This window comes from Candidatus Thiodiazotropha sp. AKIB8 (genome assembly GCF_058244675.1).
The window spans coordinates 1-385,022 of record NZ_JBSYOO010000039.1 but is presented as its reverse complement, the minus strand read 5'-3'; the positions used below and the strand labels follow the sequence as shown (position 1 = coordinate 385,022).

Sequence of the window (385,022 nt, the reverse complement as noted above, 5' to 3'; positions counted from 1 at the left end):
CGTCGGCCTCCTTGAGCGCGGCCTCGATCTCTTGAATCTGCCACTCGTTGATCTCAATAAACTCCCGGACGGCCTCGGAGGCCAGGAAAGACTTGCTACGGTGCGTGACAGCGGCAAGCTTATCCAGACGGGTCTTAAGCTCAGGATCCAAGCGGATAGTCATGGTTGTGGACTGAGACATGGTTCACCTCGATGTGTTTAGCTGTACACAATATAACACATATTGAGGCCGCACCGAGTTAAGCGAAAAAGTGCATTAGGGCAAAATTCTTACTATAGTGGACTGCATTAGCTGAACCCGCTCTTTAACACCTTGAACGCCTTAGAGAAAAAGTACGATGCGCTGAAAAGCCGCGTCGGAAAAACTATTTGTTGGTGAGCAGTTTGACTCAACGTGAGATCAGTATTACCTCAGAGCAAGATACTACGATCCAAGCCAAGGAAGGTTTACTCAGATGGATGAGTGGGATGGTAAAGCTTGTACTCCCATTACTCTGAATAAATACCTTTATGCTGATGCGAATCCTGCTAATGGGACTGATCCTAGTGGATATATGATGCTCGGTAATCTTGGGGCAGCTAATTATATAAATGGGATTATAACAACAACAGCTCGCGCTACTGTAAGAGTTTATAGCGGAAAGAATAAAGGTAAAGTTGTAAAGCTCACCAAGCAAGTTGGTTGTTTAATCGGAAAGCAATATGTAGATAGAAAACGTGACAGAGTGAAAGGGCACCATCCATTGCAGAAAAGCTTAGGAGGTGCGGATGAACAAGTTTTTTTATATACAGCTAGAAGAACTCATCAAATGCTCCATACTGTTCAAAATATGCTTATCCGAGAAAAAGGATTGCCTCCACTGAATAAAGGAGCTACATATTTCGATGGTTTCTTTTCGAATGATAAACCGGGACACACACCAAATAGCCCTCTAAAATAAAACCCCTCTTATCCCAGAGCGGGACTTTTGCTTTTATAAGAGCCGTGTTTATGGCTGGGGTTGCCTGATGGTCTTGAATGCTTCGAGTTCCCCGTCGAGTGGGTCGCACCTTTCATCGGCGAGGTATACCCGGTCCCGGCGAGGTGGTAGGGGTTGGCGTGTAGATCACAGGTGAAGCTTGGGAGTTTATTTTTCATTTCCAAATGATGACTGTCTTTGTATCCTGTATCTTCGCGCAGTTGATCAAGTCTGGATATTTAATTAAACCCTGATACAATTTCTCATTAGCAGTGCATCATTGGATATTATTTATTGACGTAGGTTTTGTGCTAATTCAATTACTTCTGCTATTTTTAATCATGCATTTCGAAAGGAATATTATATGGAATATTTTAAAGCACTTTTTTTATCAGGAACAATTTTGATTGCTTCCAGTGTTGACGCAGCCACATCAAAGTATGAAGTTCAAACGCCGACCACCGTGACACCCTATCAATTTCCCGGGCTGGACTTGAATAACGTTGAAGGTATCAAGCTAACAACAAGCACCACAAGTAGTAATCTTGGTTACAGTATAGACCGATTAGAAATAGAATTTCCGAATGCCAATAATCTGGTGGTTAGCAACTTAAAGTTATCCCCTAACAGTCCATCCTACTACGGTGTTGTCAATAATGGATATGTATTTCGCAAGCTGATTGTTGACGTAAACATAACATCTGCAAATCCTGTTTCAGGCGACAATATTGATGTCCGTGTATTTGTTGCAAACAATAATGATTTCAACAACGATTTTGCTCAGCCTCCACAAGGGGAGATGTTGTTAGAAACCCACGGCACAATAGTTGACGTAACAACCAATCCAATTGCTGACACACATTGGATGAAGGTCGATAGTGAAGGATTGAGTATGCGGCTATACCAACGTGCAGAGTATAATCCTACCGCGTCAATACCAAGTAACGGCTTTAAGCTCTACATGAACTGGATGGGGCATGGAGAGCAAACAGTCTATCTGAATACACCCTTTGCTCCCCAGGATTATTCACGCTTTAAGGCTATAGCTTTGAATGTAATTACTACTTCTGTTCCGGAGGGCGATGCATATTTTCTGGAAGTCGAATATGAGGATGAATCCGGTATGAGACAAATCGCACCTGCAGGTGACTTGCAGATGATTCTTAACCAAGCCTACCAACTGTAGTAAGCACGAATATGCAACACCCATTTTGATGGGTGTTGCATTCAACCTTCAAGTGATCAAGCATTAAGTAACACCAAATAAGTTTTGATTTCACAGTAATTCCGGTCACTTTCTCACACGTATTAACAAACAGAAAAAGTCTGTTAATCTACTCATCAGGGCTCGATCTATTAATCACACCATAATGAAGTTGGATAGTTTTCAAGAGCCAAATTTCCTCTTTTTTGTTATCCGTAGGAAAAGGGGTTTAAATATTATCCACTGTTTTTTTACTTGCTTTGAGGGTCAATAAATATCCCTATAATTCATGGTCTTTAAGGTGTCAGCTATTCCATTCGGATAGCAGTATCAAATATTTTCAGAGAAGGAAGATCCAATAGTCTACCGAGTAATCTCATGATATGTGCCTGAGAACGCAGATAGTCGACTCTTGATTTTATCAGTTCACCACCTACATCGGTGACTTGTTGCTGGGCATTCAATACATCAATGTTACTACGGTTTCCGGCTTTGAATGCTTTGCGTGTGATCATTAAAAGGTTTTCCGCATCCGTCAAGGACTTTTCATTCATTGTTACTCGTCGATGGTGTAGTTCACTCTCTTTATAGTATTGACGTAATTCTGCAGCCGTTGAGTTCTGTGCCGAGTGTAGTTCTTGCATTGCCTTACGTGATTGTGCTTTTGCCTCTTGCTCTAGTGCACTAACACTACCGCCTGAGTAAAGTGGCATCTCTAGTTGTAACATATAGCTGTTAGTTGTTGCGTTATTATTGATGTTTCCGGATTCTGTAAAATAACGGCTGGCACCACGAGTTGCGATTAGATCGAGTGTTGGCCAGTGACCGCGGTTCTGCAGTTGGATATTAGCTTCTGCAAGTGTAACGTTGTTTGTTGCTCGCATTAAAGTCGGATTGTCCCTCATCAACTGCTCTAGGGCTACTTTGATATCTTTGGGTGCGATCGATGGAAGTGTTTTATTGATCACGATCCTTCCAAGCGCTAGCTGCTGCTTGCCGATCAGTTTTGCAAGTTCAATCTGTTTCAACTCCCGTTCACTATAACGGGTTATTAATTGCGATTGCGCCAGACTTAGTCGCAAACCTGTTTCGGCTACCTCCGTAATGGAACCCAGCCCACCTTCTAGACGACGCTCATTGTTATAGACTTGCTCTTTGGTACTGGTGACCTGGCCATCTAGTACCCGAATATCCTCAGTTAATGCAATTAAATTTAATATGCTGTCAAGAATCAACATTGCTAGTTCACTTTGACGCTCTTGCAAGGCAAGTTGCGTTTCGATGCTACTGATACGGCTCGCATCCAGGGCTTGAAGTGCTTGAGGCTTAAATAGAGGCAGGCGTAAAGTTCCTTGTAAGGTACCACTTCGTTGTCTTAATTCATCATAATTACCACTTGATGGTTTATAGCGAGAGTCATCGTAGTTGACGCTTACAGATGCGTTTGGAAACAATGAAGCCCTGGCTTGCTTGATTCTGGCATTGCCAGCTTCGATCTCCTCAGATAGTGCCAGATTCTGTGGGTTGCATTGCCAGGCAATTTGAATCAAGGTGGTAATCAGATGATTTTTATTATTCTCATTGATTGCCTCTGGAGTCTGTGAGAGCTCATTGCAAGTTATTGATGTTTGTTGTGGCTCAGTCAAACCTATACTGCTCCAGAGCAGTAAGCTGAAGAGCAGCGGATAGTTGAGTCTCGATTTATAATGTGTGCCGAACATCAACTACTCCTAAGTATCATCGTTGGTAGGCATTTGATAGAGCGTATCCCCTGATGATCTCTCAACAAGCTGTCCCTCATGCAGTATAAAGACTCGATCCGTTGGGCTTATCAATTCTTCTTTCTGAGTAAATGAAACAAAGATTATGTCTGTTCTATTCAAAGCATCGTGGATTTGGGCATTAATGCCCTTGTCGAGATAACTGGTGGCCTCATCGAGAATCAATATATTTGGTCTTTTGTAGAGGGCTCTTGCTAACAGGAGTCGTTGCTTTTGGCTGCCAGAAAGGTTAGTACCTATATCGCCTACCATGGTCTGCAAGCCCTTTGGCATAGCTGTGATCTCTTCGTATAGTCCGACACTGCGCAAGCTTTCGGTTACCCGTTGTTGATTCAGGTTGTGATCAAAAAATGCAACATTCTCTAGAATTGGTGCAGCAAACAGTTGGTCTTCCTGAGTTACTGTACCTATATGGGCACGATATTGGACAAGATTGATCTGTCTTAGGTTGACGCCTTCGACAGTAATATCGCCTATATCAGGTATCAATAAACCAAGCATCAATTTGATCAGTGTTGTTTTGACTTTCTCCGAGAGTCCGAGGATGACAACTGAATCTCCCGATTTGATATCCAGGTTAATCCCGGAGACTATCCAAGGTTGGTCGTCGGTATGGCGATACCATACATCCTCAAACGCAATGTTGAAGCTTGTTTCAAAATCTGAGTGGTTTTCGCCAGCATCAATGTTGTGATGGTTAACTTCTATCACAATATCTTCTTGGGGAGGTTTCAAAAGTTGTTGTTTGCCTGATGACCTTAGTAAAAGCTCTCCTTCATGAAGCGTAAATACTCTATCGGTTTGGCTGAGTAGCTCTTCTCGATGGGTGATTGAGATATGGGTTCTGCCTGCATTACGCAAAGCAGCATGGACATGGGCTTGATTGCTCTTGTCGAGATGGCTTGTGGCTTCATCGAGAATCAGAATCTCAGGACTCTTATAGAGCGCTCGTGCCACCAGTAAACGTTGCTTCTGGCCACCAGAAAGGGTGGTGCCCATATCTCCTACCAGGGTCTGCATGCCCATTGGCATGGTGGTGACTTCTTCGAGCAATCCGGCACTACGCAAGCAATCAACAACGCGTTCTTGTTCCAGCTCCGGATCAAAAAATGCAACATTTTCCAGGATTGAGCCTGCAAACAGTTGATCTTCCTGCATCACCGTACCTATGTGTGAGCGATATTGAGCAAGATTAATCTGTCGTAGACTGATCCCATCAACCAGGATATCACCCTTATCGGGTGTCAATAAACCGAGCATCAATTTAATTAATGTCGTCTTACCACCACCAGAAAGTCCAATGATGACAATCGAGTCACCAGGTTGTATTTCCAGATTGATTCCGGAAAGTACCCAAGGTTCACCGTCGGCATAACGAAACCAAACATCCTCGAATACCAGACTAAGTCCAGTTTCCGAAGGTATAAGAGAAACACCTTCTTCTGTACTGTCACGTTCGTGGAGTACGATATCACTTAAGCGTTCAGTTTGAATGGAGAGGAGTTTGAAACTTACCATCTTATCTACGAATGCAGATGTTTTGGAGATGAATTGCTCCTTATAGCCAAGATAGGCGAACAGCATACCGATTGTGAATTCACGATTGATTATCATACTGGCGGCTAGCCAGATAACCAATGCGTTTTCAAGGGCAACTAAAAAACCATTGCCCAAGCGGAATCCGATATCGAGTTTCTGTAAAGCGATACGAGCGTTATAAACATCAACTTGCTGATTCAGCCATGTGGAAACACGAGTTGTCTCGAAGTTAAACAACTTCAAGCTTTGTACGCCTCGTATACTTTCCAGCGTAATACTGCTGAGTTTGGCATCACGTATGATCTCTTCCTCACTGCGTAAACGATAGACATGATAAAAATAGGTACGTAATAAGACATAGAGTAGTGCCGAGAGAACTACGATGAGAGTGAGTTCTACGCTGTAGAAGAGCATTACGCACAACGCAATTACTGCCATAATACTGTCCACGATACTCTCAATGAAACTATCTGTGATTACACGACGAATCTGATCCACAGCACCAAATCGGGACAGAACATCACCAAGGTTTCTTTTCTCAAAAAAGGAAATAGGGAGGCGTAACAGGTGTGAAAAAACGTTGGTCGACCACTGAAGATTCATACGTGTACCCATGACCATTAATAGCCAGGAGCGTAGCGATGAGGTGACAAGCTGGAATATCGTCAGCAAAAACATACCGCTAACCAGCACCAGAAGTAGTGAGTGATCGCCAGTTACCACAACATCATCGATGATCCACTGATTCAGCCATGGCAGAATGATAGCGACGATTTCCAGGATTAATGAGACGGCCAATATTTGTCCGAGGGAGCGCTTTAGCCCTACTACATGGCCAAGCAGGTTACGTAACCGGACTCGAGTCTTCTCCTTCTTGGGAGTGAAGTCCGTTCCTGGTGTCAGTTCCAGTGCTACACCAGTGAAGGAGCGTCCGAGTTCCTCCAGAGTTAGGCGACGTATACCAATACTTGGGTCATGAATAATCGCTTTGCCTCTCTCCATTTTAGTCAGAACCACAAAGTGACGCAGTTCCCAGTGTAAAATGCAGGGCATATTCAACTGAGTCAGTTCATCGATTTCCAACCTCAGAGCGCGACCTGCAAGTCCGATATCAGATGCAATATCGATCAATGTTTTTAAGTTGAGTCCCTTCAGTGACAATGAGAAGCGGTTACGTAGTGCGCGAAGGTCAGTTTCATAACCATATTGAGCTGCACACATGGCTAAGCATGCGAGGCCGCATTCTGCGGCTTCAGTTTGCAGTAGTACAGGCACTTTATTTCTTCGGCCTAGGTGCAAACGTTCAAAGATTTCCATGCGATACCGTGAATATAAGTGAAAGATTGGCTGTCATTAGATATTACTGCCCAAGGCCATTACTGGATCGAATACCCATTCGATAAGGCGTTTTCTCTCCAGATGGATATCTGCCTCAAGAGTTAGTCCGGCACGCAGTGAAATAGGTTTACCGTAAGCTTGGATATTCTGAGATTCAGGACGCACGGTAGCTCTGAAAAAAGTCATTCCCTGATGCTTTTCCATTAAGTGTGGAAAACGCGTTTGAAGCTCTACCCGTGAAGCGTCAACATTCGCAAGTTCTGTCAATTCACCCTCATAAACACCAAACTTTTGATAAGGGTATGCATCATAGCGGAGTTTTACACGCTGACCGGTTCTAAGAAAACCGATAGCGCTACTCGGTATAAATATCTGTACATCCAGGCTTACTCCCTGAGGTAAGAGGGTGGCAAGTGCTGTACCAGCTTCAACCTGTCTTCCGACATCAACTTGAATATTGCTGATGGTGCCATTGACGGGAGCTCGTACATAGCTAAGACGAGCGCTTCTCTGCTCAAGGCTTTGCTGTTTTGTTGAAAGCAGAGTGCGCTCCAACGAAGACTGATCAGCTTCGGTGCGTAGTTGTGTTGCACGGATATCACTCGTTGTCTCCATATGGCGGGATTTGAGAGAAATCAATTGTCGCTTTAAACCTTCGAGCCGGGTCTTTTGCTCAATATGCGAACTTACCTGCTGTTGGTATTGTAACTCAGGTATGATGCGCTCTTCATATAGCGGTTTCATGTTATCTAACAAGCTTTTTGCAGATTCAATATGTTGCTTTTGCAGTTCTATTTCAGTATCGAGGGAGTAGATCTCCTGTTTGAGAAGCGCGGCCTTCTTTTTTAGATTGAGTGCCGCATCCTTACCTTGATTGATACGATTACGGATCTCGTTTGTGAGATTTTCAGACTGACTCTCTAGGGTCTCTTCTATTAGTTGCTGAGTTTCACCCAAGTCATTGAATTTATCCTGACGTACTTCGAATAGCAGATCACCTGCAGCGACCTGGCTTCCTTCAGAAACCTTAACTTCATAGATTACACCTGATTCCCTGGCCATAAGATGGATAGCGCCATGGCCAGGAACAGTTAGGCCAAATACACGCTCCTTACGAGTAAACTCAGCAAATGTGAGGAATAGAATAATCGCAAGGGTAACAGCAGTAACAGTAAAGGTAAGACTCCATAGTTTTATTGACTGCGTCAGGAGAATTACACCCGTTTGGCGATTACTCTGCTGAGCTTCAACCACTTCTCTCCTAAAAAGTTCGTCATTCATCCCTGTGTCACTTTGTTCAGTACATCAACATACTCATGTAGATGAACTTTAGATTGAGTTTTGTAGATACTATTTTATTAAAGCTTAATGATCGCTTATACGATGAGTCAGTGTCTGCTTTAGATTGTTTTCAGAAAAGATTGGCCACAAAAGTGGCCAATCCAGATGGTTAGAAACTATCTCCAACCATAAGCTGAATCAAATCAACTTAGCACCACTTAGGTATGCATGAGGAGATGAAGTCAAAACAAAAGTGGTGACGGTGGTGACGGTGGTGATGGTGTCTGGGTTTTGGTTCACAGACAGGTGTTGGTGTGCATTCTGGAGTGGGTGGGCACTCAGGCTCAGCTGGTGCTGGTTGATCACAGCCGCCTTCTACTTTAGTGAGTTCCATAGCGTTCAATGTTCTCATAAAATGCTCCTTGAGTTATTGAAGTAATAATGTGATTTATGCACGAATCGAATAGAAAATGTGATTTAGTGCAATTCCATTTTTAGACCGTCGTCACGATCCGCGGATAGATTATCAACTTTTATCTTTTTGTCAAAGCTTCATTTGGAAAATATTATGTCAACATAAAAGACTTAAAAAGCATCATAGTGAAAGTTATATTTTTAGAGTTATTAGATCACAGGTGGTGATATTGATAGGTAGATATGATTGATTGCCAAAGTACTATAAATATAGGTGCATAATATAAAAACAATTTGTTTGAAACTGTAAATATAGAATATGAGGCTATTGTAAAAAAATTGTTAGTGCAAAATTGTCGTACAAAGCACTTGAATAACTTCAGTAAGAAAAGTATTTATTTATGGAAAAATATATATGTAAAATAAAAAATAAGAATAACAAAAATTACATACACATCATTGATGTATATTATTCAGTAATCATCTGCAAAAATCAGGTAGAATTAAATCTACTTCAACATCAGTTTTAGGTCTCATAAGTGATGTTCATTATAAGGTTGTCAAATCATTTTGAGTTAATCTCCACAATGTATAATGTGTTTAATTAAAGTGACAATATTGATTGGCAGACTATTCAATCAGACCTGTAAGTACATTCTTTAAATGTAATAGTACAAATCCTAAGTCTGCTGCTTACCACGATTTATTGTGTTAAATGGCCCAATTCCCGCTATCTATAATTCCATCCAAGTATAATGCAACATTTAGGCCGTAGGAATTAAAATCATTAATATTAGTGACTTAAATATCTGCATGATTTTTGGAAAGCATTGGGTGTAAAAAACTTCGACACAGTTTTGTCATTCATTGGAACCTGCTTTGCAGACAGAGATTAGTTCGTCCCGGTCAGGTTTACTGTAGCCAGTAGTGGTTAAAATTGTAGATGAGATTCAATCATTGTCTAAACGCCCAGCTGAGATTAAACGGCTGTGCCAGTATGGATTGTCTAAACTGGATATAGAAACCTGCTTCTTTGAAGAAGAGGCGTGAATGAATTGTTTATCCCCAATATAGAGTGCAACATGTGAGAGTTTTTGAGAGTTGATTCTGAAAAAGAGAAGATCACCAGGGCGCACCCTATAGAGTGGTAGTCGTGCAGATAATCGGTATTGATCTTCAGCTGTTCGAGGTATGGAAATACCTGTTTTGTAAAATAGGTAGTATGTAAATCCACTGCAATCAAACCCTATAGGTGTTGTTCCGCCATAGAGGTATGGTGTTCCTATCAGCTCTTCTGCAATATTAATCCTTAAATCAGAACTATTTTGCCGTGTGGTAAGGTCATTAACTTGTCGCTTCTCACTTGCACCTCTAGGTACAGATGAGCAGCTGGTCAATAGATTGATTAAAACAAGAACAGAGATGACTGTTGCAAGTGTATGAATTAATCGATCCACTAAACTTGTCTTTTGTTCAGTGTATCTGGAAAATAATTTAATCATTACTCTACTGTCTGGATTATTTAGTTAATTTCATACATATATTAGATTATTTCATGCTTACTTGAAATTTAAGAGCTACTTGCTTTTGAATATTAGGATCTATGAATATAGTGTTTGTTGCTTAAGAGATACCGTAGTCGATATCTTCTTTGAGTATGATCGAATATCCATCTTCACCAGAAAAATCGCAAACATTATCAGATGGAGTTAGATAAGCTCAGAATCAGGAGGTGAAAACATGAAACAATCAACGACAGACAGTTACCGACAACGTGTCATCAGGGTAATCGAGTTTATTCACGATCATCTGGATGAAGACCTTACTGTTACTGTTCTGGCAGATGTTGCCTTCATGTCTCCCTACCATTTTCATCGAATATATCGAAAACTGGCCAGAGAAACACTGAACGCAACCATCAGGCGTCTTCGCCTCCAAAGAGCTGCGGTTGAGTTGATCACGTCAACCAAGCCGCTTGTACGCATAGCTACCCATGCATCCTATAGTAGTCCTGAGGCTTTTAGTCGGGCCTTTATGCTTCAGTTTGGTGAATCTCCAACAGAGTACCGAGGTGCCAGGCATGATAGGACGGGTAGGGTAGATGAACCTTTTGTAGCTATGTTGCCTATGGAAATAGAGGAGTATCATGATATGTATTCTGTTGAAATTCTAGATGTAGATTCAATTTCTCTCATTGGATACCCCCATCAAGGGGACTATATGGATATCGGTCGAACCTTTGAGAAGATATTTGTCTATGCTTCAAGCCACAATCTGCTGAGTGAAAAAACCCGTTCCATTGGTCTCTATTACGATGACCCTAAGACAGTGGAAAAGAAGAAGCTAAGATCGTTTGCCGCAATATCTGTTCCTGATGGAGTAGAAGTCCCCGTTAATGGTGAGACGCCTCATAACAATGAAATTCCAGGTGGTATATGTGCCAGTCTGTTATTTAAAGGCTCTTATGCTGAATTGGAAAAACCTTATGATTGGCTTTTTGGTCACTGGTTACCTCAAAGTGGTTATGAAGCTTCAGATTTTCCACCGTTTGAAGAGTATTTGAATGACCCTAAGAATACGCCGCCTAATGAGCTACTGACAAGAATCAACTGTTTTGTTTCCAAGAGATAGATTTACGAACTACATGCCCATCAGCATTGAAGTGTTCAACCTGATGGGCATTTTATATGCACCAAATCCTACTGAAATCCTCTATGGGGATATTGACAGTTCAAGTTATAAATTGCATTGAATATTACTGCTGCAAGTATTTAGCGCTTGTGGATATTCAATTACCTGAAAACATCCGGATTAGATGTTGTGGTAAAAGTAAATGAAGAATTATATACACAACCAATATTGATCGTAGTCACCGACCATGCATTTCCAGTGTAACGTTAATTGATACTCAATGCTGGATTTGATGCTCTTCTCAGTAAACCTGACTTAGCATTCCTCCAATATGGCTAGAATGTTACTTCGCACTCAATAGCTTCAGGAATCCTCTCCATCGGCACTGAATCCAGGATCTTTCCATTTTTAAGGTCAATCTTCTTTATAACCATCTCTTTACCTTTGTTGTTATTTTCGAATACGTAGAGATGATCTTTGCAAACGGAAGGCTTCTGCTCTCGCCAGTTAAGTGGTGTACACCACTCTTGTTCGATTGAGCAACAAGCGCCATTGGTAGGGTCTGCCTTTCTTAATGAATGTGGGTAACAAGCTATCAAGTCTTCTTTAGACGCGTAGACTACTTCTGAGTTTGCTGGAAAGCTAAACATCGCAGGTAGCCAGCGCTCATTAACCAGTTTAAAAACAGATCCTGCATAATCACTTAAGTACAAGTTCTCCTTGTAAATGAATAGTTCTTTTAAAATCTCTTCGAATGACCAATATTTTGGTGGTTGCAAGTAGCTCGATACTTTTGATAGCTTAGAGTGTTCATTACCTGACTTATCTACCTGGGAGCCAATCAGGAAAAGCGCATTATTGTAGCGCTTTGCGCTAGCAACAAAATGGGTATCTAGGCGAATCATCTGACCTTTGGAGTTTGTCACCTCTCCTATGCTATTCCAGGAAAAGTCAGCCTTTTCATCAGCAAAACAACTTACCAGATTAAGAGACAGGGCAATAAATAGAGATATTTGTTTGAGTGCATACATCCCAGCCTCCAACTAAGTCAGCTTAAGTTCTCATGAAATATTCGATTAGCGCCATGTGATCGCGTACAGCCGAGTGTAGGATGATCTCAGAATTGTTCTGAGGTTTGTCTGAATAATGAACGACTCCCTCCCACTAGAGGAAGAGCAGGGTATTGGGATTAGTTAAAAAACCTCAGCCCTCTCCAAGCTGGTGAGGGCTGAGGTGTATGGGGCCACTACAGAATTTGCTGATTGTTGTAACTTTGTGGTGTTGTTTTATAGATCCAACTCTGGAATCGGTTCAATCAAATAGGGCTTGGCATGCAAGTAGTGTGTGGTTTTACGTTTGTTATCGATATCCTGCTTGACGAAGCGGGCTTGATCTTCTGAGATATTGAGCATTTCAGCCAATTCCACATCGGTAGCACCTCGGTTATGTCCCCATAACGCTTTGTCCATCTCCTGGTAGGGCAGGGCGAAATAGAACTCATCCTGACCTTGGGGCAGACTGTAGGTGTCGGTGGTGGGAATAGCGTCACAGATGGATTCTGGTAGGCCCAGGTGTCTTGCCATGGCATAGACCTGGGTTTTATAGAGATGGGCAATTGGCTTTAAATCAGCGGAGCCATCACCATTCTTTACAAAGAAACCCTGATCATATTCAAGTCGGTTGGGAGTGCCGATTACTGCGTAGTTGAGACGGTCTGCATGGTAGTATTCGATAGTTTTACGGATACGCTGCTTATAGTTGGTGGCGGCAACGATCTGCAGGTACTCTCTGAGATCTAGACGTTTCTCATGCATCTCTCCCTGTGGGTTCTGAACCACCAGCATAAAGTGGTTGACCTGCCCATCCATGCCGCCTTTGATCGTGATCTTGTTTTTCCAGCCATCAGTATATTCCGGGAAGGTCTTTTTGATCGCTTCGTCCCGGGCGTCATAACAACCGATAGCTTCCAGGGTGGCAGCGATATTGTGCCGGGTACTCTCGACCCCAAGATGTTTGATCAGCTGACTGCTGCGGGATTGAGTATCTTCAGCGGAATCAACCTCCGGAATCTGGATAAAGAAGCATTTCCCCGGGCCAATCGCTCTGACGGCGAGTGCTGCAGAGACTGAACTGTCAATACCACCTGATACTGCAACAACCAGTCCGCGCTTTCTGAGTTTGCTGCGCAAGGCTTCCCGCATGGTCTCACAGATACGGTCAGCTTCTTGTTCGCGGTCGAAATTTAGGATTTCAGCTTCGTACCGTTCTGAAAAGGATTGCATTCTTTTTTCTCCCCTTGATACTGTTTGTTTTCCGTTCGATAGCCGACACATGGCTCCGTTAGAGCAGGTTTCGCCGTTTGTCGGTATCGATGATTTCAATATTCAGACCCCCTGCCACATAGGCGAAGGCGATCAACTCGTCGTCGAAGGCCTCTCCGGGCAGTGGGTCAGCTGTCATTCGTGCGCCACGCTCTAGCAGATCATCCATTGTCTGCTGGACATCATCTGCTTTGAAGCAGAGATGATGTAAGCCTTCGCCTCTCGATTTAAGGAAATTTGTCAGTGGTGACTGTGGACTGGCAGGTTGGATCAGCTTTATGTCAAGCGAACCAGGCTTGCTGAAAAACTGTACCAGAACATCTTGCTTGGTGTTTTTCACAACCTCTGTTTTTTCCTTGTACTGTAAGATGTCACACAGCCTGTCTTTGCTCGACTTGATAGATCTCACAGCAATGCAGACATGGTCGACATCCATACTAAGATCCTTTCTCTTGTAGTTGAAACTTTTGGATTTTGCCGGATGCTGTTTTGGGTAATTCAGCAATAAATTCAATACTCTTTGGAATCTTGTATATGGCAAGATTCTGTCGGCAATGACGCTGGATAACTTTTTTGTCAGTGTCATTAATGTCTTTCGGCACTACAAAGGCCTTGATGATTTCACCCAGCATCTCATCTGGTGCGCCTACAACAGCCACTTCCATGACACTATCGAGTTCCTGGATCACCTCTTCGATCTCCTTCGGACTGATACGGTTTGCACCGCTCTTGATCATGTCGGAGGAGCGGCCATCGATAAAGAGATAACCATCACTGTCAGTATGGGCCAGATCGCCAGTATAGAGCCATCTATCTTTTAATACCTGGGTGCTCTTTTCTGTATCTCTCCAGTAGCCTTGCATGATGTTGTCACCATGGGCGCAGATTTCACCGGTCTCACCGGGTTTGGTTACCTTACCCTGCTTGTCCCTAACCTCTATCGTGGTGTCTGGTATGGCAATACCGATAGAGCCTCGTTTTTCGCAGATTTTTTCTGGTGGTAGATAGGTTAAACGTGCACTGGCTTCTGTTTGGCCGTACATGATGAATATCTGGGTTTTGGGTAGTGCTGCCAATAGCTTATCAGTTAAGGCAGGTGCCATTGCACCGCCAGCCTGAGTCAGATAGCGCAGCTTACTGAGATCAAAGTCATCCAGGTTAACCCGCCCGAGCAGTAGAGCAAAAGTGGATGGCACACCGGAAAATCCAGTTACAGCTTCATTGGCGATTCGTTCTACGACCCGATGAGGGTAGACCAGGTTGTTTTCCAGAATCAGTGATCCACCTACAGATAAATGGGTGTGTAGTACAGAGTTGCCATATGAGTAGTAAAAAGGCAGCACATTGAGGATGCTGTCTCTATTTGTCAGCTGCAGATATTTCTGGATCGATTCAATATTCGCGCTGAGATTGCCATGACTGAGGGTAACCCCTTTGGGACTCCCTGTGGTGCCAGAGGTATAGATGATTGAAGCGAGATCGGATGGTTCGAGGTCGAGACTCGGCAGTGAAGCCTGCTGCTGTAACACTCTATTCCAGGGGGTAGGGTCATCGACACTCTCTTCCGATAGTGATTCGCCTACCCTGATCAGTTCTGTTCCCTGCTCAAGTTTGTCAGCAATTGCAGTAAACTCTGCATGCTTATTATCTACAAATAGCCATTTTGCCCCGGAATGGCTTACCCAATTGAGGACATCCTTCGCTTTTGCCTGGGTGTTGAGTGCGACAGTGACGCCACCAGCAGCCCATATGCCGTAAAAAATCGCAGCATAGTCTGCAGAGTTGGCGACTACCATCGCAACTCTGTCACCCTTTTTCAGGCCAGCCTCAACGAGATATCTCGCCACCTGTCCAGCCAGTTCGGAGAGCTGCTGATAGGTGCATTGCCGGGTTACATCGGCAATCGCGAGCTTATCGGGTTGAGCTGCGGCAATCGACCTGAAATGATCGATCAATGGCAACGCAGGTGCTGTCACATTATTGGCTCTTACGTCCGATGAAGGCGACGATATTGTTCACTGAGTCGAGGTTTTCGGGAACCATCTCTGTGTCCTCAACTTTAAGGTTGAATTCGTCTTCCAGAAAGTAGATAACCTCCAGAATGCCAGTGGAGTCCAGGATACCCTTGTCAAGGAAGGAATCCGTACTATCCAGGGCTGATTGGTCATCGGTGAACAAATAGTTTTCCAGGATATAGTTTCTGATCTGAGCTTCTGTTGACATGGGTATTCCTAAAGTTCTAACAATTCGAAGATATGCGCATGATACTGCATCGAACTGTGCAAAAAAAACGTTAATTCTTCACTATATGAGCTGTCTTATCGACATTAGTTATTATCCCGGTTGAGAATAAGAGCCAAAACAAGACAGTTTTTAGTCACCGGGGTAATAACATACAAAGCATATATCGGTTAAATATGGCTTTCCTGAAGTGTATTGGAGATTTCTAATGAGTCCATCTACTCTGAACTACTGCCTAAAAATTGGTCATCTACAAGCATCGTAGAGAGGATTCCGACAAAGGCCATATTGTCTCCAAAACCCAGTGCTTTGCCTTTGGCGCATTTTTTTAACAACATATTGGTTGCTTTGGGATTGAAATAACCCGCTTTTTTGATGCGTGCTTCGCTGAACAGCTCATCCACATAGTCGAGGGGTTTGCCCTGTTTGAAAAATGATTGGCTGTCCGGTGCCCTGTAGGGTTGCTTGCTGCGATTCCTGATACTCTCGGGAATCAGACCTTTCATGGTCTTTTTCAGCATATATTTCTCATTTAACCCCATGATCTTATAGCGACTGGGCAATTTTGCCGCAAACTCTATCACCCGGTGGTCGAGAAAGGGAAAGCGTCCCTCTATCGAGTTGGCCATCGCCACCCGGTCACCCTGGGAGCATAGAAGATAGCCTGAAAGCAGGGTGTGCGCCTCGATGTACTGATCCCGATTCAGGGGTTTCCACTGATTGATTTCAGTTGGAAGAATCCGTTCAATGCTGGAGAAATCAACAGGGGATGCTGAGGCACGCGCCTCATCAGAGAAGAACTGCATTATCCTCTGGGTGGTTGCCCAACGAGGAATATGGGCGAAATAGGGTTTACTCAGATGTTCCATACCCTGTTGAAAAAAACGTTGGGTAAAGGCGCCACTGGCTGTAGGCGAGTGCTTCAGATAGGGATAGAGTCTCTGTAATATCAACGGACGCCATTCAGAATCTGGGGCATGACTCCAGAAGCGTCTGACTTTTGCCTCTTTGAAGATGTCATATCCACCAAAAACCTCATCAGCGCCTTCACCGGTCAACACCACTTTGTATCCCGCCTCACGGACGGCACCTGACAACAGCATCAATGGGGTCGGGGCAGTGCGGACGATGGCAGACTCGGCATGCCGAATCACCCTTGGAAAAGCCTCCCCGATATCGGACTGTTTGCACAAAACATGGGTATGGTTTGTACCCAGATAGTCCACCAGATCTTTTTGAAAACCACTCTCATCGAACTCCTCATCCTCGAAGCCTATTGAAAAGGTTCTTAGCGGGGTATCAGTGAAGTTTTTGATCAATGAGGTCAACACAGATGAATCGAGTCCACCACTCAGATAGGCACCGACCGGGACGTCAGATCTGAGTTGTAGACGTACCGAGTCGATCATCAGAGATTTTAACTCTTCTGCCCAGTCCTCAGCAGATTTATGCTGGTCTATCTCGTCGTTGGGGAAGTTCCAGTCCCAGTATTGATCGATGTTTAGTTGTCCGCTTTCAACAACCATGCGATGGCCGGGTGGTAGAACTTGAATATCTTCAAAGAGGGAGTTTGGGGGCAGGGCACTCCAGAAAGTGAAGACCTCCTGTAAAGCGGTGAGGTTGATTCTTCGGGGGATCGCGGGATGGCTGAAGAGGGATTTCACCTCAGAGGCAAAATAGAGCCGGCCTCCAACCTGGGTATAGAAGAGAGGTCTGATGCCTGTCCGGTCACGGGCGATCACCAATCTGTCCCGATTGCTATCCCAGAGTGCAATAGCGAACTGACCGTTGAGATGATCGACAAAATCATCACCATGCTGTTCGTACAGGTGAACGATTACCTCGGTATCTGAATGGGTATAGAAGCGGTGTCCCTGTCGCTCCAGTTCATCACGTAGCTCCAGGTAGTTGAATATCTCGCCATTGAAGACAACCTGGATTGTTTTGTCTTCATTGTGTATCGGCTGATCACCACCTGCCAGATCGATGATACTAAGTCTGGCATGGGCCAGTCCGACGCGATTCTGGCTAAAATACCCATACCCATCTGGCCCTCGGTGATGAACCGCATGTATCATCTTCTCCAGTTCACCTCTGGAGGGTGAAGTACCGTCCTTGAGATTAAGAATACCTGCTATGCCACACATATTATTATCTTGCGTCCTTCAATTGGGGTGGAGAGGGCCGGGGTTAGCCGAAGACTTTAACATGCCCGACATGTATTTGCCGATAGTCATAGAGATGGAATCATTGAATAGTATTTACGCAGATATATTGCCACTACAATCGATGGAACTGTTTATATAAGTCGCACAGGCAAACTTCTTACCGGTTCACCGTGAGCTGCGAGGAGGGCATTGGCCAGAGCCGGGGCCAGGGGGGGGACACCAGGTTCACCCGCGCCACCAGGATCATGATGGTTTTTTGCCACGATGACTTCAATCGGTGGCGTCTCTTTGAATGACAGTATCGGGAAGTCGTGGAAATTACTCTGTTCCACTTTACCGTTTTTTAACGTGATTCTGGATTTAAGCGCTGCGGTCAGAGCAAAGATGATGGAACCCTCCATCTGAGCTTTTATGGTATCGGGATTGATCGTTATACCGCAGTCGATGACACAGGTGACCTTACCCAGTCTAAAAGCTTGATTGTCATCTTTGATCAGTTCAACGACTTCGGCTACATGGCTGCCAAAGCTTGAATGAACCGCGCAACCCAATACCCGCTGTTCACTCTGTTGATTCCAGGAGGCTGCTTCTGCTGCGATCTGCAGAATAGTTTTTAACCGGGGTTCACTCAGTAGTTGGAGACGAAGTTGCAAAGGATCATGTCCTCCCGCAACAGCCAGTTCATCAAAAAAATGCTCTATCGCGAATGCATTGTAGTGGTGTGAGACCGATCGCCAGGGACCTATAGGTACCGGTGAATTAAGGCGCTGCATCTCCACCAGGATATGAGGGATCGAGTAAGGCAGTGTTTGGGCGCCATACTCATCGACCTGCAAGCCGGTGATCTGGTGGTGCCAGACCTGGGGAATGCCCTGTTTGTCCAGTACACCCCTGAGATGATGTTGAGTGATTGGATGGTAGTAGTCGTGCTGTAGATCTTCGCTTCTCGGCCAGACCAGCTGTAGAGGCTGATCTATGCGATGAGCAATCTTCACCGCCTGGCTAACATAGTCCTGTATGTTTCTGCGGCCAAACCCGCCACCCAATAGGGGGGTTATCACTTCGATGCGTTGCTCAAGAGCTTCGATCTTATCTTGAGTTGGCTCGGCAATGAGCGATTTCAAGGCAGCCAGTGCACTGGCTTTGGCATTGGTGGGAGATTGAGTGGGTGCCCAGATTCTTATCCGCTGTTGCTGAATCTGCACTGTGCAGTTCATCGGTTCAGGAGTCATATGGGCCTGAAAGGGCAGATCATATTGCGTTTCTATGGGATTAGAGTGGTCTTCAAGCTGGGAGAGTGGCTCACCTTTTTCCAATATCAGGGACTTTGTCTCCAGGGAGGCGTGCTGTGTCAAAGTCTGAATAATATCTTCACTATTCAGTTTGGCTGACTCTCCCTCACTCCATTCAATCTTCAGGGCTTTTCTGGCCTGGAAGGCCTGCCAGGTATCCTTGGCGACAACCACAACCCCTTCATCCAGGGTAAAGCAGTCTATGATGCCAGGCCGTTTTTTAATGTCAGAGGCGTTGACTTGCTTCACTCGCCCCCCAAAAACAGGGGACTGGACAATGGTCGCGTAGCACATGCCTGGCAGTTTGGTGTCGATGCCGTAACGGGCGCTGCCGTCGAGCTTTTCAGCCAGATCAAGTCGCGGTAGTGAGCTACCGATAAGTTTGTATGTGTCAGGTTTCTTTAACGCAATCGAAGAGGGAATCGGTAATTTTGCTGCACGGGTTACCAGATCGGCATAACTCACGGATTGGGAAGAGGCAGCATGAACTATTCGTGATCGATCAGCCTGGCACCCATCAATTGCTACATTAAAATAGTCTGCCCCCGCATTCAGTAGCATCTGTCTGGCAATGGCGCCTGCATTGCGCAGTATTTTCCAGTTTCTTCTCACACTACGACTACCGCCTGTTCCCTGAAAACCATACGCCGGATCCAGGGAGGCGTGCTCAACACGAACTTTCTGCCAGTCTGCCTCCAACTCCTCTGCCACCATCATCGCAAGTGCTGTGTAGGTGCCCTGACCCATCTCCGATTCGGCGATGAATATGGTGACAATGTCATCGGTATCGATTCGCAACCAGGCATTTGGTGAGAATGGTGGAGAGGCCTTTTCACTCGATTCGATGCTTTCTGTCCAGCTGATACCCAGTACCAGAGCAGAGCCAGCTGATGCTGCGCTCATCTTCAGAAATTGTCTTCTGTCAGGATCGAAACAATTCATGAGGATACTTCCTTTTCTCTCATCATTCCGGCCGCCTGATGTATGGCCTGACGGATGCGTGGATAGGTACCGCATCGGCAGAGAACCTTGGACATGGCCTTATCGATCTCATCATCGGTGGGATTGCTGTTATTTTTCAGCAGCGCATAGGCCATAATGATCTGGCCGGATTGACAATAACCGCACTGAGGAACCTGTATCTCATACCACGCCTTGAGGATGGGATGGTTTTTCTCTTTAGCCAAGCCTTCGATGGTTACGACTTTTTTACCTACAACTTCATAGGCTGTGATCTGGCAGGCCTGCATTGGCTGATCATCAACCAGGACCATGCAGGATCCGCAAAGCCCTATACCACAACTGTATTTGCTGCCGGTAAGATCGAGATGGTCACGCAGTACCCAGAGCAGGGGTGTATCGCTGTCGATCTCGAGCTGGGCTATTGAACCGTTGATTAACAGTTTTAGTGTCATTTAAACAACATCTCCCTGAAAGCAAAATACTTACTAACCGCCGGATCAATAGTTACCGGACAGGTAAATCACTCAGTATTCAGTACGTTTATCGCTGACATTCCAAGCCTCAAAGAGCAATCGACTCTCATCGCGCAGAACCTGCCGGCTGGGCATTTCCCGATCCTGCATCGGCTTACATATCTGCAATGCTATTGCGTTGTCATCGAAACCACTGGCCGCAGCATCTGCAGAATTGGCGGCATAGACCAATCGCTCGATATGGGCCCAATAGGCAGCACTAAGGCACATCGGGCAGGGTTCACAGGTGGTGTAGAGAACAGCCCCCGACAAGTGGAAGTTGTCCAGATGTTTACAGGAAGCCCGAATTGCCTGCATCTCTGCATGAGCAGTGGCATCATTGAGATGTACAACCTGATTCCAACCCCTGCCGACAATTTCACCCTGCATCACCACCACAGCACCGAAGGGGCCGCCATGACCCAGCTCCAGTCCATGCTTTGCCTGCTCAATTGCCTGACTCATGAACAGTTCGTCCTGATCCACTGCTTACTCCCAGCGAAAGCTTTTAGAACCTATTGTGACAAAGCATAGAGTAAAAGTGGTAAGAGATAATAGAGACGTCAGCACATCCTTGAAGCTGGCTCCCTCAATCATCACGGCACGGGCAGCATCCACCATATGGGTCAGTGGTAGTGCCAAAGCAAGGTTTTGCACCAAAGGATGAGATCCCTCCAGTGAAAACCAGACACCTGAGAGGAGCATCATTGGCCAACTGATCAAGTTCAATAAGCCATTTGCTGCCTCTTCACTGGTGATTCGTGCCGCAACCAATAGACCTACACTGATCAAGCTCAAGGCACCTAGAATTAGAATCAGGAACAGCAGCCAGTAAGAACCAACCATGCGAAAATCGACTACCAGATCCGTGCCAAGATAGACCAGGATGGTCACTGAAAGGATCATCAATAGGCGTGAGGCGATCTGGGCCGAGAGGAACTCAAAAGCACTCAGAGGGGTTGCTCTGAGACGCTTTAATACACCATTCTTGCGATATCGGACAATTACATAACCGACGCCGAAGAGGGCGCTGAACATAATGTTCATACCAAGCACACCGGGTATTACCCAATCAACATAGCGAATTTCTGAGCCACTCACGGTGACCCTCTCAAACTGATAGGGTTGTAGCAGCTGCTCCAGCAGATAACCTTTAGGTGAGGTGCTGTTGACCCAATAACGCTGGGTTGTCAGGTCAAGCAAGAGGTCGATCTGGTGCCTGTCGACCTTATCAACAGTCTCTTCCAGTTCAATCACCGGAATAAACTCCACATAGCGGGTCTGCAGAAAGGTCTGTACCGGTTGTTGCTGCTCTGCCTCTCCATAGAGTCCGACCTTATAGAGTTCCTCCTGACCGGTAGAGAAGGCGAAGGCAAAACCCATAACGATCAGAACAGGCATGATCAGGTTCCACCCCAGCGCAGTACGATCACGCAGGAACTCAAGGTTTCGTGCTTGGAAGGCTGCGAGAAAACGGCGTATTGACATGATGCTGGTTCAGGTTGTGGGGTAGAGTCGATCCTACACTAGTGTGAAACACCAGACTAGGAGCGAAGATGGTGACCAGTCAATTCCAAAAACAGATCTTCCAGAGTAGGCGAGCGGACCTGAAGTTGTTTCAGGGAGACTTGTTGGGAGGTCAGATGACGGATCGTGGTATCCACGTCCTTAGAGAGTATCTCGATAATCTCACCTTGGGTATGCATTGAAGCGCCATCATCCGGGCAGAAGCCCTCAGGTATCGCTGTGTGAGGCAGGCTGATAACCGAGTTGTCGAAATGGTCTGCCAATAAGGTGTGTGGGTTGCCTTGAGCAATGATCACGCCGTGGTCCATGATAATGATCTCATCACAGAGCTCAAAGGCCTCCTCCATGTAATGAGTGGTCAGAACCAAGGTCTTGTTTTCTGCCTTTATGCGACGTACCTGGTTCCATAAATTGCGCCGGGATTGGGGGTCTAGACCGGTTGTGGGTTCATCGAGAAAAACCACATCAGGATTGTTGATAAGTGCAATTGCGAGCAATAAGCGCTGTTTTTGACCGCCGGAGAGTTTACGGGTGTCCCTGGTTAGAAACTCTTCCAGTGCGCAGGCCTCGACCAGGTCATCTATGGTTCTGGGGTTGGAGTAAAAGCGCTGAAACATTTTCAGTGCTTCATCAACCTGGATAAACTCCTGCAGGGCTGTGTGCTGGAACATGATTCCAGCTTCATTGCGGAAACGTTGTCCCAGGGGTTCGCCCTTGTAGAGTATGCTGCCGGATGAGGGGGTAATGATACCTTCCAACATCTCCACCGTGGTGGTTTTACCTGCGCCATTCGGGCCTAGAAGGCCAAAGCATACCCCTCGGGGAATATTGAAGTTCACGCCATTGACAGCTTTGACGCCAGGGTAGTGTTTACAGAGGTCACGTGCCTCTATCATGATAGAAACATGACTTCAATTTCCTGGATATCCTCAGCTACGCCTTCGATTTCGATGAAATTGACTTCCGGTTCCATGCCGAGCTTGCTGAATGCAGGTACATTTGACACTTCGACAGAATCGTCAGGATTTAAATTGGCCTGTAAACGGGCGACCAGGACAATATCTGAGTAGTCACCATCCCCTGAACTCTCATACTCTAGATTGAGAAAATTGGCCGGTACCTTGATCAGGGATTCAGGGAAATCCCACATCTCAAGAATTCTCTGCCCAATTTGTGGGCTTAGCTCATTAATTACCCGATCTAACTCCGCTTCGTCTTGAATCAGTTCATCACGGGTTTCAGCCATCGCCAGAATTGGCAGAGCACCAATGTTGTGTATCAATCCGGCCAGCATCGCCTGCTCTCTGTCCAGGTGATCCAGGTTGTAAGAGAGGACTCTGCTGATGGCTGCAATCTGCACACTCTCTTCCCATATCTTGTGGAACTTGGCATCAAGCAGGTCATTGGTGGCTTGAAAAATCTGCTGCATGATCAGGCTTACCACCAGACTGCGAACCAGACGCACCCCAAGACGGGCGACAGCCATTTGCAGGTTATCGATTGCTACCCGACCCCGGTAGAGGGGGCTGTTGGCGACTTGTAACAGGCGTGCAGAGAGGGCTGCATCTGATGCAATGATTTCTGCTATCTCATTGGCATTGCTCATCTCTTTTTCGACGGCATCCCTGACCTTGAGTGCTACTTCGGGCAGCGTCGGCAGAGTGAGTTTGTTGCTGTCTATGGCATTGTTCAGGTCGTCTAAAAACTGTTTTTCATCAATCATTTTTTATCTTTTGTCCTAGGGCCTATTCGATTAGTGTTAACAGGCCCTAGACTGCAGGCGCTATTTGATTATCGGTCAGGCTGCTGATTTCTTGATGTGATACTGATCCCTATAATTCAAAGACTATTCCGAAAAAGGGTAAGGTAGATTGAGTATTTCAAGGGCTGGACCCTGCTCACCAAGCAGTACCTGACCCTCTTCGGCACTGGCAATTTCGATAACTGCCAGGAGGTCATAGCCATCTCCGTTTGCCTGCGCTTCGACAACTTTACCAGTACCCTGTCCTGAAGTGCTCTGTTTTGCGTAGAGTTCATCGCCAGGTTGAGGCTCAGTCGATGTATCGACATGGGCCAGATACATCCTTCGCTTCAATTTACCCAGGTACTGCATACGTGCCACTACTTCCTGACCTGTATAGCAGCCCTTGGTAAAGCTGACGCCATCAATGAGTTGCATATTCGTCATTTGCGGTACAAATGCTTCTTTTGTCTCTTGATAGATGGTGGGTATCCCAGCACGTATCTCCTGAAGCGCCCAAAAATCTCTATTCCCGGTTTGTGCCTGACCTTCTGCAGTTTGCCAGATTTCCTGTAGTAGATTGGCTGGGCCGATCACCTCAAATCTGGGTTTACTGCCTGGCAGGTGGATCAGAGTTAATTCACCCTGTTGTATAACGTCGTCTGGTTGTTCTGGAACGTCGTCGAAGAAGGGTTGCAGCAGGGCATCGGAGCAGTCACCGGTAAGTCCGATTCTTATCAATTCGTCGCTGACATCACTGAGTGTGACTTTTGCCCTTAACACATACATCCCCAGGCGTTGCATTACCGATGGAACATTCTCAAGCGGGGTTTGTAGAAAATAGTCATCAGCGCGGCGAAAACAGCGAAAATTAGCCAACATGCGCCCTTTTGCATTACACCAACCGGCCAGATTGCTGTGCTGGTTGGTGACTTTACGCACATCATTGGTTAACTGCCCTTGCAGATAGGTCTCCGCATCTTCACCAGAAATCCGTATCAGTCCCAGATGGGAGAGGTCATTTAAGGCGCAGTTTGGCGCTACGCTGTTTTGGGCGGTATTGGTGCGGGTATCTAGAAATTCTGTCCATTCTTTATTCATATCAGGAACAGCTCCTGGGTTTGAGGAACAACAGTGCGTATCATACCCGATCCAACCGGGGACGAAACTCCCCTCGTTTAATCAGGTTTTTATGATGGGTTCAGATTAATAGATGAGTAATTTGACTGCAGGCGCTCTGGTGCTCTACAAGATTCGCCCGGCAAGGGTGGTGGAAGTATCCGACAAGATTCTCATTGAGTTGGAGGGGGGTAAGAATAAGCGGGTTCGGGATAAAGATGTTGTGTTGCTGCATCCTGGGCCAGTTTCAGAATTAAATAATTTACAAACCCCTGAAGGCGAAGGCGAAGTTGAAGAGAACTGGGAGCTGCTGGAAGGTGCAGAGACCGATCTCAAAGAGCTGAGCGAACTGGTATTTGGCGACTACACCCCTGCCATGGCCTGGGCTACCTGGCTTCTGGTTGCAGATGGTATCTATTTTGAAGGAGAGCCACACTCAATTCGACCCAGATCTGCTGATGCGGTGAAGGTAGAGATCGAATCACGCAATAAAAAAGCTGCTGAGGCAGAGGCCTGGAACGCTTTCATGGAGCGCCTGCATCAAGGCAAGATCATTGAAGAAGATCGTAAAACCCTGGGAGAGGTCGAGGCCCTGGCCCTGCAAAAGCGGGAAAACAGCCGCATATTGCAAGCCTTGAAGCTGGCAGAAAATCCTGTCAGTGCCCATCGATTACTGGTGAAGACCGGATATTGGTCATTAAATGAGAACCCCTATCCCCGTCGTATGGGCATAGATGAGTCTATTCCCGCGCATCCGGTGCCAGAATTGGCAGAAGAGAAACGATTGGATCTGACACATCTACCTGCTTTTGCCATTGATGATGAGGATAATCAGGATCCGGATGATGCCATCAGTCTTGATGGTCAGCGCATCTGGGTGCATGTCGCGGATGTGGCTGCTCTGGTGAAGCCAGGCAGTGATATGGATCTCGACGCCAGAAGTCGAGGGGCAAATCTCTATCTGCCTGACCGGATCGTGCCGATGTTGCCACCACAGGTGACTGAACAACTGGGGCTGGGTCTGCAACAACGTTCACCTGCACTCTCCATCGCCTTTCAACTATCGGAGCAGGGTGAGGTGGAACAACTCGAAGTTCATCCCAGCTGGTTGAAAGTGGAGCGTATAAGTTACGCAAAAGCTGATCAGCGTTTAGATGAAGAGCCCTTCAAGACTCTGTTGGAAAAATGCCATGTTTTCAGAGCACGTCGAAAGGCGGCAGGGGCCGCCTCCATTCAACTGCCTGAAGTGAAGATTAAAGTGCAAGAGGGTGAAGTGGAGATTGTTCCGCTGGAAAAACTGGAAAGCCGGGAAATGGTCACAGATTTGATGTTGATGGCCGGGGAGGGGATTGCTACTTATTGCCAGGAGAGAGAGATCCCTATTCCATACGCTACCCAGGCCCCCCCGGAGCAGCCCGATCAACCTCAGGATTTGGCCGGAATGTATGCCTACCGGCGTATGTTCAAACCAACCCAGATTAAAACCCTGGCTGAACCCCACTCCGGATTAGGGCTTCCAGCATACTCTCGATCAACCAGTCCATTGAGACGCTATTCTGACCTACTTACCCATCAGCAGCTAAGGGCTCATCTTAGTGGTGAGCCACTGCTTGACCTGCAAGCCATTTCTGAGCGCATAGCTCAAGCAGAAATGGGTAGCATGTCGAATAGAAAGACAGAACGGGTGTCGAATAACCACTGGCGGATAGTCTATTTGCGGGATCACCCTGATTGGCAGGGAGAGGGCATTGTGGTTGCACGAGAGGGAGAGCGGGCAACAGTCCTGATTCCAGCTATTGGTCTGGAGGCCAAGGTGCGCATCAAAGGAGACGCCGGGTTGAATGAGCCTGTTCAGCTTAAGCTTAGGGAGGTGGATTTACCTGATCTTAGCTGCTATTTCAGGATTCTCTGAATAGTCAACGTATTAGGGCCGATTCGATTAGTGTTAACAGGCCCTGGGTGCGGGTGGCACACCCAGTCTAATCTCCAGTGACTGCGCCGGATTGTATCTACTCAGCCACTCCAAGTGTATTGGTGATCCGGAGAAGGGTGGCGGTAGATGAAGTATCAAAGAGATAACTGAGTCTGAGGTGCTTTTATCATGAGATGGTTATTAATTGCTTTATGCCTGTCGGGTTGTAGTACCGCCTATCAAACGGTTGCAGATTTTGATAATCCCTACTACCGGATACCTGTCGGTTCGACCATTGTTTTAAAACAAGCTTTGTTGGTTGCTCCCAATCGGACCCGACTGTTTCTGCAGCAGGGAGAACCCATGCTGCTGGAAGATTTTGATCGTTATAAGCCAAATTGTAATTTTGAAGTAAAATCCCTGCTCAATGAGCCACAAACCATTCATCCGGAAACATTCACTGTCACTAAAGTAGAAGAGCTGATGGTTGAGGTTGTTCAAAAACAGCGTCAATATGGATTTGTAACTGTTGCTCTGGATGATTCCGGAACCCCAATGGTTTCGCGTGGATACCATTTCTGGCTGGAATCATCACAACATCCAGAAGTTATGCGGCTCACCTGTCGCAGTGCATTTGACGACATGTGGGCAGCACAGCCGCCGACTATTTCCGAGATTCGTCAAGCCCTGGATGAGATCGCTGAACTCAGGTTGGTTTTATGATTCGCTGTTCAAATTAAACATAATGCCACTACTAACAAGATGTAAACCTCAAATCAAAATGTGCTATATCTAGCTATAGGGTGGAAGAGTTGAATTTGAAAGGGCTAAGGGGCTGTTCTTATCAGGTCGATTTAGATCTTACCACTACTAAGTTTTAAGGTTTCTGTGGGTGATCACCTTCGTCGGAAGGATAATGTCGACCGATAAAAGAAAAAAAAGCAAGATCTTGGGAAGGCATTAATAGCTGAAGAGCAGACTCGGATACTCTATCAGCAGGCACCAATATCCAATATCACCGTCTATTCAGTCTCAATACTCTTTTACTTCATATTGAAGCCCCATATTGAATCATCGATTGTTGATATATGGGTTGCGGCGCTGTTTGTTACGGCCTCCTTTCGCCTCGCGCTTTGGTTTATACGAAAGCGAAACCCGCAAAAATTTACAATTGAGCAGTGGCAGAGGAGCTATCTGATCGGGTGTCTGTTAGTTGGTGTGGCATGGAGCCTGATCGTCCCCTATATAGCGGTCGCGGAAAGCCTCACTGTTGCAATTAGCTTATGCATGCTGCTGTTCGGCATTGTTGCCTCGGCAGTTGTTGTCCTGTCGGTATACGTGCAGGCTTTTATCGCCTATGTCTATCCACAGTTGCTGACCCTTATTGTCACCCTGTTTGCCTACGGGAGCCAGGGATACAATGCATTGGCTTTTGCGACCTTGGTATATTTGGTCATGACCACACTGTTCACCCGCAATGTGAACCGCAATCTGTTGGAGAATATCAGGCTTCAGGTGCAGAACAGTCAGTTGATCGAGGGCCTGGGGGATGAGGTTAAAAGTCGAGAAAAAGTCATTAAAGTGCGCACATTGGAGTTAGAGGAAAAGAACAGCAGCCTCAGAAAGGAGATAGTTGAGCGGAAGTCTGCTGAGTCGGCTCTACGCAAGAGCGAGGAGCGCTTCGAGTTGGCGATGCGTGGTTCAAATGATGGCGTTTATGACTGGAACCTCCTTACTAATGAAATCTATTTCTCTCCACGCTGGAAGCGCATGCTCGGTTACGCTGACTTTGAACTGGAGAATGCTTTTTCCACTTGGGAAAAGTTGATTGAAGAGAAAGATCGTCTGCGCTCCTGGGAGATGCTGAATGATTACATCAACGGTAAACGCGATAACTTTCATATCGAGTTCAAGATGCGTCACAAGGATGGTCATTGGGTGGATATCCTCTCCCGCGCCTTTTTAGTCCGTGATGCAGATGGAAATGCGATCCGAACAGTCGGGACACACGTTGATATCACTGAAAAGAAACGCCAGGAAGCTCGTATTCTCAGGCAGGCTCACTACGATGGCCTAACCGGTCTACCGAATCGCTTTCTAGCGATGGATCGTCTCGCTCAGTTGCTCAAAGAGGCATCTAGAGATAACTGCAAGGTTGCGATTCTGTTCCTTGATCTCGATGGCTTTAAGCGGGTTAACGATAGCCTTGGACACGAAACCGGCGACCGCCTGCTGATTCAGGCTGCTGGGCGTTTACAGTCGGCTGTTCGTGATGGTGACAGTATTTGCCGCCTTGGTGGCGATGAATTCGTTGTGCTTTTGCGTAACTTATCTGAACTGAGTGATCTCCGCACAATTGCAAGTAGCCTGATTTCTCAGTTTCGACAACCGTTTAAATTAGATGATCGAGAATTGGTGGTTACCACCAGCATCGGTATTGCTCTCTATCCCAATGATGGCCTGACCCCAACTGAACTACTACGCAACGCCGATACTGCCATGTATCACTCAAAAGAACAGGGTAGAAATGTTTTCAACTTTTTTACTACTGAGATGAATCTGAATATATCCCGTAGTTTAGAGGTCGAGGAGCAGTTGCATGGCGCCCAGGAGCGTCACGAGTTTTCAGTGTTTTACCAACCTGTCATCGATTTAAAGAACAATAGGATTGTCGCTGCTGAAGCTCTGTTACGCTGGAATAACCCAGTGCTGGGAAAGGTGTCACCAGATGAGTTTATTCCGATTGCAGAACAGACCGGGGTGATTTTGGGTATTGGACGATATGTATTGCAACAGGCTGTCGCTAACGCTGTAGACTGGCGTGAAATGCTCGGCCACGATTTCAAAATCGCTATCAATCTCTCTCCCCGGCAGTTCCGTGATGCTATGTTGGTAGATTATGTGAAAGATCTTCTGCGAGAGCGTGGTTTGAAAGCTGATAGCCTGGTATTGGAGATCACGGAAGGCGTTCTGATGAGTGGTCAGCGGGATATCGACGAGGCAGTTGCACGCTTGCATAAAGCAAACATACATTTAGCAATGGACGACTTCGGAACTGGTTACTCATCGCTGAGTTATTTACGTAAGTACCCATTTGATGTGTTAAAAGTGGATCGGAGTTTCGTTAATGATTTAACTGACGACCCGGCCGATTGTGAACTTGTGAATGCATCTATAATGATGGCCCACGGAATGGGTTTGGAAGTAGTGGCTGAAGGTGTGGAAACCGAGGGGCAGCTAAGCCTGCTGCGCGATATGCAGTGCGAGTATGCTCAGGGATATCTGTTCAGCAAGCCTATCAATGAGGATGAGTTCACAAATTTACTTCGAGATAGCTCTGTAATTGGATCAATTAGCTGATAGAACTCATCGAATAACTAACTTAAAGCAGAACACTACTATTTGGTAAACCTGCTTCTATTCAAGGCAATGGTCTTGTTCATTAAACTGGGCATTTAGGCTATCTACTACCTCTCCCGGACAAGTAACTAACGCACTGTAGGGTGCGGCCCTGCCGCACCATTCTGAGTTCAATGCCAGATGTCTGTGTGTCATGATGCAACAAAAATTTTCATCTAATAGGTCTTATTTGCAACGCTATATTGTATACTGGTCTCTTGGGTGAAACAGTGTAAAGAGTCAACACTTGGTTAACATGACTGAGATGTGTAAAAAAAGTAATCTTGGAGAGTTGTGGTGAGCGAAATCTATTCTGAAAATCCTGTCATGTTTAAGAATAATCCAATAGGTTTTATAGTTTCAATTCTGTTAATACCGGCATTTGGTATTGGTTTGATTATATTGCTTGTATGGCATCTTCAAAATAAATCATCCAAGCTAACGATAAATGAATCTGAGATTCTTTATGAAAAAGGCCTGCTCAGCAAAGAGCGCTCAGAAATTAATATCAGCAGTGTAAGAACAACGAAAGTTAAACAATCCTTTTTCAACCGAATCTTTGGTGTTGGGTCTGTTGAAATATATACGGCTGGTGACAATCCGGAAATTGTTGTAACCGGTCTGCCTGATCCAAATAGAATACGTGAGCTGATCAAGCCCCGTCAGGATGAAGAGTAGTCGATATGGTCGGGGAAACTGATAGTAAGGATAAGAACGAATCCCGTAAAATTGCTATTGCACTGGTTTCTCTGATTGTGATCTTAGCTGTAGCTCTCTTACTGCTTATGCCAGCATTGTCGGAAATCGCAGCAGTGCATTTGACACCTGGATTGGGTATCAAAGATTCTGCAGTGATCTCATTTTTTATTACAGTAATATTGCTGATTCTATTTGCCGTTTTCTCTGGAGATGGTTTGCTGGGTGAGATTCAATTCGTACTGAGTGGATTTTTTGCTTTCTTCGTGATTATCTGGTTAATGGTCGCGTGGATATTTTAAAGAGAAAATTTTAATGAGTAATATGCCGTTTTGTCCAAAATGCAATTCAGAGTATACCTATCAGGATGGTGATATGTATATTTGCCCAGAATGCGCTCATGAGTGGGCAACCACTGGTGATGAAGATGATGTTGAGACTGAAGATGTAATAAAAGATGCCAATGGTACAGTGCTAAATGATGGTGACTCAGTGGTGGTCATAAAAGACCTCAAGGTGAAGGGTTCATCTTCTGTCGTGAAAGTTGGGACTAAAGTCAAGAATATAAGATTGACCGGCGGGGATCACAATATCGATTGCAAAATAAGCGGTATTGGTGGGATGCAGCTAAAATCTGAGTTTGTTAAAAAGGCTTAACAGGCCCTGGTGGGCCGGTATAGCCAGTTTTTTTAAAGATGCTGCAATCAGAAATCTCTGGTTTAGAAAAAACGGGTAATGGTGACTTCTGCATAGTCGTCCCGATGCATTACAAACAGCGGATCTTGTTGGTGAATGTCCGACCATAATCGTATTTGTGCACTGGTTTTCCAGTGACTGCCAATGCGCCGGCTTGCTTCCAGGTTGAACATCCAACCCGCTTCATCGAGGTCTTTTATTACACCTGCAAGCAATTCACTTCCATCTACGTCATTTGCCGTCAGCCGAAATCCGAGAAAAAGGTCATTCTCAAATGGTGTCGTAGCATCATCTCCACGATCGTCATACATGTATTCTCCGAGCAGACCAATATCAATGTCACTCTCGGCAATGCCTACAAAGGTGTATTCGAACCCACCTGTTGCAGCATTGTAACTGCCACTGTCGATGGAGCGATGGATTGTTTCCAGTTTCCAGAGCCAATCCCCCTTGGTCGCCTGTAAGTCCAGACTGGTTTGTCGCATCAGTTCGTAGTAGGGGAGAAGGGTGATATCTCCCTGGGGAGTGATCCTGGGAGTTAGTTGTGGATCCCTGCTGGTGCCGTTGAAGTGAGAGAGGCCAATATCCCAATCGCCAATATAATGGGACCAGCGCAGTGCATAATCCAGATGCTGCTGCTCATGCTCGGATTCATATTGCGCATGATCCTGATCAACATAGGGGTGGGTGCGTAAGCGACCTTTTTCACCCGGAAAGGTACGTTCACGAAAACCGAACAGGGCATAAAGATCAAGAATACCCCAGTCCCGTTCAAGCGAAGCTTTAATTAATGGTTGTCCCAGTTTTTGTTCGCCATCAGGGTTTTCAACGAGGTCAGTCTGATTGATTACATCCACCAGGTGGAGCCCTTCTGTAACGCCCCAAAAGACTCTGCCTACGCCCGCTTGAACTTCCCAGCGCTTTCCTGCGTAAGTCCAGATCAGTTCCCGTAGATCCCCATGTGTACGTTCATTGTCCTCACTGTCCCAACGAATAAAAGGTACAAACAACAGGTTCTGGTTGCCACTATCCCAGCGTTGATAATATTCAGGTTGAAATGCCAGCGAAATAATTTGATCGGATTGTTCTGCATCTGTGGCCTGTTGAGGAAAGTATCGCCCCTGTAATTCAAGGAATCCACTCCACTCTCCGGCATGCAACAGACTGGGTATCAGACAGATGATCCATCGCCAATATCTCACGTTTTAAATCTCCCTATCTGGCACGCTTGAGACTGTTCTTATTGAAATCAGAGTCAGTCAGGCCGCTGCGAAAATTATACTCTGTCCAGGTCAATAGGGTGCTTTTTCCTGTCTGATGGTTATCCATAAACATCTCTTTGGCCCGCCAGTATTGATTCAGGTACTGTTGATAGCCACGAAAAACCAAGGTTTTCAAGAGGGCGTTTTTTCGGTCGTAGTAGTCGATCTTCAAGGGGATATACCTCTCCTTGTCAATCGATAATTGTTGCCGTGTATAACCTGAGTTGGGATCAACTGGATATCGTTCGATAAGAAATGAAGCAATACCCTCATGTTCATTGTCGGCAATATATTTATAGGTATATTTTTCAACTTCCTGAGAGGATATATCCTCATAGGCAAATTCACTGCCCATGAAAGGTCCAGACTTATTACGTGAGGCAATTCGCTTTACCCGTTTTAGTGCAGGTAGATAGAGCCACTGATCATCATCTCCCACCTTGTGGGAAAAACTGAGCAGCGCAGTGCCTTTGACATCTCTTGGTTCATCGAAAACCACTAAAGTTTTATCACCGTCGTTCTCTACCTCTAGGGTCTGATTACGCATATCCCGCAGGCTCTCCTCACCATGCCTGTTTTTCAGCAGCATGGTCATGGTCGCTTTAAAGTCGTGAAAGCCTGTATCTCTGGCCTCGACCTCAGTGGCTATTTCCAAGCCCTTCTCCTCAGGGGTTGCTGCCACCATGGCTGTGGGGATAAGCAGTAATGAGGTGAGTAATATCCTTAATGTCATGATTTTTTTCCTCCGAAATAGATTAGCAGCGGGGGTAGAAACAGAAAGTCGGCAATCAGGGCAAGCCCCAGTGTTATTGCAGTCAGTAGCCCCATGCCGGCATTGAGTTGGAATTGGGAGAAGGCAAGGATACCGAAACCAACGATCAGAACCAGAGAAGTTACCCATAGTGCGGTACCCACTGTCGAGAAAGCGTAACGTACTGCATCTTCCCTGGGGAGGTTTTTTTCACGCCGTGCACGGAGATACTTACTCAGAAAATGAACAGTATCATCGACGACTATGCCCAGTGTCATGCCACTGACAATTGAGAGTGCCAAGCCGATTTCGCCAACAGTCAAGCCCCAGAGTCCGAAAGCCATACCTATGGGGACTAAGTTAGGAATCAGGCTTATAGTTCCAATCCTGAGTGATTTAAGTGCAATGACCAGGATAAAGGAGATTACAACTAACGCAATGGTTGTGCCCTTCAACATGGCAATGATATTGCGACTGCCGATATGAGCGAACATGACTGAAGGACTTGCGCCATCACTGCGTAAATCTGGGGCGTTGGCAAGCAGCCATTGTTGTGCATCCTCTTCGATCTTGAGAAGTTGCTGAGTAGAGATGCTATTCAAGGTGACTGTCAGTCGAGTAGCTGATTTCTTAACATTGATCTGATTGTTCAGGTCGAGACCAAAAGGAAGCGAGAACTCGTAGAGCAACAGATATTGAGCAGAAAGGTCTCTCTGGTCAGGTAATCGATACCAGCTGTCATTATCTTCATGCATATTTCGATTGAGGCGCTTCATGATATCTGTAATGGAGTTGACATGAAGTACATCGGGCTGTTGTCTGTACCATTGGGCGAACTCTTCTACTTTATGGAGGTATGCAGGGTCGTTGATTCCCCCAGTCTCCTTACTGTCCAGTGAATACTCAATTCGATAGATTCCAGTCAGGTTCTCAGTGGCGAAATCGGTGGCTTGACGAAAGGTGATAGTCTCATCGAAATATTTTACAAATTGATCGTCCAGGCGGTTGTTTGGGATCTGCGCAATTAAAAATAGGATGAGTAGGCCCATGCCCCATAAGAGTCGTTTCTTGTTGCGTATGACAAATTCGGCGAAGCGTACCATGGCAATGCTACCCATGGTGTCACCACTCAATGCTTTCACTGGTAACAGCATCATCATTGCAGGCAAAAAAGTGATTGACAGTAGAAATGCCAGAACTACACCCATTGCTGCCATGTTGCCCATGTCACGAAACGGTGGTGCGTCGCTAAAATTGAGACTCAGAAAACCGATCATGGTGGTCAGAGTGGTGAGAAATATCGGTTGTAGGTTAATCCGCAGGCTCTCCATCATGGCCTGATATTTTGATTCTCCATCGCGCATGAAATGGAGGAAATTAACCAGTATGTGTACGCAGTCGGCTATAGCCAGCGTCATGATGACAATGGGGACTGTGGTGGTCGGTGGAGACATCTTGATGCCAAGCCAACCTGTCACTCCCAATGTGGCGATAATCATCAGCACAATGATAATCAGGGTTGAAACCGTACCCGGTATGGATCGAAGCATCAGTACTAATACCAGCGATACAGCAGCAAACATAACCGGATAGAGGCTCTTCATGTCATCCTGCGAAGCTGTGGGAAAGGCATTGTTCATCATCACCATACCAGTCAGATGAACCTTGATGTTGGGATATTTGGCTTCCAGGTTTTTGGCCATATCCATGGCCTTAGCTGCCGCTTCGGGTACCTCAGTCAATTTTTTTCCAGGTAACTGAACAGTAACATTAACCCCTGTGGTATGGGCGGAGGGTGAAATCAATCGGTTAACCAGCAGAGGATCCGTAGTGGCGATCTGTTGTTTTTCAGCCAGGGTATTATCATCCAGTGATTCTGGGTTTAGTACCAGGTCTTCCACTATCAGGTCGTCACCTTCAGCATAGGTGTACTGAAAGTTTGTAATGGAATCCACGCGTATGGAATAGGGGATTTGCCAGGCTTCATGGGTCAATTCAGATACTGCTGTCAGGGTCTCATGGGTAAATACCTTGCCATCCTTCGGTTCTATGACAAACAGAATATTATCTGTTTTTGTATAGGTATTCTGAAGTTGTTCAAATGCATTCAGTTGCGGGTTCTCCTCACTGAAAAACATTCGGTAGTCGTTGTTGAAACGCAGATGTTGTACGCCGCTACCCATGAGCAGACTGATCGCAACAGAGAGCAGTAGCACTATAATTTTGTGCTTTAAAACAAATCTAAAGAAGAGTTCACTCATGTTTTATTCCTTGTCGTCGTATTCTTGCTTATTAGGATAAGGAACCACTGATCAATTCATGAATTGATCACACAGACTTAATTCAGAAATTCCCTAATAACATATCCAATCCCTTGGTTAGTAAGTCGATGAGGTCTCTGCACGAAGGTTATTGAGATAGCCAATTAGTCCTTTTCCACAGCGTTCAAGTTCATCATGACTTTGAGCATTTTTAGCAATTCCAAGACACCCTTCTAGAGAAGCAATAATAAATAGTGCTGTATCAGCAGCATCTATTGATGTTTTTACCTTGCCACTGTGTTGACCTTTACTTATTAGGTGCTCGATACTTTTCAACCACTGTTGATACAACTGATCTATGCGCATACGGAAGCCAGCATCGATAGGAGACATCTCTTGTGCCAGATTATTTAGAGGGCAGCCTAGATAGAGTTGCTTATCTGTAATCTGCTGACCAGCCAGCTCAATTGTCGCAACCAGGATATCAATTGGATTCCCCTCATTCTGTAGAGGTTGTATCCAAAGCTGGTGGAGCTTGTTACTGATTTCTTCATCGACGACAGCGTAGCCAAGCTCCAGTTTGCTACTGAAATGGTGGTAGAGAGCACCTTTCGTTACACCGGTTCTTTCCAAAATGGCACTCAGGCTTGCCGCCTGAAACCCATCGCGGTAAATTTCTTCATATGCTGCCTCAAGCAGAGCTTGACGTGTTTTATCCGCGTCTACCATGAGATTTATCCATAAACTATCTATGTAACATACCAACCAGTATGTATGTGGGATCTGATTTTGTCAAAAATAGAGTAGCAATCAATATTGATAGGAGAATAAATTCTGACAATGTTGGATCGATTATTACTGGAGCCAACGAATAGATCTTTTCTGAGATGTATCGCTGAGTAACAAGATGTAACGGGCACTATAACCTGGCGTTCGAATCGATTCCTTGAACTCTAACTTTATGATTTTTCAGACATGCAGAGCGCTCTCTGCATACAGAGTGGGTTTTCAAACTTGCTGTAGGTCATCTATAGAGGTGTTTTGGTGCCTTGCTTTGTGAAGGTGCGCTGGGGCTGAAAGTAATCTGTTTGGTTGCTGGGCTAATAATGATGACCTCTCGATCAGAACTCCCTATACTGAGCGTGCTTGACTACCGCTATGGTTATGCTTTGAATAGATCTATTTGATCTGGGATGGCGGTGATCGGGGGCAGCCGGTATACAACAAAAAGGGGGATCCAGTATGTCAACGTCTGAAAAGACTACCCAACAGCAGAATATGCAAATAGGGCCATCCGCCACTGAGTTTCTGGATTATTGCAATGCTGAACGGGAGCGTAGACTGAATTCAGGGGAGTCGTTTGATGAGCAGGCGTTCGATCAGGCTATTGAGATGGTCTTGAGCAAGCTTCGGGTATTAGCTGATGAGGGTTGGTCATGATCATACATTCGATCAATGCTAAAAATGTACTGAAGTACAGTAGCCTGAATATAAATGAGATCCCTGAACAGGGGTTGATTGCTATATCCGGGCCGAATGAGTCGGGTAAAAGCTCTATTGGTGAAACGGTCTGTTTTGCCCTGTTTGGCAGAACCTTTTCCCTGGATGTGGATGAGCTAACCAAAATTATCCGCTGGGGTGAAACACACTGTTCTGCTGAACTGGAATTCTCAGCTGCTGATGGCCAGAAGTACCAGCTTGAGCGCTTTTTGGATGACGCTGGAAATCACAGTGCCCGTCTATCACCCTTCGGAGTCGATGATGATGATCAGGTTGTGCGGGGCGTGGAGCAGGTGGCTGACAAGATCTATCAACTGATTGGCTTTGAGTATGAGGAGTTTGTTGAATCCTTCTATCTTGCTCAACGAGAGATCACTACACCCCATCCCCACAGTTATGCTGTTAAGACAATGGCCGGCTTGGTCACCCTTGAATATTGTGCTGCTGCCTGTCAGGAAGACCGCGCAGAGACACACCAGGAACTGGAACAGCGTAATCAGGAGTTAGGTGGCTTGCAGAAGCAAGTGGAGGAGCTGGATATCAACCCAGGACTGATGCCTGGTCTGGAGAGTGAGCGCCATGAGGTCAATCAGCGCATGGATGAAACCCAGCGACTGATTGATGAACTGGGTGGGGCTGCCACAGCATATCAGGATGTGATACCAAAACGGGATAAAGCGCGTTCAAAGTCTGGGAGTGCTGGTTTTTTCAGTTTTCTGTTTTTTATTCTTGCTGCTGTTGCTGGCGGTGCCTGGTATCTGCTGGGTAAGCTTCCAGAACATGATTGGTCAGTAAGCTTGAATAGCTGGCTTGGGCAAATGGTCCCCAATTGGGAGATGGCAATGCTTCCCTGGTTGTTATATGCAGCTGGGGCGTTCGCGCTGCTGTTTTTGATCTTTTTGATCAGACGCTCTGCTCTTAAGCGTTCGGTTGCGGGTTTTAATGAGACTGCAGCTGCACTTGCCACTGCAATTAACAATCTGGATGGATTGCCTCAAGAGGATGCCTCTACGGAAGAGGCGCCTGAGCAATCCTTGAATAGTGATGTGGTTGAGGAAGAGGTCGAACAGGAATCTGTCGAGAGCAATCCCCCTGCGGAAGTAGTCGACCGAGCTGCACGGGTGCGACTCAGTGGTCGCATTGCAGATTGGAGCGCTTCTTTAGCTGAGGTGCGGGATGGTGTCGCGAATGAACTGGATCTGTTAGGTCTGGGTTTGGAGAGTACCAGGCGACGTTCAGGTGAACTTGACCAGGCCATTGCCATTGAACAGGAGCGGCTCGATAGAGCGACTCGGCTGAAAGAGATGCAGTCGAGTCTTAAGGAGAAGATCGATGAACGGCAGCAGCATATCGATATCTGCAGTTTGGCAGATGAACTGATTCAGGGGACTTCCCGAGAGGTTTCTCACCAATTCAACAGAAAGCTGCGTGGCTTGGTAAGCAAGACACTACCGCTGTTTACAGAGAATAGATACGAACACCTGCAGATCGATGATGATCTGACAGTGCGAGCCTTCTCCAGTGAAAAACGTGATTTTATGGATCTGGATGAGATCTCCAGTGGTACCCAACGTCAGATAATGCTTGCTGTACGATTGGCTTTATCTCAAGAGCTGGTTGGTCGGGCTGTACAGGGTGGTCAATTTCTGTTTCTGGATGAGCCGTTTGCTTTCTTCGATGAGAAGCGTACCCGCAGCGCTCTAACTGTTCTGCCAACATTGAGTGAGGAGTTGAAGCAGATCTGGATAGTGGCCCAGGATTTTGCTGATGATCTGAAGTTTGATATGCATGTCCAGTGCGATAGGGAGTATGAATCACTGCCAGCAGCTCGGGATTGAGTGTCAGATCTTCCAGTTAAGCAGGTTATTCCCGATCTCAACAGGGCACTGGAGTCACATCGCAGAGCAGTATTGAGTGCGCCACCAGGGTCGGGTAAAACCACCCTGGTACCACTCGAGCTACTTGATTCATCTTGGCTGAATGGTGGGGGAATTTTGCTGCTTGAACCCAGGCGTCTGGCGGCTCGTGCCGCTGCCAGCAGAATGGCCAGCCTGCTTGGTGAATCGGTTGGTGAGCGAGTTGGTTACAGCATACGCTTGGAACGCAAAGTCTCCCGCAAGACCCGAATTGAAGTGGTGACGGAAGGGATTCTGACCCGAAGATTGCAACAGAATCCTGAATTGCCGGGTGTAGGTCTGGTTATCTTCGACGAGTTTCATGAGCGCAATCTCCATAGTGATCTCTCTCTCGCCCTGACACTCGATGCGCAGCAAGGACTGCGGGAGGATCTTCATCTGCTGGTGATGTCCGCTACCCTGGATCAGAAACGCATCAGTGCGTTGATGGATGATGCGCCTATAGTTCAAGCACTGGGTCGTCAGTTTCCTGTAACCTGTCACTACTTGGAGCAGATACCTGAAAAACGTAAGATTGCCAAGCAAGTTGCGGGGGCAATCGTTCGGGCATGTCAGTGTGAGACAGGGGATGTGCTAGCCTTCCTTCCGGGGGGTGCTGAAATTCGTAGTGTTGAGAAGCTGCTCGGGAGTCGCTTCTCCGACTATGAAAGGGTGCCTCTGATCACTCCTTTATACGGAGATCTACCAAAAGCTGCACAGGATCGTGCCATACTTCCTGACCAGAAAAAACGACGTCGAATCGTACTAACCACCTCTATTGCAGAGACCAGTCTCACAATCGAGGGAATTAAAGTAGTGGTTGATTGTGGATGGTCTCGAATGCCCCGATTTCTTCCGGGTATAGGTCTGACAAGATTGGAGACTGTTCCAGTTTCCCAGGCAGCCGCAGTACAACGGGCCGGACGGGCAGGCCGCCTTGGTCCAGGTATCTGCTACCGCATATGCGCAGAATCCTATCACACACAACTTCAGGCTCACCATCCAGCAGAGATCCTGCAGACCGATTTAGCGCCATTGGCACTACAGCTGGCTTCCTGGGGGGTTGCTGATCCAATGCAACTTCGCTGGCTTGATCCACCGCCAAGAGGCGCCTTCAGTCAGGCAATCGATCTACTGCAGGTTTTGGGAGCCCTCGACGAACATGGCAGGATCACGACTCTGGGACGGCGTATGGTTGAACTGCCAACACACCCTAGATTGGCGCACATGCTGGTGCATACATCTAGTGAAAAGAGAGAGCTCGTCAGCGATATTGTCTCTCTGCTGAGTGAACGGGATATCATTTCCAGCAGGGAGGAGGGATGTGATCTGGCTTTGAGATTGAGACTGTTGAATGCCTGGCGTGAAAAGAGGGCGCCAGCTAATGCAACAGCTTCTTCATGCCGCTATATCGATCGAATAAGCAAGGATTGGTTACGTCGTTTGCAGCACAAGGATTGTCATCAACAGAAGCAGCTATCCGTGGGACAACTTTTGGCTCTGGCTTTTCCAGATCGACTGGCTCAACGCACTGGTCATGCACGATTTCGTTTGGTGAATGGCAGAGCTGTTCGTCTCGCAGAGCATGACCCGCTGGCTAACGAACCATTTTTGGTGGCTGCACAATTGGATGCAGGGCAAAGTGAGGGCCGTGTCAGGTTGGCTACCAGCATTGATTTGGAAGAGATTCGCAGTTTACCGGAAACCAGGATTAACCATCTGCAGGAGATTCTATGGGATAAACGGCTGCAGCGAGTAAGTAGCTCTCTCGAAGAGCGTTTGGGTGCATTGGTTTTAAGCCGAAAGCCTTTGCCTTCCGGGGACTCAGAACTGATTAAAGCCGCTATGATTGACGGCATTCGAATAATGGGGCTGGATGCATTACCCTGGTCACGCTCAGTGCGTCAATGGCAGGATAGGGTTATTTGGTTGGGTAGTCACACTGATGATAGTAACTGGCCCGATCTCTCTGATCATTGGCTAATAGAACATCTTGAGACGTGGTTAGGCCCTTGGCTTGAATCCATCCTAAATAAAGAACAGTTACAACGACTCGATCTGTTGACTATCTTGCAAACCCAACTGACTTGGGAGCAGCAACAGTCTCTGAATCAATGGGCACCCACCCATCTAAAAGTACCCAGTGGTTCAAAGATTGCGTTGCAATATACCAGGGATGCTGGTCCGGTTCTGGCGGTTAGGTTACAGGAGATGTTTGGTCTTGCCGAGACCCCAAAGATTTGTAACAAACAAGTACCAGTTATGCTTCATCTTCTCTCACCGGCACAACGACCGATCCAGATTACTGACGATCTTGCCGGTTTCTGGATAAGAACCTATTCTGAGGTTAAAAAAGAGCTAAAAGGGCGCTATCCAAAACACTATTGGCCAGATGATCCATTGCAGGCAGAGGCTACCAACAGAACCAAACCCAGAAAATCTTGATAGAAGATTAGACTTGACTAGTAGAGTCACAACTCAAAAGATTAAGAATGTAGGTACTTCAGTTTTTTTCACGAATTATTGAACGGACAGCGATACTGTATAATAAACCTCTCAAGACGTCTGGGCCGAATAGACTGTATTTAGAGACAGTTGTCTTAAAATCCTCTCATGGAGAGTATAGTATGGGTTCATATTGCATAGGCTAAGATACAACTGAGCCTCTTCAAAAAGGGTCTTGAGTAACAACGGTCAGTATCGGATTAGAACAGTATGCTTGGTAACCTGTGGCAAAAATTCATCAGCCAATTCAAAAAGGCCCCTGACAAGGAGTCAGAGCAGTCCCTTGTGAGATTAGCCATCGCATTGCTGATGTGTGTCTACGCTTTGTCCATCCATTATTTGGTTTCTGTTGATGAATCAGAAATCCTATATGTTTATGCATTTGCCTATACAATATGCAGTCTGCTCATTATCGGGGCAATTGCATGGCGGCCTGATCAATTTCGCCTGCGCCGAACTTTAACGATGTTGTTCGACGTCAATATGATCACTGCTGTTATGTGGTTCGGTGGTGAGAGTGCAGCGATGCTCTATGTATTCTATTTGTGGGTCAGTCTGGGAAATGGTTTTCGTTATGGTACTCCCTCACTCTATTTTACAAGTGCTTTTTCCACTCTGGGATTCGCATCGGTGATAGTTGTCAGTGATTACTGGAGAGAGCAGCAGATACTCGGTATTGGATTGCTGGTGGGGTTACTGGTTACAACCCTTTATGTCGCATTATTACTAAAGCGAATTGAGTCTGAAAAAGAGCGAGCAGACGCATCCAACCAAGCTAAGAGCAGATTTTTGGCGAATATGAGCCATGAAATTCGTACGCCACTTAATGGTGTGGTCGGTATGACTGACTTATTGGCAAGAACCCCAATGGGTGTTGAACAGCGGGAGATTATGTCGGCAATTCAGGCTTCAGCGGAGACCCTGCTCAATCTGATAGAGGAGATTCTTGACTTTTCCAAAATTGAGGCCGGAAAAGTAGAAGTCAGCTATAGTGACCAGAATATTTTTGCTCTGGTGGATAGTGTGGTTTCAATGTTAAAGCCAGCTTCAGATGCAAAGGGTATAGAGTTGAGTAAGCTGCTTGATTTGGATGTCTCGCCATTTATAAAAACCGATCCAAAGTTACTCAGACAGATTCTGATCAACCTTCTAAGTAACGCGATTAAATATACAGAGCATGGCAGCATAGCTTTAAAAGTCACGCCCTACCAGCATGGGGATCCTGTAGATTCAGTGCCGCGTATCTGTTTTGAAATAGTAGATAGTGGTATTGGGATTTCTGAGAGCCAGCAGAAAATTGTTTTTGAACGCTTTGAGCAGGGTGATAATTCAGCAACTCGCCATTATTCAGGTAGTGGGTTGGGTACCTCGATTACTAAACAGTTGGTTGAACTGCTAGGAGGCTCTATTGGTGTAGAGAGTCGATTGGGAAAGGGTAGTCGATTTTGGTTCCAGATTCCTGCAATTCCTTCGGATTACCCGCTTGATGAGAAACGTATAAATGAGGCAAGGGTGCTACTGTTTTCCGACCTGCTGGCAGAACCACAACAGCTGTTGGATGGATTGCAGGAGTGGCAGGTAAACGTAAAAGTTTATAATAGTATCGCTGAGGGCTTTCTGGAATTGCTGAATGCAGTGAAAGTGGAAGAGCCTTACGATATTGTAATAGTTGATGAGACCCACAGTCTATTTTCCAGCGATGAATTAATACAGGTTATACGATCTGAAAGGAGTTTGGATGAACTGGAAATGGTATGTGTAACACACCATTCGAAAAATCAAGAAAGAGAAACGACGCTATGTCATGAAGGCTATAGTGCTGTTATGAGCACTCCCGTAACCAATGAAAAAGTTCACCATGTATTGCAATATGCCTTAAAGCGAACTCATAGCTATTCCATGCCTCCAAGAATATTCTCATCGGTAGAACACAGCCTTTCAAAAAAATCAGATATTCTATTAGCTGAAGATAATCTGATTAATCAAAAGGTGGTGAAAAAAATATTAGAGTTACAGGGGCACCATGTTGAGGTGGTCAGTCATGGTAATCAAGCGATAGAAAAACTCAATGAGCAGACGTTCGATCTGGCAATACTGGATCTGCAAATGCCCGATATCAGTGGTATTGATGTTATTAAATCCTATCGTGCTACTGATCATGGCACGAACAATCTCCCGTTTATCATTCTAACTGCAAATGCAACCCGAGAGGCGGCTGACTTGTGTGATGAGGTTGGTGTCAATGCATATCTCACAAAGCCTGTCCGGTCTGCACATTTATTGGATGTGGTTAGGGAGATATTAGGGGAGGATGTCTCTGCTGTAGCTACCGATATGATAATTGATCAACCTACTCGACCGGAGAGTCAGGAAAAGAGGAGCAGGGTGCTTGATAAGACAATACTCAAAGGGCTTGAGCAGCTGAGTAAAGAGCCGGAATTTTTGGGGCAGCTATACGATAGCTTTTTAAATGATTGTGAGGAACTGCTAGTAGCTATGCATCAGGCAGTAGAAGAGAAGAATATTAGCCAATATAAGGATTGTGCCCATGCACTTGCTGATAATGCTTCAGGCATCGGTGCATATTCTCTGATGAGTATCTGTTTGTCAGCTGTACATATTAAACAGTCTGAATTTGATGAGATGGGCATTAAATTAATGAAAAAAATATCTACAACCTTCAGCATTACCTGTCAAGTGCTTCAACACTACCGTAGTTCTTTGAAGGTAAGCAGATAGCTATTGCAGTGTCTTATATTGTTTGACGTTTTTAGAGGCCCTCCCTTTGGGCGCGACGAGAAGCTATCAACCGCGTTGCACCCCAAGGGCACTTCCTTCGGGGCGTTGCCTTCCATGCAAGGGTACGCCATTCCCTACGGAACGCCGCCTAGCGGCTAATAGCTTCTAGTCACGCTAACATCGTAGGACACGACAGTAGTGGGCCGCTAGCATGAAACACCAACCAGGACTCATCTACTATGCCTGTTGGCTCAATTTGAAGGGTTACTGTTTGGTTCGGATTGCGTGGCAGAGGCTCTTTGCGAGAGATAGAGCGCATAAGCCTGGAGTGTTAGATTAAAGGTCTGTTCAATTTCACTCAGTATATCTGAGCCTTTGTACTCAAACTCTCTGGCGGAGAGTTTAGCTGCCTGTTGGCTTAGTTCGTAAAGCAGTACCGCACCCAGTTGACCTGAACTGTCTAAAAGTATTTGCGCCTGATCGAGAAACTGCCCAAGTTGACGGTGAGCCACAGCTTTTTCCATTTGCCGCAGAATGCCCCGTCCTTCAGATTCGAAAATCTTAAATAGATCGTTTATTAACGAGATGCCGCTATCCAGCTTTTCCAGTCTTAGAAGTGTCATGTGGTCAAGCAACATGGCATCCTGGATACGGTTATTCTTAAACTGGATGGGGTCTGTCTTGCGGGAAACATAAGTCAGATTCTGCAGGTCACCCTTATCGAGTGCTGCGAGAATTGAAAGTATGACCTCCTGGGGCGTGATCGGTTTAAAGAGACAAATATCCACGCCAATACTATGGCATAGGTTGAGTATCTCAGGGTTATCTTCGTCATTCATAAAGATGAAGGGTACCCACTGCTTGTAAGGTGTGGTAAATCGATGCAGTTTGACAACCTGAATACCACTCATGACAGGTAGTTGTAAATTGATAATAGCTAAATCGAAAAAATGTTCTTCCAGTGCATCAAGGGCCTGATCACCATTGTCTGCCAGGTGGATTCTGTAGCCGGCGTTACTCAGTGCCTGGCTAAGTGAATCACGCTCCAGGGATACGGCGTCTGCCAGTAATATTACTTTTTGGCGGGTGTAAGCTTTTTTAATTGTACGATGTTTTACCAGGCTGACGACATTCTCTGCCGGTGTAAAGGTGTTCGGGTCGTAGCTGATGATGCTGAATAGTTGTTCCTTGCTCCAGGGAGATTCCAGAAGCGTGTGATAACCTGCACGAAGTAACCTGTGAGCATACTTTTCATTGAAGAATGAGGACTGTATACAGATCAACCGTACCTTAGTGAGTAGTGGTTCGTTTTTTATCAAGCGTGCCAGGGATAGGGGTTCTATATCCAGGTTTTCACCATCGACAATGAGACAGGAGTAAGGGGTATATACTTCACCCTGGCTGCGAGACAGCATATGCTTGAATGCCTGTAAGCTATTGCTGCAGGTCGTTACGTCATGTCCCCAGTTGAAGAGTTGCTGTGATAATAGGGAAGTGGTACTGGTGTTTCTTGAAAGTATCAGAACCCGCTGTATTTTTTGATCAACTGGAGTGCCTGTAAACTGTTGGCTCTCTTTAGATTCTTCAGGGTTATCTGTTGAAACCTCGTCAAGCTGTGGCAACTCCGCTACTTCGTCCGATTGAGGAAGATTGCGAGCCGAAACACTACTTTTTCTGATAGATACCAGAATGGGTGGACAGAGGGCGAGCAGACTGAAGAGTACTGCTTTCGGTAGGTCCATCTGAAATACAATATTTAGTGTTATGGTTATCGATATAAACCCAGTTACCATTGCCAGCCAAAGATAGTTTCTGCCAAAAGAGCGCGCAGCAAAGATCAGTAAGCTACTAAGAGGCAAAAATAGCAGAATCGAGCTGCCTACAAATGTAATCAGACTTAGAAATACCTGATCCAGAATGATTGACATGCTACGTGTGAGCAGGTTAGACGTATGCAGGTTTTTGAGGTTTTGTATCAAACGGATCAGCATAAACTGACTGGTCAGAAGAAGTACACCGAGCCCGATCAGAGAGGTGGCAGACCAGAAGTAGGTGATGACAAGTCCGCAGAGTACAGCGCAGCTGGCTAAAAAACTGAGACTATAGTAGACATGGTCTCCTGTCAGATTATGAGTCTGTCGATTGTTCCTGGGTTGTATGTTCAAGAGTATGTTCCTTCGGGATTTCCACGTAACGCGTAGTGGATGGTTTCCACTTCCTGCATTTCACTGAGAAATGCATCTGTGCAATCAGGGTCGAAATGGTTTCCTCTTTCCTGGCTAATATAGTCAATGGCCTTGTCAATTGACCAACTTTTTTTGTACGGTCTATCCGATACTAAAGCATCGAAAACATCGGCAACAGCGACGATACGGGCTTCTAATGGTATTTCGTCACCGCTCAATTGATTTGGATACCCCTGTCCGTTATATTTTTCATGGTGGTTTAACGCAATAACCGCACCGATTTGAATATATTTTGATAAGCTGTTTTTCAGTATTTCGTAACCAAGAAGTGTATGTTGCTGCATGGTCTTAAACTCATCAGGTGTCAGTTTTCCAGGTTTAAGCAGAATCGCGTCGGGTATACCTATTTTGCCGATATCATGCATAGGAGAGGACTGAGCAATCAAATCGCAACGTTCTTGAGATAGATCCAGCTTCTTTGCAATTAAAAGAGAGTATCTGGATATACGCAATATATGATTACCCGTATCTTCATCTCTATACTCGCCAGCCTTAGCCAGACGCATTAGAGTTTCCTGTTCCCGGTCATGCAGTTCCTGTGTGGTTTTGCGTATCTCCTGCTCTAGTAAAATAGCACGATCTTTAATCATTTTCCGTTGTCGGCTCATTGTCAACATGTTGTGGCAACGGGCACGACATTCAGTGTGATCTATTGGCTTGGTAATGAAATCGTTGGCACCCGATTCAAGGGCCATATATCGTACAGACTGGTCTTCTACACAGGTAACAATCATCACCGGTACATCATTGCATCTTGGGATGCGTCTAAGCCATTTGATAAACTTAATACCGTCCATTTGCGGCATTTTATAATCAGTAATGACTAAGTCGATTTCGTGGGTCTTAGCCCATTCGAGTGCTTGTGTTGGATCAGCAAAACAGGTAGATGATATGTCGGTATCTATTGATCCAACCAGCTCTTGCAGGATCATCCGGGTAATCGATTGGTCATCAATGATGAGTACGTGAGACATATAGATAGATACTTAACCCTGTTTATTAGTACTGTGATCGTTTGCAAGTCTGTCTGTTTCAATAACGGCTAGCAGGCTCAATGCTTTATCGATCTCCGAATTTCATTCAGATTTTTAGCTGTTGAACAACCAGTACCACTGTTGATTACACATAACAGATTTAACTGGAAACTGAATTTATGAATTCAGGTAATAAATTGAGCTTTGTTATATTCGATATTCGCACGAATTAACTTCCCGAAATGTTAGCTTATTTTTATTTATAACGCGATAGAAATAGATTTGAGTGTTTTGCTGCTAAATCCAAGTGAGGATGTTTGGTTAGCCCTATGTTAGATCGTTGCTTTTTTCTAGTATCCTCCCGGTTATTAGCGATCTTATAGCCGCTTAATTAAATCACCTCCAGGGTATGCGCTGCCCAACTATATAAGTAGCTGGCTATTTCAATTTCAAGTTAAGAGCACCTCTATTAATAGAGGTGCTCTTAAATGTAGCAGTCTCCAGCTCACCTGGATACAGCGAGTGGAAGATCAATTTAGCGAGATTAGCTGAATCACTTGGGGGACTCCGTTTTTTTTAGATATTTTGCATGTGCATGTAATTGCTTGAATCTCAACTAAGGAGTTACAACTGGGTACAATGCCTATATCCCATAATTTTAGTATGTATATTCAGTAACATATTGTATTATCAATAAAAAGTAGGCCTTATGCTGCGAAGTCACCTCTGAAGATGGCGTGTTGTTAGGGGGCTGACAGTTTGAATATATCAAATGTACCCGGTGTCTGAGCTATGACTCATGAATATGAGATCTATTCTCATTCAGGAGTTTTTTAGCGATGACTTTCTTCCTCCCTTGCTTCTCCGTAGAATGTGCGCCTCTTGAGAGAGGAGAATTTAGTAGTGAGATTGAGCCCCGAACAATTTCGTAACTGGGATCGAAAATGTGTCACCCTTTTGGGTATGTCAGGCGTTGGAAAGACTCGTCTATCCAACCTGTTACGATCTAGTGATTGGTTTCATTACTCCGGAGACTACCGTATAGGTACACGCTATCTTGATGAAGCTATACTGGATACGATCAAGGAGCAGGCAATGAGTGTGCCTCTTCTTAGAGATCTATTGCGTTCAGATTCGATTTTTATCCGCAACAATGTCACCTTCCATAACCTGAAGCCTGTCTCTACTTTTCTTGGTATGTTAGGCAATCCAGAGCTTGGTGGTCTCTCTCTGACTGAGTTCAAACGACGCCAGAACCTGCATAGGCAAGCAGAAATTGCTGCTATGTATGATGTTCCTGATTTCATGCGCAAGGCAAAGCTTATATATGGGTATAACCATTTCATCAATGATGTGGGTGGCAGTTTATGTGAATTGGATGAGCCGGGGTTATTAGACTTTCTCTCAGAACACTCATTGATACTCTACATACGTGCCAGCGAAGATGATGAAACATCGTTGATTAAACGATCACTATCTCACCCTAAACCCTTGTATTACAGAGAGGCTTTTCTTGATGAGCTTCTCTCTGAATATATGACCTTGAAAGGTGTGGAGTATGTTTCGTTGATTGAACCGAATGATTTTACAAGATGGGTATTTCCAAAATTATTTCGGGCAAGGATTCCTCGTTATGAAGCGATAGCTGCAGAGTATGGATATACGGTAACCACCCATGAGCTTGCAAAAGTAAAAAGTGAAGCAGATTTTACCTCTCTTCTGGAAAAGGTAATCGAGCGGGAGTCCTGATATGCCTCTGGTTGCACATACCAATTTACCCACATTCGAACGTTTACGCCAGGAGGGGCAGAATGTGCTTTCTCCCGATCGGGCAACCCGACAACATATTCGCGAATTGCATATTGGCTTGCTCAACATGATGCCGGATGCAGCGATTGAAGCAACGGAGAGACAGTTTTTTCGTCTTGTGGGTGAAGCAAATCCAATCGCTCAGTTTTTTATTCATCCATTCACATTGGATGTCTTGCCTCGTGGTGAAAAGGCCAGTGCGCATATTAAAAAATACTACGAATCATTTGAGCAGATAAAGCAGAATGGTTTGGATGCCTTGATTATTACCGGGGCCAATGTTACCCATCCGAATCTGGCGCAAGAGGATTTTTGGCAGCCTTTGACTGAAGTGGTGGATTGGGCGCATAAGAATGTGACTTCGGTACTCTGCTCTTGTCTTGCGACCCATGCCGTCGTGCAGTCCCACCATGGCAAGCAACGCACTCATATGGGTGACAAATTATGGGGAGTATTCAGCCATCGTGTTCAGGATGCTAAACACCCTTTGGTTAATGATGTTAATACACGCTTTGATGTGCCTCATTCCCGTTTCAATCAGATTTCAAGAGAGCAATTTGATCAGGCTGGTTTAAAAGTTCTGGTTGAAAGTGAAGAAGCAGGCGTGCATCTGGCTGTAAGCGGCGATGGTATTCGGGTTGTCTATTTTCAGGGGCACCCTGAATATGACACGATCAGTCTGCTGAAAGAGTATAAGCGCGAGGTCAATCTATATATAGCTGGCGCTCGTACCGACTATCCACCCTTTCCTGAGAACTACTTCTCTCTCCGTAGCCAGGCAATCTTTAACGAATATCATGAAAAGTTGGATCGAGCCAAGGAGGAGGGGCAGGCTTTGCCTGAATTCCCTGAATCATTGGTTATCGAGAGTCTTGATAACACTTGGCACGATACTGCTGAGGCGGTCATCGGTAATTGGATTGGCCTAGTCTATCAAGTGACGCATCATATCCGAAAATTGCCTTTTATGGATGGAATTGATCCGGAAAATCCATTGGGCCTGAAGTAGAAATTTAAACTTAAGATGGAAGCCTTTATTAACCATGATGCAACACTTGATTAGCAAGTGATTAATCGAATAAGTTTATTGACTATCTCCGTTGCGACTATTTTAATGAGTTAAATATCCCTTTTATATTCTTGAAATTACAACTTGTCTTCAAATCATGAAGCCAATTAAATGTCTAAACGAATATTGGTGAGTAGGCCGATTCAATATTCCCGCCTGATTGAAAATTAGTCAGATTTGGAAATAGATTACGTACAAGGTTATTATCGGCACCGAACCAATGGGTCAATGCTGCATTGACTTGATCCTGTGAAAGCTTCGGGATCATTCGGCCTTTACCACTGTAGTCATCTATGCCTCCCAATTGCATGGTAGGTAGCTCACCTATCAGTTTGCCGCCATCTAACTGACCTGCCGCACCTGTGCCGTTTCCTCCCATGACCAATTGATGCGAACCCCAGGCGTGATCGGTGCCATCGCCATTTTGACTTAGCGTGCGACCAAAGTCTGACATGGTGAAACTGGTTACTTTCTCTGCATGTCCCAATTCCTCCATCGCTTTCTGAAACTTCCATAATCCCAAGCTTAATTCTCTCAGGAGCATTGGGTGATCAGTAGCTTGATTGGCGTGAGTGTCAAACCCTCCCAGCTCGACAAAGAAGATTTGTCGATTATATCCCGCTCCCAGATTGCCTGAGGCACCAAGATGAATCATCTTGGCAACGGCTTCAAGTTGGTTGATCAGTCTGCCTCTGATTGAACTGGTAAAACCGAGTTGTTGCGCTGTGGGGATATCAAACAGGGCTTCGCCATAGGGGCCAAGTGTTGTGTAGTCGATCTGAACAGAGTTCCAACTCTGGTTCAACTGCTCAAAAGTGGTTAAGGATTTAAGCTGCATTTGATTATAGAGAGTTTTATAGGGGTCAGCCGTTGTGTTGGTTCGTGAGGCATCGAACTCCAATCTATCGGTTGAGCCTTCGATTCCAGAGAGTGCCTTGAAAAAAGCACGTCGATCATCAAAACTGTTACCAGCGCCTTCTCTCAGGTGGTTGATGGTAGGTATTGAGCTCGGCTTAAGCACAAGCGGAGATGTTGACTGACCAATCAGCATACGGTCATTACCCGCATAGGATATGTTAAGCCCTAATGGGTTGTTCTGATTGATGTTTCCCCAGTTATCTGCAATTTTACCCGCCCATCCGACATCATTCAGGTTATTGGCTTGACCCGTTTGTAGTATACGCTGTTGGTGATTATGGGCGAAAAGATAGAGAGGAAGCTCAGGGTCTGCATTTCGGATTTCATCCCGTGTAACAGGCCTGACGAGGGTGCCAATATTACCAAGGATCGATACTTTGTCGTCGGTAATCAGCTGTGCCAGTTCTGGCATCACGCCATTCACACCTAAGTCGATACCTTTGGAACTTAATGAATAGACACCTCGGGTATAGGCTGTTGATTGATTTAGATTCTGGTTATAGGGATTTTGCTGTGCAGCGCCAATAACACCCTGGTTCAGGTTATTGCCATTCGTTGTGATCTGATCTAGTCCAAGATCTTCATTATTGACAGCCAGGTCACCTCGAATAGATGCATAAGGGTCATAACCCTTATCTGCATCTGTGCCGACAGGTACCAACATATTGAATACGTCATTGCCACCGTAGAGATAGATGCACACCAATGCTTTGTAGTCATTGAAGCCGGGGGCTGCTGCCATAGCCTGTGTAGGCAATATCAATTGTCCAGCCGAACCGAGAGCACTGACACTGCCAAGTCCGGCCAATGATTTTAAGAATGCTCTGCGTTGCATCGCCATAGTGTACTTTTCCTTACTGGCTTACTATTTTTGGATCATATAATCGCTAGAGGTGGCAATCAGGGTAAACGCATCCTGAATCATTCGCCTGACGTTTTCTCGATTGTTGCCGGTATTGGTATAGCTGTTTGAAAGCAGATAGTGTTTTAGTGCAGCACGATAGTTGTCAGGCATACTGCTTCCCAGCATAACAAGATCAAAGTGATCGATCAGAGCATCAACAGCACGTGTTTTAGGAGTGTCCTCATTGTTGTCAGGGGTGTTGTCGCTGAGAGAACTGAAATCCCCATTACTATCATTCTCAAGGGTCTGTTCGAATAGTGATAGTTCAGTGTCAAAATTTGTCAGTAGTGAGAGAGCGTATTGGCCCCTTGTGGCTGAAAATTCACTCAATGATTTACCGTTGACATCAGTGATCTTGTTCTTTTCGAAACTCGATACCAGTTGAAAAAACAGGTTGTTATAGTCGGCTAGTGTTTGTGAAGTCTGTATCTGAAATTCTGGCCCTACTAACTGGTGTGTTGTGAAATAGTCATCGCTTGGAACATGGTGGGGGTTGTAAAAGTTGAAAACTGATGGTGAGCGCATAGCCCCCTGGTTTAGATAACTTTCAGGGTTTCTAAACCAATAGACATGATCCATGGAGACATTATCTCTACTCTTCCATCCATTTAAAGGCGTAACATGAGCAGCTCGCAGTAACTGAGTAATCGCAAGCAGTGGCTCTTTCGCTTTTCCGAAAGCGGGGTTAGTGCGGTAGCTGTCATCTCTGGCTTCCGGGTCGAGCAGAATAGCTCTCACCACGGCCTTCAGGTCACCCTTTACACCCTGTCCATTGTCATTGAATATCCTAGCGACTCGAGCAATGTAATTTGATGTGGGATTGGAGGTAACCAGTCTCTGAATCAAGTGTTTACTGACATATGGTGCAACGTTTGGGTGGGCAAAGAGAGTATCCAGCGCCTTGTCCAGCCCACTACCATCCTGACCTGAGTTGAGCGGAAATGTTGTTCCAAGGAGTGTGATATCGCCATCCCCCCCTTCAGCTGATTCATCCTCATGCTCAGAGGGGTGAAATACCATGGGTTGAGTATAGTCACCGCTTTTGGTGCTTAATCTGCCAAAGCGGCTGTTCTCCGCCAGATCCCATCCGGTCATTACCTTGGCCAGCTCCTCTATATCCGTTTGGGTATAGGTTGGTACTGTACCGGTGCCTGCATCAGGAAAGCTGCTACTGTTGCCATCCTGGTCAGGTGATCCATCCAGGTTCAATTCATAGAGTCCGATAGTGAAGAGTTGGATGATCTCCCGAGCAAAATTTTCATCGGGACGAGAGCCTGTAGATAGATCTGCTTTACTGTTTCCCTGGTGCGATAGATAGGCTCCCATTGCCGGGCTGATTGCAACTTCTCCCAATAGATCCCGATAATTGCCGAAAGCATGCTCGGCCAGCAAATCATAGTATGCCGCCAGGGCCTCGCCACGCATTGATAGTGTGTGGCTGCTTGTTGATACCACAAGGAGTTGGCTTAAAGCATAGGCGACTCGCTGACGCAATTGATCTGTACCGATCTGCGTGCGCTGGGGCGCTGTTGCAGTCAAGGCGCTCTCCCACCAGGCGGCCATCTGATAATCTCTGACAGTACTACTGCTGGTTGACTGGTTAAAAGCCTGACCGCTTCCAAACCACTGCACACTGGGTTCAGCTTGTTGAGCAATCTCCTGAGTACGCTCCAAGTGTGTTTTCCAACCATCTGATGCACTTGTATAGGCTGAATTCATGCTCAGTTGAGCATCGACCCAACCACTGATTCCCAGGCTTTTAACCCGAGCCATTTCACTCTCCACAGGTCCGAATGTACTTTGCTGCAGAAGTCGATGGGCCATGCTGTCAGTCACTGATTGAGCTTCGGAGACAGAGATTGTAAAACGGATTTCTGTAGAGGTTTTTCCGTCAGAGGCAGAAATGATGATTGTATAGTTTCTGCCTAGATCCTCCCAGGAAGGGGCACCAGAGAGTGTTCTTGATAATGGTGTATGGACAAGCCAATAGGGCAATCCTTCAACACTGTAGGAGATCTCGTCACCATCGGGGTCACTAGCTTGGAATGTGAGGGAATAGAGCACATCAACCGGTATAGAAGTGTTGCTGCCAGATCGTGTGAATTCGGGAGCACTGTTACTGGGTGCGACTGTAATGGAAACCTGCGCAGTTTGTGACTGCAGCTTGCCATCAGAGACGATATAACTGAAACGGTCTTCAGTACTATCTGAGCCGTCGTGTCTATAGACAACGGTTACCCCATCGGCTTGTAATTCAACTCTACCTCTAAGGGGATTGGTAAGCGTCACAATCTGAAGCGGATCACCATCTGGGTCTACGTCATTTTGAGTCAAATTGAGTGATTGGCTCTCTCCCTGAGTAATTTGAATTTGATCATCGCGGGCAACCGGTCTTTGGTTGTCCGATGTCGGAGGACTGTTATCTTCGTTTGAGTCACTCCCTGGGTCATCCTCTGAGCCATTCTCATTGAGTTTGATGGCAATCGAGACTACGGCAGCTTGAGATTCTGCGGCGCCGTCAAATGCGGTATAGGTGAAAGCATCTTCAGTTGTTGCCGTCCCATCATGCTGATAGAGAACAGACCCATCAGACTGAACTGTTATCCGTCCATGTTCTGGTGTTGAGAGATTGGTTACCTCCAGAGGGTCATCATTATCATCAGTGTCATTATCTAAAACTTTGACAATAACACTTTCACCCTGGGAGAGGGTCGCACTGTCATTCTCAGCTTCAGGTGCAACATTCTCTTCAACGCAGCCAAATAGAGTAATAGGGAGAACTAGATAGGCAGCATAATTTGAGATTGATTTTAAAACTTCCATATCTCTCTTTTAATAGATCGTTCGACTTTGCAAACTGATTATCGCAAACGGTCATTTTGTTCCAAAACTTGAAGATGAAGACTAGGCAGTTTTCTATTTGAATACTGTGTTTCATTTCAAACTATCTACTACGAAAGGAAGTTGAGTCCTAAAAAATCTCGAAAAAATTCAATGTGTAGGAATCAATCTGCGATATTGAGACTCAGGACAACATTTAATCTTACTGGCAGCTGAAAATAATGACTATACGAGATATCCCGTATGTATGAAGGTCAATTGGTGGAGAATTGATGGGCTTGCCAGCGGGATATATAAAGGGCACCTCTATTAATTGCTTAAGCTCTCTGCGTGACCTGAAGCCTGTAGCTGCGAGGCGTGAGCCGAAGCAGAATGGTTGTTCCATTCTCAAGCATCAAAACGCAGCAGAAGCATGCTTCAGGCCGCGCCCTATGGGGCTTTACGACCCGTTCAGACTCTGCGTTGCACTTTTTCGACAGGCAATAAGCATGGCTTTAAAAGCTCACCTTGATTCTGAACGGGTCGTCAAGCCAGAGGGCACAATCGCCATAGGCGCTGTTAAGCTCTTTATAATCTGCAACGGCCAATCCTCTGCTGGCATGCCATGCCAATGAGGCTTGAGACCCAGCTGAGCATTACCGGGATTTATCGCGCAGCTCACAAGGGTTTGGATTAGTGACGAAGGCAAGTTTGATGGGGTGAAATTAGTGGCGGAGCGGACGGGACTCGAACCCGCGACCCCCGGCGTGACAGGCCGGTATTCTAACCAACTGAACTACCGCTCCGAAGACAAGAGCGCGATAGTGTAAGGATATTTTTTCATAGGTCAACCATAAAGTAGAAAATAAGGTTGGTCTGATGGTTAAATAGTGTCATCTAGCCACTATGTCTGGCACTGAAATGGTGTCATGATCTAAAAAAGTGGGGTGAGCGGCCTATATCTGTGGGCAGGCTGGGAGCGTTGCGTAATATCAACGATTTTCTTATGTAAACCATGTCATATTGGCGGTACCACCCCAGCAGCTAGCGGCAACAGATTCAGCGACTTAATCGAGGTAGGTATTGGCTGGGTAGGGTAACCTGCCAAAGTGGTGATTGAGTGTACCATATCTGAGTGCTTCTCACAGAAGACAGCCCATTCTGATGGCATCGATTATTTCGGTCAGGTTTGGCCGACGGATTTTAAAGAGAAAAAGCCTATGCTATTTGATATTGATGAGGCGATACGAAAGCGTGCTAAGACGCCCCATGAGCTATCTATGCTGAATCTGGTGGGATGTCACCTGATCGCGGCTCCTGCATCCATTGTGCTCGACGTCGGATTGCTTGGATTCCTGATCCCTCTGGCCCTCTCTCTGGCGGTGATTGCGTTTATCTGGCTCAAGGCGGGTAGCAGCATGAAAGGCGATCCCTGGTTTGTGGCAGCCCATTGGCGTTTGTCGGCCAATCGTACCCGTATTCTGATGGTAGGGTACACTATCAGTGCAGTTATTCTCGGCATGGCGATGATGGCCACTTCAGGTAGTTCGAAAGGGGATATCATGATGGTGGCTATCTCCCGGGTTGCGGTTGTACCTACCTTACTGACCGTGATGGTATGTTTTGTTCTGGAATCGGGCTCAATCTACCAGGCGGGCCGGGGTGAAGTGCCTGATGGAATAACGAAGCGTATGCCGCCCCCTGATGATTTACCTGTTATCGAAAAGCAGGTCAACTCGGTGGCTGAAGGGGGATAGCAATCCTTTTGAAACATCTGTAGAGAAGGGACCTAAACTGGCAGTTACAAGGATACCATCTGACCGGTTTACGGTTTGAGGTGTCTTTTTTTCAGCTCTCCTGCAGTCATGGGTTTGCCGTATCGATAGCCCTGCGCTGACCTGTAGTCAGACAGGATCAGATAGGTTTCTTGCTCAGAAGTCTCAACACCTTCAGCAAGCACTTCAATTCCAAGCCGCTGTCCCATGTCGATTACTGTCTGGACAATTGCAAGATTACCTTTGTCATGGCTGATATTCTCTAAAAACACCTTATCAAGTTTTAACAGATCGATGGGTAATTTTTTAAGTCGGGCCAGAGATGAGTAGCCGATACCAAAATCGTCAATTACGATGGAAAACCCCATCTGTTTCAGTTGCTGCAAGCGACTCGCAGCTTCGTCGATATGCTGAATAAAAAGATTTTCGGTAACTTCCAACGCCAGCCACGATGCTTCACAGCCGGTATTCACCAAGATTTTATTTACGTTCGCTAAGAAATCATCGTGCATGATTTCACTTGCAGATATGTTGATTGCCACCCTTGGTGTTGTAAATTTCTCCTTATGCCACTGCTTGGTTTGAATGCAGACGTTGTAGAGTACCCACTGGCCTATCAGGTGGGAGAGTCCCATCTCCTCTGCTAAATGGAGAAAATCATTTGGGGAGACCAGGGAGTGTCCAGGTCTATCCCAACGAAGCAAGGCCTCAATACCTATCAGTTTTTTCGAATAGAGATCGATTTGAGGCTGATATAACATGACAAAATTGTTTTCTGCTGTAGCAGCCTGTAATTCTGCAATGAGACTGATCCGCTCCTTGACTGATTCGGTCATGCTGTAATCATATAACCGGAATGTATTAGAACCCTTACGTTTGGCCCTGTACATCGCGGTATCAGCGTTTTGCAGAAGGCGATCTGCATTATCGCCATCATTAGGGAAAATAGTTATTCCGATACTAACAGCAGGTTGGAGTCGCTTACCTAAAAGAGTGAGTGGCTCTCGAACTTTATTGATGATGTGGCTCGCTACAGATGAAGCATCTTCAGGGCGTTTGATATCCTCAAGCAGAATAACAAATTCGTCACCGCTTAGACGAGCAACCACGTCACCGGTCCGTACTACATGTAGAAGCCGATTCGCCGTAGTAATAAGTAGCTCATCTCCTGCGTCATGACCCAGACTGTCATTGACCTCCTTAAAACGATCGAGATCAAGAAACAGAATTGCTAACAGTGTCTTATTGCGTTGAGCACGAGCTACTGCCTGATTAAGAAGTCTGGTGAAGGAAAAGCGGTTAGGTAGCTGGGTAAGTGAGTCTTTTTCTGCCAGTTGCTGAAGCTGTTGTTTCTTTATTTGTAGCTCATCAACGATTTCGAGATGTTCTGTGATATCCCGATAGGTAACGACAACGGCGTCGCTGTTCTCAATCGAAAGCGGGCTGGCTAATAGCTCCATACGGCGTGGTTTACCATGAGCTTGCTGGATGCTATGGATATATTTTACCGGTCGGCCTTTGCTGGCGACACGGTCTATTATCTCCTGCATGGGCATGTGCTCTTTTATCTCGACATCATCGCTGACACGCTGCTCGGAAGCAGTAAGAGAATGTGCTGCCTTATTTTGTAATATTAACTCGTGTTGAGTACTGAATACATAGAGTGGGTCGGCAACTGCATCAATAATCGATTGTAATTTAGACTCACTCTGTCTTAGTTTCGATAGTAACCATTCTGCTGTTACCCAGGCCATTACAAGGATAATCAATAAAATCACACTCGACCACAAGAGCTTATGTTGAACATCCGCTATCAACTTTTTGACAAAATCACGCCCAGTGAATATTCGTGCAATACCAATAAGACCGTGTGTGTTTTCGTGAAACAGGGGAATTTCAGAGACAAAACAATCTGTGCATGTTTTTTGCCCCCGAATCAGATTTAGAGTCTTGGGTGCAACATTCACAACGCTATAGTCAACCTCGACTTCTATGCGTTGTATCAGCGGTATGGTGGTAGAAGGATCACGTAACAGTAGTATGGTATCCATAGCACGTTCGAGTTCATTTGATATTAAACTGTTTTGATCTCTGCTGAGTGGCTTGCTCAGTATGTTAGCCTGAGCCTGAGCTAGGGCATTGGCCTGGGATTGGGCGTAGGCAATTAATCTTGGCTCCAATGTTAAGTACCAATAGGTGCCTATGAGAATGCCTAAAGTGATACTCAAGGCTGAAAATAGCAATAAAAGACCATGGCTTTTTGCCAGGACTCTTGGTTGTTTATTCTGCCTGTTCCTACTCATTATATTGTTTCGCTATGCGTAGAAAAAATGGCTTATAAATGACGCCTGCAAGATTGGCTTGCGAGGTGTTTATATACGGTAAAATACGATCTGTGACATATAGGCCTGCTATAGCTCCGCGCTCGACATCACCTGAGAAAGGAGAAAAGACTGTGGTTTGTTTGTATCTGACCCAGTTGTTGAAAATCTCAGAATTAATCCCGGGCGATGCAATGAATAGTGCTGCAACAGGTTTATCATGAGGTTCTTGTCGTTCAGAAGTGGAGATGATTTCAATTTCCATAGGATACCCACCAATTCTCTTTAAAGCTGACAGGCCCTCTGAAACAGATAAAGCACTGGCATAATTATCTTTATGCAATACCAGAATTCGAAGTTTTCCTGAAGGGGTGAGTTTCTTAGATAGGGCAAGGTCAGCGACCAGACAGGCAGGTAATATATTGATACCGACATTGAGTCTCTGAGCATCCTCAGGCCAAAGACTGTCAGCAGTGGCTATTTTGAAGAATAATAGAGAAAGCAGTAAGCATAAATGTCTAATGGTAAATCTTTTCAAATCCCTGCGACCCGGTATCTTCACTTTAATTCCCTTAGTAGTCGATAATCGGTGAGCGCGCTACTGAAATTCGTAGTTCAAAGATAGCCACCACCGCCTTCCAGGTCGGGGATAGTCATTGGGGTAGGGTAGAAAGGCCTCTCCTGTAAAGTCTGTTGTGAGTTGTTGTGGATATCTTATCTTTTCATCGGTCAGGTTTTTTATGCCTACATGGAGTTGTAGTCCTGGTGTCAATCCCTGATGACCAACTGTGAAATCAATGACAGTAGAGGCAGGCAGATTGTTGCGTGAATCAAGATTTGAACGATGTCGTTCGCCAACATAGGAGGTTTGTAAAGCTGCAGACCAGTCTTGAAATGGCTTCCAGATGAGTCCTATGTTCGCCAGCCATTCGGCACCACCAGCAAGGTGCTCGTCACTTTTTTTGAATCTTGCATCTACATAGGAGAGATTACCATCAAGCTTAATGTTGTAACTGAGGCGTTGCTGATATTCGAATTCAAAGCCCTGAAGGCGGGCATCTTCGCCGTTGATGTAGCCTGCGTAATTGAGTTCATCAAACAGTATCGGGTTTTTGAGCTCTGAGTTAAACAGGATAAAACTACCTCGCCAATCACTCTTTTTTACAATGTATCCGATTTCTGTGCTATTGATTGAACTCAACTCAAGATGACCGACACCAGGGTTTTGCAGCTCATAAAAGGTAGGGGGCCGAAAACTTCTGGAAAACTGAAATTTCACTATTTTATCAGGGGCGAGGCGCCATACACTGGCCAATCTCGGGCTTACAGGACTGTCGAGGTCACTATAATCATCATAACGAAGAGTCCCGGTTAGCGTAAGCTGCTCACTGAAACGATATTGATCCTGTATGATGAAGGTAAAAATATTTCGGTTTATTTGAGTATCGATCCAATTTGAAGATAATTCAAAAGGCAATTCTGGCCATTTCCAGCCAGCATCCTCAATAGAGGTATCGCTTGCCTTTATGCCCAAAAGCATCTCATGCTTTACATTTGGACGCCAAAAAAAGTCGGTTGAAATAACATATTTTCGCTCAGTATAGTATGAGTCTAAATAGATAGGGTAGGGTGAGATAAAGTCAGCCGGATAGATATAGAGCTGGTCTCTGTTACGCTCATGCTCTAAAAGTTCAAAGCGTACCTCGGTATTGAGAGTATCAGAGAGCTTATTTTTGCTGCCAATGCTAAATGAACGATATTTTTGCCGTGATGCCAAACGATTGTCAGATGGTGGCAGAAAATGGTTGATTCCAAAGTGATCCCCGTATGCATCATCCAACAATTTTGCAGAGGCAAATAGTCCCTTCCATTCCATATCAAAAAAAAGCCCAAGATATTGTCTGGCTTCGTTGCTTGGGCCTGGTGCGTTAGAGAGTTCTGATTGCCCCGTGTGATACCAGGCATCCTCCTCTACATCTACCTCGTGACCATCGCCTTTCAGACCTGAAATATTAAGGGATAGAGACAATTCATTTTCTTTATCGAGCAAATTCCACATCCCTCCCAAGCCATAGTGGGAATCATGCTCATAATGTGTGTTAAGAGAGGTCTCATTCTGTTTGGTAATAATGTTTACCACACCAGCATAGGCATATTCACCATACACTGATGCACCTGCTCCACGTACGACTTCAATTCGCTCAATCTGCTCAATAGGTATGTTGAGTGCGGGATTTGCCGTTCCAAGCAGGGTTGAATTCAGGGAGATGCCGTCAATCAGTATTTTGACATTTCCGGAAGCGTAGCCATGACCAACCCCTCTACTGAGTATTTGTCGCTCACCAGTGAATTCCATTCCTAGGCTGATTCCTGGTACCAGCCCCAGTGCCTCCCAAACTGTTCTTGCACCACGAGCCAGTAGTTCGTCTCCATATAGAATGCTGGCCATGCCAGGTACATAGTCAGCATTCATGCGGCTTTTTGTGGCTAATTCTGTCTGGCTGTCCAGTAGAGAGAGCAGGTTGCGTAAATCCTGATTCGCGTTACTATCTGCAAATGCCAGCCCTTGACAAAAAACAGGAAGCAGAAGTACGTATATAGCTTTTTGAATAGCCTGAGTAAATCTGCTGACAAAAGCGGATGGTATTTGAGGATGCTCTCGCTTGTCCATGTTTGAGAGTGACGTTATATGGGTGTGCAACAGTCATATACCTCAATACGGAAACAGGTATCAATGTGATGTCTGTCAGTTTTGTCTACGAGACAATTGTGGCATAAAACAGCTGTTTCTTAAATGTGTCAAATCAATTTTACCACTCAATGTTTTTTACACTTTTATGGTTCTGCAATTTAGCACTGGGAGGCGGTAGACTACCAAGCAGGATAGTTGTAATCAATCAGTTAATTCCCGATAAGGGTGCTGTGTTTTTGTGAAATCACTTCCAGTTGTATGATGAATAAAGTAGTTGTTAAGTCAGTCAATCTGTAGAAAAAGGACATATTTAGAAAAGAATGTTACTCCAATCGAGGAGGGAGTAGATAGCTGAGGCAAGTAGGCCAGTAACTGGAAGGGTGATGATCCATGCGGTAATGATGCGCATGAATGTTGATCGTTTAACCAGTTCTTTGCGATAGAGCTTGTTCAAAGACTTTCTTTCCTTATTAGAGAGAATGAATCCTTTATCTCTGTCATTCAACTTATCCAGTAGTCTGCCTTTCTCTTGGAAAGAAGCGCTATCAAACTGTTGAATGAAGAGATCGCTCTCTTCCTGATTTTGGTCAGCTTTATGGCGTTTAATAACTTCCAGAGTAACAGCATGATTCTTTTTCAGGTTTTCCCGAAGAAATCCGATACCGAATATTGCACCAACGGTTGTATGGGTACTACTGACCGGGATTCCCATCAGGCTGGCCAGTAGAACAGTGATGGTGACTGAGGTGACGATACAGAAGGCCCTTACTTGATCAAGCTCTGTAATTTCGTTGCCAATGGTTTTAATTAAGCGCTTGCCGTATAGCACCAGTCCAAGCGGTATCCCTATTGCGCCAATAGTCAGCAGCCAGGTGGGCAGAGCAGGATGGCTGATTCCCTGATCTGAAATCAGTGCCTCTTTGATCGCAATAACAGGTCCGATGGCATTGGCGACATCATTTGAACCATGAGCAAAGCTGAGTAACCCTGCAGCAACAATCAGGGGGATATTGAATTGGCGGTTTACCGCAGATTTTGTATTGGGTAACAAAGCGACGTGCTGTTTTAGGATAGGTCTGATTATCAGAAAAACACCTGTACCGACTGAAATTCCACAGAGAAATGCTGTGATGAAATCAACTCGCCAGCTGGCTTTAAGTCCCTTGGTTAGCAGGTAGGTGGTAAATGTCAGCGCCATCATGCCAACAAATAGTGGAACGACCTTTTCCGCTGCTCGAGACATGTCAGGATGATAAGTAATTTTACGTTTTATCATATAGAGCAGAAATGCAGCTATTATACTTCCCAGCAGGGGAGATAAAAACCAACTGACAGTTATTGTGCTTAGTATTTTCCAGTTCACCACCATCATGCCACCAAAGGTGATACCAGCGCCTAAAACCCCGCCTACAATAGTATGAGTAGTAGAGACTGGTGTGCCTGTTGCTGTTGCTATATGAAGCCAGATGGCACTGGCAAGAAGAGCGCTGATCATGACGTGAATTATTGTACGTGAACTGCCAAGCTGTTGTTGGTCAACAATGCCATGTTTAATGGTACTGATGACCTCACTGCCTGCGAGAAAGGCGCCGGAAAATTCGAATATTGCCGCTAATAAAATAGCACCTGAGAGGCTGATTACTGCAGAACCCACCAGTGGCCCGATATTGTTACCTGCATCATTGGCACCAATGGTTAGTGCTATATATCCACATAATAGAGCAGAAAGAATAACGATGTTGTGCCCATCTAATTCATCGAAAAATAGTTGTGAAACGATGAAGGTTCCGAGCAGAAAAAAAACAGCAAGCAGGTGATGCAGATAATAGAGAGGATGGTAGGCTGAAAATGAGATGCCGCGTAAATTCTGCATGAGTCTGGTTTTCAATTCCTAAGCGATGATATAGTCATAGAGCAAAACATTATTTTCATCAAAAATGGTTAATGTTATAGCTGCAGAAACAGTTAGTTGGAGTACTGTTTGGTCTGTGGTTTAACTCTATTGTGAACTTTGCATCTCTCGTATGAACTCATCTGAACGTTTGATAGATTGATTCATGCGGTTGATAAGCGTGTTGATATCAGCTTTTAAGCTTCCGAACTCACCACGCAATGACCCAATCGCCTGTGCATTGAGGTTGTGCTTCAGGTAAAGTACATTATCACGGAAATTATTGAGTACGGGCTGCATAGTGCGCTCAGCTTGCTGCATCGATTTGAGCATACTTTGATAACGTGTTTTGGTTTGGGACAATTTCTTTTTGCTACTCGCCTGCAACTTTTTGTTTTCATAGAGTTCGAGCTCGTCTGCCCACTCTTCGAACAGGGCTTCGGCAACCGATTTCACCTTCTCTATACGGTCTGTCACTTCCTGGGCCGCGCTTTCACTGGATTCGAATTCGTGATTAAGACTGTCATAGGCTTGTTTCAGATCACTCTCTTCAAGACGAATCACGGAGGCAAATTGGTCGAGGGCAGACTTGAATTGCTCCTGGGCATCACTTTGAGCATCTCTGGCATCTTCAACCCGGGTGACCAAAATATCACGTTTATGATAACCGACCTGTTCCATGGTGTCGTAGTAGACACTGGAGCAGCCAGTGAGAATAAGCAGGAAGCCGAACAAAAGGCATCGATGTTGCGTAAACATGTGAAATAATCCCCTTGGAATCTGGTAGATTGGCAATTTTGCCACAGAGTAGGTGAGTGGGGCGATGCAAGAACGAATCTTTTTTGAATTTTTATACAATTTAACAGTATCTTCGCCCTATAACCTATTTCATAAAGCGCGTATTTTGAAATAACACTATGTTTTATAAGCAGAATATATTATTAGGGGCGCTTTTTATCCTGCTCGCGGAACTCATGTTTGCCTCAATGGGGGCGATTGTTAAGCAGCTGACACAGACTCTTCCCAGCGAAATGGCCGTATTCATGCGGAATTTGTTTGCTCTTGGCCTTCTTTTACCTCTGGTTTGGGGTAGCAGCACTATTACCTTAAATACCAAAGTGATTCATCTGCATCTCTTGCGTTCTGCGGCAGGTGTTTCGGCTATGTACTGCTTTTTTTATGCGCTTGCCAATCTGCCATTGGCCGATGGTATGTTACTCAAGATGACATCGCCTCTATTTATGCCCTTAATTGCATGGTACTGGTTGAGCGAGCCCCTGCATCGAATGATTTTTGTAGCCATAGGGGTTGGTTTTTTAGGGGTAATACTTGTTCTTAATCCTGGCGGGGAGTTCAATCAGATTGCACTGATTGGTTTACTCGGAGGTGGGTTGGCGTCATTGGCAAAGGTCAGCTTACGCAGGTTGGGGAAAACTGAGCCATCTGTCAGAGTGGTTTTTTATTTTGCCCTGTTGAGTTCAATTATCTCAGCAGTGCCAATGAGCTGGAATTGGCAACAGCCAACAGTCTCTGAGTGGTGGCTGTTCGCTCTATTGGGCCTGGTTGGTACCCTGGGTCAACTTCTTTTAACTCGTGGATATGCCATTGCAACTGCTGCGAGAGTAAGTCCATTTACCTATTCATCGGTTCTTTTCGGTGCTGTTTATGGTTACCTGTTCTGGGGAGAGACCCTCAGTCTGCAATTTGTATTTGGCGCCCTGTTAATTGGACTGGCAGGCATTCTTGCTCTCAGAGGGAGAGATGAGGATGAGAGATTGGTCAGCGATTCTGCAAGAACTTGATACAATGCACCCTATTTATAGCACTTTGAAGGATTGGCTCGGCCTATGTCGATGAATTGGACACAACTGTTGTCTAGGCAACGCCTTGGTTCGCAGGATCACCCAGGCGGCAGTACCTCACGCACAGATTTTCAGCGTGACCTGGATCGTATCGTCTTCTCTTCAGCATTTCGGAGAATGCAGGATAAGACACAGATATTTCCTCTCTCGAAGGTCGATTATGTCCGTACTCGCTTGACCCACAGTCTTGAATCCTCGAGTGTTGGGCGTTCATTGGGCACTTTGGCTGGAGAGCAGATCATTGCCCGCCATAAATTACAGAAACACGAGGCGTCAGATTTCGGGGATATCTGCGCTGCAGCCTGTCTGGCTCACGATATAGGAAATCCACCCTTCGGGCATTCTGGAGAAGACGCAATACGCCATTGGGCAGAAACTGCCGATTATGGCAAACAGCGTGTCGCGGTGCTTAGCGGCAGTCAGCGAGAGGATTTTCTCAATTTCGAGGGTAATGCTCAGGGCTTTCGTGTCATCACCCGACTGCAGAACCGAGATAATCCTGGTGGTTTGCAGTTGACCTGCGCAACATTAGGGGCATTTACCAAATACCCAAGAGAGTCCTGCATAGGCAAAGGCCGTTTTGGGGGGGTAAGCGCCAAGAAACCAGGTTTCACTGCAGAAGATCAGGGGAATTTTGAAGCTGTTGCCAAGGCCGTTGGCTTGATTCGACGAGACCCGGTGCTCGCTATATGGCATCGACACCCACTCTCATTCCTGGTCGAAGCTGCTGATGATATTTGCTATCGAGTGATTGATATTGAGGATGGGTATCGCTTGGGACACCTCAGCTTTCAGGAGGCACTGGATCTGTTTAGCGCCATACTCGCAGATTCATCCATTCAAACAGCTCGCTTGAAAAGTATTGGCGGGGACAAGGAGAAGGTGGAGTTTTTGCGGGCTAAGGTCATAAGCCAGGCTATTAGTGAGATTCTCTGCTGTTTTCTTGATCACGAACAGCAAATCTTAAAAGGGGAGTTTGACGACCCTTTAATGAGCCATATTCCTCACCGGGAAGAGATGGATCGGTTAATTGAAGTGGCAGGTGAAAAGATATATATCGCACCAGAGGTTATCGAGATCGAAACGGCAGGGTTTCAGGTGATCAGTGAGCTGCTGGAAAGGTTTATCCCAATTATTGACGATGTTGCTGAGCATGGTTCTGGGGCGAGTCCACGCAGTCAAATGATGATTAGACTGATTCCCGATCAGTTTATTGGACCACAAGCAGAGCCAATAAAGGATGACTATACCCGATTGCTACGTTTGACTGACTTCGTCTCAGGGATGACCGACTCCTATGCTGTCTCACTGTATAAGAAGGTGACTGGGATTTCACTCCCAGGATAGTGAAGTCGCTTTCTATTCATCTACTCAGATATGGGTATGAAAATGGAGGTCTTTGTACCTTTATCAGGTTCACTTTCTATACTTAATCTTCCATTATGAGCGTCAACGATAATACGGCATAAATAAAGTCCAAGGCCATACCCTCCGGTTGCTCTCTGTCTGGCCTGGTCAACTCTATAGAATGGCTCTGTCAGATGAGAAATATGTTCAGCTGGTACACCTTCGCCATGGTCTTCAACAAGGAAGTGCCAGCCTTTATTGCTCAACTCACTGCGGACATCAACAGGTCTAGCCTCATCAGGAGTATGTCGTAGCGCATTTTCCAATAGATTTCTGATCAATAATTTAATGCGAACAGGATCCAGGTCAATTTGTTGGTGAGCATTTTTGAAGTGGGGTTGCCATAGCGCATCAAAAAAATACTCATTTTTAACAGACTCAATCAATTGTGCCGGATCAACAGGTTGAAGGTCGAGTTTCGCATGTTTCGACTCCAGTTGTTCAGTCTCAAGTAGCTCGGCTAACTGATGTTCAAGTATCTGCAGATCGGAGATTATCCTTTCTCTCTGATCACTTTCACTGAGTAGTTCAGCGTTTAATCGTACCCGGGTCAACGGCGAACGGAGTTCATGACTGATTGCAAGTAACAGTTGGCGTTTGGCATCTAACATTCCCTCTATTTCATCCGCCATGGTGTTGATGCTATTGGCCAGCTCTCCCAGTTCGTCTCGACGTCTTAGTGATATACGGTGATTCAGGTCGCCAGAGCCGAAGCGGGCAACATCTTGGCGGATGATTTCAATGGGTTGAAAAAGGCGTCTTACAAGATGGTAGGTGAGGGCTATCAATGCCAGAATTGTGACTATGGTGACAATGGCTACGATTGGTAAACGATCGCTTTTCCAATTGTCCTGGGTAATAAACAACAGCCCGACATCTTCCTCCTGTAGCCGTAGTAGGAAGCGATGCTCACCATGGCTTAGTTGAACTGCTCTCCCATTCGGTAGTTGATGAGTATGAAAATCGAGTCTAGCCTCATCCACAAACTCGCCAGTACTGGACCAACGGTGATCGGGGAAGTTTATCTGTATATCGAGTTGCAGTCTTTGAGCCAGGGCTGAAGCTGCATGGATATCCGGAGGTGTACCGATTTGTTGGCGTAAGTGGTCAACATATTCCACCATGTGAGGTTCAGCGAACTGTCGAAATTCTTCTCGAATGCCATATCGAAAACCACTATGAACAACGAAAATAATTAAAACACTTACGCAGATAAATAGCAGTACAAGTCGGGCGCTGAGCCTATGGTGTCGTTTCATGCTGATGGCCCGACCATACGATACCCTGATCCCCATACTGTTTTGATATAGTCGAGGGGCTGAATTTTTTGACGGAGTCGGCTGACCAATATATCCACGGAGCGGGTGTAGAGTTCTGCATCTACACCCTTGATAGCGGATAAAATTTCATCCCGGCTGTAGACCTGTCCGGGATGCAGCACAAAAAGCTCAAGAAGACGAAATTCCAGGTTTGTGAGGTTTAGGGTTCGTTTTCCAATCGAAGCGCTTTGTTGACTCTGGTCGAGTGTGATTTCTCCAAGGCTGCAGGGTTGTTGTCTACTGGTTTGTGCGTTGCTTCGTTTCAGAATATTCTGAATTCGCGCGACTAATTCTCGCGGTTCAAATGGTTTAGCAAGGTAGTCATCAGCACCAAGTTCCAAGCCGATAACTCTGTCCATTACATCACCTCTCGCGGTTAGCATCAGAATAGGGATGTCATTGGTTTTTCGTATCGTTCGACATACATCAAAACCATCCATCTCAGGTAACATAATGTCCAGTATGATCAGGTCTGGTTGGTTGAGATTGAGGTACTCAAGACCTTCTGATGGCGTTGTGAATGACTGCAGAGTGAGGCCGTATCGTGAGAAGTACTCGCTCAGTGGTGCGGCTAAGTCTTGGTCATCATCAATCAGAAGTATAAGGGCCATCAGTATACCTCTACGTGCCGCAGTATATCCGATCCTTCCTGCCTGACCCAGGAATCGGTAAGTGCTTCTATCTGTCGTAGTGCATCAGTCATAGTCAATTTGAGATATACAATATGGGTTGCTTTGCCCTACCAATGGAGAGGGCAAAGCGAACCTCAAATATTGTTGTTTGGGCTTACTCCTGTGTCTCAGTATCGAGTCTCTTGCAGTCAAAGCCACAGTGACGATGCTGCCTGTGTTTGTTGATCATAGCCTGCAGCTTATCACGCTGGTGCTGCTCCAGATTATCACTGAAATCGGCAAATGCCTCAATCAAATCACTACTGACACTGGCGAGTTGAGCCTGTTTTTGCATCAATAGCGTGTGTGCCCTCTGCCGATCCAGAACTGGTGAACTGAGAAGTTCAGTTGCCTCACTGGCATATACAGATCGGTCACTGCGTAATGTCTCTGCAATGGTAACAACTTCAGCTTTTAGTAGGTCAAGCTGGCTTTTTTGTGACTCATTCAGCTGAAGGTGACTATCAAGTCTGCTTGCCATCCAGTCTATCCGGCCTTCAGTGCTGTTACAGAGTCCTTTATAGCGTGCAATTGCGACGCCGCTAACCAACAGTAGTGCAAATATACATATAAAGATGATTACACTCTTACTCATAATGGTCTCCTGATTTGTATATGGGTACATCTATTAATTGCTTGTGCCCTCTGGCTTTACGACGAGTTCAGAATCAAGGCGTGCTTTTGAATCATGCTTATTGCCTGTCGAAAAAGCGCAACGTAGAGTCTGGACGGGTCGTAAAGCCCCGTAGGGCGGGGCCTGAAGATGTATCTGCTGCGTTGTGATGCTTGAGAATGGAACAACCATTCTGCTTCGGCTCATGCCTTACAGCTACATGCGCAGGTCACACAGAGGGCATAAACAAGTAATAGAGGTGCCCTTATGTCATAGCTGCCAACGATTCATCCATCGTCTTACAGGAAATATTGTGAGGCATTGGGATGAGAAGATCCTCTCAGGGGTGTAACCCGTTGTAACAAGATGTAACAGGTAAAATTACTACAAGAAATTTTTATAAAATTCCAAAAAAGAATTAAACGACTAAAAGCGTGCTTTATATTGAAGCAGGGTCAGTCGGAAACAAGATCTCAGGTGCAAAGTTCTCTTTGTAGCGTATAATTTACGCTATTGTTAAGTTGAAATGTGTAGGAAATAACATCTGCACAGCCTGTAGGCGTTCCAGAGGATCAGGAAAGCCAGCGTATCTTTAAGGAACCTCTGATTTTCGTGATTTGCTTTGTAGCATGCGAAAGATTTTGCTCCGGTGTTTTTAAAAGCATGGTTGTAGTTTGTAAAACATGCATTTCATAGTGCTGCAGAACCTTTCATACTGCTTCATACTCGAACTAAACATATACAGAGGCTCCTTAAGTTAATCTTTATCTCATCGAAATTGGTTTGTGGTGTAGGACACTAACAAAACTTGAAATGGCTATCTGTTTCTAAGATTGAGATATTTGGAGTTAACAGCGATGATCCCCTGTGAATGTGCCAGATTCGTTTGGCATCTTAGATGCTTGGTCATCTACCGTTGGTGATGGTAGATGTATACGACTAAAAAAATTATTTTCCTTCAAATTATAGCGCTTATCGGAATGTGTCTTCCGATACTAGCACACTGTTTTCCAGAGCCTGGGCGTGTCTATCGGTTACTTATCCTCGACTCTCAAAGTGGTAGCCCCTATCAAGATGTTCGAATATCGCTGATCGAATCACTGTCTGACCATGGTTATCGAGAGGGAGAGAATCTACATATCACATACGGTATTGCAGAAAACGATGTGGTGCTAGGAGAGGCGATACTCAGAAAGGAGTTGTCCACTAAATACGATGTGATCTATGTCGGCGGAACCGTTGCAACAATTTCTGCAAAGCATGTAGTGTGGAATAGTGAAATCCCCGTAGTTTTTGGAGCGCCAACTGATCCCGTCGGTATTGGTGTAATTGACGATTTCGACCAATCTCCGAAAGCTAATTTTACTGGAGTCAGTTATCCAGTACCGGTTAGATCAAGGTTTTTATTCCTGCGCCAATTGATGCCTGACGCTCATACATTTGGCTTAATCTATGCCGATATGCCTCAATCGCAAAGTTACAATCGATGGATCAGGGAGTTATTGGAGAAAGATCCTGCATTTGATGATGTTGAGGTTTTATTTCGGGCTGTTCCATTGGTAACTGGAAAAAATGGTGATCAACAAATGGCAGAGTTTGCTATACCGCTTATCAAGGAATTGAATGATAAAGTGGATGCCTTTCTGAAACCGAACGATCAGTTAGGCGCACGCGAGTATTTCGCGAAAACAGTTGAATCCTTCGCGGATAAACCATTGATTGGTTTGGTTAAAAGCGATGTGGTGTCACGCTGGGGGGCAACTGCTGTCGTATTTCCCTGTCTCGAGAGCATCGGGCGGCAAGTGGCGGTGATGATCCGTGATCTGTTTGAAGATTATAAAGTTCAGAAAATTGAACCCAAATGGCCAGCGCGTTATGGATATGCAGTTGATTTGACTAAGGCAAAACGTTTTGGAATAAGCGTACCAGTTGGCATTTTGCAACTCTCTGGAAAAAATATAGTTCAATGAGATACCTGATTCGATCTCTAGTGATGTTTTCTTATCATTTTTTGAGTGCTGATAATAGAGCTATTGAGGATAGTGGGTTGATTAGAACCTCTCATAAAATAGGTCTCCTCCAAGTAAATAGAAATCATAGTGGCTGTTGAAATATGGGGCTGAACAGAAAAATATTACTCATCACGATTGGTGTGTTAGCCATATCATTACTGATAAGTTCCATGCTCAATATATTAAGTTTTCGTAGTAAGTATACTGATGCACTTTTAACAGGTAGTTTTGGTATCGGGCATAGCATAGAGAGTCTTTTGACTGAGTTGCTTTCTCTGGGGCTACCCTTGGATTCATTGTCTGGCATGGATAAAAAACTGGCAGAGGTGGTGGATAAAAATAGTCATATTGCTTATGCAACAGTAGTAGATGAAAGCGGAATGGCCCTTTTTCATAGCAATTCAGATTTAATCGGCAGGCATTTTAATGACCCGGTAACAACAAGAATCCTGAGTGTTAGAAAGCCAATTTGGCAGGTATACAATCGTTTTGATGGTGAGCATTATTATGATGTGGCTATACCACTATTTGGACAGAATGGTAGTTATGTAGGTGCAGTTCGGCTAGGCTTTCTTACCTCGATTGTTGACGATAAGGTTAAGGGTGCAATTACTCAGATTCTTGTTAATGTTGTTATTACTTTTCTCTCAATAGCACTTCTTCTTAATCTGTTTCTTCGTAGATCGATTATTGAGCCTGTATCGCGCCTTTCTGATTATGCTGAATCAATAGCAAAAGGTAAATTTGAGAAGATTTCAGAAGTAGACGGTAGAGATGAAATTGGTAGACTATCAATATCACTACATAAGATGGGAGAAATACTCAAGTCACAGATCAAAGCACTTAAAAATTCCAGCCAAGAACTTGAAGAAAAGATTGATATAAGAACACAAGAGCTTGCAAGTGCAAATCTTACATTGAAGGATAGCAATAAAGAGTTGATTCATGCTCTGGAGCGGGAAAAAGAACTTACTGAAGCACTTCGCAATAGTGAAGAACGTTTCAGAATGCTATTTGAAAAAAGTAAAGCTGTGATGCTTACCATCGATCCAGTAACCGGTAAAATTCTTGCCGCGAATCAAGCTGCTGAGTCTTATTATGGTTACAGCGGTGATCAATTGTTGGGAATGAATATTAGCGATATTAATACCTTGAGCGAGATTGAGATTGCTCATGAGATGAAATTGGCAGATCGAGAAGAACGAAGCCACTTTTATTTTAAACATACATTGGTTGATGGCACAGTTCGCGATGTCGAAGTCCATTCTGGACCAATAGAGTGGGGAGGAAGGCTGGTACTCTACTCAATAATACACGATATTACCGATCGAAAAAAAGCGGAAGCTGAACTAGATAAAATTGCACATTATGATGCTTTAACTGGTCTACCGAACCGATTACTAAAGGCAGATCGTTTGAATCAAGCTATCGTAAGAGCGAAGCGTAACGATATGCAGGTTGCAGTTTGCTATCTGGATCTTGATGGATTTAAGCCGATTAATGATACCTATGGTCATGATACTGGGGATCAGGTCTTAATAGAGATCGGGCAAAGATTACAAATGACCGTTCGTGCTGGAGACACTGTATCAAGGATTGGTGGTGATGAATTTGTACTGATTCTTACCGAGCTTACAAATTTAGTCGCATGTGAAGTAATTTTGCAGAGAGTAATGGAAAATATCTCATTACCGATTCAAGTGGATAGTGTTGAGGTTGAGGTCTCGGCAAGTATAGGCTATACACTCTTTCCTTCAGATAATTCAGATGCAGATTTACTACTACGGCATGCAGATCAGGCAATGTATATCGCAAAGGAAAGAGGTAAAAATTGCTTTCATCTCTTTGATCCGGAACAGGACAGGCAAGTTAAGGCATATCGCGAAAATTATCAGCGTCTAGAGAAAGCTTTTACCAATGAGGAATTTACACTTTACTATCAGCCAAAAGTAAATATGTATAGTGGACAGGTGATAGGTGTAGAGGCATTGATTCGATGGATTCACCCAGATGAAGGATTGGTTGCGCCAGGTGCTTTTCTACATAATCTGACAAATACTGAGCTGGAAATCGAACTTGGTCAGTGGGTTTTAGGTACTGCACTTGCGCAAATATTAGAGTGGCAATTGGCTGGTATTGATCTATCTGTAAGTATAAATATCAGCCCTCATCACCTACAGCACACAGAATTTATCAATCATATAAAAACTGCACTTGCAAAATATAGTGCAGTAAAGCCTCAAAAACTTGAACTGGAAATACTTGAAACTACCTCTATTCAAGATTTAAACCGTATAATTAAATCACTGGTAAGCTGTCAGGATTTAGGCTTGCAGATAACTTTAGATGATTTTGGAACAGGTTATTCATCTTTGACCTATTTTCATAGACTCCCAGTAAATACGCTCAAAATAGATCGCTCATTTGTCTGCGATATGCTCGAGGATCCACAGGATTTGGCAATTGTTGATAGTGTAGTTAGACTGGCTCAAGCCTATCATCATCCGGTTATTGCTGAGGGTGTTGAAAGTATTGAACATGGTGCTGCATTGCTAAGACTTGGATGTCAATTAGGGCAGGGGTATGGTATAGCAAGACCAATGCCTGCTGAGAATATACCTGGGTGGTTAAATGCTTGGGATAGTGATGATGAATGGCAATATTTGAAAAAAAGACTTGAAAAAGCCAGTAACTCGGATATAGAAGAGGCCATAAACAGCCACGAGCAGTGGATTGAAAATGCTGTTGATATTCTTTCAAAACCACCTTCAACATCACAAAGGCTTCTTTTAGACAGTCATAGTTGTTCATTCGGTCGTTGGTTTTATGGAAATGGATATTTTCAATATGGACACCTTAAAAAGTATTCAAACTTAAGAGAGTGCCATGAACGTATACATCTGTTAGGTCAGGAACTCTATAATCTGTCAGTCAGTGAGCATCAAGATAGTGTAAAGAGTAGGATTGATGAGTTACGGCAGATGCATCAGCAATTTATTCAGCAACTTAATGAATTAGTAAAACAAGAAAGCTCATGATATCTCAACCGAATTATTGATTCGAAAAAAGAGTAATGCTCATAGCTACTGATTACGGTAAAATTATTCATTAAATTTATACATTTCAATCAATATCCAAGAATGGCTTTGGCAGAGTAAAATATGGATTATCAAAGACGGTTTGGAGGTATTGCACGTCTCTACGGTCAAAGTGGCCTTGAAAGATTTCTAAAATCGCATGTTGCAGTTATAGGCGTTGGTGGGGTGGGGTCGTGGGCAGTCGAAGCTCTTGCTCGTAGTGGTATTGGTAAATTGACCCTATACGATTTAGATCATGTGGCTGAATCTAATGTCAACCGTCAATTGCCTGCGCTTGAGAAGGAGTTTGGCCAAGCTAAAGTCTTAGTGTTGTCTCAGCGAATCAAACAAATAAATCAAGATTGTCAAGTCACTGCAGTTGAGGAGTATGTTGAAGCAGAGAATCTATCTGATTTACTACTCGATAACTTTGACTATGTACTGGATTGTATTGATAACTACAGAACCAAAGCCTCAATAATAGATTACTGTAAAAGAGAAAAGATACCTTTGATAACATTAGGTGGTGCTGGTGGGCAGATAGATCCTACAAAAATAGGTATTTCTGATTTGAGTCGAAGTGAACAGGATCCTCTTTTGTCTAAGACTCGTAAATTATTGAGAAAAGAGTTCGGATTCCCTTCTAATTTGAAACGTCGATTTGGTGTGCCATGTGTATATTCAGTCGAACAACAAAAATATCCTAATAGTGAAGGAGAGGTATGCCTTGCAAGGCCAGATGGACTTGATGGCTCACTAAACTGCGGTGGATATGGCTCTGCTATGACCGTAACAGCCAGTTTTGGGTTGGTTGCTGTTTCACATGTCTTAAAGCAGCTGTCTGATGGAGTTGGGCCCTAACATACTGATTTTTCGAGTGGCAGAAGTGCGCTTGCCTGTAGATTGGGACTGCAGCGGCATTTTGAAACCTCGATGCAGGCAGGCGAGGTACATTTCGACTTATGACGACATGTTGAATCACCTGTTTAATAATTAAACTGAAAATAAACAGAGGCTTGTGTTAATGTTTTTCAGCCATGGCTACAGTATAGGTCTTTCCCTGTTTTAGTTTTTTATAATTACCAAAAATCTCATTCAAATTACGTTTCATATATTGTCGTAAACCATTGATGGTAACTACATAGAGTTTACCCCCAGGTTTGAGTCTCTGTTTGGCATCATAGAGAATTATGCTCAACATCTCTTTTCCTACTTTTGCAGGTATATTTGAGGCAATTACGTTAAAGCGTAATGAAGAGTCAATATGGTCAAATGCGTTGCTTAACATAGCTTTAGCATTGGATATATTATTTCTAGCGGCATTGGCATTACTGTACTCGATAGCCATAAAGTCTTTATCAACCATCAAAGTTCTGCCTTGTGCTGCACGTCTTGCCATGTAAAGTCCTATTGGGCCATAACCACAACCCAGATCCATGCAGTCAAACTCTGGCTCTATATGTAAGTTATTGATCAATAGCTGGGTACCTTCATCAATATCCTTAGGTGAGAAAATGCCCCAAGTGGAGTGAATTAATAGTTTTTCTCCATTGAGATCGGCAGTAAATGAAATATCTTTGCGTAGTCTATCTATATTTTTATCAGTCAACATAATTCATTGCTTTTATATTCAAGTATTGCAGGATTCACAACAGCTGGCGATTATCGGCAATCCATGCCTTAAATCGGTATGATGTGATTAAATGTCTATTCTTCAGGTTAATCAAATAGTTTGAAGGCTCTCGTCTAAGTTTAACATGCTTGCTAGTGTACCTCGTCATAGATTCTGTACCATTCAGCGAGTCTGGAAGGGGTTAGCCGCGCCCCGAAGGAAGTGACCTTGGGGTGCAAGGCATGACTCGAAGGGAATGGCCCCTCCCTTGCCAAGAGGCATAACACCGCGGATAACCCCTTCCAGGCTCGCCCGGAGGGGTCGGCCCAATACGCCTGCTCTGCGTTGTGGCTCTTGTAAAGGGCCTGCCATTCCCTGCGAGCCACGCCTTGATCTGACGTAATGGGGCGGCTCTGAATGGTACAGAATCTATGGCGAGGTACACTAGATATCAGGTAAATAGTTGGTGAATAATATCTAACATACTATTCTCATCATGATAGTCGACGGCGATCGGCCAATATCCATCCTCAATTTTCAGTACAAGAGCAGGAAAACTGTTTATCCCCATCAATCTTGATTGCTCAATCTCATCTAATAGACTGTTGTTAATAGACTCACTATTCAACAGGTTTTGAAAAATAGATCTATCCAGGCCAATTTCACCTGCTATTTCAACCAGTGTCGAATTATCAGATGGATTTCTTGCTTCCATGTAATATGCCTGTTGAATAGAAAGTATCATCTGCTCTTCTAATGCTGGGTCCATTTTTCTACTGGCGATGACAGCTCGACATGCAGGATAGGTTGAGCGGCGAGGTACATTATTTAACCAAAAATTATAGTTGAAGTCGGTCTTGGGTAACTTTTGCTGAATAGTCAACCAGGTATTCCTTAATCTTTCCTGCATATCCATTTCCATAGGCTCTTCTGAATCTGCAGCCAGACCACCTAGAAGATAACTGTAGGTTATTGAATCTGGTAAACTTATTATCAGTTTTGAGAGTGTAGGTCTGAAAGCCCAGCACCAACTGCACATTGGATCGTGAACATAATAAAGATGCGGCATTAGAAATAGTTTCCGTTAATTATTGAATAGTATAATATTATAGAAACTATTAAAGCGCTATTTTAAGAATGGAATATCTGAATGGAGTACACACAGGAAGTGTTAGAAATATATTCTAAGAAAATAATTATTAGATCTGGAAATCGAGAGGTGACTCTCTTTATTTTTCACTTTTTAAGAATTAATAACAATTCTATGTGAAGGTAAAGTGGAGGAATCAGAAGTGCGTATATCAAATCTTCTTCTAGCTCTATTGTTATGGGTAGTATCACAACCAATTATCTCAGAAGAGGTAGACTGGATAACCTTAGAGAGTTCTGGAATAAAAATAATCAAACTTTATGGGTTGTCAGAGGGTGATCGTTTGACAGTCACTCTATTTCCCCTTGCTGCTTATAATGAAAATAATCTGATTCAACACTTCTACAGAATAATTGACAGCGACGGTCCTCGATTAGGGGAGGTAATAAATAAATTTCAAATAGAACAGACATCAATACCAGGTCTAACAGTTGTAACAACTCTCAGGCGATTTCTGGATGGAACAGGGAGGCCAAGTCTCATTCACTATCAAGCCTTTTATTTCGAACATCAACAGAGTATGTGGTTTGCAAGGACAGAACTGAATGATAATATCAACTTATTGGTGGAATATTATGGTGAGGAGTTGAATATGATTATGCATATAATGGGTGTGAAATCAAACAAGAACCTATTATAATGACGCCTGAGTATATCGCGCATACAAATACACTATTTTGAATAAAAGAATTGATAGTTTAACTGATTATAGATATAAAATAATGAATCAGAATATAGAGCAAGTTAAGAGGTTATCTTGTTAAAATTCGCGCTATTAGGAAAGGTGGCATTCTGGTTAGTTGTTATTGGTTTTTTTGCATTAATAACACCGCAACCCGCCTGGCCAGAATGGTTTGCGAGGATGGTGCTCTCTTCAGGAATTGCTCTTGGAATTGTGGCTATTGGTGTGCAGATTTGGCGTAAATAAATTAGAGAACTTAAAATGATACTCGGCCATGTACTAAATATCTGCTAATTACTTTCAAAAATTCTACTATATCCATTAAATCTTAATCGACAAGAGTAACTAACGAAAAAAAGCTCATTGTCACTATAATGGGGTTGCATTCTATTAAAAAATAGATAAGTCACAATAGAGCTAATCCAAAATAATAGTTGATAATAGAAGTCTATTATCAACTACCATACAAATGGATAAGCAGTCTATGTTTGATAACTAACTATTTATAACTAGCTCTTACTGGATATCGACTCTTCGACCTGTTCTAATAGATTAACAATTTGGCTGGATATTGGTGAAATTTTTGTGTATAGATATTCAGCTTTCTCTTTATCACCATTTTCTTTGGAGCTAATAATCTCCTTGATTAGATCATGAAGGTCGTGATGTGGTTGTTCAATAGCTTGCATTTCAGAGCTATCACCATATTGCTTTAATCCTTCACTATAATACCATTTTCCGAATGCACAATTATGATGTGATACTGCTTCATCTCTCGATAGGGACTCCATGCCATCGAGAAACGAACGTAGTCTCGCTTTCCAGGCTATGTGTGCAGATTTAGCTGCACTAAAATCTAAACTGCTGTCTCCAGAAAATTTAAATTGCTGTACAACCATTTGCAGGGCTGAGGCAAACGATCCCAGGGAGTTGACTGTGTCAGCAGTAGTATTGGCTTCCGTAGTATTTAACTTGCTGCTATTGTTAATATTAGAAATATTGTTGTTAATCTCCTCTGCAACGGCACACTGTTGCTCTGCAGCTGTTGCAATTTGAGTATTCATCTGATTAATAGTGTTTACTGCTCTATTTATCGTATTAAGTGAATTTAAAGCTTCACCGGTAAGTTTTACGTTGGCCTCTACCTTTGCTCGACCAGAGGTCATAACAGCAACTGCTTCTTGTGTGCCATTTTGAAGTGACTGAATCATACTTTGTATTTCACCGGTAGATTCATGCGTTCTTGTAGCCAGACTGCGTACTTCATCAGCTACAACTGCGAAACCCCGGCCTTGTTCCCCGGCTCGTGCAGCTTCTATTGCTGCATTGAGTGCTAGCAGGTTGGTCTGCTCAGCGATGCTTTTTATAACATCAAGAACGCTACCAATATGCAAGCTTTCCTGCTCAACTCTCTTAATAGAATGCTCTGCATTCTTTACTTCACTTGCAAGTTCTTCGATGGCGTCAGATGTTTGTCGTACAATAGAACATCCACTATGAGTCTCTTCATTAGCAGTTTTAGCCGCCTCTTCAGCAATAGTTGCATTCTTAGCTACATCACTAATACAGGAGGTCATTTGGTTCATTGCGGTTGTAACTTGCTCTATTTGTCTCTCTTGGTTATGTATACCATTAATAATTCGGCTCGAGCTTTCACTGGTTTGAGCAACTGCATTAATAACAGATTCGGTTGAGTGAGCAGTCTGCCTGATAAGGTCTCTTATTTTACCAACAAATACATTAAAGCTTGCTGCTAACATCGCTAATTCATCATTACCAGATTGGTCAAGGGTGTTCATCAGGTTACCATCGCCATCTGCAATATTTTGCATGGTATTTGTTGCTTTTGTAATAGGTATGGATATAGAGTTAGCAATAAACCAACTAATTGCAAACCCAACTATCAGGCCGATGATTAACAGAATGATCACTAAATCAAATACGAATTGGGTATTCTCAGTTAAGGACTCGCTAGTGTGATCTATTGATGTCTGAAGCTCTCCAGCAAGATCTGCAAGATTGGTTTGAATTGCCTGTAGATCAACATTTAATTCGTTGCGTACCAGTGCGGCATCACTACGCCACTGATCACTGCTATGTATTTCTAGTAATTTTTTATAATGCTTATTAAAGATAACGATATTTGCTATAAAAATATCGAGTGCATCAACCTGCTCAAGTGTAAGTATCTCTTCACGATCTGAAAGCTTCTTAAGTAGTGATTCCACCTGCCCAAGGTACAGATTCATATCCTCTATATTATTCTTGTTTCTGAAAGCCAGGTATCCACGGATACCATTCATTACCTGACTCCAGGTAAATCTCAATTCTGCAATATCAGCTAAAAGTTGCTTACGCCCTTCCTCAGAATCCTCATCCATTTCGGACATAATCATCTGTGTCGTAAGCTGCATGAAGTTTCTGCTTAATGGATTGATAAACTGGTTGGCATAGGAGATACCAGGAAAATTCTCCTCAAAAGAAGATGTTTTTTGCAATAAAATGTTTGCGGTCTCTTCGAATGCGTCAATCTCTTCCTTTACCAAATTCAGTGCTTCATCATAATCAATTTCAGGATTACGTAGGGTTGCGTTATTTAATAGACTAAGTACTTCTTTAGTTCTTTTAAGTGCCTCTGTATAGCCTTCCAAATGGTAATTTTCTTTCGTTACCATATAGAAACCAAGTGATGCGGTAGCCTGCTCAATATGTAATGTTAAATCTTTTGCCAATAAAATTGTCGGCTGATTGGTGGTTATGACTTTGTCCACATCGCGATTGACTTCATTAAGACTCAATAATGTAATCACTGAGCTAATTGAAAAGATGGACAATACCAGCCCGAAACCAAGCCATAGTTTTGTACGAATAGAAGAAAAACGAGATAGCGACAGCATAGCAAGTCCCCTTGGTATATTACATATATCCTATATTCACCCTGATTGTTGTTATATTTCAGGTGATACTATTATTTGCCTACAAGCCGCCTATAGGCACTATTATTTACTGCTACTTATTTTGATGGAATCCAGAGTGGTATTCCCTTGGCAGAACCGCTGATGAGTTCATAAACGCAGGTGTTTTACTTAATGCTGCTTTTGCTTGCACCGGTTATCGAAATGATCAGTGAATCCTTGCTGTTTGATTTAGATTCCATTTCCATCTGTTTAATCGACACTTGTATATAAAACTTTAAGAAATAGTTGCTGCGAATAATATAAAAACTTAAATACAACAAACAATATTAGTCTTTTGTAGAACAAAAAAAGAAATAAAGTACTTAATTGAATGGTGATATTAAATTTCAAAGTGAAAATGTTAATCATCCCAACTCTTTTTTGAAACTATAGCAACTGAGAGAGTCGTGCTTCGTTTATTGATAGGGTGTATTTTGATCTATAGAGGGTGTAAATTGAACAATATATAAAAAACAAAGTCGGATGCTATAAGTTGTTCCATGGTGAAATAATGATTTTACACTAGAAGAATTTTGACGCAGACCCTACGACCAACTGGCCCTGTTACGCACTTAAACTCAGAAATATTTATGCGAATTGTCTATCAACGACTCATTACTGCTTCACTTCTGTTCATGCTTTTAACTTCTGCCAATGGGGGATGGTTAGAAGAGATAAAGCCATCTAAAGAGGCTAATAGCATTGAGTTATTTGATATCAACAATCAAAAATATAGCCTGAGTGGCTTAAATGGGAGAGTGGTTCTGGTTAATTTCTGGGCAAGCTGGTGTCCACCTTGTATTGAAGAGATGCCTTCAATGACCAGGTTGGTGGAGACAATCTCTTCAGATAGGCTGGTCGTACTTGCTGTCAATGTCAAAGAGAAGAGGGCTAGAGTAGAGCGAATAGCAACTAGGCTGGAACTCAATTTTCCTGTTTTGCTCGATCAAAAAAAGGCGGTTGCTGATGCTTGGGGTATCAAGGTCTATCCGAGTAGTTTTCTTATAGATTCATCTGGTCGAATGAGGTTTAAAGCGATTGGTCCTGTTGAATGGGATAGTGATGAAGTGGTGGCTTATATCAAACAGCTACTCGCAGAGGAGACGCCATAATATCTATGGCCTGGTTAGTATGTGCCAAAGTCAGCTGCAACAGGTGATTTTGACCGATTTCCGGCACTGAGTATTCTTGGCCAGCGCTCGTACTCGGAATCGTCCAGTTCTGGTGTAATGGTGACCACATAGACACGTCGTTCATGATGGCAGTGAGCGATCAGCCCCTGAATCCACTTGCCTGATGTGACATCAAACCAGCGTCGGTTTCCTTCAAAATCCACCTCCATGAACTGACGTATATCGAGCTTGACTGGAAGAGGCCGCCACCGATCCCAATGTCCACCATAGATGGCGTCGAGTCGCGCCCATCCGCCGAGGGGGAGTTTGCCTGTCTGCTGTTTTCTTCTTCCCCAGGGTAACAGGGCAATGCCTCCCTGTTTTTTGATCACCGGCAGACAGGCCCGGGGATCGGGAAACTCTGTGCGAAACTCTTGATTGCTGGAAGCGTAGTAGATGGCAGTACACATCTTAATCAGCTTAAATTCATCATTCAGGATTTTGAACCATTCATCAGAATCGTCTCCCGATGGCCGGAGGGCTTCCAGGCCGGAGCGATGACATTGGGCATTTGGGAGCGTCCGAGCAGACGGGTTGGGGCCAGGGTAAATTCGCCGTAGCGTCGGTTGATGTTGTCCATGGCCTGGTTGAGCCGGTCCCTCTGCTGTTGTCCAGGGTTTAGAAAATCGGCCTGGTAGCCAGTTGGTTTCGGATCGAGTGCTGTCACCTGTACCTGAAAACAGCCTTCTCCTGCCCAGTGGTTGTCGAGCAGATCATCACACATGGCCAAAATGTCAGGAGCGTGGTCAGTGGGCGGGTCGCAGCGATATTTGCGACTGAGGAAACCGGCTTCGAGTCGAACTCCGATATAGAAGTGGGTGGCGCGAAACTGGTGTAGACGTAGTCTGGATGCCACTTTTTCGGTCATGTGCAGCAGGAAGGTGTCGATGATCTTCCTGTCTTTGGTGTTGGGCGGCATGACCTTGCCGTGGCCTATGGATTTAGGGGCGGCAACGTCGGTATGAACCGGATCAGGATCGAGCCCCTGAGCCATTAGCCAGATGCGCCGTCCGGGGTTTCCGAAGCGTCGTCCGATCTCACCGATTGGCAGGCGCTGCATATCACCGCAGCTATATACCCCCCGTTCTGCCAGATAGCGACCAATACCACGAGCGATGCCGCACAACTCGGTAACCGGGATTCTGGCCAGCTCGGAACGGGCCAAGCCGGGGGGGATAATGGTCAGCCCATTGGGTTTGTTTCGTTTGGCAGCATATTTGGCGGTGGTTTTGTCGCCACTGACGCCAACCGAGCAGAGCATGCCCCCCGAGGCGTCCGATACCGCCTTTCTCACCTTGTGGGCAATCTGTTGTGGCGTACCGAGCAGGCGTTGGCAGCGGGTGATATCGAGAAAGGCCTCATCCACAGAGAAGACTTCCAGGTCGGGCGTGATGTCCGCGAGTGATTCCATGATACGGGAGGATACCTGGGCGTAGCGCTCCGGGTGAGAGGGGACCTGGCGAAATTCCGGACAGATTCGTTGAGCCTCTTTCAGGCGCATACCAGTTCGTACGCCATAGGATCGAGCCTCATAGGAGCTGGTGATGATACAGGTTCCCTGGGAGCCATTGGTAATGCCGATAGGAAGTCCTTGTAGCTCGGGATGGTCAATCTGCTCTACGCTACAGAAAAAGGCATTCATATCCACTAGGATGATGGCCCGAGACCAATAGCTGTCAGGGCATGTGTCGTCAAACCGCATTGGCGTATTACGTTAGTGATACTGTCTGAGCTGACAGACCAGAACCCCCTGAATTCTCACCCTGTCAGCGGCATAGATCATGGGAGGAACATCGGGATTCTCGGCAATCAGCTTGATGCGACCGCTTTTGAGGCGTCTAAGGCGTTTCAGGGTGGCCTCCTGGTCATCGATCAACGCGACGACAATGGCATTGTCATCTGCGGTGTCGCAGCGCTCGATAATGACCAGGTCACCGTCAAGTATGCCGATGTCGATCATGGAATCCCCCTTGACCTGGAGGGCGTAGCGGTTTGGGCCGGTCAGATATTCGGCCAGGTCAAGGCGCTCCTGGCCGGCTATGGCTTCGATCGGTCGACCGGCAGCGATGCTGCCCAGCATGGGGAGGCTGAACTTCGACAGCTCCGCGTCATCGACCATTTCGATGCCGCGTTTGCGGCCGGGAATCAGGCGGATGCGTCCTGCTTCGGCCAGGGCTTGAACATGACGGTGGGCGGTGCCTTTGGAGGTGATTCCAATCCCCTCAGCGATTTCAATCAGCGATGGGGCATATCCGCGCCGCTTCAGATAGCGGCGGATAAAGGCCAGAGTTTTATGTTGTGTGGCGGTCAGCATATTCTGTTCTCTAAAAGTTCCGTTTGTCGCGATTGGAGTATAGAACATTGTGAGAACTAATGGAACTGCATCGCAATTATTGCTATCTTTCGCTGTCATTCGATTGAGAAATTTTCTATAATCATATGATAATTAAAAGATAATCTAGGGGAAGGCTATGCCTAATCGGGTATTGCAGCGTCTGGCTCTGATTCTAGCGATTGTTATGTTGACCCTGTGGGGGGTGATCCTGATTGTCGATCCTTATTTGATCGTCGGCTTTTTCAGCACCGAGCCGGTGAACCAGGCTTTTGCCGGGATGATGGGAGCGGCCCTGTTGGGATTGGCGTTTATTTCTCTGGCCGGAGTAACCAAATGGATGCATACGCCTCGGGCGTTGGGTATCGCGATGGGGATTCTGGTGGTGGAGACCGCCTATTTGATGCTGGGGAGTGGTGTTATGCTGGTGACCCTGCCCACGACTATCAGTTTAGTTACTGCGGCCGCAGTAGCATTCTTCCTGCTTGTTTGATTGATAATCACTGATATTTTGAGTTGAGATATGGTAGCTGTGGCGCAGCAGAATCGGTGCGCTCAGAGGAATGATATTCTTAAATGTGCTCTGAATCACACTGAAAATTAATAAATAATCTAAGAATTGGTATATAATTCCCAATTATTGCATAATTGTCCAAATGAGTTGCTATGCTTGAACCGGGCTTATTAGGTTTGGCAGGAGCGAACTTATAAGCCTGACAGGGTCGAGTCGAAAGCCCTTCATTATCGTTAGGCCGGATGGACGATAGTCCTATCATTGATACTAGGAGAAAGGCAAAGGCTCATAGCTGATGAGCAAAAAAGATAGCCTCTCTACTTGGTCGGTGACATATTGTTGCGCGGGGGACGTATGTCGGTGAACATGAATCTACTGTTGGTCGAAGACGATGAGATGCTGGGTGACGGTATTAAGACCGTTATGGAGCGTCGTGGGTTGGGTATCGATTGGGTGCGTGATGGTCTGTCAGCCATGCAGTCGATTAAAAGCGGCCACTATGATGTGTTGCTGCTTGATCTGAATATACCCTGGTTATCAGGTCTTGAAGTATTGGCTCGCTTGCGATCTGAAGGCAATCAGATCCCGGTTCTGGTTCTGACTGCACGCTCCGAAGTTGTGGATCGGGTGCAGGCACTGGATGGTGGTGCCGATGATTATGTGGTCAAACCCTTCGATATCGATGAACTCTGTGCTCGAATCCGAGCTTTACACCGTCGACACAGCGGGCAAGAGGCTGAGATGCTTCGCCACGGTGATCTGGTGTTGGATCCTTCCGCTCATACGGTGACGATTCAAAACAGTTCAGTGGCGTTGTCAGCTAAAGAGTTCGATATCCTGCATAGCCTGATGGAGAACATGGGGCGGGTCATGTCACGTCGAAAACTCAGTGAAAAAGTATACTGTCTGGAAGATGATGTAGAGAGTAATGCAATAGAGGTGCATATTCACCATTTGCGCAAGAAGCTGGGTGATCATCCGATACGTACTGTGCGTGGCGTGGGCTATGTGATAGAGAAGCCGGGTGTTTATGCCAAGCGTTAGACGAAAATTTCTGCACCATAAAAAATAGTAAAAGTCAGCTCTTCAGATTCATCTTTAATCATCGCATGCTGCAGAAATTTGCTGCTCTGTGGCTTAAAGTAATCTAATCAATTTGTCTGTGGTATCCATGTGGTAGGGGATAAGTAGTTATCTGCTGCAAATTAATAGAGGGGCCCTTAATATGAGTCTGGAAGAGCTTGGTTTCGATTTGGCATAACACAGTTAATGTTTCGGGCATTAGAACCCCATCTATAACTGCATAACAAGGAATACGGAATGTACATCCGATCGATTCGCTTGCGATTGCTGCTTATGATTTCACTATCAATATTGCTGCTATGGGGTACAACCTTTTGGTTTACTTGGTGGCGAACCAGTCGTGATATCAATCAGGTCTATGATGCTGAATTAAAACTGATGGCAGAGTTACTGGCGGTTGGAACAAAGCATGAATTAGAGGAGTTCGACCTGGATGATTACCAGGTTAACCTGAATGAAGTAGGTGTTAGTTTTCCGTTGCTACTACAAGTCTGGTCAAATGAAAATAAGTTAGTCATACGCGGGCCTCAAGCCCCGGAACACCCGTTGACTACAGATATTGTCGATGGTTATTCGGATAGTGTTTTTGCTGGGGAGGGTTGGCGGGTATATACCTATAATATTGTCGAATATAACTATCGGGTGCATGTTGCTCGAGCTCATGCAATCAGTCGAAAGTTGGTGAGTTCCTTTGTTAAGGATGTGGTGAAGCCACTACTTATTGTTTTACCTTTGTCCGGAATGCTGTGGTTCATTATTCAGCAAGGATTTCGTCCATTACAATCTGTTTCACGTTTGATCGCAGAGCGTGACTACGACAACCTGAATCCAGTGTCAGCTGAAAAAGTTCCAGAAGAGGCCTCCTATCTTGTGGATGAGTTAAACGCCTTACTCGCAAGGCTTAAGCTATCAATCGAACGAAACAATCGTTTCACAGCAGATGTTGCACATGAACTCCGTACGCCAATAGCCGGTATGTTGGTGCAGTTGCAGTCTAGTGTAACCGGGCGCACAGATGCTGAACGTGAAAAAGGAATACAGCATATTGAAAAAGGATTAAAACACCTTAATCATGTCGTTAATCAGTTACTTATTTTAGCTTCTATAGAACCTGAAAAGATTAGAAAAGAGTTTGAGATATTTGATCTTGTGGCTGTAACTGAAGATGTACTTTCTGAGATTTCACCAATGGCTCTGAGAAAAAATATCGATATGGAGTTGGTATCTGAAAATCAAATAAAGATTAGAGGCAATCAGCAGATGATAGCCATTCTGCTGGGTAATCTGGTGAATAATGCGATTAAGTTTACCCCGAATGAAAGTGGGGTTTCTGTCCGCATATCTACAACAAAGAAAGGTGTCCAGATATTTGTGGAAGATTCCGGCTCTGGGATTCCGGATGATAGAAAGAAATGGGTTTTCGAACGTTTGAACAGACTTCCTGGTGAGACTGAAAGTGGTAGTGGATTGGGCCTCTCTATTGTTCAGGAGATATGTGAACTTCACCAAGGCAGCATTACCTTGAGTGATCGGCAAGCTGGGCAGGGTTTAATTGTGACACTGTTCCTCCCTGACTTAATCGAATCTTAAGTATTAACTGCTAATTTTTATGGTATCTGTCCGCCCGCGCAGCCGTGAATGGACCTTGCAATCTGCAAATAGGCGTTTACCTAACGACCAAATGATTCTTAGGGGTATTGAGTCTATGAATAAAATTAAGTCCATTGGAGTAGTTTTTACCACCACCATATATCTAGGATTAATTACCTTATTTTCTCAAGGTCTTTTAGCATCGGATGAGTCCAGTTTTTCGATTGAAAAAGCCATCTGGAAAGATGAAAAAAACCACTTGGTTGTCAAAGGTAAGGGTGGTCAGGGTATAGAAGTTATTATCACCAATACGGCGACTAAAGAGGTTATTGGGTCAGTCACCTCCAAAGATGATGATTGGCGCTTTAGGTCTAGGATAAAAGACGATACTGAGGTGCCTTGTGAAGTGAGTGCACAGCGTACTTCAGATGGTGTTATGGAAATATTGAGCGTACACTCAGCGCCGGATAACTGCGACAATGGCGGTGGTGACAGCGGTGGTGAGAATCTACCTCCGATTGCCAATGCGAATGGCCCTTATACAGGCAGCCTCGAGCAATCCATAAATTTTTCCAGCGACGGTTCCAGCGATCCTGAAAATGGTGACTTAAGCTATTTATGGGATTTTGGTGATGGCAATAGCAGTACTGATGCCAACCCCTCACATCTCTATGCTGATGCTGGTGATTATGATGTACTACTGACCGTTACTGACCCAAAAGGTGCTTCATCCGATACGATGACCATTGCTGTGGTTGATGGTGAACCACCAGTGGTTGGTATTCCAAATGTTTCGATTAACTCCACCAGTCAAAATGGTATTCCGGGTGAGCCTGTCCCTGAACAACCTCTGATCAATACCAATGACTATCGTGTCTTTGCGGTGAATGATCTGGGTATGCACTGTGGTGATTTCGATACCCGTATTTCAAGCATCCTGCCACCATTCAATGTGCTGCATGCAACCGTGATAAGACGGGGTCAGGAGCCTGATATCCTTGGTCCGAATGATGTGGATGTCTATTACTCAGCCGCCTCTAACCCAAGTGATCCGATTCTAAGCGGCATTAACTCAGCACTAACCGGTCCGGTCTATTCGAGCATGAATGCAACGACTGGAGAGGTATTCAAGACCAACTTCTGGAGTGTTGCCCGCGATGCATACAACGCTTTCTACCCACCAGGCATTCTGCCTGCCTTTTACCCTGCTGGCCCAGTAGAAGGCATTCTTGATCTTGGCTTGCCAATGCCGAATGTTGAACGACTCTATCTTGGTGATGGCGCCTTGACTGCAGATCAGCAGTCCATGCCAGGTCGCCATGGTCCCTATGTCGACAATGCGTTGGAGAAATTTGAGGCCTATGTGGTAGATCAACCTTTCTTTATTGACATGATGGGCGGACTGGATCGGGGATTCCAATTCGGTTATGTAGTGGAGGGTGTAAATTGGTTTGAAGCGCCAGGCGTTCCTATTACTGCCTTTGATGATTATGGCCGAGAGAATCCATGGCCTCTGTATCGAGTGCAAGCCAAGATTGGTGATACAACCCTCGCATCAGTTGATACCGTTGTACCGATCTCCGGAGAAGCTAATTGCGGTGCCTGTCATGGATCAGATGTAGACGGCGGCAATGGCCTGGCTACAGCGGCTCTAACCGATATTGCTTCATCTCTGGATGATCCGATGCATGGCATGGTGCCGGATGAGGTGAGTAAAGAGTATGCAGCCGATATCAATCTGGTTCGCCTGCACGATCAGAAACATGGTACTGACCTGGAGAACCAGGCCCCTGTGGTCTGTCAGCAGTGTCACTACACACCCGCTTTGGATCTGGCGCAACTGGGGCCCTTGGGGCCAGAATTTGATCCATATGGCGGCTTTGCCAATGGACGTAATCAAATTACTGTGAAGAGTATGTCCAATGTTATGCATAGTCATCATGGCAGCCTTACAGATTCCAATGGAGAGTTAGTCTTCCCCGATATGCCGGAAGCGGTTAAGGATGAGTTTGGTGTGGTAGCCAATAATACTGAGCGACGTGAGGTCTTGCATGAGACCTGTTATCAGTGCCATCCAGGACGACGTACCGATTGTCTGCGTGGTGCTATGTCCAATGGCGGCATGCTCTGTCAGGATTGTCATGGTGACATGGCTCAGGTGGGTACAGATTTTACCGATCTGGTGAATCCTGATAATCCAGGGGCGTTCGTATTGGGTGGTGATTTCTACACCAATCCAGATCAGCCTCGCGTACCCTGGGCGAATGAGCCGGGTTGTGGTTCATGCCATACCGGTGATGCAATGGACAATATGGCCGGTGCAGCAGGGACAGTTGTGAATCCTGCTGATGCAGATAGCAATCCAGATCAAATCCGCTTGTTCAAAGCTTATTTGTCAGATGATCCAAAAGCTACACCGATCGTACCGACCAATAAACGCTTTGCCGAAAACGTTATCGAAGCGGATAACCCAGCAGTTACTGGAGGAGATGATCCTCGGATCGGCAATCCAATGCTCTACCGTGTGAGTGTTGGTCATGAAGGCATCTTCTGTGAAGCCTGCCACGGATCGACTCATGGTATCTGGCCTAACAAGAACGACGATGCAAATGACAATGTAGCAGCTGGACAATTGCAGGGACACAAGGGCACCATCATTGAATGTAGTACCTGTCATGAAGGTGATCTTGGCAATACTTTGGGTGGTCCCCATGGTATGCATCCAGTAGGTGACACACAATTTGCTGATGGTGGTCATGCAAGCCTTGTTGAGAGAAACTCCAATGAGTGTAAGGCATGTCATGGAGAGGATGGTTTAGGTACGGTACTTTCCCGTATGGCTATAGACAGAGTTCTTGAATGTGACGATAGCACCAGCTTCTGTCCTGATGGCAATAGAGAAACATTCCCCAAGGGCTACATGGTGGGGTGTGTTGAGTGCCATGAGAATCAGATAAACCACGACTGACCGATAAGCAGTTTACCCTTACCCGCGTGTCTCCCCTCACGCGGGTTTTTTTTGCCTGTTTTTCGGTAAGGGATTGCGATTACTGAATTGATTGTTAAATCAAATTATGTTTGATGTGAATTATTAACTATTCACAATAAGATGATTAAACGTAAATGCATGCTTGATGCCCTGAAGACGACATACTTAGTCGCCGGGTTAATAAGTGAGCACGTGTAGACTTTCGCTTCTGACTGAGTGGTACGAATAGGCTCAGTAAACATGGTGTGCGGAGATGAAAATGGTGCGGCAGGGCCGCACCCTACGGCTTTCTAATTCATGTAGGGCTGCTTCACCACTGCGGCTTTCTGATTCATGTAGGGGCTGCTTTACCACTACGGCATTCTGATTCATGTAGGGTGCGGCCCTGCCGCAGCATCTGGGTTGCTCATCTAATTCAGGTTGAGTGAATTGCCCCTTGAATCATGCTCTCTTTTTCTTTACTTACGGCCCACAGGCATGGGTGCGCGGTGTAAGAAATTACACACTGCATCGTTTTTGGGTAATAAGAATCAGATACTTTACAGGAAGCATCATGAGAAGAGGATATCGAACTCAGACACCACCGCTGTGTATGGTTTCGTAATAGAGTTTTTCCAATTGATTCTTATGTAGCGTCTCTTCGTTGGCAAGAAACAGAAACAACTCTTTTATCGGACCATCTGGTGAGCTTTTAGCGAGTGCATGGTACTGTTCCATCGCAGCATGTTCCCGGCCTAACGCGTATTGCAGAACAGATTGGTCATCAGGTTTATCTCCCAATTCCGGGAGAAGTATGGCATCGGAAAACTTTTTATCGCTGGCTGGTAATTCGACCAGGGTATGGATCTGTTGATCGATGTCGGGACGTGACTTCAACTCTGTGAAAAGGTCGAAATGGTGTTGCTCCTCTTCAGCCAACTCTTCCACCAGATAGCGAATCCGTTTGCTTACTTTTGGAATCAGGTCACTATAAAAATCGCGGGCTGTGCGTTCAAAACTAATCGCGGTTTCAAGGATCTCTGCCAGGCTTTTTTTAGACTTCAAGGTGTCATAACTGCTTTGATGACCTTCAGACATGGCAATGCGCTCCTATCGTTACTGTTGATTTAACCATTCATCGATACTGCTGGCCACCCTGTGACCATCCGCTACTGCATGCACCACATCAGGGCCATTTACACAGTCTCCGGCAGCCCATAACCACTCAACCGATGTGCGTCCCTGCTGATCGATGCTTAGACGGCCGCGTTGCCATTCTAGCGCCTCACTCAGATCATCTCCCAAGAGGTTGATGTCTGACATCTGGCCAATGGCTTCGATGACCATATCGGCTTTATGAATGCGTTCATCCTGCTCATCATAGGCTGGGGCAAAGCGTCCTTGTTCATCAAATATAGAGCGTACTTTCCAGGTTCTAAGTCCGACCAGTTTATTCTTTTCTATGACACACTCCTGAGGGCCTCTGGCATCATAGATGTCGATACCTTCTTCACGACACTCTTTGATTTCAACTGGATCAGCCAGGAAGTGCGCCATATCTTCCAGTGCAGTAACACTGACTTTGACCTCTCCAAACTGTTGCTTCTGCTGACGCGCCAGGGTTCGTGCGATATCCATTGCCACATTACCGCCACCGATAACCACTGCCTGTTTTGGCGTTTTGAATTTCTCTCCGTCAGTGGTTTGTCGTAACAGGTCAACAGCCTTGAAGACTTGGCTATGGTCAGCGCCAGGTACTCTGGTCGAGCGACCAAGATGGAGTCCGATTGCCAATACAACCGCATCGTAATCTTTTTGTAGCTGTGCCATGGTGATATCAATACCAACTTTGGTGCCGGTTTGAATCTTGACCCCCATGGAAGTGATGACGTCAATATCTCTGTCGAGCATGTCGTAGGGGAGACGATATTCAGGAATACCGTAGCGGGGCATTCCACCGGCCTCTTTTCTCGCCTCGAAAACTGTCACTTGATGACCTTTACGTATCAGATCATAAGCCGCGGTGAGTCCTGCGGGGCCAGCGCCAATTACGGCAACCTGTTTGCCACTAAGATAATCGGCTTTACCTTCTGCCGCGATCTCCTTGATGCGTTGATGATCGACTGAGTCCATGGCATATCGCTTCAGCCAACGGATAGAGATTGGTTCACCCCGTCGGCCTATAGAGCAGGCATCTTCACAACGATGCGTGCAGACACGGCCACAGACATGTGAGAAAGGGTTGCTTTGATAGATCAGGCGAACCGCCTCTTCCAGGTTGCCTTGCCAGATTGAGCGAATATATTCCGGTGCGTCCATATGGGTAGGACAGGCATCATGACACATGCCGCACTGTACACAACGGGAAGCCTCCAGGACGGCCTGCTGATCTGTATAGCCGGAAACGATTTCATTAAAATTATCGATTCTTTCCTCAGGGTCGAGCTCGGTCATCGGCTGGCGCTTCAAATCGAGAAGATCTGAATCAACACTCTTCTGCCACCCTTCACCATAGTATTCACCATGGATGCCTGTCTCATCCGGAAGAATGAAATAACTGTCGATCTCTTCTTGCGTACAGGTGTGGACATACTCTCTTGAGAGTGAGATGGCGCTGGTTGGGCAGATATCGACACATAAGGCGCACCAGCAACAACGACCATAATCGATGGCAGGTCGTAGATTGCGAATACCCTTTACAGGATCTTCGGGTAGATGGGGAACCTTGACCATGGTGATTGCAGCATTGTCACAGACCTTTTGACAAGAGCTGCAGCCGATACATTTTTCATGATCATTGAGGTGAAATCCACGATAGTTATCTGCTGCCGGGCGTGGTTCCAAGGGCACGGTGACCGGTTTGCGCATGAAGAACTGAAGTGCTTTCAGTGGACTGAGAATGGAGCCGGCATCATCATGCTCAATTTGAGTACTCTGTTTACTGAATTTAGAATCTTGAATAGGTTTCGACATCGTTCAATGCTCGTAGCTCTTAAAGAGCTATTGGATTCGTATTAACAGGCCCATATAACCCATAAGAAGACTTCTTGATGGGATGGAATTTTTTTTAACAGTCAACATCATCACTCACTGATTGCAATCAACGATCCACCTCCGGTGGACAGGCATCAAGGGAGAACATGGTCTGCGCGATATCTTCGATACGTGAACCGACAGACATCTTCTCCAATACCTGCACCGCATGCATGGAGGAGGGACCGCGAACATGAACCCGGTAGGGTTTGGGGCCGCCGTTGGAGACAACGAAATAGCAGAGTTCACCCTTTGATGATTCAACCCGTGTATAGGTTTCACCGGCGGGGACATTCCATGCCAGTGGATTTGGAATGGGTGCACGTATAGGGCCATGAATGTCGGGTAGGATGTCGACCACTTGGCGCAGGATACGAATACTCTCCATCAACTCATGGCGACGAACCAGGGTACGTGCCCAAGCGTCACCGTTCTCTTCAACAGGAATGTCGAAGTCAAGCTGGTCATAGACCAGATAGGGATCGTCTTTGCGTACATCAAAAGCCAGTCCGGTGGCCCGTAGATTGGGTCCGGTAACTCCCCACTCAAGGGCCTGTTCACGGGACATCACTCCTGTACCTTTGGCTCGTTTTACGAAAACCTGATTTTTAAAAAAGAGATTATCGTAGTCAGGCAGTCGTGATTCGATATAGTCCAGGGTTTCTGAAAGACGTTGCAGAAAACCTTCAGGTAACTCTTTGCGTACACCGCCTGGGATATTGTAGATGCTATAGACCCGGCCACCGGTGAACTCTTCGAAAAGATCGAGCAGCAGGTCACGATCTGCCACCCCCCAATACATGGTGCTGTACATACCTGTTGTGGCCGCATGACCGCCGAAGGTGAAGAGATGTGCTGCGATACGTGATAACTCGAGCTGCATGACACGCAACCATTGAGCGCGTTGAGGTACTTTCAGGCCGCATAGCTCTTCAACCGCTAAGGCGTAGCAGACTTCCATTGGTGAGGGATCAGGAACACAGATCCGTGGCACCAAAGCTATGTTTTGAATCCATAGCCGCTGTTCCATAAGCTTTTCAAAGCCACGGTGCAGATAGCCACCATCTGCTTTGGCCTCCAGCACGATATCGCCATGCAGTTTCACCTTTAAGGCGTAGTTACCTTCGATGCCAGGATGATTTGGACCGAAGTTGAGCTCGTACTCATTACTCGGTGGATGGCGTTGAGCTTCGTAATTCTCTGGTCTCATAGTTGATTCACTTGTGGCCTAAAAATTTCAAACAATTGATACTCTTCCAATACCATTAACGCTTCTTTTGACTGAAGCGTTGCTCTTCAGGCGGGATGATTACACCACCGCCCTCTGCGACCAGTTCCTGCAGCCACTCCGGGTTATAGTTTTGCCAATTGAGGTGCTCGTTGATATAGGCCTCGCTATCGAACTCTTTGCGCATTGGAGGTGGGCCATCCCACTCTGTAAGGATGAACTTCTCCATGTTGGGACTGCCTTCGAAGTGGATGCCAAACATCTCATGGATGTCCCGTTCGAAAAAAGCGGCAGGTTGGTAGAGGTCATACACGGAGAGGTATACACCCGCTTCCCGGGATATACGTATGTGCGCCGAGACCAATGAATGACTTTCGTAAGACCAGATGTGATAGACCAGTTCAAACTCTTTCTCTTCAATCCAATCGACACAGCTGATGGCGGAGAGATGAATATAGCCGGCTCGTCCCTGCAGTAGTTCCAGCAGGGCAGGCAGGGCGTCAGCAGGAACATCGACTCGTACCCGACGGCTGCTTTTACGGCGTACTTCGATGCCTTCGATCTCTTTCAGGATATTATCCAGCCAATGGGCGACTTCCTTACTCATTCGGTGGGCTCCTTGATATTGTGACCGAGGCGCATCTCAAGAGCCTCAAGAGGCTTTTGATGCTGCTGCAGTAGCTTGGTGTGATCACCCAGGGTGCCGTCACCAATCAGATTGTAGTGTTCAGCTTCGGTGATGATGTCAGTGGGGGTTTGCCATTTTTCACCGAACAATTTCTGCTGGTTGCCCAGGTAGTAGTCGTAGTTTCGATAGTAGTCTTCCCAACCGTTGGCTTCCCCACTCTGGATACGATCCATCAATTTCTGTAAACCACTGATAACCGCCTCGGGTCTCGGCATACAGCCAGCGATATAGAGATCGACAGGCATATACTCATCGAGCTTTTTAGCGGTGGCATAACTCTGCCAATACATGCCTCCATTGACGGTGCAGGAACAGATACCGATCACATATTTTGGTGATCCCATCTGCTCATAGGTCAGAATCACCCGCTTGAGTGTCTTGATAGAGACATAGCCTGTAATCAGAAGAATGTCCGCCTGTCGTGGCGATACCATTGGTTGAATACCAAGACGTTCCATATCGAAACGTGAGGTCATGGCTGGTGGCAACTCGATGGCGCCACAACCGGTACAGTAGTGAAGAAGGAAGAGGGAGCGTGAGCGGCAGAATCGTACTAAATCATCGAACACCCGCGCCAGGGGGTTACCCTTTCTCTCTTCGATTACCGGTATCTGTTTTAACGTGCTCATTACGATCACCAAAGTCGTTTGGGTTAACGCACCTGGTGACCTTCATGGTCTCCAGGCTCGTCAATCCGGCGAAGCCGGAATTCAGTCACCTCTGTATCGCATTAGGGGATTACAGGGTGGTGCCACTCTGTCTCATGAGTGGCAAAAAAATCACATTACAAATGCCAAACCGATCAATCCCAGCATCACCGGCCATTTCCACATCAGACGAAGCAGATCCTCAGTTCGGTAACGGGGAAAGAGGTAGGCGATACTCACCGGAATGGCGAGTACCAGAAAACTCTTCAAGAGAAAATCGAACCAGGTCGTGCCGCCACCCAAAAACAGGCTGACATAGAGCACAGAGGTGGTATAGAGCTGGAAACACTGCATGACAAACAGTCCGCCCAGATATTTTCCGCTCATCTCCACCATCGGGCCGGTCGCAATCTCCGCCGGTGCAATATAGATTTCAAAAGGTTGCTTACCCAGGGAGGCATGCATTGCAATCAGGCCGGCAATCGCCAATAGGGGCATCTGCACCGCACCCCAGGTCTCAAATCCACCCGCCTGTTGAATGGCAATGATATCGACAAGGTTGGTAGTGCCAGCGGCATAGGCGACACCAAAGATTACTATCACAAGTGGAATGTCATAGGCGAGCATGGCAGTGAGGGCACGAGCAATACCGATCGATCCATTGGGATTGGCGCACTGGCCAACACCCAGGGCGAGACCAAGGGAGGGAATCATCATCAGATAGAGCAGGGTGATAATGCCACCTTTTTCTGCAATGCCATCCATTCCGGGAACCGGTAACAGGGTTTCTGCAGCAATATATCCCCCCATGGCCATGACGATGCCGATATCGTGAATCAGACCGTGGGATATCTGAGTTCGCTTTCCGTGTAGCTTGACGATGTCGTACAGCGGTTGAAAGAACGGAGGCCCGACACGACGCTGTATCTTGGCTGCGATTCGACGCATCATCAGCACCATCATCATGCCGACAATGAAGGCAATCAACGGCATCAGGGTCAGTTCAATAAGAAGTTCGATTGGAGCCATTAGAAAACCACCCAGGCAATTACAAAAAGTGCCGTGCTCAAAAGATAGAACTCAGAATTGGCGCGCCGGTAGATACCCTGCATACCCAGGGAGAGAAATTCGACCAGCGAGGTAATACTGTTTTCCAGCCACTGAAAGCTGCCGCGATACCAGCCACTGATCAGATGCATCAGACCAGAGTAGAAGTTATCGCTATATTGATAACGCACATCGGTAGTCAGAAAGTGTCCACCCGCATAGTTGTCGAGCTGGTGCACTCTTTTACTGCGACCTGCGGAGTAGAAGATAACGGCGCCGATACCAAATCCGGCAAACAGAACACCGATCACCCACAGCATATCCAGATTGCCACTGGTTGATTCTATGCCGCCGAGGGATATCTCTGGCCCGGTGAGACCGATACTCTGCAACGCAGAGGCAACCCAGGTCAGAGGTATGCCGGGTAACAGTCCGGTGGTGAAGATGATGCCAGCGAGTATCAGCATCGGAATCATCATGCTCCAGGGGGCTTCGCGTATATACTGGTGTTCCACACGAAGTTGGCCGAGAAAGATATTGTGGATCAATTTATAGACTGAGAGGATGGTTCCCAGCGTGCCGATGATCGCACCCACAAAAAGCAACGGCATACCATCTACCAGTAGAGATCGATAGACCAGCCATTTGGAAACAAAGCCGTTCATGGGAGGCAGGCCGGCAAGACCGATGATCCCCGTCAGCAGTACCAGGAAGGAGAGGGGCATTCGGGTTACCAAACCACCCAACTTGTTCAAATCTGCTGTACCAGTACGATGCATTACAGCAAACACAGCCATTAGCAGTGCAGCCTGGCAGGCGGCATAATTCAACACATGAAGCAGTCCACCGGCACTACCCAGGGCATTGGCAGTCACCAGGCCGAGCAACATGTATCCCCCCTGACCTATACCGTGCCAAGCGAGCAGATAGCGTGCATCGTTCTGCTTCAATGCTGTGTAGGTTGGAAAAATAATGGTAAACACTGCGATCCAGGCCAGCAGGTCGCGGGCATCTATCAGGGTGAAGGGTATTTTCAGGTTATCGATGTTGACGATACCAAACAGCTTTACCAGAACCAGCAGGATAGCAAACAGCCCCATACGGGAAGAGATGGCCCCGAGAAAGGCACTACCCGGCCCCGGTGTTTCTGCATAAGCAGCTGCCTGCCAGAGATGAAAGGGCAGTAGCCCCATCTTGATGCCAAAACCACTTCCGAATAGCAGTACCAGCATCCAGAGTTGACCAACACTCATATTTTCAACGGCGATCAGGATCGCTTCATACTGCAGTGAACCAGCAGAGACGTAGACCAGTGCAATACCACCAAAGATCGACATACCGCCAACTACCGCATAGGTGATATAGCGCATTGCTGCCTGGGTTGCGACGCCGCCGGCGACTGCCATTAAGAGAAAGCCCGCCCAGCTGACCAGTTCCCAACCTATGAAAAGTGATAACAGATCCCCGCTGGCTAGCAGAACCAGCATGGTGAAAACGTTTAACGCCATGGCCATATGAAACAGCCAGACATTACCCCCCTGTTGGGAAAATTTCCGTTCCCACTCGCCACAGGAGAACCAGCTGGTGAGCATGGCAGCTACAATAGTGATTAAGGCAAAGAACCAGCTCAGAGCATCGAATCGCCATGAGAGGGTTTGGCCCATGACACTGAAACTGAAGCCTGAGGAGATGGGATCTCCCCCATAACCAAGCGCAGCCATTTTAATCAGTACCAGTAACTGTCCTGCGTAGAGGACAGTCACCATCCAACCGACCGCAAGACCACGACCAAGAATTAGGGCAACCAACAGTGTGGCGCCGGAAAAGATCAATAGCTCATCCAATAGGCTGAGAATCACAACTGGCCTCCGGGAGTCGCTGGTAAAACAGTTTCAATATAGAGATCGATATTCTTTGTCTCTGATGCCACTGCCTGCAGGCCATCACCAATTGGGGCAATCAACACAGTTGCTGCCAGCAGGGAGATGCCAAATAGGGAGGCAGTAGCCAAGGAGATTCCTGGCAGATGAGGTCGTGCCGGTTGATTCGGTAGCTCAGCTCGACTGTACATCAAGGCAACAATACGGAACATATAACTGGTCTCAATTACAGTCGCAAGGAGAAATACCAAAAGCCCGATCAGATAGAGTGGTTCACTCTGAGCAGCAAGTTCAGTGATCAGTGTGAACTTCGCCCAGAACCCAGGCAGTGGTGGCACGCCCACCAGGGAGAGGGCAAAGAGGGTGAAGAGTGCTGCGCCAATAGGTGAGGTTCGGGCAATGCCCCGAAGACGCTCCAGAGAGCCACCCCAACCGTCGGCCAACATGAAGAGTCCGGTTTTGATCACCAGGTGATGCAGAGAGAGAGCCAGCAATGCGAGCAATCCACGTTCATCTGGAAGAGAGAGGGCAATGAAGACGATTCCCAGCTGACCAATGGAAGAAAAACCGAGCATACGTCGCATATCCTTGGCACGCCAGGCGGCAAGTTCGCCACTGATAACACCGAGGATGCCGAGGATAAGAATAATCTGAATCGCCTCTGGTTGATGGAAAACCAACAGCAACAGTCGCAGAATCACCAGCAGTGCCAGTTTCGACAGAAGTCCAGCCAGAAAACCGGATAATCTGCTCGATGCCGTCCCATAGATTTCCGGAACCCAGGCATTGACTGGAAAGAGTTCCGCTTTAACGCCGATACCGATCAGGATCAGCAGGTAGGCAGTCAATCCCAATTTGTCATTTAAAAGTTCTGGCGCCAACTGTGCCAGGTGGGCCAGATTCAAGGTGCCGGTCTGACTATAAACCAGAGCAATGCCGAGCAGGGTTAAGACTGATCCAATACCGCTCAGTATCAGATAGCGAAAGGTTGCCGCAATGGATGCAGTGGTGTTTGATGCTGCTACCAGACCAAAGGTTGCCACTGCCGCCAGTTCATAGAAAACATAGAGGTTGAACAGGTCGCCGGAGAGTGCGAGACCAGTGGATGCAGCTACCAGCAACAACATCAGTGACTGGCGTCGAGCAGTATCCTGATTCAAACTGAATGGCCAACAGATCAGCCCCATGAGTTGTGTAGCAAAAGCAAACAACAGGGCGAGGGAATCGATATAGAGGTTAATGCCCAACGGGGCTGCAAATCCACCAATGGCAATCGAGATCGGCAGAGAGACATCATTCAGCCATAAATTAGCCAAAAGCCAACAGCCGTAAGCCAGAATAAGCGGCCCCAGCCAGAGTCCGATCGCTTTGGAAGTCTGCATCACTACAGGCAAAAGAAATGCACCGAGCATGGGTAGGGCGATGGTTAGAACCAAGTAGTTCATAGTTCGCCTCCACGGGATTCAGAAGTATGGGCTGGCACGGGTTGAATCGGGCGATCCCCCAGTGGTGCATCCTGGCTGATATCCCGGCGTATCCCCGCTGTGATGGCAATCTCAGCATCCATCTTCTCAGCAACGTCATGACGATCCAGAGCGGCATAACGCTGACGTATTCGGATGAGAATGCTTACAGCCAATGCCTGAACACCTACGCCGATTACAATCGCAGTAAGTACCATGGCTTGTGGCACGGGATCTACCATGACGGGTTGTTCGCTTCGTTCAATGAGGATTGGCGCGACCGCTTCCCAGCGATATCCTGAAAGCACCAGCATCAGATTGGCACCTGCTTCAGCGATGACCAATGCCAGAACCATACGGAATAGGTGTCTCGATAAAACCACTCCTGAGAGACCGATAATGACCAGACCCAGGGCGGTTGTATAGAGTATCAATTCAAGTGTGACACCCGGGATCATCGTTCGGACTCCGTTTGTGCAAGGTTGGATAACAGGCTTGCCAGTTCAGCGCCTACCTTCAAGCCCACAGCGATATAGAGCAGGGGTAAGGTACCGGCGGATATCAAAGACCCCAGAGTGTCCTGATTCAACATCGGTTGCAGAAAAGCTTTTCCCTCTGCCAGAGCGGCCAGACCAATCAAAATGAAACTTGCACCGGCAAAGGCCTCTATCACACTCAGAATAGAGTGGTGTAAGCGTGCACCTGGAGAGGCGAGCAGCGGTAGAAAGAAAGCGGCAGCAAGAATAACCCCGCCCTGAAATCCACCACCTGGCGTCAGGTGACCATGAAAAATAATGTAAAAACCTATGGTCAAAAGAAAAGGGAAGAGCATTGCACCGCCATGATGGAGAACGAAGCCACCTCTGGTTTGAGTGCCTGCAGTTGTCTGTCTACGCCCTAGAACCAATCCTGCTGCAGAGGCGGCGGCGAACAGAATGGAGAGTTCACCCAGAGTATCGATACCGCGGTATCCGAGTACTACCGAGGTAACGATATTGGCGGCACCTATCTCCTGAGGCGAGGATGACTGAATTGCCTCGCCGATTCGCATTGCCGGATTGCCGAAATCGATGCCACTGGCAATCGCCAGCAACATAAAGCCCAGACCTCCTGCAAACAGCAGTCCGGTGAGATTACGCATTCTCATTCCCCCTGGTTTTAACGGAAAGCAGACTGTGCTTTTCTTGCTTACCCTCAATTTGCCATAGTCCCAGTCGACGCAGAGCCAGCGCCAGGATGAGACTGCTCAGACCGGCGCCAACAGCAGCTTCAGTCATGGCTACATCTGGCGCACGCATCAGTGCAAACAGTAACGCCAGACCAAGGGAGACAACTGAGGCGGCTGCAACTGCAGCCAAGTGATTTTTAACAATCAGTGCTAGTGCCGCAGAACTCAACATCACTATTGCCAGTATCAGGGCAATCCAGATCTCCAGGTCACTCATTGATCCACCTCGCTTGAATTTGTGAGCGGCTCTTTTTTCCAAGGTTTGACACCAGCCATAAGAAGCGCTCTGGCGATGGTGGAAGAACCCAGTGGGTTCGTAATCAGGATGAGTATTCCGATCACCAGAAGTTTCGACCACCAACTGGGGTAGAGCAGGGCGATACCAACTAGCAGTGATAAGGAACCGAGGGTGACTGCTTTGGTTCCAGCCTGTATTCGGTTATAGACATCGGGCATGCGAATCAATCCGATAGCACCGAACAGGGTGAAAGCTGCACCGATGAGAAGAAACAGGTCTGCCACCATTCTCATGAGCCATTACCTTCTATAGTTCTTGCGATGGCCACCACGCCGACAAATGCCAGGGTGCCGTAGATCAATGCAACGTCCAGGTAGAGGGGGCTTCCCAGCAGTGCGGCCAGTACCACTAAGCCGGAGGTTGTTATGACTGCCAGGGTGTCTGCGGCAACCACTCTATCCGGCGCGGTCGGTCCAAGAATAAGCCTTAATAAACTCAACAATACCGCTGCACCCAATAAAACCAGTGCCACTGTTTCCAATACCGTCATTGTCATATTACAAAACCTTTCAGATGCTGCTCAAATTGGCTGGTTATAACTTGGGTGGCAGTTGCGATATCGGTGCCAGGGGGGCAATCAACCCAGTGCACCAGAAGCAGTTGATCCTGTACATCGACAGTGAGGGTGCCAGGTGTCAGGGTAATACTGTTAGCCAGAATCAGACGGCCGAGGGGAGATTTGAGATTGGTTTCAACTTCGACAACCGCTGGTCGCAGCGGCAGGGAGGGACTCAGAACACGACGTGCCATGTCAATGTTGGCTCGAATCAACGCTAGAAAAAAAGTGCCGAGATACTTTATGAAAGGCACAATCGCTGAAGGTGAAATAATCAAACCTGAGAGTATTGTGAGGTGAGGGCGGCTTGCCAGGGTTACGATGAGTGCGATCACCATACCGGCTGCCAGTTCTGCAGGATCAAGGTTACCAACCAATAGCAACCAGAGTCCAAATACAAGCAGGAACAGAAACAAGCCGTGGACGAATCGGAGTGGTTGCTGTTCTACGATTTTCGCAGACATACTCAGAAGCACCTTTTGTTGTGGTTGTTGCGTCTATTGTACGCTCTAAATCAATATCAAATCATCTTAATGTTACAACTCAATGACGCTATCGAAAAATCGTTTTATAAATCAGGCAGCATCCCTAGCCCTGGGGGGGAAATAGGCTTTGGATATTGCTTCATGAAGTTCTCCAAAACTGATCTGCAAATTATCGATGAAATCATGAAGAACGTTATTATCCATCTTTTCCAACGGCATTTCCAAAAGCGCATTATTGATCTGTTTAAGAATTTTTAACGGTGATCGGTTTTTAGGTAATCGCGAAAGATTGAAGCTGATGTTCTCCGTGCAATAGCTAATTGAACGTGGAAATCTACTTGTTCTGAAGAGAAATTCTAAAACATCAATTCTGCGAATCCGGACTTGCATATGTTGGCGATACATCTGATGTGCGCTAAGGGATTTAAGCATACTCACCCACAGTATATCCTCGAAAGGGGCAAGCTCAGGGGCATCTTCAGGAATTGGATTCTCTGATCGTACGTCGATAATACGGGTTGTCATATCGGCACGTTCAAGTTTTCGCCCTAAATTGAGAAAATGGTATGCCGTGTCGTGATTCATACTGCCAGCCAAAAGACCGGTCATTAGTTGAGAACCGGTAATGATATGCTGCAGATAACTTTCCCTGCCATGACGGGAAAAACTGTTCTGTTTACTCTCGAGGGCCGTTTGATAGTAACTGTTGATCGATTCCCAGGCTTCTCGGGGTAATATTTCACGAATGGTGCGGGCATTTTCCCTTAGTACTGAAAGGGTGCTGATGATTGAACTGGGATTGGATTCATCACTGATCAAAAAGTTGGCGACACGGCGTTCAGTAAACTCCGGATGACGTTCCAGATAGGATTCATGACAACCCAATAGACGGATCAATACATCCCATCCGGGGGCAACCCCTGAAGGGAGATCAAGCGTTAGATGGGTATTGACCGTAATCAGACGTGCTATGTTTTCAGCCCGTTCCTGATAGCGCCCAATCCAATATATAGTCTCTGCAACTCGGGAAAGCATCGCTCGCTCTTACCTCAATTATGTCCTGAATGCACCTTAATCAACTATCGACAATCCAAGTGTCTTTACTGCCTCCTCCCTGGGATGAGTTTACCACCAGTGAGCCTTTGTTCAGGGCTACTCGGGTCAAACCACCCGTTGTGACCTCCATATTTTTACCACTGAGAATAAATGGACGAAGGTCTACATGGCGAGGCTCAAGCATGCCACGTGATACTGTTGGTACTGTGGAGATGCCCAGGGTTGGTTGTGCAATATAGTTTCGGGGATTGGCTTTAATCAGTTTACGGAAGGTTTGCCGCTCCTGCTTGGTTGATGCGGGACCGATCAACAGGCCATAGCCTCCCGACTCATTCGCCGGTTTCACGACCAACTCCTTAAGATGTTCTAAAACATATTCGCAGGAGTCTTTATCCATACAACGCCATGTTGGGACATTGGGCACAATGGGTTCCTGGTCGAGATAGTAGCGGATGATGTCAGGTACAAAAGAGTAGACAACTTTGTCATCAGCAACACCGGCGCCTGGGGCGTTGGCAAGGGCGACATTCCCTGCTTTCCAGGCCCGTATCAATCCAGGTACACCTAATAATGAATCTTTATCAAAGATCTCGGGGTCGAGAAACAGGTCATCAATACGGCGATAGATTACATCAACCCGTGACAGACCCTCGATATTGCGCATATAGACACAATCATCCTTTTCAACCACCAGATCCTGTCCTTCAACCAGTTCACATCCCATCTGTTGCGCCAGATAGGCGTGTTCAAAATAGGCGGAGTTATAGATGCCAGGTGTAAGTACGACAATTTCCGGATTATCACCGGGGCGGGGGGAGAGTGCCGCCAAAGTATCAAAAAGTTCTGAGGGATAGTCATCCACTGGCAAAGGACTGTAGGTTTCAAACAGTTCCGGGAAAACTCTTTTTGTCACCAGGCGGTTTTCCAGCATATATGAGACCCCGGAAGGTACCCTTAAATTATCTTCCAGGACATATACCTTTCCTTTGTCGTCCCGTACCAGGTCACTACCGCAGATATGGGCCCAGATGCCAAGAGGTGGGTTAATATCAATGCACTGCTCGCGGAAGTTTTCCGAATCTGCCAGCACTTCGGCAGGAAAAACTTTATCCTTCACAATCTTCTGTTTGTGGTAGAGGTCGTCAATGAAAAGATTCAAAGCCTCTACACGCTGCTTCAGCCCGGCTTCGATATCATCCCACTCCTTTTTAGGGATCAGGCGAGGGATTATGTCAAACGGCCAGACCCGGTCGATGGAACCCTCTTCCTGGGTATAGACCCGAAAGGTAATCCCCATCTGCTTTATAGCCAGCTCAGCACCAAGTTGTCGGGATTCGAGCTCGCCTTCATCAAGCTTGCCCAGGTAACTGATCAGCTTGCGGGCATAGCCTCTTGCGTTGCCATTTGGTGTGATCAGTTCATCGAAGAAGCGATGGTTTTCAAAGGAGTCTCGATTAATCGTCATCATGTGTCTCCCGACGGAGTGGCTCTTAAGTCCAGGGTATGGGGGAAGTCAGGATTGACCGGTTCCTTAGTCAGATCGATCGTTCCTCCAGTGTGGCCCTGTTCATGAAAGCGGGCAAGACGTCTTGCCTCAGCTTCGTAGGCATTGACTGGAAAGCTCTCTTCACTCCGTCCGCCAGGGTGAGCGACATGATAGGTACATCCACCCAGGGAACAGCGATTCCAGGTATCAACCACTTCAAACACTAATGGCGCATGACTACTGATGGTGGGATGTAATCCGGAGGGTGGCTGCCAGGCTTTAAAACGAACACCCGCAACATATTCACCCTGGGTGCCTGTGTTGCGCAGAGGTAGAGGCCGACCATTACAGGTGATTGCATGACGGCCGGGTGTCACCCCATTGATCTTGGCTTGTAAGCGTTCAACTGAAGAGTCCACATAACGGGCTGTACCCTGAGCAGTCACCTCTTCACCGAGTACGTTCCAAGGTTCGATGGCAAAGCGCAACTCCATCTCAATATCATCGACGTTGATGGTGCCGTATCGGGGGAAACGGAACTCAAGGAAGGGTGAAAACCATTCACTCTCAAAACCAAAACCCGATTTGCCCAGGTCTCTGACCACATCGGCCAGATCCCGTTCGATATAGTGGGGCAGCATGAAGCGGTCATGCAGTTCAGTTCCCCAGCGAACTGGTTCTCGCTCGTATGGGGTATCCCAGAATCGTGCTATCAAAGCGCGCAACAACAGCATCTGTACTGCACTCATCTGTGCATGAGGTGGCATCTCAAAACCACGGAATTCAACCAAACCCAAGCGCCCACTGGGAGAGTCAGGGGAGTAGAGCTTATCGATACAAAACTCAGATCGATGAGTATTTCCGGTCAGGTCAACCAACAGATGTCGAAGGATTCTATCGACCAACCAGGGGGCGGGGGTTTCACCAGGTGGGATCTCATTGAAAGCGATGCCGAGTTCATACAGTGCATCATCTCTGGCCTCATCCACCCTTGGGGCCTGTGAGGTAGGGCCGATAAACAGACCGGAGAAGAGGTAGGAGAGTGCAGGGTGGTGTTGCCAATAGGTTAACAGACTGCGCAGCAGATGTGGTCGGCGCAATATAGGGCTGTCTCCAGGATCGGCGGCACCAATGGTAATATGATTGCCACCCCCGGTGCCGGAATGACGACCATCCAGCATATATTTTTCAGTACCAAGACGGGACTGCCGAGCTTCCTGGTAAAGGGTTTCGGTCATGCCTACAAGATCACGCCAGTTATTGCTGGGATGAATGTTGACTTCGATGACACCGGGATCGGGTGTGATCTGAAAGCGTTCCAGGCGAGGATCCTTTGGTGGTTCGTATCCCTCCATAATCACTGAATAGCCAGTCTCAACTGCTGCTGCTTCAATGGCATTGATCAGGTCAAGATAGTGTTCGAGATTGGTCAGGGGCGGTAGGAATATATAGAGATGGCCATCTCTGGGTTCGACACACAATGCGGTCCGGATCAGGCTCTGATTCTCATCTTTACTCTTGAACAGTGAAGGGTCATCAGCAGCTTTTGGTTTTGCTGGAAGTGGTGTTGTATGGCCGCTTTGGACCATACGCAGCCGATCCCGTATTTCCGGCTGTAGTTCCCGTTCATCAAAAGGGTCTCGGGGATGAACAGCATGACGTTGTTGCTCTTTTTCCCAACGCAGGGAATCCAGAGGCAGCCGATAACCCATGGGTGAATCACCGGGTATGAGAAACATTTTGCCGCGTCGAAAATTCCAAGGATTACTGACCCAGCTCTGCTGACGATAATCCCAGGCTATGGGTAGAGTGAAGCCGACGATCTTCTGCAATCCCTGCTCGAAGATTTTACGCACCCGGTCACGATCGAGAGGATCTTTTAACTTGTTGTCCAGTGCATCCACATTGGTTGGTAATGTACCTTCCTTCCAGAGGTAGTAGAGATTGTCTTCCAGCCCTGGAACGACATAGTGATCTGGCAGATGAAGATGATTCTGAATCTTCTCAATCAGAAGTTGAGCGTGCTGTATAGAGTAATCACTCGAAGAGTCGGGCTGATCGAGAAGCTCCGGGTGATACCAGGTTGGTTGATTGTCCTTGCGCCAGGCACAGGTGAGTGCCCAACGGGGCAGGGGTTCTCCCGGATACCACTTGCCTTGGCCGTAGTGGAGTACAGCATCTTTTGCAAAGGCCTTTTTCAGTCGTTGCAGTAGCTCCCCGGCTAGTTGACGTTTGTGCTTCCCCAGTGCGGCAGTATTCCATTGAGGGCTCTCCATATCATCAATCGAGACAAATGTCGGTTCACCTCCCATAGTGAGTCTGACGTCGCCTCTATCCAACTGCTGGTCAACGAAATCGCCAAGAGTGAGAATCTCCTGCCACTCCCTGCTGCTGTAGGGTTTGGTTACTCGCGGATCCTCATGAACACGGATGACTTTGTTTTCGTGATGAAAGGTGACTTTACACTCATCAGTAGCCCCCTCTATGGGCGCAGCACTTATTGGATCTGGCGTACAGGCCAGTGGAATATGTCCCTCTCCTGCAAATAATCCGGAGGTTGGATCAAGCCCTACCCAACCGGCACCAGGTATGTAGACTTCAGTCCATGCGTGTAAATCGGTGAAATCTGCTTCCGGGCCAGATGGGCCATCGAGTGATTGTTGGTCGGCAACAAGCTGAACCAGATATCCGGATACGAAACGTGCCGCCAAGCCTAAATGGCGCAATATCTGAACCAGTAGCCAGGCACTATCACGACAGGAGCCACTCTTTTTGGTCAGGGTCTCTTCGCAGCTCTGTACACCAGGCTCCATGCGGACTGTGTAGCCGATATCCTGTTGCAGTCGCTGGTTAAGCTCGACCAGATAGTGAACAATGTGAGGTCCTTGCGCTCGCTCTTCCTCCGTTGATTTGTCGAGTTGGTAATTGAATCCGACCGGATCTGCTTTCAGAGCCTTTAACCAAGCGGATAAATGAGGCCCCTTCTCTTTGATTTCGAAATAGGGGAACAGCTCTTTATTCAACTGTTTTTCATAGCTGAATGGATAGTGTTCACACTCCTCCTCGACAAAGAAATCGAAAGGATTGATAGTCACTAAATCAGCAACAAGATTGACTTCGATAACCAGACTTTTTGTTTTTTCAGGAAATACACAGCGTGCCACATAGTTGCCAAATGGATCCTGCTGCCAATTTAGAAACTTTTTTTCTGGCTCTACAATCAAGCCATAGTGGTGCAGTGGCGTTCGCGTGTGGGGTGCGGGACGCAGACGTATCACGTGTGGAGCTAGATTAACCTGACGATCAAAGTGGTATTCTGTGCGGTGTTGAATGGCGATGCGTACTGACATGGTGCGTCGTGTGCTCCAGATTGGTGCTGTTGCTTTGCACTGAATACCTATTTCAATGCTTGGGGAGAATTATTGCAGTTTTTATGCCAGTGTTGTAACTCATTTGAGGGGCAAAAGGTTGAGTAAATGGTATCCACAGCTTTCCAGTTTGTATTAAGATGCAAGGCCAGAAATATCCTGCTTAAAACAGATCTATACCCAAAAAACTTAATAAGGTTACTCTATGACGTATTGTCTCGGTATTTGTGTCAAGGATGGCATGTTGTTCGCTTCCGACTCCCGTACCAATGCCGGTGTAGACTATGTCACCTCCTATTCGAAAATGCATCTTTTCAATCCGGCGCCGGATCGGCTGTTTGTCATTCTGTCAGCAGGAAATCTGGCGACTACCCAGGAGATTGTGAACATAATCCAGCGGGATATTGATTACCCAACAGGAGTCGATAGTCTACTGTCAGCAAGATACCTCTTCGAAGCGGCAGACTATGTGGGACGTGTCAGCCAGCAGGTTCAGCAGCAACACAGCAGCGTGCTTCAACAAGCCGGGGTCAGTGGTGAGGTATCACTGATACTGGGTGGTCAGATTCAAGGACAGCCCCATGGTTTGATGCTGATTTATCCGCAAGGTAACCATATTGAGGCCTCGAAAAGCACACCCTATCTGCAGATTGGTGAGACCAAATATGGAAAACCGGTACTTGATCGGGTATTGAGCCACGACTTGCCTCTGAATGATTGCGCGCGTCTGGCACTGGTTTCACTCAGTTCCACAACAATGTCCAATATTACTGTGGGTCCACCCTATGAGCTTTCACTCTATCGAGCAAATGATTTCCAGCTTGCCAGTCGGTGTAAGTTTGAAGAGCAGGGGGAGTACCTCAACGAGCTTCAGGCAGCCTGGACCAATGGTCTGATCCAGTCCTTTGCCAATCTTCCTCGCTTTGAATGGGAGACTGCGGAAATTCAGTCAAGTCTTGAGCTTAATCAATGTCAAGATCAGACTTCAGAGCCAGTTAAAAGCTATGACTGAATTTTTAGGGAACTTCATAATAAATCAGGGCGATTCTCACTTCTGACGTAAACAAGTCAAGCTCATGCTTAGTGGTCGGCATACCTGCTATGGCGTATCCTGATCTCTGGTTGAAGTCGGAGGATACCGTCTTCCCCCAGAACGCCTACTGTCTTATCAAAACGGTTCTTCAGCAAAGTCAGCACTTTCCCTGCTTGTGCTCTTCTGATGCAAACCAATTTCCAGCCGAATTTCTTCAGGATAGACATTCCGTCGACTTGTTTTTCATTGATATACATCTCAGGAGAATTGGGGATTGGCCCCAAACCTACGCGTTTTTCTAATGACATCACATCTTTCCCCTCGACATTGAGATTATTCAGTCATTTTCTGACATTATTATTTGTTCGATCATGTTGGGTAATTTTGATCTCCCTATCTGGATAATAGCGCAAAATAATATCTAGATGTTCAATATATAAAATATGATAAGTAAATCAATATGTTATTAAGTGGTCGGTGATTCTTGAGTCGCCGGTTGATGGGGATTATGAGTAGCGAATGACACTCAACAGGACTCACAGGAAGATGCCAATATGACCGTAAACACCACTACTCTCGTCTCAGGTCCAGTCTATGGTGATGGGCTCACCACCCATTTTGAGTTTTCGTTTCCTCTGCTCGATCCTGCGCATGTTGTGGTCACTATGATCGCAGCCAATGGATTTAAAATGATACTGGCCCAGGGAGATGACTATACAGTGACTCTCAACCTGGATCAGGAAAACAACCCTGGTGGTGCAGTGGACTATCCCGGCAGCAACGGCCCCCTGGCGATGGATGAATCACTGCTGATCCAACGTGTTGTAGATCTGCTTCAAACCACTGATTTGAGAAGTCAGATCACCTATAGCCCCGAACTGACAGAGCAGGCGTTGGATAAGCTGACCATGATGGTGCAGCAGACAAATCGAGCCCTGGTAACAACTGAAGCTGCAAAAGTTGCGGTCTTGGGATCAAGTGAAGTGGTATTTCCGTGGCGGGAGACCTGGGTTGACCACATCAATGGGGCATTGGCTGTAGAGGGGGTGAATGTTGTATTCAATCATACCGGAGCGGGTGCAATAACCTATCAGTACGCTCTAAACAGAGCAGACCCATTGACAGGTCAGACCTATGCCGAGTTTACCAGTCAATCGAATCCTGATGCCATCATCGTTGAGCTAGGTATAAATGACGCCATTCTTGGCTTGGGTGGCAGGTCTCAGACAGAGATGATTGCTGATGCACAGGCACTCTTTGGCTATTTCAGGGTGCACAATCCTGATTCTCTGCTGATCTATTCTAGGTTGGTTCCATACGATGAAGAGCGCCATTCAAGAAAACCTATTGAGAGGATCAAGAAAAAGTACTGCGTACCTGTTATGCATGAGACCAGTACCCAGCCAGGTGAATCGGGGCTCTACACTTCTGAATACGAAGAGGTCGACAAGCTACTCTCACCTCGCATGCAGGAGAGGTTGAGGGATTGGAAAGCCCTGGATGCAGAGTGTCGTAGTCTTGCAGATGTGGTGATCAACACTAACTACTTTCGCCCCGCAAGGTTGGGGTTACTCTCACACGATCGATATCACCCAAACTCCTGGGGACACTACTTCATAATGAGTCGCGTATGGGAAGCGCTACAGACCAACAGCACAATCCGAGAAACCCTCCCGGCGCTGAAAAATATCAGGAAACTGGGTGATTTTACTGACTTTGATCTGTTATGGAGTTCAGCAATCAAGCTTGATATCGGCAGGGATGGCTATGATGTCGATACAAAATACCTCTCTGGCAGAGAGTATCCCATGTGGCTGAATGTTTATGGTGATACCAACCTGATCTACAACATTAAATACTGGGCAAATGAGCAGCGCCCAACCATCGGCCTGACCGAGACTATAGACAGATCCAAAGATGATCTGTTTTTAGTGGTGTTGAACAACTTATGGCCTGATTATGAGATCTCAACAAAGCTCTGGTTAGATGGAGTCTCAGAGCCATCCAACTGGAATCGCAATAACCCTCCAACATTGGTTTCAGCAACGGGTGCGCATATCAGCTCACTGCAAAATATTGGTTTGGCTGCGGGGAGCTGGCATATCAAATACAAGATCGGCAATGATGTCTTTGGTCCGTTTGATGTTGAAGTTCAAGGTAACTATCCTCAGCCCGCCAGAATTGTAGATATTGTCAGCTTGATTCGAACAGAGAGTATGCAACTGCTGGGTGGGGGTTGGCACAACATTCCGTTTACAAATACAGTCACTATTCGTGAGATAGATGAAGCGCCAAGCACAGTTATTACTGGTGAGAGTGATGGTGCAGTTACCATTGTTGATCAACAGGGATATAGCAGTTTCAAGCTAAGAGGGTTTTGTACTATTAATGTAACCGATATTGGTCAATATCAACTCTCATTTTCAAGAGCGCCCGCAGGTCAATCCCATGACAGGATAGTCAGCGATGTGGTAATTAAAAAAAGTGATACATTGGAGAGCATACCTCTATCATTCGAGAGTATCTGGCTACCGATACAGACAGGCGGGGAGACATTATACTTAACCTTGAATGTGCCAGGGGGGGCGGAGATTGATGGAAGCAGTGGTATAGGTGTGCAAATTGAGTTGAGATCGTGATGCAACTGCTAGCAAGGTCCTGTGATAATAGGCTGTACCCCACTGCTGTCCCTCTTACTTTAACTATTACGGCTGTAACTGATTCATTGCTGTTGGTTTCTATTGCTGATTGATATTTGAGACATGAAAAGCATCGTAAAGCAGAGGGTCACGGCTAGAAAAAACTTATAAGTCATCAGTATCTTGAATAGGTGGGGAGAGAAACTCCCCTCGGGAGAGGGGGAGAATGAACACTCTATTTTCCCCAACAATCAGCAAGATAAATATGAACGATCAATGCAGTTTTTCTCTTTCAACCACATGAAACGCTTCGCGTACACCCTCTCCCCAACCCCTCTCCCGTAAAGGGAGAGGGGCTTTCAGAGTTGTTCTGAGAAGATTGAAAGTTAATGGGACAACAGTGGGCTATACCCTGTTTTATCTCTCTTTCGAGTATCAGGGTGAAGCGTAGGAGGACCATGCTCCACAGTTTTATTCTTATCCACCTCTTCAGTTCCTATTTTTATTATCACTGATAACCATGACATGAATACAAACCACTTCTATTTGTGAGTAGAAAATTTCGCGTTCACCATTGCAGGGAAGCTTTATGGCGTTGGTTCACTGGCAAAGCAAAATATAACTAAAAAATTGCTTCGTGCTGGAATACTTAACAAGCTGAAAACTGTTGTCACTTTAAGCCAAGCAGAAAATTGTCAACCTCACTCCAGAACTGAGGATAGTTGGTAAGGTTTTCATGAGTGCCATTCTTAAAAATCACCAGTCTGCCTTTTATTTTTGAGAGTTTTTCAGCACTCGAAAGAGGGACTACTGAATCAGAATCACCATGGAACATAATAACAGGGCAGTTAACTTTGCTCATATATTTTGCAGAGTCTAGTGGGTATTTGAGAATCACTCCAACAGGTATAAAAGGGAGTATTTCTGAGACCAGAGACTTTAAGCTGTAGAATGGTGAATACAAGATAAGGCCTCGGGGAGTGTTTTTGGAGGCTAACTGTATCGCAATGCTGGTTCCGATCGAGCGGCCATAAATGATTATGTCGGAAGCACTCCATCCTGACTCTTCCAGGTATTGCATGAACAGTGCAGCGTCGGAATAGAGCTTCTCTTCACTTAAATTACCGGTGCTCTTTCCATAAGATCGGTAGTCCATGGCCAGGAAGCTGTAATTTCGTAAGATAAATGGCTCTGCTACATAGTTCATATTCAGCATGTTTTCGCCATTGCCATGAAAATGCAGCACTACTCCCTTTGGGTTCTCAGCTTCGAAAAGTACAGCATTTAACCTGGCACCGTCTGGAGTGGCTAAAAAGATCTCTTTATGCTTTAACTCAAAATTAATTTCAGTGCCGGGATCGATTTTACTGGCCGGGAATATAATCAGTTCTTGGTTAAGGTAATAATAGAGACAGATTGCAAGATAGAAGAGGGAAGCCACAAAAATTGCCGACAGTGTAGCTTTCTTGAAATTAGAACTGAACAAAATTGATGCCTTTCATTGATGATCCGTTAAATGCTCATGGTCACTATTCCAGTTTAACAAATCAACCAAGTTTACCGCATGATTCATTTGAAACCCTGAAGACGACATACTTAGTCGCCGGGTTAATAATAGCTGCATGATCATTGATCTTGGCAATAAATAATATTGCCTTTTAGCTACGGTGGTTTACACTGGAACGATATTCTCGTTTCGTCATTTATCCTGGATAGCTGGCTTGGCGCCAATTATATCAGGTAAATCAATGACACAGCTCCGCTTAAATTACCAAACAATAGAGTTTGGGAAGACTGACATCCACCTTTGTACTCTGCGTAATAATCAACAGTTTCATGATCCTGATGGGGTTGCTGAAAAGCTGGGGATATCCTCTGCAACATGGCCACTATTTGGTGTGATATGGCCCTCCAGTCTGGTTCTTGCTAATTTGATATTTGATTATGATATCGGTTCAAAAAGGATTTTAGAGGTTGGATGCGGTATAGCGCTATCCAGCTTGATCTTAAACAAGCGTTCTGCAGATATTACCGCTACTGACTATCATCCAGAAGCGGAGAATTTTTTGGTAAGAAATACACTACTGAATGATGGTGATCCTATTCCATTTGAGCGTGTCGACTGGTCAGATAAAAACGACCATCTTGGGCTTTTTGACTTGATCATAGGTAGTGATATTTTATATGAGGATCAACATATCGAATTGCTTGCCAAGTTCATTGAGCGGCATGCAAAGCCAAATTGCGAAGTTATTCTTGTTGATCCCGGACGTGGTCGTAAGAATAAACTAAGTTCTCGAATGACTGACTTGGGATATAGATCGAGCCAATACAAGCCGCTACATACAGATTATCTGAGTCAAGAGTTCAAGGGACATATATTGAAGTTTATACGGTAAGTTGTACTATTTTATCGTTAGTTGTCGCCCTGCAGCTTGCTCTGAGGGTGAGTGCTAATAGTTCCCGGATCTTCATCTAAGAGTGCAATCTTCATGAAATCAATACATTGCGAAACTTTCCCGTGGTCAGGTTGTACATACCCTGGGTAATCGACTCGCTGGCAATCCACAGCCCAATACCTTGACCAAAGACGGTGCCAGCTATGCACCCCTGGTCTATGACTACGAGAAGTTGGCTGAAGACCTGCAGGGATTCAAAAAGCTGATACTGACTATCTGCAATACAACGTTCCTGATAGTGAATTGGTGGCCCTGGATACGGCTGAAGACATCGCAGAATCGGTGATCCGGAATGTATTCCTCCATGGAGGTCTTAAGGGCACCGGTTTACCAAAGTACCTGGTACCCAAGGCCGGCGCTCTGCAAGAACGAACCATTGATATCCCGAATATGCTGCTCGAGTCCTACCTAGTTAATGACAGCCGGGTCTTGATCTCTCGCTATCTCAAGCAGATTGGTAGTGATATCGAGCTGACCAAGGTCTTTGGTTCAAAGAACATGCGATATGCCTCCTCCAATATCTCGACAGAATACGATCGTTTGATTGCTGAGAGTACTGGAGCAGAGGCAAAACGCCTCAAGAAGGAGCGCTCTATTGTATTTAGAGACCTGAAAGCCATGAGAGACCGACTCACAGGGCAGTATGAGCGACCCATGGATCCTTGGTCAAGGCAGGAGCATCGATCCGAGCATGGAACACCATGACCATGCAGGGCGGTGCTGTTGTCTCAAATCTCCCCGATATGGCCAGGCCAATCATGGAATTAGGATTGAGGCCGTTCGCCAAAGGAATGACTCAGATCATCGGCAACGTGAAGGGATTTAATCTCTCCCGGGCAGAGCTCAAGCGTTGGGGTGTGGGTTTAGACATGACTACTGGCTCCAGGATGGCAGCAATCGCTGATGCTCAGGACATGATGCAGGCCGGCCAGCAGAAGGCGATGAATGTCTTTGGTAAGGTTTCGCTCCTAAATGCCTGGAATGGTGGTATGAAGCAGTTTGCCGGTGTGATGACAGTCGACAGCTTCCTGAAATGGGGTAGCTATGCGAGACGTACAAAGCACCAGAATCAGATCATGGCCCGGGCAGGCCTGGATGAAAATATGCTGGTCCGTGTTAATGAGCAGTTCAGAGCACATGGCATCACAGATGGTGGCTTACGGATCGCCAATACCGCCGAGTGGACCGATGCCGAGGCCGCAGAGATCTTTGAAGCTGCGGTTCGCTCTGAGGTGCAGCACACCATCATACAGCCCGGGGTAGGCGATAAGCCCCTGGTGGCATCCACCGAGGTGGGAAAGATGGCTTTTCAGTTCCAGAGTTTCATCATGAGTTCTCAGAACCGGATGTTGATCAACGGCCTGCAGCGCCATGATATGGCCTTCATGACAGGAATCCTGGCCAGTGTGTTCATCGGAATGCTGACCGCCTACGTGAAAAATGCAGTGAGAGGAGCAGAACAGCCCAAGAATCCACAAGGGTGGGTAGCTGAGGGTGTGGATCGATCCGGTGTCCTGGGCTTGATGACCTATCCCTTCAACTGGGGCCGCATGGCCACCGGTGACACACCTTCCCGATTTACCGCAAGGAACATCACCGGTACCTTCCTGGGACCAACCCCAGAGCAGGTTGAGCGGGTTGTGGGGGTTGGTCTCGGGGCAGTAGAGGGGAATCTCAATCCCGAGCAGCTGGCCAGGCTGATGCCATTTCAAAACCTATTGCACCTACATCAGATTGCTGAGCAGGTGGCAGAATAGGCAGCCTGAAGCTTACAACTACTAAGTTGTAATCACAGGTCTTTTTTTTATTGATAACATTTTGGAGGTTTAGAGATGTGTGAACCAACGGCAATTGCGGCAGTAGGGTCGGCAGTAGTTGGCGCTTATGCAAGCAATAGGAATAACAAACGGTTAGTCGCTGAACAGAAAAAAGCACGTAAAGAAAAACCCCGGACACCGACCTTTGCAGATGCATCTGTCAGAGACGCAGGCAACCTGGCTCGACGTGCGGCAACTTCTGGCGGTCAATCCTCAACACGCAGATCTGGCAGTCCGCTCGGGCTTCCTGGCGGTGCAGGAAAATCTCGAACTTTGCTGGGTGGGTGAATAGTTCCAAACCAGGCCCAAATCAACTATATTCCTAGTGCGCCCTGCAATGCCACGGTAATTGTCACCATCTGCTTGTGGGTGCACTGACTCCTTAGAGCCCGCGGAATCAGCCCGCCCTGCCTGGGGGTCAAAGGCCTGCCAGCCCCCCGGGCTTCTAACCTGGGTTCATGTTGGTGGGCCTTTTCATTGCCTACTAATTAGTGAGAGCACAGCGCTCCCTGGGAACAATCAGGCCGCAGGAGTCGGTTCCTAGTGATGGGGGTGCTGTGAGACGTATCTATTATACAGGGACATCATGTGCCGGTTATTGCGCTCTATCATGATTAGAAACTCTCTTTAGCTATCTGACTGATTTTGTTAATGTAAAATAGTAAATCCATGGTAAATCAATCAATTTAGGGATAATAAATGATAAAACTGAGTGAAGATGGAAAGTATTTTTTTGATGTAACAGATTGGGAAGAGCTACTTACTAGGCCAGGTTTTGAACAAAAAGTCGATTCAGATGATGTTGAAATTGGAAGGATAATTGGTCAGTACAGCATAACTCCAAAACAGCCTTGTGGAATTAAAAGTTGTGGTACAAAGCATAATCGAGGTTATCTAATTACACTATCAGATGGTCGGGAAACAAACATAGGGAATGTATGCGGTAGGAAAATATTTAAAGTTGATTTCTCTCAGCATTTAAATGTCTTCAAGAAAGACATGAATTCACAGAGATATCGAGAAGAAATCAGATTCACACAAAACACGCTTCTCGATACTAAAGACCAAGTAGAGTTATTGTCTAAAGGAGATGGGCAGGCAGATGACTGTTATTCACAAATGAACGCTCAGATGACTAGATTGTTTTCTGAGGATATTACAAGGCGGTTATTAGATCGTGCAAAAAGATCAAATGCAGTAGTTACTCGTGATTTCGAGGTGACAGAAGATGATAGAAGTAGTGGAGTTGTTGGAACTAACGCTAATTATACTACCGAAACAGTATTCATAATATCAGGCCTTTCTGCTGTCAAATCGTATAAAAAGCTGAGAACTATATTAAAAAAACAACTTGGTGATGAGCTCCATGCTTTTGAAGAAATCAATCCAGACGATCTGGAGTTCGAAGATTTAAAGAGGTGGCATAATTGGATCAATAAAATAGATCTAAGATTAAAAAGTGCGAGAAACATCATTCAGGAATGCAACAGATTCTTACAGTCAGTGAATATAGAAAATATTAGGAAATTCTGTACTTATCTCTAAGATACCAATAAAGAACAGCTATGAAATCTGAAAAAATACATAACTATCTAAGGGTGTTTCTTTACTTTCTGGTTTGTGGGGTTTCATTTTTTGCAAGTTACTATCTACAAACCACTGAAATAATGAGTTCAGTCTTAGCAGCGCCGGGTGTTATCGCACTAATAGGAGCTGTATTTCAACTTATAAGAGATGAGGCTGCACATGAAAGAAATAAACAGCTACAACAAAGTGAGTTTCAGTTTTCACTTGGGGCAGCTTCTCATATGGCAATCAAAGCATTTGATAAGCATGTGGAGTTTTGCGAGCAGTATATAGAGGAAGTGCAAGACGCTGTATATACACTATTTAGCAAGGGGGCTACACCAGAGGCTTTGGAGCATGCACGTAATCTTTATAATCTGCGTGAAAAATATATAGTATGGTTGAATGATGATATTAATAAGTCACTAGGTGATTTTGAGAAGAACTTAAGGAGGCTTGGGGCAAATGCACACTTTGAAAAACAAGTTAGAGGGACAGAAGCTTATGCTGAGAATAAGAAAGAAAGAATCGAAAAGCAATACAACTTGCTATTTGAGATAACTGGGATAGGAATTGAACCAACTTATGATGAGCAAGGGGATGTAGATGATGATACTCATAAAAGTGGTGTCGAAGCGGTAACGCATAAAGTTAAAGATATACTTGGCATTGAGGATCTTCTGAAAATCAGAAAACAGTTGATATTTAAAGCAAGTGATATGTTGTCACTATAAATGAAGAAAGGAAGCTTATTATGGTGTGCTCAAGAAAAACTGAGGGACTATATCCGGAAAGAAATACAAAACAAAACCACAAATAGCCAATGCTATTGGGAGTATGTATTCTGCAAACCAGACTGTTTTAAATACAACACCTAGATACGCTTTTAGATACACTGTCCATAAGTCATTAAATCCTACTGTGCGCTCGAGTGGTATTAGATTTTTGTTGGGCCCAGATGTGACCTTTCTTACTATTTTTTCGTCTAAATTTAGTTTAACTGTGTAAGTAAAATAGTTAATGTAACTTATGATGTCATAATTATGCTGAGGTATCCCGCTATCTTTTCCAAGTCTACTATCATCTCGTGATTTCAAGAAGCTTCTTAAGTTTAACTCTACTATAGACTTTACACTTCTCTTTATGCCTGTGCCGCCCATTTCAGATAAAAATTGTATGTATTTGATAAGCATGTAAATCATGCATATCACTATGATATTTAGCGGTGCTTCTGGATTTTGAAACGTTAGCTTTGTTCCTAAAATATTTATGCTATCAAGCGATCCGCCGGACAACGTTAAAAATACAAAAATCCCTGAAAGAAGAAGCATATTACGTCTGTGTTTAAAGAATCTTGCCTTAGTTTCATTTTCTTCCATGTTTTAGCCTACTGATGAGGTATCGTTGATAGTTAAGGTGGTTTTTTTGTATGAGTTGTAAAATTTAAATCAATTATCTGGAAGTTTTCAAATCAAAAAATTCTTTCGGCAGACCCACAGGTTTGAGCAACCAACCTGTTTTTATGGCCGCCTGCAGGCATCCGATCTCATCGTGTGACTCAATCATGTCCCGATTATGATATTTACGGTCTCTAATCACACCGAGGCGCCTGGCACGGCTCATAATCGCGATTTCGGTCCGTTTTGGCATGTATCGCCGGCAGTAGGCGGCACCGAACTTCTCATAGCAGACAGAAATGACGTAATCCTCAGCACCAGTCCATTTCCTTCCGCGGATACCCAGTTTCATGGCTCGCTTTGCCACAGCAGCCCGGGAACGATTGGCCAGACGATCCACTACCCATTGCAGGCCATGATCCTGGTAATGCTCTCTGAGTAAGTTGTCTTCGTCAGCTGACCAACGCCTTGCCATGTCTCTACACTCCAATTAGTCAGTAGTTACTAAGCGTTTGTAAAAAGTGACAACAAAAGTGACAAGATAGACTTTCAGGCATAAAAAAAGGGATAGCGAGAATTCGCTAACCCTTTGTTTTATATTGGCTCCCCGGGACAGGCTCGAACTGCCGACCTAGTGATTAACAGTCACCCGCTCTACCGACTGAGCTACCGGGGAATTGTTCGAGAGGGGCGCATAATAATGAGACTGAGCCTTAGCGTCAATAGTTTCTGAATAAAAAGTACAATCAAGAGCCACATTTGAGTGCTGATCCACCCGGTCCCTGCTCGGAAATCCGGATCCGTCCTACATTGTTGACAATCAGTGCCTTGGGCTCTATTTGCTCTTCAGGAGCACAGAATGTCAGTGTCAGGTTATAGCCGCTGGGTCGGCCATCACCGTGATAGATCACCCGTTTACGGTATTCGCTTGAGTGGATCTCAATTTTCGACTCTTCCGGTATCAGGTATTTGCCTTGTATTGGGTCAGTCTGGTCAAGAATGCCATTTCTATCTCTATCCTCGAAGACGATTAAACCTCGGCTCCAATTGCCTTGATCCAGGCACTGCATCCCATCTTCGCTGGGGCAGATGACTTGATGCTGCTCTTGCTGAATTGCAAGGCTTCGAGCCAGGTAGAAATGGTTGAGAAAGCCATTAACGGAGGTGGTTTGCTCAGTTCTGAGTGTCAGGGTCAGCAGGGATGGGGTGGCCAGCGCGATAAGCAGCGTCAATGTAGCAAGGGTGGTAATCAGTTCAATCAGGGTGAGGCCCCGATTGTTAAGCGCAGAAGTCAGGCGTGGGTGAGACATGGATCTCCCTCCTTGGAGTTGTGTGGGGCGCATCCTGCGCCCGTTTTGAATTGAGGCCGGATAGGTATCCGGCAGTAAAACTAAAGTATCAGCCTTTCAATACAGCTTCAATTCTGTCCAAGGCTGTTTCAAGCTTCTCTCTGCTGGTGGCGATTGATATGCGTACATGCCCCGCAAGACCAAATGCAGTTCCCGGTACCAGGGCAACCCCAGCCTCCGAGATCAGGTATTCAGAGAGTTCCAAATCGTTATTGACCCCATCCAGACCGGCCAATGCCTCTTCGACTCTGGGAAAACAGTAGAAGGTGCCGTCACTGGGCAGACAGTCGATGCCTGGCATGCTGTTAAGCCGTTCTACCACATAATCGTGGCGCTCCTTGAAAGCGGTCAACATCTCGGCAATACACTCTTGAGAACCCTCCAGAGCCTCCTGTGCTGCCACCTGTGAGATGGATGTGGGGTTGGATGTACTCTGGGACTGGATCTTTTTCATTGCCTTGATGATTTCAGCTGGGCCGCCTGCATAACCGATACGCCAGCCCGTCATTGAGTAGGCTTTGGAGACGCCATTGAGCACCAGGGTGCGATCTTTCAGCTCTGGACATACATTCAGGATATTGACGAAACTGTTGCCAGGCCAAAGAATATGTTCATACATATCATCTGTGGCGATGATGATTCTTGGGTGCTCTTTCAACACTTCACCCAGAGCAGCTAACTCTTCACGACTGTAGGCCATACCCGTCGGATTGGAGGGGCTGTTGATGACAAACAGCTTGGTCTTGTCTGTAATTGCTGCTGAAAGCTGCTGGGCGCTGATCTTGAATTTCTGTGAGGCCCCGGCAGAGACCAGTACCGGCACACCTCCGGCCAGAATCGACATATCCGGATAGGAGACCCAGTAGGGGGCCGGGATGATGACTTCATCTCCTGGATCAAGGATGGCCTGAGCGAGGTTGTAGAAGCTCTGTTTTCCTCCGCAAGAGACCAGAATCTGGTCCATTGCATACTCAAAGCCGTTATCACGCTGAAACTTATTGATGATTGCCTGTTTTAGACCTGGAGTACCATCCACGGCGGTATATTTGGTGAATCCGTCATTGATGGCCTGAATTGCGGCCTTTTTAATATGCTCCGGAGTGTCGAAATCGGGTTCACCAGCACCGAGCCCAATGACATCCTTGCCGGCGGCACGCATTTCGGCGGCACGGGCTGTGACTGCAAGTGTTGGTGAGGGTTTAACGGCTTTTACGCGACTTGATAGTTGTGAATTCATGGCGGTTATTGATCCCTGCTGCTCAAACATCAGCACATTGGCTGAAAGACGGATTTAAGTTAAAGACACTCATATGACCTGCAACCAGATCGATCAGGGTAATATGATAACGCTGTCCGGATGTCATAATAGCCAATTAATTCACGATGAAGAATCCCCAAAATGAGCAAAGCGTTTAAATTAACCTCAAAATTTGCTCCCTCAGGCGATCAACCTGGTGCAATCAGGCGGTTGGTAGAGGGTTTAGAGGATGGAGAAGCAGCCATGACTCTGCTGGGTGTCACCGGGTCCGGTAAGACATTCAGCATCGCCAATGTCATCAATGAGGTGCAACGTCCGACTCTCGTGCTGGCGCCTAACAAGACTCTGGCGGCCCAGCTCTATGGAGAGTTCAAGGATTTCTTTCCAGAAAACTCGGTTGAGTATTTCGTCTCATATTACGACTACTATCAGCCTGAGGCCTATGTGCCAGCATCTGACACCTTCATTGAGAAGGATGCTTCGATCAATGATCATATCGAACAGATGCGCTTATCAGCCACCAAGGCACTGCTGGAGCGGAAAGATACCATCATAGTCGCCACTGTCTCGTCGATTTACGGTTTGGGTGATCCGCGTTCCTATCTGGGCATGATGTTACACCTGAGTCGTGGCGAGATGATCGATCAGCGCTCGATATTACGCCGATTGGCTGAGTTGCAATATAAGCGCAACGATATTGAGTTGCACCGTGCAACATTTAGGGTGCGGGGTGAGGTGATAGATATCTTTCCAGCTGAATCGGACTCTGAGGCGGTCAGGGTTGAGCTGTTCGATGATGAGATTGAGCAGCTTTCTCTGTTTGATCCCCTGACTGGTGCGGTTTTGCGCAAGGTGCCTCGCTATTCGATCTTTCCCAAAAGCCACTATGTCACCCCACGTGAGACCCTATTGGCAGCTGTGGATCAGATCAAGATTGAATTGCAGGAACGGCTGACCCAACTCGATTCAGCCCACAAGTTGGTAGAGGCGCAGCGTCTTGGGCAGCGTACTCGATTCGATATCGAAATGATTAACGAACTGGGTTATTGCTCAGGCATAGAAAACTACTCCCGCTACCTGTCGGGTCGCGCAGCAGGAGAACCGCCACCAACCCTGTTTGACTATCTGCCAGATAATTCACTTCTTGTGGTTGATGAGAGTCATGTCACCATTCCTCAGCTTGGCGGCATGTTTCGTGGGGATCGGTCAAGAAAAGAGACCCTGGTGGAGTACGGTTTTCGTCTGCCATCAGCACTGGACAATCGCCCTCTGAAATTTGAAGAGTTTGAGTATCGGGCGCCCCAGACCATCTATGTCAGTGCGACGCCGCGGGACTATGAAACACAACGATCCGGCGCCATTATCGAACAGGTAGTCAGGCCAACCGGGTTGGTCGATCCGGAAGTCGAAGTCAGACCGGCCAGTAGTCAGGTCGATGACCTGCTCTCTGAGATTCGCCTGCGGGTCGCCCAGCAGGAGAGGGTGCTTGTGACCACACTCACGAAACGCATGGCGGAGGATTTGACCGATTATCTGGGGGATCACGATGTGCGGGTACGATACCTGCACTCTGATATCGATACGGTAGAGCGGGTGGAGATTATTCGTGATTTACGACTGGGAGAGTTCGATGTGCTGGTGGGTATCAACCTGCTGCGTGAGGGTCTGGATATGCCGGAAGTGTCACTGGTGGCAATTCTGGATGCAGACAAAGAGGGTTTTTTACGCTCTGAAGGTTCATTAATCCAAACCATTGGAAGGGCTGCGCGTAATGCCAATGGTAAGGCCATTCTATATGCTGACAAGATGACCGGTTCGATGCGTCGGGCGATCGACGAGACTGAGCGGCGACGCCTGAAGCAGCAAGAGTACAATGAGGCTCATGACATTACTCCTCAGACCATTCTTAAATCCATTTCTGACATCATGGAAGGTGCTTATCCCGGGGGGCAGGTAAATCCCAAGAAATACGCCAAGGTCGCGGAGGAGGAGGCAGAATATGCTCAAATGACCCCAAAGCAGATGGCGAAGCGATTAAAGCAGCTGGAGGAGCAGATGTATCGCCATGCCCAGGATCTGGAGTTTGAGGAGGCAGCCGGAATTCGGGATCAGATAAAGAATCTGCAAAGTAAAGGTTTGATTGCTTAGGGGCGGTAATTGTTTGATCGGGTTTGATTTTTCAACGGATTGGAGAGTTGCAACAGTATATATCGAAGGTTCCAATTCTTTAGTGATAAGGAGAGAAGCTGGGAGTTTGCAGGAAATCAGTGCTTTTACACACATAGAGTATGCAATTTTAAAGGTATCCAACAACCTTCTGCACAATAACAATCGCTTTTAATCGAAACGTAGTGGCCATTTCAAAATCAGGCAGCAGATGCTGATTTAACTATTTACATAGGTTTTTGTACGAAAGCCTTTAAAAATTCAGGTGTTATTCTAGAATGGAACTAATCTAAACTTACATATACATGCAGCACTAGCTAGAGTCGACAATGGCAGATCTTGACGGAATGCTCCACGATATTAAAGCGGAAGCGAATTACGCTTGCCGCATGACAGGCAGAAATAGACTGGCCGATCATGTGCTAGCGGCAATGAGCCGGGTTCCACGACCTCATTTTGTTAAAAAAGGCTTTCGCCCCCACGCTTATGACAACAGTCCACTCCCCATCGGTAAAGGGCAGACAATCTCACAACCTTTTATCGTGGCACTGATGACCGATTTGATTGCACCGAAAAAAGGAGACAGGGTGTTGGAGGTTGGAACAGGCTCTGGTTACCAGACAGCAGTGCTTGCAGAGATGGTCAACCACCTCTGTACCATTGAAATTATTCCCAAGCTGGCCCAGAGATCTCGCCGCCAACTGGAGAAAGAGGGCTATACGAATATCAGCTACCAGATAGGGGATGGTTATTTTGGTTGGCCCGAGAAATCCCCTTTTGATGCGATTATGGTGACTGCTGCAGCCAAAGAGATACCGCAGCCCCTCATTGATCAACTGGCCCCTGGTGGTCGTTTGGTATTACCAGTAGGCAAAAGCCACTACACACAAGACTTGATGCTATTGCAGAAAGATGAATCAGGGCAGGTCAGTGCATCCAATCTTTTACCTGTTACCTTCGTACCCCTGACAGGGGATCGGTGAGATAGGCCGGCGATTCAAGCTGTACATTTTTCAGACTTGCAATTTCTATGTAGCTGCCTGTATGATTCGCCTCTTCGCAGGCGCGTAGCTCAGTTGGTTAGAGCGCTACCTTGACATGGTAGAGGTCGTTGGTTCGACTCCAATCGCGCCTACCAAATAGATCCTGGGGTCAATTTTCCCTGATTCCCTGCCTAAAAAACCTCACTGACACAGTGAGGTTTTTTTATCTCTGCCTTAGAATGATTTTGCCATCATAATATTTTGAACTGATGGATCTGGCTGGTTGTTCGATGCCTGCTTTTCTTTACTGCTTTAGATAAAGCAATCCACTACTGTGCCGCAAATTGCTCCTTTGCTTGCGGCAGGAATAGATTGAAAAACATGCTTCCCTCTCTCAGTTACCCTTGCAAATCGTAAATTAACCACCTGTGGAGAGTGTTTTTTCTGGTGTTTGAGCATGCCTCACCAAAAGCTATGGTGAGTCGTAGGGTGCGGCCCTGCCGCACCATCAGGGTGAGAATTCTCAAAGAAAATACAGATGGTTTGTTCATTACCTGCAGCGTCTCTACACCGACTCGTCAGGTGGTTATGGTTTTAGTTGGGCATGGTGCGGCAGGGCCACACCCTACAGATGAATTTATTTCGGCAGTCATTTTCTCTCCAGCGTGGGAATGAATACGGTAGGTAGATAAGTGCTGTGATGTTCGGAAATACCGACAGGTCAAAAATTCATTGCTCAAACAGCCAGGCCTTCTGATCGGTTTTTCCTGCGCTTCTGATTCGTCTTAAAGCGGAATAACAAGAGATGCCCTTAAATCTGATATTACTATCTCCGATTAGGATAACTTGATCTGAATCCCCAATTTTTCCAGTATGTGGCTTTTTCCGTAGCGGAGTACCGCGATGAGTTCAATTCTGGCCTCGTCTCTCGGAATCCCATTTTCAACCATTGATGCTAAGGTTTTTTCAAAGACAGCTCTGCGTCTCTGGCCTTTCTCAGAAGTGTCACGACGGTTTGAAAAAAACTCCATTAATGTCGAGCCACAGATACAGTTTCGATAAAGCTCTACTATGGGCTCGTCACCTTCTTCAGGACAGCCGATATTTTCTAACAGGCCAGTTCGTCCTTTTAATTGCTGAGTCTCCTTGATGAAATCATCTAAGGACGCATATTCTCTGCCACATCTGAATGCCTTTTATCGTAAAACAGTGTTCATGAATAGTTGATAGATCATCACCTGGATCAGGACCCAGGTGATGATCTATCTCAAGGAAAAATGATTCTCCAATAATCGATGCTGCCTGTTGCAAATGGGCCTAAATCCTTAACTTGCAGATTCCACTCACTATCAGAGGGCAGATCCCCAAGATCAAGATAGTAGGTCTCAAAAAGATTCACGCCTGAACCACCAAATCCTTTGAGCTTATGTTTGGATCCTGTGGGATCAATCAAGGTTACAGAAATCTCACGAACCCAGTCATGAACTATCCCTACTTCAATTTGAATCTGACCAGATGGGCCAGTTCTATCAACCATGATTGGGCTTAAGACTCCTGACAGGTTTGCTTGGGGGATTGGGTAATCATCCAGGTTTTCGAAAATCTGACCGGTTCCAGGCTCTGGATCTTCAAGTTGGTAATCAGCTATCAGACTGGCGCCTGAGAAAGCACTATAGGCATGTAGCATTATATAGTGTCTACCAGGTGCGACAGGTCGTGTGATACATCGCTCTTCATTCCCATATCTATAGGGACGACAATCGAAAATATCCAGGGTAGGCTGGTTATCGTATTGAAGGTAAAGATCGGCATCTCCACTACCATCATAGATTCTTACAGTCAGACTGCTGGCGCCAACTGGCACATCGATAGCGAACATCAGTTCATCACCAACTGCTCCCTCAAGGTCTGAAATAGCTACCCCATCACTTAACAGCGTCACGCCGGGGTCGGTTGGTTGCAACATCTCAACTGCAGCCTGAGCATCTAAAATGCCACTACCACAGCCTGCACAATCACTTGGGAAGGGTTGCGTACTCTCTATCAAGATACTTTCTACTTCATCTGGTGTTATATCCGGTTTCAAGCTGTAGAGAAGGGCTGCAACACCACTGACGTGTGGCGTCGCCATACTTGTGCCGCTCATAACCCGGTAACTCTCATTCCCTGGGACGACTACACCATCATTATATGTTGAGAGAATATCGACGCCGGGTGCTGCCAGGTCAACCAAGTCACCGAAGTTTGAGAAACTGGCTCTTTCACCATTTATATCTGTTGCAGCAACGGATACTACTCCGGGGCAGTTAGCTGGTGAGATCCCAGAGCTGTCCTCACTGCTATTGCCTGCTGCGACAATTACGGTAGCGCCCAATTGCCGGGCAGTCTCTATTGCAGTGAGTGCAGTTTGAGGGCAATCTGTTGATGGACCACCGAGGCTCATATTGATCACTTGAGCTGGATTTGCATTAATTGGTAGGCTTGGAACCTCTGAACCCGCTGCCCAGGCTAGACCATCCATGATGTCAGATAGATAACCGCCGCATCGGCCGATTACCCGTACCGGAACAACCTTGGCTTGATAGGCGATACCGGCCACACCTTCAGCATTGTTGGTCAAAGCAGCCACAGTACCGGCTACATGGGTGCCATGCCATGTGCTGATATAGTCATTACAGCTTGGTTCATAATCACCCGTATCCGTTGGGTCATTGTCACGTCCATCTCCATCATTAGCGACGAATTCATCACTGATCATGTCATACCCCGGCAGCAGGTTTGGGTTGAGATCAGAATGTGGTTGGTAACCACTGTCCACTACAGCTATAACGGTATTTGCACCCTGTGCAATATCCCAAGCCGTTGGTAGTTTGATGCCGCTAGTCTCTTGATAATAGTGCCACTGTTCACTATATCTGGGATCGTTAGGGGTAAGCAGGGGATACATCATCAGATCGGGCTCTGCATATTCGATACTCTCTTGCTGTTCCATCTGATCCGTGATTGCCTGCATATCCTCAACAGATATCTCCTGATCCAGTTGAACGACTTGAGCGCCACTGAATGTTTCTCTGACATGACTGGATGAAGCACCTGACAAGGTATCAAGTAAGTTGGCCATGCCCTCTGGTAGTCTATTCGTTTCCGATGATTGTCTGTATTTGATAATCAATCGGTTGGTTGTGCTACTTGAGGAAAGATTGGTTGCAGATGCACTATATGCTGGATCAGTAACCTGCCCGGCCAGCAGAGGCGTCGTAGCAAGCATGCATAGTGATAATAAGTAAGCTTTATTAGAGAAGGAAAGTGACTCTGTTTTTTTCATACAAACTCCATTTTTCTGAATTCCATTGTTTTGAACAGTCTTTAGATGTAATTGAACCCTAATGACTGTAAAGAAGAGTTGAATAAGTTAATAATGACTAAAAAGATAAAAAAGTTAACGAACTGCCTTCCTTGATAATTTTCATGCTGTTTTGTTTGAACTGGTTAAAACAAAAAGTGAGAAGGCCGTTGCATTATACTGAACTCTGTTGGGTGCGGATAAAAAAGTTGTGAATAGCGCTTAATTAAACGTACGCTCTACTATTCAGTGAATAGGCAATTGAGATACCCTAAGTTATTTAAATTATGTTTAAAATGATTTAATCAATAAATTATCCTTTCCTTGAGCAGTGTTCATGATGTTCTGAATTTATAACTGGTGTGCTAGGAAAATTGTGGCTGGTTTTGAGCGATACAGAAACAGAGGAGAGACCAGCTCAATAGAGTAACTCTCCGCGTGAGATTTATAAGATGGCGCGGCATGGTTCAATCCTGCGAGGGTTGATCGAGGTGTGATGCAGCAGGGCTGCATCCTACACTTGAGTTCAAATTAATGTGACAATGGTGGACTGAATTCGGGCCGCTTTATTTCGACCAAAACCAAATTTTACAATCTATGACCTTAAAATAGTGAACTCCAGAATCAAGCGTGAACAGAAGACCATTGCTGCGATGATGGTCATCTATTGTAGGCATCACCACCATTCAGACAGCAAGCTGTGCAGTGATTGTGAAAAGTTATTGGATTATGCCGAAAGGCGTCTGGAATCTTGTCCTTTTGAATCTGAAAAGCCCGCCTGTAATCACTGCACAGTGCATTGCTACTCGAAGCAGATGCGCACTCAGGTACAGGATGTCATGCGCTATGCAGGTCCCCGGATGCTGTTCCGGCATCCTCTGATGAGTTTGTTCCACCTTTTGGATAAGTTTCGCAAAGTCCCTCAGTTGTCAGATCGCAAGTAAAATGAGTCTAAATCACTAAAAGTCTCTCAAACTGCACTGCTTCAATATCATGTTTCCGTAACAATTACCGGGCTAGAATGTGAGAAAAACAGGGTAGGATGGGTTAATAAGCCCAATACTCAACTGTCTGGTAATCTACAGAGTGATTTCATTGTGGGTAGCCGGGGAATAGTTGGGCATATCCAGCCTATTGAGCCGCCAGACTAATAATAAAGGAGCACAAAAACATGAACGGTCAACAATCAGAGGTTTTAGCGGGACAAAGGGCAATAGTGACCGGGGCAAATTCCGGTATTGGAGAAGCGGTGGCTAAGGGCCTGGCCCAGGCTGGAGCGAAAGTTGCAATCAACTATGTGGTAAATGAAGCTGAAGCGCAAAGAGTCGCTGATGAGATCCAGCAACTCGGTGGCGAGGCTGTGCCGATCTTTGCTGATGTCAGCAATGAAAGCGATGTGGAGCAGATGTTCAGCCAGGTTATTGAATTATGGGGGAGTATCGATATTCTGGTGAATAACGCGGGTATTCAGCGTGATGCTGCTTTTGTCGATATGACTCTGGATCAGTGGAACAAGGTGATGGCGGTGAATCTGACCGGCCAGTTTTTATGCACCCGTGCCGCGACGCGTGAATTTATACGCCGAGGAGTGGTTACTGATCTCTCATGTGCCGCGGGAAAGGTGATCTGCATGTCCTCTGTGCATGAAGTTATTCCCTGGGCTGGTCATGTTAATTATGCTGCATCCAAAGGTGGTTTGATGATGTTCATGCAGAGTGTCGCCCAGGAGATGGCTCATCAAAAGATTCGTGTCAACGGCATCGCTCCTGGTGCCATACGTACCCCAATTAATCGATCTGCATGGGAGACACCTGAGGCAGAGTCTTCGCTCTTAGAGCTGATTCCCTATGAGCGCATTGGTGACCCCGATGATATTGCCAAGGCGACGGTATGGCTGGCATCGGATCAATCCGATTATGTTACCGGTACAACACTCTTTGTCGATGGTGGTATGACCCTCTATCCGGGATTCAGAGAGGGAGGCTGATATGTCTAGCGTGATCCGTTTCGGACGGAGTATCTGCGGCGATCTGGTCCAGGCAGAAAGAAGAGAGTGGTGGCTGACGGATGGTTTGGGAGGCTATGCAGGTGGCACCATCGCGGGGACTCTCACCAGGCGCTATCATGGATTATTGGTTGCGCCACTGCATGGTGCTATGGATAGACATCTGCTGATGACCAAGGCCGATGCCACGCTGAGTGTCGCTGGGCGCGAGTGGCCACTGTTCACTAATCGCTGGTACGGAAATGCCGTTGAACCAAGCGGCTATCGTTATCTTGAACAGTTTAAATTGGAAGGACGTATGCCAGTGTGGCGTTTTGCCTGTGCAGAACGGATTCTGGAGATGCGCATCTGGATGGTGGCGGGTGAGCACACCACCTATGTGGCCTATCGTTGTAGGGGCAGTGGGGATGATCAGGCCATATTAAAGGTGAAACTGCTTGCCAATCACCGAGACCATCACGGTAATATGCCGGTTCGTGGCACAACAGCCTCTCTCAAACAGACCACTGACAAACTCGAAATCGAGTGGCCCGAAGGCGGGCGACTCTTTTTACACACAACACCAGCAAATGTTGAACCCAGACAGGACTGGCACGAAGGTTTTCACTTGATTAGGGAAGAGGAGCGAGGGTTAGCATCTGTTGATAACAATCTCTCTCTGGGTCAACTGGTCTATTCAATGAATCCTGATGAATGGGTTGGTTTTGCAGTGAGTTTGAATCCGCAAACCTCTTTCGACCTGCCTGGTTCCATGCAGGCTTTTCTGCAAGCTGATCAGATAGAGTGCAAGCCTGAAACTGGCCCATTTGCAGGGGCTCCAGAATGGGTGCAGCAGTTAAGATTGGCTGCTGACAGTTTCCTGATTAAACGGACACTGCCCTCTGGCGAGTTGGGAGAGTCAATCATTGCCGGCTATCCATGGTTTGGCGATTGGGGTCGTGACACCATGATCTCACTGGCTGGTCTGACACTGGTATGCGGTCGTCTGGAGAGTGCCCGTTCAATTCTGATGAGCTATGCAAAACTGGTAGATCGGGGACAACTTCCCAACCGCTTCATCGATAGTGGTGAAACTGCAGAGTACAACACCGTGGATGCGGTACTCTGGTATTTCGGCGCCTGGCAAGACTATTTTGAGGCCAGCGAAGATCTCGAAGCGCTTAAACAGATCTTTCCGGTTTTACAAAGCATCCTGGATTGGCATATCAAAGGTACCCGCTACGGTATTTCAATGGATGGTGATGATCATCTGCTACGGGCAGGTGAGCCGGGTATACAACTGACCTGGATGGATGCCAAAGTAGGAGAGTGGGTAGTAACCCCCCGAATTGGCAAACCAGTAGAGATCAATGCCCTTTGGTACAACGCGCTGGTGATCATGGCTGGATTTGCTAAAAGATTGCAGAAGTCTGACAAACGATATATCGAACTTGCCGATGCAGTGAAAGATAGCTTTCAACGCTTCCGCCAAGAGTTTGGGGTCGGTCTGTTTGACGTTCTCGATACACCAAAAGGAGATGACCCGACAGTTCGGCCCAACCAGATTCTGGCAGTAAGTCTGCACCACTCCCCATTGGATGCGGATGCGCGCAAAGAGGTGGTTGATGTTTGCGCTCAGCAGCTGCTGACCTCGTACGGTTTACGATCTCTAAGTCCGCGGCACAAGGATTACGCCCATCACTATCAAGGTGGCGTTGCGGATCGGGATGGTGCATACCATCAGGGTACAGTTTGGGCCTGGCTACTCGGGCACTACGCCTGGGCGGAGTTCCTTGTCACTGGTGATGCTGTTTCAGCCCAGCAACGGTTGATGCCTTTCAGGGATCATCTGGGTGACGCGGGCCTTGGACATATCAGTGAGATATTTGATGGAGATCCACCTCATCTGCCCAGAGGAGCACCGGCTCAAGCCTGGTCAGTGGCCTCTACTCTGTCAGCTTGGCAACGTCTGCAAAAACAGATTTTGAATGAGCAGTAATCTGATTAACGTCATTCGGTGGTGTAGTCAATGAACGACCAGCAACTCAATAAAGAGCAGCAGCGCTTAGCACAACAACGCAGTGGGGAAGCCGAGTGGAATCTGTGGGGCCCCTATCTTTCCGAAAGAGCATGGGGAACCGTCAGGGAAGACTACAGTCCTGGCGGCACAGCTTGGGAGTATTTTGATCATGACCAGGCTCGTTCACGCGCTTATCGATGGAATGAGGATGGATTAGGGGGCATCAGTGATATCGGGCAGAGACTCTGTTTTGCATTGGCTCTTTGGAACGGCCAGGACACCATTCTGAAAGAGCGGGCCTTTGGTCTGACAGGGAATCAAGGGAATCGGGGGGAAGATGTAAAGGAGTACTACTTCTACTCCGATGCCACCCCCAGCCATAGCTGGTTACGTTATCTCTACAAATATCCTCAATCGGCCTATCCCTATGCACGCTTGGTGGAGGAGAATCATCAACGGAGTCGACTCGACCCTCCTTTCAATCTTTTGGATAGCGGTGCTTTCGAGCAAAATCGATATTGGGACATATCGGTCATCTATGCCAAGGCAGGGCCCAAACAGATCCATATTCGAATTACGATACATAACCGCTCCAATGATACAGCTGAGCTGCATCTGATACCTCAGCTCTGGTTTCGAAATAGTTGGTCCTGGGGTGATGAAGGGGAAAAGCCTGAACTGAAAAGTGAAACAGCAACTGAAGGTGCAGCATGGTGTGTGGCTGCAAAACATAATGAATTGGGTAGTTATCACTTATATGGTGAGCAACAAGCAGAGTTGCTGTTTACAGAAAATGAAACAAATACCGAACGCCACTGGGGCGTCGCTCCAGAGTCACCCTTTGTTAAGGATGCCTTTCATCGACGAATTATTGATGAAGAGGCCTCAGCAGTTAATCCCCAGAAAAGGGGGACAAAATTTGCTGCTTGGTATCGATTAGAAGTGGCAGGTGGGGCATCAAGAAACATCGACCTGATACTCAGTGAAGATCTATTGGATAGACCTTTTGAAAAAACTGAGCGGGTGATTGCCATGCGCCGTAGCGAGGCGGATCTGTTTTATGACGAACTTTTGCCTGAGGGTGGCCTGGAGGATCATCGTATTATGCGTCAGGCCCTGGCCGGCATGATCTGGAGCAAGCAGTTCTTTCACTTTGATGTTTTTCGTTGGATGAATGGTGACCAAATCACACCACCCGCATCACGCAAGCGTGGTCGTAATCAGCAATGGCGCCATTTTAAAGCCGCAGATATTTTTTCCATGCCCGATGCCTGGGAGTATCCCTGGTTTGCTGCCTGGGACCTTGCTTTTCACTGCGTGGCGTTGGCATTGGTGGATGTGGACTTTGCCAAACAGCAGATTGAACTATTGCTGGGTGAAAAATATCTCCATCCCAATGGACAGATTCCTGCCTATGAGTGGTCTTTTAGTGATGTCAATCCGCCAGTACATGCTTGGGGCGCGTTAAAAGTCTATCGTGCTGAGCGTATTCAGAGAGGAAAAGGAGATGTCAGCTATCTTCAGCGGGTCTTTCATAAGTTGTTACTCAACTACGCATGGTGGATCAACCGCAAGGATAAGCATGGCCAGAATCTATTTGAAGGTGGGTTTCTGGGCTTAGACAACATCTCTGTTTATGATCGCTCAAAACCCTTACCTCCGGGTTATACCCTGAAACAAGCCGATGCCACAGGCTGGATGGCAATGTTCGCTTTAAACATGACTGTGATGGCATTGGAACTCGCCATAGATGACAGTGACTATGAAAATATTGCCATCCAGTGTTATGAGCAGTTTCTATCCATAGCCAAGGCGATCAGCGGCGGTGATGAGGGTGGTCCCTCACTGTGGGATATGGAGGCTGGTTTTTTTAAGGATCTGCTGATAACACCAGAGGGAGAACATCACCGGGTTGATGTCTATTCATGGGTCGGCTTGATTCCCATGTTTGCTACAGAAGTTGTGGATAAACGTTTATTGGAGAACGTACCCAGATTCAGGAAAATGCTTCAGGTGCATAAGAAAGGGCTCTTTCAAGGCAGTTATGTCTGTGCCTGTCCCGACTGGGAGAATGATCAGGGTGAGCATCTGCTGGCACTTGTCGATCACTCCATGTTGCCGCGTATCCTGAACAGGCTGTTAAATGAAGATGAGTTTCTATCTCCCTATGGCATACGCAGTCTTAGCAAGTTGCATGAAAATTATCGAGACCTGGGAGAGCTACCAGGAATAGGCCAAATCGGTATTCACTACTCACCTGGAGAATCAGAAAGCGGCCTGTTTGGGGGGAATTCCAATTGGCGTGGCCCCATCTGGATACCCACTAACTACGCATTAATACAGGCTATAGAGAAGTTTCATCGTTTTCTCGGCGATGGCTTTAAATATGAAGTACCAGCACTTTCAGACGAACCCCTTACCTTGAGGGATATCGCTACACTGATATCAGATCGGCTGGTTAAGCTCTATAACCGAGATGGAGAGGGCAGGGTGCCTGCCTTGCGTCGAGATAGCCCCTTCCAATCGGATGAGGCCTGGAGAGATCTTAATCTGTTTTATGAATATTTCCACGCCGAGACAGGACAGGGTCTGGGTGCTGCTCATCAGACAGGCTGGACAGGATTACTGGCGAACCTGGTAATGCGACGTTATCGAAAGGATATTCCTGTTTTTCTTGGTGAGGATGAATCCTTGGGTTAATAATAAGAAGATAGTCTGATCTGATGGCAAGATATTTCTTCAATCCAGGCATGGAATGAGTCTAGCTTCTTTGCTTCGTCACCGTAGACCAAAAAGTGACTGCCGTCATTGAGGCAGGTTAATCCACCAAGTTTTTCTCCACGTCGCCAGGTCAATGGGTATGGTTTTAATTTTGATTGACAGACAGGACAACTAAATTCTAAGCCCTGTTCGGCAAGTTTAAGTATTTCACTATCAGGGAGAAATCTTGGGTTTAATTCGCGCATAATTCCCTCCATGGAATTTCAACTGACTGACTTAAAAACAACATAGCCTAATTTGGTTGTCTGTGGAAGTTAGTGATTTCCCTAGTATGCATATTTTACCAGCTGCCTGTTTATCCCTGATACAGGATAACCCTAGCTAGGGTAACCCCCTATACTCTTGGTATGCAGAATCTGAGTTAATGCCATAATATTGCGGTTTTATATAATTTAATTTAACTCGTGTGCTACTGAGGTGGCAAGGAATAAACATGAAGTTACTGAGTGCTCGACTTGGTCTGTTTTTGGGTCTGCTTCTGCCTCTCTATGCAGCACATGGAGCGAATGTGCCCAAGCTGAATATCACCTGGAATTGTGGTTCTTGCACCCACAATGAAAAAATAATTCCGCTTATTCAACAGGCCTATAGAAAAGAGGCCCAGAGTAGTGGGCAATCTGTCTCTTCAACAGAGATTGCTGAGGTGGAAATTATCGAATTCCGACAACGTAATCCAGGGGTAAGGGTCATGTTCGGGGTTATGGCTGGAAAAGATCGCCTTGGTCTCAGGATTAACTACAAAGGAAATGAATACTATACGAGTGATTACTCTGCAAATGTGGTGCAAGGAATGAACCATCTCTGCGCTGCGGTGGCTTCAGAGACTTATCAAAAACTGGATATGGTTGCTCAGTGATGGTTAATAGTATCCCTGCTTTCACAAATCGACTGTTTCAATACGTCCACTGCGCAGTGATCTGGCCTCAATGGGGTCATCTGACTCTGAACTTGTTATAAAAAGCCTGCTGCTTTTTTCTCCAACCACCATACAAGCATAGGGATCGCCAACAGGCTCAATTTCCCGCAACCTCTCTCCTCCCTGCTTGACTAGCAGCAGACGTGAAAGGTTGGGTGCTGCGATCCATAGATTGTTTTGTGCGTCGAGCGCTATTCCATCGGGATATGCACCATTCAGTTCTGCCCAGACGCGTCGATTGCTTAAACTGCCATCAGCTTCTACATCAAAGGCTGAGATGCGTGATGCAAAGGTTTCCGCAACCAATAGGGTGCTGCCATTCGGACTCAAGGCACAGCCATTGGGAAAGAGTAAATCTTCTGCAACGACCCTCGGTTTGCCATCAGGCTCAACCATAACCAGTTCAGCTGTTGCTTGGGCGGCTCCGCCATGAAGATCAAAACCGAAATTGCCAACATAGGCGCGTCCCAGATTGTCCACCAACATGTCGTTACAATGGAAAGAGGCGAGGCTACTGAGATCAACGTAGGGTTCCAGTTTGCCATTTACAAGCACAAGAACCTGACGTTTAGTCATGGATACAACCAGCATGCGTCCATCCGGTAACCAACCCAGCCCACCTGGCAGGTCATCCAGGGTGGCAATGGTCTCCGACTCTCCCTGAAGATTAACCCTCACTACCTGTTGGGCATGTTGATCGGTAAACCATAACCAGCCATCACGCCAACGAGGTGCCTCTGGAAACATTAAATCATCAAGTAGTAGTTGTGTCTGACTGGGTGTGGATGTGAGTTTCATCTCTGACATAATGTGTTTGACAATCTGCTCTGGCGGTTGCTCAATCGATAAGGTCAGCGCCTCTTCGGGCGGTTCCAGGTCATCAAACTGGCTTTGCAGCAATTCCGATCTCATGAAGTGTTTGGTACGCTGATTAAGCCTTGCCAGGATCAGCTCATAAGACTCTTCAAGATAGACAAATCGAACTTCAGGAGAGCGCATCAGCTGCTCACGATAGCTCTTTTTCAGTGCTGAGCAGGAGAGTACAGCTGAGCGATCAATACTTAGATGTCTGTCGATTACCTTTGCCAGTCGCTCCAGCCAGGGTTGGCGGTCATCATCGTCAAGTGGCAATGCTGTGGCCATTTTGGCCTTATTCTCTGCAGGGTGATAGTCATCTCCCTCGATGAAGCGCCAACCGGTCTGTTGGGCGAGGATTCTGCCGATGGTGGATTTTCCTGAGCCGGAAACACCCATAACAATGATAATCACTCTAATTCCCCTCTCATCTGACCTGAACAGACCTGCATAGCTGTCATCATAGCTGAGTGTATGAGTCTCCACATCCGCATAAATAATGCCCCTATAGGAGCGATCATTTTGATTTCGTGACTGACACTGTTTAGGGTGTGGAGCATAACAGCATATGCTGCTGGATTAGCTAGGCGCTTCATCAATTAGGAGGTTCAATAATGGAGTACGGCCCGCGCGAGATTACTACCCCCTTCAGACCTATTCCCCTTGAAGTACCAGAAGGTATGAAACCCAATGAGTTTTTCAACAGTACTGAAAACCTCAATGATCTGGTACACAACAATGGTCTGTTGATGAATCCGGAGAACCTTCTGCTCTACCGCAAGGCCTTGGGGCATAGTACCGAATTCGATACATCCATTATCTATAACACCTCCAAGGTGATACTTAATCCCCTTGGGCGACCCGTGCGGCGTACACAGGTACCTCAGGAAGTACGCCATGTCTGGAACCGGATGAACCAGATTATTATCGAATATATGCTGGAAACCTTTCCAGATCCTGCACAGCATCTGATGTTGGCTGGGGAGGCCAGTCTGGATGCCACATGGCCATTGACTTCGCCTGGTGTGCCTAGCATTCGCATGTTGCACAACCACTTTATCGTTTTTCCCATGACTCAGCTCAGGCAGGCTGATTTAGCTGACCCGAAAAATCCCAATCTTTCTGATGGTGGGCAGCATAGTCTGTTCCAGTCCTATATGCGGGATGTCTATCGTGAGTTTTTTGACAGTTCACTTGAATTGAAAGTATTAAAGCCTATCAGTTCTGAAGAGTCCGGTATAAAGCTTACCGGCTATCCTCAAGGTCTTCCCTGTTGGGAGATCCGCGGTGGTGGTGCTGCCTTGAAGAATATCCGTTTCTGGCATGAGTATGACGCCATACTAGAAGGATTCATCGATTTCTATCGTACCTTTTTCAGTCAGGTCTCCACGCGTAACGCACCTATGCCCAGGGATGTTTATTATCCTCATCAGGTAGAGAGTGTGCTGCTATTCAATAACGATTTTCTCGGCGCAGCAAAAAAGGTCAGGGACCGCTGTATCGTTGATGCGAAATATGCCAATTCAATTCGATGGCAGCCCGCGTTTAAACAGTTGATCTACAGAAATGAAGCAGGCAAGTTGATTGTGACTATCAGCCAGAACTCAATAGGTAATGCGATCACAGAATTATTGGGCGTGGTGGTCAAGCGAGTACCTGATGCAGAACTCTATGAAAAAGCGGAACCTGCTTTACTGGAGAGGTTGCTGGAGGTTCGCAGGCGACTTATAGATGCTGATCTCGGTTCAGGTATCGCAACAGATTATTGGCCTGAAAGCTAATAGTCAGAGATAACAATTCACTACTTGCTCTCAGGCTTCTTCTACACCAAGAGAATGATGTAAAACAGACCTTGCGTGCAGGGTAGGGTGGGGCCATGCCCCACCATAAAAGATTATGAATACTATAAAGTCGGAAGAACACTACCCAATAAGCAGGGTAAAATGTTGTGCCGATTGCGCTTGTATTTCTCAAACCTGCGTATGTTTGGTGAATATCTTATCTCACCGGAACGGCAGCTCTGGTCAATCCAAACAGTAGTGCGGCAGCCACAACAACTGAAGGGCCAGCAGGTGTATCCCAGTGCCATGAGCCAGCCAAACCAAGCATCACCGATACTATGCCTAACAGGCCAGCAAACAGGGCCATCTGTTCCGGCGTGCGGCTGAAGCTTCTAGCCGATGCTGCAGGTATGATCATCATCGAGGTGATCAATAGCACGCCCACAATCTTCATGGATACAGCAATCACAAGGGCGATGAGCAGCATAAATGCCAGGCGAACAGCAGTCACTGGAACTCCCTCTACCTGCGCCAGCTCTTCATGAACAGTCAGTGATAAGAGGGGACGCCAAATCAGCATAAGCACAAGCAATACCACAAAGCCGCCTCCCCATACCCAGAGCAAATCAGTAGCAGTGACCGCCAGGATATCGCCAAAAAGATAACCCATCAGATCTATTCTCACTGAACTTTGAAATGCCATCACAACCAGGCCCAAAGAGAGTGCGCTATGGGCGAGAATACCAAGTTGAGTATCATGGGAGAGATGTTGGTTTCTGTTCATTGCAACCAGAATCAGTGCCAGAACGATACTCAATAGAATGACTGACAGATTGAGATTGATCCCTAACAGAAAACCCAGTGCCACGCCGAGTAACGCAGAGTGTGCGAGGGTATCACCGAAATAGGCCATGCGTCGCCAGACTACAAATACGCCCAGTGGGCCGGCTACCATTGCAACACCAACACCCGCTGCCAGGGCGCGAAGCAGAAAATCATCCACGGTGATCTCCTTCATGATCTACTTTTACATTGCCATGAATATCATGGGTGTGGTCGTGGTGATGGGTATAGATTGCCAGTTCTGGTTGGGTGGCTGAGCCAAACAACTCCAGATAGGCAGGGTGTTGACTGACACTATCCGGGTGTCCGGAGCAGCAGACGTGTTGATTCAGACAGAGTACTTGATCAGTATTGGCCATCACCAAATGCAGATCATGGGATATCATCAATACGCCACAATTGAAACGATTGCGTATACGGGTGATAAGGCTGTATAAGGCCGCCTGGCCGGTGATATCGACCCCCTGTACCGGTTCGTCGAGCACCAGCAGGTCAGGCTCACGCAGTAACGCTCGAGCCAACAGAACCCGCTGATGTTCACCGCCAGATAAGCGTTGCATCGGATGTTCTGTGAGTTGGCTGACATCCAGTTCATCGAGGATTTCTGCCAGTCTGTTTTGCTTGCGATTTTCTCCAAGGGCGAGAAAACGCTTGACTGTCAGGGGCATGTTTTCTGATAGGGAGAGGCGCTGTGGCATGTAGCCAATCCGTAGTTTAGGTGAGCGCATGACTTGGCCACTTTCCGGTTTGAGCAATCCAAGCATAACCCGCACTAAAGTGGTTTTGCCGGCACCGTTGGGACCAATCAGAGTGACAATCTCACCCCGCCTGACCCTCATGTCAACGTTCAGCAAAACTGATCTTCCTTGTCGTGAGATACTGATTCCCTTCGTCTCTATCAGTATCTCATTCGCTCTGCTCATGATTTAGCCTTCTTCGAGCACTGGTCACAGGTGCCTGTAATCTCCAAAGTCCATTGCTCGATAGTAAAACCGTGATGTTGGGCATCTTTTAAGATTGCGGAACCGATAGCGGAACTATCCAGCTCTGCCGCTTGTCCGCAATCTTCACAAATCATAAATTGTGCACGATGGTCAGAATCGGGGTGATTGCAGCCCACGTAGGCATTCTTGGAACTGATGCGATGTACCAGTCCGTTTTCCATCAGGAAGTCGAGTGCCCGGTAGACAGTAGGGGGGGCGGCTTTATGTCCTTCACGGGTCAACTGCTCCAATAGTTCATAGGCACCAACAGGTTGGTGGTTGGCCCAGATCAATTCCAGCACCCGGCGTCGAATTTTTGTTAAACGTAATCCTTGTTCATGACAATACTGTTCTGCTTTTTTCAGAGCCTCCATGACGCAGCTACGATGATCATGATCGGCTGCTGGAAAGGGGGAGGTTGCTTTATTATGATTCACTGATCACGACCTAAACAGGATGCCAGATTTTCAGATAAACCGAGCATCAGCTGGAAGTAGGCATCCTCTCCAGGTGGCAGCTCGCCACCGAGGGGATCCAATTGGCCTGCAGCTGCCTGTGTATCGGAAATCAGAGTATGAACAAGCTTCGGTTCGAACTGAGGTTCACTAAAGACACAACTGGCTTCGAGCCTGCGGATTTTCTGCCGCAGGTGATGGATATGTTTAGCGCCTGCGAGACGGTCAGGGCTTATACTTACCGAACCCACTGCGTTCAACCCAAAATAGTCCTCAAGATAGCGGTAGGCATCGTGAAATACGATGAACGGAATTTCAGTGACCCCATTGATGTTGGCGATGAACCTGCGCTCCATTTCATCAAGCCGGCTTAACAGTTTTTCAAGGTTACTCTGGTAGAGCTCTCTATTACCAGGATCTAGCCTGATTAATACCTTCGACAAGTGGTGTGCGATAGCTCGGGCATTCGTTGGAGACAACCAGATATGGTTATCCATATTAATCTCATGGTCATGAGTGGCTGAAGATATGGCTGGCTTGTGATGATGTGTCCACTCAAGGTTGTTTCGAATTGGTAGCAGATGCAGGTTAGGGGTATCGAGTAAGCTGACAGCTTCGATATTCTCCCCGATCTGCTCTATCAGCTGAGTGAGCGGTGACTCCAGAGATTCACCTACCCAGACCACCAGGTCAGCTTGGTCCAGCGCTCTGGCATCTGAAGGTTTCAGACTCATAGTATGGGGTGATTGGTTGCTTTTGAGGAGCAGGTAGGGTTCGTCAACACCGCTCATCAAACCGGAAACCAGTGAGTGGATCGGCATGATGGTGACCACCACCTTGAGGCCTGCCAGGGAAGGTGTGGAGAATAGACTCAAGGCCATTACTAAGGTAGAGAGGATAGAAATGCGACTAATTTGCTTCATGTAAGTTGAACTATGTAAACCATGGTATTATTTGTTATGTTATATTATAACAAAACTGCGAGCCAATATAGGATCTGTTTGAGATCGCTTGTTACTACGTTATATATAGGTCTATAACCAGCTGAAATCATGCGCAAGAGATGGCTGACAATTCCGCTACTTGCTTTCCTGATATCTCAGGGCCTATTGCTTGAGCATCTCTATCACGAGCATAGTCCTGATGAGGTCTGTGAAGTCTGCCTATACGCCCCTGGCCATGATCACGCCATAATCCCCACCTTACCTGAAATCTTTTCTAACTCACTCTTCAGAACAACAGGGGTGACCTTGGCATCCGCTGAAGTTGCCGCCCAATTTAACTATCAACAGATCCGCGCTCCTCCCTCTCTTTCCTGACTCTTATCAAAAACCAATCAGTCTGATTTTATTTCATTCCCACATTGATCTGCGTAGGGAAAAGATCTCATTTCAGACTAGATCTTGATGACTTATTGATGATTAGTAGAGGAGCTTATGAGTAAGCACTTTTTAATTAGTACCTCAGTGGCAATGGTAATGCTCTCCACAACAGTCGAAGCTGCCGAAGGGAGCCGGTTCAATCCTGATATCAGCCTGATTCTGGATGGCCGATTTACCTCATTCGACAACGAAACTGAATATGAACTGCCCGGTTTTATGCTGGGGGGAGAGGCTGGTCGAGGAGAAGAGGGATTTCATATCGGCCATAGCGAGCTCTCTTTCAGCGCAAATGTCGACGATCTATTTTACGGCAAATTGACTGCTGCCCTGCACGATCACGAAGGTGAGACTGAGGTTGAATTGGAAGAGGCTTTTGTTGAAAGCCTGGTGTTGGGACAAGGTGTGGGAGTGAAGGCTGGTCGTTTTTTCTCGGGGCTTGGCTACCTGAATCAGCAACATCCCCATGCCTGGGATTTTACTGATGCCCCTTTAATCTATCGTGGTCTGTTTGGTGATCAATTGCTGGATGATGGTATCCAGCTCAGCTGGATTGCGCCCACAGAGCTGTTTCTCAAGTTTGGCGGAGAGATTACCCGAGGTGAACGGTTCCCGGCAGGGGGGGCGAGCAAGGATGGTAAAGGTGCTGGGACACTGTTCGCAAAGATTGGTGGTGATATAGGAGAGAGTCAAAGCTGGCAAATAGGTATCTCCCACTGGCGTGCCGATATCGAAGGTCGTACTTCCGGTGGTCATTCCCATGGAGAGGGTGCCGAAGAGGTACCAACCTATAGCGGAGAGACTCAGGTCAGTGGTATCGATTTTGTCTGGAAATGGGCGCCCCATGGTAATTCCACCGAACAGAATCTCAAGATACAGGGTGAGTTTTTTGTGCGTGATGAAGAGGGTGACGTGGTGATGGACGATGGTTCGGATTCAGCCGAATCCACGACCTATGACGGTAAGCAGAAAGGAGCATACGTGCAAGCAGTCTACCAGTTTATGCCCAGGTGGCGTGCTGGCTTGCGCTACGACTGGCTCGATGCTGACAATCGAGGCTCTGATGAAGAGGTGCTTGCTGAAGCCGGGCTGGATGATGAGGGACATACCCCTCAACGTTTGGCCCTTATGGGTGACTACTCATACAGTGAATATAGTCGCTTTCGTCTGCAATTCGCCAGAGACGAATCCTATGAGGATTCAGATAATATCATCACTCTGCAGTACATCATGAGCCTGGGTTCCCATGGCGTCCATCAGTTTTAGGAGCAGATCATGAGCAACAAGATCAATCTGTTGTTATTGATTGTGGGAATCTCACTATCCCAAGTAGCACAGGCAAATCTGAATATATTCGCCTGTGAACCGGAGTGGGCCTCTCTGGCTAAAGAGCTGGGTGGAGATAATGTTACTGTCACCTCAGCAACTACCGCCAGACAGGATCCTCATCACATCGAAGCCAGGCCCAGTCTGATTGCCAAAGTCAGACGGGCTGATCTGTTGGTCTGCAGTGGTGCTGAATTGGAGATCGGATGGTTACCCATGCTGCAGCGACAAGGGGGGAATCCTAAGGTGCTCTCAGGCAAAAGAGGCTATTTCGAAGCTGCAAAACAGATTGAGCGACTAGGCATTCCAAAAACAGTTGATCGTTCCATGGGTGATGTCCATGCTTCAGGGAATCCCCATGTTCATTTAGATCCCAGGAGAGTGTTGAAGATTGCTTTCGCCCTGAGTGAGCGGATGATCGAGTTGGATCCGCAAAACAGCGGCGATTATCAACAGCATCGGGATCAATTTACGCAGCGATGGCAACAGGCCCTGGAGAATTGGCAGCAGGCAGCAGAGCCACTGAAAGGAATCAGACTGGTGGTTCACCATAAAGATTGGGCCTATCTGTTCGACTGGTTGCAGATCATCGATGCCGGATCGCTTGAACCAAAGCCTGGATTACCAGCAACGGCCGGTCATCTTGTGCAGTTGAAGCAGGTGCTGGAGCAAAATCCTGCCAGAGGCATTATCTATACCCACTATCAGAGTCCGAAGGCTGCAAAGCGATTTTCTGAGCTTACCGGTATCAGGGCTGTTGAACTCCCCTATACCGTTGGAGGAGGGGATGGGGTTAGCGATCTTTTTACCCTGTATGATGAAACACTGAAACGTCTACTTGAATTGCTCCAATGAACTGGTTTGCCCTGCAATCTGAGATCCTACTCCCGGCCTTTCTGGCCGGGTTGATTGTCGCTGCGACTCATGTGCCCTTAGGACGTCATGTCCTGAAGCGCGGGATAATCTTTCTCGATCTTGCAGTTGCCCAGACCGCAGGCATGGGTCTGATCGTTGCTCATGGTTTTGGCTGGGAACCTGGGGGCTGGCAAGTTCAGATGATTGCTGTCATTGCAGCGATCACAGCCTCACTCCTGCTCTATCTGACAGATAAGCATTGGGCAGAGATTCAGGAGGCGCTGATCGGTAGTCTGTTTGTACTAACTTCCAGTGGTAGCATTCTTTTGCTAGCCGCCAACCCACATGGCGGGGAGCATTTAAAAGAGCTGTTGGTGGGGCAGATACTCTGGGTCAGCTACCAGCAAATCATCCCGGTTGCACTTCTTTATGTTGTCATACTCACACTATGGTATAGCCTTCGCCAGCATGCTTCGTCGTTAATTTTCTATCTGCTATTTGCGATCACGATCACCGCATCAGTACAACTGGTGGGTGTCTATCTGGTGTTTGCTACCTTGATACTTCCGGCATTGGCATTGAGAAAAGTTGAACGCGGGGCAGATGTGACAGGTTATCTGATTGCGGCTGCGGGATATGCATTGGGATTGCTCCTTGCCGCCCTATGGGACATGCCTGCGGGTGCTATGATTGTCTACACTTTGGCACTAACCTCATTACTGGGTGGTTGGCTGATTAAATCCAGACAAAAAAAGAGAGCCTCCAGCCCAGTTGGATAGTGAGCGGATTGACAGAAACCTAAGTCTAAGCATTAGTATTAACCCTGAAGACGACATACTTAGTCGCCGGGTTAATAGAAGTAACAAATTACACAACGGTTTAATAAAGGTGCCCTTAACTGTAGGGTGCCGGCCCTGCCGCACCAATCCACTTAAATAAGGTTATTCAAAATTGACTCTGCGGAAGCGTGATTTGTTGCATTTCCCGGCCTAATTCTTTTGACTTGTTGAATGAGACTGTATTAGACTTCCGCCCTACAATACGTCGTCTGATAAGCCATTGATTTAATAGCAACAAACCAATGTGAAATCTATCAGCGTACAGTTTTCGGCAGTTAATCTCACAGCCCGTCTGTATTTTAACTGACCAATATGCAGGCCGGTTCCCAATGGCGCCGGCTTTTTTATTTTCAAGTGGCCTCTCGTATGGGCCACCACTGATGAGGAAATTTTTTAAATGCCTGTTATTTCTCTCCCTGACGGTTCCCAACGTAACTTTGATAATGCGGTGACTGTGTATGATGTCGCTGCAGATATCGGCCCAGGTTTAGCCAAGGCGGCTATGGCCGGTCGCGTCAATGGTGATCTCGTCGATACCTCCTATCTGATCCAGGAGGATAGCGAACTCGCTATTCTCACCAGCCGGGATGATGATGCACTGACTCTGTTGCGGCATGATGCAGCACATGTCATGGCTCAAGCGGTTCAGGAACTCTATCCGGGAACACAAGTCACCATTGGGCCCGCCATCGAAGATGGTTTCTACTATGACTTTGCCAGAGAAGATGCCTTTACACCGGATGACCTGACAAAAATAGAAAAGAGAATGCATGAGATCGTTAAACGAAATCTGCAAATAACCCGTGAAGTCTGGGATCGTGATGAGGCTATTAAGACCTTTGAAACTATTGGTGAGGCTTATAAAGTCGAGATCATCAAAGAGTTCATACCTGAAGGCGAAGAGGTTTCAGTCTACCGTCAAGGGGAGTGGTTCGATGTTTGTCGAGGTCCTCACTTACCCAGCACCAGCATGCTTGGCAAAGGCTTTAAACTGATGAAGGTGGCTGGTGCCTATTGGAGAGGTGACTCCAATAATGAGATGTTACAACGCATCTACGGTACGGCCTGGCGGGATAAGAAGGAGCTCAAGGCCTACCTCACCCGCCTGGAAGAGGCGGAAAAACGTGATCATCGCAAAATCGGCAAGACTCAGGATCTGTTTCACACTCAGGAAGAGTCCCCAGGCATGGCCTTTTGGCACGACAAGGGCTGGCGGATCTATCTTACCGTTCAGCAATATGTTCGTGACAAGCTGAAAAACCATGGTTATCAAGAGGTGCATACACCCCAGGTAATCGATCGCACTCTTTGGGAAAAGTCTGGTCACTGGGATAAGTTTCGTGACGACATTTTTGTCACTGAGACAGATGACCGGGTCTATGCTATTAAGCCGATGAACTGCCCGGCACATATCCAGATCTACAATCACGGCCTGAAAAGCTATCGCGATCTGCCCCTGCGCCTGGCTGAATTTGGCTCCTGCCATCGAAATGAGCCTTCAGGAACACTGCATGGATTAATGCGTGTGAGGAGTTTCGTTCAGGACGATGCGCATATCTTTTGTACTGAGGATCAGATCCTCTCTGAAGTACAGGCTTTTAACCTGCTGCTGCTGGAAGTCTACAAGGATTTTGGCTTCGATGAGGTGCTGGTAAAGCTCTCCACACGTCCCGAAAAGCGTGTTGGCTCGGATGAGGTGTGGGATAAAGCTGAAAAAGCACTGGAAGAAGCACTCAATCAACAGGGACTTGACTGGGAGTTGCAACCTGGTGAGGGGGCCTTTTACGGCCCGAAGATAGAATTCTCCTTGCGTGACTGTCTTGGTCGGGTCTGGCAGCTTGGTACAATCCAGCTCGATTTCTCGATGCCGGAACGTCTGGGAGCAACCTATATTGCTGAAGACAATAGCAAAAAGGTGCCGGTGATGCTGCATCGCGCCATTCTTGGTTCGCTGGAGCGTTTCATTGGTATTTTAATCGAGCATTATGCCGGCGCACTGCCGATTTGGCTGGCGCCAGTTCAGGCTGTACTGTTAAATATCACCGATCGGCAGGCCGATTATCTGAATAATTGTCTCAAATCTCTGCGGGATAACGGTTTTCGTGTCGAATCGGACTTGAGAAATGAGAAGATTGGCTTTAAAATCCGCGAGCATACGTTGATGCGCGTGCCTTATCTGCTGGTCATTGGTGATCGGGAGATGGAGGAGGGTACTGTCTCTGTACGCTCACGCAAGGGTGAGGATCTTGGATCCATGCCTCTAAGCGAGTTTATGGAACGCGCCCAAGCTGAAGTGTCTCAACGAGTAAATTGAGTGTAAAAAGCACTGGTTTTCCGGTGCTTTTTGTACTTTTAGGGTTTGGACTTTTTGGAGGAAGTGACTATCGCTGCTGTGAAAAAGCACCGTCTTAACGATGAAATTACGGCTGTTAATGTAAGACTCATTGGCGCTGATGGTGAACAAGTAGGTGTTGTATCAATAGAGGAAGCCCTTCAGGCGGCCAAAGATGCGACACAGGATTTGGTAGAAATCGTGCCGAACGGGGAGCCTCCGGTTTGTCGCGTGATGGATTACGGCAAGTTTCTTTTTGAACTAAAAAAGACGAAACAGGCCGCCAAGAAGAAGCAGAAGCAGGTTCACATCAAAGAGATCAAATTCAGGCCAGGGACAGGCGAAGGGGATTATCAGGTAAAACTACGCAACCTGATACGTTTCCTTGAAGATGGGGATAAGACCAAGGTAACCATGCGGTTCCGCGGTCGGGAGCACGCTCACCGGGAACTGGGTTTGGAGCTTCTTGAACGGGTTGAAAAAGATTTGGCCGAATATGGTCAGATGGAACAGAAACCTGCGATGGAAGGCCGCCAGATGGTGATGGTGCTAGGCCCCAAGAAAAAGTAACTATTTTTTTACGCCCAAGAGGCGTACAAATCGCGGAGTTAATACAATGCCCAAGATTAAGACTAATCGTGGTGCGGCCAAACGGTTCAAACGCACCTCGTCCGGTTCATTTAAACGTAACTGCTCTCATCGGCGTCATATTCTGACTAAGAAGAGCACCAAGCGGAAACGTCAATTGCGTTCTCCCAACACCATTGCAAAGTCCGATGTGGCAATCGCCCGTCGTATGATGCCTTACGCTTAACCTAAAGAACCGGATCTAAACAATGTCTCGAGTAAAACGTGGTGTACAAGCACGCGCCCGCCATAAAAAGGTGCTTGATGAAGCTAAGGGCTATTACGGTGCCCGTAGAAAAGTTTATCGTGTCGCTAAGCAGGCAGTCATTAAGGCTGGTCAATATGCTTATCGCGATCGCCGTCAGAAAAAGCGCCAGTTCCGTGCACTTTGGATTGCACGTATCAATGCTGGTGCCCGTGACAACGGTCTCTCATACAGCCGCATGATCAATGGCCTGCACTTGGCCAATATCGAAGTTGATCGCAAGATGTTGGCAGATCTGGCCGTTAACGACAAAGCGGCATTTACCGTGCTGGCAGAACAGGCGAAGGCCGCTCTTTCCAGCTAAGTAACTGTTGTTGTTTCCCGGTTTATCCGGCGGCGCAGTAAGCAAAAAAGGGGAAGGCCTAAGGCTTTCCCCTTTTTTTATCACCGTTTCGGTTGAATGTAGTTTATATGTTGTCAGATAACGATGTGTGCAGAGGTTGAATTGACAATCCCACACCAGGTTAATCTCTCGATATATACGATATTAAAAATGCTCGCTTGAGGTTTAAAGAGACAGATGGAAGATTCCACATTGGACTTACAAGATCTGATTGAAGCAGCTGAAAGCGCTATCGCACGGGCAGATAGCCTGCTGGTGCTTGATGAGATACGGGTGGCCTATCTAGGCAAGAATGGCCAGTTGACTTCACAACTGAAAAAGTTGGGGACACTGCCTCCCGATCAAAGGCCGCAAGCCGGGCAAAAAATCAATAAGGCTAAACAGGCGCTGCAACAGAGTATCGAATCACGTAAAAGTGAGCTCGAGAAAGAAGCACTGACAAAACGCCTTGCTGATGAAAAGATTGATGTATCTTTACCGGGCAGAGGCTTGAATCGCGGCGGCTTGCATCCGGTGACCCGTACTTTGGATCGTATTGAACGCCTCTTCTCTGCCGCTGGATTCGAATCTGTCCAGGGGCCGGAAATTGAGGACGACTACCATAATTTCGAAGCCTTAAACATACCCGACCACCATCCTGCACGGGCAATGCACGATACCTTCTACTTCGATGCACACATGCTGCTGCGCACCCATACCTCCCCGGTACAGATTCGTACCATGGAGAAGGGTGAACCGCCGTTGAAGATTATCGCACCGGGTAGGGTCTATCGCTGTGATTCCGATCTGACCCATACACCGATGTTCCATCAGGTTGAAGGGTTTCTTGTGGATGAAAACGTCTCCTTTGCCGATCTCAAAGGCGTTTTGTATGACTTTCTCAGCAGCTTCTTTGAGCGGGAGTTGAAGCTACGCTTTCGTCCCTCATATTTTCCCTTCACCGAGCCATCGGCAGAGGTCGATATTGAGTGTGTGATGTGCGGTGGTGCGGGCTGTCGGGTTTGCAGCCATACCGGATGGCTTGAAGTGCTGGGATGCGGCATGATTCATCCCGAAGTGTTTCGTCATGTCGGTATCGACAGTGAGAAATATACTGGCTACGCCTTCGGAATGGGTGTCGAACGTTTAACCATGCTGCGCTATGGCGTAAATGACCTTCGTCTGTTTTTTGAAAATGATCTGCGCTTTTTAAAGCAGTTTGCATAAGTTTACATAGTCTTCGGCATTAGTCTCTAAAGAGTGGTAGAAAAGCATGAAATTCAGTGAAGCCTGGTTGAGGGAGTGGGTCAATCCACAAGTGACGACCCAAGAGTTGGCCGACCAATTGAGCATGGCGGGTCTGGAGGTCGATTCTGTTGAACCGGTCGCCTCAGAGTTTACCGGGGTAGTGGTAGGCGAGGTACTTGCACGGGATCCCCATCCTGATGCTGATAAATTGAGTGTTTGCCAAGTTAATATTGGCGAAGAGGAGATGCTGCAGATCGTTTGTGGCGCAAAAAATGTGGCCGCAGGAATGCGTGTGCCAGTTGCGACTGTCGGTGCGCGTCTACCCGGTGATTTCAAAATAAAGAAGGCCAAATTACGCGGAGTAACCTCTTTAGGCATGATCTGTTCAGCAAGCGAGCTGGGACTTGCTGAGCAGTCTGATGGGATTATGCCGCTGCCACAAGAGGCTCCGGTTGGTGAGGATTTTCGCCACTATCTGGATTTGAATGATCATGTGATCGATGTCGATCTAACACCGGATCGTAGCGATTGCCTCGGTTTGGCTGGTATTGCCCGTGAGGTCGGTGTCATCAATCGCTGTGTGGTGGACTATCCAGAAATAGTGGCTCAATCCTCCACGATCGATGATCAGATAGGCGTCGACCTGGAGGCTGATCAAGCCTGTCCTCGCTACTGCTGCCGAGTGGTTCGCGGGGTGAATATGAATGCGGAAACTCCGCTCTGGATGCAGGAGCGATTACGTCGAGGCGATGTCCGCAGTCTTGGACCTGTTGTCGATGTGACCAACTATGTCATGTTGGAGTTGGGCCAGCCGATGCATGGATTCGATCTGGAGAAGATTGAAGAGCGCATCAAGGTTCGACTTGCGAGTAAAGGGGAGAAGTTGACCTTGATCGGTGGGCAGGAGATCGAGTTGACAGAAGGTACGCTGGTTATTGCTGATGCCAAACGTCCAATTGCTCTTGCAGGTATTATGGGCGGAGAGGACTCAGCAGTAGGTGAGGGGACTCAGAACATCCTTCTTGAGAGTGCATTTTTCGCACCTACCGCTATCAGTGGGAAGGCAAGAGCCTATGGTCTGCATACTGACTCATCTCATCGCTTCGAACGGGGTGTCGATCCCTATCTGCAGCTACAGGCAATGGAACGGGCTTCTCAACTACTGATCGAGATTGCTGGAGGTGAGCTTGGTCCTGTGGTTGAAGTCATCAATGAGGCAATGATTGAGCAGAGACCAGAGATCAAACTGCGAGCGCAACGTGTCAATCAAATCCTAGGTATCGATATCGAGCGTAGTGAGATCGGCGACATACTCAACCGTTTGGGGATGACCACCAGTGAAGCAGAAGAGGGCTGGCAGGTTAAAGCACCGAGCAGTCGATTCGATATCTCTATAGAAGAGGATCTGATCGAAGAGGTTGGCCGGATCTATGGTTATGCAAATATCCCACCCCATCGTGGGAAATCTTCCATGGTCATGGCGGATCGCCCGGAAGCTGAGTTCAGTCTCCCTAAGGCGAAACATCTGTTGGTGGGTAGGGACTATCAGGAAGTCATCACCTACAGCTTTATCAGTCCGGAGATTGAAGCGAAAGTTGATCCTGATGCCAAGGGTATCCGCTTAGCCAACCCTATTTCTGCTGACATGTCAGTGATGCGTACTTCACTCTGGCCCGGCTTGATAGAGACAGCGGTCTATAATCAGTCACGTCAGCAGCAGCGGGTTCGCATATTCGAGTCCGGACTCTGTTTTCACGGGGGTGAAGAGATTGAGCAGAAGGCGATGTTGGCTGGATTGGTCTCTGGTGATCGTTTGGCTGAGCAGTGGGGTGATTCCAGCAATCGAGCAGATTTCTATGACATAAAGGCGGATGTAGAGGCCATTTTAAGTCTGACAGGGCATGATCAAGGTATCAGTTATACTGCCGCTAACCATTCTGCGCTGCATCCGGGCCAATGTGCTGAGATTCGCCTGCATAACGAAATTGTCGGTATGTTGGGCATGCTGCATCCTGAACTGGAGCAGCAGATGAACCTGAATGGAACGACGTTTGTTTTTGAACTGACCTTGGAAAAGTTGGCAGAAGGGGCACTTCCTGCCTTTGAAGCACTTTCAAAATATCCATCCATACGCCGTGATATTGCCATTGTGGTGGATGAATCGGTCGATTTTGAGACAATCAGGAATCTTATTCGTGATGAATCCAGCAAAATTATTACAGACATCCTGCTTTTTGATGTCTATACTGGAGAAAACGTAGATTCGGGTCGAAAAAGTCTCGCATTGGGATTGATTTTACAGGAAAAATCGCACACTCTTACCGATAAGGAAGTGGATGAGGTGGTCGAAGCTGTATTACAGCGACTGGCTAGGGAAACGGGCGCGAAATTGAGAGATTAGGACTGCATATGGCACTGACGAAAGCAGATATGGCAGCCAGGCTTTTTGATGAGCTTGGACTGAACAAACGTGAAGCCAAGGAGATGGTGGAGATGTTCTTTGAAGAGATCCGCATGTCTTTGGAAAGAGGCGCGCAGGTCAAACTTTCCGGGTTTGGAAACTTTGATCTACGTGAAAAGAAACAGAGGCCTGGACGAAATCCAAAAACCGGCAAAGAGATACCTATCTCTGCTCGCCGTGTGGTGACTTTCAGACCAGGACAAAAACTTAAGGCGCGAGTAGAAGCCTATGCTGGATCCGAGCAGCAGTAATACCGATCTGCCCGCTATACCGGGCAAAAGATATTTTACGATTGGCGAAGTGAGTGATCTTTGTCAGGTAAAGCCGCATGTCTTGCGTTACTGGGAGCAAGAGTTTCCACAGCTCAAACCAGTCAAGCGGCGGGGTAATCGACGCTACTATCAGCGTCATGATGTACTCATGATCAGACAGATTCGCAGCTTGCTCTATGAGCAGGGATTTACCATCGGAGGTGCTCGTCAGCAGCTTTCTGGTGATACCGCCAAGGAAGATCTGCAGCAGAGCCAGCAGATTATCAAACAGCTCCGCGGCGAGCTTGAAGAAGTTCTGCAAATCCTTAAAAGATAAAGCCTTACCGGCATTGACATAGGCGGTTTAACTGCCTAGTATTGCCGCTCTTTCCGGGCGTAGCGCAGTCTGGTAGCGCACTACAATGGGGTTGTAGGGGTCGGGTGTTCGAATCACCCCGCCCGGACCAAACAAAAGGGGTTGCTTAACAGCAACCCCTTTTTTGTTGTTGATCATCAAAGAATAAATATCTCTGGAGGTTCTGTGATCAATATTACGGGTAAAAAAAAGGGTCGCCATCGGGCAACCCTTTTTCGCTTGGATTTGCATCCCTATCTTAGTGGTTTATAGTAGTTAGCCCAAGGCTCACCCAATCCTGCATACCACCACGATACCATTTCAGTTTATAGGCTGGGTAGCCAAGTTTGAGCAATGTTTTGATGTTGCTCGAAGACTGAGGGCACCAACTGCCGTTACAGAACAAAACCAAGGTTTTTGCATTGCGGAAATCAAGGTTGCCTTTGACATCCTGCACACCCAGTTGATTGACCATTATGTCGTGCAAGCCATCTGCCTCTGCTGAGACATCGAATGCACCCTGTACATCAACATTGATCTTATTCCATGGAATATTGACAGATCCAGGTATGGTGCCGCGGATTATCCACTCAGGTGTTCGAGAATCCACAACCAGAACCTTACGATCTCCATCACTGACACGCTTCAGGTAACCGAGTACTTCCAGTTCACCCACAGTCTCCACACCTGTAGCCACTGTTGCAGGCTGGATACAGAATGGTGGGCAGTGGCGTGCAGTTTTAGAAAAGGATTTTGGCACCACTGCAGTTTTATCTGCAGCACGAGTGATCATGACTTTTTCACCACTATGCATAACTTCGACAGATTGCAGTCCTGGGGAAATTTGGTTGCCTTCTTCCGCACGTAGTTGTGTTGAAAGCGCTACGCCACCGACAAGTGTGGTCAGCATGAGTACTTTGACAAACTTCATTATGTCTTCCTCCTGTGGCGTTAGCCGTTATTCGTAATGTAGATATGAGGGCATTTTAAGCTCTTTCTGAGATACAGCCTGTTCATAACCCAGGTGTCCCTGTTTGGCTGCTTTGTTGGCAAGCTTGGCAGCTCCCACAAAGTCGCCTTTTTCCATCAGGGCTTTTGCCTTCTTGATCATTTTACCGGTATCGCGCCATTCGCCACCGACTTCAGCTGCATGTTTTCTGGCGGCATCTGCCGCATCAATCAATTTTTGTACCTTGGCGGCTGATACTTCATCTGCCGAGGCTAAGGTTGTCATGCCACTGCATAAAATGCCAGCCAGCATACTGTAAATGAGTGTTTTTCTTTTGTGCATCGCTTTTACTCCGATCACGTAATCTTGTCCAGGTTGAAAAAGTCCCTGTTACAGTTACTTTCTGGCACCAGGGCCATTCAGTGGAAGTCCATTGCTCATATAGGTCAGGAAGTACTCAAGATTACGGTACTCATCACCATGAGCTTTGAAAGGCTTCGCACGTACCTGTTTGTTGCATCCGGTAAAACGGCGGTGCAGTGTACCTACTGTTCCCCATTTTGAGCGATAGACAGGAAAGTGAGTGGTGTGTCCAAGTGCCGGGCTAAGTATCTCTGTGCGCAGGATCATGCCAGCATTCTGCAAATGACAATGGGCGCAGGAGAAATTCAGTTGGCCACGACGTGTGTAGTAGAACTTCTTACCCGCCTCGTAGGCAGCCAAGGCACCTGGGTCATCACTGGGGATCTCAATATTCGTAACCTGTCCACGGGACTCGTGTGAGATGTAGGAGACGATATTGTTGATGGGGCCTTTTTTATACTTTAAAGGTTTTTCCCCATTCGCCTTTCGACAGTTGTTGAGCGCCAGGGGCAAGGTCATAACCATGCCTTTCTCTTTGTCCCAGTGGGGGTATTTTCCAGCCATTGCAGGACCATCGGGAAAACAGTCTTTATAGCTTTTACCATTCGCAAAAGGGGCTTCCCACATGGCTTGTCCTTCATCAATGAAAGGCTCATAGGGAGGAAACTCTTCGATGGCTTCCCAGTTTTCACGCCCGACAGGGTCGATGGCATAAGCGCCATTGATGTAGTCCTGGGTCTCTACATTCGGAAAACGTTTTTTAAAGAAGTTCTGGAATGCTGCCAGATCTTCCTCAGGAGTCGTAGCCTGTGCAGAAGCAGCAATGCCACAAGTCATGACCAGTAAGGTCAGCTTAAGAAATAGGTGTTTCATGTTCTTTCAACCTCAAAGGTGTTGCAGTCTTGATCAATGGTGGTGATTGGATTAGAGCGTCCAGATGTATTCGACCACTTTTTTGAAATCAGACTCGGAAAGAATGCCGTGTTTACCGAATGGCGGCATGGCGGATTCAGGGTTGTTCTCAGTGGCATCCCAAATCTGCTTGTATAAAGCTTCCTTTGAAGGAAAGCGGGACTTCATTGCGACCAAGGCCGGTGCAATATTACCTGGAGCAGGTGCCCCTTGAATATTATGACAGGCTAGGCAATTGCCTTTTTTTCTATCGAATGAGATTTTTTGACCTTCTGCGATATCTGCATCGGCAGCCAAGAGTGTGGGAGAGAGCAGAAATTGGCCAGCAATAACAGCTACACTGCCGACCTTTCCTATCCACTTTTTGGTGTTACCAATCATTGTGTCCTCCAAGATGGGGGTTAATGAGGTTCTAACTTGTTGATATATATAAGCATTATTAGTTAATTTTTAGCTAATTGAATTACAACAAGTCGTTGATTGCCATTGTCTCTTCAGGACGATTTTTGGCTACGTGCATTGTGATACTTTGTTATAAGCTCTGTAAAGTCCAGAAACTAGTAAAAAACATAGTGGTAAACCATAGTATCGACAATGAAAATTAGATCTGCATACCTTAGGGGTTAGTGCTGAGTATCAACCAACCTATCCGGATTACAGATTATAGTTGTAGAAAAACACGAGATTGAGCCTCTTATCAAAGATGGGTGAAATGCACGAAAATAGCTGGTATGTCTACATATTGAGATGTTCAGATAGAACCCTTTATACAGGGGTCACCAACGATATAAAACGCCGGGTATCGGAACATAATCAGGGAATTGGGGCAAAATATACTCGAGGCCGTACCCCTGTGGAACTGGTCTTTTTGGAGTCAGCCTCCAATAGGAGTACGGCTTTGCGTCGTGAGTGGGACATCAAGAAGATGAAATTGAGAGAAAAGTTGAAGATCATCGATCAGGCAATTTTATCATGAGGCCTCAACATGGGTAAGGCTCGTACCACATGCCCGGCAGAGGTAGGTTACCCCAGCGCGTACTCGATTATGCCTAATGGCACTGATCCGGTGGTTTTGGCAATCACATCGATATTCAAAGTAGCGCATACTTCGTGTAGTGGATAGGGTGGTATCGAAACTGTGGCAACGGAGTGCAGGGGTTTTAAAAAAAGACATGATAGCTTGCCACTCCTTGCCATGAGGCTTGATGGATGGGCCAAATAGGGTACGAGCTACCAGATGTGCGACTTCATGTGGCACGGTTTGATCAAGAAATTTCTGGCCATAGTGTTCAAGTAGGATAGGGTTGTAGCGGATTTTGCTCGCCCCGTTCTTGTGAGTGATCAAGAGCCCTGCAGCTTTTCCTTTCAGATCGAAAAAAATCTCAGGATGGCTGGGGTCTAAATCGAAATGGTGCTCAGCAGAAGCGAGTAACTGGCGGGTTTTTATCTTGGCTTCTGTTTGGAGTTGAGATTCAATCATTGGATCAAGATAGGCCCAGTATCGTTTGCAACAGGCAGTGATCTTTAGTCACACCGCTTTTGTCTGATATCCCCTGAATATAACAAATTGTCAGTAAATTCGTTTGAGATTTTATTTTAAGATTCATTAATAAATATTATTAATGCGCCAATAGAGCGCATTATGGAATCTAGCTTGGCCTGAATACACAGTCATACAAGGGTGTTTTTGGGGACATATGAAGTCAAAATCTCTATATAGCAGCCTCATTTTATAGGAGAGACGATGAGCAGACTGATAGCCCTGACTTTGGTGGCTTTGCTGGCATTTTCAAGTAGTGCAGAGGAGGGACCAAAGATAACTACTCCGGCATATGATTCACCCAAGGTAGTCTATGACATCTTTCTGGATGAACCTGAAAAGATGTCGGCTGCACTCTATTGGATTAGATCTCTAATGAATCCACTAACCGAATCGCCCTATGATATGGCGCCAGAGTTCATGGATATCAAAGTTGTTATTCACGGTACAGAGATAGTTACTCTGGTGAAGAGGAATTACAACAAGTATCGGGAGGTTGTAGAACGAATGCGCTACTACGCTGAACTTGGTGTTGAATTCAAGGTATGCAATCTGGCAGCCAACGATTATGGATACCATCTGAATGACTTCCAGGAGTTCGTTGAATTAGTCCCTTCTGCCTTTACTGAACTCGTACACTGGCAACAGCAAGGTTATGCGTTGATTGTGCCCCAGGTGCATATCAAACGCAGAAGTATGGAGGAGATTAGATAAGGAGGTTATCGCTGTTTCTTATGAATAGACGATCAGCAGAAATAGTTATCACTATTGGGTATAGGAAATCGACCTGTTTTGGATGCAAATTGTCGTTTATGAGTTGTTTAGAGGTTGCAAAACCGTCGCTGATAAAAAAGGCGTGGCGCGTCACAACCTAATTCATTTAAAACAATTAATATACTGCTGTTTATATGAGCTCTAGTTTGTATGTTGCGCCCCAATCTCGTCATTGCCCTGGCAATCGCTCTGTTGACTCTGATGATCTGGAACCTTCTAGGAGGCAGTTCCAATGAGCCCCCTTGGCCAAAGAAAATACAGGGTTTCTCATTTTCTCCAGTCAGAGCTGATCAGGATCCGAGTCGGGGACGTTATCCAACTGAGGCGCAAATTGAAGAAGATCTTCTACTGTTGTCTGAAAAGACTTATGCAGTAAGGAGTTATTCTGTCAGTGGTTCATATAGTGAAATTCCCAGGCTAGCTGAAAAACATGGTCTCAATGTGGCGCTTGGGGCCTGGATCGATGGGGATCCTGAAACAAACGCTTATGAAATTGAAACACTGATCAGTTTAAGTCGCCAGTACCACAAAAATATTGTGCGGGTGTTGGTGGGCAATGAAGCGATCTACCGCGGTAATATATCAGTAGCTGAGGCAATCACCAATCTGGACAATGTCAATAGCAAGGTATGGGCCCCCGTCAGTATTGCCGAACCCTGGCATATTTGGTTGGAACACCCTGAACTGGCTGATCACGTAGACTACATAGCGGCGCATATATTACCTTTCTGGGAAGGGCAGCACATTGATGATGCGGTTAATTTTACCGTAAATACTTATGACCGGTTGAAGCAGCAGTTTCCTGACAAACCGATTGTCATTGCAGAAGTTGGTTGGCCAAGTAACGGCAGACCAAGACGGGATGCCTCACCCTCTCATGCCAATCAGGCCAGCTTTCTCAGACGTTTCTTGAATGAGGCTGAAGCGCGTGAATACATCTACTATGTAATGGAAGCCTTCGATCAACCCTGGAAACAACGACAAGAGAGTGGGGTTGGTACCTATTGGGGCGTCTACGATGTGGAGCGAAATGCCAAGTTCACATTTACGGAAGCTGTGGTCAGTGTGCCTCATTGGCGAGAACTTGCAGCAATCTCGATTCTGTTCGGGGTCATTGCACTACTCTTCTTATTCCGAGACAGCGAAGGTTTAAGATCCAGTGGCAGGGGGTTTCTGGCTCTGGTTGCCTATAGTGCGGCAACAGGCTCTGTTTGGATGTTCTATGACTATACCCGGCAATACATGACACTCAGTGCAGTGGTGGTGGGCGTGGTGTTATTTATCGGCATGCTTGGTGTGTTGGTTGTGCTGTTCGCAGAAGCTCATGAGTGGGCTGAATCATTGTGGATGAAGCAATGGCGGAGGCAACCCAAACACTCAGTGGTGAGTGACGCTGAACTGCCGATGGTTTCAATTCATGTGCCTGCCTACAATGAACCACCATCAATGCTAATTGAGACTCTGGATGCATTGTCTCGTTTGGATTATCCAAATTACGAAGTGTTGGTTATTGATAACAACACTCAAGACCCGGAGGTTTGGAAGCCTGTTGAGGCTCACTGTACTAAATTGGGTAACTCCTTTCGTTTCTTTCATCGCTCACCTTTGGCGGGGTTCAAAGCTGGTGCATTAAATTTCACCTTACAGGAGACCGATACTGATGCTGAAGTGATTGCTGTAATCGATAGTGACTATCAAGTCGATAGCAACTGGTTACGGGATCTTGTGCCTCAATTCAAATCTTCTGAAATAGCCATCGTGCAGTCACCACAAGACTACAGGGATGGTAGCGAAAACTGTTTTAAAGCGATGTGTTTTGCTGAATATCGCGGCTTCTTTCATATCGGCATGATTACACGCAATGAGCGCAATGCAATTATTCAGCATGGCACCATGACGATGGTAAGACGTGAGGTTCTCGATAAGATTGGAGGTTGGGGTGAGTGGTGTATCACCGAGGATGCCGATCTGGGGCTGAGGGTTTTTGAACATGGCCAAGAGGCAGTTTATATACCTAGAAGCTATGGACGAGGTTTAATGCCTGACACTTTTCTCGACTTCAAAAAGCAACGCTTTCGTTGGGCATATGGGGCAGTGCAGATCATCAAACACCATTTAGGGATGTTATTTGCCGCTCGAACCAGCCAACTATCTGCTGGACAGCGATACCATTTTATTGCTGGCTGGTTACCCTGGTTTGCTGACAGCTTTAATCTCTTTTTTAATATGGCAGCGATTACCTGGTCAGCTTCAATGTTGATATGGCCGCAACATTTCACCGCGCCTCTCCCGCTGTTTGCTGTACTGCCTATGACTCTTTTCGGGTTTAAGCTACTGAAGATGTTCTTTCTCTACAGGCGGCGGGTCGAGGCTACTGTACGTCAAAGTATTGCCGCAGCTCTGGCTGGATTGGCCTTGTCCCATACCATTGCATTAGCCATGATCCAGGGGATTTTTACCAGTGGATTACCATTTTTTCGAACGCCAAAGCGGGCAGGAAAATCTGGTCTGTTGCGTGCGTTGCAGGATGCTCGTGAAGAGGCACTGTTTTTTATTGCCTTGACACTCTCAGCTGGCATAATCAGTTGGCAACAAGGTGTTGAATCACCAGATGCTCATATTTGGTCGATTGTTCTTTTGTTACAATCAATACCATATGCAGCGTCACTATTGGTCTCCATAATCAGTGCATTTCCTGGGTTACCAGCAAAGATTGTGGGGCCTATGGGCGAGATGGCCACCCCATTTGATGACGCTAGTTCCACTATTCAGAGTCAGTCACTGCATGAGCGTGTCGATAAATAATCGACACTTCTTTTAACAGATTGAGCGGGCCGAAATTATCCAATTTCTCAAGAGCGCTCTGATCCGACACGAATAGTGACCCTACATAGCCCAATGCGTTGATCGAAATCTCTTGCCAGCACTCCCTTGAACGAGGTACCAGTAACATCCATTGTGTAGTCACCAGTAAGTTATATGGCGCTGACTGTAAAGCACCTTCTGCATCTGCTATGGCCTCAATGCTTACATGCATCAACATCTCCCGGTAGAGCTTATTACAGTAGGTTGCAGCCTGATCCGGATCATTAAATAGGTTCTTGGGTAGATTGCACCAGGCATGATTAAATGGGAGTTGAGATAGCTGCTGTATTGCAGTGCAGTGATCGTTAACCCTTAAAATTGATGAGAAGGGATAGGGTCGGGTTCCACCATACAGAGGTAACGGAACCAGTTGCAGATGTTTGTGTTTTTGGCTGGCTCCGGCAGCTTCCCCGCCATTATAAAATCCAAGAGCAGGATATTCTGTTAAGCATCGGCATAGTGCATAAAAATCAGATTCAGAGAGCAATCTTTCCTGAGACTCAAATTTACGGGTTACGATCAGAAGATGATGGTTCACCACATTAAATTTATTCAGTACTGCAATGTGGGTTGGAGATATATCGGAAACAGTTAATGATGGCTCCGGGGGTAAAAAAGGGTTGAACTCCGGGTGGGTCTTTTTCTGTTCTCTCTTTCGCTTTAGATTCTTTGCTATGCGGACAGTGAAATCGCAACCATCCTGGTCTATTTCCTGAGATAGGGTCTGAATGGAGTGGAGAGCTCCACTTTCTATAGCTAGTTCAGTTTGATGAACGATTTTCTGCCACAGGGTTCCACTTATCAGCTCCAGTGTCATATCAGATTCCTGGTTACTTTGTTCAGAGACGGTCTCGGAATGATTGCATCAGTAGCTGAATCTAATGAACGATGTTTTGCAATTGTTTAATCCAGGCTTATCGTTGGAGCATCTTTTGATAGAGTTCAGGTAACAGGTTTGTCACGGTATCGACAATGGCTTGGGTTTGAGGATCGATTTCGATATTCACTCGGTCACCAATTTTACGTGTGCCAATATTGGTTCGTTGTAAGGTTTCTGGGATCAGGTTGACCTCGAATTCATTTTCCTCGACATCACCTATAGTCAGGCTGATGCCATCGATACCAATATAGCCTTTGGTGAAAATATATCGCTTCCATCTTTCGGGGAGTCTGAAGCGGATTTGATGGTTATTTTCAGAGACTCTGAGATTAACAACCTCTGCTGTGCAGAGGATATGTCCCGACATGGCGTGCCCACCTATCTCATCACCATAACCTGCAGCTCGCTCAAAATTGACGGCATCGCCGACCCTGAGTTCGCCCAGATTGGTGACATTCAGGGTCTCCTGCATGAGATCAAAATCGACTAATTCACCCTCTATTCGGGTTACTGTCAGGCAGCAGCCATTGTGGGCGATAGATGAACCCGTCTTTAATTGATCCAGGGTATCTTTTGGAAAACGGGCCCGATGGGTGCGGAAATTTTTCTTTTGCTCGATGGCAACAATCTCAGCAGTACCTTGTACGATGCCGGTAAACATAAAAATTCTCCTCGACGGCTTTTCTGAATAACAACTATATTCAGAGGCTCCTTAACTTACCAGATTGTGGCTGTGTATAGGGATATCAAACAGGCCCTAATCAGTTAGTAGTACCCGGCTCCTGCCGTCCGTAGAGCGTACTGTAGAGCCCCTTATTCTCAATCAGCTCTTCGTGTCTTCCCTCTTCGACAACCTGTCCATCTTCGAAGACCAGTACCCGGTCTGCCTGCTTTACGGCACTTAACCTATGGGCGATGATGATTGTGGTGCGTCCATCCAGGAATGCTTGTAGTGCACTGTGCAGATTACCTTCAGTTGCGGTATCCAAGGCTGAAGTCGCTTCATCAAGAATAACCACACTGGGATCTGTCAGCACCATACGTGCAATGGCCAGGCGTTGTCGTTGCCCTCCTGAGAGTCTGACACCAAAACGACCGACCAGGGTTTCCAAGCCATGTTCCATCTCAGCTACAGTGGTTTTAAGTTGTGCAATTTCCAGAGCCTGCCAAAGCTTCTCATCAGAAATCTCTCGTCCTAATGTGAGATTGATCCTGATACTGTCATTGAGCAGTGCCGGGTGTTGTAAGACAGTAGCGACATGATCGCGCACCACATCCATGCCTATCTCTTGAACCGGTACCTCGTCAAAGAAAACCTTACCGGCTGTGACTGGATAGAGACCAAGGATGATCTGCACCAATGTGGTTTTGCCGCCTCCGCTGGCGCCCACAAAAGCCACTTTTTCTCCTGCATTGACCACTAAATCAACTTTGTTCAAAACCGGTGGGCCATCACCATAGGAAAATTCCAAATCCTGAAGGCGCAGGCTGACAGTTTTTTTTCCGGAGAAAGGATTTTGATGGTGAGGATAAACTGGCTCCAGATCGACCTTCATCATGTCATTGATCCGTCCCAGAGCAGCCTGAGCACCATTATAGGCATACTGTATGTTCAACACCTCCTGTACCGGCCCCATCATGAACCAGAGATAGGCATAGACACCCAGCATTTCGCCAATAGTCAGGTCAGACCAGAGAACCATAAACATACTGACTCCGCGAAAAATATCGAAGCCAAATAGAAATATCATAAATGAGAGTCGATTGGCGGCATCGCTTTTCCAGGTGAATGCTGCGGAGTGTTCGCGGATATGGTCTGCCTTATCAATAATCCGACGAATATAATGACGTTCCCGATTGCTTGCCCTGATCTGTTGAATGGCATCCAGTGTCTCCTCAAGGGACTCCTGAAATGCCTGGAAGGCTGAGTTTTCACGCTTTTTGAGGTGTTTTACTTTTCGTCCAAACAGTGTCGTGAAATAGATCACCAAGGGATTGAGAAAAAGAATGAACAGCGCCAAAGGCCAGTTTATCCACAGTAGTACCACAGCAGTACCGAGTATACTCAGTGCCGCCACTAAAAATTTACTGGTGGTGACACTGACAAAACTATCAACAGCCTCGAGGTCTGTCACCAGGTGGGAAGCTACGGTTCCACTGCCCATGGTTTCGTATGATGACATTGATATACGTTCGAGACGAAGCAGCAGATCCCTGCGAATATGAAAAATGACATCCTTGGCAATACGTGTGAACTGCCAGGTCTGCCAGACGCCGAATATCAGCGCCAGGACTCTTAATATCAAGGTGAAGACCAAAACCGCCATGATATAGAGGATGGGGCCGTGCCAACTCTCTGGAAAAAGAGCGTTCATTAACCCAATGGCCTTACCGGGTTGATTGAGGAGCACCTCGTCAACCAGAAGGGGTATCAGCAGAGGGACTGGGACTGCTGCCATCGCGCCGAGAATCGCAATCAGATTGGCAGCTATGAGTTCACGTCGATGGTGAAACACCATCTGAATAAGTTCATTCCAGCGGTAGTTCGTTTCACGAATGGCTGGTTGAGTCTCTATCTCTCCGAGGTCAATACTCATAACAGTGGAGTTTTGCCTTCATTCGTCGTAATGCTTCAATACGGTTTTGTGCATCATTTACCCGGTCATTCTCATAGTATTCTGCTGCACCCGAATAACCAAGATAGGCCAGTGCGCCAGGCGCCCATACGGCACCAACAAATATTGAAGCACCCGTATAGGGGTCTTCATAGAATCCAGGTTTGGCGCTATAGGTATCAGATTCAAGAGTGGCCAGTTGCTGATCCAGCTCTCTACAGCTGAGTTGTTCGTCCCCAGTCTGGAAGACTGGGCCGGTGGGTCGGGGATAGAATCTGCTCTCTTTATTGTCCTCGTTGATGTTTGAGCTTGAGGGTTCTGGTGAGTCACTCCTACTCTGGTAGAGCGGATCAACCGGGCTTGGGTAAGTGCTGATCTCAGCAGAAATAGTATGACTGAAAAGCAACATTAGGGTGGTAACAGTAATTTTGGATAGTGCTATTTGCATGATGAACCAACTCCTGGATTCTTTAAATCAGTACAAAACAGGATCTGAAATTACTATAAAAACATGCATATTGTGCGCCAAATTTGGTTGTGGAGTCTAAAAAATTAGATTATTTCTACTTTGAAGCAAGCTTATCCCTTTTGCTTTAAATTCTAATGAAATAGCTGCAAATGGCAGCCTGAATTTTTTATACACCAGAAGGATAAGTGGCCTCAAAAAACGTCAAACAATATAGGAGACTGCACTAGATCGATCCAAACGACTTGGCAGCATCATATCGACTGGCACGGGGCTTTAAAGTTCCACCCAGCAGCTATTATTAACCCGTGTGAGATTCAGAGGTTACAGCACAGATTCATTGAAATCGTAGATAAGATTGCTTTCAGGGCGTTGAACAAAATTACCCTGAACATAGTCGGCCCCACTGCTCCATAGAAGCGCGATACTGCGTGGATCCTCTACTTGAGGTGCAATCACCTTGATATTACGTTCATGAACCAACTCGACCAGCTTTCCTACTTCATCACCTGAATCGGAGAGGAGGCTGTAGTCGAGTTTGATGTAACTGATGGGTAGATGCTTGATAACCCGCTCGGTCTCCGGGGTCAATGAAACCCGTGTCAAAAGGGTTGAGATACCCATTTTGTTAAGAACGTCGAAGCAGATTTTGGCTGACTTCAGAGATTTTGCGACTTCATGTATGTTGAATTCAAATGTCAGAGCGTTTTTCCCTATTTGACCGCTTCGGTGCTTCTCTCTCAACCAGGTGAGTCGCTCCATATTCTCCAGAAGATCTGTGGACTGAGAGACAAATAGGCGGAGGTGCGTTCCTTGTTTCTTGTGCTCATTGATTACTGCGATTGCTCGTCTTGTGGTCCATTGATCGACTTTGCTGATCAGTCCGATCTCCTCAGCTTTAGGGATAAACTCAGCAGCGGCATGCAGGTTCCCATCAGGCTCCTGCAATCTCAGCAGGGTTTGATAGTGGGCCAGTGTAGAGCCTTGAAGGGCAACCACGGGTTGGAAGAAAACTTCAAAATAGTCTTCATCCAAAGCCTTCTGAATCAAACTACCCATGTCTTGGGTTGCATCACCTTCGCTATCAGTCCGCTTCTCGGGTTCGAAGACGTAGACCTGATTGCCACCGGCCTCGGTAGCTTTGCGGCTAGCAATCTGAGCATGGGCAATGATTGCACGAGAGTCTTGATTGCCCGGCTCAACTGGGTATATGCCAACACTTAAAGTCACGCCAAGGGTGGTATTCTCCACCTCTATGGTCTGTTGGCTGAGGTATTTGGCAAGTTTCTCACCAAGGGCTTTCAGCTCATCCTGATTGGTTCTGATGGCAAGCAGGCTGAGGCTGCTGTCGCCGAACCTGGTCAAAATATCCTGGCTTGCTAATGAAGATTTGAGGTGTTTTGCCACTTCGGCCAATACAACATCGAGCCCACCAATACCAACAGAGGCCACGAAGTCTTCAGGTTTGTCGATCTTCAGGAAAAATACACCAGTGACTTCATCCAGGGTCGACTCTGCAAGGAGCAGGGCATCCAATCGTTCAAGTAGATAATTCCGAGTGTGTAGGCCGATCTCTTTTTCTCTACGGAAATATCCATGTACTCGATGGCTGAGTTGACGGGCGCGACGAATGCGATTGGTGACTGTGCTGATCAGGTGCTTTGGTGCGATTGGTTTTGAGAGGAAGTCTTCACCACCAAAGCTCAAAGCGTTCAATTGCTTATCCAGATCCTGCTCGCCAGAGAGAAAAACTATAGGAATATCGACATACTCATTTTGTTCCCGGATCACTGCTGTCAGTTCTGAGCCGCTGGCCTCGGGCATATAGAGATCCATGAGAATCAGGTCCGGTTTGAAGTCCTTTAAGGCGTCCAAAACCTGCATTGGGTCAGTGACGCCAAGACATTCAAAGTTTGCTTTACTTAAAATGGCGTCAGCAAAGTCAGCCTGTGCAGGATCGTCCTCGACGATTAATACCCTATATTTTGTATGGCTATTAGAGGTGGAAAGCTCTTCGATTTGTTTCGCAACCAGATAGGGATCTACAGGGTTAGACCAGTATCCACAAGCATCGACGCGCATTGCTGCAAGTCTGGTTTTTAGATCGGGAGAGTCTGCGACAAAGGCAACGGGTAGACCCGGCAGGCCATTATTTTTATTCCAAAGGCCACCAGTCTTGGATTCAGGAAAGAGTTCGTCCAGCAGATTCACGTGACTGATCAGAAATTCCGGCTCGTCAGGGTTGAGGTCATAGTGATGGATGATCTGCTGAGGGTTTTCAAGCAGGATAGGCTCCAGGTTTTTAGCCTGGAAGTTTCTCATCAAGCCGGCAGCCAGTGACTCATCAATCCCCAGGAGATAGACCTTATGCTCACCATTCAATACCTTCGGCTCAGCAGGGGAGGCTTCTTGAGGTTTGCTCGCTAAAGCCGCCGCCTGTTGGTTACAAGCTTGTATTGAAGCGTCTTTAAAAGCGTGAATCAGACCATCCAGTGCGACAACATCATCGTGTTGAGGTTTTAGTCCGGTATTGTGGTAGTCACTCAAATGGCCAATCAGGGAATTACCACTGTGTGTGATCTGAGGAACACCAAATTTGGATCCAGACTCAGCCAGTGTGGAAATTCGCTCTATCAGAGTGTCCAGCAGATTGCCTTTCCAATCGCTTTGCACCAACTGGTGCCAATTTTCCAAGATCGCTGAAATTCTGCCAGGCACCTGGTTCAGAAATGAAGTGATCAGGTTAGCTGTCGAGGCTGATGTGCTTGGAATATCGCTGCTCATTGGGTTCGAGTCTATAGCCCTTGTTTAGTGTGCGAACTTGAAATTACAAATAACACAAAGTGCTACCTCTGCTTTCAAGTGTAACTGCTTGTCTACCATTGAGAATGATAACGGTTTGTCGTGTACTCCGAAAGGGGGTGTAATTAATAATATGACGCTTTTTTACCTATTTTGAAGAATGACCATATTTTTACATGGTGATTGCCTAAATCGCTCTACTCTACATACTAAAAGGCAGCTCTGATAAGGGCTCTATTTGCAGCACCAGAAATCTGTTTTGCTCCACTTCCCAGAGGATGTTGAAATCGTATAGACGCATACCAAATCGGTTTCTCTGTTGTTCGATTAAGTAAGCAGGGCGCGGGTCATTCGCCAATACCTGTTGGATGAGTCGTTTAAGGTGATCTATCTGGCTTGACGAATGTTTCTGTAACTCCGCTTCTGCTTCAGCGCTAAAGCTGAGTTCGATCTCTCTGTTAGGTGGTGTGGGCGCAAATCCGGCCCTGGCATTGGGGATTGCATCGGAATAGGGAATGTAGGGCTTGATGTCGATGACTGGGGTGCCATCAAGAAGGTCTACTCCCCCCAGTCGCAACGTCACCTGCGGGTCGGAGATATCCAACTGCAACAGTTCGACAACAGAGAGTCCTATTGGGTTTGGGCGGAATGGGCTACGTGATGCAAAAACACCGACACGTTCGTTTCCTCCAAGCCGGGGAGGGCGAACAGTTGGTTTCCACTGATCTCTGATCGACCTGTGAAAAATGAAAGAGATCCACAGGTGCGAGTAGCCTTCTATATCGCGAAACGCCTCAGGACGATTGTAAGGGGGAAGGATTTTGAGCAGAGCCTCTGCCTCAGGGATCAGACCTGATTGTCGGGGAATGCCAAATTTCTCCTTAAAGCAAGATTGAATCAAGCCAATGGTTTGTAGATCGAACTTCATGATGGAGTGAATTGAATGACCTTTTTTAACGGGTTCATATTGATTTCGTCAAAGACCGCGCCAGGATGGGCATTGAGAACCATCTCTACCACCTCAGCAATATCCGATACACGGAGATGGTTTTCAGGCAGGTCTCCAGGTCTGAAATCCAGTTCATCAAAAAAATCACTGGCAACCATGCCTGGATTGATCAGACATACACGCAGACCACTGGCACAGCATTCGGCACGCAAGGATTGAGCAAAACCTCTCAGTGCAAATTTACAGGCGCTGTAGATAGTGCCCTTTTTACCACCGGTCAGAGCTGATTCGGAGCCGATGACTATTATATCGCCTGCCCCCCCTCTCTTGAGGTGGGGAACCACCGCTCTGGCAGTATAGAGGTGTTGCACCAGATTTAGATCAATCATCTCTCTTATCTGTTGGAAAGAGAACTCTTCCAAAGAACCAAAACGTCCATAACCAGCATTCAAAATAGCGCCGTCCAGATCGGTGTGGGAGTTGATGATTTTGTTCAATACGCTGGGTAGACGCTCAAGGTCTGATAAGTCACAGGAGATGGGGTGAAATCCTGGTGTCTGCTCTGACCAGTCGGAAAAATCTCTACCGATACCAATTACCTCGTGGCCCAGGGTTAGCAGGTGTTTTGATATTGCCGCTCCGATGCCGTGAGAGGCGCCGGTAATGAGTAGCTTGCGAGTACCTTTATTGTTCATATTGCGTTACCCGCATGATTAACTCCGATATTTGATCAAGCTGTTGTGTAATTAATGCTCGAACACCTTTGCCACTTATCTTTTCATGACCACATTGGGGATTATCTGAGACTATTTTAATGATATGCAGATCATCCGGAGAGGCAATTGACGTCAGTGCTGCAATAAATCCAGAAGATTCCATATCATAGGCCATTTGTGGCTCATACCCAGCTTGAGGCGCTATGACACAGGAGAGTGGGCCACGATTGAGTGGCGTTCTGAACGCTGTGTTCAGGTGCCAGCAGTCTCCGTTTTGTTCTATAACCTTATCGGCTAGCAGAAGTTCACCGACATCAAGAGATCCATGACCGCAAATTCCGATATTGACCCAGACCGGGTTCGACCCAGGTGGGGCTATTTCGTGCAGATAAGCAACACCACTTTCAACCGAAGATCTACCAGGCCCTGAGACAACCAAATCTACTCCCGAAGCCTGATATAGTGGCAATGGGCCAATCGGTTGAAAACGTTTCATTTCAAGATGATTGATGAGGGGAGTGGCTTCTGCTTTCAGGGCTATCACCAGATTTAAATGGCGTCTGGATTGCAACCGATCAACTCCTGTTCATATTGTAGCTGGATGGCTTTGTATTGTTCAGCACGATCCAGATGGCCACGTTTTTCGGCACCCTGACGCAAAATTTTGCATTTTTTAACCAGTGTTCTTATTGCAGCAAGACGATCGGAGTCACTCAGTTTTTGATTCTCCAGCAATTTCTGCAAGGCATAGACACGGAAGCGATCCATACCCCAATGTCTCCGGGAAAGCTGATCATCATGCCCCCCATATTTCACAACCAGGGGTTTATCGACAAAATCCACTGCTTCGCTGGCACAGATTCTTAGCCACATATCATAGTCTTCACAAGCTGGCAGGCTGGGATCGAACAGACCAAACTCATCAAATATAGAGCGATGCAGTAGAGCCGCTGACGGTGAAATAACGCATAACGGTAAGCATTGTTTGAAAATAAATCCCCCATGTTTTGTATGCTTATTCATCTGATTTACCCGGGTTCCGTTTCTGATCCAGATTTCATCGGTGTGCGAAAGGCGAAGATTGGACGAACTGATAATACTCTCCATCTGCATTTGCAGTTTGTCTGGAAGCCAGCTGTCATCAGAATCCAGCAGAGCAATCCACTCACCACGGGCCTGTTTTATACCGGTATTTCTGGATTCGCTTACTCCAGAATTGGGTTGTGAAAGGTAGATGCACTGTGGGTAGTTTGTATTGATCAGGGTATTGGTGCCATCGTTAGAACCATCGTCGACAACAATGACTTCCAATGGCGGAAGAGATTGGGAAAATACCGAGTCCAACGCCCTGGGCAGGGTGTGGACTCGGTTATGGGTTGGAATGATTACAGAGATAGACATAGCAAAAGGATAACTGTTAAGTTACTGATTGTTAATAATTAATGTTAGTGCGTATCCGTTTTTTGCCATGCCTGACTGAAAATGTCCGGAATAGGGCGAATGAAAACCATGGACTATGCTGCTCAATTTCCCACTCTGAATACCAGAAGGCTAGAATCTTGATAGCACTGAAAACAGACTCAGGTGAACTATTCTGATAGAGAACCAAGGGCCCTCAGTGTGACATAGGTAGGATATTCAAAGAAAAATATTGTTATTTGATTTATACTGGCCTATGTTGTCTGGTCGGAAGTAAGTGCGAATGAGGGATGAATAAGTGCTTGTATGGCAAAGGAGTTTGCGAAAAGTAACCTCCTACCTCAATGAGGTGGGTATACATGGAGCCCATCCAAAAGTGAAATCGAGACGATTTGATACAGATGCCGTACTTGAAAAGATTTTAAAACATGATAAAGAGGGTTTTACCTCATTCTACGAGCGTTATCGAGGGCGTGTTTATCGCTTTATCGTGCGTCAATATGGAACAAACGAATATGGCAAGGCTGCCTATTATTCAGCTTGGCGTCACTTGGTTGTAGCCGGTCTAAGCAATAAAACACCAAAAGAGCTTAAACTCTCATTTTACCAGTATCTTGGTTCATCTGTCGGATCTCTGATGGCCGCCCGTCGCACACAAGAACAGACTAACTACCTTCCCAAAGATATCGAGCAGGATGAAAACTGGAGCTTGGCTCTTATCGAGCATCTAAAGCATCTGAGTGACGATAAGAAACGCTATTTTCTGTTCAAATATGAAATTGGCATCAGCGAAGCCGCAATGGCAAAGACGTTTAGCGTAAAGAGAAAAGTGATAGAGAAAACTATCAGTGAGACCGAGGCCGAACTCCTGGATGGCTTGAAAGATGTGGGTCTACCTAAGAATGTAACTCTGGAGAAACTCTATAGAGGGAGTCGGGTAGTAAAGCCCCCTGTCTCTTGGGATAAAGAGATATCTGAATCCTTTGATATGTGGGTGAAGCAGGCTGACAAGCCTCTTAATGGAAATAAAATATCAGGTGATGAAGAGCCTGTAGTTGGTTTGGCCGGGAAATGGATTCAAATCCGTGATCAGGTAAAAAGCAAATTCTCTACCCTCAATAAGCGTAGTTCAGCTAAACAGAGTCGTAATCGGAAACTCTCTTCGTCACACCGTTGATTACCCAGTTAGTGTTAGGTTATTTTTAAATAGTCGAAGCCTGATACGTGCGGCCTGCCCCCATCTGTTTACTTGATTAGAATCTGCTGTTTAGAAGTTCTCAGTCAGTCGATTGTGTTTCGACTGGTGGATATAGCTCATTCAATGGCAGTGATTTACCATTTTCTATAACCATACGTGCGTGAAAGCGTTTGAGTTCTCGGGGCTCTTTAACGCCACAGGCGTGCGCCAGCATCCCGAATTCATAACTCATATTCTTTACGTAGTTGGCGACACGTTCAGCTTTGTCAGATGAGACCAGCCCCCCGTTGTAGTTTTTTGCTGCTCGGTACACCCAGGATCTCATCAAAACCGATATATAAGCTGAAAACTTATCCAATTCTGCAAAAAATAGGGATTTAACGGTTCAGTTATGCCTTAGTAAGACTTTCTGCTGCATTCCAGGTAGTGTAGAATTCCCGCTTTTTCCCAGCCGGTGTAGCAATGCAAGATATCAACCCCATCAATAATCTGATCGACGATCTGAAGAGACGGGCAGCCTCCCTCAGGGGGTATCTTTGACTATGAGGTCAAGCAGGAGCGCCTGACTGAGGTTCTTCGTGAGCTTGAGAATCCAGAGGTTTGGAATGATCCCGAACGGGCTCAGGCTCTGGGAAAGGAGAGGTCAACCCTGGAAAACGTAGTCCTGACTCTGGATGAGCTTAATGAGGGCTTGGGCGATGCGTCCGAGCTTCTGGAGATGGCGATAGAGGAGGGGGATGAAAACGCAGTTTCATCCATTGAGGCGGATTTGTCGACCTATGAACAGCAGGTTTCTGGCCTCGAATTCCGCCGTATGTTCGCCGGAGAGACAGATGCTTGCAACGCCTTCCTCGATATACAAGCCGGTTCTGGTGGCACTGAGGCTCAAGATTGGGCTGAAATGTTGCTCCGTATGTATCTGCGATGGGGTGAGCATCGTGGTTTCAAGACTGAATTGATCGAAGTTTCTGCAGGAGAGGTTGCGGGCATTAAAAGTGCCACGGTACGCCTTGAAGGTGAATATGTGTTTGGCTGGCTGCGCACCGAGATTGGCGTCCACCGGTTGGTGCGTAAATCCCCCTTTGATTCGGGCAATAGGCGTCACACCTCTTTTGCTGCGGTATTTGTTTCACCTGAGATTGACGATTCCATCGAAGTCGATATTAATCCGGCTGATCTAAGAATCGATGTATACCGAGCAAGCGGAGCGGGGGGGCAGCACGTTAACCGGACAGAATCAGCGGTTCGTATTACACATAATCCCACCGGGACTGTTGTGCAGTGTCAGAATGACCGATCTCAGCATAAAAACAAGGCTACTGCTATGAAGCAACTTAAGGCCAAACTTTATGAGCTCGAAATACAGAAACGCAACGCATCACAGCAGGAGCTTGAAGAGACTAAATCCGATATTGGATGGGGAAGTCAGATTCGAAGTTACGTGTTGGATGCCTCCCGCATAAAAGATCTACGTACTGGTGTAGAAACCGGTAATACACAGGCTGTGCTTGACGGTGGCCTCGATATGTTTATCGAAGCCAGTCTTAAAAGTGGTTTGTAATTGGTAACGGTTACAATCCAAAGAACGGTTAGAAGTTAGACCAAACTGAGTTGATAAAAAATATGAACGATCAGACACAGGACGAAAACAAACTCATCGCCCAGCGTCGAGAAAAACTGCAAAAGATGCGTGATTCCGGCATCGCTTTTCCAAATGACTTCCGGCGTAACAGTGTTGCTGGTGAGTTACATGCAGAATACGATGACCAGAGTGATGAAGCATTGGAGTCTCAGGCTCTGAGAGTGAGTTTGGCTGGGCGCATGATGAGCCGCAGGGTGATGGGAAAAGCAAGTTTTGCCCATCTTCAGGATATGTCGGGAAAAATGCAGCTGTTCGTACAACGGGATTCCCTGGAAGAGGGGTTCTATAACGAACAATTCAAGAAATGGGATATCGGTGACATCATTGGTGCAGAGGGGATTCTGTTCAAAACCAAAACCGGCGAACTGTCGGTAAAGGTTGATAAGCTGAGGTTGCTTACTAAAGCACTTCGTCCTTTGCCAGAAAAATTTCATGGCCTTTCAGATCAGGAGATGCGTTACCGTCAGCGCTATGTCGACCTGATCATGAACGATGCTTCCCGTGAGACCTTTCGTCAGCGTACCAGGATTGTACAGTTTATCCGCAGCTATCTGGATGGTCGGGGCTTCATGGAAGTCGAGACGCCGATGATGCAGGTGATACCCGGCGGTGCAACAGCGAGACCATTCGCTACCCGGCACAATGCCCTGGATATGGATATGTTCCTGCGTATCGCACCAGAGCTCTATCTCAAACGACTGGTGGTTGGTGGATTTGAAAAGGTCTACGAAGTCAATCGTAATTTTAGAAATGAAGGGCTTTCTACACGCCATAACCCAGAGTTCACTATGTTGGAATTCTATGAGGCTTATGCCGATTTCAACGATCTGATGGATTTAACCGAGGCGATGTTACGTGACCTCTGTCAGCATGTGCTTGGATCACAGCAGGTGAGCTATCAGGGTGAAACCTATGATTTTGCCAGCTCATTTCAACGTATGTCAGTGAAAGAGTCGATCCTCCACTTTAATTCTGATATCAGTTCCGAAGAGATCGATTCTCTGGATCAGGCCAGAGCGATTGCTGAAAGGCTGCAGATACCGATCAAGGAGAGTTACGGACTCGGCAAGGTGCAAATAGAGATATTTGAGAAAACGGTCGAACATCGTTTGATGAACCCAACCTTTATCACAGCCTATCCCACAGAGGTTTCCCCTCTGGCGAGACGTAATGACAACGATCCATTTGTCACCGACAGATTCGAGTTTTTCGTTGGTGGTCGAGAGATAGCAAATGGTTTTTCTGAGCTCAACGACGCAGAGGATCAAGCCGAAAGGTTTAGCAAGCAGGTGGCCGAGAAAGAGGCCGGCGATGACGAGGCGATGCACTATGATGATGACTACGTGCGTGCGCTTGAGCATGGTATGCCACCCACAGCGGGAGAGGGCATTGGAATTGACCGATTAGTGATGCTATTGACTGATTCACCCTCTATAAGGGATGTGTTGCTGTTTCCCCATATGCGGCCTGAGTAATTGGGCTGACGACTGGGTAACCACCTCAGTGTCCATAGAGCAGCAGTCCTTCAGCATGCTCCAGATGTTGAGCTGAACCTGCCAGTACCAGTACGTCTCCATCCCGTAAACGGGTTTCCGGTTCCGGGGCTTCCCCCCGGATGCCGCCGCGACGTACTGCTGTGACACTCACTTCCCAATCCCACAAGTGCAGATCCTCAATGGTATGGCCCACCGCAAAGGCCCTTTTCGGTAGTGTGACCGTATGCAGGCGCTCCTGAAAAGCCTCATCATGCTCCAGGTCGATGGCCTCTTGGCCATGGTAGAAATCCCTTAATAATTTATAGTGGCCTTCACGGATTTCCCGCATGATTTTAAGAATACGGGAGCCGGGTACCTTAAGCAGCAGTAACAGCTGACCCCCCATCATCAGACTCCCTTCCACTGCCTCTGGCATTACCTCGCTTGCACCAGCCAGCTCCAACTCTTCCAAGTGAGTGTCATCCCGGGTTCTAACCAATACCGGGGTTTCTGGCGAATGGGACTTCAGGTAGTGAAGAATCTTCATCGCTGTGGTGTGTTCTTCAAAAGTGATTACAACAACTTCAGCTTTTTCGATACCTGCCGCCTGGATGATCTCCTGACGTGTTGCATCCCCAAAGTGTACAGGCTCGCCAGCTTCGTGAGCCTCTTGTACCACGCTTGGATCGAGATCCAATGCGACATAGGGGAAACCCTCTCTTTGTAATAATCGGCCAAGATTTTGTCCGACACGGCCATAACCGCAGATAATCACATGTCGGTCCAGTTGTTCAGCTTCCTCTTCCAGTTCATCCACAGCGGAATAATCTGAGGTGGTACTACGCAACGTGCAGAATGTCTGTGCCAGTCGTCCGTTGTAGCGGATCATGAAGGGGGAGATGATCATGCTGATAATAATGGCAGCAAACATAATCTGACTGGCATGGGGTGGTAACAGGGAAGACTCCAAGCTCAGATCAAGCAATACGAAGCCGAATTCACCCCCCTGAGCAAGCAGTAATCCGGAGCGAAAACTTGCCTCAATTGGGCGTTTGCTGAAGTAACCAATAAGAAAGATGATGCTGGCTTTTAGGGTGATCAGTCCGATGGCTGCGATGACCACCCAGTGAATTATCGGCAACAATGAGCTGACATCGACCCGCATTCCCACAGTGACAAAAAACAGGCCAAGCAACACGTCCTGGAAAGGGCGTATGTCAGCTTCAATCTGGTGCCGGTACTCTGTCTCTCCTAACATCATTCCGGCCAGGAAAGCCCCCAGAGCAAGGGAGAGCCCAGCTTCATGGGTTAACCATGCCGCAGCCAATGAAACCAGCAGTACGGTCATGGTGAACAGTTCAGCTGAGCGAGCCCTGGCAATTTCATGGAACAGAGGCCGCAGAACCCAGTGACCAAAGGCCATTATGATCGCGAAAACGGCTATCGCTTTAACCACTGCCCAGGTGAGTGGTATCAGCAATCCTCCTGAGCTTCCGTCGGCGAGTAGGGGGATGACTACTAATAGTGGGATGACCGCCAGATCTTGAAACAGCAGAATGCTGATCCCTAATCGCCCATGTTCCGTATTAAGTTCTGCCTGTTCAGAGAGTTGTTTGGTCACAATGGCAGTTGAAGATAGTGCAATAATGGCACCTGTGATCAGGGCAGCAGGGGTCTCCAAACCCAATAGCCAGGCGATGGCTGCTGTAAGTACTGCCGTCAGCAATACCTGGCTTCCCCCCAAGCCGAATACCGTCCCCTTCATGGCAACCATCTGTGGTAGAGAGAACTCAAGTCCAATGGTGAAGAGTAAAAACACCACCCCAAACTCAGCCAGGAACCTGGTGTCTTCATTCGAATTAATCAGGCCGATGCCAAACGGGCCTACCAGGATTCCAACAATCAGATAGCCCAGAATGGGTGGCAGATGCAGGCGCCTGAACAGTGTCACCGTAATTACTGAGACAGCGAGCAGTAAGAGAATGATCTGTAGAGTATGAATATTCATCTTTAGCCGGTTTAAAACATAAATCAGTTCGGGATCGAGAATTGCACAGAGTATGAGTTTGAGGAAATAGAAGAAATAAATCCAATCAAATAAATGTCGAAATATTTCATGGGGTAATAACGGCTTAAGTGTTAAAATCGGGAGATTCAAAGTAAATAGAAAAGATAATCGTGGCAAAAAGATCTAAAAAAGGCTCATCCCAGAAGGATCCGTATCAAGAGCGGGAAGCTCGGAAGTACGAAAATCCTATCCCAAGTCGTGAATTCATTATGGAAACCCTTAAAAGTGAAGGGATTCCTATGAATCGGCAGGTGCTCGCTGAGAAGCTGAGTATCGAATCTGAGGAGCAGGTTGAGGCGCTTAGACGGCGGCTGCGGGCAATGGAGCGTGATGGGCAATTGCTCTGTAATAGAAACGAAAACTACTGTCTGGTTAATAAACGCGACTTGATTGTCGGCAGGGTTATCGGTCATGCCGATGGTTTTGGCTTCCTCCGACCCGATGATGGAGGGGATGACCTCTATCTCTCATTTAAAGAAATGAAGCCTGTGTTCCATGATGATCGTGCCGTGGTTCGCATTACCGGATTGGACCGTAGAAATCGCATGGAAGGGGCTGTGGTCGAGGTGCTGGAACGGAACACCCGGAGTGTGGCAGGGCGTCTCTACATGGAGAGTGGTGTCGGTTTTGTGGTTCCCGATTCAAAACGCTTGAGCAAGGATATCATCATTCCTTCCAGTGAAACCAATCAGGCGAAACAGGGACAGATGGTGGTGGCTGACATTCTGGATCAACCCACCAAGCGGACACCGCCTATCGGCCGAATTGTGGAGGTATTGGGTGATCATATGGGGCCGGGTATGGAGACCGACATTGCAATACGAACCCATAGTATTCCAGTGGACTGGCCCGATGAGGTGACTCAGGAGATCAAGACATTGACCCCTGAAGTGGCTGAAACTGACAAGCAGGGGCGCGTCGATCTGAGGCAGTTGCCGTTGGTCACCATAGATGGTGCGGATGCCCGGGATTTTGATGACGCGGTCTATTGCGAGGTTAAACCCAAGGGTTGGCGACTGTTGGTCTGTATTGCAGATGTTTCACACTATGTAAAGCCAGGCAGCGCTCTGGATCAGGAAGCAAGAACCCGAGGTAACTCCGTCTATTTTCCTGACAGGGTGATTCCCATGCTTCCAGAGGTGCTCTCGAACGGCCTCTGTTCCATCAATCCTCAGGTTGATCGTTTATGTACGACCTGTGAGCTCTACATCAGTGCGGAAGGCAAGGTAACCCGATCCCGCTTCTTTTCCGCTGTAATGCGTTCTCATGCAAGGCTGATATATAACGATGTGGCTGCCATGCTGGAGGGTGATCCTGAGCTGTGTGCCGAGCATTCGAAGATATTGCCCCATCTGCATAACCTCTATCAGCTATATAAGGTTTTACAGTCACAACGCGCCGAGCGAGGTGCAATCGATTTCGATACTACAGATACAAGAATAGAGTTCAACGAACTCAAAAGAGTAGAACGCATCGTGCCTGTGGTTCGAAATGATGCCCATCGTATTATCGAAGAGTGCATGTTGGCAGCCAATGTGGCAGCTGCACGCTATCTGTTGCGCAAGAAAATTCCAGCGCTCTATCGTATTCATGAAGGGCCAGCAGAAGAGAAACTGACCGACCTGCGTGAATTTCTTGCAGAGCTCGGATTGAGTCTCCCTGGAGGTAAGAAACCTTCAGCAGGTGACTATGCATTGCTGTTGAAACAGATACAGGAGAGACCTGATCGCCATCTGATTCAGACGGTATTGTTACGCTCACTCTCACAAGCCGTATACAGCTCAGACAATGTGGGCCATTTTGGCCTTTCCTACCAGGCCTATACCCATTTTACCTCACCAATACGTCGTTATCCTGACTTGATTGTACATCGAGCACTCAAACATCTTATCGATCAGGGCAAGCCCGATGATTTCGACTATCCGAAATCTGAGTTGCAAAGTCTTGGAGAGCACTGTTCGAGCACTGAACGGAAAGCGGATGAAGCAACCCGTGACGCACTGGACTGGCTGAAGTGTGAATATATGCAGGACAAGGTTGGCGAAACCTTCAATGGCATCATTACCAGTGTAAATTCTTTTGGTGTGTTTGTTGAACTGGAAGAGATCTATGTGGATGGTCTGGTACACATCACTGCACTCGACAATGACTACTACCATTATGATCCGGTAGGTCATCGTCTTACCGGGGAGCGTACCGGTAAAGTGCTGCGACTTGGAGATCCTCTGACCATCGTTGTTGCGAAGGTTAATCTGGATGACCGGAAGATTGATTTTGTTCCAGACAAGCAGTCAAGCAGCGAACCCACAAAAAAGCGCAAGACACGGTCTAACAAATCGAAAAGAAATCCCAAAAGAGATTCGGCGACAAAGCATGCCGGAACTAATAAAAAAAGTGCAAAAAAGCCACGGCGTAAGAAAAAGTCTACTTGATGTCTGATCAGCACTCCTGGGTTCTAGGGCTTCACGCAGTCAAAGCTGCGCTTCAGCAAAAAACAGCAGCGGAAGAGCTGTTGGTAGATGGTGGACGTCGCGATATTCGTATCAGAGAGGTTCTCTCACTTGCTGAAGCTGTTGGAATAAAGTGCCATAGCTTGACTGGCAAGCGGTTGGACGAGCAGGTGCAGGATACACGCCACCAGGGTGTTGCTCTTCGCATCAGGCAGCAGCAGGTGCAGGATGAGCCTTATCTCAAGGCGTTTTTGAAGCGACTTGAACAGCCACCTTTGCTGTTGATACTTGATGGTGTTCAGGATCCCCATAATCTGGGCGCTTGTCTCAGAACTGCAGATGCAGTCGGTGTAAATGCGATTGTCATACCTCGTGATCGATCAGTTAGCCTGACTTCTACAGTAAGAAAGGTTGCAAGCGGAGCGGCAGAGACAGTGCCGCTGATCCAGGTTACCAACCTGTCTCGCACCCTTAAATGGCTCAAGTCTGAGGGGGTTTGGCTTGTTGGAACAGCCGGTGAGGCTCAGCAGACTCTTTATGAGGTCGATTTAAAAGGTCCGCTTGCTTTGGTCATGGGGGGAGAAGAGAAAGGGCTTCGCAGGCTAACCCGGGAAAGTTGTGATCTGTTGGTTAAGCTACCAATGGCGGGAAGTGTGGAGAGCCTCAATGTTTCCGTGGCCGCTGGCGTGTCACTCTATGAAGCGCTAAGACAGCGTGGCATGTTAAATATACATACTGGAAAAATTTAGTTTTGTTGGAGATTTGATGTGATCAGAAAAGTATCCCGCCTTGCAATGATAACCGCACTCTTTTCCGTGCAGGTTCAAGCTGACACCTTGCTGGGTTTTACCGCAGGAGTCGAGCTATGGGCTATGGACTCTTCTGGTGCTATATCCGACATGTCTAAATCAGATCTGCAGTCCTTCGATTTAGGTTCTGAAGGAACTGCTGTTGCATCACTGGCCTTCGAACATCCGATTCCATTGATACCCAATTTCAAGCTCAGAACCAATGATCTGAGTGCTGAGGGTGATGATCTACTCGACGAGAATTTTCGTTATGCCGGGACGAATTTTCCAGCCGGCAGAGAGGTCAATATTGAGTTCGATATGCAGAGTACTGATTTTGTCTTCTATTATGAGCTTTTCGACAATGACCTGGTTTCATTCGATTTCGGTCTCAATCTGAAATATCTTGATGGTGATGTTCGGGTTGAGGATAAAGAGACCAACCAGGCTTCTCAAAACCACTTCAAGGGCTATGTACCGATGCTCTATGGTGCTACTCAGATTGGGATACCTTCAACTCCACTTTGGGTCTACGGCGATCTCAATATCCTGACTGTCGGTGACCATACTCTACAGGACTATCAAGTGGGCCTGGCCTACAGCGTAATAGATAATCTGGCCGTGGATCTCAGAGTGAAAGGGGGATACCGTAGTTTTTCCCTTGAACTGGACGATCTGGATGGGATTTACACTGACTGGGATTTCGATGGTTTCTATCTCGGCCTGGAGGTGGATTTTTAAGGGGGATCAACCCTTTTGCCACTGCCTGATAGGTGGATGTGGGCAATGTGATCATCTGCATCTTGCGGATTTTCAAACAAAAAGGTAGAATCCGCCGCTTTCTGATGCCCGATTGCCAAGGGAAATAGGTCAAAACAGCGTGTTTTCATGCCGGTGACCGGGTATCACTCCTTGCCTTACTGCATATGCGGAAGGCTGCCTAACCCGAAAGGAGATACAATGAGGCACTATGAAGTTGTGTTCCTGGTTCATCCGGACCAGAGTGAACAAGTATCCGCTATGATCGAGCGCTATCGCTCGGGCATCGAAACCAAAGGTGGAATTATCCACCGTCTGGAAGATTGGGGACGCCGTCAACTGGCATACCCGATCAACAAGATCCACAAAGCCCACTATGTTCTGATGAACATTGAGTGTGATCAAGAAGCGCTGTCTGAACTGGAAAGCGCCTTCCGTTTCAATGATGCTGTCATCCGTAATATGGTGATTCGCCGTGACGAGGCGATCTCAGAGGTTTCCCATTTGGCTAAATCACAGGAAGCAGACGAACGTCCAGCTGCCCGTGATAGCAGTGATGATGGTGATAACGAGCAAGAGACAGTTGAGGCTGAGGCCCCAGTCGTAGAAGAAGCTGAGTCAAGCGACGACTGATAAGCTGAATTACAGAGAGGACATAGCAAATGGCACGTTTTTTTCGACGTAAGAAATATTGCCGCTTCACAGCGGAAGGCATCACCGAGATTGATTATAAAGATTTAAATCTTCTCAAAGCCTATGTCAGTGAAAGTGGCAAGATAGTACCAAGCCGTATTACTGGTACAAAGGCTAAATATCAGCGTCAGCTGGCGACCGCTATCAAGCGCGCTCGTTATGTTGCGCTTTTGCCATACACTGATCAGCACTAAGAGGAATATATACCTGCCGGGGTAGCGGAATGAAAGCACTGGCATCCTTTGTGATGCGTGGGCCTGCTCAGTCAGCGATGGTGACAACTGTGCTGGCGATGCTGTCGATTATTATTCCGTTTATCGGTGTTTTCAGTAGCGCAAGTATTGGCTTGGTCACCCTAAGATTGGGCGGCTTGGCTGCAGGGAAGGTGTTGTTGATATCAACCCTTGCATCTGCTGCGCTAATGGGGCTGATATTTGGCAACCCGCTACCGGCACTGGGCTTTTTACTGGTGTTGTGGATACCAGTTACGCTGCTTGGTTTACTGTTACGCAACTCCCGCTCTTTGGCATTTACGACCCAGGCGGGATTGGCATTCGGCATACTGGCCATACTGATGCAGTACATCAGTCTGGGAGATCCAGTCACTTTCTGGCGAGAGTATCTGGAACCTATGGCTCAACGCTTTATTGAAGCAGGATTGTTCGATCAGGCTCAAAGCGTTCAGGTTCTGGATCAGTTGTCGCAGATGATGTGTGGCCTGGTCGCAGTAGGCTTTCTACTGCAACTACTGCTTAGCCTGTATGTTGCGCGATGGTGGCAGGCGATTCTCTACAATCCGGGGGGATTTTCCACGGAGTTCCAACAGATGCGACTGCATCGGTTGGTCGGGGTAGCAGGCGCAGCAGCCTTGCTGTTGGGTCTACTGCCAGAGAATGCGTATCCGGCCTTTATCGGCTGCCTGGGAGCAGTGATCCTGGGATTGGTATTTCTTCAAGGCATGGTGGTTGTACATGGCTTGATAAAGGGCACTAAATCAGCCCAGCTCTGGTTGGTATTGACCTACTTGATGCTGATTATTTTTCTGCCGCAAATGGTACTGGTTCTGATCAGTATCGGTTTGCTGGATATTTGGATTGATTTTCGATCCCGCTTTAAATCTAAATCTGGCGGGTGAGAAGTCGTTGCAACAAACCGCTGAAACCGGTTTTGCTGCAAGCAAACGATTTGACCTAATTAAGGGTGATTACAATGGAAATTATTCTATTGCAAAAAGTGGACAACCTGGGTGATCTGGGTGAAAAGGTAAACGTCAAGAGTGGTTACGGCCGTAACTTTCTGATTCCTGCAGGTAAGGCCATCCCGGCTACTGATGCGAATCTGAAGGTGTTTGAACAGCGTCGTGCAGAGCTCGAGAAAGAGGCCAGTGAAAAATTGCAGGCTGCTGAGGCCCGTAAAGCCAAGCTGGATGGGATGGATATCTCTATTACCTGTAAGGCAGGTGATGAAGGTCGTCTTTTCGGTTCTATCGGTACCTCCGATATCGCCAAAGCAGTTGTAGCTGCTGGCGAAGCGCTGGAAAAGAAAGAGGTAATGCTGCCAAACGGACCATTCCGCGTTGCCGGTGAGTACGAAGTCGAGCTGCACCTGCATGCGGATGTAAATACCAGCATCAAGCTGAGTATTGTCCCAGAGGCTTAAATCAGCACTGGGGTGCACCTGATCAATTCATGAATTGGTGCATTTTGGCTGAAAGGTTTCGGCTCTGTGTTAAAAAAACTTCGTAATAGCATGCTATTGCGTAAGTTTTTTTGCCTTGATCCGAAGCCTTTCATCTCACCATGCGCTTGATCCTGAGTTAATCAGGTCTCTGCCAAGGCAAATTCATCTTCCGGTTTTACCGTTTCCGAGGAGTTGGATTAGCTTTTCAGCCAACTGTTCTGTTGCTTCAGAGCCTGTAATTATCTACACAATCGCAGTGTGGTGGTTGAAGCCACTGACAGTTCGGATCTGTATTCAAAATAGTACCTCTCTCCTTTTCTCGTTTCGCCCAATACCGTATGCTTACCAAGCACTACGCACAATCCGATTCATCTCAACTACAAACGAGCTCCGATGTCAGATCCCGCCTATCCTGAAGAGATAGCTGCCTATCCAGAAATTGAACAGCGTGCCATCAAAGTGCCTCCGCACTCAAATCAGGCAGAACAGTCGGTGATCGGCGGTTTGATGCTGGATAATGCCAGCTGGGACAAAGTCGCCGATTTGGTTGTTGAGAGTGACTTCTATCGGAAAGAGCACAGATTGATCTTCAATGCGATCGCTGCACAGGCTGAGGATAGTCAACCTTTCGATGTAGTGACCCTTGCGGAACATCTTGAACGCAAGGAATCGCTTGAGGATGGTGGTGGTCTGCCTTACCTGGTTAGACTGGCAGAAGAGACACCCAGCGCGGCAAATATCAAATCCTATGCCGGTATCGTGCGTGAATATTCTGTCATGAGACAGCTGATCTCTGTAGGTACAGATATTACCGACAGTGCGTTTCATCCCCAGGGACGCAAGGCTGAGGAGTTACTCGATGTAGCTGAACGTAAAGTATTCGAGATTGCCGAACAGACCAGCAAAGGAAAGGGTGGGTTTACACCAATCAGATCCCTGCTGACCCAGGCAGTCGACCGCATAGAGACCCTGTTTCAGCAGGATGAACCGATTACAGGTATCAGTACCGGCTTCTCAGATTTTGATCAGATGACTTCGGGGTTGCAACATGCAGATCTGATTATCGTTGCAGGGCGCCCATCTATGGGTAAAACCACCTTTGCAATGAACATAGCTGAGAATGTCGCTATAAAAGCGGGTAAAGCTGTTGCAGTCTACAGCATGGAGATGCCTGGTGACTCCTTGGCAATGCGTATGATGTCCTCACTGGGACGTATTGACCAGTTGAGAGTTCGTACCGGTAAGCTGGAGGATGAGGAGTGGCCCAGACTCTCTTCAGCTGTGAGTATGCTGGCGGAAACCAAACTCTATATCGATGATACACCGGCCCTCTCACCAACAGAGGTCCGTGCCCGTGCCCGACGATTGAAACGTGAGCATGACGATTTGGGTTTGATAGTTATCGACTACCTGCAATTGATGCAGGCGCCAGGGGAAGGGGATAACCGTACTAATGAGATCTCTGCAATATCCAGGTCGTTGAAGGCTCTGGCGAAAGAGCTGGATGTTCCTGTGATTGCACTCTCTCAGCTTAACCGCAGCCTTGAGCAGCGCACCAACAAACGACCGATTATGTCGGATCTGCGTGAATCGGGCGCGATTGAGCAGGATGCGGATTTAATCGTGTTCATCTATCGTGATGAAGTCTATAACGAAGATAGTCCCGATAAGGGTATAGCTGAGATCATTATCGGTAAGCAACGTAATGGCCCGATTGGTACCACCCGCCTGACTTTCCTTGGTAAATACACCAAATTTGAGAATTATACGGAAGATATCTACAGCGATGAGGGCTATTGATGGGGGTTGCTCCGCGGGCTTTAATTGACCATGCCGCTCTGCGTCACAATTTAAAGCAGGCTCGTCAAGCCGCGGAGGGTAGTAGCGTTTGGGCAGTGATCAAAGCAGACGGCTATGGGCATGGTCTGCTACGGGTCGCTAAATGCCTCAGGGAAGCGGACGGATTTGCCATCGCGCGGCTCGATGAGGCGCTTTTTCTAAGAAAAAACGGTATTGAGAATCCACTGCTGGTTCTCTCTGCCTGCGCTACCCGCAGAGATTTTGAACAGGCTATCGATGCCGATATCGAAGTGGTTCTGCATCATCGGCAGCAGTTGGCTGAACTACCCAGCAGCCGATCAGAATCGGGGTTGTTGAATGTCTGGTTGAAGGTTGATACAGGCATGCACAGGCTTGGTTTCGAAGCCACTGAAATCCCACAGATAGCCCGTCAGCTAAAAGATCACTCTGTAGTTGATCAAATCAACCTGATGACACATTTAGCCAATGCGGATGATCCTGATGATCCTCTGACAGCAATACAGTGTGAGCGTCTTTTCAGTATCGATTCAACACCCTTCAAGGCTACTTCGATAGCCAATTCTGCGGCTATTCTGGGCTCACCAGCGAGCCATGCTGACTGGGTTCGTCCCGGTATCATGCTGTATGGCGCTTCACCCTTTACCAACGCCACAGCCGCAGAACATGGTTTACGTCCGGTGATGACCCTGTGCAGCCAGGTAATAGCAGTTAAAACTTGCCAGGCAGGTGAACCAATCGGTTATGGTGGTAGCTATATCTGTCCCGAAGCGATGCCGGTGGCTGTTGTTGCTGTCGGTTATGGTGATGGTTACCCTCGTCACGCCCCATCCGGTACACCCGTACTTGTGAATGGGATTCGCCTGCCACTAGTTGGTCGTGTGTCGATGGATATGATTAGTGTGGACGCAAGAAAGCTGCCTGAAATAGAGATTGGAGATGAAGTGGTTCTTTGGGGTAAGGGTCTGCCGGTGGATGAGATTGCCCATATGGCAGGAACAATCGCTTATGAACTTTTATGTGGCGTTAAGCAGAGAGTCTCTTTTGTAGACCTCAATCTTGGAGAAGTGAAGAAATAATGGCTCAAGGGAGTAAAAAAGCTGCAAAAACGAACTATGTTTGCCGCGATTGTGGTGCCAGTTTTCCTAAATGGTCAGGACAGTGCTCCGAGTGTCACTCCTGGAATTCATTGGAAGAGAGTCTGTCGGTATCTAAGGCCAGCCAAGGTCGGTATGCCGGTTATGCCGGAACCGGCGGACAACAGGTGCTTGCACTTACCGATGTTGGAATTGAGCGTGAAGCCCGAACCACTACTGACAGTTCAGAACTCGACAGAGTACTCGGTGGAGGTTTGGTAGAAGGTTCAGTTGTTCTGATCGGTGGAGATCCGGGGATCGGTAAATCGACCTTGCTGATTCAAACTCTGGCTAGACTATCTAGCGGATTGCGTTCCCTCTATGTCTCCGGTGAGGAGTCGCCCAGGCAGATCTCAATGCGAGCGACTCGCTTGGGTCTGGTGGTGGATAAATTAAAACTGTTGCCGGAAACCTGTGTGGAAAGGATTATTGCCATAGCGGAACGGGAATCGCCACAGGTAATGGTGCTGGATTCGATTCAGACCATGTATACCGAACTCCTGCAATCAGCGCCAGGTTCAGTCTCCCAAGTACGAGAGGCTACCGCACAGCTGGTTCATTTTGCCAAACGCAGTGGCACTGCACTGTTTCTGGTTGGGCATGTTACCAAGGAGGGAAATCTTGCTGGTCCCAGGGTTCTGGAACACATGGTTGATACTGTGCTCTATTTTGAAGGGGAGGCTGGCAGTCAGTTTCGTCTGATACGTACTATCAAGAATCGATTTGGTGCAGTGAATGAGCTCGGTATGTTCGCAATGACGGATAAAGGGCTCAAAGAGGTCAGTAATCCCTCCGCCATTTTTCTGTCACGACAGGCAGAGAAGGTGCCGGGTAGTGTGATCCTGGTGACCCGAGAGGGTACTCGCCCGCTACTTGTAGAGGTTCAGGCACTGGTGGATGAGAGTCCATTGGCCAACCCGAGGCGGATTACGCTGGGCCTGGAGCAGAATAGACTCTCAATGCTGCTAGCGGTTCTGCATCGCCATGGTGGCATCGCTATGTTTGATCAGGATGTCTATGTGAATGTGGTGGGGGGGGTGCGGATAACTGAAACTGCATCGGATTTGGCTGTATTAATGGCAGCACTCTCAAGTTTTCGTAATCGTCCTCTGGATCATGGGCTGGTGGTTTTTGGTGAACTGGGCTTGACTGGGGAGATCAGGCCGGTTCCGAATGGCCCGGAAAGGCTGCGTGAGGCTTCAAAACATGGTTTCAAACGAGCCGTAGTGCCTAAGGCGAACACCCCAAAGCAGCAGATTGAAGGACTGGAAGTGATTCCTGTGGAAACCCTTGCTGAGGTATTGGAGATTGCTTACTAGTATGACGCACCACACTAGAGATTCTTTAGGCTTTTAAGAGCCGTTGCAACAGTTCCTAACCTAAAGCTTCGAGATCGCGCTGCAGTAGAATGTCGTCGCTGATATTTAACTCAACAAGGCGTCGCAGCAGAGAGATACTGATCATATCAATCTCTTTACAAAGCAGGCCAAGCTGTCCATCTTCCACATGTGCACAGGTGGTCAGCATCGAGATACTCTCACCATCATCAAGCATGATCTTCAATGTGACTTCATCATCCACCTGAGGCTGCCATTCTTCCGGGATATTAACCAGCGCCCCTTTTAATGAGATGTCGAGTAGTGTGGTTTTGTAGTTGCCACTGCTTGCTTCAATGGTTGCAGGTGCATCGAAAATGATTCTATGGAAGCGTCGGCGTTCTTTAGTTTCAATATTGCTCATGGCGATTCAGGTTATGTGTGAAACTGCATTTGTGTTCCCCCAACCTCGATCAAATCCCCGTCGTTGAGCAATTGACCCTTATCGGCAATCGGTTGCTGGTTTATCGTTGGCGGATTAGGGCCTTCCAGGAAGGTGATATAGTAGCCTTCTTCCCGACGGGCAATCATGGCACAGTCGCCTCCAGTGTGACCGATACGGGTCATATTGCGCTTTAACGGTATAATGCGGCCAAAATTGTCGCCATTGACGATCTGTAAGACTCCTGACGAAGGGGTATCATCCGCTTCCTCAGGCTCTTCGTTTTCCGGCTCAGCTGATTCTGTTGCTGGAGATTGGCTTAGATCGGCACCTAGCTCCATGACATCTTCAGCAAATGCCAGGGTATGCTTGCCTATTTGTATGACATCACCATGATGTAGATTGATCTCCTCTGTCTGTTCATGATTCACAAGCACAGGGAAGTCATCATCACGAGCTTTTAGTCGATAGTCGCTGCCATCATCAATAATCGTGGCCTGAAGTGGGGCGATAGCCAGACTATCAATAGCAACGGCACAGTCCGAATCCCGACCAATATCTGTCGATCCGGGCTGTAAATGAAAAACGTCGATAACTCGACCTTTGAATGAGAGTGTCAGTTTTGGCATGGAGCTTTTTTTAGATACAACCTGTATAAACCCAAGTATATATCTAGTTTTATTAGTAAAACACTATAAATGTCACTTTATAAACGTCAGCCAAGGAATTAAACGATTACGAATCAACCAAACCGATGCTTGGGCGATTATCTGCTAACCTTATTGAATAACAATATGTTATTTGCGAATGTTTAATTAAAATCTTGGATCGTCGTAATTTTGACATTTTACAAAAATGCTGCTTAACTTCGCACCATTCCTACGGAATTCATACCGCAATAGGGCCTGTTGAATGGGGCATAGTTCTGACAAAGACGGTTCAGTGTTTCCTAATCTCTGTATTTACCTTTTTGATCAAGACGCGGAGCGTCAAAATTATCTGCAACATATCCTGAGTTTTGTCGAAGGAGAGGTTGTGGTAATCAATGATCTTTCTCTGCTTGATACCAGTAATCAAGGCGGGGCCACCTGTGTGGCGGTAATGTTGGGGATTGGGCTAAGTCGCAATGAACGGTTGACGATTGTTAAGGGTCTCTCTGAGAGTCACCCCAGCCTTCCTGTTTTTCAAATTTACGATCAGCAGCAGGGGAGTCCTGAATCATTTGAAGGATTCGATAATGTCATAGGTAATTTTAAACTGCCTACGCTCTATGACGACCTCATGACACTGGCCCATAAAGCCCAGGTCTTTCAAGAGTTAAAGAATCCTGAGGGTGGAAACAGCCGACCAGTTGAGCTGTTTCGAAGTTTATCAGGCAGCAGCAGAGCAACGCGACAGGTCAATAAGATGATTGAACAGGTCGCTGACTCCGAGGCGACTGTGCTTATTCTTGGCGAGTCAGGCACAGGTAAGGAAGTGGTGGCACGTAAACTCCATTTTCACTCTGTACGAAGAGGTAAGCCTTTTGTCCCGGTAAATTGTGGCGCCATTCCAGGAGATCTTTTAGAGAGCGAGCTGTTCGGGCACGAAAAAGGTGCGTTTACCGGTGCAATCAGCGCTCGGCAAGGGCGATTCGAAATGGCAGAGGGCGGCACCCTTTTTCTCGATGAAATCGGTGATATGAGCATGCCGATGCAGGTGAAGCTCCTCAGAGTCCTGCAGGAGCGGACTTTTGAACGTGTTGGCAGCAATAAGACTATTCCCTGTAATGTACGCATCATCGCCGCAACCCACCGAAACTTGGAAGCAGCTATAAAAACAGGGGATTTTCGTGAAGACCTCTACTATCGCCTGAATGTATTTCCGATTGAAATGCCACCACTCAGAGAACGGGTGGAGGATATTCCTGTCTTGGTGAATGACCTGATCCATCGGATTGAAAACGAAAAGCGTGGTTCAGTCAGGCTTACACCAGCGGCTGTCGCTGCCTTGAGTCATTACCGATGGCCGGGTAATGTCAGAGAGCTTGCTAACCTGATAGAACGTTTGGCTATTCTCTATCCCTATGGTGTCGTTGATGTGGGTGAGCTTCCTGAGAAGTTTCGACCTGCGGTTGACTTGATGGACACCACCCAGTTACCACAAGTTACTCTCCAGGGTGATGAACCGGGAACCACATTGAATGCACCACGACTGCCTAATGATGGCATTGATCTGAAGGCACATCTTAACTCTTTGGAGCAGAGCTTGATCCAGCAGGCTCTTGAGGAGTCCGATGGAATTGTCGCTCATGCTGCAAAACGACTGCATATGCGACGAACCACACTGGTGGAAAAATTACGTAAATATGGTCTGCAGCGTCAAACAGAGTCGACGGGAATTTGACGTTGTCCATATACAAGAACAGTAACCAGTTGATAGTAAAGGATAAATAATTTAGGCACGTATTTTGCAAACATCGTCAGTGAGGAATGAAGACTGACGAATGAGGCTAATGACGTGTCACCGAAAACATCACTTGCTGATCGACAACACGCCCTTGAGGCGGCCTTCAATCTATTTAATCAACTCTCTGAAGAGCTGACTGGATCCTATCAGCAGCTTCAATCCCAAGTGTTGGAACTCAGTCAGGAACTGGCTGCAGCCAGAAGTGAACGTATGGTTCAGTTGGCCGAGAAAGAGCGTCTGGCCGACCGTTTGGAGCGGTTACTCGAGACACTGCCTGCAGCTGTTATTGTTCTTGATGGTGAGGAGCGTGTTCGTGAATATAATCCGGCAGCAGAGAGGCTTTTAGGCAGGATAAAACCTCTGGATCAGTGGTCTGAGATAGTTCGTCAACGGGCACTTGGGGGTGTGATCAAGGGTAATGAGCTGAAGTTGCTTAATGGCCATTTATTGACACTCTCATCCAGTCGTTTGGAGCAGGCACCTGGCCATATCCTGGTTCTGGTTGATATTACGGAGACAAGGAAGCTACAGGAGCGACTCAATCGACGGGAGCGTTTGACCGCCATGGGTGAAATGTCAGCGCAACTTGCTCACCAGATGCGCACGCCGCTGAGCAGCGCGCTCCTCTATGTCTCCCATCTTGCAAATGAAGATTTAAACCCACACAAACGCCAGCAATTTACTGCAAAGTTACGAGATCGTTTGCAACATATGGAGCGTCAAATTCACGACATCCTGATGTTTGCACGAGGTGAAGATGCCGGTGAGTCCCAAATATTGGTGAGTCATCTACTGCAGACTTTTTCGTCAACTGTGGATCAGGAATTAAACAACTCTGGCGTTACTCTCGAAATTGATGATCAGAGTCATGGCCGTGCAATCATGCTGGGACGTGAAGATGCCCTGCTGGGCTTGTTGGGTAATTTATTGGAAAACGCGATTCAGCAAGGGGCGAAGCTTGTGCAGATAACCCTCAAACTGGGTGATGAGATCGAACTTGAAATTGCTGACAACGGCCTGGGTATTGAGGATGAATTGTTAGCACGTATTTTCGATCCTTTTTTCACTACACGTAGTGGTGGCACCGGACTGGGGTTGGCGGTTGTACAGAATCTCGTACTCAACCATGGGGGCGAGATCATAGCCACTCATTCAAACTCAGGTGGCGCCCTGTTTCAAATGCGATTTCCCAGTGCAGCGGATAGTTCAGAACAGATATCAACGCCTCTGTTTACCAATCAACAAACGACAGTTGGCGTTGAACAAAGAAGGAGCCTGTCATGAGTCAAGCGACGGTGCTGATAGTTGAAGATGATCCCGATCTGCGGGAAGCGCTTAGTGACACCCTTGAGCTCTCTGGTTATCCAGTGTGTACAGCTGAGGGGGGACGATCAGCCCTCGAGATTTTACAGCGTGAGTCCATCGGTATGATTGTCAGTGATGTGCAGATGCAACCCATGGATGGCCACACATTACTACGTGAAATAAGGCACGCTTATCCTGAACTACCGGTATTACTGATGACTGCATATGGCAGCATTGAAAAGGCAGTAATGGCAATGCATGACGGTGCTGTTGATTATCTGGTGAAACCTTTTGAAGCAGAAGTTCTGGTCAGTAAGGTTGCTGCAAACATCCAGCCTGTTATTGAACCCTCCAGTGGCGGACCTGTGGTAGAAGATGTTCGCAGTCATGAAGTTCTGGAATTGGCTCGCAGAGTTGCGTTGAGTGAAGCAACGGTATTGCTGAATGGGGAGAGTGGTACGGGTAAGGAGGTGTTCGCACGATATATTCATCAACATTCTCCCCGTAACAGTGGTCCATTCATCGCCATCAACTGTGCAGCAATTCCTGAAAATATGCTTGAGGCCGTTCTTTTCGGCTATGAGAAAGGGGCCTTTACCGGTGCCTATCAGGCTACTGCAGGTAAGTTCGAACAGGCGCAGGGGGGAACACTGCTGTTAGACGAAATCTCAGAAATGAGTCTCGCTTTGCAGGCCAAGCTACTTCGGGTCTTACAGGAAAAGGAGTTGGAGCGTCTTGGTGGACGCAAGTTGATAGAATTGGATGTGCGCGTATTGGCGACCACCAATCGCAAGCTTCGTGAAGAGGTTTCTGCAGGACGTTTTCGTGAAGACCTCTATTATCGTCTCAATGTATTTCCCCTGACTCTGCCGCCACTGCGTGAGCGTCAGCGGGATATCCTGCCACTTGCACATCACCTGCTGCAACACAGTTTGCGCTCTGGTCAGACGCTTCCAAAATTTACCGATGCAGCTGAACAACAGTTACTTGAGCACGCTTGGCCAGGCAACGTTAGGGAGCTGGACAATCTCATGCAGCGGGCGCTGATTCTCAATAGCAGTGGCATGATTGATGTGGCAGATCTCTGCTTTGAATCAACTTCATCAAACTCTAAACCGGAAGAGACAGTAGTAGCATCGAACGTTGGCAAGCTTCCTGAAGATTTGAGATCTGTCGAGGAACAGATGATTCTCGATGCCTTGGGGAAGGGTGGTGTAAGCCGAAAACATGTCGCCAGCAGGTTAGGTATCAGTGAACGTACCCTGCGTTACAAGATCGCTCGTATGCGGGATGCCGGTGTAGCCATACCAGGGTGAGCTGGTGTGATTTCTGCATAGATCATATAAACAGTGACATAACGGAGCATAGGTTATGAATAACAACATGAACATTGAACAAGTACTTGCTCAGATGCGAGTGATGTCGTCACAAGCTGCGGATAATGCTCAGGAGTCTCCTAAGAGTTCGGGCGCTGACTTTTCCGCGCTGCTCAAGCAGTCGATTGATCATGTCAATTCCATACAGCAGGAAGCGAGTGCTTTGCGTACTGCCTTTGATAGTGGCCAGGGGGAGATGGATTTGGCACAGGTGATGATAGCTGCTCAAAAATCGAGTCTCTCCTTTGAAGCCATGGTTCAGGTACGGAACAAATTGGTCGAAGCGTATAAAGACGTGATGAATATGCCAATCTAACTGATTGAATAAGAAGGCTAAAAATGGCAACTGTAACATCCGAACATACAAATAACGAACTCCAAGCTGGGTCTCGTTTACAAGATAATCCCATTGTTAGACAAATTGCTGTCATGGTTGGCATTGCGGCAAGCGTCGCCTTGGGTGTGGCGGTTGTGCTTTGGACACAGAAGCCAAGCTACAGTCCACTGTTCGGAAATTTACCCAGTAAAGATGCGATGGAGATTGCTCAAGCGCTGCAGCAGGCTGGCATCAAGTATGAGATTGACCAAGCCAACGGCATTGTTATGGTGCCCAGTTCCAGTCTACAAGAGGCGCGGATGAAACTTGCCGGCCAGGGTTTGCCGCAGTCTGGCTCTACTGGTTTCGAGCTGATGCAGGAAGATACAGGATTTTCCACCAGCAGGCTGGTTCAAACCGCTCGTTATCAGCGAGCGATCGAAGGCGAGTTGGCTCGCTCAATCATGACGATGGCGAATGTTGATAGCGCTAGGGTTCATCTTGCAACGCCAAAACAGTCTGTTTTTATTCGTAAAAGAAAGTTTCCCAGTGCTTCAGTAGTGATCAAGCTCTATCCGGGACGATCACTGGAAAAGGGGCAGGTGGAGGCGATTACTCACCTTGTCGCCTCAAGCGTGCCTGAACTGGACGTCTCTCATGTGACTGTTGTAGACCAGAAAGGCCGGCTGCTGAGTAGCAAGAAAGATACTCGGGAAATGCAACTGACTTCACGACAATTTGAGTATACACGGGAGCTTGAGGAGCACTATAAGCAACGTATTGAAGATATTCTTTCGCCAATGGTAGGGCGAGACAATCTTCGAGCTGAAGTGACTGCTGATATGGATTTCACTTATGTCGAACAGACTCAGGAATACTATAATCCTGATGTGAACGCACTTCGTTCTGAACAGATTAATGAACAGCAATCGGTACTGAGTGATATACAAGGGGTGCCCGGGGCCTTAACCAATCAGCCTCCTGCAGCAGCAAATGCGCCTCAAGTGGCGACAGGTGGGGCTGAGGGCGAGGAGGGCGGCACTCCGGTTAATAGCAGTAAACGAGCCACGCGCAATTTCGAACTGGATAAGACGATCAGTCATACCCGCCTGCCCAGCAGCCGGTTACGTCGGCTTTCGGTAGCCGTGGTAGTCAACGACCGCTATCAGGCCGGTGAAGATGGTGGGGTTGTCCCGGTTGAGCGAACTGCTGAAGAGATCACCCGGTTGTCTAACCTGGTCAAAGAGGCTGTAGGTTTCGATATACAGCGTGGTGATCGAGTACAAGTGATCAATGAGGCTTTTTTTGTGCCTCAGCCGATTGAACCGCTACCTGTAGCCCCAATGTGGGAGGAGAGCTGGTTCTGGGATCTGGTTCGTCAGGTTGGTGGTGCTCTGCTCTTCCTGCTTTTGGTTTTTGGCGTATTGAAGCCAACTATGACAAGGTTAACCAGGCAAGTGGCTACCACCCAGATGACTCAGTCTATGGCGACAGCCGGAGCAGTAGCAGGAGAGGGCGGTATGGCAAACATGGCTGTTGAGGGGGGTGAGATGGGTATGTTGTCGGAAGATGACTCTTCTCTTCAGCTTCCAGGCCCCCAAAGTTATGAAAAAACATTAGATGCAGCGCGTAATATGATTCAGGATGATCCCAAACGCGTGGCTCAGGTAGTTAAAAAGTGGATTTCAGAAGATGGCCAATAATCAAACTGCCAATACAGCGATGAGTCAGGCTTCACCTGAGAAGCAGGCAGAAGTGGGTAACATCAATGGTCTGCAACGCTCAGCAATTCTTTTGTTGGCGCTTGGTGAAAAGGATGCAGCAGAAATCTTACGCCATATGGGGCCTAAAGAGGTTCAGGATGTCGGTTTAGCAATGGCCTCTCTGACAGGAGTCAGCACTGATCAGATGGAAGCTGTAATGCATCAGTTTGTCTCAACATTAGAGCAGGAGACCGCTTTGGGTCTGGGCTCGGATGAATACATCCGTAATATGTTGACCAATGCCTTAGGTGAAGATAAGGCTGGCGGCGTGATCGACCGAATATTATTGGGCCGTAACAGTAAGGGATTGGAACAGCTTAAATGGATGGATCCTCGTGGCATTGCTGAATTGATTCGCCTGGAACATCCCCAGATTATTGCCATTGTACTCTCTTTCCTTGAGCCGGATCAGGCAGCACAGGTGGTGAGTCAATTTGCAGATAGAGTTCGTACCGATGTCATGATGCGAATTGCAACTCTGGATGGCATACAGCCCGTTGCCCTTCAGGAGCTCGACGAGATACTCGAAAAACAGTTCTCAGGAGCATCGAATGTAAAGTCTTCCAACCTTGGTGGCGTCAAAGCTGCTGCTGAAATCCTCAACATGTTGGATGGTGCGGTTGAGAGTAAACTGATGGAAGAGATAACTGAGGTCGATTCTGATCTGGGCCAAGAGCTTCAGGACAACATGTTCGTCTTCGAAAACCTCATCGATGTTGATGACCGGGGTATTCAAGCCTTGCTACGAGAAGTCAGTACTGAACAGCTTCTGTTGGCGTTGCGTGGTGCCGATGAAGCACTCAAAGAGAAGATCTTCAAGAATATGTCCAAGCGTGCAGCTGAAATGCTCAAAGATGACCTGGAAGCTGCAGCACCAGCTAAACTGAGTGATGTGGAGGCATCTCAGAAGGAGATTCTCCAAGTAGCCCGCCGTCTGGCGGACGCCGGTGAAATCATGCTTGGAGGCGGTGGTGATGAGTTCGTCTAAATACGACGATGAAGGATCAATCGATATCAGGCAGTGGTTACCTCCTGAAATGGGTGATGGCAAGAAAAGCCAAAGCAGAGGCACGATACATCCACCCGGTGCACCGCCTACAGCTCAGCAGCTTGAAGCGATACAGCAACAGGCCTATGAGGAGGGTTTCGAAAAGGGCAAACAGGAGGGGTTTGAGTTTGGTCATAAAGAAGGCTTGAATCAGGCCCGCCAGGATTTGCATCACTACACAAGCCAGCTCGATCGATTGCTTGAAACTTTTGTCCGACCCTTGCGCAACCTCGATAACCAAGTCGAGAAGGAGCTGTTAGCACTGGTTATCGCTATTGTTAAACAGCTAGTTCGGCGTGAGGTTAAAAGCGACCCTAATCTGATAGTAGGCGTGGTGCGTGAAGCGCTCTCTGTACTACCTGTCTCATCTCGGAATGTACGTCTCCTGCTCCATCCTGAAGATGCTGAGTTGATCCGGGAAGTCTATGCATTAGGAGATGCGGAAGTTGGCTGGGATTTGATCGAAGATCCAGTAATAAACCGGGGAGGGTGCAGAGTGGTCACCGATACCTCACAGGTCGATGCTACCCTTGAGTCCCGGCTGGCCAGTCTGATTGCACCGTTATTGGCTGGTGCACGAGCCATTGATGAGCAGATGGAAGAGGATCAGGGCGATGGAATTACTCGGTGAGGAGCGGCAAAATTTATGGGCAGAGCGCTTACGCCGTTATCAGGATCGCCTGGGTGATGACCGGGGCCTGGTGGTCGAGGGCAGGTTGACCCGAATGGTCGGTTTGACCCTGGAGGCCATTGGTTGCCGTGCAGTGATTGGTGGTCAATGCGATGTAGTGAGCAGTAATGGCACACATATAGAATCTGAAGTGGTTGGTTTTGGTGAGGACAGCCTCTATCTGATGCCAACGGGCGATATCCATGGCCTGGAACAGGGGGCGCGAGTTATCCCGACAGGACGTGTTTGTGAAGCTGTAGTCGGGGAGCATCTGCTTGGCAGGGTGATCGATGGCGCAGGAAAGCCACTGGATAGTCTTGGTCCGCTACACACCGATGAGCGACGTCCTCTGACCGGAACCAGTTTCAACCCCCTTGCCCGTACACCTATACGAGAACCCTTGGATGTTGGCGTCAGAGCAATCAATGCCTTATTGAGTGTGGGGCGAGGACAGAGACTGGGATTGTTCGCTGGATCAGGCGTGGGTAAGAGTGTGCTGCTTGGCATGATGACACGCTACACCAATGCAGATGTCACTGTTGTTGGATTGATTGGTGAACGTGGTCGTGAGGTTAAAGAGTTTGTAGAGAACATTCTCGGCAAGGAGGGCCTGAAACGTGCTGTCGTGGTTGCAGTACCAGCGGATAATCCACCATTAAGACGGATGCATGGCGCAATGCTGGCCACGAGTATAGCTGAGAGCTTCCGTGAGCAGGGCAAACATGTGCTGCTGTTGATGGATTCTTTGACCAGGTTTGCTCAAGCCCAACGGGAAATTGCATTGGCGATACATGAGCCGCCGGCAACCAAAGGATATCCACCCTCTGTATTTGCCAAGTTACCACAACTGGTTGAGAGAGCAGGTAATGGGGATAAAGGCGGAGGCTCAATCACCGCCTTTTACACGGTATTGACTGAGGGTGATGACCAGAATGACCCCATTGCCGATGCCGCACGGGCAATTCTCGATGGGCATATTGTCTTGTCGAGACAACTGGCAGAAGCTGGACACTATCCTGCTATCGATATTGAGGCCTCTATCAGCCGTGCGATGAACGACATCACCAACTATAGCCATCAGGACGCCGCCCGTTCATTTAAGCATCTATACTCTCTATATCAGCAGAATCGCGACCTAATAAGCGTTGGCGCCTACGAACCAGGGAGTGATGAACAGATAGATGTTGCTATATCGGCGATGCCTGCACTTAATGAGTTTCTGCGACAGGATATGTATACACCGGTGGCCTTGGCTCAGAGTCTTCGAGATCTCGAAACCCTGTTTCCTGCTGAGCCTGAACTTGAATCTGATATGCCGGCTGGACTTAGTCTGCCGAACCCTCTTGAACAATAACCCGGTAGATAACTATGTCACCCACAAAGCGACTTAAACCTGTACAGCGATTCGCACGCTCAAAAGAGCAGAATGCGGCTCGTAGTATGGGTCAAGCACGCAAAAATCTTGAATTGGAAGAGGCAAAACTTAAGCAGCTGAAGCAATATCATCAGGAATACCTTGATAGATTTCAACAGATTGCCAGCGAGGGTATGACAGCGACTCAACTGCAGGAATACAGAACCTTTCTTGCAAAATTAGATGAGGCCATCACTCAGCAGCAACAAGTTGTTGCAAGCAGCATGGTTGATCACAATAGTCACAAAGACAATTGGAAACAGAAACACAGCCGCACAGAGGCATTGAACAAAGTATTAGGCCGTTATCGTGACCAGGAAAAAAAGGTTGCTGATCGCCGAGAGCAGAAAGAGAACGACGATCATAATCAGAGAAATAAATAACAGTCTTGAGCAGAGATGAGTCGCTATAAATCCTTACCAAAATTCTAGTTTCGATTAGTGTTAAAAGGCCCCAAGTAATGAATCGCATTCTTAACCATTTGAATGGGTATCTGATTTATCCTCTTCAAAAAAGTGGTTATAAAATCTGTTTTTTTGTAGTTAATCGAGACGATTATTGTAAATTTTGTTGAAATCTGGTTTTAGAAAATACTTCTTGTGTATGATGTGAATCATGTGTGAAGTATCGACCGGAACTGATCCACAACTACCGCCACAGATCGTGCAGATAGGCCGTCAGCCCATACTGGACGCGCAGTTAAATGTCTATGGATATGAGTTGCTCTATCGAACAGTTGATGATCAACAAAAGTTTGATGGCGATGAGGCATCTGCACGAACCGTACTGAATAGCTTTCTCGAATTCGGTCTACAACGGCTGGTGGGTGATCATCGGGTCTTTATCAATATGACCCAACGATTCTTCACAGATCTTCCTGATTTACCAGTCGACAACTCAAGGATAGTAGTAGAAGTATTGGAAGATTTTGAGTTAACTCCGGAAGTTATTGCCGGCGTACGTAAACTTCATCAAGATGGTTATACCATTGCATTGGATGACTATCGATTCGAGTCTCGTTGGGATCCGCTACTTAGCAGTTGTTCTTTCATAAAAGTCGATATTCTCGATTTGGATCTTGATGATTATCAAGAAGAGATTAAACAATTACACGCTCTTGGCCTGAAACTGCTTGCAGAGAAAGTGGAGAATCGTGAGCAGTTCGAGACAGCCAAACGATTGGGCTTTGATCTGTTCCAAGGCTATTTTTTTGCCAAACCCCAAACAATCAAAACTACCCGAAGTCCAAGTAACAAGAGTGTACTACTCAAGGCAATAACCAAAATCAATGATCCCAAGGCGGAAATAGATGAGATAGCTGCACTGATTGAGCATGATTCAAATCTAAGTTTTAAAGTCCTTCGGGTTGTGAACTCGGCAGCACACAACTTACCTAGAAAGGTAAACTCAATTCGTGAAGCGGTTGTTTTAGTCGGGCTAAACCGCTTGCGGGCGTGGAGCACTCTGTTTTTAATGGCTGGTTTTGATGGGGCATCACCAGAACTGATTACAACCAGTCTTGTTAGGGCTGAGCTATGCAAGTCATTGACTGAGGTGTTCGTAAAAGGCCAACCGGACAGCGGTTATACAGTCGGTCTTTTATCAACACTGGATGCCATGTTGAATCAGCCTATGGAGGAGCTTTTAACAGAGATGCCCCTTCCTGACTATATGATTGAGGCATTGCGTGCTCATTCCGGGCCTTTCGGAACAGGCCTTCAGTGCGCAATCGATTTGGAAAGGTGTGATTGGATGAGTGATGCGGCTCAAATTCTTCCTGTTGAACAATTGAATACAATTTATGTACATGCTCTTGAAACCGTGGAGACGCTGCGAAAAGAGTTCTCAGAAACATGAGCGGGCTTCCCTAAGGGATTACTACACCATGAATGGGGCCAGAAGGTGTATTGCAGATGCAATAAGCCCCTACCTCTGCTCGTTTATTCATTGGACAGATGCCAGAGTAGATTGCGCACTTGCGACTTAGTTTCTGCTTGGATTGAGTCTCTGTCGTGTAGCTCTTATCAGTTGACTTCGGCGACTGATCAGATGGTTTCTCCTCTGTAACCCCAATTGTAGAGATTAGGCAACTGAAAACGAATATGACCAGTGTAAAAAAAACTCTTTTCATGTTTCTCTCCTGTCACTTATCTTCATAACCTGGCGGCCGTTTCCCGGATAACATATAGGAAAAGGCAATTACCTCAGCAACGGCTCGATAGAGCGCTTGGGGTATTTCATCGCCAAGCGGTATCTGGGTAAGCAGAGCAGCGAGTTCCACATCTTCATGAAGTGGAACATTATGTTCCTCAGCCAGTGCTAAGATCTTGTCTGCAACTTCACCTCGACCCTTGGCCGTAAGGCGAGGGGCATTCTCTCCATCATATTTCAGAGCTACTGCAACATCAGCTGATTGATTCTCTTCTTTGTTCATACCTTTTCGTTTAATAGGGAATGATCATTGGGTAGTTCATATTCATTCCTGGCTGAACCATGAAACGCCTCCAGTTTCTTGACCTCCAGACCAGCAGATTCAAGCCCACTGCGCAATCTATCCAACTGTTGACTAACCATAGTGGATGTCTCCGGGATTTCAGACCAGATGGTTGTGGAAATAGATTCACCAACGAGATGCAGGCGTATGCGCATAGGGCCGAGGGGAGATAGATTCATATGTAGCGTTAATTGCCACCCGGATTGGGAATTGGTAGCTCCATGATGACCATCTCTTGCGATTTTAATATGAAATAGATCAAATCCATCACCATTTCGAATCGGCAGTTCAAACTGCCAGATCTGCCGTGTTGAGTCATCTGTGGGCAGTGAGCTGAGTTGATTGGTCTGTATTCTGGCAATTGCCCCATCAATGTGTTTAAAAAGATCGAGTAAAAGCTTGACTGTAGCATCAGTCTCCACTGCTTGTGGCGCAACAGGCGGTTGTGGTGTTGAAGGTAATGGCAGATTCTGCATGGGCAACTGCAACGAACTCTTTGGTGCCAGGTTGGGTGCTGCTTGTCCCTGCACTGGTAGTCCACTTCCTGTGGAGACAGAAGATTGAGAAATATAGGGTTTTATCAAACCGATCAATCGTAAAAGATTGAGCTTTAAATCATTATTCGGCAGGGTTTGTCGAATCAGCTGCAGTTCTGTCTGAGTGCCACTTAGTTGTAATGCCTTACTCATATCTGGTTTGAAATTGGAACTATCGATGGAGAGGGTACGTGTCAGTATCTGCGCAACCGCTTGTTTGACTGGCTCGGGAAGGGGCTGAGTCGTGGGTTTACTGAGAGTTTCCACCAAAGCCTTGAAAAGCTGTGGTAAAGGTTGTTGTCTGGGGAGATTGTTTTTCAGTGCCCAGGCGGTTAATTCCTTCTGTGTGGGTTGAGTGATGACACGCAGCTCAGGAAGTTGTCCCGCTTTTTCTACCTGTAGCAGCAGAGGCTGACCAGGAGAGACGCTCAAGGTAGTTTGAGCGGTCAACTGAGTCACTCCGATTTGTAATCGCATGGCGCCATTGATAGTTTCACTAAGCGCGGTACCGCGCAGTACCTGTCCAGGCTGGATCGTCTCTAACAGCGATTTAGCTGTTACCGAGGTGGGCAGCGGCGGTAGGATTTTTGCTATCGAGAACGGCATCAGCGTTTCCGGTCAATTGATTATGGAAAGTATACCCAAGCTTGGACAATGTTGTTTGATTCAATGGTAAACCAATGAATCTCTGTATTCCTGTTTATAAGATGCTTTAAAACAGGCATAAAACGATTAAAAACAATACTATTAACCCTGAAGACGACATACTTAGTCGCCGGGTTAATATATTACCTAAACTAACCTGAACCTGCAGAATCAGGCTAAAGTGTAGCTATGGAAAAACAAAGTAAAGATTCACCCCAAGTATGGTTCGTAAAGCATGAGGGACAGGTTTCAGGGCCTGTAACAGCATCACGAGTCAGGCAGCTGCTGCTGGATGGTGCTTTGGATTTGACTGATCAAATCAGCTCAGACCAACAAGTGTGGCAGCAGGTTCTACAGGTGCCAAGTGTGGTTCCCCTCCAGTTGCGTGCAGATTCCGGTGATAAGGATGCGATGGCTAAAGTGGAAGCGCGAGCGCAGACCAGGGAGAAGGATAGGGCGCGTATAGGTCGGATTCCGATACTACCTCTGACAATTTCAATCCTGGTCATGGGGGTTGTGTTAGTAGTTTCTCTACTGATTGGAATGCCTGAGCATATCGATACCCCCCAATGTGATCAGCCTCCAGCTCCAGGAGTCAACTGGCGAAACTGTCTTCTGCTTCGCATAGATGTTGGGTCTGCAAGTTTGGCGGGGGCAAATATGAATAGTGCTGTATTGCGTCAGGGGAAATTCAGTGCTACCAACCTGAATGGCGTCGATTTGAGTTATGCAGATATCCGACAGGCAGATCTACGTTATGCCCAGATGCAAAATAGCCTCCTTGTGGGAGCGAACCTGCAGGGTGCGGATCTTCGTGATGCGGATCTAACAAATAGTAACTTACAATTTGCTGATTTGAGTGGCAGTCGCATCGATGGAGTGCTTTGGAGCGGAACCCGACTGGATAGCGCAATTTGGTTCGATGGTCGGACTTGTGGTGAAAACTCAGTGGGTCAATGTCGCTGACTACTTTCTCAAGAGTCGACTACTCCTTCGGAAAAGACTCGGACTCATAACGCTCAACCTGCAGCGTATTCGATAGTAACCTGGCCTTCATTTAGAGATGGTGCAAAAAGTCATGAGGATGATGTTTCAGTAGATTAGTTTTTTAACGGTGTGAATCTTCATCCACTGTATCGGGGTGAAAGTGGTCGAAAGCTTCCTTGGAGTTGAATGCCCCATCCTGCACATCATAATGTTTAGAATTGTATTTCATCTCGAGTCGTAGTCGTTTGAACCAAGACTTTTTAGATGCCTTATTGATTCTGAGATGTCTCGCATCCATCATTTCTCGGTGGATCATTCTCCCTGTGTCACGTTCAGTCACCACAAAACCGAAGAACAGGCCACACCCATTAGCATCTGAATGTCTGCGAGAAAGGAGTTTTTTAAACCATGCCAACATGTATTCATCATAACCATGAAGTGGTCCAGTTCCAAGCACCCTTGGCTGCAGAGGCAATCGCATCGCGACTTTCGTAAACAGCCGCGCCGCAATAAGCAACTGCTCCGCCAGCAATGAGTATGGGATTGGCAGTGGCGATACCGGCAATCATAGCCGTGCCCGCACCGGCTTTGATCGTACCAACCGCTGTTTTTTCGACATTACCATCACGGATACCGATGTAGACATCCTTAGCACCGTCAATGATCGCTGTCGCACCACCGGTCGAGGTGCCGAGCGCCATACGCCCTCCTAGCAATGCCACACTTGAAGCAACTGCAGTGCTACCGGCGCCGACATCTGCGCTACCTTCAATTTTGTCTCCGCCGTTGGTAAGAGTGTTCACACCATTAGCGGTTTGCAATGTTCCTCCTGCCAAACCCAATACACCAAATCCTTTGGCTGCGGTGTTTCCCATGCGTGCTTTGGCAGATAATTCAGGTTCTGGTGGCTTGTTCAATTTCGGAGGTAGTGACTCTTCAACCGCTCGGTTGAATTGATTGATCTCCCGTTGTAATTCAGGTGCATCTACAACTTGTTGTCCTACACCATTGGTATCAGTGATGCGCTGCATCAGTTGGGGGTATTGTCTTTGCAGATGATCCGGCACCTTTGCACCGTAGATCTGCCCCTTGTAACCAGTGGCATCGTGTAGGGCGATGTGATCACCCCCCGTTGTGTTGAGCCTGCCATCAATGAAATTCGAAAGATCACTAGAACCGACCTGGATTTCATGTGCTAATCCTCCCGGTTCGGTTAAAATGCTGTGGATACGGCCAGTATATCCCCAGGGATTTGGTTGCTTGATATAATCTTTTTTAAGTTGTAGGGCATCTCCAAGGGTATCTTTTAAAGCATCTTGGGTTTTATAGTATTCCTGGAAATCAGGTTGACTCGGATTGAGGTTTACACGAAGGCCGGAGAGGTCTTTTATTTGTCCGATCGTAGTATCTGGGGTCTCGCGAAGTTTGCCAAAGGTGCTAAACGGGGTTTTTGCTCGGCCACCAACCTGTCCGTCGATACCAGGAACTTCTCTCAATTGACTGGTGTGGCTATCATTTACAATTTGCAAAGAGTTTTTGAGTTGTCGCAGACGAATGTCGTCAGGTCCGGCTAAGCTATCTGCCGTCATGCCTTTGTAAGCTTGATAGGCATCTTTGCTGCGGAAGGGGATGCCATTGAATTCTCGTCGAGCCGCCATTCCAGTCGGCCCTACCAGTGGATTCAGATCGTAGGCTTGAGCGCTATCATTTCCTGCTGTCTCTGACTGCTCTGCAAAAGAAGAGGGAAGGTTCGCAAGACGTTCCTCTGTTGTGATTGACCGGCTCAATTGTTCAGCAGTGGTGGGGCTATTGCTGAAATCAGTAACCGTTTGAGGTTGTTTCTCCTGCTGACTTTGAGAGGAGGCTGGATTGGTAGAATTGTGGTTGCTATTTTCATCTTCGGTAGGCACTGAATAGTTGTTATAGCCAGTGCCTCTTGAGCCTTGTTGAACACTGCTTGATGAATTTTGCACATGTGCCTCCTGCATGGATGAAACTGATCCTTCTGCATAATGCTAGCACTCCGGCCGGGACACGGGCATTAGTGATTACCCTAGTAAGTATTTATAGAATGGACGACTTACAGATAACAACATGGAATCTAATTGCTTCCCTTTGTTGGAAATTACCGTGATGAAATGCCGAATGGATTGCCATTTGATTTTAAAGATTATCTGCAACTGGTAAACTGGACGGGTAGGGCGACCTTAGAAAATAAAAAGGTTTTATACCCAACAACATACCACCCATACTTGAGCGTATAGAGATAGATCTTGAAAATTGGCTCTATATAACACAATACTTTGAGAGCAAGTTCAAGGGGATGGTAGGTGCGGTCCAATCCCTTAGAAAGAGCCTGCAAGCAATTAGGTTATGGCAGAACTCCCGATCTGGCAGCTTGTCAGCGGTTACTGATGTAACAACTGGCTTAATCTAACTTCATCATTACAAGTCGGCATAGTCGAGTGTTGGCTATACTTGCTCATCTGAAAATCACTTGGTTAACCGAAAAATTCCTGAATTATTGTTCAAAAACTGACTATTTCTTTGGTTACATAAGTCAACTATGACAATAGATACTGCTTAAGTCCTAAGCGATTATCCATGGATGTGAATTTATGGGTGGATGTGTTGTTTATTCCGGCTGCAAAATAATAGAATATGGGGCCAATTAAATGATGCAGAAAAATCATTTTCAATGAATTATGTCGAAAGACTAAAAAATAGAGGCAGGCAAATGAGTAAGAAGAGTTAATTGATCGTGCTCAGGACAGTAATCGTTTGTTTGATATGGTTCGATGGACAGACTTGTGGTGAAAACTCAGTGGGTCAATGTCGCTGACTACTTTCTTCTCAAGAGTCGACTACTCTTTCGGAAAAGACTCAGTCTCATAACGCTCAACCTGCATTGTATTCGACCAGTAACCTGAGGGTAAACCTGCCTTCATTTTGAGATGGTGCAAAAAGTCATGAGGATCTGGTAACTGATCCCAAACTGATGGCAGGAAGGTACCTCTACGCACGCCTTCAATCAGGATCAAACCATCTCTTCCTGGTCTGATTTTATCAATGAGATCAGTTTCCGATTCAAATTCCATAGGCTCTGCTGGCGTAAGTACTGAGATGTGAATTGACAATTTCTCTCTTTCACTTCTTGCCAGTGGCGGGAATCGGGGATCTTGGAATGCTGCTGAATAGGCGTTCTCCGCCACATCACTCACCAGGGCCTGTTGTGCTTCTAAATGGCCAATACATCCTCTCAGTTCATTGGCGATCATCAAGGTAACAAAACTGGCCCGTTTGGCTTGTAACTCTTGAGTATATTCCTCTGCTTTCAGATTGAGGCATTTGTGATGGGTAAGGCCATAATCTATTGATGCGCCAGCAATCTCCAACAATTCTCTACGACTTTTCTCTGAAAGTAGATTTTGCTCTGGGGTGATCATGATCCACTCCTTACAGGAAGCAGGCAGTAATACAAGGGAATCTGTAACAGGTTATGATTATCTTCAGAATAGATCGATTATTGCCGAATCGTTCCTTGCTTGGTATTGCTAAGGAATATATTCATATAGTAAACCTTTTGCCAGAGGTTTCTCTGACAGAGAATTTAATCAATAAAGATACCCTTTATCTATAGAATAGCCTATTGGCACTGCTGTGATTCTGATAGAGCTGGAGGAGCGGGGCATAGCAATGTGGCAATGAATTGAAGGTGTATGCCGTCATTTGAAAGCCTTGTCATGCGTGCCTCTACTTTTGATCCAGAGATCACTGGTTGGGCAGCCTGTTTTAGGATTGTCACTCTGGGTGGATCAAATTCACCATACTCTTTTAGATTCTTCGCGAATGTTTTGCAAAATCCACAACTTAACTCGTTACCCAAGCGATCAGGCGAACTGTTTGTGAAACACTACTGTCTGGCTAATTTGTCGATTGGAGAGATTCTCTTACCTGCTGTTCTGGATTAGTCGCCTCGTGTTCGACATAATTCGCCCCTTGGTATTTTCCTATGGATAAATGATATGTGGTTTAAGAATCTTCGGATCTATCTGTTACAGCAGCCCTTCAATCTTTCTCAGGACGCTATGGAGGAGCAGCTGAAGGGTAAGGCTTTTCAAACCTGTGGTAGCCAGGATCTGATGAGCATGGGGTGGGATAGCCCTCTGGGAAGAAAGGCCGATAGCCTGGTGCATGAGATCGCCGGTTGTCAAATGATCTGTGCGAGGCAGGAGGAGAAACTGCTGCCCTCAACGGTTATCAAAGAGATCATGGAGGAGAAGCTGGCGGAAATTGAGCTGGAAGAGGGGCGTAAGGTAGGTCGCAAGGAGAGGACCGAACTGCGGGAGGATATCTTTCAACAGCTTTTACCGCAGGCATTTAGTCGCCACACTCGGCAATATGCCATGATCGATAAGCAACAGGGGTGGATACTGGTCGATGCATCCAGTGCGAACAAAGCAGAGGCGCTGATTACCTTGCTACGGGATACACTTGGCTCTCTGCCTGTGAAACCTCTGGAGAGTGCCACAGCGCCAACCTATGTGATGACTGAGTGGCTGAAGCGTCCGGGACAACACAAAAACTTTTCTCTCTCGGACAGCTGTGAACTTCAGGATCGCTCTGATGAAGCAAGCATCTTGCGTTGTAAAGGGCAGGATTTGACGGCTGACGAGATTTTAGCCCATTTAGAGGCGGGTAAGGATGTTGTTAAACTTGCTGTCGAATGGGATGAACGGATCTCCTGCCTGATTGAATCAGATCTCTCTATCAAAAGATTGAGATTCCTCGATCTACTGCAAGAGCAGGCTGCTGATAATCAAATAGAGACAGAAGCGGATGCATTTGATAGCCATTTTACCCTGATGAGTCTGGAGTTCAGACGACTACTGCCGGAACTGTTCGAACTATTTGGCGGTGTCGCGGAGTAGAACGTTGAATGTAGAGGACCACACTAGAAGGGGATGTAGTGCAACATTTTGGCAACAGGTTACCGAATAACCTGATGTAGTTTGTGGTTTATTGACTCAGGTCAATGTCGATCCCGAGTAGAATCTTTAGTCTCTTCCTACGCTCACGGTTGGTCGTTTCCGTGTTAAGCGCTAGTCTGGCGGGGATAGATGGCCCAAATGCCTCCAGGGTCATCCCCCGCCTGTTTTTTTCTTCTCTTATCCTCTACCTTCTACCTGACGATCATCCCGACATCCGGGGTCATGCATCGATGATCAGCAAGCCTCAAAAGGCTGCTCAGTAGTTGTAGTATTCCAAAAACCAGCGCGCAAAGTTGTTGACGCCATCTTCCAGCTGAGTGTCGGGCTTATAGCCGGTATCTTCAATAAGGTCGGTCACATCAGCATAAGTTGCGACGACATCACCGTCTTGCAGTGGCAGCAAATTCAATTCAGCCTTTTTGCCCAGGCTCTGCTCCAGTAGTTCGATATAGCGCATCAGCTCAACAGGCTTATTGTTGCCAATATTGTAGAGACGATAGGGTGCGGTACTACTGGCCGAATCAGGATGGTCAGAGTCCCATTCCGGATTAGGTTGGGGTATACGATCCAGTACTCTGATCACGCCTTCGACAATATCATCGATATAGGTGAAGTCACGTCGATGTTTACCATAGTTGAATACATCTATTGGCTCACCACGCATGATCTTATGGGCGAACTTCAGCATCGCCATATCGGGGCGACTCCAGGGGCCATAAACGGTGAAAAAGCGTAGGCCGGTTGTGGGTATGCGGTAGAGGTGGCTATAGGTATGGGCCATCAATTCATTGGCTTTTTTCGTAGCTGCATAGAGGCTGACCGGGTGGTTGACGTTGTCATGCACAGAGAAAGGCATTGAGGTGTTAGCCCCATAGACTGAGCTGCTTGAGGCGTATACCAGGTGTTCAACATCATGTTGACGGCAGCCTTCCAGAATATGGCCAAATCCCACTAAATTTGAATCGATATAGGCGAGCGGGTTTTCAATCGAATAACGTACCCCGGCCTGAGCAGCAAGGTTGACTACCCTATGAGGTTTATACTCTGCAAAGACATTGGCTATGCCTGCTCTGTCTTCGAGTTCAAGACGCAGATCGGTGAAGTTGGGATGAGATTGGGTGCGGGCCAGTCGTGCTTTTTTTAGCTCTACATCATAGTAGTCGTTCAGACAATCGATGCTGATTACCTCATCCCCACGCTCCAATAGGCGCAAAGCCAACGCTGATCCGATGAAGCCGGCGCCGCCGGTGATGAGTACTCGCATGATTTCATTTCCTACAGGCAAAAACAGATAACCAGATGACTGTCAGTGGCAGCACTGAGAGATAAGCAGGTTTTTTAGTCGGTCAGATCCTCGACATACCAGGACATGGCTTCAGATAAACCCTGATCGATATTGTGTGTGGGTTGGTAGCCTAGAAGATCTCTGGCCTTATCAATATTTGCCAATGAGTGCCTGACATCACCTGCGCGGAAATCTCGATAGACCGGGGAAATATCGCTCAGATAGGTAAAGCGCTGGGCAAGAATGTCTCTGATTTTGGTGAACAATTGATTCAGCGTGGTGCGATCCCCCACGGCCACGTTATAAACCTGATTGCAGGCATCCGGATTTGTAGCTGTGGCCGCTAAAAGATTTGCCTGAACCGCATTGTCGATATAACAGAAATCCCGGCTTGTCTCACCATCACCATTGATGAACAGATCTTCCTGATCAATCATTGAAGCGACCCATTTAGGGATGACTGCGGCATAGGCCCCATTTGGATCCTGCCGTCTTCCGAATATGTTGAAATATCTCAGGCCTATGGTGTTGAAATCATAACAACGGGCAAACACCTGAGCGTAGTGCTCATTAACCAGTTTAGTGACTGCATAGGGTGAGAGTGGATTGCCGATTTTGTCCTCTTCTTTAGGTAAACCTGGGTGGTCACCATATGTAGAGCTTGAGGCTGCATAGACGAAACGCTTCACTTCTGCATCCCGAGCGGCGACCAACATGTTCAGAAAGCCGCTGATATTGCTCTCATTTGTTGTGATTGGATCGGTCAATGAACGGGGTACCGATCCCAGTGCAGCCTGATGCAGAACATAGTCGACATCACGACAGGCCTCGTGGCAAGTCTCTAGATTTCGTATATCACCCTCTATGAAACGAAATCCAGACCACTGTTCCTCTGATACCGAAGCCTTTACCTTGTCAAAATTATAAGCGTGTCCAGTGGCAAAGTTATCTAATCCGACAACTTTCTGGTTCAGCTTCAGCAGGGTTTCCAGCAGGTTAGAACCGATAAATCCGGCAACACCTGTAACCAGCCAGGTTGAAGGGGTGGTTACAAGGCTCTCTTTCAGAGAAACATAGGCACTGCTCATAGTCTTGAGTCTACATCGTCAACTGGGAGTACATGCTTGACGTCATAAAGCACGCCATTCTCTGAGCAGAGTGCTCTAATCTTTTCTGATCCCATTTCCTGAAACTCCCGATGTGCAACTGCGAGTATAACTGCATCATAAGCGCCATCTGTCAGCTCAGGAATTGGTCGCAGGCCGTACTCCTTTTCAGCTTCGTCCGGGTCAACCCAGGGGTCATATACATCGACTTTCGCCCCGTATTCCTCAAATTCGCTAACAATATCCACAACACGGGTATTGCGCAGATCAGGACAGTTTTCCTTGAAGGTAAGGCCCAGTACCAGAACTTTGCTATTGTAGGTAGACATACCCCGTTTCAACATCATTTTTACGGCACTGTGAACAATATAAGCCCCCATGCCATCGTTGAGGCGACGACCTGCGAGGATGATCTCAGGCTGGTATCCGATGGATTGGGCTTTATGGGTCAGGTAATAGGGGTCAACACCAATACAGTGGCCACCGACCAATCCGGGACGGAAAGGCAGGAAATTCCACTTGCTACCAGCAGCTTCGAGTACCTCGAGGGTATCAATACCCAATTTATTGAAAATCAGAGCCAACTCGTTAATCAGCGCGATATTCACATCCCGTTGGGTGTTCTCTATAACCTTCGCAGCTTCAGCAACTTTGATACTGCTGGCCTTGTGTGTACCGGCGGTGATGATGCTTTTGTAGAGTTCGTCAACAAAATCAGCGACTTCAGGGGTTGATCCGGATGTGACCTTCTTGATTGTCGGGAGACGATGTTCCTTATCACCTGGATTGATTCGTTCCGGGCTGTAGCCGACGAAAAAGTCCTGATTGTATTTAAGGCCGGAGTCAGCCTCCATAATAGGTACACAAACCTCTTCAGTCGCACCGGGATAGACAGTGGATTCAAATATGGCGATATCGCCAGGTTTCAATATCTTACCCAAGGCGTGACTGGCACCAACCAGTGGACTCAAGTCGGGTTGTTTGTGTTCATTGATAGGTGTTGGAACTGTGACAACAAATACATTGCATGGCTTCAGATCATCCAAATTGCTGGTATAGCTGAGGTGGGGAATCTCTTTCAGTTCTGCAGGGTCGACCTCCAAGGAGCTGTCTTTCCCCTGTTTGAGCTCCTCAACACGAGCTTCATTGATGTCCAACCCGGTTGTGGGGAATTTTTTTCCAAATTCTACTGCCAGTGGCAGACCCACGTAACCAAGACCAAGCACACCGATGTGTACTTTTCCAAAATCAATCATGCTTTGATTCCTTATGCCATGAGAATGCGAATTTGTCGTTCGGTAGCCGATCGCCTGAAATTGAGCATAATCTCAATTTTTTCGATCAGGATTATGAATGATAACGTGGCATGCCATTGAAATCGAGGAATTTGTATCTCCTGGTGATAGTGAGAGGTATGTAGAGAAAGTGTACACTGACATCTCAACAAATTAGCAATAGGTGGTGGTTGTCGGTCGACTTCATTGGGTTCGAATCCTTTAGGTAAACTGATTGAGGGTTCAGCCAACTCATAGTGGGGCTCTCCCGCTTGCTTACACCCGGCATGGATCAAAAAATTGTCACATAACAATCATACTGAAAACCTCCCCAAAGTTGCTCTGGTTGGGCTTCATGCTGGGTATAGCCATAGCTCACTGGCACTTCAATCCATAGCGGCCTATGCCGACAGCTGGAGTTGTCCTCACCAGGTGCAACTGTTTGAAACCCTGGTGAATACCAGCCATCAGGCCTTAATAGAGCAACTTGTAGACTACGAGCCACAAATCCTGGGAATTTCCACCTATCTTTGGAATATAGCTGCCAGCATTCGTTTAACACGTCTAATCAAGCAGTTACTACCAGATGTGCGGATCTTGTTTGGGGGGCCTGAAGCTGGGGCCAGGGGGGTAGAGTTACTCTCGGCTATATCAGAGCTCGATTTTGTTATAGCGGGGGAGGGGGAAGAGGCATTTTCAGGTTTAATGAGGGTTTTGTTTCAGAGTGATGGTACCTATGAGGCGGTTTCAGGGTTAGTCTACCGAGATCAAGGTCTCATACGCGAAAACCCAATTCGGCTACTTCCAGTAGAGAAAATACCCGCTACCCTTTCAAACGGATTATTTGAAGGGGGGAAATCTCTGATCTATTGGGAAACCTCCAGAGGGTGTCCATATCAATGTACATTCTGTACCAGCGCAACGGATCGTCTTAGAGCATTTCCCATGGAGCGGGTCGAAGCTGATCTGAAGGTGCTCGAACAGTTGTCGAACAAAACAATAAAGCTTCTAGATCGTAGCTTTCATCTTGGTAAACAACGAACTACAGAACTACTAAAACGATTTGCTGATACCCCACCGGGGTTACGCTTCCACCTTGAACTTAATCCTGACCGTATCTCTGAGCAAGCAATGACCATCTTTAGTCAAGCGGATGCTGGGAAATTCCAATTTGAGATCGGCCTGCAGACACTGGATGTCGATGTGCTTAGCAGAATCGATCGTCGTATGGATGTGACTAAGGCGCTAGAGAATATTCGCCAACTGATTGAGATGCGACGGCACCCTGTTCATCTTGACCTGATTGTTGGCTTACCAGGGGAGAGCAGTATTCAGTGTGCCAGTTCCCTGGATCAGACTTTCAAACTCTCTCCGGATCACTTGCAATTGGGTATTTTAAAGTTGTTGCCTGGGACGCCCCTGCATACTCAGGCTAGGCATTTGGGTTATCGCTGGGATACGCAGCCTCCCTATGAGGTTCTAGCTAACCCTTCTTTAGGATTCAAAGAGATAGCGCAATTTAAACGCTATGCTGAGCTACTAGAGCGTCTCTATAACAGCGGCTTGATGCGAAACACGTTAGCCGGTCTTGTGAGATCTTGTTTCTCAGATAGTCTAAGCCTCTGTCTGGATCGCCTGCTGGAAGTATCAGGATATGGATTGGCAAGAGATAATCTGCAACCTGACTCCCTTTTTGGCTACCTGTGTGACTTCATCGCTCCCTATCTTGAAAGATCTCCAAACCTAGAGGAGTGGTTGCTTTGGGATTACTCTCAGTTCAGCTTGGTGAACGGTAAGACGCCCAGATGGATCGCTGACAGGTTGGTAGAGAGTGAACAGTTTACAGTGCAGGGGAGTCGCAGGCGGTTGCCGATTCTCGGTTTAACTGCAGAGGGGGCGCTGCTGATAAACAGACAATCTGGGCAGAATTTTGCTGCAGGTCACTATGCACTATGGCCAAGGCAGCATAAAAAGGGGAAGCCGGTAGAGATTATTCAGCTTGATGCCTGAAAACCACTATTAGGTTTTATGCTGGGCTCAGAAAATTATTGCATTGCTGACTTGGGGCGGTTATTCGATCTCACAGATTTTAAGCGCTATGATAGTGTTAAGCATTAACCCACCCACAGCTCATTTGATCGTAGTTGAATTGGAAGTGTAAAACCGGAGATGGGCTAATACGCTTTCTGAAAGGTTAGGCCGTTCTCTTGAGTTTGGGTAAGAAATCTAATGCCCCGGAGAGCCCTGATAAGTTGCTATAAACGAGGCTCATGGCCATGGATATCAATGATGAAGTACAACGCCATACGCTGCTACAGCGAATAAAAGCCAGGTTCGAAAACAGGCCGGACTCTGAGCATGAACAGTCTTTCGTTCGGGTTGCGATTGTATTGTTGGTGCTGCTCTACCTGGCAGTCGTTTCAATATTCGGCGGGCTTTCCGAGTCAGCCTTTCATGGCCTGACTATCCTCACCCTTTTTCTTGCCTTCTCCCTGATAATGATTGCAGCAATCTTTGTTAATCCAGGGATATCCATCCCTCGACGTGTAGTTTGCATGTTTGGCGATATGGGCATGATTACCTATCTCCTTTTCTACTATGGGGAGATTATGACGCCACTCTATATTGTCTATCTCTGGGTCTCTTCCGGGTATGGTCTGAGATACGGCAATCGCTATCTGGCAGCATCGACAGCTATGGCTGCGGTCGGTTTTTTTTTAGTACTTCAATACAATGAAGATTGGCATGCAGACCCCAAGACAGGTTGGGGTTTATGGATTGGGTTAATAGTATTGCCAATGTATATTGCCTCGCTTTTAGCGAAGTTATCCCGGGCTTTGTCAGCAGCGGAAGCAGCTAATCAGGCTAAGAGTCAGTTTTTAGCCAATATGAGCCATGAAATACGCACACCAATCAATGGTGTAGTTGGATTGCTGGAGTTACTGAGTAACACACCTTTGGAAGAGAAGCAGAGTTCATTGGTTCATGGCGCGCAATCATCAGCAGCATCATTGATGCACCTGATCGAGAATGTACTCGATATCAGCAAGATAGAAGCTGGGCGAATTACCCTTACAAATGCACCGTTTGATCTGCATGCATTGATCAATGGTGTGGTGGGATTATTCGAATATGCTGCGAGTAGTAAACAACTACTGCTAAAGCGAAAAATTGATCCTAACTGTCCGTATCTTTTGATTGGTGATGAGCTTCACCTGCGCCAGGTGTTGGTTAATTTGGTCAGCAACGCTGTAAAATTCACTCAACAGGGCAGGGTGGAATTAACTGTTTCTGCTGAGAAGGTAGAAGAGAATAGAGTCAGATTACGACTGGAAGTGATTGATAGCGGGATTGGTATTTCAGAAACGGCTCAAGCCTATATTTTTGAGCCGTTTCGACAAGAAGATGAAGGGATAACCAGGCGCTTTGGTGGTACAGGGCTTGGCATGAGCATAGCGAAGCAGCTAACAGAGTTGATGGGTGGTGACCTCTCTGTTAAGAGTGAAGTAGGACGAGGTAGCTGTTTTTCTCTGCTGCTCAATTGTCAGCGGCAAGATACGGTTGAGCAGTTTTCATTACTCAATATTCCCTCTGGAGTACGTGTTATCAGTCATGATGCGTTGATGATAGGGCTGTTACGAGAATGGTTTAGCGAGTGGGGCATCGACTGTGCTGTGGATCTGGGTGTGACCGCGGCTATTGATGAGTCTGTCGTCTTACTGGATGCACGTGCTCTACCGCATCCATCCACACTGATTGAAGAGTATCCAGGGTTGGTGGTCAGGGATCTGCTATTGCTCACCGATATGAGCAAATTAAACTTCAATCCTCAGGATGCAGGTTATGTAGGTTCGTTGAACCTGCCATTGGAAAAACAGCAGCTTTATAGATCATTGCATGGTTTTCAGCCAGCAACATTCGACAAACAAACCCCGCAACAAGAGGAGAAACCCACTGCCCCAGCAAAAGCGTTCAAAAAAGGCCGGATTCTGGTGGCAGAAGATAATTTAACCAATCAGCTTGTGACTAGAAGTTTTCTCGAACAGGATGGTCACAAGGTGACGGTGGTTGATGATGGTATAGCAGCGCTTGATGTACTTGAGGTTCAAAATTTCGATTTGGCAATTGTCGATATGATGATGCCGGGACATGGAGGGTTAGACATTATCAAGCTGTTTCGTCACATGAGTGGCAATCGAAATAGTATGCCATTTGTTTTACTTACCGCAAATGTCAGTGATGAGGCGAAAGCCGCTTGTCGGACACTGGGTGTAAAATATCTGAGTAAGCCATTGCGGGGACAAGTCTTGCAGACAGTAGTTCAGGAACTGTTGATGCAGCAAACTCTTAGTGTGGGGGAGTCACAGGTTGCTAATCCAATCTTAGAAATAGGGGATGAATCTCAAGAGGCACTGATAGACGAGGAGATCTTCAAGGAACTTTCAGAGTTAATGGGAACCGGCCCGAGAATAGTAGGGTTAGTCGATAATTTCTATCAGGATGCCGAATCTCTTTTGTCAGAATTGAGGCAGGCGGTTGACAAGGGGGAGTGGTTTCAGGCGGCGGATTTTGCTCATGGTCTCAAAGGTGCTGCCTTAGGTTTAGGGGCCTATCAATTGGCTCAACGAGCCCGGGAGTTGGAACAGGAGATACTGCAGGGAGCACCCCGGGGCCCGATGGACCCCTTGGCGCCTGTCGAATCGGCTTATCGTGCTGTGCGGAGCAACCTGCAGGCTCGGATTGCTGATGTATCTGACTCAAGTCACTTGTCGTAGCGGTTGTAAATCAACAGCCTCAGATTGCTTTCTAGCGCGTCTATTCTGAGCGCGTACCAGTCGCTGCATTATACTGATTTCACTATGCTTTAGACTGAGGGCTGCATCTACCCACTGAGTGGTAATCGAAAGCAGCTCTTCATAAGGCACCCGATTATAGGTTTGTCGAACGTGACGAAGTAATTTGTTTGCATTGGTGCGACGCTGAGCAGTTCGAACGTAGTTCGCCAAGGCCTCAACTCCGGCACCACGCTCTGCCAGTACATCTACTACGCCAAGCTCATAAAGTGTTTCAGCACTGTAAAGGTCGCCACTATAGATCAAACGCTCAGCTAACCCGGGGCCGACTTTTCGTGATAAAAAGCTGTAGGCTCCCATCCCTGGAAACATATTAAATAGTACTTCCGGAAATCCCATATGTGTGCCTTGCTCTGCGATGATAACGTTGCACGATAAGGCTGCCTCAAAACCTCCGCCCTGTGCATTGCCCTCAACCAAGGCAATAGAGGTTACGGGTTGATTCAGATGGCTGTGGAAACCAAAGGCACCATCTATGCAGGCTCGAGCATAGTTCATAAGTGTTTCTCGATCTTTGGTTTCGATAAGCTCTACAAACAGGGCTAAATCTCCTCCTAGATTAAAAGTCGAGTTGTCATTTGATGCGAGTACAACATAATCCCAGTCAGACTGATTTTTGCTGGCATAATCTTCTGCAATACGTTGTCCCATATAAGCCTGAAAGGATTTGATATCCTCAAGCAGTTCTGGTGTGAAACAGGGTCTTGGAGATGGGGTCATGCGTAATATCGCGCATCTGATCGATTCTTGCATTTCAAGACTGGCATGTTGCAATGTGGGCTGTTTTATGTGAGAGGAGAGAGTTGTAATGTCCATAGTGTACCTCTAGGTATTCGGTTGTAATTAGACATGAGCCTGTGAACACATCTTCAGCGAACTGCGGCTGTTGCTCACATTAAGATGAAAACATATCACTGGATATCTATACAGTACTAACAGGTTTTCGAAGCGCCGGTGATCGTCGGTGAACTTCTTAACAGAGTTTAGGAAGTAACTGGTAGTCTTTGTAGTAGGTTAGATCAAGAATTTCGAAGAATCGTGAATTGAAGCCTTAGAATGTTGAATATGTGAAGGGATAAAAGCGTGGTCACATACTCAAATTAGTGTTTGGATCAATGAAAAAAACTATTCAAACAAAAATTGCAAATTAACAGGCCGGAAATTTTCAGTACAAGTCTAAAATAGTAATTATTAATTGAACAATGTAATAATTATTAGTCAAGGTAGAATTCTAATGAACAGTTGGACAGCGTAGAGTGTGCGCTTGTGGTGGTGCAGGGTAAGGTTCGCTCCTGCACATCCATGAGCCAGCGACACATGTGCATTCCGGCACAGTGTGCAACGATGCGGAATAGCCAGCCATTCCAAGGAGTTGCAACAATGCCATGCGTCACCATAAGGGTGCAATTCACGTTGTAGCGTGAATCACCCAATAGGTGACCATCTGCATCGAAGCTATTATCTACTAAATCAGGAACCTGCTATTAGAATGGCGTGGTTAACTGATTATGTTTTAGGATCATTGCCGTAATATTCAATCTGTGAGAAGTCAGTAAATCTTAAAAAAAGCTGTGATATGTCTTGAATTGTAATTTTCGATCGACTATCTATTGGGCTCAGGCATATTCAGAAGTTAGCTGTAGATAGAGTGCGATTTACAACTGTATCTCTATAATTTATAGCTTGTGTAGAAAATGAATCTCTGAAAGTATAGGCAGGAGATACCATTAAAAACTATTTTACTTAGACTCAATATAATTGTGATGTCGTTATTGAATAATTTATGTTTGTAACTATCATATTTTGAATATTTACTGAATAAGTAGGGCCGATTATTCGTGTAACTCCTCCACTCAATTTATAATAAAAATTATATCCGTATTAACCAGTAAATCAGCTATATTTTGGGACTAATATACCAAGTAAGTGAAATGCTTTTTCTCTGTCTTGGAATTAAACAATGAATTTTTCTTTCACTAATAAAATTCATCAAAATATATGCTGTTTATTCGAATATAGATCTTAAAACATTAACTATAATTACATTGACTTTACTGGATATGCTGAATTAGTGATGTATGATTAAGGTTGTCATCGTCTGATATATTTTAGAGATATTGGTTATTTAATAGATCAGTTGATTGTCATGTTATGGATGGAATGAGATATCAAAAAAATAATTGCTCAAGGAGGTAGCTGATGCTGGTACTTACTCGGCATTTGAATCAATCATTACAAGTCGGGGAGGCTGTAACACTCAAGATATTAAGTGTCAATAATGGGAATGTCAGATTTGGAATTGATGCGCCAGCTGAAGTATTGATTTTACGCGAAGAACTTGCTCATCGCATGAGTGCACCATCAATACAATCAGAAGCTAAGTCACCAAAAAAGAGAGAGCCACAAGTAACCTATAAGCCACGACGAAAGAAGCTTGTTACAGATATGAAATAGTTCTGGAAATTCATCTCCATTAGTTTTAGGAGCCTCTGATCAATTTGTGAATCGGTATCTGGTAGCTGAAAGGCTCTGGTTTTGTGTTAAAAAGCTTCTCAATAGCGGACTATCAAGCGCGCTTTTCGCCTTAAACCAGAACCTTTCATCTCACCTTATTCTCGATCCAGAATTGATCAGAGGATCCTTAATGGAGATGGGTATTTCTGCTCTATGTGGGTGACGTTTTTTAACAGCTTTCAGCCGATCAGAATAATACTACGACCATACGGTTAACCTATGGTATGACGTTATCCGTGAAGATGGCCATGCAATCTCTTAAACGGCAGGTTTTGATCTCTTGTTGTAAACAGGAGAACTTCAGCTGGTGAACTATTTGATCGCCAGGTTAATAAATTATTTTGAGGCAGTGGATGACAGCGCTGCCATTATTTATCTATAGGTTGTCTATCAGGCTCGCTAACAGTTGTGTGACTGATCCACTGTTGACCTGTCCATGCCTCAAAAGGACGAAAACGGGATTTATAACTCATTTTCGCGCATGCCTCTATCCAGAATCCTGGATAGACCCAATCCAGTCCTCTCTCCCTCGCATTGTATATCTGCCAGATTAAGGCAAATACACCAAGGCCCTCCTGCGTAAAATCAGGATCATAAAAGGTGTATACAGATGAGGTGCCTTGAAGTAATTGGTCACTGACTGCAACAGCTGCCAATTGTCCTGATTTTTTGAATTCAATAAATTGAGTTTCAGCCCAATCACAGGTTAAAAACTGTGTATATTGACCCGGACTGTTGCATGCCATTGCGCCATCAGGGTGCCTATTCAGAAGATAACGTTTATAGAGTTGATAGTGCTCTTCGCTAAAACTTGAGTCTAATACTGATACCTGGAACTGACTTGCATTGCTTTTCCAGTTTCTACGCTGACTACGGGATGGTTTATAGCTGTTAGCCGGGATTCTTAGAGAGACACACCCGTTGCATTGTGGGCAAGCTGGTTGGTAGAGATAACAGCCACTGCGTCTGAATCCTCTGTCAATCAACTGTTGATAGAGTTCTGGAGTCACCTTGGCCATAGGGTCTAGAAACAGGTTTCTCGCTTCTTCCCCAGGTAGATAGGAGCAATCATGCACCTGGCTCATATAGAGCGCATAGGCATCTTCTTGTGTAAAGCCAGGATTATCTAGCATGGCTTGAATACGGGCTCAATATCAGACCAGCTACCCACCTGGCCATCGAGTCGAGTCCAGCTATAGAGATCCTGGCAAAACTGTTTTCTTGGAATCTCTTCTGCACCCAAACTTGCCAAATGTCTTGTGTAAACCTGGCAGTCGATCATTTTAAATCCCCACGCTTTAAGTTGATGGCTAAGATAGACCAGTGCAACCTTTGAACCATTACTGGCTCGGCTGAACATCGACTCCCCGAAAAAGACGCGGCCTATTGCCATGCCATATAAACCACCCACAAGAGTATTGTCCTGCCAAACCTCAACTGAATGGGCAAGCCCCAGTTTGTGTTGCGTGCAATAGGCATCGATCATTTCAGGCACAAGCCAGGTACCAGGCGAGTCATCTCTCGGTGCTGCACATTCATTGATGACATCAACAAACCTTTGGTCAAAGGATACACTATAGCCATTATTGCGAAGAGTTTTGCGCAGACTACGACTGATTTTAAGCTTTTCTGGATAGAGCACCGTTCTGGGATCAGGGGACCACCAGAGTATAGGTTCTCCCTCTGAGAACCAGGGAAAGATTCCCAGCTGATAGGCCTGGATAAGCCGCTGAGGTGTCAGGTCACCTCCAACAGCGAGTAATCCGTCAGGCTCTTTTTCGGCCAGGGAGACATCCGGGAAAGGGGTATTCGGATTGTCGTCTAGTAAAAAAATCATGGTTTGTTTGCATCTAATGTTTTATATAATCATAACAGGCACTTGCACCATCAATAAAAAATCCACATTATTTACCGGTTAGATGCATGGTTAATGTAAAATGTTGGGATATTCTGGATAGAGCCTATTGTATGTAACTAAGAAATTTTGGCTAACCATTATATCTATCCTGACCTGTTATTATGAATTTTAGATTGGAGTATTGAATTGTCCGACGCTGTCAAACACCTGCAAATTGGTGATGTATTGCAGTTACAGTTTGCACCACCTTCTGAAATCCAGGATCGTTTTTCAGCTACCCTTGTTGGTTTTTTACCCGGCCAAAGCCTGGTGATTACTACACCAAGAAAGGGTGGTAATCCGATTATTATCCGTGACGGCCAGAGTTTTACTGTAAGAATGCTTCAAGGTAGTAATATTTTCGGTTTCGTTGCTCGAGTGCTCCATGTCTCCTCAAAACCCTATCCCCACATCCACCTGGCCTATCCCGATGATGTCGAAAGTGCAGTTGTCAGAAATGCCCCTCGGGTACCGACTGAACTACCAGCTATCGTAATCAAGCCCCAAGGGGGATCTGGGGAGGATTTGCAACGGAAGGTTATTATTTCCGATATCAGCAGTACAGGTGCCAGGGTGATAGACACTAAGGAGCTAGGTGCAGTTGGCTCAGTGATACATGTCAGTCAGACGCTCTCGGTATGTGGCGGAAGTGATGTTCTGAAGGTGTTGGCAGTGATAAGGAATATTCGGGAGACCGCTGCCCTGGATGGAAGTATACGCTATTCACATGGATTGGAGTTTCGAGGGCTTAACAGATTTCAGCAATTGATACTCTGCTCCTATGTGCTTGGGAGTATCGCTCGCGAACGCGGATGAGCAGATTGCAGTTCGATTCAAACAGGGTTTGATCTCCTGGTTTCCTTAGAAAGAAACCAGGAGTAGCTGAATTGATAGTGGGGACTATTCGGATTTTGCTTCGAGTGCATCCAGGAAGCGTTCGGCATCGAGTGCGGCCTGGCAGCCGGTACCCGCAGAGGTGATAGCCTGGCGATAGACGTGATCCATGACGTCACCAGCAGCATAGATACCTGAGATGGAGGTCTCTGTGGCATTGCCTTCAAGACCACCAGCAACCTTCAAATAACCATTGTTCATTTCCAACTGACCTTCAAACAGAGCGGTGTTCGGACTATGGCCAATCGCGATAAAAACCCCTTGCAAGTCGATCTCTTTGGTAGAGTCATCTTTGACATTTTTTATTCTCATCCCTGTGACCCCTGATTGATCACCCAACACTTCATCGAGTACATGATCCCATTCGATGGTTACATTGGCTTCTTCAGCTTTTTTCTTCAGGTGATCTGAAAGGATCTTCTCAGAACGGAACTGATCTCGACGATGTACCACCACCACTTCAGAGGCAATATTGGATAGATAAAGGGCTTCTTCCACAGCTGTATTACCGCCGCCAATTACTGCTACCTTTTGTTTTTTATAGAAAAAACCATCGCAGGTAGCACAAGCAGACACGCCGCGACCACGGAAAGCCTGCTCCGATTCGAGGCCAAGATATTTTGCTGATGCGCCTGTGCAGATGATCAAAGCGTCACAGGTATAGACAGCTTGATCACCTGTCAGGCGGAATGGGCGCTGGCCCAATTCCGCTTTATTTATATGGTCAAAAATGATTTCAGTATTAAAACGCTCAGCGTGTTGACGCATACGCTCCATGAGATCTGGACCCTGAACCCCTTCGTTGTCGCCAGGCCAGTTGTCAACCTCAGTTGTGGTCATTAATTGTCCACCCTGTTCCATGCCTGTGACCAGAACAGGCTCCAGGTTGGCACGTGCGGCGTAGACTGCTGCCGTATAGCCGGCAGGGCCTGAACCGAGGATCAAGAGGCGGCAATGCTTGGTTTCGCTCATGTATACTTACTCCACTCGGAATGTGCCCGGTTATTAAGGGGCAGACCATGAAAATTTCTGAGACTTGAGGAACTTAGAGTCATGAAATCGGTGACCCGCGTTCAAGTCTTAAATAAAGAATGCGGGAATACTACGGAATCATACCCCCTGGGTAAAGAATCACCATGAGATTTAGCCTATGAAAATTGGTATCCCAACAGAAATTAAACCCCTGGAGGGGCGAGTCGGTCTGGTGCCTGATGCCTGTTCAGAGCTTGTAGGTGCTGGCCATGAGGTGATTCTGCAAAGTGGTGCAGGGGTGGCAAGTGGCTATCCGGATCAGGCTTACATTAATGGTGGTGCGACGATTGTCGAAGGTGCCTCAGAGATTTACCACCATGCGGAACTGGTGGTCAAAGTCAAAGAGCCCTATGGCGATGAGCCCGAAATGCTTAGAGCGGGGCAGCTACTGTTCTGTTTTTTGCATCTTGCCGCAGATGAATCCTTGACCCGACGGTTGCTGGAATCAGGGGTTACCGGGATCGCATTTGAAACAGTGGAAGAGGGGGGAGGTCTGCCTATTTTAGCACCAATGAGTGATATTGCCGGACGTCTTGCAGTGCAAAATGGTACAACACTGTTACATCACCAACATGGCGGCAAGGGGCTGTTGCTTGGTGGTCTACCTGCTGCGGAACCAGGACATGTGGTGATTCTCGGTGGTGGTCAGGCCGGAGGCAATGCCGCAGCTTTGGCGGCAGCGATGGGGGCCAGGGTGACCGTATTCGATCGTCTGCGTGAGCGCATGGGTGTGCGACGGGAGATGGGGAAAAATGTGACAACCCTATATCCTTATAAGGATGCGGTGAGTGAGGCAGTGGCGAGCGCTGACCTTTTAATTGGTGCAGTTTTGATTCCAGGAGCAAAAGCGCCGAAAGTCATTAGTCGAGATCAGATCACGACAATGGAGCCTGGTAGTGTGGTGGTGGATATCTCAGTCGATCAGGGTGGATGTATTGAGACAACACGACCAACAACTTATGAAAATCCGATATATACAGTTGAAGGTGTCACCCACTTCTGCGTTACTAACATGCCAGGGGCTGTCCCGAGAAGTGCCAGCCAGGCACTGTCAGCATCGATGATGCCCTATTTGAACAGGCTGGTGATGGCTGATTGGCGAAAAGATTCCCGATTGGCTGCTGCTGTTAACCTCGAAGATGGAGAGTTGGTCCATCCAGTATTACGTGAACAATACCTCTGAAATCAGAGTAACAATTATATGTAACTATATAATTTAGAAAAGATAATTGATATTATCACAATATATTTCACAGCCTGGGATCAACACCGCTGAGTTAGATCCCAGAGTACAGTATATTTTCCAGGAGATTGTTTCAGAAACGACCCGAGAGGGTACTCCTGAAGGTTGAGACGAAACTATGGCGACACAGGCGAAGAGCCAACAAACACCTGCACAAAGTGCCTTTCAAACTCATGTCAGTCATGCCATGAGAGAGGGTGTCATGTGGAGTCTGTTCTGCCTAAGTGGTTACCTGCTGCTTTCGTTATTCAGCTATTCCCCCCTCGATCCAGGTTGGTCTTATACCGGGTCAGAGTCCAAGGTCATTAATTCAGGTGGCCCTGCTGGTGCATGGTTTGCAGATGTATTTCTATACCTGTTTGGCATTTTTGCCTATCTGTTTCCTATCATGCTCAGCTGGAGTGCAGTGTTGGTCTTCCGTCGTCGCAATCCCGATGATTCAGTGAATATGAATCTGGTATTGGTGCGCTGGTTGGGATTTTTCATAACCCTGGCATCCGGTTGTGCTTTGGCCGCACTGCATACGAACCACCTGGTGAATCATCTACCAACAGGTACAGGTGGCGCACTTGGAACCCTGCTTGGTGGACATTTTGAGGCTGCTTTCAGCCGTTCAGGCAGCAGCTTGTTGATGCTGGCGTTGTTTCTCAGTGGATTTACTCTTTTTACCGGGGTCTCCTGGTTCACAGTTATGGATTTTCTCGGAGGGCTGGTGCTGAGGGTTACCCACAAACTCCAAAGTGTCACATTAGCCTGGAAAGAGCGTCATGCAGCGAAACAGGCTAGACAAGAGCGTGTTGATCTGATCAAAAAAGAGCAAAAAAAGGATAAATCACGCAAGCAATTAAGAATTGAGCCGGTTATCAATGCGCCCAAGCCCAGTGAGCGGGTTGAAAAAGAGCGGCAGGTTCCATTGTTTGAGGCAGATCCCAATAGCGAACTCCCTCCCTTGGCGTTGCTTGATCCAGCTAAACAGACCGTACAGGCCTATTCACAGGAAGCACTCCAGGCAATGTCGCGTCAGGTAGAGTTGAAGTTTGCTGATTTTGATATTGAGGTCCAGGTGGTTGCAGTTCATCCCGGACCGGTAGTCACACTGTATGAAATATCACTGGCAGCGGGCACCAAGGTCAGCAAAATAAGCGGTTTATCCAAAGATCTTGCTCGCGCCCTCTCAACGGTTGCTGTGCGTGTCGTTGAAGTGATACCGGGTAAGTCAGTGATCGGGCTCGAGATACCGAATGAATATCGCGAAATGGTCTTTCTCAGTGAAGTATTGCAGTCTGAGACTTATGAGCAGTCTAAGTCACCGCTCACCTTGGCATTGGGTAAGGATATTTCTGGCAATCCCATGTGTGCCGATCTTGGGAAAATGCCCCATGCCCTGATAGCAGGAACCACCGGTTCCGGTAAGTCAGTGGCAATCAATGCCATGATTCTCAGTTTGCTTTATAAGGCAAAGCCAGACGAAGTGCGCATGATCATGGTCGATCCGAAGATGCTGGAGCTTTCGGTTTATGAGGGGATTCCCCATCTATTGACCCCGGTAGTCACCGATATGCAGGAGGCGGCAAATGCCTTGCGCTGGTGTGTTGGAGAGATGGAGCGTCGATATCGACTAATGGCCAGTCTCGGAGTAAGAAATATTACTGGCTATAATCGTAAGGTGAAAGATGCGATCAAAAAAGGCGAGCCGATAAAAGATCCTCTATTTCAGCCGGAGCCTACAGAGATTATTGAAGCGATGGCCCATCCCACTCTGGAACCTCTCCCGTACATTGTGGTCATTATCGACGAGCTTGCCGATATGATGATGATGGCGAGAAAGAAGGTGGAGGAGTTAATTGCAAGATTGGCGCAAAAGGCCAGGGCCTCAGGTATTCACCTGATATTGGCTACACAGCGCCCTTCGGTTGATGTGATAACCGGTCTGATCAAAGCAAACATACCTACCAGAATCGCCTTCCAGGTCTCATCGAGGGTTGATTCTCGGACGATACTCGATCAGATGGGTGCAGAGCATCTGCTTGGTCATGGTGACATGCTCTACATGGGGACAGGCAGTAACATACCTCAGCGTATGCATGGTGCCTTTGTCGATGACAATGAAGTGCATCGGGTGGTGAAGCATCTGAAGGCGGCTGGACAACCCGATTATCTGGAAGAGATTCTGCAAGAAGCAACGGAGTCAGTTCCCGGTTTTCCCGCAGAAAGTGGAGACACTGAAAACTCAGATCCTCTTTATGACGAGGCTGTCCAGATTGTGACCGAAACACGTAGGGCGTCGATATCCGGTGTACAGCGTCGACTGAAAATTGGTTATAACCGTGCGGCCCGAATGATTGAAGAGATGGAACGCACTGGTGTTGTCGGTCCTGCAGAAAACAATGGCACCCGCACAGTATTGGCTCCGCCACCGCCAAAAGATTGAGTCTATTAAGACGGAGTAATTAATGAGGATGCGCCTGAGTGCATTGCTACTGATTGTTGTCACCTGTTTCTCCCAACCGATCTGGGCAGGCAAAGGTATTCAGCAACTTGAAACTTTCTTACAGGATCTGATAACTCTGAAGGCAGACTTTCGTCAGACTCTTCAACAACCGGACTATGATCAGGTATTCGGCAGTAATGGTGTGTTTTATCTAAAACGACCTGGACAGTTGCGCTGGGAGTATCAGACACCCAGCCAACAGTTGATCGTTGCCGATGGAGATCGAGTCTGGTTGCACGATATTGAATTGGAACAGGTCTCCCATCGTAGCCAGGATGCGGTTTTGAAAGGTACACCAGCTCAATTGTTAAGCGATCTCGGGCCGATTAGCCAACATTTTAATATCAATGAGCTTGGTGATGAGGGTGACCTGACCTGGCTTGAACTGATTCCTAAAGATAAAGAGGCACAGTTTTCCAGTGTCCGTTTGGCCCTCAATGGCAATAGTCTTGAGCGTATGGAGATGTTTGATAATTTCGGACAGGTGACACGATTCTTTTTCGATAACATGCTTAGAAACCCTGAGTTGAGTGACTCCTTGTTTGAATTTGAGCCACCCCCGCTTATCGACCTGATCGGCGATCTATGAGCAGCCAGGATCTCTTTGCCCAAGCAGAGGGTGGGGAGTTTCGTCCACTGGCGGACCGTATGCGTCCTCGCAGTCTGGCGGCATTCGTTGGTCAGAATCACGTTATATCTGAAAACAAACCGCTACGACTCGCAATAGAGGAAGATCGCCTGCACTCTATGATTTTCTGGGGTCCACCAGGCACAGGCAAAACAACATTGGCAGGTTTGATTGCCGACCATTCAGGTGCACATTTTCTAAGTCTTTCTGCGGTATTGTCCGGTGTAAAAGAGATTCGTGCTGCTGTAGAGCAGGCGAGATTGATCAAGCAACAGGAACAGCGTCCCACTGTACTGTTTATCGATGAAGTACACCGTTTTAACAAATCTCAGCAAGATGCCTTTCTGCCACATGTTGAAAACGGTACTGTGGTATTTATTGGTGCGACTACAGAGAACCCCTCCTTTGAATTGAATAATGCTCTGCTCTCCAGGGCACGCACCTATGTACTTAAAGCCTTATCAATAAATGAGATTGAAGAGATTATTGATCAGGCTCTGCAGGATAAACAGCAAGGGCTAGGCGAGAGGGCGCTCACGATTAATAGCCAAGCCAGAAAGCTGATTGCCGATGCAGCAGATGGTGATGCCAGGCGCGCCTTGAATCTGCTTGAGATTGCTGCGGATTTAACCGAAACAGAAGAGATTGGAGAGGAGGTCGTTGCAGAGGTGGCCAGTGGAACTCTGCGACGATTCGATAAAGGGGGAGAGGCTTTCTATGATCAGATATCTGCTTTGCATAAATCGGTCAGAGGTTCTGCACCCGACGCTGCACTATATTGGCTGGCACGGATGATAGATGGTGGCTGTGATCCCCTCTATGTCGCTCGTCGAGTAGTCAGAATGGCATCTGAGGATATCGGTAACGCCGATCCAAGAGCCTTACAATTAGCGCTGAATGGTTGGGATGTTCAGCAACGACTTGGTAGCCCGGAAGGTGAACTGGCAATTGCCCAGGCGGTAGCCTATATGGCCTGTGCACCAAAGAGTAATGCGGTCTACATGGCGTGGAAGGCAGCACAGGCCGATGCGAAAACATCAGGATCTCTTGAAGTACCCCTGGCGCTGCGTAATGCACCGACCAAGCTAATGAAGACACTGGATTACGGTAAAGCTTATCGGTATGCCCACGATGAACCCCATGCCTATGCCGCAGGAGAGAACTATATGCCAGAGGCACTGGAAGGCCGTCAATATTACTATCCTGTGGATCGGGGTATGGAGATCAAGATCGGTGAAAAACTTGAGTTTCTGCGAAAGTTGGATTTAGAAGCAAGTAAGGATTAATCGTACTTCTAGTGCTCTCCAAATGGTAAAAACAGATGAAAGGAAAGATAAAAAAGTCCGGGAGAAAAAGGGAGCCTCAGCACAACAGGGAGAGTATTGTAGATCGGATGTGTAGCGCTTATTCGCCCTACGGCTCTATTTCAAATAGAAGTCAATAAATATTGCACATTGGTAGGGTGGGGCCATGCCCCACCAAAAGCCCAAAAGCCTCATATTAGCCCGATTATTATTCTGTTTGTAAATCCAAGGTAGCCCATTCTTACCTCGGATTCTTCTTATCCATCCAGATTATGTATTCTCCAATCAATGAGAAATAAAGTAGTAATAGCACTCTTGTCGTAAAATTATTTCTGCAGGCTCATCTAATGAGTCACTGGATTTGGTAGTGTATAACCTAAAGCCATAACCTGACATGTAAGAGTTCATTCAATCTGTATTTATTAATAGATGAATAAGGTGGGGTTTATTCAACAGGGAGTAGCGACGGGGTGGAACAGACTAAGCAATATTTCAAATATTGGGGTAAGGCTTCGAGAAAAGACGATAGCTACCATTTGTTGCCTTATCATTGTTTGGATGTGGCGGCATAAGTTGGATGGTGCTGCCTTGGTAAGCATCGTGGATATTGAAAAACAGTTGACGTTAAATTTTCGCAAGGGAAGCAAGCCGGGAAAAATTCAACCTTATGCTTTCAAGGGTGTTTTGCATGTGAAGAATCCATCTGCTTTTAAGTCATTATTACAGCAAGGTATCGGCCCGACCAAAGCATTCGGTTGCGGAATGCTGTCACTGGCTGCTGTTTGATATGAATATTTCTCAAGGAGGAGTAATGAAACCAAAACTTCAGGTTCTAGACCAGGATATTGCCACAGATACTAAAAACAGTTTTGAATATATCTGTATTACTGATATTGCAAAATATAAACATTCTGAGAGAGCGGGTGTCATCATCGGGAATTGGTTGAGAAACCGTAACACTATTGAATTTCTTGGTATTTGGGAAAAACTCAATAACCCGGATTTTAAAGTCATCGAATTCGATGACTTTAGAAAACAGGCAGGTCTGAACAGTTTTACTCTGACACCCAAGCAATGGATCGAAAAAACAGCCGCATGTTGCCCTGTTTGGTATCACAGCAAAGCAGTGGCGGGATGCAAATCCTAAACTCAAAGGCAACATGCGTGATCATGCCAACGTGCATCAGTTGGTGTGTCTGGCCAACCTGGAATCCATGAACGCTCATTTCATTGAGGAGGATTTGAGCCAGTCAGAGCGGGTGGTTAGTCTGAATAGACTGGCAATCAGTCAAATGAAGATACTGGTTGAGAATAGAACAACTCCCCGGCTGGGGATGGAAGAGTAATGTATGGCCTTTATGCCGTGTCATTTGTTTACGATATTGCCGACCTTTTTAAATTCGATACAGTGGTTCCGGTTGCTTTTAAGATTGCTGCGCGTAGCCCAACCAATCCCGATAAGATGGTTCGGCATGCTTGTCGAGATATCTTTCGTGAAACCCGGCTGTTGAAGAAGCTGATTCCATCGATTGAAGAAGTGCTGTCAGCTGGTGGTATGGCTGCTGGATATTCGCGCGGGGGTTTATATTGGTGATGTTTCGAAAAGGGTTCGGGAAACACTATGGCAATATATGGAAGTGGATGTAGAAGATGGCAACATTGTCATGGCCTGGGCGACAAATACCGAATCCGGGTTTGATTTCCAGACCATGGGTAAGAATCGACGGATACCAGTTGAAATGGATGGCTTGCGTTTGGTGTCATTTCTGCCAATAGAGGAGTAGCTCGTTCTTTAACATTTTGGATACATTATAGGGGGTGGTCCCCTGTATTTTATACCTGGTGCCTTGGTAGAATATTTTGTGCCAAAAATTCCTCGGTGGCATAACTACTTACGTTAAGAATGTTCCCCTCAGGTGTGGGGATGAACCGCGATGAGTTTAGAGTACCAAATGATATTTGAGGTGTTCCCCACAGGTGTGGGGATGAACCCTTTTTGGTGGGGCATGGCCCCACCCTACGATAGTGTTCCCCTCAGACATGGGGATAAATTGGAGCGCTTACAGATGATGGAGTAGGGTAGAAGTAATGTAGACTGGATAAGCGCAATGCCATCGGGTTTCTTTTGGTGATTGTCAAATGGCGCTGCACTTATTCGATCTATGATTTTGCTTGGTGTATGAACCAGTACTTTTCAGAATTCTTTTGGCCTGCTTCACAATCAACGCATAAAATCGAGTAGACCACCACTTCCCTTGTTCGCCTCGATATACTCTGCAACTTCATCATGATTACCCCGTTTTGCAAGATCAGTAGCGCTCTCCCGCCTCAGGTTCAGGTGATGGGCATTGGCTTTCATCTCGAGTAAACGTTTAACTACTGCTAGATGGCCTTCCTCGGCAGCTAACATTAGCGCGCTGTTTCCCGCATTATTTCGATGCTCCATGTGTTCGGAGTAACGCAAAAGAATATTCAATGTCTTCAGGGACCCACTTCTTGCTGCTAACATCAACGCGGTGTTTCCATTTTCACTTAAACGGTCGATGTATTGCACCTGCTTCACCAGAACTTCAACCAGATCTGCATGGCCAAAAGCAGCAGCTCGCATCATCGGGGTCAATCCATCCTTAGCCTGTAGACTGACCTTTGCACCTTTATTCAGTAGAAGATGAAAAATATCTTTATTGCCAACGTCGATGGCGTGATAGAGCGGTGTTCGTCCTTTGTTGTCTGCTTGATCGGGAGAGGCTCCCTCGGTAAGCAGTAGCTTGACGATTTCTGGTTGCTCTTTTAGGACGGCCAGGATAAGCGCTGTGATGCCATCATCAGTGGCTTTGGATAACTGGGCATTCTGCTCAATCAGCAGCTTGGCAAGTTGAAGGTTTTGATGTTCGATCGCTAAATGAAGTGGGGTTACACCATGCTTGGCTGATACATTCACCTTTGCACCATGCCCAATCAATTGGGTAACAACTTTTATGTTGTTTTCACGGCTGGCTATCAATAAAGGGGTAGGGCTGCCTGGTGCTGCCAGGTTAGTCTCTGCACCTTGTTCAAGCAGGCGGGTAATAACTTCTTCATGTCCCTGCCAAACGGATCGACTTAAGGGTGACAAGCCCTCAGAATCCAAGGTATCAATCTCTTCACCTTGTTTGAGTAGAGCTTCAACCAAGGGTAACTGGCCTCTCCAGGCAGCGAGATGCAGTGTGCTCCAACCTGCGAATGGATTCTTCTCATCGTCAGGATTACTCATCGTGGGCATTATAGAGGCGCTGATTTTGGCAAGATCCGGGAAGTCTGAGGTCTTATTGCGTGTCTGGGTAGCGATACCACCTGCAGCCTTCAGTTTTCTGGCAACAGCTTTGTAGTTTCTCAGTTGAGCGACATCCAATGAAGTTTGTTTCTTGCGATTCTTCGCATTGACCTTGGCGCCAGCTCGAAGCAATTCATTGACAACCTTGAGATGTTTTCTGCCAGCAGCAATCAATAATGCCGTATTCTCATTGGCATCCAGGGTCTCCAGTTTGGCCCCAGCTTTGATTAAACTGTTTACTATCTTTGCATATCCAAGACCTGATGCAGAATGGAGTGGTGTGTCACCCAGACTATCACTGGTATTTGGATTTGCACCAGCAGCGAGTAAAACCTCCACCGCATCTGTGCGTCCGTTGATAGAGGCTTCATGAAGTGCGCTACGGCTGTACTCATCCCGGGTGTCAGGAGAGATCCCGGAGGAGAGTATGCGTTTTAAAGTCTCAGTTTTTCCCGCTGCTGCTGCTCGATTCAAAAATGCGGCTGCCTGCTCTTCGCTCAATCCAGTGACGGGAGATGAGGTGGCGAGATGCTCAATCTTCTTTTTGGCGAGTCGATGACCTTGAATTGCTGCTTTGTCATACCACTCATTTGCCAGATCAGTATTGGCTTTTACGCCCCAACCATTTTCATACATGGTTCCTGTTGTGTACTGTGCTTCGATATGGTCTTGGTTGGCTGCCTTTAAATACCATTGAAGTGCCTGGGCATAGTCCTTTTTAACACCACGTCCGCCACGATAGAGTCCGCCAAGAGCAAATTGAGCCTCTGCATCGCCTTGCTCAGCCAGTTGTTTATAGATATCTGCAGCAGATTTAAAATCCCTGACACGGATGGCTGCTTCCGCTTCATCATGTTCAACAGATGATGCTGGAAAAGGTATGATCAATACAGATGTAACCAGACTCAGTACCAGTGCCACTCTTCTGATGACTCTATTAGATCTAGGCTGTTCCATGTTTGGTTTCCACATTAATGCCGGTCTCTTTGAGAAAGCCAGTTGGCAAGATGCCGCCAGCACAGATAATGGCAGCGTCGTTAGGAATTTCAATCTTCTCTCCACCTTTGTCGATGGTGACTTTGTCTTCAGTGAATCCAGTGACATTGGTACTTAGAAGTAGATTGATTTTTCCAGTACTGGCCGCTTGATCCACCTTTTCCCGATTTTTCTTCTTGGCTCGGCTAAAAGCGCCGCTGCGATAGGATAGGGTAACCGTTGTACCATCTTCATCAGCAATACTGGTTGCAGCTTCAAGGGCGCTGTCACCTCCACCTACGATCAGTACATGCTGGTTCTTATACTGTTCTGGATCGATCAGGCGATAAGTGACTTTACTCAACTCTTCTCCTGGTACCCCCAACTTTCTTGGTGTGCCACGTCTGCCGATAGTCAGCAGTACCGCTTGGGTATGGTAGGTGTCCTTACTTGTTTTGACATCATAACCACCTTTTTCATTGGCGGTGATCTTTTCCACCCGTTCATGATAACTGATCTCTACACCTGTTTTCTTCTCGACATCCTGCCAGAATTCGAGCAGTTTCTCCTTGGTTGTTTCAGTAAATTTAACCTCACCGACGAAGGGTAGCTTCACCGGAGCTGTCATAACCAACTTACCTCTGGGGAACTGGAAGACTGTACCGCCCAGGGACTCCTGTTCGACGGTCTTATACTTTATTTTCTTCTCCATGGCTCTCAATGAGGCACAAAAACCAGCCGGACCTGCTCCGACTATGACTAAATCAACTGGAGCAGCATCCTCTTTTTTCAGCGTCTCAATGATATGATCCATCGCCTTGTAACCCTGCTCAATGGCGTTTCTGATCAAACCCATACCGCCTAATTCTCCAGCTATGAATATTCCTGGCATGCTGGTTTCGAAATTAGGTTGTAGTACAGGTATATCAACACCTCTTCTCTCTGTGCCGAATACCAGGGTAATTGCATCGAAGGGGCAGGCGGTTTTACAGGCACCATGGCCGATGCAGTTGGTTGGGGCGATCAGTTCCGCTTTGTTGTCAATCAATCCCAATACAGGGTGGTTCGCTTGTTCTGGGCAGGCTTTCACGCAAGTACCGCAGCCCATGCATTTCGCTGGATCAATCAACGGATGAAGAGAGGCCGGTTCAGTCAGACCAGCCTCAAACTCTTCTGTTTTGAGCTCAAGATTTTTTTTACTTTTCCGTTTGCTATGCGCAATGTATATAGCCCATACCAAAAGTATGGGTATCAGGTAGATGAGGTAAAAATCTAAGCTGTACTGCATTACTAAATCGCTTCTCGATGGGTTAAAAAGTGATGCCTTTCACAGTTTCTGGGAATTTCAGCCTAAATTGTACACACATATTTCAATCCCTGAGGTTTCTGCCGAAAACATAATTGTATCTGAAGTTGGTTTTTGTGAAGTTCTTCATGGATGGGAAATTTGTCCCAATATATCATAGGGGCGTGGTGTGGAGATAATGCTGATTACAGTTCTCATTCTCAATAAAAATAGTTAATAAAACTTAAATATTTGAAATTAATACCAATATGATAGGTGATGTCGATGGAAACTGCAGCTCTTACAAATAGTGTCAATGAGACACCATTGGATAGCTTTTTCTCCGCGTGGCAACGTAGAGCAGGCCTGATTACAACCCTGGGCTTTACTCTGTTTTCCCTGTTGTTGCTCTATATGGGGTGGCTTAACCATACACAAGCCGTATGGACTGCTGAGTCTGGCTGGGGCTATTGGCTCGGTATCGTAGGCGGTAGCATGATGTTGTTACTACTGCTCTATCCGATGCGTAAGCGACTTCATTTCATGTCCAAATGGCTAACAGTCAAGTTCTGGTTCAGATTACATATGGTTTTTGGTGTCATGGGCCCTGTCTTGATCATGATGCACTCCAGTTTCCATATTGGTTCAATGAATGGTCAGGTTGCGCTCTACAGTATGCTGATTGTGGCAATAAGCGGGTTGTTTGGCCGTTATTTTTACACCCGAATCCATTACGGTTTGTATGGTAAAAAAGCGACTTTCGCCTCCTTGCACGCTGATTCAGAAATATTGAAGAAGAAATTAGGGCGTCTCTTCGAACTGCAGCCCAAGGCTCACGAGCTGATGAAGCAGTATGAAAAAGATGTGATGAGTGCACCATCTGGGACTTTCAGCAGTGCCAGACACTGGCTGAAAATGCGCTATACATCAGCCAGACTCTATCCCACTGTAATGCGTTCCCTGAACAAGAAGCTTTTGGCTGCAGGTCATAGAAAGGGGTGGAGCAAGGCAAAAGTCCGCCGCAAACAGCTGCGCATTAGAAATATGTTATTAACTCATCGCTCTATTCTTCGTCAGGTTCAGGAGCTACATTTCTATGAAAGGCTTTTTGCGATCTGGCATCTACTGCATATGCCCCTGTTCATCATGATGGTGATTACCGGTTTTGTGCATGTCTATGCTGTGCATGCCTACTAATCACTAAGCAAGCGGTTCTCCAGTAAATTCGTTATGTACCGATTTGGCTGTCAAGTCACTTGCCTGCTGTTACTGATATTCGTAGCGATATCTCAAAGTCATGCAGGAAAATTAGATCTTTTGTTGATGCCGGGCCCGGTAATCGAAGGTCATGCCGAGTTTGAAGAGAAATGCGAAAGCTGTCATGAAACCCTGAAGAAGGCCGACCAGGTTGAACGCTGTCTCTCATGTCACGACCATGAGGATATTGCTAAGGATGTCGAGCAGGGCACTGGGTTACATGGCAAACTCGAAAAAAAGCGATCGTCTAACTGTAAGCAGTGCCACACGGAGCATGAGGGCAGAGACAGAGATATTATCAATCTTGATACGGAATCATTTGATCACAAACAGACTGATTTCGAGCTTCGTGGAAGACATCAAGTGCTGGCCTGTCAACTCTGTCATACCGAGGACCTGAAAAAATATAGTCAAGCCTCATCAATCTGTTTCGATTGTCACGAATCAGACGATACGCATCACGGTAAGCTTGGCGAAGAGTGCGATAAGTGCCATAACGAAAAAGGCTGGAAAAAGCAGGATTTTGATCATGACCTCGATACGGACTATCCATTAACCGGTAAACATATTGATCTCGACTGCAAACTCTGTCATGCCGATGATCACTACAAGAATACACCTAAGGAGTGTATTGGTTGTCACTTGATCAATGACAGACACAATGGTCGCTACGGTAAGGTATGTGCCAAATGTCATGGTACGGAAGAGTGGAAGGAGCTGACTTTTGATCACCGAGCCGATACGGAGTTTGCTCTGGAGGGTCGCCATAAAGATGTCCCTTGCGACACCTGCCACACACGTGGCCCCTTCGAAAAGAAACCTTCAAAGAGTTGCTTTGCTTGTCATGAGAAAGATGATGATCACAAGGGACGTAATGGTAAGAAATGTCAGGACTGTCATCGTGCTTCCAGCTGGACAAAAGTTAAATTCGATCATGGAAAAGATGCCGAATTCGAACTCAATGGAAAGCACAAAGATCTAAGCTGCCATGCTTGTCATCGAGCGGCAGCTATGGATGACCTAAAGGATGCTGATTGTATTACCTGTCATCGGGCGATAGATATGCATAAAGGTGATCTGGGTGAGGATTGCGGTTACTGTCACAATGAAAAGGGCTGGACTGAAAAGCTCTTTTTTGAACATGACATTACACGCTTCCCACTGATAGGGATTCATAGTGTTACCGCCTGTGAGTCCTGTCATCTCAACGCGGTGTTTCCTGAGACAGAGATCGACTGCCTGTCCTGCCATGAAAAAGATGACACCCATGAAGGAAAAATGGGTGATCTGTGTGGTGATTGTCATAACCCCAACGCCTGGATGTTGTGGACCTTCGATCACGACGAACAGACAGAATTTCCACTGGATGGAAAACACGGTGAGGTCTTTTGTCATGCCTGTCATCGTGCCGATTTGAATGAGCATAAGCAATCGGCAAATCACTGTTACGGCTGTCATCGAGGGGATGATATACATCGCGGTGGCTTTGGACGCCATTGTGATCGTTGCCATACAACTGAAACTTTCGAAAACCCGGAAATTCGCTGATTTAGACTGAACGGAAGATCATATGACGACGTTGCTAAAAAATAGAATACTGTTACAGCAGGCCTATTGGCTCATCGCCTTATTGTTTAGCTTGTCGTTTGCCCCTGCTCTCCAGGCTGAGACCACCGAGTTTGACCATTTTTCCACCGGTTTCCCTCTGACTGGGGAACATCGCATTGTGGAGTGCGACCAGTGTCACCTCAATGCACAGTTTGAGGGTACGCCCGTGATGTGTGATGGCTGTCATAATGACGCCGCAGCTGCAGGTAAACCCATCGATCACATCCGTAGTGATGACCGTTGTGATGACTGCCATACCACAGTTGGGTGGCATGTAGCGCGATTCGATCATGGCACGATCAGTAGTGGTTGTTTCTCCTGTCATAACGGAAGTGCCGCACAAGGTAAGGGCAGTGACCATATCAGTTCGGCCAATACCTGTGAGTTTTGTCATACCACATTCAGCTGGGGGAGAGTCGGCCGCGTCGATCACTCTGCTGTGACAGGCACCTGTGAAAGCTGCCACAACGGCAACATTGCCACAGGTAAACACTCAATCCACATTGCTACTGAAGAACCTTGTGATACCTGCCATATAACCAACAGCTGGTTATTGGTCTTTTTCGACCACTCCAATGTCGATAGCGGTAGCTGCGAAACCTGCCATAACGGGATTAGTGCAACTGGAAAATCTTCAAACCATATACTTACCAATGAGGCTTGTGATCTCTGCCACTCGACAAACAGCTGGCAAGTAAATAATTTCTCCCATGCCGGCATACGTGGCGATTGCGAGAGTTGTCACAACGGTATCAGTGCCATCGGCAAACCCGTTGGTCACCTGACAACCAGTGAGCCCTGTGAGATTTGCCATACTTCCACCAACTCATGGCTGGTGGTTAACTTCGTACATGGAGAAGAGGCCTTCGGTCGCTGTTCCAGTTGTCACGATGGCGTGACACAGCCCGGTAAGGATGCTGACCACGTACAGACAACTGCACAATGTGACACCTGCCATACATCAACAGAAGACTGGTCAATTGTCGGTTTCGATCATAGTGAGGTTGTCCCAGGAACCTGCGCATCCTGTCACGACGGGGTGCAGGCGCCAGGTAAGCATGACACTCATATCGTAACCAATGAATCCTGTGATGTGTGCCACGCCACCACTGCAAACTGGCATGTTATCAGTTTCAGTCATGAGAGCTTTCAAAGTGCTGGCGTCTGTTCGAGCTGTCACGATGGTACCAGCGCAACCGGCAAGCATGCTCAGCATATACAGACCAATGATCAGTGCGATGTATGTCATGTCTCTACAGATAATTGGTTGAATACCAGTTTTGATCACAGCAACGTCGATGCTACCGGTAGATGCTCTACCTGCCATAACGGAACGACTGCCACAGGTATGCACGCGACTCATATAGAGACCGCGGAGCAGTGCGATACCTGTCACGACTCGACCGATTCCTGGTCCAATGTCAGTTTTGATCATGGATCTATCGAGACGGCCGGTGTCTGTTCAACCTGTCACAATGGGGTTCGTGCAACAGGTAAACACAACAACCATCTGCAGACCAACGCTGAGTGTGATACCTGCCATACAGTTGGCGCCTGGAATGTTAATAATTTTTCCCATGAGGGCATTACTGGGGATTGTGAATCCTGCCACAACGGTGTGATAGCCACAGGCAAACATGGCAATCATATTCTTACAACCTCATCCTGTGAGGCTTGCCACTCCACAACAGACTGGGGCCTGACCGGGTTCACCCATGAAGGGGTTTCCGGAACCTGTGAGTCCTGCCATAACGGCAATGTGGCGACAGGTAAGCACGACAACCACATTCCTACCACGGCATCCTGTGATAATTGCCATAACACCAATGGCTGGTCACTTAGCAGTTTCGATCATCAAGGGGTTACCGGTAGCTGTCAGTCCTGTCATGACGGGGACAGGGCTACAGGCAAACATGATGCACATGTCGCAACCACCGCATCCTGCGAGGGGTGTCATACCTCAACCACCAGCTGGACAGAGATAACCTTCAACCATGCAATCGTCACCGGTACCTGCGCCAGCTGTCACGATGGTGTGACTGCCACCGGTAAATCTGCGGATCATGTTGTGACTGATGCCGCCTGTGACAATTGCCATATCTCCAACGAAACCTGGACCGCAGTGCGCTTTGATCATACCGGTATCACCAGTGGCTGTGAGAGCTGCCACAATAATGTCGATGCAATCGGTAAACCCGATACGCACATTCCCACAACAGAACCCTGTGAGAACTGCCATAACACGATTACCTGGAGTACCGGCCGTTTCGATCATGCTGGTGTGGCGGGCGCCTGTTCAAGTTGCCATGACGGCGTGGTTGCAACAGGTATGAGTGCCACACATATTCCCACTACTGCCCAGTGCGACAGCTGTCATACTTCGACTATCGACTGGACGTTGATCAACTTCAACCATGACAACATAGCTGCCAGTGGTAATTGCTCTAATTGCCATGACGGTACCACGGCTACAGGTAAGCATGCACAACATATCCAAACGACAGCGCAATGTGATAACTGCCACCTCTCTACCATCAATTGGCAGGATACAAGTTTTGATCATAGTGGGGTGACAACATCCGGTGTCTGCTCTACCTGTCATGACGGCACTACGGCCACCGGAAAGCATAACAATCACATTACTACCAACGAGCAGTGCGATATCTGCCACTCGTCAACGACCTCCTGGTTACGAGTCAATTTTGATCACAGTGCTGTACCGACAGCAGGGGTCTGTTCAAGTTGTCACAATGGTGTGCGGGCCACGGGTAAACATGCCGGACATCTACAGACTAGTGCCCAATGTGATACCTGCCATACAGTTAACGGATGGCTGATATCGAACTTTGACCATGCGGGAATAACCGATAACTGTGAATCCTGCCATGACGGCACCACAGCGACTGGCAAGCATGCTGCCCATATCACAACCAGTCAGCCTTGCGAAGATTGTCACACGCCCAACAACTGGAGAGTGACCACTTTCAACCATGCTGGAGTTACAACCGCCTGCCATCTCTGTCATAACGGCGATATTGCAACAGGCAAGTCTCCCTCTCATGTGTTGACCAATGCCACCTGTGATACCTGCCATACCACCAACAATTGGAACATTACCAATTTCAATCACGATGGAGTTACAGGTAGTTGTCAGTCCTGTCATGATGGGGTCAGAGCGACAGGTAAACATGCCGCCCATGTGGCCACCACCGCATCTTGCGAGGCATGCCACACCTCAACCAACAACTGGTTGACGATCAATTTTGATCACGCAGTGGTTACCGGTACCTGTGCCAGCTGTCATGACGGTAATACGGCGACTGGTAAACCGGTTGACCATGTTCAGACCAATGCGGCCTGCGACAACTGTCATATATCGAATACAACCTGGCTAAATATCAGGTTTGATCACACCGGTATCGTCTCTGGCTGTGAAAGTTGCCACAATAATGTGGATGCCATTGGCAAACCTGCAAACCATATTCCCACCAATGAACCTTGTGAGAATTGCCACACTACCGTGACCTGGGCAACAGGAACATTTGACCATGCTGGCGTCTCGGGCACCTGTTCAAGTTGTCATAACGGCTCAATTGCCACCGGCAAGCATGCTGCCCATATCGCAACTAATGGCCAGTGTGACAGTTGTCATACCTCAACCAACAACTGGACTTCGGTTCGTTTTGATCACAGCACGGTTACAGGTAGCTGTCAGAGTTGTCACAATGGTTCGGTAGCAACAGGTAAGTCAGCCAGTCATGTTGCAACTACTGCTGCTTGCGACGTCTGCCATACCTCCCAGACTACCTGGACAGCAGTGAATTTTGACCACTCTGTAGTTACGGGTAGCTGTTCAAGTTGTCATAACGGCACCACTGCCACTGGAAAACCGGGTAACCATATACAGACCAATTCTGAGTGCGATGCCTGTCATACCTCTCAAACCAACTGGCTGTCGGTGCGTTTTGATCACACCAATGCGGCAGGTAACTGTTCTAACTGCCACGATGGAATTACTGCAACCGGAAAGGATGTTGGGCATGTTCCCACAACTGCCCAGTGTGATGATTGCCATCTCTCCACTTCGAACTGGTTGAATGTACGCTTCACACATGGAAATGTGGCTGGAACTTGTTCAACTTGCCACAATGGCGTTACCGCGACTGGCAAACATACCAACCATATCCAGACTTCGGGGCAGTGTGATACCTGCCATAACTCAACGACGGACTGGGCAAATGTTGATTTCAACCACGGCAGCATAGTTACAGGTTGTTCAAGCTGTCATAACGGCACATTGGCAACGGGTAAACCGGGTAATCACATTCCGACGACAGCCGAGTGTAATACCTGCCACACCTCAACCAACAACTGGCTGAGCGTAACCTTCAGCCATAGCAATGTGGCGGGCACTTGTTCGACTTGTCACAACGGTACGATTGCAACCGGTAAATCTGCCAGTCATGTGTCGACAACGGCCCAGTGTGATAACTGTCATACCTCCACCTCTAACTGGACCAGTGTCAACTTTGACCACTCCAGTGTGAGTGGTGCCTGTAATAGCTGCCACAACGGTACCATTGCAACAGGTGTACCCAACGGGCATTTCTCAACCACGCAGCAGTGTGATGTATGCCATACCACAAATGGTTGGGTGCCTGTAATCAGCTATCGTCATAGTTCTGGTAATTATCCAGGCGATCATCGGGCGAATCTCTCTTGTAATGATTGTCACACTACAAACAGTGAATCAGTCCCCTGGCCGTTCCCAACCTATGCCCGAACCTGTGCAGGTTGTCATGCCAATGATTATCGTACTGGTGAGGATGATCACAACGGTCTAAGTGCTGACCGTAACTGTGGCAGTAGTGGTTGTCACAGAGTGAGTTCCCGCGAATGGTAATGAACTATCGACTACCTTCTATAGTAAGAATATAGTTCGGGGTCATTTCGTAGTATTTGGTCTCTTTCATCATGACTTTGTTGGACGGAATTTCGTTCAACAAGGACATTGGTGATTATTGATAACGCATATAGAATTTATCAGGTAAAAAGAGTGCAGTTCAAAGTACAGAAGCAGTTTCAGCGTTGGCTGTTGTCACTATTGTTGGTGTTAGTGACAGGGCAGCTCTATGCAGCAGCGCGTGTACTTGATCGTATTGAGATCGCAGTTGAAGAGGGAGCAAATGTAATCTCTGTACACTTCAATGTGCCTGTTCGATATGTCTCACATCTGATCAATGAGGCAAACAGTGAGCTGGGTGTTCAGGTCAGAGTGGGGCAGACCATCGATGATGAGGTTGGTGCGACAACCCCTGATGAGCAGGAGCTGGATTTTACTCAGGAAGATCAGCTGACTTGGAGTCCATCAGCAGCAGTACCTCTTGATAAGATAGTCTTTCAAGGCAATCGGCTAGGTACTTCAGCGCTATTGGTCTCATTTGCCACTCCGGTTCATGATGTCAAAATCCGCCAAGGAAGAGACTTCTATACGATGGAGTTTATTCTGCCTGGGAAGTCACGCCGAACCTCAGGGTTTGGTCAGGCCAAGCTGAAAACCCTTCAGAGCAAAGTGCCGGAAATGAAGGCGCCGTTTAGCATTAAATCGCTGCCACTGGTTATCTATGTGATTAACCTGGGTGTTCAGCCCGACCCTGTGGATTATGGGGAAATACCACCCGTACCTGTCGGAAAAAAGCAGCTGCTCTACAGTACTAAGTTTGATCTGGAAGGTACACCACAATATCGCCTTAGATTGGGTTTCTTTCGTACCAAGGAAGAGGCCAGGAAACAGTTGGCAAAGGTAAAAGGCTTCTATCCTGATGCCTGGATCGATACAGCGGACATCGTGGAGCGGCGCCAGGCCTTTTTTGAAAGAGGTTTGGATCCCTCATTTGATGGCCAGGTACTGGAAGAGCCAGAGTTGGTTGATGTCGATCCCCGCTTAACCCAAATGATGGAGATGATCCGGCGTACCATCACCGCTGGCGAGTATGCCAAGGCCGTGCGTCTCTTAGAGGCCTTGTTGGAAGAGCCGGATAATATCTATACCCAGGAATCCCTGGAGCTGCTTGGATTATCCCGCGAACGAAATGGACAGATTGCCCATGCCAAAGGGGAGTATCGCCTCTATCTGGAAAAGTATCCTGAGGGTGAGGATGCTGAGCGGGTAATGCAGCGGCTATTGGGTCTTGAGACTGCTCCCCAGAGACCCAAGAAGTCACTGCGTAAAAAGCCCAGGCCGGGAGAGCCGGGTAGTGAAGAGGATGAGAATAAGGCGGTTTGGGATGTCTATGGGAGTTTTTCTCAAAATTATCGTCGAGACAAGATAGACAGCCCCTTTGTGGAAGATGAGGACAGCATCTCCAGATCTGAAATAGAGAGCTTTGTAGATTTCAATGCCCGTCGTCGTAGTGAAGACTACGATATGCGCATGAAGGTTACTGGCAGCTATATCTACGATCTGCTGGATGATGGTGAAAACGATACAACACTCAGTGATGCCTACATCGATGTGGAGCATCTGGAGTCACGAACGCATGCCAAATTCGGCCGCCAGAGACTAAGATCCAGCGGCATTCTGAATCGATTTGATGGTCTTGTGCTGGGCTATGAGTTGACTCCGGATATCAACCTCAGGGCGACTGTCGGGCTTCCTGTAGAGCGCTCGCGGGATACTTTTCTGCATGAGCACAAACAGTTTGCAGGAATCAGCGGCGATATCGCGAGTATTTTCGAAAACTGGGATATGAGCCTGTTCCTTGTTGAACAACGGGCAGATGGTCTCGTTGATCGCAGAGCTATCGGCGGAGAGGTCAGATATTATGATCAAGACAAATCACTCTTCAGCTTGATCGATTACGATATCTTTCATAACGAGCTTGGAATCTTCATGGTTCAGAGCAACTGGCGTCTGGCCAACAAAACCAGCCTCTATCTGAATCTTGATTATCGCAACAGCCCTATCTTGATGACTTCAAATGCATTGAGTGGACAGTCTGATCCCAATACCTTTACACCGATCGAATCGATCGAGGAGTTACAAGACTTCTATAGTGATGATGAGATCTATGACCTGGCAAAAGACCGTACTGCAAAATCCACCAGTGTCTCCTTTGGCGCATCCCATCCTTTCTCGGATACGCTGCAATTGAGTGGTGATTTTACCGTCAGTAAGACCGGAGAGACGCCTGCCTCAGGTGGCGTGTTTGCCACTGAAGCAACCGATACTGAGCTCTTCTACTCCTTCCAGGTGATAAAAAATGACCTGCTGAAGCAGGGGGATATCGGCGTATTCACACTTAGATATTCAGACTCGACCTCTTCAGATACCTACCGTATTGGCGTAAGCAGTCGCTATCCAGTCACCAACAGTTGGAGAGTTAATCCACGTTTGAATTTCTCCTATCGTGAGAACAAAGAGAATGAGGCTACACGCCTTACTGTCAGCCCATTTATTCGCATGGACTACCGCTTCCGCAAAGATCTGACCTTCGAACTGGAGGGGGGGGTGAACTGGTTCGAGGAGGATGATGGACTGGAAGTGACAAACTTTACCGACTACTTCTTCTACGCTGGCTATCGTTGGGATTTTTAGCAGCAAAAGCTATTACGCTCAAAGGCCTCTGTTAGGCCTTTGAGTCTATCGGTATCAAAATAGAGAGCCTCAATGTGAGTCGGACAGTCCGATTTAAGACTCTTCAGACCCTATCCCCGGGATTCACACTCAAATATTTTCCTGGTGCTAGCCAAATTTCTGCTAACAGTGGGTATAATCCCCTCTTTTGCAGAGACCCTAGAATGTATCAACTACTCGCCATCGCATCCGGCGGAGCAGCCGGAGCACTCTTCCGTTTCTGGGTATCCACTGGCGTATATAGTCTGCTTGGACGAGGTTTTCCATTTGGAACCCTGGCTGTAAACGTCCTTGGCTCTCTGGTGATGGGTTTTTTGTATGTTGTGTTTCTCGAACGAATGGTGGTTTCAGCTGAACTGCGAGCAGGACTGCTGATCGGTTTTCTGGGGGCGTTCACCACCTTTTCAACATTCTCCATCGAAACCTTAAACCTGCTGGAACAGGCAGAACTGCTAAAGGCCGGTTTGAATATAGTGCTGAGTGTGGTGGCCTGTGTGTTGGCCTGCTGGATGGGACTGGTTTTAGGGAGACAGTTATGAAGCAGCTCGAAGTGACCATGGTAAGAGTCTATATCACCGAGGGTGACCACCAACTGCGGAAACTGCTCGACTTTCTTCACAATGAAGAGAAAGTCAGAGGCGTCACCGCTTTTCGTGGGATTGCCGGCTTTGGTCGTTCTGGTCGGGCTCATGAAGCATCGCTGCTGGATATCTCCATGGACTTACCCTTGGTGGTAGAGTTCTTCGATTTACCGGAGCGGGTTACAAAGGTGCTGCAGGATTTAAATCAATGGGTAGAGCCAGGTCACGTGGTGAGCTGGCCCGCACAAGTTAATATGGGTGAATGAGTAATGTTGGATCCGCGACTGATAAGAAATAATCTGGATGAGGTAGCTGAAAAACTACGTCGCCGTGGTTTTGAGCTGAATACACAGCAGATATCCGAACTAGAAGGGCGGCGCAAGCACCTTCAGGTAGAGTCGCAAGAGCTGCAGAACGAACGCAACAGCCGTTCAAAATCAATCGGCAAGGCGAAGGCGGCAGGTGAGGATATTCAACCGCTGCTTGAGCAAGTTGCAGAATTGGGTGATCGGCTCAAGGCAAGTCAGGAAGAGTTGAATGCCGTACAAGCCGAGCTTTCCGAGATCACGCTCGGTATACCCAACATTCCAGATGATTCCGTACCCGATGGTCGGGACGAAGCGGATAATCGTGAGGAGAGGCGTTGGGGTGAGCCTCGCCAGTTCGATTTTGAGCCTAAGGATCATGTGGATTTGGGTGATGGCAGCGGATTACTCGATTTTGAGGCTGCGGCCCGTATAACCGGCTCACGCTTTGCAGTCATGGCGGGTCCACTGGCGCGGATGCATCGGGCATTGATACAGTTGATGCTCGATACACACACGACTGAACATGGCTACACCGAGGCTTATGTGCCCTATATGGTCAACAGCGACAGTCTCCGAGGCACCGGCCAGTTGCCAAAATTCGAGGAAGACCTGTTCAAACTCTGTGGCGAGTCAGAGTACTACCTGATACCCACAGCGGAAGTGCCGGTGACAAATCTGATCAGGGATCAGATTATCGACGCCGACTATATGCCGCGCAAATGGGTGGCCCATACTCCCTGTTTCCGCTCTGAAGCGGGCTCCTATGGAAAAGACACCCGTGGCATGATACGTCAGCATCAATTTGAGAAGGTTGAGCTGGTACAGGCAGTGCCTGCCAGTCAATCGTTTCAGGCATTGGAAGAGCTAACCGGACATGCCGAAGCGATTCTGCAAAAGCTGGCGCTGCCCTATCGAGTTGTAACCCTCTGTACCGGCGACATTGGCTTCTCCTCCACCAAAACATACGATATAGAGGTCTGGCTGCCGGGACAGAGCAAATACCGGGAGATATCCTCCTGTTCAAACTTTGTAGATTTCCAGGCCAGGCGTCTACAGGCCCGTTGGCGGAACCCTGAGACTGGAAAGCCAGAACTTGTGCATACCCTGAATGGCTCAGGTTTGGCCGTAGGCAGAACCCTGGTAGCCGTGATGGAGAACTACCAACAGGCTGACGGATCGATTCAGGTGCCGGAGGCACTGAAGCCTTATATGGGTGGAATTGAGAAACTATAGGAAGAGGCGAGGGAGCGGAGCAATTGATTCAGCTGGGAACGCTCCCTCAGCCTAATCTGTTATAAAAGCCGAGGCTTGATACACTCCTGAGCAATCAGGCCCCAGCTTGTGGATTGGCTGAGGATTACTGAACCTACCACGCACCACACTAGACCATCATAATCAGCAGAGCAACAAATCCTACGACAGCAGCCAAAGGTAAAACTGCTGCCATCCAGTCCCCCTGTTTTGCTTTTGGGCTGTTTTTCAGCCAGTGTTTGGCTCTAGGCCAAATAAAAATAATCCATCCAATGATAAGGATGGCAGAAAAAATCTTCATCCAATCCATAATGATTCCCGCTTCATAAAAAACCCCGGCAATGCCGGGGTTTTCAGCTTATTGATAGAGGTAAATTAGTCGTCGCCACCCAGAGCACCAAGCAGGTGCAGCAGGCTGGTGAAAATGTTGAGAATGGCCAAGTACAGGCTGACAGTCGCCATAATGTAGTTGGTCTGAGCACCATTTACCATCTGACTGGTTTCGAACAGGATATAACCGGACATCAACAGTATGACCGCTGCCGAAATAGCCAGGTGCAATCCAGGCATATCAAGGAACAGCCCCGCGAGGGAGGCCAACATGACAACCAGCATGCCGGCAAAGATGAAGCCGCCCATAAAGCTGAAATCACGCTTTGTTGAAAGCGCATATCCAGAAAGGCCAAGGAAAATAATGCCTGTTCCACCAAAAGCAGTGGCCACGATCTGGCCGCCATTAGCCAGAGCGATATAGTGGTTGAGCATTGGGCCAAGACCAAAACCCAGAAGGCCGGTTACCCCGAAAACAACCAACAGACCAGCAGAGGAGTTCGCGTAACGTGGCAGAACGAACCACAGTATCACCAAGGCACCGAGAGAGGTACCAAGAGAGATCATGTGTGGTGGGTTGATAACCATGGAAACAACAGCCATCAGCGCACTCCAAACGAGTGTGGCAGATAGCAGCATATAAGTATTTTTTATCAGCTTATTAGTCGATAGAGTGGATTCCATCGATTGTGTTGCAGTGAAATCTAGACGATTCATTTTGTTCTCATCTCCTGATTTGATCCCTGAAATCAATCTTATTTATGAGACATTCATTGTCTCGGAATGTTCAGCACAGCATACCGTGCAGGAATAAAAGGTCAATACATCATTAGATGGGGATAACACTAGCATTTTCAAGGATGGTTATGTATCCTAGCGCCCCTTCAGGAGAGGTGGCAGAGCGGCCGAATGCGGTGGTCTTGAAAACCATTGAGGGTTTGTAGCCCTCCCAGGGTTCGAATCCCTGCCTCTCCGCCAAACAAAAAAGGGTGCTCATTCGAGCACCCTTTTTTGTTTGGCGGCGAAGCAGGATTTGATTCGAACCCTTCGTTCGAAAGGAACGCAGTGACGCAGACGCCGCAGCGCAGCGAAGGCGCCCCGAAGGGGTGAGCCTGCGCAGCAGGTGAATCAATCCCTGCCCATCAGCTGGCACCAACCCCCTCGCGTAACCACGAGCACCCTTTTTTGTTTGGTGGCGAAGCAGGACATGATTCGAGCCCTTCGTTCGAAAGGAACGCAGTGACGCAGACGCCGAAGCGCAGCGCAGGCGCCCCAACGGGGTGAGCGAAGCGAATCAATCCCTGCCCATCAGCTGGCACCAAACCCCTCGCGTAACCACGAGCACCCTTTTTTGTTTGGCGGCGAAGCAGGATTTGATTCGAACCCTTCGTTCGAAAGGTACGTAGGATGCGGTGAGCTGTGCGAACCGCATCATTGATGTTCATGAACCACCGCGCTCTGTTATTGATGCGGTTCGCACAGCTCACCGCATCCTACGCAATTACGAATTATATGGCGTGGTGAATGGGGCTGATTGTTTTAGGATATCAGGTTAAGGTAAAATAAAAGTCAATTTTATTATAGGTTCGAGGCGAACACGATGAAGCGGAAGCTGCAAGGCCGATACGTCACCATGTCAACGGTGGGGTTGAAGGCCAAGGCTTTCGTTCCTGCACCGTTGCCGCCACGCCCGCCAATCGATTGGACACCTGAGCTGCATAATAAATTTGATCAGGCGCTGCTGGCGCTTGGGCGGCTGGATAGCGTCTCGACCTTGTTACCGGACACTGCCCTGTTTCTCTACATGTACGTTCGAAAGGAAGCGGTACTCTCTTCCATGATCGAGGGCACTCAGTCGTCGCTGTCAGATCTGCTTCTGTTCGAGTTGGATCAAAATCCTGGCGTGCCGCTGGATGATGTGAGGGAGGTTAGCAACTATGTTGCCGCTCTTGAACTGGGCCTACGCTTGTTGGACGATGGATTGCCGCTCTCACTACGGCTCTTGCGGAATATCCACGATGTGCTGTTATCTCAGGGCAGGGGAAGTAATCAAACCCCAGGCGAGTTCCGGCGTAGTCAGAACTGGATTGGTGGTACCCGTCCAGGCAATGCGGCCTTTGTTCCACCACCGGCAGAAGACGCTTTAGATTGCATGAACAAGCTGGAGCTCTTTTTGCACGACCGCCCCGAGCCGACCCCAGTGTTGCTAAAAGCGGCATTGGCCCATGTGCAGTTCGAAACGATTCACCCGTTCCTGGACGGTAACGGACGTCTGGGGCGTCTGTTGATCACATTACTGCTGTGCGAACAAAAAGTACTACGAGAGCCGATGCTCTACCTCAGCCTCTACTTCAAGTCACACCGTCAGTTTTACTACGAACTGCTTAACAATGTACGCCTGACTGGGGATTGGGAAACCTGGCTCGACTTCTTTGCAGAGGCGGTGATAGTCACTGCTACCCAGGCAGTGGAAACGACACAGCAGCTTCTATACCTGTCTAACCAGGATCGTGACAAGATAAGCGCTATCGGCAGAGCGGCAGCATCCACTCTGCAAGTTCATCGGACACTGATGCAGTATCCTATCGCCACTTCGGGATCGCTCGTGGAGAAGACCGGTATCACCCCTGCAACAGTCAACAAGGCGCTCAATCATTTGCAGCAACTCGGTATCGTAAAGGAACTGACAGCCCAAAAACGCAACCGGCTATTCAGTTATGCTGGTTATATCGATATCATGAATCGCGGCACGGAGTTGCCGGATAGGTAACTCATAACTTGCGGTAAGAGCATCTTATGTAGGATGCTATGAGCTTTGCGAATCGCATCATTGATGTTTGTGAACCACCTCACTAGAAAACAACATGACAGCCAAAGACTTAGGACGCTTAGAGAAGGTTGATCTGCATGAGTTTTGGGTAACCGAGGCGCTATGATCCGCCTGCACTGTACCAAGAAGCTGCTGGCCAAGCTGCCTTTACACGAAAACGACGCACAGGGAAGTGTTAGTGTCACGGAAGGCAGGATGCCGGGAGTGACCGGACGACTGAAAAGCAAACAGTCAAGCCCCTACGCCGTCAATGATGCCCCCGAAACCCTGCTCAGCGGCTGGCATGCCAACCTGCTTCTGCTGCAGCGTCGGCAATGCGTATTGTTCGTCCACGACACCACACGCTTTCCGGTATTCGTCCCGGCGCTGAAAAAGGCGGATTTCGCTGAACTGGATTACTGGTTTACCGATGGCTTCATGAACACCCTGCTCAAAACGGGGGCGGACAACGACCTCATGCAACGCGCCCATGCGGCGCTGGGACCGCTGATCTGCGACAACGACTGCAACCGCTCTGTGCAGGGCAGCCTTAACCAGATGGGGCAGGATATCGGCTTTCACATTGATTATGACGGCCTGTCAGTCGCCGATATAACAGGTTACCGTATCAGCGCCTGGCTGGCTGACAGGCCCTGTACGGCCAAGGGGGTAAAGGAGTGCATCTGGCCGATAGAGGCGATGCATGCGCTATTGAAAAAGCAGGGAGATCTACATGATTGAAACCGAACACCAAAAGGCCTAGATGGATACGGATTCAGATGTCCGGAATTTCCGGATATCTCGACACATGGGGCAACTTGTAAGAGATGCTTACAAGTTTACTTTGGTCTCCAATACAATCCTGCCATCCTGAAACCCCGGATCACTGGCAGGCCTGATTTTAAAAATGTGAGCGATAATTCGATAACTCGTAACGTGCTGTAAGAGCATATTACGTAGGATGTGGTGAGGAACGAACCGCATCATTGATGTTTGTGAACCACCTTACGCTGTTGTTGATGCGGTTCGCACAGCTCACCACATCCTACGCAATTACAAATTTTATGGTGTGGTGGATAGGGCTGGTAGAATGGTGGGATGTGTGCTTTGTCGCATCATTGATGTTTGTGAACCACCTTACGCTGTTGTTGATGCGGTTCGCACAGCTCACCACATCCTTCGCAATTACGAAATTTATGGCGTGGTGAATGGGGCTGGTTGAATGGTGGGGCGTGTGAATGATGTTTGTTAATCACGGTGCTCTGTGGTTGATGCGGTTCGTGCCTCACCACATCCTACGTTTGTGAGGCGGAATTTGAAAACAGGGAATGTTGATGACGGATTATCGACGACCGTGGGTTGAAGGTGGTACCTATTTCTTTACGGTTAATCTTGCTGAGCGGCCGGAGAATCGTCTGTTGGTGGATAATGTGGCGTTGCTACGTAATGTGTTTCGAAAGGTAAAACAGGCTCATCCATTCGAAATTGATGCCATCGTTGTTTTACCGGAACATCTGCATTGCATCTGGACATTACCAGCAGATGACTCGAATTATGCGTTGCGTTGGGGTTTAATCAAAGCGGGTTTTTCTCGATTACTACCAGCTAACGAGAGGCGAACTGAAAGCCGCATTAAACGAGGTGAACGCGGGGTCTGGCAACGCCGCTATTGGGAACACTTGATACGTGACGAACAGGACTTTAACAAGCACATGGATTACATTCACTGGAATCCGGTAAAGCATGGATGGGTAACGCAAGTGAGGGACTGGCCATATTCAAGTTTTCATGGCTGTGTAGAGCGGGGTCTTTATCCAGCGGATTGGGCAGGTTCTGCGGAAGAGGTGGTAGAGGTCGGAGAATGGGCTTGATGTGCCCCTTTGATGTGGAGGCTGATACCAACTTGTAACGTGCTGTAAGAGCATATTACGTAGGATGTGGTGAGCTTTGCGAATCGCATCATTGATGTTTGTGAACCACCACACTCGTTATTGATGCGGTTCACACAGCTCACCACATCAGAAAAGATATGACCTATAAAACATGGGTAGTCCAAGCAGGACGGGGTGTCTGCTGATCACATTACTGCTGTGCGAACAGAAAGTACTGCAAGAACTAATGCTCTACCTCAGCCTCTACTTCAGGACACACCGTCAGTATTACTAAGAACTGCTCAATAATGTGCGCCTGATCGGGGACTGGGAAGCCTGCCTCGACTTCTTCGCAGAGGCGGCTATAGTCACTGCCAACCAGACAGTGGAAGAGGGTGGGTTTAGCCGGAAATTCAGGGTATTGAATAGATTGAGGCAGGATAGACGGCTGATTTTGTGTATCCTGCTCTCAGTTTATTGCAATGATATGTAGTGGTGTTACGGTTATCTTTCCTATGCTTTTACCTCTTCGCTATTGTCGTACTACAGCTTGAATTGTGTCACCAGGGCTTTCAGCTTTACACCAAGGTCAGATAACTCCTCACTCTTCCCTGCTGTTTTACTACTGCCCTCAGCTGCGGCTTCAGATACTTCAGATATGCGCACAACACTACGATCAATCTCTTCGGTTACTGTGGTGTGCTCTTCAGATGCTGTTGCAATCTGAGTATTCATATCCATGATAGTGGTCACTGATTGAACGATATTGTTCAATGCATCTCCAGCGCGCCCAGCTGTCTCTACGGTCTGTTTGGCAGCCGTAAGACCGCCACCCATCACTTGCGCTGCATTGCGAGTACCACTCTGAAGGTTTTCAATAATGCTGTGAATTTCGCTGGTTGAATCCTGGGTGCGTTTAGCCAGAGTGCGGACTTCATCAGCCACCACTGCAAAACCCCGTCCCTGTTCACCGGCACGAGCCGCTTCGATCGCAGCATTCAACGCTAACAGGTTCGTTTGATCGGCGATTCCACGAATTACATCAAGCACAGATCCAATCGACTCGCTATCGGTCTCCAGTCGATTGATGACCTCTGCTGCATTGGTTACTTCAGCAGCCATCGAATCAATGGCATTTACTGTGTCGTTCATCGCCTCCTTGCCTTCTGCTGCTTCATTGTTCGCCTCCCTTGCTGCTGATGCGGCGGAGTCTGCGCTATGCGCTATCTCCTTCACTGTTGCAGCCATCTCAGTGATGGCCGTGGCGACCTGTTGCGTCTCAACACGCTGCTTGTTGACACTTTCACTATTCTGCTGAGCAAGTCCCGTTAGGGTCGTAGTGGCGCTATTCAGATCGTTCATTGAATTGCTGGTCTGAATCAATGTGTGTTGAATCTTACTGACGAACTGATTGAATGCGCTGGCCACCTGGTTAATCTCATCATTACCCTTTTCAGGTAGACGTTGAGTCAGGTCGCCTTCACCCGCAGCGATATCCTGCATGGTCACCTTCAAATTATTAATCGGAAGGATGATTCGATAAACGAAGAAGATACATAGGGCAGTCAATATCAAGATGCCGATTACTGTCATGGTGCCAATTTGTGTCCAGATTAAACTCGCTGCACTCGACTCAATCGTCTCTTTGGCTGCCAAGTTAGACTTAGCGCTCTGTTCATTAACTAACGCAAAATTGGTTTGTAGCTGATTGGTGACCGAATCAGCTACCCCGTTCATTGCTTTCGTTACTTTGATTCCGCTGTCTTCAATCAGTTTGCCAAACCTGTTATGCATCTCTTCCATGCGCTGGTTTACCTCTTCCATGGTCACCCCAAGTCGAACAATTCCCAGCTTTTTGCCTTCGAAATTGACTGGACGTGTAATCTCTTTGATATTGCTATCTGCACTGGAAGCGGATAACAGTTTGTCCATTGGAGTACGTCCTTCACCCTTGCCAATAAGCGCTTTGACTATTGGGTTTTTCCTATTTACATATCGTGTCAGTGGGCGTTTTCCATCTGCACGAAGAAACAGTGCATAGACGACCTTGGGGTTTTTATTGGCCACTTTAACGTAGTCAACCAGAGTAGAATATTTCTTGCCAAGGATCGCCTCTGCAGACACCGCAGTAAGCATGTCTGCGAGCGCCTCCGCTGTCTCGATCAGAGACTCGTTCATGACAGTTTCGGTAGTCTTGAGCTCACCTTGCATGCTATTGGTTAGATAATCGGCTAATAATTTACTGGTCTGATTACCGGTTGTTGCAACTGAAGTTGATACTTGTTTCAGATTTTGGTCAAGTGTTTGGTCTATCTCTTGTTGTCCAACTTGTAGACTATTCCCTACCTCCCTGTTAAGTGAATCAAAGCCATGAACAGTCAGATAAATAGAGACAGCAGACAATATCAGCACACCAAATGTGATAGCTCCGATCATAAGTTGGAATAGTTTTCCGCTGGCGTATTGCATAATGGTTGTTGTCTTCATTTGAATTCACTCTCTACCCACCCCTGCTACAGAGATTGTTAACAGGGGTATCTTTTCCTCGGGGTCAATAGTTAAAACTATTGATAAGCACCCACCTTAAGCAATTTTTGTAGATCTTCTACCTCTGTGTAGTCCAGAGGTGCAGTCCAACCTACGATTTTTGCACTCTTCGCCGCTTTGGCATCGCTTTTGATGGCGGTCAGTGCGTCTGCAACCTTGCTGGCTACCTCATCGGGCGTATCTGATACTTTTGCAAATGGCCATTCAGGGTAGAGAGCGGTACTTACAACAAAAGGGAAACCGGAGTGTGTTTTTGCTGAGATAATCTTAAATTCAGATAGATCGACGTCACCTGCTGAGGTCATCCGCTCCAGAGTATCGGTACGCACAGTGCCAGCATCCACTTCCCCATTTTGCACTGCAAACACCACATTATCGTGCTTTCCGCCAAACTGTAGGCTGGCAAAATCCTTCATAGGATCTACGCCTTGATCGAGCAGCTCTTTATAAGCCATCTGCCAGCCACCAAAGGAGCTCTCTTTCACTGCCATGAAGTTTTTACCTTTGATATCAGCGACACTATTGATGTCATCGCGATCGATATAGGTGAGAATTACACCGCCAAAGGATTTAAGTGCTTCGCCCTGGCGAGAGTTAACCATCGTGGCAATGGCTTTGGCGCCATATTTAACTTTGGCGGTAACAAACATGGATGAGTTCACCAGAAAGAAATCAACTTCCTTATTTTCAATGGCAGGAAATACTTCATCAAAATCAAGAGGTACAATGGTGAAGCTATCTCCAGCAACTTTCTGGTTCATATATTCTGCGGTGTCTCCCCATTTTTTCATGGCTTTTGCGACACCTCTTTTAGCTAATACTCCGATTTTATACTCATCAGCAAAAGCAGTATTAGTTATCAATAAAATACTGGAAAGTAGGGCAATTGAGGTGATTGTCAGTAAGCGTTTCATTATTTTAACTCCCATTTGGCATATTTTTATTCCAGTGATACCACGATCAACTTTACTAGCAATACTGCATGCTAAATCCGTGAATAACCAAGATATGTATTAGGTTATTGCTTGGTTACTAGCAGATTGAGTGTAGAGCATCAGTTTTTTTAAAAATGATCCATGCATCTCTGTTCAAAAGTTAGTGTCGGCATGATAAAGAAAAACTGTAATATGTAAGTGATTGATCTACCTTGTCGATTAAGGTTGGTATCGACTTCGGTGATCTAATGCAACAACCTCTACTTCATTCCATATAAACCATGAATACGGTTAGTGAAGATGTCACGCTGTCCCGTTAACTTTCGAAGCAAAACCATCTGATTGATATCAGCCTGGTGAATTTCGATTTCTAAGAATGAGTCAGTAGTTGATTTAATAGAGTGAAATTTACTATTACCAGGTAAATCAAAGGGTTAGTAGAAGTTGGCTCCTCGCATGTAAAGGTTGCCAGATCTGAGAATAGTTTCTTTCGAATTGCTCTTGACTGAGTTTTCATCGCTCTTCTTACAAAAGAGTCTCTAAATATCTTCAATACTACTCAGAGAAGGGCGATATCAGTTGAAATCTGCCGTCAATGATCCCATATTCCTCAAAGAAAATAATCTTTAGTAGGGAACTACAGATATGATGAGAATTGCACTCTTTCTCGGTACCAATCTGGCCATTCTGGCCTTGATCAGTATTACATTCAGGCTACTTGGGATCGACGGGCTACTGATGCAGAATGGCGTTGATCTCGATATCAATGCGCTACTGATCTACTCTGCGGTAATCGGTTTTTCCGGATCTTTCATCTCCCTCTTTATATCCAAATGGATGGCAAAACGGAGTATGAAGGTGCAAGTGATTGAGCAGCCATCCAGTGAAATAGAGAGATGGTTGGTTTCCACTGTTACTTCTCAGGCGCAAAGGGCGGGTATTGGCATGCCGGAAGTGGGGGTTTTCGATCATGCCTCTCCCAATGCATTTGCAACGGGTTGGAACAAGAATAACGCACTGGTAGCGGTTAGCACCGGCCTGATGCAACAGATGAGCCGAGATGAGGTCGAGGCGGTATTGGCTCATGAAGTCAGTCATGTTGCCAACGGTGATATGGTGACAATGTCCCTGATTCAAGGTGTCATCAATACCTTTGTCGTCTTTCTTTCTCGAATCATTGGGCACACTGTAGACAGAGTGGTGTTTAAAACTGAGCGAGGATATGGGCCTGCATTCTACATCGTATCGATGATTGCTGAGTTTGTTCTTGGCATCTTAGCGATGACCATTGTGATGTGGTTCTCCCGCTGGCGGGAGTTCCGAGCTGATCAAGGTGGTGCTGATCTGGCAGGTAGAGGAAAGATGATAGCTGCCCTGAGGAGATTGCAACAGGCGCATCAACCGGAGGAGCTACCCGAAGAGATGGCAGCATTTGCGATCAGTGCAGGTAAGGTGCAGAAGATGTTCGCAAGTCATCCCCCTTTGGAGGATCGAATCAAAGCTTTGGAATCACTCTGAATGGTCAGAGGATTTTTTATTTAATAAACAAGTAACCAAATACCGGATATATTTTAGGTGATCTACCGTGAATGCCCTGGTGAATGGGTTTAAAACTGCATCTCAATCGGATCAGGCTGTAAAGCGCTGTCTCTTATACCTGATCTGCTCGACCTCGTCGGCAACAGCCCGTAAGTTTTCTATTGCTTCCTGGGGGGGGACTTCCATCAGTTTTCTACTCTCTGGAAATTGCTGATCTATTTGCTCAATGGCTTCAAAACTGTTCATAGGGCTGGTATAGCTATCTGGTTTAATGATGTTTAACCACTCAGCCTCGATGAATGATAGATGTTCATCTGAAAGTCCACGATTGGTATGCAGGTGGAAGTGGATTTTCTTATTATCTTTTTTTAACTCCTCCAGGAATGCGAGCCAGTCAGCCAGTGGTTTTATCGACCATATTTTTGCATGACCGAAGTCGAAGCAGAAGTGCAGATAGTCGAACTGATTTTCAACGATCAACCTGAATGTCTGTTTGTATAGATCGAGATCGTGGTAGGTGTTTTCAAGGTAGATAGGAAAATGGTACTCACGACAGATGCTATTTAGCAGGCTCAGCTGTTTGAATAGTTTTTCCTGAAGGTCAGGCTGATACTGTTCCCGACGGGGAAGTGGAAATGCCGACAAGTGGTTTATCCCATAATCAGCGCCCCATTTGAGAGAGAGTTCAATCTGACGTCTCAAATGAGGCGTTGTGTCATACTCATTGAGGGCAAAGACGTTCAATCTGCGATGATCGAGATGTGTGTTTAGCGGTATATTTTTGTCGGGTAATGACTGCTCTATCAAGTCGTGACTGGAGGGGTCATTAAAATAGAGCCCAATCTCAAAGGGGCGTAGTTCTTGCTGACACCGAGCTAGCAGGGGCTCGATTTCATCTCGCCGCCGATCCACGACTTTGAACCCTATTGACCTTATTCGAGTCTCATTTTCCATGGACCTCAGTCTAAGGGGTATCTGTTACATTGACGTTAAAGTACGCCTTGAATAGAGGATAAATAGAAGGGACACACACTGCTACCCGGATTAGTTGAACCCGATAAGGACTACACCCATAAAAGTGCAGTTAAATCCGCACATAAAAAACGGCAAGCATAACTGCTCGCCGTTTTTTATTGAAACTTCGTTGTAAAGCGACTAAACGTGGATATTAGTGCTTACCAGCGACCGCCACCGCCGCCACCAGAACTACGCTTTGGCTTCTCTTGCGCTTCGTTGATTCTCAAACTACGTCCTTGAAAATCTTTACCATTCAGTTCTGAAATGGCACGCTCGGCATCAGCCTGACCCATTTCTACAAAAGCAAAACCGCGTGAACGACGGGTTTCCCGATCCAGGATCAGGTTTGCAGATTGCACCTCACCGATATCGGTAAACAGTTCCCGAATATCATCTTCTGTGGCAGACCAGGCCAGATTGCCAACATACAATTTAGTCATCGATTTACATTCCTAACAGAGAATTGATCTTGTTCAGGGTCTGACGGTCCCATGTGTAAACCTGCCAGACAGACCATGAACTCTAAAGCCTTGGCTCTACGCCTCGCTCGTTAGCTTGGAAACGGAGGATGCCGATTCTCGACCTGATATGTCTCAAATGAGGAGCGGGTATGGGTCAGTTTCTTAGCCAATACAGAATGATACCCATGTAAATTATAATATGCCAATGCTTTCCGTAGAATATTTACCCTGAATGATTCAGATTTATAAGTGTTTCTGATGTTTCCAGTGGCTTTGTTAAGAATATATGACAGTATTTTGATTAAAATCTTCTTAATCAGCGTGTTATTAAACATATACGTGCATTGGATCAAGCTGGAAAGTGGTAAGGTATAGAGCAAATCTATTGGTAATATATTGAATTGCTGCGGCGCACAATTCGGTTGGTTTAAAGAGCTAATGATTCGAATGCGGTTCATTTTCATATATTTGTTGATCAGTGGTGGGGCAATTGCAGATGAAATGTCTCCGGGACTGGTCGATCTGAGTGAGTGCCAGGTTAATAAATACCACCTTGAACCGAATCAACGCACTGACGCCTTGGAAATATTGTTGACAGAGATAGAAAATCTGGTGAAGAGTCGACCTGGTGAGGCGTCGCCTTTGGTCTGGCAAGACGCTAGTTGAAAGTAATAAATCAGGTATCGATTGATGCGTATTTTGTTAGCTGAAGATGATCAGTATTTAGGTGAAGGACTCAGTTTGGGGTTAAGACAACTGGGACACACGGTGGATTGGGTAGCCGATGGCTCTGCAGCGGAGCAGGCACTATTCAGTGAGAACATAGATGCTTTGATTTTAGATTTGGGACTGCCTAAGCAGGATGGTTTGGCAGTGCTGAAGAAATTGCGCGCCAAGGGAGATGATCTTCCAGTACTTGTTCTAACTGCTCGAGATACGATCAATGATCGCATTAGTGGGTTGGATATGGGGGCTGATGACTATGTAGTAAAGCCATTTGATCTAATGGAGGTGGATGCCCGGCTACGTGCGATTTGCCGCCGTAGGGAAGGGCGGTCAGCTCCAGTGATTACTTTTGCTGATATTACTCTGGATCCTGCATCGCGTAGCTTAGTCAAGAACGGAGAGGAGATTCAGCTGGGTGCAAGTGAGTTCGCAATTTTGGAGTCGCTGTTAACCCATCAGGGACGAATCATGTCTCGGCAAGCGCTTGAAGAGTCCCTCTATGGATGGGACGAAGGTGTAGAGAGCAACGCTATTGAAGTCTATATTCACCACCTGCGTAAAAAGCTGGGAAAAGATCTGATAAAGACTATTCGTGGCGTAGGTTACATGATTCAGAAACAGAATTAGAAAAAAAGGGTATCAGTTATTCAATGAACTTCTCTTCAATTAGAAAGCGACTTTTAGTCGGCCTGATTTCGACCATTATCATCTTGTTGTTAGTTTCCGCTTTTTTTGTCTATCGCGCCGCTTCTAGTGAAGTGGAAGAGATCTATGATGCAACTTTGGCACAGGAGGCGAGGATTCTAGCGACTCTGATGATTCACGAGGTTGAAGAGGATTCTGAAAGAAAAGAGAAGTTGCAGAAAATTGTTTTCGAACTGGGTGAGGAGACCATAAGAAAATCACCAATTTTTATGCAAATTTTACAGGAGTATCTAAACACTGAAAGTGAGAAGGACTATTTAACCCTAGTCCCTAGGAATAGCATCAAAGGGCATAGATATGAATCAAAAATAGCTTTTTTGATAAAAGGCACTAATGGAAAAACCTATCTACGTTCCAATCTTCCAGCATCTTTCAATGAATTCGAAAAAGAGTACAACAATTTCATCATTAACGGTAAAGCGTGGCGTATGTTTGGCCTCACTGAGCCAAGTGCCCAATTCAATGTGCTGGTCGGTGAGTTATTGGAAGTACGTCAGGAAACTGTTTCAGAGATAGTTTTTAACAGTCTTTGGCCAATACTCATTTCATTACCTGCAATTGGTCTATTCATTTGGATCGTAGTTGGTGGAGGTCTCAAGCCGCTGAAAGATATCGCTGCTAAAGTTGAGAACAGGGATCCTAATTCACTAGAGTCAATCTCCACTGAAGATGTGCCTGATGAGGTTATTCCCATGGTAGAGTCGTTGAATCGTCTCTTTCTTCGGGTGGACTCTACGCTGGAAAATGAGCGGCGGTTTACAGCTGATGCTGCCCATGAACTTAGAACACCACTAGCAGCGTTGAAAACACTGGCTCAGGCAAAATCACTAACAGAAGGGCATAACCATGCAGGATTTCTGGATCAGGTTATTAGAGGTGTTGACCGGGCTACTCACCTTCTCGAACAACTCTTGACCCTGGCAAGGATGGACAGTCAGTCATTAGATGAGTCCCATATCCAGAAGGTTGATATTCACCAGGAAACGATCAATATTCTTTCATCGATAGCGGCCTTAGCAGTTGATAAAGATATTGAGATCTCTTTTGATGGACCCAGTGAATCTGTCATGGTGTCTGGCTACTCACCAGCGATACAGATCCTGTTGAGGAATCTCATCGATAACGCGATACGCTATACACCTAAAAATGGTGAGGTTAGTGTTAAACTGACTCAGCTTGATAATGGAGTGAAGATTATTGTTGAAGACACAGGGCCAGGTATACCGGCAGAGCAGCAAGAAGGTATATACCAGCGCTTTAGGCGGGGAGAGGATATAAATAATACACAAGGTAGCGGTTTAGGGTTGGCTATTGTCAAACGCATTATCGAGCTTCATAACGCAACTATAGAGATGCACAACAGGAAAGAGAGTGGTCTGAGAATTTCAGTGCTTTTCCCGAAAAATTCAAATCAGTAAACGCCCGATAGCAGTTGATCTCTATTGCTTATTGCACGTGGCCTTGACCTGATCCAGCAATTGATCGAGATAACTCAATCGTTTCACAGAGATATTTACCTTCTCCTCCAATTCTTTGTCTTCGTCGCCGCCATCGATCAGATGAAAGGTATCCTCAAAAAAGAAAACAAAAAAACTGTCAAGGAAATGGATTTCGCGATTGGTATCCATGATCAAATTATCTATTCCGAACAGATCGATGACTCTGGGATTATCAGATTTACGCCAGGCTTGAGCCGCCTTGACGAATCTGGAAAGTTGAATACGAGCTTTCGGATTGGCACAGAGTAATTTTATAGCTTCTTCTTCATTCTGTTGATTGGCAATGTTAAACCAGATATTGATAGCCTTGGCGAGCACTAAAACACTAGGGCGACCATTGATTTTTGAGACCACAAACAGGGCGTCAGGGATGATTTCGTCTAGGGTCTCTTTGAGTTGGCGGTAGTGGCGGGCCAGTAATTTTGTCTCTCTTTCTGAATAGTCAGTATATGGCCATTTTATAACGAATTCGGTATAGCTGTTCTCTATTTCTCCATCTACTAACTGTTCATGACGCTTGCTGCTTCGCCAAACTTCACAGTGACTGCCTATGGTTGAAACCAGTGTCGCGCGGAATCGGCTGTGATCCAGGCAGGCGATATCCACTACCATCTGATCAGAATCTTTACCACTTGGATCAGGCATGCCAAAACACCGTAAAAAGCCTATTCAAAACATGAAATATCTGGAGCAATCATCTCACTTACTTTGAAGTCAGGCCTTTCATGGGGATGAACTGCTTTATGCTCAGCTGTCAATAAATCGAGGCAGATTGTCGACTCACTATGAAACAGCGCAACTGACTTTTGACGAACAAAGAACCAGAGATGTGTAGATTGTGTTAGTTCGATGACAATTGCAAGTCAGAGTGTTCACTGGCTTCCTCTCTCGCTTCTATATTTTGTTGTTTGAGGTATTGAATAATGCGTCTATCCAGCCAATATTCAGGATGCCACGGTATGTTGCCTTGAATAAAACCAACATGTCCTCCCTGAGGTGAAAGCTCCAGCGTGATGCCAGGGCCTAACTCATCTGCTTTGGGTGAATCTTCAGAGAGTGTGAAGGGATCATCCTCAGCATGGATTATTAATGTTGGGGTGACGACCTTTTTCAGGTGGAATCCTGAACTGCATCGGTGGTAGTAGTCATCTGCATCTCTAAAGCCATTAAGTTGAGAGGTGATTTTGTTGTCGAAATCATAGATGGTGTGAATTTTAGATGTATCGACACTATCACTGATGTTGTTAATCCGGCATTTTCTCTGATAGCTTCTCAACAATTTCCCCAGTAAATATCGACCATAGATCCTGGAAAGCCCCGTTTCAAGGCGTCGCGCGGCATGTGCCAGATTAAAAGGGACGGATATGGCAATAGCTGCCTGGATACCACTCTGATTTCCACTCTCGGCCAGGTATTTCAAGAGCAGATTTCCACCCAGGGAAAAGCCGATCACTGCTTTGGGTTGTTGGTTCCTGAGTTGCAGCTTCTCCAGTATCTCCTTCAAATCCTCTGTGGCGCCAGAATGGTAACTGCGAGCAAGCCGATTCGGTTCTTCACTGCATCCTCGCAGGTGCATGAACAGGGTACTGAAGCCTGCCTGTTTCAAGGCTTTCAGCAGTGGGGTAACGTAGTGGGAGCTCAATGACCCCTCCAGGCCGTGAATGACCATCACCAGAGGGCCCTTGGAACCATGCCACGAGAGGTCAATAAAATCCCCATCACTGAGTTCGATGCGTTCCTGACGAAAATTCAAATCTACCCTGGTTCTGAATAAGCTAGGCCAGATGGTCTGTAGATGTGGGGAGTTTAGCCACCAGGCGGGCTTGAATGAACTATTTATCAGATATGCCATAAATCCACATTTTTCTAATCTACGGGTGATTCTTTGAGATCAGTGCCTAAGCTGGTTATGTTCAGGGTAGCTGGTCAATCCCATTTTCGTAATCAACAGTTCCAGTCGGTCATTAATCGATACGGCCTCAAGAATAGATTGTTTGTCTTCATGACCCAGGGGCAGTGATGTTGTCAGAACATTCACCAGTAGATCCGTTGGAAGCTGTTTCAGTTGCTCGGAGTCTGTCTTTAAGTTGTTGGCAAACAGGTAGCGATCCAATGTGGCTTCAATCTGTCTGCGTTGATCATTGTAGAGTTTGGTGATTTGGTCGTAGTCTGATTTAAACCTTTCCCAGGATGGGGATATCAGTCTATAACCTCGTGTCGTTGTGAGCTCCTCAATGATCTCAAAGCGACAGACGCCGGTGAGGACAACCTCAATCCGGCCATCATTGGTCTCGTTGTAGTATGTGATTCGGCCGCAACCCCCGATGCTAAAAACCGCTTGATCTCCGCTATCCTGCTCATTTTTAGGTTGTACCATACCTATCAAATGATGGCTGGCCATAGCATCCTCTATCATGTTGAGATAGCGTGGCTCGAAGATATTCAGTGGTAGTTGAGCGCCGGGCATGACGATCGCACCGGAGAGGGGGAAAATTGGGATCGTATCGGGTAGATGTTGATAATTAGTTATAAATCGATTAGTCATTTCAGTTTCCACTTGTGTCTCATAGGTATGAGTTTAGTAGTCAGGCAATTGTTCCTGGGATGAGTCGGATCGACTATGCCAATGTATAATTTGTGGTTTGTTGTTTTGATATTTATCCTTAAGCGTCTCAAATAGTAAGAAATATTATGTTAGTCTGCTATAGTGAATTTCGATAAGAACATGCTATGAGGCAAAGAATGTGGATCTTCATTAAAGGGATTTCTGACGAATGTTCGGCTCGAGAATTGACTAAAATGGTTTGTCGTCTAGCAAGTCCAGGATGGTCGCTATTTTCGACCAAGTTGAACTCCTCCGGGATAGAGCGCAGCAAAGTGCTGAAAACGATGTACAACAACTCATCCCAATGGGAGTATCACGGACTTGTCTACATCAATCCATCGGAGACAGCCCATGAAATGATTGGACGATTGAATGCCAATTCAAAAAAGGGCAGAAGTCTGCGTGCTCATCCCTATATTCGTCGACAATCCACTCGAGATCGTCGCAAGTTGCTTTTAGATCGCGCCAATCCATTTCCAGGTGAACGCAGAAGAGAAGACCGCCGTAGAGTGAATCTGGCCAGTCAGGTCATTGACATTATTAGCTGATTTGGGAGTCTTTACCCAGGTGGCGGATATTGAAAAATTTACAGTTGTTTAGAATTTGATACCTATAGATGATTTATCAATTTTTTGTAATGTGTATTATTGGCAAAAGATTTGTTCATTTTACGCCAAGGCGTTTATGAGGCAGGTTCGCCGGAATTGTAAGCCTTTCAGAGGATGCATAGGGATGGCAGTTATTGAGTATTGGAATGCTCACTATGGAAGAACAAAAACACCTATCCAACCAAAGTGAGACTTAGTCATGACGAAGCTAGTAGAGATCGAGGGTATTGGCGAGACATACGCATCGAAATTAGAGGGTGCTGATATCAAAAACCTTGAGGCCTTGTTGCAGAAAGGGAGCACCAAGAAAGGACGAAAAGAGCTCGAAGATGCTACGGGGATTAGCGGTAAACTGATACTGAGATGGATCAATATGGCCGATTTGTTCCGTGTCAAGGGGATCGGTGAACAGTATTCGGATCTTCTGGAAGCCGCTGGTGTGGATACAGTTCCTGAGTTGGCCCAGCGTAAACCCGAAAACCTGCATGCTAAAATGGTAGAGGTCAACGAGGCAAAGAATCTGGTACGTGCTGTCCCCAGTCTCTCTGCAGTTGAAAAATGGGTTACAGAAGCAAAAGAGTTGCCAAGGGTTGTGACTTACTGATAAATCACTCAACGTCATAACTGTCGATAGGGTTATGGCGTTGAGTTTTGCTGGTCATCAACCGCTCAAAACCTGCATAGATCAGCTGCCAGCTTAGCGTGCCTGGATAGTACTATCTATTTGGTTGCTTAACGGCACCATGTGTCTCTTTTTTTCTCCTAAACCCTTTTTTCAGGGCTATGTTCATCGGTTATCATTAAACTTGATCTTGGTCCACCACTGCTGTGTTAATACTTTTTCATTAACTCTCTTGAAAATATGCTCTATCTGATAGTCCTAGCTCTCCTACTGCTACTCCTACTGGGTCCTCAATGGTGGGTTAGTTGGGTCATGAGCAGGCATAATCGGCATGATGAACCTAACTTCCCGGGGAGTGGTGGCGAACTCGCCAGACATCTGCTGGACCGGTTTTCACTTCGTCACGTAAGTGTAGAGAGTACCGATTCAGGAGACCACTATGACCCATCAGACAAGATGGTCAGGTTGTCTAAGGACAAGCTTGAAGGTAAAACACTCACAGCGATCACAACGGCTGCCCATGAAGTAGGTCATGCACTGCAGGACGCCGCAGATGAACCGATGTTTCGGATGCGTACCAGGTTAGGTCGCTTTGCTGTGATCTCTCAGCGTCTGGGATCATTTTTACTCTTTCTAGCCCCTGTAGCGTCACTGATTTCACGTGCACCTGCCGTTGGTATGGTCAGTGTTCTGGCTGCATTTATGGTGATGGGCACCAATGTATTGCTACAATTACTGACCTTGCCAGTTGAGTTGGATGCCAGTTTCAAAAAGGCCTTGCCCCTATTGAAGAGTGGCTACCTTACCCCAGAGCAGTATCCCGAGGCTAAGAGAATCCTACGTGCGGCTGCGTTCACCTATCTTTCCGCATCATTGGCGGGTTTGTTGAATTTCTGGCAATGGATTCGTGTTCTAAGGAGATAATTGCGATCATCACTGGTTTGCGTTCAAGATTTCTGGTTCAATTTTCTAAAAAATGGCGTTTCGGAGGATTAAATGGCCAATCATACCCAGGGAAAAACTTTTTTTTATACAGCTTTACTGGCGACAGTGCTGATACCTTCGAGCTTGTGGTCACAGGAGCTGGTTGAAGCAGCGGAAATTGTATCAGAGCCCCCAGTTGTGACTGACCAGGCAATTCAGGAGGAAGAAGAGGAATCTCGGGAGGCTCAAGAGATTACTCAGGAGTCACAGGAGATGACTCAGCAGGCGCAGGAGTTGCTCGATTCTCAAGGTATTGAGGAGTCACCAGTTCCAGACGCCTATGTGGCCCGGGCTCTATTTACAACTGAAATTGTTAACAGAGAGCCAGTCAATCAAGTGGTTAGTTTGGATGAAGATGCCACCAGAATCCTGTTTTTTACAGATCTAAGAAATCTCCAGGGACGAATCGTCACCCACAGATGGGAATTTGAAGGAGAGGTGATCAGTGAGGTTGATATAGAGGTTGGTGGGCCTCGTTGGCGGGCATACTCCGTTAAGAGTCTCAATCCGGGCGAAGAGGGTAAATGGACTGTATTTGTTATTGATGAGTCGGGTTGGCCACTACATGCAAGTATATTCCAGCAGCGAGCGGGGAGTATGGCTGAAACTGATCCGGTAACACAGGAGTAGATGTTTCTTGACTTGGGAGACGTAGGCTTGGTGGAGGACTATTCGATATTCTCAGGTAGATTGCCTGGCTCAATTGATGGGATGCTTGTCTCTAATTCAGGCTGTTCGATAAACTTTTCAGTCACTAGGTCTTGAGGTTGTTCGAACAACTGCTCAGTTACCAGGTCGCCCTGAAATTCTGATTCCACGCTCTGTTCAAAATAGGGGGCGGAGGTTTGCTGCGGTGTTGTTGATTCTGTGATAGAGGGTCTATCTATACTGCGACTGAACTCTTCCTCTGCCATTTGACGTAGTGTCAGCTCTTTTTCCAGCCTTAACTCATCGGAAATAGTCGGTAATGAGCGATCTGCTGACCTTGAATTACTTTGCTGTGATTGTGTTGGTATTTGTGGTGGTGATTTGAGGTGACCTTTTTGGGCCTGCTCATTATCAGGGTTTGATGTTGCAGGGAGAGGAGATGATGAGGAAGCCCTGGCAGACTTGGAGCTGTTTTCAGAGTCCACTTGTTGCACAGCTGCGACTTCATGAGTTGGCTCATCACTCATGACCAGATAAAGATAGATGCCTCCGACTAACAACAGCGCCGTAAGAATGATACTGGCAATTGTAAATGATGAGAGGTTGAATCCGTTCTTGAATAACAGCGGTTCTGCTTCAACGCGGAATGGAGGGATCTTTATCTTGTTCGACGATTTCTGTTTAGCGCTGATTTGATCTTTATCGGGAAAAAGATGGACTGAAGTGGTTGTTTTCTCCGCTGATGGTTTTATTTCAGGGGTTGCTGATAGGGCGATTTCCGGCTTGTAGAGTTCGTCTAAAAGCTCTGTATCGGATTTTAACTCAGAACTCTTCTCCACCAGAGTCGACACCGGTTCTTTGGCTTCGACCTTTGCCTCCTTGTCCTCGTAGTGCTGCTCCTGTAGCTCATTGACTTGTTGTTGCAGTTGATCCAGCTGCATGCGCAGCAGATTTCCATTATCTCTGAGACTGCTTACCAGTTGATTTGACTTCAGGCTTTCAAGTTCAGCGCGTTCTGCACGGTTCTTGAGTTCTCGCATCTGCTCTTCCAGACGGTTATTTTCCCCTTCAAGTATCTGATGGGATTGTCTCAGTGATGCGGTTCTCTCTTCCTCCTCGTCAATCAGTCGCCGGTTCTCCCGGTCAATGGTTTCGCTACGCTGAGCAAGTTCACTATTCACAGTATGAACTTCGGTGAATTTGACTTTTAGTTGCTGAAATTGACTTTCAACTTCAAAAAGCTGTCTGCGCAATTGTTCTGCCTCTGATGACTCCTTCTTCCAATGATTGACGTCTTCAATCAGTGCTCTATTTTCCGCTGTTAATAGTTCCAGAGTCTGTTTGTAATCGGCAATCTGGGAGGCTTGAGATTCAACATCCTTAGATTGACTGCTGTACTTTGCCTTGATTTCAGCAACTTGCTCAGCAGCCAGGCGGTTGATTTCTGTTGTGTTTTTAGTAAGTGAGTGAGGTGAGCTTGTCTGCGTGTTTGAAATGACATTGGATAGCTCTGAATTCTCCTGAGAGGAGACAGGCGTAAGGTTTTCATTACCTTTGTCGACTACTTTTTCGCCACCATTTTCAAGCGCTGCCTTGAGGCGCCCTTCAGCAAGAATCAATAGGTCCTGCAAGCGTATTCCTGGTTTAATGTCTGGCGCTGAAATCCCAATACTCGCGCCTACACTTTGATCTGACTCTCCTAGATAGAACTGTTTGGCTGCGAGGTCATCCAGTATTCTCCTTCCCAGATACCGAGTTCCTATAGCATTCGATGCTGGACGTAATATGGAGAAGCAACCACTACCAAAGTAGGCAAGAGTGTCGTCCGGATGGATGTGTAGTTGAATAATATCTTTCACAGCAAGCAGAATATGTTCGATTGCAGCTTCGCTGTAGTGTTCGATAATGCTGCTGAACTGGTCTATTTGTACCAGTGCCAGTGCAAGTTCGTTCTTATTGCGGATTGCAAATGAGAGTTCTCTGCTGGCAACCTCCATGAATTGGCTTTTGTCTGCAGTCTCCTCCAAAAAATCTGTCTGTGGATCGGTGGCCTGTGATTCGGTTGAAATCTCTTCAGAAGATTCGGTAGCCAATTCGGTAACGAATTGTTTAATCAGATTTGGATCAAAAGGCTTATTCACCATCCCCGTAGCGCCAAGCTTTTCAAGTTCGTCGGCGATCTCAGGAGATGCTTCGTTTCCTGTTACAACAATAAAGGGGAGGTTAGCAATATGGTTCGCGTCAGAGTTTCTTATTTTGGATAGTAATCCTCGACCATCAAGATTCGGCATAGAGAGGTCACTGAAGACCAGGTTGATCGAAGGGTTATCAGTAAGTTGTTGCCACGCCTGGACGCCATCTTCAACTTCAATCAGATGGCACTCCTCCTTCAATATATTACGAAGAGATACACGGACCACCCGTGAATCATCAGCTATAAGCACAACCGGCTTGTCGCCGGTATGCTGAATAAAGCGATTGAGTGCTTGTTCTGCCATTCCGTCAGAGTCTTGTTGTTTAGACATGGTCGATGCTTTGCTTACTCATAACGTCGACATATCTTATGAAAACTTGAGTGAAAAGAAGGTGATGAATATATTCAAAAAATCTCCTAAATGCATGTATTATCGAGGAAAAATATGTGATACTTGGCGGTTTTTACATGATAAAAATGAGAGACACATCACTAATAGACCGGGTATGGTTTCCTATTTGGTTTACTGGAATAAGATGATTGTATTGTCAGACTGGGTCTGGAAACTGGTAGCGAAGTACTTTTGCAGTGATAATCTGCTCTCTATTATCGTCAAATGTCTTTCTGTTTTTTGTGAAAGATTTAAAAAAATTGCTGTTTAATTGAATTCTGGTTAATTGTTTGAATCGGCACACAGGTAAACATCGATTTAGGGCCTGATAAGTCTTACTGTCCGGACAAAATAGACATCTCTTGCTTTGTAGTTTTTTTAAAACAGGTCTACCAAGTAGAGTGCCTCTTCTGAATTGAGACATTTAATTCACGGAAGAAAGCTGATTTTGCCTTAACGCTTGGCCATGAGATTTTCAATAGCTTTTTCCAGTTTATGTGATCCTTGACGCATACTAATCACTCAACTAGTTTGAATTAATAGGGGAAACTGGAGAAATCCACATACCTTGCCGCTACTTGTCTTGTGTTAATGCGGGTTGGAGTATGGCCTGATAGAGACATATCTCAATTAAAGCCTACTTGCTCAATGAGCGGAGTGCAGTTCAGTTGAAAGCGCTGGATATATAATAAGTGGGTGATAGATAGTTAATATGGAATCTGATGGTTTTGAAATGTTGATTGGACTAGGGCCTGGCTTGCGAACATTAAAATTAAATATGAATCAGTGTAGCCATTCTCTGGCTTCATTTGAAAAACCTTCTGAATCACATGGTTGGTCGTTAACTCATGAGTAAATCGGTTTTTACGCTTGCAGATGGTGAGGCAGTTAATACTGAGACCGATCAGGAACGGGAAAAGAGGCGGTTTGAATCTACAACAACGAAAGCCTTTGTCGATTCGGTAAAAAAGGATCTTCTAGCCAATGATATCTATCTTCCCACACTGCCGGCATTAGCTCTGGAAGCACTGATTATAATCAATGATGTGGATAGCTCCGCATCAGATTTGGAGAAGGTGATCTCTCGGGATGCATCCCTTACCGCCAGGCTCATACGTTACGCCAATAGCCCCCTCTATCGTGGCATGAATACTATTGCGACAATTAAGCCGGCAATCACCCGTATTGGATTCCAGAGGGTTAAAAATGCGGTCTATGCGGTATCGATGAAGGAGGTATTTCGAACCCCAATCAAAGAGATTGAGAGGAGAATGGATAGGCTTTGGAACCATTCAGTCAAGGTGGGTGCTCAGGCTGCAATGTTAGCGAAAGAGCAACCGGGTTTAGATCCCGATGTGGCGTTGGTGGCTGGCCTTGTTCATGATATAGGTCATATTCCACTTTTAATAAAAGCCTGTGAATTCAAAGAATTAATAGATAATCCTGATTTTCTTGATAAGGTTTTGCGTAAGTTACACCCTCACGTTGGCGGTACTATTTTAAAGCTTTGGAAATTTGATCAGAATATCATCGATGTAGCTGCGCACCATGAAGACTTAAGTCGTGATCCAGGTGTGGATGCTCCAGTGGATTATGTGGATATTGTTCAAGTAGCCAATATCTTGTCACATGAAGGTACGGATCATTATCTGGCAACAGTTGATCGGACTGGTATTAAGGCGTTTGAGCGGTTGAACCATTCTGAAGATGGGGGTGATCTGGATGCGGATACCAAGCAAGTTGAGGATGCGATCAACTAGCGAGGCTCTGAGGGTTACCAAACTTACCACGCGGCCCACTAGGGCCGATTCGATCAGTGTTAACAGGCCTTGGGCTATTGCTCCACAGTTTGTGAAAACGGGTTTTGTGGGCAATGCCAGTTTTTGAAACAACCTTGTTTCAGAGTGAAATCTATCTATTCAGTTCTGCTCGAATCTATCCCAGGACATTAACCCCTTCTTGCCGCAACATATTGTTAAGGCAGATCAATGGTAATCCAATCAAAGCATTTGGATCTTCACCCTCCATTCGCTCGAAGAGGCTGATTCCCAGGCCTTCTGACTTGAAAGAGCCTGCACAGTTATAGGGTTTTTCTTTATCAAGGTAGTTTTCTACCTCAGTCTGAGTCAGTTCACGGAATTGAACATAAAATGGTACGCAGCTGGTTTGCGTGTTCCCGGATTTACTGTTGTAGAGTGTGAGGCCTGTGAAAAAAGTGACCCGTTGGCCGGAAGCACTCATAAGCTGTTCAACGGCTGTTTTATGATCACCCGGTTTACCTACTACCTTTCCGGCAACGGTAGCGACTTGATCTGAGCCGATAATGAGAGCATCCGGGTGGGATTGTGCAACCGCCAGTGCTTTCTCCCTGGACAGGCGTACTACAAGATCTTCAGCACGCTCATCAGATTGTCGAGACTCATCTATTGATGGTGAAAAAGTGCTGAATTCTATACCCAGACGACTGAGAAGCTCCCTGCGATAGGGTGAGCTTGAGGCTAGAATGAGTGACGGATGTGATGGATCTGTTGCCTGTGTCATACTGCTTTTAGGTTGTGTGAACTAATATTTCTACTATTTTACCAGACAGGGTTGGGCTTTATGGAAAAAAGTCTCAATTTTTATTAAGGTCTATAAAATCGATTGATGGGATAAATACTGAATATATATATTCTAAATAAATGCAGTGCTAATTGATAAAAAACAATTAGTTATATAAATTTGTTAAGGTATTTGCTGCTTGACAACATGACGTAACCCAACGTAGAAAGACAAAAATAATTATCAAAGAGTAAAAATATCATATGCCAATCGAAGACTTGTTACTGTCAGGCGTCAATCTAATGATCCTTGGAATGGGGATAGTTTTCACTTTCCTTCTTGTTCTGGTTTTTGCAATGAAAGGGATGTCAAAACTTGCACTGATGGTGAGCGAACGACATGGAATAGTTGAGCCGCATTCTGCTCAAGCAATGGCTGCAGGCAACCAGGCACAGACGGGTATTCGTGGCGATCTGATTGCCGTAATATCTGCTGCAGTAAACCAATATCGTTCTACTCATCATTGAGTATCAATATACCTATTTTATCAACACCTGAAACCAGGCTGTTTTTTCAACAACGGCGGTTAGCTAATGAGTGAAATGAAACCACTAGGAATTACAGATGTTGTGCTGAGAGATGCACATCAGTCTCTATTTGCAACCAGAATGCGTATCGACGATATGCTTCCGATTGCTGAAAAGCTGGATAAAGTCGGCTTTTGGTCACTTGAAACCTGGGGAGGTGCGACTTTTGACGCCTGTATACGCTTCCTGGGTGAAGACCCTTGGGAGCGTATCCGAATACTTAAGTCGGCGATGCCTAATACTCCGATGCAGATGTTGTTTCGAGGGCAGAATATTCTAGGCTATCGCCATTATGCCGATGACGTGGTCGATAAATTCGTTGAAAGAGCGGCCACCAATGGCGTTGACGTTTTTCGTATTTTTGATGCGATGAACGACCTGCGGAACCTGGAAACTGCGGTAAAGGCAACACTGAAAGTCGATAAACATGCTCAGGGAACCATGTCTTACACCGTCAGTCCGGTTCATAACATGGACTACTGGCTGGATATGGGTAAGAAGCTGGAGGAGATGGGGTGCCACTCCATCTGTATCAAGGATATGGCCGGCCTGTTGAATCCCTATATCGGCTATGAACTGGTTACCCGTCTGAAGGAGAATGTCTCGATACCGATTGCGATGCACAGTCACGCCACTACCGGTATGAGTACGGCTACCAATATAAAATGTACCGAAGCTGGTCTTGATATGCTGGACACCTCAATCTCCTCGATGAGTATGACCTATGGTCACTCAGCGACTGAATCAGTTGTAGCGGTATTGAAAGAGAGCAACCGTGATACCGGTTTGGATCTGATTCTACTCGAAGAGATTGCTGCATATTTCCGAGAAGTAAGAAAAAAATATGCAAAATTCGAAGGGTCTCTAAGAGGGGTCGACTCACGTATTCTGGTGGCTCAGGTTCCTGGCGGCATGTTAACCAACATGGAAAACCAGTTAAGGGAGCAGGGTGCTACAGACAAACTCGATGAGGTTCTTGAAGAGATCCCCAAGGTGCGCAAAGACCTGGGCTATATCCCTCTGGTGACACCGACATCACAGATAGTTGGCACCCAGGCGGTAATCAATGTGCTCATGGGGGAGCGTTACAAGAATATCGCTAAAGAGACTGAAGGGGTATTGAAAGGGGAGTATGGTGAAACTCCTGCGCCTGTAAATGCTGAGCTTCAGGCTAAAGTCTTGAAAGATGGAGAAGTCCCCATCACCTGTCGCCCAGCTGATCGAATTGATGCGGAAATGGATAAACTGACTGCAGAGTTTCAGGGGCTGGCTGATGAACATGGTATCAAAGTGGCCAAGGATGTGGTTGATGATGTTCTCATCTACGCTCTTTTTCCTCAGGTTGGCTTGAAATTTCTCAAAAACCGGGATAATCCAGATGCTTTTGAGCCTGTGCCGGGGACAGAGCAAGCCGTCGAGAGTGTGGCGCCAACAGCACCTGCGGCAGCACCCTCTTCCGGACCAGAGGCCTATCAGGTCGAGGTCAATGGGGTTACCTACAATGTCAAGGTATCACCAGCAGGTGCAGTCACCGATATTGCGCCGGCAGCATCATCTGCTCCTGTGGCTGCGCCAGCTCCGGCCCCCGCAGCAGGAGGGGCTGAGATAACCGCGCCCCTATCCGGTAACATCCACACCGTAAAAGTATCTGTGGGTCAGCAGATCGCTGCTGGTGATGTGGTGATGGTATTGGAAGCGATGAAGATGGAGACGGAAGTGCGTGCCACATCTGCGGGCACTGTCTCTCAGATCCTAGTTAAAGAGGGTGAAACCGTTCAGGTTGGAACCCCACTACTGAGTCTCTCCTGAAATGGTTGAAATAGGTATAGAACCGCTATGGCTGTCAACCGGCATAGCGAATCTCGAATGGGGGCAGGTGCTCATGATGGGCGTCGGCGGAGTATTGATCTACCTGGCAGTGGTAAGGAAGTTTGAACCGCTGTTATTGCTGCCCATCGGATTTGGCGCAATTCTCAGTAATATCCCTTTAGCGGGTATCGGGGGGAGTGATGGTCTGCTGGGCCATATCTACCATGTGGGGATAGAAACAGGTGTTTTTCCTCTACTGATCTTTATGGGGGTAGGTGCGCTCACCGATTTTGGTGCCCTGATAGCAATGCCTTGGACACTGCTCCTTGGTGCGGCGGCCCAGTTTGGTATTTTCGTTACATTGCTGGGCGCTTTGGCACTTAATTTCGTACCCGGATTTGATTTTACCTTAGCGGATGCCTCTGCGATTGCCATAATTGGGGGGGCAGATGGGCCAACTGCCATTTTTCTGGCTTCCAGGCTTGCGCCTGATCTCCTGGGCGCGATAGCTGTGGCAGCCTACTCATACATGGCACTTGTTCCGATTATCCAACCACCAATCATGCGCTGGTTGACTACAGAGACTGAGCGGAATGTTGTAATGCAACAGCTGCGGCATGTTACTAAGCTTGAGAAAGTGATGTTCCCGTTCGCAGTATTGTTGTTATGTGTGATATTTCTACCATCAGCGGCCCCACTGATAGGCATGCTGACCTTTGGCAACCTGCTTCGCGAGAGTGGCGTGGTTGAGCGACTCAGCCATGCGGCTCAGAATGAGATCATAAACATTGTTACGATCTTCCTGGGATTGGCTGTTGGTTCAAAACTCTCTGCTGATAAGTTCCTTACCCTGGATACACTGGGAATATTGGCGTTGGGTGCCTTCGCCTTTTGCATCGGGACTGCGACAGGGCTTCTGATGGGTAAAATCATGTATAGAGTCACCGGAGGCAAGGTCAATCCCCTGATTGGCGCTGCAGGTGTCTCTGCAGTTCCCATGGCTGCCAGAGTGGTCAACAAGGTAGGATTAGAGACCAATCACCATAATTTTCTCCTCATGCATGCCATGGGGCCAAATGTAGCTGGCGTTATAGGCTCGGCCGTGGCAGCGGGCATTCTCCTGGCAATGGTCGGCGGTTAATATCGCCTGATTTGAGTTTCAGGAATTAACTGCCTCTCACGTCATTTTGACATGAGAGGCAGTCTCATAATATTATTTCGCGCTTATGTCGAAGCGCTTTCCCGATCGATTGGATCCCTGGCGTTTCGCTGATCTTAATAATGAGATCAGCGGAAGGCTGCCGTTTGAGGCCTTAACAAGACTTCGTGAATGCCTGTCGAAGGCAGACGGTGAGGTTTTTTTTGACTTGAGCTTCAGTCGCGACGAGAAGCGATATGCACGGCTTGACGGTCACATCCAGGCCGAGTTGGCGCTTGAGTGCCAGCGCTGTCTAGGGACATTGACGTTCCCTGTGGATAGAAAATTCTCAGTTGTTTTTGTTCAGGGATTGAATGAAGCGGAGAGGCTTCCCGATAGCCTCGACCCTTGTTTGGTTGAAGAAGGTGTCGTGGATTTCAGGGAGTTGATCGAAGATGAGCTTCTTTTGGCGCTGCCACAAGTGCCAATGCACGACACAGCTGTTTGTAAGCTCCCTCGAGAGTTTGTCTTGGATGAGGCTGACCTGGAGACGGAGAGTGACAAACAGGATAATCCGTTTGCGGTGCTGTCCAGCCTTAAGCGGGATGAGCATTAGTTTTAGTTTGTATACAATTTTTTCAGGAGATCAGCCATGGCTGTTCAAAAAAGCAAAAAGACCCCATCAAGGCGCGGAATGCGTCGTGCGCACGATGGATTGAAGAGCGAAGCGCTTTCAGTCGATTCCACTTCCGGAGAGACTCATCTGCGTCATCACGTCTCTGCAGATGGATTCTATAAAGGCCGTAAAGTCGTCGATACCAAAGGCGAGTGATACACAACTCGTCGGTCCTGTGACCTTTTCTAAGAACCCGTGTGGGGCAATGCCCTTATACGGGTTCTTTCTTATTTGGATGAATCGATTTTCGAATGAATAGACCTGTCACAATCTCTTTAGATGCCATGGGAGGGGATATCGGCGTAGATGTCGTAGTTCCTGCTGCCTTGGATTATCTGAAAAAGGACAAAGAGACTGCTTTGATCCTGGTTGGTCGTGAGGAGATCTTACGCCCAAAAGTCGGGGATCATACTTTTGGCGACAGGCTGCGTATTCATCACGCCTCTGAACTGGTGGCGATGGATGAATTACCCTCCAAGGCACTTCGAAATAAGAAAGATTCTTCCATGCGAGTTGCCATTGATCTGGTCAAATCAGGGGAAGCGGATGCCTGTGTCAGTGCGGGTAATACCGGTGCACTGATGGCTACATCTCGATTCGTTCTGAAAATGCTGCCACATATCGATCGTCCCGCAATCATTACAGCACTCCCTTCGATAAAGGGTCAGACGTTTATGCTTGATCTGGGTGCGAATGTGGACTGTAGCGCAGGTCATCTGTTTCAGTTTGCGGTTATGGGTAGCGAGACAGTCGCTGCTGTTACCAATATTAGCGAACCTAGAATTGGTCTGCTCAATATTGGGCAGGAAGAGATCAAGGGTAATGAACAGGTAAAAGAGGCTCACGAACTACTGCATGCCAGTTCTCTCAATTACGTAGGGTATGTTGAGGGTGACGATATTTTTCAAGGTGGTACGGATGTCATTGTTTCAGACGGTTTTGTTGGAAATGTTGCCCTGAAGAGTAGTGAAGGGGTAGCCAAAATGATCCGCCATTTCATGAAATTGGAATTCAAAAAGAATCTTCTGACCCGATTGGCGGGATTGGTTGCCTTGCCGGTATTGAGAAGTTTGGCCAAACGCATTGATCACAGGCACTACAATGGCGCAAGTCTTTTAGGGTTACGAGGGATTGTGATTAAGAGCCATGGTGGCGCAGACAAGCTTGCGTTTATGAATGCGATCAGCATTGCCCGCAAAGAGGTTTCGAGCGATGTGTGCAGTCGTATTGCAGAGCAAGTCAAAGCCCATCTGGATAAAAGGGAAACCGCGTGATCTATTCGCGTATAACCGGCACAGGTGGCTATCTACCTGAGAAGGTCGTAACCAACCAAGACCTTGAAAAAATAGTCGATACCACTGACCAGTGGATCGTGGAACGTACCGGAATCCGTAAAAGACATATTGCGGAAGAGGGTGAATGTACCTGTGATCTGGCAGAGAAAGCAGCACGTAATGCGCTTGATATGGCTGGACTGAAACCAGAGCAGATCGATCTGATCGTTGTGGCAACAACCACTGCTGATCAGGTTTTTCCCAGCACTGCCTGTCTACTGCAGGCCCGGTTGGGAATTCGAGGTCCTGCTGCATTTGATGTCCAGGCAGTCTGCACAGGTTTTGTGTATGCTCTGGGCGTCGCTGAGAAGTTCATACAGACCGGTGCGGCGAAAAAAGCCCTTGTGGTTGGTGCGGAGACTATCTCGCGCATTCTCGATTGGAGTGACCGTAATACATGCGTCTTGTTTGGTGATGGTGCTGGTGCAGTGGTAATCGAGGCCAGTAATGAGCCAGGGATTATCTCAACGCATCTTCATGCTGATGGGGCTTACCAGAATCTTTTACAAGTCCCTGCAGGAATATCACGCGGATATGACCAGCTTCGAGAGAGTCAGGCTTTCATGGAGATGCGTGGAAATGAGGTATTCAAGGTTGCCGTTACCACTTTGGGACGCATCGTAGATGAGACGCTCGCTGCGAATGGGATGAAAAAGTCGGATATCGACTGGTTAATACCCCATCAAGCAAATATCAGAATCATAAATGCCACCGCAAGGAAACTGCAGACGCCTATGGAGCGGGTGGTGGTAACAGTTGAAGATCATGGAAATACTTCTGCGGCTTCAGTGCCACTGGCTCTGGATGTAGCTGTCAGGGATGGACGAATTAAACGTGGTGAAACCATACTCATGGAGGCTTTTGGTGGCGGTTTCACCTGGGGCTCGGTGTTGGCAAAATTCTAATTCCTACAGTATTTGATTTATGAGTGAAAAAGATTTCAGTATGGTTTTTCCCGGCCAAGGTTCTCAATCAGTTGGTATGCTGAGTGAATTGGCTGATGCTTTTCCGATTGTCACTGAGACCTTTAGCGAGGCATCTGACGTATTAGGTTATGATCTTTGGGCGATGGTTCAGGATGGGCCAGCTGAATCATTAAATCGAACTGAGGTTACCCAACCCGCGATGCTTGCAGCAGGCGTTGCGGTGTGGCGAGTTTGGCTGGATCAGCAAGGCCCACTGCCGAAGCTTATGGCAGGCCATAGTCTTGGTGAGTATTCTGCATTAGTCTGCGCAGGTGTGCTGACATTTTCCGATGCGTCTAAATTGGTAGCAGAGCGCGCTAAACTCATGCAAAGCGCTGTTCCTGAGGGTAGTGGTAGCATGGCAGCCATTCTTGGACTGGATGATGATGCTGTTAGAGAAGTATGTCGCAATGCTGCATCCGGTGAAGTGGTTGAGGCGGTGAATTTCAATTCACCAGGTCAGGTGGTCATTGCTGGTAATAAGAGCGCGATTGAAAGAGCATGCGAACTCGCTAAAGAAGCCGGGGCTAAACGTGCACTGCCGTTACCGGTAAGTGTCCCTTCTCATTGTGCCCTGATGAAACCTGCTGCAGAGCATTTGAATGAACAGTTGGCGTCAATTTCTTTTTCAGAACCCACCATACCTGTGTTGCACAACGTCAATGTGGAAACGGTAAAGGATGCTGATCAGATTAAAGCACTAATTGTTGCCCAGTTGTATAGTCCGGTTCGTTGGGTTGAAACTGTGCAAAAGATGTCGGAAGCGGGTTGTTCCAGGTTGCTGGAAGTCGGACCGGGAAGAGTGCTTGCTGGTCTGACAAAGAGAATCGACCGAAGCCTGACCGGTATTGCAATATTCGATACCAATAGTCTTAATCAAGCTATGGAGACCTTGAAATGAGCCTGGAAAACGAACTTGCCTTGGTAACGGGAGCCAGTCGAGGTATTGGTGCATCCATTGCTGATACTTTGTCATCGGCTGGGGCAACTGTAATTGGTACTGCAACCTCGGAGTCGGGTGCTCAAGCGATAACGGATCGTATGGACGCTGCCGGTTTTCAGGGTTCCGGTATGGTTTTGGATGTCGCGGATCAAGACTCTATCGATGTTTTAATGGCAGCCATCTCTGAAAAGTATGGTGTGCCGGGTATTCTGGTCAACAATGCCGGGATTACCAATGACAACCTTCTGATGCGAATGAAAGATGATGAGTGGGATCGAGTCATCAATACCAATCTCTCATCTGTCTTCCGTCTTAGTAAAAGTGTGCTGAGAGGTATGATGAAGGCGCGTAAAGGGCGCATCATCAGTATATCTTCGGTGGTTGGATCCATGGGAAATGCAGGCCAGTCAAACTATGCTGCAGCCAAGGCCGGGATCGATGGTTTCACCCGTTCTCTGGCGAGAGAGGTGGGTTCCCGTGGTATAACCGTGAATTCTGTAGCTCCTGGCTTTATTGAAACTGATATGACCAATCAGTTACCCGAAGCACAACGCAAGAGTTTGATTGAGAGTATTCCGCTTCAACAATTAGGGTCACCAGAGGATATTGCCAATGCTGTACTCTTTTTGGCAGGTGAGTCTGGGCGCTATATCACAGGTGAGACCCTGCATGTAAATGGCGGAATGTACATGACTTGAGACCTTCTTGAAGGCCATGAATATTACAAGGTAAGTTAAGTATAGCTTGTAATATTATGTTTTTAAAAAGATAATTGGGAAAATGCTGACATTACACTGATCTGATGATTACGCTTTTCTCAGAACTTTTTTGTTACTACAATACCGCATCGGTCCTATTCGAGGCCGTCGGTTAATCCAGAGGAAATTAATAAAATGAGCGATGTCGTAGAACGAGTTCGTAAAATCGTCGTAGAACAACTGGGCGTTAAAGATGAAGAGGTGACACTAGAAGCCTCATTCGTCGATGATCTTGGCGCTGACTCTCTCGACACAGTAGAACTGGTGATGGCCCTAGAAGAGGAGTTTGAAACTGAGATTCCTGATGAAGAGGCTGAAAAAATTACAACTGTGCAGTTGGCTGTTGATTACATCAACGCCCATAGTTGAGCTGTTCATAAGGTTTATCTCTCATAGGCCGTCATGCTCCATGCTTTTGGGAGCGCGGCCTTTTTGTTTTTCAGCATCACCTATGAAATTTGGGGGTAGTCTTACATGACTGCAAGAAGGGTTGTCATTACTGGGTTGGGCATGGTGGCTCCTGTCGGACTGGATGTCGATTCCGCATGGACGAATATTCAGGCTGGTAAGAGTGGCATCCAGCCGATCACCCATTTTGATGTCGGACCATTCTCGACTCAATTTGGTGGTCCAATTTACGGCTTCGAAGTCACTGACTATATCCCGAAGAAAGAAGCCAAAAAAATGGATAAGTTTATCCACTACGGTGTTGCTGCAGGTATACAGGCGATCAAGGATTCCGGTCTGGAAGTGACTGATGAGAATGCCGATCGTATCGGTGTGCTCATTGGCTCGGGTATCGGTGGAATAACCGGTATCGAAAACAGCTATCAATCCTATCTTGATGGTGGGCCGCGCAAGATTTCACCCTTTTTCGTACCTTCAAGCATAATCAATATGGTATCGGGCAATCTCTCCATCATGTATGGATTGAAAGGGCCCAACTATTCGATCGTTTCTGCCTGCAGTAGTGGTGCTCACAGTATTGCTGAGGCGGCAATGATGATTCGCTTCGGTCGTACTGATGTGATGATTGCCGGTGGTGCTGAAATGGCTACCTCACCCGTGGGATTGGGCGGCTTCGCTGCTGCTAGGGCACTTTCTCGTAGAAATGACGATCCCCAGGCAGCCAGCCGTCCTTGGGATAAGGATCGTGATGGGTTCGTACTTAGCGATGGTGCCGGTGTTGTGGTTTTGGAAGAGTATGAGATGGCCAAGGCTCGAGGCGCCACGATCTATGCTGAACTGGTAGGTGTCGGTATGAACTCCGACGCGTTTCATATGACAGCACCATCCAAGGATGGCTCTGGAGCGGCTCAGTGCATGAATTTAGCCTTGCAGGATGCGGGCATAAATCATGATCAGGTTGACTATATCAATGCTCATGGCACCTCCACCCCTGCTGGTGATGTGGCGGAAACCCTTGCAGTCAAAAGAGCGTTCGGTGACCATGCCCATAAGCTCTGTGTCAGCTCCACCAAGTCAATGACCGGTCATATGCTGGGCGCTGCCGGTGGCGCAGAGGCTGTATTTACCATTCTGGCTCTGCATAACCAGGTGGTTCCTCCAACCATCAATCTCGAGAATCAGGATCCGGAATGCGATCTTGACTATGTGCCCAACACAGCCCGGGAGATGAAATTGGATGTGGTGATCTCAAACTCTTTTGGTTTTGGGGGCACAAATGGAACCTTGGCGTTTCGAAAAGTATAGAGCCAGTTTCGAAGACCTCTGTTGCTGATTGACGGACAGCCAGCTGATCAGATACCCCTCACGGATCGTGGGTTGCAATATGGTGATGGTCTATTCGAGACCATCGCAATTCAGGATGGCAGGCCCTGCCTGTGGCAAAGACATATGCGTCGTTTGCAAAAGGGTGAATCGGCGCTAGGTTTTCCTCCCATAGATAAGGAGCTTCTCTGGCAGGAGGCGCATAAGCTGTGTACCGGCCGGCAACAGGGCGTTCTCAAAATCGTGCTGACCCGTGGTAGTGGTGGACGAGGCTATCGGCCACCAGATCCTTGTCAACCGAGACGCATGCTTACCACTCATCCTTGGCCGGACTATCCTCAAAGTTGGTATGATCATGGCATTGTACTAAGACGTTGTGATACGCCCATTTCCCGACAAAGCCGACTTGCAGGCATTAAACACCTCAACCGATTGGATCAAGTACTGGCTAGAGCTGAGTGGCGTGATTCTGCCATTGTCGAGGGTCTGATGATGGATGAGATGAGTAATGTAATTTCTGGTACTCAGTCCAATATCTTTCTGATAAAGGGAGATCAGCTGATTACACCAGAACTCTCTCAAGCAGGCATAGCCGGTGTGGTGCGGGAGTTGGTACTTGAATTCGCGGGGCAATACTCTCTACATCCACAAGTAATTAAAGTAGGATTAGACGATCTGAAACAGGCTGATGCGCTGTTTATCACTAACTCCATATTGGGGCTATGTCCGGTAGCAAGATTCGAAGATCGCCAATATGATCTGAGTAATATTCCTTCTGAGCTGGTCAAGTTCGTTGAAAATTCATACCGAGCCGATGTGTGATGCTACTGAAACCAACTTTTTCTACAATCAGGCCAATCGGGTAATTCCGATCAGACAGTACAGCTTTCTGTAAAATGAGGGGAGAATGAACAGACTGTTAGGCATCTCAATCTTCGCTATAAGCCTTATCCTCGCCTGGGGATGGCTTGAATACGATGATTTCATTAATAATCCGCTGGAATTACCAGCAGAGGGCCTTAACTATCAGCTTGTTTCAGGCACAACCGTCAGGGGGATGGCCAATGATCTCCAACAAAAAGGGATAATTCAAAAACCCGTTCTACTGGAGTTTTTGGCTCGCTGGAATGGATCGGCCAGCCAATTAAAAGCTGGTGAGTACTATTTGCCTGCAGCTATAACACCTCCGAAACTGCTGGAAATACTCAGTTCTTCCCAGGTGGTGCAGCATGCATTAACCATAATCGAAGGCTGGACCTTTGCGCAGATGATGGGTTCGGTGCGAACAAACCCGGTTTTAAAACAGACTCTAGAGGGTTTGGATGACGCTCAGATTATGACCAGGCTAGGCTTTGAAGGTCAGCATCCGGAGGGGCGTTTTTATCCTGATACCTATCATTTTCCAATGGGTACGACAGACCTGCAGTTTCTACAGCGGGCCTACCAACGCATGCAGAAGACCCTAGATGAAGCCTGGGCTGACCGGGTACCCGATCTGCCTTTAAAAACACCCTATGAAGCACTCATCCTTGCCTCGATTATTGAACGTGAGACTGGACTGCCAGAAGAGAGAGAGGAGATTGCAGGGGTATTTATCAGACGGCTCAACCGCAACATGCTGTTGCAGACCGATCCGACCGTGATCTATGGCATGGGTGATCGTTATGACGGCAATATACGCAAGCGAGATTTGACCCGTGATACCCCCTACAACACCTATACACGCAAAGGCCTGACACCAACACCGATTGCTATGCCAAGTGGTGCGGCAATCAGGGCGGCACTCCACCCCAAGCCGGGCAAAACTCTCTATTTCGTTGCCACAGGGGAAGGTGGACACTATTTTTCAGAAAATCTGAAACAACACAACAATGCAGTGCGAAAGTACCAGTTAAAGCGATGAGTGAAGGCCTGAGAGGACGATTTATTACTGTAGAAGGGGGCGAGGGGGCTGGTAAAAGCAGTAACCTCTCCTTTATACGAGGTTTGTTGGAAGCAGCCGGTAAACAGGTATTGTTTACACGTGAGCCAGGGGGAACTGAACTAGGTGAAGAGGTCAGAGATCTGCTGCTGGGGCATCGGCATACAGGCATGGCAGATGACACAGAATTACTCCTCATGTTTGCAGCAAGAGCTGAACATCTGCAGCGTAAAATCATACCAGCCCTGGAACAAGGTCAGTGGGTACTCTGTGATCGGTTTACTGATGCCAGTTATGCCTACCAGGGGGCTGGTCGAGGCCTTGCAAAAGATCGAATCAAAACCCTGGAGCAGTTTGTGCAGGGTGACCTGAGACCAGATCTGACCCTGCTTCTGGATCTTCCTGTGGAAATTGGACTGGATAGAGCCGGCAAACGATCTGAGCCTGATCGTTTTGAAAAACAGGAACAGACTTTTTTCGAACAGGTGAGAAGCGGCTATCTCGATATTGCTGCAAGCGAACCTGGCCGGGTTAAAGTTATTGACGCTTCCCCTGCTTTGGAGACAGTACAGCAGCAAATATCTGCTGTGATGGCGGAATTTCTGGATCACACTGATGAGTGAGATAGCCTACAGACATCTACCCTGGCATGAGCCGCAGTGGCTTCAATTACAACAATCTGTCGATCAGGGTCGTCTACCTCACGCACTACTGTTCAGTGGCGCCTCCGGGCTTGGAAAAGAGCGCTTTGCACTCAGTTTCGCTCAATCATTGCTTTGTTCTGACAGGGACAAATCGGGCCAGCCATGCGGAAAGTGTCGAAACTGCCAATTAATGTCGAGTGGTCATCACCCCGATTTTCAGTGGGTCAGGCCAGATGAGGATAGTAAAAGTGGTGAGATTAAAATTGAGTCGATCAGAAGATTTACCGACTCAGCAGGTCTGACTACCCATTCCGCCAACTACAAGGTTATTGCAATTCAACCAGCACATCGAATGACAAACGGAGCAGCCAATAGTCTTTTAAAAACCCTTGAGGAGCCTACATCCAGTACGGTGATTTTGCTATTGACCGATCAGCCAGCGAGATTGTTACCCACCATTAGAAGTCGCTGCATGTCTTTACTGTTTCGTCCCCCTGAGCAAGAGAGTGCCTTGAACTGGCTATCCGATAAGGTTAAATACGGAGATCCTTCACTGCTGCTCGCCCTGGCGAACGGTGCACCCCTTAAGGCCTTGTCACTGGATGATGAAGCGTTGCTTGAAAGGCGTAGTGAGATGTTGAAGCAGTTTCTTGCTTTGAGTGAGGGACGTTTGGATCCGGTGAAGTTGGCTGGTCGTTGGCAAAAATTCGACTTTAACCTATTGATGGAGTGGCTGATTGGCTGGGTTATAGATCTCCAGCGTTTGAAAATGACCAGCTCTGCCCCCTCCCTGTTCAATCCAGATAGCACTCAAGCTTTGCAGAAGACAGCCGACAAGTTAAACTCTAGGGAAATTCAAGAATATTTGGAAAATCTCTATGTTGCAAGGGGATTGGCCGATAGTAATTTAAATTTGCAACTGACACTGGAAAAACTACTTATCGAGTGGCATACCTGCTCGTCGCAGGCAGCATAGAAGATTAGGTTAAATATGGCAGGCGGACCGAAACAAGGAATACTCTCACTCACCATCAAGGATAAAAACGCCTTGTACGCTGCCTATATGCAGTTTGTTCAGTTTGGTGGTCTATTCATTCCCACCACCAAGCAGTACCGTCTTGGTGATGAAGTCTTCATGCTATTAACCCTTATGGATGAAGCAGAACGTCTCCCTGTGGCAGGTAAAATCATCTGGATTACGCCAGTTGGCGCTGAAGGCAACAGGGCTGCAGGTATAGGTGTTCAGTTCAGTGATCAGGATGGTGGCGCGGCTCGTAATAAGATCGAGACCTATCTTGCCGGTGCCCTCAAGTCCGACCGTCCCACACACACGCTGTAAATCTGATATCCAGTTCCCCTTTTATTTAAATGGCCGCTGACCGCAACTCTCCAGGGCTGATGGTGTAAAATGCGTTATCAGCCTAATAGTCAGAAAATATTACAATGCTTGTAGATTCTCATTGCCATCTTGATCGGGTTGCTCTCGATCATTATGAAAACGACTTCAATCGCTTTGTTTCAACGACCCTTGATTCAGGAATCGACCAGATGTTGTGCGTCTCCATTGATTTGGAGTCCTGGCCATCAATGGTCTCACTGGTTGAAGCATTTCCCCAGATTTCAGTATCAGTTGGGGTGCATCCGAATGACAGAGAGCGGCGTGATCCAAGCGCCTCCGAACTGGTAGAACTGGCCAGTCACCCCAAGGTAATTGCCATTGGGGAGACCGGGTTAGACTATTTTCACGGATCCGGTGATCTGGATTGGCAACGTGAACGATTTTGTCGACATATCCAAGGGGCTAAACAGGCAGAGATGCCGTTGATCATCCATACAAGAGATGCAAAATCAGATACCCTAAGCATCATGCAATCAGAGGGAGCGGATCAAACTGGCGGTGTTATGCACTGTTTCACTGAAGACTGGTCGATGGCGGAGCAGGCAATTGAGATGGGCTTCTATATCTCTTTCTCTGGCATTATCACTTTTAAAAACGCAGCGGATTTACGCGAAGTGGTGAAAAAAGTTCCGATTGATCGTCTACTGATTGAGACAGACTCTCCTTATCTTGCGCCGGTACCTCATCGCGGTAAGCCAAACCAGCCAATCTATGTTCGTCAGGTTGCAGAGTGTGTCGCTGATATCAAAAGTATGAGTATCGAAGAGGTTGCTCAGGTTACATCTGATAACTACTATCGGTGTTTTCCTTTGGCGAATCGCTAATCCTGGAGATCTTTCAGAGTGGTCTATCTCGTCGGCTGAATAGAAGTTCGATGATGATGGTAAGAATTGCTCAGGAATCCTGGTTACCTTCCACAGAATCTGAAGTCGGTAGCTTCTCTTCACCGGTTCATTAGGTGGTTTTCGTTTCAGTGGGGCATGGTGCGGCAGGGCCGCACCCTACAAATATTCCGATACAGGTCACAGTGAACGCTTTGAGTTGCTTCTCATGAGTGGTGAGTATTTTACTTCAGTGCAGTTTCAATGTATGAACCATCAATCCAATGTAGGGTGCGGCCCTGCTGCACCATTTGGTTGATAATTACTCAGGAATTCCGGTAACTTTCCAGCAGAATCTGAAGTTGGTAGCTTCTGTTATGCGGCTATTGAGGTGGTTTTGTTTTGTGAGTCATGGTGCGGCAGGGCCGCACCCTACAAATATTCCGATACAGGTCACAGTGAACGCTTTGAGTTGCTTCTCATGAGTGGTGAGTATTCTACTTCAGTGCAGTTTCAATGTATGAACTATCAATCCAATGTAGGGTGCGGCCCTGCCGCACCATGCCCAACTAAAACAAAAACCACCTGACGAGTCGGTGTATAGACGCTGCTGGTAACGAACAAACTATCTGGGATTATTGGAGAATTCTCACCCTGATGGTGCGGCAGGGCCGCACCCTACAATTTTTCGATGCAGATCTCAGTGGCCTTTATATAGAGCTTTGAGTTGCTCCTCATGTGTGGTGAGTATTTTACTTCTGCGTAGTTTTAAGGTGGGTGTCATCAATCCGTTTTCTACTGTCCAGGGATCGTTTGTCAAGGTCACACGTACTATCTTTGCATACCCTGGAAAGTTATCCAGATGACTGTTGATTCTATCGAGTAACACCTGCTCTTGCTGTTCACTCAGGCTGTTGGCTTCATAACCCTGGGCATTCTCATGTTCAGGATCGAGGTAGATAAGTGCACTCAGATAGGGTTTTCCTTCGCCTATGATCAGCACCTGCTCAAATAACGTATCCATGCTGATGCACATCTCCATATCTGCAGGGGGTACTTTTTCACCATTTGCCAGAACAATGATCTCTTTAAGTCGGCCGGTGATGAAGATGTGGTTGGATTCTATCTTGGCTTTGTCACCGGTATGGTACCACCCCTCTTCATCAATTGTTTCTGCAGTGGCTGTTCTATTATTCCAGTATCCCAGCATCACATTGGGTGCTCTACATAACAGCTCCTCACGCTCATTGATCTTGATCTCTACACCTGGGAAGGGGATGCCAACACTCGATGGAATATTGTTTTCATGCGTATTTGCAGCGATGATCGGACTGGTTTCAGTTAATCCATATCCCTGAAGAATTGGTACCCCAAGACCAATGAATACCCGGGCAATCTCTGCAGATAGAGGTGCGCCACCGGATACGGCAATCCGCAGCCTTCCCCCCAGTTTCTGCTGTATCTTGCTGGCGACAAGTTTATTCAACAGAGGCCAGAGAAGCTGACTTGAAGACCAGGCCTGTCGACCCTGTTCAGATTCAAACTTTTTCCAGCCAGTATCTACAGCAAGATTGAAGAGTTTGTTGGCTATTGCAGAGTCGGAAGCCAACTTGTCCTGTATCTTTGTATAGACTCGCTCGAAGATTCTGGGTACAGAGACAATAATTGTCGGCTTGATGATTTGTAGGTCTTCGCCCAATTCTGGAATGGAACGAGCGTATGCTGTTTTGGCCCCAGAGACCATCGCCAGGTAATAGCCAACTGTGCGTTCAAGGGTATGTGACAGGGGCAGAAAAGAGAGAAAGGTATCATCCGGGAATATGTCGATGATTTTGACGCCACTCTCTATGTCCCACAGAATATTCCTGTGGCTGAGCATAACCCCTTTGGATCGACCGGTGGTACCAGAGGTATAGACAATCGTTGCAAGCTCCTCGCTTGGTACATTTAATACCTGCAACTCTGCGTCATTCAAATCTGATAGCCACTCATCAATGTGTACCAAACGTGGTTGCAGACCGAGGGGGTCAACCTTCTCCATCGTCACAATGCGATTAAGACCGGCAAGTTGATTACGGATCTGCTGTAGATCACGCCACTGCTGATCAGTCTCGAGCAGCAGCAGTCGTACACCTGCATCCTGCAATATATAACCAATATTTTCCGCCCGGTCGTTGGTATAGAGGGGCACCGTGACAAGGCCGAGACCTGATGCAGCGATATCGAAGGTTACCCACTCCTTGCTGTTTTTCATCATCACCGCAACACGATCTCCCGGTTTGAGATCTTCGTTGCGAAAAGCTGCCTGCCACTGGGCTACCTTGAGCGCCATTTCACGCCAGCTGCTCTCTTGCCACTGCTCGCTGGCTCTATCGTATTGAATATAGGCAATATCGTCAGGTGATCGTCTGACTCGCTCCTGAAATACGCCTGCCAGTGTGTCAGCTTGATCGAGGCTAATATAGTCAGTGTTTAATTTATTCATGCCGAAGTTATCGTTGTTATTCAGTTCACTCTCTTCCTGAGACCCTTTTTCTTTATTGTGATGTGTGTTTTCAAAAAATAACATTACACACCCCTTAAGTTAGCCCATCCGTCATCAGGATGAAACTGATTACCGTGACGTTTTTCTAATATCTCAAGTTGATGGCGCTGACTGTCCAGTCCGCCAGTGTGTATGGTGTGCATCGGGCCACCTCGAAATGGGGCGAATCCGGTTCCGAATATCACACCGGCATCCAACAGATCCTCATCCTCAATTACACCTTCTCGCAAGCAGGCAACCGACTCATTGAGTAGACGGAATATCATCCGGTCAGTGATGTCTTCCGGTGGGGTAAATCCACTCTCAATTTTTTCTTTACGAATTCGACCTTTCTCATAGGCATAGAAGCCTCGGCCACTTTTTTTACCGAGTTGCTGCTGTTCGACTTGTTGCTTGAGCTTTTCTGGAATCTCCAGATCGAACAGCGGGGCTAATTTGTCAGCGACAGCCAGACAGATATCCAGCCCAACCGCATCTGCCAGCTCCACTGGTCCCATAGGCATACCGAAATCCACCGCTGCCTGGTCGATTGCAGGGGCAGGTATACCTTCATCAATCATCTTCATCGCTTCCAACAGGTAGGGCATGAGGATACGATTGACCAAAAAGCCTGGGCTGCTTTTTACTGGAAGTGGCAGACGATCAATGCGTCGAACGAAAGCGGCACCCTTATGAATCAGATCCTGATCGGTATCTTTTCCATGAACCACTTCAACCAGCTGCATCTTAGCAACAGGGTTAAAGAAGTGCAGACCAATCAATCGACTTGGGTTGTCTAGTGCCTCGCTGATGGTTTCCAGGGGGATGCTTGAAGTATTCGAGGCAAGCAGGGCATCTGGACGCATTTGCGACTCAAGCTCAAGGAACAGTCGCTGTTTTGCTTCGATATCTTCGAAGATGGCTTCAATGGCAACATCCGCTTGGGCGACACCATGACCTTTTGGATCGGGAATCAATCTATCCATTGCAGCTCTGACCAGTCGAGGTTTGCGCAGTTTGCGGCTGAATAGTTTATGAGCTCGTTCAATGGCTCGGGTCAGAAACTTTGCCTCCCGATCCTGTAGGGTGACTTGTAGACCTTTCAGTGCACACCAAGCTGCAATGTCGCCCCCCATAATGCCTCCACCAACAACATGTACATGTTTGGGCATAAAGTCATTTTTACTGCCAAGGGATTTTAGTCGTTCCTGTAGAAAGAAGACCCGGATCAGGTTTTGAGCAGTATCCCCAACCAGCAGACGGCTTACTTCTCGGGCTTCACTGCGATACATAGCCCCAGGGTCTCCGCCATGCTGCTTCCAGTGGTCAATTAATGTAAAGGGAGCGAGATAGTGGTTGGGCTTGGCATGTTTGGCAGTTTCATGTTTCAGGTAGGGTGCAATGATCAGGCGCCCTGGGAGGGTGTTGGCCAAGCGGTTTAAAAGATTGGGTCGATCTGATTTCGCATTTCGTTGAATCATATCCAGAGCCAATGCCCTGATCTGTCTTTGTGGGGCGATCTGATCCACCATCCCCATCTTTTTTGCCTGGCGGGCACTGATGCTACGACCGCTCAACATCAGCTGCATAGCGGGCAGGGCGCCGATCCGATGGATGGCCCGTACAGTGCCACCATAACCGGGAAAGATACCCAGCCTGACTTCCGGAAAGGCAAGTCGGGTTGAGTCATCATCTTGCGCGATACGAATATTGCAGCTGAGTGCCAGCTCCAATCCGCCACCCAGACAGAATCCATGAATCAGTGCCAGAGTCGGGAAATTCAGATTTTCAATTCGTTCAAAGAGCGCATGAACCTGCTCTATATGGGCCTCGGCTTCTCTTTGATGCATGCCGCTGCGGAAGCTGTTGACGTCAGCACCGGCAATAAATCCACTGGGTTTGTCAGAGATAAAGATAAGTCCATTCGGTGCCTCAGCCTCAAGTTCATCAAGCCGTTCCCCAAGTTCAGTAAATGCCTCTTGGGAGAGGATGTTGACCGGGCTGTCGGCATGGTTGAAATGAAGCCAGCTGATTCCATGCGAGTCTGTTTCGATTTTCCAGTGCTTGTTCATTTCACCGCCTCCAATAACATGGCGCCGCCCTGGCCGCCTCCGATACAAAGAGTTGCCACTCCCCGTGTTGCTTCACGTTGTTGAAGTGTTTTGAGCAGATGAAGTACCAGTCGTGCTCCGCTTGCACCTACAGGGTGACCAATACTGATTGCACCGCCATCAACGTTCAGTCGGTCATCAGGAATTGGTGAAAGGGGGGCCTCGAGACCGAGCTCCTTCTGCATGTAGTCAGCGTCCTGCCATGCGGTTTGACAGGCAATTACCTGTGTAGCAAAGGCTTCGTTGATTTCCCAATAATCTACTGCACTGGCATCCATCTGTTGTCTTGTGAGTAGCTCACCCATGGCATGTACAGGGCCCAATCCCATCTGTGAGGGATCGAGCGCTGACCATTGGCAATCGATCACTTGACCGAGGATGGGAAGATCATACTGTTCAATAGCATTTTCAGATGCCAGCAGTAACATGGCTGCACCATCAGTAATCTGCGCGCTGTTGCCGGCTGTGACCTTGCCCACCGGGCGATCAAAGGCCGGTTTTAGTTTGGCCAGCTTATCCACTGTGCTGTCCCGTCTCAATCCGTCATCGTATTCAAATAACTCACCGTCATTTGTGTAGAGGGGTTCGATCTCATTCAAACGATCTGCATCAATAGCTTCTGCCAGTCGCTGATGACTGCGTACCGCGAACTCATCCATAGTCTGGCGGTCGATATTAAATCGCCACGCCAGCTTTTCAGCGGTTTGACCCATGGTAAGCCCCACCAGGGGGTCGGTGAGACCTCTTAGCAGTGCAATCACCAGTTGCAGATGTTGTGGGCGTAGTGCAGCAAGTTGTCTGCTTTTAGCAGTAAAGCTCTTAGCTCTGTTCCAGTCTGCCAGCCAGGCAACCATGGTCTGGTTGAGTAGTACGGGGTGATGACTCATCGATTCAGTGCCACCAGCCAAAACTAAATTGGCTCGCCCTGTGGAGATATCAAGTGCTGCACTGTCAATCGCCTGGAGTCCTGAGGCACAGTTGCGCTGCACGGTCCAGGCGGGGACTTTGTCACCACAACCGAGCCGAAGGGCAATAATGCGCGCTATATTGGCCTCGTCGGGACCTGGTGCAATGCAGCCTACAATCACCTCATCCAAGGCTTCAGCTGGGAAGGGTTGTCTGGTGAGTAGAGGCCGTCCTGCTGAGACGGCTAAATCAGAGGCCAGAAATTGGCCTGGCTTGCCTCTCGCTTTGATAAAAGGTGTACGACTTCCATCAACTACATAGACTTTACTTTTGACATTTTTATTCTTGTACATAAGTGGTTCCTCACTCCTGCATAGATCTTTGGTTCCCGGGTTAAGCGGCACCCAACTTATTTATTGTTGAGATACGGGCGCTCTGCTTGGTTTTTTCAGTTCCAGACGGAGTTAAATGGTCGAAGGCGTTGACCTCTATAATCTGGTTACGCAGACGATCAGCCTCTTCCAAAGCGGCTCTATCGGGTTCACTCAATATCCCCAATTTGATGGCTTCATTGATCAGGTCGGGCATCTTATGGCCGTGTAGTTGTCCAGCCCTTTTTGCACGCTTCAAGGTCTTCTCATGTGGGATTGTGGCAGTGACTGCGATTAAAGCTTTTTCAAGTTGAGCGACTCGCTGATTCGGATCATCAGTAGTAAATATGCCTTGAGTCAGACGATCGCGTACTTCCCCAGGCTTCAATAGACTACGTGCGACCTGATGATCCAAATGGTCTGTAGGCTTATGAAATGGCAACCCGGTTGGAAAGATCACTACTCGTAACAGCCAGGCCAGTGGCCTTGCAGGCATATTACGCAGCAGGCCTCTCAATGCATGTTGTATACGGTAGAGTGAATCATCCAGGGCCCACTGCATCAGTGGTAGGTCTTCAGGTTTTTCTCCCTCTTCTACATAACGTTTCAGGCAGGCACTGGCGATGTATAGATTGCTGAGTATATCTCCCAACCTTGCAGATAGACGCTCCTTGCGTTTTAAAGAACCACCCAATGTCATCAGTGCAATATCTGTAGTCAACGCAAAAGCAGATGACATCCAGTTGAGACGCTGGAAGTAGCGACGGGAGGGGCCACTTTTTGGGCTTTCAGAAATTCGACCATGGGTAATGCCGAGCCAAAGGGTACGTGCGAAATTGGTCACCACAAATCCAACATGACTGAATAGCGCACTATCAAACTGAACCAGGCCAACATTGCGATCCGGATTTTCTGCGGCTTCGAACTCCTTGAGCACAAATGGATGTGCTCGTATCGCACCCTGTCCAAATATGATCATGCTGCGGGTGAGTATGTTGGCGCCTTCAACCGTAATACCTATGGGGATTGCCTGATAGGCCTTGCCTAAAAGATTGTCCGGTCCAAGACAGATACCGCTGCCACCCTGGACATCCATGGCATCATTGATCACCTGGCGATAACGTTCAGTCAAATGGTATTTGACGATGGCGGAGATGACGGATGGGGTTTCGCCGCTATCCAGGGCAGTTAGGGTTAGTTTACGCGCAGCATCCATCTCATAGGTTAGACCACCGATTCTGGCCAAGGCCTCTTCCACACCTTCAAAATGACCTATCGGTTGATTAAATTGGCTACGTACTGCAGCATAAGCACCGGTATAACGGCTGGCGTGTTTACCTGCTCCGGTGGATAGGGCTGGTAGTGAGATGCTTCGACCTTCAGAGAGACATTCAACCAGCATCTGCCAACCCCGACCTGCACCCTCAACGCCACCAATCAAGCAGTCGATAGGAATGAAAACATCCCGTCCGTAGATCGGTCCGTTCTGAAAAGGGATATCTAGGGGCATATGCCGCTTACCTACCTCTATTCCTGCAGTATCCCTGGGAATCAATGCCACGGTTATCCCTGGCAAGGGATCATCACTGAGCAGTCGCTCTGGATCCTCCAACTTGAATGCAAGACCAATCAGAGTAGCAACAGGTGCCAGAGTAATATAGCGCTTCTCGAAATTCAGGCGAATGCCAAGTACCTCCTTTCCCTGATACTTGCCATAGGAGACCACACCACTGTCCGGTATGGCGCCTGCATCACTACCGGCTTTTGGGCTGGTGAGTGCGAAGCAGGGGATCTCTTCGCCTTTGGCGAGACTTCTGAGATAACGGTCTTTCTGTTCCTGGGTACCGTAAACCATCAACAGTTTGGCTGGACCAAGAGAGTTTGGAACCATTACGGTAACTGCCGCGGTAATACTGCGGCTGGCGATTTTCATCACCACCTGGGAATGCGCATAAGCGGAGAATCCCAAACCACCATAGGATTCAGGAATAATCATGCCGAACATGCCTGAACTCTTTATGTATTCCCAAACCTCTGGAGATAAGTCTTTATCTTCATGGGTTATCTGCCAATCATCAAGCTTGTTGCACAACTCATTTACCGGCCCATCGAGGAAGGCCTGCTCGCGTTCGGTTAGCGTGCAGGCGGGTTGATGCAGCAGTTCCTGCCAATTGGGTTGACCGGAAAAGAGTTCACCATCCCACCAGACATTGCCGGCGTTTAGTGCCTCCTTTTCTGTTGTCGACATAGAGGGCATTACACTTCGGAATGCTTTCAATAAAGGCTGACTGATCCACTGCCGACGCTGTTCAGGCATCAGATGGAAAAACAGGGCAACGGCGTAGGGCAGGCCGATAACCAGGCATCCGCTCAGAGAAATAAGATTTGCCATTAACAGGCTGACCAGTAACACAGGGGGTGTGATGATCCAAACAATTGCCCTTGCAGATCCATAGGCAAGTCCCCAGAAGGTCATAAGCAACAAAATGAGTCCAAGTAGTGTCATTGGTCTGCCTCCCTTGCGGTGGTATTGAGATCTGAGGGCGTGTTGTCTTCAGCGGGCTTGGTTGTCTGCTTTGCTTTTTTGTTGGCTCTGAAAGAGAAGATGGTACGGTCATCAACGCAACTCGCCGTTTCGCCACGCGTCGCGGCAACAAAGGCGCGTTCATCATCGTTATAAAGAATATCTTCTTCGCACCAGGGAAGACGTCGATAAACTCCAAGATCATTAAGACCTAAAAAGGGGTATTTGATGATGTCGAAGTAGGGTGAGTAATCAAAATCCTTGGGTGTAAAAAGCCTTGGGTTACGTTTAAAAAAACGCAGGCTACCGTCATCGTCCCGGTCTATGAACGGAAGTATTGGAAAATTGACACTGTTAAACGCTGAGGCCAACAGCGATGAGCAGACCGTTCTGGTCGGCATGCCAGCATTGTGTTCAAACAGACTGGAACGCCAGCGTCTCGGTAGAAATGTCCAGGGAAAGAAAAAGCGTGCTAGATCGAGTAGATGGCGAACATCATAGTCGATACCGATATGCTGAATAGCATGGGCGACAACAGTATGTGCATCTTCCGGCTCCAGACCTGCAGGGCGGCAGATACGCAAATGGTCTTTGCGGTACTTTGAGACGGGGGCGATGATAGTGCCTTCACCCAGCAAGGCCTCGACCATCAACTGTTCGCTCAGGTCACCTTTGTAGGCCATCCTGACCTTTTGCTGCTGCTGGGGATCACGAATGTCATAGATACGACCAATATAGAGGGCTGAGTGGGTCCAGGTGCTCTGAGTTATTGTTTTGATGACATTACTGACACGACTGCGGCCCTCTACCAGTAACACATCGCCTGGTCGAAGTTCATAGATAAGTCGATTGAAATCACACAAAGGGGAAGAGGACGGCGGACCCTCTTTGGTCAGCCAGTCTGCTATCCATTGCATAATGCTCTGCCCGATTTTACGCATGTTCAAAACCTAGTAAAACAGTCAGTATTGATATGAGTATAGACCTAATCGGGCGAAGTGAGTTTCAATTGAGGGTTCAACGAGTCTGAATCAGGTGCTTATTTTCATCTTGTGATCAGATCAAGGGAAGACGATTCTCATCTACCAACTCTCTGGCATTATATAAGTTTTCTACAATGGCAGAGCTGTGATCGGTCACCAGTTGAAGCGGGAAGTGACGGGTTCTATTTTCTCTTTTCTTTGCCAATTCAATAGTCTACGTTTTTTTAGTTGAACACTTGTTTAGTAATCCCAAAAATAAACAAAAAATAGCTGAAACAATATAGAGTAGGGTAGTAATTCAAACCAAATCAGTGGTATCCACAAGGTGGCCATATTACTGATTTCGATGTCAAAAATGTTTGTAATGTAAAGTATGCGGGTTGTTGGATAGCTGTTACATCGAGTGTCACCTCAATGAAGGGCTTGTTGTTCCGTCATCAGTAGTCAAGACAGCCGGTGTATGAGGTGATTCCACATGTTTGAAACTGCTATCACTCCGCAGAACCCGTCCCTGAATACCCTGCTGGCACATAGCGATAATGCCCAGTAACAATAAAATCAAACAATACATCCTCAACAACAGGCCCGGAGCCAATGTTATGAACAATAAGAGGTACGCCACTATTTGCATCTATCTTATCGCTGACAATACCAATATGAGGCAGATTGCCGGGTAACATCCAGGTAACCAGATCACCAGCTATATAATCATCAATACGATCAGTAACGGGCAAAGAAACACCCTTGCGAGAAAAGAAGGTCTGAAGAATTGGCACCCGACGATGATCAATATTGGGATCAGGCCGATTCAAACCCCAAATCCGACGTGATGGGTATTCACTAAAATGAGTTGAAATATCCTCATGTACCAATCGCTGTAAATCAGTGCCCAACGACCTGTAGCTACGAATAACAACATCGGTACAGACTCCGATATGGGGTGGTACATCCCCACCAGGATAATCGATCGAATAGTAAGATCCGTCATAACGTACACTGTGTTGTGTTCGCTCCATGGCGGCAGATACCAGGGCAGACTGAAAATCATCTGATAAAACAGTGTTACTGAATGCTAGTAGTGACAGGATGCAGATGTAAGATGTAGAAGAGATTTGATTGATCGACATAATGAATTGGTTCAACACTTCAAGAATCAGTGCCCTTAAGTAGATTGTAGTATGTAATTTACTTACCTTATTGAACGAACAGTTGTAATAAGGAATTTAAAAACACTACGGTCAAGTTAAGGGCATCTCTAATAACTGCTTGTGCCCTCTGGCTTTACGACCCATTCAGAATCAAGGCGTGCTTTGAAGCCATGCTCATTGCCTGTCGAAAAACGCAACGCAGAGTCTGAACGGGTCGTAAAGCCTCGTAGGGCGCGACCTGAAGCATGCATCTTCCTTGAAGATATCTGCAGCTCGATTGAACAATGCACCTGCTAACATCGCACCTCTTACCCGTTTCTTACCGGGATTGGTTTCATTCTCGTAATCCGTCCTAACCTTGTCTAACAGACGGCCCGGGATATTGATACCATGCTCCATGTGGTTAAACAGTCGGCGGGTGAGGGATTGGATTAGCAGTTTTTTATCAGTCAGGTTGTCATCAGGAGCATGATAACGCTTGATCCAATGTGACAGTTAGTCCTGTTAGGGCAACTTCGCTAATTTGTCGACTTAGTCCATAAAATCATTGCCAGATGCTGATCTGGCTTACCCAAAATTAGACAGATTGATATCTATATCAGAAATGAGCTGATGAAGTTTATTTATCCAGATTAACTTCAGAGAAATTCAATCAACCAGACTTCGATCCTGTGTTCTGAGCCCACTGCTCCACCAAATACGGCAAGCCCCTTCATCAGAGACCATACAGGGGCCAATCGGGTTTCTCGGGGTGCAGGCCTCTCCATAGAGTCGGCATTGATTGGGATATTTTTTTCCCAGCACTACCTTGGCGCAGTCACAGCCTGGGGGCATTTCCCCAGCTCGTTTCCGTTCAGGTTTATCATATTCCGGGTAGCGGATTTTTGCATCCCAGTTGGAGTAGTTCTGATGCAGGGCGAAGCCTGATTTGGGAATAGTTCCAATACCCCGCCAGGTTGCATCCACAACATCCAGAGCGGTATTTAGATGTTTTATTGCACTTGGATTACCACCAGGCCTAACCAACTCCGGATAGCAGTTATCCAGGAAACGTTTTCCATCCAGATGTTGGCGGCATACTGAGTAGGTGGCGGCAATTAGGCTTTCACTTGTGAATCCGGCGATGGCTGCGGGGAGTTGGTGTTTATCGACGACAAATGTCCACTCTTCAGGGCCCATGACGGTAGCGACATGCCCAGGTGCCACCAATGCATCGAATCCTGGAGTATCGGAATCGAGTAGCATGGATACGGCTGGCCAGGTCAGGCGACCTGATAAAAGTATGCTGAGGTTTTCAGGAATTCCCTGCACCAGCAGAGAGGCAACAGGCGCTGTGGTGGTCTCGAATCCTGCGGCGAAGAATACATAGTCACCAGCTGGATCAGAGAGGGCGAGCTTCAGTGCTTCTATGGGAGAGGCAATTGGACGGATATCAGCGCCAGCAGCATGAGCCTGATCCAATGATCGTGGCTCCTGCTTGGGAACATTCACAGGTACCCGCAACATATCTCCGAATGCAAGGAGAGTGACCTTTTCATTCAGTGCCAGTTGTATCGCCTGATAGATATCCTCTTCGGGGCAGACGCATACCGGACAGCCTGGTCCTGGAATGAGCTCAATCTGTGAGGGTAGGGCGCCACGCAGTCCCGCCTGTGTGATCGACCGTTCATGACCGCCACATACATTCATGATCCTGAATCGTCCCTTGAGGGGGAGTTTGTGCAGCTCTGACAACCAGGTTTTAGCTGAGAGGGACATGGTGCTTTTGTCTACCCGATAGGTGCCGTTTGAAGCGATTCCGGTTCTGGTGTTGCCCGCTGCAATTTGATCTTTTCCTCCAGCCAACTGAGCCAGCTGTCGAGACCCTGATCTGATTTTGCTGAGACTAGGGTGATTGGGTTGCTGTAGGCGAGTTGTTGCAGTGCCTGAGTTGCCCTGTCTGGATTAAAGTCGTCCAGTAGAGGTAGCAGGTCAGACTTTGTGATCAGCACATGATCTGCAACACGGAAAATCACCGGGTACTTGGCTGGCTTGTCATCCCCTTCGGTTACCGACAACAAGGTGACATTGAGATGCTGCCCAAGGTCAAAGCTGGCAGGGCAGACAAGATTACCAACATTCTCGATAAACAATATATCCAGCGCTTCAAGCTGGGTCTGGTGCAACACCTGATGAATCATATGTGCATCGAGATGACAGGCAGTTCCGGTAGTGATCTGTACCGCCTGAACGCCTTTTCGACGGATACGTTCTGCATCATTTTCAGTTTCGAGATCTCCCTCGATGACACCGATCCGGTAGCGCTGTTTGAGCATATCGATGGTGCGTTCCAACAGGCGGGTCTTACCACTGCCAGGGGAAGACATAAGATTGATGGTCAAAACCCCATGTTGATTGAAGTGTTCTCTGTTGTGCGCTGCCTGGTGGTCATTCTCACTTAACAGGTTCTCTAAAACCTCGATTGCGACATGGTCACCGTGTGTATGGGCATGCTTGCCTCCCTCTTCAATGAGATGCCGGTTGCCGTGAGTGATATTACATCCGCAGGTGTCACACATTTTGATGGTACTCCTAATATTCTCTCTTGATGAGTTCAACACTGGACAGCAAAAGTTCATCGCCACTGATGAGTCGGGTTCGAAAGTCTCCGCACTGGGAGCAGATCAGGCGATTGGGCGGGGCATCAGACTCATATCCACATTGTAGGCAATGGACTCGAATCTTTTGTGTTTCAGTAACCAGCTCTGCGTTCGCAGCTTTAGTCCCTGCACGGGCAATGGTGAAGGCCTGCTTCAGTAGATCCGGCACCACGCCAGAGAGTGGTCCAATCTGGATGATGATGCGCTCAACCGATACGGCCTCTTCCCGGGATGCTATCTCTTCAACCTGGCGCAGCATGGATTGACAGACTGCCAACTCATGCATCCGATTGTTGATCCATCTTGGCTAACATTTCGTCATAGATCTCCCAGGCAGATTGCGCCTCCTGGGGAGAGACTTTTTGGATAGCGTAACCGACATGCACCACTACGAAGTCATCCGCAGCCAGTTCTTCATGTTGTAGCATGAACAGACTGACATCCCTTTCTATACCTTTGGCTTCGCAGCGTGCGGTAAAGCCATTAATTTCTTTTATCTGCATGGGTATGCCGAGACACATAGTGTAACCTGCACTTTCAGAAAACAATTAGTTTATTCTCTCAGGGAGTCATATGCTCCTTCAAGGTAAAAAAATGTCATTACAATCTGTATTGATCCTCGGAATTGGAAATAACCTCTTAAGTGATGAGGGTATAGGTGTCCATCTGGTAAACCGTATGCAACAGAGGTTTGGCGAAATAGCTGGTGTCAACTTTCTGGATGGTGGCACCCTCAGTTTCACTCTGGCAGAGCCTATAGCAGAGTCTGAAGGCCTGATTGTAGTGGATGCGGCACGTATGAACTTGCCTCCGGGTAGCTTGAAGGTGTTTCACAATGAGCAGATGGACAAATATCTAATGGGTAACCGATCCAGTGTTCATGAAGTCAGCCTGGGCGATCTGTTGGATATTGCCCGTCTATCAGAAACCTTACCCGATCCCCGTTGCCTGGTGGGGATAGAACCCAAAGAGCTTGATTGGGGAGAGACTTTGAGTGAGGTTGTTGAGCCGACAATCGATAAGGGCATTGATGAAATAGTGTCTATACTGGGGGGGTGGGGTTTTAAAACCTGAGTGCCAGCGTGGTAATAACTGGTGTCGGAATGCTTTGGCTCAGCGTTTAATTACTCAGCAATAGCTTACTACTTTAGTTACTTTTTACTTTTTATCCTTCTCATAAAAACATCACCACATAATGTGATTAAAAAACAATAAGAGAACCTATATGCAAAAAATATTAACACTCTTCCAACGCAATGATGATCCAGATCAGCACCTTTATCAGAAATCAGTGATATTCTTGTATATAAGCTAAAGTTTAGAGCTTACCTGATGCAAAGACTCCAGGACATCGCCGTAAAAGTAGTGCCTTCTGAGGGCACTCAAAACAACCACTCAAATGCAATCCCCATTTTGCATGAAATTCTTCATGCGCTTCAACGATTCACCACTGACGCTGAGCCATGGTGTATAGATCTACGTGCCATACCATTCGGGCCAGGGGATGAAGAGCTGTTGTTGAGCAAGCTGGGAGAAGGCGAAATAAGTTTGACCATGGATTCCCTGGGTAAGAGCAAGATCTGGGAGACAGCCTTTTCAGGTGTTTGGGTAATAGATCATCGTAATGCTGAAGGGGAGCGCGTTGCTTTGCAGGTTGAGATTGGTCGAATTCCACAAATCGTACTCTCTCAGCAGGAAGATATTCTTGATGCTATAGGCCAACTTGAAAAAGAGTTAAATACCGATAATTCCGCACTTTGAGCTAAGCGGTAGGAGTTGTGATGGCTGATGACTTAAAAAAAATGACCAAGACACTTGGTGAAAGCTTACGTGAACAGGGCATCTCACGACGAGGGTTTCTCAAGTATTGTGCTGCCACTGCTTCCTTGATGGCATTGCCACCATCAATGGTTCCAGCGATTGCTCAAGCGTTGGAAAAAGCCAGACGTCCATCGGTTATCTGGCTCTCTTTTCAAGAGTGTACAGGCTGCACAGAATCGCTGACCCGCAGCCACTCCCCGAGCGTTGAAAATCTCATTTTCGACCACATTTCACTCGACTATCACCATACCCTGCAGGTTGCATCAGGTGATGCCGCAGAAGCTGCCCGGGAAGCAGCAATGCATGAAAATGAAGGAAAATATATCGTTGTAGTCGACGGCTCTATTCCGCTAGGGAATCCAGGTTACTCCGCAATAGCCGGTATCAGTAATCTACAGATGCTGGAAGAGACTGTTGCCGGGGCTGCAGCAGTTGTGGCTGTTGGAAGTTGTGCTGCCTTTGGTGGTCTACCCCATGCCGATCCCAATCCAACCGGGGCTGTATCAGTTGGGGAGATTGTTAAAGATAAACCTGTTGTAAATGTTTCTGGCTGTCCACCCATTCCGACAGTAATTACCGGCGTACTGGCCCACTTTCTGACCTTTGGTGCGTTACCAGAGTTGGATGAGTTAGGACGCCCAATGGTCTTCTATGGCCAAAGTATTCATGACCGATGTTATCGTCGTCCCTTCTATGACAAGGGATTGTTTGCCGAAACCTTTGATGACGAAGGTGCACGCAAAGGCTGGTGTCTGTTCAGATTGGGTTGCAAAGGTCCGATGACCTATAACGCCTGTGCCACCACCAAGTGGAATCAGGGTACCAGTTGGCCGGTAGAGTCCGGTCATGGATGTTTGGGATGTTCCGAACCAGACTTTTGGGATGCAGGTGGATTTTATAATGCACTCTCCATTCCCGATAGCGATATCTCCCGCAATGCAGGCTATGTAGTAGGTGCAGGTGTTGCGTTGGGGGCAGCTGCCGGTGCGATAAATCGAAGCACTCAGTCCAAGGCGGCTGCAAACCACGAAACCGTTACCATCGACGATTTGGATAAGAAATCATGAGCACACCAATTGATTTTCTTTTATGGGTTAGAGGGCCAGGGTTTGATATAGCTCTGGTGATATTTATTGTTGGCGTTTTAATCCGGCTGCTTGAAGTATTGATATTGGGTCGTAAGCCGGATTATTCTGAACCCAGAGGTGCTGAGCTTGGGGCAGGGTTACTGACCCTGGTGACTCGTACTGCACCAGAATCTGGTACATTCAATCGTTCCCCATTCACTGTTGTTGGTGGATATATCTGGCACATTGGCTTTCTAGTTACTCTGTTTTTGTTTGTGCCCCATATCGAATTCATTGAATCTATTTTTGGTATTCGTTGGCCAGGTATAGCCAGTAATCTTGTCGATGCTGTTGCTGCAGTCACTATCGTTACCCTGGTGGCAATGTTGTTCAGTCGTCTGACCCATCCGGTGAAGCGTTTTCTCAGTGGCCCGGAAGATTATCTGACCTGGTTGGTTACCTTTCTTCCAATGCTTAGCGGATATCTGGCCTACCATCGTATGATCGATCCCTATCCGCTGGTTTTGGGGCTACACATTCTGAGTATTGAAATATTGATGGTGCTCTTTCCCTTTACCAAGCTGATGCATGCCTTCACCTTTATTATTGCCCGTTGGTATAACGGCGCTATGGCAGGGCGCAGAGGAGTTCAGTCATGAGCGAGGCAACACTTGAAAGAGGCATGAATGCCTTTCGTGAACAGATTAATGCCCCTGTGGCGTCGTTTTTTTCCAGTTGTGTTAATTGTGGAATGTGCGCTGAAGCCTGTCTCTTCTATACCGAGACTGGTGATCCAAAATATACTCCTATCCATAAATTGGAGCCGCTGCGCAGGGTTTGGGAGCAAGAGTATACCCTGTGGGGCAGAGTGAAATCCCTTGTGGGTCTGAGTAAACCGGTGACAAATGAATTGTTAGCGGAGTGGGAAGAACTTATCTATGACGGCTGCACACTCTGCGGGCGTTGTTCAATGGTCTGCCCGGTTGGCAATGATATCAGCTACATGATTCGGCGTGCCCGGGAAGGATTTGTGGCTGCAGGCTACGCGCCCGAAGGCATAAAAGGCGCTAGCAAACGAGCTGTTACGATCGGCAGTCCTATGGGGGTTAAATTTCCCGCGGTGGCTGCACAGATCAAACATATCGAAGCCGATACCGGTTTGACCATACCCGTGGATGTAGAGGGTGTTGATTACATGGCGCTTTTGTCATCCATGGAGATCATGAATTTCCCTGAATATCTCGAGGCGCTTGCACGCATTTTCAAGCAGGCTGGAGTAACCTGGACTATTAGTTCTGTGGCTTACGAGGCTACCAATTCAGGTATTCAGATCGGCTCTTCTGATATTGCCAGGGAGCTGGTGAACCGAGTCGTGGTTGCCGCAGAAAAGCTGAAAGTCAACTATGTCATCAGTCCTGAGTGCGGTCATGCTTATACTGCAATTCGCTGGGAGGGCCCCAACCTCATCGGTCGGCCCTATAACTTTAAAGTGGTACACATCCTTGAACTGCTGGATGAACTGCGCTCAAGCGGTCGTTTAAAGACAAAGGGTACTGAAGATGAACGTTTGACCTTTCATGATCCTTGTCAGATTGTGCGTAAAGGGGGCGTATTGGAGCCGCCACGCAATCTGTTGAATATGGTGGCCAGTAACTTTGTCGATATGCATGATAACAGAGAGATGAACTGGTGTTGCGGTGGTGGCGGAGGCGTCAGTGCCAACGAGCGAGCCGAAGAGTTACGTATCAAAGTTTTCAAGCGTAAGAAAACCCAGTTGGATGAACTCAATGTAGAGACCCTGGTGACCGCCTGCGCCAATTGCCGGTTGATTATCGAAGAAGGGCTGGAAGAGTATCGCATGGAGATGCCAGTCGTCGGATTGACAGAGATGATTGCTGAGCATCTGGTTGAAGATGAAGAGTAACACTAAAAAAGTAGCGCCATTCGTACCGATAGGAGACGAGAAAAAATGAGTGAAAGAATCGTCGTGGATCCCATCACCAGAATCGAAGGTCATCTGCGCATTGAAGCCCAGATGGAAGGCGATCAGATAAGCAGTGCTTATTCTTCAGGCACCATGGTTCGAGGTATCGAGATCATACTTAAGGGTAGGGATCCGAGAGATGCTTGGGCTTTTGCACAGAGAATTTGTGGTGTCTGTACCCTGGTGCATGGACTTGCTTCGGTCAGGTCGGTTGAGGATGCTCTTAACTACCAGATTCCGCAAAATGCACAATTAATTCGCAATCTGATGATTGGTGCCCAGTATATCCATGACCATGTGATGCATTTTTATCATCTGCATGCCCTGGATTGGGTGGATGTGGTTTCTGCCTTATCGGCTGATCCGGGTCAGACCTCAGCACTTGCCCAATCCCTGAGCAATTGGCCAAAGGCTTCACCCGGTTACTTTTCTGATGTTAAGAAGAAGCTAAAGGGCTTAGTTGAAGCAGGGCAACTGGGTATCTTCGCTAAGGCTTATTGGGGGCATTCAGTCTATAAACTGCCACCTGAGGCCAACCTGATGGCGGTTGCCCACTATCTTGAGGCCTTAAGCTGGCAGCGAGATGTGGTGAAGTTACATACCATCTTTGGTGGCAAGAACCCACATCCCAATTTTCTGGTAGGTGGTGTTGCTTCAGCGATTGATCTCAACTCTGATTCAGCTATCAATACCAAGAAGCTTTCCCAGGTGCAGGATGTCATCACCAAGATGCGTGAATTCACCGACCAGGTCTATGTTCCTGATACGCTGGCTGTGGCTGGTTTCTATAAGGATTGGGGTGAGCGGGGAGAAGGCTTAGGTAACTTTATGTGCTACGGGGATCTTCCGGGTACTTCGATGGATGACCCCGACAGCTTTTTCTTCCCCAGTGGCGTAATTCTGGACAGGGATCTCTCAACCGTACATCCTCTCGATCTGAATAACGCTGACGAGATTCAAGAGCATATATCTCACTCCTGGTATGACTATAGCGGTGGTAAGGAACAGGGTTTACATCCTTACGATGGCGAGACAACGCTGAACTACACTGGGCCAGAGCCACCCTATAAACATCTGGATGTGGATCAGTCATACTCCTGGCTGAAGGCGCCTCGCTGGAAAGGTAAGGCGGTTGAAGTCGGTCCATTGGCACGGGTGTTGATGATGTATGCCAATGGGCATGAGCAAACTAAAGAGTTGGTCGGTATGACGCTCAGTAAGTTGGATCTACCGACTCGGGCACTATTCTCAACCTTAGGTCGTACAGCGGCCAGGACATTGGAGACCAAGATTCTTGCAGATGCCATGCAAGGTTGGTATGACCAACTGATTGCCAACATCAAGGGGGGTGATACAAAGACCTTCAATGAGACCCTATGGGATCCTTCCACCTGGCCAAGTGAGTGTCGAGGTGTAGGTTTCATGGAGGCCCCACGAGGGGCATTGGGACACTGGATTGTAATCGAGAATGGTAAGATCGCAAATTACCAGGCAGTGGTGCCCAGTACCTGGAATGCTGGTCCACGGGATCCCAACGGTCAACCTGGCGCCTATGAGGCAGCGTTGCAGGACAATCACCAGTTGGCTGATGCCAAGCAGCCTGTTGAGATACTCAGAACTATACATAGTTTCGATCCCTGTATTGCCTGTGCCGTGCATCTCTCCGATGAAGATGGAGAGGAGATGTTGCAGTTAAAGGTCACATGAGCTGACCCAACATCAGGTGGGGCAATCGCCCCACCTGACATACTAGATTCTGTAATCTGGGGTGTGGCACTGCCGGTCATGTAATATCACGCTATTCATCTTCACTAATATCTCACAGTATCCCTAACTTCAGCATGATATTGAGTGCCAACTTTGCGTTTCAGTAGGGTGGGGCCATGCCCCACCAAATGGTGTTAAGCGTTCACTGCTAGCGGAAGATATGACTGGGTCGCGATTGAAAATCTAGATGGTTTTATACTATCGCCTAGGCTAAATGGTGGGGCATGGCCCCACCCTACGGTAGAAACATATTGCGCTTGTAATGCAGGATTTGTCCCTACCACTAACTTCAAGATGATAATGAGTGCCAACTTTGCGTTTCAGTAGGGTGGGGCCATGCCCCACCATATGGTGTTAAGCGTTCACTGCTAGCGGAAGATATGACTGGGTCGCGATTGAAAATCTAGACGGTTTTATACTATCGCCTAGGCTAAATGGTGGGGCATGGCCCCACCCTACGGTAGAAACATATTGAGCTTGTAATGCAGGATTTGTCCCCGTCACAAACTTCAGCATGATATTGAGTGCCAACTCTACGTTTCAGTAGGGTGGGGCCATGCCCCACCATGTGGTGTTAAACGTTCACTGCTAGCGGAAGATATGACTGGGTCGCGATTGAAAATCTAGACGGTTTTATACTATCGCTTAGGCTAAATGGTGGGGCATGGCCCCACCCTACGGTAGAAACATATTGTGCTCGTAATACAGGATTTGTTCCTGCCACGCCATGAACAGAACCACCAATTTTCCGTTTTTTCAACCCTACATAATTTCAACTGACTCATTCAATTCGATCTGGTTTCAAATAATTTTTCTATTTTCAGCTTGATTTCATTTTCTTCAGTCATGCTTACCATCAAATAGCTAAACAGAGAGATTGAAGATGAGAAAAAAGCGCGAGATTAAAGTTTGGGATCCCTTCGTACGCCTTTTTCATTGGACACTGGTGGGTTCGTTTTTAGTCACCTGGGTGACGGAAGACGAGTTGATGACCCTGCATGTCTATGCCGGTTACTTAATTGCCATTCTGGTTTCGCTGCGTATTGTTTGGGGCATGGTTGGGACACGCTATGCTCGATTCAGTGATTTTGTAGTCTCTCCTGGCAAGGTGCTGGATTACCTTAAGGATCTCATCAGTTTTAAAGCCAAACGCACGATTGGCCACAATCCTGCTGGTGGCGCAATGATTGTTGCTCTGCTGATATCTCTCCTGATAACCACATTTTCCGGCATGTTGGCCTATGGTGCTGAGGGATTGGGTCCGTTGGCTGAGCCATTTTTTTCCAATACCCCATATGGTGGAGAGCTGTTTGAAGAGGTTCACGAATTCTTTGCCAATCTAACCCTTTTCTTAGTGGTATTTCATTTGGCTGGTGTTGTGTTTGGTTCGCTTCTGCATCAGGAAAATCTGCTGCGCTCAATGATTACCGGTACTAAAAGAGGTTGATTCTATGAAAACAGTAATCACAATTCCATTAATCCTGTTTTGTTTTCCTGCTCTACTGTATGCCAATGCGTTGCAAGAGAGACTCAGCAGCTATCAAAGCATGGGGGCGGGTCCATTTTCTGCTGCGCAAGGTGAAATATTATGGCAGCAAAAGATAAGAGATGAAAAAAGTGGCAAAAACCGCACTTGTAACGACTGCCACGGCGATGATCTGCGAAAGCCGGGGCGTCATGTGAAGACAGGCAAAACCATTGAGCCCTTGTCAGTATCGGTTAATCCAGATCGTCTGAGAGATGGGAAAAAGATTGAGAAGTGGTTTAAGCGTAATTGCAAATGGACCTGGGGTAGGGCGTGTACAGCTCAGGAAAAGGGCGACATTCTGCAATATCTGCAGCAACAGTGATTAGGAGGTGAGATGTGAAAAAGCAAAACTATTGGTTACTATTAGGGATTGCTCCATTGGTACTTGGTTTCGGTGTGGTTTTAGCCGATCGCGACGAACATGAGGATGAACGTGAACATGAGGAGCGTAGCGGATACTTCTCACGCTGGTTCAACTCTGAGTCGATGCAGGTGAACTCACTGGGAAGTGAGCGTTATCTTGAGGAGTGTGGCAGCTGTCATTTTCCATTTCAACCCGGCTTTTTACCTGAAGCCTCCTGGCAGTTGATCATGACTGGGCTGGATGACCATTTCGGTGAAAACGCTGAGTTGACTGATGAAGATCAGGAGTACATCTTGAACTATCTGAAAATCAATTCAGCTGATGGCAGTGATAGAGCATTGTCAAAAAAAATAGTCTGGTCTCTTCGTTCATCATCTGTACCCATGCGGATTACTGAGACCTCTTTTTTTAAACATGAACATGATGAAATTTCTCCACGGATGTTGCAGAACAAAGGAGAGAAAACCAGCTTCAGTAATTGTGATTCCTGCCATACTCAGGCTTTAAAGGGGTCATTTAATGAACATGAGATTAAAATTCCTGGTTATGGCCGATGGGATGATTAGTTGATGGTCAAGATTTGTTGCACAACGCTGATTTCGACTTTGCTAATAACATCGGTTGTGGCTCATGCTGATGAAGAGGAGAGTTATCAAGAGGCCAGGCGCCTGACACAGGCTGGAGAGATTCTCCCATTGCAGGGGATTGTGAACGCTATTCAAGCTGAACGACAAGGGCGGGTTCTTGAGGTGGAGCTGGAACGCAAAGGTTCCCAATATCTATATGAAATAGAGATACTTGATGAACAGGGTGTGGTATGGGAGTACCTTGTCGATGCTGCCAATGGCCAGATTCTGAAGCGTGAGTTAGAGGATTGAGTATGCGTCTGTTACTGGTTGAAGATGATGAACTCCTTTCAGCTTCTCTCAAGCAGGATCTTGAGCACCAAGGTTATGCGGTCGACCTTGCAAAACAGGGCATTGAGGCAGAATTCATGGGAGATGAAACGGAATACGATCTCATCATCTTAGATCTCGGGCTACCACAGCGCGCAGGCATCGATGTGTTGCAAAACTGGCGTAGCAAGGGAAATAATACGCCAGTGATTGTTCTCACTGGACGGGATGCCTGGCATGAACGGGTGGCGGGATTTAAAGCGGGCGCGGATGATTATCTGGGAAAGCCATTTCATTTCGAAGAGTTGCTTGTCAGACTTCAGGCATTGATACGTCGTAGCCATGAGATGGTTGGCAGAAGCCTCAAGGCGGGTGGCGTGGAACTCGATGAGGAGAAGCAACAGATGATTCTACCTGATCAACATCGCTATGATCTCACAGGCACTGAATTCAGACTGTTGAGGTTCTTTATTCTCAACCAGGGAAAAATACTCTCCAAGACCCGGCTCACAGAGCATGTTTATGAACAGGATTTTGATCGTGACAGTAATCTGATTGAAGTCTATATTCGCCGTTTACGTGATAAATTAGGCAAACAGGCAATCGAAACCCGTCGTGGTCAGGGTTACATCTATGTCGGTATTGAGTCTTAAGGGCACCTCTATTAACTGCTTATGCTCTCTGCGTGACCTGAAGCAGAATGGTTGTTCCACTCTCAAGCATCACAACCCAGCAGATGCATGCTTCAGGTCGTGCCCTACGGGGCTTTACGACCCGTCCAGACTCTGCGTTGCGCTTTTTCGACAGGCAATAAGCATGACTTCAAAAGCACGCCTTGATTCTGAACGGGCCGTAAAGCCAGAGGGCACAAGCAATTAATAGAGGTGCCCTTAACTCGATAGAACATCGTCTGCATATTGGCTTGACCATCAGCCTGGCGTTATTGATGCTTTTGCTGTGGTTTTTCGGTGAAGGCTCTATAGAAAAATTAACTGAAGACTTTATTGCCTCGAGATTGGAACACGACAGCGAGGCGATTCTAGGGGCGATCGTTGTAGAGTCGGAAATCGATGTCAATGCGGCCTACATTAATCAAGTCTATCAACGACCGTTTTCAGGTCACTACTATCTGATTCGCCAGGCAACTGGCAGAGAAATTACTTCTAGATCACTCTGGGATTTTAAACTATCTGTACCTTGGGTTAACCCTGGCCAGAGCGAACGGCACTATCTCCAAGGCCCTGAAGATCAGCAGCTATTGGTATGGGTCCATGGCTATAGGAAACAGGGAGAGGATCTAATTCTGGCTGTTGCAGAAGATCTTCTGCCAATCAACAGACAACGAGAAGCTTTCATAAAGAACTTTGCTCTATTGGCTTTTGCCGGTCTGGTTGTTCTGTTGATTGTTCAGGGTGTAGTGATTCGGCAATCATTTCGTCGTCTTGATCCCTTGTTGGAGGATGTCAATAGCCTCTCATTGGGCCAGGAGAAATTGTTGAATGAAGATGTGCCCAGCGAAATGTCACCTCTGGTCAAGGAGGTTAATCATCTACTGCAACTGCTTACAAAACGTAATCAACGTTCACGTAATGCTCTAGGTAATCTAGCGCACGCAATCAAAGGCCCCCTCAATCTATTGACCAGATATTTAGACAAACAGATAGAGAAACAACATCAGGCTAGTGAACATCAACAAGCGAGTCAGCAACTTGATCGAATTCGTCTTCTGATCGAAAGAGAGCTGAAACGCGCTCGATTAACAGGAGGTGGAACAATCAATCAACGCTTCAATCCAAGTGTTGATTTAAACGACTTGATAGAAGCATTGAGACAGATATACCAAGGTCGCGGCATAAAGCTGGCGTTGCATGTAGATCAGGAGTGTACCCCATTTGGCGATCGTGAGGATATGCTGGAACTGTTGGGTAACCTTCTGGATAACGCATGCAAATGGGCAAATCAGCAGGTTGTTTGCCACGTGTCAGGATCCGAGCAGATGCAGATTGTTGTGGAAGACGATGGCAAGGGGCTGGAAGAGGGGGATATTAAGCGTATGACACAGCGAGGAAGCCGTCTTGATGAAAGTGTCGAAGGGCATGGATTGGGATTGGCGATTGTCCATGATGTGGTTCAGCTCTACCATGGTCAGATAGATTTTGATCGCTCACCAGAATACGGTGGACTCCGTGTGCGTGTTGTGTTGAATCGTGTATAAGCGATCCATAAGGAGTTTCTGGTCAACCCAGAGTCTTATTAGTAGGCTCTGACGGCAATAGCAGATCCTCCAGAAAGTAGGCCGATAGGGCAGCCCGTCCACTGAGTTTTGCTTTTCGATAGATGGTATGAGCCTGTAGTCGAACTGTTTTTTCGCTTACGTTACGTATGATGGCAATCTCTTTGTAGCTCAACCCTTTCAGTATTAGTAAACCAACCTCACGCTCGGCAGGGGTCAAACCCCATTCAGTAAACTGGGTGGCGATACCTTCACTGAGTCCCTTGATCAAATCGCTCATTTTTCCACGCCACTGCATACCTTCGACCCGAGCAGTTTCCAAATCTTTAATGAGCAGCATTTGTGTCTCGTGTTGGATATTGATCTGTTCTATCAGGCGAACCATTCCCACAGCAACAATGACAATCAGCGTTGGTTGTATCATCTCAAGAACAATATCCCAGAAGCCGAGATCAGGGTCTTCGAGTATTTCCAAAAGCATAAGCAGCACACTGCCACCCACAATGGCGAGAATACTCTTCCAATGCCCCAATTGTTTGAAAATGTTATTCATTTCATCATCTCTTTTGTCGCTATCCTTCAGCTGGTTTTATGCCTATCGGGGGAGGCTGTAACCACATCCCCCGATGCTAGCTCTCTATTCGCAGAATGCGTCTGGAGAGAGTTTACATAATTCCGCTAACAACTTTTCAGGATTCTCAATTCCACATTGTGGCTGATGAAGAATGTCTAGGGAGTCACCAGCGCAAATCAACTCTTCCCGCTCACCAGTCAGCTCGCCATCTTCCATTGCTTCGGCCAAAACGAAACCAATACCAGGTATGTAGTACTTGAATTCTGTGGCTTCAGGGTCAAGTGGTGCAAAATCATAGGTCATCAGACAGCCTCCAGCATCTGAACATGGATATAGTTCATTTTCCTGATTAGGAATTGCTGCCAAGTCTACATATTGCACAATATCTTCTGCTTCGCCTAGAGAAAACTCCTGCCTATGGGCAACATCTATTTGTGGCATGGACATGATCAATAGTCCTGCTTTGGCAAAATCCCTGCCAGACTCAAATGAGCCATCGATATCCACCAGAACCCCATCCTCAAAATTTCGCGAGATTTCTCCACAATAGTAGACATCGCCATGGATATCCTGAGCAAACCAGTCATCCGTTATCTCAACAGGCTGATAATCAATAGAGCCATCTTCATCATCTGTTTCAGTAACCACAACCGCATCTGCAACAACTCGGCAGAGTACACCCTGAATCTCTCTTGATTCATCTGTGACATGAATGATGACGGTTTCTTCAGCCTCTTCCCCCGCTCGAACTACAGCGGTATGACCTGCGACGAGAGAAACATAGGGATTAGCATTGCTTTCATCTATCTCGTCCGGGTCAAGAAAGGTCAATGTGGGGTCCAGCAGGGGATCTGAGTCATATCGATGTTCATTCAACACCTCACAGGCTTCGCTCCTGGCATCCATCTGATCGTGACAGAATTCAGCATCCTCTTTACGCACCATTTGTGCCTCTCTCCTACAAGCTCGCCTTTCGCCGGCTTCAGCAAGGTTCAGACAGTTCGCTAAGCTGGTTTTAAAGTCATCACTCTCATCCGATCTGCAAGCACGATACATATATTTCGCAGTTTTTACACAGGGTGATACAACACTATCATTTGCAATGACTGCTTCCGAAGTGAACATGGAAGATGCAACCAGAGAGAGTCCGGTCATCATCAGAAGTCTGTTTTTCATCTTTAAATCTCCTAATAATTTAATTATTGACCGAAGCTGATCATTCATGACTTGAGATGAGCAGTTAAATAGAGCCACTTTGCTGCTGGCCATCGTAATCCATATCGCTATCAGTTCCGGTATCAGTTCTGTTTTTCCACAATCGTCAGGACATGAATCCTGATTAAATTCTCCAGTTCCGTGCCCCCATCTGTTTTTTTCGGAATTTAAAATTTCGGTCATCCCATAAAATCAGGGGTGGGTATACACAACGACAGCTGTTTCGATGTGTTGACTTAAGTTAATGCCGTTTCCGGATTAGGGGATATAGAAACAAGGTTATATAAGGGGAGGGAAGCTAGTTAACTATCTGATAATGTGATGTAAAATTTAGTGATAGAGATATGTGAATAGGGCAATATCTGCTGCTGGCATTTGCAGATTTTCTTGTGTGGGTATGTAAATGACCGCTGGAAACAGGTTCTATATAACAAATGTACTATGAAATATTTTCAGTTAATCGCAGGAAATCTTGTAGGATATTTATACAAGATATGCTTTTTTTATGTTGGCCGGGAATTACAGAGGTTAATCTGCATGAGGTTGAGGAAAATTAAGCACTGCTGTGGTTTTATTTCCATTATGCTGATGATGACACTCTCCATGGCAATTGCTGAAGAGATGGATCCTGAAGCGGATGATGAGGATGAAGAGACGGAGATTCAAGAACTAAATGAAATTGGGGCTTCAGGCCGAATTTATCGTACAAGGGAAGAACAACGGGAAGCGGGATTGCAACGGGAGATAACGCCGTGGCTGACCCTATCCACTCTGTTGGAAGGTGAAATACAACATGAGGTGTTGAAATCCAAGGAGCTGTCACGGGATATAGATGTGAGTGAAGATTCGGCCTCGCTTCAATTTGGATTCATACTGGATCCCAGTGAGCTATTCGAAGCCGAATTGATATTGGAGTATGACACAGAGATCGATAAATTCATTTCTGATGAAGCTTTTATTGCTTTTGAGTATGACCCTTGGGAGATATCGATTGGTAAACAGTACACACCATTTGGAACCTATTTCAGCCATTTTGTCTCGGGACCAATGCTGGAATTTGCTGAGACCCAGTCGAGAAGGGTTGTTAGTTTAAAGTATGGTCCTAGTGATGAATTCGATTTGACCCTCGCGTTCTATCAAGGTCGTGCAAATGAATGGAGTGATGATGATCAATGGGATTGGGCACTATCAGTGGAAACCTGGCCATTACAGATGCTCTCCCTTGGATTGAGTTATCAATCTGACCTTGCAGATGCTGATGAGAGATTACTTGAGGAGAGCGATAATCGATATACCGATCGTGTTTCAGCCGTAAGTGGATATCTGCTCTGGATAGGGAGAATGTACGAAGTCTCAATAGAATATGTTGCTGCCACCGGAGAATTTCAAGAGTTAGAGAAACATAAAAACAGACCCATTGCATGGAATGCTGAATATGTTCACATCATACCTGAGTATAATATCGAGGTCGCTTTTCGATATGAAGGAAGTCGCGAACTGGATGAGAAACCAAAACGACAATATGGTATCGCTTTCACGAGATATGAAGGGAAACATGCCAGTTTGACAATAGAGTATCTTCGCGCTGCGTACGAGAGTGATTTTTTAAACTTTGAACTGGATGATGAGGCTAATATTTCTGAATCAAATCGGTTTGGCGTAAAAGTAACATTCGAATTTTAATTTTAGTGTTAACAGGCCCTAGTATGACGCACCACACTAGTTGCATATCGGGATGTGTAGATAGCGTGACGTCAAAGTCGCAGGGAGGCGGCAAATATGAAAAAAACAATCCCCTCAATAACATTAAGGCCAGGTAATTCTAAGCAGTTGGCCAATTGGTATCTGTTTCTTTATACGCTGGCATTTTTGATAATCTCGCTTGCCCCAATTGTCGGGTACTATAAATTTTCATTGGTTTTTCTACTTCTGCTGCTTGGCTATGCACGGATACAAGGCTACAAGCTTATTCCTCAGATAGAGGTCGTTGAAGCGCATATAAAATCTAGTGGACATGCAAAGATTTTGTTGACCGACGGGCAACGAATTTCAGCAAAATTGCGAACAGACAGCTTGGTTACCCCATGGCTGGTGCTACTGCGCTTCGATGTGAGAAATCGCTGGCGACATCCATTGATGATTCTGTTTCAGGATGCTCTGCCTGAAGATGAAATGCGTCGTTTAAGAATATTATTAAATCACGGATCGTTTCATCAAAAAGGAGAGTAGGCCTCTGGGATCAGGATTGTCGGTTTATTCTGCACCCGGTCGTCCCGATATGGGAAATCCAAGGTGAAATGGAGCCCCCGGCTTTCACGGCGGCACTGAGCAGAACGGATAATCATGTCAGCTACATCAACCAGGTTTCTCAGTTCCAGCAGATCCATACTGACCCTGAAGTTACTGTAGTACTCTACGATTTCCCGTTGTAACAGGTCTACTCGGCGACGGGCGCGTACCAGACGCTTGTTGCTCCTTACTATGCCGACATAATCCCACATGAAATGGCGCAACTCATCCCAGTTATGGGATACAACCACCTCTTCATCAGGTTCTGTCACCCGACTTTCGTCCCAGGGAGGTATTGTCGGAGGTTGCGGCGTAACAGGCGCCAGTTCATGGATATCTTTAGCTGCCAGTTCGGCGAAAACCAAGCACTCAAGTAGGGAATTGCTGGCCATGCGATTGGCACCATGCAGGCCGGTATAGGCACTTTCTCCCACCACATAGAGACCTGCAATATCTGTTCTGGCCTTGTGGTCAGCCATGACACCACCACAGGTATAGTGGGCTGCTGGTACTACGGGAATGGCCTGTTTAGACATATCGATGCCGAAATTCAGACAACGATTATAGATGGTTGGGAAATGCTCTTGGATAAATTCGGTGGGTTTGTGGCTTATGTCGAGATAGAGGCAATCAGCACCAATGCGTTTCATTTCATGGTCAATGGCTCGGGCAACAATATCCCTGGGAGCAAGCTCAGCGCGCTTATCGAAGCGTGGCATGAAACGACTTCCGTCGGGAAGTTTGAGTTGTCCACCTTCACCTCTTACGGCTTCAGAGATAAGGAAACTCTTGGCTTCGGGGTGGTAGAGGCAGGTGGGATGAAACTGGATGAACTCCATGTTGGCAACCCTGCAGCCTGCTCGCCAGGCCATGGCGATACCATCCCCGGTTGAGACGTCAGGATTGCTTGTGTATAGATATACTTTACTTGCTCCGCCAGTTGCCAACACGACAAAACGTGCCCTGAAAGTCTGAACATGGTTGCTTTCATGATCAAGGACATAAGCTCCATAGCAGTGCTTTTGCTGCTTTATTTCACCACTTTTTTCACTGGTGATCAGATCGATTGCGATATGGTGTTCAAAGATTTCGATGTTGCTGCGAGCCTTGACCTGACTCTGCAAGGTGGTTTCTACCTCCCTGCCTGTGGCATCCGCAGCATGAATGACTCTTCGATGGGAATGTCCACCCTCCTGGGTCAAGTGATACCCGCCGCTGGTTGCAGAGTTATCATCCCGGGTAAAATTGACACCCCCCTTAAGTAGCCAGTCAATATTCGAGGGGCCTTTTTCCACCACCAGCTGCACCGTCTTCTCATCGCACAGTCCAGCTCCCGCATCCAAGGTGTCTTTGACATGAGAGGCGATGCTGTCCTCTTCATCCAACACTACAGAGATGCCCCCTTGAGCATAGTAGGTGTTGGTCTCCTCCAGTTCCTTCTTGGAGATCACCGCAATTTTCAGGTTTTCGTCAAGATGGAGGGCAAGGCTGAGTCCGGCAGCTCCGCTGCCTACGATAAGTACATCATGCTCGTGATCTGTCGTCATATTTGCGGGGTAGGGTCGTTATGGTGATAATGCGGTTCCAGTTGTAATGCATCCTAGCTTAAATCGGTGTCAGGTTGAAACTATGCATCTTCAAAATGATATTGATCAATTTAAGCTGGAATTGCGAGAACTAATCGAAACTATCACTGTCAATGGGACTGTGCACAGGATGTGTTGGTCACGAGGAGGTAAGTGCCCGGATGGGCGAGCGGTTAATTGATCAGGAACTCGTTGCTAGAGTTCAACAGGGTGACAAAAAGGCGTTTGACCTGCTGGTGCTGAAGTATCAGCAGAAAATCACCAATCTGATCTCCCGCTATATCCGGGATCCTCACGAGGTGTTGGATGTGACCCAGGAAGCCTTTATCAAGGCCTACCGGGCCATTCCCAAGTTTCGGGGCGACAGCGCTTTTTATACATGGCTATACCGTATTGCCATAAATACAGCGAAAAACTATCTCGTTGCCCAGGGAAGACGCCCCCCCTCAGACGATGTTGAGGCGGAAGTGGCTGAACAAATGGATGTTGGCGTGCGTCTAAAGGAGACAGGTACTCCGGAAAACCACGTGTTGACTGAAGAGATTACGATGACGGTTCAGAAGGCGATCGATGATTTACCGGAAGACCTTCGAACTGCAATTGTATTGAGAGAGCTTGAAGGTATGAGCTATGAAGAGATTGCCAATGCAATGTCTTGCCCTGTAGGCACGGTACGCTCCCGTATCTTCAGAGCTCGAGAAGCGATTGACAAAAAACTGAGTCCATTACTGAAACCCTAAATTCAGGCATAGCACAAATGACTGATCAAGAGTATGAAAGACTATCAGCGCTAGTTGATAACGAAATTGCTGAAGATGATATTCCGTTAGAAATTAAGAAGTTATCTAACAGTCAGGCTAATCGTGACCTTTGGTCCAGATATCATCTGATCGGAGACTCCATGCGTGGCGAGACCGGTTCCCTGTATGATTCAAAGTTGGCGCAGGCCATCAGCAAGAAGATCGAAGAGGAACCTGTTGTTTTAGCTCCAGGGGCAATCAAGCGACCTGGACATCTGAAAAAACGCACCTATACCGGTTTGGCTGTTGCCGCCTCATTGGCTGCTGTAGCCGTGGTGATGGCACCACAAATGATCAATCCGGTAGGATCGGAAGCGCCGCAGGTCAGTGTCGCAGCGGCTCAACAACCGAACACCCAAACCCTGTATGTTGCTGAAGACGGTACTCGCTGGGAACTGCTCAAGAAACCTGAGGTTGAGTCCCGGCTCAATAGTTATCTGGTGAATCACCAGGAAAGATCTCCATCGAGTAACATAAAGGGCATCATGCCATTTGCCAATTTCGTCAGTTATGATGAAAACAAGCAATAACACTTCAGAGTCGACTGGATGAGTTTTTCACCTACTAATCATGCTGTGATTTATCGGACTTTTCTCTTCTACTTGATGCTGTCGCTCTGCCAGCCACTCTTCGCCAGTGAAGAGCTTACACCCAAAGATTGGTTGGAGCGGATGATGGAGGCAGTGCAAAAACTGAACTATCAGGGCACATTTGTCTACCTTCATGATAATCAGCTTGAAATTATGAATATCGCCCATGAGGTAAAAGGCGATAAAGTAAGAGAGAGCCTGATGTCTCTGAATGGTGCCCCACGAGAGGTGATACGCGACGAGGAATCGGTCACCTGTGTCCTGCCTGATAGCAACGAAGTATCCGTCGATAAGCGGTCACCTAGTAAAAAATTTCTGGATATTCTTCCTCAAGATCTCACTCAGTTGAAAGATCACTATAGTTTCCAAATGGCGGGTAAAGATCGGATTGCCAATCGCAAAGCCCAAGTTGTGGTGATCATGCCCAACGACCGTTTACGTTATGGCTATCGCTTCTACCTAGATACTGAGAGCGGTTTACCGCTGAAATCAGACTTGATGAATGAACATGGTGATGCAGTTGAACAGACCATGTTCACCAACCTGCAGATTGGGGTCGCACAAATCAGTGAATTGCATCAGAGAGAGTCTCTTTTTACCTATCGTCTGAAAAATAGTGAAGGGATTAATCTCTCCCATGAGACTGACAGTCGATGGGATTTTCTACGCCTTCCCGCGGGCTTTAGACTCAGTATGCAGCATCAGTTGCATGATCCCACCCAAAGCACCCCGATTGAACAGTATGTTTTTAGCGATGGACTGGGTTCATTATCTGTGTTCATCGAAGCTGAGTCCAGAGATGAGGCCTTTAGTGGCGTTTCAAGATTAGGTGCCATCAATGCCTGGGGCGGCGATGTCTCCGGCTATCAGGTAACCGCTGTTGGTGAAGTGCCGGCAGTCACCCTGCTAGGTGTGGTTCAGGGGATGAAGTTAAAGGCAATCAAATGATTGAGGAGACCGCCAGGGTCATGCGGGTTGATGGGGAATTCGCATTTGTTGAGACCGAGCAGCGTGCTTCATGTGGCTCTTGCCAAAGCCAAGGCAGTTGCAGCACGACGGTTTTGGCAGGACTTTTCAAGCGTCGTTACTTTCATCTGAAAGTTCGCAATACTGTTTTTGCAAAGCCTGGTGAAGAGGTTATTATCGGTATGCAAGAGCATGCCTTTCTGAAAATCTCATTTCTCGCTTATATTTTTCCTCTCTTCTCAATGATCTTGGTTGCAATGCTAGCCCAGTCACTTGCAGATTATTTTGGTCTGACATCAGGGGAACTCCCGCAAGTTATTGGTGGTCTATTTGGGCTGATTAGCGGGTTTTTTCTTCTTAGAGGACTCGCTCAAAAAAAACGTCATGATTCAGGATATCAAGCCGTCATTTTACGTCATGCTGATAAAGTGCCTGTGCAATTTGTCTGAGGCTGGTTATATCCCACTTACAGGGCGTTAGATCACTCTTTCCTCCAGGAGTTGTTTCATGAGAGACAAGAAATATCAGTTTTTTATACTATTGGCGCTTATTGCCGGGCTTGTGCTAACTACGTCATCGTTCGCCCGTGATCTACCTCAGTTTGCAGACCTTGCCGAGCAAAACGCACCCTCTGTGGTTAATATAAGCACCAGATCTACTTCGTCACGGAGCGATGTATCACCTTTCAATATGCCTGAATTTCAAGGCCTGCCCGAAGGTAGCCCTCTGGGTGAGTTGATGCGTAAGTTTTTTGGTAATCATGGATATAGTATGCCGGAGGGTGAAGTTCAAAAACGCTCCTTGGGATCTGGATTCATTATTTCTGATGACGGTTATATCCTCACCAATAACCACGTCGTAGAGGAAGCCGATGAGATATTGGTACGCATGAATGATCGTCGTGAGTTTGTTGCAGAGGTGGTTGGTAAAGATGAGCGAAGCGATATTGCCTTGATCAAAATTAATGCTGATGATCTGCCTGTGGTAGAGATAGGTGATTCTGATGCACTGAGAGTCGGTGAGTGGGTATTGGCAATCGGTTCCCCCTTTGGATTTGACCACTCAGTAACCGCAGGCATTGTCAGTGCCAAGGGCAGAAACCTGCCGAGTGAAAATTACGTACCTTTCATTCAAACCGATGTTGCGATAAATCCGGGAAATTCTGGCGGGCCACTGTTCAACATGGAAGGCGAAGTGGTTGGGGTCAACTCTCAGATTTATAGTCGCTCAGGCGGATTTATGGGACTTTCATTCGCTATCCCGATTGAAATGGCGATAAATGTTGCTGATCAACTGAAAACACGTGGGCGGGTTACTCGTGGCTGGTTGGGCGTTCTGATTCAGGATGTGACCAAGGATCTGGCTGATAGCTTTGGTATGGATCATCCTCGTGGGGCGTTGATTGCTCGGGTACTTCCTGAGAGTCCGTCTGAAAAAGCAGATTTGCAGGTGGGTGATGTAATTTTGTCATTTAATGGCACCTCCATCAGTTCATCCTCAGAACTACCTCCATTGGTTGGACGCAGTAATGTCGACAAGCCTGCAGAACTTAAGATTTTGAGAAAGGGTAAAATCAAACAGATCAGAGTTAACATCGGGGAACTGCCTGCCGAAGACAAACTGGGTATGACTAGAAATCCAGCCCCAAAAGTATCGGAAAACCGTCTTGGGCTAATGGTCTCGAGCGTGAGCGAGCAACTGAAAAAGCAGCAGAACCTTACTTCCCGTCGTGGTGTAGTGGTCGAATCCGTAACCGGTCAGGCTGCCCGTGAAGCAGGCATACAGCAGGGTGATGTCATTTCCATGATTAATAATGTCGATATTGAGGGTGTGGATCATTTCAACCGATTGGTAAAAGAGTTACCCGGTGAAAAAACCGTAGCATTGCTTGTGCATCGCAACACAGGCCCGATTTTCCTGGCCCTGCATGTGCCTGGAAATGGTTGAATTAACCTTCTATCACCGGCAGGGATGCCATCTCTGTGATGAGATGTGGCAGGAGCTTGAAGCGATCAATGAGGCACAGAAATTTGAGGTCACAATGGTTGATATCGACCGGAATCCTCAAATCAGGGAGGATTATCGTCTCCGCATACCCTGCCTGGAAGGGCCCGGTGGAATCTCCCTCAGTGAACACTATCTCGACAGTTCACGACTTCTGAGCTATTTGCGCGCCCTATGATTTGCTATCATCTGCGACTCTGTGGCAACACGTATTCGTTGAAACGCCCCGAAACGGGGCGTTTCTCATTTTTTCAGTAGCGACATAAGGCTTTATGGCTGATCTGCAACATATCCGTAACTTCTCCATCATTGCCCATATCGATCATGGTAAATCTACTATTGCTGATCGATTTATCCAGACTTGTGGTGGTTTGAGCGACCGTGAGATGGGCGACCAGGTGTGCGATTCGATGGATCTTGAACGGGAGCGGGGTATCACGATCAAGGCTCAGAGTGTAACTCTGGAATATCTGGCTAAAGATGGTGAAACCTACCTGCTCAATTTTATCGATACCCCAGGACATGTAGACTTCTCCTATGAAGTATCCCGTTCTCTGGCAGCCTGTGAAGGTGCATTGCTGGTTGTGGATGCCGCTCAGGGTGTTGAGGCTCAGAGTGTGGCAAATTGCTACACAGCGATTGAGCAGGGGCTGGAGGTTCTACCGGTACTTAACAAAATAGATCTGCCCTCTGCTGAGCCTGAAAGGGTGATAAACGAGATTGAGGAGATCATAGGAATTGATGCCACTGAATCTATCCGGGTCAGTGCTAAAACCGGGATAGGTATTAAAGACCTTCTGGATCAACTGGTAGACACAATTCCACCGCCCGCTGGGGACTATGATGCGCCGTTACAGGCACTGATCATCGATTCCTGGTTTGACCCCTATGTTGGTGTCATATCCCTTATTCGGGTGATCAATGGTGCTATAAAGCCAAAAGACAAGATGAAGATCATGTCCACCGGCCGGGTCTTTCAGGTGGAGCAGGTTGGTGTTTTTACCCCCAAACAGCTAAAACAGCCCGGATTGAAAGCTGGTGAAGTGGGCTACGTAATTGCCGGTATCAAGGAGGTTGATGGTGCTCCCGTCGGTGACACCATAACTCTGGAAAACCGCAGTGCAGAAACTCCATTGCCCGGTTTCGAGGAGATGCACCCAAGAGTATTCTCCGGCCTCTATCCAGTCAGTTCTGACGACTACGAAGATCTGAGAGATGCCCTGCAGAAGTTACGCCTCAACGATGCCGCACTGCATTATGAGCCAGAAACCTCACAGGCCTTGGGGTTCGGTTTTCGCTGTGGTTTTCTGGGCATGCTTCATATGGAGATCGTGCAGGAGCGACTTGAGCGGGAATACGATCTGGATTTAATCACTACAGCGCCATCGGTGGTATATCAAGTACTGAAAAACGATGGTGAACTGATCCATATCGAAAATCCGGCAGCCCTTCCGGATCCGGGCAAATTTGAAGAGGTTCGTGAACCCATTATTGTGGCTACCATCCTGGTGCCGCAGGAATATCTGGGTAATGTAATCACCCTTTGTATCGAGAAGCGTGGCGTCCAGAAAAACATGCAATACCTTGCTGGACAGGTGCAGTTGAGTTACGAAATACCGATGAATGAAGTAGTGTTAGATTTTTTTGACCGACTCAAGTCGGTTAGCAGAGGATATGCTTCATTTGAATATGAGTTTACCCATTTCCAGGCTGCGCCTCTGGTTAAACTCGATATTTTGATCAATGGTGATCGGGTTGATGCCTTATCTTTGATTGTACACAAGGATCAAGCACAATTCCGGGGTCGTGATCTGACCTCGAAGATGAAAGAGATTATACCCAGGCAGATGTTCGAAGTGGCGATCCAGGCAGCAATTGGCAGTAAGATTATTGCTCGAACAACGGTCAAGGCTCTGCGAAAGAATGTAACTGCTAAATGTTATGGTGGGGATATAACCCGAAAACGTAAGTTACTGGAGAAGCAGAAGGCAGGTAAAAAACGCATGAAGCAGGTAGGCAAGGTGGAGATTCCGCAGGATGCCTTCCTTGCTGTGCTTCAGGTGGGTAAGGATAATTAAGGCTGATGGACGAGTCGACAGGCCTTAATTGAATGCACTAAACGGGAGAGGATGCAGGTAGACCATGAATTTTGATTTTCCAACATTTCTTGTAGTCGCAAGTGCGGTTACGGGTGGTATTTGGCTTTTAGACAGTATCTTCTTTGCCAATAAGCGCAACGCGCTGGCTTCTGATGTAGGGGAAGAGGTTGATGATAGCACCCGAGTAGTCAGAAAAGAGCCGATATTGGTTGAATACTCCAAGTCATTCTTCCCTGTGATTTTTGCCGTTCTAATACTGCGTTCGTTTCTAGTAGAGCCATTTCGTATCCCCTCTGGCTCAATGATGCCGACCCTATTGGTTGGGGATTTTATTCTGGTCAATAAATTCAGTTATGGCATTCGCCTGCCGGTATTGAATAAAAAGGTGGTTGACCTTGGAGACCCTCAGCGGGGCGATCCGGTCGTATTCCGCTATCCTAAGCAGCCTTGGGTTGACTACATCAAACGGGTAGTGGCTCTACCTGGGGATACGCTTTACTATCGAAATAAAACGCTCTATATCAATAATGAACCAATGACTCAAACACTCGTTGGTAGATATACCGGTGTAGGTAGTGGAACTCGCATGACTGGTGCAGTTCAAGCTGTTGAGAATCTTGATGGCGTTGAACATAATATCCTAATCAACCCGTTAGCGCCTGATTTACCTATGGGGTGCCAGGTTCTCAGACAGGGCCCGATTACTGTGCCTGAAGGACAATATTTCGTTATGGGTGATAATCGGGACAACAGCAATGATAGCCGTTGTTGGGGGTTAGTGCCTGATGAGAACTTGGTGGGTAAGGCATTTGGAATTTGGATGAACTGGGATTCCAATATCAGTGGTTTTCCTCCCATTGCCTGGGAGAGACTGGGTAAAGGTATCGATTAATAATAGTTTCAACAGGGATAGAGTGGACTTACATTCTGGAGATTCTACAAGGGTGGGATTCTGCAGGATGCCTATCGTTTGGTAAAGCTAACGCCTGAGTGGCCGATGGAATGGGCTTGAAGGGCCGCTAATGAAGATTATTTGAGGAAGTTAATATGCAATCAATGAAGAAACAGTACGGGCTTACATTTATAAGTTGGCTGGTTATTCTAACCGTTGCGGGTTTTCTTGTGATGATAGGTATTAAGATAGCACCTGTCTACATCGACAACTTTTCAGTCAAGACTGCGCTTGAGTCAGTGAAGAATGAGCCATTCGCCGCGCGTAAATCAAAGAGGGATATCCAGCGTTTAATTTTGAAGCGGCTTGATATAAACAGTATCAGACATGTAACAAAGGACCATATCACTATCAAACGTGCCAAAGATGGTATGAATGTTAATATCAATTATGAAGTACGACGTCATATTGCCTACAATGCTGCAATAGTCATGACATTTGATGAATCGGTTGAGTTAACTTCGAATTGAAGGCAGATATCGCTAAATTCTGTCGTGATTTAGGTTACACCTTCAATGATCCTGAGTTGATAGATCAGGCCTTGACCCATCGCAGTGCAGGCGGAAAGAATAATGAACGCCTGGAATATTTGGGTGATGCAATTCTTGGTTTTATTATTGCCGATGCGCTCTACCACCATTTTTCAGAGGCGAGTGAAGGTCAATTAAGTCGTTTGCGTTCCGCTTTGGTAAAGCGAGAAACACTTGCTGACGTGGCGAGAGAGTTCAAACTGGGTGATTATCTCAAGTTAGGACAGGGTGAGCTGCGCAGTGGCGGACAGAGCCGGGACTCTATATTGGCCGATAGTTTTGAAGCTGTTCTTGCTGCAATCTATCTCGATGGAGGATACGAAGCGACTAGGGCGGTGATTCAGCGAGTCTTTTCTACCAGGCTAACAACTTTAAGTCCTGAGACCCACCAAAAAGATCCCAAAACCCAACTACAAGAGTTCCTGCAGGCGAACAAAGTCTCACTCCCAAGCTATACAATAGTGAATGTGAGTGGTGATCCGCATGCGCAACATTTTAAAGTCGAGTGTGCTATCGAGGATCTTGGGAGGAAAGTAACCGGGCAGGGCAATAGCCGAAGAAAGGCTGAACAAGATGCTGCAATGAATATGCTGACGGAACTGAATCATGAGTAAGGTAAACAATCACTGTGGTTATGCCGCAATCGTGGGGCGCCCAAATGTGGGTAAATCCACCTTACTGAATCGAATCCTTGGAATTCGGTTGGCTATCACATCGCATAAGGCACAAACCACACGTCATACCATATTGGGTGTGAATAGTCTCAGTGGTGGACAGGTTATCTATGTCGATACACCTGGTATTCATGAGCGTAGCGACAATGCGATGAATCGCTATCTGAATCGCACAGCAAAAACAGCTTTGACTGGCGTTGATCTTCTTATCTTCGTTGTGGAGGCATTACGTTGGACAAAAGAGGATGAAAAGGTACTGAGTCTGGTCAAGGAGAGTGGTATTCCTGCCATTGCCGTGGTTAATAAAGTTGATCTGATCAAGCAGAAAGAGGCGTTGCTACCCTATTTGTCTGAACTGTCAGAACGATTCGACTTCCTGGAAATCATACCATCATCAGCCAGAAACGGGCGTAATCTTGAAACCCTCGAAGAGGTGGTCTTAAAGGCACTTCCAGAAGGTGAGAATGTCTATCCGGACGATCAGTTGACTGATAGACCTGAAAAGTTTTTCGCTGCTGAATTGATTCGTGAACAGATCACCAGACGCTATGCTAAAGAGTTGCCATACGCAGTCTCAGTTGAGATCGAACGATTTGAAGAGCAATCCGGACTCTATCGCATCAATGGGGTGATATGGGTTGAGAAGCCTGGTCAGAAAGGCATAATTATCGGTAAGGATGGTCTGGCCTTGAAAGAGGTTGCAACACAGGCTAGAAAAGCAATGCAGACCTTCTTTGACTGTAAGGTACACCTTGAACTTTGGGTCAAGGTTAAAAAGAGCTGGTCCAGTGATGAGGCTGCATTGGTCAGGCTCGGATACGGAGAGTAGTTCTCTTCTCTTATTGGTCTGCTGGGTAGTGGGCGATAAAGATTACTACCCGGTATAACAAAGCAACCGGATATATTTGAGACATCATAGATGTCCCGTATTGAATTAACACCTGCTTTCGTACTACATAGGCGCGACTACCAAAACTCCAGTTTACTACTGGAGTTGTTTACGCCTACAGAGGGTCGCTTGCCAGCTATATCCAGAGGCGCTAAATCCGGTCGTTCCACCAAAGCTATTTTGCTGCAACCCTTTTCTCCTTTGCGCATCTCTCTGAGTGGACGTGGAGAGGTAAAGAGTCTCACCGATGTTGAGCATGATGGCCACCCTTTCCAACTCACAGGTGACCGCATATTTTGCGGATTCTATCTCAACGAATTAGTCATGAGGTTGATCGAAAGGGGAGACCCTTATCCCTCTCTCTATCTGCACTATTGCGAAAATCTGGCACGCCTGGCCTCTGAAGAAGCCATGGATCAGATACTGAGGGAATTTGAAATAGAGCTGTTAACTGAATTGGGTTATGGCTTGTTATTGGATCATACCGCGGATACAGGAGATCCAGTGGAAAGTGATCTGCTCTATGACTATTTTGTTGAGCATGGTCCAATTTTATCTCAATCTGATAAACCGGGATTCAAAATACATGGTCGAACATTAATTTCTCTGCAACAACGTGAATCCCTGGACAAACAGAGTGCAAATGAGGCAAAGCGATTAATGCGATTCGTGCTGTCACACTATCTGGGAGACAAACCTCTAAAGAGCAGAGAGCTTTTTATTGGTCCTACCGGCTGAAATTCCAGGTCAAAATATTTGATTGTCTATTATGGACAAAGGATATATTTGAGTATCAGGGCATATAAGATATGCTTACCGCAAAGGCGAAAAATTTGTCTCTTTCGGTAATCGAATTAAAGGTATAGAAATGGGTAAAAATGTAATGTTACTCGGGGTCAATATTGATCATATTGCAACATTGCGCCAAGCACGTGGAACTCGTTATCCTGAGCCTGTACAGGCTGCGCTGGTGGCTGAACAAGCGGGTGCGAATGCCATAACACTGCATTTGCGCGAGGACAGACGTCATATCCAGGATAGAGATGTAGAGATTCTGACAGATCTTTTGCAGACAAGGATGAACCTGGAGATGGCCGCGACGCCAGAGATGGCTGCTATTGCAACCCGCTTTCAACCTCATGATTGTTGCCTGGTGCCAGAAAAACGTGAAGAGTTAACAACCGAGGGTGGGCTCGATGTTGCTTCAAACATTGACTACATGACCGACTATTGTAGTGAACTGAAGGAAGCCGGGATTCGTGTTTCACTCTTTATCGATGCCGATTTCAAGCAGTTGGATGCAGCTAAGGCATCTGGTGCAGAAGTTGTCGAGATTCATACTGGACACTATGCTGACGCAGGCCATGATGCTTCACAAAAAACTGAATTGAAACGGATAGTAGATGCTGTTGAGTATGGAAACAGTCTGGGACTTCAAGTGAATGCAGGACATGGCCTTGATTATCACAACGTGGCATCAGTTGTGGCCATTGAAGGCATAACAGAGTTGAACATTGGTCACTCAATTATTTGTCGGGCACTCTTCACTGGTCTGGATCAGGCGGTTCGGGAGATGAAGAACCTAATGGCAAGATGACAATAAATTAGTGTTAACAGGCTGTAACTCAATGCTGATATTTACCACTAATCCATGCTCAACTGCAGATTCTAGTGTAGTGTCCTATATAAAGCGTGCATTTAGAAAGCCACTCAAGCCGCGAGTGCAAGGCGCAGCCTGCAGGTAATGGTTGTTCCCTTACCAAGGGGTGCAACGCCGCAATCGTGGCTTGAGTGGCTTCCCGCAGGGCGAGGTATACGATTTAAACGCAAACTGAGATAGGCCTCGTCTAAATGTATGTTTTATATAGGACACTACACTAGGTTTACCCATCAATATGGGATCGTGCAACTATGGCCAGAACTACCAATACAAGTGTAATTGCCCAGACTACCAGGTAGATGGTCATAGAGCGTTTGGCTTTCTCTTTTTCTGCCCAGCTACGGGGCTGAATCCCCTTTAAAAGAAATAACAATTTGGCCGAAAGGTTGACGCAGACAATATTGGCCACTAGCAATAAGCCTGCGCCCATCGCCAAATCGATTCGCGCATGTCCTAAGGTAAGTCCTAGTGCAGCAGCTGGAGGGAGTAGTGCGACTGCGACCATGACACCTACCAATACACTGGGCAGGCCACTGGTAAGAGAAAGAGCTGCAGCCGCGCCTGAAGCTAATGCCAATGCAATGGAGTCCAGTCCTACCTCAGTACGGGCCAACAGTTCAGGGCTGGTCAATTCAAAAGGCCAGAGAAGGCCGATGATGTAGGCGAGGAGAATGGCGATAGAGATACCTGACAAAAGGGATTTCAGTGATTTTTTCATCAAGTGAATATCGCCCAGTGCCGTGCCCAAGCCAAATGCGAGATTTGGGCCCAATAGAGGGGCTATCACCATAGCACCAATAACCACAGCAACATTATTTTTTACCAGTCCAATCGCGGCAACCAGTGTGGAGAGTATGACCAGGACAACAAAATTACTGTCTAAACGGGTATTCCTGTCTACAGTGGCGTACATCGATTCTCTGGAGGATATGGCTTTATCCTCGTTCTTCTCTTTTTCAGTTGAAGGCTGAGGTAGTGTGGCATCAATCGGGAAGACGATAATTCTTGCAGTGGATTGTGCTCCAAGAACTATTTGTAGCGCATCTAGCGCAGGCTGAACATTCTCGTCAGTTAACAGGATTCTTATTGCCTGACGCCCATCTTCTCCTTCACGACCCATTCGAAAATCACGCGCTTTAAACTTTTCTGCAATTGTGGTGATGGTTTTTTGGCTGCTTGCCTTGGCAATAACTTCTATTAACTTCATGACTGCATTCACTCAATATCATTTTTGATTATTAATCCATTCTACCCGAGGGGAGGCAGAAGAGAAGTTGATTACTGGTGTGGTAGCCAAACCAGTTGTGAACAGATTGTCTCTGCTTCGAGGCTGTTAAAATCAGGCATCATCGCCCTGGATTGGAGGTCAGTTTTATCAGGGTACTGAGAGTTGGAGCAGTAGAGCACAACGTTTTGTTGAGCAGGGACATCGAATACGATCACCCAGCTGAATGTATGGCGAAGTCTTACTAACATTTTAACGATATCATCACTATTTTCAGGTAAAAAATTAATTGCTGCGACGCCTTTCGATGTAAGGGATTTCTCTATGTCCTGTAAAAAAAGATCATTTTGAATTGGATTGATGTCGCCTTGCTTCGGGTGGATATCACAAATGATTATGTCAAACTGCTGTTTATTCTCAGAGAAAAATAATTCTGCTGTCTCTTCTCTTACCGGGTAATCTGTGTTAAGAAAAAAGCACTCTTTTGATAGTGAGATCATATCGACCTCAGGCTCAATTGAGACTGTCTGAATCTGATGAGGTAAAGAGATTACAAATCGTTCGATGGCACCTGAACCAAGCCCTAAATTGAGTAGTTTTTTTGGGTGTTGCACAAACACCAGGGAACAGAGCAGGGCTTTGACATAATGAAGTACAGGATAGGCGTGATCATCAAGAGATATCATCGACTGTATGGCCCCATCTGGAGAACTGACCCAGCGGAACCCATCATATTCTAATATTTCACGACTATGTTGTGATAAACAGTTAAGTCGGTTCGACTTGCTTTGCGCTTGTTCGATCCAGGTGAGATCGATAAACGGTGTCTTGCTATTCAGCATATAGACCTGGCTGCACCCTTACGCGAATGATTTTTTTAAATTGCTCAGGATCATTACTCCAAAGGCGTTTTTATTGAGTTAATGCATAGCAGAGAGAGTGTTATTTCATGGCTACTAACTACGAGTTAGCCATTGATATAACTGACCAATTGTTCTATCACAAACTGCTGCTCTTCTATGATGGCTTTAACCAGATCACCGATTGAGATGATACCAACCAGTTTCCCATCTTTCATGACCGGAAGATGGCGAACCCGTTTATCGGTCATGATTGCCATACACTCCTCGACGCTCTCTTCAGGAGTAACCACAGCTACCTGACTGCTGACGATCTCTTTTACCTTGGTTTCCTTGGATGCTCGACCCATTAGGATAACACTGCGGGCATAGTCACGTTCAGAAAACAGCCCAATCACCTCCTCATTATCCATTACTAAAAGTGAACCAATGCTGTGCTCAGACATCTTTTCAAGTGCACTGAAAACAGTCGCATTGGCATCGATAGTGTGAATGTCGAAACCCTTATTTTGCAATATTTGATTAATGCTAGGCATTTGGACCCTCTTAATGTTTATTGTTCTTCCCGGTCAGTGTAACTCTTTAGACCAGTATCAGTTGCCGGATTTTCCCTCAATAATAGAACATCAACTGCTGTTCGGCTTCAGATAATGCTGAATTGTGGCCAGAATATATGAAAAAATAGGGCTGATCTCTCTGCCTTAATCAGGGTAGAATTGCCCTATGCAATACAAAACTATAGAAGACTTTATTGGCAATACGCCACTGGTATGTCTGCAGCGACTCGCGGCAGGCTCAAGCAATACTGTGCTGGTGAAACTGGAGGGTAACAATCCTGCTGGGTCAGTAAAAGACAGGCCGGCGCTGAGCATGATCCGTCTTGCGGAAGAGCGTGGCAACATAAAACCGGGGGATACCCTGATTGAGGCGACCAGTGGCAACACTGGAATTGCACTGGCAATGGCCGCTGCGATCAAGGGTTATCAGATGATTCTGGTAATGCCGGAACACATGAGCCTTGAACGGCGAGCAGTGATGAGAGCCTATGGCGCAGAGCTGATATTGACCCCCAAAGAGGGCAGTATGGAGGCGGCAATCGACAAGGCACGTGAACTGGAAGCCGCTGGTAAAGGCTTGATCCTTGATCAATTTTCTAATCAGGATAATCCACAGGCCCATATTTCGGGTACCGGCCCTGAAATCTGGCGGGATACTGAGGGCAAGATAACTCACTTTGTCAGTGCCATGGGGACAACCGGGACGATCATGGGTACATCCAACTATCTCAAATCTAAAAATTCTCAGATTGAGATTGTTGGCGTGCAACCTATGGAGGGTGCCAGTATTCCAGGCATACGACGTTGGCCTGAGGCCTATATGCCAAAGATATACGATGCCAGTCGAGTTGATAGGATCATAGATATATCCCAACAGGATGCCGAGCAGACTACGCGGGATTTAGCAGCCAAAGAGGGCATCTTTGCCGGTATATCCTCCGGCGGGGCTGTTGCTGCAGCGCTTAAACTCTCAGCTTCAGTTGAAGATGCTGTCATCGTGGCAATCATCTGTGATCGTGGAGATCGTTACCTTTCCACCGATGTCTTTCCGGCATTCTGATCATGGCACGTAAACGTAGACGAAAGCAGCTGCCGACCGAGCCAGTTGAAGCAGAGATCGAATCACTAACTCACGATGCCAAAGGGGTCACCCATATTGATGGTAAGGCTACCTTTGTTCATGGCTCTTTGCCCGGAGAGAAAGTTCGTTTCCTCTATACCGGACGTTGGCGAAAATATGATGAGGGTAGGGTTGTGGAAGTATTGAGCCCTTCACCACAGCGTGTTGAACCGCGTTGTAGCCAATTTGGGGTATGTGGTGGTTGTAGTTTGCAACACCAGGATGGTTCGGCTCAGGTGCTATCCAAGCAGCAATCGATGTTGGAGAGTTTACAACATATCGGCAAGGTAACTCCGGAGCAGATCCTGCCGCCGATGGTCAGTCAGTCAACATGGGGCTATCGGCGCAAGGCTAGATTAGGTGTACGTTATGTACCCAAAAAGGGCGGGACACTAGTCGGTTTCAGGGAGCGGGGTTCATCCTTTATTACTGACATCGATTGTTGCCATATTCTCCATCCCCGCGTGGGCGAGCTAATTCCTGAGCTGAGTCAACTGATCGATCAGCTCTCTATTCGGAATCAGATTCCACAGATTGAGATGGCGATGGGGGATGAACTCTGTGTATTGATCTTTCGAATGCTTGAACCGCCCAGCCAAGAGGATCTTGAGTGTCTCGAACGTTTTGCACCACAGCACAAAATTGAGATCTATATTCAGGAAGGAGGGCCGGAAAGTGTCAGGCCGCTTAAGGGAGACTCTGTAGTTCTGAGTTATGACTTACCCGCATTTGATCTGAGCTTGGACTTTCTGCCTAATGATTTCACCCAGGTTAATAGTGACATCAACCGGCAAATGACCCTGCGAGCTGTTGAAATGCTGGCTTTGGATCCTGAAGATAGGGTGCTGGATCTGTTTTGTGGTCTGGGGAATTTCACACTACCTCTGGCCCGTCATTCAGGGCATGTTACCGGTGTGGAAGGTGATGCAGGGTTGGTGGCTAGAGCCAGAGAAAATGCCCTCTCAAACCAGATTTCCAACACAAGTTTCTATACTGCGAATCTCTATGAAACATTGGAAAATGAGCCATGGCTGCAGGAATCATTTAACAAGGTATTGCTTGATCCTCCCAGAAGTGGTGCTCAGGAGGTCCTGCACCATCTGCCCAAGCTGGGTGCGGAACGAATCCTTTATGTCTCCTGCTATCCTGGCACTTTGGCTCGGGATGCGGGGCTTCTCGTCGAAGAACATGGCTACCGCCTGGTGAGTGCAGGGGTGATGGATATGTTTCCGCATACTGCCCATGTCGAGTCAATCGCACTATTTGAAAAGGTATAATATATGGCTTTAGAAATAGAGCGTAAATTCTTGGTTATTAATGATAAATGGAAAGACTCTGTAGTCAGCCAGGCGGTGCTCAAGCAGGGTTATCTGGCGACGACGTCTAAAGCCAGTGTACGTGTCAGGGTGGATGGTGATGTGGCCAATATCAATATCAAGGGTTCTACTGTAGGCATCAGTCGCCGTGAATATGAGTACCCCATACCTATGCAGGATGCAGAAGAGCTTTTGCAGCACTTAGTTGCGGGGGCTGCTATCGATAAGGTGCGTTATAAAGTTAAATGTGGTGACCACATCTGGGACTTGGATCTGTTTCAAGGCGCCAACAATGGGCTGGTGATCGCTGAAGTTGAGTTAAGCGATGAAGATGAGTCTTTCGAAATGCCTGCATGGGCAGGTGAAGAGGTATCTGGGGATACACGCTATTACAATGCCAGTCTGGTAAAACATCCGTTTTGTGACTGGTAAAGAGATGCTTGGTCGGCGTGCCTTGGTTACGCTATTTATCGCCATGATTCTGATGGTAGGATGTCAGCGGCATCCTGATCAGACGGTTAGAATGGGAGTGGCCACATCCCCGCTCAATCTTGATCCCAGGTTTGCTGCTGATGCGACATCAGAACGTATCAACAGGCTTCTTTATCAACGCCTGGTTGAGTTTGACTCCAAAAGTATGCCGAAGCCTGGCATTGCCCGCTGGGAAGCAATCACACCCTTACAATATCGCTTCTATTTAAATGATCAAGCCAATCAATTCAGTCATGGGCGGATGCTGGATGCCAATGATGTTGTTGCAACCTACAGACAAGTGCTTGATCCTGCCAATGGGTCACCAAAACAGGCCAGCCTGAAGCTGATCGCATCAATTGATCAAATTGATGAACAGACCATAGAATTCAGCCTAAAGAGAGCTGACCCCCTGTTTCCCGCCTACCTGACCCTGGACATTCTTCCTGCAGAACTTATAAACCAGGGGCATGATTTTGGCCGGGAGCCAGTGGGCAGTGGTCCATTTACCCTGATCTCCTGGCCGCAGCCGGGTGAGCTTCATCTGCAACGCCGCTCTGATAGACAGATGTTTGAGATTATCAGTGTCAACAATCCCACCGTCAGAGTGTTGAAGTTACTGAGAAATGAGATAGACCTGCTGCAAAACGATATATCACCTGAATTGATTGGCTATCTACGTAATCAAACCGAGATGAAAGTGACTCAGACACCAGGTAGTAACTACACCTATATCGGTTTCAATCTTGAGGATCCGGTAACTGGGGATTTGCGTGTACGTCAAGCCATTGCCCATGCCATTGACAGAGAGGCTATTATTCAGTGGGTAATGCAGGGTGCAGCACGTCCGGCAGAATCACTTTTTCCGCCAGAACACTGGGCATCAGGCAACTTAAAGGCAAACGACTTCAATCCGAGGAAATCGAAAAAGATTCTCTCAGAATTAGGTTACAACAGCGATAGCCCCTTGAAGTTGACCTATAAAACATCGAGCGATCCATTTCGGATACGCCTTGCGACGGTAATACAAAGCCAGCTTAAAGCCGTAGGTATCGAGGTGGATCTACGCAGTTATGACTGGGGAACATTTTTCGGTGATATCAAGCAGGGTAATTTCCAACTTTACAGTCTGAGCTGGGTTGGAATCAGAACCCCGGATATCTATCGGGATATTTTTGCCAGTCAGTCTCTACCTCCGAAAGGGGCAAATAGAGGACGTTACAACAACGAACGGGTTGATCAGTTACTCTCTCTGGCTGAGCAGCAGACCAAGCTGTCTGAGCAAGCAGCGCTATATCAGCTGGTCGAACGGGAGTTACATCGGGACTTACCCTATATACCCCTCTGGTACGAACATCAGATTTCAGCACAAGGGAGAAGGATCAGCGGCTATCAACTGATGCCGGATGGTAATTATGATGGGCTCGCACAAGTAAAATTGAATACAGCTTTGGAGAGGGATAATGTCCAATCTGCAACTACGAATTGAGCTTTCCGGACAAAAATTGATCTGTCACGAAGCAGATTTCGTGGCAGCAAGCTACCCTGTTTCAACTGGGTTAAACGGGGCAGGGGAGTGTTTCGGCAGTGGTTGTACGCCACGTGGCATGCATCGTGTGCGAATAAAAATTGGCGAGGGGTGCCCTGTAAACAGTGTCTTCGTGGGACGGCGTCCCACAGGAGAGATTTATAGCAACGAACTGGCAGAGTATCAGCCGGATCGTGATTGGGTGCTTACACGGATAATCTGGCTGTCGGGATTAGAATCAGGCATCAATCGGGGAGGGGAGGTCGATACCCTTCGTCGATATATCTACATACATGGCACACCTGACAGCGAGCCTATGAGTGTTGCACGATCCCATGGTTGTATCAGAATGCGCAACCAGGATCTCATTCAGCTGTTTGATCTGGTTGAAAATGGCATGCTGGTAGAGATTGTCGACTGATGGGACGTTTTTTAATGTCACGTCTATTCAGTGCGCTGGGTGCAATGATTGGCGTGGCTTCTCTTGTTTTTTTTCTGATCCACCTGGTACCAGGGGATCCTGTGGATGTGATGCTGGGAGAGTCTGCACGCCCGGCTGATAGAGAGGCCTTGCGAGCAAGTCTGGGATTGGATCAACCAATCGCCACCCAGCTAACGAACTACTTTACTGGACTCGTCCAATTCGATCTTGGTCAATCTCTCCATTCAAGACGAGCGGTAAGTGAGATGCTTGCTGAACGGATACCAGCAACCCTGGAATTAGCAATTGCGGCACTGGTATGCGCCATGTTGTTAGCCATTCCACTAGGGATTATCGCAGCGGTGGAGCGAGGTAAGGCATGGGACTGGGGGGCAATGGGTTTCTCTATGTTGGGTGTCTCAATTCCCAATTTCTGGCTGGGGCCGATGTTGATACTCTGTTTTTCTCTTTGGTTGGGCTGGACACCTGTGAGTGGCAGGGAAGGTGTGGCCAGTCTGATATTACCGGCAGTTACCCTCGGTACAGGGTTTGCCGCAATTTTGGCTCGAATGGTACGTAGCAGCTTGCTCGAAGTACTCGGAGAAGATTTCGTACGCACAGCCAGAGCTAAGGGTCTCAGTGAGTTAAAGGTGATTTGGCGGCATGCGATGCGAAATGCCTGGTTGCCTGTGGCTACACTGGTTGGACTTCAGCTTGGTGCTCTGCTGGGTGGTGCTGTAGTTACAGAAGTGGTGTTCGATTGGCCGGGTATAGGTTCATTGATGATCGAAGCGATTCAAAAGCGCGACTACCCGGTAGTACAGGGTTGTGTGCTTTTTATCAGTCTAATGTATGTTCTGGTAAATACCTTGACCGACCTGTTGTACGGTCTTATTGATCCACGGATTCGTCTGGGTAGTGACTGATGCTGAGGTACTGGTTTCCACTATCGATCCTGGTCATTTGGTGTTTGGCTGCACTCACTGGCGTGTGGGTCAACGAATCTGCAAATCAGATAGATCTCGAGAGAATTTTGCTAACACCCGGTGCTCAGGGGATACTGGGATATGATGATTTGGGTCGTCCGATTCTGCCTAGAATCTGGGTTGGTGCTCAGATCTCATTCCTGGTCTCAGTTGGTGTGGTTTCCCTCTCTTTACTGATTGGAACCACAGTTGGATTACTGGCTGGGTATCAAGGCGGATGGTTCGATCTATTGCTAGTCAGAATCATGGACGTGTTTCTGGCTTTCCCTGGCATTCTTTTAGCAATTGCATTGGCAGGGGTTATGGGGCCGGGTGTCGATAATCTGATCATAGCGCTTTCTGCAGTCGGCTGGGTAGGCTACGCCCGTTTGACCAGGGGCCAGGTTCTGTCCCTCAAACAACGTGATCATGTGACTGCTGCTATCGCCTTGGGAACGCCTCGTCGTTACATTCTGACCCGCCATCTTTTACCGCTACTGCTGGCGCCTCTGATCGTGGAAGCGACATTCGGAATGGCTGGAATGGTGATAGCTGAGGCGGGACTCTCATTTTTAGGATTGGGTATTCAACCACCTGATGCTTCATGGGGGAGTCTGATCAGGGATGGCGCAAGCTATATGTTAATGGCACCGCATATGGTGTTGGCGCCAGGTGTAGTGATTATGTTGGTTGTGCTGTCACTGAATATGCTTGGAGACCGACTGCGGGATTGGCTGGATCACCGTCCCCTCTGATGGCTGCCATAGCAGGCCAGTCGCCCACGCGTACTTAAGCTATTGAATATGCTATTGCACAAAAAAGGTGGTGAAGAAGAGTGCTTTTACTTCAGCCTTGCCGCTCGATTCTTGCAACAGCTTCTGAATTTCAGCTAATGCGCTTTTGCGTAAGGCCTCTTTACCTGCAGCTGTTTTAAGGGTTTTACCATCCTGTTCGGACAATAGAAGTAGTAGTGTATGGCGAATTGCCGGGCCATGAAGTGTTAGCTCTTCAAGGAATGCCTCGTCCTGGGTCATTAATTGAATGTCGCAGCGAATATATTTTCCACCACTTGCCAGATTGGAAACCAAGGATGGTTTGATTTGATAATAACTGATGGTTGGTGCCGCCTTTTCCTCCTCCTCAGCCTCCTCCTCTGCCCAAAGGGGCTGGCTGGTGAAAAGAAAAACGAAACATAAAATGAGTAGGTGTCGCATGGTTTGAGCCTTGATTTTCACTTCACCTATGTTTACGGCATACTGCGTTAAAAATTAAGCAATCTCAGAATATATCTAAATGAGAACTAAATCGATAGCTGACAATAATCCACCACAACAACGGTGCAAAAATCGCATCGCGGATAGTTGCAGAATCCGCCTCTGTGACTCTTATTGTGGGGTGTGTGTATGAGCCTCGGCCCGGTAATGGTTGACCTGGAAGGGTTGCAAATGACCACTGAAGAGCGGGAGATGCTTAATCATCCTGCGGTAGGCGGGGTGATACTGTTCACTAGAAACTATGAGTCGATGGATCAGCTGACCCAGTTGTGCAGTCAGATCCATGAAGTTAGAAACCCCCACTTGTTGATCGCGGTAGACCACGAAGGGGGACGAGTTCAGCGTTTTAGAGCCGGTTTTTCTGAGTTACCTCCTGCTTCATGGTATGGAGAACAGTACCGGCAGCATGAGGAGCAAGGGCTGAAACTGACCGAGCTGGGTGGTTGGCTTATGGCTTCTGAGCTACGTGCCTGTGGTGTGGATTTCAGTTTCGCCCCAGTATTAGATCTTGGGTTAGGGGTTAGTGAGGTCATCGGTGACAGAGCCTTTTCCAAGCAACCTGATGAAGTTGCCCGTTTGGCTCAATCCTGGATGCAGGGGTGTCACGAAGCCGGTATGGCCGTAGTAGGGAAACATTTTCCGGGGCACGGTGGTGTTGCTGCCGATTCACACCATGCCTTGCCTATAGATCAGCGACGTTTTGAAGACCTGAAAATGGAAGATCTCAGGCCATTCGAACGTATGATTGATGCGGGTATGGAGGCAATAATGCCAGCCCATGTGATTTATCAGCGAATCGATAAAAACCTTGCTGGCTTTTCTGGTTTTTGGCTGAAGAACGTATTGCGCCAACAGCTTGGTTTCCAGGGAGTGATCTTCAGTGATGACCTCGATATGGCAGCTGCCGAAGAAGCAGGTAACTACGGAGAACGTGCCATAGCTGCAATTGATGCAGGCTGTGACATGGTGTTGGTATGCAATAATCGTCCGGCCGCGTGGCAGGTGCTGGAAAGAGTGAAAGATTACAATGATCCTGCTGCCCACGTAAGGCTGGTGAGGATGCATGGCAGAAAGCATAGATCCTTACAGCAGGTTCATCTCGACCCACGTTGGAAACAGGCTGTAAATAAACTATCGGTGATACCTCAAGAGAATAGACTCGACCTGAATCTTGAATAAGCCCTTAATGAGCGCGGTTCATTTCAATCGGATGGCGAACTGTTTCATCCACTGCTAATGCCTTACTAAGTATTGATCAATTAACAAGTTTAAGTGTAAAGAGTTATGACTATAAACGCGCAACAAGCGGCTCAAGTATTGGCAACTGCAGACCTGATCTATAGCACTCAAGAGGTAGAACGTGCAATGGATAAGATGGCTAAGGAGATTGCAGCGCAACTGGCGACAGAAGACCCTCTGGTGCTGTGTGTTATGAATGGTGCATTGATTCCAACGGGACAGCTATTGACCCGCCTCGATTTTCCCTTGCGACATGACTACATACATGCAACTCGCTACCAGGGTGGAACGAGTGGGTCCGAGCTAGAGTGGAAGGGACGTCCCAGTGCATCTCTGAGTGGCGAGACGATACTTGTTGTTGACGATATTCTCGATCACGGCATCACACTTTCAACTATTGTCAAAGCTTGTCAGGAAGCGGGCGCAAAAAAAGTATTGAGCGCTGTTCTTGTGGAGAAACAACATCAGAAAGGTATTGGTTTTATTGCTGATTTTGTTGGATTGTATGTCGAAGATCGCTATGTGTTTGGCTATGGAATGGACTATATGGGGTATCACAGAAATGCTCCTGGTATCTACGCCATCCCACAGGGTTAGTAATATCCCTAATATTGAAAGATTCAATACAAGGGTAAACCCTGTCGTAATTTCCTAGAAAAATAGTAGAGATATTAGGCACCTATTGCTATTTATCAATAAATGGTACAAGCTAACTCCAATAGGCGAAACTCAACATTTAGATTGGGTAGTCCTGAGACGATTCATAGAGATTACTTGTCTCCGAAGAAAATGCTCGGAGCCTGTACCTAAATTTAAGGAGGGTAGAGAGTGAGTACACTGGAAAGCATGAAAGGTAGCCATTCTGATATGCAACAGATTATCAGTGACCTGAGAGCTATGATGACTAAGGAGCAGTTGAGTATCCGCCCCAATGCAATGACAACCCACAAGATGATTTGTGATTTGGCAGAATTGATGAAGGGGCATATGTCAGAACAGGATAGGGGTGTTTATCCTGGTCTGTTGACTCACCAGGATCCAAAATTGAAATCGATGGCGTGGGGTTTCCTCAACGGACAAAAACCAATAAGAAAACATTTTGAGCAGTACCATGGAAAATGGTTGAAGAACTGCGATTTCAATTTTACTGATGAGTTTATTGCTGACACATTCGAGATTTTCGACATGATCGAAGACAGAATACAGCGAGAAGAGACGATCCTGATACCAACGTTAGAAAAGTCCGGGGTTTTTGCCCAGGCCGTATAAAATCAGGATCGGTTGGAGGAGAAATGTCATGGGGGGTAGCTGTTTAACCCCCTATTTTTTTGTCTGGAAGAAGCCACTCCCTGCAAGCAATAGTTCGCTTTACGAAGATCCCACCTGTAGTATCTGACCAGCCTGATTTTCTCTCAAGATTGAAAAAACTGTTACATGACTATGGTAGGAGTGATTTTCCCTACTTCATAGGGCATAACATAAATCATGGCATCATTTCGAAAGAATCTCTAAGATAGCATCCGACTTTAACTAACCAGTGTGTAGAGTCACCTTTAACCTGAAAAGGTCAGTAGGACGGCGTGCAATTCACGCTGTAGCGTTATTCACCCAACGGGTGACCATGTGCATCGAAGCTATATTCTACAAAATCAGGAACTTGCTATTAGAATGGAGCGGACAACTGATTTTTTTAGGTTTAACTTAACTTATTTGTCAGGAGGTAGATTGTGGGTGTATTAGTAGGCCGTGAGGCACCAGATTTTACAGCAGCAGCGGTGCTTGGGGACGGCACGATAGTCGATGATTTTAATTTCAGCAAGACGATAAAGAACAGTTATGCCGTACTGTTTTTCTATCCACTCGATTTTACTTTTGTCTGTCCTTCGGAACTCATAGCTTTCGATCACAGGCTGGATGAGTTCAAAAAACGGAAAGTTGAAGTGGTGGGTTGTTCGATCGATTCTCACTACACACACAATGCCTGGCGCAATACACCTGTAAATGATGGCGGCATTGGAGCGGTAAAATATCCGTTGGTTGCTGACTTGAATCATGCCATTTGTAAAGCCTATGATGTAGAAACAACAGACGGCAACGTTGCATTGCGCGGTTCTTTTCTGATAGATAAGTCGGGTATCGTGCGCCATCAGGTGGTCAATGATCTGCCTTTGGGTAGAAACATCGACGAAATGCTACGCATGGTCGATGCACTTCAGTTCAATGAAGAGCATGGAGAGGTTTGTCCAGCAGGCTGGAAGAATGGGGAAGCGGGTATGCAGGATACACCAGAGGGTGTAGCTAGCTATCTTGCGACACATAGTAAAAGCCTCTAAAACACCTTTATTCCTTTTGTGGCTGGTATATGCACCAGCTACAAAAGGGATTAACAAATTCGGCTGAAATAGATAAAGAGTAAAATGACGAAACTGGCCATAATAGGCGGTACTGGGCTGAACAAAATTCCTGACCTGGAAATTACTCATCGTGAGGTTTGTCATACTCCTTTTGGGGAGCCTTCCGCAGCGCTTACCCACGGGAAGATTGCCGGTAGCGAAGTGGTTTTTTTACCTCGCCATGGTGCAACTCATACCATTCCCCCGCATCGCGTCAACTATCGAGCAAACCTTTGGGCTTTACACCACCTGGGAATAGATAATGTCATTGGTGTAGCTGCAGTTGGTGGCATCACATCTGAGATGGCGCCTGGTAATATTGTTGTCCCTGATCAGATCATTGATTATACCTTTGGCCGGGATCAAACCATCTATGAGAGTGACCTCCAGCAGGTTACACATATAGATTTCACCTATCCATATTGCGAGCAATTGAGACAGCAGCTGATTGAGGCTGCAAAATCGAGTGATGTTGGCTCTGTTTCAAGTGGAACCTACGGTGCTACTCAGGGGCCACGTCTGGAAACCGCTGCCGAAGTTGCACGAATGGAACGGGATGGTTGTGATATTGTAGGTATGACAGGGATGCCAGAAGCGGCATTGGCTAGAGAATTCGAACTTTGTTATGCATCCTGTTCGGTGGTATCAAACTGGGCTGCAGGTAAACAGCAGACTCCTATCAGTATGAAAGAGATTGAGAAAAATCTGATATTTGGTATGGAACAGGTCAAACTATTATTAACAGCACTACTCCGGGAGAGTGGTTGTTAACTTTTTTGTTTGAGATTGTTTAAATATGGTTTTAAAAAGTAATAATTATTTAATAACAATATGTTATAGATTATTATTACTCCTGATTCTATTTAATAGCCGCGTCTCGTATGGGGACCCATTCGAACTCGGTATGGCGTCGCTGAAGTCGGGAGACTTTGCAGAAGCATTTTGTCTCTGGCGGCCACTGGCCATGGAGGGTCATGTAGAAGCTGCTTTCCATCTGGGGTGGCTCTACGCTAATGGTAATGGACTTAGAGTAAATATTGATAAGGCGATCTATTGGTGGAAACGTGCTGCTGCTCATGATCATAGTGAGGCAATGTTTGCCTTGGCATTGGCCTATACCAATGGTGAAGGGATAAAAAAGGATCATCGGCAGGCCTTCGAATGGTATCGAAAGGCAGCGAATAGTGGACATGGAGATGCGCGGGAGATAGTTAAATCCAAATTGCTCAAACCTGAAACAAAACTGCTCGATCAGCTCAAAGAGGTGATTCAGGAAGATTGGCTGGGTGAACTCAGGATTGTTAAAGCAGATAAGGTCAATTTACGATCTGGTCCTGGCCTTGACCATCGAATCGTGAAAAGCGTTCAAGCGGGAACTAAGCTGATTGCCTTAGATCACCATGGAAAATGGTACAGAACCATTGATCCCGGGGATTTGAGTCAAGCTTGGATTGCAGATTGGTTAACAACGCTAAGTGATTAATAGTGGTGGTAATATTCTATTAAAGAGAACCTCTGAATAAGTCTGGGCTGAACAGATTTTCGATCCAAATGTGCCAATTCTAGGCGCGGATAGCCCGTAATAGCCTGCTATTACGATGATCCAACCCAGAAGCGGCCTGAATAGGTCACAAACCGTAGATTCATGGTTTGATCAGCGGTTCCTTTAATCGACAAGTTTTAAGGTACAATGTCGTAACGAAGCTAGCAGCTAAAAGGGGAGTGAAGATGGCTGATGAGACTAATAGCGCCGATGAAAAGGCAGAAAATCAACCCGCAAAGAGCGAAACCACAGTTAAAAAGAAAGCTGCTAAAAAGAAAGTGGCCAAGAAAAAGGTTGTAGCGAAGAAAAAAGCCACGACAAAGAAAAAAGCCACAACCAAGAAGAAGGTTGCGGCGAAGAAAAAAGTTACCACTAAATCGACGACTGAGAGCAGCGCAGTAGCGGCCCCGGTTGAGGAAAAGTCTTCCACTGTTGAAACCAAGGCGGCAACACCTACGACTGTAGCCGCAGCAGGTGCTCAAGCAGAGGTACCAAAGTCGACTTCATCCTCAGCTGATGAGAGTAGCAAAGCGCCTTCATCGAATGTTGTGGTTCAAATGAAATTAGAAGATAAAGAGAAACCTTCGGAGGAAACACCAATGTCAACAGAAACAAAAAGCTCGGGTGGCTTTTGGATAAAAGTCGCATTCTGGCTGATTATCATTATTCTTGGATTTATGTATATCCGCTCGCTGGCGAAAAGCCCAGTGACAGATTCTACTGGCGATGTAACAGAATCTGAGCAGGTTGAGGCCACTATATCTCAATCTGAAGGGGATGATGCAGCTGAAGTGGCTGCTTCAGAATCTGATGCAATCAATACCGCAACAGAGGAGGCATCTGTAGCTGACACATCCAATGCTGTGGCAGAAGAGGCCTCTGGAACCGATACATCCAATGCTGTAGCTGAAGAGGCTACAGCAACTGATGCTGCTACAGAGGATTCAAGCTCTGGTGAGCAGGGTATGGTAAGCAAGGTTACCTCCTTTTTTGAGAAATTATCAGAGGATTCCTCAGCTGAAGATGACTCCTCAGCAACAAATAGCGACCAGGCGGAAGAGTCAAACGCAGGTGGCTTGGTATCTGGTGACAGTGTGACGCCTGAAGTTCAGGTTGTTGTACCTGAAACTGCTGGACAGCAGACAACTGCTTCAAATCAAGCGCCAGAGATGGTTGCTACTGCTCAGGAGCAGCAAAGTGTTCAGGATTTACATAAAGAATCCGTAACCAAGATACTTAAAGAGTTTGATGAGCTGCGAGATGCTGCTCAGGCAGAGATGGAAGCAAAGAAAAATAGAATGCAGGCTGAGAGAGAGTTGCACGAAGCTATGATGCCGTCACCACGTGTGTGGCGTAACCCGGGATACAACATGCCATATGGTCCCACACCATATCAGCAGGGACCTAACCCTTATCAGCAGGGACCTAATCCGTATCAACAAGGCTACTACAACTACAGATAACTTTCTTTCGTAAAAAAGGGCGCATCAAGCGCCCTTTTTTCAGCTATAGATCTGATGACCTACTTGATCAGATCAGCCACCTCAACCTTCAATCAAGATGTGCAAGGGCTGCGTCGTAGTCAGGTTCCTGCACAATTTCAGGTACCAACTGAGAGTAGATTACCTTGTTGTTCTCATCCAGGATGACCACAGCACGGGCACAAATGCCTGCCAACGGGCCGTCGGTGATCAATACGCCATAATCTTTAGCGAAGTTTCGATTTTTCATCATAGAGAGCGAGACGACATTATCCACACCTTCAGCACTGCAGAATCGACCTTGAGCAAACGGCAAGTCGGCAGAGATCACCAAGGCTACGGAGTTGGATTTACCGGCCATAGCTTTATTGAAAGTGATTGTAGAAGTGGCGCAAACACCAGTATCAAGGCTTGGAACAATGTTCAGCAATTTCTTTTTGCCGGCATAGTTATCAAGCGAAACATCTGAAAGATCTCCAGCAGTCAATGAGAATTCAGGCGCTTCGGATCCTACTGTGGGAAGATCGCCATTAGTATTAATCTGATTGCCTTCAAGGGTGATAGTAGCCATATTTCTATCCTGTTATTAGAGTTGAATTCAAAGAATAGCGCAGATTTTAAGAAGAACACTGAAGAAGATAAACCATATTTTATTTATAGTAATTATTTAAGATGCCTCGGCGCATAAGATCTAGCCCTATGCTCGCATGCCTTGCCAATGGCGCTTGTGGTGCGGCTGAGGGTTACCGGATTTACAGAGGGGCCCACTAGGGGCTGTTAACACTGATTGAATCAAGCTGGCACGAACAATATTGAACAGATCGTCACACTTAAATGGCTGAGACAAACAGGAAAATGTCTCATCAAATTCACCGAGAGTGCAGCTATGTGATTTCCTGATAGATCTCAGGAGTAACTTCCTGGGTTATCGAGAGCATGGTTTGGCGCAAGGGATCTGACATTGTCCTGATGTCCTCAATCTTGATTATCTCCTCGAATGAGGGAATACCAGAAATTTCAGTATTCTGAATGATGACATCATCTGCAGGAAGTTCAGTCGAGACCGGGCAAGAGACCATAAGCACGGGAAGCTCACCTAAGCCTTCCATCTGCGTTGACTCCAGTTGAAAGCGCAAGTCGTTCAAAATGCCTTTCAGTCCGCTCTGCTTAGCCAGGACAAGGTTTAACGTAAGGCATTGCAACAGCATATGTGAAAGCTCATCTCTAACTTGATTCCGGTTCCCTTGTAGCAGATTGAGTATCTTTGAGGGTGTCATCTCAGGATAGGAGAGTATCCATTTCAACGGTGAAGTGACGGTAAGTTCTGCAGACTTACCCTCTTTTTCCGCTTTGTAGGGGTAGGTGACGGGGGTTAATGCAGGGGTGGCTGCAAATATATCCAGAGGTGAGGAGATTTCTGAATCGAGTGAGAATGGGGCTTGTCTTGCAATTGCCAGATAGTTGTTTTTCAGTTCTTGGAAATTCTTTTCCGCCCCCTTCACAGATGACTTTGAGACACCACGAATATATTCTCCGAGTATGGGTTGTGGCGAAAAAAGTGGTGCTAAAGTGGACAGATAGGACTTAAGCCGTGTTTCTATCCGTTCAGAAACCGAGCGGGTGAGCTTGCGTAATTCTATGAGTCTTGGGATGTCGAAAGATTCTGTCATGAGATGCCCGCTTATTATTGGCCCGATTTCCAGGATTGTTCAGGCTGAAAGTCCATTCATTGTGGCTTTGGAATCAACTATCTACTTATAGGAAAGCTAATCAAATAAAAGGGTTACGTCAATAAGTTTTTGTCGATTTGCTACACTCTTTCAGGGAAAGAGGCGATATTGTATAGTGAATTCCAGCTAAAACTTGTCATTGGCCCTCGGTTTCTATGCAGAAGAGCAAAATAATCGGTGTTCCAGGGGGCTGGACCGATCTCTGCTTTTTTACTGTTCCAGGGGTGATACACAGGCAAATCTGCCAGTGTTGTAAGGCGAAGTTGCAGGAGAGGTAATTTGGATAATATGTATCCTATGCCAGAGTCAATTGGAAGATTTCAATTGATTGAAGAGGTAGGCGAAGGCGCAATGTCTATTGTCTATAAAGCATTTGACCCTGAAATCAACCGCACATTGGCTATTAAGCTATTGCGAGGTGAATGTGCTGTCGATCCTGAGTACCGATACCGTTTTCTCCAGGAAGCAAAGGCAGCAGGAAAGCTGACCCACCCTAACATTGTCACTATTTTCGATGTTGGAGAGGCAGAGCAGGGCCCCTATATTGCCATGGAGTTTCTTGAAGGTCGTACCCTAGAGGATATGATGGATTGCGATACCCCCATATCTACGAGGGATGCAGTAGTTTATGGGATACAACTTGCCGAAGCATTGGACTATTCCCACGCTAAGGGAATCGTCCACCGGGATGTCAAGCCGGGTAATATTATTTCACCAGGTTACAGCAATACCATACGCATCACCGATTTCGGTATTGCACGGATGGATGCACCCAACAAAGAGCATCGCACCAGAATTGGCTCCGTTTTGGGAACACCTCAGTATATGTCCCCTGAACAAGTAGAAGGTCAACAGGTCGATGGAAGATCCGATCTGTTTTCGCTGGGTGTCATACTCTATCAGCTGATTACCGGGGTAAAACCCTTTGTTTCTGAAACTCTGACTTCATTGCTGATGAAGATCGTGCAGGAAGATCCTGCTCCGATCGATATAAGAAAAACTGACATCCCGCAGAGTTTAAAAGCGATTATTGAGAAATTACTGAGTAAAAACCCTGAAAGTCGTTATCAGACCGGCAAGGATCTGGCAGGTGCGCTACGACGTGTGGTTCATGAAATCGATGAAAAGCAAGAGCATCTCAATGAGTCTAAAATTCTACCGCTAAGGATCAAGTGGACTGCTGCGATGGCACTTGTAGTGTCACTGGCCATGATATTAGGCTCTTTTCTTGTTTATCAGAAACAAGTGGATACGATGACCGAGTTGACCCTCGATTCGGGTAGTACACTTGCAGAATTTATAGCGATAGAAAGTGCTGAAGCAGTATTAATCCAGGACTGGGTAGCAGTAGAGACCTTTGTACAGGAGATTAACGGTCGGCAACAGATCAGTTATCTGAGGATTTTCGATCACAAAAGGATACTAAGGGCGAGTACCTCCCTTGATGAGGTGGGTAAAAGTCTCGATATATCTGAGCGAGATAACTTTCTACGGAAAGAGGGTGGAATGATGATCTCGGAAGATGTATGGAATGGAGATGATGTATTCGATTTTCAGGCACCCTTGCTATTTCAGAACAAGACCATAGGCGGCGTGCAACTTGGATTGTCCCAAACACCATTGATAGCTGCTGCTGATCTTACATTTTATACAATGCTGGGTTTGCTATTGGCCGTGGTAATGACTGTGGTCATAGTCGCTTATCTGCTGGCAACAGGGATCACGATACCGATGAAAGTTCTCCGAAAAGCAATGAGTCATGTAAGGCGGGGTAACTATGGCTATCGTATCCGGCAGGAAAGAAATGATGAGTTAGGCTTGCTCTATACAGATTACAATAGAATGGCTGATGAGTTGCAGAAACTTGAACAAACAGAACAGTTGTCAGAGGAAGTAACTCAGACTCAAGAATCAGACATCGAAACAGAAACAGAAGAGATAGTGGTCGATGATGATAGGACCAACATTGCTCCTGTTCGAAATCAGCAGGCTACTACCGATACCACCAATACAAAAGCTAGCCCCTCACCTTCAGCTGATATAGACAATGATGCAACACGCATCATGAAACGAAATTAGGTAATCAATGGTCTGCCTTAGTGAAAGTTTCAACAGGTTACATCTGAATGACTCTAAGCGTCTAAATCAAGGCGTCAGTCTGGTGCTCTAACGATATGATTTTGAGATCTGTATCTTTGAGGAAATACACCACAGGCACATTGCTTGTGATCTATATTTTGTTAGGTACGGCCTGTTCCACTAGCCCAACAACCAGCAAAGTTATCGCCAAAGATAGTGAGTTTGTGGTGCTTCGCGTTGGTAAGGAGGATGCACAAAGTCTCGCTCGCCGATATCTGGGAGATAAAGATCTCGCATGGATGATAGAAGATGCCAATTCGCCAGGCGCTATATCGGCTGGAAATGAGATCATTATTCCTTTAAAGAGTCATAATCCAACAGGTATTGAGTTTGATGGATATCAGACTGTCCCGATATTGTGTTATCACCGCTTTGGTGACAAAGGTGGGAGATTGGAAGTCTCCCCCCAACAATTTCAACAACAACTTAGCTATCTTAGTGAAAATGGCTACCGGGTAATTCACCTGCACGAATTATACAATTTTCTTCGTGGCGATCAGGTTTTGCCCAAGCGCTCGGTTGTGCTGACTATTGATGATGGTCATCGTTCTATATTCGAAGTCGCCTATCCAATCCTGAAAGAGTTTGAATTTCCAGCTACTGTATTCATTTACAGTGACTACATGAATAACGGTGGATTGAAAACAAAACAACTTCTGGCCATGAAAAAGAGTGGGTTAATCAGTATACAACCCCATTCGAAGACCCATTCCAACCTTGCTGTTAAGAAGGCTGGTGAGGGGAAAGCAGAATATGCTAAGAGAGTACGTGAGGAGGTTAGAGTGCCCTCACGCAAGCTTTCCACAGAGTTATCAGCTACCCCCCGCTTTTTTGCCTATCCTTTTGGCGATGCAAATAGTCGGGTTATAGATGAATTGAAAGCTCATGGTCTTCTGCTTGGCTTGACAGTCCGACCAGCAGCGAATGCTGCTTTTACCTACCCCTATCTTCTAAACAGAACTATGATTTTTGGGGATCGTGGCATGGATGATTTCGTATCCAAGTTAATTACCTTTCAGCCACGGTGACTGGCGTGATGGCTAGGCTAAGCTATGCTCCAATATTGTTACTGCTGGTTCTCAGTTTGGGATGTGCAAAAAAAGGTTCAGTTTCCGAACGGCATGACGGGGCATTTTCAAAGCCCTCAACCTGGCTTATATCGGCAGCCAGACACGAGCAGAAAGGGGATCTACAGAAAGCGCTATACGAATATCGAATTGCCAGAACATTGTCAGGTAAAAGTAGAAAAATCGAGAAAAAGATAGAGAGCCTCAAAGCGCAAATAGAGGATAAGAGCAAGAGATTATTATCAACTGCCAAAAAAGCGCACAACAAGGGAGACCTGAAGAGTGCGGAAAAGCTATTTTTCGAAATTCTAGCACTTGATCCACAACATGACGCAGCATTAAAGGGATTGCGTAGAATAAACAGAGAGAATCTGAAGCTTAAAATGCAGAAAAAGGTGGCGATTTCTCAAGGCTATCAAAAAAAGAGATCGAATAGAGAAAGTAAAAATAACTATCATGATGAAGGTTATGTCTATTCACGTCAGGCTATCTTGCAGGCAGAGCATAGAGCCTCCGATGTTACAACTTATATTGAAGAGCTGGAAAAGCATATTCTGAAGTATCCCAGAGATACTGAACTGAAAAATATGTTGATGAAGATCAGAGTCGTACAAGCCCGTGCCGCTTTTAAATTAGCAAAGTATGAAAAATCCCTCCATCATCTTACTAAGGCAGAAAAGGTCTTTATTCGTGATCCTTCTGCAATAAAGAGGCTGCATGGTTTGCGCAAAGAGCTTGGAAAAAATCTCTACCTGAAAGGCGTAAGAACTGTTCGTGAAGAACCTGTAAAAGCTGTCGAGCTATGGAAAACTGCTCTAAAATTTGACCCAGATGATAAAAAAAGCCAAATACGCATTAAAAATCTAGAGAAGAGATTATGATCTTCATGATTGACGCGTCGGGTTAGAAGGGATGGCTGTCTTTGGTTTTATTCCAGGAGACCTGAAGGAGTTTCATTGCACTAAAGGGGAAGATGAATAGAGCCAGAATTATGAATAGTTCATACAAGGCTAAACTATTCAATTGGGTGGCTCCTGTATAGTGTGACTCCAAATGGATAACAAACAAAATTAAGGGTAAAAACAGGGAGCCTATAGCAAAACTTGTTAAAGTCATTTTGTAGATATTTTCAAGCATATTGATAGCCAATGATCAGGTATATTTCAGTTATGATACAGCTTGCTTACCTGTGACAACGTAAACAGTGACATATCCTTCTGACCCGATTTATCGACACACCAGAAAGGTTCTTAAGTGAATAGGCTTTTAAAGTCTGAAAGATGTGAATAAAATTCTGTGTGAGACTCTATTGCCATGAATTTGATGATCACTTTTTGAATTGATTGCCATTGACCTTCTTTATGTCGGCGCGAATATAAAAATTTTAGATTTTCTCGATTGAGGGATATTAAGAGTTATAGATAGAGGTTATCTCAATCAAATCAGTTTGTTATAGATATTTATTAAAGTAATTGGATAGTAGACGCGATTTGAAACTTAACGATAATGGAGAGGGATTGTGGAACAGTGGGTTCGTTTTGAGTATTTGGGTAAGGAAGGGTTTGGTGTGTTAAGGAACGACCATGTTGCGGTTTATCAAGGGGAGATGTTTCGTAATTCAAAGGCTACAGGTGAATTTTTACCAACTTCGGAAATTAATCTTCTCATTCCGAGTGAACCTACCAAAATGATTGGATTGTGGAACAATTTTCGTTCCAGGGCAGAAAAGGAAGGGTGGTCACAACCAGCGCATCCACTTTACTTCATGAAAGCAAATGGCTCTTTCTTAGCGACGGGACAAACCATCCGTCAACCTGCTTCCTATGATGGCCCCGTGGCATTCGAAGGTGAGCTTGGCATTGTTATCGGAGAGCGCTGTTGTGATATCAATGAGCATGATGCAGATAAGTACATCTTTGGATATACCTGCGTAAATGATGTCACCGCACGGGGATTGATGAAGGAAGACCCTTCATTTGTCCAGTGGACCAGGGCCAAGAGTTTTGACACCTTTGGTGCGGTGGGACCAGCTATTGCCACTGGCTTGGATGTGGATGCTCTGTATGTAAAAACTCTGGTGGATGGTGTTGAACATCAGAATTATCCAGTTAGTGATATGTTTTACTCCCCACGTCAGATTGTGAGTAGGCTTTCAAAAGACATGACACTCAATCCAGGGGATGTGATTGCCTGTGGTACATCATTAGGTGCTGGCCCTATGCCCCAGGGTTGTACAGTGGAAATACATATTGATGGAATAGGTGCGCTAGTCAATCCATTTAACTAGTGTTTCTTGAGTATCTCCAAGAAAGTTTATTTTATCAACAGCGAAATACCACTGACTATAAGTAGAATGCTTATGCCACGTTGGAATGTCTGTTGAGACAGGTTGCTGTGCACGTGTCCACCAACATACATGCCAATAGCCATGAGAGGGATGGTAATTGCGGCCACTTTGAGAAGCGCGAGATCAAAAAAGCCGGATACAAGGTAACCAATAATACGACTCATACCGTCAATCAGAAAAATTGTGGCGAAAGTTGCTCGAAACTGGGTTTTGTCCAGTCCTCTAATTTTCAGATAGAGGACATAGAAGGGGCCACCTGTACCGAAGAGAGTGCCTATAAAGCCCCCCAATGTTCCACCAGGTATTGCCCACATTATAGACAACTTGGTATTAGGCGATATTGAAAACAGTGAGTAGATGGCAAACAAGAGGAGAAAAACGCCAAGACCATATTGCAGTATTTGAGCATCAACATAGTTGAACAGATAGAGAGCCATCAGCACGCCAATGACAGAAAAGGGGAGTAGTGGTATCAGGTCTCGCCACTGGATCGATTCGTGATGTTTAACACCATGGCTCGCAGAAGCGACGTAGTCCAGAAGAACGATCAGCGGTACTGCAAATGACAGAGGCATCATCAATGCGAGTAGGGGAATCGCAATCAAGCCTGAACCAAAGCCGGCTATGCCTCTCACCAGATAGGCAGAACAGATAATGATTGCAACAATAATCAGATCTTGAGTCGAGAGTGCTTCTAGCACCATAAGGGCATCTTGCTAAATATCAATATGAACCATATTGTTGCGTAGGTATGCTTCCCTCAATACTACATCCCGACCAGCGATATTCAGCTTTCAGCCTGATTCCATTCCAAGTAAATTCTTCCGCAATCAATTCCAGTTGTTGTTCAGTTCCATAAAAATTGTGACTACTGAACGCCATATAGCGCATTATTATTCATGATCAATTTAATAAGTCAATCAATCTCATCAATAGATGCTAAACTTATCTAAGTTATTAAATTATAAGTTAAATAATTGTGAGTTAACTAATGTAAAGTGACAAGGATTTCTTTGATAAATGTCATCTAAAATGCAAAAAAAAACCATAGTTCAATAGAACATTTTAAACATTGTGGGCGGGTTAATAGTTAAAGCAGTGTTACTACTCCGGTACGCCTTGCCAGAGCATCTCGTAGCCAACTTCATATGTTTCATCGCAGAAATCAGCAAGCGCAGAGAATTTCTCTTTGAATAACTTGTCTGCATGAGAGGATTCATGCTGCTCAAACGATTTCCAGTACGTGACAATCACTATGTCACCCATATTCTGTTTCACTCGTTTCTCAACCTGGCTATCGTCTGAGCCCACACTGCCTTCAGCAGAAACAAAACCTGCGTTTCGGTATACTTGGCCACCTATAAAACCACCATTCAGCCGCAGCCTAAAAACACCTGCTCTCAGGGGAAATTGCATTCACTCTTTGTTGAACCTAATAGAATCAGTTGACCATTTCACGCTGTCCAACTGATTTTTTAAGGTTTAATTATTGTGGATTGAAGAAAAACAATAACTGATGTTTTAATAATCAGCGATTTTGTTAATAAAGCAGGACAACCCACTGCTTGCAAAGGTTGGATTACAACTGCTTCCAGTAGATTGTGGTTAACTGGCAGGGGAAGTGTTGACCCCATGTTCATTCGATGGAAAAGTCCACTATTGATCTTGAATAGATCTGCTGGCAGCCTGCTTTTCTCTGGGCTTATTTAGCGCCTGTATCGATTCGCTGTAACTGCTGTTTCATTTCCAGGGCCCTGGCTTTATAACCGGGAGCGAGGGAGTGATTTGGGTCCAGTTCCAATATCTTGTTCCAGAAAGCAATGGCTTCATCCAGCTCTTGTTTTCGGAAGAGTTGCATCGCCTGCCGGTGATAGTTGTCAGTGATTTTGTTTCTGACTTTTAGCTGCGACTCTCTGGCAGTCAGATTGTCAGGGTCGTAGGTTAAGACTTGGCCATAGGTTTTGTAGGCTTCTTCATATTGACCGTCACTCTCAGCATTGTTTGCTTTCTGCAGGAGCTTCTGGGCTTCAATTTTATCTTCAACCAGAATAAGTTGATTGATTGCGCTTTCATCTGATGCATCAAGGATTATAAGTTTTTCCAGAGTGCTTCTGGCACCTTCCAGATCATTTTGTCCAATCAGTTGAGTGGAATATTCGCTATAGTAACTACCCAATAATACTCGAATCTCCTTAGACTCAGGTTGTCTATTACCTTCATTCTCAAGCAGATAGATGGCAGAGGGCAGGTCATTGGCGGAATGTAGTTTCCGAGCAGAATTGAGAATATCATCGCTAGTGCTGGCAGATAGCTCTGGAGTAGAGTCTGGCTCTGTTTCAATATCTGTTTCTGCTGGTAATGTCACCGGTTCCTGGATGACTTCCGGCAACGGGTCGGCTGCTATTTCGGTTATTTCTGATTCGGTTTCTGCAGGTTGAATGACTACTTCAAGCTTGGGTTCAGTTTTGGCTTTTGGTTTAACCTTTGCCTTCGGTTTGACAATTTTTCTTAATTCGCCAGGTACCCGGATACGTTGTCCCGGTGCCAGTCTGCTTGGATTTTCGAGTTTATTGTAGCGGGCCAATATGACAAATTTATAGGGGTCATTAAGAAAATTCTTGGCAATGAAAGAGAGAGAATCTCCCGGTTGAACATCATAGAAGAAGTTTTTAAGTCCCAGGTACTCTATGGGATCGGCATCCATCTGCTCAAGTAGATCACTGGCCCTGGCATGATCGGGATGATCCATTAATGCCCAATTAAGCTGATTGCGAGCATTCTCATAGTCGCCATTCTGTAACAGCGTCAAGGCTTTGCGAACGCGTTTATTGGGTGACAAAGAATCGGTTGGGAGGGGTATTGCCTCTACCTCTTCCTCTGGTTCCATAACTACAGGTTCATCCTGTTTTTTTGGCCCCATCAGTTCACAGGCGCCTAAAGCAAGTGCAAATGTTAAGATGATGAGGATTTTCAAGAAATCCAGAAACCTATTTACATCACTCACTTCATAGACTCCTTTTGGCTAAAAATTTCATACTGAAGCAGTCACCACGCCCAATATAGCAGATCATGCATCATCAGCTAAGGCAATCTGTGCTGATTTTGCCTGCACCAAAACAATAGTAACATTGTCACGAGCCCCTCTCTCCATGGCCAGATTGATCAGTTCCTGAATTGAATCCTGAAAATTATGGCGCCCCAGGATATCAGTAATCTCTGAATCACTGACCTCTTTGTTCAAGCCATCACTGCAGAGCAGAAACAGGTCTCCATCACAGGGTTCAACCATTTCAGCGTCTAACTCCAAGAGATCGCAAGCGCCAACAGCTCTGGTGATATAGTTGGCAATTGATGATTGCTCCGCTTCATCGGAACTAACGAGGCCTTGCTCGATCAACTCCTCAACCTGGCTGTGATCCCGACTGAGCTGTTTCAGATTTCCCCTTCGATAGAGATATATACGGCTGTCACCCGCCCACTGGTAGATGCAGTAACCATCATACGCCAGTAGGGTTACCACGGTGGAACCGATTATTTCACCACCCCTGTGTTGAGACTCAAGTAGTAGCTGTTGATTGACGTAGTGTAGGCGCTGCTCTACATCACCAGCCAATTGTCCCAAAGAGTCCCCAGGCGCCATGGATTTCAGTTCATTGACTATCATGCTTGAGGCTAAATCTCCCGCTGCATGACCACCCATACCATCTGCAACGACCCAGATTCCGAGGTCAGCTCTATCCAGACAGGCGTCCTCGTTGATAGCACGGACTTTACCCTTGTCGGTTATATGGGCAGAGACCCAGTAGAATCGGTTCTGGCTCATTGAGGCTCGTGAACTTCCGAGGCTGAGAATCCCATGCTGTAGGCACCGGTTTCGATCTCTTCCCAACCATGTTGAGACCATGCGCCATCAATCAATGCACTGGCGCCCTTGATTTGGGGAAGTCCTTGACAGATCAACAGAGAGGGTGAGATCCGCTCTGAACCTTGAGTCCACCAGAGACTATAAGCGAATAGCAGCTTTTTCATCAGATGGGGCAGAAACAGTGGATAGAGACCGCGCAGAGAGGATTGCTCTTGCAGGTGTGCATGCCAAGCATTATTCAAGGGGGTGATCGGGGCATCGTGCTGAATCAGTTCTTCCCGTTCTGCACTTGGGTTACCCAGGGCGAGCAACTGTTGCTCCAGTGAATCCATTTGAAATCCATCTTCAAGACAGGAGAGGGCAAGTTCTTCCAGGCGTGCAAACCAGCTCTCCGACTCCTCCATAAAGAGAAACAGATTAAATTTAGGATCAAGTTTTGTAGCCAGGGTGAATGGGTAGTATCGACCGACACGATCCACGCTGGGCATTAAGATGCCTGCCCATCCCTGTTCACCACATATCCCTGGTGAGAGGGAGAATCGCCATATGGGGCTGGTTAAGTAGTTGTCGAGCCAGAAGTCACCAAGTTGTTCCCGGCTGTTGGCAATCGCTTCCTGCATCCAGGTTTCCCAAGGCGCGATGAAACTTCGAGGGAGTCTGCGAGTTACGAAGTCACCCAAAGCTGGAATTTTACCGTAGAGGCCAGGAAAGTCCTCATTTTGCATTGTATTTATAGTCTGTTCGGACACCGGAAATCTGCCAATTCTCTAAGCTGGAATGGATTGAGTGCACCGCTGGCGCGAAGTGCAAAACGGGACTTGCGACCACCTACATCAAAGGTCACATTAATTGTTTCGGGGGAGTTTGTAGGAATAATTTCAGCCTGATCAATGATACGGAACCAACCCCAGGGACCATCTTCAGTAAGTCCGGACGGTTTATTGCCTGCAGGGGGGGCAAGCAGGATCTTGGCATCACTGATACCGGAATCATCCGGCCAGGTCAGTCGGTTCCAGCGGGTGGGGCCATGGTTGTACCTGACTCTTTGCTGGTTGAGTAGCAGGGTGATCTGGGTAATGGTTGTATCCATACTCAGTGGCTTGATCTCGAAGTTGATTTTTGGTTCCTGGCTGCTACTACTGAAAAAAGCGTCACGAATCACAGCCGCCCTTTGGAACTGACGCAAGGTGCTGGTGGGAATACCCAGTGTCTTACTACCTGCTGCATTCCATCGCCAAACTTTTCGAGAGGTGTCAACAAAGTCTATGAGGTAGGTGTTGAAGAAGTTCTCCATCATCCCACCGGCACCAAAGAAGCGTCCGAAATCACTGATAGTGACCTCTCTGGCACTCCCTCGATCCAATGGGTAACGTCCTGACAGGCTACGCTGACAGAAGGGTAGCAGTTGTGTGTTCCAGACTGAGTTCAAGTGGCTTCTGACTCCCGATACGGTGAGATTGGAGCTACCGTCTGCCAAGGTGTTGATTATCTCAGCCAGAGGGCCAGGTTGGCGCTGTGCTTCTAACTTGAGTCGACTGATGACCCCACCTCCAGCACTAGGGTCACGTGCCGCATTGAACGCCTGGCTGGATTGATTGCCCGCTGATGCAATAGTGTTCATATGCGCATACAGCTCGTTGAGCATCTCCATGGTTCTATCCAGAGGAGCCTGCTCACCCTCTTGTGCCTCAATCATTCGGTTGAGGCTGGCAAAATGTTGATCTACCGGGGAGGTCAACAGCTGCTTCTGTGGTTGATCCTGGCCCTCGTCTGGAGCAACTTGCAGGATCGACGCCAGTCGTCTTGTAATCCCCGAACTGTTTTTCTCGATCAGCTCTGCCGCCTTTTGTGCGCCACCGGGCAGACGGGAAAGGGTAGTCTGTTCCTGTATCAGCTTAAGATAACGACGTAGGGGGGAGGTGGGACCTGAAAGTACATTCAGTACTTCTACCGCCTGTCGCATATTGTTGAATGGTTTCACCCGGATATCGGCAAGCTGCTGTTCCCACAGACGGATATACTCGGCGTAGTAGAGATCTTTGACTCGGCTGCTCAGCTTGGCCAAGTCAGTTTTACCAATGATCTTTTCCAGATCAGGGCCAAGTATCCATTTCTCCTCGAGCAGTTTATTGGCGATGGAGAGGTGATCCTTGAGAAACAGTTTATGGTAACCCTGGTAGGTAAAAAGGCCGGGGATCTCTTTATCCAGTGGCTCTCCTGAGCGACGACTGAAGACCAGCTCGGCATCTGTTCCGATCTCTTGTGTCAGACGCAGCGCTGAGACAGATCCTCCCTGGGTGGTGCGCTTCATGCGGTTGTATACCCGGTCAGCTAGTGGCACTCTTAGTAGATTACTGCGTACCTGGCTGATCAATGCCTCATCCAGAGGCAAGGTCGGTGTCATTGGCATTTGAGTCAACAACGCATTCAGGTGTGAATCAAGGGCCTGTCTCGCCTGTGCATTTTCAGAACCCGGCAGCGTCAACTGCCACTGTAAAAGCATCCAGGCCTTTACGGTTTCTGCATCATAGCGTTCACTGTCATCGAACATCAGATAGACTTTGAGTGCTTCATACAGATAGTCTGGATTGTTTCCCTGCTGACTGAGCTGTTCTTCAAGACTGAGGATGATACGGGGCAGGAAGAGGTTTTTCAGACTGTTGTGATAGGCACTGATTGCTTCACTGCCAAGCTTGTCCCCCTGATAGAGTCCCAAACCCATCAACCAGGGAATCTCTTTCTCCTGATCCTGATATCCACCGGGGATGTTTCGTACTAGATCGAGGGCGGGCACCACGTTGGTCAATGTCAGGTCATCTGCGGCAACTGCATTTACCTTCTCATCTGCAGCATTAGCCTGGATTGCAACCTGATCCACATAACTCTGATTACGGCTATAGCTTGTAAACCAGGCAATACCCGCAAGCACTGCCAGTGATATGGCTCCTACGTAAGCGATCCGCTGCAGCCAGGCACGCTGTTTTTCAACCCGGGTGTTGATACCGGCCAGATGGGATTCTGCAAATATCAGATCCTTAAACAGTCTGTTGATGAAAAAACTGCGTCCTGAACCGGAAAAGGCAGGTGCGATCTGGCGATTGAGACCGAACTCCTGGGCCATCGATCCAAGCAGACGGTCGATGGGTGTGCCTTCCTGAGTACCGCTGGTAAAGTAGACACCCCGAACCATGGGGGTCTCCTGGAAGCGGTTTTCACTGAAGGCCTCATAGAGGAAGGTTTCTGCTGCTTCACGAAGGGCACTAAACTGTTGCGGAAATGAGTAGATCAAGACTCTTCGTTTGATATCCCGCTCCTGTTCAAGGCGGTCCATCAGGCGGGCATCGATACGTTGTTCCAAGGCTTTGAATTCATCTTTGAACTGGGTGATGCCTGCATCCTGACTATTCTTGTCAGTCAAAGGGAAGGTCATGCCCCAGACCTGATTACGTTCCTCTCTTCCCAGGTTTTCAAAGAACTCATTGAAGCCTGCCAGCAAGTCGCACTTGGTAAAGAGAACGTATATCGGGAAACGGATACCGAAATGATCGATCAGCTCTTTGACCCGCATGCGAATCGCTTTGGCATGGTTGATTCGTTCGATGTCGGTAAGTTGCAGGATATCCTCGACACTGATCGCTACCAGTGCACCATTGATGGGTCTGCGTTTCCGATGTTTCTTCAGCAAATCGAGAAATCCCATCCAGGCAGCACGATCGACCTCTTCATAGCTGTCCTGAGTGGTGTAACGACCTGCAGTATCCAGTAGCACCGCATCATCGGTGAACCACCAGTCGCAATTGCGGGTGCCGCCAATGCCTTGTACCGCATCGTTCCCAAGTTTGTCTGCAAGGGGGAAGTGCAGTCCGGAATTCAGTAAGGCTGTGGTTTTACCGCTTCCTGGTGGTCCAATGAACATATACCAGGGGAGTTGGTAGAGATATTGGCTGTTCTGCTTTCCACCAAGCTTTGACTCTTTGAGGATACGAATCGCATCATCTAGTCGCTGTCCGAGGATCTGAACCTCTTCAGCCGACTCCTGGGAAGTGGCTGAAGTTTGACCTTTCTGTCCAACCACGCTTTCGAGCATCTGTTGATTTTTCTTTCGCGCAGCCAGAAAGCGACGTAACTGATTTGCACCCCAAAGCAGAATGATGAGCCCAATGGCAATCAGTCTTGCTGTAACCGAAGCCAGTGGTTCGGTGCCGGCAAAGGCGAATAGTGGTCCGATAAGCCAGATGATGACCGAAATAGCGATCAATCCCAGTATGGCGACAAACCAGCGGTTTTTTATGATTCTCAATAGTGCCTGCATGGTGTACGCGAATGCCTATGGTTTTATCAGAGTGATCTCCACACGCCGATTGCGTGCTCGTCCCTCTTTTGTGTCATTGGATGCCAGGGGCTCTGCTGAGCCACGCCCTTCACTCTGAATCCTTCCGGGTAGGGCAAGATCCAGTGCCAGGATTTTCGCTACCGATTCTGCACGTGTTCTTGACAGGTGCCAGTTGGATGGGTAGCGAAGGCTGCGTATGGGTATGTTGTCTGTATGGCCCACCACCAGGATTTCGCCATCAAGCCGATCCATAGCTGTGGCGATACGGTTCAGCAGCGGCAGGAATTGATCACTGACATCAACACTGCCTGAAGCGAACAGGCCGTCGCCGGCGATTCTGACGATGCCTTGGGTGTAGTCTTCAGCAACACTCACCTTTCCTTGGGCAATCTCATTGGCTAACAGAACTCTAAGGGTAAGCTCAGGTTCCGGAGGTGGTGGTGGAGCGCGTTCGACCACAGTTTGCACATTGCGGGCGATGTTATGCAGCTCAGCATGAACCGGGTCTGACTTGACGTTAAGACTGAGGCTGAATCCAGAATACATCAACAACAGAACAACACCTGAAATAGCCAGCACCACCCATAATGGAACATATTGAACCAGTGCATTCTGTTTCAGGGGAACGCCTTGCCAATTTCCCGAGAGTTCCCGTTCATACTCATCACGATGATTGCGAAGGGTACGGAAGAGATTGTCCCGTAGCGTCTGTAGTTGCGCATAACCATCGGGTAGGGGTCTAAAGCGCCCTTCGAAACCAAATGTGAGACAGATGTACATCAACTCCAGCAGCTCCAGATTCTTGGCCGGATTCTGCAGCAGCTTTTGCAACAGCTGAAAGAATTTCTCGCCACCCCAGGCCTCTTTGTGCATAGTCACCAGCAGACTCTGGTCTCGCCAGATGCTCTGATTGCCCCAGGGGGTGGTCAGCACCAGTTCATCGGTGACGGTACAAAGAACATAGCGAGCCCAGAAAACAGTCTCTTGCTCAACCCCAAGATCTTGTGCTTTTCGTTCAAAGCCGCGGATTTTTTCGATGATCGAATTCTTGAGGGTCACCGGATCGGAATGGGAGGGTGTATCGCGTAGTCGTCCCATCATTGAGAGCAGTGACGAGGCTGCAATCTCAAGCTTGTTGGCACCCTGTCGCATCGGCAGGCTGGGCGCAGGCGCCTGAGGCCTTTGAGGGATACTCTGACTGGTTGGTGGAGGTTGAGGTGTAACTGCCGGACCTTTGCCACCAGGACGGGGGCGGATAACGGTGCGGTCACCTGTTTCGTTGGGCTTCATGCCAAATGGGTCATCGTGATCCATCATCAACTACCTTTTATTGCCCAAAGTTCAAGTTCAAGGCCCGGAAAATCGCCTCCTATATGTATGGCACATCCTCCAGAGGTTTCAAGCAGGTTCCAATAGTCATTGTTTTTGTCCAGCTCGAAATAGCTGAAGCCTGCGTTGTAGGGGATCTGTCTTGGGGCTACGGAAAGTATACGTAACCCCACACCGGGCAGTTGTAGATTGACCAGGTCGCGTATCTTCTCGACAGGGCCGATCTTGGTTTGAGTCGGAAAGCGCCGCTGCAGGACATCTGCTGTCATGTTGGCGTTAACTGCTAACACAAAGATGGCGTCGCTCAAGAGGGAGCGATCTGATACCGAAGCAACCCGGATACCATACTTGCGCTCTTCAAGCGGAATCGAAACCGCTTTCTGTTCAAGCACCATACTCAACGAACGTCTCAGTTCCCTGATCAAAGGGAGAAAGGTCTCCTGTAGAGCCTGGTGCTGATAGAGAGAAAAGGTTGGCGGACGCTTATTGCTGCTGGTGAAGGTGGCGAGTTCGCCGGCCAGCTCTAAGGCCGCTTCATAGAAGGTGACAGGGTGTAGTGGAACCCGGTTACAGAAATGGGTATAGAGTGGTTCATAGCGATTGACCACCTGCAACATCAGAAAATCTGCGACCTCGGCAATACCTTTTCCACCATCTACCAAGCGGGATGCAATTGCATCAGCACGGTGATGTAAGAGGCCCTCGATCTCTTTAACATATCCAGCGAGTCGAGGGGAGACCTGGCAGTCGAGACAAGGGGGAATGAAATCCTCGTCTAACACCAGCATGTCGTCTGAGCGACGTTCTATCACTTTTGCAATTGCTATATGGGCAAACTCTTCCAGTTCCGAGTCACCGATCAATAGTCTTAGTGTTGGTTTGGCAATCTGCAGCGTGGAGTTGTTGGAAGAGCCCGCTATGCCATCCTTAATATCGATTTCATCGACCAGATATCGCTCCAGGCCCTCTTCCTGGTCAGAAAAGCGCACTTGAGAGGTTCCTGAACGGGAGAGGGGCAGGGCGAGATAGACAATCGCACCTTTGTGTTCTGCTGGAATGTCTAATGGTGGAGGTGGATTGTCATGTGTGGGTATGTCGAAGGTTGTTCCATCGGGTAGAACGCCGCTACAGGACTCAATCGCCAATCGACCCAGTGCCAGGGCCTGGCGATCAATTTTTAACTGCGTGAAGCCCCAACTGAAGGGGGTCAGGTCAGCGCACCGAGCCTCGATGCGGTGCTCTAAAAACCGCTCCTGCTGTTGAAAGTGGTGCGGCCTGAGGAACATTCCCTCTGACCAAACAATCCTAGACATCCAAGACATGGGCTTCTCTTATTTGTTTTTAAGGATGTTGATACCGCTTTTTCCGAACTCTATCACAAAGGCGGTTTCGTCGTTTACATCGATTTCTATTGCTCGACGCCATGTGGCATTTTCTATATCACGATAAGCGCCAATAACACCCAGGTATCGGGTGTCAGGTTGCAACTCTCGTTCAAGCAATTTAGTTTCTCCAGGCTGAAAGTGGAACTCATCACGAATCAGCAGTTCATCTCCAAGCAGGGCAACATCCTGCTCGAAAAGATTGAAGAAGTCGGCATTATTGAAAACGCTAAGAGATTTCAATTCATAGACTCTTGCAACGATGGGTGAGGGTCTGTCATTGATATCGGGGTTAACACGCATATCTGCATTCATTGTTGCATTTATACTTGAAACACTCGAACAACCCGCTACTAAAAACAGATAGATGAGTCCTGAACTAAGCAAGAGTTTTTTTATGGTTGCTTTCATCTGCTTATACCTTCAAAAAGTTTTTAAATTGGGGTCAGCGTGTTTTAACGATTCCAGACGACGGATCTGCTCTTCGTAGGCTTTTGAAAATGTGCGGCCGAAGAGTTGATGAAAATCATCCTCCGCCTCATTGGCTATTTCGCTGTAGAGTTCAGTAAAGAGATCCCAGGTCTTAGCTTGTCGATAGAGTGGCAGTTTCTCAAGCAGAGCCGATTGGCCCAGGCGTTTTTCAAGAATTTCCGGTTTAAAGCGCTGCAAAACAACCTGAAGTGCTGCCTGCATACCAACCATCACCGCCAACATATGGGCTTCAACATCTTCATTTGCCTCTACAATGGCATGCAATGGTGGGAGATAGCCACTTTTCGGGCTGGGGTTTACCAGGTGTCGCAGCGCCTCTTCAGTATTTATAGAGAACTTTAGCGGGTTATTCTCAACCGGCTGAATCATCGTCTGATTCATACGAAACTCACCCTTCATCTGAGCCCTGGCACGAAGAATCGACATACTGCCTTCGACACTGGCGCGCATGACACTGCCAAGATTATGCATCAGATCGGTCATCGCCAATCCGTGCAGATGATCTACGGGTATCCCCATTCCTTCAGCGAGTGCGGCACGCAGATCAGCTTCATCACCTGAATCGGGCACTGCTGCCGGGGGTGGATCTGCTTTTACAGGCTGGGGGATGCTCTGTTCCGGCATCTCCTTGGGCTTTAGCCCTGGTCTGGGAATCGATTCCTGGGTGAGGGGCGGAGGAATCGGTTTCTCCTGCTCTATCGGTTGGGTTTCAGGGAAAGGCGACGAGGGTGGTGTATTTTCCTCCAATGGGGGCAGTATCTCAGGTGAAGAGATAGCAGGTTCTGCAGAATTTCCTTCTGACGATTGTTCGTCCAGATCCCAATCTTCCGGTATCGGTGTTGGTTGGTTGAAAAAAGCGTTCAGGTCAGAGGTATGATCCGATTGTGACAGAGGGGACGGCTGTATCGATTCATCGTCTTGATCTATCACCAATGCGGATGGTTCTGGATCATCAAGGCTGAACATCGGTTCCGCTTCAGGCTCGGAGATTTCAGCTGTGATTGATGAGGCTGGCAGCGCCTTGTCAAGGGCCTCACCCGCATGCTGTTCCGCCATCTGCGCAAAAGGATCATCAAGATTATCGAAATCCTGAGAAGTTTCTATTTCTGCTACAGCATCGACTTCTGCAGGTATCACTAACACACTGATTTCATAATCACCGATTCCGATGATATCTCCATCCTCGAGGGCGACGCGATTATCCTTACCCAGGGCCGTTTTCGAATGGTTCAGGAAGACGCCATTGGAGCTGGTATCTGTGATGTGAAAAACCCCATTACTGAAGTCGATCATTGCGTGTTGTCCCGATATGAAGCGTTCAGGATCGGGAAGCACCCATCTATTCTCCTGTCGGCGCCCAATACTGCCCCCTTGCTCATCAAAGGAGGCAGATAAAGGCTGAGACGGCGGAGCCCCGCCACTACTGGTGACGGTCAATGTCATTGTTGCGCTTTGGCTGTCGGAATACATCAATATTGCCGTAGTAACTCTATTTAAAGCTTAGGAAAAGTTATAGCTGAATTCATCATTCTCCACACCAATCTGGATTTTGCCAATCGGACGGCCCTCCATTTTTTCAATCAATATGTGTCGACTGATTTCAGGGAGCATTGTGTTGGTGAGTATGGCGTCTACCATTCTCGCACCACTCTCCACTTCGGTGCAGCGGCTGATGATCAACTTTATGACCTCATCGTCTATATTAAGCGGCACGTCATGATTCTCAAGGATACGGGATTCGATTCTACCCAGTTGCAGACGAACCACTTTAGCCAGCACTTCATCGCTTAAGGGGTAGTAGGGAATGACCACTAAACGACCCAGTAAGGCTGAAGGAAAGACTTTTTGCAATGGATCACGCAAGGCTGAGGCGATGGCACCAGGCTCAGGCATCAGTTCCGGATCTTTGCACAGATTATCGATCATCTCTGTGCCGACATTTGAAGTCAGCAAAATCAGTGTATTCTTGAAATCGATATGCCGTCCTTCGCCATCTTCCATCCAGCCCTTGTCAAAAACCTGAAAGAAGATTTCGTGGACATCAGGATGTGCTTTTTCCACCTCGTCAAGTAATACCACACTATAGGGTTTGCGGCGTACCGCTTCTGTAAGTATTCCACCTTCACCATAGCCAACATAGCCCGGAGGTGCACCTTTCAAGGTCGATACTGTGTGGGCTTCCTGGAATTCACTCATGTTGATGGTGATTACATTCTGTTCGCCACCATAGAGTGATTCAGCCAGGGTCAATCCTGTCTCCGTTTTACCCACTCCTGAGGGGCCGCAAAGCATGAAAACACCAATCGGTTTGTTGGGGTTATCCAGATTGGCCCTGGAGGTCTGCACTCTGCGAGAAATCATCTCCAGAGCGTGATCCTGACCGATGACCCGCTTGGCCAGGGTGTCGCTGAGGCTGAGAATGGTCTCGATCTCATTCTTCACCATTCTGCCCACAGGTATGCCAGTCCAGTCACCTACTACTGAGGCCACCGCCTGGGCATCAACACTGGGAAGAATTAGTGGGCTTTCACCCTGTAATTCACTGAGTTTGGACTTGAGTTGTCTGAGGCTTTGTAACAGGGTCTCGTTTGACGCTTCTGGCTCGTCTTGTATTGTCTCAGCAGTGACTTCCTGATCTTCAGTGGCTTGATCACTTCCCTCACTATCCTCTGTTGACGCTTCATCTTCGCCTTTCAGCTTTCGCTCGATGGAGAGCACCTCTTCAACCAGGGATTTTTCCTCTTCCCAGCGAGCAGTCAGTTGTTCAAGGCGTTGGCGCTCTTCAGATAGCTTTTCCTGGGTCGATTTTTCCCGCTCTTCGGTATCCAATCCGATAACGCGCTCTCTGCCGATAATCTCCAGTTCGGTCTCCAGCGCTTCGATACGACGACGACTGTCATCCACTTCAGCGGGCACTGCTGCCTGGCTGATGGCCACCCTGGCACAGGTGGTATCCAGTAAACTCACAGACTTGTCAGGTAGCTGTCGGGCAGGAATATATCGATGCGAGAGGCGTACTGAGGCGTCCAGAGCCTCATCCAGAATCTGCACCTGATGATGGCCTTCAAGGGTTGAAGCCATGCCACGCATCATCATGATAGCCCGGTCTTCGTCTGGCTCATCAACCTGCACAACCTGAAAACGACGGGTCAGTGCCGGGTCTTTTTCAATATACTTTTTGTATTCCGCCCAGGTGGTGGCGGCAACAGTTCTCAAGGTGCCTCGAGCCAGAGCGGGTTTCAGCAGATTTGCCGCATCCCCGGTTCCTGCACTGCCACCGGCACCGATCAGGGTATGGGCTTCATCGATGAAGAGAATGATCGGTTTTTCAGAGGACTGCACCTCCTCAATGACTTGCTTCAGTCGATTCTCGAACTCGCCCTTCATACTTGCACCTGCCTGCAGCAGGCCAACATCGAGTACACGCAGGCTGACCTCTTTAAGGGGAGGGGGGACATCACCTTTTGCTATCTGTAGGGCAAATCCTTCTACAACGGCTGTTTTACCCACTCCGGCCTCACCAGTGAGGATAGGATTGTTCTGACGGCGGCGCATCAGAATGTCGATAATCTGTCGAATCTCCTCGTCCCGCCCGACAATCGGGTCGATTTCACCCTTTCTGGCTCGTTCTGTAAGGTCTACTGAGAATTGCTGCAGAGCCTGCTGTTTCCCCATCTGGGCTGGTGCAATTGCATCACTGGCTTCACCAGGAGCAGCTCCGCCACCCACCTGGAATCCATCGCTTGATCGCATCGCCTCTTCAGGTGAACCTTCCACAACTTCAGCAAAGCGTTCGGTGAGGGTCTCGACATTCAGCTTTTTAAACTGATCGGAGATTCTCAACAGGGCGTTATGCAGACTTTTGGTTTTCAAAATACCGATCATCAGGTAGCCGGTACGGACCTGGGAGTCGCCAAACATCAGCGTTCCATATACCCATCCTCTTTCTGTCGCCTCTTCGACATGTGAAGAGAGATCAGAGATGGAGGTGGAGCCACGAGGCAGGGTATCCAGTGTCTCAGTGATATCTTTTGCCAGGTGAGAGGGTTCAAGATTGAACTGCTTAATGATTTTGTGCAGATCAGAATCCTGCAATTGCAGCACTTGATGTATCCAGTGAACCAACTCTACATAGGGATTGCCCCGCATCTTGCAGAAAACGGTTGCGCTCTCAATGGCCTTGTAGCCCAGGCTATTCAGTTTGCCAAACAGGGCGGCACGATTAATCTCGCTCATGACGGGAGACCTCTAAGTTCAAGGGGTTGTAGAAATAGATCGTCACCATCCCGTCCCAGAGGGTGTTGAGCAAGCCAGCTGGTCCAACCCAGGCGGCTCTCACCATTAAGACTTAAAGGGGGGACTTCCTGCTCTTGCAGAATCAGGTTCAGCTCCCAATCCTGTTCATCGCCGATATAGTTTTTCACAACAGCGATGAGCCGTTTCAGACTTTCACCACCAGGCAACATGCGCTGATAGTCATCAAAATTTAATGCGCCCAGTACAATGCGGAATTTCTGTTGACCCTGCCAGACCCGGTCACCAAGTATGATGCTTGTACCGAGGGTACTGATCTCCATGGATTCACCTAACCGGCAGCGGCTGTTCTCTGGAAGATCGATCCAGGTACCGATGAACTCTTCGATATGCACAGGAAGCCTGAAGAAATCCGCAATTATCGCTTCCAGGCCTTCTGCATTCCGGGTATGGCTGGCGAGGCGGCCTGAGTAGTGAAGCTTCGCCAGGTCAGGCATGGCATCCCGATCTCTCAGGTGAGGGGATCCAATACCAAACAGCGAGCCAAGATAGTTACCGAACTGGTCGTCATCTGCACGATCGAAACTGACAGTTGGTTGACTGTTCGCCCAGGCTCGATAGAAAAGGGTGAGCAGCCGATGGTGAAAATGGTCCAGAAACTCAACTTGGGTTGGATCATGGATATTGTGCAGTCGATCATGGACAAATTCAGTGAGATGCAGCGGTAGGGGGCCATTCGGACCGAACAGCCCAAAAAAATAGATCCCCAGTCTTGGTGGCTTGGTACCTTTCCCCTGTCGAAAAGAGGAGAGGGTAGAGGGCTGAAAGGCCATTGTCGGATCCTGTCCAAGCCGTATTTTATCGCGCTTTACATGACGGGACTGACTGAGTCTGGGCTCTTCCGGATAGGCACACTCCAGCCGTCGCATTGCCTGATAGAAGTCAAAGCGATAGGGCGACTGTTGCAGCCTGTCGAAGAGGCTTAGAGAGTTTTTCTCAGACCCAGCCTTACTGGCCATCTTTTGATCTCTCTCCTTTGTTGAGTGACGACTACTGTCTCAGTAAAAGAATTAATTGCAGTGTACTTCCTGAAAAACTGTTCCATCATGGCGCCAAACAGAAAAGCGCCACTACCTTCGAACGATAAATCATCGAGAGTCAATATGATCTCAAGACCATGGCCAAAAGAGATCGGGCCTGGACTTGGCAGGCGTCGATTCACCGGTTTGGATTCAATGGAGACCACACCCTCGATCTGTTTACGCATCGCTGGATCTTTGCTATCTGCATAGAGATATAGAAAATCTTTCAAGGCCGCCGTGCTCTGATCTTTGTCCTCACTGGCCATCGACAGGTAGTTGAGAGAGAGGTGGTTGATCAATCGCCAACTGATGGAACCTTGCGCTGTGGATGGTTTGGGTTTTGTTGGAGATCCAATACAACGAATCTGGTTTACCGGTGTACTGCTATCCAGGGTGAAGGCAGAGCCACCCTGACCCAAAGGTATGTGCATCGGCAAGTCACGATTTGTACATAGCGTGGTCACAGCGAGTTGTCGAAGATCACTTTGAAATGGCGCTTCATCTGCATCCACTATAGAGACAAAGATTTCACTGCCTATGTAACTGGAACGTGCGCCTTCACGCTGCTGCTTGGATGAAAGTAGCCTTGGTTGCCGATGGGTTGCAAAATATGCACGTGGCTGATCCGAGGCGATAAAGTCGTTACTGGCATAGAATGACTGAAAAGTCTGACGCTGCTCAGTGTTACTACCGAAACCGATCACACTATCAACTTCATAGACTTCATAGTCCATTGGTCGGGTGCGATCGGGCAGAATGTGATATTCAGAGTTGCTATCACTGAGGTGAATACGGTCTGCCCGTTTAGGAAACAGATTGATTGCCGGTGAACAGTTAAGCAGGAAGTTGCGCTCGCTGAGGCCACTTTCTAAATCGGGATCGCTCTCATCGAGCAGCAGGTATAGCTCCAGTTGTTGATTGTCACAATCTCTCAGAACTGTCTTGAGATCATTCAGTTCTACAAACAGGAAACGTTCGGGCAGGGCAAAGTACTCGGCCAGAAACCGGTAGCCCTGGAACGAACGCGGCCCATAATTCAACAAGGATTCATTCTCATTGAATCCCATTATTCTGACTGGAGAGGCTTGTGAGGTTGTTCGGTATGTCTCTGATTCAGGGGCACGACCTACTATCTTCAATGTGTGACCGGCCACAGCCTCGAAAGCACGCATGCCGCTATCACCACCACTGAAGAAGATGGGCAGCCGATCGAGATCGAGGTGATTGAAGGGGATATCACCAGTGGTCTTCAACCTGAGTCGAATGGCAGCTCTTGCCCCCTCCTGCTTGCCGATTCCAGCCAGTGCGATTGATGCTGGTGTGGGTAGATAGTCAACACTCTGAATCTCTATCGGCCACAGGGTAACGTCTTGAGCTGTGCGGTAGATACAGGCGGTATGACTGCCTTTGCCGATACGGCTACGCATTGTTGAGTGTCGGGGCAGAAGAAAACCATCACACAATGAGGGTTCCAGCATATCTGCCTGAAACTGCACCACCATCATCGATGGTGTGGGGCAGAGGTAGTGAGGGAAAACCCGTTCCATCAAGTGTTGGGTGAAACGAGGAAACTCTTCATCGAGTTTGAGCTGTATTCTGGCTGCCAGAAAGCTGAAGCCTTCCAATAGGCGCTCTACATAGGGGTCTGCACACTCAAACTCGTCGAGCGAGAGGCGACTGGCGATTTTAGGGTAAGCCTGAGCAAATTCAGCCCCCATTTCACGCATAAACTGCAACTCTTGATTGTAGTATTTGAGCAGGCGCGGATCCATCGGCTTACTCCATACCCGTAGAGTAGGCGTCTGCAAGTGTGACCCCGCCTTCTTCCAGATCAATTTGGGTCTTAATCAGCAGATGTGAGGGTGTGGGTTCAGCCCAGAGTTGTCCTTCAATCTCAAACATCAGGCGGTTATGGCTCTCTTTACTGCTATCCCTTATGGAGCGTACTTTGACTGTGTGAGGCAATATACGGGGTTCAAAGTCCTGGATCGACTGACGAACCATTCTTTCAAGCTTGCTCAGATCCAGGCCGGTTACCAGATGCCCTGAGAGTTCATTCAGACCATAGTTGAGTACAGAGTGAGTGACTTCGGGATAGGCTTCCAGATCTTCAGTCGTTGCCAAATTGGTGGTATTCATCAGCCAGGCAAGGTCTCTCAGAACGCATTGCCGTAAACGACGCATTGAAATGACCCGCTTATCCGCTGACTCCTTTGTTTTTCCAGGTTCGTCATCGGTCAGCCGGTCGAGTAACGACGGCTGTAACTGTTGCTGTTGATTAGTGGACTTCAACTGAGTGGTATCTCCGCCAGATTCATCTTATTCAGTCGTGCTGTCCGTAGCGGCTTGAAACTCTATTTCTCTGGTATTGAGCAGGGGGTATTCATTTTGGTCTGTGGCCAGCATACGTTGTCCCAAGCCAATATAGAGATTATCAGCAGGTGTCAGCCACTCTGTTTTACGGGAGAGTTTCAATGCTGTATCTGTCTCCTGTTCGGTACCGGGATATCGAGCGGGTAACAGCGCAACGGCCTCCCCCTCATTCTCAAAAGTCAGATGAGCCGGTGTCCAGACCATGTCACGTAGATCCTCTGGAGCCTCTATGGAGACCTTCTTCAGACGTTGCATGGGAATCCAGTAGTAGCGTCCATTTACGATGGCCTCAAACATTGGCCCGATACGCGAGTCCGCGTCGGCTAACCAGGCAAATGGTTGCTCATCAAGCATACCCGAGCTGGTTGGCGCGAGTTCAAACGCCTGGTTGCGTAGACTCTCAGCTTGTGCATATTCACCTTTTCCTGAAAGCCTGAGAGATTCGAGAAGAAAGGCAGTCCACTCAGGTGGATCACCAAAAATAAGTGGCGACTTTTCACCGCCAAAGACCTCTTTTCGAAATAACTCGCACTGGATCGCTTCACGGTAGGTTTGAGCCATTGGCAGGTTGAGTGGATCCAGGTCAGCTGCAACATCCAGTTGACTCAGGGCTCTCTCCCAAGCACCGACGACGCACAGTAATTGAAATAAAAATACCCGTAGTTTTGCGTTTGAGGGCTCTTTTCTTATTGCTTGTTGCAAGGCGTCGAGTGCGGCATCCAGTTCGCCTTGTTTCAATAGTTCTTCAGCTTCCATTGTACGGGCCTATATGTCGGTGCACATCCGACTTAAACCAGATCTGATCATTCTGCCAGAACCAGTTATAAGTAAGGGAAAATAACGCGTTGTAGCTCATATTTCCACCGCTTCCCCAAAGGGGAGGCGGTGGTTCTTGTTGTCGAGCAATGCAGGGGACTACTCTTGCTTGTTTTTCTCCAGACTCCAGGTTCGATCGACGGTGGAGCCAGGCTTTCCGGTATGATCGATTGGTGTGTATTCCCATTTGATCTTGCCGTAGGCGAAAGAGACAGTTTCCAACGGCTTGGTTTCATCTCCTTGACTGCCGCCAGGTGTAACGGAAGTGACGATAACATCCTCCATGGTATATTTCATGAAGGTGTGTTTGTCACCACTTGCCAGACAGCATTCAACTTCGAGCTTAGGGATATGCTCACCCTTGGCACATTTGATGTTCAGGTCTGGTGTTGCATTGTCAATGGTTTTTACGGCAATGAAGTTGTCAAAATTAGCCCGTCCACCGGTACGACCGCCAGTACCACTGGCACCAGATGTGGGCTGAGAGACACCGTGACTGTAGCTGAGTAACTCACACCACTTGCTGTGTGCATCATCAGTACTTTCACCATCCGCACCATCGATTTTCATAAAAAGATCAACGCCCATGATTTATTCCTCCAAAATGTAAATAACTTAGGTATCAGCTCGCCTTCTCTGAAGGCAGCTTGGATACTAAACGTAGAGATACCGTCAAACCTTCCAGCTGGTAATGTGGTCGCAGAAAGAATTTCGACGTGTAGTAGCCCGGATTACCTTCCACTTCTGACACAACCACTTCAGCCGCAGCCAGTGGTTTGCGTGCCTTGTCTTCTTCAGAGGCAGTCCCCGGGCTGGGTTCGACGTACTTCTGAATCCATTTATTGAGCCATTTTTCCATGTCGTCACGCTCTTTGAAGGAGCCTATCTTGTCGCGCACAATACATTTCAAATAGTGTGCGAAGCGGCAACTTGCGAACAGATAGGGCAATCGGGCAGCTAAATTTGCATTGGCTGTAGCATCTGGATCGTCATACTCCGCTGGATTTTGTAATGATTGCGCACCGATGAAGGCGGCAAAATCGGAGTTCTTACGATGCAGCAATGGCATAAAGCCATTTTTAGCCAATTCCGCCTCACGGCGGTCAGAAATGGCGATTTCGGTTGGGCACTTCATATCCACCCCGCCATCATCGGTGGGAAAAGTGTGAGTAGGCAGACCCTCAACTGCACCACCGGACTCGACACCGCGAATACGGGTGGTCCAGCCATACATTTTAAAGGCCTTGTTGATATTTACTGCCATCGCATAGGCAGAGTTTGACCAGGTATATTTATCGTGCAGAGCGCCTTCGGTGTCTTCTTCGAAGTCGAACTCCTCAACCGGATCGGTTTTTGCGCCATAGGGGAGGCGGGAGAGAAACCGTGGCATGGCCAAGCCGATGTATCTTGAATCCTCTGATTCTCTAAGAGAACGCCATGATGCGTACTCCGGTGTCTGGAAGATCTTGGTCAGATCTCTGGGATTGGATAGCTCCTGCCAGGAGTCCATCTGCATTACTGTAGGTGCAGCACCAGCAATAAATGGCGCGTGAGCTGATGCAGCCACCTGCGACATGCCGGTGAGCAACTCAACATCCGGGGGTGTATTGTCAAAGTGGTAGTCACCTACCAGGCACCCATAGGGTTCACCGCCGAACTGACCATACTCTTCTTCATAGACCTTCTTGAAGATCGGGCTTTGATCCCAGGCTGTACCCTTGAACTTCTTCAAGGTTTTACCAAGTTCCTTTTTCGAGATATTCATTACCCTGATCTTCAACATCTCATCGGTTTCGGTGTTGTTGACCAGGTGATGAAGACCGCGCCAGCTCCCTTCCAGCTTTTGAAAATCTTCATGATGGAGAATCAGGTTGACCTGTTCAGTCAGCTTCTTGTCGATCTCGGCAATGATGCCCTCGATGGTCTCAACAGCATCATCAGAGATGGTGCTGCTCTCTTTGAGTACTGTCTCAGCGAGGGTCTGCACTGCACTGACCACCGCTTCTTTGGTGCGTTCTGTCTTTGGCTTGAATTCCTGTTGCAGCAGGGCTGAAAATTCATCCGGGGCCACACTCTCAGTAGCTGCGCTGCCAGTTGCTTGTTGGGTATCTGACTCAGCCATGTTTTACTCCTCTGCCTTTGAATCGTCTGACGATGCGCCATCAGGATTGGGTGATGAGGCAAGAGATTGGAGCAGCGTCGAATCATTCAGCGCCTTGGCAATCAGCTCTTCAGCACCTGATTTACCATCCATGTAGGTCAACAGATTAGCGAGTTGGGTACGGGCATCGAGTAATTGACGCAGTGCACCAACTTTTTTGGCAACTGCTGCTGGAGAGAAGTCATCCATATTCTCGAAGGTGATATCGACATTGATATTACCCTCACCAGTCAGCGTGTTGGGAACCCTGAAGGCAGTACGGGGTTTCATGGCTTTGAGTCTTTCATCAAAATTATCCACGTCGATTTCAAGCATCTTTCGATCGGCGACAGGAGGCAGTGCCTCTTCGGGTTTACCCGAGAGGTCCGCCATAACGCCCATAATGAAGGGCAACTGGATCTGTTTTTCAGCGCCGTAGAGCTCCACGTCATACTCTATCTGTACTCTGGGGGCTCGGTTTCGGGCTACGAACTTCTGGCTGCTCTCTTTTGCCACGGTCTACCTCTCTATAATATTCTTAGTAACTTATCTGTATGGTTCTTATTTAGTGGGGCTTATGCCCAAATCCTCGATCTACCTATCCTCCTGCTTCCACAGGAAATCGAAATGGGACGATCCGCCAGGGGCAAGATCCTGAACAATTTCGTAAAAGTCCATTTTTACCAGTCTCTTCGCCCGGTCGAGTAGGAGCGGTATAGGACTGGATGGTTCGTTTTTCTCATAATATTGAGTGATGCGCTCCAACGCCTTGATCACATCATCTCGACTGCTTATGGTGCCGGGTGCACTCTTTTGAATCTGTGCTGCACCGGCATCACTCGAATCATCTGAACCCGCCTCACTATCAGTGATGGACTCCAGACCACAACGTTGGGCGACTTCATCGCTTATCTGTTTCAGTAATTTGACCAGAGCGCTGAGATCGGGGGACTGATCTATACCAACCAGTTCATTGAGACGTGCTTCTATAGCTGAGACTGTCTCAGATGCTGCATTGATCAGATTCAGGGTGTTTTGATTCTCTTCATTTGCTGATTCACGGAAAGCCGCATCGATCTGGTCGAGAGAGAGCTCCTGCTGATCGCTCTCTGAAGCTTGCAGACTACCGCTTGCAATCTGAATATCCCGGTAGCTGAATTTCCCCATTACTGTTGACGCAACTACAGGGATCTTGTTAATGGCTGACAGGTAGCTAAAGGGATCACAAATATTAATCAGCGTATTGATTCTGATCGTGGGATCATTGTTGTCATCAGGATCGAGTTGAGGATGAACACTCTCCCAATAGTTCTCCAAGTAACCTTTTATAAGTGCCAATCCATTTGACAGCCCTTCAAAGCCATCGGTATGTATCAATGCACGGGTTAAATGGATAGCAGCTCGCAGATCTTTACTTTGTCCAATAACCTGAAGTGATTTGTTTTTAAGCTCACGCCAATCCGGTTCTTCAGCAGGGATGATGGTATCACCGAACTGTTGCTCTTCTTTGCCTTCTGCAGCCCGTTCCATCTCTCCGAAAAGGGGATCGTATTCCAGGTCTGGGCCAGCCGGAGCCTCTTCAGATACAGCACTGAGCAGTTGTTCAAGGTCGAGTTTTCCGGTCAAACCTGCATCCCCCATAGGGCTATACAACAATATAGCTTTAAAAACGAAGCTGAGTTGAAGTTGAAAATATACATACCTGTCAGATACTATTCTGGTTATTTAACCCAACACATACAAACTGGTTAGGTGGACTGGTTTTGTATTGTTACCCTTTCATTGAGTAGGTTTAGCACAAAACCCTTGTACTTGATACTACACGATAAATAAGTAAACGGTAGTGAAATAGTACCATTTGAAATTGGTGATCCTCCCACCTGCTGATGACAATGAAATATAGGCGTGCATTCTCTGTTTCCTCACTACAACTCGTTGAGCTGCAGTCAAAGCTGCGGGAACCAGGGTAGCTTGATCAAATTGCTACGACGACTGCCAATGATAGGGATAAGTCCCAGCTGCAGAATTCTTTCAAGCTGTTTTTCCCTGAAGAGGTGTTCAGTGCAGGGTTGCAAATGAGTCTCACCATCCAGGCTATAGGCAAAAGCCGGGCAATCGCTCAATGAGGAGGCCTCTTGTGGATTACTCAATCTATTATATGCGGCTAATACAACAGCCAAAGCATAGGATGGAGATCCCCAAAGCAGCTCTGCAGATGACCATTCCTGAGCAAGCTCTTCGAAACTGAAGTCGTCTGTCGGGTCGTACTGTGCTCCATAGGGTAAACGCAACAGCAGTCGCGGTAGTACTAGACTGACACGATTAGCAAACTGCCCATTTTGAAAAGCAATCCATTGATCCAAGTCATCCGGTTTAGATTGATCGGAAGGGATGAATTCATCTTCTGCCCCTGCGATGAGTTGCGCATCCAGAGAAGCTGCTATCTGCCCCAGTTTATCTAAAAGCTGGAGATCCTTAGAGGAGGGGCTGATCTGTTTATCGCATATTAGAATAAACTTCTGTTCTGATGATGATCGATCACCGAAACGCGCTTGCAGAGTCTTATATAAATCTGTTTGAACAATATCCAAATCCTGTTGGGAATAAATATCCCAATCTTCAGAACGCAGATTGAGGGCATAGATATCATCAAGATCATCCAATTCGAGATTGCGAAGTAACCAATCAAGACCGCGCCAGTGAGATTCCAGTCTCTGAAATTCGGGGTGATGGAGAACTGACCTTAGTAATTCTGGAATAGATTGGTGCAGATCGGACGGTTCTTGATTCTGATCGTTCTCCCGATCTCTATTTTCCTGCAGAGAGTTATTCACCAATCGTCCGACTATCGATTCAATTTGAGCACTTTTCTCTTGGGAAATAGAGCTACTACCTGGCGTGTTGCTCAATGAACGTTCACCTAATAGTCGGGATAGAGTCTGCTGGTTCGACTCTTTGTCGTCAGCTGATGGCTGATTCTGATCTGTTATTGGTGGCTGTGGATTTTGGCTTGCTGAGTCTGGGGCGATATCCAGTAGAGACAACTTTTTATACAGCTGGTCAGGATGGAAATCTTCAAGGTTTTCGAAGGTTAGGATGAGTGGCTCCATGCACCCAGCCAAATCAATCACCAGTGAAGGGTTCAACTGGCTCAAAAAGGATTCATAGTTATCCTGATCTATACGGCGTAAAGCATTTTTTGAACTACCGAGGAGGTTGCCGCTATCCTGGGTGCCAGCAAAAGATCCCAAAACTACAAAGGTCAACTGTAGATCACCAGGCCTGCTACTGGTCTGGTTATCGCTCTGTTTTCCCAATTCTATCGAAAAGTTCAACCGTTGCGACATGTCGATTTTGCCCTTTTTATCATGTTGCCGGGTTCTTAGCTGATCCTGTCACAAAGCAGAAGCGTGAAGCAAGTATTTTGTGCATGTGAAAAAGTACCTTAATGATTCCATTGACCATAGGGTCTCTGACACACATACTCTAATTCAGATAGTTACTATTAACCCTGAAGACGACATACTTAGTCGCCGGGTTAATAACCATCTCGGTATATCATTTGTTGTACCGGTTGGATGCTCATGGGCAACACCCTTGTGCAGGAGTTGTTCAATAGAAAGCGATTTTTTCTTTGCTATGATTTAGCTAAACCGGGTAGGAGTCTTGAATGGCGTTTACACAGAGTAACCGGCAGGTACGGATAAAAACCCCGCTGGGTCCAGATGAGCTCTTGATTCTTCGTATGGAGGCTAGAGAGGAGCTAGGGCGTCTGTTTGAATTCAATATTGACCTATTGAGTGATAACGAAGAGATCGCCCACGACGATCTTCTCGGCAAGCAGATGACTGTCGAGTTGGACCTGGTGGATGGTGGGATGCGATATTTCAATGGATTCGTCAGCCAATTTACCCAGATAGGCCACATCGCCTTTTTCGCCCATTACCGAGCAACATTGCGGCCCTGGTTTTGGTTTCTGACCCGCACCTCAGACTGTCGTATCTTTCAAAACAAAAAGGTGCCCGATATTATCAAAGAGGTATTTCAAGACAACGGATTCAGTGACTTCGAAGATAATACCAGCGGCACTTACAGGGAATGGGAATATTGTGTTCAGTATAGGGAGACTGACTTTAATTTCCTCAGTCGCCTGATGGAACAAGAGGGCATCTACTACTATTTTGCCCATGTTTCAGGCAAACACACATTGGTTCTATGTGATAGTTACAGTTCACACAGTCCGCTTGAGGCCTATGCGGAAATACCCTATGTACCACCCAGTGAACAAGGCAGTACACGTTGGAAAGACTACATCCATGCCTGGAAATTCACCAAAACAGTGCAACCGGGTAGTTTTGCACACACTGACTACGATTTTACCAAGCCAAAATCGGATCTGGCGGCTATTGCCCCTCTACCCAGGAGTCACTCCCACGCAGAGTACGAGATCTTCGATTATCCTGGCGAGTATGCTGAAACGAGTGATGGTGATACTTACGCACGCCATCGCATTGAAGAGATACAAAGCGGTCATGAAGTCCTCGAAGGAGAGGCCATCGCCAGGGGTGTCTGTAGCGGTGGACTGTTTACCATGATTGAGCATCCACGGGGTGATCAAAACCGGGAATATCTGATTACCGAAAGCAACTCTATTTTGCAATCTGACGCGTTTGAATCTGTTCCTGAGATTGCAGAAGGCCCCGTATATATCTGTGATTTTAAATGTTGTGACAGCAAGGAGAGTTTCCGCAGCGTAAGAACCACAGCCAAGCCTATAGTACAGGGTCCCCAGACTGCAGTGGTGGTCGGTAAGGCAGGCGAAGAGATCTATACCGATGAGTATGGTCGTGTGAAGTTGCAGTTTCATTGGGATCGCTATGGCGCAAGTGATGAGAACAGCTCCTGCTGGGTGAGGGTTGCCCAGGTGTGGGCTGGCAAGAACTGGGGCGCCATGCACATCCCACGCATCGGGCAGGAAGTGGTGGTTGACTTTCTCGAAGGTGATCCAGATCGTCCGATCGTAACCGGGCGTGTCTACAATGATGATCAAATGCCCCCCTATGCCTTACCTGAGAATATGACCCAAAGTGGAATTAAAAGTCGCAGCAGTAAGGGGGGATCAGGCGAGAATTTCAATGAGCTACGCTTTGAAGACAAGAAGGGTAATGAGCAGCTCTACATTCACGCGGAGAAAAACCAGGATAATGTGGTTGAAAATGACGAGACCACCAGTGTTGGCCATGACCGAAGCGAAAACGTTGGGAATGATGAAACCATCAGCATAGGCAATGACCGCACAGAGACAGTTGGAAACAATGAAACTATCTCTATCGGTGTAAACCGAACAGAGCAGGTGGGCAGTAATGAAACTGTATCCATTGGCAGCAATCGCACTGTAAATATCGGCAGTAACAAGAGTGAGACTGTTGGTATCAATAAGATAGAGACCATCGGAGCAGCTAAAGCGCTTACCGTTGGCGCCGGACTTCAAGTCACTGTTGGTGCCGGAATGAACCAAACCGTAGGTGCCTCAAAGGCGATGCAAGTTGCAGCGAATCTGTCAGAGGCAATTGGCAAAGACTGCAGTGTCAGCATTGGTGAAAACAGATCAGCGGCTATCGGTAAAGATGATAATCTTTCGGTAGGTAAAAACCTGGTGATTGATGCCGGCGACTCGGTGGTGATTAAAACAGGTAAGGCTTCGATTACCATGAAGAAGGATGGCACCATCTCCATAGAGGGTAAGAATATTACGGTGAAAGGTTCCGGTGTGATTAATGTTAAGGCGAGCAAGAATGTAATTATGAAGGGTAAGAAGATTCTGCAGAATTGAACTATTGCGCAGCCATGCATGGTGTGGAGAACTAAGTGTGAACGACTCAAAGATTGATAAAGTAGATGGCAATATTGAGCAACCTCAGTTACTGGATGGGGTGGTGATTGGTGTGTTGGTCGGCCTTGATCGAGACAACTATCCGCTGGTTGCCTTTCCTGGAAATCCACATGAAGATTGCGTCAGAGCCAAGACAACCCTTAATTTTTCAGAGGATGATCTGGGAAAGGAAGTGGCTCTGTTATTCGAAAATGGCAATCCACAATGTCCGATTATCATCGGAAGACTGCAGCACCCACGTCCAATCGGAGACAAACCCCAAACTTCGAGTGCAGAACTCGATGGAGAGAAATTGGTTTTTTCAGCTGATCGTGAGATTGTTCTGAAGTGTGGTAAAGCAAGTATTACCTTGACCAAGGCGGGGAAAATCATACTGAGGGGTGCATCAATATTCAGTCGTTCCTCTGGTGTAAATCGAATAAAGGGTGGGTCGGTTCAGATCAATTGAAGTCCACCAGAGATCAACAGGTCAACGCTCTATTATGATTCTCGACAACATCGTCTCTCAACATGCCGAAGAGGCAGCGTTCCTATGGTTGCTCAGAGACTCAGCGGTATCAGCCCCCCACTATCAACTGAGTGACCTGTCAGAGCTCGAGTCCCGTATCGATGCCCATCTTGATGGATTACGTGTGGCGGGGGAGGCCGGCTGGATTCATTGTGAAGCGCAGTTGAATCATGCAGAAAGTGGTGAGGTCTTTGCAGCGGCATATGTTGCACTCGATGGTGCCCTGGTTGATGGTTTGGAGAAGGTTCTGGAGGTGGTTCATGGGGTACCGGCGACCACTCGAGGATTGATATCAGCACTCGGTTGGGTAGAAAAATCCAAATTACAAGGACATGTCGTCAACTGGTTAAAATCTGATACACCACTGTTGAGGCTAATAGGTCTTAGTGCATGTGCGATACAACGGGTTGATTGTGGTGCTTATCTGATCAAGGCATTGGATGATGATGAGGCTGGTGTAAGAGCTCGTGCACTGCGATCGATTGGTGAGATCAGGCGCCAGGGGATGGACCAAGCACTGCGTGAGCATATGCATGAGGAGGATCAAGCCTGTCGTTTCTGGTCAGCCTGGTCTGGCTCAATGATGGGAGATGAAGCTGCTACTGAGCAGCTGGTTAGTTTTGCAGAAGCGGATTCGAAGTTTCTGCAACTCGCACTCGAACTGCTTATGCGTCGCATGGATAATGCCTCAGCAGTATCACTGTTGAGAAGACTGAGCCAAAACCAGACAGTTGAAAGGGCGGTGGTACAGGCAAGTGGCTATTTTGGTGACTCGGCATCAGTTCCCTGGTTGATCGAAAAAATGAATACCCCGGAACTGGCTCGGTTGGCTGGAGAAGCATGCAGTCAGATTACTGGCTTGGACCTTGCCTTCCATGATCTGGAATCGGACCCGCCTGAAGATTTTCAGGCGGGTCCGACAGAGAATCCTGAAGATGAAGAAGTTGACCTCGATCAGGATGAGGATCTGCCATGGCCGGATATTCAAAAGCTCATGCAGTGGTGGAGTGTAAATCAGGCTGAGTTTCCAACTGGGGTTCGGAGACTGTGTGGGAAATCAGTAAAGCGGGGGCAGTGTCTTCAGATACTGCAGGATGGTTTCCAAAGACAGCGCCAGGCCGCTGCAATGGAGTTGGCTATGTTTGATCAGCAGCAGCCCCTGTTCAATACCTCTGCCACAGCGCAACGTCAGTCTGAACTTCTTGGTTAACGGGGGTGTGCTATGACGTTCTGGATACCTCTGATAATTCTTGGATTGGCAACACTCAATGGAATTCTGGCATTAAACAGTTTTAAGCAATATCAGGCGTGGAGCCACCCAGCTGTCAAGGCCCGTCTCAGGGTTGCCGGGATTATGTTTTTAGTCAGTCTGTTTCTGTTTATCTATCTCTAGAGGATTTTATGTGTGAATCACCCTCACCAGCACGAATAAACCGTCCTGTAGCCAGTGGCGCTAATCCAGATACTCCTCATGCAGGATTCTCAGCTGCACAACCTGCCGGAGGGGGTGCGACCGCTCAGGGTGGACCGAGTCTATCCGGTTGGCCAAGACAACTCACATGGGATGATTTCAGGGAGGTGCAGAGCCGCCCAAGGGGCGAATCGGAAGATGCGACAATCGCTATGCAATTACGTCCCTCCCGTTTAAGGTTTGTGGTGGAGGGTGGTCAACACAGAATCGGTGATGTCGAGTTTCGCATGGTATTGAACAACGGTAATACATGGGTTGTTACGTCAGCAAAGAGCAGTGAATTATTGAATCATGAACAGGGACATTATGACATTGTTGGTCTCTGTTATCGGGACATGGTCAATGAAATCAGAGCGTTGAGAGAAAGCTCCCGTAACAGGTTGGTTCGTGCAGTGCGCAGGGTAATGGGGGCCCAAGATCAACGCGCAGATAGTCTGACAAGAACCTACGATTCCCAGGAAGAGACCAATCATGGACTAAACAGTAGCAGACAAGAGGCATGGTCTCGACAGATCCAGAGCTGTCGTTCAAGCGGTACAAGGATGACCACTCCGGCATGATTTGTACGATGAGTCAGGGTTTTCTCAAGGTATTGGTCATTCGATACAGTCCTGGATCGGAGTCAGGTATCTCGATCACAGGCGCTATTTTATGGTAGAAGGCAGATGAGTTTGCCATGCCAACAATCGCATATCCATATCCTTTCAACCACATATCCTGCAGGCAGTGTATAGCCAAGGATCGGCCAATGCCTTTTCCTCTAGCCTCATCGACTACACCAATAGGCCCAAAGAAGCCCAATGCTGTGGCGTCATAACAGGCAAACCCGAGTAGTGAGTCATCTTGCTGAGCAATGAAGCAAGAGCAGGGGGTATTGGCCAGGGCAGATTCTATTTCACTGAGCCAAACATCTGGGAAATGCTGTTGCGCCCAGCTGATGAGCAAGCGCCTGTCAGTACCTATCGGTTTACGCAGTGTGATCTCCGGAAAGCTTTTGCTCTCTGATATCTGCTTAAAGTTCATCTCATAGAGCTTGATAAGTAGATCATTATTTGCCATATAAATCAGTCTCAGATTAGTGCTTGATTGAATGTTCGAGAAGCAGTAATTTTTAAAGCTACCTGAATTATTATTTAAGGGCAGCAGCAGTTAATAGAGGTGCCCTTAAGCCTGTTAAGGATGAGAACGTTGAGTGATCAAGGCGAAATACGAAGCGAAACCATTACGGCTGAAATTCGTATGGGAAATGAAAACATACACTTTTCTGCAGAGATATCCAACGAACCGGTGCATATCTACGATTTACTTCCGTTTTTCCAGAGTATCACCAATAAGGTAGTAGAAATTGGCATCAAGGAAGCTGAAGCACAGGGAAAAAGTATCTCCTGCCGCAAGGGTTGTGGTGCCTGCTGTTCTCAGTTGGTACCTATCAGTAGAGCTGAGGGCTTCAATCTGTTGAATCTGATAGATGCCATGCCGCCTGATCAGCAACAAACTGTGAAGGCACGTTTCAATCACAACATGACTAGCCTGAGAGAGGCGGGGATTCTGGATGTGATGGAGCAGGCCATAAACAGTAATGATCGAAAGCAGTTGAGAGAGATTGGACTTTTATACTTCAATCTCAACCTACCCTGTCCATTTTTAGAAGAACAGTCCTGTGGTATCCATCAGGATCGCCCCCTGAGTTGTCGAGAATTTCTGGTTGTCTCTGATCCTGTTCATTGTGCTGACCCGGATCCTGAAACAGTCGAGAATATGGTATTGCCGAAACGTGTATCACCTATTGTGTACGGGATGAGTCGTAAATATGAAGAGGGAGGAAGGGGTTTTTTACCGTTAACACAAATTTTGGAAAAGGCCGATGAGTTACGATCAGATCATATTTGCGAGCCTGCAACCGATCTGGTTAATCTGTTCCTACAGAATCTTGCCAAGCCCTAAAACTGCAGATGCCCGCCAGAGGCGGGCATCTGCCGGGATCAGAACTCGGTACGGAAACCGACACTGATAGTATGAGAGGTCCAGTCGCTGTGGGCGAGGATGGTACCGTAATCGATGAAGCCGACCATACC

336 protein-coding genes, 5 tRNA genes and 5 pseudogenes are annotated in these 385,022 nt (G+C 47.0%); 188 read left to right on the top strand and 158 right to left on the bottom strand.

The genetic code is table 11. The features are described from left to right. The coding region (locus AC4IFB_RS13630; protein WP_490780449.1) for a CopG family ribbon-helix-helix protein at positions 1 to 181 on the bottom strand (181 nt) is incomplete at its 3' end. 232 nt (positions 182 to 413) lie between these two features. Between AC4IFB_RS13630 and AC4IFB_RS13625 the strand changes: the two are divergent. Beyond that, positions 414 to 941: pseudogene (locus AC4IFB_RS13625) on the top strand (RHS repeat-associated core domain-containing protein); the annotation flags it as partial. Positions 942 to 1,323: 382 nt separating this feature from the next. Further along, on the top strand, positions 1,324 to 2,145 hold the full coding sequence (locus tag AC4IFB_RS13620; RefSeq protein ID WP_490780448.1) for a hypothetical protein: 822 nt from the start codon (positions 1,324 to 1,326) through the stop codon (positions 2,143 to 2,145). Between the two features lie 326 nt (positions 2,146 to 2,471). Here AC4IFB_RS13620 and AC4IFB_RS13615 read toward each other — a convergent pair whose 3' ends face one another. The 4 genes from AC4IFB_RS13615 to AC4IFB_RS13600 all read right to left on the bottom strand — a co-directional run bounded on the left by AC4IFB_RS13615 (position 2,472) and on the right by AC4IFB_RS13600 (position 10,018). Continuing rightward, positions 2,472 to 3,884, bottom strand: a complete 1,413-nt coding sequence (locus tag AC4IFB_RS13615) for a TolC family protein (protein WP_490780447.1) — start codon at positions 3,882 to 3,884, stop codon at positions 2,472 to 2,474. A gap of 9 nt (positions 3,885 to 3,893) precedes the next feature. Further along, entirely contained in the window at positions 3,894 to 6,758 is a 2,865-nt protein-coding gene (locus AC4IFB_RS13610) for an ATP-binding cassette domain-containing protein (RefSeq protein ID WP_490780446.1), read from the bottom strand. A gap of 78 nt (positions 6,759 to 6,836) precedes the next feature. After that, entirely contained in the window at positions 6,837 to 8,102 is a 1,266-nt protein-coding gene (locus tag AC4IFB_RS13605) for an HlyD family secretion protein (protein ID WP_490780445.1), read from the bottom strand. Between the two features lie 1,364 nt (positions 8,103 to 9,466). Continuing rightward, entirely contained in the window at positions 9,467 to 10,018 is a 552-nt protein-coding gene (locus AC4IFB_RS13600) for a C40 family peptidase (RefSeq protein WP_490780444.1), read from the bottom strand. Between the two features lie 238 nt (positions 10,019 to 10,256). On the opposite strand from AC4IFB_RS13600, the gene AC4IFB_RS13595 reads away from it, so the two are divergent. After that, positions 10,257 to 11,147 carry an AraC family transcriptional regulator gene (locus AC4IFB_RS13595; protein ID WP_490780443.1) on the top strand — a complete coding sequence of 297 codons (891 nt, stop codon included), beginning with the start codon at positions 10,257 to 10,259 and terminating at the stop codon, positions 11,145 to 11,147. 335 nt (positions 11,148 to 11,482) lie between these two features. Here AC4IFB_RS13595 and AC4IFB_RS13590 read toward each other — a convergent pair whose 3' ends face one another. From AC4IFB_RS13590 to ygfZ, 13 genes are all read right to left on the bottom strand, one after another. Then, on the bottom strand, positions 11,483 to 12,178 hold the full coding sequence (locus tag AC4IFB_RS13590) for a hypothetical protein (protein WP_490780442.1): 696 nt from the start codon (positions 12,176 to 12,178) through the stop codon (positions 11,483 to 11,485). A gap of 255 nt (positions 12,179 to 12,433) precedes the next feature. Next, positions 12,434 to 13,429, bottom strand: a complete 996-nt coding sequence (gene nadE / locus AC4IFB_RS13585; RefSeq protein ID WP_490780441.1) for an NAD(+) synthase — start codon at positions 13,427 to 13,429, stop codon at positions 12,434 to 12,436. Positions 13,430 to 13,487: 58 nt separating this feature from the next. Beyond that, positions 13,488 to 13,904: a VOC family protein gene (locus AC4IFB_RS13580; RefSeq protein ID WP_490778530.1), complete on the bottom strand. Its 417-nt coding sequence runs from the start codon at positions 13,902 to 13,904 to the stop codon at positions 13,488 to 13,490. A 1-nt stretch (position 13,905) separates the two neighbouring features. Beyond that, positions 13,906 to 15,444: a class I adenylate-forming enzyme family protein gene (locus AC4IFB_RS13575; protein ID WP_490780440.1), complete on the bottom strand. Its 1,539-nt coding sequence runs from the start codon at positions 15,442 to 15,444 to the stop codon at positions 13,906 to 13,908. A 1-nt stretch (position 15,445) separates the two neighbouring features. Continuing rightward, the gene (locus AC4IFB_RS13570; RefSeq protein WP_490778532.1) at positions 15,446 to 15,691 is read right to left on the bottom strand and encodes an acyl carrier protein; all 246 of its coding nucleotides are present in this window, start codon (positions 15,689 to 15,691) and stop codon (positions 15,446 to 15,448) included. Positions 15,692 to 15,927: 236 nt separating this feature from the next. Continuing rightward, on the bottom strand, positions 15,928 to 17,856 hold the full coding sequence (gene asnB / locus AC4IFB_RS13565) for an asparagine synthase (glutamine-hydrolyzing) (RefSeq protein ID WP_490780439.1): 1,929 nt from the start codon (positions 17,854 to 17,856) through the stop codon (positions 15,928 to 15,930). A 152-nt stretch (positions 17,857 to 18,008) separates the two neighbouring features. Then, a complete protein-coding gene (locus AC4IFB_RS13560; RefSeq protein WP_490780438.1) occupies positions 18,009 to 20,111 on the bottom strand; it encodes a xanthine dehydrogenase family protein molybdopterin-binding subunit in 2,103 nt (700 codons plus the stop codon). Beyond that, the gene (locus AC4IFB_RS13555) at positions 20,108 to 20,584 is read right to left on the bottom strand and encodes a (2Fe-2S)-binding protein (RefSeq protein ID WP_490780437.1); all 477 of its coding nucleotides are present in this window, start codon (positions 20,582 to 20,584) and stop codon (positions 20,108 to 20,110) included. Before AC4IFB_RS13555 ends, AC4IFB_RS13560 begins: the two co-directional genes overlap by 4 nt. Positions 20,585 to 20,656: 72 nt before the next feature. After that, positions 20,657 to 21,130 carry a nucleoside deaminase gene (locus AC4IFB_RS13550; protein ID WP_490778536.1) on the bottom strand — a complete coding sequence of 158 codons (474 nt, stop codon included), beginning with the start codon at positions 21,128 to 21,130 and terminating at the stop codon, positions 20,657 to 20,659. 3 nt (positions 21,131 to 21,133) lie between these two features. Then, positions 21,134 to 22,132, bottom strand: a complete 999-nt coding sequence (locus AC4IFB_RS13545; RefSeq protein ID WP_490780436.1) for an ABC transporter permease — start codon at positions 22,130 to 22,132, stop codon at positions 21,134 to 21,136. Positions 22,133 to 22,188: 56 nt separating this feature from the next. Then, entirely contained in the window at positions 22,189 to 23,067 is an 879-nt protein-coding gene (locus AC4IFB_RS13540) for an ABC transporter ATP-binding protein (RefSeq protein ID WP_490778538.1), read from the bottom strand. Beyond that, positions 23,064 to 23,894: an HDOD domain-containing protein gene (locus tag AC4IFB_RS13535; RefSeq protein WP_490780435.1), complete on the bottom strand. Its 831-nt coding sequence runs from the start codon at positions 23,892 to 23,894 to the stop codon at positions 23,064 to 23,066. The genes AC4IFB_RS13540 and AC4IFB_RS13535 overlap by 4 nt, the downstream gene beginning before the upstream one ends. 123 nt (positions 23,895 to 24,017) lie before the next feature. Then, positions 24,018 to 25,013 (bottom strand): CAF17-like 4Fe-4S cluster assembly/insertion protein YgfZ, encoded by a 996-nt coding sequence (ygfZ, locus tag AC4IFB_RS13530; protein WP_490780434.1) that lies wholly within the window; start codon positions 25,011 to 25,013, stop codon positions 24,018 to 24,020. A 112-nt stretch (positions 25,014 to 25,125) separates the two neighbouring features. Between ygfZ and AC4IFB_RS13525 the strand changes: the two genes are divergently transcribed. From AC4IFB_RS13525 to AC4IFB_RS13500, 6 genes are all read left to right on the top strand, one after another. Further along, the gene (locus AC4IFB_RS13525) at positions 25,126 to 26,943 is read left to right on the top strand and encodes an RNB domain-containing ribonuclease (RefSeq protein WP_490780433.1); all 1,818 of its coding nucleotides are present in this window, start codon (positions 25,126 to 25,128) and stop codon (positions 26,941 to 26,943) included. A 189-nt stretch (positions 26,944 to 27,132) separates the two neighbouring features. Beyond that, on the top strand, positions 27,133 to 27,666 hold the full coding sequence (locus AC4IFB_RS13520) for a hypothetical protein (protein WP_490778542.1): 534 nt from the start codon (positions 27,133 to 27,135) through the stop codon (positions 27,664 to 27,666). A 330-nt stretch (positions 27,667 to 27,996) separates the two neighbouring features. After that, positions 27,997 to 30,303, top strand: a complete 2,307-nt coding sequence (locus AC4IFB_RS13515) for a putative bifunctional diguanylate cyclase/phosphodiesterase (protein WP_490780432.1) — start codon at positions 27,997 to 27,999, stop codon at positions 30,301 to 30,303. Between the two features lie 336 nt (positions 30,304 to 30,639). After that, a complete protein-coding gene (locus AC4IFB_RS13510) occupies positions 30,640 to 31,020 on the top strand; it encodes a PH domain-containing protein (protein WP_490778544.1) in 381 nt (126 codons plus the stop codon). Positions 31,021 to 31,025: 5 nt separating this feature from the next. Further along, positions 31,026 to 31,340, top strand: a complete 315-nt coding sequence (locus tag AC4IFB_RS13505) for a hypothetical protein (RefSeq protein ID WP_490780431.1) — start codon at positions 31,026 to 31,028, stop codon at positions 31,338 to 31,340. Positions 31,341 to 31,353: 13 nt separating this feature from the next. Then, the gene (locus AC4IFB_RS13500) at positions 31,354 to 31,695 is read left to right on the top strand and encodes a zinc ribbon domain-containing protein YjdM (protein WP_490778546.1); all 342 of its coding nucleotides are present in this window, start codon (positions 31,354 to 31,356) and stop codon (positions 31,693 to 31,695) included. Between the two features lie 62 nt (positions 31,696 to 31,757). Here the strand turns inward: AC4IFB_RS13500 and AC4IFB_RS13495 are convergent, their stop codons facing one another. The 4 genes from AC4IFB_RS13495 to AC4IFB_RS13480 form a co-directional block, all read right to left on the bottom strand. Further along, a complete protein-coding gene (locus AC4IFB_RS13495; protein ID WP_490780430.1) occupies positions 31,758 to 32,936 on the bottom strand; it encodes a hypothetical protein in 1,179 nt (392 codons plus the stop codon). Positions 32,937 to 32,949: 13 nt separating this feature from the next. Continuing rightward, positions 32,950 to 33,729: an outer membrane lipoprotein-sorting protein gene (locus AC4IFB_RS13490; RefSeq protein WP_490778548.1), complete on the bottom strand. Its 780-nt coding sequence runs from the start codon at positions 33,727 to 33,729 to the stop codon at positions 32,950 to 32,952. Then, a complete protein-coding gene (locus AC4IFB_RS13485) occupies positions 33,726 to 36,008 on the bottom strand; it encodes an efflux RND transporter permease subunit (RefSeq protein ID WP_490780429.1) in 2,283 nt (760 codons plus the stop codon). The genes AC4IFB_RS13490 and AC4IFB_RS13485 overlap by 4 nt, the downstream gene beginning before the upstream one ends. Before the next feature lie 117 nt (positions 36,009 to 36,125). Next, on the bottom strand, positions 36,126 to 36,737 hold the full coding sequence (locus AC4IFB_RS13480) for a TetR family transcriptional regulator C-terminal domain-containing protein (protein WP_490780428.1): 612 nt from the start codon (positions 36,735 to 36,737) through the stop codon (positions 36,126 to 36,128). Between the two features lie 513 nt (positions 36,738 to 37,250). On the opposite strand from AC4IFB_RS13480, the gene AC4IFB_RS13475 reads away from it, so the two are divergent. The 4 genes from AC4IFB_RS13475 to AC4IFB_RS13460 all read left to right on the top strand — a co-directional run bounded on the left by AC4IFB_RS13475 (position 37,251) and on the right by AC4IFB_RS13460 (position 44,647). Beyond that, positions 37,251 to 37,448, top strand: a complete 198-nt coding sequence (locus AC4IFB_RS13475; RefSeq protein WP_490778551.1) for a nodulation protein E — start codon at positions 37,251 to 37,253, stop codon at positions 37,446 to 37,448. Continuing rightward, positions 37,445 to 39,346, top strand: a complete 1,902-nt coding sequence (locus AC4IFB_RS13470) for an ATP-binding protein (RefSeq protein WP_490780427.1) — start codon at positions 37,445 to 37,447, stop codon at positions 39,344 to 39,346. The genes AC4IFB_RS13475 and AC4IFB_RS13470 overlap by 4 nt, the downstream gene beginning before the upstream one ends. Beyond that, positions 39,347 to 41,848 carry an ATP-dependent helicase HrpB gene (gene hrpB, locus AC4IFB_RS13465; RefSeq protein WP_490780426.1) on the top strand — a complete coding sequence of 834 codons (2,502 nt, stop codon included), beginning with the start codon at positions 39,347 to 39,349 and terminating at the stop codon, positions 41,846 to 41,848. 270 nt (positions 41,849 to 42,118) lie between these two features. Then, entirely contained in the window at positions 42,119 to 44,647 is a 2,529-nt protein-coding gene (locus AC4IFB_RS13460) for a hybrid sensor histidine kinase/response regulator (RefSeq protein WP_490778554.1), read from the top strand. A 251-nt stretch (positions 44,648 to 44,898) separates the two neighbouring features. Here the strand turns inward: AC4IFB_RS13460 and AC4IFB_RS13455 are convergent, their stop codons facing one another. Continuing rightward, a complete protein-coding gene (locus tag AC4IFB_RS13455) occupies positions 44,899 to 46,812 on the bottom strand; it encodes a response regulator (protein ID WP_490778555.1) in 1,914 nt (637 codons plus the stop codon). Further along, complete coding sequence (locus AC4IFB_RS13450; protein WP_490778556.1) at positions 46,809 to 47,867, bottom strand: HD domain-containing phosphohydrolase; 1,059 nt, start codon at positions 47,865 to 47,867, stop codon at positions 46,809 to 46,811. The genes AC4IFB_RS13455 and AC4IFB_RS13450 overlap by 4 nt, the downstream gene beginning before the upstream one ends. A 903-nt stretch (positions 47,868 to 48,770) precedes the next feature. On the opposite strand from AC4IFB_RS13450, the gene AC4IFB_RS13445 reads away from it, so the two are divergent. Next, positions 48,771 to 49,616 (top strand): ATPase, encoded by an 846-nt coding sequence (locus tag AC4IFB_RS13445; RefSeq protein ID WP_490780425.1) that lies wholly within the window; start codon positions 48,771 to 48,773, stop codon positions 49,614 to 49,616. Between the two features lies 1 nt (position 49,617). Continuing rightward, positions 49,618 to 50,685, top strand: a complete 1,068-nt coding sequence (gene metA, locus AC4IFB_RS13440) for a homoserine O-succinyltransferase MetA (protein ID WP_490778558.1) — start codon at positions 49,618 to 49,620, stop codon at positions 50,683 to 50,685. Between the two features lie 175 nt (positions 50,686 to 50,860). Here the strand turns inward: metA and AC4IFB_RS13435 are convergent, their stop codons facing one another. Then, positions 50,861 to 52,504 (bottom strand): DUF1501 domain-containing protein, encoded by a 1,644-nt coding sequence (locus tag AC4IFB_RS13435; RefSeq protein ID WP_490778559.1) that lies wholly within the window; start codon positions 52,502 to 52,504, stop codon positions 50,861 to 50,863. Between the two features lie 24 nt (positions 52,505 to 52,528). Next, positions 52,529 to 55,390 (bottom strand): DUF1800 family protein, encoded by a 2,862-nt coding sequence (locus AC4IFB_RS13430; protein WP_490780424.1) that lies wholly within the window; start codon positions 55,388 to 55,390, stop codon positions 52,529 to 52,531. A gap of 290 nt (positions 55,391 to 55,680) precedes the next feature. Here AC4IFB_RS13430 and AC4IFB_RS13425 point away from each other — a divergent pair, with 290 nt between their 5' ends. Beyond that, positions 55,681 to 56,022 (top strand): hypothetical protein, encoded by a 342-nt coding sequence (locus AC4IFB_RS13425; RefSeq protein ID WP_490778561.1) that lies wholly within the window; start codon positions 55,681 to 55,683, stop codon positions 56,020 to 56,022. 94 nt (positions 56,023 to 56,116) lie between these two features. Here AC4IFB_RS13425 and AC4IFB_RS13420 read toward each other — a convergent pair. Beyond that, positions 56,117 to 56,193, bottom strand: a tRNA-Asp gene (locus tag AC4IFB_RS13420). 414 nt (positions 56,194 to 56,607) lie between these two features. On the opposite strand from AC4IFB_RS13420, the gene AC4IFB_RS13415 reads away from it, so the two are divergent. Next, positions 56,608 to 57,144, top strand: coding sequence for a hypothetical protein (locus AC4IFB_RS13415; RefSeq protein WP_490778562.1), 537 nt, complete (start codon positions 56,608 to 56,610; stop codon positions 57,142 to 57,144). Between the two features lie 68 nt (positions 57,145 to 57,212). Here AC4IFB_RS13415 and AC4IFB_RS13410 read toward each other — a convergent pair whose 3' ends face one another. The 5 genes from AC4IFB_RS13410 to AC4IFB_RS13390 all read right to left on the bottom strand — a co-directional run bounded on the left by AC4IFB_RS13410 (position 57,213) and on the right by AC4IFB_RS13390 (position 64,825). Continuing rightward, positions 57,213 to 59,465, bottom strand: coding sequence for a putative bifunctional diguanylate cyclase/phosphodiesterase (locus AC4IFB_RS13410; protein ID WP_490780423.1), 2,253 nt, complete (start codon positions 59,463 to 59,465; stop codon positions 57,213 to 57,215). After that, complete coding sequence (locus tag AC4IFB_RS13405; protein ID WP_490778564.1) at positions 59,458 to 60,045, bottom strand: hypothetical protein; 588 nt, start codon at positions 60,043 to 60,045, stop codon at positions 59,458 to 59,460. Before AC4IFB_RS13405 ends, AC4IFB_RS13410 begins: the two co-directional genes overlap by 8 nt. A 36-nt stretch (positions 60,046 to 60,081) precedes the next feature. After that, positions 60,082 to 62,184, bottom strand: a complete 2,103-nt coding sequence (locus AC4IFB_RS13400; RefSeq protein ID WP_490778565.1) for a TonB-dependent receptor plug domain-containing protein — start codon at positions 62,182 to 62,184, stop codon at positions 60,082 to 60,084. Between the two features lie 301 nt (positions 62,185 to 62,485). Beyond that, entirely contained in the window at positions 62,486 to 64,048 is a 1,563-nt protein-coding gene (locus tag AC4IFB_RS13395) for an inorganic phosphate transporter (RefSeq protein ID WP_490778566.1), read from the bottom strand. 126 nt (positions 64,049 to 64,174) lie between these two features. Next, entirely contained in the window at positions 64,175 to 64,825 is a 651-nt protein-coding gene (locus AC4IFB_RS13390) for a DUF2959 domain-containing protein (protein WP_490780422.1), read from the bottom strand. Between the two features lie 158 nt (positions 64,826 to 64,983). Between AC4IFB_RS13390 and AC4IFB_RS13385 the strand changes: the two genes are divergently transcribed. Together AC4IFB_RS13385 and AC4IFB_RS13380 are read left to right on the top strand one after the other, a co-directional pair. Then, positions 64,984 to 65,868: a DMT family transporter gene (locus AC4IFB_RS13385; RefSeq protein WP_490778568.1), complete on the top strand. Its 885-nt coding sequence runs from the start codon at positions 64,984 to 64,986 to the stop codon at positions 65,866 to 65,868. A 45-nt stretch (positions 65,869 to 65,913) separates the two neighbouring features. Then, a complete protein-coding gene (locus AC4IFB_RS13380; RefSeq protein ID WP_490780421.1) occupies positions 65,914 to 67,275 on the top strand; it encodes a deoxyguanosinetriphosphate triphosphohydrolase in 1,362 nt (453 codons plus the stop codon). A gap of 20 nt (positions 67,276 to 67,295) precedes the next feature. Here AC4IFB_RS13380 and AC4IFB_RS13375 read toward each other — a convergent pair whose 3' ends face one another. The 3 genes from AC4IFB_RS13375 to AC4IFB_RS13365 all read right to left on the bottom strand — a co-directional run bounded on the left by AC4IFB_RS13375 (position 67,296) and on the right by AC4IFB_RS13365 (position 69,920). Further along, positions 67,296 to 68,594, bottom strand: a complete 1,299-nt coding sequence (locus AC4IFB_RS13375) for a sensor histidine kinase (RefSeq protein ID WP_490780420.1) — start codon at positions 68,592 to 68,594, stop codon at positions 67,296 to 67,298. Then, on the bottom strand, positions 68,591 to 69,265 hold the full coding sequence (locus tag AC4IFB_RS13370) for a response regulator transcription factor (protein WP_490780419.1): 675 nt from the start codon (positions 69,263 to 69,265) through the stop codon (positions 68,591 to 68,593). Before AC4IFB_RS13370 ends, AC4IFB_RS13375 begins: the two co-directional genes overlap by 4 nt. 175 nt (positions 69,266 to 69,440) lie before the next feature. Next, positions 69,441 to 69,920, bottom strand: coding sequence for a hypothetical protein (locus AC4IFB_RS13365; RefSeq protein WP_490778572.1), 480 nt, complete (start codon positions 69,918 to 69,920; stop codon positions 69,441 to 69,443). Positions 69,921 to 70,867: 947 nt separating this feature from the next. Between AC4IFB_RS13365 and AC4IFB_RS13360 the strand changes: the two genes are divergently transcribed. The 3 genes from AC4IFB_RS13360 (at position 70,868) to tcdA (ending at position 75,888) form a co-directional block, all read left to right on the top strand. Further along, positions 70,868 to 71,908, top strand: a complete 1,041-nt coding sequence (locus tag AC4IFB_RS13360; RefSeq protein ID WP_490780418.1) for an ABC transporter substrate-binding protein — start codon at positions 70,868 to 70,870, stop codon at positions 71,906 to 71,908. Positions 71,909 to 72,051: 143 nt separating this feature from the next. Then, complete coding sequence (locus AC4IFB_RS13355) at positions 72,052 to 74,988, top strand: EAL domain-containing protein (RefSeq protein ID WP_490780417.1); 2,937 nt, start codon at positions 72,052 to 72,054, stop codon at positions 74,986 to 74,988. A gap of 123 nt (positions 74,989 to 75,111) precedes the next feature. Next, positions 75,112 to 75,888 (top strand): tRNA cyclic N6-threonylcarbamoyladenosine(37) synthase TcdA, encoded by a 777-nt coding sequence (gene tcdA, locus AC4IFB_RS13350; RefSeq protein ID WP_490780416.1) that lies wholly within the window; start codon positions 75,112 to 75,114, stop codon positions 75,886 to 75,888. Between the two features lie 160 nt (positions 75,889 to 76,048). On the opposite strand, the gene AC4IFB_RS13345 is transcribed toward tcdA, so the two are convergent. Continuing rightward, on the bottom strand, positions 76,049 to 76,639 hold the full coding sequence (locus AC4IFB_RS13345; RefSeq protein ID WP_490778576.1) for a class I SAM-dependent methyltransferase: 591 nt from the start codon (positions 76,637 to 76,639) through the stop codon (positions 76,049 to 76,051). Positions 76,640 to 77,090: 451 nt separating this feature from the next. Next, on the bottom strand, positions 77,091 to 77,708 hold the full coding sequence (locus AC4IFB_RS13340) for a DsbA family protein (protein ID WP_490780415.1): 618 nt from the start codon (positions 77,706 to 77,708) through the stop codon (positions 77,091 to 77,093). A gap of 838 nt (positions 77,709 to 78,546) precedes the next feature. Between AC4IFB_RS13340 and AC4IFB_RS13335 the strand changes: the two genes are divergently transcribed. Then, on the top strand, positions 78,547 to 78,717 hold the full coding sequence (locus AC4IFB_RS13335; RefSeq protein WP_490778579.1) for a hypothetical protein: 171 nt from the start codon (positions 78,547 to 78,549) through the stop codon (positions 78,715 to 78,717). A 263-nt stretch (positions 78,718 to 78,980) separates the two neighbouring features. Here the strand turns inward: AC4IFB_RS13335 and AC4IFB_RS13330 are convergent. The 3 pseudogenes from AC4IFB_RS13330 to AC4IFB_RS13320 all read right to left on the bottom strand — a co-directional run. Beyond that, positions 78,981 to 79,292: pseudogene (locus tag AC4IFB_RS13330) on the bottom strand (CZB domain-containing protein); the annotation flags it as partial. A 219-nt stretch (positions 79,293 to 79,511) separates the two neighbouring features. Further along, a pseudogene (locus AC4IFB_RS13325) lies at positions 79,512 to 80,078 on the bottom strand (methyl-accepting chemotaxis protein); the annotation flags it as partial. A 120-nt stretch (positions 80,079 to 80,198) separates the two neighbouring features. Then, positions 80,199 to 80,720 (bottom strand): annotated as a pseudogene (locus AC4IFB_RS13320) (HAMP domain-containing protein); the annotation flags it as partial. Positions 80,721 to 82,018: 1,298 nt separating this feature from the next. Between AC4IFB_RS13320 and AC4IFB_RS13315 the strand changes: the two are divergent. After that, entirely contained in the window at positions 82,019 to 82,540 is a 522-nt protein-coding gene (locus AC4IFB_RS13315) for a TlpA family protein disulfide reductase (protein ID WP_490778581.1), read from the top strand. A 14-nt stretch (positions 82,541 to 82,554) separates the two neighbouring features. Here AC4IFB_RS13315 and AC4IFB_RS13310 read toward each other — a convergent pair whose 3' ends face one another. The 3 genes from AC4IFB_RS13310 to lexA are packed head-to-tail and all read right to left on the bottom strand — an operon-like array spanning position 82,555 to position 84,914. Further along, the gene (locus AC4IFB_RS13310) at positions 82,555 to 83,010 is read right to left on the bottom strand and encodes a hypothetical protein (RefSeq protein ID WP_490778582.1); all 456 of its coding nucleotides are present in this window, start codon (positions 83,008 to 83,010) and stop codon (positions 82,555 to 82,557) included. A gap of 23 nt (positions 83,011 to 83,033) precedes the next feature. Further along, complete coding sequence (locus AC4IFB_RS13305) at positions 83,034 to 84,302, bottom strand: DNA polymerase Y family protein (protein WP_490778583.1); 1,269 nt, start codon at positions 84,300 to 84,302, stop codon at positions 83,034 to 83,036. A 12-nt stretch (positions 84,303 to 84,314) separates the two neighbouring features. After that, positions 84,315 to 84,914, bottom strand: coding sequence for a transcriptional repressor LexA (lexA, locus tag AC4IFB_RS13300; RefSeq protein WP_490780414.1), 600 nt, complete (start codon positions 84,912 to 84,914; stop codon positions 84,315 to 84,317). 157 nt (positions 84,915 to 85,071) lie between these two features. Between lexA and AC4IFB_RS13295 the strand changes: the two genes are divergently transcribed. From AC4IFB_RS13295 to AC4IFB_RS13280, 4 genes are all read left to right on the top strand, one after another. Beyond that, positions 85,072 to 85,425, top strand: coding sequence for a hypothetical protein (locus AC4IFB_RS13295; protein ID WP_490778585.1), 354 nt, complete (start codon positions 85,072 to 85,074; stop codon positions 85,423 to 85,425). Between the two features lie 387 nt (positions 85,426 to 85,812). Then, positions 85,813 to 86,490 carry a response regulator gene (locus tag AC4IFB_RS13290; protein ID WP_490778586.1) on the top strand — a complete coding sequence of 226 codons (678 nt, stop codon included), beginning with the start codon at positions 85,813 to 85,815 and terminating at the stop codon, positions 86,488 to 86,490. 276 nt (positions 86,491 to 86,766) lie between these two features. Then, a complete protein-coding gene (locus AC4IFB_RS13285) occupies positions 86,767 to 88,119 on the top strand; it encodes a sensor histidine kinase (protein ID WP_490778587.1) in 1,353 nt (450 codons plus the stop codon). 115 nt (positions 88,120 to 88,234) lie between these two features. After that, complete coding sequence (locus tag AC4IFB_RS13280) at positions 88,235 to 91,087, top strand: PKD domain-containing protein (RefSeq protein ID WP_490780413.1); 2,853 nt, start codon at positions 88,235 to 88,237, stop codon at positions 91,085 to 91,087. Positions 91,088 to 91,681: 594 nt separating this feature from the next. Here AC4IFB_RS13280 and AC4IFB_RS13275 read toward each other — a convergent pair. The 17 genes from AC4IFB_RS13275 to AC4IFB_RS13195 form a co-directional block, all read right to left on the bottom strand. Further along, the gene (locus tag AC4IFB_RS13275) at positions 91,682 to 92,185 is read right to left on the bottom strand and encodes a ferritin family protein (protein WP_490778589.1); all 504 of its coding nucleotides are present in this window, start codon (positions 92,183 to 92,185) and stop codon (positions 91,682 to 91,684) included. Positions 92,186 to 92,203: 18 nt separating this feature from the next. Beyond that, entirely contained in the window at positions 92,204 to 94,060 is a 1,857-nt protein-coding gene (locus tag AC4IFB_RS13270; protein ID WP_490778590.1) for an FAD-dependent oxidoreductase, read from the bottom strand. 127 nt (positions 94,061 to 94,187) lie between these two features. Beyond that, complete coding sequence (locus AC4IFB_RS13265) at positions 94,188 to 95,330, bottom strand: NADH-quinone oxidoreductase subunit D (RefSeq protein ID WP_490778591.1); 1,143 nt, start codon at positions 95,328 to 95,330, stop codon at positions 94,188 to 94,190. Between the two features lie 55 nt (positions 95,331 to 95,385). Continuing rightward, positions 95,386 to 95,955 (bottom strand): NADH-quinone oxidoreductase subunit C, encoded by a 570-nt coding sequence (locus AC4IFB_RS13260; protein ID WP_490778592.1) that lies wholly within the window; start codon positions 95,953 to 95,955, stop codon positions 95,386 to 95,388. Then, on the bottom strand, positions 95,952 to 96,665 hold the full coding sequence (locus AC4IFB_RS13255; RefSeq protein WP_490778593.1) for an NADH-quinone oxidoreductase subunit B: 714 nt from the start codon (positions 96,663 to 96,665) through the stop codon (positions 95,952 to 95,954). The genes AC4IFB_RS13260 and AC4IFB_RS13255 overlap by 4 nt, the downstream gene beginning before the upstream one ends. Positions 96,666 to 96,815: 150 nt before the next feature. After that, positions 96,816 to 97,712 carry a respiratory chain complex I subunit 1 family protein gene (locus tag AC4IFB_RS13250; RefSeq protein WP_490778594.1) on the bottom strand — a complete coding sequence of 299 codons (897 nt, stop codon included), beginning with the start codon at positions 97,710 to 97,712 and terminating at the stop codon, positions 96,816 to 96,818. Then, a complete protein-coding gene (locus tag AC4IFB_RS13245) occupies positions 97,712 to 99,589 on the bottom strand; it encodes a proton-conducting transporter transmembrane domain-containing protein (RefSeq protein ID WP_490780412.1) in 1,878 nt (625 codons plus the stop codon). The genes AC4IFB_RS13250 and AC4IFB_RS13245 overlap by 1 nt, the downstream gene beginning before the upstream one ends. Further along, a complete protein-coding gene (locus tag AC4IFB_RS13240; protein WP_490778596.1) occupies positions 99,586 to 101,055 on the bottom strand; it encodes a complex I subunit 5 family protein in 1,470 nt (489 codons plus the stop codon). Before AC4IFB_RS13240 ends, AC4IFB_RS13245 begins: the two co-directional genes overlap by 4 nt. Next, positions 101,052 to 101,531 carry a sodium:proton antiporter gene (locus AC4IFB_RS13235; protein WP_490778597.1) on the bottom strand — a complete coding sequence of 160 codons (480 nt, stop codon included), beginning with the start codon at positions 101,529 to 101,531 and terminating at the stop codon, positions 101,052 to 101,054. The genes AC4IFB_RS13240 and AC4IFB_RS13235 overlap by 4 nt, the downstream gene beginning before the upstream one ends. Beyond that, positions 101,528 to 102,214, bottom strand: coding sequence for an MnhB domain-containing protein (locus AC4IFB_RS13230; RefSeq protein WP_490778598.1), 687 nt, complete (start codon positions 102,212 to 102,214; stop codon positions 101,528 to 101,530). Before AC4IFB_RS13230 ends, AC4IFB_RS13235 begins: the two co-directional genes overlap by 4 nt. After that, positions 102,207 to 102,518 carry a Na(+)/H(+) antiporter subunit B gene (locus AC4IFB_RS13225; protein WP_490780411.1) on the bottom strand — a complete coding sequence of 104 codons (312 nt, stop codon included), beginning with the start codon at positions 102,516 to 102,518 and terminating at the stop codon, positions 102,207 to 102,209. The genes AC4IFB_RS13230 and AC4IFB_RS13225 overlap by 8 nt, the downstream gene beginning before the upstream one ends. Beyond that, the gene (gene mnhG, locus AC4IFB_RS13220) at positions 102,515 to 102,832 is read right to left on the bottom strand and encodes a monovalent cation/H(+) antiporter subunit G (RefSeq protein ID WP_490778600.1); all 318 of its coding nucleotides are present in this window, start codon (positions 102,830 to 102,832) and stop codon (positions 102,515 to 102,517) included. The genes AC4IFB_RS13225 and mnhG overlap by 4 nt, the downstream gene beginning before the upstream one ends. Then, a complete protein-coding gene (locus tag AC4IFB_RS13215) occupies positions 102,829 to 103,095 on the bottom strand; it encodes a monovalent cation/H+ antiporter complex subunit F (protein ID WP_490778601.1) in 267 nt (88 codons plus the stop codon). The genes mnhG and AC4IFB_RS13215 overlap by 4 nt, the downstream gene beginning before the upstream one ends. Then, positions 103,092 to 103,619, bottom strand: a complete 528-nt coding sequence (locus AC4IFB_RS13210; RefSeq protein WP_490778602.1) for a Na+/H+ antiporter subunit E — start codon at positions 103,617 to 103,619, stop codon at positions 103,092 to 103,094. The genes AC4IFB_RS13215 and AC4IFB_RS13210 overlap by 4 nt, the downstream gene beginning before the upstream one ends. Before the next feature lie 111 nt (positions 103,620 to 103,730). Further along, positions 103,731 to 104,675, bottom strand: coding sequence for an alpha-E domain-containing protein (locus AC4IFB_RS13205; RefSeq protein WP_490780410.1), 945 nt, complete (start codon positions 104,673 to 104,675; stop codon positions 103,731 to 103,733). Between the two features lie 40 nt (positions 104,676 to 104,715). Beyond that, complete coding sequence (locus AC4IFB_RS13200; protein WP_490778611.1) at positions 104,716 to 106,161, bottom strand: circularly permuted type 2 ATP-grasp protein; 1,446 nt, start codon at positions 106,159 to 106,161, stop codon at positions 104,716 to 104,718. Further along, positions 106,161 to 109,532, bottom strand: a complete 3,372-nt coding sequence (locus AC4IFB_RS13195) for a transglutaminase family protein (RefSeq protein WP_490780409.1) — start codon at positions 109,530 to 109,532, stop codon at positions 106,161 to 106,163. The genes AC4IFB_RS13200 and AC4IFB_RS13195 overlap by 1 nt, the downstream gene beginning before the upstream one ends. Positions 109,533 to 109,755: 223 nt before the next feature. Here AC4IFB_RS13195 and AC4IFB_RS13190 point away from each other — a divergent pair, with 223 nt between their 5' ends. Then, positions 109,756 to 110,562, top strand: coding sequence for a proteasome-type protease (locus tag AC4IFB_RS13190; RefSeq protein ID WP_490778605.1), 807 nt, complete (start codon positions 109,756 to 109,758; stop codon positions 110,560 to 110,562). Positions 110,563 to 110,630: 68 nt separating this feature from the next. Here AC4IFB_RS13190 and AC4IFB_RS13185 read toward each other — a convergent pair whose 3' ends face one another. Next, the gene (locus AC4IFB_RS13185) at positions 110,631 to 110,891 is read right to left on the bottom strand and encodes a hypothetical protein (protein ID WP_490778606.1); all 261 of its coding nucleotides are present in this window, start codon (positions 110,889 to 110,891) and stop codon (positions 110,631 to 110,633) included. 246 nt (positions 110,892 to 111,137) lie between these two features. Between AC4IFB_RS13185 and AC4IFB_RS13180 the strand changes: the two genes are divergently transcribed. Continuing rightward, positions 111,138 to 113,222, top strand: coding sequence for an SGNH/GDSL hydrolase family protein (locus tag AC4IFB_RS13180; RefSeq protein ID WP_490780408.1), 2,085 nt, complete (start codon positions 111,138 to 111,140; stop codon positions 113,220 to 113,222). 670 nt (positions 113,223 to 113,892) lie between these two features. Here AC4IFB_RS13180 and AC4IFB_RS13175 read toward each other — a convergent pair. Then, positions 113,893 to 114,708 (bottom strand): alpha/beta hydrolase, encoded by an 816-nt coding sequence (locus AC4IFB_RS13175; RefSeq protein WP_490780407.1) that lies wholly within the window; start codon positions 114,706 to 114,708, stop codon positions 113,893 to 113,895. A 262-nt stretch (positions 114,709 to 114,970) separates the two neighbouring features. On the opposite strand from AC4IFB_RS13175, the gene AC4IFB_RS13170 reads away from it, so the two are divergent. From AC4IFB_RS13170 to AC4IFB_RS13145, 6 genes are all read left to right on the top strand, one after another. Further along, the gene (locus AC4IFB_RS13170) at positions 114,971 to 115,621 is read left to right on the top strand and encodes a class I SAM-dependent methyltransferase (protein ID WP_490780406.1); all 651 of its coding nucleotides are present in this window, start codon (positions 114,971 to 114,973) and stop codon (positions 115,619 to 115,621) included. 306 nt (positions 115,622 to 115,927) lie between these two features. Next, entirely contained in the window at positions 115,928 to 116,386 is a 459-nt protein-coding gene (locus AC4IFB_RS13165) for a hypothetical protein (protein ID WP_490780405.1), read from the top strand. Next, the gene (locus AC4IFB_RS13160) at positions 116,383 to 117,438 is read left to right on the top strand and encodes a hypothetical protein (RefSeq protein ID WP_490780404.1); all 1,056 of its coding nucleotides are present in this window, start codon (positions 116,383 to 116,385) and stop codon (positions 117,436 to 117,438) included. Before AC4IFB_RS13165 ends, AC4IFB_RS13160 begins: the two co-directional genes overlap by 4 nt. A 75-nt stretch (positions 117,439 to 117,513) precedes the next feature. Then, positions 117,514 to 117,786 carry a hypothetical protein gene (locus tag AC4IFB_RS13155; RefSeq protein ID WP_490780403.1) on the top strand — a complete coding sequence of 91 codons (273 nt, stop codon included), beginning with the start codon at positions 117,514 to 117,516 and terminating at the stop codon, positions 117,784 to 117,786. A 411-nt stretch (positions 117,787 to 118,197) separates the two neighbouring features. Continuing rightward, complete coding sequence (locus AC4IFB_RS13150) at positions 118,198 to 119,043, top strand: hypothetical protein (RefSeq protein ID WP_490780402.1); 846 nt, start codon at positions 118,198 to 118,200, stop codon at positions 119,041 to 119,043. A 20-nt stretch (positions 119,044 to 119,063) separates the two neighbouring features. After that, a complete protein-coding gene (locus AC4IFB_RS13145; RefSeq protein WP_490780401.1) occupies positions 119,064 to 119,798 on the top strand; it encodes a hypothetical protein in 735 nt (244 codons plus the stop codon). 18 nt (positions 119,799 to 119,816) lie between these two features. Here AC4IFB_RS13145 and AC4IFB_RS13140 read toward each other — a convergent pair whose 3' ends face one another. The 5 genes from AC4IFB_RS13140 to AC4IFB_RS13120 all read right to left on the bottom strand — a co-directional run bounded on the left by AC4IFB_RS13140 (position 119,817) and on the right by AC4IFB_RS13120 (position 123,047). Further along, the gene (locus AC4IFB_RS13140; RefSeq protein ID WP_490780400.1) at positions 119,817 to 120,443 is read right to left on the bottom strand and encodes a hypothetical protein; all 627 of its coding nucleotides are present in this window, start codon (positions 120,441 to 120,443) and stop codon (positions 119,817 to 119,819) included. Positions 120,444 to 120,516: 73 nt separating this feature from the next. After that, positions 120,517 to 120,936 carry an SANT/Myb-like DNA-binding domain-containing protein gene (locus AC4IFB_RS13135; protein ID WP_490780399.1) on the bottom strand — a complete coding sequence of 140 codons (420 nt, stop codon included), beginning with the start codon at positions 120,934 to 120,936 and terminating at the stop codon, positions 120,517 to 120,519. A gap of 125 nt (positions 120,937 to 121,061) precedes the next feature. Continuing rightward, a tRNA-Asn gene (locus AC4IFB_RS13130) sits at positions 121,062 to 121,137 on the bottom strand. 70 nt (positions 121,138 to 121,207) lie between these two features. Beyond that, complete coding sequence (locus AC4IFB_RS13125; RefSeq protein ID WP_490780398.1) at positions 121,208 to 121,771, bottom strand: GspH/FimT family protein; 564 nt, start codon at positions 121,769 to 121,771, stop codon at positions 121,208 to 121,210. An 88-nt stretch (positions 121,772 to 121,859) separates the two neighbouring features. Beyond that, positions 121,860 to 123,047, bottom strand: a complete 1,188-nt coding sequence (locus tag AC4IFB_RS13120) for a pyridoxal phosphate-dependent aminotransferase (protein WP_490780397.1) — start codon at positions 123,045 to 123,047, stop codon at positions 121,860 to 121,862. 162 nt (positions 123,048 to 123,209) lie between these two features. Between AC4IFB_RS13120 and uvrB the strand changes: the two genes are divergently transcribed. From uvrB to AC4IFB_RS13105, 3 genes are all read left to right on the top strand, one after another. Then, on the top strand, positions 123,210 to 125,216 hold the full coding sequence (gene uvrB / locus AC4IFB_RS13115; protein ID WP_490780396.1) for an excinuclease ABC subunit UvrB: 2,007 nt from the start codon (positions 123,210 to 123,212) through the stop codon (positions 125,214 to 125,216). A gap of 347 nt (positions 125,217 to 125,563) precedes the next feature. Continuing rightward, positions 125,564 to 126,217, top strand: coding sequence for a protein-L-isoaspartate(D-aspartate) O-methyltransferase (locus AC4IFB_RS13110; protein WP_490780395.1), 654 nt, complete (start codon positions 125,564 to 125,566; stop codon positions 126,215 to 126,217). 78 nt (positions 126,218 to 126,295) lie between these two features. Beyond that, positions 126,296 to 126,372 (top strand) — tRNA-Val (locus AC4IFB_RS13105). A gap of 1,112 nt (positions 126,373 to 127,484) precedes the next feature. On the opposite strand, the gene AC4IFB_RS13100 is transcribed toward AC4IFB_RS13105, so the two are convergent. Continuing rightward, a complete protein-coding gene (locus AC4IFB_RS13100) occupies positions 127,485 to 129,542 on the bottom strand; it encodes a S8 family serine peptidase (protein WP_490776563.1) in 2,058 nt (685 codons plus the stop codon). Between the two features lie 629 nt (positions 129,543 to 130,171). On the opposite strand from AC4IFB_RS13100, the gene AC4IFB_RS13095 reads away from it, so the two are divergent. From AC4IFB_RS13095 to AC4IFB_RS13080, 4 genes are all read left to right on the top strand, one after another. Then, positions 130,172 to 130,504, top strand: a complete 333-nt coding sequence (locus AC4IFB_RS13095; protein ID WP_490776562.1) for a nitrous oxide-stimulated promoter family protein — start codon at positions 130,172 to 130,174, stop codon at positions 130,502 to 130,504. A gap of 227 nt (positions 130,505 to 130,731) precedes the next feature. Beyond that, positions 130,732 to 131,547, top strand: coding sequence for an SDR family oxidoreductase (locus AC4IFB_RS13090; protein ID WP_490780394.1), 816 nt, complete (start codon positions 130,732 to 130,734; stop codon positions 131,545 to 131,547). 1 nt (position 131,548) lies between these two features. Then, positions 131,549 to 133,543: an amylo-alpha-1,6-glucosidase gene (locus AC4IFB_RS13085; protein WP_490780393.1), complete on the top strand. Its 1,995-nt coding sequence runs from the start codon at positions 131,549 to 131,551 to the stop codon at positions 133,541 to 133,543. A gap of 30 nt (positions 133,544 to 133,573) precedes the next feature. Beyond that, positions 133,574 to 136,264, top strand: coding sequence for an MGH1-like glycoside hydrolase domain-containing protein (locus AC4IFB_RS13080; RefSeq protein ID WP_490780392.1), 2,691 nt, complete (start codon positions 133,574 to 133,576; stop codon positions 136,262 to 136,264). On the opposite strand, the gene AC4IFB_RS13075 is transcribed toward AC4IFB_RS13080, so the two are convergent. Then, on the bottom strand, positions 136,261 to 136,530 hold the full coding sequence (locus AC4IFB_RS13075; protein WP_490776558.1) for a hypothetical protein: 270 nt from the start codon (positions 136,528 to 136,530) through the stop codon (positions 136,261 to 136,263). The two genes, AC4IFB_RS13080 and AC4IFB_RS13075, sit on opposite strands and share 4 nt — an antisense overlap. Before the next feature lie 248 nt (positions 136,531 to 136,778). Between AC4IFB_RS13075 and AC4IFB_RS13070 the strand changes: the two genes are divergently transcribed. Further along, the gene (locus AC4IFB_RS13070) at positions 136,779 to 137,201 is read left to right on the top strand and encodes a hypothetical protein (RefSeq protein WP_490776557.1); all 423 of its coding nucleotides are present in this window, start codon (positions 136,779 to 136,781) and stop codon (positions 137,199 to 137,201) included. Positions 137,202 to 137,222: 21 nt separating this feature from the next. Here the strand turns inward: AC4IFB_RS13070 and AC4IFB_RS13065 are convergent, their stop codons facing one another. Beyond that, positions 137,223 to 138,530 carry a gluconokinase, GntK/IdnK-type gene (locus tag AC4IFB_RS13065; RefSeq protein WP_490780391.1) on the bottom strand — a complete coding sequence of 436 codons (1,308 nt, stop codon included), beginning with the start codon at positions 138,528 to 138,530 and terminating at the stop codon, positions 137,223 to 137,225. 200 nt (positions 138,531 to 138,730) lie between these two features. Between AC4IFB_RS13065 and AC4IFB_RS13060 the strand changes: the two genes are divergently transcribed. After that, a complete protein-coding gene (locus AC4IFB_RS13060; protein WP_490776555.1) occupies positions 138,731 to 139,897 on the top strand; it encodes a hypothetical protein in 1,167 nt (388 codons plus the stop codon). Between the two features lie 217 nt (positions 139,898 to 140,114). Here the strand turns inward: AC4IFB_RS13060 and znuB are convergent, their stop codons facing one another. Genes znuB through AC4IFB_RS13040 form a run of 4 tightly spaced genes read right to left on the bottom strand, consistent with a single transcriptional unit; the run spans position 140,115 to position 143,101 of the window. Further along, complete coding sequence (gene znuB / locus AC4IFB_RS13055) at positions 140,115 to 140,915, bottom strand: zinc ABC transporter permease subunit ZnuB (RefSeq protein ID WP_490780390.1); 801 nt, start codon at positions 140,913 to 140,915, stop codon at positions 140,115 to 140,117. Beyond that, complete coding sequence (gene znuC, locus AC4IFB_RS13050; RefSeq protein WP_490780389.1) at positions 140,893 to 141,663, bottom strand: zinc ABC transporter ATP-binding protein ZnuC; 771 nt, start codon at positions 141,661 to 141,663, stop codon at positions 140,893 to 140,895. The genes znuB and znuC overlap by 23 nt, the downstream gene beginning before the upstream one ends. Next, on the bottom strand, positions 141,660 to 142,160 hold the full coding sequence (locus AC4IFB_RS13045; protein WP_490780388.1) for a Fur family transcriptional regulator: 501 nt from the start codon (positions 142,158 to 142,160) through the stop codon (positions 141,660 to 141,662). Before AC4IFB_RS13045 ends, znuC begins: the two co-directional genes overlap by 4 nt. Further along, on the bottom strand, positions 142,157 to 143,101 hold the full coding sequence (locus AC4IFB_RS13040) for a zinc ABC transporter substrate-binding protein (protein WP_490780387.1): 945 nt from the start codon (positions 143,099 to 143,101) through the stop codon (positions 142,157 to 142,159). The genes AC4IFB_RS13045 and AC4IFB_RS13040 overlap by 4 nt, the downstream gene beginning before the upstream one ends. Positions 143,102 to 143,230: 129 nt before the next feature. On the opposite strand from AC4IFB_RS13040, the gene AC4IFB_RS13035 reads away from it, so the two are divergent. From AC4IFB_RS13035 to AC4IFB_RS12975, 13 genes are all read left to right on the top strand, one after another. Beyond that, positions 143,231 to 143,497, top strand: a complete 267-nt coding sequence (locus tag AC4IFB_RS13035; RefSeq protein WP_490780386.1) for a hypothetical protein — start codon at positions 143,231 to 143,233, stop codon at positions 143,495 to 143,497. A 117-nt stretch (positions 143,498 to 143,614) separates the two neighbouring features. Continuing rightward, entirely contained in the window at positions 143,615 to 144,823 is a 1,209-nt protein-coding gene (locus AC4IFB_RS13030; protein ID WP_490780385.1) for a TonB-dependent receptor, read from the top strand. Between the two features lie 9 nt (positions 144,824 to 144,832). Then, positions 144,833 to 145,738 (top strand): metal ABC transporter substrate-binding protein, encoded by a 906-nt coding sequence (locus AC4IFB_RS13025; RefSeq protein ID WP_490780384.1) that lies wholly within the window; start codon positions 144,833 to 144,835, stop codon positions 145,736 to 145,738. Next, a complete protein-coding gene (locus tag AC4IFB_RS13020; RefSeq protein ID WP_490780383.1) occupies positions 145,735 to 146,517 on the top strand; it encodes a metal ABC transporter permease in 783 nt (260 codons plus the stop codon). The genes AC4IFB_RS13025 and AC4IFB_RS13020 overlap by 4 nt, the downstream gene beginning before the upstream one ends. A 457-nt stretch (positions 146,518 to 146,974) precedes the next feature. Continuing rightward, positions 146,975 to 148,891 carry a threonine--tRNA ligase gene (gene thrS, locus AC4IFB_RS13015; RefSeq protein WP_490776764.1) on the top strand — a complete coding sequence of 639 codons (1,917 nt, stop codon included), beginning with the start codon at positions 146,975 to 146,977 and terminating at the stop codon, positions 148,889 to 148,891. 78 nt (positions 148,892 to 148,969) lie between these two features. After that, on the top strand, positions 148,970 to 149,479 hold the full coding sequence (infC, locus tag AC4IFB_RS13010) for a translation initiation factor IF-3 (protein ID WP_490780382.1): 510 nt from the start codon (positions 148,970 to 148,972) through the stop codon (positions 149,477 to 149,479). Between the two features lie 46 nt (positions 149,480 to 149,525). Continuing rightward, positions 149,526 to 149,723, top strand: a complete 198-nt coding sequence (gene rpmI / locus AC4IFB_RS13005; protein WP_490776762.1) for a 50S ribosomal protein L35 — start codon at positions 149,526 to 149,528, stop codon at positions 149,721 to 149,723. Between the two features lie 22 nt (positions 149,724 to 149,745). Further along, a complete protein-coding gene (gene rplT / locus AC4IFB_RS13000; protein ID WP_490776761.1) occupies positions 149,746 to 150,105 on the top strand; it encodes a 50S ribosomal protein L20 in 360 nt (119 codons plus the stop codon). A 216-nt stretch (positions 150,106 to 150,321) separates the two neighbouring features. Continuing rightward, positions 150,322 to 151,350 (top strand): phenylalanine--tRNA ligase subunit alpha, encoded by a 1,029-nt coding sequence (pheS, locus tag AC4IFB_RS12995; protein WP_490780381.1) that lies wholly within the window; start codon positions 150,322 to 150,324, stop codon positions 151,348 to 151,350. A gap of 46 nt (positions 151,351 to 151,396) precedes the next feature. Then, complete coding sequence (pheT, locus tag AC4IFB_RS12990; protein ID WP_490780380.1) at positions 151,397 to 153,772, top strand: phenylalanine--tRNA ligase subunit beta; 2,376 nt, start codon at positions 151,397 to 151,399, stop codon at positions 153,770 to 153,772. An 8-nt stretch (positions 153,773 to 153,780) separates the two neighbouring features. Beyond that, positions 153,781 to 154,083 carry an integration host factor subunit alpha gene (ihfA, locus tag AC4IFB_RS12985; RefSeq protein ID WP_068993812.1) on the top strand — a complete coding sequence of 101 codons (303 nt, stop codon included), beginning with the start codon at positions 153,781 to 153,783 and terminating at the stop codon, positions 154,081 to 154,083. After that, a complete protein-coding gene (locus AC4IFB_RS12980; RefSeq protein WP_490776758.1) occupies positions 154,061 to 154,420 on the top strand; it encodes a MerR family transcriptional regulator in 360 nt (119 codons plus the stop codon). The genes ihfA and AC4IFB_RS12980 overlap by 23 nt, the downstream gene beginning before the upstream one ends. Before the next feature lie 53 nt (positions 154,421 to 154,473). Continuing rightward, positions 154,474 to 154,550: transfer RNA gene (locus AC4IFB_RS12975), tRNA-Pro, on the top strand. 147 nt (positions 154,551 to 154,697) lie between these two features. Here AC4IFB_RS12975 and AC4IFB_RS12970 read toward each other — a convergent pair. From AC4IFB_RS12970 to soxX, 4 genes are read right to left on the bottom strand one after another with little or no spacing between them, the layout of a single operon-like run. Further along, positions 154,698 to 155,369, bottom strand: a complete 672-nt coding sequence (locus tag AC4IFB_RS12970; RefSeq protein ID WP_490776757.1) for a rhodanese-like domain-containing protein — start codon at positions 155,367 to 155,369, stop codon at positions 154,698 to 154,700. 27 nt (positions 155,370 to 155,396) lie between these two features. After that, complete coding sequence (locus AC4IFB_RS12965; protein ID WP_490776756.1) at positions 155,397 to 155,729, bottom strand: hypothetical protein; 333 nt, start codon at positions 155,727 to 155,729, stop codon at positions 155,397 to 155,399. A 54-nt stretch (positions 155,730 to 155,783) separates the two neighbouring features. Continuing rightward, on the bottom strand, positions 155,784 to 156,623 hold the full coding sequence (soxA, locus tag AC4IFB_RS12960) for a sulfur oxidation c-type cytochrome SoxA (RefSeq protein WP_490776755.1): 840 nt from the start codon (positions 156,621 to 156,623) through the stop codon (positions 155,784 to 155,786). 51 nt (positions 156,624 to 156,674) lie between these two features. After that, entirely contained in the window at positions 156,675 to 157,043 is a 369-nt protein-coding gene (gene soxX, locus AC4IFB_RS12955; RefSeq protein ID WP_490776754.1) for a sulfur oxidation c-type cytochrome SoxX, read from the bottom strand. A 331-nt stretch (positions 157,044 to 157,374) separates the two neighbouring features. On the opposite strand from soxX, the gene AC4IFB_RS12950 reads away from it, so the two are divergent. Next, entirely contained in the window at positions 157,375 to 157,638 is a 264-nt protein-coding gene (locus AC4IFB_RS12950) for a GIY-YIG nuclease family protein (RefSeq protein WP_490776753.1), read from the top strand. Here AC4IFB_RS12950 and AC4IFB_RS12945 read toward each other — a convergent pair. Then, positions 157,633 to 158,142: a SprT family zinc-dependent metalloprotease gene (locus tag AC4IFB_RS12945; RefSeq protein ID WP_490780379.1), complete on the bottom strand. Its 510-nt coding sequence runs from the start codon at positions 158,140 to 158,142 to the stop codon at positions 157,633 to 157,635. The two genes, AC4IFB_RS12950 and AC4IFB_RS12945, sit on opposite strands and share 6 nt — an antisense overlap. 264 nt (positions 158,143 to 158,406) lie before the next feature. Here AC4IFB_RS12945 and AC4IFB_RS12940 point away from each other — a divergent pair, with 264 nt between their 5' ends. Continuing rightward, on the top strand, positions 158,407 to 158,916 hold the full coding sequence (locus tag AC4IFB_RS12940; protein ID WP_490776751.1) for a DsrE family protein: 510 nt from the start codon (positions 158,407 to 158,409) through the stop codon (positions 158,914 to 158,916). 210 nt (positions 158,917 to 159,126) lie between these two features. Next, entirely contained in the window at positions 159,127 to 161,781 is a 2,655-nt protein-coding gene (locus tag AC4IFB_RS12935; RefSeq protein ID WP_490780378.1) for a glycosyltransferase, read from the top strand. On the opposite strand, the gene AC4IFB_RS12930 is transcribed toward AC4IFB_RS12935, so the two are convergent. The 9 genes from AC4IFB_RS12930 to AC4IFB_RS12890 all read right to left on the bottom strand — a co-directional run bounded on the left by AC4IFB_RS12930 (position 161,741) and on the right by AC4IFB_RS12890 (position 171,670). Next, positions 161,741 to 162,658, bottom strand: coding sequence for an ATP adenylyltransferase family protein (locus AC4IFB_RS12930; protein WP_490776749.1), 918 nt, complete (start codon positions 162,656 to 162,658; stop codon positions 161,741 to 161,743). The two genes, AC4IFB_RS12935 and AC4IFB_RS12930, sit on opposite strands and share 41 nt — an antisense overlap. A gap of 97 nt (positions 162,659 to 162,755) precedes the next feature. Beyond that, positions 162,756 to 163,382 (bottom strand): riboflavin synthase subunit alpha, encoded by a 627-nt coding sequence (locus AC4IFB_RS12925; RefSeq protein WP_490780377.1) that lies wholly within the window; start codon positions 163,380 to 163,382, stop codon positions 162,756 to 162,758. Positions 163,383 to 163,482: 100 nt separating this feature from the next. Beyond that, complete coding sequence (locus AC4IFB_RS12920; RefSeq protein ID WP_490776747.1) at positions 163,483 to 165,318, bottom strand: ABC transporter ATP-binding protein; 1,836 nt, start codon at positions 165,316 to 165,318, stop codon at positions 163,483 to 163,485. Continuing rightward, a complete protein-coding gene (locus tag AC4IFB_RS12915) occupies positions 165,308 to 165,784 on the bottom strand; it encodes a hypothetical protein (RefSeq protein WP_490776746.1) in 477 nt (158 codons plus the stop codon). The genes AC4IFB_RS12920 and AC4IFB_RS12915 overlap by 11 nt, the downstream gene beginning before the upstream one ends. Before the next feature lie 342 nt (positions 165,785 to 166,126). Then, a complete protein-coding gene (locus AC4IFB_RS12910) occupies positions 166,127 to 168,586 on the bottom strand; it encodes an EAL domain-containing protein (protein WP_490780376.1) in 2,460 nt (819 codons plus the stop codon). Between the two features lie 220 nt (positions 168,587 to 168,806). Beyond that, on the bottom strand, positions 168,807 to 169,532 hold the full coding sequence (tsaA, locus tag AC4IFB_RS12905; RefSeq protein ID WP_490780375.1) for a tRNA (N6-threonylcarbamoyladenosine(37)-N6)-methyltransferase TrmO: 726 nt from the start codon (positions 169,530 to 169,532) through the stop codon (positions 168,807 to 168,809). Further along, the gene (locus AC4IFB_RS12900) at positions 169,529 to 170,248 is read right to left on the bottom strand and encodes an SDR family oxidoreductase (protein ID WP_490780374.1); all 720 of its coding nucleotides are present in this window, start codon (positions 170,246 to 170,248) and stop codon (positions 169,529 to 169,531) included. Before AC4IFB_RS12900 ends, tsaA begins: the two co-directional genes overlap by 4 nt. Continuing rightward, positions 170,238 to 170,840 carry a hypothetical protein gene (locus AC4IFB_RS12895; RefSeq protein WP_490776742.1) on the bottom strand — a complete coding sequence of 201 codons (603 nt, stop codon included), beginning with the start codon at positions 170,838 to 170,840 and terminating at the stop codon, positions 170,238 to 170,240. The genes AC4IFB_RS12900 and AC4IFB_RS12895 overlap by 11 nt, the downstream gene beginning before the upstream one ends. Continuing rightward, positions 170,819 to 171,670: a glycosyltransferase gene (locus AC4IFB_RS12890; RefSeq protein ID WP_490780373.1), complete on the bottom strand. Its 852-nt coding sequence runs from the start codon at positions 171,668 to 171,670 to the stop codon at positions 170,819 to 170,821. The genes AC4IFB_RS12895 and AC4IFB_RS12890 overlap by 22 nt, the downstream gene beginning before the upstream one ends. A 337-nt stretch (positions 171,671 to 172,007) precedes the next feature. Here AC4IFB_RS12890 and AC4IFB_RS12885 point away from each other — a divergent pair, with 337 nt between their 5' ends. Beyond that, positions 172,008 to 172,865, top strand: coding sequence for a hypothetical protein (locus AC4IFB_RS12885; protein ID WP_490776740.1), 858 nt, complete (start codon positions 172,008 to 172,010; stop codon positions 172,863 to 172,865). 100 nt (positions 172,866 to 172,965) lie between these two features. Here the strand turns inward: AC4IFB_RS12885 and AC4IFB_RS12880 are convergent, their stop codons facing one another. Continuing rightward, complete coding sequence (locus tag AC4IFB_RS12880) at positions 172,966 to 173,199, bottom strand: hypothetical protein (protein WP_490780372.1); 234 nt, start codon at positions 173,197 to 173,199, stop codon at positions 172,966 to 172,968. A gap of 149 nt (positions 173,200 to 173,348) precedes the next feature. Here AC4IFB_RS12880 and prfB point away from each other — a divergent pair. Further along, positions 173,349 to 174,447, top strand: a protein-coding gene (gene prfB, locus AC4IFB_RS12875) for a peptide chain release factor 2 (protein WP_490776738.1) whose coding sequence is annotated in 2 segments (ribosomal slippage) — positions 173,349 to 173,423 and positions 173,425 to 174,447 — 1,098 coding nt in all. Because the reading frame shifts where the segments join, the coding sequence is not laid out codon by codon here. A 62-nt stretch (positions 174,448 to 174,509) separates the two neighbouring features. Further along, on the top strand, positions 174,510 to 176,003 hold the full coding sequence (gene lysS, locus AC4IFB_RS12870; RefSeq protein WP_490780371.1) for a lysine--tRNA ligase: 1,494 nt from the start codon (positions 174,510 to 174,512) through the stop codon (positions 176,001 to 176,003). Positions 176,004 to 176,028: 25 nt separating this feature from the next. Here the strand turns inward: lysS and AC4IFB_RS12865 are convergent, their stop codons facing one another. Then, complete coding sequence (locus tag AC4IFB_RS12865; protein WP_490780370.1) at positions 176,029 to 178,011, bottom strand: monovalent cation:proton antiporter family protein; 1,983 nt, start codon at positions 178,009 to 178,011, stop codon at positions 176,029 to 176,031. A 167-nt stretch (positions 178,012 to 178,178) separates the two neighbouring features. On the opposite strand from AC4IFB_RS12865, the gene rnr reads away from it, so the two are divergent. The 10 genes from rnr to radA all read left to right on the top strand — a co-directional run bounded on the left by rnr (position 178,179) and on the right by radA (position 188,714). Continuing rightward, a complete protein-coding gene (gene rnr, locus AC4IFB_RS12860) occupies positions 178,179 to 180,503 on the top strand; it encodes a ribonuclease R (RefSeq protein WP_490776771.1) in 2,325 nt (774 codons plus the stop codon). Continuing rightward, the gene (gene rlmB / locus AC4IFB_RS12855) at positions 180,503 to 181,270 is read left to right on the top strand and encodes a 23S rRNA (guanosine(2251)-2'-O)-methyltransferase RlmB (protein WP_490776735.1); all 768 of its coding nucleotides are present in this window, start codon (positions 180,503 to 180,505) and stop codon (positions 181,268 to 181,270) included. The genes rnr and rlmB overlap by 1 nt, the downstream gene beginning before the upstream one ends. A gap of 18 nt (positions 181,271 to 181,288) precedes the next feature. Then, positions 181,289 to 182,050, top strand: a complete 762-nt coding sequence (locus tag AC4IFB_RS12850) for a TIGR04219 family outer membrane beta-barrel protein (protein ID WP_490776734.1) — start codon at positions 181,289 to 181,291, stop codon at positions 182,048 to 182,050. A gap of 219 nt (positions 182,051 to 182,269) precedes the next feature. Next, a complete protein-coding gene (gene rpsF / locus AC4IFB_RS12845; protein ID WP_490776733.1) occupies positions 182,270 to 182,701 on the top strand; it encodes a 30S ribosomal protein S6 in 432 nt (143 codons plus the stop codon). A 29-nt stretch (positions 182,702 to 182,730) separates the two neighbouring features. Then, on the top strand, positions 182,731 to 182,955 hold the full coding sequence (gene rpsR, locus AC4IFB_RS12840; protein ID WP_490776732.1) for a 30S ribosomal protein S18: 225 nt from the start codon (positions 182,731 to 182,733) through the stop codon (positions 182,953 to 182,955). A gap of 29 nt (positions 182,956 to 182,984) precedes the next feature. Further along, positions 182,985 to 183,896 carry a DUF2232 domain-containing protein gene (locus AC4IFB_RS12835; RefSeq protein ID WP_490776731.1) on the top strand — a complete coding sequence of 304 codons (912 nt, stop codon included), beginning with the start codon at positions 182,985 to 182,987 and terminating at the stop codon, positions 183,894 to 183,896. Positions 183,897 to 183,970: 74 nt separating this feature from the next. Next, the gene (gene rplI / locus AC4IFB_RS12830) at positions 183,971 to 184,420 is read left to right on the top strand and encodes a 50S ribosomal protein L9 (RefSeq protein ID WP_490776730.1); all 450 of its coding nucleotides are present in this window, start codon (positions 183,971 to 183,973) and stop codon (positions 184,418 to 184,420) included. Between the two features lie 414 nt (positions 184,421 to 184,834). After that, entirely contained in the window at positions 184,835 to 186,241 is a 1,407-nt protein-coding gene (gene dnaB / locus AC4IFB_RS12825; protein WP_490780369.1) for a replicative DNA helicase, read from the top strand. Continuing rightward, positions 186,241 to 187,338, top strand: a complete 1,098-nt coding sequence (gene alr / locus AC4IFB_RS12820) for an alanine racemase (protein ID WP_490780368.1) — start codon at positions 186,241 to 186,243, stop codon at positions 187,336 to 187,338. The genes dnaB and alr overlap by 1 nt, the downstream gene beginning before the upstream one ends. After that, a complete protein-coding gene (gene radA / locus AC4IFB_RS12815) occupies positions 187,338 to 188,714 on the top strand; it encodes a DNA repair protein RadA (RefSeq protein WP_490776727.1) in 1,377 nt (458 codons plus the stop codon). The genes alr and radA overlap by 1 nt, the downstream gene beginning before the upstream one ends. 55 nt (positions 188,715 to 188,769) lie before the next feature. Here the strand turns inward: radA and AC4IFB_RS12810 are convergent, their stop codons facing one another. Continuing rightward, positions 188,770 to 189,135 (bottom strand): PilZ domain-containing protein, encoded by a 366-nt coding sequence (locus tag AC4IFB_RS12810; RefSeq protein WP_490776726.1) that lies wholly within the window; start codon positions 189,133 to 189,135, stop codon positions 188,770 to 188,772. An 11-nt stretch (positions 189,136 to 189,146) separates the two neighbouring features. Next, positions 189,147 to 189,782, bottom strand: coding sequence for an FHA domain-containing protein (locus tag AC4IFB_RS12805; protein ID WP_490776725.1), 636 nt, complete (start codon positions 189,780 to 189,782; stop codon positions 189,147 to 189,149). Positions 189,783 to 190,065: 283 nt separating this feature from the next. On the opposite strand from AC4IFB_RS12805, the gene AC4IFB_RS12800 reads away from it, so the two are divergent. The 10 genes from AC4IFB_RS12800 (at position 190,066) to AC4IFB_RS12755 (ending at position 201,350) form a co-directional block, all read left to right on the top strand. Continuing rightward, positions 190,066 to 191,538, top strand: coding sequence for a sigma-54 dependent transcriptional regulator (locus tag AC4IFB_RS12800; protein WP_490776724.1), 1,473 nt, complete (start codon positions 190,066 to 190,068; stop codon positions 191,536 to 191,538). 114 nt (positions 191,539 to 191,652) lie between these two features. Then, positions 191,653 to 192,885, top strand: a complete 1,233-nt coding sequence (locus AC4IFB_RS12795; protein ID WP_490780367.1) for a sensor histidine kinase — start codon at positions 191,653 to 191,655, stop codon at positions 192,883 to 192,885. Next, positions 192,882 to 194,222 carry a sigma-54-dependent transcriptional regulator gene (locus tag AC4IFB_RS12790; protein WP_490780366.1) on the top strand — a complete coding sequence of 447 codons (1,341 nt, stop codon included), beginning with the start codon at positions 192,882 to 192,884 and terminating at the stop codon, positions 194,220 to 194,222. Before AC4IFB_RS12795 ends, AC4IFB_RS12790 begins: the two co-directional genes overlap by 4 nt. Positions 194,223 to 194,277: 55 nt before the next feature. Then, positions 194,278 to 194,598, top strand: a complete 321-nt coding sequence (gene fliE / locus AC4IFB_RS12785) for a flagellar hook-basal body complex protein FliE (protein WP_490776721.1) — start codon at positions 194,278 to 194,280, stop codon at positions 194,596 to 194,598. 23 nt (positions 194,599 to 194,621) lie between these two features. Beyond that, positions 194,622 to 196,301 carry a flagellar basal-body MS-ring/collar protein FliF gene (fliF, locus tag AC4IFB_RS12780; protein ID WP_490776720.1) on the top strand — a complete coding sequence of 560 codons (1,680 nt, stop codon included), beginning with the start codon at positions 194,622 to 194,624 and terminating at the stop codon, positions 196,299 to 196,301. A gap of 19 nt (positions 196,302 to 196,320) precedes the next feature. Continuing rightward, positions 196,321 to 197,349, top strand: a complete 1,029-nt coding sequence (fliG, locus tag AC4IFB_RS12775) for a flagellar motor switch protein FliG (RefSeq protein WP_490776770.1) — start codon at positions 196,321 to 196,323, stop codon at positions 197,347 to 197,349. Further along, positions 197,336 to 198,040, top strand: coding sequence for a flagellar assembly protein FliH (locus AC4IFB_RS12770; protein WP_490776719.1), 705 nt, complete (start codon positions 197,336 to 197,338; stop codon positions 198,038 to 198,040). Before fliG ends, AC4IFB_RS12770 begins: the two co-directional genes overlap by 14 nt. Further along, the gene (gene fliI / locus AC4IFB_RS12765) at positions 198,024 to 199,433 is read left to right on the top strand and encodes a flagellar protein export ATPase FliI (RefSeq protein ID WP_490780365.1); all 1,410 of its coding nucleotides are present in this window, start codon (positions 198,024 to 198,026) and stop codon (positions 199,431 to 199,433) included. Before AC4IFB_RS12770 ends, fliI begins: the two co-directional genes overlap by 17 nt. Before the next feature lie 14 nt (positions 199,434 to 199,447). Then, the gene (gene fliJ, locus AC4IFB_RS12760; RefSeq protein WP_490780364.1) at positions 199,448 to 199,876 is read left to right on the top strand and encodes a flagellar export protein FliJ; all 429 of its coding nucleotides are present in this window, start codon (positions 199,448 to 199,450) and stop codon (positions 199,874 to 199,876) included. Between the two features lie 232 nt (positions 199,877 to 200,108). After that, entirely contained in the window at positions 200,109 to 201,350 is a 1,242-nt protein-coding gene (locus AC4IFB_RS12755; RefSeq protein ID WP_490780363.1) for an EAL and HDOD domain-containing protein, read from the top strand. A gap of 286 nt (positions 201,351 to 201,636) precedes the next feature. Here AC4IFB_RS12755 and AC4IFB_RS12750 read toward each other — a convergent pair whose 3' ends face one another. Both AC4IFB_RS12750 and fliK read right to left on the bottom strand, forming a co-directional pair. Next, a complete protein-coding gene (locus tag AC4IFB_RS12750; protein ID WP_490776715.1) occupies positions 201,637 to 201,927 on the bottom strand; it encodes an EscU/YscU/HrcU family type III secretion system export apparatus switch protein in 291 nt (96 codons plus the stop codon). Beyond that, positions 201,924 to 203,129 (bottom strand): flagellar hook-length control protein FliK, encoded by a 1,206-nt coding sequence (gene fliK, locus AC4IFB_RS12745; protein ID WP_490780362.1) that lies wholly within the window; start codon positions 203,127 to 203,129, stop codon positions 201,924 to 201,926. Before fliK ends, AC4IFB_RS12750 begins: the two co-directional genes overlap by 4 nt. A 228-nt stretch (positions 203,130 to 203,357) precedes the next feature. Between fliK and AC4IFB_RS12740 the strand changes: the two genes are divergently transcribed. Beyond that, positions 203,358 to 204,134 (top strand): pentapeptide repeat-containing protein, encoded by a 777-nt coding sequence (locus tag AC4IFB_RS12740; RefSeq protein WP_490780361.1) that lies wholly within the window; start codon positions 203,358 to 203,360, stop codon positions 204,132 to 204,134. 142 nt (positions 204,135 to 204,276) lie between these two features. Here AC4IFB_RS12740 and AC4IFB_RS12735 read toward each other — a convergent pair whose 3' ends face one another. The 3 genes from AC4IFB_RS12735 to amrA form a co-directional block, all read right to left on the bottom strand. Further along, positions 204,277 to 204,471 carry a hypothetical protein gene (locus tag AC4IFB_RS12735; protein ID WP_490780360.1) on the bottom strand — a complete coding sequence of 65 codons (195 nt, stop codon included), beginning with the start codon at positions 204,469 to 204,471 and terminating at the stop codon, positions 204,277 to 204,279. A 109-nt stretch (positions 204,472 to 204,580) separates the two neighbouring features. Next, positions 204,581 to 206,128: a RelA/SpoT-related domain-containing protein gene (locus AC4IFB_RS12730; protein WP_490780359.1), complete on the bottom strand. Its 1,548-nt coding sequence runs from the start codon at positions 206,126 to 206,128 to the stop codon at positions 204,581 to 204,583. 891 nt (positions 206,129 to 207,019) lie between these two features. Continuing rightward, the gene (gene amrA / locus AC4IFB_RS12725; RefSeq protein WP_490780358.1) at positions 207,020 to 207,601 is read right to left on the bottom strand and encodes an AmmeMemoRadiSam system protein A; all 582 of its coding nucleotides are present in this window, start codon (positions 207,599 to 207,601) and stop codon (positions 207,020 to 207,022) included. A 579-nt stretch (positions 207,602 to 208,180) separates the two neighbouring features. On the opposite strand from amrA, the gene rdgC reads away from it, so the two are divergent. Further along, positions 208,181 to 209,086: a recombination-associated protein RdgC gene (rdgC, locus tag AC4IFB_RS12720; RefSeq protein WP_490776708.1), complete on the top strand. Its 906-nt coding sequence runs from the start codon at positions 208,181 to 208,183 to the stop codon at positions 209,084 to 209,086. Positions 209,087 to 209,402: 316 nt separating this feature from the next. Here the strand turns inward: rdgC and AC4IFB_RS12715 are convergent, their stop codons facing one another. The 3 genes from AC4IFB_RS12715 to tviB form a co-directional block, all read right to left on the bottom strand. Continuing rightward, positions 209,403 to 210,410 (bottom strand): NAD-dependent epimerase, encoded by a 1,008-nt coding sequence (locus tag AC4IFB_RS12715; RefSeq protein ID WP_490776707.1) that lies wholly within the window; start codon positions 210,408 to 210,410, stop codon positions 209,403 to 209,405. A gap of 74 nt (positions 210,411 to 210,484) precedes the next feature. Further along, positions 210,485 to 211,519 carry an SDR family oxidoreductase gene (locus tag AC4IFB_RS12710; protein ID WP_490776706.1) on the bottom strand — a complete coding sequence of 345 codons (1,035 nt, stop codon included), beginning with the start codon at positions 211,517 to 211,519 and terminating at the stop codon, positions 210,485 to 210,487. After that, positions 211,516 to 212,793 (bottom strand): Vi polysaccharide biosynthesis UDP-N-acetylglucosamine C-6 dehydrogenase TviB, encoded by a 1,278-nt coding sequence (tviB, locus tag AC4IFB_RS12705; RefSeq protein ID WP_490776705.1) that lies wholly within the window; start codon positions 212,791 to 212,793, stop codon positions 211,516 to 211,518. Before tviB ends, AC4IFB_RS12710 begins: the two co-directional genes overlap by 4 nt. A 318-nt stretch (positions 212,794 to 213,111) precedes the next feature. Between tviB and AC4IFB_RS12700 the strand changes: the two genes are divergently transcribed. Both AC4IFB_RS12700 and AC4IFB_RS12695 read left to right on the top strand, forming a co-directional pair. Then, entirely contained in the window at positions 213,112 to 214,821 is a 1,710-nt protein-coding gene (locus AC4IFB_RS12700) for a B12-binding domain-containing radical SAM protein (protein WP_490780357.1), read from the top strand. A 266-nt stretch (positions 214,822 to 215,087) separates the two neighbouring features. After that, entirely contained in the window at positions 215,088 to 217,586 is a 2,499-nt protein-coding gene (locus tag AC4IFB_RS12695; RefSeq protein ID WP_490780356.1) for an ATP-binding protein, read from the top strand. Here the strand turns inward: AC4IFB_RS12695 and AC4IFB_RS12690 are convergent. Next, positions 217,569 to 218,480, bottom strand: a complete 912-nt coding sequence (locus AC4IFB_RS12690) for a crotonase/enoyl-CoA hydratase family protein (RefSeq protein ID WP_490780355.1) — start codon at positions 218,478 to 218,480, stop codon at positions 217,569 to 217,571. The genes AC4IFB_RS12695 and AC4IFB_RS12690 overlap by 18 nt on opposite strands. Before the next feature lie 1,383 nt (positions 218,481 to 219,863). On the opposite strand from AC4IFB_RS12690, the gene AC4IFB_RS12685 reads away from it, so the two are divergent. Then, complete coding sequence (locus tag AC4IFB_RS12685; RefSeq protein ID WP_490776701.1) at positions 219,864 to 220,118, top strand: carbon storage regulator; 255 nt, start codon at positions 219,864 to 219,866, stop codon at positions 220,116 to 220,118. A 428-nt stretch (positions 220,119 to 220,546) separates the two neighbouring features. On the opposite strand, the gene AC4IFB_RS12680 is transcribed toward AC4IFB_RS12685, so the two are convergent. Together AC4IFB_RS12680 and aat are read right to left on the bottom strand one after the other, a co-directional pair. After that, positions 220,547 to 221,311, bottom strand: a complete 765-nt coding sequence (locus AC4IFB_RS12680; protein ID WP_490776700.1) for an arginyltransferase — start codon at positions 221,309 to 221,311, stop codon at positions 220,547 to 220,549. Beyond that, positions 221,305 to 222,015 (bottom strand): leucyl/phenylalanyl-tRNA--protein transferase, encoded by a 711-nt coding sequence (aat, locus tag AC4IFB_RS12675; RefSeq protein ID WP_490776699.1) that lies wholly within the window; start codon positions 222,013 to 222,015, stop codon positions 221,305 to 221,307. The genes AC4IFB_RS12680 and aat overlap by 7 nt, the downstream gene beginning before the upstream one ends. A gap of 207 nt (positions 222,016 to 222,222) precedes the next feature. Here aat and AC4IFB_RS12670 point away from each other — a divergent pair, with 207 nt between their 5' ends. Beyond that, positions 222,223 to 222,891, top strand: coding sequence for a flagellar brake protein (locus AC4IFB_RS12670; RefSeq protein WP_490776698.1), 669 nt, complete (start codon positions 222,223 to 222,225; stop codon positions 222,889 to 222,891). An 84-nt stretch (positions 222,892 to 222,975) separates the two neighbouring features. On the opposite strand, the gene trxB is transcribed toward AC4IFB_RS12670, so the two are convergent. Continuing rightward, a complete protein-coding gene (trxB, locus tag AC4IFB_RS12665; RefSeq protein ID WP_490776697.1) occupies positions 222,976 to 223,941 on the bottom strand; it encodes a thioredoxin-disulfide reductase in 966 nt (321 codons plus the stop codon). Positions 223,942 to 224,119: 178 nt separating this feature from the next. Here trxB and ald point away from each other — a divergent pair, with 178 nt between their 5' ends. The 10 genes and pseudogenes from ald to cas2e all read left to right on the top strand — a co-directional run bounded on the left by ald (position 224,120) and on the right by cas2e (position 231,451). Further along, positions 224,120 to 225,184: an alanine dehydrogenase gene (ald, locus tag AC4IFB_RS12660; protein ID WP_490780354.1), complete on the top strand. Its 1,065-nt coding sequence runs from the start codon at positions 224,120 to 224,122 to the stop codon at positions 225,182 to 225,184. Between the two features lie 247 nt (positions 225,185 to 225,431). Next, a complete protein-coding gene (locus AC4IFB_RS12655) occupies positions 225,432 to 227,675 on the top strand; it encodes a DNA translocase FtsK (RefSeq protein ID WP_490780450.1) in 2,244 nt (747 codons plus the stop codon). Positions 227,676 to 227,697: 22 nt separating this feature from the next. Next, complete coding sequence (lolA, locus tag AC4IFB_RS12650; protein ID WP_490780353.1) at positions 227,698 to 228,324, top strand: outer membrane lipoprotein periplasmic chaperone LolA; 627 nt, start codon at positions 227,698 to 227,700, stop codon at positions 228,322 to 228,324. Next, positions 228,321 to 229,649 (top strand): replication-associated recombination protein A, encoded by a 1,329-nt coding sequence (locus AC4IFB_RS12645; protein WP_490780352.1) that lies wholly within the window; start codon positions 228,321 to 228,323, stop codon positions 229,647 to 229,649. The genes lolA and AC4IFB_RS12645 overlap by 4 nt, the downstream gene beginning before the upstream one ends. A 488-nt stretch (positions 229,650 to 230,137) precedes the next feature. After that, positions 230,138 to 230,239, top strand: a complete 102-nt coding sequence (locus AC4IFB_RS12640) for an HD domain-containing protein (RefSeq protein ID WP_490780351.1) — start codon at positions 230,138 to 230,140, stop codon at positions 230,237 to 230,239. Position 230,240: 1 nt separating this feature from the next. Further along, positions 230,241 to 230,453, top strand: coding sequence for a type I-E CRISPR-associated protein Cas6/Cse3/CasE (gene cas6e / locus AC4IFB_RS12635; protein ID WP_490780350.1), 213 nt, complete (start codon positions 230,241 to 230,243; stop codon positions 230,451 to 230,453). Position 230,454: 1 nt separating this feature from the next. Continuing rightward, entirely contained in the window at positions 230,455 to 230,814 is a 360-nt protein-coding gene (locus AC4IFB_RS12630) for a KilA-N domain-containing protein (protein ID WP_490780349.1), read from the top strand. 13 nt (positions 230,815 to 230,827) lie between these two features. After that, positions 230,828 to 231,013, top strand: a complete 186-nt coding sequence (locus tag AC4IFB_RS12625) for a hypothetical protein (RefSeq protein WP_490780348.1) — start codon at positions 230,828 to 230,830, stop codon at positions 231,011 to 231,013. A gap of 20 nt (positions 231,014 to 231,033) precedes the next feature. Next, positions 231,034 to 231,225: pseudogene (locus tag AC4IFB_RS12620) on the top strand (type I-E CRISPR-associated endonuclease Cas1e); the annotation flags it as partial. Next, positions 231,197 to 231,451: a type I-E CRISPR-associated endoribonuclease Cas2e gene (gene cas2e, locus AC4IFB_RS12615; RefSeq protein ID WP_490776689.1), complete on the top strand. Its 255-nt coding sequence runs from the start codon at positions 231,197 to 231,199 to the stop codon at positions 231,449 to 231,451. The pseudogene AC4IFB_RS12620 and the gene cas2e, both read left to right, overlap by 29 nt. Before the next feature lie 437 nt (positions 231,452 to 231,888). On the opposite strand, the gene AC4IFB_RS12610 is transcribed toward cas2e, so the two are convergent. Beyond that, positions 231,889 to 233,937, bottom strand: coding sequence for an ankyrin repeat domain-containing protein (locus AC4IFB_RS12610; RefSeq protein ID WP_490780347.1), 2,049 nt, complete (start codon positions 233,935 to 233,937; stop codon positions 231,889 to 231,891). Further along, positions 233,924 to 235,243, bottom strand: a complete 1,320-nt coding sequence (locus AC4IFB_RS12605) for an NAD(P)-binding domain-containing protein (RefSeq protein ID WP_490776687.1) — start codon at positions 235,241 to 235,243, stop codon at positions 233,924 to 233,926. The genes AC4IFB_RS12610 and AC4IFB_RS12605 overlap by 14 nt, the downstream gene beginning before the upstream one ends. A gap of 282 nt (positions 235,244 to 235,525) precedes the next feature. Between AC4IFB_RS12605 and AC4IFB_RS12600 the strand changes: the two genes are divergently transcribed. From AC4IFB_RS12600 to serS, 7 genes are all read left to right on the top strand, one after another. Next, positions 235,526 to 236,437 (top strand): hypothetical protein, encoded by a 912-nt coding sequence (locus AC4IFB_RS12600; protein WP_490776686.1) that lies wholly within the window; start codon positions 235,526 to 235,528, stop codon positions 236,435 to 236,437. A 33-nt stretch (positions 236,438 to 236,470) separates the two neighbouring features. After that, positions 236,471 to 238,045, top strand: coding sequence for a cytochrome C (locus tag AC4IFB_RS12595; protein ID WP_490776685.1), 1,575 nt, complete (start codon positions 236,471 to 236,473; stop codon positions 238,043 to 238,045). Positions 238,046 to 238,067: 22 nt separating this feature from the next. Continuing rightward, a complete protein-coding gene (locus AC4IFB_RS12590; RefSeq protein ID WP_490780346.1) occupies positions 238,068 to 243,008 on the top strand; it encodes a hypothetical protein in 4,941 nt (1,646 codons plus the stop codon). A 153-nt stretch (positions 243,009 to 243,161) separates the two neighbouring features. Beyond that, complete coding sequence (locus AC4IFB_RS12585; protein ID WP_490780345.1) at positions 243,162 to 245,702, top strand: SPOR domain-containing protein; 2,541 nt, start codon at positions 243,162 to 243,164, stop codon at positions 245,700 to 245,702. A 203-nt stretch (positions 245,703 to 245,905) separates the two neighbouring features. After that, positions 245,906 to 246,280 carry a fluoride efflux transporter CrcB gene (gene crcB / locus AC4IFB_RS12580; RefSeq protein WP_490776682.1) on the top strand — a complete coding sequence of 125 codons (375 nt, stop codon included), beginning with the start codon at positions 245,906 to 245,908 and terminating at the stop codon, positions 246,278 to 246,280. Further along, positions 246,277 to 246,588, top strand: a complete 312-nt coding sequence (locus tag AC4IFB_RS12575; protein WP_490780344.1) for a DUF190 domain-containing protein — start codon at positions 246,277 to 246,279, stop codon at positions 246,586 to 246,588. Before crcB ends, AC4IFB_RS12575 begins: the two co-directional genes overlap by 4 nt. 3 nt (positions 246,589 to 246,591) lie before the next feature. Next, complete coding sequence (gene serS, locus AC4IFB_RS12570; protein ID WP_490776680.1) at positions 246,592 to 247,863, top strand: serine--tRNA ligase; 1,272 nt, start codon at positions 246,592 to 246,594, stop codon at positions 247,861 to 247,863. Positions 247,864 to 248,011: 148 nt separating this feature from the next. On the opposite strand, the gene AC4IFB_RS12565 is transcribed toward serS, so the two are convergent. Both AC4IFB_RS12565 and AC4IFB_RS12560 read right to left on the bottom strand, forming a co-directional pair. Further along, positions 248,012 to 248,191: a hypothetical protein gene (locus AC4IFB_RS12565; RefSeq protein ID WP_490776679.1), complete on the bottom strand. Its 180-nt coding sequence runs from the start codon at positions 248,189 to 248,191 to the stop codon at positions 248,012 to 248,014. A gap of 65 nt (positions 248,192 to 248,256) precedes the next feature. Beyond that, complete coding sequence (locus AC4IFB_RS12560) at positions 248,257 to 248,928, bottom strand: Bax inhibitor-1/YccA family protein (protein WP_490776678.1); 672 nt, start codon at positions 248,926 to 248,928, stop codon at positions 248,257 to 248,259. A gap of 170 nt (positions 248,929 to 249,098) precedes the next feature. Here AC4IFB_RS12560 and AC4IFB_RS12555 point away from each other — a divergent pair. The 4 genes from AC4IFB_RS12555 to AC4IFB_RS12540 all read left to right on the top strand — a co-directional run bounded on the left by AC4IFB_RS12555 (position 249,099) and on the right by AC4IFB_RS12540 (position 252,891). Next, positions 249,099 to 249,189, top strand: a tRNA-Ser gene (locus AC4IFB_RS12555). Between the two features lie 622 nt (positions 249,190 to 249,811). Further along, positions 249,812 to 250,981, top strand: a complete 1,170-nt coding sequence (locus AC4IFB_RS12550; RefSeq protein ID WP_490780343.1) for a Fic family protein — start codon at positions 249,812 to 249,814, stop codon at positions 250,979 to 250,981. 162 nt (positions 250,982 to 251,143) lie between these two features. Beyond that, the gene (locus AC4IFB_RS12545) at positions 251,144 to 251,761 is read left to right on the top strand and encodes a DUF6933 domain-containing protein (protein ID WP_490780342.1); all 618 of its coding nucleotides are present in this window, start codon (positions 251,144 to 251,146) and stop codon (positions 251,759 to 251,761) included. Between the two features lie 593 nt (positions 251,762 to 252,354). Beyond that, positions 252,355 to 252,891, top strand: a complete 537-nt coding sequence (locus tag AC4IFB_RS12540; protein WP_490780341.1) for an REP-associated tyrosine transposase — start codon at positions 252,355 to 252,357, stop codon at positions 252,889 to 252,891. 543 nt (positions 252,892 to 253,434) lie between these two features. Here the strand turns inward: AC4IFB_RS12540 and AC4IFB_RS12535 are convergent. After that, entirely contained in the window at positions 253,435 to 255,378 is a 1,944-nt protein-coding gene (locus tag AC4IFB_RS12535) for a methyl-accepting chemotaxis protein (protein ID WP_490780340.1), read from the bottom strand. Between the two features lie 77 nt (positions 255,379 to 255,455). Continuing rightward, entirely contained in the window at positions 255,456 to 256,352 is an 897-nt protein-coding gene (locus AC4IFB_RS12530; RefSeq protein ID WP_490776245.1) for a phosphate/phosphite/phosphonate ABC transporter substrate-binding protein, read from the bottom strand. 666 nt (positions 256,353 to 257,018) lie between these two features. On the opposite strand from AC4IFB_RS12530, the gene htpX reads away from it, so the two are divergent. Next, positions 257,019 to 257,891, top strand: coding sequence for a protease HtpX (gene htpX, locus AC4IFB_RS12525; RefSeq protein WP_490776244.1), 873 nt, complete (start codon positions 257,019 to 257,021; stop codon positions 257,889 to 257,891). Positions 257,892 to 258,002: 111 nt separating this feature from the next. Here htpX and AC4IFB_RS12520 read toward each other — a convergent pair whose 3' ends face one another. Next, entirely contained in the window at positions 258,003 to 258,824 is an 822-nt protein-coding gene (locus AC4IFB_RS12520) for a hypothetical protein (protein WP_490780339.1), read from the bottom strand. A 263-nt stretch (positions 258,825 to 259,087) separates the two neighbouring features. Further along, positions 259,088 to 259,369 carry an RNA-binding regulator gene (gene rbp / locus AC4IFB_RS12515; protein ID WP_490776242.1) on the bottom strand — a complete coding sequence of 94 codons (282 nt, stop codon included), beginning with the start codon at positions 259,367 to 259,369 and terminating at the stop codon, positions 259,088 to 259,090. A gap of 522 nt (positions 259,370 to 259,891) precedes the next feature. On the opposite strand from rbp, the gene AC4IFB_RS12510 reads away from it, so the two are divergent. From AC4IFB_RS12510 to AC4IFB_RS12500, 3 genes are read left to right on the top strand one after another with little or no spacing between them, the layout of a single operon-like run. After that, entirely contained in the window at positions 259,892 to 260,056 is a 165-nt protein-coding gene (locus AC4IFB_RS12510; protein WP_490780338.1) for a hypothetical protein, read from the top strand. 24 nt (positions 260,057 to 260,080) lie between these two features. After that, entirely contained in the window at positions 260,081 to 260,743 is a 663-nt protein-coding gene (locus AC4IFB_RS12505; RefSeq protein ID WP_490780337.1) for a response regulator, read from the top strand. Positions 260,744 to 260,766: 23 nt separating this feature from the next. Beyond that, positions 260,767 to 262,239, top strand: a complete 1,473-nt coding sequence (locus tag AC4IFB_RS12500) for an ATP-binding protein (RefSeq protein WP_490780336.1) — start codon at positions 260,767 to 260,769, stop codon at positions 262,237 to 262,239. A 21-nt stretch (positions 262,240 to 262,260) separates the two neighbouring features. Here AC4IFB_RS12500 and AC4IFB_RS12495 read toward each other — a convergent pair whose 3' ends face one another. The 3 genes from AC4IFB_RS12495 to AC4IFB_RS12485 all read right to left on the bottom strand — a co-directional run bounded on the left by AC4IFB_RS12495 (position 262,261) and on the right by AC4IFB_RS12485 (position 264,865). Then, on the bottom strand, positions 262,261 to 262,965 hold the full coding sequence (locus AC4IFB_RS12495) for a hypothetical protein (RefSeq protein ID WP_490780335.1): 705 nt from the start codon (positions 262,963 to 262,965) through the stop codon (positions 262,261 to 262,263). A 196-nt stretch (positions 262,966 to 263,161) separates the two neighbouring features. Next, on the bottom strand, positions 263,162 to 264,172 hold the full coding sequence (locus AC4IFB_RS12490; protein ID WP_490780334.1) for a hydrolase: 1,011 nt from the start codon (positions 264,170 to 264,172) through the stop codon (positions 263,162 to 263,164). A gap of 39 nt (positions 264,173 to 264,211) precedes the next feature. Beyond that, positions 264,212 to 264,865 carry an LON peptidase substrate-binding domain-containing protein gene (locus tag AC4IFB_RS12485; protein WP_490780333.1) on the bottom strand — a complete coding sequence of 218 codons (654 nt, stop codon included), beginning with the start codon at positions 264,863 to 264,865 and terminating at the stop codon, positions 264,212 to 264,214. A 185-nt stretch (positions 264,866 to 265,050) separates the two neighbouring features. On the opposite strand from AC4IFB_RS12485, the gene AC4IFB_RS12480 reads away from it, so the two are divergent. The 4 genes from AC4IFB_RS12480 to AC4IFB_RS12465 all read left to right on the top strand — a co-directional run bounded on the left by AC4IFB_RS12480 (position 265,051) and on the right by AC4IFB_RS12465 (position 267,769). Further along, positions 265,051 to 265,473 carry a hypothetical protein gene (locus tag AC4IFB_RS12480; protein ID WP_490776235.1) on the top strand — a complete coding sequence of 141 codons (423 nt, stop codon included), beginning with the start codon at positions 265,051 to 265,053 and terminating at the stop codon, positions 265,471 to 265,473. A 259-nt stretch (positions 265,474 to 265,732) separates the two neighbouring features. Further along, complete coding sequence (locus AC4IFB_RS12475) at positions 265,733 to 266,137, top strand: DUF4332 domain-containing protein (protein ID WP_490780332.1); 405 nt, start codon at positions 265,733 to 265,735, stop codon at positions 266,135 to 266,137. Positions 266,138 to 266,395: 258 nt separating this feature from the next. Beyond that, positions 266,396 to 267,079, top strand: a complete 684-nt coding sequence (locus AC4IFB_RS12470; RefSeq protein WP_490780331.1) for a zinc metallopeptidase — start codon at positions 266,396 to 266,398, stop codon at positions 267,077 to 267,079. Positions 267,080 to 267,151: 72 nt separating this feature from the next. Continuing rightward, the gene (locus AC4IFB_RS12465) at positions 267,152 to 267,769 is read left to right on the top strand and encodes a DUF2914 domain-containing protein (protein WP_490776232.1); all 618 of its coding nucleotides are present in this window, start codon (positions 267,152 to 267,154) and stop codon (positions 267,767 to 267,769) included. 38 nt (positions 267,770 to 267,807) lie between these two features. On the opposite strand, the gene AC4IFB_RS12460 is transcribed toward AC4IFB_RS12465, so the two are convergent. Beyond that, positions 267,808 to 270,312: a GGDEF domain-containing response regulator gene (locus tag AC4IFB_RS12460; protein WP_490780330.1), complete on the bottom strand. Its 2,505-nt coding sequence runs from the start codon at positions 270,310 to 270,312 to the stop codon at positions 267,808 to 267,810. 908 nt (positions 270,313 to 271,220) lie between these two features. Here AC4IFB_RS12460 and AC4IFB_RS12455 point away from each other — a divergent pair. Further along, the gene (locus AC4IFB_RS12455; protein ID WP_490780329.1) at positions 271,221 to 272,132 is read left to right on the top strand and encodes an HDOD domain-containing protein; all 912 of its coding nucleotides are present in this window, start codon (positions 271,221 to 271,223) and stop codon (positions 272,130 to 272,132) included. Positions 272,133 to 272,307: 175 nt separating this feature from the next. Here the strand turns inward: AC4IFB_RS12455 and AC4IFB_RS12450 are convergent, their stop codons facing one another. Next, positions 272,308 to 272,913 carry a Maf family protein gene (locus AC4IFB_RS12450; protein WP_490776229.1) on the bottom strand — a complete coding sequence of 202 codons (606 nt, stop codon included), beginning with the start codon at positions 272,911 to 272,913 and terminating at the stop codon, positions 272,308 to 272,310. Between the two features lie 263 nt (positions 272,914 to 273,176). On the opposite strand from AC4IFB_RS12450, the gene AC4IFB_RS12445 reads away from it, so the two are divergent. The 17 genes from AC4IFB_RS12445 (at position 273,177) to AC4IFB_RS12365 (ending at position 287,642) form a co-directional block, all read left to right on the top strand. Next, the gene (locus AC4IFB_RS12445; RefSeq protein WP_490776228.1) at positions 273,177 to 273,440 is read left to right on the top strand and encodes an OadG family protein; all 264 of its coding nucleotides are present in this window, start codon (positions 273,177 to 273,179) and stop codon (positions 273,438 to 273,440) included. 66 nt (positions 273,441 to 273,506) lie between these two features. Next, entirely contained in the window at positions 273,507 to 275,309 is a 1,803-nt protein-coding gene (gene oadA, locus AC4IFB_RS12440; protein WP_490776227.1) for a sodium-extruding oxaloacetate decarboxylase subunit alpha, read from the top strand. A gap of 1 nt (position 275,310) precedes the next feature. Then, complete coding sequence (locus AC4IFB_RS12435; RefSeq protein WP_490776226.1) at positions 275,311 to 276,450, top strand: sodium ion-translocating decarboxylase subunit beta; 1,140 nt, start codon at positions 275,311 to 275,313, stop codon at positions 276,448 to 276,450. Positions 276,451 to 276,535: 85 nt separating this feature from the next. Next, complete coding sequence (locus tag AC4IFB_RS12430) at positions 276,536 to 277,063, top strand: YceD family protein (protein ID WP_490780328.1); 528 nt, start codon at positions 276,536 to 276,538, stop codon at positions 277,061 to 277,063. Positions 277,064 to 277,099: 36 nt separating this feature from the next. After that, positions 277,100 to 277,279: a 50S ribosomal protein L32 gene (gene rpmF, locus AC4IFB_RS12425; RefSeq protein WP_490776224.1), complete on the top strand. Its 180-nt coding sequence runs from the start codon at positions 277,100 to 277,102 to the stop codon at positions 277,277 to 277,279. A 95-nt stretch (positions 277,280 to 277,374) separates the two neighbouring features. After that, entirely contained in the window at positions 277,375 to 278,397 is a 1,023-nt protein-coding gene (plsX, locus tag AC4IFB_RS12420; protein WP_490776223.1) for a phosphate acyltransferase PlsX, read from the top strand. After that, a complete protein-coding gene (locus tag AC4IFB_RS12415) occupies positions 278,394 to 279,362 on the top strand; it encodes a beta-ketoacyl-ACP synthase III (RefSeq protein ID WP_490776222.1) in 969 nt (322 codons plus the stop codon). The genes plsX and AC4IFB_RS12415 overlap by 4 nt, the downstream gene beginning before the upstream one ends. A gap of 19 nt (positions 279,363 to 279,381) precedes the next feature. Then, the gene (gene fabD, locus AC4IFB_RS12410; RefSeq protein ID WP_490780327.1) at positions 279,382 to 280,323 is read left to right on the top strand and encodes an ACP S-malonyltransferase; all 942 of its coding nucleotides are present in this window, start codon (positions 279,382 to 279,384) and stop codon (positions 280,321 to 280,323) included. Next, positions 280,320 to 281,063, top strand: coding sequence for a 3-oxoacyl-ACP reductase FabG (gene fabG, locus AC4IFB_RS12405; protein ID WP_490776220.1), 744 nt, complete (start codon positions 280,320 to 280,322; stop codon positions 281,061 to 281,063). The genes fabD and fabG overlap by 4 nt, the downstream gene beginning before the upstream one ends. A 195-nt stretch (positions 281,064 to 281,258) precedes the next feature. Beyond that, positions 281,259 to 281,492 (top strand): acyl carrier protein, encoded by a 234-nt coding sequence (gene acpP, locus AC4IFB_RS12400; RefSeq protein WP_068993473.1) that lies wholly within the window; start codon positions 281,259 to 281,261, stop codon positions 281,490 to 281,492. A 105-nt stretch (positions 281,493 to 281,597) separates the two neighbouring features. Beyond that, on the top strand, positions 281,598 to 282,836 hold the full coding sequence (fabF, locus tag AC4IFB_RS12395) for a beta-ketoacyl-ACP synthase II (protein WP_490776219.1): 1,239 nt from the start codon (positions 281,598 to 281,600) through the stop codon (positions 282,834 to 282,836). A gap of 21 nt (positions 282,837 to 282,857) precedes the next feature. Then, positions 282,858 to 283,676 carry an aminodeoxychorismate lyase gene (gene pabC / locus AC4IFB_RS12390; RefSeq protein WP_490780326.1) on the top strand — a complete coding sequence of 273 codons (819 nt, stop codon included), beginning with the start codon at positions 282,858 to 282,860 and terminating at the stop codon, positions 283,674 to 283,676. Positions 283,677 to 283,761: 85 nt separating this feature from the next. After that, a complete protein-coding gene (mltG, locus tag AC4IFB_RS12385; RefSeq protein WP_490780325.1) occupies positions 283,762 to 284,757 on the top strand; it encodes an endolytic transglycosylase MltG in 996 nt (331 codons plus the stop codon). Further along, a complete protein-coding gene (gene tmk / locus AC4IFB_RS12380) occupies positions 284,754 to 285,398 on the top strand; it encodes a dTMP kinase (protein ID WP_490776216.1) in 645 nt (214 codons plus the stop codon). The genes mltG and tmk overlap by 4 nt, the downstream gene beginning before the upstream one ends. Beyond that, positions 285,391 to 286,395 carry a DNA polymerase III subunit delta' gene (locus AC4IFB_RS12375; protein ID WP_490780324.1) on the top strand — a complete coding sequence of 335 codons (1,005 nt, stop codon included), beginning with the start codon at positions 285,391 to 285,393 and terminating at the stop codon, positions 286,393 to 286,395. The genes tmk and AC4IFB_RS12375 overlap by 8 nt, the downstream gene beginning before the upstream one ends. Positions 286,396 to 286,410: 15 nt before the next feature. Next, positions 286,411 to 286,758 carry a PilZ domain-containing protein gene (locus tag AC4IFB_RS12370; protein ID WP_490776214.1) on the top strand — a complete coding sequence of 116 codons (348 nt, stop codon included), beginning with the start codon at positions 286,411 to 286,413 and terminating at the stop codon, positions 286,756 to 286,758. Positions 286,759 to 286,862: 104 nt separating this feature from the next. Next, on the top strand, positions 286,863 to 287,642 hold the full coding sequence (locus AC4IFB_RS12365) for a TatD family hydrolase (RefSeq protein ID WP_490776213.1): 780 nt from the start codon (positions 286,863 to 286,865) through the stop codon (positions 287,640 to 287,642). Between the two features lie 697 nt (positions 287,643 to 288,339). On the opposite strand, the gene AC4IFB_RS12360 is transcribed toward AC4IFB_RS12365, so the two are convergent. From AC4IFB_RS12360 to AC4IFB_RS12310, 11 genes are all read right to left on the bottom strand, one after another. Next, positions 288,340 to 290,208, bottom strand: a complete 1,869-nt coding sequence (locus tag AC4IFB_RS12360; RefSeq protein ID WP_490780323.1) for an AMP-dependent synthetase/ligase — start codon at positions 290,206 to 290,208, stop codon at positions 288,340 to 288,342. Then, positions 290,208 to 292,235 (bottom strand): 3-hydroxyacyl-CoA dehydrogenase NAD-binding domain-containing protein, encoded by a 2,028-nt coding sequence (locus tag AC4IFB_RS12355; protein ID WP_490780322.1) that lies wholly within the window; start codon positions 292,233 to 292,235, stop codon positions 290,208 to 290,210. Before AC4IFB_RS12355 ends, AC4IFB_RS12360 begins: the two co-directional genes overlap by 1 nt. Continuing rightward, entirely contained in the window at positions 292,232 to 293,533 is a 1,302-nt protein-coding gene (locus AC4IFB_RS12350) for an acetyl-CoA C-acetyltransferase (RefSeq protein WP_490776395.1), read from the bottom strand. Before AC4IFB_RS12350 ends, AC4IFB_RS12355 begins: the two co-directional genes overlap by 4 nt. 40 nt (positions 293,534 to 293,573) lie before the next feature. Then, complete coding sequence (locus AC4IFB_RS12345; RefSeq protein WP_490780321.1) at positions 293,574 to 296,057, bottom strand: acyl-CoA dehydrogenase; 2,484 nt, start codon at positions 296,055 to 296,057, stop codon at positions 293,574 to 293,576. Further along, positions 296,054 to 296,992: a YiiX/YebB-like N1pC/P60 family cysteine hydrolase gene (locus AC4IFB_RS12340; protein ID WP_490776397.1), complete on the bottom strand. Its 939-nt coding sequence runs from the start codon at positions 296,990 to 296,992 to the stop codon at positions 296,054 to 296,056. The genes AC4IFB_RS12345 and AC4IFB_RS12340 overlap by 4 nt, the downstream gene beginning before the upstream one ends. Before the next feature lie 557 nt (positions 296,993 to 297,549). Beyond that, positions 297,550 to 298,185, bottom strand: a complete 636-nt coding sequence (locus tag AC4IFB_RS12335) for a DUF1287 domain-containing protein (protein WP_490780320.1) — start codon at positions 298,183 to 298,185, stop codon at positions 297,550 to 297,552. 128 nt (positions 298,186 to 298,313) lie between these two features. Continuing rightward, entirely contained in the window at positions 298,314 to 298,496 is a 183-nt protein-coding gene (locus AC4IFB_RS12330; protein WP_490780319.1) for a hypothetical protein, read from the bottom strand. A 358-nt stretch (positions 298,497 to 298,854) separates the two neighbouring features. Further along, positions 298,855 to 300,051: a hydrogenase formation protein HypD gene (hypD, locus tag AC4IFB_RS12325; protein ID WP_490780318.1), complete on the bottom strand. Its 1,197-nt coding sequence runs from the start codon at positions 300,049 to 300,051 to the stop codon at positions 298,855 to 298,857. Further along, complete coding sequence (gene hypB / locus AC4IFB_RS12320) at positions 299,976 to 300,764, bottom strand: hydrogenase nickel incorporation protein HypB (protein WP_490780317.1); 789 nt, start codon at positions 300,762 to 300,764, stop codon at positions 299,976 to 299,978. The genes hypD and hypB overlap by 76 nt, the downstream gene beginning before the upstream one ends. A gap of 13 nt (positions 300,765 to 300,777) precedes the next feature. Next, entirely contained in the window at positions 300,778 to 301,131 is a 354-nt protein-coding gene (locus AC4IFB_RS12315) for a hydrogenase maturation nickel metallochaperone HypA/HybF (protein ID WP_490780316.1), read from the bottom strand. Continuing rightward, positions 301,124 to 301,366: a HypC/HybG/HupF family hydrogenase formation chaperone gene (locus tag AC4IFB_RS12310; protein ID WP_490776403.1), complete on the bottom strand. Its 243-nt coding sequence runs from the start codon at positions 301,364 to 301,366 to the stop codon at positions 301,124 to 301,126. The genes AC4IFB_RS12315 and AC4IFB_RS12310 overlap by 8 nt, the downstream gene beginning before the upstream one ends. A gap of 73 nt (positions 301,367 to 301,439) precedes the next feature. Between AC4IFB_RS12310 and AC4IFB_RS12305 the strand changes: the two genes are divergently transcribed. The 12 genes from AC4IFB_RS12305 (at position 301,440) to AC4IFB_RS12250 (ending at position 312,487) form a co-directional block, all read left to right on the top strand. Continuing rightward, entirely contained in the window at positions 301,440 to 301,919 is a 480-nt protein-coding gene (locus tag AC4IFB_RS12305; protein WP_490780315.1) for a HyaD/HybD family hydrogenase maturation endopeptidase, read from the top strand. Between the two features lie 258 nt (positions 301,920 to 302,177). After that, entirely contained in the window at positions 302,178 to 302,606 is a 429-nt protein-coding gene (locus AC4IFB_RS12300) for a hydrogenase expression/formation C-terminal domain-containing protein (protein WP_490780314.1), read from the top strand. Between the two features lie 20 nt (positions 302,607 to 302,626). Further along, positions 302,627 to 303,733 carry a hydrogenase small subunit gene (locus AC4IFB_RS12295; protein ID WP_490776406.1) on the top strand — a complete coding sequence of 369 codons (1,107 nt, stop codon included), beginning with the start codon at positions 302,627 to 302,629 and terminating at the stop codon, positions 303,731 to 303,733. Further along, positions 303,730 to 304,392 (top strand): hypothetical protein, encoded by a 663-nt coding sequence (locus AC4IFB_RS12290; RefSeq protein WP_490776407.1) that lies wholly within the window; start codon positions 303,730 to 303,732, stop codon positions 304,390 to 304,392. The genes AC4IFB_RS12295 and AC4IFB_RS12290 overlap by 4 nt, the downstream gene beginning before the upstream one ends. Beyond that, positions 304,389 to 305,657, top strand: a complete 1,269-nt coding sequence (locus AC4IFB_RS12285; protein WP_490776408.1) for a (Fe-S)-binding protein — start codon at positions 304,389 to 304,391, stop codon at positions 305,655 to 305,657. Before AC4IFB_RS12290 ends, AC4IFB_RS12285 begins: the two co-directional genes overlap by 4 nt. A gap of 45 nt (positions 305,658 to 305,702) precedes the next feature. After that, positions 305,703 to 307,424, top strand: a complete 1,722-nt coding sequence (locus AC4IFB_RS12280; RefSeq protein ID WP_490780313.1) for a nickel-dependent hydrogenase large subunit — start codon at positions 305,703 to 305,705, stop codon at positions 307,422 to 307,424. 943 nt (positions 307,425 to 308,367) lie between these two features. Then, complete coding sequence (locus AC4IFB_RS12275) at positions 308,368 to 308,931, top strand: cytochrome b/b6 domain-containing protein (RefSeq protein WP_490776410.1); 564 nt, start codon at positions 308,368 to 308,370, stop codon at positions 308,929 to 308,931. Positions 308,932 to 308,935: 4 nt separating this feature from the next. Continuing rightward, positions 308,936 to 309,334 carry a DUF1924 domain-containing protein gene (locus tag AC4IFB_RS12270; RefSeq protein ID WP_490776411.1) on the top strand — a complete coding sequence of 133 codons (399 nt, stop codon included), beginning with the start codon at positions 308,936 to 308,938 and terminating at the stop codon, positions 309,332 to 309,334. Positions 309,335 to 309,348: 14 nt separating this feature from the next. Next, positions 309,349 to 309,942, top strand: coding sequence for a diheme cytochrome c (locus AC4IFB_RS12265; protein ID WP_490776412.1), 594 nt, complete (start codon positions 309,349 to 309,351; stop codon positions 309,940 to 309,942). Positions 309,943 to 309,945: 3 nt separating this feature from the next. Further along, positions 309,946 to 310,254 carry a PepSY domain-containing protein gene (locus tag AC4IFB_RS12260; RefSeq protein ID WP_490780312.1) on the top strand — a complete coding sequence of 103 codons (309 nt, stop codon included), beginning with the start codon at positions 309,946 to 309,948 and terminating at the stop codon, positions 310,252 to 310,254. 2 nt (positions 310,255 to 310,256) lie between these two features. Continuing rightward, positions 310,257 to 310,925 (top strand): response regulator transcription factor, encoded by a 669-nt coding sequence (locus tag AC4IFB_RS12255; RefSeq protein ID WP_490780311.1) that lies wholly within the window; start codon positions 310,257 to 310,259, stop codon positions 310,923 to 310,925. A gap of 293 nt (positions 310,926 to 311,218) precedes the next feature. Next, positions 311,219 to 312,487 (top strand): sensor histidine kinase, encoded by a 1,269-nt coding sequence (locus AC4IFB_RS12250; RefSeq protein ID WP_490776416.1) that lies wholly within the window; start codon positions 311,219 to 311,221, stop codon positions 312,485 to 312,487. A gap of 22 nt (positions 312,488 to 312,509) precedes the next feature. Here AC4IFB_RS12250 and AC4IFB_RS12245 read toward each other — a convergent pair whose 3' ends face one another. Both AC4IFB_RS12245 and AC4IFB_RS12240 read right to left on the bottom strand, forming a co-directional pair. Continuing rightward, complete coding sequence (locus tag AC4IFB_RS12245) at positions 312,510 to 313,058, bottom strand: helix-turn-helix transcriptional regulator (protein WP_490776417.1); 549 nt, start codon at positions 313,056 to 313,058, stop codon at positions 312,510 to 312,512. A gap of 84 nt (positions 313,059 to 313,142) precedes the next feature. Beyond that, positions 313,143 to 314,255: a hypothetical protein gene (locus tag AC4IFB_RS12240; RefSeq protein ID WP_490776418.1), complete on the bottom strand. Its 1,113-nt coding sequence runs from the start codon at positions 314,253 to 314,255 to the stop codon at positions 313,143 to 313,145. Positions 314,256 to 314,876: 621 nt separating this feature from the next. Between AC4IFB_RS12240 and AC4IFB_RS12235 the strand changes: the two genes are divergently transcribed. After that, positions 314,877 to 315,977 carry an LbtU family siderophore porin gene (locus AC4IFB_RS12235; protein ID WP_490780310.1) on the top strand — a complete coding sequence of 367 codons (1,101 nt, stop codon included), beginning with the start codon at positions 314,877 to 314,879 and terminating at the stop codon, positions 315,975 to 315,977. 96 nt (positions 315,978 to 316,073) lie between these two features. After that, positions 316,074 to 316,523 carry a protein YgfX gene (locus AC4IFB_RS12230; protein ID WP_490776420.1) on the top strand — a complete coding sequence of 150 codons (450 nt, stop codon included), beginning with the start codon at positions 316,074 to 316,076 and terminating at the stop codon, positions 316,521 to 316,523. Here AC4IFB_RS12230 and nadB read toward each other — a convergent pair. Continuing rightward, entirely contained in the window at positions 316,508 to 318,130 is a 1,623-nt protein-coding gene (nadB, locus tag AC4IFB_RS12225) for an L-aspartate oxidase (RefSeq protein WP_490776421.1), read from the bottom strand. The two genes, AC4IFB_RS12230 and nadB, sit on opposite strands and share 16 nt — an antisense overlap. A 200-nt stretch (positions 318,131 to 318,330) precedes the next feature. On the opposite strand from nadB, the gene rpoE reads away from it, so the two are divergent. From rpoE to pdxJ, 13 genes are all read left to right on the top strand, one after another. Then, entirely contained in the window at positions 318,331 to 318,909 is a 579-nt protein-coding gene (gene rpoE / locus AC4IFB_RS12220; protein ID WP_490776422.1) for an RNA polymerase sigma factor RpoE, read from the top strand. A 17-nt stretch (positions 318,910 to 318,926) separates the two neighbouring features. Further along, positions 318,927 to 319,499, top strand: coding sequence for a sigma-E factor negative regulatory protein (locus tag AC4IFB_RS12215; protein ID WP_490776423.1), 573 nt, complete (start codon positions 318,927 to 318,929; stop codon positions 319,497 to 319,499). Positions 319,500 to 319,517: 18 nt separating this feature from the next. Beyond that, entirely contained in the window at positions 319,518 to 320,507 is a 990-nt protein-coding gene (locus tag AC4IFB_RS12210) for a MucB/RseB C-terminal domain-containing protein (protein WP_490776424.1), read from the top strand. After that, complete coding sequence (locus tag AC4IFB_RS12205; protein WP_490776425.1) at positions 320,504 to 320,974, top strand: SoxR reducing system RseC family protein; 471 nt, start codon at positions 320,504 to 320,506, stop codon at positions 320,972 to 320,974. The genes AC4IFB_RS12210 and AC4IFB_RS12205 overlap by 4 nt, the downstream gene beginning before the upstream one ends. 58 nt (positions 320,975 to 321,032) lie before the next feature. Further along, the gene (locus tag AC4IFB_RS12200) at positions 321,033 to 322,472 is read left to right on the top strand and encodes a DegQ family serine endoprotease (RefSeq protein WP_490776426.1); all 1,440 of its coding nucleotides are present in this window, start codon (positions 321,033 to 321,035) and stop codon (positions 322,470 to 322,472) included. Then, positions 322,465 to 322,707, top strand: a complete 243-nt coding sequence (locus tag AC4IFB_RS12195) for a glutaredoxin family protein (protein WP_490780309.1) — start codon at positions 322,465 to 322,467, stop codon at positions 322,705 to 322,707. Before AC4IFB_RS12200 ends, AC4IFB_RS12195 begins: the two co-directional genes overlap by 8 nt. 94 nt (positions 322,708 to 322,801) lie before the next feature. Next, positions 322,802 to 324,607 (top strand): translation elongation factor 4, encoded by a 1,806-nt coding sequence (lepA, locus tag AC4IFB_RS12190; RefSeq protein WP_490776428.1) that lies wholly within the window; start codon positions 322,802 to 322,804, stop codon positions 324,605 to 324,607. A 64-nt stretch (positions 324,608 to 324,671) separates the two neighbouring features. Then, a complete protein-coding gene (lepB, locus tag AC4IFB_RS12185) occupies positions 324,672 to 325,520 on the top strand; it encodes a signal peptidase I (RefSeq protein ID WP_490780308.1) in 849 nt (282 codons plus the stop codon). A gap of 164 nt (positions 325,521 to 325,684) precedes the next feature. Continuing rightward, entirely contained in the window at positions 325,685 to 326,050 is a 366-nt protein-coding gene (locus AC4IFB_RS12180) for a DUF4845 domain-containing protein (RefSeq protein WP_490780307.1), read from the top strand. Continuing rightward, positions 326,047 to 326,724 (top strand): ribonuclease III, encoded by a 678-nt coding sequence (rnc, locus tag AC4IFB_RS12175; protein ID WP_490780306.1) that lies wholly within the window; start codon positions 326,047 to 326,049, stop codon positions 326,722 to 326,724. Before AC4IFB_RS12180 ends, rnc begins: the two co-directional genes overlap by 4 nt. Next, positions 326,717 to 327,613: a GTPase Era gene (gene era / locus AC4IFB_RS12170; protein WP_490776432.1), complete on the top strand. Its 897-nt coding sequence runs from the start codon at positions 326,717 to 326,719 to the stop codon at positions 327,611 to 327,613. The genes rnc and era overlap by 8 nt, the downstream gene beginning before the upstream one ends. 90 nt (positions 327,614 to 327,703) lie before the next feature. After that, positions 327,704 to 328,411, top strand: a complete 708-nt coding sequence (gene recO, locus AC4IFB_RS12165; RefSeq protein WP_490780305.1) for a DNA repair protein RecO — start codon at positions 327,704 to 327,706, stop codon at positions 328,409 to 328,411. A gap of 130 nt (positions 328,412 to 328,541) precedes the next feature. Then, positions 328,542 to 329,270 (top strand): pyridoxine 5'-phosphate synthase, encoded by a 729-nt coding sequence (gene pdxJ / locus AC4IFB_RS12160; protein ID WP_490776434.1) that lies wholly within the window; start codon positions 328,542 to 328,544, stop codon positions 329,268 to 329,270. Positions 329,271 to 329,556: 286 nt separating this feature from the next. Here the strand turns inward: pdxJ and AC4IFB_RS12155 are convergent, their stop codons facing one another. From AC4IFB_RS12155 to AC4IFB_RS12145, 3 genes are all read right to left on the bottom strand, one after another. Then, a complete protein-coding gene (locus AC4IFB_RS12155) occupies positions 329,557 to 330,540 on the bottom strand; it encodes a TIGR00341 family protein (protein ID WP_490776435.1) in 984 nt (327 codons plus the stop codon). 71 nt (positions 330,541 to 330,611) lie between these two features. Next, positions 330,612 to 331,400 (bottom strand): class I SAM-dependent methyltransferase, encoded by a 789-nt coding sequence (locus AC4IFB_RS12150; protein ID WP_490776436.1) that lies wholly within the window; start codon positions 331,398 to 331,400, stop codon positions 330,612 to 330,614. Positions 331,401 to 331,525: 125 nt separating this feature from the next. Next, complete coding sequence (locus AC4IFB_RS12145; protein WP_490776437.1) at positions 331,526 to 331,954, bottom strand: CBS domain-containing protein; 429 nt, start codon at positions 331,952 to 331,954, stop codon at positions 331,526 to 331,528. Positions 331,955 to 332,141: 187 nt separating this feature from the next. Here AC4IFB_RS12145 and cysM point away from each other — a divergent pair, with 187 nt between their 5' ends. Genes cysM through AC4IFB_RS12110 form a run of 7 tightly spaced genes read left to right on the top strand, consistent with a single transcriptional unit; the run spans position 332,142 to position 338,551 of the window. Continuing rightward, the gene (gene cysM / locus AC4IFB_RS12140; RefSeq protein ID WP_490780304.1) at positions 332,142 to 333,035 is read left to right on the top strand and encodes a cysteine synthase CysM; all 894 of its coding nucleotides are present in this window, start codon (positions 332,142 to 332,144) and stop codon (positions 333,033 to 333,035) included. Between the two features lie 2 nt (positions 333,036 to 333,037). Further along, the gene (gene rlmD, locus AC4IFB_RS12135) at positions 333,038 to 334,372 is read left to right on the top strand and encodes a 23S rRNA (uracil(1939)-C(5))-methyltransferase RlmD (RefSeq protein WP_490776439.1); all 1,335 of its coding nucleotides are present in this window, start codon (positions 333,038 to 333,040) and stop codon (positions 334,370 to 334,372) included. A 3-nt stretch (positions 334,373 to 334,375) separates the two neighbouring features. Beyond that, positions 334,376 to 334,843 carry a CYTH domain-containing protein gene (locus AC4IFB_RS12130; protein ID WP_490776440.1) on the top strand — a complete coding sequence of 156 codons (468 nt, stop codon included), beginning with the start codon at positions 334,376 to 334,378 and terminating at the stop codon, positions 334,841 to 334,843. Then, positions 334,833 to 336,371: an ABC transporter substrate-binding protein gene (locus AC4IFB_RS12125; protein WP_490780303.1), complete on the top strand. Its 1,539-nt coding sequence runs from the start codon at positions 334,833 to 334,835 to the stop codon at positions 336,369 to 336,371. Before AC4IFB_RS12130 ends, AC4IFB_RS12125 begins: the two co-directional genes overlap by 11 nt. Further along, positions 336,346 to 336,831 (top strand): L,D-transpeptidase family protein, encoded by a 486-nt coding sequence (locus tag AC4IFB_RS12120; protein WP_490776442.1) that lies wholly within the window; start codon positions 336,346 to 336,348, stop codon positions 336,829 to 336,831. Before AC4IFB_RS12125 ends, AC4IFB_RS12120 begins: the two co-directional genes overlap by 26 nt. After that, positions 336,831 to 337,757: a nickel ABC transporter permease gene (nikB, locus tag AC4IFB_RS12115; protein WP_490776443.1), complete on the top strand. Its 927-nt coding sequence runs from the start codon at positions 336,831 to 336,833 to the stop codon at positions 337,755 to 337,757. The genes AC4IFB_RS12120 and nikB overlap by 1 nt, the downstream gene beginning before the upstream one ends. Beyond that, positions 337,757 to 338,551, top strand: coding sequence for an ABC transporter permease (locus AC4IFB_RS12110; RefSeq protein WP_490776444.1), 795 nt, complete (start codon positions 337,757 to 337,759; stop codon positions 338,549 to 338,551). Before nikB ends, AC4IFB_RS12110 begins: the two co-directional genes overlap by 1 nt. A 51-nt stretch (positions 338,552 to 338,602) precedes the next feature. Here AC4IFB_RS12110 and AC4IFB_RS12105 read toward each other — a convergent pair whose 3' ends face one another. Next, complete coding sequence (locus AC4IFB_RS12105; RefSeq protein ID WP_490780302.1) at positions 338,603 to 339,010, bottom strand: flagellar basal body-associated FliL family protein; 408 nt, start codon at positions 339,008 to 339,010, stop codon at positions 338,603 to 338,605. Positions 339,011 to 339,199: 189 nt separating this feature from the next. Here AC4IFB_RS12105 and nagZ point away from each other — a divergent pair, with 189 nt between their 5' ends. From nagZ to AC4IFB_RS12070, 7 genes are all read left to right on the top strand, one after another. Then, positions 339,200 to 340,249 (top strand): beta-N-acetylhexosaminidase, encoded by a 1,050-nt coding sequence (gene nagZ / locus AC4IFB_RS12100; RefSeq protein ID WP_490776446.1) that lies wholly within the window; start codon positions 339,200 to 339,202, stop codon positions 340,247 to 340,249. Between the two features lie 105 nt (positions 340,250 to 340,354). Next, positions 340,355 to 340,906, top strand: a complete 552-nt coding sequence (locus tag AC4IFB_RS12095) for a hypoxanthine-guanine phosphoribosyltransferase (protein WP_490776447.1) — start codon at positions 340,355 to 340,357, stop codon at positions 340,904 to 340,906. 231 nt (positions 340,907 to 341,137) lie between these two features. Continuing rightward, complete coding sequence (locus AC4IFB_RS12090) at positions 341,138 to 341,578, top strand: hemerythrin domain-containing protein (RefSeq protein ID WP_490776448.1); 441 nt, start codon at positions 341,138 to 341,140, stop codon at positions 341,576 to 341,578. Positions 341,579 to 342,036: 458 nt separating this feature from the next. Further along, positions 342,037 to 342,642, top strand: coding sequence for a peroxiredoxin (locus AC4IFB_RS12085; RefSeq protein ID WP_490776449.1), 606 nt, complete (start codon positions 342,037 to 342,039; stop codon positions 342,640 to 342,642). Between the two features lie 84 nt (positions 342,643 to 342,726). After that, on the top strand, positions 342,727 to 343,473 hold the full coding sequence (locus tag AC4IFB_RS12080; protein ID WP_490776450.1) for an S-methyl-5'-thioinosine phosphorylase: 747 nt from the start codon (positions 342,727 to 342,729) through the stop codon (positions 343,471 to 343,473). 133 nt (positions 343,474 to 343,606) lie between these two features. After that, on the top strand, positions 343,607 to 344,185 hold the full coding sequence (locus AC4IFB_RS12075) for an SH3 domain-containing protein (protein WP_490780301.1): 579 nt from the start codon (positions 343,607 to 343,609) through the stop codon (positions 344,183 to 344,185). 245 nt (positions 344,186 to 344,430) lie between these two features. After that, entirely contained in the window at positions 344,431 to 345,708 is a 1,278-nt protein-coding gene (locus AC4IFB_RS12070; RefSeq protein WP_490780300.1) for a hypothetical protein, read from the top strand. 88 nt (positions 345,709 to 345,796) lie between these two features. Here AC4IFB_RS12070 and tpx read toward each other — a convergent pair whose 3' ends face one another. Both tpx and AC4IFB_RS12060 read right to left on the bottom strand, forming a co-directional pair. Then, positions 345,797 to 346,297, bottom strand: coding sequence for a thiol peroxidase (gene tpx / locus AC4IFB_RS12065; protein ID WP_490776453.1), 501 nt, complete (start codon positions 346,295 to 346,297; stop codon positions 345,797 to 345,799). Between the two features lie 313 nt (positions 346,298 to 346,610). Continuing rightward, positions 346,611 to 347,396, bottom strand: coding sequence for a hypothetical protein (locus AC4IFB_RS12060; protein ID WP_490776454.1), 786 nt, complete (start codon positions 347,394 to 347,396; stop codon positions 346,611 to 346,613). Positions 347,397 to 347,753: 357 nt separating this feature from the next. Between AC4IFB_RS12060 and AC4IFB_RS12055 the strand changes: the two genes are divergently transcribed. The 4 genes from AC4IFB_RS12055 (at position 347,754) to AC4IFB_RS12040 (ending at position 352,949) form a co-directional block, all read left to right on the top strand. Next, positions 347,754 to 349,535 (top strand): protein kinase domain-containing protein, encoded by a 1,782-nt coding sequence (locus AC4IFB_RS12055; RefSeq protein ID WP_490780299.1) that lies wholly within the window; start codon positions 347,754 to 347,756, stop codon positions 349,533 to 349,535. Positions 349,536 to 349,681: 146 nt separating this feature from the next. Next, positions 349,682 to 350,623, top strand: coding sequence for a polysaccharide deacetylase family protein (locus tag AC4IFB_RS12050; RefSeq protein WP_490780298.1), 942 nt, complete (start codon positions 349,682 to 349,684; stop codon positions 350,621 to 350,623). Then, entirely contained in the window at positions 350,620 to 351,543 is a 924-nt protein-coding gene (locus AC4IFB_RS12045) for a hypothetical protein (RefSeq protein WP_490780297.1), read from the top strand. Before AC4IFB_RS12050 ends, AC4IFB_RS12045 begins: the two co-directional genes overlap by 4 nt. Before the next feature lie 638 nt (positions 351,544 to 352,181). Further along, positions 352,182 to 352,949: a fumarylacetoacetate hydrolase family protein gene (locus tag AC4IFB_RS12040; protein ID WP_490780296.1), complete on the top strand. Its 768-nt coding sequence runs from the start codon at positions 352,182 to 352,184 to the stop codon at positions 352,947 to 352,949. A 26-nt stretch (positions 352,950 to 352,975) separates the two neighbouring features. Here AC4IFB_RS12040 and AC4IFB_RS12035 read toward each other — a convergent pair whose 3' ends face one another. The 20 genes from AC4IFB_RS12035 to AC4IFB_RS11940 all read right to left on the bottom strand — a co-directional run bounded on the left by AC4IFB_RS12035 (position 352,976) and on the right by AC4IFB_RS11940 (position 378,422). Next, the gene (locus tag AC4IFB_RS12035) at positions 352,976 to 353,713 is read right to left on the bottom strand and encodes a sulfite exporter TauE/SafE family protein (protein ID WP_490776458.1); all 738 of its coding nucleotides are present in this window, start codon (positions 353,711 to 353,713) and stop codon (positions 352,976 to 352,978) included. Positions 353,714 to 354,113: 400 nt separating this feature from the next. Beyond that, positions 354,114 to 354,425, bottom strand: coding sequence for a hypothetical protein (locus AC4IFB_RS12030; protein WP_490776459.1), 312 nt, complete (start codon positions 354,423 to 354,425; stop codon positions 354,114 to 354,116). A 286-nt stretch (positions 354,426 to 354,711) separates the two neighbouring features. Then, positions 354,712 to 356,013, bottom strand: coding sequence for a LysM peptidoglycan-binding domain-containing protein (locus AC4IFB_RS12025; protein WP_490776460.1), 1,302 nt, complete (start codon positions 356,011 to 356,013; stop codon positions 354,712 to 354,714). Positions 356,014 to 356,076: 63 nt separating this feature from the next. After that, positions 356,077 to 356,832 (bottom strand): PP2C family protein-serine/threonine phosphatase, encoded by a 756-nt coding sequence (locus AC4IFB_RS12020; RefSeq protein ID WP_490776461.1) that lies wholly within the window; start codon positions 356,830 to 356,832, stop codon positions 356,077 to 356,079. Further along, the gene (gene tagF, locus AC4IFB_RS12015) at positions 356,829 to 357,623 is read right to left on the bottom strand and encodes a type VI secretion system-associated protein TagF (protein ID WP_490776462.1); all 795 of its coding nucleotides are present in this window, start codon (positions 357,621 to 357,623) and stop codon (positions 356,829 to 356,831) included. Before tagF ends, AC4IFB_RS12020 begins: the two co-directional genes overlap by 4 nt. Next, positions 357,605 to 361,174 (bottom strand): type VI secretion system membrane subunit TssM, encoded by a 3,570-nt coding sequence (gene tssM / locus AC4IFB_RS12010; protein WP_490780295.1) that lies wholly within the window; start codon positions 361,172 to 361,174, stop codon positions 357,605 to 357,607. Before tssM ends, tagF begins: the two co-directional genes overlap by 19 nt. Positions 361,175 to 361,201: 27 nt before the next feature. Then, positions 361,202 to 362,524: a type IVB secretion system protein IcmH/DotU gene (gene icmH, locus AC4IFB_RS12005; RefSeq protein ID WP_490780294.1), complete on the bottom strand. Its 1,323-nt coding sequence runs from the start codon at positions 362,522 to 362,524 to the stop codon at positions 361,202 to 361,204. Then, the gene (gene tssK / locus AC4IFB_RS12000; RefSeq protein ID WP_490780293.1) at positions 362,524 to 363,858 is read right to left on the bottom strand and encodes a type VI secretion system baseplate subunit TssK; all 1,335 of its coding nucleotides are present in this window, start codon (positions 363,856 to 363,858) and stop codon (positions 362,524 to 362,526) included. Before tssK ends, icmH begins: the two co-directional genes overlap by 1 nt. A gap of 9 nt (positions 363,859 to 363,867) precedes the next feature. Next, the gene (tssJ, locus tag AC4IFB_RS11995; RefSeq protein WP_490780292.1) at positions 363,868 to 364,329 is read right to left on the bottom strand and encodes a type VI secretion system lipoprotein TssJ; all 462 of its coding nucleotides are present in this window, start codon (positions 364,327 to 364,329) and stop codon (positions 363,868 to 363,870) included. A 12-nt stretch (positions 364,330 to 364,341) separates the two neighbouring features. Next, the gene (gene tagH, locus AC4IFB_RS11990) at positions 364,342 to 365,880 is read right to left on the bottom strand and encodes a type VI secretion system-associated FHA domain protein TagH (protein WP_490780291.1); all 1,539 of its coding nucleotides are present in this window, start codon (positions 365,878 to 365,880) and stop codon (positions 364,342 to 364,344) included. A 30-nt stretch (positions 365,881 to 365,910) separates the two neighbouring features. Next, positions 365,911 to 368,646, bottom strand: a complete 2,736-nt coding sequence (gene tssH, locus AC4IFB_RS11985) for a type VI secretion system ATPase TssH (RefSeq protein ID WP_490776468.1) — start codon at positions 368,644 to 368,646, stop codon at positions 365,911 to 365,913. After that, the gene (gene tssG / locus AC4IFB_RS11980; protein ID WP_490776469.1) at positions 368,643 to 369,683 is read right to left on the bottom strand and encodes a type VI secretion system baseplate subunit TssG; all 1,041 of its coding nucleotides are present in this window, start codon (positions 369,681 to 369,683) and stop codon (positions 368,643 to 368,645) included. Before tssG ends, tssH begins: the two co-directional genes overlap by 4 nt. After that, positions 369,647 to 371,518 carry a type VI secretion system baseplate subunit TssF gene (gene tssF, locus AC4IFB_RS11975; RefSeq protein ID WP_490780290.1) on the bottom strand — a complete coding sequence of 624 codons (1,872 nt, stop codon included), beginning with the start codon at positions 371,516 to 371,518 and terminating at the stop codon, positions 369,647 to 369,649. The genes tssG and tssF overlap by 37 nt, the downstream gene beginning before the upstream one ends. Positions 371,519 to 371,522: 4 nt before the next feature. Then, positions 371,523 to 372,038, bottom strand: coding sequence for a type VI secretion system baseplate subunit TssE (gene tssE / locus AC4IFB_RS11970; protein ID WP_490776471.1), 516 nt, complete (start codon positions 372,036 to 372,038; stop codon positions 371,523 to 371,525). A 27-nt stretch (positions 372,039 to 372,065) separates the two neighbouring features. Next, complete coding sequence (locus AC4IFB_RS11965) at positions 372,066 to 372,875, bottom strand: type VI secretion system accessory protein TagJ (protein ID WP_490776472.1); 810 nt, start codon at positions 372,873 to 372,875, stop codon at positions 372,066 to 372,068. 159 nt (positions 372,876 to 373,034) lie between these two features. After that, positions 373,035 to 373,523, bottom strand: a complete 489-nt coding sequence (locus tag AC4IFB_RS11960; protein WP_490776473.1) for an Hcp family type VI secretion system effector — start codon at positions 373,521 to 373,523, stop codon at positions 373,035 to 373,037. Between the two features lie 34 nt (positions 373,524 to 373,557). Continuing rightward, positions 373,558 to 375,057, bottom strand: coding sequence for a type VI secretion system contractile sheath large subunit (gene tssC / locus AC4IFB_RS11955; RefSeq protein WP_490776474.1), 1,500 nt, complete (start codon positions 375,055 to 375,057; stop codon positions 373,558 to 373,560). Positions 375,058 to 375,060: 3 nt separating this feature from the next. Then, positions 375,061 to 375,591: a type VI secretion system contractile sheath small subunit gene (tssB, locus tag AC4IFB_RS11950; RefSeq protein WP_490776475.1), complete on the bottom strand. Its 531-nt coding sequence runs from the start codon at positions 375,589 to 375,591 to the stop codon at positions 375,061 to 375,063. A 78-nt stretch (positions 375,592 to 375,669) separates the two neighbouring features. Next, positions 375,670 to 376,716 carry a type VI secretion system protein TssA gene (gene tssA, locus AC4IFB_RS11945; RefSeq protein ID WP_490780289.1) on the bottom strand — a complete coding sequence of 349 codons (1,047 nt, stop codon included), beginning with the start codon at positions 376,714 to 376,716 and terminating at the stop codon, positions 375,670 to 375,672. Positions 376,717 to 377,021: 305 nt separating this feature from the next. Beyond that, complete coding sequence (locus AC4IFB_RS11940) at positions 377,022 to 378,422, bottom strand: type VI secretion system contractile sheath domain-containing protein (protein ID WP_490780288.1); 1,401 nt, start codon at positions 378,420 to 378,422, stop codon at positions 377,022 to 377,024. A 323-nt stretch (positions 378,423 to 378,745) separates the two neighbouring features. Between AC4IFB_RS11940 and AC4IFB_RS11935 the strand changes: the two genes are divergently transcribed. The 5 genes from AC4IFB_RS11935 to AC4IFB_RS11915 are packed head-to-tail and all read left to right on the top strand — an operon-like array spanning position 378,746 to position 383,507. After that, complete coding sequence (locus tag AC4IFB_RS11935) at positions 378,746 to 380,908, top strand: type VI secretion system Vgr family protein (protein WP_490780287.1); 2,163 nt, start codon at positions 378,746 to 378,748, stop codon at positions 380,906 to 380,908. Positions 380,909 to 380,945: 37 nt separating this feature from the next. Continuing rightward, a complete protein-coding gene (locus AC4IFB_RS11930; RefSeq protein ID WP_490776479.1) occupies positions 380,946 to 381,416 on the top strand; it encodes a DUF6484 domain-containing protein in 471 nt (156 codons plus the stop codon). A gap of 34 nt (positions 381,417 to 381,450) precedes the next feature. Continuing rightward, positions 381,451 to 382,686 carry a TIGR02270 family protein gene (locus AC4IFB_RS11925; RefSeq protein WP_490780286.1) on the top strand — a complete coding sequence of 412 codons (1,236 nt, stop codon included), beginning with the start codon at positions 381,451 to 381,453 and terminating at the stop codon, positions 382,684 to 382,686. A 12-nt stretch (positions 382,687 to 382,698) separates the two neighbouring features. Further along, a complete protein-coding gene (locus tag AC4IFB_RS11920) occupies positions 382,699 to 382,869 on the top strand; it encodes a hypothetical protein (protein ID WP_490776481.1) in 171 nt (56 codons plus the stop codon). 8 nt (positions 382,870 to 382,877) lie between these two features. Beyond that, a complete protein-coding gene (locus AC4IFB_RS11915) occupies positions 382,878 to 383,507 on the top strand; it encodes a DUF922 domain-containing protein (protein WP_490780285.1) in 630 nt (209 codons plus the stop codon). 13 nt (positions 383,508 to 383,520) lie between these two features. Here AC4IFB_RS11915 and AC4IFB_RS11910 read toward each other — a convergent pair whose 3' ends face one another. After that, positions 383,521 to 384,006, bottom strand: coding sequence for a GNAT family N-acetyltransferase (locus AC4IFB_RS11910; protein WP_490780284.1), 486 nt, complete (start codon positions 384,004 to 384,006; stop codon positions 383,521 to 383,523). A gap of 129 nt (positions 384,007 to 384,135) precedes the next feature. Between AC4IFB_RS11910 and AC4IFB_RS11905 the strand changes: the two genes are divergently transcribed. Beyond that, positions 384,136 to 384,891 carry a YkgJ family cysteine cluster protein gene (locus tag AC4IFB_RS11905; protein WP_490780283.1) on the top strand — a complete coding sequence of 252 codons (756 nt, stop codon included), beginning with the start codon at positions 384,136 to 384,138 and terminating at the stop codon, positions 384,889 to 384,891. Positions 384,892 to 385,022: the final 131 nt, after the last annotated feature.

What these genes read in the sequence shown, in the direction of transcription:
- tmk (WP_490776216.1), top strand. Translation starts at nt 284,754, where the DNA reads ATGAGTGAAGGCCTGAGAGGACGATTTATTACTGTAGAAGGGGGCGAG.
- AC4IFB_RS13460 (WP_490778554.1), top strand. Translation starts at nt 42,119, where the DNA reads ATGCTTGGTAACCTGTGGCAAAAATTCATCAGCCAATTCAAAAAGGCC.
- AC4IFB_RS12755 (WP_490780363.1), top strand. Translation starts at nt 200,109, where the DNA reads ATGTGTGAAGTATCGACCGGAACTGATCCACAACTACCGCCACAGATC.
- AC4IFB_RS11935 (WP_490780287.1), top strand. Translation starts at nt 378,746, where the DNA reads ATGGCGTTTACACAGAGTAACCGGCAGGTACGGATAAAAACCCCGCTG.
- AC4IFB_RS13235 (WP_490778597.1), bottom strand. Translation starts at nt 101,531, where the DNA reads ATGATCCCGGGTGTCACACTTGAATTGATACTCTATACAACCGCCCTG.
- rplI (WP_490776730.1), top strand. Translation starts at nt 183,971, where the DNA reads ATGGAAATTATTCTATTGCAAAAAGTGGACAACCTGGGTGATCTGGGT.
- lepA (WP_490776428.1), top strand. Translation starts at nt 322,802, where the DNA reads ATGGCTGATCTGCAACATATCCGTAACTTCTCCATCATTGCCCATATC.
- AC4IFB_RS13590 (WP_490780442.1), bottom strand. Translation starts at nt 12,178, where the DNA reads ATGTATGCACTCAAACAAATATCTCTATTTATTGCCCTGTCTCTTAAT.
- cysM (WP_490780304.1), top strand. Translation starts at nt 332,142, where the DNA reads ATGCAATACAAAACTATAGAAGACTTTATTGGCAATACGCCACTGGTA.
- AC4IFB_RS13060 (WP_490776555.1), top strand. Translation starts at nt 138,731, where the DNA reads ATGGAGTACGGCCCGCGCGAGATTACTACCCCCTTCAGACCTATTCCC.
- alr (WP_490780368.1), top strand. Translation starts at nt 186,241, where the DNA reads ATGGGGGTTGCTCCGCGGGCTTTAATTGACCATGCCGCTCTGCGTCAC.
- AC4IFB_RS13315 (WP_490778581.1), top strand. Translation starts at nt 82,019, where the DNA reads ATGCGAATTGTCTATCAACGACTCATTACTGCTTCACTTCTGTTCATG.
- AC4IFB_RS12195 (WP_490780309.1), top strand. Translation starts at nt 322,465, where the DNA reads ATGGTTGAATTAACCTTCTATCACCGGCAGGGATGCCATCTCTGTGAT.
- AC4IFB_RS12245 (WP_490776417.1), bottom strand. Translation starts at nt 313,058, where the DNA reads ATGAATAACATTTTCAAACAATTGGGGCATTGGAAGAGTATTCTCGCC.
- oadA (WP_490776227.1), top strand. Translation starts at nt 273,507, where the DNA reads ATGAGTGAAATGAAACCACTAGGAATTACAGATGTTGTGCTGAGAGAT.
- hypB (WP_490780317.1), bottom strand. Translation starts at nt 300,764, where the DNA reads ATGTGTGACACCTGCGGATGTAATATCACTCACGGCAACCGGCATCTC.
- AC4IFB_RS13470 (WP_490780427.1), top strand. Translation starts at nt 37,445, where the DNA reads ATGATCATACATTCGATCAATGCTAAAAATGTACTGAAGTACAGTAGC.
- tssG (WP_490776469.1), bottom strand. Translation starts at nt 369,683, where the DNA reads ATGGCCAGTAAGGCTGGGTCTGAGAAAAACTCTCTAAGCCTCTTCGAC.
- AC4IFB_RS12260 (WP_490780312.1), top strand. Translation starts at nt 309,946, where the DNA reads ATGGTCAAGATTTGTTGCACAACGCTGATTTCGACTTTGCTAATAACA.
- AC4IFB_RS13540 (WP_490778538.1), bottom strand. Translation starts at nt 23,067, where the DNA reads ATGATAGAGGCACGTGACCTCTGTAAACACTACCCTGGCGTCAAAGCT.
- lepB (WP_490780308.1), top strand. Translation starts at nt 324,672, where the DNA reads ATGAATTTTGATTTTCCAACATTTCTTGTAGTCGCAAGTGCGGTTACG.
- AC4IFB_RS12290 (WP_490776407.1), top strand. Translation starts at nt 303,730, where the DNA reads ATGAGCACACCAATTGATTTTCTTTTATGGGTTAGAGGGCCAGGGTTT.
- AC4IFB_RS12230 (WP_490776420.1), top strand. Translation starts at nt 316,074, where the DNA reads ATGAAAAAAACAATCCCCTCAATAACATTAAGGCCAGGTAATTCTAAG.
- tssK (WP_490780293.1), bottom strand. Translation starts at nt 363,858, where the DNA reads ATGTCTTGGATGTCTAGGATTGTTTGGTCAGAGGGAATGTTCCTCAGG.
- ygfZ (WP_490780434.1), bottom strand. Translation starts at nt 25,013, where the DNA reads ATGAATAAAGAATGGACAGAATTTCTAGATACCCGCACCAATACCGCC.
- AC4IFB_RS12470 (WP_490780331.1), top strand. Translation starts at nt 266,396, where the DNA reads ATGCTCTATCTGATAGTCCTAGCTCTCCTACTGCTACTCCTACTGGGT.
- AC4IFB_RS13370 (WP_490780419.1), bottom strand. Translation starts at nt 69,265, where the DNA reads ATGGCCCTTATACTTCTGATTGATGATGACCAAGACTTAGCCGCACCA.
- tviB (WP_490776705.1), bottom strand. Translation starts at nt 212,793, where the DNA reads ATGATTGATTTTGGAAAAGTACACATCGGTGTGCTTGGTCTTGGTTAC.
- AC4IFB_RS12475 (WP_490780332.1), top strand. Translation starts at nt 265,733, where the DNA reads ATGACGAAGCTAGTAGAGATCGAGGGTATTGGCGAGACATACGCATCG.
- AC4IFB_RS13535 (WP_490780435.1), bottom strand. Translation starts at nt 23,894, where the DNA reads ATGATTGATGAAAAACAGTTTTTAGACGACCTGAACAATGCCATAGAC.
- AC4IFB_RS12735 (WP_490780360.1), bottom strand. Translation starts at nt 204,471, where the DNA reads ATGATCCACCGAGAAATGATGGATGCGAGACATCTCAGAATCAATAAG.
- AC4IFB_RS12250 (WP_490776416.1), top strand. Translation starts at nt 311,219, where the DNA reads ATGCTTTTGCTGTGGTTTTTCGGTGAAGGCTCTATAGAAAAATTAACT.
- AC4IFB_RS13285 (WP_490778587.1), top strand. Translation starts at nt 86,767, where the DNA reads ATGTACATCCGATCGATTCGCTTGCGATTGCTGCTTATGATTTCACTA.
- AC4IFB_RS12205 (WP_490776425.1), top strand. Translation starts at nt 320,504, where the DNA reads ATGATTGAGGAGACCGCCAGGGTCATGCGGGTTGATGGGGAATTCGCA.
- AC4IFB_RS12235 (WP_490780310.1), top strand. Translation starts at nt 314,877, where the DNA reads ATGCTGATGATGACACTCTCCATGGCAATTGCTGAAGAGATGGATCCT.
- pheT (WP_490780380.1), top strand. Translation starts at nt 151,397, where the DNA reads ATGAAATTCAGTGAAGCCTGGTTGAGGGAGTGGGTCAATCCACAAGTG.
- AC4IFB_RS12750 (WP_490776715.1), bottom strand. Translation starts at nt 201,927, where the DNA reads ATGAACAAAGAAGAGAATCAATCAGCTGATGTTGCAGTAGCTCTGAAA.
- rlmD (WP_490776439.1), top strand. Translation starts at nt 333,038, where the DNA reads ATGGCACGTAAACGTAGACGAAAGCAGCTGCCGACCGAGCCAGTTGAA.
- AC4IFB_RS13525 (WP_490780433.1), top strand. Translation starts at nt 25,126, where the DNA reads ATGAGTAATTTGACTGCAGGCGCTCTGGTGCTCTACAAGATTCGCCCG.
- AC4IFB_RS12360 (WP_490780323.1), bottom strand. Translation starts at nt 290,208, where the DNA reads ATGTTATTTTTTGAAAACACACATCACAATAAAGAAAAAGGGTCTCAG.
- AC4IFB_RS12335 (WP_490780320.1), bottom strand. Translation starts at nt 298,185, where the DNA reads ATGTCGATCAATCAAATCTCTTCTACATCTTACATCTGCATCCTGTCA.
- AC4IFB_RS13035 (WP_490780386.1), top strand. Translation starts at nt 143,231, where the DNA reads ATGCGCAAGAGATGGCTGACAATTCCGCTACTTGCTTTCCTGATATCT.
- AC4IFB_RS13040 (WP_490780387.1), bottom strand. Translation starts at nt 143,101, where the DNA reads ATGAAGCAAATTAGTCGCATTTCTATCCTCTCTACCTTAGTAATGGCC.
- AC4IFB_RS13305 (WP_490778583.1), bottom strand. Translation starts at nt 84,302, where the DNA reads ATGCGGTTTGACGACACATGCCCTGACAGCTATTGGTCTCGGGCCATC.
- ald (WP_490780354.1), top strand. Translation starts at nt 224,120, where the DNA reads ATGAAAATTGGTATCCCAACAGAAATTAAACCCCTGGAGGGGCGAGTC.
- AC4IFB_RS12445 (WP_490776228.1), top strand. Translation starts at nt 273,177, where the DNA reads ATGCCAATCGAAGACTTGTTACTGTCAGGCGTCAATCTAATGATCCTT.
- AC4IFB_RS12355 (WP_490780322.1), bottom strand. Translation starts at nt 292,235, where the DNA reads ATGAACAAGCACTGGAAAATCGAAACAGACTCGCATGGAATCAGCTGG.
- crcB (WP_490776682.1), top strand. Translation starts at nt 245,906, where the DNA reads ATGTATCAACTACTCGCCATCGCATCCGGCGGAGCAGCCGGAGCACTC.
- AC4IFB_RS12430 (WP_490780328.1), top strand. Translation starts at nt 276,536, where the DNA reads ATGTCGAAGCGCTTTCCCGATCGATTGGATCCCTGGCGTTTCGCTGAT.
- AC4IFB_RS13170 (WP_490780406.1), top strand. Translation starts at nt 114,971, where the DNA reads ATGACACAGCTCCGCTTAAATTACCAAACAATAGAGTTTGGGAAGACT.
- AC4IFB_RS12030 (WP_490776459.1), bottom strand. Translation starts at nt 354,425, where the DNA reads ATGCAATTTCCCCTGAGAGCAGGTGTTTTTAGGCTGCGGCTGAATGGT.
- AC4IFB_RS13570 (WP_490778532.1), bottom strand. Translation starts at nt 15,691, where the DNA reads ATGTCAACAGAAGCTCAGATCAGAAACTATATCCTGGAAAACTATTTG.
- AC4IFB_RS12565 (WP_490776679.1), bottom strand. Translation starts at nt 248,191, where the DNA reads ATGGATTGGATGAAGATTTTTTCTGCCATCCTTATCATTGGATGGATT.
- tssC (WP_490776474.1), bottom strand. Translation starts at nt 375,057, where the DNA reads ATGGCTGAGTCAGATACCCAACAAGCAACTGGCAGCGCAGCTACTGAG.
- AC4IFB_RS12305 (WP_490780315.1), top strand. Translation starts at nt 301,440, where the DNA reads ATGTCATTACAATCTGTATTGATCCTCGGAATTGGAAATAACCTCTTA.
- AC4IFB_RS12695 (WP_490780356.1), top strand. Translation starts at nt 215,088, where the DNA reads ATGGATATCAATGATGAAGTACAACGCCATACGCTGCTACAGCGAATA.
- rbp (WP_490776242.1), bottom strand. Translation starts at nt 259,369, where the DNA reads ATGACTAAATTGTATGTTGGCAATCTGGCCTGGTCTGCCACAGAAGAT.
- AC4IFB_RS13280 (WP_490780413.1), top strand. Translation starts at nt 88,235, where the DNA reads ATGAATAAAATTAAGTCCATTGGAGTAGTTTTTACCACCACCATATAT.
- AC4IFB_RS13230 (WP_490778598.1), bottom strand. Translation starts at nt 102,214, where the DNA reads ATGCGTAATCTCACCGGACTGCTGTTTGCAGGAGGTCTGGGCTTTATG.
- tssF (WP_490780290.1), bottom strand. Translation starts at nt 371,518, where the DNA reads ATGGATCCGCGCCTGCTCAAATACTACAATCAAGAGTTGCAGTTTATG.
- AC4IFB_RS12800 (WP_490776724.1), top strand. Translation starts at nt 190,066, where the DNA reads ATGGGGCATAGTTCTGACAAAGACGGTTCAGTGTTTCCTAATCTCTGT.
- AC4IFB_RS13190 (WP_490778605.1), top strand. Translation starts at nt 109,756, where the DNA reads ATGACGTATTGTCTCGGTATTTGTGTCAAGGATGGCATGTTGTTCGCT.
- fliE (WP_490776721.1), top strand. Translation starts at nt 194,278, where the DNA reads ATGAATAACAACATGAACATTGAACAAGTACTTGCTCAGATGCGAGTG.
- AC4IFB_RS13085 (WP_490780393.1), top strand. Translation starts at nt 131,549, where the DNA reads ATGTCTAGCGTGATCCGTTTCGGACGGAGTATCTGCGGCGATCTGGTC.
- AC4IFB_RS11925 (WP_490780286.1), top strand. Translation starts at nt 381,451, where the DNA reads ATGATTCTCGACAACATCGTCTCTCAACATGCCGAAGAGGCAGCGTTC.
- AC4IFB_RS12980 (WP_490776758.1), top strand. Translation starts at nt 154,061, where the DNA reads ATGCTGGATCCGAGCAGCAGTAATACCGATCTGCCCGCTATACCGGGC.
- AC4IFB_RS13295 (WP_490778585.1), top strand. Translation starts at nt 85,072, where the DNA reads ATGCCTAATCGGGTATTGCAGCGTCTGGCTCTGATTCTAGCGATTGTT.
- AC4IFB_RS12485 (WP_490780333.1), bottom strand. Translation starts at nt 264,865, where the DNA reads ATGACTAATCGATTTATAACTAATTATCAACATCTACCCGATACGATC.
- tpx (WP_490776453.1), bottom strand. Translation starts at nt 346,297, where the DNA reads ATGGCTACTATCACCCTTGAAGGCAATCAGATTAATACTAATGGCGAT.
- AC4IFB_RS12105 (WP_490780302.1), bottom strand. Translation starts at nt 339,010, where the DNA reads ATGCGACACCTACTCATTTTATGTTTCGTTTTTCTTTTCACCAGCCAG.
- AC4IFB_RS13450 (WP_490778556.1), bottom strand. Translation starts at nt 47,867, where the DNA reads ATGTCTCACGTACTCATCATTGATGACCAATCGATTACCCGGATGATC.
- lexA (WP_490780414.1), bottom strand. Translation starts at nt 84,914, where the DNA reads ATGCTGACCGCCACACAACATAAAACTCTGGCCTTTATCCGCCGCTAT.
- AC4IFB_RS13380 (WP_490780421.1), top strand. Translation starts at nt 65,914, where the DNA reads ATGTCGATGAATTGGACACAACTGTTGTCTAGGCAACGCCTTGGTTCG.
- AC4IFB_RS12680 (WP_490776700.1), bottom strand. Translation starts at nt 221,311, where the DNA reads ATGCTAGATAATCCTGGCTTTACACAAGAAGATGCCTATGCGCTCTAT.
- soxA (WP_490776755.1), bottom strand. Translation starts at nt 156,623, where the DNA reads ATGAAACACCTATTTCTTAAGCTGACCTTACTGGTCATGACTTGTGGC.
- AC4IFB_RS12945 (WP_490780379.1), bottom strand. Translation starts at nt 158,142, where the DNA reads ATGATTGAATCTCAACTCCAAACAGAAGCCAAGATAAAAACCCGCCAG.
- AC4IFB_RS12315 (WP_490780316.1), bottom strand. Translation starts at nt 301,131, where the DNA reads ATGCATGAGTTGGCAGTCTGTCAATCCATGCTGCGCCAGGTTGAAGAG.
- AC4IFB_RS12610 (WP_490780347.1), bottom strand. Translation starts at nt 233,937, where the DNA reads ATGGAACAGCCTAGATCTAATAGAGTCATCAGAAGAGTGGCACTGGTA.
- AC4IFB_RS12930 (WP_490776749.1), bottom strand. Translation starts at nt 162,658, where the DNA reads ATGACACTGGAGCTGATAAGTGGAACCCTGTGGCAGAAAATCGTTCAT.
- AC4IFB_RS12535 (WP_490780340.1), bottom strand. Translation starts at nt 255,378, where the DNA reads ATGAAGACAACAACCATTATGCAATACGCCAGCGGAAAACTATTCCAA.
- AC4IFB_RS13135 (WP_490780399.1), bottom strand. Translation starts at nt 120,936, where the DNA reads ATGGCAAGGCGTTGGTCAGCTGACGAAGACAACTTACTCAGAGAGCAT.
- AC4IFB_RS13340 (WP_490780415.1), bottom strand. Translation starts at nt 77,708, where the DNA reads ATGCCGCATCTTTATTATGTTCACGATCCAATGTGCAGTTGGTGCTGG.
- AC4IFB_RS12365 (WP_490776213.1), top strand. Translation starts at nt 286,863, where the DNA reads ATGCTTGTAGATTCTCATTGCCATCTTGATCGGGTTGCTCTCGATCAT.
- rpsF (WP_490776733.1), top strand. Translation starts at nt 182,270, where the DNA reads ATGAGGCACTATGAAGTTGTGTTCCTGGTTCATCCGGACCAGAGTGAA.
- rlmB (WP_490776735.1), top strand. Translation starts at nt 180,503, where the DNA reads ATGTCTGATCAGCACTCCTGGGTTCTAGGGCTTCACGCAGTCAAAGCT.
- AC4IFB_RS13155 (WP_490780403.1), top strand. Translation starts at nt 117,514, where the DNA reads ATGTGTGAACCAACGGCAATTGCGGCAGTAGGGTCGGCAGTAGTTGGC.
- AC4IFB_RS13545 (WP_490780436.1), bottom strand. Translation starts at nt 22,132, where the DNA reads ATGTCAATACGCCGTTTTCTCGCAGCCTTCCAAGCACGAAACCTTGAG.
- AC4IFB_RS12210 (WP_490776424.1), top strand. Translation starts at nt 319,518, where the DNA reads ATGAGTTTTTCACCTACTAATCATGCTGTGATTTATCGGACTTTTCTC.
- AC4IFB_RS11910 (WP_490780284.1), bottom strand. Translation starts at nt 384,006, where the DNA reads ATGGCAAATAATGATCTACTTATCAAGCTCTATGAGATGAACTTTAAG.
- AC4IFB_RS13080 (WP_490780392.1), top strand. Translation starts at nt 133,574, where the DNA reads ATGAACGACCAGCAACTCAATAAAGAGCAGCAGCGCTTAGCACAACAA.
- AC4IFB_RS12295 (WP_490776406.1), top strand. Translation starts at nt 302,627, where the DNA reads ATGGCTGATGACTTAAAAAAAATGACCAAGACACTTGGTGAAAGCTTA.
- AC4IFB_RS13145 (WP_490780401.1), top strand. Translation starts at nt 119,064, where the DNA reads ATGAAATCTGAAAAAATACATAACTATCTAAGGGTGTTTCTTTACTTT.
- pdxJ (WP_490776434.1), top strand. Translation starts at nt 328,542, where the DNA reads ATGGGTAAAAATGTAATGTTACTCGGGGTCAATATTGATCATATTGCA.
- plsX (WP_490776223.1), top strand. Translation starts at nt 277,375, where the DNA reads ATGAATAGACCTGTCACAATCTCTTTAGATGCCATGGGAGGGGATATC.
- AC4IFB_RS12630 (WP_490780349.1), top strand. Translation starts at nt 230,455, where the DNA reads ATGAATATTTCTCAAGGAGGAGTAATGAAACCAAAACTTCAGGTTCTA.
- AC4IFB_RS12465 (WP_490776232.1), top strand. Translation starts at nt 267,152, where the DNA reads ATGGCCAATCATACCCAGGGAAAAACTTTTTTTTATACAGCTTTACTG.
- nikB (WP_490776443.1), top strand. Translation starts at nt 336,831, where the DNA reads ATGGGACGTTTTTTAATGTCACGTCTATTCAGTGCGCTGGGTGCAATG.
- AC4IFB_RS13605 (WP_490780445.1), bottom strand. Translation starts at nt 8,102, where the DNA reads ATGAATGACGAACTTTTTAGGAGAGAAGTGGTTGAAGCTCAGCAGAGT.
- AC4IFB_RS12480 (WP_490776235.1), top strand. Translation starts at nt 265,051, where the DNA reads ATGAGGCAAAGAATGTGGATCTTCATTAAAGGGATTTCTGACGAATGT.
- fliF (WP_490776720.1), top strand. Translation starts at nt 194,622, where the DNA reads ATGGCAACTGTAACATCCGAACATACAAATAACGAACTCCAAGCTGGG.
- AC4IFB_RS13435 (WP_490778559.1), bottom strand. Translation starts at nt 52,504, where the DNA reads ATGGCGATGCAACGCAGAGCATTCTTAAAATCATTGGCCGGACTTGGC.
- AC4IFB_RS12455 (WP_490780329.1), top strand. Translation starts at nt 271,221, where the DNA reads ATGAGTAAATCGGTTTTTACGCTTGCAGATGGTGAGGCAGTTAATACT.
- znuB (WP_490780390.1), bottom strand. Translation starts at nt 140,915, where the DNA reads ATGAAGGAGATCACCGTGGATGATTTTCTGCTTCGCGCCCTGGCAGCG.
- AC4IFB_RS12715 (WP_490776707.1), bottom strand. Translation starts at nt 210,410, where the DNA reads ATGCGAGTACTCATCACCGGCGGCGCCGGCTTCATCGGATCAGCGTTG.
- AC4IFB_RS13240 (WP_490778596.1), bottom strand. Translation starts at nt 101,055, where the DNA reads ATGAACTACTTGGTTCTAACCATCGCCCTACCCATGCTCGGTGCATTT.
- AC4IFB_RS12255 (WP_490780311.1), top strand. Translation starts at nt 310,257, where the DNA reads ATGCGTCTGTTACTGGTTGAAGATGATGAACTCCTTTCAGCTTCTCTC.
- AC4IFB_RS13075 (WP_490776558.1), bottom strand. Translation starts at nt 136,530, where the DNA reads ATGCGCGAATTAAACCCAAGATTTCTCCCTGATAGTGAAATACTTAAA.
- AC4IFB_RS12200 (WP_490776426.1), top strand. Translation starts at nt 321,033, where the DNA reads ATGAGAGACAAGAAATATCAGTTTTTTATACTATTGGCGCTTATTGCC.
- lysS (WP_490780371.1), top strand. Translation starts at nt 174,510, where the DNA reads ATGAACGATCAGACACAGGACGAAAACAAACTCATCGCCCAGCGTCGA.
- lolA (WP_490780353.1), top strand. Translation starts at nt 227,698, where the DNA reads ATGAGGATGCGCCTGAGTGCATTGCTACTGATTGTTGTCACCTGTTTC.
- AC4IFB_RS12215 (WP_490776423.1), top strand. Translation starts at nt 318,927, where the DNA reads ATGACTGATCAAGAGTATGAAAGACTATCAGCGCTAGTTGATAACGAA.
- AC4IFB_RS13160 (WP_490780404.1), top strand. Translation starts at nt 116,383, where the DNA reads ATGACCATGCAGGGCGGTGCTGTTGTCTCAAATCTCCCCGATATGGCC.
- AC4IFB_RS13020 (WP_490780383.1), top strand. Translation starts at nt 145,735, where the DNA reads ATGAACTGGTTTGCCCTGCAATCTGAGATCCTACTCCCGGCCTTTCTG.
- AC4IFB_RS12690 (WP_490780355.1), bottom strand. Translation starts at nt 218,480, where the DNA reads ATGGACATTACAACTCTCTCCTCTCACATAAAACAGCCCACATTGCAA.
- AC4IFB_RS12110 (WP_490776444.1), top strand. Translation starts at nt 337,757, where the DNA reads ATGCTGAGGTACTGGTTTCCACTATCGATCCTGGTCATTTGGTGTTTG.
- AC4IFB_RS13195 (WP_490780409.1), bottom strand. Translation starts at nt 109,532, where the DNA reads ATGTCAGTACGCATCGCCATTCAACACCGCACAGAATACCACTTTGAT.
- AC4IFB_RS12500 (WP_490780336.1), top strand. Translation starts at nt 260,767, where the DNA reads ATGAACTTCTCTTCAATTAGAAAGCGACTTTTAGTCGGCCTGATTTCG.
- AC4IFB_RS12375 (WP_490780324.1), top strand. Translation starts at nt 285,391, where the DNA reads ATGAGTGAGATAGCCTACAGACATCTACCCTGGCATGAGCCGCAGTGG.
- AC4IFB_RS13090 (WP_490780394.1), top strand. Translation starts at nt 130,732, where the DNA reads ATGAACGGTCAACAATCAGAGGTTTTAGCGGGACAAAGGGCAATAGTG.
- nagZ (WP_490776446.1), top strand. Translation starts at nt 339,200, where the DNA reads ATGAGCCTCGGCCCGGTAATGGTTGACCTGGAAGGGTTGCAAATGACC.
- AC4IFB_RS12600 (WP_490776686.1), top strand. Translation starts at nt 235,526, where the DNA reads ATGGAAACTGCAGCTCTTACAAATAGTGTCAATGAGACACCATTGGAT.
- AC4IFB_RS13505 (WP_490780431.1), top strand. Translation starts at nt 31,026, where the DNA reads ATGGTCGGGGAAACTGATAGTAAGGATAAGAACGAATCCCGTAAAATT.
- trxB (WP_490776697.1), bottom strand. Translation starts at nt 223,941, where the DNA reads ATGAGCGAAACCAAGCATTGCCGCCTCTTGATCCTCGGTTCAGGCCCT.
- AC4IFB_RS12300 (WP_490780314.1), top strand. Translation starts at nt 302,178, where the DNA reads ATGCAAAGACTCCAGGACATCGCCGTAAAAGTAGTGCCTTCTGAGGGC.
- AC4IFB_RS11920 (WP_490776481.1), top strand. Translation starts at nt 382,699, where the DNA reads ATGACGTTCTGGATACCTCTGATAATTCTTGGATTGGCAACACTCAAT.
- AC4IFB_RS12805 (WP_490776725.1), bottom strand. Translation starts at nt 189,782, where the DNA reads ATGCCAAAACTGACACTCTCATTCAAAGGTCGAGTTATCGACGTTTTT.
- AC4IFB_RS13580 (WP_490778530.1), bottom strand. Translation starts at nt 13,904, where the DNA reads ATGGATGTCGACCATGTCTGCATTGCTGTGAGATCTATCAAGTCGAGC.
- AC4IFB_RS12915 (WP_490776746.1), bottom strand. Translation starts at nt 165,784, where the DNA reads ATGCAAATAGCACTATCCAAAATTACTGTTACCACCCTAATGTTGCTT.
- AC4IFB_RS13500 (WP_490778546.1), top strand. Translation starts at nt 31,354, where the DNA reads ATGAGTAATATGCCGTTTTGTCCAAAATGCAATTCAGAGTATACCTAT.
- AC4IFB_RS13255 (WP_490778593.1), bottom strand. Translation starts at nt 96,665, where the DNA reads ATGAGCACGTTAAAACAGATACCGGTAATCGAAGAGAGAAAGGGTAAC.
- AC4IFB_RS12080 (WP_490776450.1), top strand. Translation starts at nt 342,727, where the DNA reads ATGACGAAACTGGCCATAATAGGCGGTACTGGGCTGAACAAAATTCCT.
- rplT (WP_490776761.1), top strand. Translation starts at nt 149,746, where the DNA reads ATGTCTCGAGTAAAACGTGGTGTACAAGCACGCGCCCGCCATAAAAAG.
- AC4IFB_RS12575 (WP_490780344.1), top strand. Translation starts at nt 246,277, where the DNA reads ATGAAGCAGCTCGAAGTGACCATGGTAAGAGTCTATATCACCGAGGGT.
- AC4IFB_RS12740 (WP_490780361.1), top strand. Translation starts at nt 203,358, where the DNA reads ATGGAAAAACAAAGTAAAGATTCACCCCAAGTATGGTTCGTAAAGCAT.
- AC4IFB_RS12075 (WP_490780301.1), top strand. Translation starts at nt 343,607, where the DNA reads ATGGCGTCGCTGAAGTCGGGAGACTTTGCAGAAGCATTTTGTCTCTGG.
- AC4IFB_RS11960 (WP_490776473.1), bottom strand. Translation starts at nt 373,523, where the DNA reads ATGGGCGTTGATCTTTTTATGAAAATCGATGGTGCGGATGGTGAAAGT.
- AC4IFB_RS11965 (WP_490776472.1), bottom strand. Translation starts at nt 372,875, where the DNA reads ATGGAAGCTGAAGAACTATTGAAACAAGGCGAACTGGATGCCGCACTC.
- AC4IFB_RS13490 (WP_490778548.1), bottom strand. Translation starts at nt 33,729, where the DNA reads ATGACATTAAGGATATTACTCACCTCATTACTGCTTATCCCCACAGCC.
- AC4IFB_RS12910 (WP_490780376.1), bottom strand. Translation starts at nt 168,586, where the DNA reads ATGAGCAGCGATATTCCAAGCACATCAGCCTCGACAGCTAACCTGATC.
- icmH (WP_490780294.1), bottom strand. Translation starts at nt 362,524, where the DNA reads ATGATGGATCACGATGACCCATTTGGCATGAAGCCCAACGAAACAGGT.
- AC4IFB_RS13270 (WP_490778590.1), bottom strand. Translation starts at nt 94,060, where the DNA reads ATGTCGAAACCTATTCAAGATTCTAAATTCAGTAAACAGAGTACTCAA.
- AC4IFB_RS12345 (WP_490780321.1), bottom strand. Translation starts at nt 296,057, where the DNA reads ATGACACTACTTGGACTCATTTTGTTGCTTATGACCTTCTGGGGACTT.
- AC4IFB_RS12605 (WP_490776687.1), bottom strand. Translation starts at nt 235,243, where the DNA reads ATGCAGTACAGCTTAGATTTTTACCTCATCTACCTGATACCCATACTT.
- rpmI (WP_490776762.1), top strand. Translation starts at nt 149,526, where the DNA reads ATGCCCAAGATTAAGACTAATCGTGGTGCGGCCAAACGGTTCAAACGC.
- AC4IFB_RS12890 (WP_490780373.1), bottom strand. Translation starts at nt 171,670, where the DNA reads ATGTCTATCTCTGTAATCATTCCAACCCATAACCGAGTCCACACCCTG.
- AC4IFB_RS13290 (WP_490778586.1), top strand. Translation starts at nt 85,813, where the DNA reads ATGAATCTACTGTTGGTCGAAGACGATGAGATGCTGGGTGACGGTATT.
- AC4IFB_RS13110 (WP_490780395.1), top strand. Translation starts at nt 125,564, where the DNA reads ATGGCAGATCTTGACGGAATGCTCCACGATATTAAAGCGGAAGCGAAT.
- ihfA (WP_068993812.1), top strand. Translation starts at nt 153,781, where the DNA reads ATGGCACTGACGAAAGCAGATATGGCAGCCAGGCTTTTTGATGAGCTT.
- AC4IFB_RS13425 (WP_490778561.1), top strand. Translation starts at nt 55,681, where the DNA reads ATGGGCTTGCCAGCGGGATATATAAAGGGCACCTCTATTAATTGCTTA.
- fabD (WP_490780327.1), top strand. Translation starts at nt 279,382, where the DNA reads ATGAGTGAAAAAGATTTCAGTATGGTTTTTCCCGGCCAAGGTTCTCAA.
- AC4IFB_RS13615 (WP_490780447.1), bottom strand. Translation starts at nt 3,884, where the DNA reads ATGTTCGGCACACATTATAAATCGAGACTCAACTATCCGCTGCTCTTC.
- radA (WP_490776727.1), top strand. Translation starts at nt 187,338, where the DNA reads ATGGCTCAAGGGAGTAAAAAAGCTGCAAAAACGAACTATGTTTGCCGC.
- AC4IFB_RS12055 (WP_490780299.1), top strand. Translation starts at nt 347,754, where the DNA reads ATGCCAGAGTCAATTGGAAGATTTCAATTGATTGAAGAGGTAGGCGAA.
- AC4IFB_RS12240 (WP_490776418.1), bottom strand. Translation starts at nt 314,255, where the DNA reads ATGAAAAACAGACTTCTGATGATGACCGGACTCTCTCTGGTTGCATCT.
- AC4IFB_RS12900 (WP_490780374.1), bottom strand. Translation starts at nt 170,248, where the DNA reads ATGAACAATAAAGGTACTCGCAAGCTACTCATTACCGGCGCCTCTCAC.
- fliJ (WP_490780364.1), top strand. Translation starts at nt 199,448, where the DNA reads ATGTCACCCACAAAGCGACTTAAACCTGTACAGCGATTCGCACGCTCA.
- AC4IFB_RS12285 (WP_490776408.1), top strand. Translation starts at nt 304,389, where the DNA reads ATGAGCGAGGCAACACTTGAAAGAGGCATGAATGCCTTTCGTGAACAG.
- AC4IFB_RS13520 (WP_490778542.1), top strand. Translation starts at nt 27,133, where the DNA reads ATGAGATGGTTATTAATTGCTTTATGCCTGTCGGGTTGTAGTACCGCC.
- AC4IFB_RS12790 (WP_490780366.1), top strand. Translation starts at nt 192,882, where the DNA reads ATGAGTCAAGCGACGGTGCTGATAGTTGAAGATGATCCCGATCTGCGG.
- AC4IFB_RS13275 (WP_490778589.1), bottom strand. Translation starts at nt 92,185, where the DNA reads ATGTCTGAAGGTCATCAAAGCAGTTATGACACCTTGAAGTCTAAAAAA.
- AC4IFB_RS12965 (WP_490776756.1), bottom strand. Translation starts at nt 155,729, where the DNA reads ATGCACAAAAGAAAAACACTCATTTACAGTATGCTGGCTGGCATTTTA.
- AC4IFB_RS13345 (WP_490778576.1), bottom strand. Translation starts at nt 76,639, where the DNA reads ATGTTGACTGATAAAAATATAGATAGACTACGCAAAGATATTTCATTT.
- AC4IFB_RS13260 (WP_490778592.1), bottom strand. Translation starts at nt 95,955, where the DNA reads ATGAGTAAGGAAGTCGCCCATTGGCTGGATAATATCCTGAAAGAGATC.
- AC4IFB_RS13600 (WP_490780444.1), bottom strand. Translation starts at nt 10,018, where the DNA reads ATGATTAAATTATTTTCCAGATACACTGAACAAAAGACAAGTTTAGTG.
- rpmF (WP_490776224.1), top strand. Translation starts at nt 277,100, where the DNA reads ATGGCTGTTCAAAAAAGCAAAAAGACCCCATCAAGGCGCGGAATGCGT.
- AC4IFB_RS12130 (WP_490776440.1), top strand. Translation starts at nt 334,376, where the DNA reads ATGGCTTTAGAAATAGAGCGTAAATTCTTGGTTATTAATGATAAATGG.
- AC4IFB_RS12150 (WP_490776436.1), bottom strand. Translation starts at nt 331,400, where the DNA reads ATGCTGAATAGCAAGACACCGTTTATCGATCTCACCTGGATCGAACAA.
- AC4IFB_RS13150 (WP_490780402.1), top strand. Translation starts at nt 118,198, where the DNA reads ATGATAAAACTGAGTGAAGATGGAAAGTATTTTTTTGATGTAACAGAT.
- AC4IFB_RS13385 (WP_490778568.1), top strand. Translation starts at nt 64,984, where the DNA reads ATGTTTTATAAGCAGAATATATTATTAGGGGCGCTTTTTATCCTGCTC.
- AC4IFB_RS12310 (WP_490776403.1), bottom strand. Translation starts at nt 301,366, where the DNA reads ATGTGTCTCGGCATACCCATGCAGATAAAAGAAATTAATGGCTTTACC.
- tssJ (WP_490780292.1), bottom strand. Translation starts at nt 364,329, where the DNA reads ATGAAAGCAACCATAAAAAAACTCTTGCTTAGTTCAGGACTCATCTAT.
- AC4IFB_RS13375 (WP_490780420.1), bottom strand. Translation starts at nt 68,594, where the DNA reads ATGAAACGACACCATAGGCTCAGCGCCCGACTTGTACTGCTATTTATC.
- AC4IFB_RS12505 (WP_490780337.1), top strand. Translation starts at nt 260,081, where the DNA reads ATGCGTATTTTGTTAGCTGAAGATGATCAGTATTTAGGTGAAGGACTC.
- AC4IFB_RS12655 (WP_490780450.1), top strand. Translation starts at nt 225,432, where the DNA reads ATGAGAGAGGGTGTCATGTGGAGTCTGTTCTGCCTAAGTGGTTACCTG.
- tssA (WP_490780289.1), bottom strand. Translation starts at nt 376,716, where the DNA reads ATGGGGGATGCAGGTTTGACCGGAAAACTCGACCTTGAACAACTGCTC.
- AC4IFB_RS12935 (WP_490780378.1), top strand. Translation starts at nt 159,127, where the DNA reads ATGTTGCGCCCCAATCTCGTCATTGCCCTGGCAATCGCTCTGTTGACT.
- AC4IFB_RS12155 (WP_490776435.1), bottom strand. Translation starts at nt 330,540, where the DNA reads ATGAAGTTAATAGAAGTTATTGCCAAGGCAAGCAGCCAAAAAACCATC.
- AC4IFB_RS13365 (WP_490778572.1), bottom strand. Translation starts at nt 69,920, where the DNA reads ATGAGTAAGAGTGTAATCATCTTTATATGTATATTTGCACTACTGTTG.
- AC4IFB_RS12970 (WP_490776757.1), bottom strand. Translation starts at nt 155,369, where the DNA reads ATGAAGTTTGTCAAAGTACTCATGCTGACCACACTTGTCGGTGGCGTA.
- AC4IFB_RS13200 (WP_490778611.1), bottom strand. Translation starts at nt 106,161, where the DNA reads ATGACGATTAATCGAGACTCCTTTGAAAACCATCGCTTCTTCGATGAA.
- acpP (WP_068993473.1), top strand. Translation starts at nt 281,259, where the DNA reads ATGAGCGATGTCGTAGAACGAGTTCGTAAAATCGTCGTAGAACAACTG.
- AC4IFB_RS12180 (WP_490780307.1), top strand. Translation starts at nt 325,685, where the DNA reads ATGAAGAAACAGTACGGGCTTACATTTATAAGTTGGCTGGTTATTCTA.
- AC4IFB_RS12645 (WP_490780352.1), top strand. Translation starts at nt 228,321, where the DNA reads ATGAGCAGCCAGGATCTCTTTGCCCAAGCAGAGGGTGGGGAGTTTCGT.
- AC4IFB_RS12770 (WP_490776719.1), top strand. Translation starts at nt 197,336, where the DNA reads ATGAGTTCGTCTAAATACGACGATGAAGGATCAATCGATATCAGGCAG.
- AC4IFB_RS12435 (WP_490776226.1), top strand. Translation starts at nt 275,311, where the DNA reads ATGGTTGAAATAGGTATAGAACCGCTATGGCTGTCAACCGGCATAGCG.
- tssH (WP_490776468.1), bottom strand. Translation starts at nt 368,646, where the DNA reads ATGAGCGAGATTAATCGTGCCGCCCTGTTTGGCAAACTGAATAGCCTG.
- AC4IFB_RS13395 (WP_490778566.1), bottom strand. Translation starts at nt 64,048, where the DNA reads ATGCAGAATTTACGCGGCATCTCATTTTCAGCCTACCATCCTCTCTAT.
- AC4IFB_RS12370 (WP_490776214.1), top strand. Translation starts at nt 286,411, where the DNA reads ATGGCAGGCGGACCGAAACAAGGAATACTCTCACTCACCATCAAGGAT.
- tcdA (WP_490780416.1), top strand. Translation starts at nt 75,112, where the DNA reads ATGGATTATCAAAGACGGTTTGGAGGTATTGCACGTCTCTACGGTCAA.
- thrS (WP_490776764.1), top strand. Translation starts at nt 146,975, where the DNA reads ATGCCTGTTATTTCTCTCCCTGACGGTTCCCAACGTAACTTTGATAAT.
- AC4IFB_RS13125 (WP_490780398.1), bottom strand. Translation starts at nt 121,771, where the DNA reads ATGTCTCACCCACGCCTGACTTCTGCGCTTAACAATCGGGGCCTCACC.
- AC4IFB_RS13210 (WP_490778602.1), bottom strand. Translation starts at nt 103,619, where the DNA reads ATGTCTGCGAAAATCGTAGAACAGCAACCACTCCGATTCGTCCACGGC.
- AC4IFB_RS12275 (WP_490776410.1), top strand. Translation starts at nt 308,368, where the DNA reads ATGAGAAAAAAGCGCGAGATTAAAGTTTGGGATCCCTTCGTACGCCTT.
- AC4IFB_RS13310 (WP_490778582.1), bottom strand. Translation starts at nt 83,010, where the DNA reads ATGTGTACTGCCATCTACTACGCTTCCAGCAATCAAGAGTTTCGCACA.
- serS (WP_490776680.1), top strand. Translation starts at nt 246,592, where the DNA reads ATGTTGGATCCGCGACTGATAAGAAATAATCTGGATGAGGTAGCTGAA.
- AC4IFB_RS12710 (WP_490776706.1), bottom strand. Translation starts at nt 211,519, where the DNA reads ATGAGCAGTGCCTATGTTTCTCTGAAAGAGAGCCTTGTAACCACCCCT.
- AC4IFB_RS12950 (WP_490776753.1), top strand. Translation starts at nt 157,375, where the DNA reads ATGCACGAAAATAGCTGGTATGTCTACATATTGAGATGTTCAGATAGA.
- AC4IFB_RS13070 (WP_490776557.1), top strand. Translation starts at nt 136,779, where the DNA reads ATGAAGTTACTGAGTGCTCGACTTGGTCTGTTTTTGGGTCTGCTTCTG.
- AC4IFB_RS12120 (WP_490776442.1), top strand. Translation starts at nt 336,346, where the DNA reads ATGTCCAATCTGCAACTACGAATTGAGCTTTCCGGACAAAAATTGATC.
- fliK (WP_490780362.1), bottom strand. Translation starts at nt 203,129, where the DNA reads ATGCCGTTCTCGATAGCAAAAATCCTACCGCCGCTGCCCACCTCGGTA.
- AC4IFB_RS12340 (WP_490776397.1), bottom strand. Translation starts at nt 296,992, where the DNA reads ATGCAATGGATAGCAGACTGGCTGACCAAAGAGGGTCCGCCGTCCTCT.
- asnB (WP_490780439.1), bottom strand. Translation starts at nt 17,856, where the DNA reads ATGTGTGGCATAGCAGGTATTCTTAATCTCAAGGACGGTACTTCACCC.
- AC4IFB_RS12035 (WP_490776458.1), bottom strand. Translation starts at nt 353,713, where the DNA reads ATGGTGCTAGAAGCACTCTCGACTCAAGATCTGATTATTGTTGCAATC.
- AC4IFB_RS13480 (WP_490780428.1), bottom strand. Translation starts at nt 36,737, where the DNA reads ATGGTAGACGCGGATAAAACACGTCAAGCTCTGCTTGAGGCAGCATAT.
- AC4IFB_RS12020 (WP_490776461.1), bottom strand. Translation starts at nt 356,832, where the DNA reads ATGAGCCAGAACCGATTCTACTGGGTCTCTGCCCATATAACCGACAAG.
- AC4IFB_RS12925 (WP_490780377.1), bottom strand. Translation starts at nt 163,382, where the DNA reads ATGTTTACCGGCATCGTACAAGGTACTGCTGAGATTGTTGCCATCGAG.
- AC4IFB_RS13620 (WP_490780448.1), top strand. Translation starts at nt 1,324, where the DNA reads ATGGAATATTTTAAAGCACTTTTTTTATCAGGAACAATTTTGATTGCT.
- rpoE (WP_490776422.1), top strand. Translation starts at nt 318,331, where the DNA reads ATGGGCGAGCGGTTAATTGATCAGGAACTCGTTGCTAGAGTTCAACAG.
- AC4IFB_RS13225 (WP_490780411.1), bottom strand. Translation starts at nt 102,518, where the DNA reads ATGAGTGACCTGGAGATCTGGATTGCCCTGATACTGGCAATAGTGATG.
- AC4IFB_RS13100 (WP_490776563.1), bottom strand. Translation starts at nt 129,542, where the DNA reads ATGAAAAAAACAGAGTCACTTTCCTTCTCTAATAAAGCTTACTTATTA.
- AC4IFB_RS12495 (WP_490780335.1), bottom strand. Translation starts at nt 262,965, where the DNA reads ATGCCTGATCCAAGTGGTAAAGATTCTGATCAGATGGTAGTGGATATC.
- AC4IFB_RS12060 (WP_490776454.1), bottom strand. Translation starts at nt 347,396, where the DNA reads ATGACAGAATCTTTCGACATCCCAAGACTCATAGAATTACGCAAGCTC.
- AC4IFB_RS12590 (WP_490780346.1), top strand. Translation starts at nt 238,068, where the DNA reads ATGACGACGTTGCTAAAAAATAGAATACTGTTACAGCAGGCCTATTGG.
- AC4IFB_RS12510 (WP_490780338.1), top strand. Translation starts at nt 259,892, where the DNA reads ATGTCTCCGGGACTGGTCGATCTGAGTGAGTGCCAGGTTAATAAATAC.
- fabG (WP_490776220.1), top strand. Translation starts at nt 280,320, where the DNA reads ATGAGCCTGGAAAACGAACTTGCCTTGGTAACGGGAGCCAGTCGAGGT.
- tagH (WP_490780291.1), bottom strand. Translation starts at nt 365,880, where the DNA reads ATGTATTCCGACAGCCAAAGCGCAACAATGACATTGACCGTCACCAGT.
- AC4IFB_RS13415 (WP_490778562.1), top strand. Translation starts at nt 56,608, where the DNA reads ATGCTATTTGATATTGATGAGGCGATACGAAAGCGTGCTAAGACGCCC.
- AC4IFB_RS12940 (WP_490776751.1), top strand. Translation starts at nt 158,407, where the DNA reads ATGAGCAGACTGATAGCCCTGACTTTGGTGGCTTTGCTGGCATTTTCA.
- era (WP_490776432.1), top strand. Translation starts at nt 326,717, where the DNA reads ATGAGTAAGGTAAACAATCACTGTGGTTATGCCGCAATCGTGGGGCGC.
- nadB (WP_490776421.1), bottom strand. Translation starts at nt 318,130, where the DNA reads ATGACGACAGATCACGAGCATGATGTACTTATCGTAGGCAGCGGAGCT.
- AC4IFB_RS12560 (WP_490776678.1), bottom strand. Translation starts at nt 248,928, where the DNA reads ATGAATCGTCTAGATTTCACTGCAACACAATCGATGGAATCCACTCTA.
- AC4IFB_RS12810 (WP_490776726.1), bottom strand. Translation starts at nt 189,135, where the DNA reads ATGAGCAATATTGAAACTAAAGAACGCCGACGCTTCCATAGAATCATT.
- AC4IFB_RS13250 (WP_490778594.1), bottom strand. Translation starts at nt 97,712, where the DNA reads ATGGCTCCAATCGAACTTCTTATTGAACTGACCCTGATGCCGTTGATT.
- AC4IFB_RS12530 (WP_490776245.1), bottom strand. Translation starts at nt 256,352, where the DNA reads ATGAAACGCTTACTGACAATCACCTCAATTGCCCTACTTTCCAGTATT.
- AC4IFB_RS13025 (WP_490780384.1), top strand. Translation starts at nt 144,833, where the DNA reads ATGAGCAACAAGATCAATCTGTTGTTATTGATTGTGGGAATCTCACTA.
- AC4IFB_RS12550 (WP_490780343.1), top strand. Translation starts at nt 249,812, where the DNA reads ATGAAGCGGAAGCTGCAAGGCCGATACGTCACCATGTCAACGGTGGGG.
- recO (WP_490780305.1), top strand. Translation starts at nt 327,704, where the DNA reads ATGTCCCGTATTGAATTAACACCTGCTTTCGTACTACATAGGCGCGAC.
- znuC (WP_490780389.1), bottom strand. Translation starts at nt 141,663, where the DNA reads ATGAGCAGAGCGAATGAGATACTGATAGAGACGAAGGGAATCAGTATC.
- AC4IFB_RS12920 (WP_490776747.1), bottom strand. Translation starts at nt 165,318, where the DNA reads ATGAGTATTGACCTCGGAGAGATAGAGACTCAACCAGCCATTCGTGAA.
- tsaA (WP_490780375.1), bottom strand. Translation starts at nt 169,532, where the DNA reads ATGAAGTTCGATCTACAAACCATTGGCTTGATTCAATCTTGCTTTAAG.
- AC4IFB_RS12145 (WP_490776437.1), bottom strand. Translation starts at nt 331,954, where the DNA reads ATGCCTAGCATTAATCAAATATTGCAAAATAAGGGTTTCGACATTCAC.
- AC4IFB_RS12625 (WP_490780348.1), top strand. Translation starts at nt 230,828, where the DNA reads ATGCGTGATCATGCCAACGTGCATCAGTTGGTGTGTCTGGCCAACCTG.
- AC4IFB_RS12095 (WP_490776447.1), top strand. Translation starts at nt 340,355, where the DNA reads ATGACTATAAACGCGCAACAAGCGGCTCAAGTATTGGCAACTGCAGAC.
- AC4IFB_RS12460 (WP_490780330.1), bottom strand. Translation starts at nt 270,312, where the DNA reads ATGTCTAAACAACAAGACTCTGACGGAATGGCAGAACAAGCACTCAAT.
- AC4IFB_RS12450 (WP_490776229.1), bottom strand. Translation starts at nt 272,913, where the DNA reads ATGACACAGGCAACAGATCCATCACATCCGTCACTCATTCTAGCCTCA.
- AC4IFB_RS13410 (WP_490780423.1), bottom strand. Translation starts at nt 59,465, where the DNA reads ATGAGTAGGAACAGGCAGAATAAACAACCAAGAGTCCTGGCAAAAAGC.
- AC4IFB_RS12490 (WP_490780334.1), bottom strand. Translation starts at nt 264,172, where the DNA reads ATGGCATATCTGATAAATAGTTCATTCAAGCCCGCCTGGTGGCTAAAC.
- AC4IFB_RS13485 (WP_490780429.1), bottom strand. Translation starts at nt 36,008, where the DNA reads ATGAGTGAACTCTTCTTTAGATTTGTTTTAAAGCACAAAATTATAGTG.
- aat (WP_490776699.1), bottom strand. Translation starts at nt 222,015, where the DNA reads ATGATTTTTTTACTAGACGACAATCCGAATACCCCTTTCCCGGATGTC.
- uvrB (WP_490780396.1), top strand. Translation starts at nt 123,210, where the DNA reads ATGAGCAAAGCGTTTAAATTAACCTCAAAATTTGCTCCCTCAGGCGAT.
- AC4IFB_RS13140 (WP_490780400.1), bottom strand. Translation starts at nt 120,443, where the DNA reads ATGGAAGAAAATGAAACTAAGGCAAGATTCTTTAAACACAGACGTAAT.
- rdgC (WP_490776708.1), top strand. Translation starts at nt 208,181, where the DNA reads ATGTGGTTTAAGAATCTTCGGATCTATCTGTTACAGCAGCCCTTCAAT.
- htpX (WP_490776244.1), top strand. Translation starts at nt 257,019, where the DNA reads ATGATGAGAATTGCACTCTTTCTCGGTACCAATCTGGCCATTCTGGCC.
- soxX (WP_490776754.1), bottom strand. Translation starts at nt 157,043, where the DNA reads ATGATTGGTAACACCAAAAAGTGGATAGGAAAGGTCGGCAGTGTAGCT.
- AC4IFB_RS12865 (WP_490780370.1), bottom strand. Translation starts at nt 178,011, where the DNA reads ATGAATATTCATACTCTACAGATCATTCTCTTACTGCTCGCTGTCTCA.
- amrA (WP_490780358.1), bottom strand. Translation starts at nt 207,601, where the DNA reads ATGATCACCCCAGAGCAAAATCTACTTTCAGAGAAAAGTCGTAGAGAA.
- AC4IFB_RS11915 (WP_490780285.1), top strand. Translation starts at nt 382,878, where the DNA reads ATGTGTGAATCACCCTCACCAGCACGAATAAACCGTCCTGTAGCCAGT.
- AC4IFB_RS13475 (WP_490778551.1), top strand. Translation starts at nt 37,251, where the DNA reads ATGTCAACGTCTGAAAAGACTACCCAACAGCAGAATATGCAAATAGGG.
- dnaB (WP_490780369.1), top strand. Translation starts at nt 184,835, where the DNA reads ATGTCAGATCCCGCCTATCCTGAAGAGATAGCTGCCTATCCAGAAATT.
- AC4IFB_RS13180 (WP_490780408.1), top strand. Translation starts at nt 111,138, where the DNA reads ATGACCGTAAACACCACTACTCTCGTCTCAGGTCCAGTCTATGGTGAT.
- AC4IFB_RS12350 (WP_490776395.1), bottom strand. Translation starts at nt 293,533, where the DNA reads ATGTACAAGAATAAAAATGTCAAAAGTAAAGTCTATGTAGTTGATGGA.
- metA (WP_490778558.1), top strand. Translation starts at nt 49,618, where the DNA reads ATGCCTCTGGTTGCACATACCAATTTACCCACATTCGAACGTTTACGC.
- fabF (WP_490776219.1), top strand. Translation starts at nt 281,598, where the DNA reads ATGACTGCAAGAAGGGTTGTCATTACTGGGTTGGGCATGGTGGCTCCT.
- AC4IFB_RS11940 (WP_490780288.1), bottom strand. Translation starts at nt 378,422, where the DNA reads ATGTCGCAACGGTTGAACTTTTCGATAGAATTGGGAAAACAGAGCGAT.
- AC4IFB_RS12540 (WP_490780341.1), top strand. Translation starts at nt 252,355, where the DNA reads ATGACGGATTATCGACGACCGTGGGTTGAAGGTGGTACCTATTTCTTT.
- AC4IFB_RS13390 (WP_490780422.1), bottom strand. Translation starts at nt 64,825, where the DNA reads ATGTTTACGCAACATCGATGCCTTTTGTTCGGCTTCCTGCTTATTCTC.
- AC4IFB_RS12270 (WP_490776411.1), top strand. Translation starts at nt 308,936, where the DNA reads ATGAAAACAGTAATCACAATTCCATTAATCCTGTTTTGTTTTCCTGCT.
- nadE (WP_490780441.1), bottom strand. Translation starts at nt 13,429, where the DNA reads ATGCAATCCTTTTCAGAACGGTACGAAGCTGAAATCCTAAATTTCGAC.
- rpsR (WP_490776732.1), top strand. Translation starts at nt 182,731, where the DNA reads ATGGCACGTTTTTTTCGACGTAAGAAATATTGCCGCTTCACAGCGGAA.
- AC4IFB_RS12595 (WP_490776685.1), top strand. Translation starts at nt 236,471, where the DNA reads ATGTACCGATTTGGCTGTCAAGTCACTTGCCTGCTGTTACTGATATTC.
- AC4IFB_RS12070 (WP_490780300.1), top strand. Translation starts at nt 344,431, where the DNA reads ATGGCTGATGAGACTAATAGCGCCGATGAAAAGGCAGAAAATCAACCC.
- pheS (WP_490780381.1), top strand. Translation starts at nt 150,322, where the DNA reads ATGGAAGATTCCACATTGGACTTACAAGATCTGATTGAAGCAGCTGAA.
- AC4IFB_RS12685 (WP_490776701.1), top strand. Translation starts at nt 219,864, where the DNA reads ATGCTGGTACTTACTCGGCATTTGAATCAATCATTACAAGTCGGGGAG.
- AC4IFB_RS13430 (WP_490780424.1), bottom strand. Translation starts at nt 55,390, where the DNA reads ATGGAAGTTTTAAAATCAATCTCAAATTATGCTGCCTATCTAGTTCTC.
- AC4IFB_RS13185 (WP_490778606.1), bottom strand. Translation starts at nt 110,891, where the DNA reads ATGTCATTAGAAAAACGCGTAGGTTTGGGGCCAATCCCCAATTCTCCT.
- AC4IFB_RS13265 (WP_490778591.1), bottom strand. Translation starts at nt 95,330, where the DNA reads ATGAGACCAGAGAATTACGAAGCTCAACGCCATCCACCGAGTAATGAG.
- AC4IFB_RS13360 (WP_490780418.1), top strand. Translation starts at nt 70,868, where the DNA reads ATGTATACGACTAAAAAAATTATTTTCCTTCAAATTATAGCGCTTATC.
- mnhG (WP_490778600.1), bottom strand. Translation starts at nt 102,832, where the DNA reads ATGAGAATGGTGGCAGACCTGTTTCTTCTCATCGGTGCAGCTTTCACC.
- AC4IFB_RS12545 (WP_490780342.1), top strand. Translation starts at nt 251,144, where the DNA reads ATGATCCGCCTGCACTGTACCAAGAAGCTGCTGGCCAAGCTGCCTTTA.
- fliG (WP_490776770.1), top strand. Translation starts at nt 196,321, where the DNA reads ATGAGTCAGGCTTCACCTGAGAAGCAGGCAGAAGTGGGTAACATCAAT.
- AC4IFB_RS13560 (WP_490780438.1), bottom strand. Translation starts at nt 20,111, where the DNA reads ATGAATTGTTTCGATCCTGACAGAAGACAATTTCTGAAGATGAGCGCA.
- AC4IFB_RS12280 (WP_490780313.1), top strand. Translation starts at nt 305,703, where the DNA reads ATGAGTGAAAGAATCGTCGTGGATCCCATCACCAGAATCGAAGGTCAT.
- AC4IFB_RS13215 (WP_490778601.1), bottom strand. Translation starts at nt 103,095, where the DNA reads ATGACAATGACGGTATTGGAAACAGTGGCACTGGTTTTATTGGGTGCA.
- AC4IFB_RS13120 (WP_490780397.1), bottom strand. Translation starts at nt 123,047, where the DNA reads ATGAATTCACAACTATCAAGTCGCGTAAAAGCCGTTAAACCCTCACCA.
- AC4IFB_RS13355 (WP_490780417.1), top strand. Translation starts at nt 72,052, where the DNA reads ATGGGGCTGAACAGAAAAATATTACTCATCACGATTGGTGTGTTAGCC.
- fliI (WP_490780365.1), top strand. Translation starts at nt 198,024, where the DNA reads ATGGAATTACTCGGTGAGGAGCGGCAAAATTTATGGGCAGAGCGCTTA.
- AC4IFB_RS13030 (WP_490780385.1), top strand. Translation starts at nt 143,615, where the DNA reads ATGAGTAAGCACTTTTTAATTAGTACCTCAGTGGCAATGGTAATGCTC.
- AC4IFB_RS12835 (WP_490776731.1), top strand. Translation starts at nt 182,985, where the DNA reads ATGAAAGCACTGGCATCCTTTGTGATGCGTGGGCCTGCTCAGTCAGCG.
- mltG (WP_490780325.1), top strand. Translation starts at nt 283,762, where the DNA reads ATGAACAGACTGTTAGGCATCTCAATCTTCGCTATAAGCCTTATCCTC.
- AC4IFB_RS13595 (WP_490780443.1), top strand. Translation starts at nt 10,257, where the DNA reads ATGAAACAATCAACGACAGACAGTTACCGACAACGTGTCATCAGGGTA.
- AC4IFB_RS13555 (WP_490780437.1), bottom strand. Translation starts at nt 20,584, where the DNA reads ATGACACTAAAACTGTTAATCAACGGTTCAATAGCCCAGCTCGAGATC.
- AC4IFB_RS13205 (WP_490780410.1), bottom strand. Translation starts at nt 104,675, where the DNA reads ATGCTTTCCCGAGTTGCAGAGACTATATATTGGATTGGGCGCTATCAG.